Annotated in this window: 433 protein-coding genes, 8 tRNA genes, 1 other RNA gene and 3 pseudogenes (1 of these 445 running past the window's edge); 177 read left to right on the forward strand and 268 right to left on the reverse strand. The window is 71.2% G+C overall.

The annotated features are described in order from the left end of the window. Positions 1-304: the 3' end of an NUDIX hydrolase gene (locus CSIV_RS14635; protein WP_077052090.1), read on the forward strand. It extends 635 nt beyond the left edge of the window; only the last 304 of its 939 coding nucleotides appear in the window; the start codon falls outside the window, past its left edge; it ends in the stop codon at positions 302-304. Continuing rightward, positions 301-819: a hypothetical protein gene (locus CSIV_RS14640; protein ID WP_077052091.1), complete on the forward strand. Its 519-nt coding sequence runs from the start codon at positions 301-303 to the stop codon at positions 817-819. Before CSIV_RS14635 ends, CSIV_RS14640 begins: the two co-directional genes overlap by 4 nt. Before the next feature lie 72 nt (positions 820-891). Here the strand turns inward: CSIV_RS14640 and CSIV_RS14645 are convergent, their stop codons facing one another. Continuing rightward, entirely contained in the window at positions 892-2190 is a 1299-nt protein-coding gene (locus tag CSIV_RS14645) for a M1 family metallopeptidase (RefSeq protein WP_077052092.1), read from the reverse strand. After that, positions 2187-6125, reverse strand: coding sequence for a Pls/PosA family non-ribosomal peptide synthetase (locus tag CSIV_RS14650; RefSeq protein ID WP_083735225.1), 3939 nt, complete (start codon positions 6123-6125; stop codon positions 2187-2189). Before CSIV_RS14650 ends, CSIV_RS14645 begins: the two co-directional genes overlap by 4 nt. 158 nt (positions 6126-6283) lie before the next feature. Here CSIV_RS14650 and CSIV_RS14655 point away from each other — a divergent pair, with 158 nt between their 5' ends. From CSIV_RS14655 to pstB, 4 genes are all read left to right on the forward strand, one after another. Continuing rightward, positions 6284-7405: a phosphate ABC transporter substrate-binding protein PstS gene (locus CSIV_RS14655; protein ID WP_077052093.1), complete on the forward strand. Its 1122-nt coding sequence runs from the start codon at positions 6284-6286 to the stop codon at positions 7403-7405. 162 nt (positions 7406-7567) lie between these two features. Then, positions 7568-8569, forward strand: a complete 1002-nt coding sequence (gene pstC, locus CSIV_RS14660) for a phosphate ABC transporter permease subunit PstC (RefSeq protein WP_077052094.1) — start codon at positions 7568-7570, stop codon at positions 8567-8569. After that, positions 8566-9669, forward strand: coding sequence for a phosphate ABC transporter permease PstA (gene pstA / locus CSIV_RS14665; RefSeq protein WP_077052095.1), 1104 nt, complete (start codon positions 8566-8568; stop codon positions 9667-9669). The genes pstC (CSIV_RS14660) and pstA (CSIV_RS14665) overlap by 4 nt, the downstream gene beginning before the upstream one ends. A 16-nt stretch (positions 9670-9685) precedes the next feature. Beyond that, positions 9686-10465: a phosphate ABC transporter ATP-binding protein PstB gene (gene pstB / locus CSIV_RS14670; protein WP_077052096.1), complete on the forward strand. Its 780-nt coding sequence runs from the start codon at positions 9686-9688 to the stop codon at positions 10463-10465. Between the two features lie 58 nt (positions 10466-10523). On the opposite strand, the gene CSIV_RS14675 is transcribed toward pstB, so the two are convergent. From CSIV_RS14675 to sigK, 4 genes are all read right to left on the reverse strand, one after another. Continuing rightward, positions 10524-11408, reverse strand: coding sequence for an aminodeoxychorismate lyase (locus CSIV_RS14675; RefSeq protein WP_077052097.1), 885 nt, complete (start codon positions 11406-11408; stop codon positions 10524-10526). A gap of 271 nt (positions 11409-11679) precedes the next feature. Beyond that, the gene (locus CSIV_RS14680) at positions 11680-12318 is read right to left on the reverse strand and encodes a DNA-directed RNA polymerase subunit beta (RefSeq protein WP_077052098.1); all 639 of its coding nucleotides are present in this window, start codon (positions 12316-12318) and stop codon (positions 11680-11682) included. Positions 12319-12370: 52 nt separating this feature from the next. Then, on the reverse strand, positions 12371-13177 hold the full coding sequence (locus tag CSIV_RS14685; protein ID WP_077052099.1) for an anti-sigma factor: 807 nt from the start codon (positions 13175-13177) through the stop codon (positions 12371-12373). Further along, positions 13174-13776, reverse strand: a complete 603-nt coding sequence (sigK, locus tag CSIV_RS14690; RefSeq protein ID WP_175627645.1) for an ECF RNA polymerase sigma factor SigK — start codon at positions 13774-13776, stop codon at positions 13174-13176. The genes CSIV_RS14685 and sigK overlap by 4 nt, the downstream gene beginning before the upstream one ends. A gap of 323 nt (positions 13777-14099) precedes the next feature. Between sigK and CSIV_RS14695 the strand changes: the two genes are divergently transcribed. After that, on the forward strand, positions 14100-14768 hold the full coding sequence (locus CSIV_RS14695; RefSeq protein ID WP_077052100.1) for a fasciclin domain-containing protein: 669 nt from the start codon (positions 14100-14102) through the stop codon (positions 14766-14768). 93 nt (positions 14769-14861) lie between these two features. Here CSIV_RS14695 and CSIV_RS14700 read toward each other — a convergent pair whose 3' ends face one another. Further along, a complete protein-coding gene (locus CSIV_RS14700; protein ID WP_077052101.1) occupies positions 14862-15911 on the reverse strand; it encodes an ABC transporter substrate-binding protein in 1050 nt (349 codons plus the stop codon). A gap of 23 nt (positions 15912-15934) precedes the next feature. On the opposite strand from CSIV_RS14700, the gene CSIV_RS14705 reads away from it, so the two are divergent. From CSIV_RS14705 to panB, 7 genes are all read left to right on the forward strand, one after another. Beyond that, a complete protein-coding gene (locus CSIV_RS14705) occupies positions 15935-16984 on the forward strand; it encodes a FecCD family ABC transporter permease (RefSeq protein WP_083735154.1) in 1050 nt (349 codons plus the stop codon). Further along, positions 16981-17988: a FecCD family ABC transporter permease gene (locus CSIV_RS14710; protein WP_077052102.1), complete on the forward strand. Its 1008-nt coding sequence runs from the start codon at positions 16981-16983 to the stop codon at positions 17986-17988. The genes CSIV_RS14705 and CSIV_RS14710 overlap by 4 nt, the downstream gene beginning before the upstream one ends. 73 nt (positions 17989-18061) lie before the next feature. After that, positions 18062-18134: transfer RNA gene (locus CSIV_RS14715), tRNA-Lys, on the forward strand. 57 nt (positions 18135-18191) lie between these two features. Continuing rightward, a complete protein-coding gene (rhuM, locus tag CSIV_RS14720) occupies positions 18192-19202 on the forward strand; it encodes a RhuM family protein (protein WP_237488628.1) in 1011 nt (336 codons plus the stop codon). 89 nt (positions 19203-19291) lie between these two features. Then, a complete protein-coding gene (locus CSIV_RS14725) occupies positions 19292-20053 on the forward strand; it encodes a DUF2520 domain-containing protein (RefSeq protein ID WP_077052104.1) in 762 nt (253 codons plus the stop codon). Continuing rightward, on the forward strand, positions 20050-20940 hold the full coding sequence (gene panC / locus CSIV_RS14730) for a pantoate--beta-alanine ligase (protein WP_077052105.1): 891 nt from the start codon (positions 20050-20052) through the stop codon (positions 20938-20940). Before CSIV_RS14725 ends, panC begins: the two co-directional genes overlap by 4 nt. Further along, entirely contained in the window at positions 20937-21800 is an 864-nt protein-coding gene (gene panB, locus CSIV_RS14735) for a 3-methyl-2-oxobutanoate hydroxymethyltransferase (RefSeq protein ID WP_077052106.1), read from the forward strand. The genes panC and panB overlap by 4 nt, the downstream gene beginning before the upstream one ends. Here the strand turns inward: panB and CSIV_RS14740 are convergent. Beyond that, positions 21797-22228 carry a VOC family protein gene (locus CSIV_RS14740; protein WP_077052107.1) on the reverse strand — a complete coding sequence of 144 codons (432 nt, stop codon included), beginning with the start codon at positions 22226-22228 and terminating at the stop codon, positions 21797-21799. The two genes, panB and CSIV_RS14740, sit on opposite strands and share 4 nt — an antisense overlap. Before the next feature lie 186 nt (positions 22229-22414). On the opposite strand from CSIV_RS14740, the gene CSIV_RS14745 reads away from it, so the two are divergent. The 4 genes from CSIV_RS14745 to CSIV_RS14760 are packed head-to-tail and all read left to right on the forward strand — an operon-like array spanning position 22415 to position 25037. Beyond that, a complete protein-coding gene (locus CSIV_RS14745) occupies positions 22415-23398 on the forward strand; it encodes a dioxygenase family protein (protein ID WP_077052108.1) in 984 nt (327 codons plus the stop codon). A gap of 28 nt (positions 23399-23426) precedes the next feature. Then, positions 23427-23666 carry a twin-arginine translocase TatA/TatE family subunit gene (locus tag CSIV_RS14750; RefSeq protein ID WP_077052109.1) on the forward strand — a complete coding sequence of 80 codons (240 nt, stop codon included), beginning with the start codon at positions 23427-23429 and terminating at the stop codon, positions 23664-23666. After that, positions 23663-24430: a twin-arginine translocase subunit TatC gene (gene tatC, locus CSIV_RS14755; protein WP_083735157.1), complete on the forward strand. Its 768-nt coding sequence runs from the start codon at positions 23663-23665 to the stop codon at positions 24428-24430. The genes CSIV_RS14750 and tatC overlap by 4 nt, the downstream gene beginning before the upstream one ends. Before the next feature lie 4 nt (positions 24431-24434). Further along, positions 24435-25037 carry a preprotein translocase gene (locus CSIV_RS14760; RefSeq protein WP_175627631.1) on the forward strand — a complete coding sequence of 201 codons (603 nt, stop codon included), beginning with the start codon at positions 24435-24437 and terminating at the stop codon, positions 25035-25037. A gap of 150 nt (positions 25038-25187) precedes the next feature. On the opposite strand, the gene CSIV_RS14765 is transcribed toward CSIV_RS14760, so the two are convergent. From CSIV_RS14765 to CSIV_RS14820, 12 genes are all read right to left on the reverse strand, one after another. Further along, positions 25188-26576: a glycosyltransferase gene (locus tag CSIV_RS14765; RefSeq protein WP_077052111.1), complete on the reverse strand. Its 1389-nt coding sequence runs from the start codon at positions 26574-26576 to the stop codon at positions 25188-25190. 148 nt (positions 26577-26724) lie between these two features. After that, the gene (locus CSIV_RS14770; protein ID WP_077052112.1) at positions 26725-28302 is read right to left on the reverse strand and encodes a carbohydrate-binding domain-containing protein; all 1578 of its coding nucleotides are present in this window, start codon (positions 28300-28302) and stop codon (positions 26725-26727) included. Further along, a complete protein-coding gene (locus CSIV_RS14775) occupies positions 28287-29132 on the reverse strand; it encodes a polyphosphate polymerase domain-containing protein (protein WP_077052113.1) in 846 nt (281 codons plus the stop codon). The genes CSIV_RS14770 and CSIV_RS14775 overlap by 16 nt, the downstream gene beginning before the upstream one ends. Next, positions 29129-29782 (reverse strand): DUF4956 domain-containing protein, encoded by a 654-nt coding sequence (locus tag CSIV_RS14780; RefSeq protein WP_083735158.1) that lies wholly within the window; start codon positions 29780-29782, stop codon positions 29129-29131. The genes CSIV_RS14775 and CSIV_RS14780 overlap by 4 nt, the downstream gene beginning before the upstream one ends. Then, complete coding sequence (locus CSIV_RS14785) at positions 29779-30909, reverse strand: glycosyltransferase (protein ID WP_077052114.1); 1131 nt, start codon at positions 30907-30909, stop codon at positions 29779-29781. Before CSIV_RS14785 ends, CSIV_RS14780 begins: the two co-directional genes overlap by 4 nt. 3 nt (positions 30910-30912) lie before the next feature. After that, positions 30913-31989, reverse strand: coding sequence for a phosphodiester glycosidase family protein (locus tag CSIV_RS14790; protein ID WP_083735159.1), 1077 nt, complete (start codon positions 31987-31989; stop codon positions 30913-30915). Between the two features lie 65 nt (positions 31990-32054). Next, on the reverse strand, positions 32055-33572 hold the full coding sequence (locus CSIV_RS14795; RefSeq protein ID WP_077052115.1) for a sensor histidine kinase: 1518 nt from the start codon (positions 33570-33572) through the stop codon (positions 32055-32057). Continuing rightward, entirely contained in the window at positions 33569-34303 is a 735-nt protein-coding gene (locus tag CSIV_RS14800) for a response regulator transcription factor (protein WP_283284377.1), read from the reverse strand. The genes CSIV_RS14795 and CSIV_RS14800 overlap by 4 nt, the downstream gene beginning before the upstream one ends. Before the next feature lie 40 nt (positions 34304-34343). Next, positions 34344-34550 carry a ferredoxin gene (locus tag CSIV_RS14805; RefSeq protein ID WP_077052116.1) on the reverse strand — a complete coding sequence of 69 codons (207 nt, stop codon included), beginning with the start codon at positions 34548-34550 and terminating at the stop codon, positions 34344-34346. Then, a complete protein-coding gene (locus CSIV_RS14810) occupies positions 34547-35731 on the reverse strand; it encodes an NADH-ubiquinone oxidoreductase-F iron-sulfur binding region domain-containing protein (RefSeq protein WP_077052117.1) in 1185 nt (394 codons plus the stop codon). The genes CSIV_RS14805 and CSIV_RS14810 overlap by 4 nt, the downstream gene beginning before the upstream one ends. Continuing rightward, positions 35728-36318 (reverse strand): ferric reductase-like transmembrane domain-containing protein, encoded by a 591-nt coding sequence (locus CSIV_RS14815; protein ID WP_077052118.1) that lies wholly within the window; start codon positions 36316-36318, stop codon positions 35728-35730. Before CSIV_RS14815 ends, CSIV_RS14810 begins: the two co-directional genes overlap by 4 nt. Next, on the reverse strand, positions 36311-37282 hold the full coding sequence (locus CSIV_RS14820; RefSeq protein WP_202400777.1) for an FAD:protein FMN transferase: 972 nt from the start codon (positions 37280-37282) through the stop codon (positions 36311-36313). The genes CSIV_RS14815 and CSIV_RS14820 overlap by 8 nt, the downstream gene beginning before the upstream one ends. Positions 37283-37312: 30 nt before the next feature. On the opposite strand from CSIV_RS14820, the gene CSIV_RS14825 reads away from it, so the two are divergent. From CSIV_RS14825 to CSIV_RS14845, 5 genes are all read left to right on the forward strand, one after another. After that, the gene (locus tag CSIV_RS14825) at positions 37313-37708 is read left to right on the forward strand and encodes a hypothetical protein (RefSeq protein ID WP_175627632.1); all 396 of its coding nucleotides are present in this window, start codon (positions 37313-37315) and stop codon (positions 37706-37708) included. 210 nt (positions 37709-37918) lie between these two features. Beyond that, a complete protein-coding gene (locus CSIV_RS14830) occupies positions 37919-39403 on the forward strand; it encodes an ABC transporter permease (RefSeq protein WP_077052121.1) in 1485 nt (494 codons plus the stop codon). A 37-nt stretch (positions 39404-39440) separates the two neighbouring features. Beyond that, positions 39441-40169, forward strand: coding sequence for an ABC transporter ATP-binding protein (locus CSIV_RS14835; RefSeq protein ID WP_083735160.1), 729 nt, complete (start codon positions 39441-39443; stop codon positions 40167-40169). Between the two features lie 56 nt (positions 40170-40225). Continuing rightward, positions 40226-41203, forward strand: coding sequence for a MauE/DoxX family redox-associated membrane protein (locus CSIV_RS14840; protein WP_077052122.1), 978 nt, complete (start codon positions 40226-40228; stop codon positions 41201-41203). A 104-nt stretch (positions 41204-41307) separates the two neighbouring features. Continuing rightward, positions 41308-41928, forward strand: coding sequence for a hypothetical protein (locus CSIV_RS14845; RefSeq protein WP_077052123.1), 621 nt, complete (start codon positions 41308-41310; stop codon positions 41926-41928). 424 nt (positions 41929-42352) lie between these two features. On the opposite strand, the gene CSIV_RS14850 is transcribed toward CSIV_RS14845, so the two are convergent. Beyond that, positions 42353-43075, reverse strand: a complete 723-nt coding sequence (locus CSIV_RS14850; RefSeq protein ID WP_077052124.1) for a helix-turn-helix transcriptional regulator — start codon at positions 43073-43075, stop codon at positions 42353-42355. Between CSIV_RS14850 and CSIV_RS14855 the strand changes: the two genes are divergently transcribed. The 4 genes from CSIV_RS14855 to CSIV_RS14870 all read left to right on the forward strand — a co-directional run bounded on the left by CSIV_RS14855 (position 43059) and on the right by CSIV_RS14870 (position 47435). Next, positions 43059-43649, forward strand: coding sequence for a helix-turn-helix transcriptional regulator (locus CSIV_RS14855; RefSeq protein WP_160897426.1), 591 nt, complete (start codon positions 43059-43061; stop codon positions 43647-43649). The genes CSIV_RS14850 and CSIV_RS14855 overlap by 17 nt on opposite strands. A 23-nt stretch (positions 43650-43672) precedes the next feature. Further along, positions 43673-44533 (forward strand): AraC family transcriptional regulator, encoded by an 861-nt coding sequence (locus CSIV_RS14860; RefSeq protein ID WP_077052126.1) that lies wholly within the window; start codon positions 43673-43675, stop codon positions 44531-44533. Positions 44534-44616: 83 nt separating this feature from the next. Continuing rightward, a complete protein-coding gene (locus CSIV_RS14865; RefSeq protein ID WP_077052127.1) occupies positions 44617-46203 on the forward strand; it encodes a molybdopterin-dependent oxidoreductase in 1587 nt (528 codons plus the stop codon). A gap of 116 nt (positions 46204-46319) precedes the next feature. Then, the gene (locus CSIV_RS14870) at positions 46320-47435 is read left to right on the forward strand and encodes a sensor histidine kinase (RefSeq protein ID WP_083735163.1); all 1116 of its coding nucleotides are present in this window, start codon (positions 46320-46322) and stop codon (positions 47433-47435) included. Here CSIV_RS14870 and CSIV_RS14875 read toward each other — a convergent pair. From CSIV_RS14875 to CSIV_RS14930, 12 genes are all read right to left on the reverse strand, one after another. Continuing rightward, positions 47419-47994, reverse strand: coding sequence for an isochorismatase family protein (locus CSIV_RS14875; RefSeq protein WP_077052128.1), 576 nt, complete (start codon positions 47992-47994; stop codon positions 47419-47421). The two genes, CSIV_RS14870 and CSIV_RS14875, sit on opposite strands and share 17 nt — an antisense overlap. 37 nt (positions 47995-48031) lie before the next feature. Beyond that, complete coding sequence (locus CSIV_RS14880) at positions 48032-48427, reverse strand: hypothetical protein (RefSeq protein WP_077052129.1); 396 nt, start codon at positions 48425-48427, stop codon at positions 48032-48034. A 149-nt stretch (positions 48428-48576) separates the two neighbouring features. Beyond that, positions 48577-48652: transfer RNA gene (locus CSIV_RS14885), tRNA-Thr, on the reverse strand. A 71-nt stretch (positions 48653-48723) separates the two neighbouring features. Continuing rightward, positions 48724-49389, reverse strand: coding sequence for a deoxyribose-phosphate aldolase (gene deoC / locus CSIV_RS14890; RefSeq protein WP_077052130.1), 666 nt, complete (start codon positions 49387-49389; stop codon positions 48724-48726). Between the two features lie 60 nt (positions 49390-49449). Next, positions 49450-50997: an alpha/beta hydrolase gene (locus CSIV_RS14895; protein WP_077052131.1), complete on the reverse strand. Its 1548-nt coding sequence runs from the start codon at positions 50995-50997 to the stop codon at positions 49450-49452. After that, positions 50994-52169: a DNA polymerase III subunit delta' gene (locus CSIV_RS14900; protein ID WP_077052132.1), complete on the reverse strand. Its 1176-nt coding sequence runs from the start codon at positions 52167-52169 to the stop codon at positions 50994-50996. The genes CSIV_RS14895 and CSIV_RS14900 overlap by 4 nt, the downstream gene beginning before the upstream one ends. A 165-nt stretch (positions 52170-52334) precedes the next feature. Then, positions 52335-53009, reverse strand: a complete 675-nt coding sequence (gene tmk, locus CSIV_RS14905) for a dTMP kinase (RefSeq protein ID WP_077052133.1) — start codon at positions 53007-53009, stop codon at positions 52335-52337. Beyond that, positions 53006-55714: a type I DNA topoisomerase gene (topA, locus tag CSIV_RS14910; RefSeq protein WP_077052695.1), complete on the reverse strand. Its 2709-nt coding sequence runs from the start codon at positions 55712-55714 to the stop codon at positions 53006-53008. The genes tmk and topA overlap by 4 nt, the downstream gene beginning before the upstream one ends. A 389-nt stretch (positions 55715-56103) precedes the next feature. Continuing rightward, positions 56104-56436 (reverse strand): TadE family type IV pilus minor pilin, encoded by a 333-nt coding sequence (locus CSIV_RS14915; RefSeq protein WP_175627633.1) that lies wholly within the window; start codon positions 56434-56436, stop codon positions 56104-56106. Then, on the reverse strand, positions 56433-56663 hold the full coding sequence (locus CSIV_RS14920; protein ID WP_238592388.1) for a DUF4244 domain-containing protein: 231 nt from the start codon (positions 56661-56663) through the stop codon (positions 56433-56435). Before CSIV_RS14920 ends, CSIV_RS14915 begins: the two co-directional genes overlap by 4 nt. Before the next feature lie 26 nt (positions 56664-56689). Then, on the reverse strand, positions 56690-57580 hold the full coding sequence (locus tag CSIV_RS14925) for a type II secretion system F family protein (RefSeq protein WP_077052135.1): 891 nt from the start codon (positions 57578-57580) through the stop codon (positions 56690-56692). Continuing rightward, positions 57577-58584, reverse strand: coding sequence for a TadA family conjugal transfer-associated ATPase (locus CSIV_RS14930; protein ID WP_442922931.1), 1008 nt, complete (start codon positions 58582-58584; stop codon positions 57577-57579). The genes CSIV_RS14925 and CSIV_RS14930 overlap by 4 nt, the downstream gene beginning before the upstream one ends. A 404-nt stretch (positions 58585-58988) precedes the next feature. On the opposite strand from CSIV_RS14930, the gene acs reads away from it, so the two are divergent. The 8 genes from acs to CSIV_RS14970 all read left to right on the forward strand — a co-directional run bounded on the left by acs (position 58989) and on the right by CSIV_RS14970 (position 68651). After that, the gene (gene acs, locus CSIV_RS14935) at positions 58989-60956 is read left to right on the forward strand and encodes an acetate--CoA ligase (RefSeq protein ID WP_077052137.1); all 1968 of its coding nucleotides are present in this window, start codon (positions 58989-58991) and stop codon (positions 60954-60956) included. Positions 60957-61113: 157 nt separating this feature from the next. Next, positions 61114-61776: a GntR family transcriptional regulator gene (locus CSIV_RS14940; protein ID WP_077052138.1), complete on the forward strand. Its 663-nt coding sequence runs from the start codon at positions 61114-61116 to the stop codon at positions 61774-61776. Beyond that, entirely contained in the window at positions 61773-63299 is a 1527-nt protein-coding gene (locus CSIV_RS14945) for an MmgE/PrpD family protein (protein ID WP_077052139.1), read from the forward strand. The genes CSIV_RS14940 and CSIV_RS14945 overlap by 4 nt, the downstream gene beginning before the upstream one ends. After that, positions 63299-64216, forward strand: coding sequence for a methylisocitrate lyase (gene prpB, locus CSIV_RS14950; RefSeq protein ID WP_077052140.1), 918 nt, complete (start codon positions 63299-63301; stop codon positions 64214-64216). Before CSIV_RS14945 ends, prpB begins: the two co-directional genes overlap by 1 nt. A gap of 2 nt (positions 64217-64218) precedes the next feature. After that, positions 64219-65394, forward strand: a complete 1176-nt coding sequence (locus CSIV_RS14955; protein WP_077052141.1) for a bifunctional 2-methylcitrate synthase/citrate synthase — start codon at positions 64219-64221, stop codon at positions 65392-65394. Positions 65395-65489: 95 nt separating this feature from the next. Then, positions 65490-66266, forward strand: a complete 777-nt coding sequence (locus CSIV_RS14960; protein ID WP_077052142.1) for an electron transfer flavoprotein subunit beta/FixA family protein — start codon at positions 65490-65492, stop codon at positions 66264-66266. A 10-nt stretch (positions 66267-66276) separates the two neighbouring features. Further along, on the forward strand, positions 66277-67245 hold the full coding sequence (locus CSIV_RS14965; RefSeq protein WP_077052143.1) for an electron transfer flavoprotein subunit alpha/FixB family protein: 969 nt from the start codon (positions 66277-66279) through the stop codon (positions 67243-67245). Between the two features lie 359 nt (positions 67246-67604). Beyond that, on the forward strand, positions 67605-68651 hold the full coding sequence (locus CSIV_RS14970) for a cytochrome b/b6 domain-containing protein (protein ID WP_238592389.1): 1047 nt from the start codon (positions 67605-67607) through the stop codon (positions 68649-68651). A 6-nt stretch (positions 68652-68657) separates the two neighbouring features. Here CSIV_RS14970 and CSIV_RS14975 read toward each other — a convergent pair whose 3' ends face one another. Beyond that, positions 68658-69125, reverse strand: a complete 468-nt coding sequence (locus tag CSIV_RS14975; RefSeq protein ID WP_077052145.1) for a RidA family protein — start codon at positions 69123-69125, stop codon at positions 68658-68660. Continuing rightward, positions 69122-69340, reverse strand: coding sequence for a hypothetical protein (locus tag CSIV_RS14980; RefSeq protein ID WP_077052697.1), 219 nt, complete (start codon positions 69338-69340; stop codon positions 69122-69124). Before CSIV_RS14980 ends, CSIV_RS14975 begins: the two co-directional genes overlap by 4 nt. 109 nt (positions 69341-69449) lie before the next feature. On the opposite strand from CSIV_RS14980, the gene CSIV_RS14985 reads away from it, so the two are divergent. From CSIV_RS14985 to CSIV_RS15005, 5 genes are all read left to right on the forward strand, one after another. Next, entirely contained in the window at positions 69450-72167 is a 2718-nt protein-coding gene (locus CSIV_RS14985; protein WP_077052146.1) for a transglycosylase domain-containing protein, read from the forward strand. After that, positions 72164-73087, forward strand: coding sequence for a metallophosphoesterase (locus CSIV_RS14990; RefSeq protein WP_083735164.1), 924 nt, complete (start codon positions 72164-72166; stop codon positions 73085-73087). Before CSIV_RS14985 ends, CSIV_RS14990 begins: the two co-directional genes overlap by 4 nt. A gap of 114 nt (positions 73088-73201) precedes the next feature. After that, positions 73202-74713 carry a hypothetical protein gene (locus tag CSIV_RS14995; RefSeq protein WP_139340727.1) on the forward strand — a complete coding sequence of 504 codons (1512 nt, stop codon included), beginning with the start codon at positions 73202-73204 and terminating at the stop codon, positions 74711-74713. Positions 74714-74821: 108 nt separating this feature from the next. After that, positions 74822-74895: transfer RNA gene (locus CSIV_RS15000), tRNA-Pro, on the forward strand. A gap of 76 nt (positions 74896-74971) precedes the next feature. Then, positions 74972-75745 (forward strand): HAD-IIB family hydrolase, encoded by a 774-nt coding sequence (locus tag CSIV_RS15005; RefSeq protein WP_077052148.1) that lies wholly within the window; start codon positions 74972-74974, stop codon positions 75743-75745. Between the two features lie 67 nt (positions 75746-75812). Here the strand turns inward: CSIV_RS15005 and CSIV_RS15010 are convergent, their stop codons facing one another. The 8 genes from CSIV_RS15010 to CSIV_RS15045 all read right to left on the reverse strand — a co-directional run bounded on the left by CSIV_RS15010 (position 75813) and on the right by CSIV_RS15045 (position 83884). Then, a complete protein-coding gene (locus tag CSIV_RS15010; RefSeq protein WP_077052149.1) occupies positions 75813-76634 on the reverse strand; it encodes a siderophore-interacting protein in 822 nt (273 codons plus the stop codon). Beyond that, complete coding sequence (locus CSIV_RS15015) at positions 76631-77368, reverse strand: FadR/GntR family transcriptional regulator (RefSeq protein ID WP_077052150.1); 738 nt, start codon at positions 77366-77368, stop codon at positions 76631-76633. Before CSIV_RS15015 ends, CSIV_RS15010 begins: the two co-directional genes overlap by 4 nt. Positions 77369-77430: 62 nt before the next feature. Beyond that, on the reverse strand, positions 77431-78459 hold the full coding sequence (gene galE / locus CSIV_RS15020; protein WP_077052151.1) for a UDP-glucose 4-epimerase GalE: 1029 nt from the start codon (positions 78457-78459) through the stop codon (positions 77431-77433). Between the two features lie 40 nt (positions 78460-78499). Further along, positions 78500-79105 carry a thymidine kinase gene (locus CSIV_RS15025; RefSeq protein ID WP_077052152.1) on the reverse strand — a complete coding sequence of 202 codons (606 nt, stop codon included), beginning with the start codon at positions 79103-79105 and terminating at the stop codon, positions 78500-78502. A 7-nt stretch (positions 79106-79112) separates the two neighbouring features. Further along, positions 79113-80585 (reverse strand): malate:quinone oxidoreductase, encoded by a 1473-nt coding sequence (locus tag CSIV_RS15030; protein WP_077052153.1) that lies wholly within the window; start codon positions 80583-80585, stop codon positions 79113-79115. A gap of 102 nt (positions 80586-80687) precedes the next feature. Further along, complete coding sequence (locus tag CSIV_RS15035) at positions 80688-81758, reverse strand: aspartate-semialdehyde dehydrogenase (protein WP_077052154.1); 1071 nt, start codon at positions 81756-81758, stop codon at positions 80688-80690. A gap of 200 nt (positions 81759-81958) precedes the next feature. Next, entirely contained in the window at positions 81959-82540 is a 582-nt protein-coding gene (locus tag CSIV_RS15040) for a DM13 domain-containing protein (protein WP_139340728.1), read from the reverse strand. 57 nt (positions 82541-82597) lie between these two features. After that, positions 82598-83884, reverse strand: a complete 1287-nt coding sequence (locus CSIV_RS15045; protein ID WP_077052155.1) for an aspartate kinase — start codon at positions 83882-83884, stop codon at positions 82598-82600. Between the two features lie 172 nt (positions 83885-84056). On the opposite strand from CSIV_RS15045, the gene CSIV_RS15050 reads away from it, so the two are divergent. Next, positions 84057-85454 (forward strand): threonine/serine ThrE exporter family protein, encoded by a 1398-nt coding sequence (locus tag CSIV_RS15050; RefSeq protein WP_077052156.1) that lies wholly within the window; start codon positions 84057-84059, stop codon positions 85452-85454. 28 nt (positions 85455-85482) lie between these two features. Here the strand turns inward: CSIV_RS15050 and CSIV_RS15055 are convergent, their stop codons facing one another. From CSIV_RS15055 to CSIV_RS15160, 22 genes are all read right to left on the reverse strand, one after another. After that, entirely contained in the window at positions 85483-86301 is an 819-nt protein-coding gene (locus CSIV_RS15055; RefSeq protein ID WP_077052157.1) for an LmeA family phospholipid-binding protein, read from the reverse strand. A 35-nt stretch (positions 86302-86336) separates the two neighbouring features. Beyond that, on the reverse strand, positions 86337-88034 hold the full coding sequence (locus CSIV_RS15060) for a phosphate ABC transporter substrate-binding protein PstS (RefSeq protein WP_077052158.1): 1698 nt from the start codon (positions 88032-88034) through the stop codon (positions 86337-86339). Then, positions 88031-88804: a phosphate ABC transporter ATP-binding protein gene (locus tag CSIV_RS15065; protein ID WP_237488701.1), complete on the reverse strand. Its 774-nt coding sequence runs from the start codon at positions 88802-88804 to the stop codon at positions 88031-88033. Before CSIV_RS15065 ends, CSIV_RS15060 begins: the two co-directional genes overlap by 4 nt. A 488-nt stretch (positions 88805-89292) precedes the next feature. Beyond that, positions 89293-90249 carry a sortase gene (locus tag CSIV_RS15070; RefSeq protein ID WP_077052159.1) on the reverse strand — a complete coding sequence of 319 codons (957 nt, stop codon included), beginning with the start codon at positions 90247-90249 and terminating at the stop codon, positions 89293-89295. Then, positions 90246-91031 (reverse strand): hypothetical protein, encoded by a 786-nt coding sequence (locus tag CSIV_RS18475; RefSeq protein ID WP_077052160.1) that lies wholly within the window; start codon positions 91029-91031, stop codon positions 90246-90248. Before CSIV_RS18475 ends, CSIV_RS15070 begins: the two co-directional genes overlap by 4 nt. Next, positions 91028-92134, reverse strand: coding sequence for a hypothetical protein (locus tag CSIV_RS15080; protein ID WP_077052161.1), 1107 nt, complete (start codon positions 92132-92134; stop codon positions 91028-91030). Before CSIV_RS15080 ends, CSIV_RS18475 begins: the two co-directional genes overlap by 4 nt. 168 nt (positions 92135-92302) lie before the next feature. Next, positions 92303-93895 (reverse strand): Ig domain-containing protein, encoded by a 1593-nt coding sequence (locus tag CSIV_RS15085; protein ID WP_077052162.1) that lies wholly within the window; start codon positions 93893-93895, stop codon positions 92303-92305. Between the two features lie 32 nt (positions 93896-93927). Next, complete coding sequence (locus CSIV_RS15090) at positions 93928-95094, reverse strand: hypothetical protein (protein ID WP_077052163.1); 1167 nt, start codon at positions 95092-95094, stop codon at positions 93928-93930. Between the two features lie 61 nt (positions 95095-95155). Continuing rightward, a complete protein-coding gene (locus CSIV_RS15095) occupies positions 95156-97789 on the reverse strand; it encodes a hypothetical protein (RefSeq protein ID WP_077052164.1) in 2634 nt (877 codons plus the stop codon). Between the two features lie 155 nt (positions 97790-97944). Beyond that, a complete protein-coding gene (pstS, locus tag CSIV_RS15100) occupies positions 97945-99552 on the reverse strand; it encodes a phosphate ABC transporter substrate-binding protein PstS (RefSeq protein ID WP_077052165.1) in 1608 nt (535 codons plus the stop codon). Continuing rightward, positions 99549-100889, reverse strand: coding sequence for a phosphate ABC transporter permease PstA (gene pstA / locus CSIV_RS15105; protein ID WP_077052166.1), 1341 nt, complete (start codon positions 100887-100889; stop codon positions 99549-99551). The genes pstS and pstA (CSIV_RS15105) overlap by 4 nt, the downstream gene beginning before the upstream one ends. Then, on the reverse strand, positions 100889-101908 hold the full coding sequence (pstC, locus tag CSIV_RS15110; RefSeq protein WP_077052701.1) for a phosphate ABC transporter permease subunit PstC: 1020 nt from the start codon (positions 101906-101908) through the stop codon (positions 100889-100891). Before pstC (CSIV_RS15110) ends, pstA (CSIV_RS15105) begins: the two co-directional genes overlap by 1 nt. 250 nt (positions 101909-102158) lie before the next feature. Further along, the gene (locus CSIV_RS15115) at positions 102159-103802 is read right to left on the reverse strand and encodes a protein kinase domain-containing protein (protein ID WP_077052167.1); all 1644 of its coding nucleotides are present in this window, start codon (positions 103800-103802) and stop codon (positions 102159-102161) included. Further along, positions 103799-104335, reverse strand: coding sequence for a hypothetical protein (locus CSIV_RS18480; protein WP_160897428.1), 537 nt, complete (start codon positions 104333-104335; stop codon positions 103799-103801). Before CSIV_RS18480 ends, CSIV_RS15115 begins: the two co-directional genes overlap by 4 nt. A gap of 261 nt (positions 104336-104596) precedes the next feature. Beyond that, positions 104597-105190 (reverse strand): recombination mediator RecR, encoded by a 594-nt coding sequence (gene recR, locus CSIV_RS15125; RefSeq protein ID WP_077052169.1) that lies wholly within the window; start codon positions 105188-105190, stop codon positions 104597-104599. Further along, positions 105190-108024, reverse strand: coding sequence for a DNA polymerase III subunit gamma and tau (locus CSIV_RS15130; RefSeq protein WP_083735166.1), 2835 nt, complete (start codon positions 108022-108024; stop codon positions 105190-105192). Before CSIV_RS15130 ends, recR begins: the two co-directional genes overlap by 1 nt. A 243-nt stretch (positions 108025-108267) precedes the next feature. After that, complete coding sequence (locus CSIV_RS15135; protein ID WP_077052170.1) at positions 108268-110796, reverse strand: glycoside hydrolase family 65 protein; 2529 nt, start codon at positions 110794-110796, stop codon at positions 108268-108270. Positions 110797-110849: 53 nt separating this feature from the next. Next, positions 110850-111584: an HAD family hydrolase gene (locus tag CSIV_RS15140; RefSeq protein ID WP_077052171.1), complete on the reverse strand. Its 735-nt coding sequence runs from the start codon at positions 111582-111584 to the stop codon at positions 110850-110852. An 85-nt stretch (positions 111585-111669) separates the two neighbouring features. Next, positions 111670-112827, reverse strand: a complete 1158-nt coding sequence (locus CSIV_RS15145) for an N-acetylglucosamine-6-phosphate deacetylase (RefSeq protein WP_083735167.1) — start codon at positions 112825-112827, stop codon at positions 111670-111672. Next, entirely contained in the window at positions 112827-113612 is a 786-nt protein-coding gene (gene nagB / locus CSIV_RS15150; RefSeq protein WP_077052172.1) for a glucosamine-6-phosphate deaminase, read from the reverse strand. Before nagB ends, CSIV_RS15145 begins: the two co-directional genes overlap by 1 nt. Beyond that, positions 113612-115156 (reverse strand): PTS transporter subunit EIIC, encoded by a 1545-nt coding sequence (locus CSIV_RS15155; protein WP_077052173.1) that lies wholly within the window; start codon positions 115154-115156, stop codon positions 113612-113614. The genes nagB and CSIV_RS15155 overlap by 1 nt, the downstream gene beginning before the upstream one ends. A gap of 35 nt (positions 115157-115191) precedes the next feature. Continuing rightward, entirely contained in the window at positions 115192-115641 is a 450-nt protein-coding gene (locus CSIV_RS15160) for a PTS sugar transporter subunit IIA (RefSeq protein ID WP_077052174.1), read from the reverse strand. Between the two features lie 169 nt (positions 115642-115810). Here CSIV_RS15160 and CSIV_RS15165 point away from each other — a divergent pair, with 169 nt between their 5' ends. Next, on the forward strand, positions 115811-116560 hold the full coding sequence (locus CSIV_RS15165; protein ID WP_077052175.1) for a GntR family transcriptional regulator: 750 nt from the start codon (positions 115811-115813) through the stop codon (positions 116558-116560). 12 nt (positions 116561-116572) lie between these two features. On the opposite strand, the gene CSIV_RS15170 is transcribed toward CSIV_RS15165, so the two are convergent. Together CSIV_RS15170 and pta are read right to left on the reverse strand one after the other, a co-directional pair. Beyond that, complete coding sequence (locus tag CSIV_RS15170) at positions 116573-117805, reverse strand: acetate/propionate family kinase (protein ID WP_077052176.1); 1233 nt, start codon at positions 117803-117805, stop codon at positions 116573-116575. Further along, a complete protein-coding gene (gene pta / locus CSIV_RS15175; protein WP_077052177.1) occupies positions 117802-119937 on the reverse strand; it encodes a phosphate acetyltransferase in 2136 nt (711 codons plus the stop codon). The genes CSIV_RS15170 and pta overlap by 4 nt, the downstream gene beginning before the upstream one ends. An 86-nt stretch (positions 119938-120023) precedes the next feature. Between pta and CSIV_RS15180 the strand changes: the two genes are divergently transcribed. Next, on the forward strand, positions 120024-120698 hold the full coding sequence (locus tag CSIV_RS15180; protein ID WP_077052178.1) for an NUDIX domain-containing protein: 675 nt from the start codon (positions 120024-120026) through the stop codon (positions 120696-120698). A 27-nt stretch (positions 120699-120725) separates the two neighbouring features. Here the strand turns inward: CSIV_RS15180 and ffs are convergent. From ffs to CSIV_RS15195, 3 genes are all read right to left on the reverse strand, one after another. After that, positions 120726-120822, reverse strand: an RNA gene (ffs, locus tag CSIV_RS15185) — signal recognition particle sRNA small type. Between the two features lie 26 nt (positions 120823-120848). Beyond that, complete coding sequence (locus CSIV_RS15190) at positions 120849-121538, reverse strand: helix-turn-helix domain-containing protein (RefSeq protein ID WP_077052179.1); 690 nt, start codon at positions 121536-121538, stop codon at positions 120849-120851. Then, positions 121535-123019 (reverse strand): APC family permease, encoded by a 1485-nt coding sequence (locus CSIV_RS15195; protein WP_077052180.1) that lies wholly within the window; start codon positions 123017-123019, stop codon positions 121535-121537. Before CSIV_RS15195 ends, CSIV_RS15190 begins: the two co-directional genes overlap by 4 nt. Before the next feature lie 203 nt (positions 123020-123222). Here CSIV_RS15195 and CSIV_RS15200 point away from each other — a divergent pair, with 203 nt between their 5' ends. From CSIV_RS15200 to CSIV_RS15210, 3 genes are read left to right on the forward strand one after another with little or no spacing between them, the layout of a single operon-like run. Beyond that, positions 123223-124695, forward strand: coding sequence for an APC family permease (locus CSIV_RS15200; protein WP_077052181.1), 1473 nt, complete (start codon positions 123223-123225; stop codon positions 124693-124695). A gap of 39 nt (positions 124696-124734) precedes the next feature. Then, on the forward strand, positions 124735-126723 hold the full coding sequence (locus CSIV_RS15205; protein WP_077052182.1) for a primary-amine oxidase: 1989 nt from the start codon (positions 124735-124737) through the stop codon (positions 126721-126723). A gap of 4 nt (positions 126724-126727) precedes the next feature. After that, positions 126728-127222 carry a hypothetical protein gene (locus tag CSIV_RS15210; protein WP_077052183.1) on the forward strand — a complete coding sequence of 165 codons (495 nt, stop codon included), beginning with the start codon at positions 126728-126730 and terminating at the stop codon, positions 127220-127222. Between the two features lie 138 nt (positions 127223-127360). Here the strand turns inward: CSIV_RS15210 and CSIV_RS15215 are convergent, their stop codons facing one another. The 7 genes and pseudogenes from CSIV_RS15215 to CSIV_RS15240 form a co-directional block, all read right to left on the reverse strand. Beyond that, on the reverse strand, positions 127361-130381 hold the full coding sequence (locus tag CSIV_RS15215) for an alpha-mannosidase (protein WP_077052184.1): 3021 nt from the start codon (positions 130379-130381) through the stop codon (positions 127361-127363). A gap of 27 nt (positions 130382-130408) precedes the next feature. Beyond that, the gene (locus CSIV_RS15220; protein WP_077052185.1) at positions 130409-131320 is read right to left on the reverse strand and encodes a carbohydrate ABC transporter permease; all 912 of its coding nucleotides are present in this window, start codon (positions 131318-131320) and stop codon (positions 130409-130411) included. Beyond that, complete coding sequence (locus tag CSIV_RS15225) at positions 131317-132249, reverse strand: carbohydrate ABC transporter permease (RefSeq protein WP_077052186.1); 933 nt, start codon at positions 132247-132249, stop codon at positions 131317-131319. The genes CSIV_RS15220 and CSIV_RS15225 overlap by 4 nt, the downstream gene beginning before the upstream one ends. Positions 132250-132251: 2 nt before the next feature. Beyond that, entirely contained in the window at positions 132252-133610 is a 1359-nt protein-coding gene (locus CSIV_RS15230; protein ID WP_077052187.1) for an extracellular solute-binding protein, read from the reverse strand. Positions 133611-133734: 124 nt separating this feature from the next. Continuing rightward, on the reverse strand, positions 133735-134679 hold the full coding sequence (locus tag CSIV_RS15235) for an ROK family protein (RefSeq protein WP_337192224.1): 945 nt from the start codon (positions 134677-134679) through the stop codon (positions 133735-133737). A gap of 93 nt (positions 134680-134772) precedes the next feature. Beyond that, positions 134773-134943, reverse strand: a pseudogene (locus tag CSIV_RS18745) (MarR family transcriptional regulator); the annotation flags it as partial. Between the two features lie 72 nt (positions 134944-135015). Continuing rightward, the gene (locus CSIV_RS15240; RefSeq protein ID WP_077052189.1) at positions 135016-135936 is read right to left on the reverse strand and encodes an ROK family protein; all 921 of its coding nucleotides are present in this window, start codon (positions 135934-135936) and stop codon (positions 135016-135018) included. A gap of 212 nt (positions 135937-136148) precedes the next feature. Between CSIV_RS15240 and CSIV_RS15245 the strand changes: the two genes are divergently transcribed. Genes CSIV_RS15245 through CSIV_RS15255 form a run of 3 tightly spaced genes read left to right on the forward strand, consistent with a single transcriptional unit; the run spans position 136149 to position 140743 of the window. Further along, positions 136149-137195 carry an AAA family ATPase gene (locus CSIV_RS15245; protein ID WP_077052190.1) on the forward strand — a complete coding sequence of 349 codons (1047 nt, stop codon included), beginning with the start codon at positions 136149-136151 and terminating at the stop codon, positions 137193-137195. A 7-nt stretch (positions 137196-137202) separates the two neighbouring features. Further along, on the forward strand, positions 137203-138450 hold the full coding sequence (locus tag CSIV_RS15250) for a DUF58 domain-containing protein (protein ID WP_077052191.1): 1248 nt from the start codon (positions 137203-137205) through the stop codon (positions 138448-138450). Then, a complete protein-coding gene (locus CSIV_RS15255) occupies positions 138437-140743 on the forward strand; it encodes a transglutaminase TgpA family protein (RefSeq protein WP_160897430.1) in 2307 nt (768 codons plus the stop codon). The genes CSIV_RS15250 and CSIV_RS15255 overlap by 14 nt, the downstream gene beginning before the upstream one ends. A 13-nt stretch (positions 140744-140756) precedes the next feature. Here the strand turns inward: CSIV_RS15255 and CSIV_RS18485 are convergent, their stop codons facing one another. From CSIV_RS18485 to CSIV_RS15290, 7 genes are all read right to left on the reverse strand, one after another. Further along, positions 140757-140918, reverse strand: coding sequence for a hypothetical protein (locus CSIV_RS18485; protein WP_175627634.1), 162 nt, complete (start codon positions 140916-140918; stop codon positions 140757-140759). Between the two features lie 221 nt (positions 140919-141139). Continuing rightward, entirely contained in the window at positions 141140-141412 is a 273-nt protein-coding gene (locus CSIV_RS15265) for a type II toxin-antitoxin system RelE family toxin (RefSeq protein ID WP_077052193.1), read from the reverse strand. Next, positions 141409-141693 (reverse strand): type II toxin-antitoxin system Phd/YefM family antitoxin, encoded by a 285-nt coding sequence (locus tag CSIV_RS15270; RefSeq protein WP_083735169.1) that lies wholly within the window; start codon positions 141691-141693, stop codon positions 141409-141411. Before CSIV_RS15270 ends, CSIV_RS15265 begins: the two co-directional genes overlap by 4 nt. Positions 141694-141767: 74 nt before the next feature. Next, a tRNA-Ser gene (locus tag CSIV_RS15275) sits at positions 141768-141859 on the reverse strand. A gap of 11 nt (positions 141860-141870) precedes the next feature. Beyond that, complete coding sequence (locus tag CSIV_RS15280; RefSeq protein ID WP_077052195.1) at positions 141871-142839, reverse strand: acetamidase/formamidase family protein; 969 nt, start codon at positions 142837-142839, stop codon at positions 141871-141873. After that, positions 142836-144260, reverse strand: coding sequence for an APC family permease (locus tag CSIV_RS15285; RefSeq protein ID WP_077052196.1), 1425 nt, complete (start codon positions 144258-144260; stop codon positions 142836-142838). The genes CSIV_RS15280 and CSIV_RS15285 overlap by 4 nt, the downstream gene beginning before the upstream one ends. Positions 144261-144315: 55 nt before the next feature. Continuing rightward, the gene (locus CSIV_RS15290; protein ID WP_077052197.1) at positions 144316-145206 is read right to left on the reverse strand and encodes a proline iminopeptidase-family hydrolase; all 891 of its coding nucleotides are present in this window, start codon (positions 145204-145206) and stop codon (positions 144316-144318) included. 81 nt (positions 145207-145287) lie between these two features. Here CSIV_RS15290 and CSIV_RS15295 point away from each other — a divergent pair, with 81 nt between their 5' ends. Continuing rightward, on the forward strand, positions 145288-146028 hold the full coding sequence (locus CSIV_RS15295; protein WP_077052198.1) for a FadR/GntR family transcriptional regulator: 741 nt from the start codon (positions 145288-145290) through the stop codon (positions 146026-146028). 3 nt (positions 146029-146031) lie between these two features. On the opposite strand, the gene CSIV_RS15300 is transcribed toward CSIV_RS15295, so the two are convergent. Beyond that, positions 146032-146607, reverse strand: a complete 576-nt coding sequence (locus CSIV_RS15300; protein WP_077052199.1) for a GNAT family N-acetyltransferase — start codon at positions 146605-146607, stop codon at positions 146032-146034. Continuing rightward, a complete protein-coding gene (locus tag CSIV_RS15305) occupies positions 146604-146975 on the reverse strand; it encodes a MerR family transcriptional regulator (RefSeq protein WP_077052200.1) in 372 nt (123 codons plus the stop codon). The genes CSIV_RS15300 and CSIV_RS15305 overlap by 4 nt, the downstream gene beginning before the upstream one ends. A 93-nt stretch (positions 146976-147068) precedes the next feature. Between CSIV_RS15305 and CSIV_RS15310 the strand changes: the two genes are divergently transcribed. Continuing rightward, a complete protein-coding gene (locus CSIV_RS15310; protein ID WP_077052201.1) occupies positions 147069-148559 on the forward strand; it encodes a SulP family inorganic anion transporter in 1491 nt (496 codons plus the stop codon). A 15-nt stretch (positions 148560-148574) separates the two neighbouring features. On the opposite strand, the gene CSIV_RS15315 is transcribed toward CSIV_RS15310, so the two are convergent. Next, positions 148575-149510, reverse strand: a complete 936-nt coding sequence (locus CSIV_RS15315) for an AraC family transcriptional regulator (protein ID WP_160897431.1) — start codon at positions 149508-149510, stop codon at positions 148575-148577. A 166-nt stretch (positions 149511-149676) separates the two neighbouring features. Between CSIV_RS15315 and CSIV_RS15320 the strand changes: the two genes are divergently transcribed. Beyond that, complete coding sequence (locus tag CSIV_RS15320) at positions 149677-150021, forward strand: hypothetical protein (RefSeq protein WP_077052203.1); 345 nt, start codon at positions 149677-149679, stop codon at positions 150019-150021. A gap of 39 nt (positions 150022-150060) precedes the next feature. Here CSIV_RS15320 and CSIV_RS15325 read toward each other — a convergent pair whose 3' ends face one another. Continuing rightward, on the reverse strand, positions 150061-150507 hold the full coding sequence (locus tag CSIV_RS15325) for a MarR family transcriptional regulator (protein ID WP_077052204.1): 447 nt from the start codon (positions 150505-150507) through the stop codon (positions 150061-150063). Positions 150508-150836: 329 nt separating this feature from the next. Here CSIV_RS15325 and CSIV_RS15330 point away from each other — a divergent pair, with 329 nt between their 5' ends. The 4 genes from CSIV_RS15330 (at position 150837) to CSIV_RS15345 (ending at position 155143) form a co-directional block, all read left to right on the forward strand. Next, the gene (locus CSIV_RS15330) at positions 150837-152033 is read left to right on the forward strand and encodes a glycosyltransferase (RefSeq protein WP_077052205.1); all 1197 of its coding nucleotides are present in this window, start codon (positions 150837-150839) and stop codon (positions 152031-152033) included. 129 nt (positions 152034-152162) lie between these two features. Next, positions 152163-153257 (forward strand): type III polyketide synthase, encoded by a 1095-nt coding sequence (locus tag CSIV_RS15335; protein WP_077052206.1) that lies wholly within the window; start codon positions 152163-152165, stop codon positions 153255-153257. A 106-nt stretch (positions 153258-153363) separates the two neighbouring features. Continuing rightward, complete coding sequence (locus CSIV_RS15340; RefSeq protein WP_083735230.1) at positions 153364-154029, forward strand: methyltransferase domain-containing protein; 666 nt, start codon at positions 153364-153366, stop codon at positions 154027-154029. Then, complete coding sequence (locus CSIV_RS15345) at positions 154022-155143, forward strand: FAD-dependent oxidoreductase (RefSeq protein ID WP_077052208.1); 1122 nt, start codon at positions 154022-154024, stop codon at positions 155141-155143. The genes CSIV_RS15340 and CSIV_RS15345 overlap by 8 nt, the downstream gene beginning before the upstream one ends. 76 nt (positions 155144-155219) lie before the next feature. Here the strand turns inward: CSIV_RS15345 and CSIV_RS15350 are convergent, their stop codons facing one another. Both CSIV_RS15350 and CSIV_RS15355 read right to left on the reverse strand, forming a co-directional pair. Beyond that, the gene (locus CSIV_RS15350; RefSeq protein WP_083735171.1) at positions 155220-156047 is read right to left on the reverse strand and encodes a UbiA family prenyltransferase; all 828 of its coding nucleotides are present in this window, start codon (positions 156045-156047) and stop codon (positions 155220-155222) included. A gap of 315 nt (positions 156048-156362) precedes the next feature. Then, the gene (locus tag CSIV_RS15355) at positions 156363-157877 is read right to left on the reverse strand and encodes an HNH endonuclease signature motif containing protein (RefSeq protein ID WP_077052209.1); all 1515 of its coding nucleotides are present in this window, start codon (positions 157875-157877) and stop codon (positions 156363-156365) included. 290 nt (positions 157878-158167) lie between these two features. On the opposite strand from CSIV_RS15355, the gene CSIV_RS15360 reads away from it, so the two are divergent. From CSIV_RS15360 to CSIV_RS15370, 3 genes are all read left to right on the forward strand, one after another. After that, a complete protein-coding gene (locus CSIV_RS15360) occupies positions 158168-158620 on the forward strand; it encodes an Hsp20/alpha crystallin family protein (protein WP_077052210.1) in 453 nt (150 codons plus the stop codon). 127 nt (positions 158621-158747) lie between these two features. Further along, on the forward strand, positions 158748-159779 hold the full coding sequence (locus CSIV_RS15365) for an iron-containing redox enzyme family protein (RefSeq protein WP_077052705.1): 1032 nt from the start codon (positions 158748-158750) through the stop codon (positions 159777-159779). Then, entirely contained in the window at positions 159776-159976 is a 201-nt protein-coding gene (locus CSIV_RS15370; RefSeq protein ID WP_077052211.1) for a CDGSH iron-sulfur domain-containing protein, read from the forward strand. Before CSIV_RS15365 ends, CSIV_RS15370 begins: the two co-directional genes overlap by 4 nt. 85 nt (positions 159977-160061) lie before the next feature. On the opposite strand, the gene CSIV_RS15375 is transcribed toward CSIV_RS15370, so the two are convergent. From CSIV_RS15375 to CSIV_RS15385, 3 genes are read right to left on the reverse strand one after another with little or no spacing between them, the layout of a single operon-like run. Next, a complete protein-coding gene (locus tag CSIV_RS15375) occupies positions 160062-160637 on the reverse strand; it encodes a TetR/AcrR family transcriptional regulator (RefSeq protein ID WP_077052212.1) in 576 nt (191 codons plus the stop codon). Further along, a complete protein-coding gene (locus CSIV_RS15380) occupies positions 160618-161427 on the reverse strand; it encodes an alpha/beta fold hydrolase (protein WP_077052213.1) in 810 nt (269 codons plus the stop codon). The genes CSIV_RS15375 and CSIV_RS15380 overlap by 20 nt, the downstream gene beginning before the upstream one ends. A gap of 53 nt (positions 161428-161480) precedes the next feature. Continuing rightward, positions 161481-161828, reverse strand: coding sequence for a sugar ABC transporter ATPase (locus tag CSIV_RS15385; RefSeq protein ID WP_077052706.1), 348 nt, complete (start codon positions 161826-161828; stop codon positions 161481-161483). A gap of 242 nt (positions 161829-162070) precedes the next feature. On the opposite strand from CSIV_RS15385, the gene CSIV_RS15390 reads away from it, so the two are divergent. The 4 genes from CSIV_RS15390 (at position 162071) to CSIV_RS15405 (ending at position 165259) form a co-directional block, all read left to right on the forward strand. Then, a complete protein-coding gene (locus CSIV_RS15390; RefSeq protein WP_077052214.1) occupies positions 162071-163000 on the forward strand; it encodes a helix-turn-helix transcriptional regulator in 930 nt (309 codons plus the stop codon). Positions 163001-163105: 105 nt separating this feature from the next. Further along, complete coding sequence (locus tag CSIV_RS15395; protein ID WP_077052215.1) at positions 163106-163432, forward strand: DUF7882 family protein; 327 nt, start codon at positions 163106-163108, stop codon at positions 163430-163432. A gap of 68 nt (positions 163433-163500) precedes the next feature. Beyond that, positions 163501-164706: an NAD(P)/FAD-dependent oxidoreductase gene (locus CSIV_RS15400; protein ID WP_077052216.1), complete on the forward strand. Its 1206-nt coding sequence runs from the start codon at positions 163501-163503 to the stop codon at positions 164704-164706. Positions 164707-164806: 100 nt separating this feature from the next. Beyond that, positions 164807-165259 (forward strand): SRPBCC family protein, encoded by a 453-nt coding sequence (locus CSIV_RS15405; RefSeq protein ID WP_077052217.1) that lies wholly within the window; start codon positions 164807-164809, stop codon positions 165257-165259. Between the two features lie 67 nt (positions 165260-165326). Here the strand turns inward: CSIV_RS15405 and CSIV_RS15410 are convergent, their stop codons facing one another. Then, a complete protein-coding gene (locus CSIV_RS15410) occupies positions 165327-166319 on the reverse strand; it encodes an aldo/keto reductase (protein WP_077052218.1) in 993 nt (330 codons plus the stop codon). A 134-nt stretch (positions 166320-166453) separates the two neighbouring features. Here CSIV_RS15410 and CSIV_RS18135 point away from each other — a divergent pair, with 134 nt between their 5' ends. Then, a complete protein-coding gene (locus CSIV_RS18135; protein ID WP_077052219.1) occupies positions 166454-166834 on the forward strand; it encodes a hypothetical protein in 381 nt (126 codons plus the stop codon). A gap of 9 nt (positions 166835-166843) precedes the next feature. Here CSIV_RS18135 and CSIV_RS15420 read toward each other — a convergent pair whose 3' ends face one another. From CSIV_RS15420 to CSIV_RS15440, 5 genes are all read right to left on the reverse strand, one after another. Next, positions 166844-168271: a PepSY-associated TM helix domain-containing protein gene (locus CSIV_RS15420; protein WP_077052220.1), complete on the reverse strand. Its 1428-nt coding sequence runs from the start codon at positions 168269-168271 to the stop codon at positions 166844-166846. Then, positions 168268-169491, reverse strand: a complete 1224-nt coding sequence (locus CSIV_RS15425) for a Dyp-type peroxidase (RefSeq protein WP_077052221.1) — start codon at positions 169489-169491, stop codon at positions 168268-168270. The genes CSIV_RS15420 and CSIV_RS15425 overlap by 4 nt, the downstream gene beginning before the upstream one ends. Next, entirely contained in the window at positions 169491-170039 is a 549-nt protein-coding gene (locus CSIV_RS15430) for a copper chaperone PCu(A)C (RefSeq protein WP_077052222.1), read from the reverse strand. The genes CSIV_RS15425 and CSIV_RS15430 overlap by 1 nt, the downstream gene beginning before the upstream one ends. Before the next feature lie 10 nt (positions 170040-170049). Further along, a complete protein-coding gene (locus CSIV_RS15435; RefSeq protein ID WP_077052223.1) occupies positions 170050-170607 on the reverse strand; it encodes a copper resistance CopC family protein in 558 nt (185 codons plus the stop codon). A 255-nt stretch (positions 170608-170862) separates the two neighbouring features. Beyond that, positions 170863-171459: a hypothetical protein gene (locus tag CSIV_RS15440; protein WP_077052224.1), complete on the reverse strand. Its 597-nt coding sequence runs from the start codon at positions 171457-171459 to the stop codon at positions 170863-170865. A 54-nt stretch (positions 171460-171513) separates the two neighbouring features. On the opposite strand from CSIV_RS15440, the gene CSIV_RS15445 reads away from it, so the two are divergent. Next, positions 171514-172533 (forward strand): epimerase, encoded by a 1020-nt coding sequence (locus CSIV_RS15445; RefSeq protein WP_077052225.1) that lies wholly within the window; start codon positions 171514-171516, stop codon positions 172531-172533. 12 nt (positions 172534-172545) lie between these two features. Here CSIV_RS15445 and CSIV_RS18140 read toward each other — a convergent pair whose 3' ends face one another. After that, on the reverse strand, positions 172546-172704 hold the full coding sequence (locus tag CSIV_RS18140; RefSeq protein WP_139340730.1) for a hypothetical protein: 159 nt from the start codon (positions 172702-172704) through the stop codon (positions 172546-172548). A gap of 141 nt (positions 172705-172845) precedes the next feature. On the opposite strand from CSIV_RS18140, the gene CSIV_RS15450 reads away from it, so the two are divergent. After that, positions 172846-173106: a hypothetical protein gene (locus CSIV_RS15450; protein ID WP_077052226.1), complete on the forward strand. Its 261-nt coding sequence runs from the start codon at positions 172846-172848 to the stop codon at positions 173104-173106. A 1-nt stretch (position 173107) separates the two neighbouring features. Here CSIV_RS15450 and CSIV_RS15455 read toward each other — a convergent pair whose 3' ends face one another. Next, the gene (locus CSIV_RS15455) at positions 173108-174073 is read right to left on the reverse strand and encodes a helix-turn-helix transcriptional regulator (protein ID WP_160897433.1); all 966 of its coding nucleotides are present in this window, start codon (positions 174071-174073) and stop codon (positions 173108-173110) included. An 84-nt stretch (positions 174074-174157) separates the two neighbouring features. Here CSIV_RS15455 and CSIV_RS15460 point away from each other — a divergent pair, with 84 nt between their 5' ends. After that, positions 174158-174619 (forward strand): GNAT family N-acetyltransferase, encoded by a 462-nt coding sequence (locus CSIV_RS15460; RefSeq protein WP_077052228.1) that lies wholly within the window; start codon positions 174158-174160, stop codon positions 174617-174619. A 97-nt stretch (positions 174620-174716) separates the two neighbouring features. Here the strand turns inward: CSIV_RS15460 and CSIV_RS15465 are convergent, their stop codons facing one another. Both CSIV_RS15465 and CSIV_RS15470 read right to left on the reverse strand, forming a co-directional pair. Then, a complete protein-coding gene (locus CSIV_RS15465; protein WP_077052229.1) occupies positions 174717-175610 on the reverse strand; it encodes an SDR family oxidoreductase in 894 nt (297 codons plus the stop codon). Between the two features lie 53 nt (positions 175611-175663). Beyond that, complete coding sequence (locus CSIV_RS15470; protein WP_077052230.1) at positions 175664-177472, reverse strand: glycoside hydrolase family 15 protein; 1809 nt, start codon at positions 177470-177472, stop codon at positions 175664-175666. Between the two features lie 163 nt (positions 177473-177635). Here CSIV_RS15470 and CSIV_RS15475 point away from each other — a divergent pair, with 163 nt between their 5' ends. Next, positions 177636-178193, forward strand: a complete 558-nt coding sequence (locus tag CSIV_RS15475) for a Dps family protein (protein WP_077052231.1) — start codon at positions 177636-177638, stop codon at positions 178191-178193. Between the two features lie 66 nt (positions 178194-178259). On the opposite strand, the gene CSIV_RS15480 is transcribed toward CSIV_RS15475, so the two are convergent. The 3 genes from CSIV_RS15480 to CSIV_RS15490 form a co-directional block, all read right to left on the reverse strand. Further along, on the reverse strand, positions 178260-178463 hold the full coding sequence (locus CSIV_RS15480; RefSeq protein ID WP_077052232.1) for a hypothetical protein: 204 nt from the start codon (positions 178461-178463) through the stop codon (positions 178260-178262). Between the two features lie 114 nt (positions 178464-178577). Then, positions 178578-181109: a DEAD/DEAH box helicase gene (locus CSIV_RS15485; protein ID WP_077052233.1), complete on the reverse strand. Its 2532-nt coding sequence runs from the start codon at positions 181107-181109 to the stop codon at positions 178578-178580. A 45-nt stretch (positions 181110-181154) separates the two neighbouring features. Further along, a complete protein-coding gene (locus CSIV_RS15490) occupies positions 181155-181907 on the reverse strand; it encodes a hypothetical protein (RefSeq protein ID WP_077052234.1) in 753 nt (250 codons plus the stop codon). An 87-nt stretch (positions 181908-181994) separates the two neighbouring features. Between CSIV_RS15490 and CSIV_RS15495 the strand changes: the two genes are divergently transcribed. Beyond that, positions 181995-183029, forward strand: a complete 1035-nt coding sequence (locus CSIV_RS15495) for an LLM class flavin-dependent oxidoreductase (protein ID WP_077052235.1) — start codon at positions 181995-181997, stop codon at positions 183027-183029. Here CSIV_RS15495 and CSIV_RS15500 read toward each other — a convergent pair. After that, entirely contained in the window at positions 182948-183520 is a 573-nt protein-coding gene (locus tag CSIV_RS15500) for a CPBP family intramembrane glutamic endopeptidase (protein WP_077052236.1), read from the reverse strand. The two genes, CSIV_RS15495 and CSIV_RS15500, sit on opposite strands and share 82 nt — an antisense overlap. A gap of 393 nt (positions 183521-183913) precedes the next feature. Between CSIV_RS15500 and CSIV_RS15505 the strand changes: the two genes are divergently transcribed. From CSIV_RS15505 to CSIV_RS15525, 4 genes and pseudogenes are all read left to right on the forward strand, one after another. Then, positions 183914-185656 carry an ATP-dependent nuclease gene (locus CSIV_RS15505; protein WP_077052237.1) on the forward strand — a complete coding sequence of 581 codons (1743 nt, stop codon included), beginning with the start codon at positions 183914-183916 and terminating at the stop codon, positions 185654-185656. A gap of 210 nt (positions 185657-185866) precedes the next feature. Then, positions 185867-186514, forward strand: coding sequence for a hypothetical protein (locus CSIV_RS18750; RefSeq protein WP_077052238.1), 648 nt, complete (start codon positions 185867-185869; stop codon positions 186512-186514). Between the two features lie 15 nt (positions 186515-186529). Continuing rightward, a complete protein-coding gene (locus CSIV_RS18755; RefSeq protein WP_077052239.1) occupies positions 186530-187399 on the forward strand; it encodes a HEPN domain-containing protein in 870 nt (289 codons plus the stop codon). A gap of 308 nt (positions 187400-187707) precedes the next feature. Beyond that, a pseudogene (locus tag CSIV_RS15525) lies at positions 187708-188884 on the forward strand (IS3 family transposase). 14 nt (positions 188885-188898) lie between these two features. Here CSIV_RS15525 and CSIV_RS15530 read toward each other — a convergent pair. Next, positions 188899-189369: a hypothetical protein gene (locus CSIV_RS15530; RefSeq protein ID WP_139340731.1), complete on the reverse strand. Its 471-nt coding sequence runs from the start codon at positions 189367-189369 to the stop codon at positions 188899-188901. Between the two features lie 120 nt (positions 189370-189489). Between CSIV_RS15530 and CSIV_RS15535 the strand changes: the two genes are divergently transcribed. Then, positions 189490-191421: an AAA family ATPase gene (locus CSIV_RS15535; protein WP_077052243.1), complete on the forward strand. Its 1932-nt coding sequence runs from the start codon at positions 189490-189492 to the stop codon at positions 191419-191421. 40 nt (positions 191422-191461) lie between these two features. After that, positions 191462-191572 (forward strand): annotated as a pseudogene (locus CSIV_RS18795) (LLM class flavin-dependent oxidoreductase); the annotation flags it as partial. A gap of 56 nt (positions 191573-191628) precedes the next feature. On the opposite strand, the gene yiaA reads toward CSIV_RS18795, so the two are convergent. Continuing rightward, complete coding sequence (gene yiaA / locus CSIV_RS15540) at positions 191629-192093, reverse strand: inner membrane protein YiaA (RefSeq protein WP_139340766.1); 465 nt, start codon at positions 192091-192093, stop codon at positions 191629-191631. Between the two features lie 259 nt (positions 192094-192352). Between yiaA and CSIV_RS15545 the strand changes: the two genes are divergently transcribed. From CSIV_RS15545 to CSIV_RS15555, 3 genes are all read left to right on the forward strand, one after another. Continuing rightward, positions 192353-192634, forward strand: coding sequence for a GlsB/YeaQ/YmgE family stress response membrane protein (locus tag CSIV_RS15545; protein ID WP_077052245.1), 282 nt, complete (start codon positions 192353-192355; stop codon positions 192632-192634). 123 nt (positions 192635-192757) lie between these two features. After that, entirely contained in the window at positions 192758-193243 is a 486-nt protein-coding gene (locus CSIV_RS15550; protein ID WP_077052246.1) for a hypothetical protein, read from the forward strand. After that, positions 193240-193923: a nucleoside/nucleotide kinase family protein gene (locus CSIV_RS15555; protein ID WP_274519547.1), complete on the forward strand. Its 684-nt coding sequence runs from the start codon at positions 193240-193242 to the stop codon at positions 193921-193923. The genes CSIV_RS15550 and CSIV_RS15555 overlap by 4 nt, the downstream gene beginning before the upstream one ends. Here CSIV_RS15555 and CSIV_RS15560 read toward each other — a convergent pair. Continuing rightward, entirely contained in the window at positions 193920-194609 is a 690-nt protein-coding gene (locus CSIV_RS15560) for a hypothetical protein (RefSeq protein WP_077052247.1), read from the reverse strand. The two genes, CSIV_RS15555 and CSIV_RS15560, sit on opposite strands and share 4 nt — an antisense overlap. An 89-nt stretch (positions 194610-194698) precedes the next feature. Between CSIV_RS15560 and CSIV_RS15565 the strand changes: the two genes are divergently transcribed. The 4 genes from CSIV_RS15565 to CSIV_RS18760 are packed head-to-tail and all read left to right on the forward strand — an operon-like array spanning position 194699 to position 197625. Further along, the gene (locus CSIV_RS15565) at positions 194699-195061 is read left to right on the forward strand and encodes a GntR family transcriptional regulator (RefSeq protein WP_077052248.1); all 363 of its coding nucleotides are present in this window, start codon (positions 194699-194701) and stop codon (positions 195059-195061) included. Then, positions 195058-195954 (forward strand): ABC transporter ATP-binding protein, encoded by an 897-nt coding sequence (locus CSIV_RS15570; RefSeq protein WP_077052249.1) that lies wholly within the window; start codon positions 195058-195060, stop codon positions 195952-195954. The genes CSIV_RS15565 and CSIV_RS15570 overlap by 4 nt, the downstream gene beginning before the upstream one ends. After that, complete coding sequence (locus tag CSIV_RS15575) at positions 195951-196679, forward strand: hypothetical protein (protein WP_077052250.1); 729 nt, start codon at positions 195951-195953, stop codon at positions 196677-196679. The genes CSIV_RS15570 and CSIV_RS15575 overlap by 4 nt, the downstream gene beginning before the upstream one ends. Positions 196680-196734: 55 nt before the next feature. Then, positions 196735-197625, forward strand: coding sequence for a GNAT family N-acetyltransferase (locus CSIV_RS18760; RefSeq protein WP_077052251.1), 891 nt, complete (start codon positions 196735-196737; stop codon positions 197623-197625). A 3-nt stretch (positions 197626-197628) separates the two neighbouring features. On the opposite strand, the gene CSIV_RS18495 is transcribed toward CSIV_RS18760, so the two are convergent. The 7 genes from CSIV_RS18495 to CSIV_RS15610 form a co-directional block, all read right to left on the reverse strand. Beyond that, a complete protein-coding gene (locus CSIV_RS18495) occupies positions 197629-198153 on the reverse strand; it encodes a hypothetical protein (RefSeq protein ID WP_077052252.1) in 525 nt (174 codons plus the stop codon). Beyond that, positions 198146-198502: a hypothetical protein gene (locus CSIV_RS18155; RefSeq protein ID WP_139340733.1), complete on the reverse strand. Its 357-nt coding sequence runs from the start codon at positions 198500-198502 to the stop codon at positions 198146-198148. The genes CSIV_RS18495 and CSIV_RS18155 overlap by 8 nt, the downstream gene beginning before the upstream one ends. A gap of 164 nt (positions 198503-198666) precedes the next feature. Then, positions 198667-199233 (reverse strand): ribonuclease H family protein, encoded by a 567-nt coding sequence (locus CSIV_RS15590; protein ID WP_077052253.1) that lies wholly within the window; start codon positions 199231-199233, stop codon positions 198667-198669. Between the two features lie 45 nt (positions 199234-199278). Next, positions 199279-200337: a phosphogluconate dehydrogenase (NAD(+)-dependent, decarboxylating) gene (gene gnd / locus CSIV_RS15595; RefSeq protein ID WP_077052254.1), complete on the reverse strand. Its 1059-nt coding sequence runs from the start codon at positions 200335-200337 to the stop codon at positions 199279-199281. Between the two features lie 78 nt (positions 200338-200415). Continuing rightward, positions 200416-200919 (reverse strand): bifunctional nuclease family protein, encoded by a 504-nt coding sequence (locus CSIV_RS15600; RefSeq protein WP_077052255.1) that lies wholly within the window; start codon positions 200917-200919, stop codon positions 200416-200418. A 37-nt stretch (positions 200920-200956) separates the two neighbouring features. Next, positions 200957-201577 carry a response regulator gene (locus CSIV_RS15605; RefSeq protein WP_077052256.1) on the reverse strand — a complete coding sequence of 207 codons (621 nt, stop codon included), beginning with the start codon at positions 201575-201577 and terminating at the stop codon, positions 200957-200959. Then, on the reverse strand, positions 201574-202737 hold the full coding sequence (locus CSIV_RS15610; RefSeq protein WP_077052257.1) for a sensor histidine kinase: 1164 nt from the start codon (positions 202735-202737) through the stop codon (positions 201574-201576). The genes CSIV_RS15605 and CSIV_RS15610 overlap by 4 nt, the downstream gene beginning before the upstream one ends. 144 nt (positions 202738-202881) lie before the next feature. Here CSIV_RS15610 and CSIV_RS15615 point away from each other — a divergent pair, with 144 nt between their 5' ends. Together CSIV_RS15615 and CSIV_RS15620 are read left to right on the forward strand one after the other, a co-directional pair. Further along, positions 202882-203958 (forward strand): ABC transporter permease, encoded by a 1077-nt coding sequence (locus tag CSIV_RS15615; RefSeq protein ID WP_077052258.1) that lies wholly within the window; start codon positions 202882-202884, stop codon positions 203956-203958. Continuing rightward, positions 203955-204656, forward strand: a complete 702-nt coding sequence (locus CSIV_RS15620; protein WP_077052259.1) for an ABC transporter ATP-binding protein — start codon at positions 203955-203957, stop codon at positions 204654-204656. Before CSIV_RS15615 ends, CSIV_RS15620 begins: the two co-directional genes overlap by 4 nt. Here CSIV_RS15620 and CSIV_RS15625 read toward each other — a convergent pair. The 3 genes from CSIV_RS15625 to CSIV_RS15635 form a co-directional block, all read right to left on the reverse strand. Then, positions 204637-204999: a hypothetical protein gene (locus tag CSIV_RS15625; protein ID WP_077052260.1), complete on the reverse strand. Its 363-nt coding sequence runs from the start codon at positions 204997-204999 to the stop codon at positions 204637-204639. The genes CSIV_RS15620 and CSIV_RS15625 overlap by 20 nt on opposite strands. Before the next feature lie 212 nt (positions 205000-205211). After that, positions 205212-205457: a hypothetical protein gene (locus CSIV_RS15630; protein WP_077052261.1), complete on the reverse strand. Its 246-nt coding sequence runs from the start codon at positions 205455-205457 to the stop codon at positions 205212-205214. A gap of 93 nt (positions 205458-205550) precedes the next feature. Beyond that, positions 205551-206102, reverse strand: a complete 552-nt coding sequence (locus tag CSIV_RS15635) for a PadR family transcriptional regulator (protein ID WP_077052262.1) — start codon at positions 206100-206102, stop codon at positions 205551-205553. Between the two features lie 133 nt (positions 206103-206235). Between CSIV_RS15635 and CSIV_RS15640 the strand changes: the two genes are divergently transcribed. From CSIV_RS15640 to cydC, 4 genes are read left to right on the forward strand one after another with little or no spacing between them, the layout of a single operon-like run. Then, complete coding sequence (locus tag CSIV_RS15640) at positions 206236-207678, forward strand: cytochrome ubiquinol oxidase subunit I (protein ID WP_077052263.1); 1443 nt, start codon at positions 206236-206238, stop codon at positions 207676-207678. A 10-nt stretch (positions 207679-207688) separates the two neighbouring features. After that, a complete protein-coding gene (gene cydB / locus CSIV_RS15645; RefSeq protein ID WP_077052264.1) occupies positions 207689-208720 on the forward strand; it encodes a cytochrome d ubiquinol oxidase subunit II in 1032 nt (343 codons plus the stop codon). Next, entirely contained in the window at positions 208717-210342 is a 1626-nt protein-coding gene (gene cydD / locus CSIV_RS15650; protein ID WP_077052265.1) for a thiol reductant ABC exporter subunit CydD, read from the forward strand. Before cydB ends, cydD begins: the two co-directional genes overlap by 4 nt. Further along, positions 210339-212033, forward strand: coding sequence for a thiol reductant ABC exporter subunit CydC (gene cydC, locus CSIV_RS15655; protein WP_274519548.1), 1695 nt, complete (start codon positions 210339-210341; stop codon positions 212031-212033). Before cydD ends, cydC begins: the two co-directional genes overlap by 4 nt. Here cydC and CSIV_RS15660 read toward each other — a convergent pair. Next, positions 212026-212664, reverse strand: a complete 639-nt coding sequence (locus CSIV_RS15660; RefSeq protein ID WP_238592390.1) for a hypothetical protein — start codon at positions 212662-212664, stop codon at positions 212026-212028. The two genes, cydC and CSIV_RS15660, sit on opposite strands and share 8 nt — an antisense overlap. Positions 212665-212951: 287 nt before the next feature. Between CSIV_RS15660 and CSIV_RS18500 the strand changes: the two genes are divergently transcribed. Next, positions 212952-213764 carry a helix-turn-helix domain-containing protein gene (locus tag CSIV_RS18500; RefSeq protein ID WP_077052267.1) on the forward strand — a complete coding sequence of 271 codons (813 nt, stop codon included), beginning with the start codon at positions 212952-212954 and terminating at the stop codon, positions 213762-213764. Positions 213765-213783: 19 nt separating this feature from the next. Here CSIV_RS18500 and CSIV_RS15670 read toward each other — a convergent pair whose 3' ends face one another. The 4 genes from CSIV_RS15670 to CSIV_RS15685 form a co-directional block, all read right to left on the reverse strand. Then, complete coding sequence (locus CSIV_RS15670) at positions 213784-214833, reverse strand: sulfate/molybdate ABC transporter ATP-binding protein (RefSeq protein WP_238592391.1); 1050 nt, start codon at positions 214831-214833, stop codon at positions 213784-213786. After that, positions 214830-215612 carry a molybdate ABC transporter permease subunit gene (gene modB, locus CSIV_RS15675; RefSeq protein WP_077052268.1) on the reverse strand — a complete coding sequence of 261 codons (783 nt, stop codon included), beginning with the start codon at positions 215610-215612 and terminating at the stop codon, positions 214830-214832. The genes CSIV_RS15670 and modB overlap by 4 nt, the downstream gene beginning before the upstream one ends. Further along, positions 215609-216373: a molybdate ABC transporter substrate-binding protein gene (gene modA, locus CSIV_RS15680; protein WP_077052269.1), complete on the reverse strand. Its 765-nt coding sequence runs from the start codon at positions 216371-216373 to the stop codon at positions 215609-215611. The genes modB and modA overlap by 4 nt, the downstream gene beginning before the upstream one ends. A gap of 91 nt (positions 216374-216464) precedes the next feature. Continuing rightward, positions 216465-216860, reverse strand: a complete 396-nt coding sequence (locus CSIV_RS15685) for a TOBE domain-containing protein (RefSeq protein WP_077052270.1) — start codon at positions 216858-216860, stop codon at positions 216465-216467. A gap of 70 nt (positions 216861-216930) precedes the next feature. On the opposite strand from CSIV_RS15685, the gene moaA reads away from it, so the two are divergent. The 6 genes from moaA to CSIV_RS15715 all read left to right on the forward strand — a co-directional run bounded on the left by moaA (position 216931) and on the right by CSIV_RS15715 (position 221476). Continuing rightward, positions 216931-217986 (forward strand): GTP 3',8-cyclase MoaA, encoded by a 1056-nt coding sequence (moaA, locus tag CSIV_RS15690; protein WP_077052271.1) that lies wholly within the window; start codon positions 216931-216933, stop codon positions 217984-217986. Then, on the forward strand, positions 217983-218753 hold the full coding sequence (locus CSIV_RS15695; protein WP_077052272.1) for a HesA/MoeB/ThiF family protein: 771 nt from the start codon (positions 217983-217985) through the stop codon (positions 218751-218753). The genes moaA and CSIV_RS15695 overlap by 4 nt, the downstream gene beginning before the upstream one ends. After that, complete coding sequence (locus CSIV_RS15700) at positions 218750-219973, forward strand: molybdopterin molybdotransferase MoeA (protein WP_077052273.1); 1224 nt, start codon at positions 218750-218752, stop codon at positions 219971-219973. The genes CSIV_RS15695 and CSIV_RS15700 overlap by 4 nt, the downstream gene beginning before the upstream one ends. After that, positions 219970-220449, forward strand: coding sequence for a cyclic pyranopterin monophosphate synthase MoaC (gene moaC, locus CSIV_RS15705; RefSeq protein WP_077052274.1), 480 nt, complete (start codon positions 219970-219972; stop codon positions 220447-220449). The genes CSIV_RS15700 and moaC overlap by 4 nt, the downstream gene beginning before the upstream one ends. Beyond that, positions 220446-220682, forward strand: a complete 237-nt coding sequence (locus tag CSIV_RS15710) for a MoaD/ThiS family protein (protein WP_083735174.1) — start codon at positions 220446-220448, stop codon at positions 220680-220682. Before moaC ends, CSIV_RS15710 begins: the two co-directional genes overlap by 4 nt. 119 nt (positions 220683-220801) lie before the next feature. Next, positions 220802-221476, forward strand: a complete 675-nt coding sequence (locus tag CSIV_RS15715) for a hypothetical protein (protein WP_077052275.1) — start codon at positions 220802-220804, stop codon at positions 221474-221476. Between the two features lie 21 nt (positions 221477-221497). On the opposite strand, the gene CSIV_RS15720 is transcribed toward CSIV_RS15715, so the two are convergent. The 3 genes from CSIV_RS15720 to CSIV_RS15730 are packed head-to-tail and all read right to left on the reverse strand — an operon-like array spanning position 221498 to position 224037. Beyond that, positions 221498-221926, reverse strand: a complete 429-nt coding sequence (locus CSIV_RS15720; protein WP_077052276.1) for a molybdenum cofactor biosynthesis protein MoaE — start codon at positions 221924-221926, stop codon at positions 221498-221500. Continuing rightward, positions 221923-222405, reverse strand: a complete 483-nt coding sequence (locus tag CSIV_RS15725; protein ID WP_077052277.1) for a MogA/MoaB family molybdenum cofactor biosynthesis protein — start codon at positions 222403-222405, stop codon at positions 221923-221925. The genes CSIV_RS15720 and CSIV_RS15725 overlap by 4 nt, the downstream gene beginning before the upstream one ends. Before the next feature lie 9 nt (positions 222406-222414). Continuing rightward, positions 222415-224037: an SDR family oxidoreductase gene (locus CSIV_RS15730; RefSeq protein ID WP_077052278.1), complete on the reverse strand. Its 1623-nt coding sequence runs from the start codon at positions 224035-224037 to the stop codon at positions 222415-222417. A gap of 61 nt (positions 224038-224098) precedes the next feature. On the opposite strand from CSIV_RS15730, the gene CSIV_RS15735 reads away from it, so the two are divergent. From CSIV_RS15735 to CSIV_RS15755, 5 genes are all read left to right on the forward strand, one after another. Then, positions 224099-224737: a response regulator gene (locus CSIV_RS15735; protein ID WP_077052279.1), complete on the forward strand. Its 639-nt coding sequence runs from the start codon at positions 224099-224101 to the stop codon at positions 224735-224737. Beyond that, entirely contained in the window at positions 224734-226449 is a 1716-nt protein-coding gene (locus CSIV_RS15740; RefSeq protein WP_077052280.1) for a hypothetical protein, read from the forward strand. The genes CSIV_RS15735 and CSIV_RS15740 overlap by 4 nt, the downstream gene beginning before the upstream one ends. A gap of 11 nt (positions 226450-226460) precedes the next feature. Further along, the gene (locus CSIV_RS15745; RefSeq protein ID WP_077052281.1) at positions 226461-227138 is read left to right on the forward strand and encodes a GAP family protein; all 678 of its coding nucleotides are present in this window, start codon (positions 226461-226463) and stop codon (positions 227136-227138) included. An 8-nt stretch (positions 227139-227146) separates the two neighbouring features. Beyond that, positions 227147-228700 carry a carboxylesterase/lipase family protein gene (locus tag CSIV_RS15750; RefSeq protein ID WP_077052282.1) on the forward strand — a complete coding sequence of 518 codons (1554 nt, stop codon included), beginning with the start codon at positions 227147-227149 and terminating at the stop codon, positions 228698-228700. A gap of 135 nt (positions 228701-228835) precedes the next feature. Further along, positions 228836-230317, forward strand: a complete 1482-nt coding sequence (locus CSIV_RS15755; protein WP_077052283.1) for an MFS transporter — start codon at positions 228836-228838, stop codon at positions 230315-230317. A gap of 79 nt (positions 230318-230396) precedes the next feature. Here CSIV_RS15755 and CSIV_RS15760 read toward each other — a convergent pair whose 3' ends face one another. From CSIV_RS15760 to CSIV_RS15770, 3 genes are all read right to left on the reverse strand, one after another. Further along, positions 230397-232304: a helicase HerA-like domain-containing protein gene (locus CSIV_RS15760; protein WP_077052284.1), complete on the reverse strand. Its 1908-nt coding sequence runs from the start codon at positions 232302-232304 to the stop codon at positions 230397-230399. A 9-nt stretch (positions 232305-232313) separates the two neighbouring features. Further along, on the reverse strand, positions 232314-233018 hold the full coding sequence (locus tag CSIV_RS15765) for a phosphatase PAP2 family protein (RefSeq protein WP_077052285.1): 705 nt from the start codon (positions 233016-233018) through the stop codon (positions 232314-232316). Positions 233019-233094: 76 nt separating this feature from the next. Further along, on the reverse strand, positions 233095-234432 hold the full coding sequence (locus CSIV_RS15770; protein ID WP_139340735.1) for a multidrug effflux MFS transporter: 1338 nt from the start codon (positions 234430-234432) through the stop codon (positions 233095-233097). 235 nt (positions 234433-234667) lie between these two features. Here CSIV_RS15770 and CSIV_RS15775 point away from each other — a divergent pair, with 235 nt between their 5' ends. Further along, the gene (locus CSIV_RS15775; RefSeq protein WP_077052286.1) at positions 234668-235375 is read left to right on the forward strand and encodes a DUF3105 domain-containing protein; all 708 of its coding nucleotides are present in this window, start codon (positions 234668-234670) and stop codon (positions 235373-235375) included. Position 235376: 1 nt separating this feature from the next. Next, positions 235377-236048 carry a DUF305 domain-containing protein gene (locus CSIV_RS15780; RefSeq protein WP_077052287.1) on the forward strand — a complete coding sequence of 224 codons (672 nt, stop codon included), beginning with the start codon at positions 235377-235379 and terminating at the stop codon, positions 236046-236048. A gap of 68 nt (positions 236049-236116) precedes the next feature. Here CSIV_RS15780 and CSIV_RS15785 read toward each other — a convergent pair whose 3' ends face one another. The 3 genes from CSIV_RS15785 to CSIV_RS15795 form a co-directional block, all read right to left on the reverse strand. Continuing rightward, a complete protein-coding gene (locus tag CSIV_RS15785) occupies positions 236117-237094 on the reverse strand; it encodes a carbohydrate ABC transporter permease (RefSeq protein WP_077052288.1) in 978 nt (325 codons plus the stop codon). Further along, positions 237091-238446 (reverse strand): carbohydrate ABC transporter permease, encoded by a 1356-nt coding sequence (locus CSIV_RS15790; protein ID WP_283286100.1) that lies wholly within the window; start codon positions 238444-238446, stop codon positions 237091-237093. The genes CSIV_RS15785 and CSIV_RS15790 overlap by 4 nt, the downstream gene beginning before the upstream one ends. A 124-nt stretch (positions 238447-238570) precedes the next feature. Then, entirely contained in the window at positions 238571-239902 is a 1332-nt protein-coding gene (locus CSIV_RS15795; RefSeq protein WP_077052289.1) for an ABC transporter substrate-binding protein, read from the reverse strand. Positions 239903-240138: 236 nt separating this feature from the next. On the opposite strand from CSIV_RS15795, the gene CSIV_RS15800 reads away from it, so the two are divergent. Beyond that, on the forward strand, positions 240139-241146 hold the full coding sequence (locus CSIV_RS15800; RefSeq protein WP_077052290.1) for a LacI family DNA-binding transcriptional regulator: 1008 nt from the start codon (positions 240139-240141) through the stop codon (positions 241144-241146). 53 nt (positions 241147-241199) lie between these two features. Here the strand turns inward: CSIV_RS15800 and CSIV_RS15805 are convergent, their stop codons facing one another. The 4 genes from CSIV_RS15805 to CSIV_RS15825 all read right to left on the reverse strand — a co-directional run bounded on the left by CSIV_RS15805 (position 241200) and on the right by CSIV_RS15825 (position 248340). After that, the gene (locus CSIV_RS15805) at positions 241200-245780 is read right to left on the reverse strand and encodes an ExeM/NucH family extracellular endonuclease (protein ID WP_083735176.1); all 4581 of its coding nucleotides are present in this window, start codon (positions 245778-245780) and stop codon (positions 241200-241202) included. A 226-nt stretch (positions 245781-246006) separates the two neighbouring features. Beyond that, entirely contained in the window at positions 246007-246393 is a 387-nt protein-coding gene (rplL, locus tag CSIV_RS15815; protein ID WP_076494519.1) for a 50S ribosomal protein L7/L12, read from the reverse strand. A gap of 38 nt (positions 246394-246431) precedes the next feature. Beyond that, positions 246432-246947 carry a 50S ribosomal protein L10 gene (gene rplJ, locus CSIV_RS15820; RefSeq protein WP_022879998.1) on the reverse strand — a complete coding sequence of 172 codons (516 nt, stop codon included), beginning with the start codon at positions 246945-246947 and terminating at the stop codon, positions 246432-246434. Positions 246948-247323: 376 nt separating this feature from the next. Beyond that, positions 247324-248340 (reverse strand): hypothetical protein, encoded by a 1017-nt coding sequence (locus tag CSIV_RS15825; protein WP_077052291.1) that lies wholly within the window; start codon positions 248338-248340, stop codon positions 247324-247326. 281 nt (positions 248341-248621) lie between these two features. Between CSIV_RS15825 and CSIV_RS15830 the strand changes: the two genes are divergently transcribed. The 4 genes from CSIV_RS15830 to CSIV_RS15845 all read left to right on the forward strand — a co-directional run bounded on the left by CSIV_RS15830 (position 248622) and on the right by CSIV_RS15845 (position 252710). Beyond that, on the forward strand, positions 248622-249296 hold the full coding sequence (locus tag CSIV_RS15830; protein WP_077052292.1) for a YqaJ viral recombinase family protein: 675 nt from the start codon (positions 248622-248624) through the stop codon (positions 249294-249296). 96 nt (positions 249297-249392) lie between these two features. Further along, positions 249393-251087, forward strand: a complete 1695-nt coding sequence (locus tag CSIV_RS15835; RefSeq protein WP_077052293.1) for an MDR family MFS transporter — start codon at positions 249393-249395, stop codon at positions 251085-251087. Position 251088: 1 nt separating this feature from the next. Beyond that, positions 251089-251553, forward strand: coding sequence for a MarR family winged helix-turn-helix transcriptional regulator (locus CSIV_RS15840; protein WP_083735178.1), 465 nt, complete (start codon positions 251089-251091; stop codon positions 251551-251553). Positions 251554-251687: 134 nt separating this feature from the next. Then, positions 251688-252710, forward strand: a complete 1023-nt coding sequence (locus CSIV_RS15845) for an NADP-dependent oxidoreductase (protein WP_077052295.1) — start codon at positions 251688-251690, stop codon at positions 252708-252710. On the opposite strand, the gene CSIV_RS15850 is transcribed toward CSIV_RS15845, so the two are convergent. After that, positions 252697-253599 carry a LysR family transcriptional regulator ArgP gene (locus tag CSIV_RS15850; RefSeq protein ID WP_077052296.1) on the reverse strand — a complete coding sequence of 301 codons (903 nt, stop codon included), beginning with the start codon at positions 253597-253599 and terminating at the stop codon, positions 252697-252699. The genes CSIV_RS15845 and CSIV_RS15850 overlap by 14 nt on opposite strands. A 69-nt stretch (positions 253600-253668) precedes the next feature. Here CSIV_RS15850 and CSIV_RS15855 point away from each other — a divergent pair, with 69 nt between their 5' ends. Beyond that, the gene (locus tag CSIV_RS15855; RefSeq protein ID WP_238592392.1) at positions 253669-254319 is read left to right on the forward strand and encodes a LysE/ArgO family amino acid transporter; all 651 of its coding nucleotides are present in this window, start codon (positions 253669-253671) and stop codon (positions 254317-254319) included. 15 nt (positions 254320-254334) lie between these two features. Beyond that, complete coding sequence (locus CSIV_RS15860) at positions 254335-254613, forward strand: acylphosphatase (RefSeq protein ID WP_077052298.1); 279 nt, start codon at positions 254335-254337, stop codon at positions 254611-254613. On the opposite strand, the gene CSIV_RS15865 is transcribed toward CSIV_RS15860, so the two are convergent. The 6 genes from CSIV_RS15865 to rplK all read right to left on the reverse strand — a co-directional run bounded on the left by CSIV_RS15865 (position 254610) and on the right by rplK (position 259324). Continuing rightward, positions 254610-255662: an NAD(P)H-dependent flavin oxidoreductase gene (locus CSIV_RS15865; RefSeq protein WP_442922933.1), complete on the reverse strand. Its 1053-nt coding sequence runs from the start codon at positions 255660-255662 to the stop codon at positions 254610-254612. The genes CSIV_RS15860 and CSIV_RS15865 overlap by 4 nt on opposite strands. 2 nt (positions 255663-255664) lie before the next feature. Then, entirely contained in the window at positions 255665-256444 is a 780-nt protein-coding gene (locus tag CSIV_RS15870; protein ID WP_077052299.1) for an amino acid ABC transporter ATP-binding protein, read from the reverse strand. Then, positions 256431-257054, reverse strand: coding sequence for an amino acid ABC transporter permease (locus tag CSIV_RS15875; RefSeq protein ID WP_237488725.1), 624 nt, complete (start codon positions 257052-257054; stop codon positions 256431-256433). The genes CSIV_RS15870 and CSIV_RS15875 overlap by 14 nt, the downstream gene beginning before the upstream one ends. Before the next feature lie 119 nt (positions 257055-257173). Further along, positions 257174-257977, reverse strand: a complete 804-nt coding sequence (locus CSIV_RS15880) for an amino acid ABC transporter substrate-binding protein (protein WP_077052301.1) — start codon at positions 257975-257977, stop codon at positions 257174-257176. Positions 257978-258188: 211 nt separating this feature from the next. Beyond that, the gene (gene rplA / locus CSIV_RS15885; RefSeq protein WP_077052302.1) at positions 258189-258881 is read right to left on the reverse strand and encodes a 50S ribosomal protein L1; all 693 of its coding nucleotides are present in this window, start codon (positions 258879-258881) and stop codon (positions 258189-258191) included. A gap of 11 nt (positions 258882-258892) precedes the next feature. Then, positions 258893-259324, reverse strand: coding sequence for a 50S ribosomal protein L11 (gene rplK / locus CSIV_RS15890; protein ID WP_076494491.1), 432 nt, complete (start codon positions 259322-259324; stop codon positions 258893-258895). 315 nt (positions 259325-259639) lie between these two features. Between rplK and CSIV_RS15895 the strand changes: the two genes are divergently transcribed. Beyond that, positions 259640-260599, forward strand: a complete 960-nt coding sequence (locus CSIV_RS15895) for a type IV toxin-antitoxin system AbiEi family antitoxin domain-containing protein (protein ID WP_077052303.1) — start codon at positions 259640-259642, stop codon at positions 260597-260599. A gap of 178 nt (positions 260600-260777) precedes the next feature. Here the strand turns inward: CSIV_RS15895 and nusG are convergent, their stop codons facing one another. The 8 genes from nusG to gabT form a co-directional block, all read right to left on the reverse strand. Next, positions 260778-261908, reverse strand: coding sequence for a transcription termination/antitermination protein NusG (nusG, locus tag CSIV_RS15900; protein WP_077052304.1), 1131 nt, complete (start codon positions 261906-261908; stop codon positions 260778-260780). Between the two features lie 61 nt (positions 261909-261969). Further along, positions 261970-262245 (reverse strand): preprotein translocase subunit SecE, encoded by a 276-nt coding sequence (gene secE, locus CSIV_RS15905; RefSeq protein WP_077052305.1) that lies wholly within the window; start codon positions 262243-262245, stop codon positions 261970-261972. Between the two features lie 43 nt (positions 262246-262288). Next, a tRNA-Trp gene (locus CSIV_RS15910) sits at positions 262289-262361 on the reverse strand. 173 nt (positions 262362-262534) lie between these two features. Further along, the gene (locus tag CSIV_RS15915; protein WP_077052306.1) at positions 262535-263896 is read right to left on the reverse strand and encodes an NAD-dependent succinate-semialdehyde dehydrogenase; all 1362 of its coding nucleotides are present in this window, start codon (positions 263894-263896) and stop codon (positions 262535-262537) included. A gap of 38 nt (positions 263897-263934) precedes the next feature. Beyond that, entirely contained in the window at positions 263935-265485 is a 1551-nt protein-coding gene (locus CSIV_RS15920) for an APC family permease (RefSeq protein WP_077052307.1), read from the reverse strand. Further along, the gene (locus tag CSIV_RS15925; protein ID WP_077052308.1) at positions 265482-266381 is read right to left on the reverse strand and encodes a universal stress protein; all 900 of its coding nucleotides are present in this window, start codon (positions 266379-266381) and stop codon (positions 265482-265484) included. The genes CSIV_RS15920 and CSIV_RS15925 overlap by 4 nt, the downstream gene beginning before the upstream one ends. Continuing rightward, complete coding sequence (locus tag CSIV_RS15930; RefSeq protein ID WP_077052309.1) at positions 266378-267835, reverse strand: flavin monoamine oxidase family protein; 1458 nt, start codon at positions 267833-267835, stop codon at positions 266378-266380. Before CSIV_RS15930 ends, CSIV_RS15925 begins: the two co-directional genes overlap by 4 nt. Before the next feature lie 91 nt (positions 267836-267926). Then, complete coding sequence (gabT, locus tag CSIV_RS15935) at positions 267927-269285, reverse strand: 4-aminobutyrate--2-oxoglutarate transaminase (RefSeq protein WP_077052310.1); 1359 nt, start codon at positions 269283-269285, stop codon at positions 267927-267929. A gap of 101 nt (positions 269286-269386) precedes the next feature. On the opposite strand from gabT, the gene CSIV_RS15940 reads away from it, so the two are divergent. After that, positions 269387-270901, forward strand: a complete 1515-nt coding sequence (locus CSIV_RS15940; protein ID WP_077052311.1) for a PucR family transcriptional regulator — start codon at positions 269387-269389, stop codon at positions 270899-270901. Between the two features lie 21 nt (positions 270902-270922). Here the strand turns inward: CSIV_RS15940 and CSIV_RS15945 are convergent, their stop codons facing one another. From CSIV_RS15945 to CSIV_RS15980, 8 genes are all read right to left on the reverse strand, one after another. Further along, positions 270923-272056 carry a LacI family DNA-binding transcriptional regulator gene (locus tag CSIV_RS15945; RefSeq protein WP_077052312.1) on the reverse strand — a complete coding sequence of 378 codons (1134 nt, stop codon included), beginning with the start codon at positions 272054-272056 and terminating at the stop codon, positions 270923-270925. Continuing rightward, entirely contained in the window at positions 272053-273933 is a 1881-nt protein-coding gene (locus CSIV_RS15950; protein WP_077052313.1) for a glycoside hydrolase family 3 protein, read from the reverse strand. Before CSIV_RS15950 ends, CSIV_RS15945 begins: the two co-directional genes overlap by 4 nt. Before the next feature lie 23 nt (positions 273934-273956). Continuing rightward, the gene (locus CSIV_RS15955; RefSeq protein WP_175627635.1) at positions 273957-274856 is read right to left on the reverse strand and encodes a carbohydrate ABC transporter permease; all 900 of its coding nucleotides are present in this window, start codon (positions 274854-274856) and stop codon (positions 273957-273959) included. Between the two features lie 11 nt (positions 274857-274867). After that, positions 274868-275815, reverse strand: coding sequence for a carbohydrate ABC transporter permease (locus CSIV_RS15960; RefSeq protein ID WP_077052314.1), 948 nt, complete (start codon positions 275813-275815; stop codon positions 274868-274870). Positions 275816-275819: 4 nt separating this feature from the next. Next, positions 275820-277082 carry an extracellular solute-binding protein gene (locus tag CSIV_RS15965; protein ID WP_077052315.1) on the reverse strand — a complete coding sequence of 421 codons (1263 nt, stop codon included), beginning with the start codon at positions 277080-277082 and terminating at the stop codon, positions 275820-275822. Between the two features lie 227 nt (positions 277083-277309). Then, positions 277310-277915, reverse strand: a complete 606-nt coding sequence (locus CSIV_RS15970) for a TetR/AcrR family transcriptional regulator (RefSeq protein WP_077052316.1) — start codon at positions 277913-277915, stop codon at positions 277310-277312. 66 nt (positions 277916-277981) lie between these two features. Next, a complete protein-coding gene (locus CSIV_RS15975) occupies positions 277982-279580 on the reverse strand; it encodes a glucoamylase family protein (RefSeq protein ID WP_077052317.1) in 1599 nt (532 codons plus the stop codon). 262 nt (positions 279581-279842) lie between these two features. Then, a complete protein-coding gene (locus CSIV_RS15980) occupies positions 279843-281318 on the reverse strand; it encodes a helix-turn-helix transcriptional regulator (protein WP_077052318.1) in 1476 nt (491 codons plus the stop codon). Between the two features lie 127 nt (positions 281319-281445). Between CSIV_RS15980 and aceA the strand changes: the two genes are divergently transcribed. Continuing rightward, positions 281446-282762 (forward strand): isocitrate lyase, encoded by a 1317-nt coding sequence (gene aceA, locus CSIV_RS15985; protein WP_077052716.1) that lies wholly within the window; start codon positions 281446-281448, stop codon positions 282760-282762. Between the two features lie 132 nt (positions 282763-282894). Next, complete coding sequence (aceB, locus tag CSIV_RS15990; protein WP_077052319.1) at positions 282895-284553, forward strand: malate synthase A; 1659 nt, start codon at positions 282895-282897, stop codon at positions 284551-284553. Between the two features lie 78 nt (positions 284554-284631). Here aceB and CSIV_RS15995 read toward each other — a convergent pair whose 3' ends face one another. Continuing rightward, complete coding sequence (locus CSIV_RS15995; RefSeq protein ID WP_077052320.1) at positions 284632-285927, reverse strand: chloride channel protein; 1296 nt, start codon at positions 285925-285927, stop codon at positions 284632-284634. 55 nt (positions 285928-285982) lie between these two features. On the opposite strand from CSIV_RS15995, the gene CSIV_RS16000 reads away from it, so the two are divergent. The 3 genes from CSIV_RS16000 (at position 285983) to CSIV_RS16010 (ending at position 288606) form a co-directional block, all read left to right on the forward strand. Next, entirely contained in the window at positions 285983-286306 is a 324-nt protein-coding gene (locus CSIV_RS16000; protein ID WP_077052321.1) for a hypothetical protein, read from the forward strand. A 63-nt stretch (positions 286307-286369) separates the two neighbouring features. After that, positions 286370-287569, forward strand: a complete 1200-nt coding sequence (locus CSIV_RS16005) for a pyridoxal phosphate-dependent aminotransferase (RefSeq protein WP_077052322.1) — start codon at positions 286370-286372, stop codon at positions 287567-287569. A 143-nt stretch (positions 287570-287712) separates the two neighbouring features. Next, complete coding sequence (locus CSIV_RS16010) at positions 287713-288606, forward strand: endonuclease domain-containing protein (RefSeq protein ID WP_077052323.1); 894 nt, start codon at positions 287713-287715, stop codon at positions 288604-288606. 61 nt (positions 288607-288667) lie between these two features. Here the strand turns inward: CSIV_RS16010 and CSIV_RS16015 are convergent, their stop codons facing one another. Genes CSIV_RS16015 through CSIV_RS16030 form a run of 4 tightly spaced genes read right to left on the reverse strand, consistent with a single transcriptional unit; the run spans position 288668 to position 291485 of the window. Then, positions 288668-289804: a UDP-N-acetylmuramate dehydrogenase gene (locus CSIV_RS16015; protein WP_077052324.1), complete on the reverse strand. Its 1137-nt coding sequence runs from the start codon at positions 289802-289804 to the stop codon at positions 288668-288670. Continuing rightward, the gene (locus CSIV_RS16020; protein WP_077052325.1) at positions 289804-290208 is read right to left on the reverse strand and encodes a MaoC/PaaZ C-terminal domain-containing protein; all 405 of its coding nucleotides are present in this window, start codon (positions 290206-290208) and stop codon (positions 289804-289806) included. The genes CSIV_RS16015 and CSIV_RS16020 overlap by 1 nt, the downstream gene beginning before the upstream one ends. After that, on the reverse strand, positions 290205-290654 hold the full coding sequence (locus tag CSIV_RS16025) for an FAS1-like dehydratase domain-containing protein (RefSeq protein WP_077052326.1): 450 nt from the start codon (positions 290652-290654) through the stop codon (positions 290205-290207). The genes CSIV_RS16020 and CSIV_RS16025 overlap by 4 nt, the downstream gene beginning before the upstream one ends. 33 nt (positions 290655-290687) lie before the next feature. After that, positions 290688-291485: a sulfite exporter TauE/SafE family protein gene (locus CSIV_RS16030; RefSeq protein WP_175627636.1), complete on the reverse strand. Its 798-nt coding sequence runs from the start codon at positions 291483-291485 to the stop codon at positions 290688-290690. Between the two features lie 344 nt (positions 291486-291829). On the opposite strand from CSIV_RS16030, the gene CSIV_RS16035 reads away from it, so the two are divergent. After that, complete coding sequence (locus CSIV_RS16035; RefSeq protein WP_077052718.1) at positions 291830-292465, forward strand: NADPH-dependent F420 reductase; 636 nt, start codon at positions 291830-291832, stop codon at positions 292463-292465. 221 nt (positions 292466-292686) lie between these two features. Here the strand turns inward: CSIV_RS16035 and CSIV_RS16040 are convergent, their stop codons facing one another. From CSIV_RS16040 to CSIV_RS16065, 6 genes are all read right to left on the reverse strand, one after another. Further along, complete coding sequence (locus CSIV_RS16040) at positions 292687-293847, reverse strand: cystathionine gamma-synthase (protein ID WP_077052327.1); 1161 nt, start codon at positions 293845-293847, stop codon at positions 292687-292689. Then, positions 293844-294932, reverse strand: coding sequence for a pyridoxal-phosphate dependent enzyme (locus tag CSIV_RS16045; protein ID WP_237488630.1), 1089 nt, complete (start codon positions 294930-294932; stop codon positions 293844-293846). The genes CSIV_RS16040 and CSIV_RS16045 overlap by 4 nt, the downstream gene beginning before the upstream one ends. A gap of 61 nt (positions 294933-294993) precedes the next feature. After that, complete coding sequence (locus CSIV_RS16050) at positions 294994-295842, reverse strand: SDR family oxidoreductase (protein WP_077052328.1); 849 nt, start codon at positions 295840-295842, stop codon at positions 294994-294996. Between the two features lie 71 nt (positions 295843-295913). Continuing rightward, positions 295914-296231, reverse strand: a complete 318-nt coding sequence (locus tag CSIV_RS16055; RefSeq protein ID WP_077052329.1) for a hypothetical protein — start codon at positions 296229-296231, stop codon at positions 295914-295916. After that, the gene (locus CSIV_RS16060) at positions 296231-296800 is read right to left on the reverse strand and encodes a hypothetical protein (protein WP_077052330.1); all 570 of its coding nucleotides are present in this window, start codon (positions 296798-296800) and stop codon (positions 296231-296233) included. The genes CSIV_RS16055 and CSIV_RS16060 overlap by 1 nt, the downstream gene beginning before the upstream one ends. A gap of 4 nt (positions 296801-296804) precedes the next feature. Beyond that, positions 296805-297347 carry an RNA polymerase sigma factor gene (locus CSIV_RS16065; RefSeq protein ID WP_077052331.1) on the reverse strand — a complete coding sequence of 181 codons (543 nt, stop codon included), beginning with the start codon at positions 297345-297347 and terminating at the stop codon, positions 296805-296807. Between the two features lie 120 nt (positions 297348-297467). On the opposite strand from CSIV_RS16065, the gene CSIV_RS16070 reads away from it, so the two are divergent. The 4 genes from CSIV_RS16070 (at position 297468) to CSIV_RS16085 (ending at position 300643) form a co-directional block, all read left to right on the forward strand. Beyond that, positions 297468-297872 (forward strand): Asp23/Gls24 family envelope stress response protein, encoded by a 405-nt coding sequence (locus tag CSIV_RS16070; protein ID WP_077052332.1) that lies wholly within the window; start codon positions 297468-297470, stop codon positions 297870-297872. Between the two features lie 121 nt (positions 297873-297993). Continuing rightward, on the forward strand, positions 297994-298836 hold the full coding sequence (locus CSIV_RS16075; RefSeq protein WP_077052333.1) for an NAD-dependent epimerase/dehydratase family protein: 843 nt from the start codon (positions 297994-297996) through the stop codon (positions 298834-298836). Positions 298837-299127: 291 nt separating this feature from the next. After that, the gene (locus CSIV_RS16080) at positions 299128-299643 is read left to right on the forward strand and encodes an RNA polymerase sigma factor (protein WP_077052334.1); all 516 of its coding nucleotides are present in this window, start codon (positions 299128-299130) and stop codon (positions 299641-299643) included. Beyond that, positions 299630-300643, forward strand: coding sequence for a hypothetical protein (locus tag CSIV_RS16085; protein WP_077052335.1), 1014 nt, complete (start codon positions 299630-299632; stop codon positions 300641-300643). The genes CSIV_RS16080 and CSIV_RS16085 overlap by 14 nt, the downstream gene beginning before the upstream one ends. Positions 300644-300653: 10 nt before the next feature. Here CSIV_RS16085 and CSIV_RS16090 read toward each other — a convergent pair whose 3' ends face one another. Beyond that, positions 300654-301580 (reverse strand): aldo/keto reductase, encoded by a 927-nt coding sequence (locus CSIV_RS16090; RefSeq protein WP_077052336.1) that lies wholly within the window; start codon positions 301578-301580, stop codon positions 300654-300656. Between the two features lie 135 nt (positions 301581-301715). Between CSIV_RS16090 and CSIV_RS16095 the strand changes: the two genes are divergently transcribed. The 4 genes from CSIV_RS16095 to CSIV_RS16115 all read left to right on the forward strand — a co-directional run bounded on the left by CSIV_RS16095 (position 301716) and on the right by CSIV_RS16115 (position 305256). Then, positions 301716-302006, forward strand: a complete 291-nt coding sequence (locus CSIV_RS16095) for a hypothetical protein (protein WP_077052720.1) — start codon at positions 301716-301718, stop codon at positions 302004-302006. A gap of 429 nt (positions 302007-302435) precedes the next feature. Further along, entirely contained in the window at positions 302436-303089 is a 654-nt protein-coding gene (locus tag CSIV_RS16105) for a response regulator transcription factor (RefSeq protein ID WP_077052338.1), read from the forward strand. Beyond that, positions 303086-304246: a sensor histidine kinase gene (locus CSIV_RS16110; RefSeq protein ID WP_077052339.1), complete on the forward strand. Its 1161-nt coding sequence runs from the start codon at positions 303086-303088 to the stop codon at positions 304244-304246. Before CSIV_RS16105 ends, CSIV_RS16110 begins: the two co-directional genes overlap by 4 nt. After that, a complete protein-coding gene (locus tag CSIV_RS16115) occupies positions 304234-305256 on the forward strand; it encodes a hypothetical protein (protein ID WP_175627637.1) in 1023 nt (340 codons plus the stop codon). The genes CSIV_RS16110 and CSIV_RS16115 overlap by 13 nt, the downstream gene beginning before the upstream one ends. A 14-nt stretch (positions 305257-305270) precedes the next feature. Here the strand turns inward: CSIV_RS16115 and CSIV_RS16120 are convergent, their stop codons facing one another. From CSIV_RS16120 to CSIV_RS16140, 5 genes are all read right to left on the reverse strand, one after another. Next, positions 305271-305726 (reverse strand): hypothetical protein, encoded by a 456-nt coding sequence (locus CSIV_RS16120; RefSeq protein ID WP_238592393.1) that lies wholly within the window; start codon positions 305724-305726, stop codon positions 305271-305273. Beyond that, positions 305723-307288 (reverse strand): SLC13 family permease, encoded by a 1566-nt coding sequence (locus tag CSIV_RS16125; protein WP_077052341.1) that lies wholly within the window; start codon positions 307286-307288, stop codon positions 305723-305725. Before CSIV_RS16125 ends, CSIV_RS16120 begins: the two co-directional genes overlap by 4 nt. 45 nt (positions 307289-307333) lie before the next feature. Continuing rightward, positions 307334-308851, reverse strand: a complete 1518-nt coding sequence (locus CSIV_RS16130; RefSeq protein ID WP_077052342.1) for a leucyl aminopeptidase family protein — start codon at positions 308849-308851, stop codon at positions 307334-307336. Continuing rightward, complete coding sequence (locus CSIV_RS16135) at positions 308848-310539, reverse strand: MFS transporter (protein WP_083735179.1); 1692 nt, start codon at positions 310537-310539, stop codon at positions 308848-308850. The genes CSIV_RS16130 and CSIV_RS16135 overlap by 4 nt, the downstream gene beginning before the upstream one ends. A 77-nt stretch (positions 310540-310616) precedes the next feature. Beyond that, positions 310617-311054 (reverse strand): SHOCT domain-containing protein, encoded by a 438-nt coding sequence (locus tag CSIV_RS16140; RefSeq protein WP_083696726.1) that lies wholly within the window; start codon positions 311052-311054, stop codon positions 310617-310619. A 370-nt stretch (positions 311055-311424) separates the two neighbouring features. Here CSIV_RS16140 and CSIV_RS16145 point away from each other — a divergent pair, with 370 nt between their 5' ends. The 4 genes from CSIV_RS16145 to CSIV_RS18170 all read left to right on the forward strand — a co-directional run bounded on the left by CSIV_RS16145 (position 311425) and on the right by CSIV_RS18170 (position 314225). Beyond that, on the forward strand, positions 311425-312210 hold the full coding sequence (locus tag CSIV_RS16145; RefSeq protein WP_077052343.1) for a CPBP family intramembrane glutamic endopeptidase: 786 nt from the start codon (positions 311425-311427) through the stop codon (positions 312208-312210). A 211-nt stretch (positions 312211-312421) separates the two neighbouring features. Then, a complete protein-coding gene (locus CSIV_RS18165; RefSeq protein ID WP_139340737.1) occupies positions 312422-312946 on the forward strand; it encodes a helix-turn-helix domain-containing protein in 525 nt (174 codons plus the stop codon). 256 nt (positions 312947-313202) lie between these two features. Continuing rightward, complete coding sequence (locus tag CSIV_RS18505; protein WP_160897440.1) at positions 313203-313691, forward strand: hypothetical protein; 489 nt, start codon at positions 313203-313205, stop codon at positions 313689-313691. Positions 313692-313724: 33 nt separating this feature from the next. Next, positions 313725-314225, forward strand: a complete 501-nt coding sequence (locus tag CSIV_RS18170) for a hypothetical protein (protein WP_139340738.1) — start codon at positions 313725-313727, stop codon at positions 314223-314225. 414 nt (positions 314226-314639) lie between these two features. Here CSIV_RS18170 and CSIV_RS16165 read toward each other — a convergent pair. From CSIV_RS16165 to CSIV_RS16180, 4 genes are all read right to left on the reverse strand, one after another. Further along, a tRNA-Met gene (locus CSIV_RS16165) sits at positions 314640-314713 on the reverse strand. A 29-nt stretch (positions 314714-314742) separates the two neighbouring features. Further along, positions 314743-314814 (reverse strand) — tRNA-Thr (locus CSIV_RS16170). A gap of 55 nt (positions 314815-314869) precedes the next feature. After that, positions 314870-316363 carry a M23 family metallopeptidase gene (locus CSIV_RS16175; protein ID WP_083735180.1) on the reverse strand — a complete coding sequence of 498 codons (1494 nt, stop codon included), beginning with the start codon at positions 316361-316363 and terminating at the stop codon, positions 314870-314872. Between the two features lie 228 nt (positions 316364-316591). Next, a complete protein-coding gene (locus CSIV_RS16180; RefSeq protein WP_077052347.1) occupies positions 316592-317389 on the reverse strand; it encodes an inositol monophosphatase family protein in 798 nt (265 codons plus the stop codon). 65 nt (positions 317390-317454) lie between these two features. On the opposite strand from CSIV_RS16180, the gene CSIV_RS16185 reads away from it, so the two are divergent. Then, positions 317455-319164, forward strand: coding sequence for a phytoene desaturase family protein (locus CSIV_RS16185; protein ID WP_077052348.1), 1710 nt, complete (start codon positions 317455-317457; stop codon positions 319162-319164). A gap of 162 nt (positions 319165-319326) precedes the next feature. Continuing rightward, positions 319327-320772 (forward strand): HNH endonuclease, encoded by a 1446-nt coding sequence (locus CSIV_RS16190; protein WP_077052349.1) that lies wholly within the window; start codon positions 319327-319329, stop codon positions 320770-320772. 478 nt (positions 320773-321250) lie between these two features. Here the strand turns inward: CSIV_RS16190 and pdxR are convergent, their stop codons facing one another. Then, a complete protein-coding gene (pdxR, locus tag CSIV_RS17905) occupies positions 321251-322813 on the reverse strand; it encodes a MocR-like pyridoxine biosynthesis transcription factor PdxR (protein WP_083735181.1) in 1563 nt (520 codons plus the stop codon). An 80-nt stretch (positions 322814-322893) separates the two neighbouring features. Between pdxR and CSIV_RS16210 the strand changes: the two genes are divergently transcribed. Beyond that, positions 322894-323565 (forward strand): pyridoxamine 5'-phosphate oxidase family protein, encoded by a 672-nt coding sequence (locus tag CSIV_RS16210; protein WP_077052350.1) that lies wholly within the window; start codon positions 322894-322896, stop codon positions 323563-323565. Here CSIV_RS16210 and CSIV_RS16215 read toward each other — a convergent pair. Next, positions 323535-326969, reverse strand: coding sequence for a bifunctional proline dehydrogenase/L-glutamate gamma-semialdehyde dehydrogenase (locus CSIV_RS16215; protein WP_077052351.1), 3435 nt, complete (start codon positions 326967-326969; stop codon positions 323535-323537). The two genes, CSIV_RS16210 and CSIV_RS16215, sit on opposite strands and share 31 nt — an antisense overlap. A 99-nt stretch (positions 326970-327068) precedes the next feature. On the opposite strand from CSIV_RS16215, the gene CSIV_RS16220 reads away from it, so the two are divergent. Continuing rightward, complete coding sequence (locus tag CSIV_RS16220; protein ID WP_077052352.1) at positions 327069-327983, forward strand: LysR family transcriptional regulator; 915 nt, start codon at positions 327069-327071, stop codon at positions 327981-327983. Here the strand turns inward: CSIV_RS16220 and CSIV_RS16225 are convergent. After that, positions 327955-328383 carry a MarR family winged helix-turn-helix transcriptional regulator gene (locus CSIV_RS16225; protein ID WP_077052353.1) on the reverse strand — a complete coding sequence of 143 codons (429 nt, stop codon included), beginning with the start codon at positions 328381-328383 and terminating at the stop codon, positions 327955-327957. The two genes, CSIV_RS16220 and CSIV_RS16225, sit on opposite strands and share 29 nt — an antisense overlap. 85 nt (positions 328384-328468) lie before the next feature. On the opposite strand from CSIV_RS16225, the gene CSIV_RS16230 reads away from it, so the two are divergent. Both CSIV_RS16230 and CSIV_RS16235 read left to right on the forward strand, forming a co-directional pair. Continuing rightward, positions 328469-328846 (forward strand): DUF7882 family protein, encoded by a 378-nt coding sequence (locus CSIV_RS16230; protein ID WP_077052354.1) that lies wholly within the window; start codon positions 328469-328471, stop codon positions 328844-328846. An 81-nt stretch (positions 328847-328927) separates the two neighbouring features. Further along, the gene (locus CSIV_RS16235) at positions 328928-329275 is read left to right on the forward strand and encodes a hypothetical protein (protein WP_077052355.1); all 348 of its coding nucleotides are present in this window, start codon (positions 328928-328930) and stop codon (positions 329273-329275) included. An 18-nt stretch (positions 329276-329293) separates the two neighbouring features. On the opposite strand, the gene CSIV_RS16240 is transcribed toward CSIV_RS16235, so the two are convergent. Next, positions 329294-330178, reverse strand: coding sequence for a helix-turn-helix domain-containing protein (locus CSIV_RS16240; RefSeq protein ID WP_139340771.1), 885 nt, complete (start codon positions 330176-330178; stop codon positions 329294-329296). On the opposite strand from CSIV_RS16240, the gene CSIV_RS18510 reads away from it, so the two are divergent. Continuing rightward, a complete protein-coding gene (locus CSIV_RS18510; protein WP_077052357.1) occupies positions 330177-331124 on the forward strand; it encodes a phytanoyl-CoA dioxygenase family protein in 948 nt (315 codons plus the stop codon). The two genes, CSIV_RS16240 and CSIV_RS18510, sit on opposite strands and share 2 nt — an antisense overlap. Before the next feature lie 54 nt (positions 331125-331178). On the opposite strand, the gene CSIV_RS16250 is transcribed toward CSIV_RS18510, so the two are convergent. From CSIV_RS16250 to CSIV_RS16270, 5 genes are read right to left on the reverse strand one after another with little or no spacing between them, the layout of a single operon-like run. After that, entirely contained in the window at positions 331179-333242 is a 2064-nt protein-coding gene (locus CSIV_RS16250) for an alpha-galactosidase (protein WP_077052358.1), read from the reverse strand. A gap of 10 nt (positions 333243-333252) precedes the next feature. Next, on the reverse strand, positions 333253-334578 hold the full coding sequence (locus CSIV_RS16255; protein WP_077052359.1) for an ABC transporter substrate-binding protein: 1326 nt from the start codon (positions 334576-334578) through the stop codon (positions 333253-333255). A gap of 47 nt (positions 334579-334625) precedes the next feature. Beyond that, positions 334626-335552 carry a carbohydrate ABC transporter permease gene (locus tag CSIV_RS16260; protein WP_083735184.1) on the reverse strand — a complete coding sequence of 309 codons (927 nt, stop codon included), beginning with the start codon at positions 335550-335552 and terminating at the stop codon, positions 334626-334628. Then, a complete protein-coding gene (locus tag CSIV_RS16265; RefSeq protein WP_077052360.1) occupies positions 335549-336457 on the reverse strand; it encodes a carbohydrate ABC transporter permease in 909 nt (302 codons plus the stop codon). Before CSIV_RS16265 ends, CSIV_RS16260 begins: the two co-directional genes overlap by 4 nt. Then, positions 336454-338463, reverse strand: coding sequence for a beta-galactosidase (locus CSIV_RS16270; protein WP_077052361.1), 2010 nt, complete (start codon positions 338461-338463; stop codon positions 336454-336456). Before CSIV_RS16270 ends, CSIV_RS16265 begins: the two co-directional genes overlap by 4 nt. Before the next feature lie 162 nt (positions 338464-338625). On the opposite strand from CSIV_RS16270, the gene CSIV_RS16275 reads away from it, so the two are divergent. Further along, complete coding sequence (locus CSIV_RS16275; RefSeq protein WP_238592394.1) at positions 338626-339639, forward strand: LacI family DNA-binding transcriptional regulator; 1014 nt, start codon at positions 338626-338628, stop codon at positions 339637-339639. A gap of 45 nt (positions 339640-339684) precedes the next feature. Here the strand turns inward: CSIV_RS16275 and aztD are convergent, their stop codons facing one another. Genes aztD through aztB form a run of 4 tightly spaced genes read right to left on the reverse strand, consistent with a single transcriptional unit; the run spans position 339685 to position 343969 of the window. After that, a complete protein-coding gene (aztD, locus tag CSIV_RS16280) occupies positions 339685-340881 on the reverse strand; it encodes a zinc metallochaperone AztD (protein WP_077052362.1) in 1197 nt (398 codons plus the stop codon). Between the two features lie 34 nt (positions 340882-340915). Beyond that, positions 340916-341824, reverse strand: coding sequence for a zinc ABC transporter substrate-binding protein AztC (gene aztC / locus CSIV_RS16285; protein WP_077052363.1), 909 nt, complete (start codon positions 341822-341824; stop codon positions 340916-340918). 1 nt (position 341825) lies between these two features. Continuing rightward, positions 341826-343100, reverse strand: coding sequence for an ABC transporter (locus CSIV_RS16290; protein ID WP_077052364.1), 1275 nt, complete (start codon positions 343098-343100; stop codon positions 341826-341828). 14 nt (positions 343101-343114) lie between these two features. Next, positions 343115-343969, reverse strand: a complete 855-nt coding sequence (gene aztB / locus CSIV_RS16295) for a zinc ABC transporter permease AztB (protein ID WP_077052365.1) — start codon at positions 343967-343969, stop codon at positions 343115-343117. Between the two features lie 55 nt (positions 343970-344024). On the opposite strand from aztB, the gene aztA reads away from it, so the two are divergent. After that, positions 344025-344741: a zinc ABC transporter ATP-binding protein AztA gene (gene aztA / locus CSIV_RS16300; RefSeq protein ID WP_083735185.1), complete on the forward strand. Its 717-nt coding sequence runs from the start codon at positions 344025-344027 to the stop codon at positions 344739-344741. On the opposite strand, the gene CSIV_RS16305 is transcribed toward aztA, so the two are convergent. From CSIV_RS16305 to CSIV_RS16330, 6 genes are all read right to left on the reverse strand, one after another. Further along, positions 344732-344813 (reverse strand) — tRNA-Tyr (locus CSIV_RS16305). The two genes, aztA and CSIV_RS16305, sit on opposite strands and share 10 nt — an antisense overlap. A 111-nt stretch (positions 344814-344924) precedes the next feature. Next, positions 344925-345800: a PfkB family carbohydrate kinase gene (locus tag CSIV_RS16310; protein WP_077052366.1), complete on the reverse strand. Its 876-nt coding sequence runs from the start codon at positions 345798-345800 to the stop codon at positions 344925-344927. Continuing rightward, positions 345797-346297 (reverse strand): FBP domain-containing protein, encoded by a 501-nt coding sequence (locus CSIV_RS16315; protein ID WP_077052367.1) that lies wholly within the window; start codon positions 346295-346297, stop codon positions 345797-345799. The genes CSIV_RS16310 and CSIV_RS16315 overlap by 4 nt, the downstream gene beginning before the upstream one ends. Positions 346298-346341: 44 nt before the next feature. Next, a complete protein-coding gene (locus CSIV_RS16320) occupies positions 346342-347271 on the reverse strand; it encodes a sugar ABC transporter permease (RefSeq protein WP_083735186.1) in 930 nt (309 codons plus the stop codon). Between the two features lies 1 nt (position 347272). After that, on the reverse strand, positions 347273-348907 hold the full coding sequence (locus CSIV_RS16325; protein WP_077052368.1) for an ABC transporter permease subunit: 1635 nt from the start codon (positions 348905-348907) through the stop codon (positions 347273-347275). Positions 348908-349005: 98 nt separating this feature from the next. Beyond that, positions 349006-350244 (reverse strand): sugar ABC transporter substrate-binding protein, encoded by a 1239-nt coding sequence (locus CSIV_RS16330; protein WP_077052369.1) that lies wholly within the window; start codon positions 350242-350244, stop codon positions 349006-349008. 226 nt (positions 350245-350470) lie between these two features. On the opposite strand from CSIV_RS16330, the gene CSIV_RS16335 reads away from it, so the two are divergent. Beyond that, positions 350471-350959, forward strand: coding sequence for a YajQ family cyclic di-GMP-binding protein (locus CSIV_RS16335; RefSeq protein ID WP_076495316.1), 489 nt, complete (start codon positions 350471-350473; stop codon positions 350957-350959). A 55-nt stretch (positions 350960-351014) separates the two neighbouring features. Here CSIV_RS16335 and CSIV_RS16340 read toward each other — a convergent pair whose 3' ends face one another. Next, the gene (locus CSIV_RS16340; protein ID WP_139340741.1) at positions 351015-352418 is read right to left on the reverse strand and encodes a hypothetical protein; all 1404 of its coding nucleotides are present in this window, start codon (positions 352416-352418) and stop codon (positions 351015-351017) included. A 162-nt stretch (positions 352419-352580) separates the two neighbouring features. On the opposite strand from CSIV_RS16340, the gene CSIV_RS16345 reads away from it, so the two are divergent. After that, entirely contained in the window at positions 352581-353222 is a 642-nt protein-coding gene (locus tag CSIV_RS16345; RefSeq protein WP_077052371.1) for a dihydrofolate reductase family protein, read from the forward strand. After that, positions 353219-353356 carry a hypothetical protein gene (locus tag CSIV_RS18515; RefSeq protein WP_175627638.1) on the forward strand — a complete coding sequence of 46 codons (138 nt, stop codon included), beginning with the start codon at positions 353219-353221 and terminating at the stop codon, positions 353354-353356. Before CSIV_RS16345 ends, CSIV_RS18515 begins: the two co-directional genes overlap by 4 nt. A gap of 4 nt (positions 353357-353360) precedes the next feature. Here the strand turns inward: CSIV_RS18515 and arr are convergent, their stop codons facing one another. From arr to CSIV_RS16400, 11 genes are all read right to left on the reverse strand, one after another. Continuing rightward, positions 353361-353795, reverse strand: a complete 435-nt coding sequence (gene arr, locus CSIV_RS16350) for an NAD(+)--rifampin ADP-ribosyltransferase (protein ID WP_442922934.1) — start codon at positions 353793-353795, stop codon at positions 353361-353363. After that, positions 353768-355459, reverse strand: a complete 1692-nt coding sequence (locus tag CSIV_RS16355) for an AMP-binding protein (protein ID WP_077052373.1) — start codon at positions 355457-355459, stop codon at positions 353768-353770. Before CSIV_RS16355 ends, arr begins: the two co-directional genes overlap by 28 nt. Positions 355460-355478: 19 nt before the next feature. After that, on the reverse strand, positions 355479-356441 hold the full coding sequence (locus CSIV_RS16360; protein WP_077052374.1) for an alpha/beta hydrolase: 963 nt from the start codon (positions 356439-356441) through the stop codon (positions 355479-355481). 23 nt (positions 356442-356464) lie between these two features. After that, positions 356465-357727 (reverse strand): ABC transporter ATP-binding protein, encoded by a 1263-nt coding sequence (locus CSIV_RS16365; protein ID WP_077052375.1) that lies wholly within the window; start codon positions 357725-357727, stop codon positions 356465-356467. 11 nt (positions 357728-357738) lie between these two features. Continuing rightward, positions 357739-358587, reverse strand: a complete 849-nt coding sequence (locus tag CSIV_RS16370; protein ID WP_077052376.1) for a carbohydrate ABC transporter permease — start codon at positions 358585-358587, stop codon at positions 357739-357741. Further along, entirely contained in the window at positions 358587-359567 is a 981-nt protein-coding gene (locus CSIV_RS16375) for a carbohydrate ABC transporter permease (RefSeq protein ID WP_283286243.1), read from the reverse strand. Before CSIV_RS16375 ends, CSIV_RS16370 begins: the two co-directional genes overlap by 1 nt. Further along, on the reverse strand, positions 359564-360829 hold the full coding sequence (locus CSIV_RS16380; RefSeq protein ID WP_077052377.1) for an extracellular solute-binding protein: 1266 nt from the start codon (positions 360827-360829) through the stop codon (positions 359564-359566). The genes CSIV_RS16375 and CSIV_RS16380 overlap by 4 nt, the downstream gene beginning before the upstream one ends. Positions 360830-360988: 159 nt before the next feature. Next, a complete protein-coding gene (locus CSIV_RS16385; protein ID WP_077052378.1) occupies positions 360989-362362 on the reverse strand; it encodes an FAD-dependent oxidoreductase in 1374 nt (457 codons plus the stop codon). Between the two features lie 38 nt (positions 362363-362400). Further along, positions 362401-363462, reverse strand: coding sequence for a polyprenyl synthetase family protein (locus tag CSIV_RS16390; protein ID WP_077052379.1), 1062 nt, complete (start codon positions 363460-363462; stop codon positions 362401-362403). A 75-nt stretch (positions 363463-363537) separates the two neighbouring features. Further along, positions 363538-364257 carry a demethylmenaquinone methyltransferase gene (locus CSIV_RS16395; protein ID WP_077052380.1) on the reverse strand — a complete coding sequence of 240 codons (720 nt, stop codon included), beginning with the start codon at positions 364255-364257 and terminating at the stop codon, positions 363538-363540. A 9-nt stretch (positions 364258-364266) separates the two neighbouring features. Next, positions 364267-364830, reverse strand: a complete 564-nt coding sequence (locus CSIV_RS16400) for a DUF402 domain-containing protein (RefSeq protein WP_077052381.1) — start codon at positions 364828-364830, stop codon at positions 364267-364269. 161 nt (positions 364831-364991) lie between these two features. On the opposite strand from CSIV_RS16400, the gene CSIV_RS16405 reads away from it, so the two are divergent. After that, on the forward strand, positions 364992-366206 hold the full coding sequence (locus tag CSIV_RS16405; protein WP_077052728.1) for an isochorismate synthase: 1215 nt from the start codon (positions 364992-364994) through the stop codon (positions 366204-366206). Here CSIV_RS16405 and CSIV_RS16410 read toward each other — a convergent pair. From CSIV_RS16410 to CSIV_RS16420, 3 genes are read right to left on the reverse strand one after another with little or no spacing between them, the layout of a single operon-like run. Next, complete coding sequence (locus tag CSIV_RS16410; protein ID WP_077052382.1) at positions 366203-367060, reverse strand: polyphosphate kinase 2 family protein; 858 nt, start codon at positions 367058-367060, stop codon at positions 366203-366205. The genes CSIV_RS16405 and CSIV_RS16410 overlap by 4 nt on opposite strands. Positions 367061-367115: 55 nt before the next feature. Beyond that, on the reverse strand, positions 367116-368891 hold the full coding sequence (menD, locus tag CSIV_RS16415; protein WP_077052383.1) for a 2-succinyl-5-enolpyruvyl-6-hydroxy-3-cyclohexene-1-carboxylic-acid synthase: 1776 nt from the start codon (positions 368889-368891) through the stop codon (positions 367116-367118). Positions 368892-368893: 2 nt separating this feature from the next. Beyond that, complete coding sequence (locus tag CSIV_RS16420) at positions 368894-369319, reverse strand: PLD nuclease N-terminal domain-containing protein (protein WP_077052384.1); 426 nt, start codon at positions 369317-369319, stop codon at positions 368894-368896. 74 nt (positions 369320-369393) lie between these two features. Between CSIV_RS16420 and CSIV_RS16425 the strand changes: the two genes are divergently transcribed. Beyond that, positions 369394-369705 carry a DUF4229 domain-containing protein gene (locus CSIV_RS16425; RefSeq protein ID WP_077052385.1) on the forward strand — a complete coding sequence of 104 codons (312 nt, stop codon included), beginning with the start codon at positions 369394-369396 and terminating at the stop codon, positions 369703-369705. A 3-nt stretch (positions 369706-369708) separates the two neighbouring features. Here CSIV_RS16425 and CSIV_RS16430 read toward each other — a convergent pair whose 3' ends face one another. The 4 genes from CSIV_RS16430 to CSIV_RS16445 are packed head-to-tail and all read right to left on the reverse strand — an operon-like array spanning position 369709 to position 373568. Further along, entirely contained in the window at positions 369709-370680 is a 972-nt protein-coding gene (locus CSIV_RS16430) for a 1,4-dihydroxy-2-naphthoate polyprenyltransferase (protein ID WP_077052386.1), read from the reverse strand. Positions 370681-370691: 11 nt separating this feature from the next. Beyond that, on the reverse strand, positions 370692-371834 hold the full coding sequence (locus CSIV_RS16435) for an AMP-binding protein (protein ID WP_077052729.1): 1143 nt from the start codon (positions 371832-371834) through the stop codon (positions 370692-370694). A gap of 28 nt (positions 371835-371862) precedes the next feature. Continuing rightward, positions 371863-372765 carry a 1,4-dihydroxy-2-naphthoyl-CoA synthase gene (locus tag CSIV_RS16440; protein WP_077052730.1) on the reverse strand — a complete coding sequence of 301 codons (903 nt, stop codon included), beginning with the start codon at positions 372763-372765 and terminating at the stop codon, positions 371863-371865. Positions 372766-372770: 5 nt separating this feature from the next. Next, positions 372771-373568, reverse strand: a complete 798-nt coding sequence (locus tag CSIV_RS16445) for an LLM class F420-dependent oxidoreductase (RefSeq protein ID WP_077052387.1) — start codon at positions 373566-373568, stop codon at positions 372771-372773. Between the two features lie 47 nt (positions 373569-373615). Between CSIV_RS16445 and CSIV_RS16450 the strand changes: the two genes are divergently transcribed. Then, positions 373616-374617, forward strand: coding sequence for an o-succinylbenzoate synthase (locus CSIV_RS16450; protein WP_077052388.1), 1002 nt, complete (start codon positions 373616-373618; stop codon positions 374615-374617). Here the strand turns inward: CSIV_RS16450 and CSIV_RS18175 are convergent. Continuing rightward, the gene (locus CSIV_RS18175) at positions 374604-375230 is read right to left on the reverse strand and encodes a TetR/AcrR family transcriptional regulator (RefSeq protein ID WP_077052389.1); all 627 of its coding nucleotides are present in this window, start codon (positions 375228-375230) and stop codon (positions 374604-374606) included. The genes CSIV_RS16450 and CSIV_RS18175 overlap by 14 nt on opposite strands. A gap of 122 nt (positions 375231-375352) precedes the next feature. Between CSIV_RS18175 and CSIV_RS16460 the strand changes: the two genes are divergently transcribed. The 3 genes from CSIV_RS16460 to CSIV_RS16470 all read left to right on the forward strand — a co-directional run bounded on the left by CSIV_RS16460 (position 375353) and on the right by CSIV_RS16470 (position 381369). After that, the gene (locus CSIV_RS16460) at positions 375353-378250 is read left to right on the forward strand and encodes an MMPL family transporter (protein WP_077052390.1); all 2898 of its coding nucleotides are present in this window, start codon (positions 375353-375355) and stop codon (positions 378248-378250) included. After that, the gene (locus CSIV_RS16465; protein ID WP_077052391.1) at positions 378247-380289 is read left to right on the forward strand and encodes a YhgE/Pip domain-containing protein; all 2043 of its coding nucleotides are present in this window, start codon (positions 378247-378249) and stop codon (positions 380287-380289) included. Before CSIV_RS16460 ends, CSIV_RS16465 begins: the two co-directional genes overlap by 4 nt. A 528-nt stretch (positions 380290-380817) precedes the next feature. After that, complete coding sequence (locus CSIV_RS16470) at positions 380818-381369, forward strand: endonuclease domain-containing protein (RefSeq protein ID WP_083735188.1); 552 nt, start codon at positions 380818-380820, stop codon at positions 381367-381369. A gap of 92 nt (positions 381370-381461) precedes the next feature. Here the strand turns inward: CSIV_RS16470 and ccsB are convergent, their stop codons facing one another. From ccsB to CSIV_RS16505, 7 genes are all read right to left on the reverse strand, one after another. Continuing rightward, positions 381462-382478, reverse strand: coding sequence for a c-type cytochrome biogenesis protein CcsB (ccsB, locus tag CSIV_RS16475; RefSeq protein WP_077052393.1), 1017 nt, complete (start codon positions 382476-382478; stop codon positions 381462-381464). Positions 382479-382482: 4 nt separating this feature from the next. Continuing rightward, complete coding sequence (gene resB / locus CSIV_RS16480; RefSeq protein ID WP_077052731.1) at positions 382483-384225, reverse strand: cytochrome c biogenesis protein ResB; 1743 nt, start codon at positions 384223-384225, stop codon at positions 382483-382485. A 25-nt stretch (positions 384226-384250) separates the two neighbouring features. Next, on the reverse strand, positions 384251-385000 hold the full coding sequence (locus tag CSIV_RS16485; protein ID WP_077052394.1) for a cytochrome c biogenesis CcdA family protein: 750 nt from the start codon (positions 384998-385000) through the stop codon (positions 384251-384253). Beyond that, positions 384997-385590: a TlpA family protein disulfide reductase gene (locus CSIV_RS16490; RefSeq protein ID WP_077052395.1), complete on the reverse strand. Its 594-nt coding sequence runs from the start codon at positions 385588-385590 to the stop codon at positions 384997-384999. Before CSIV_RS16490 ends, CSIV_RS16485 begins: the two co-directional genes overlap by 4 nt. Further along, on the reverse strand, positions 385590-386234 hold the full coding sequence (locus CSIV_RS16495) for a histidine phosphatase family protein (protein WP_077052396.1): 645 nt from the start codon (positions 386232-386234) through the stop codon (positions 385590-385592). Before CSIV_RS16495 ends, CSIV_RS16490 begins: the two co-directional genes overlap by 1 nt. Positions 386235-386318: 84 nt before the next feature. Continuing rightward, complete coding sequence (locus tag CSIV_RS16500) at positions 386319-387005, reverse strand: DedA family protein (protein WP_077052397.1); 687 nt, start codon at positions 387003-387005, stop codon at positions 386319-386321. A gap of 91 nt (positions 387006-387096) precedes the next feature. Then, positions 387097-387489, reverse strand: coding sequence for a hypothetical protein (locus CSIV_RS16505; RefSeq protein ID WP_139340743.1), 393 nt, complete (start codon positions 387487-387489; stop codon positions 387097-387099). Positions 387490-387556: 67 nt separating this feature from the next. Here CSIV_RS16505 and CSIV_RS18520 point away from each other — a divergent pair, with 67 nt between their 5' ends. Genes CSIV_RS18520 through CSIV_RS16525 form a run of 4 tightly spaced genes read left to right on the forward strand, consistent with a single transcriptional unit; the run spans position 387557 to position 392205 of the window. After that, positions 387557-388300: a hypothetical protein gene (locus CSIV_RS18520; RefSeq protein ID WP_077052398.1), complete on the forward strand. Its 744-nt coding sequence runs from the start codon at positions 387557-387559 to the stop codon at positions 388298-388300. Then, positions 388297-389553, forward strand: coding sequence for an adenosylhomocysteinase (locus CSIV_RS16515; RefSeq protein ID WP_077052399.1), 1257 nt, complete (start codon positions 388297-388299; stop codon positions 389551-389553). Before CSIV_RS18520 ends, CSIV_RS16515 begins: the two co-directional genes overlap by 4 nt. After that, positions 389550-390845 (forward strand): amidohydrolase family protein, encoded by a 1296-nt coding sequence (locus tag CSIV_RS16520; protein ID WP_077052400.1) that lies wholly within the window; start codon positions 389550-389552, stop codon positions 390843-390845. The genes CSIV_RS16515 and CSIV_RS16520 overlap by 4 nt, the downstream gene beginning before the upstream one ends. Beyond that, on the forward strand, positions 390838-392205 hold the full coding sequence (locus CSIV_RS16525; RefSeq protein WP_077052401.1) for an NtaA/DmoA family FMN-dependent monooxygenase: 1368 nt from the start codon (positions 390838-390840) through the stop codon (positions 392203-392205). The genes CSIV_RS16520 and CSIV_RS16525 overlap by 8 nt, the downstream gene beginning before the upstream one ends. Positions 392206-392221: 16 nt before the next feature. On the opposite strand, the gene CSIV_RS16530 is transcribed toward CSIV_RS16525, so the two are convergent. Next, positions 392222-393214, reverse strand: a complete 993-nt coding sequence (locus CSIV_RS16530) for a nucleoside hydrolase (RefSeq protein WP_077052733.1) — start codon at positions 393212-393214, stop codon at positions 392222-392224. 181 nt (positions 393215-393395) lie between these two features. On the opposite strand from CSIV_RS16530, the gene CSIV_RS16535 reads away from it, so the two are divergent. The 5 genes from CSIV_RS16535 to CSIV_RS16555 all read left to right on the forward strand — a co-directional run bounded on the left by CSIV_RS16535 (position 393396) and on the right by CSIV_RS16555 (position 398964). Next, the gene (locus tag CSIV_RS16535; RefSeq protein WP_077052402.1) at positions 393396-394634 is read left to right on the forward strand and encodes a sugar ABC transporter substrate-binding protein; all 1239 of its coding nucleotides are present in this window, start codon (positions 393396-393398) and stop codon (positions 394632-394634) included. Next, positions 394631-395578 carry a carbohydrate ABC transporter permease gene (locus CSIV_RS16540; protein ID WP_083735192.1) on the forward strand — a complete coding sequence of 316 codons (948 nt, stop codon included), beginning with the start codon at positions 394631-394633 and terminating at the stop codon, positions 395576-395578. The genes CSIV_RS16535 and CSIV_RS16540 overlap by 4 nt, the downstream gene beginning before the upstream one ends. Further along, positions 395575-396456, forward strand: coding sequence for a carbohydrate ABC transporter permease (locus CSIV_RS16545; RefSeq protein WP_077052403.1), 882 nt, complete (start codon positions 395575-395577; stop codon positions 396454-396456). Before CSIV_RS16540 ends, CSIV_RS16545 begins: the two co-directional genes overlap by 4 nt. A 39-nt stretch (positions 396457-396495) precedes the next feature. Beyond that, the gene (gene aspS, locus CSIV_RS16550) at positions 396496-397836 is read left to right on the forward strand and encodes an aspartate--tRNA(Asn) ligase (protein WP_077052404.1); all 1341 of its coding nucleotides are present in this window, start codon (positions 396496-396498) and stop codon (positions 397834-397836) included. A 72-nt stretch (positions 397837-397908) separates the two neighbouring features. Beyond that, positions 397909-398964, forward strand: a complete 1056-nt coding sequence (locus tag CSIV_RS16555) for an ATP-binding cassette domain-containing protein (RefSeq protein WP_077052405.1) — start codon at positions 397909-397911, stop codon at positions 398962-398964. Positions 398965-398973: 9 nt separating this feature from the next. Here CSIV_RS16555 and CSIV_RS16560 read toward each other — a convergent pair whose 3' ends face one another. The 6 genes from CSIV_RS16560 to CSIV_RS16585 form a co-directional block, all read right to left on the reverse strand. After that, on the reverse strand, positions 398974-399276 hold the full coding sequence (locus CSIV_RS16560) for a Dabb family protein (protein WP_077052406.1): 303 nt from the start codon (positions 399274-399276) through the stop codon (positions 398974-398976). Then, positions 399273-399551 (reverse strand): glutaredoxin family protein, encoded by a 279-nt coding sequence (locus tag CSIV_RS16565; protein ID WP_083735193.1) that lies wholly within the window; start codon positions 399549-399551, stop codon positions 399273-399275. Before CSIV_RS16565 ends, CSIV_RS16560 begins: the two co-directional genes overlap by 4 nt. Positions 399552-399582: 31 nt before the next feature. Further along, positions 399583-399876: a rhodanese-like domain-containing protein gene (locus tag CSIV_RS16570; RefSeq protein ID WP_077052408.1), complete on the reverse strand. Its 294-nt coding sequence runs from the start codon at positions 399874-399876 to the stop codon at positions 399583-399585. An 86-nt stretch (positions 399877-399962) separates the two neighbouring features. Then, a complete protein-coding gene (locus tag CSIV_RS16575) occupies positions 399963-400061 on the reverse strand; it encodes a 30S ribosomal protein bS22 (RefSeq protein ID WP_003792170.1) in 99 nt (32 codons plus the stop codon). A gap of 83 nt (positions 400062-400144) precedes the next feature. Continuing rightward, positions 400145-400336: a helix-turn-helix domain-containing protein gene (locus CSIV_RS16580; RefSeq protein ID WP_022877899.1), complete on the reverse strand. Its 192-nt coding sequence runs from the start codon at positions 400334-400336 to the stop codon at positions 400145-400147. A 142-nt stretch (positions 400337-400478) separates the two neighbouring features. Continuing rightward, the gene (locus CSIV_RS16585) at positions 400479-400874 is read right to left on the reverse strand and encodes an ArsR/SmtB family transcription factor (protein ID WP_077052409.1); all 396 of its coding nucleotides are present in this window, start codon (positions 400872-400874) and stop codon (positions 400479-400481) included. A 95-nt stretch (positions 400875-400969) separates the two neighbouring features. Here CSIV_RS16585 and CSIV_RS16590 point away from each other — a divergent pair, with 95 nt between their 5' ends. Next, positions 400970-402385 carry a potassium transporter TrkG gene (locus CSIV_RS16590; protein ID WP_083735235.1) on the forward strand — a complete coding sequence of 472 codons (1416 nt, stop codon included), beginning with the start codon at positions 400970-400972 and terminating at the stop codon, positions 402383-402385. Further along, positions 402378-403049: a potassium channel family protein gene (locus CSIV_RS16595; RefSeq protein WP_077052411.1), complete on the forward strand. Its 672-nt coding sequence runs from the start codon at positions 402378-402380 to the stop codon at positions 403047-403049. Before CSIV_RS16590 ends, CSIV_RS16595 begins: the two co-directional genes overlap by 8 nt. Here the strand turns inward: CSIV_RS16595 and CSIV_RS16600 are convergent. Continuing rightward, positions 403046-403333 carry a DUF1905 domain-containing protein gene (locus tag CSIV_RS16600; RefSeq protein ID WP_077052412.1) on the reverse strand — a complete coding sequence of 96 codons (288 nt, stop codon included), beginning with the start codon at positions 403331-403333 and terminating at the stop codon, positions 403046-403048. The genes CSIV_RS16595 and CSIV_RS16600 overlap by 4 nt on opposite strands. A gap of 1 nt (position 403334) precedes the next feature. Further along, positions 403335-404180 (reverse strand): pyrroline-5-carboxylate reductase, encoded by an 846-nt coding sequence (gene proC, locus CSIV_RS16605; protein ID WP_077052413.1) that lies wholly within the window; start codon positions 404178-404180, stop codon positions 403335-403337. A gap of 100 nt (positions 404181-404280) precedes the next feature. Here proC and CSIV_RS16610 point away from each other — a divergent pair, with 100 nt between their 5' ends. After that, positions 404281-405393: an alpha/beta hydrolase gene (locus CSIV_RS16610; protein WP_077052414.1), complete on the forward strand. Its 1113-nt coding sequence runs from the start codon at positions 404281-404283 to the stop codon at positions 405391-405393. Positions 405394-405402: 9 nt separating this feature from the next. Continuing rightward, positions 405403-406332, forward strand: coding sequence for an LLM class F420-dependent oxidoreductase (locus CSIV_RS16615; protein ID WP_077052415.1), 930 nt, complete (start codon positions 405403-405405; stop codon positions 406330-406332). 15 nt (positions 406333-406347) lie between these two features. Here the strand turns inward: CSIV_RS16615 and tadA are convergent, their stop codons facing one another. Beyond that, positions 406348-406782 carry a tRNA adenosine(34) deaminase TadA gene (gene tadA / locus CSIV_RS16620; RefSeq protein WP_077052735.1) on the reverse strand — a complete coding sequence of 145 codons (435 nt, stop codon included), beginning with the start codon at positions 406780-406782 and terminating at the stop codon, positions 406348-406350. A gap of 86 nt (positions 406783-406868) precedes the next feature. Here tadA and upp point away from each other — a divergent pair, with 86 nt between their 5' ends. Then, a complete protein-coding gene (gene upp, locus CSIV_RS16625) occupies positions 406869-407501 on the forward strand; it encodes a uracil phosphoribosyltransferase (RefSeq protein ID WP_077052416.1) in 633 nt (210 codons plus the stop codon). A gap of 351 nt (positions 407502-407852) precedes the next feature. Here upp and CSIV_RS16630 read toward each other — a convergent pair whose 3' ends face one another. Then, complete coding sequence (locus tag CSIV_RS16630) at positions 407853-411389, reverse strand: TM0106 family RecB-like putative nuclease (protein ID WP_077052417.1); 3537 nt, start codon at positions 411387-411389, stop codon at positions 407853-407855. A gap of 139 nt (positions 411390-411528) precedes the next feature. Between CSIV_RS16630 and CSIV_RS16635 the strand changes: the two genes are divergently transcribed. After that, positions 411529-411735, forward strand: coding sequence for a hypothetical protein (locus CSIV_RS16635; RefSeq protein ID WP_077052418.1), 207 nt, complete (start codon positions 411529-411531; stop codon positions 411733-411735). A 61-nt stretch (positions 411736-411796) separates the two neighbouring features. Then, positions 411797-413857, forward strand: a complete 2061-nt coding sequence (locus CSIV_RS16640) for an NAD(+) synthase (RefSeq protein WP_077052419.1) — start codon at positions 411797-411799, stop codon at positions 413855-413857. Positions 413858-413859: 2 nt separating this feature from the next. Here the strand turns inward: CSIV_RS16640 and CSIV_RS16645 are convergent, their stop codons facing one another. Then, on the reverse strand, positions 413860-414357 hold the full coding sequence (locus CSIV_RS16645) for a DUF427 domain-containing protein (protein ID WP_077052420.1): 498 nt from the start codon (positions 414355-414357) through the stop codon (positions 413860-413862). 113 nt (positions 414358-414470) lie between these two features. Between CSIV_RS16645 and CSIV_RS16650 the strand changes: the two genes are divergently transcribed. The 4 genes from CSIV_RS16650 (at position 414471) to CSIV_RS16660 (ending at position 416511) form a co-directional block, all read left to right on the forward strand. Next, positions 414471-414668, forward strand: coding sequence for a hypothetical protein (locus CSIV_RS16650; RefSeq protein WP_077052421.1), 198 nt, complete (start codon positions 414471-414473; stop codon positions 414666-414668). Then, positions 414665-414814, forward strand: a complete 150-nt coding sequence (locus CSIV_RS18525; protein ID WP_160897446.1) for a hypothetical protein — start codon at positions 414665-414667, stop codon at positions 414812-414814. The genes CSIV_RS16650 and CSIV_RS18525 overlap by 4 nt, the downstream gene beginning before the upstream one ends. A gap of 70 nt (positions 414815-414884) precedes the next feature. Beyond that, positions 414885-415829 (forward strand): aldo/keto reductase, encoded by a 945-nt coding sequence (locus CSIV_RS16655; protein WP_077052422.1) that lies wholly within the window; start codon positions 414885-414887, stop codon positions 415827-415829. Between the two features lie 124 nt (positions 415830-415953). Further along, on the forward strand, positions 415954-416511 hold the full coding sequence (locus CSIV_RS16660) for a 5'-methylthioadenosine/S-adenosylhomocysteine nucleosidase family protein (protein WP_077052423.1): 558 nt from the start codon (positions 415954-415956) through the stop codon (positions 416509-416511). Positions 416512-416544: 33 nt separating this feature from the next. Here the strand turns inward: CSIV_RS16660 and CSIV_RS16665 are convergent, their stop codons facing one another. The 7 genes from CSIV_RS16665 to CSIV_RS16695 all read right to left on the reverse strand — a co-directional run bounded on the left by CSIV_RS16665 (position 416545) and on the right by CSIV_RS16695 (position 423557). Further along, the gene (locus CSIV_RS16665; RefSeq protein ID WP_077052736.1) at positions 416545-418032 is read right to left on the reverse strand and encodes an MFS transporter; all 1488 of its coding nucleotides are present in this window, start codon (positions 418030-418032) and stop codon (positions 416545-416547) included. A gap of 119 nt (positions 418033-418151) precedes the next feature. Beyond that, positions 418152-418334, reverse strand: a complete 183-nt coding sequence (locus CSIV_RS16670) for a hypothetical protein (protein ID WP_077052424.1) — start codon at positions 418332-418334, stop codon at positions 418152-418154. 9 nt (positions 418335-418343) lie between these two features. Continuing rightward, entirely contained in the window at positions 418344-421415 is a 3072-nt protein-coding gene (locus CSIV_RS16675) for an AAA family ATPase (RefSeq protein ID WP_077052425.1), read from the reverse strand. After that, complete coding sequence (locus CSIV_RS16680; RefSeq protein ID WP_077052426.1) at positions 421412-422566, reverse strand: exonuclease SbcCD subunit D; 1155 nt, start codon at positions 422564-422566, stop codon at positions 421412-421414. Before CSIV_RS16680 ends, CSIV_RS16675 begins: the two co-directional genes overlap by 4 nt. A gap of 78 nt (positions 422567-422644) precedes the next feature. After that, a complete protein-coding gene (locus CSIV_RS18180; protein WP_077052427.1) occupies positions 422645-422962 on the reverse strand; it encodes a hypothetical protein in 318 nt (105 codons plus the stop codon). A 1-nt stretch (position 422963) separates the two neighbouring features. Further along, on the reverse strand, positions 422964-423173 hold the full coding sequence (locus CSIV_RS16690) for a hypothetical protein (protein WP_077052428.1): 210 nt from the start codon (positions 423171-423173) through the stop codon (positions 422964-422966). Positions 423174-423263: 90 nt separating this feature from the next. Further along, positions 423264-423557, reverse strand: a complete 294-nt coding sequence (locus CSIV_RS16695; protein ID WP_077052429.1) for a GNAT family N-acetyltransferase — start codon at positions 423555-423557, stop codon at positions 423264-423266. 431 nt (positions 423558-423988) lie between these two features. Here CSIV_RS16695 and CSIV_RS16700 point away from each other — a divergent pair, with 431 nt between their 5' ends. From CSIV_RS16700 to CSIV_RS16710, 3 genes are read left to right on the forward strand one after another with little or no spacing between them, the layout of a single operon-like run. Continuing rightward, the gene (locus tag CSIV_RS16700) at positions 423989-424750 is read left to right on the forward strand and encodes a winged helix-turn-helix domain-containing protein (RefSeq protein WP_077052430.1); all 762 of its coding nucleotides are present in this window, start codon (positions 423989-423991) and stop codon (positions 424748-424750) included. 50 nt (positions 424751-424800) lie between these two features. Beyond that, complete coding sequence (locus CSIV_RS16705; RefSeq protein ID WP_077052431.1) at positions 424801-425790, forward strand: DNA-3-methyladenine glycosylase family protein; 990 nt, start codon at positions 424801-424803, stop codon at positions 425788-425790. Between the two features lie 55 nt (positions 425791-425845). Further along, complete coding sequence (locus CSIV_RS16710; protein WP_077052432.1) at positions 425846-426067, forward strand: hypothetical protein; 222 nt, start codon at positions 425846-425848, stop codon at positions 426065-426067. 9 nt (positions 426068-426076) lie between these two features. On the opposite strand, the gene CSIV_RS16715 is transcribed toward CSIV_RS16710, so the two are convergent. Together CSIV_RS16715 and CSIV_RS18765 are read right to left on the reverse strand one after the other, a co-directional pair. After that, complete coding sequence (locus CSIV_RS16715) at positions 426077-427870, reverse strand: S16 family serine protease (protein WP_160897447.1); 1794 nt, start codon at positions 427868-427870, stop codon at positions 426077-426079. Then, positions 427867-428838, reverse strand: a complete 972-nt coding sequence (locus CSIV_RS18765) for a GNAT family N-acetyltransferase (protein ID WP_083735195.1) — start codon at positions 428836-428838, stop codon at positions 427867-427869. The genes CSIV_RS16715 and CSIV_RS18765 overlap by 4 nt, the downstream gene beginning before the upstream one ends. 90 nt (positions 428839-428928) lie before the next feature. Between CSIV_RS18765 and CSIV_RS16725 the strand changes: the two genes are divergently transcribed. Continuing rightward, positions 428929-429219: a DUF4287 domain-containing protein gene (locus CSIV_RS16725; RefSeq protein ID WP_077052434.1), complete on the forward strand. Its 291-nt coding sequence runs from the start codon at positions 428929-428931 to the stop codon at positions 429217-429219. Between the two features lie 9 nt (positions 429220-429228). Here the strand turns inward: CSIV_RS16725 and CSIV_RS16730 are convergent, their stop codons facing one another. Next, the gene (locus CSIV_RS16730) at positions 429229-429840 is read right to left on the reverse strand and encodes a MerR family transcriptional regulator (protein ID WP_077052435.1); all 612 of its coding nucleotides are present in this window, start codon (positions 429838-429840) and stop codon (positions 429229-429231) included. Positions 429841-429911: 71 nt separating this feature from the next. On the opposite strand from CSIV_RS16730, the gene CSIV_RS16735 reads away from it, so the two are divergent. Continuing rightward, on the forward strand, positions 429912-430421 hold the full coding sequence (locus tag CSIV_RS16735; protein ID WP_077052436.1) for a DUF4188 domain-containing protein: 510 nt from the start codon (positions 429912-429914) through the stop codon (positions 430419-430421). Between the two features lie 10 nt (positions 430422-430431). Here the strand turns inward: CSIV_RS16735 and CSIV_RS16740 are convergent, their stop codons facing one another. From CSIV_RS16740 to CSIV_RS16785, 10 genes are all read right to left on the reverse strand, one after another. Continuing rightward, the gene (locus CSIV_RS16740; RefSeq protein WP_077052437.1) at positions 430432-431742 is read right to left on the reverse strand and encodes an FAD-binding oxidoreductase; all 1311 of its coding nucleotides are present in this window, start codon (positions 431740-431742) and stop codon (positions 430432-430434) included. Beyond that, the gene (locus CSIV_RS16745) at positions 431739-431969 is read right to left on the reverse strand and encodes a hypothetical protein (RefSeq protein WP_077052438.1); all 231 of its coding nucleotides are present in this window, start codon (positions 431967-431969) and stop codon (positions 431739-431741) included. Before CSIV_RS16745 ends, CSIV_RS16740 begins: the two co-directional genes overlap by 4 nt. Continuing rightward, positions 431966-432952, reverse strand: coding sequence for a ketopantoate reductase family protein (locus CSIV_RS16750; protein ID WP_077052439.1), 987 nt, complete (start codon positions 432950-432952; stop codon positions 431966-431968). Before CSIV_RS16750 ends, CSIV_RS16745 begins: the two co-directional genes overlap by 4 nt. Further along, positions 432949-434061, reverse strand: coding sequence for an LLM class flavin-dependent oxidoreductase (locus CSIV_RS16755; protein WP_077052440.1), 1113 nt, complete (start codon positions 434059-434061; stop codon positions 432949-432951). The genes CSIV_RS16750 and CSIV_RS16755 overlap by 4 nt, the downstream gene beginning before the upstream one ends. Before the next feature lie 28 nt (positions 434062-434089). After that, positions 434090-435709 carry a dipeptide ABC transporter ATP-binding protein gene (locus CSIV_RS16760; RefSeq protein ID WP_077052441.1) on the reverse strand — a complete coding sequence of 540 codons (1620 nt, stop codon included), beginning with the start codon at positions 435707-435709 and terminating at the stop codon, positions 434090-434092. A gap of 3 nt (positions 435710-435712) precedes the next feature. Continuing rightward, the gene (locus tag CSIV_RS16765; protein ID WP_077052442.1) at positions 435713-436561 is read right to left on the reverse strand and encodes an ABC transporter permease; all 849 of its coding nucleotides are present in this window, start codon (positions 436559-436561) and stop codon (positions 435713-435715) included. Next, a complete protein-coding gene (locus CSIV_RS16770; protein ID WP_077052443.1) occupies positions 436558-437565 on the reverse strand; it encodes an ABC transporter permease in 1008 nt (335 codons plus the stop codon). Before CSIV_RS16770 ends, CSIV_RS16765 begins: the two co-directional genes overlap by 4 nt. A 10-nt stretch (positions 437566-437575) precedes the next feature. Further along, positions 437576-439222: an ABC transporter substrate-binding protein gene (locus CSIV_RS16775; protein ID WP_077052444.1), complete on the reverse strand. Its 1647-nt coding sequence runs from the start codon at positions 439220-439222 to the stop codon at positions 437576-437578. A gap of 225 nt (positions 439223-439447) precedes the next feature. Beyond that, a complete protein-coding gene (locus CSIV_RS16780) occupies positions 439448-440590 on the reverse strand; it encodes an acyl-CoA dehydrogenase family protein (protein WP_237488631.1) in 1143 nt (380 codons plus the stop codon). A gap of 84 nt (positions 440591-440674) precedes the next feature. Then, positions 440675-441550, reverse strand: a complete 876-nt coding sequence (locus tag CSIV_RS16785) for a LysR family transcriptional regulator (RefSeq protein WP_077052446.1) — start codon at positions 441548-441550, stop codon at positions 440675-440677. 179 nt (positions 441551-441729) lie between these two features. Between CSIV_RS16785 and CSIV_RS16790 the strand changes: the two genes are divergently transcribed. Both CSIV_RS16790 and CSIV_RS16795 read left to right on the forward strand, forming a co-directional pair. Continuing rightward, complete coding sequence (locus tag CSIV_RS16790) at positions 441730-442092, forward strand: carboxymuconolactone decarboxylase family protein (protein WP_076495178.1); 363 nt, start codon at positions 441730-441732, stop codon at positions 442090-442092. Next, positions 442085-442945, forward strand: coding sequence for a sulfurtransferase (locus CSIV_RS16795; protein WP_077052447.1), 861 nt, complete (start codon positions 442085-442087; stop codon positions 442943-442945). Before CSIV_RS16790 ends, CSIV_RS16795 begins: the two co-directional genes overlap by 8 nt. 1 nt (position 442946) lies before the next feature. On the opposite strand, the gene CSIV_RS16800 is transcribed toward CSIV_RS16795, so the two are convergent. Beyond that, entirely contained in the window at positions 442947-444272 is a 1326-nt protein-coding gene (locus CSIV_RS16800; protein WP_077052448.1) for a flavin monoamine oxidase family protein, read from the reverse strand. Between the two features lie 74 nt (positions 444273-444346). On the opposite strand from CSIV_RS16800, the gene CSIV_RS16805 reads away from it, so the two are divergent. Further along, positions 444347-444979 carry a LysE family translocator gene (locus CSIV_RS16805; protein ID WP_077052449.1) on the forward strand — a complete coding sequence of 211 codons (633 nt, stop codon included), beginning with the start codon at positions 444347-444349 and terminating at the stop codon, positions 444977-444979. A 54-nt stretch (positions 444980-445033) separates the two neighbouring features. On the opposite strand, the gene CSIV_RS16810 is transcribed toward CSIV_RS16805, so the two are convergent. Then, positions 445034-446464 (reverse strand): HNH endonuclease, encoded by a 1431-nt coding sequence (locus CSIV_RS16810; protein WP_077052450.1) that lies wholly within the window; start codon positions 446462-446464, stop codon positions 445034-445036. A 444-nt stretch (positions 446465-446908) separates the two neighbouring features. Between CSIV_RS16810 and CSIV_RS16815 the strand changes: the two genes are divergently transcribed. Next, positions 446909-447406, forward strand: a complete 498-nt coding sequence (locus CSIV_RS16815; protein WP_202400781.1) for a VanZ family protein — start codon at positions 446909-446911, stop codon at positions 447404-447406. Positions 447407-447619: 213 nt separating this feature from the next. On the opposite strand, the gene CSIV_RS16820 is transcribed toward CSIV_RS16815, so the two are convergent. From CSIV_RS16820 to CSIV_RS16845, 6 genes are all read right to left on the reverse strand, one after another. Then, positions 447620-449092 (reverse strand): amino acid permease, encoded by a 1473-nt coding sequence (locus tag CSIV_RS16820; RefSeq protein WP_077052452.1) that lies wholly within the window; start codon positions 449090-449092, stop codon positions 447620-447622. 182 nt (positions 449093-449274) lie between these two features. Beyond that, complete coding sequence (locus CSIV_RS16825; protein ID WP_139340745.1) at positions 449275-449670, reverse strand: hypothetical protein; 396 nt, start codon at positions 449668-449670, stop codon at positions 449275-449277. 42 nt (positions 449671-449712) lie between these two features. Then, complete coding sequence (locus tag CSIV_RS16830) at positions 449713-450600, reverse strand: UTP--glucose-1-phosphate uridylyltransferase (protein ID WP_077052454.1); 888 nt, start codon at positions 450598-450600, stop codon at positions 449713-449715. 34 nt (positions 450601-450634) lie between these two features. Further along, positions 450635-452626 carry a glycosyl hydrolase gene (locus tag CSIV_RS16835; RefSeq protein WP_077052455.1) on the reverse strand — a complete coding sequence of 664 codons (1992 nt, stop codon included), beginning with the start codon at positions 452624-452626 and terminating at the stop codon, positions 450635-450637. Further along, entirely contained in the window at positions 452623-453354 is a 732-nt protein-coding gene (locus CSIV_RS18530; protein ID WP_077052456.1) for an HlyD family efflux transporter periplasmic adaptor subunit, read from the reverse strand. Before CSIV_RS18530 ends, CSIV_RS16835 begins: the two co-directional genes overlap by 4 nt. Then, the gene (locus CSIV_RS16845) at positions 453351-455027 is read right to left on the reverse strand and encodes a glycosyltransferase (RefSeq protein WP_160897448.1); all 1677 of its coding nucleotides are present in this window, start codon (positions 455025-455027) and stop codon (positions 453351-453353) included. The genes CSIV_RS18530 and CSIV_RS16845 overlap by 4 nt, the downstream gene beginning before the upstream one ends. A gap of 699 nt (positions 455028-455726) precedes the next feature. Between CSIV_RS16845 and CSIV_RS16850 the strand changes: the two genes are divergently transcribed. Beyond that, positions 455727-456347, forward strand: a complete 621-nt coding sequence (locus tag CSIV_RS16850; protein WP_077052458.1) for a histidine phosphatase family protein — start codon at positions 455727-455729, stop codon at positions 456345-456347. The last annotated feature ends 17 nt before the right edge of the window (positions 456348-456364 follow it).

Below are 456364 nucleotides of genomic sequence, written 5' to 3' on the forward strand. Positions count from 1 at the left end.
TCTCGCGCAGCGCGTGCAGATGTCGGAGGCGATCAGCCAGGACGCGTGGGAGGAGGGCCGCAGCGACGCCCGCAGCGTCGTCGGGGAACGCGTCCGCGCCCGCAAGCCCGTGGTCCTCGCCAGCCACGGCCCGGTGCTGCCCGACATCATGCACGAGCTCGCCCTCGCGACCGGCACGATGCGCGGTTCCTACCTCGGCAGCTCGTCGGCCCTCGAGCCGGCCGCCTTCTCGGTGGCGCACATCCCCGTCGCCCACCCCGGGTCGGGCATCGTCGCGATCGAGACGCACGAGCCGCAGGTGTGACGCTCCCCGCGGAGATGTCCGTCGCGTGGCGCCGTGTTCCCGCGGGCGTCGAGCGCCGCACGGTCTCGCGCGCGCTGCTCGGGGAGCTCCTCCCCGGCGCGACGTTCGCGTCGCGGTGTCCGCGTTGCGGCGGCGATCACGGTCGTGTGCACGTCGGGGGGACGGATGCGACCGTGTCGGTCTCGTACGCGGAGGGATGGGCGGTCGTGGTCACGGCGCCCGGATGGCGCCGCGTCGGGCTGGATGCCGTCCCCGCCTCTGCGTCGGGATTCGACCGCGTCCTGCCGGGCGGAGACGCCCGGTCGTGGGCGCGAGTGGAGGCCGTCCTCAAGGCCGACGGCCGCGGGCTGGCGGTCGATCCGCTCCGCGTGCGGTTCGCCGACCCGGTCGTGCCCGGTGCGGAATGGACCGCGTCGATCGACGACGGCGCCACCATGGTCGGCTGGGACGTCGCCGGCCCGTCCGGCGTCATCCTGGCCGTGGCTGCCGATCCCGGCGCCGCGCATCCTCGGTGATCCGCACGATCTCCGCGCCCCGGCATCCCGCCCGACGCACCGAACGCGAAGCGCTGAGGATGCGTCGCGGCGTCAGCGGAACGGAGGCAGCTGGACGCGATCGATCCAGCGCGACAGCAGGTCGACGGCCTCCGCTCCCCCCGCCGCGAGCACGGCGGCGCGGAAGTCGTCGGTGCCGACGAGGGCGTGGCGGTGGGCGGCCGTCCACGCGCGGACGAGGTCGAAGAACCGGTCGTCGCCCAGACTCCGGCGCAGGGCATGGAGGGCGAGCGCGCCGCGCTTGTACACGCGGTCGTCGAACATGTCGTCGGGACCGGGGTCGATCAGCAGCAGATCCTGCGGCTTCGCGGCCAGACGCGCGTAGTGACCGCGCGCGCAATCGTCGGCCGAACGGCCACCGGATGCCTCGGACCACAGCCACTCGGAGTAACAGGCGAAGCCCTCGTTCAGCCAGATGTCGCTCCAGCGGGCGATCCCGACGCTGTTGCCGAACCACTGGTGAGCGAGCTCGTGCGCGATGAGGCGCTGCGCCGCGGGCACGAGGTGGTTCATGCCGAACACGGCGAGTCCCTGCGCCTCGAGGGGGATCTCCAGCTCATCGGCCGTGACGACGAGCGCGCAGGCCTCCTGCGGATAGGGCCCGAACAGGCGGTCGAAGACCCGCAGCATCTCGGGCACGGGAGCGAAGGCGCGGTCCGCGGCGGCCGTGAGCGCCGGCGGCGCCGTGACGGTCACCGCGGGGACGCCGGCAACACCGGACCCCGCGAGGAGGCCGGTGCGGTAGCGGCCCACGTGGACGGCCGCGAGGTAGGTGGCGGTCGGCACATCGGACGTGAACGTCGTCGTCACCCGTCCCGCGCGGCGGCTCGCCGCGCCCGGCACTCCGGTGGCGGCGACCGCGTAACCGTCGTCGACGGTGATCCGCATCGTCATTCGAGCCCGGTCATCGGGGCGATCGTTGCACGGGAACCAGGTGGGGGCGCCGATCGGCTGGCCTGCCACGAGGGCCCCGTCGGTGAGCTCCTCCCAGCCGACAGCCCCCCAGCGCGAGCGCCGGGGACCGGGAGCACCCGCGTAGGCCACCTCGACCTCGAAGGTCTCCCCCGCCGCGATGGGCCGGGGCGCCGCCACCCGCAGCTTGCCCGCCGCGGCCGAGAACCGCGCGGGCGCGCCACCGACGCGGATGCGCGCCGCGCGGAGCCCGACGAGATCGAGGACCACGGTCGTCAGGTCCTCGGCGGCCACGGCCGCGATCACAGCCGTCCCCTGAAGGCGGTTCGTGCGGACGCGGTAGTCGAGGGTGAGGTCGTACGAAGCCACGTCGTAGCCGGCGTCGCCGCTCTGCGGGGCGTACGGGTCGACGCCGCTCACGTGGTCGACTGGTACGCGCGCACCTTCACCGCGCGCCAAGGGCCGATGGGGTTGCCGCTCCAGCGCGAGCCGACCGGGACGGTCTCGCCCCGCATCACGAGCGAGGCGGGGCCGACGGTCGCGTGCGCCCCGAGCGTCGATGCGGGCAGCACCACGCTGTGCGGCCCGAGGGTCGCACCGGGTTCGAGCTCGACGGTGTCCATACTCATGATTCGATCATGGAAAAGGTGGGTCTGGACGACGCACCCGCGGTTGACGGTCGATGCGTCGCCGAGAGTGACCAGATCGGGCTCGGGCAGCCAGTAGCTCTCGCACCACACACCGCGTCCGATGCGGGCGCCCAGGCTCCGCAACCAGATCGCGAGCGCCGGGGTGCCGGCGGCGGCGCGCGCGAACCACGGCGCCGCGACCATCTCGGTGAACGTGTCCGACACCTCGGTGCGCCAGACGAAGCTCGACCACAGCGGCTGCTCCCCCGCCCGGATGACGCCGACGATCGCCCACTTCGCCGCGGTGGAGACCGCCGCGGCGACCGCGCCGGCGAGCAGCAGCACGAGCCCGGAGAGCAACAGCGTCCACACCGGCCCCGTCGTCTCCCACAGCCCGGCGAGAGCGAACAGCACGCCGAGCCCGATCGCGCAGGTCACGACCACGGGGACGAAACGGCCCAGCTCCCAGAGCGTGCGCGCCAGACGCAGCCCCGGGCCGGGGTTGTACGTGCGGGACTCGTCACCGGTGGCCGAGAGACGCCGCAGCCGCACGGCGGGCGAGCCGAGCCACGACGAGCCGGGCTTGGCCTTCAGCGGTGCCGCCGACAGCACGGCGACGAGACCGTCGCGCGGCACGCGGTGACCGGGCGCCGCCATGCCGGAGTTGCCGAGGAACGCCCGCTTGCCGATGCGCACCGACCCCACGCGCAGCCAGCCGGCGCGGAGTTCGTACGACGCCACCATCGTGTCGTCGGCGAGGAACGCGCCGTCCTCGATGCGCGCCATCGTCGGCAGCAGGAGGACCGTGGATGCCTCGACGTCCCGGCCCACGCGGGCGCCCAGCATCCGCAGCCAGACGGGGGTGAAGAGGCTCGAGTAGAGGGGGAAGAGGATCGTGCGCGCCGAGTCCAGCAGCCGCTCGATCGTCCACGCCTGCCACGCGACGCGGCTGCGCACGGGGAACGTGCCCTCGACGAGACCGATCGAGAACAGCCGGACGAGCAGGACGACGGATGCCGCAAACACCAGGCCGGTGACGGCGACACCGGGCACCAGCCACGCGAAGGCGGCCCCTGCCGCGGCGGCGAGGGATTCGGCATCCCGCATGCCCTGTGCGACGACGAGTCCCCCGACGGCGAACGACAGCAGCGGGAGAAGCGCGAGGAGCAGCGCGGAGGACGCGTACGCCCACAGCCAGCGCGTGGGAGCGGGCGGCCGCTCGGTGGGCCAGCCCTTCGCGGTGCCCCCGACGCGGACGGCCGGAGAGCCGGCCCAGGACTGGTCGGCCTTCACACGCCCGAACACCGCGGATCCCGGCGCGATCTCCGCCCGTCGCCCGATGCGGGTGCCCGGGGCCAGGGTGGAGCGCGCACCGACCGTGGCCTCGCTCCCGATCCGCACCTCGCCGATGCGCACGAGGTCTCCGTCGATCCAGTAGCCGGTGAGGTCGACCTCGGGTTCGATCGAGGCGCCGTCGCCGACCACGAGCATGCCGGTCACCGGGGGCAGCGCGTGGAGGTCGACGTTGCGACCGATCCGGGCCCCCAGGGCACGGGCGTAGTACGACACCCACGGTGCGCCGGCGAGCCCGACGGCATCCACCTGGGCGGCGATCTGCTCGGCCAGCCACAGACGCACGTGCACGCCGCCGCCGCGGGGGTAGTCGCCGGGGCGGACCCCGGCCAGGAGCAGCCGGGCCGAGGCGACGGCGATCGCCATGCGGCCGAACGGCGTGGCGAACACGACGAGCCCGACCAGGAGCACGGGCCAGGGCACGGACGGCAGCACCTCGAAGCCCGGGACGAGCTGGAGGATCGCCGACGCGGTGAGGAGGTACAGCAGCCACCGCACCCCCGAGAGGATGAAGAGCGGCGCGCCGAGGAGCGTCTGCACCCACTGCGTCGCCCGGGGCGTCGGCGTCGGCCGGTGGAACGCCGCCGGAGCGTCGTCCGTTAGCTGGGGACCGAGGGCCTTGGCCATCGCCCCGAGGCGGGGCACGTCGTAGATGTCGGCGACCGAGAACTCCGGCACGCGCGTGCGGATGCGCGAGACCAGCTGCGCCGCCGCCAACGAGCCGCCGCCGAGGTCGAAGAAGTCGGCTTTGCGCTCGGTGACGGGCAGGCCGAGCACCGCCTGCCACTGCTCGGCGAGCCAGATCTCGTCGGTCGAGAAGTCGGTTGGGGCGGGGGCGTCGACGCCCGGAAGCGGCCACGGCAGTGCCGCCCGGTCGACCTTTCCGGACGTGCGGACGGGCAGCTCGTCGACGACCCCGAGCAACGGGATCGTCGCGGCGGGGAGACGTTCGGCGAGCGCGGCACGCGCGGCGGCGCGGTCCAGCTCCGCGCCCTCCTCCATCACGAGGTAGCCGACGAGGATCGGCACCCCGGCCTCGGTCGTGCGCACCGCGACGGTCGCCGCGTGCACCTGCGGCAGGTCCTGCAGCGCCGATTCCACCTCGCCCAGCTCGATACGGCGCCCGCCGACTTTCACCTGGTCGTCGGCGCGCCCCTGGAAGACGAGCCCCGCGCTCTCGAAGCGGACGAGGTCGCCCGAGCGGTAGGCCCGCTCCCACCCGAGGGTCGGCATCGGCGCGTACTTCTCGGCATCCTTCGCCGGATCCAGGTAGCGGGCGAGGCCCACGCCCCCGATGATCAGTTCGCCGACCTCTCCCTCGGCGACGGGCTGCCCCTCGGCGTCGACGACGGCGAGCGCCCACCCGTCGAGCGGGAGGCCGATGCGCACCGGCAGGGTTCCGTCGAGCGGCGCGGCGCACGCGACGACCGTGGCCTCGGTGGGACCGTACGTGTTCCAGACCTCACGGCCCTCGGCGACGAGGCGGGCCGAGAGCTCGGGCGGGCAGGCTTCGCCGCCAAAGATCAGCAGACGCACGTTCTCGATCGAGTCCGCCGGCCACATCGCCGCGAGGGTGGGCACGGTGGAGACGACGGAGATGCCCTGACGCAGCAGCCAGGGTGCGAGGTCCTCGCCCGAGCGCACGAGCGAGCGCGGCGCGGGGACGAGGCAGGCGCCGTGCCCCCACGCCAGCCACATCTCCTCGCAGGACGCGTCGAAGGCGACCGAGAGACCGGCGAGCACGCGGTCGCCCGGGCCGAGGGGGTCGCCCTGCAGGAACAGGCGCGCCTCGGCCTCGACGAACGCCGCGGCCGAACGATGCGTGACGGCCACGCCCTTGGGCACCCCGGTCGAGCCCGACGTGAAGATGATCCACGCGTCGTCGTCGACCGTCGGCGGCGCGACGATCGGGACGGCGTTGGTGCTGGGGTGCGGTGCATCCCCGTCATACAGACGCACGAGCGCGTCGCCGGCTGCGACGAATTCGCCGTCGGCGGCGATGATGCCTCTCACCCCGGCCTCGCCGAACACGAGACGGGCGCGCTCGTCGGGGTCGTCGGCATCCACCGGCACGTAGGCGGCGCCCGCCGCCATCACGGCGAGGATCGAGACGTACAGCTCCTTCGAGCCCGACGGCATCCGGACGCCTACCCGGTCGCCCCGGCGCACACCGGCCTCGTGCAGCGACGCCGCGGTACGCCAGACGCGCGCGAGCAGCTCGCGGTAGCTGAGGGCACCCGAGCCGTCGTCGATGGCGGAGGCCTCTGGATGCCGTGCGGCCACCTCTGCCAGGATGTCGATCAGCGTGCGCGGCGATGCGGCGGCACTCGTACGGTCGAGCAGCTCTTGGCCGGGAAACGCGGGGGTCGTCACGGGGATGAAGCGTACACACGCCAGGAAAACACCCCGGAACGGCCGCACCGGTTCACCTTCCGTTCACCCGTGCAACGCACTTTGGTAAGAGTCGGTGTTTAGCGTGCGGGAGAACCCTGCACCGGGTTCGTGTCCCCGACATGCGAAGGATTCACATAGTGAAGCTCTCCCGACTCGCCCAGCTGGGCACCGTGGCCGCCGTGGCCTCTCTCGCCCTCGCCGGTTGCTCCTCCAGCACCGGCGGCACCACGGAGTCCTCCCCCTCCGCCACCTCCTCCGACGTGGCGTTCACGATCGACCCCAACCTCGCCGGCACCATCACCGCCGGTGGATCCAGCGCCCAGGCCAACGCCCAGGCCGCGTGGACCAGCGCCTACAACGCCACCGCCAAGGGTGTGACGATCAACTACGACAAGTCGCAGGGCTCCGGTGGCGGTGTCACCAACTTCCTCAGCGGCGCGTACGACTTCGCGGGCTCCGACTCGCCCCTCAACGCCGACCAGACCACGCAGTCGCAGGCCCTCTGCACCGACGGTGGCGTGAACATCCCGATCTACCTCGACGGTGTCGCGATCATCTTCAACATCCCCGGCGTGACCGAGCTCAAGCTCAGCGGCGAGACCATCGCGAAGATCTTCGCGCTGCAGATCACCGACTGGTCCGACCCGGCCATCACCGCCGACAACGGCACGGCCCTCGCCGCCGGTCCCATCACGACCGTCGCGCGTTCGGACGGCTCGGGCACGACCCAGAACTTCACCAACTACCTCGCCGCGACGCAGTCGTCGGTCTGGACCTCGCCCGCGGGCAAGGACTGGCCGATCGAGGGCAACGTGTCGAAGCAGAAGGGTGGCTCGGGTGTCGTCGAGGCCGTCAAGGCGGGCTCCGGCACCATCGGCTACGCCGACCACTCGGCCGTGGGCGACCTGAAGTCGGTTGCGATCGTCGTCGACGGCACCGCGATCCCCTTCAGCCCCGAGGCCGTCACGGCGACCTTCGAGGCCGCGGCCGTCGACGCCGACAACGGCGTGGCCGGTGACCTGTCGAAGAAGTTCGACTACACCAAGCTGACCGCCGAGACCTACCCGATCCCGCTGGTCTCGTACGCCATCACCTGCACCGAGTTCAAGGACACCAAGCAGGCCGAACTCGTGAAGTCGTACCTCGGCTTCATCACCAGCTCGCTCGGCCAGCAGGTCGCCGCGAAGAACGCCGGTTCGGCACCGCTCCCCGAGTCGGTCCTCGCGGACGCCGCGAAGACGCTCGAGGCGATCAAGTAAACATCTCTCGGATCCGAACCGGTCCGCACCTCGGTGCGGGCCGGTTCGGGCTGATCAGAAGCGTCGACGTGCGCGTCGACGCTTCCGCTGAGCCCGATCATCCTCAGAGAGAATCCCGACCCGAGGAGCACACCATGACCATTGCCGAGAACGAGGTCAGCCGTGGCTGACACCGTCTCTGCTCCCCCGGCCGGGGACCGTTCCACGATCGTCGGCAAGCGCCGCGCGGGAGACACCGTCTTCCTCGGCCTGTCGATGACGGCCTCGATCTCGATCATGATCATCCTCGCGGGTGTCGCGATCTTCCTGATCATCAAGGGCCTTCCCGCGATCACCGGAGACTGGTCGCAGGGCGACCTCGCCGGCTACCAGAACGGCTCCTGGACGAACTTCTGGGAGTACGTCGGCCCGCTGCTGTGGGGAAGCATCTGGGCGGCGCTCATCGCCATGGTGCTCGGCACCCCGGTGGCGATCGGCATCGCGCTGTTCATCTCGCACTACGCCCCGCGGCGGATCGCCGGAGCGCTCGGCTACATCGTCGACCTGCTCGCTGCCGTCCCCTCGATCGTCTTCGGCCTGTGGGGCATCATCGTGATGCGCCCGCTGCTCATCCCGCTGGGCGAGTTCCTGAACACCTACTTCGGGTGGATCCCGCTGTTCGCCGGCTCGCCGTCGAGCACCGGGTCGACGCTCCTCACCGGTTCCGTGGTGCTCGCGGTGATGATCCTCCCGATCGTCACCTCGATCACGCGCGAGATCTTCCTGCAGACCCCGCGCCTCCACGAGGAGGCGGCCCTGGCCCTCGGCGCCACCCGCTGGGAGATGATCCGCCTGTCGGTCTTCCCCTACGCGCGCAGCGGCATGGTCTCGGCCACGCTCCTCGGCCTCGGCCGCGCCCTCGGCGAGACGATGGCCATCGCGCTCATCATCTCGCCCAGCCTGATCTACTCGGTGCTGATCCTCACCGACGGGTACAACTCGCAGACGATCGCCGCCAACATCGCGCTGAACTTCCCGATCGCGACCGACCTGCAGCGCTCGGCGCTCATCGGCACCGGTCTGATGCTGTTCGTCGTGTCGCTCGCGGTGAACATCCTGGCCCGCTACATCATCAGCGCGACCGGCCCGGGGGCGAAGGGTCGCAAGAAGGGGAAGCGCTCGTGACCACCACCAAGGCCCCGTCCGCCGCCTCGCCGGCGTCGACGCCCCTCTCGCTCACCAGCGGACAGCTCCCCCGCTACGTCGAGCCGGCGATGCTCGTCGGCGTCGCGGTGCTGGTCGCCGGCGTGCAGTTCCTCATCGGCGGCTTCCACCTGCCGAGCTGGCTGATCCTCACCGCGCTGCTGTACCTGATCGCGATCGCCATCGGCTCCTCGATCGTCGAGAGCCGCCGGAAGGCCGTCGACCGCGTCGTCCGCGGCCTCGTCACGGCCGCCTTCCTCCTCGCCGTGGCGCCGCTCATCTCGACGCTGTGGACCGTGGTGTCCAAGGGCCTCGCGGTCGTGAACTGGAACTTCATCACACAGACCGGCGGCAGCGCCTTCGACCCCGACACGCTCGCGGTCGTGGCAACTCCCGGCGCCCTCCAGGCGATCGTCGGAACGCTGATCATCACCGGCATCGCGGCACTGATCTCGGTGCCGATCGGTGTGCTCGCGGCCGTCTACCTCGTCGAGTACGCCCTGCCGACCAACCCGCTGCGCCGCACCATCACGTTCCTCGTCGACGTCATGACCGGCATCCCCTCGATCGTCGCCGGTCTGTTCGCGTTCTCGTTCTTCGCGCTGATCGTCGGACCGAAGGCCTTCTCCGGGTTCTCGGCATCCATCGCCCTGTGCGTGCTGATGATCCCGATCGTCATCCGCTCCACCGAGGAGATGCTGCGCCTGGTCCCCGCCGACCTCCGCGAAGCCTCGCTCGCCCTGGGCGTGCCGCGCTCGGCGACGATCATCAAGGTGGTCCTCCGGACTGCGGCGAGCGGCATCATCACCGGTGTCGTGCTGGCCGTGGCCCGCGTCGTCGGCGAGACCGCGCCGATCTTCATCGCCGCCAGCTTCACCGACAACTTCAACTCCAACCCGTTCGACGGTCCGATGCAGACCCTCCCCGTCATGGCGTACACCGCGTACAGCTTCCCGGGGCAGGACATCGACGCCTCCCAGGCCCAGGCCTGGGGAGCGGCGTTCCTGCTCGTCGTCCTCGTCGTCATCTTCAACCTGATCGCCCGCATCGTGGCTTCGGTGTTCGCACCGAAGTCGCGTTGACCCCAGGAAGGTATCCGTGTCCAAGCGCATCGAGGTCGAAGACCTCAACGTCTACTACAGCGACTTCCTCGCGGTCGAAGGCGTCTCCATCGACATCCAGCCCCGTACCGTCACGGCCTTCATCGGCCCGTCCGGCTGCGGCAAGTCCACCTTCCTCCGCACGCTGAACCGCATGCACGAGGTCATCCCCGGGGGTCACGTCAAGGGCCGCGTGCTGGTGGACGGCGACGACCTCTACGGTCCCGGCGTCGACCCCGTGCTTGTGCGTCGTCACGTCGGCATGGTGTTCCAGCGCCCCAACCCGTTCCCGACGATGTCGATCCGCGAGAACGTCCTGGCCGGCGCGAAGCTCAACAACAAGCGCCTCTCCAAGAGCGACGGCGACGCGCTCGTCGAGAAGTCGCTGCAGGGCGCGAACCTGTGGAACGAGGTCAAGGACCGTCTCGACAAGCCGGGCGGCGGCCTCTCCGGCGGTCAGCAGCAGCGTCTGTGCATCGCCCGCGCGATCGCCGTCTCGCCCGACGTCCTGCTGATGGACGAGCCGTGCTCCGCGCTCGACCCGATCTCGACCTTCGCGATCGAGGAGCTCATCTCCGAGCTGAAGAACCAGTACACGATCGTCATCGTGACGCACAACATGCAGCAGGCGTCCCGGGTGAGCGACAAGACGGCGTTCTTCAACATCGCCGGCACCGGTAAGCCGGGCAAGCTCATCGAGTACAACGACACCTCGGCGATCTTCACCGCCCCCACGGTCCAGGCGACCGAGGACTACGTGTCGGGACGCTTCGGGTAAGCACCCGCTCCCCCGCGCGATGGCCCCGCTCCGGCGGGGCCATCGTCGTTTTCCGCGCTCAGTCGCGCGGCGAGAGCAGGTAGGCGTTGAGCTCGTCGGTGACGGCGTGGTCGACGGCTCTCGCTTCACCGTCGACCGCGGAGATCGGCGCGGCGAGCCGGACGCTGGACAGCAGCCACGCGGCATCCGCTCGCCCGAGATCCAACACCGGCACCGTCTCGTACGCGGTCTCGAAGCCGCGCTGCTCGAGGTGGGCGAAGAGGCTCAGCTGCGTCGTTCCGTGCAGGATGCCGGCGTTCGGTGCGGGGGTGACGAACCGGTCGCCGAAGCGGAGGACGATGGATGCCGTGGGCGCCTCCAGCACGAACCCGTCGCTGGTGACGAACACCGCGTCATCCGCTCCGCGCCTTTTCGCCTCGCGGATGGCGGCCATGTTCACCGCGTACGACAGCGTCTTGGCGCCCAGGAGCAGCCACGGCGCCCGGGCGGGGACGTCGAGCGCATAGCCGCGGTCGAGCGTCGCGATCCGCACGCCCTCCGTGCGCGAGCGCGCGTTGTCGGGCGCGTCGGCGAGGGTGAGCCACGCGGTGGGTGCGGGGCCGTGCTCGACGCCCCGGCTGAGGATCAGCTTGATCACGCTCTCGCCCGCGGGCGCCTCGGCGGCCGCCCGGTCGATGGCGGCGCGCCACTGGTCGAGGTTCGGCTCCGGAAGGTCGCAGAGCCCCGCCGAGTGCGCCAGTCGCGCGAGGTGGGGACCGACTTCCTGCGGGTGGCCGTCGACCACACCGAGGGACTCGAAGACCCCGTCGCCGCGCTGCGCGCTGAGGTCGCCGACGCGCAGCGCGGGGCCGTCCGGATCGATCACCGCGAGCGTGTCGGAGAAGTCGTCTCGCCGGATGTCGGATGCCACGGGGTCGATCACGAGAGCGAAACGCCAAGCCATGGATCGACCCTATGCCCTCGTATCGACACGCCCGGGTCGCGTCAACCGCCTCGGCGGAGGGAATGCTCCGGGCGCGCTCTTGTTACACTTCCATAGCCGGGCCGCAGTAACCCCGGGCTCCATCTTCTGCCGCTATGAGCGGCCTTGCGCCGAGAGGCGTTCTGCGGCCCGGCACTTTCTTTTCCCGGGCGTCGCCCGAGATCGCCGAGTGTCCAGGACATGCCGGAGAGGTCTCCCCCGCGGCGGCGTGTCCCGGACACTCGGCGGCGGGTCAGGTCAGCGCGTCACGGCGCCACAGAGCGGCGGCGGCCGCGAGATCGTCGGCGTACGTCGACAGACGCAACGCCCGCGTGGTCAGCGCCGTCGCGCGCTCGGACTCGGTGTTCTCGTAGTCGTCGGCGAGGTGGGTGGCGCCCGCCGCCTGCACGCGGCAGAACGCCGCTGCCCGCTCGAGAGCGACGGCGAAGTCGCCCTCGAAGAGCCCGCGCAGGATCGTGTCGATGAGCTGTACCAGCTCCTCGGGCCCGGCGGGGGCGGGCGCGCCGACGACGACCGGGTCGACCGTCGCCATCTCCACGCGGCCACGCTCGAAGAGCAGCGCGGCGGTGGCGGCGTCGTCGTGGATCATGAGCTGCAGCAGGTACAGCCGCCACAACGCCCCGGGGAGTGACCGGGCGGGCGAGCGCGACCACAGCTCGGCGATGTCGTCGATGCCGTGGTCGTCGGTGAACGCCACAAGACGCTCGACGACATCGACCGTCGGGTCGGCGCGCACGCGCGACAGCAGGGCCTGGGCGGTGCTGTGCGCGACGCGAGAGACCTCGGCCGGGTCGTCGGCCGCGAACAGCCGATCGAACAGCTCAGCCGGGCGCCGGACGGGTTTGTGGAATTCGCGAGGGGAATCGCTCATCGTTCCAGGCTAGAGCGTGAGCGCCGAGCCCCGGGCCGGAGCGATCGTCCGTTCAGGCCGTGGCCACCGCGACGACGGGTGCCGAACTCGGCGTTCCGTCGGGCGATCCGCCGGCAGGTTCCACGGTGACGGCGATGACATCGCCCGAGTGGAACTCGCCCTGCAGGACCGCGGTCGCCTTGCCGTCGGCATCCGTCGAGAAGATCCCGGCGGCGATGGCCGTGTCGTCTCGCACGAACCACAGTTCGTACGTCTTGTCGCTCGGCAGAGCCGACATCTTGTCGGTCACGAGGACGCTCTGCCCGGTAGATGCCGACCAGTGCGCCGTCACGACGGCACCGTCGGGCATCGTCGCCGTCGCGGACTGCGCGTCGGGGGCCGTGGTGACCTGCTCGAGCGCCACCAGCGGTGCCGGTCGAGTGAGCTGCTGACCGATCGTGACTGCTCCGAAGCCGAGCACGAGGACGGCGACGATCGACGCGGCGAGCGTGAACCAGCGACGCAGCCCCCAGCCGGATCCGCCCGAGGATCCGACGGCCACGGCTTCGAGCTCCGGCTCGACCGGGGCGGGACCCGCGGCGGCGTAGTCCTCGAGGTCCGCTGAGTTGCGCTCCGGCTCGGACGCGCCGACCTGCGGGAGGTCGGTGATCCGCGCCAGCAGTGAGGCGCGGACGGATGCCGGCGGTTCGACCGGCGCGACGGTGTCGGCGATCGCGGCGACCGCGTCGGCGGCATCCCGAACGTGGGAGGACCAGTGCGGGTTGCCCGCGAGAGCCTCCTGGTACGCGCGTTCATCTGCATCGGAGAGCGCGTTCAGCGCGTGACCGGCAGCGAGGTCGGCGAAATCCCTCTCGTTCACTTGTCCACCCCCATCTCGATTCTCAAGCGCGACAGTCCGTCGCGCATCCTGGTCTTGACCGTGCCGAGCGGCGCCCCGACGAGGGTAGCGATCTCACTTTGGCTGTACCCACCGAAATAGGCCAGCGTGAGCGCTTCTCTCTGGGCTTCGGGAAGCGTCGCGAGTGCATCGACGACGCGCCGCCCTTCGATCTTGAGTTCTACTTTCTCAGAGACATCGTCGTACGCGACGTCCAGATCCCGGAAGCCCGCGCGCACATCCCGATCGACACTCGACTGCGACGACCGCACGCGGTCGACAGCCCGTCGATGAGCGATCGTGAGAACCCACGAACGTCCTTGACCTTTGTTCGGAGTGAAGCGCGCGGCGGATTGCCAGATTTCCAGAAACACCTCCTGGAGCACTTCCTCGCTCTGCGACCGGTCGACGAGCACCCGCAGGATGAGACCGAACGCGCGAGCCGACAGGGTGTCGTACAGCTCGGCGAACGCGGTGCGGTCGCCCGTGGCGACCTTCTGCAGCAATTCTCCGACGTGGTCGACGTGGTCCGCCCCATCCTCGGGGAGAGAGAAACCGTCGATCACCATGCACTCCAGCATGCCGCACGCGCCGAGGACTTCCCTTCCTCGCGCGCGCGTGGCGCGCATGAGGTACGCAACCGTGACCCTTCCCTACCCCACCGGGGCTCCCACGACCGGCAGGCGGCATCCTAGAAAATATTCTGGAGAATATTTATAGGCGCTTGATCTGGGCTTTATTGCCGTTTCGCGCGCCGATTCAACCCCGGCTCGCAACAATCCGCAATCCGATCGGGAGGGGGTCCCGAAGACCCTGTGTACGCCGCAACACGGCGAACCGCCCCCCGCACCGGGGTGTCCTAAACGGGTCGCAGCCGCGGTCCGAACGATTTCGGAGGAATGTCATGCTGAAGAACAAGAAGCCTGTCGTCGCCGGTCTCGCCCTCGTCCTGGGTTCGGCCTTCGCTCTCACCGCATGTTCGGGTGGCTCCACCACCGCCGGCGGAACCACCGAGGAGTCCACCGCTCCTTCCATGGCCGCGTCGCCCTCGGCGTCGTCGAGCATGATGGACCCGGCCGCCAACCTCGTGGGCCCCGGTTGCGCCGACTACGCCGCCGCCGTTCCGTCGGGCGCCGGTTCGGTCGAGGGCATGGCCGCTGACCCGGTCGCCGTCGCCGCCTCGAACAACCCGCTCCTGAAGACCCTCACCGCTTCGGTCAGCGGCCAGCTCAACCCCAACGTGAACCTGGTCGACACCCTTAACGGTGGCGAGTTCACGGTCTTCGCTCCGGTCGACGACGCGTTCGCGAAGATCGACTCCGCGACCATCGACACCCTGAAGACCGACTCCGACCTCCTGACCAAGATCCTCACGTACCACGTGGTCCCCGGCCAGATCGCTCCGGACGCGATCGATGGCACGCACACCACGGTCGAGGGCCAGGACGTCACCGTCTCGGGCTCGGGCGACTCGATCAAGGTCAACGACGCCAACGTCATCTGCGGTGGCGTGCAGACGGCCAACGCCACCGTGTACCTCATCGACTCGGTGCTGATGCCCCCGGCCATGTGATCTCACATGTCCGGACCGATCACTGACTGATCGGACCTGACGGCGAGCGCCGGACCCCAGGCGAGGGGGTCCGGCGCTCGCTCTTTTTCGCGTTCAGCCGCCGATCACGCGCACGATCTCGTCCTGGACGAGCCGGGCTGCGGTGGGACCGGCGTTCATGAACCACGGGTCGAAGTCGACCGTCGTCGTGCGGCCGTCGGCGACCGCGCTCAGCGTCGACCACAGCGGGGCGGACTCGATGAACGCCACCCCCTGACCGGTTCCCGCATAGAAGACGTGGTCGGCGTCGGCGAGGTCGAGCTGCTCGGCACTGACGTCCCGCGAGGTTTCGTCGAACCGCTGGGATTCCGGTCGAGCGAGGCCGAGGTCCTCCGCGAGACCGCCCGCGAAGGACGGGACGCCCATGATGCGCGTGCGGTCGCCGGTGGACTGGAGGAACGACACCGTCGGCGCCTCCGCCGGAAGCGTCTGAGCGAAGGCGGCGCTGTCGGACTGCAGGGCGTCGAGATCGGCGCGAGCGTCGCCCTCCTGGCCGAGTGCGTCGGCGATGAGGAGGAAGTCACTCTTCCAGTTCACACCGTTGCCCTTCGTGACCACCGTCGGCGCGATGGCCGACAGAGCATCGAAGATCTCGGTACCCCGCGTGGAGTTGACGAGGATGAGGTCGGGGGCGGCCTGGGCGATCGCCTCGAGGTCGGGTTCGGTCCGCTCCCCGATGTCGGCCATCGCGTCGAGCTGCGCCGCATCGGCGGCGAAGGCATCGCGCAGGTACTGCGGCACCAGTCCACTGTTCTCCGCACGCGTCGCGGCCACGGGGACCTCGCCGAGGGTGAGGACGGCATCCAGTTGCCCGGTCGAGACGACGGCGATCCGCGTGGGGGCGGCGGGGATCTCGGTCGTTCCTGCGAAGTGCGTCACCGTGCGGGGGAAGACACCGTCGGCCTCGCTCGACCCCATGCCCGGCTCGAGGTCGCGCGCCACGACCCACTCGCCGGTGGACCCGGCCTCCGCGTCGGGGAGGGTGGGGGCGGGAGCGGCGGAGGCGCAGCCGGCGAGCGCGATGAGCACGCCGACGGTTGCGGCGGCCGAGGCCAGCCGACCTCGGGAACGTGAGCGGGGAGACGGGAAACGAAGGGATGCCATGCAGTTAGGTTAGCCTTAGCTACATGCCGCTGAATGACGTGGGAGCTCCTCCCGCGGCGACGCTCGTCGCTGCCCGGCGGCAGCGGCGACACGTGCGCACGGTGGTCGCGACGCTGGCGATCCTGGTGCTGCTCGCGGTGATGGTGATCGCCAGCCTGGCCGTCGGCTCCCGCCCGCTCGCGTTCCCCGACGTCATCGCCGCCCTCTTCTCGGAGCGACGGGATGCCACGGGCGTCATCGTGCATGACCTCCGACTCCCCCGCACCCTCACGGCGCTGCTCGTCGGCTCCGCGCTCGGCGTCGCCGGTGTGCTGATCCAGGCGGCGACGCGGAACCCGCTGGCCGATCCGGGCCTCCTCGGGGTGAACGCGGGCGCCGCCGTCGGCGTCGTCGTGGCGATCGCCTTCTTCGGCGTCGGCACCGCGAGCGGGTACGTGTGGTTCGCCTTCGTCGGCGCGGCCGCCGCGGCCACGGCGGTGTACCTCGCGGCACGCCCGAGCGGGCGCTCCGGCACGGTGGGGCTGGTCTTGGCCGGGATCGCGCTGAGCGCGTGTCTCAGCGCCGTCGTGCGCATCATCACGCTCGCCGACGACGACACGTTCGACTCGTTCCGCTTCTGGGCCGTGGGGTCGTTCGAGCGCCGCGATCCCGGCGTCGCGCTGCAGCTCCTCCCCCTCGCGGTCGTCGGCCTCGTGCTGGCGGTCGCCGTCGCGCGCGGTCTCGACCAGCTGCGTCTGGGCGCCGACGTGGCACGTTCACTGGGTGTCTCGCCCGCGCTGGTGCTGGTGGCATCCGGTGCCGCGATCACGCTGCTGTGCGCCGTCGCGACCTCGGCCGCCGGCCCGCTCGCCTTCATCGGCCTGCTCGTCGCGCACGTCGTGCGCCGGGTGGGGCCGGCCGACCTGCGGGCCCAGCTCCCCCTCGCCGCCCTGGCCGGCGCGACGCTCACCCTCGCGAGCGACGTGATCGGACGCGTCATCGCGATCCCCGCCGAGGTCGAGGCCGGGATCGTCGCCGCGTTCCTCGGCGCGCCCCTCCTGCTGTGGCTCGTGCTGCGGAAGAAGACGTCGTGACCTCCGCCGTGCACCGCGGACGGTCCCGCCGTCGCGTCCGCTACGGGGTCGCGGTCGCGCTGACGCTCGTTGTGGGTGTGGCCGCGGCGGTCGTCGGCGTGCTGACCGGCTCGTTCCAGGCGTCGCCGGCCGAGGTGACATCCGCCCTCCAGGGAAACGGCGATGCGCGCACGACGCTGGTCGTCCTGGGCATGCGGATGCCGCGCATCGCGGCCGCGCTGCTGATCGGCGCGGCGCTGGGGCTGGCGGGGGCGGTGTTCCAGACGCTCGCGAGGAACCCGCTCGCGAGCCCCGACATCGTGGGATTCAGCGCCGGGTCGGCCACGGGCGCGCTCATCGGACTGACCCTCATCGCGCCGACCGCCTCGCCCGCGCCCGGCGCGTGGATCGGCGGACTGCTGACCGTCGCGGTCGTGATGCTGATCGCGCGGAGCGCGGGGGTGTCGAAGGAACGCACGATCCTGGCGGGCATCGCCCTCGCGATCCTCCTGTCCGCGGTGAACGACTACCTCCTCACCCGCGCGCCGCTCGAGATCGCCCGCAACGCGAGCCAGTGGCTCTACGGAAGTCTCACCGCCACGTCGGGGGCCGATGTCGTCACGCTCGCCGTCTCGGTCGGCGTACTCGCCGTCGGCATCGCGGTGGTGCACCGCGATTTCCGCGCGATCGAGCTCGGCGACGACACCGCGCGGGCGCTGGGCGTGCGGCTCGGGCGCGTCCGCCTGTTCCTCATCGTGATCGCCGCGCTGCTCACCGGTGCCGCGACCGCCGTCGCCGGCCCCATCGGGTTCGTCGCCCTCGCCGCCCCGCAGCTCGCGCGTCGGGTGACCGGGTCGAGCGGCATTCCGCTTCTCGCATCGGCCGTGACCGGAGCGACCGTGCTGCTCGTCGCCGACGTGATCGCGCAGCGCGCGCTCGCACCGTTGCAGATCCCGGTGGGGCTGCTCACCGGCGTGGTGGGCGGGGCGTACCTGTTCTGGGTCGTGGCGCGCGGGCGGCGGTGAGGGGGTTCTCCGCGTGGGGTTCGGGCATGCGCGGACGCAGGCACCCGGCTACCGCCGGTAGGGTGGATGCCACGGGCCTCTAGCTCAGTCGGTAGAGCATCGGACTTTTAATCCGCGGGTCGTGGGTTCGAGCCCCACGGGGCCCACAACGTCAGCGTTCCCCCGGTCTTCACCCTGACGACCCCGAGGCGAACCATCCGGACATGTCGCGCGATGCCGGGGAGGATGAAGCCATGCAGGAGCAGGGAGCACCCAGCGTCATCCAGCCTCAGCCATCGGGAGAGGTCCTCCTCTACCAGCGTGGCGACGGTGCGCCAGCCCTCGATGTCCGGCTGGACACCGACACGGTCTGGCTGAGCCAGCAGCAGATCGCGGAGCTCTTCCACACCACCCGCGAGAACATCACCATGCACTTGCGGCATGTCTACGACCAGGGCGAACTCGACCGCGAAGCAACCAGTAAGGATTTCTTACAGGTTCGCGTCGAAGGCGCACGATCGGTCCGTCGGAGCGTCACGCACTACAACCTCGACGCGATCCTCTCCGTCGGGTATCGCGTCAAGAGCGCCACGGCTACCCAGTTCCGCATCTGGGCCACCGGACAGCTCCGCGACTACCTGGTGCGCGGTTACGTCGTCAACGCGGAGCGCCTCGAACAACTCGGCACGATCGTGCAGATCCTCGGCCGGTCCACGGACGAACTCGTGTCCGGAGTTGCCGATGTTCTCCGCGGTTATCTGCCCGGGCTGACGCTCCTTCGTGACTACGACGAAGGAAGCATCCATTCACAACCCTCGGTCGTACCGGGGTGGGAACTCACCCACGGAGAAGCACGCGGCGTAATCGATCAGCTTCGTAGAGAGTTCCCCGACGACACTCTGTTCGGAAGAGAACGCGGCGACGGACTCGCGGCGATCGTGTCGGCGCTGTACCAGACGTTCGCGGGCCAGGAGCTGTATCCCACGGTCGAGGAGAAGGCCGCTCACCTGCTCTACCTCCTCGTGAAGGACCATCCGCTCTCCGACGGCAACAAGCGCACCGCAGCCGCCCTGTTCGTCACCTTCCTTGCCCGGAACGGCATCCTCGACAACGTCGATGGCACCCTGCGCGTGTCCAACAACGCGCTGGCCGCCACCACGCTGCTCGTAGCCATGAGTGACCCGAAGGAGAAGGACATCATGATCTCGCTGCTGGTCAAGATGGTCACGGGCTGAGCCCCTCGGCGCCTCACCGCCGCCTCCCCACCCCCGCCGCGATACGCTGGAATCCGGCGCAGCCGCCCGTGCGGGCACCGCCCCACACTATGAAGACCTCCTCGCTCTCCGCCCTGCGTCACGACGCACCGGTGCTCGTCGTCGGCGACGGCCGCATGGGTCGCGCACTCGCGACCGCACTCTCGAACGCGGGCGTGCCCGTGGTCGGCCCCGCGGGCCGCGGCGAGAACGGCGCGGATGCCGGTGTCGTGCTCCTCGCGGTCCCGGATGCCGCGATCGCCGAGGCGGCGCGAGCCCTCGCGCCCGGCCGGTTGGTCGGGCACCTGTCGGGCGCGCTCGACCTGTCGGTGCTCGCGCCCCACGAGGCGTTCGGCATCCATCCGCTCATGACCGTCACGGGCGCCGGGGCGTCCTTCGCGGGGGTGACCGCCGCCCTCGCGGGCACGACCCCGCGCGCGCACGCGGTTGCGGAGGCGCTCGCCGACGTCCTCGGGATGACCGGTGTCACAGTCCGCGACGAGGATCGCGCGGCGTACCACGCGGCCGCGTCGATCGCCGCGAACTTCCTCGTCACGCTCGAGGGCATGGCGGAGGACCTCGCCGCCACCGCCGGCGTCGATCGTGAGGCCCTCGTGCCGCTCGTGCGCGCGGCCGTCGAGAACTGGGCCGAGCGGGGAGCGGCATCCGCCCTCACCGGGCCCGTCTCGCGCGGCGACGCCGCCACGGTCGACCGGCAGCGGGCCGCGATCGCCGAGCGACTCCCCGATCGCCTCGCGCTCTTCGACGCGCTCGTCGAGGCCACGCAAGACCTGGCCGCGACGCAGCGCGCCGGAATCACGGCGACCCCGTGAGCCCCCGGATCGTTCGCACGGTCGCTGAACTGCGCGCCGTGCTCGCCCCGCGCCGCGCCGACGGTGTCGGCTTCGTTCCGACCATGGGGGCGCTCCACGAGGGGCACCTGTCGTTGCTGCGCGCCGCGCGGAACGCCAACGGCACCGTGGTCCTCTCGATCTTCGTCAACCCGACGCAGTTCGGCGAAGCCGCCGACCTGAACGCCTACCCGCGCACCGAGGCGGCGGACGTCGCCCTCGCCGCGGAGGCGGGCGTCGACGTCGTCTTCGCACCGTCCGTCGCCGAGATGTATCCGAGCGGTTTCGCCACGACGGTCTCAGTCGGCGGCGCCATCACCGGCACGCTCGAGGGCGCGGAACGGGGGCGCTCGCACTTCGACGGCGTCGCCACGGTCGTCGCCAAGCTCCTCCTCGCCGTGCAGCCCGACCGCGCGTACTTCGGGGCGAAGGACGCCCAGCAGGTCGTCGTCGTCCGCCGAATGGTGGCGGACCTCGGCATCCCGGTCGAGATCGTCACGCGGCCCACCTCCCGCGATGCCGACGGGCTCGCGCGCTCCAGCCGCAACACGCGTCTCTCACCCGACGACCGCGCGATCGCGGCGGCGATTCCGCGGGCGCTCCGGGCGGCACAGGATGCCTTCGCCGACGGCATTCGGGATCCTCATGTCCTCACCGCGACCGTGCGCGCCGAACTCGACGGTCTCGACCCCGAGTACGTCGAGATCGTGGATGCCGACAGCCTCGACCCGATCGACGAGGTCGAGCGGCCCGCGCTTCTCGCGCTGGCGGTGCGCGTGGGGCCGGTGCGGCTCATCGACAACGTGGTGCTCGCGCCGGGCGTCGACGATCGCATTGCTGTCAGCACCGCCGAAAGGAGTCACGCATGACGGGTCCGAAGGTCACGCTGCGGCGGCTCCGTGAGCTCGCCGACGCGGGAACGCCGATCGTCATGGTGACCGCCTACGACTTCGTGTCGGGGCGCGTCGCCGAACGCGCGGGCGTCGACATGGTGCTCGTCGGCGACTCCGGCGCCCAGGTCGTGCTCGGCCTCCCCGACACGACGTCGGTGACGCTCGACGAGATGCTGATGCTCGCCAAGGCCGTCCGCCGGGGCGTGCTGACCCCGCTCGTCGTGTGCGACCTCCCCTTCGGCAGCACCGAGCGGAGCGACGAGCAGGCGGTCGCGACATCGGTGCGCTTCGTGCAGGAGGCCGGCGCCGACGCGGTCAAGCTCGAGGGCGCGAACCCCGCCCGGCTCTCGCGGCTCCGAGCGATCGTGGACGCCGGTATCCCCGTGGTCGGCCACGTCGGCCTCACGCCGCAGACGGCCACAGCCCTCGGCGGTCTCCGCGCGCAAGGCCGTACCGCGGACGACGCGATCCGCGTCGCGCGCGATGCGTTCGCCGTTCAGGATGCCGGAGCGTTCGCGGTCGTCATCGAAGCCGTGCCCGCCGACGTCGTGGACGAGATCCGCCGGGCGCTGCGCATCCCGGTCATCGGCATCGGGGCGGGCTCCGCCGACGGACAGGTGCTCGTGCAGCACGACCTCCTCGGGATCACCGAGGGGCGCGCGCCGGTGTTCGTGAAGCGGTATGCCGCCGTCGGCGACGCGATGGTCGAGGCCGTCGAGGCGTACGCCCGCGAAGTGCGCGAGGGCGCCTTCCCCGCCGCCGAGCACGTGTACCCGGCATCCGCCGAGGTCGCGGCTGCGGTGCGCGCCTTCGTGGACGACTCGGGCCGCCGCTAGCTGCCGGTCTTGGCCCACCCGTCGGGCGCCGCGATGTTGAACATCCACGCCACGCCCCAGGGGTCGACGAGCTCACCGTAGAAGTCGCCCCAGACCTGCTTCTCCAACGGTTGGACGACCTCGGAACCGCGCTCGACGAACCGCTCGTAGAACTCGGCCACGCGGTCGGTCTCGTCGCTCATGAACGCCGCCTGAGCTCGTCCCTTCCCCCAGCCTTCGGCCGGTTCGGCGAACGCATCCGCTCCCATCACCGTGAACCCCTCGGCGCGGAGTTCGGAGTGCATCACCCCTTCGGCGGGGGCGTCGGTCATGCCGAAGTCGGCGAACGTCGCGATCGTCAGCTCGCCCCCGAAGACCGACTGGTAGAAGGTCATCGCCTCTCGGGCGTGACCGTCGAACGAGAGGTAGACGACGAGCGACGTGCGCATGGCGGCATCCTTCGGGAGAGAGCGACGGTGAGGCCCACGGTAGACCGGGCGTCCCGCGGGCGGAAGGGCGCCCGTCGACGCGGCGACCGAACGCACATAGGAAGCGCATAGGCGCGATGAGGATGCCATGAGTGTCCGCCCCCGATGCTGAGGTCGTCCCCGAAACGACCGGCATCAGGAGCAACCATGACCCGCATCCCCGAACCCGACCAGACCCCCCTCGGCCCCGCCTACGAGGGCCGGCTTCTCGACCGACCCGACGACGAGGTCGTCGACCAGGGCGCGTCCTTCGACATGCGCACCCTCGTCAGCCGCCGGAACGTCCTCGGCATCGTCGGACTCGGCGCCGGCGCGGTCGCGCTGGCCGCGTGCGCGCCGCAGACCGCGGCATCCACCGCGACGGCCACGGCCACCGCCACCCCGTCCGCCACGGCGACGCCCACCGCCTCGGCGACTCCGACGGCGACCGCGGCCGCCGCGGCGTACGCGTCCGAGGAGATCCCGCAGGAGACGAACGGCCCCTACCCCGCCGACGGCACCAACGGCGTCGACGTGCTGAACCAGTCCGGCATCGTCCGCAGCGACATCCGCTCGAGCCTCGACGGCGGAGCGACCGCCGAGGGCGTGCCCCTGACGTTCACCTTCACGCTCAGCGACCTGGCGAACGGCAACGCCGCGTACGCGGGCGCCGCGGTGTACGTGTGGCACTGCGACGCGGACGGCCTGTACTCGATGTACTCCGACGCGGTCATCGACGAGACCTACCTCCGTGGCATCCAGGTGGCCGACGCGCAGGGCCAGGTGACCTTCACCACCATCGTCCCCGGGTGCTACTCCGGCCGGTGGACGCACATCCACTTCGAGGTGTACCCGGATGCCGCCTCGGCGACGAACGTGTCGAACCAGATCGCGACCTCGCAGGTGGCGTTCCCTCAGGACATGCTCGACGCGGTCTACGCCCTCGACACCTACCCCGGCTCGGCGCGCAACCTCGCCCAGATCGGCAGCCTCTCCAACGACAACGTCTTCTCCGACGGGTGGGACCTCGAGATGGGCACCTTCACCGGCGACACCTCGACCGGCTACGTCGGCACCCTCGCGGTCGCGATCGATGCGACCACCCAGGCCAGCGTGTCCTCGCCCGGCGGCGGCGGCGGATCCCGTCCCTGATTCCTCCCCACCCAGAAAAGAGAACCCCATGTTGCAGAACCTCACGGGCTGGCACGCCCTCCTCATCCTCGCCGTCGTCGTGCTGATCTTCGGCGCCGCGAAGCTCCCCGCCCTCGCGCGCAGCGTCGGCCAGTCGATGCGCATCCTCAAGCAGGAATCCGAGGCAGACCGCTCCCCCGCACCGGAGACAACCGCCATCACGACGGTCGCCGACGCCGCACCGCGCACGGCCGAGGCCGACGCCGTTCCGCAGAGGTCCGGCGCATGAGCGCCGCCACCGTCGCCGCACGGGCGGTGATGCCGCTCGCCGGACACGCGCGCGAGGCCCGCGTCCGCTCGATGCGCGCGGCGGTGGCACTCGTGGTCGGCATCATCGCCGGCTACGCTCTGTCGGGCGGCATCCTGGAGATCCTGCGCGACCCCATCGAGCAGATCGCGCTGGCCCGGAACGCGAGCCTCAACTACGACAGCGTCTCCGCCGCGTTCGACCTGAAGGTGAAGATCGCCGTCGTCGCGGGCATCATCCTGTCGAGTCCGGTCTGGCTGTACGAGCTGTTCGCGTTCGTCTCCCCCGGCCTCACGCCCCGCGAGAGGCGGATGACGGCCGGCTACACGACCGCCGCGATCGTGCTGTTCGCCGCCGGGTGCGCTCTCGGATTCACGATCTTCCCGCACGTCGTGGAAGTGCTGACGAGCTTCTCCTCCGACCAGGACAGTTCGATCCTGAACGCGAGCACCTACGTCGACTTCGTGGTGAAGCTCGTCGCGGCGACGGGCGTGGCCTTCGTCCTGCCCGTCTTCGTCGTGCTGCTCAACGCCGTGGGTCTGGTCTCGTCCTCGACCATCCGACGCCATTGGCGTGTCGTCGTCGTCGCCATCGTCCTGTTCAGCGCGCTGGTGACGCCCGCGGCCGACGTCCTGTCCATGTTCCTGGTGGCCGCGCCCATGTCGGCGCTGTTCGCCGCCGCCCTCGTGATCACGCACCTCGCCGACCGTCGACGTGCGCGTCGCGACGCCCTCGACCGGAGATGACCCCATGTTCGGAATGAGCCTCGAGAAGCTCGTCCTCGTGATGCTGATCGCCGCCGTGCTGATCGGCCCGACCCGTCTGCCCGACTACGCGCGTCGCCTCTCGGCGTTCACCCGCTCGGCCCGCGGACGCTGGGATGCCGCGACCACGCAGTTCGAGCAGGAGACCGGCCTCACGCGCGACCAGTGGAACCCCGACGAGTGGCGCCGCTACGACCCGCGCGAGATCGTGCGCAGCGCGCTGCGGGACACCCCCGCCGAGATCGGCCCCCCGGCACCGGATGCCGAGACCCCGCGCCCCGCGGACGCGGCCGACGAGAGCGTGAGCGCGGCGGCATCCGACGCCCCCACGCCCGCCGATCCGTGGGCCGAGGTGCTCTCGGCACCCGAGACGCTCGCGCGGATCCGCCCCGGACAGCGGTTCATCGTGATCGGCAGCTCCGCCCACCCCACGCGGATCGCGCTCGACACGCTCCCCAAGCAGCACCCCGCACGGCTGGCCGCCGCGGTGGTCGACCCGGAGGAGCCGGAGCTTCCGGCGGCCCCCGTCGCCGACGCGGAGCGGAACGACACCGCGGAGACGACAGCTTCCCTCGGCGTCGCCGCCTGAGCAGATCGGCGCCGGACCGCGATGCGGTTCGGCGCCGATCTGCTTCGGCCTGGGTGGGACCGTCGAGGCCCGTCCGCCGCCGACGTCGTCGGGCAGCAGCGCGGCGAGCGACGCTGCCCGAGCGGCGTCGACCCGGGAGTCGGCGGCCGGTCAGGAGTCGGCGAGAGCGCAGAGCCGTGTCGCCGGCTCCGCGAGGGTCGCCTCGAGCTCTCGGCGCAGCTGTGCCCCCACCGTCTCGGGGATGAACCGCGCGGCGGACCGACGCGCCCGCTCCGACGTCCGCGTCCAGCGGGCATCGTCGTCGAGGAGCGACACCACGGCCGCGGCGATCCCGGCGACGTCTCCCGCCGGGACGAGGATCCCGCCGTCGCCGATCACCTCGGCCGGCCCGTAGCGCACGTCGGTCGACACGACCGGCACACCCGCGGACAGCGCCTCGACGATCGCGAGTCCCTGTCCTTCGAACGCGCTGGTCGACAGGAACACGCGCGCCTTCGCCATCGCCGCGCGCACATCGTCGTCGTGACCGCGCAGACGGATCGCCTCGTCCAACCCGCGCTCGCGGATCATCGCGCGGAGGTGTTCGCGCAACGGGCCGTCGCCGTACACCTCCAGGCGGGCGCCCGGTCGCGATCGCACGACCTCCTCCCAGGCGAGGATGGCGAGGTCGACGCGCTTCTGTTCCACCAGCCGGCACGCCATGACCACCACGTCGTCATGCCGCCGCGACGGAACCCGGCGCGTATGGCGCGGCAGGATCGCCGAGGGCACCGTGGCGAAGCGCACCCGGTGCGGGAATCGCCCGTCGACCTCGCACGCCTGGGCTCGGGTGGGCCAGAGCACCAGGTCGAAACCGTCGAGCGCGTCCAGCCATCGTCGCCATCCCTCGTCGCGTACCGGCGCCGAGGCGTCGAACGGGTGGGCGAGGTGGGAGTTGTGGACGGTGTGGACGATGCGCACCCGGGGGTCGCGCCACCGATCCAGCGTCTCTCCGACCTGCCGGGACTCGCAGATCACGACCAGGCGACGCTCGGCGTCACCCGCCGCGTCGCGCAGGCCGTCGGCCACGTGCGAGAGCCATGCGACGTACAACGCCGCGAAGCCGGGGAGGACCCGGTCGCCCGCTCCCCCGTGCACCACCACGTTCGCCTCCGACAGGTGCCAGGCCGCGTCGGCGATGACCGGCAGCGACACGACGAGCGCACCGCGGTCGTCGCGGACCTCGCGGTAGGCCACGCCCGGCGTCCGTCCACCGGGGAGGGCCCGGGCGCGCAGCCAGCTCGGATCCCGAACCGCCTCGTCGAAGAGATTGCGCATCGTGAAGGATCCCGCCGGCACCCCGTGCGCGTGCGCGTACGCGACGGCGCGCTCGCGATCGCCCGACGAACCGACGTCCAGGGTGAGGAGCAGGGGATGCCGCGCGCCCGCGCTGCGCAGGGTGAGCAGCCGCGAGAGCACCGCCACCGCGTAACCCCCGTCGCGCTCGGGCGCGAATCGGCTGGTGAGTACCACTGCGTCGGCGTCGAGCTGTCCGGTCATGGCGGTCTCCTGGGGGTCGGGGGAACGGACTCCGACGGTACGGATCGGGCACTCTCCCCCGGCTAAGCGATCCTATGAACGGGCTGGGAACGTCGAAGGGGCCGTGGGACGGGGGCAGCTGCCCCGTTCCACGGCCCCGCGCGGTCGTTCAGGGGCGGCCGCCGCCCATCCCTCCTCCCATCCCGCCGGACACGGCCTGACCGGCCGCCACCGTCGTCGACGTGCCGTCCACCGTCACGGTGTACGACTGACCGGAACTGATCGCGGCGGACGAGAACACCACGGTCTGGAAGTCCTTCACACCGGTGTAGGACGCGATCACCGCGCCCGTGGCATCCGTGATCTGGATCGACGAGCCGTCGGAGCCGTCGACCGCGGCGGCGAGCCAGCCCTGCGCCGACGACGTCTCCGGGGATTCGGCCATGCCGCTGCTGCCGATCGCCACGAGCGTGCCGCCGGAGACCGTGATGCCGCCGTTGGAGTCGAGTGCGCCGTTGCCGTTCGAGGTCGGGCCGTAGACCGTGACCTCGCCCCCGGTCATCGAGATCGTGCCGTTGGAGTCCAGCCCGTCGCCGTCGGCGTCGATCCGCAGGGTTCCCCCCGAGATGGTGAGCGTCTCACCGGAGTCCTGCATGCCTCCACCTCCACCTCCGCCCCCGCCGCCGCCCGACGTCGAGTTCCCCGACGCGTTCACACCGTCGTCCGACGAGGTCACGCTCGTCGCTCCGCCGGCGATGCGGATGTCGGCCGACTCGATTCCCTCGTACGAGCGGGTGATGTCGACCTGTCCGCCGGCGATGGCCAGGGCGGTTTCGGAATGGATGCCGTCGTCGTCGGTCGCGAGAGTGAGCGCGCCGCCGGTGACGACGGCGTCGGTCTGCGCGTCGATGCCGTCGTCACCCGCGGTCGCGTCGATGGTGCCCCCGGCGATCCAGACGTATCCCTGCGTGGCGTCGTCGGTCTGATCGCTCTTGAGCGCATCGCCGCCCGCGGTGATCGAGACGGTTCCGTCCTTCACCACCAGCGAGTCCTTGCCGCGGAGACCGTCGTCGGCGGCATCCACGGTGATCGTGCCGCCGATGATCGCGAGGTCGTCGGTGGCGGAGATCCCGTCGTTGCCCGAGTCGGTGACCGCGAGCGACCCCGAGCCCGAGATCGTCAGGTCGGTGTCGGCGTAGATCGCCGCGCTCGCGTCGGCGTCGGCCGAGCTCGCCCCCGTGATCGTGTTCGTCGAACCCGCCGCGAGATTCACGGCCACGTCGTCGGCGGAGACGACGTGGATGGCCGAGCCGTCGGCGTTCGTCACGGTCGCGCCGTCGAGCACGAGGACGACGAGCGCGTCCTCGGGAGCGTCCACGACCACCTGTCCGTCGAGGGTGCCGCTCAGGCGGTAGACGCCGGCGGCGGAGATCGTCACGGTCGACCCATCGACGGCGACCGCCGACGAATCGCTCGTCGCGGTGGTCCCGGAGAGGGTGACGTCGACGGCATCCGCGATGCTCCATTCGTCGTCTTTCACGACCGTTCCGTCGGCGTTCGACGCGAGCAGGTCGGCGGCCGCCGCGGGGATGGTCGAGTCCACCTCGGCGATGGTCTCGGTACTGGTCTGCGACGTCGAGGTCGAGGTGTCGGTCGAGGACCCCGGCTGGGCCGTGACGGCGCACCCGGCGAGGACGAGGCCGGCCACGGCCAGCGGGAGGGCGAAGGGGATCAGGCGGCGGCGCATGGCACGTCCTTTCGGTCGGGGTCGGGGGTGGGGACGGCGGAGGCGAGGGGACCCGCGAGCACCCTCGCCCACCGATTGCGGGGCAGATCCTGATGCAGGGCGGCGAGGCCCGTGGCGTACTTGCTGATGCGCGACGGCCGGTGACCCGCGCGCCACAGCGCACGGTCGAGGCGTCCGGCGCGCCCCGGCGACTTCGTCTCCACGATCGCGAAGCGCGGCAGGGTGAACCCGCCGCCGACCGCATCGATCCACTCGAGGTCGAGGTCGACGGTCGCCCGGGAGGACGGCGCTCCCCCGTCACCGGGCAGGAGCAGGGTCGCTCGTCGGTACCGGGTCTGGAGCCGGGAGTCGAGGTCGTCGGCGCGCGTGCCGGGGATGCCGATGGCATCCAGGGCGAGAGCGACCTCGTCGCGCGCCGCCGCCGTGAGACGGTCGGGCACGGCCGCCGTGTAGGCGTCGCGATCCTTCTGCGTCGCGCCCCGCGCTCCCCGCGTCTTCATCTCGAGGAACGTCGACCCGGTGTCCAGGTACGAACGCGTGCGCAGCTTGAACCGCCGCCGGCGCCCGTGCGCCGCGAGCCGGAAGCTCAGCAGGTCGGGGGTGTCGAAATACACCGACCGGTACGCCATCTCGCGCCGGGCGTCGATCTCGAGCACCCGCGGCGCGTCCGCTCTCCGGCCGAGCTCCTCCAGCAGCTCCCCCGCGGCGGCCAGGGGCACGAGGTACTTGCGATCCACGCGCGTGAGCAGAGCGGCATCCTCGGTGAGCTCTTCGAGGGACACCGGCGGCAGGACATCCAGCGCGGCGCCGACGCGCTCGCGGGCGCTCATCGGCCACCGCCGAGGAGGTCGGCGAAGCCGGTGTCGGCGGGCGCCGCCGCCCGCACCTCGGATCCCAGTGCGGGATCGACCCGCGACGCGACGGGAGCCCCGGCGGGGCGCACCCGGTACCGCACGTCCACGAGCGTGGTGTCATCCACGAGATCCAGCTGCTGCACCGTCAGCGCGGTCACCTCGCCGCCGAGCAGACGACCGAGCTCCGCCCGCAGCTCCACCTCATCGGCGATCGCCCGGTCCAGATGCACCGTCTGGTGCCGCGCGCGCGACAGCAGACGCGGGTGGTCGGCGATCGCCAGGACGGCGACGATCAGTCCCACCAACAGCAACGGGGTCGCCGGGTCGGTGTGGGGCAGTCCGCAGATGAGGCCGATGGCCAGAGCCGCGAAATAGTAGGCGACCTCGCGCTGGCTGATCTCGCTCGAGCGCAACCGGATGATCGACAGCACCCCGAAGAGCCCCAGTCCGAGGCCCAGCGCGACCTCGGCCGTGCCGAGCACGGACGCGACGGCGAGCACGCCCACGTTCACCCCGAGGAACGCGACGACGAGGTCGCGACGGCGGTGGCGGTGGAAGTACACGGCGCTGAGGACGACGGCGGCGACGAGATCGGTCGCCGCCAGCAGAAGGGCGGTGGTGGTCATCGGATTCTCCCTGTGGTGGGTGTGGTGGTCATGGCATCCGGATCCGCGGTCACGAGGGGGGCCGTGTCGGCGCGGACGGTGCGGGCGGGCGGCGCGGCATCCGCGCGGGGGAAGACGAGCGCGCGTTGCACGCCATAGCTCAAGACGAAGAGGACGCCCTCGGTGACGACCTTCGCCGGAAGCAGGGCGAGCCCGTTCTCGGTGAGGAAGGACATCCACGCGATGTTCGAGGCCAGGAGCGCCAGCGCCAGTACGCCGTAGCGCACGGCCTGTCCCGTCACCGCCTGGTCACGGGCGCGGAAGACCACGCGGCGGTTGACGACGAAGTTCACGGTCGCCGAGAGGATGCGGGCGGCGACGATCGAGGGCACCAGCCACCCCGTCACGAGGTCGAGGACGAAGAGGGCGATCGTGTCGACGACGAACGCCGCGAGCGACGACGAGGCGAACAGCAGCACCGGCATCAGCACCCGCAGCGAATCCCGCACGGGGCGGAAGTGGCTGGAGGCGTTGCGCGCGAGATACACCGTCGCGATCGGCACTTCCCGCACCGCCACCCCGTCGGGCGCCAGACGCAGGAGCACTCGCTGCTCGTACTCGAACCCTTCCCCCGGGATGCCGAGCGCCCAGGGGATCCGGTCGGCGGGGATGCCGCGCAGGCCCGTCTGCGTGTCGGTCACGCGGCGCCCCGTGGCGACGCGGAACAGGCTCCGCGCGACCGCGTTGCCGACCCTGCTGCGCAGCGGCACGTCGCCGCCGAAATCCCGGACCCCGAGAACGAGAGCGCTCCGACCGCGCCCGGCGTCCTCACGGAGCGCGTCGGCCACGCGGAGCACGTCGGACGGCGTGTGCTGGCCGTCGGCGTCGGCCGTGACGACATCGGCATCCGGGAAGTGGACGGCGATGTCGGCCAGCCCGGTCTTCAGGGCCGCGCCCTTGCCGCGATTGGCCTCGTGCGTCACGACCCGGGCGCCCTCCTCCCGCGCGGCCGCGAACACCTCGGCGAACCCCGGGCCGCTCCCGTCGTCGACGACGAGGACGTCGAGATCGGGATCGGCGCGCCGCAGATCGGCGACCAGGGCGGGCAGCGCGGGGCCGGGCTCGAAGGCGGGGATCAGGACGAACACCGGTCAACCCGCCACGTACAGGATGTCGCTCGTGCCGCGCTCGCCGCCGTTGGACGGGGAATTGACGACCCTGCCGTTGAAGTACATCGTCGAGCTGCCGCCGCCGTCGAGGTTGTAGGCCGTCGTGGCCCCCAGGGAGATCAGGATGTCGGCGAGCTCGGGGAGCGTGACGCCGTCGCTGTAGCCGGACTGACGGCCGTCGACGACGACGAACACGAGATCGTTGTCGCCCCGCACACCGATGGCCGTGCGCGGCTGATCCCCCTGGATCGAGTGGTTGCCGACGTTCGTATCGATCTCCACGGCGTCGATCCCCGCCACCGCCGCGCCGTCCTCGACGATCGCCGGACCGAAGCTGAGGGTGTTCCAGACCCCGGCGGCGACGAGGGCGTCGGCGGAGGTCTGCGTCTCGTCGTAGACCTCGACGTGCCCGTCGAGGAAGAACGCGAGCCCCTGACGTGCGGGCTCGTCGCGGTAGACCACGCCGTTGCGGATCTCGATCCCCGTCGAGCGGAACCCGTAGTAGTCGCCGTTGACGGCGAACACGGCGCCGTGCGCCTCCGCGATCTCGCTCGTGGTCTGGATGATGTTCTCGCCGAACTGGTCGTCGGCGAAGGCCGAGCGCAGGGCCGTGGCATCCCCCAGGGTCACCTCGGCCACGTAGTAGGTGAGCGCCGACGAACCCGACCCGGTCGAGACGGTGGAGAGGGCGATGGATGTCGCGCCGTCGCTGAACGAGGTGTCGGTCAGCGAGGTCTCCGCCGAGGCCGTCGCGGTCGCGGCGGCGTCCGCGGCGGCGCTGGCCGCAGAACTGACGTGCTCGGCCTCGTAGGACGAGACGTCGGCGACCTGGACGTGCGGGATGAGGAACCGGTCGGCCGCCCACCACGCTCCGCCGCCGACGGTGAGGAGCGCCGCCGCCCCGCCCAGGAGGACGGTGCGTCGGGTGACGACGCGGCCGCCGGCCCGCTGCCGCCGAGCGGCGGCGGCGTCGGGGGCCGGCGTCGACGGGTCGGGCGAGGCGCCCGCAGCGGGCTCTCGATCGCCCGGGGATCCGGGGAGGCGGGGTGCGTTGTCCATGCCCCCTGTCTACGGACGGGGCACTAACCGGTCCCTCCCCGCTCCTCGGCGTGGGCTGTGGAACGCTATGCGTCCGCTGTGACGGGGGAAGACCGGAACGCGGGCAGCCGCACGGTGAAGGTCGTCTCCCCCGGTCGGCTCCGCACCGCGAGCGAACCGCCGTGCGCGAGCACGATCGCCTGCGCGATCGAGAGCCCGAGTCCCGTGCTCCCCGCGTCGCGATTGCGCGCCCGATCCCCCCGCGCGAAGCGCTCGAACAGGGTGTCGGCCACGACCGGGTCGATCCCGGGGCCGGTGTCGGTCACGCTCAGGACGGCCTCGTCGCCCTCGCGGCGGATCGAGGTCGTCACGACGGTCCCGGGCGGCGTGTGGGTGTGGGCGTTGCGCAGCAGATTCGCGACCACCTGGCGCAGCCGATCCTCGTCACCCGGAACGGTCAGCGGGTCGTCCGACGCGACGTCCAGCCGCCACTCCCGCTCCCGATCGACGGCCTGCGCGTCGCTGACGGCGTCGATGGCCAGCAGCGGCAGCTCGATGTCGTCCACCCGCAGCCGTTGCCCCGCGTCGAGCCGGGCGAGGAGCAGCAGATCCTCGACGAGCGTCGTCATGCGTCGCGACTCCGACTCGATGCGCTCGAGCGAGCGCTGCTGCGTCGACGACATCGGTTCCGGCCCCGACAGCGTCAGCTGCGCGTAGCCGCGGACGCTGGCCAGGGGGGTGCGCAGTTCGTGGCTGGCATCCGCGATGAATCGCCGCAGCTCGTTCTCGCTGTGCGCCCGCGCGGCGAGCGCGGCCTGCACGTGCCCGAGCAGGTCGTTCAGCGACGCGCCCACCCGTCCGACCTCGGTCCGGGTGTCGGTGTCGGCCTGGGCGACCCGGTCGGGGATGTCGACGTCGCCGCGACCGAGGGAGAGTCCCGACACGCGCTGCGCGACCGCGGCCACGCGGTCCAGGGGACGCAGGGCCCGGCGGACGAGGACGGACAGCCCCGCGATCGCCGCGAGCAGCGTCACCGCACCCACCGCGACGAGGATGGTCGTCAACGCGGTCGTCGTCGCGGCCGAGTCGGCGAGCGAGATCCCCGAGAACACGGTCGATCCGTCCGAGTCCCGCGCCGCGACGCGGAACGCCCCGAGGTCTCCGCCGAGGTCTGCCGTGACGGGCACCCCGTCGGCCGGGACGTCCGCCTGGAGGATCGCGACCTGGTCGGTCGAGAGGGTGACGACCGTTCCGTCCGATTGCGTGTAGCTGGAGGACTGGACGCTTCCGTCCGCGGCGACGACGAGCTGCAGCGAACCGACGCGCGGCGACGGCCCCCGTCCTCCCGACCCGCTCGTGCTGGAGGGGCTGGGGCCCGGTGCCGGAGACGCGCCGGCATCGGTGCCGGAGAACTGTCCGTGCCCGCCGTCGCGCTGTCCCCCCACCATCATCAGACCGCCCTGGACCTGCTCGTCGAGGCGGTCGTAGACGAAGGCGCGGAGCGCCGTGAGGGTGGCGACGCCCATGATCAGGAGGGCGACGGCGACGAGGGCGCTCGCGCCGATCACGAGGGCCCTCTGCAGCGTCAGCGGCCGGCGGGTCATGAGGACTTGATGGTGTACCCGACACCGCGCACGGTGTGGATCAACGGCTCTCCGAGCGCGTCGATCTTCCGCCGCAGATACGAGATGTATATCTCCACCACCCCGCTGCTGCCGCCGAAGTCGTACCCCCACACGGTGTCGAGGATCTGCGTCTTGCTCACGACCCGGCGCGCGTTCTGCATGAGGTAGCGGAGCAGCTCGAACTCCTTCGCGGTGAGTTTGATGGCGACCCCGGCCCGCTGGACCTCGTAGGCGTCCTCGTCGAGGGACAGGTCGCCCACCCGCAGGAGGCTGTCGGCTTCGGCCGCGGCGGCCACGTGACGGCGGGCCATGCCGCGCAGGCGCAGCACGACCTCCTCGAGGTTGAAGGGCTTGGTGACGTAGTCGTCGCCGCCGGCCGCGATCCCGGCGATGCGGTCCTCCACGGCATCCTTCGCGGTGAGGAAGAGCACGGGCACGTCGTTGCCGCCGGCGCGGACGCGGGTGAGCAGCTCGACGCCGTCGATACCGGGCATCATGACGTCGAGCACGAGCAGGTCGGGGTCGAACTCGCGGATGACGTCGAGGGCCTCCCGGCCGTTCGTGACCGCCCGCGCCTCCCAGCCCTCGTTCGCCATCGCCATGCGCAGCAGTTCGCCGAGGTTGACCTCGTCGTCGACCACGAGGGCACGGATCGGTGATCCGTCGGGGCGGGTGAGCGGATGCCGTGCGATGACCATGGGGATCAGCATGCCCTCTCCACGGGGGTGGGGCGAGCCGACCGCGCCGACATCAGCCTCTCCAGGTCAGGGCCAGGCGCGGGCACAGGGCGACGGCATCCCGGGCGTCGCGTTCGCGGCCCGCGGGGACGACGATGTCGGTTCCGCCTTCGGCGAGCGGGTACCCCCAGTCGTCGGTGCGCACCACGCCCGCCAGCAGCTCCGCGCAGACCCCGCGCCCCGTGCAGGCGGTCCAGTCCACGTGCAGGTTCTCCGTCATGACCTCACCCTTCTTCCGGCGCGGCAGCGCCCCTCCGTGTGGGCCTGCGCATCGTCCGCGAACACCGTCAGCGCGCTCCGCAGCAGTCGGACGGTTCCGTCGGGGTGCGCGCAGGCGCCCCGGCCGTCGACGAGGCCGGCGATGCGCCGCAGTTCGTCCCGGGTGTCCCGCCCCGCGGCGAGCGCCCGCATCGACGCGGCGATCGCGGGCAGGCCGTTCAGACACGGCCCGCACTGCCGGGCGGATGCCGCGGCGAGGAAGGCGAGCATGTCGGCCGTCGCGCGGATGCCGCAGTCGCCGTGGGAGACGACGTGGAGCACGCCGGCGCCGGGCGACGCCCCCCATTCGTCGAGGCCTCGGGGAGAGAGGGGCGCGTCGAGCGCCTCGGGTGGGAGCCACGTGCCGTGGAATCCTCCGACCAGGACGGCCGCCGGCTCGTGCAGGACCCCGGCCGCGGCCAGGATCTCGGTGATCGGCGTTCCGCCCTCGACCTCGAACACGATCGGCGCCGCTCCGGGCGCGCTGACGCTCACCAGCCGGGTGCCGGCGTCGCCGGCGCGGCCGAGACGCCGGTGCGCCTCGGCGCCGCCGCGCACGATCACCGCCACCTGGGCGAGCGACTCGACGTTCTGCACGAGCGTCGGCCGGCGGCGCAGGCCCCGCTCGGCGAGACGGACGACCCGGTCGGAGGGCACACCGGGGCGCCCGGAGACACCGGCGACGAGAGCCGAGGCCTCGCCCCCGACGAAACCGTGATCGGCCACGTGCAGCCGGACGATCGCGGCATCCCGCCGTTCGACCAGGGCCTTCTCGACCTCGGGTCGCGCATCGGCGTGCACCACGAGGTGGGCCTCGTCGGCACCCAACGCCTCGGCGCAGATCAGCAGTCCGTCGATGACCAGGTGCGGGGCGCGTTGCAGCAGCACCCGGTCCTTCGCGCTGAGCGGCTCGCCCTCGCTGCCGTTGCCGACGACGATCGGGGCCCCGCCGCGCACCGCGGCCCGAGCGACGGCGGCGAGTTTGCGGTGGACGGGGAATCCGGCCCCGCCGCGCCCCTCCAGCCCCGCGCTCTCGAGCTCGCCGAGGAGACGGTCGAGGGACGGCGACGGGCGGGCACCGAACGCCGCGACGTGGGCGGCGAGGTCGGGGCCGGTGGCCGACAGGAGGCGCGACGCGGTCACGAGGCCACCCCCACCCGTGCACGCGGACGTTCGACCGGGGCGACGGGATCGGCGGCGCGGCGCTCGCGGGCCCGGAGGACCAGACGCCACGACACCGCCGCCGCGACCGTCACAGCGCACGCCGCGACCGTCGCGAGGAACCAGGGCTCGGCGGCATCCGTTCCCGCCCCGATCGCGTGGGCGAGGGCCAGCGGCCACAGCAGGTAGGTGCCGCGGTGGACGAAACGGAACACGCGGGCACCTATCCGGTGCCGCAGCAACGCGGTCACCACCACCGCCAGCACGAGGTCGATCGCGAGCGTGCCGAGTCCGAGCCACACGGGCCGGTACGCCGCGAGGAAGGGCACGAAGAAGTCGACGACGTCCAACTGGGCGTAGCTGTCGAAGAGCAGCGAGACCAGGTGGATGCCGATGAACACCGTCGCGAGGAGCGCGATGTCGCGGTGCAGGCGTGCCGCACCGAATCGCCCGAGGCCCGGCAGCGGGGCGCCGGAGCGGACGACGATCCCGCCGACGACGGCGAGGCTGAACAGCACGAGTCCGACGACCCCGGTGCCGCGCCCGAGGGCCCACAGCGCCTCATCCACGGCTCATCGCCTCCCTCGCCGCGTGCGCGGGTGCATCCTCCGCCGGCCAGCCGCCGACGGTGTGCACCCGACCCTGGTGGTCCACCAGTCGTGCGGGCGCGCGGTCGGCCAGCCATTCGCGGGCCGAGGCGCCGCGGACGATCGCGGCGGTGGCGTACGCGTTGGCGAGGACGCAGCGCGATGCCGCGACCGTCACGGTGCGCCAGATCGGATCCGCGGGCAGCCCCGTGCGGGGATCGACGATGTGGTGCATCGTCTCGCCGCCGCGGAGCCACCGCCGCCGCAGCGTGCTCGACGTGGCCACGGCGTGGCCCGCCGTCACCCGCACGGTCGTCGCCGGCTCGTCGGGGAGGTCCTGGACGCGCACGTGCCATCCGTCGCGCGGCTCGGGGCCGGCCGTGGACACGTCTCCGCCGAGCGACAGCAGCACCGAGCAGTCGAGACGCGCGGCGATGGTCGCCGCCACCCGGTCCGCGGCGAGCGCTTTGGCCGTGGCGCCGAGGTCGAGCGTTCGGTCCGCCGGCACGCGGAGGCGTCGACCCCGCAGCTCCACCCGCTGCCATCCGGCGACGTCCGTCGCGATGGCGCGCACCGGCCGGTCGTCGTCGAGGACGAGCTCGATGTCACGGTCGTAGCCGAGCGCGCTCAGGTGGCGGCCGAGGGTCGGATCGACGGCTCCCTCGGTGAGGCGGGCGGCGTCGAGGGCCGCGCCGACGTACTCGGTGAGCAGCGCGCTGATCGGGGCTCCGGTCGGCAGGTCGGCGGCGATGCGGTTCAGCTCGCTATCGCCGCGGAAGCGGTTGAGGGCCGCATCGACGAGGGCGAGCTCGCGGTCGGCGATCTCGCGGGCGGCGTCGCGCAGCTCGTCGATGTCGCGGATGCCGCGCGGCAGCCGTTCCGTGTCGCCGTCGACGACGAGGACGGCATCGGTGGACCAGAGGCTCCACAGGGAGGAGGCGCGCATCATGACCCGCTCGAGGTGGCGTCGGACTGCGTGGACTGCGACGACGAGACCGATCCGGAGGACGAACCGGTCGAGCTGTCCGAGGAGGACGACCCCGAGCTCGACTCGGCCGCGGTGCCGCCGGTGGTGTCGGTCGTCGTGGCATCCGTCGTCGCGGAGGTGTCGGTCGTCGCGGAGGTGTCGGTCGTCGTGGCGTCCGACGTTTCAGCGGTCGCGGATGCCGACGGCGTCGGCGTCGCGGTCGACACGGCGGTGTCGGACGTGGTGGTGGACGACGTCGCCGCCTCGGTCGCCGACGAGCCGTCGACCACCCCGGTGGCGATGACCGCCACGGCACCCGCGCTGAGGGCCGCGACCATGGCTGTGGCGACCCGGGTGCGGAGCCACATTCTCTGCAGAGCACTCATCGGTGCCTCCTTTCGATGACCCCATGCTCACGAGGCCCGACAAGAGCAGCACTCATCGATCCGATGCGCCGTCTTTGCGATGTCTATGCGCCTGCTGTGCGAGGCGGTGACCGCGGATCGACCGCCGGGAGGACGGACATACCGCTCGCATAGGAAGCGTGAGGGATCGGTGAGGGCGCCGTCCCTACTTTCGGGGCCACGGCCGCACTCCGCGCCGGGAAGGAGAACCATGTACTGGACGTACCTGCGGCGCGAACTCGCGGGCCGCACCAAACAGACCGTGATCGTGGCCGTCGGACTGGCCGTCGCGATCGCGCTGGTGATCGTCGTCAACGCCCTCTCCGCGGGGGTGCGCGACGCGCAAGCCCAGGCGCTCTCGTCGGTGTACGGCGTGGGCACCGACCTCACCGTCACCGGGGCGCAGACCCAGCCCGGCGAAGGCGACAGCGGCCCGCGATTCGATTTCGGCGCCGACGACGGATCCACCTCCGACGGCACGACGTCGCTCAGCCAGTCGCGGCTCATGACGGACATGATGCGCGGAACGCTGGATGCCTCGACCGTGACGACCGTGGCCGGACTCGACGGCGTGGCCTCCGCCACGGGTGCCCTCGCACTCACCAACACCACGTTCTCGGGGGAGATCCCCGACCGCAGCGCCGACTCGGGCACGAGCACCGACGGCGCGCAGGGCGGCGGCATGGGCGAACCCCCGTCCGGCGGACCGGGCGGTGACGGTGGCAGCGCGTTCGACATCAACTCCTTCAGCGTGCTCGGCGTGGATCCCTCCGCGACCGTGGGTCCGCTGACCTCCGTCACGGTCTCGGACGGCCGAGCTCTCGCCGCCTCCGACGCCGGGACCGACGTCGCCCTGGTCGACGCGACCTACGCCACCACCAACAGCCTCACCGTCGGCGGGACGATCGACGTCGGCGGCACCACGATGGAGATCGTCGGCATCGTCGCCTCCGCCTCGGCTGAGGCCGACACCGCCGCGAACGTGTACCTCCCCCTCGATGTCGCGCAGTCGCTCGCCGGCGTGGGCGCGGTCGTCTCCACCGTCTACGTGCAGGCGGACTCCGCGGATGCCATCGACACGGTGCAGGCCGAGGTCACGGCCGCTCTGCCGGACGCGACGGTGAGCTCGCAGTCGGAGCTCGCGTCGACGGTCTCGGGCTCGCTGTCCAGCGCGTCCTCGCTGATCTCGAACCTCGGCACCTGGCTGTCGATCGTCGTGCTGGCCGTCGCCGTGGCGCTGGCGGTGCTCTTCACCCTCTCCGGCGTCTCCCGCCGTACCCGGGAGTTCGGCACGCTGAAGGCGATCGGCTGGTCCAACGGCCGCGTCGTGCGTCAGGTCGCGGGCGAATCGCTCGTGCAGGGGCTGATCGGCGGTGCCGCGGGACTGATCCTGGGGCTCGGCGGCATCCTGCTCGTCAACGTCATCTCCCCCACCATCTCGGTCGCCGCTTCCTCGACCGGTGCCACGGGCCCCGGCGGTCAGGGCGGCCAGGGCGGACCGGGGATGGGCGGCGGAGGCGGCTTCGGCCAGGCCGCGTCGCAGGCCACCGACATCGTGCTCAACGCCCCCATCACCCCCACCGTCGTCGTCGCGGCGGTCGGGATCGCCGTCCTCGGCGGCGTCTTCGCCGGCGCCTTCGGCGGCTGGCGCGCCGTACGGCTCAGCCCCGCCGCGGCCCTCCGCTCGGTCGCGTGACCGGCATCCGTTCCCACCTCATCCGCAGGGAGACATCATGACCATGACCGGTATTCCGCCCCTTTCCCCCGACCCCGTCGTGCCGACACCGGCCTACCGCCTGGAGGGCGTCACGCGCACCTACCGGCAGCGCGAGCGCATCGTGAAGGCGCTGGACGGGATCGACCTCGAGATCACGGCAGGCGATTTCGTCACGATCCAGGGCCCGACGGGCGGGGGCAAGTCGACGCTGTTGCAGATGCTCGGGGCGCTCGACCGTCCGACCGACGGCAGTGTGCGCCTCGGCGACCTGGACATCGCCCGGGCCTCCCACACCGAGCTGGGCCGTGTGCGCGCGGCCGAGATCGGATTCGTGTTCCAGGGCTTCAACCTCATCCCCACCCTCACGGCGGCCGAGAACGTCGACATGGGGCTCGAGCCGCTCGGCCTCGATCGCGACGAGCGTCGTCGGCGCGTCACGGAGGCGCTCGAGCGCGTGGGCCTCGCCGACCGGGGCGACCATCGCCCGACCGAGCTCTCGGGCGGACAGCAGCAGCGCGTCGCGATCGCGCGGGCCGTGGCCAAGCGGCCCCGCGTGCTGCTGGCCGACGAGCCCACGGGCAACCTCGACGAGCACATGCGCGATGAGATCCTCACGGTCCTCGAAGCGCTGAACGCCGAGGGGCTCACGCTCATCATGGTCACGCACGACTCGGCGGTCGCGCGGCGTGCGCGTCGACGGCTGCGTCTCGCGAAGGGCCGCATCACCGACATCACGCGCGGGTGATCCCGGCGGGGGTGAGCCGCGGTCCGCGGCCGCCCCCGCCGCCTATGCTTCCAGGAATGACAGCCTGGGCCATTCTCCACCTCGTCGCGACGATCGTGGTCGGCGCAGCTTTCCTCGTGAGCGGCGCCACCAAGATCCGCGGCATCGCGACCACGCGGGAGACGATCACCGCCCTCGGGCTGCCCTCGATCCTGCGCAACGACGCCGTCGCGCGGCTGTATCCGATCGCCGAGATCGTCCTGGGAATCGCCCTGCTGGTGCTGCCGGCGCCCGCGTGGTGGATCGCCGCGGCGGGCGGTGCGGCGCTCATGGCCGTCTTGACCGCACTGGTCGTCCGGGTCGTCCGGTCGGGGCAGGCGGTCTCCTGCAACTGCTTCGGCGCGACCCAGGTGCTCAGCGGACGCTCGGTCGCACGCAACGCGGTGCTCCTGGCGCTGTCGCTGGCGACGGTGGCATCCGATCCGTTGACGACGGCCCCCGTCACGCAGGCCCTGCAGACAGCGCCCGACGAGCTGCTCGCGATCGTGACGGCCGTCCTCACCACGGCCGTCGTCACGGCGCTCATCACCCTCGGCCCCGCCCTCCCGAAGGACGCCGAGACCTTCGAGGATCGCGTGCTGGAGGTGCCCGAGGCGACGGTGCGCGACAGCGTCGGCCGTGAGGTCGATCTGCGCGGAGTCGTCGCGGGGGGTCCGGTTCTCCTGATCAACGTGAAGACCGGATGCAGCCCGTGTGCCACCGTCATCGAGACCCTGCGCGACGGCGACCTCATCGCCGACCGCGTGCGTGTACGCCTCCTCGAACGCACGCCCGCCGACGGAACACTCGACCGCCCGCGCCTCTGGGACGATGCCGGCGCCGTGGCGCGCCTGCTCGGGCTTCAGAACACCCCGTCGGCGCTCCTGATCGCCGCCGACGGCACCATCCCCGCCGACCCGGTGCGCGGTTCCGAGCAGATCTTCGCGCTGGTCCGGGGCATCGAGGAGGCCGTCGCGGCGCAGCAGCCGCGGCCTCTCGACGGTGTCGACCTGTGAACTAATCATCGTGTAGACATCCCCTCCCCTCTTTTCCGCACCCCCCTAGCGTCGCGGTACCGGTCGGCCATCGACCGTCACACCGCACTCTCTGGGGGATCACCATGTCCGAGGCATCGACCGGGCTCGACCGTCGTACCGTTCTGAAGGGCGCCGCGTGGTCGGCCCCGATCGTCGCGATGGCCGTCGCCACGCCGCTGGCTTCCGCTTCGACGGGCCCGACCTGTCCGCCCTGCCTCACCGCGGGCGTGCTCGGTGCCGTCACGACGCAGGCCGTCGTCGTCGGCAATACGGGCGCCCTGGCCTTCGTGGGCGCGCTGGGGCTCGACTCCCGCGGCTGCGACCTGACGCTCTTCCAGCCGCTCTACACGATCATCCCCACGAGCGCGACGCTCACGATGAGCGACGGCACGACGCACAGCGGCACGGGCCTCACCGCCGGCACCGGCACGTTCGGCCAGATCGGCGCGCTGCCCGGGACCCTCCTGTTCAGCAACCTCAGCTTCCCCAGCGGCACCTACGTGCTCAACAGCAACCCGCGCCGCCCCACGAAGATCGTCGTCGAGGCGAACGTGATCCTGGTCGGTCTTCCGTCGCTGATCGAGATCACGTGCCCCGTCACGCTGACGTACACCCTCGACGTCTGGGGGGTCGGCGTCGTGACCCCCTCCTTCCTCGGCGGCACCGGCACCATCAACTTCACCGGCACCGCCACCCCGGCGTGAGCGCACGGAGCCTCCGTCCGTTCCGTTCGCCGACGGGACGGACGGGGGCTCCGTCGTTGCGCGGAAGGTCGGATCCACCGATTCCGCACCAGTACGCGCCAGATTCGATGCACACCACGCCACCGGTCCGGGCCGGCTCCCGACGCGGAAAGATCACGAAAGGTGCGGTTGGACTCGTCCCCTTCCCCCGTGGAAGGAGCCACGTCTTCCCGCCCACGGGGAACGGGGGGACGGATGCGACGATCGACGGGGAACCGCGAGGTCGGAGACCGGCGCGAACCGCGCCGGGTGGTCGTCGTGACCGGCGCGTGGGCGTACCCGTGCGTCGCGATCAGAGCGGTCGGCGCGGGGTGCCCCGAGATGTCCGGCATCCCCTCCGGCGGCCGCGAGGCGGTGGGGAAGGGATGAGCATCCGCGCGCGCCCTCACGGCGCGTCCATCCAGCCCTCCTCGATGAGCCGCGCACGCAGCTCCTCGCGATTCGCCGCTCCCAACGCCCGTCGGGCCCGCTGCAGGTGGGTGCGCACCGACGACACGGGCAGCCCCAGCCAGCGGGCCAGCCACTCCGCGGAGGGCGCTCCCCGCCCGGCGAACAGACAGGCCAGCTGCAACTGCCGATCGGAGAGCCGCACCTGGCTGAGCAGGGGCCGGATCGCCCGCTCCGCCGCGACGGCAGGCTCCGACCCGTCGAGGCAGTCGAGCAGGTCGGAGAGGTCGTGGTCGCGCGTGAGGACGGCGGCAGCCCCGACGTCGAGGAGGCGCGCGCGGTGCCGCGGAGACGGACGGTTCCCCACGACGACGGGACGCGCGCCCGCCGAACGCAGCGCACGGACCTTCAGCGCCGTCGGCACGTGGTCCATCAGCTCGGCGCGGACGACGACGCATCGGGCAACGCTCTCGATGGAGGTGACGTACTGGGCCCACGAGGAGGTCACCGCGCCCACCTCGACCGACGTGTGTCCCAGCGTGATCGCGGCCCGCACCGCCGGACCGATCGACAACAGATCGTCGACGACGTCGACGGTCGATCCCCGGACCTGCTCCCCGTGCCCCACATCGGGAGCGTAACAAGCCATGTCCACCGCGCGAACCACGAATGAATCGGCCGTCTGGGCCGCGAGCTCCCACAGGATGGCCGCGACCCTCATGGCCGAGTACTTGCGCGCCGCCCTGCGGCGCCCCGTCGTGGCGGGTCCGCCGGTCGAACCCCATCCGGCGCGGGTCACCCTCCTGATGGCCGAGCACGAGGACTCGCGCACCCTCCCCCGCACGCTGCGCGCGCTGAGTTCGGGGTCGAGCCGCGTGATCCTGCGGTACGACGGGGCGGAGCGATCGGCCGACATCCTCGAAACGGCGGACCGCTTCGGAGTGTGGGCCACCGTCGACGCGCGGGACGACGTGCGGGGCCTCGTCGACCTGGTCCGACGCGGATTGACCCGGTCATCGGCGTCGAGCGGTTTCCACACGACGGCTCTGGCCGGATGGCATCACGCCACCGACCCCGAAGCCTCGGCGCTCACCGAACGCGAGAAGGCCGTCGTCCGTCTCCTGTGCGGCGACACCCCCCTCGACACGGCGGCGGCGGCGCGACGACTGGGCATCAGCGTGAACACCGTCAACGTGCACCTGCGCAACATCCGCCGCAAGCTCCGTGACCGATACACGGGGAATCGCCAAGCATTACGGGATGCCCTCGCCGACGCCGGTTGGTTGGAATGCTAGAGGGTCGGAAGAGTGGAGAGAGAATGTTGGATCGCGCACAGAATGTCCGTTATACGGAGAACCTCGCGATCCGCGTGCCCGAGGGAGGGAAGGTCTCCCTCGGCCATCTGGTCATCCGCCGCACCGACATCTACCGTCTCCGCAACGTGACACGAGTGACCCTCACCCTGCTCGAGCCGCAGCGCGACGAGGTGTTCCTCTTCTCCACGCTGTCGCTTCCCATCGACGTGACCGTCGGGTCGGAGACGTCCGGGGCGCAGGTCCACGAGGTGGTCATCGTCAACGAGCCGAGAGTCGAGATCTCGACGCCGATTCCCACCGACGTCATCGTCGCGGTGTCCCAAGCCTGCGTCATCGAGGAGATGGGACTGCGCGCGGACGAACCGACGCCGTCGATCCGTCGTCTCGCCGTCAACAGGCTCGTCGGGCTCCCCCTCATCGCCGGGCTGACCCAGGCCTTCGACCTCGTGGAGGCGGGCACCGTCAGCCTCGACCCCCGGGTTCTGGACTTCCTGCACGTGCTGGGGCGCAGCGCCGTTCACCTCCCGCACGACGTCGAAACCGACGACGCCGACCCCGTCCCCCTGCTCGCGCGCGTGCGCGCCCTGATCGCCGCCCTGCACACCGATCCCGAGCTGACCCCCGCGGGCGTCGCCGACGCTCTGGGCATCCCCCTGCGGACCGTCCAGAGGACCCTGTCGGCCGAGGGCACGTCGATCGCGAACGAACTGCGGGTCGCGCGCGCCCGGACGGCGCGATCGCTGAGGGAATCCGACGCCGGCCGGGCGAGCGGGATCGCGCGTGTCGCGCGCGACGCCGGGTTCGGCAGCGTCTCCAGCATGCGGCGGGCGCTGCGCGAACTCGACGCCCGCGAGATCGGCTGAGGCCGCGGCATCCGTTCCGCCTCCCGCTCCGAATCACTCATATGGCGGTGCTCTGTGCGTCGTCGACGAGGAAGAGGGATGCCATGACCACCGACACCGCGGCCCGCACCGACGAGCCGACCACCGTCCGGCGTCCGCGAGGCTGGTTCTGGGCCTCTCTGGCGGGACTCGTGTCGGCGGCCGCGCTGCTGGCCGTCGCCGAGCTGTTCGCCGTGCTCGTGGCTCGATCGGCCAGCCCGGTGCTCGCCGTCGGGTCGTTCATCGTCGACATCGTGCCGCGCCCGTTGAAAGAGCTCGCGATCACCGTCTTCGGCGAGTCCGACAAGATCGCCCTGCTCGCCGGCGTCGGCCTCGGAGCCGCCGTCGCCGCGGCGGTCGCCGGAGTGCTGGAGTACCGCTTCCGCCCGGTCGGCGCGATCCTGCTCGGTGTCGGGGGCGCCCTGGCCACCGCCGCGATCGTCACGCGCGCCGGAGCCACCGCGCTCGCGTGGCTGCCGCCGGTGCTCGGCACCGTCGTCGGCGTCGCCCTTCTCGTCATCCTGAGCCGTCGCCTGCGGCGCTGGTCCTCCGCGGCCGCCGAGGGCGACGCCACCGCGGCCGGGGTCGACCGCCGCGGCTTCTTCCTGCTGTCCGGCATCGCCGCCGCGACCGCCGTCGTCGTCGGCGTGGGCGCGCGCGTGGTCAACGCGGCCACGGCGTCGGTCGCCGCAGCCCGCGACGCGCTGCGCCTCCCGGCCACGCGCAGCACCGTCACCGTCCCCGAGGGCGCGTCGCTCGACGTCCCGGGCCTGTCGCCGATCATCACGCCCAACGCCGATTTCTACCGCGTCGACACCGCCCTCACCGTGCCGAACGTCGACCCGTCGACGTGGCGCCTGACCATCGACGGCATGGTCGACAAGCCGATCGAGCTGTCCTTCGACGACCTCGTCAACATGGGCCTCGACGAGTACGGCGTGACCCTCACGTGCGTGTCGAACGAGGTCGGCGGCGGGCTCGTCGGCAACGCGATCTGGCAGGGCGTGCCGATCCGCGACGTGCTGCGCATGGCGTCCCCGCAGGGCGACGCCGACATGGTGCTCTCCGAGAGCGTCGACGGGTTCACGGCATCCACGCCCCTGAGCTCCCTCACCGACGACGGCCTGGATGCCATCTTCGCGGTGGCCATGAACGGCGAGCCGCTGCCGTTCGAGCACGGCTTCCCCGTGCGCATGGTGGTGCCCGGTCTGTACGGGTACGTGTCGGCGACGAAGTGGGTGAGCAAGCTCACCGTCACGCGATTCGACCAGATGGAGGCGTACTGGACCCCGCGCGGCTACTCCGCGGAGGCGCCCATCAAGATGTCGTCCCGCGTGGACACGCCGAAGATCGGCACTCCGGTCTCGGCCGGCAAGGTGCCCATCGCGGGAATGGCGTGGGCGCAGCCGATCGGCGTGAAGACCGTCGAGGTGAGCATCGACGACGGCGACTGGCAGCAGGCGACGCTGTCGACGCCCATCAACGACCAGTCGTGGGTGCAGTGGGTCCTCGAGTGGGACGCGCAGCCCGGCTCGCACTACATCACCGTCCGCGCCACCGACAAGCAGGGCAACGTGCAGATCCAGGAGCAGGCGGCGATCGCCCCGAACGGTTCCAGCGGCTGGCAGCGCACGCTGGTCACGGTGAGCTGACATTGCGCAAAACGTCCGGCGAACGAGCCGTGTCAAGCGCTGGTCTTCGCCCGCACGGCGGGGCATGATCGGGGCATGCCCTCAGCAAGCATCCCGCCGTTCATCGGCCGCCCCGCATGAGCGTGGCCGAGGACGACGCCACCCCTTACCTTCCCGCCGTACCCGCATCCGATGAGGTGAGACCCATCGCCAGTCTCCGACGCGCCCTCCCGCCGGACTGGGACGGTCAGGTCGACCAGTTCGCGATCGTCAAGCTCGACGGCGGCGGCATCGTGCGCGGGTGGAACGTGGGGGCCGAGCTCATCAAGGGCTACGCGGAGCACGAGATCGTCGGCGAGCACTTCTCGCGGTTCTATCGCGACGAAGACCGCCGCCGCGGTCTGCCGGACAGGCTCCTCGCCGCCGCGCAGCGCGAAGGGCACGTGGAGGACGTCGGCTGGCGCGTGCGCAAGGACGGCAGCGAGTTCTGGGCGAGTGTGACGATCTCGGCGATCCGCAGCGAATCGGGTCAGGTGCTCGGTTTCGTGAAGATCGTGCGCGACCTCACGAGCGAGAAGCAGTCGACCGACGAGCAGTCGGCTCTTCAACGGACCTTCGCGCACGATCTGCTGTCGCCGGTCACTGCGCTTCGCGGCTACCTCGAGCTGGTCGCCGAGGAGCTGCCCGCCGACCATCGGCTCATCCAACTCGCGGCCGAGGCGAGCGACCACCTCGTCGCGATGGCCCAGGCGCTCATGGCCGACGCGAACTCCCGCCCCGAGCGCGGTCGTCGCCGCGCCACGCTCGATCTCGTGGCGCGCGGCGCGGTCGCCCTCGTGCTCCCCGGCGACGCCCCGGACCGGGTCGCCTACGGGCAGATGGATGCCGTCCCGGTCGTGGGCGATGTCCTCGGTCTCCGCCGCGCGGTGGCCAACGTCCTCGAGAACGCCGCGAAGTACTCGGACGACGTCATCGAGGTGGAGGTCTACGAGACCGACGAGGGCGCCACCGTGTCGGTGCGGGACCGGGGCCGCGGCATCCATCCCGACGACCTGCGGACCGTGCTCGAGGAGGGCGAACGCGGCCGGATGGCGGATGCGCGCGACGGCGGCAGCGGGATCGGTCTGGCCAGCGTCCGGCACATCGTGCAGGAGCACAGCGGCACCGTGCGGATCACGAGCGAACTGGGCTCGGGGACGACCGTGACCCTCACGATCCCCCGGGCCGACGACGAGGTCACTCCGAGCGAGTGAGGCGGGCTCCGGCCGTTTCGATCTCGGCGAGGGCCGCGGCGCTGGAATCGGGGTGCACGCCCGCGACAAGGTCGGTCAGCACGCGCACCGCACGTCCGGCCCCCAGCGCGTCGAGAGCGGAGGCGCGGACGCAGTAGTCGGTCGCGATGCCGACGACGTCGATGTCGCGGATTCCGTGCTCGTCGAGGATGTCGGCGGCGGTGCGACCGTCGTCGGTCACGCCCTCGAACAGCGAGTACGCGGGCTTCCCCTGCCCCTTCTTCAGGTGATGGGTGACGCGGCGGGTGTCGAACACCTCGTCGTAGTCGGCGCCGTAGGTGCCCCCGACGCAGTGCACCGGCCAGGTGTCGACGAAGTCGGGCTCGGACGAGAAGTGGCCGCCGTTGTCGTCGTCGCCGTGGTGCCAGTCGCGCGAGGCGACGACGACCGCGTAGTCGTCGGCGTGCGTGTCGAGGTACCGCGAGATGCGTTCCGCGACGGCGTCGCCGCCGACGACGCCGAGGGCGCCGCGTTCGGTGAAATCGTTCTGGACGTCGACGATGAACAGTGCCCGGCTCATGCCCCGAGCCTACGCGCGGCCGCGACCGCCGTGCGCGTCAGCCGCGCAGGAACAGCAGAACGATCGAGAGGGCGGACGCCACCGCACCGAGCCCGAGGACCCCCGCGGCGAGCAGGGCGACGAAGCGGACGAGGGGCGACGAGCGCGTCAGCCGCATGCGGTGCACCGACCCGCGGCGGGCGAAGACATCGGCCATGTCGGCGTCGCCGATCCGGGCGTCGTCGTGCGGGGAGAGCGGGGCTTCGTTGACTCCCCCGTGCTCGTCGAACCAGCGGACGACGCGGTGGCCGTCGACGTCCTCGACGACGGCGCGCACCGGCAGCCAGGTGCCGTCGGCGACGTACAGGATCAGCGCCGCCACCGCGAGGAGGATGCCGGCTCCGAGACCCACCCAGGTGAAGAGCTCGATGACGACATCGACGACGTTCGACACGGGGGCTCCTGCGGGCGGGGCGATGATCTCCGCGCCGAGGCGCGACGGTGGAGCTTCAGCCTATCGGGCCGTCGGCGCCCGCCCCGCGACGCGGTTCGGGGCGGGAACGCGAAAGGCCCGGGTGGGAAACCCGGGCCTTTCGGTTGTGCTGGAGCCGCCTAAGGGAATCGAACCCTTGACCTATTCATTACGAGTGAATCGCTCTGCCGTCTGAGCTAAGGCGGCGCGCGCCGCTGACGCGTGCACGATCATCGATCTTACATGCTCAGCGGCTCGCCCGACGAATCGGGGCCGGCTCAGTAGTCGCCGGTGGCCGACCGGTCGGCGAGGATGTCACGGCTCGACGACAGACCCAGACGGGTCGCACCCGCGGCGATCATGTCTTCGGCCGCCGAGCGGGTGCGGATGCCTCCGGATGCCTTCACCTCGGCGCGGTCGCCCACGGTCCGCTTCATGAGCGCGACGGCGTGGACGCTCGCGCCGCCGGCGGGGTGGAAGCCGGTGGAGGTCTTGACGAAGTCGGCGCCCGCGGCCACAGCGGCCTCGCAGACGGCGACGATCGCGTCGTCGGACAGCGCGGCCGACTCGATGATGACCTTGAGCACGGTCGGGGCGGGGACGGCGGCGCGGACCGCGCGGATCTCGGCCTCGACGATCTCGTAGCGCCCCTCGATGGCGGCGCCGATGTCGATGACCATGTCGATCTCGTCGGCGCCCTGGGCGACAGACAGCGCCGCCTCGGCGGCCTTGACCTCGGCGTGGTGCTTGCCGCTGGGGAACCCGCAGACGACGGCGACCTTCAGCCCCGCGGGCACCTCGACGGGGAGGAACGACGGCGAGAGGCACACGCTGTAGGTGCCGAGCTCGGCGGCGTCGGCGATGGTGCGCTCGACGTCGGCGCGGGTCGCTTCGGGCTTGAGCAGCGTGTGGTCGATGTAGGTGGCCAGGTCGGGCGTGGTCATGGTGCTCCTTCGGGCGGGGACGACGACAAGCCTACGTTCCGCCGGGGGCCGATCGCCGTCTCAGCCGCAGCGGAGATCGTTCTCGGGCACCGTGCCGTCGACGAGGTACGCGTCGACCGCGTCGGTGACGCACGCATTGCCCTTGTTGTAGCCGAGGTGCCCCTCGCCGACGTTGGTGATGAGGACGCCCTGCGCGAGTTGCGACGCGAGGCTCTGCGCCCCGTCGTACGGGGTGGCCGGGTCGCCCGTCGTCCCCACGACGACGATGGGCGGGGAGCCGGGTGCGGTGATCGGTTCGCGGACGCCGGTGGGCGGTGCGGGCCACGTGGCGCACGGGTCGCCGCCGCCGCCGGCCCAGTACGGGGCGACGACGGGAGCCTGGGCGTCGAGCTGCTCCTGCAGTGCCGCGAGGGCGGCATCCGTGCCCTTGTCGGGGTAGTCCATGCAGTTGTAGGCGACGAACGCCTCCATCGTGTTGCCGTCGTACTGGTCACCTACGCGGCCGTTGTAGAAGTCGGCGAGCTGGAAGGCGACGTCGGCGCGCCCGTTGCTCACGTCGGTCAGCGCCGAGCGCAGGTACGGCCAGCTCTCTTCGCTGTAGAGCGCCGCGGTGATGGCCGTCATGAGCGAGTCGCCGCCGAGCTTGCGCCCGTCGGCCGCGGTGAGGGGGCGCGCATCGACGCGGGCGAGGAGCGTGGAGAGGTCGGACATCGCGTCGTCGACGCTGCCGGCGAAGGGGCATTCGTTTGTCGTCAGGCAGTCGGCCATGAAGGTGCGGAGCGACTGCTCGAAGCCGACGGCCTGCCGCAGCGACGTGTCGGAACCCGAGACGCTGGGGTCGATGCCGCCGTCGAGCACCATGCGTCCGACGCGCTCGGGGAAGAGCCCGGCGTAGGTCGCGCCGAGGAAGGTGCCGTAGGAGTAGCCGAGGTAGTTGAGCTTCGAGTCGCCGAGCACCGCGCGGAGCACGTCCATGTCGCGCGCGGAGTTGTCGGTGGTGATGTAGGGCAGGATGCCGTCGCTGCGGTCCTGGCAGGCCTTCGCGAAGTCGGCGGCGCGCTGGTCGAGGGCGGCCCGCCGTTCGTCGCCGCCGCGGGCTCCGGGCGGGATGTCGTAGAGGTAGGCGTCGAGCTGCGGCGGGTCGTAGCAGGTGACCGCGGTGGACTCCCCGACTCCGCGCGGGTCGAAGCCGATGACGTCGTAGGCCTCGGGGAGCTTGTCGTCGACGAGGATCGACAGGGCCTGCTTCATCAACGAGACTCCGGCCGCCCCGGGGCCGCCCGGGTTGGTCAGGAGCGACCCGATGGGGGCGCCGGAGGTGGCGCGGTGGCGGACGACGGCGAGCTGCAGGTCGCCCACGCTCGGGTCGCTGTAGTCGCGGGGCACCGTCACCGTCGTGCAGTCCAGCCCGGTGCCGCATTCCTGCCAGTCGAGGGTCTGGCCGTAGTACGGGAGCAGTTCCGCGGACACCCCGTCGGTCTGCGGCGCGAGCGAGGCGCCGCCGCCGGGCGGGAGCGGGGGGATCTGGGCGTAGAGGCATCCGGACAGCGCCACGGCGAGGGCCGCGACGCCGGCGACGGCCGTGACGAGACGGCGGCGGAGGCTCACGGGGCGGACCCGTTCGCGACGGTGATGAGCAGGCTCTCGAGCGCGAGGAGCGGGGCGGCGTTCTGCTCGAGGATGCGGCGGGTGTCGGTGATGCGGTCGAGGACGCCCAGGGTGCGCGCGGGGGTCCATTCGGCGGCGAGGGAGCGCAGGTCGTCGATCCTTTCGGCGTTGACGAGATCGGCGTCGCGCCCGTACTGCAGCATGACGACGTCGCGGAAGAGCGACTGGAGATCGGTGAGGACGCGGTCGATGCCGTCGCGCAGGCTCCGGGTGGCCCGACGCTTCTGGTCGTCTTCGAGCGCGTTGAGCTGCCCGCGGACGCTCGGCGGGACCGCGGCGCCCTCGGCGACGCCGAGAGTGCGGAGCAGGCTGCGACGCTCTTCTTCGTCACGGGTGGCGGTGAGGGCCTTGGCGTCGTCCGTCGCGAGCCGCACGATCTGCCCCGCGACCTCGACCGCGTCGCTGATGCCGCGGACGGCGAGCACCGCCGACAACGTCTCGGCGCGGCGGGCGCGGGCGTCGTCGTCGGTGGCTAGGCGCTGGGCCATGCCGATGTGACGCTGGGCGTGACGGGCGGATTCTTCCGCGACGTCGGCGGGGACCCCGGTGCGTTCGACGATGAGCGAGGCCACGTCGGCGACCGACGGTTCGCGCAGACGCAGCACGCGCACGCGCGAGCGGATCGTGGGCAGGAGGTCGGCGTCGCTCGGGGCGCACAGCACCCACACGGTCTGCTCGGGCGGCTCTTCGAGGGCTTTCAGCAGGACGTTCGAGGTGCGTTCGGCCATGCGGTCGGCGTCTTCGACGACGATGACCCGGTGGCGTCCGAGCGAGGGGGCGAACGACGCGCGCTCGACGAGGCGGCGGGCCTCGTCGATGCGGATGACGACCTGCTCGGTGCGCAGCGCTGTGAGGTCGGGGTGGGTGCGGGCGAGCACCTGCCGTTGGGCGGCCTCGTCGCCGGGGTCGGCGATGAGCGCGGCGGCGAAGGCGTACGCAAGGGTGGAGCGCCCGGAGCCGGGAGGGCCGGTGATCAGCCACGCGTGGGCCAGCGCCGCGGGATCGGCGGCGGCGGAGCGGAGCGTCTCGACCGCGTCGTCCTGACCCCAGACCGCGTCCCACGGGAAGGGCGCGACGGCGGTCTGCGAGGGGGACTCCACGGCGGCCGGCATGGGTTCCACCCTAACCGCGGCCGCCGACATCGCCGCCGTCGATCGGCTGGGGGTCGGCAGGGTGATTCCGCCGCCGAGGCCGTCCGCTCCCCCGCGAATCCCGCGCGGCGGGCGGAGGGGACGCGGCGCCGCGGCGGCGGCGTGCCGGACGGCCCTGGGCGCGGGTCAGGCGAGCCGGGATGCCACGGCTTCGCGCACGCGGTCGGCGAGGACGGCGGCGGGTTCGGTGGCGTCCAGGACGAGGAAGCGTTCGGGTTCGGCGGCGGCGAGGGTGAGGAAGGCGGCGCGCACGCGTTCGTGGAACTCGGCCTTCTCGGCTTCGAGGCGGTCGAACGGTTTGTCGTCAGCGTCGAGGCGCGCCCGCGCGGACGCCGGGTCGAGGTCGAGCAGGACCGTGAGGTCAGGCAGGAGTCCGCCGGTGGCCCACAGCGACAGTTCGCGGACGTCGTCGGCGTCGAGGACGCGGCCGGCGCCCTGGTAGGCGACGGAAGAGTCGAGGTAGCGGTCCTGGATGACGACGTCGCCGCGGGCGATCGCGGGCTGCACGACGGTTTCGATGTGGTGGGCGCGGTCGGCGGCGTAGAGCAGGGCTTCGGCGCGGGGCGCGATGTGACCGCGGTGGTGCAGGACGATGTCGCGGATGCGGACGCCGACGTCGGTGCCGCCGGGTTCACGTGTGCGCACGACCTCGCGGCCCTGGGCGCGGAGCCATTCTTCGAGCAACGCGGCCTGGGTCGTCTTGCCGGCGCCGTCGCCTCCCTCGAGGGTGAGGAAGAGACCGGGGCCCCCGGCCGTCGTCGCGCGGGGGGCGTGCGGCGGCCGGGGGGCGTCGGCGGTCACGACTTCTTCGCCGGGGCCTTGCGCGTGGTCGTCGTCTTCTTCGCCGCGGTGCGCTTGGGGGCGGGGCCCTTCGCGCGCTTGTCGGCGATGAGTTCGACGGCACGCTCGAAGGTGATGGCCATGGCGTCTTCGCCGCGCGGCACCGTGGCGTTGGTCTCGCCGTCGGTGACGTACGGACCGAAGCGACCGTCCTTGAGCTTGATCGGCTTGCCGCTGACGGGGTCGGCGTCGAACTCCTTGAGCGCGCTCGACGCGCGCCGGGCGCCGTACTTGGGCTCGGCGTACTTGGCGAGGGCGTCTTCGAGGGTGATGTCGAAGATCTGGGTCTCGGAGTCGAGCGACCGCGAGTCGGTGCCCTTCTTCAGGTACGGACCGAAGCGGCCGTTCTGCGCGGTGATCTCCTCACCGGTCGCGGGGTCGGCTCCGACGACGCGGGGCAGCGACAGCAGCTGCAGCGCGGTGTCGAGGTCGATGGTGTCGACCGACATCGAGCGGAAGAGGGATGCCGTGCGGGGCTTGGGCGCGGCCTCTTTCTTGGCGCCGCGCTTCTTCGGCGCTTCGACGACCTCGCCCGTGGCCTGGTCGACCTCTTCGGGCTCCTCGGCCTCGACTTCTTGCACGTAGGGTCCGAACCGGCCGTCCTTGACGACGATGAGCTTGCCGTTCTCGGGGTTCTCGCCCAGGACGCGGTCGCCGGCGATCGGCGCGTCGATGAGCTCCTGCGCCTTCTCGGGCGTGAGCTCGTCGGGCGCGAGGTCTTCGGGGATGTTGACGATGCGCGGCTTGGCGTCCTCGGGGGCACCGGGCTCGACGACCTCGAGGTAGGGGCCGTACTTGCCGAAGCGGAGGGTGGCCGTGTCGGTGATGCGCGTGGAGTTGAGCTCGCGCGCGTCGATCTCGCCGAGGTTCTCGACGATGTGGCGGAGGCCCACCTGCTTGTCGGAGCCGAAGTAGAAGGCCTTGAGCCATTCGGTGCGGCGCTGTTCGCCACGGGCGATGGCATCCAGGTCGTCTTCGAGAGCGGCGGTGAAGTCGTAGTCGACGAGGTCGGCGAAGTGCTGTTCGAGCAGACGCACGACGCTGAAGGCGAGCCAGCTGGGCACGAGGGCCTGGCCGCGCTTGGTGACGTAGCCGCGGTCGAGGATCACGCCGATGATGCTGGCGAAGGTCGAGGGGCGACCGATGCCCTTCTCTTCGAGCGCCTTGACGAGGCTGGCTTCGGTGTAACGCGGCTTCGGCGAGGTGCTGTGGCCCTTGGGCTCGACGTCGCTGATCGCGAGCTCGTCGCCGACAGCGACGGCGGGGAGCGACTGGTCGGCGTCCTCGTCGTTGCGCTTCTCGTCGTTGCCCTCTTCGTACGCCTCGAGGAAGCCCTTGAAGGTGTACACGGTGCCCGAGGCGGTGAACTCGGCCTGCTTCTCCCCCGCCTGGACGGCGAGGGTGACCGTGGTCGTCTCGTACTTGGCATCCGACATCTGGCTGGCGACGGTGCGCTTCCAGATCAGGTCGTAGAGCTTCTGCTCGTCGCGGTCGAGCGACGAGGCGAGCGACGCGGGCGTGCGGAAGTGCTCGCCCGAGGGACGGATGGCCTCGTGCGCCTCCTGCGCGTTCTTGGACTTGCTCTTGTAGACGCGCGGGTTGGCCGGCACGGCCTTGTCGCCGTATAGCGCCACCGCCTGCTCGCGCGCGGCCGTGACGGCCTGCGTCGAGAGCGCGGTGGAGTCGGTACGCATATAGGTGATGAAGCCCTTCTCGTAGAGACGCTGCGCGACGCCCATGGCGTGCTTGGCGCTCATCGAGAGCTTGCGTCCGGCCTCCTGCTGAAGCGTGGAGGTGGTGAAGGGTGCGCGGGGGCTGCGGGTTCCGGGCTTGGCCTCGACCTTGGCGACGGTGGCCTTGGCCGCGGCGATGATGTCGGCGGCGAGCGCGCGGGCCTGCGCCTCGTCGAGGACGACGACGGCCTTCTTGAGCTTTCCGTTGTCGTCGTAGTCGCCACCGCGGGCGAGCGGCGCGCCGTCGAGGCGGTTGAGGCGCGTCGTGAACGACGAGCCCGACTTGGATGCCAGCGCCTCGACGTCCCAGTAGGTGGCCGAGACGAAGGCCATGCGTTCGCGTTCGCGCTCGACGACCATGCGGGTGGCGGCGGACTGCACGCGGCCGGCGCTGAGCGCGGTGCCTTCGCGGCCGGAGCCGACCTTGCGCCACAGGACGGGTGAGACGTCCCAGCCGTAGAGGCGGTCGAGGACGCGGCGGGTCTCCTGCGCGTCGACGAGCGACTCGTCGAGGTCGCGGGTGTGGTGGACGGCGTCCTGGATGGCGTCCTTGGTGATCTCGTGGAACACCATGCGGCGGACGGGGACCTTGGGCTTGAGGACCTCGCGGAGGTGCCACGCGATGGCTTCGCCTTCGCGGTCACCATCGGTTGCGAGGAGGACTTCGTCGGCGGACTTCAGGGCGCGCTTGAGCTCGGCGACCGTCTTGGTCTTGCGGTCGTTGACGACGTAGTAGGGGTCGAAGTCGTTCTCGACGTCGATGGAGTATTTGCCGTACGCCGCCTTCTTGTCGGCCGGGATCTCCTTCTTGGAGGCGAGGTCGCGGATGTGCCCGACCGAGCTGAGCACTTCGTATCCGTCGCCGAGGTATCCCTGGATCGACTTCATCTTCGTCGGGGACTCGACGATGACGAGCTTCTTGCCGTTTGCCACTGGGGTCCTTTCTTCGTTGCACACCATACACACGCCTCCCTGTCCGGGTTCCGGGAGGTCATGCGCCGCCGAGACATCGGGTGGTCCCGCGCGGGAGCGTGCAGCGAACGGAATCCCACCGTACGCGCTGCCGACGGTGACCGTGGCGACGAGGCCGTCGACATCGCATTCGCTCAGGTTCGCGCCGCCCGCGTCCGCGACCGCCGTGGCCGCCTCGCACGGCACCCCGGCGACCGCGCCGCTGACGGTGTCGGCGGCGGCGAGGGCCGCCGCATCCGCGATTCCGGCGAGGCGTTCCGCCTGCGCGACGGCACCCGCCACGACGGCCAGGCCGAGCGCCGCGACCGCGACGGCCGCGACCACGCCGACCGTCGCCGCACTGCCGGCCATCACCCGCCCCCGTCGAGTGCACACGACCGCGCCGAGAGGGGGCCGACGGGCAAGGGCACCGGAACCGGCGCAGCCACGTCGACGCACACCAGCGCATCCGCGCGACGGACGTCGACGGTCGCGCCCACGCCCGCGACGACGGCGCGGGCACCGGCGTCGTCTCCGCGCCCGAACAACCGCGCCGACTCGGCGGCGGCGTGCTGCAGGCGTACCGCCGCCGCGCCCGCGGACAGGGCGCCGAGGCCGAGTGCCAACACGAGCACGACGGCGGGGAGCGCCACGGCGAACTCCGCCGTCACGGCTCCGCGGTCGTCGAGGCCCACGGGTCTCATTGCACCGTCAGGGCACGCCGGACGAGGTCGGTGAGGATGCCGCGCACCTCGTCGGACCGCATGATGACGACGAGCAGCCCAGCGAAGGCGACCGCCGCCATCGTGGCGATCGCGTACTCGGCCGTGGCGGCGCCGCGATCGTCGAGGAAGAGCCGTCCGGCTCGCCGCGACGTGAGCGGCGGCAGGACGGGAAAGCAGGGTGCGGGGCGAGACGTTCGAACGGACACGGGACTCCTTCTCATGGGTGGACGGTTCAGAGGGGCAGGACGGTGGAGCGGACGACGCCGAGGACGGCCGGGACGACGCCGAGAAGAAGGAAAGCCGGCAGCGTGCAGATGCCGAGCGGGAGGAGGAGTCGCGTCGACAGCCGTGCCGCGGTCTCCCTCCCCTGCGCGCGGGCACGCTGGCGCGCGAGCCACGCCTCGCCGCGGAGCAGTTCGACCGCGGGCGCCCCGGTTCGGACGGAGAGGTCGAGGGCCGCGGTGATGCCCACCGGAACGTCGGCCGAAGGGGTCGCTCCGCGTTCGGCCGCGACCAGCGCCTGAGCTCGGTCGACGGACGCCCCGGACGAGAGGGCCACGGCGACGAGCTCGGCCTCCCACCCGGCGAGATCGGTACCGGGTTCCGCGCGGCGGGCGAGGCGCCGTGTCCAGACATGAGACACCCCGATGAGCAGGAGGCCCGCGATCACGGCGCCGGCGCCGAGCGACTCTGTGACCACCCGCAGCGGGTCGAGTCCGAGGGCGATGCCGAGCGGGAGGCCGAGAAGCGGGAGCCAGGTCAGGAGCCGCGCGGTGGCCACGGGTTCGGAGAGCGCGACGACGACGTCGTCGTGGACCTCGTGTGCGTCGCGGAGCGCGGCGACGGCGGATCGCAGCGTGTCCGCGAGGGGTGCGCCGACAGCGACCGCCACGGCCCAGGCCCTCGCGATGTCGTTCCACGCCCCACCGCCGAGACGGAGCGCCGCGGCGACGTCTCCCCCGCTCTCGGCGGCCCGTGCCGCTTCGACGAGCACCGCGTCTCCGTCGCGAGCGAGATGTCGCCAGGCGGCCGGTACCGTCACCCCCGCCGACAGGAGAACGCTGAGTCTCATCGCCACCTCGATCACCGACGTGTCGGCGCCGCCCCGCGTCGATCGCTTCATGTGCAGCGAACCTCTCGGACCCTCAAGCGATCACCGTTCAGCGTCGGGCGACCGATTCCGACGACCCGCCGCCGCCCGCCCCGGCGCTCGACGTGCACGATTGCGTGCAGGGCGCTGACCGCCTGACGCGCGAGAGAAGCGGCATCCATCCCCGCAAGCGCGCCCAGAGCTTCGAGCCGGGCCGGGACTTCGGCGATTCCCCGAGCGTGCAGTGTTCCCGCCCCGCCGTCGTGCCCGGTGTTGAGCGCGAGGAGGAGCTCTCGGATCTCGGCACCGCGGCACTCCCCCAGCACGAGACGATCCGGTCGCATCCGCAGTGCTTCGCGCACCAGGCGTTCCAGCGCGATGCCGCCCGCGCCCTCGAGATTCGACTGACGCGCTTCGAGGGCGACGTGATGGGGGTGCTGGGGTCGGAGCTCGGAGACCTCCTCGATCGTGAGGATGCGCTCCGCGGCGGGGACGCGCGAGAGCAGCGCCGACAGCAGCGTCGTCTTGCCCGCCCCGGTCGCTCCCGAGATGAGGACGTTCGAGCGTTCATCCACCATCTCCTCGAGCTGCGCGCGGATACCCGGGGGGAACATCCCCGTCGCATCCAGCGCCTCGAGGTCGGGGGCGTCCCACCGCGGAACCCGGATCGAGATCGCCGTCCCGCGCACGGCGACCGGCGCGAGGACCGCGTGCACCCTCACCCCCCGTTCGAGCCGGACGTCGACGCAGGGAGAGGCGTCGTCGAGGTGTCGGCCCCCGAGTGCGATCAACCGCACGGCGAGCCGGCGCACCTCGGCTTCGCTCGCCCGCCACGACGGCACGCGTTCGGCTCCGCGCCCCCGGTCGATGAAGAGGCCGTCCTCGCCGTTCACGAACACGTCGCTGACGTCGGGGTCGGCAAGGAACGGACGGAGGAAGGCCAGACCCGGGTCGGCCCAGGCCGACGGCATCCCGGCGAGCGGGGAGGGCGGTGGGGTGGCGGATTCCGGAACGGGGAACAGGAGCGGGGAGATCACACCGACGACGGTAGGAAGTCCGCCCGTCCCGGCGCGGGGCCGATGGACTCATCCGTGGAGCGGTCCGCGACTTCGCGGCCTGGGGAGGAACCGACGGCCCGTCGAAACGGGCCCGGAAAAAGAGGGGGCGGCATCCCGTCAATGGGGGGCGAGGGATGCCGCCACGCGCCGGGGAAAAATTGGGGGGCTCCCCCCGACGCGCTGCCGGAAGCGATGTTCGGGCAGGGACAAGACTAACCGTCTCGCGCCCCGGAAGGAACCGAATGGCTCGAAAAGCGAGCGATATATCAGCTGGGTCGTTTTCGTCGGATGCCAACTATCGGAGGTAACCGCCCTCCGCGGCGGAGGGATAGCGTGACCGTGGCGCGAGGACGCGCCGTGCCTCGACCGCGAAGGAGCGCCAGATGAGCAGCCAGATCGATCATCTCCTCAACGAGACCCGCCGTTTCGCCCCCTCGGCGGAGTTCGCCGCGAATGCCGTGGGCGACGCGAGTCTGTACGAGCGCGCCGCAGCCGACCGGGAAGGCTTCTGGGCGGATCAGGCGCGTGAGCTCCACTGGCACACGCCGTTCACGACCGTGCTCGACTGGTCGAACCCGCCGTTCGCCGAGTGGTTCGCCGACGGCGAGCTCAACGTCGCGTACAACTGCCTCGACCGGCACGTGGAGGCCGGCAACGGCGACCGCATCGCGCTGCGGTGGGAGGGCGAGCCCGGCGACCGGCGCGATGTCACCTACGCCGAGCTCACCGACGAGGTGAAGCGCCTCTCGAACGTCCTCATCGACCTGGGCATCGAGCGCGGTGACCGCGTCGCGATCTACCTGCCGATGATCCCCGAGGCCATCGCCTCGATGCTCGCCGTCGCCCGGATCGGCGCTGTGCACTCGGTCGTCTTCGGCGGCTTCTCGGCTGACAGCCTCCGCTCCCGCATCGACGACGCCGGCGCGAAGCTCGTCATCACGGCCGACGGCGGCTGGCGCAAGGGCAAGGTCTCGCCGCTCAAGCCCGCGGTCGACCAGGCCCTCGCTGACCGCAACGGAGCCGGCATCCAGGAGACCGTCGAGCACGTGCTGGTCGTCCGGCGCGGGAAGAACGACGTCGAGTGGACCGACGACCGCGACATCTGGTGGCACGACGTCGTGCCGCAGGCCTCGTCCGAGCACGAGGCCGGGGCCTTCCCCGCCGAGAACCCGCTGTTCATCCTCTACACCTCCGGCACCACGGGGAAGCCGAAGGGCATCCTGCACACGTCCGGCGGCTACCTCACCCAGGCGGCGTTCACGAACCGGGTGGTGCACGACGTGCACCCCGAGACCGACGTCTACTGGTGCACCGCCGACATCGGCTGGATCACCGGCCACACCTACGTCGCCTACGGCCCCCTCGCCAACGGAGCGACGCAGCTCCTCTTCGAAGGCACCCCCGACACTCCGCACCCGGGCCGCTGGTGGGAGCTCATCCAGAACCACGGCGTGACCGTCTTCTACACCGCGCCCACCGCGATCCGGTCGTTCATGAAGATCGGCCGCGACGTGCCGCAGAGCTTCGACCTGTCGTCGCTGCGCCTGCTCGGTTCGGTCGGCGAACCCATCAACCCCGAGGCGTGGATCTGGTACCGCGACATCATCGGCGCCGACCGCGCGCCGATCGTCGACACGTGGTGGCAGACCGAGACGGGCGCCATCATGATCTCCGCCCTCCCCGGGGTCACCGAGACCAAGCCCGGCTCGGCGCAGGTGCCGCTCCCCGGCATCTCGATCGACGTCGTCGACGACGCCGGCGAGCCGGTCGGCCACGGCAACGGCGGGCTGCTCGTCATCACCGAGCCCTGGCCGTCGATGCTGCGCGGCATCTGGGGCGACCCCGACCGCTTCGTCGAGACGTACTGGCAGAAGTTCGCCGACAAGGGCTACTACTTCGCCGGCGACGGCGCACGCCTCGACGACGACGGCGACGTATGGCTGCTCGGCCGCGTCGACGACGTCATGAACGTCTCCGGCCACCGCCTCTCCACCGCCGAGATCGAATCGGCTCTCGTCGGACACGAGGGCGTCGCCGAGGCCGCGGTGGTCGGAGCGTCGGACGAGACCACCGGACAGGCCGTCGTCGCGTTCGTCATCATCAAGAGCCGCTACATGAAGAAGAACGGCGTCGACGGCCTCGGCGACGAGCTGCGTCGCTGGGTCGGAGAGCAGATCGGCCCGATCGCCCGCCCGCGCGACGTCTACATCGTGGGCGAGCTGCCCAAGACCCGATCCGGCAAGATCATGCGGCGTCTCCTCCGCGACGTCGCCGAGGGCCGCGAGGTCGGCGACACCACCACCCTCGCCGACACCGCGGTCATGAGCGTCATCAGCGCCCAGGTGAAGTGACGCGCTGAAGGATCGTGGATGCCGGGGGTCCTGGCATCCACGATCTTTCTTTGCGCGATCACACGGTGTATACCAAGAACGCAACTAACGGGCCAGGGCGCCCTTCTCAACTCGCTTTTGTATACACTGGGGGGAATCGAGGGCGAGGAGGGATGCCATGCGCGCCAGCGACCGCGCCTACTCCGCGCTCCTCGAGGAAATCCAGACCGGCGTGCTCGCCCCCGGCACCGTCCTCGGCGAGGTCGAGCAGTCCGCCCGCCTCGGCGTCAGCCGCACCCCCCTCCGCGCGGCGCTCGCCCGGCTCACCGCCGACGGGCTCGTCGCCCAGACCTCCCCGCGCATCACCGTCGTCACCGCGGTCGACGGCGACGACATCCGCGCGCTGTTCGTCGTCCGGCGGGCGCTCGAAGAAGCCGCGGCACGGCTCGCTGCCGCGTCCCCCCGCGCCACCGAGTTCGCGGCCCTGACGGCCGCCTTCGACGCCGCCCATCTCGACGGCGAGGCCGCACGCGACGACTACTACCGCCTCATCGCGGACTTCGACGCGGCGCTCGACGAGGCTGCGGCCAACGACTACCTCGCTTCGGCGCTGCGCTCCGTCCGCACCCACCTCGTCCGCGTGCGACGTCTCGCCCGCTACCAGCCCGAGCGGCTCGCCGCCTCGGTGTCGGAGCACCGGCTGATCGCCGCCGCGATCGCCGCGGGCGATGCCGACCTCGCCGCCCACGCCACCCACGTGCACCTGCACAACGCCCTCACCAGCATCCTCGAGTCCCTCGACGACGCCGCCCCCTCGCCCCATCGAAAGGCCCTCGCATGACGATCACCCACCACCTCCGCGTCCACCGCAGCGACGAGAACCTCGCGCGCGAGGGGCAGCTGGCGTGGGCCCTGGCGCGCATCGCCGTCGACCCGGTCGCGGTCGACGACGATGTCGTGGACATGATCATCAACCGCGTCATCGACAACGCCGCCGTCGCGGCCGCCTCGCTCACGCGGCGCCCGGTGAGCGCCGCGCGGCAGCAGGCCCTCGACCACGCCGTCTCGATCGGCGGCGTCGGCGGGACCGTGTTCGGCTGCGCCCTCGAGCGTCGCTCCAGCCCCGAGTGGGCCGCGTGGGCCAACGGCGTCGCGGTCCGCGAGCTCGACTACCACGACACCTTCCTCGCCGCCGACTACTCGCACCCGGGCGACAACATCCCGCCCGTCGTCGCGGTCGCCCAGCACACCGGCCGCGACGGCGCGGCGGTCGTCCGCGCCCTCGCGACGGCGTACGAGGTGCAGATCGACCTCGTCCGCGCCATCTCGCTGCACAAGCACAAGATCGACCACGTCGCCCACCTCGGCCCCTCCGCCGCCGCCGGCATCGGCACCCTGCTCGACCTCGACCAGGAGACGATCTACCAGGCGATCGGTCAGGCGCTGCACACCACCACCGCCACCCGCCAGTCGCGCAAGGGCGAGATCTCCACGTGGAAGGCGCACGCACCCGCCTTCGCCGGGAAGATGGCCGTCGAAGCCGTCGACCGCGCGATGCGCGGCGAGACCAGCCCCTCCCCCATCTACGAGGGCGAGGACGGCGTGATCGCGTGGATGCTGGGCGGACCGGATGCCACGTACGACGTGCCGCTCCCCGCCGAGGGCGAGTCCAAGCGCGCCATCCTCGACTCGTACACGAAGGAGCACTCGGCCGAGTACCAGGCCCAGGCGTGGATCGACCTCGCCCGCCGCCTCGGAACCGAGCGTCCCGAGCTGCGCGACCCCGCGAATGTGGCATCCATCGTCCTGCACACGAGCCACCACACGCACTACGTGATCGGCTCGGGCTCGGGCGACCCGCAGAAGTACGATCCCACCGCGTCGCGCGAGACGCTCGACCACTCGATCCCGTACATCTTCGCCGTCGCCCTGCAGGACGGCGCGTGGCACCACGTCGACTCGTACGCGCCCGAGCGCGCGGGCCGCTACGACACCGTCGCCCTGTGGCACAAGATCACCACGGCCGAGGATGCCGAGTGGACGCGCCGCTACCACTCCGAGGATCCGAACGAGAAGGCCTTCGGCGGTCGCGTGGTCATCACGCTGACCGACGGGTCCGTGGTCGAGGACGAGATCGCGGTCGCCGATGCCCACCCGCTCGGCGCCCGCCCCTTCGCCCGCGAGGACTACGTGCGCAAGTTCCGCCTGCTCGCAGAGCCCGTGCTCACCGCCGACGAGATCGAGCGGTTCCTCGCCCTGGCCCAGCGCCTGCCCGAACTCACCGCCGACGAGGTGCTGCAGCTCACGATCGTCGCGAAGCCGGGCGTCCTGGCCCTCGCGCCGGCGCCGAAGGGGCTGTTCTGATGCTGTACGCCCAGACCACCCCTCAGCAGAAGCGGCGCGCGCTGCGCGAGAAGCTGGCATCCGGGGAGCTCGTCCGGATGCCGGGCGCCTTCAACCCCCTCTCGGCGCGGCTGATCGAGCGCAAGGGGTTCGACGGCGTGTACATCTCGGGCGCGGTCATCTCGGCCGACCTGGGGCTGCCCGACATCGGCCTCACGATCCTCAGCGAGGTCGCCGGCCGCGGACAGCAGATCGCGCGCATGACGGAGCTGCCCGCGATCATCGACGCCGACACCGGCTTCGGCGAGCCGATGAACGTCGCCCGCACGATCCAGACGCTGGAGGACGCGGGCCTCGCCGGCACCCACATCGAGGACCAGGTCAACCCGAAGCGCTGCGGCCACCTCGACGGCAAGAGCGTCGTGGATGCCGACACCGCGATCAAGCGCATCCGCGCGGCCGTCGACGCCCGACGCGACCCGGACTTCCTCATCATGGCCCGCACCGACGTCCGGGCCGTCGAGGGGCTTCCTGCCGCGATCGACCGTGCGAAGGCCCTGGTCGACGCCGGTGCCGACGCGGTGTTCCCCGAGGCGATGCGCGACCTCGGCGAGTTCGAGGCCATGCGCGCGGCGCTGGACGTGCCGATCCTGGCGAACATGACGGAGTTCGGGAAGTCCGAGCTCTTCTCCACCGCGCAGCTGCGCGACGCCGGTGTGAACCTGGTCATCTGGCCCGTCTCGCTCCTGCGCCTGGCGATGGGGGCCGCGGGCCGGGGCCTCGACGCCCTGGCATCCGAGGGTCATCTTCGCGACCAGCTCGGCGAGATGCAGCATCGCGCCGACCTCTACGACCTGATCGACTACGAGCACTACTCGCGCTTCGACGCGAACGTGTTCGACTTCTCGGTCGCCGACAGCCGAGCCACGAAGGAGTGAGCATGAGCGACGCAGAGATCAAGAAGGGTCTGGCCGGGGTGACGGTGGACTACACCGCCGTCAGCAAGGTCAACCCCGAGACCAACAGCCTCCTGTACCGCGGATATCCGGTGCAGGAGCTCGCCGCGACGCAGTCGTTCGAGGCCGTCGCGCTTCTGCTGTGGAACGGCGACCTCCCCACCGCCGAGGAGCTGCGGGAGTTCGAGGAGTTCGAGCGCTCCCACCGCGCGCTGGATGCCGCCGTCCGCACCACGATCGATCTGCTCCCGCTCGACGCCCACCCCATGGACGTCGCCCGCACGGCGGTGTCGGTGATCGGCGCGCTCGCTCCCGCGGCCGACGTGGCCGACAACTCCGCGGCCTCCGACCTCGCGAAGGCGAAACTGCTGTTCGCGAAGATCCCCGCGATCGTCGCCTACGACCAGCGTCGCCGGCGCGGCGAGGCGCTCGTCGAGCCCCGCGCCGATCTCGACTACGCGCGCAACTTCCTCTGGATGACCTTCGGCGAGGAGGCCGACGAGGTCGTCGCCCGCGCGTTCGCGGTGTCGATGGTGCTGTACGCCGAGCACTCGTTCAACGCCTCGACCTTCACCGCCCGCGTCATCACCTCGACCACGGCCGACCTGTACTCCGCGGTCGTCGGGGCGATCGGGGCGCTCAAGGGCGCCCTGCACGGCGGAGCCAACGAGGCCGTGATGCACATCCTCGACGAGATCGGCTCGGTCGAGAACGTGGGTCCGTGGTTGGACACCGCCCTCGCCGAGAAGCGCAAGATCATGGGCTTCGGCCACCGCGTGTACAAGAAGGGCGACTCGCGCGTCCCCACGATGAAGGCGGCGCTCGACACGCTCGTCGCGCACTACGGCGCCGACGACCTCGCCGCGCTGTACGACGCCCTCGAGACGGAGTTCGTCGGCCGCAAGGGCATCTACCCCAACCTCGACTACCCGTCCGGGCCCGCGTACCACCTGATCGGTTTCGACACCCCGACCTTCACGCCGCTGTTCGTCGCCGCGCGCGTGACGGGCTGGACGGCGCACATCATCGAGCAGGCGGCATCCAACGCCCTCATCCGTCCGCTCTCGGCCTACAACGGCGTCGACGAGCGGCACATCGACGGATACATCGCCAGCGACGCGGAGCGGGAGGCCGCCGAGCGCGACGAAGAAGCGCAGTGACTCCGCCGCCCCGACCCGGGGCGGCGAGGTCGGCCCCGCACCCGGGGCCGTGACACGGATCCCGCGACGCGGCGGGATCGGACGAGGAGAGATCGATGAAGATCGTGGTCCTGGTGAAAGACGTGCCCGACACGTGGGGCGAGCGCAGACTCGACCTCGAAACGGGGCTCGCGCGGCGCGACGAGAGCGATCACGTCCTCGACGAGATCGACGAGCGCGCCCTCGAGGTCGCCCTGGCCTTCGCCGACGGGCATCCGGATGCCGAGGTCGTCGCCGTCTCGATGGCGACCGAGGCCGCCACGGCCACGCTGCGCAAAGCGCTCGCGATGGGGGCCCACTCCGCGGTCCACGTCGTGGACGACGCCCTGCGCGGAGCGGACGTCGCGCTCACCGCCGAGGTGCTGGCGGCCACGCTGTCGCGCGTCGGCTTCGATCTCGTCGTCGCCGGGAACCTCTCCACCGACGGCGCGGGCGGGGTGCTCCCCGCCATGCTCGCCGAGCACCTGCGCGTGCCGCACGCCACATCGCTGTCGGACGTCGAGATCGGGGATGCCACGGTGTCGGGCACCCGGACCACCGAGGCCGCCACCGCGCGGGTGTCCGCGCCCCTGCCGGCCGTGATCTCGATCACCGAGGCGCTGCCCGATGGCCGCTTCCCCACGTTCAAAGGCATCCTGGCGGCGAAGAAGAAGCCGTTCGAGACGCTCTCGCTCGCCGACCTCGGACTCGACGCGGATCCGGCCCGGGCACCGTGGTCGATCCTCACGACGGTCGCGGCGCGGCCCCCGCGCGCCGCCGGGACCACGATCGTCGACGAGGGCGACGCCGGGGAACGGCTCGCGGCGTTCCTCCTCGAGAACCGGTTGGCGTGAGGGGACGACGATGACCGACACCATCCTGGTCCTGCTCGAGACCGCCCCGGGCGGCGGGCTCGCGAAGACCGCCGCCGGCCTGCTCGGCGCCGCGCGCGGCATCGGCTCCGCCGTCGCGCTGATCGTCGCCGACGGCGACACCCGGGCGCTCGCCGACGACGCCATCGCCGCGGGAGCCGAACGCGTCCTCATCGCAGCCGACGACCCCGCGTTCCTCACCGGCCCCGCCGTCGACGCCCTCGACGCGGCGTTCGCGCAACTGTCCCCCGCCGCCGTGCTCCTTCCGCACACGGTCGACGGACGCGATGTCGCGGGACGCTTCGCCGCCCGTCGCCGTCTGCCCCTCGCGATGGATGCCGTGGGCCTCGACCGCGACGACCTCGGCGTCCTCGCCCGGCACTCGGTCTTCGGCGGCGGATTCGACGTGACATCCGGCTCGACTCTCGGACCGCTCGTCGTGACCGTCCGCCCCGGGGCGATCGACGCGCGCGCGGAGGCCGTGCCGGACGCCGCCGTCGAGACGCTCGAGGTGACCCCTTCGGGCCTTCCCGCCGCCCGTGTCGAGGACGCCCAGCCGGTCGTCGCGACGTCGACCCGTCCCGAACTGCGGGGCGCCGCCGCCGTGGTGTCGGGCGGGCGCGGCGTCGGTTCGGTCGAGGGGTTCGCGCTCGTCGAGCAGCTCGCCGACGCGCTCGGCGCCGCCGTGGGCGCGTCCCGCGCGGCAGTGGATGCCGGCTACGTCGCCGCCGCGGCCCAGGTCGGGCAGACCGGGGTCTCGGTGTCGCCGCGGCTGTACGTCGCGCTCGGGATCAGCGGCGCGATCCAGCACCGGGCGGGCATGCAGACGGCGCAGACGATCGTCGCGATCAACAAGGACCCCGAGGCGCCGATCTTCGCCATCGCCGACCTCGGCATCGTCGGCGACGTCTTCACCGTGGTGCCCCAGGCGATCGCCGCTCTGGAAGCGAAGCGCTCATGAACGGCGTCCTGCGCCGAGGGCTCCCTCGCGTGCCGGGCGGGGAGCCGTGGCCGCCGGCGGGCGACGGCGCCGATCCTTCCGGCGGAGTTCTCGCCCGACCTGCCGTCGCGGACGGGGCCTCCGCGGAGAGTCGTGCGGAGAGTCCGCAGGAGGGCGCGCCGTCGCGGCCCCCGACGACGGAGGACGTGCTCCCCGTCACGCCTACCGCCGTCGCGCCCGCGCCCGCCGAGACTGCTGCCTCGGGCCTTCGGCGAGGGCTCCCCCGCGTGTCCGGGGGCGAGCCGTGGCCACCGGCCTCCGCGCTTCCCGCCGCCGCTCCCGCGCGCCCCGCCGCCGCTCCCGCGGATGCACTCGCGCGCGTGCCGAGCAGCACGGCCACGGCATCCGCCGGTCCCGTGGCATCCGCGTCCCCACGCCCACCGCTGCGAGGCCGACAGAGCGTCTTCCCGACGGCGTCGTCGGAGCGGTGGATCGCCCTGCGGGCGGAGCGCATCGGACGCGAGCGCACGCGCGACGTCGCGGCTCCCCGGCGAACCGGGATCGTTCTCGTGGGCGCCGTCGGTCTGGGGTTCGCCGCGGGGATGCTCGTGCTGCTGACCCGCTGGCTCCTGAGCACACCGGCGGGCGTCGCGTTCCTCACCGCTTATCCGGGCGAGTATCCGCTTCCCGCAGCCGCCCCCGTCGGCCTTCCCGCGTGGCTCGGGTGGCAGCACTTCCTCAACGCGTTCTTCCTCGTGCTGATCGTGCGCTCGGGTCTCCAGGTGCGACACCAGAAGCGGCCGTCCGCATTCTGGTCACCGCGCCGCGATCCGAAACGGAAGATCAGCCTCACCCTGTGGTTCCATCAGGCGCTCGACGTGCTCTGGATCGCCAACGGCGTCCTGTTCCTCGTGCTGCTGTTCGCGACCGGGCAATGGATGCGGATCGTCCCGACGTCGTGGGAGGTGATCCCGAACGCCCTCAGCGCGGCCGCGCAGTACACGTCGCTCGACTGGCCCACGGAGAACGGATGGCTGAACTACAACGCCCTGCAGCAGCTGGCGTACTTCACGATCGTCTTCGTCGCGGCCCCGCTCGCGATCGCCACCGGGGTCCGCATGTCGGGGGTCTGGCCGCGCAACGCGACCCGCCTCACCCGTGCCTATCGGGTCGAGTGGGCGCGCGCCGTCCACTACCCCGTCATGCTGTTCTTCGTCGCGTTCACGGTGGTGCACGTCGGACTCGTGCTCGCCACCGGTGCGCGCCGCAACCTGAACCACATGTACGCCGCGCAGGACGGTGACGGCTGGCTCGGAGTGGTGCTGTTCGCGGCGTCGATCGCGGTGATCGCCGCCGCGTGGCTCGCCGCGAGACCTGTGGTCCTCGCCCCGATCGCCCGCCTGTTCGGCAGCGTCGCGACGCGCTGACGGCGGTCAGGCGACGGTGAAGACGACCTCGACCTCGACCGGGCTGTCCAGCGGAAGCACCGGGACGCCGACCGCGGAGCGGGCGTGCGCACCGGCGTCACCGAACACCTCGCCGAGGAACTCGCTCGCCCCGTTGATGACGCCCGGCTGACCGGTGAACTCGGGCACGGATGCCACGAAGCCCGTGATCTTGAGGACACCGGTGAGGTTGTCGACGCCGCCGACGAGCGACGCGGCCGCGGCGAGGGCATTGAGCGCGCTCTGCCGCGCGTAGGTCTTGGCATCCGCGGGGGACACGAGTCCGTCGCCCTCGCCGACCTTGCCGGTCGCGGGGAGCGCGCCCTGCACCATCGGAAGCTGGCCGGAGGTGTACACGAGGTCGCCGTGACGCTTCGCCGGGATGTAGGCCGCGACGGGCGGGACGACACCGGGCACCTCGACACCGAGCGCCGCCAGGCGCTCCGAGACGCTCACTCCTGGCCCTCGAACTGGCGAGCGGCGGTGGCGGCGGCACCGAGGCCGGCGTTGGCCTCCCCGCCACCCACGGGACGCTTGAAGTACGCCACGAGGCCACCCTCGGGGCCGGTCACGACCTGGACGAGCTCCCACCCCTGCTTGCCCCAGTTGTTGAGGATGGCAGCGGTGTTGTGGATCAGCAGCGGCGTGGTGAGGTATTCCCACGTGGTCATCGGGGCTCCCGGCGGGTCGGCTCGGCGGTCGAGCGAGAGGGTGGACGCGTACGCGCGCGAGCGCACGCCTTCAAGGCATCGCCCAGCAACGTCGCTTAGCATCAAGCCTATGCCTGAGAACAAACGTACGGCCAGCGGCGCCCTCGGGGGCATCGTCGGTCTCGTCGGCCTGAGCGCAGCCGCCGGCCTCCTCGTGACCGCGGCCGTCACCCCGGCGATCGCCGTTTCGGGCCTGGCGGCGTCGAGCGCGATCACGATCTTCGACAACATGCCGAGCTACCTCCAGCCCGACAAGCTCATGCTGCCGACGACGCTCATGGCCGGCGACCAGGTGCTCGCGAAGTTCTACGACCAGAACCGTTCGCCGGTGACCTTCGACCAGGTCAACCCGGTCATGTACGACGCGATCCTCTCGTCGGAAGACCCCCGCTACTACCAGCACGGCGGCGTCGACCTCATCGGCACGACGCGCGCGCTCCTCAGCAACGCGGCCGGCGGCGCGACGCAGGGTGGGTCCTCGATCAGCCAGCAGTACGTGAAGAACGTGCTCGTGCAGCGATGCGAGCGCAGCGCCAAGGCCACCGACGCCGTCGAGGCGACCGACACCACCCCTGCCATCCCCGCGATGACGCGGGACGAGGCGCTGCAGAAGTGCGCACTCGAGGCGATCCAGGCCGACGGCGTCGAGGGCTACCAGCGCAAGCTGCAGGAGATGCGCTACGCGGTGCAGCTCGAGAAGCAGTACACGAAGGACGAGATCCTCCTCGGCTACCTGAACATCGCCAACTTCGGTGGCGTGACGTACGGCATCGACGCCGCCGCCAAGAGGTACTTCAACGTGTCGGCCGCCGATCTGAACATCGGTCAGGCCGCGGTCCTCGCCGGCATGGTGCAGAACCCCAACCGTTTCCGCATCGACCTGTCGGGTGGCTCGATCGTGGATGCCGACGGCGTCGCGTACAACAAGGCGGCCGACGGCTCGATCGACGACGTGGAGCAGAGCACCATCCAGGCGCTCTACACGCTGCGCGACAACGGCGAGATCACGCAGGAGCAGCTGGTCGCCGCGGCCGACGGGTACAGCGAGACGAAGGGGCGTCAGCTGTACGTCCTCAGCCGCATGGAGGACGACGGCAAGATCACGCACGAGCAGTTCGTCCAGTACGCGCTCGAGCCGATCACCCCGAACCTCACGTCGACCTCGCAGGGGTGCGCGGTGTCGGCGGCACCCTACTTCTGCCAGCTCGTCGTGGCCACGATCCTGAGCGACCCCGCCTTCGGCGCCGAGGACGACGATCGTGTCCAGGCGCTGCGTCAGGACGGACTCACCATCCAGACGACGCTCGACCTGCGGATGCAGGAGGCGGCGCAGAACGCCATGAACAACGTCGTGCCGTCCAGTGACGACAGGCTGAAGCTCGGGTCGACCGCGCTCAGCCTGGAAGCGAAGACCGGGCGCGTTCTGGCTGTCGCGCAGAACACGAAGTTCCCCGAGGATCCGACGCAGTCGGAGAACGATCCGTCCTACAGCTCGATCGTGTTCGCCGGCAACAGCGAGCTCGGCGGCTCCATCGGCTTCAATGCCGGATCGACCTTCAAGATCTTCACCCTGGTCGACTGGCTTGAGAAGGGGAACTCCCTCAACGCACAGTTGAACGGGCGTCTCCAGCCCGTGCCGAACATGAAGAACTCGTGCACGGGTCCCTGGGTCAACACCGACCGGTACCAGATCGAGAACTTCGATCAGAATCCGGGTTACTACGGCACACCCCTGCGCTTCACGAAGGAGTCGTTGAACACCGGCTACCTGGCGATGGCCGCGCAGCTCGACCTCTGCGACATCGCCAACGTCGCGAAGAAGATGGGCGTCGGCACCACCGGCGACGGCAAGCCGATCACGATGGAGAACGCCAACGAGGTCATCGGTAGCGACAACGTCTCGCCCCTGGCCATGGCCGGCGCCTTCGCCACGGTCGCCAACGGCGGGTCGCACTGCCAGCCGAAGCTGATCGACAAGGTGACGGATGCCGACGGCGCGGAGCGTCCGATCCCCGATCGCACCTGCGAGACCGTGCTGACCCCCGACGTCGCCGCCACCGCCGCCTACGCCCTGCAGGGCGTCATGAGCAGCGGCGGCACGGGCCAGACCGCCAACCCCCAGGACGGCACTGCTGTGCTGGGCAAGACCGGTACGCACGAGGCCCACGAGACGTGGATGATCGAGTCGTCCACCAACGTCACGACCGCGGTCTGGGTCGGCAACTGGGACGGTGGCAGGGAGACGCTGTTCCGGAAGTACGCCAACGGGTACCAGCTGAGCGACATGCGCTACGCGGTCGCCCGCCAGGTGCAGAGTGCGGCCGACGAGTTCTACGGCGGAGACCGGTTCCCCGACCCCGCGCAGAACCTCTTGCGCACGGTGACCAAGGACGTGCCGAACGTCGTGGGGCGCAGTATCGACGAGGCCCGGTCGACGCTGCAGAGCGCCGGCTTCTCCGTGACGGTGGGCGACCCGGTCGACGCAGAGTTCGGTGGCGACCGCGTGGCCGAGCAGAACCCCAGCGGCTCCGCTCCCGCCGGCGCGACGATCACCATCAGCCCCGGCAACGGCCAGGGCGGAACCGTGCCGGACGTCTCCGGCCAGAACCTCAACGCGGCCCAGTCCGCTCTGAAGTCGGCCGGATACAACAACCTGTCGGTGAGCTGCAAGGACGACAGTGGGGCACCCGACGAGGGTCGTGTCACGGCAACCAACCCCGCCGGCGGCACCTCGGCGAACAAGAGCACCGCGATCGTGCTCGACGTCGTGAAGAAGAAGTGCCAGTGACGCGTCCCGTCGTGACGGCCGCCCTCGCGCCCCTCGGGGTCGCGGGGGCGGCCGCTGTCGGCGCCGCGGTCTGGGGCATGGGCGTCGAGCGGTATCTGTTCACCGTCCGCTACCACGCGGTGCGCGTGCTCCCGAAGGGCGCGGATGCCGTGCGCGTCCTGCACGTCTCCGACGCGCACATGGCTCCCTGGCAGCATCGCAAGCAGGAGTGGATGGCACGGCTCGTCGAGCTCGCGCCCGACCTGGTCGTGAACACCGGCGACAACCTCGGCCACCGCGACGGGCTCAGCGGCATCCGCACCGCTTTCGCCCCGCTGCGCGGTGTGCCCGGGCTGGTGGTCCACGGGTCGAACGACTACCAGGAGCCCGCGCCGCGCAATCCGCTGCGGTACTTCACGGGGCCTTCGGGGAGCGTGCCCGACCACAAGCACCTCGACATCGACGCGCTCGATCGTTTCTTCACCGACGACCTCGGTTGGAGCATCCTCGACGACACCGCCGTGTCCCTCGACGTGAAGGGTCTTCGCCTCACCGCGTTCGGGGTCGACGACGCCCACCGCAACTGGGACAAGCCCGAGCTCATCCCGCCGGTCCTGTCGACCCTGGATGCCGCCGATCTGACCCTCGGCGTGATGCACGCCCCCTACCGACGGACGCTCGACCGCTTCGTCGATCTCGGCGCCGACGTGCTGCTGGCCGGCCACACGCACGGGGGCCAGGTACGCGTCCCCTTCAGCCGGAAAGCGCTCGTCTCGAACTGCGACCTTCCGCTCGACCAGGCGCGCGGGCTCAGCGAGTGGTCGCACGGCGGCCGGACCGTTCCCCTGAACGTCAGCGCCGGGCTCGGGCACTCCATCTACGCACCGGTGCGGTTCGCCTGTCGACCCGAGGCCACGCTGCTCACGCTGCTGCCGCGCTGACGCCTTCTCCCCCGTCGCCGAAAGGGTCGATCCATCCACGGATCGGCCCTTTCGCACGTCGCGCGAACGCGCCCGGATCGCATGATCGAGTCTCCTCGACCGAAGGGACACTCGATGCATCACCCTCCTCCCCCGCGCCGCCGTCTTCTGCGCACCGCGCTCACCCTCGCTCTGATCGCCGTCGGCGTCGCGACCGTTCCCGTCCTCGCCACCGCGCCCGCCCACGCCGCCGAACAGGGAACGGGGTTCGGCACGTGGGCTCCGCTGTCGTGGACCGGTTGGCACGGGTCCATGCGGGTCGGCGACGTCCACACGTACTGCATCCACCCCGGGCTCCCCGTGGCGACGGGGACGACCACCGACAATGGCGAGACATCCGACGTGAACGGTCTCACCCCGCAACAGCTCGTGTCGATCAACCACCTCGTGACGACCTACGGGCAGACCGACGACCCGGTGCAGGCCGCCGGCGTCGGCTGGGCGGTGAAGGCGATCGTCGACCGTGACACGACACTGCACTCGTGGGGGTACGAGGGCGACTCGCTGCGCGAGGCGATCGACGGCATCATGCGCCGCGCCAGCCCGGAGAACAGTGCCGCCGTGCAGGATCGCGCCGAACGGTACCTCGCCGAAGCGGCGACGATCCGGGTCCCGCGCGTGGGCGGAGCCCTCCTGCTGACGGTCGACGACGACGATCCGACGCGCGGAACCGTCACCGCGGACGTCGACCCGGATGCCACCGGCGGTGTCCACCTCGACGGAGCGGTCTTCGCCGACACCGGGTCGGCCGATCGCACCGCGGTGACTCCGGGCACGTCGTACCCGATCCTCGCCTCCCCGCCCGCGAACTCCGACGGGCGCCCCTACACGGTGCGCGCACGCGGCGCCTTCACCGTGCGCGCGGCCGCCATCCGCTACTTCAGCACCCCCGGGCAGCAGGAGTCGGCCGGCCCCGCCGCCCCGGTGCGCTTCGACCTCACCGCGGAGGACGCGGCGGCGCGCCCCGTGCGCTTCTCGCCGCGCATCCAGACGCACGCGCGCCTCGAGAACGGCCGGTTCGTCGACGAGGTGCTGTTCTCCTCCGGAGAGGGCGTCTGGCCCCGGCGGGCCGACGGCACGTTCGTGACGATCCGCGCGCGCGCCGACCTCTACCGGACCGGGGCCTTCCCCGCCGAGTCCCCCGAGGTCCCCGGCGGCCTGCAGCCCATCGGGCACCTCGAGCTGACCACCGATCCGACCCGGGGTGCCGGGACCTACACCGCCACCACCGACGAGCCGCTCCCCGGGCCGGGCGTCTACACGGCCGTGTGGCGCATCGAACGCGCGGATCAGGATGCCGCGACGGTCCCCCATCTTCCCGGACGTTTCGCCTGGGTCGAACGGTTCGCCACGCCGGCACAGACCCAGCAGCTGGTCGCCCCTCCGCCGTCCGCCCCCTCCCCGGCTCCCACGGCGACTCCGGCGGTCGCCCCACCTGCCCCGCTGACACCGCCGGCCGCGTCCCTCGCGATGACGGGGGTGAGCCCAACGGGGCTGGCCGCGAGCGGAACCGTCGCCGCCGCTGCTCTGGCCGCCGGGGTCGCCGCCCTCGTCGTGGCACGTCGTCGAGGGACCGCCCGCGTCTGAGACGGGTGCGACGGGTGTCGGGCGGGCGGGGAAGTCCCGGCGACGCGCCCGCCCGACGCCCCGGTTCGAAGCACGGCCGCGAACGGGGTAGACTTACAGGGTTGGCCACGGGGTGTGGCGCAGCTTGGTAGCGCGCGTCGTTCGGGACGACGAGGCCGCAGGTTCAAATCCTGTCACCCCGACCGCAGAGAGGCTCCACCATCAGGTGGAGCCTCTCGTGTACCGAGATACCGCCTTCACCCCGCCCTCAGGAGCCTCGTGTCCGATACCTCGCCCCGTCTCGTCGCCTTCGACCTCGACGACACCCTCGCGCCGTCCAAGACCGCGATCGACCCGCGCATGGGTGATCTGCTGCTGGCGCTCGCCGACCGCGTCGAGGTGGCGATCATCTCGGGCGGACAGCTGCAGCAGTTCAAGTCCCAGGTCGTCGAGCGCCTGCCCGAAACCGACTCGGGGCTGCTGTCGCACCTGCACCTCATGCCGACGTGCGGCACGCAGTACTACCGCCTGAGCACCGACGGCATCGACACGGTCTACGCGCACTCGCTGACCGACGACGAGAAGTCGCGCGCGCTCACCGCCGTTCGCGAAGAGGCCGAGCGCCTGGGTCTGTGGGAGGCCGAGCCCTGGGGCGAGATCCTCGAGGACCGCGGCTCGCAGATCACGTTCTCCGCCCTCGGTCAGAGCGCTCCGCTCGAGGCCAAGATGGCCTGGGACCCGACCGGCGAGAAGAAGAACAGTCTGCGCGAGGCCGTCGCCGCCCGCATCCCCGACCTGGAGGTGCGCTCGGGCGGATCGACGTCGGTCGACATCACCCACCGCGGCATCGACAAGGCCTACGGCATGCGCAAGCTCGCCGAGGCCACCGGAATCGACCTCGACGACATGCTGTTCGTCGGCGACCGTCTCGACCCCGACGGCAACGACTACCCGGTGCTCGCGATGGGCGTCGAGTGCCACGCGGTGCACGGCTGGGAAGACACCGCCGACTACCTCGACGCGCTCATCCCCACCCTGCCCGAGCGCGCCTGACGCCCGCGACCGTCGGTCTGACGCGCGCGTAGCCCGCGCGCCGACGACCTGCGGCGAGCCACGGGGGTCAGAGGATCTTGCCGATCGGCTCGCGCTTCTCGGCCTGGAAACGGTCCTCGGTGCGGCCGTACGCCCAGTAGCCCGACAGGGACACCTGCGACCGGTCGAGCGCCCACACGGTGAAGAACACGTCGCGCAGGGCCTTCATCGACTCGCGCTCGCCGTGCGCGAAGACGTGTCCGCGACCGTCGGGCACCGTCCACGCCGCGACGGCCTCGACCAGCACGCGCGACGTCCCCGGCACCGCGTCGCCGCGGTGCAGCCACACGATCTCGACGCCGTCGGGGGCGACGAGCGCGATCTCGTCGGCGGGACCGGCCGTCTCGAGGAACGCCATACCGCGCGCGTCCGCGGCCAGCGATTCCAGCGCCGACGCGATGGCCGGCAGCGCCGACTCGTCTCCGGCGAACAGGTGCCAGGATGCCGCGGGGTCGGGGGCGTACGCGCCGCCCGGCGAGGCGACCACGAGCCGGTCCCCCGGCTGGGCCCGGGCCGCCCACGGCCCCGCGAGCCCCTCGTCGCCGTGGACGACGAAGTCGATCGCCAGTTCGTCGCCCACGACCTCCCGCACGGTGTACGTGCGCGTCACCGGCAGATCCTCGGAGGCGAGGGTCTCGCGCAGCGCCGCCAGGTCGTACGGCGGCTGCAGACCGAGCTCGGGCTTGACGAAGGTGATCTTCACGTACCGGTCGGTGTACGGGCTCTCGCGGAACGCGGTCAGATCTGCGCCGCGTGCGCGCACCCGCACCAGGTGCGGCGTCAGCCGCTCGGTCGAGACCACCTCGAGCACGTGCTGAGGGCGCGGAGGCCGCGCGGGCCGGTCGTTCAAGCGGCATCCACTCCGTTCATCTCAGGACGGACGCCCAACACGTCCGCGACCTCGGCCGAGTACCCGGCGATGTGAGCCCGGACCCGTTCACGCGCCGCGGCGCCGTCACCCGCCTCGACGGCGGCGACGATCCCGCGATGCTCGGTGCGCAGCCGCTCCGACGTCGACTCCCAGTCGACCAGGAGTGCGGCCCCGGCCTGCGTGTACGACTCGATCGAGCTGCGCAACCCCGCCATCATCGCCGCGACCACCGCGTTGCCCGACGCCTCCGCGAGCGCCTGGTGGAAGCGCGCGTCCAGGGCGAGGAACTCGTGACGGTCGAGGCCGGCGGCATCCATGGCATCCAGGATGCCGACGATCTCGGCGAGGTCGGGCGCGCTGCCCGCGAGGGTCTCGACGACGTCGGATTCGAGAACGATGCGGGTGCGCACGACATCGGTGAGCGGGAACCCGCTGGCCGCGACCTGCAGGCGGAGGAACGCGGCGAGTCCGCCCCGCGGCGTGGTCACGATCATCGCGCCCGAGGAGGGTCCCGACCCCGTGGCGGTGCGCACGACGCCGAGGACTTCCAGAACGCGGATGGCCTCGCGGACGCTGGACCGGCCGACACCGAGCTGGGCGGCGAGTTCGCGCTCCGGGGTCAGGCGATCACCCGGGGCGAGGCGCCCCTCGCGCAGGTCCGCTTCGACGCGTTCCAGCACCACCTGCCACGCGCGCAGTCCGGAATCCGGCACGGCATCCCTCCCGACGACCGCAGGCCGCTGTGGCCTGACCACACAACCTTACGCGGAAGGACTCAGGCGTCGGCCGGGGTCGCGTACCCTGCGGGGTTGCGGGTCTGCCAGTTCCAGTAGTCGCGGCACGCGTCATCGATGCCCAGTCGGGTCCGCCAGCCGAGCACCTCCGCCGCCTTCGTGGGGTCGCAGTACGTCGCCGCGACATCTCCGGGACGGCGGCCGAGGATCTTCTTGGGAAGCTCGCGTCCGACCGCCTTCTCGAAGGAGGCGACGAGTTCGAGCACGCTCACCGGACGCCCGGTGCCGAGGTTGAAGACCTGGTGACCCGGCTGGGCCTGCTCGAGGGCGACCACGTGGCCCTCGGCAAGGTCGACCACGTGGATGTAGTCCCGCAGGCCCGTGCCGTCGGGAGTGTCGTAGTCGTCGCCGAACACGCCGATCTCGTCGAGCGTGCCGATCGCGACGCGCGAGACGAACGGCATGAGGTTGTTCGGGATGCCGGCGGGGTCTTCGCCGATGAGACCGGACGGGTGCGCGCCCACCGGGTTGAAGTACCGCAGCACCGTGACGTTCAGATCGGGGTTCACGCGGGCGACGTCCGCGAGCACGACCTCGTTCATGCGCTTGGACTTGCTGTAGGCGTTGGAGAGGTCGATGCTCGTGGTCGACTCCTCCGTGAACGGCAGGTCGGCCGGGTCGGAGTAGACCGTCCCCGTGCTCGAGAACACGAACGAGCGGATGCCGCGGGCGATGCCGACCCGCAGGAGCGCGAACGTCGTGTCGAGGTTGTTGGAGTAGTACTCGAGCGGTTTCTGCGTGGACTCCCCCACGGCCTTGAAGGCTGCCAGGTGGATGATCGCGTCGATCGGGCCGTACTGGTCGAACACGGCGGTGACGACCGCGTCGTCCGCGGCGTCGCCCACGACGAGCGGGGCCGACTTGCCGGTGATCTTCTCGACCCGCTCGGCGGCGACCGCGTGGGTGCCCGACAGGTCGTCGAGCAGGACGACGTCGTGGCCCGACTCCAGCAGGGCGACGGCCGTGTGTGTTCCGATGTAACCGGCACCGCCGGCCAGAAGTACGCGCATGCGTCCAGGCTATCGGCCGCGGCCCGCCGGTGCCGCCGCGTCAGCGACCGTCGAGCCGCCCACCGGACTCGCGCAGGTAGCAGGTCGCGCACATCGACTCGTACGTCACTTCACCCGAGATCTGCGCCTCGTCGATCGCCACCTGGTCGCCGTCGAAGACGAAGCGCCCGCCGATCAGACGGGCGTTGAACACCGCTTTGCGCCCGCACCGGCAGATGGTCTTGAGCTCCTCCAGGCTGTGCGCGATCTCGAGCAGACGCGCCGACCCCGGGAACGCCTCGGTGCGGAAGTCCGTGCGGATGCCATAGGCGAGCACGGGGATGCCGTCGAGCACCGCGATCCGCAGCAGATCGTCCACCTGGCCCGCGGTGAAGAACTGCGCCTCGTCGACGAGGAGGCAGGCGACCGGCGCCTTCCCGGCCGCCTCGTGGAACACTGCGCGCAGGTCGTCGTCATGTCCGACGAGGAAGTCGACCGGTCGGCTGACCCCCAACCGGCTGTCGATCTGGTCGGCGCCCTTGGTGTCGATCTCGGGCTTCGCGAGCAGCACCCGCTGTCCGCGCTCCTCGTAGTTGTACGCCGCCTGCAGCAGCGCCGTCGACTTGCCGGAGTTCATCGCTCCGTAGCGGAAGTACAGCTTCGCCATGTACGCGTCAGGCGTTGATCGCGAGCGCCTGGGCCGTGGCATCCAGTTCGGCGCGCGCCGCGTCGGGACGCGTGTTCAGCGTCTCGCCGTAGCTGGGGATGAGCTGCCGCAGGCGCGGCTCCCACTCGGGCATGCGCTCGGGGAAGCAGGTCTTGATGAGCCCCAGCATGATCGAGACGGCCGTCGACGCGCCCGGCGAGGCGCCGAGCAGACCCGCGATCGAGTGGTCGGCGGAGGTGACGACCTCGGTGCCGAACTGCAGCACGCCGCCCTTGTCCTTGTCGCGCTTCATGACCTGGGCGCGCTGACCGGCGTCGAGGAGTTCCCAATCCTCGGCCCGGGCCGTGGGCATGAACTCGCGGAGGCTGTCGACCTTCTTCGCGTGGGTCTTCAGCAGCTCGCTGACGAGGTACTTGATCAGACCCGGGTTGTCGACGGCGACCTTGAGCATCGGGAACAGGTTGTGCGGACGCACCTGGGTGACGATGTCGAGCATCGACCCGTTCTTGAGGAACTTGGGGCTGAAGGTCGCGAACGGACCGAACAGGAGGGAGGTCTCACCGTCGACGACACGGGTGTCGAGGTGCGGCACCGACATCGGCGGAGCGCCCACCGACGCCTGCGAGTACACCTTGGCCTTGTGCTGCGCGACGATCGCGGGGTTGGAGGTCTTCAGCCACTGCCCGCCGATCGGGAACACGCCGTAGCCCTTGATCTCGTCGATGCCGGAGCGCTGCAGGAGCTTGAGCGCCCAGCCGCCGGCGCCGACGAAGACGAACTTGGCCGTGATCGAGCCGGGGGTGTGGCCGATCGTGTGGCGGTAGGTCACGTCCCACCGGCCGTCCTTGCGCTTCTTCAGCTTCTTGACCTCGTGGTTGGTGACGACCTCGACGCCCTTCTCGCGGAGCCCCGCGAAGAGCTGGCGCGTGAGCGACCCGAAGTCGACGTCGGTGCCCGCGGGCACGCGCGTGGCGGCGAACGGCTCGCCCTTGCGACGCTTCTGCATCAGCAGCGGCGCCCACTGGTTGATGACGCGGGAGTCCTCGCTGTACTCGATTCCGGCGAACAGCGGCTGCTGCTTCAGCACCTCGTAGCGCTTGCGGAGGTACGCGACGTCCTTCTCGCCCCGCACGAACGTCATGTGCGGGGTGGGGTTGATGAAGGTCGAGGGCTCGTCGAGGACACCCTCGGACACCAGCGACGCCCAGAACTGGCGGCTCTGCTGGAACTGCTCGTTGATCGCGACGGCCTTCGACGGGTCGAGCGCGCCCTTCGGATTGTCGGGCATGTAGTTGAGCTCGCAGAGCGCCGCGTGACCGGTGCCGGCGTTGTTCCACGCGTTCGAGCTCTCCTGCGCGACGTCGCTCAGTCGCTCCAGCACCGCGATCTTCAGGTCGGGCTGGAGATCCTTCAGCATCGTGCCGAGGGTGGCGGACATGATGCCGCCTCCGATGAGGAGAACGTCGACGTTTTCGGTCACCCGTCGATTCTAGGTGCGGGCTGCGAGGTGTCTCGACATCGAGAGATTCGACGGTTCGATATCGAGACAACCCCGGGCCCCGGCATCCGGATGCCGGAGAGGTCAGGCGTGCGCGGAAAGCTTCTGCGCGACGAGCTCGGCGATCTGCACGGCGTTGAGCGCCGCGCCCTTGCGGAGGTTGTCGTTGCTGATGAACAGCACGAGCCCCTTGCCCTCCGGAGCGGACTGGTCGGCGCGGATGCGACCGACGTAGCTCGGGTCGGTGCCGGCAGCCTGGAGCGGCGTCGGGACCTCTTCGAGACGGACCCCGGGGGCGTCGGCGAGCAGCTCGCGCGCGCGCTCGGGCGTGAGGTCGCGAGCGAACTCGGCGTTGATGCTCAGCGAGTGACCGGTGAAGACCGGGACGCGCACGCACGTGCCGGCGACGCGGAGGTCGGGGAGCTCGAGGATCTTGCGGCTCTCGTTGCGGAGCTTCTTCTCTTCGTCGGTCTCGTTGAGTCCGTCGTCGACGAGGTTGCCCGCGAACGGGATGACATCGAACGCGATCGGGGCGACGTACTTCTCGGGCTGCGGGAAATCGAGCGCCGAGCCGTCGCGGACGAGGCGCTCGACCTCGCCCTGGGCCAGCACGCCCTCGACCTGACCGAGCAGCTCCCGGGCGCCGGCGAGACCCGATCCCGAGACGGCCTGGTACGTGCTGACGATGAGGCGCTCGAGACCGGCCTCGGCGTCGAGCACCTTCAGCACCGGCATCGCGGCCATGGTGGTGCAGTTGGGGTTCGCGACGATGCCCTTCCGGGCCTCGGCGATCGCGTGCGGGTTGACCTCGCTCACGACGAGCGGGACCTCGGGGTCCATGCGCCAGGCGCTGGAGTTGTCGATGACCAGGGCGCCCGCCTCGGCGAAGCGCGGGGCGTGCGCACGCGACCCGGTGGCGCCGGCCGAGAACAGGGCCACGTCGATGCCCGAGGGGTCGGCGGTGGCGACGTCTTCGACGATGACCGAGTGGCCGCCGAAATCGAGCGACGTGCCCGCCGAGCGAGCCGTGGCGAACAGGCGCAGCTCCCGGATCGGGAACGACCGCTCCGCGAGGATCTCGAGCATGACGGTGCCGACCTGGCCGGTGGCGCCGACGACGGCGAGGGAGATTCCGGAATCGGAGATGCGGGTCATGCGAGGTCCTCGGTGGTTCGGGTGGTGGATGCCGCGAACGCGGCGTTCGGGTCAGGGTAGCGCGAGAGACGGTGGGGATGCCGACGGCGGGGACCCGGCGCAGGAAGAATGACGGTTCCGCAGGGGTGCACGGCCGGAATCCGTCGCGGGCGAGGCTGCGCGCCGGAAAACTCCTTCGTCGTGATGCGCGCCCCGAGTGGTCAGTTCAGCGCCGCCGCGCCGAACGAGACGCCGAAGCGCTCGCACCACAGATCGACCGTGCGGAACGTCGACAGATCGACGTCGGCGGGGATGTCGTACAGCTGGTCGCCGAGGTTGCCGCGGAGGGGACCGAGGTCGACGTGGTCGTACGACGCTGCCGTGTACCACCCGTCGCGTCCTTCGACCACCGGCCCGGCGCTGAGCCACACGTGCACGTCGGGCCCGTTCGACGTCGCGAGTCCGACGAGGGCCAGCTGGCGGGTGCCGTCGGGGTTCTCGATGATGCGGACCGACCCCGACGTCTCGTGCTCATGGCTGATCAGCGACCCGGCAGCGAGGTCCCTCGGACCGGCGGGCGGAGCGGGGGTCGCGTCCTCGGTCGCAGGGTCGGCCATCTCCACCGGCTCCATGACGGCCGACGTCGTCGCCTGCGGTGACGGGATGCGATCGGCGACGCGCACATCGACGAACAGCAGCCACGGCTGGAAGAGGAGTCCGGCCACGAGGAGGACGGCTGCGGCACCCGCGGCGCCGATGATCCAGACGGCCTTCCGTCGCCGCGACACCCGATTCCGCGCCATCGCCGTCTCCGTTCGTCGGGGCGAGGCTAGACCGAGTGGCTGGAGAAGGACTGCGAGTCAGCGCCCGGTGCCGGCGTGGACGGTCGCCTCGTCGTCGCCGTCGAGACCGTACGCGGTGTGCACGAGGCGCGCGGCTTCGGCGAGGTCGACTCCCCGCACGACGACGGAGATGCGGATCTCGGAGGTCGAGATCATCTCGATGTTGACGCCCGCCAGGCTCAGCGCCTCGAACAGGGTCGCCGAGACGCCCGAGTGCGTGCGCATGCCCGCACCGACCACGGAGAGCTTGCCGATCTGGTCGTCGTGCACGAGGCTCTCGAACCCGACCTCGGACTGCTCACCGGCGAGCGCCTTCAGCGCGGTCGTGGCATCGGTCTTCGGCAGGGTGAAGGAGATGTCGGTGCGGCCGGTGGCGGCGGCGGAGACGTTCTGCACGATCATGTCGACGTTCGCGCCGGACTTCGCGACGATCTTGAAGATGTCGGCGGCCTTGCCGGGGACGTCGGGCACGCCGATGACGGTGATCTTCGCCTGGCTGAGGTCGGTGGCGACGCCGGCGACGATGGGCTCTTCCATGGTGGCTCCCTCGGGGACGAGCGGGGACTTCTTCGAGGCGTCGAGCACCCAGGTGCCCTCGCCCGAGCTGAACGTGGACCGGGCGTGGATGAGCACCCCGTGGCGGCGCGCGTATTCGACCGCGCGGATGTAGAGGACCTTCGCGCCGTTGGCGGCGAGCTCCAGCATCTCCTCGCTGCCGACGCGGTCGAGCTTGCGGGCCAGCGGCACGACGCGCGGGTCGGCGGTGAAGATGCCGTCGACGTCGCTGTAGATCTCGCACACGTCGGCGTTCAGCGCGGCGGCGAGCGCGACGGCGGTGGTGTCGGAGCCGCCGCGGCCGAGCGTGGTGATGTCGCGGGTGTCGCGGTTGAACCCCTGGAAGCCGGCGACGATGACGATCGCGCCCTCGTCGAGCGCTTCGCGCAGCCGCACGGGCGTGACGTCGACGATGCGGGCCGCGCCGTGGGTGGCATCCGTGATCATGCCCGCCTGGCTGCCGGTGAAGGACCGCGCCTCGAAGCCCATCGAGTGGATCGCCATGGCCAGCAGCGCCATCGAGATGCGCTCCCCGCTGGAGAGGAGCATGTCGAGCTCGCGCGGCGCGGGGATCGGAGCGACTTGACCTGCGAGGTCGAGCAGCTCGTCGGTGGTGTCGCCCATCGCGCTCACCGCGACGACGACCTCGTGGCCGGCGCGACGGGTGTCGACGATGCGCTTGGCGACGCGCTTGATGCTCTCGGCGTCGGCGACGGACGAACCGCCGTACTTCTGGACGATCAGCGCCATAAGAGGAACTCCCGGGAGGGTCGGGCGTCGGGATGCCACGACGGGGCGCTCGGATGCCACGCCCGAGGGTTCATCTTAGAGGCGCCCGCATGCCGTCGACGTCATGCGGCGGGCATCGAGGCGTGCGCGGATAGGATCATGGCGTTCCACCCCTCCCCCGAGAGCGACCCGGATGCCCCCCACCCCCGCTCGATGGCTGTCCTCGTTGCGTCGTCTGGTCCACGCCGAGGACGCCCTCGCCCCCGAGACCCAGCTCATCGCCGTCATCGACGCGACGCTGGCCACCCGAATTCTGGATCTCGCCATCCGCATCGGCGAGACGATGCTCGTCGTCGGTGCGTCGGCGAGCGATGTGACCGCGACGATCGTGCGAGTGAGCCGCGCGTACGGTCTGGACCCGGTGCACGTCGACGTCACCTACAACTCCGTCACGATCGCGCACAGCCTGCCGGGCGCCGCGCATCCCACCACGCTCCTGCGGGTGGTGCGCGGATCGGTCCCGGATCACGCCAAGCTGCAGCGCCTCCAGGCGCTGGTGGCGGACATCACCGACGGCCTCGACCTCGACGCGGCGATCTCCCGGTGCCGCGCGATCCGGCGTCTGCCGTTCCGGTACCGCCCCGCGGCCATCATCGTCGCGCAGGCGACGCTCGCGCTCGGCGTCGCCGTGATGTTCGGGGCGAACTGGCTCGCTCTCGTGCTGTCGTTCACGGCCGCGGCCCTGGCGGCGTTGACGCAGCACCTGCTGGCGAAGGCCCGCGTGCCGTACTTCTTCGCGCAGATCGCCGGCGGATTCGTCCTGACCGTCGTCGCCGCCCTGTCCCCGCTGCTGCGCTACACCGGACTCGATGCCGCAGAGACGATCCGTCCGTCGGTGATCGTGGCATCCGGGATCGTCCTGATGCTCGCCGGACTCACCGTGGTCGGGGCGGCCCAGGATGCCATCGACGGCTTCGCCCTCACCGCCACGGGGCGCATCCTCGAGCTCACGACGCAGACGCTCGGCGTGGTGCTCGGGATCCTGGCGGGGCTGGAGACCGTCCGGGTGCTCGGGCTCGGGATGTCGCCGCCGTCCATGGCGCTGCCGCTCGGACCGCTCCCCCTGCAGTTCACGGGCGCGGCGATCATCGCCGTGGCGGTGGCGATCTACAACGGCGCGGGCATGCGCATCGTGCTCGTGAGCGCGGGCCTCAGCCTGGTCGCGTGGGTCGGGTACACGGGCGCGTCGGCCATCGGGTTCGAGGTGGCCGCGGCCAGCGGCGTGGGGGCGTTCGTCGGCAGCTTCGTGGGCATCGTGGTGGCGTACCGGCTGCACGTGCCGTCGGTCGCCGTCACGACCGCGGCGATCCTGCCGATGGTCCCGGGGGCGGCGGTGTTCCGCGGGCTCCTCGGCGTCGTCGAATCCGGCGAGGATGCCGCGGTGCTCATGACCGGCGTCACGACGCTCGCGGGCGCCGCGACGATCGGCATCGCCCTCGCCGTCGGCGCCTCCCTGGGCATCTACCTCGGTCAGCCGGTGCGCGCGACCCTGTCGGGGGTCGTGCGATCGCGGGCGCGGGCGCGGCGGTAGCGGGCCCGATGCCCCGGCATCGGGGCGATCAGGGGCAGGAGCCGGGCGCCCGCCCCTCGGCGGTGTCGGATGCGGCCAGGTCGACGTCGAACTCCATGCGCAACTGCTGGTCGGTCACGCGCACGTCGCGGGGATGCAGGAAGCTCGGCATCGTCTCGGCGACGCACGCGGGAGCGGGCTGCAGCGTCGAGAGATCGATGCCCGCCTGCGCGGCGACCTCGTCGAGGGACAGGGTCTTGTCGCCGACCGTGAGGGAGGAGAACGCCGCGCTGACCTTCCCGTTCTCGAAATGCGGCGTCACGGCCGCACTCACCGTCACGGGGGTCGTCCCGGCCAGGACGGAACCGCTCACGACCATGTCGCCATCGGAGAAGCCGACCCTCATCTCGCCCTGCGCGTCCGCCGGGAGGAGGAGCGCCGTGGCCTGAGCCGCTGTGAGGGTGACCGCGCCGGAGACCTTGTCGGCCAAGATGGCATCGTCGACCCGCCGAGCCCCCTCGATCGTCATCGTCAGATCCGCGTTCGCCCGTCCGGTGGGGAAGCTGTAGACCGTGACCCCGATGCGGTCGTAGCGCCCGACGAGCTCCTGCAGCAGGACGGATCCCGCGATGTCGACCTGGATGCGCTCGCTCGCGGGGGCGTCCAGCCGGGCGCGGACCTCCTCGACGCCGATCCGCTGGACCTCGGCCCGCGCGACCGTCTCCGCGATCACGCCCAGGGAGGCCACCAGGATCAGCAGGAGGCCGGCGAGGGCGACGATCAGCAGCCCCCACCGCGGGCGCGCGGGTTCGGGGTCCTCCGTCTCCGGCGGCCGCGGCAGCACGTCGGTCTGGTCGAGGTGGGTCATGCGCCGTGCCTTCTCCGTTGCATCCGTGGTCCGGGTCAGAGCCCGATGAGCGTGAGCGTCACCGTGGAGCGGTAGCGACCCACCGCGGCATCCCGGGGGATGCGCAGACTCAGATCGGCGTCGAAGGTCGCGCCGACGAGCGTGGTGGTCGTGCCCGGCTCGCCGGTGGCGAGGATCATCGGGTAGACCGCCTGGCCCGCCTCCTGACCGTCCGCGATCGACACGCCGTCCTGATGCGTGGTCTCGTGAGGCGTGATCCCCAGGAAGGTCGACGAGACCCTCGCCGCCTGGTCGTCGATCCCGACGAAGTCGCCGACCGAGAACTGCAGGCTCCAGCCCCCGAGGCGATTGCGGTCGTCGACGACGCTGAAGCGACCGAGGGAGCGGGCGACCTCTCCACCCCCGCGTCCCAGGTCGCCGAAATCGATCGACGTCGAGGTGGGCGCGGTGAGTTGGAAGAGATCGGATGCCGTCACGGTGGCGGACACGTTCACCCCGTCGACCTCGTCGGCGCGGGGTGCGGGTCCGGGATGCCGGTCGCTCTCCGGCGGCATCGGCGCGGTGCGCAGAAGAAGGTTGTCGCTCGCGGTGTCACCGGGGGCGAACGTCGGGTTCCGGCATCCGTCCAGGTCGATCGTGCCGGAAGATCCCGGGATCCGGGAGACCCCGTCCGCCACGATCCGGGCGAGTGGCAGCGGCAGGGCGCCGTACCCGAGGCCCGGCAGCTCCTGCTGCCCCTCGCAGGCCGCGTACTGCACGAACCGGGCGAGGGTGCGACCCTTCTCGGCGGTGAAGATCCTGTTGGTCGCGGTCGGCGCGATCAGATAGGACACCGACGAGATCGGGTACGCGCGGGGGTCGAGACTGCGGTGCACGCGCCTCAGATCGAGGGTTCCGTCCGGGCCCGGTGTCGCAGCCAGGAGCGCGATCGACGCCGCGGCCGGAGTCGGTGCGACGTAGTACCCGGCGTCGTTGAGCACCTTGACGACGGGGAGACCGGCATTCGCCGCGTACGACGCTTCGACATAGGTGATCGCGCCTCGACCGTAGTCCTGCGAGACGTATCCGGCGACGCCGAGCGAGCCGTTCTGCGCCCGGAACGAGTCGTTGATGTGCGGGAAGACCGACCGCATCCCGGACGTCCAGATGCTCGGATAGCGGTCGGCCATCCATCCGGTCAGCTGAGCACTCGAACCGGAGCCGTCCGCCCGCACGACCGGCGTGATCGCCTGATCGGGCATCGTCAGCGCCGGGTTGTCCGCCTGGATCTCGGGGTCGTTCCACCGCGTGATCCGCCCCGCGAAGATCCCGGCGACGACGGCACCCGACAGACGCAGATCGGTCACGCGGTGACCGTCGATCCAGAGGTTGTACGCGAGCGCCGTGCCGCCGGCGAGCAGGGGCAGGTACTCGTACGGCGGCATCCCCGCCTCGGGGGTCGGGCTCTCGGACGTCGCCTCGGTCTGGAACGGGACGTCGCTGACCGCGAAGTCGACCGTCTGGGCGATGAAGTCCCTCCGCCCGGCCGACGAACCGGTGCCGGAGTAGTTGACGGTGATCCCGTCCGTCCGAGCGACGTCTCTCCGCCACACGTCCAGACCGTTCTGCCCCCATGTCGAGCCGGAACCGGAGAGGGGGACGAAGGACTCGGCCGCCTGCGCGGGAGCCGGCACCGCCAGAGCCGTGACGATCGCCGTGACCAGGAGGAGCGCCCCCCGCACCCCGCGGATCATCCGAATCGACCGTTCACGTAATCGTAGGTCCGCGGGTCGATCGGCGAATCGAACATCGCCTCGGTGTCGCCGTGCTCGACGATGTGGCCGGGCTGACCCTGGGATGCCAGGAAGAACGCGCACTGCTGCGACACGCGCTGCGCCTGCTGCATGTTGTGGGTGACGATGACGATCGTCAGCTCCTTCTGCAGCTCCCCCATCGTCTCCTCGATCACGCGGGTCGAGGTCGGGTCGAGCGCGGAGCACGGCTCGTCCATGAGCAGCACCTTGGGCTTGATCGCGAGCGACCGGGCGATGCACAGACGCTGCTGCTGTCCGCCGGAGAGACCGCCGCCGGGCGCTCGCAGGCGGTCCTTCACCTCTTTCCACAGGCCCGCCGAGGTGAGCGAGCGCTCGACGAGGTAGTCCTTCTCGTCGCGCGAGGCGCGCATGCCGGTGAGCTTCAGTCCCGCGATGACGTTGTCGTAGATCGACATGGCCGGGAACGGGTTCGGCTTCTGGAACACCATGCCGATGTGCTTGCGCGCGTCGATCAGGCGGTGCCCCGAGTCGTAGATGTCGTCGCCGTCCAGCCGCACCTCGCCGGCGAGGGAGGCCGACGGCACCAGCTCGTGCATGCGGTTGAGGATGCGCAGGAACGTCGACTTGCCGCAGCCGGAGGGGCCGATCAGCGCGGTGACCTGGCCCGCGGGCATCGTCAGCGAGACGTCGAGGAGCACCTGATGGTCGCCGAACCACGCCGAGATGGAGCGGGCGTCGAGCTCGGACAGGTCGGGGGCGTCCGCCAGGAGTCGATCGGCCTCGGCGAGGCGCTCGGCCGTCGCCGACGCCCCGCCCAGCAGCGACACCGACGACGCCCGCACCGATGCCCCCGACACCGTGTAGCCCGCCGACGTCGTGGCGTACGCGCCGGCGGTCGGTGACGCGGGGTCGGGCGCACCGGGGGCGGGGATGACGCTCGTGACGTCGTCGGCACCGGCCGCGGGGACCTCCGCCCCGCGACGACCGAAGAACGCGCCGCGGCGCGCGCGCCGGTGGGAGATGCCGAGGCCCGCGCGCGTGGCATCCGGGGTCGGCTCCGCGACGGGGGCGACCGTCGTGACCTCGCCCGCCGAAGCGGACTCCAGGTCCTGCAGAACGGCGACGTCGTCGGCGCTCAGCACGTCGGTCATGAACGGGTCGGCGGTGTCATCGCCCGAGGGAGCGGCAGCGCCCTCGAGATCGGGATCGCGGCGGTCGGTCATGTTCGGCTTTCGGGTCAGAGGAGGTTCGGGAGGAGTCGGATCAGCTGGTCCGAGACGAACACGCTCGCCAGCAGCAGGACGGGGGCGAAGACGATCCACGTCTTCTGCCACCCGACGCGGCGGTACGCCCAGACGGCCAGGAGCTCGGCGACGACGAGGAACTGGAGGGCGAAGACCAGCGCCCACACCGTGGTGACGTCCGTCGCCATCGCCTTGGCCTGCGGGGGCAGCGACATGGATGTCGTCTGACGGGCACCGGTCGCCTTCGCGTCACCGGTGGCCCTGGCATCCACGTAGACGACGCCGGTCGGCAGGTACGGAGCCCCGCGCGCGGCCATGAGGATCAGACGGCTCTCGCCGCGCACCGGCGCGGGAGGAGTCGGATCGCCCGCGTAGCGCACGCCCAGCACTTCGAACGTCTGCTCGCCCTGCCCCGTGCGCACGGTGAAGTCCTCGCCCGGTTGCAGGGTCTGGATGCTGCGGAACGGCCCGCCGAACGCGGCGGTCCGGCCCATGATGACGCTGACCCCCGCCTGCCCCGGCAGCACGGTGTCGCGACGGTGACCGGGACCCCCCATGAGGACGCCCGAGGTCGTCCCCTCCGCCACCACCTCGTCGATGCCGAGCTGCGGGATCGAGAGCAGGGCGACGGGCGCCCCGTCGTCGAGCAGGTGATCCTCGAAGTCGCCCTCGCTGACCGGCGCGGTTCCCGCCGACAGCTGTGCCCGGAAGGTGTCGCGCAACTCCTGCTGCGACGCGAAATGCGTGATGTGACTCACCAGCAGCACGTTTCCGAGGAACACCAGGATCAGCACCGAGATCGACACCAGCGTCCCGCGCAGGAACACCTGCACCGGTGTCAGCGGCGCGTACTGGGGACGGCGCCGCGGGGGGCGACGCGGAGGCTTCGGCGGGCGCGGCGGGAGGGGGCGCGTCGGCGCTTCGGCGGCGCGGTCTTCCTGGAGGGTCATGTCGTGGCCGCCACGGGGACCGGGGGCAGAGCATCGCGGACGACCCGCACCGTCACCCACGCGATCGCGACGATGACGAGGATCGCGAGGATCAGCCACGGGAACAGCAGGAAGAACCCGTCGCGCGTGACCGGCGACAGCGCGGTGCCGTCGACGGACTCCGGCGGGGTCAACGTCACGTGCCCCGTGAGCAGCGTCCACTGGCCGGCCCCGTGCAACGACGCGGACACGACGCGGGTCTCGCCGGGCTGGAGCGCGGTGATCGCCACGTCACTGGTGGTGTCGAGGCGGTTGGAGAACAGGGCCCCGTCGATGGAGAACTCCGCCGTCGCGTCGATGACGGACGTGGAGGCGTTGCGGACGGTGAACCAGAGGTCGACGGTGCCGTCGGCGGGATTCACGGACGGAGCCGTGGACCCGTTCAGGCCTCCGACGTAGAGCATCCCGGCGACGCTCACCTCCCCCGCGGTGTTGGTCTGCGGCTGCGTCGTCCCGCCGCCCGTCCCGCCCGCGCTGCCGCCGGAGCCGGACGTGGTCCCGCCCGACGACCCCCCGACGGACGACCCGGTGCCCGATGACCCCGAGCCCGAGGTCGAACCGGTGGGTCCCGTCGACGTGCTCGCCGTCGGCGTCGGCGTGGATCCGTCGGTGATCGTCACGGAGAGCGGGGTCCCGGCATCCTGATCGTCGGCCGCGACCGCCGGGGCCGCCGCGCCCACCACCGAGGCGAGCAGCACGGCGGCGACGACGAGACGCGGTGCGACCGAACGGCTGGGTCTCACGACGATCCCGACTTCGCGGCGCCCGCGAGGCCCTCGGCTTCGGCGGCCGTCGCCCGCTCCATGTAGTCGACCCACTCACGCGCACGCTCTTCGTCGCGGCGGCGGCGCCACCGCAGCAGCAGGAAGATCACCGCGGCCAGGGCGAGCAGGATCAGCAGCATCCACGGCACCCCGAAGGTCACGGTGTCACGGGTGATCGGTGAGACCGTGAGCTGCTGGGAGTTGTCGGGCGAGTCGACGAACGGGTTCAGCACGGTGGACGGGTTGAGGTACAACCACTGCCCGACCCCGCCGACGGTGAACTCGTACGTCGCGGTGTTGCCGGGAAGCAGCATCGGGATGCTGCCGCCCTGCAGACCCGTCGCGGGGATGCCGAACCAGGTCGCGACCCCGGAGGTGAGGTTCGCGGCGAGAGCCACGTTGCCCGGGTTCGAGACGGTGTAGTGCAGCTTCACGCTGCCGCTGAACGGGTTCCACCAGTCGCCCTCGTAGGACGCGTCGTAGCTCGTGATGCTCAGCGCCGGCTGGAGGTCGCCGGACACCCGGGCGAAGATCGACGTGGCGACGCGGCGGTCGACGCTGACCTGCTGCCCCTCCTCGACGACGGATGCCACGAGGCCACCGACGTGATCACCGGGGGTCGCGTCCGCGGGGAACGCGATCGTGAAGGACAGGAGCCGGACCTCGTCGGGCTCCAGCGAGAACTTGACGCGGTCGCTGCCGTCGTCGAAGCGCAGCCACGCACCGACCGCGGTGGGAGTGTCGGCGGTCGCCAGGAGCGAGAACGCGCCGTCGCCGCCGTTGAAGGCATCCGTGGCGTACACCGTGAAGTCCTGGCGTGCGGTGCCGGTGTTGCCGACGAGCACGCGGTCGGTGACCGTCTGCCCCGGGTCCGCGGTGTAGGTGAAGCGCGACCGACCATCGGGGCGACCGTCTTCGCCGGCGGGACGGGTGGCGACACCGACGGTGGCGGGGGTGGCGGCGGCATCGCCGTCATCGGCCCGCGCGGGGGCCGTGGGAGGAAGGAGGGCCAGCGTCGCCGCCAGGGCCAGCAGTGCGACGCCCAGAGCCGGGAGGCGGCGACGCGAGGTGAAGGAGAGCACGGTATATCTCCGCAGACTGCGGCGACGTAGGTATGTCGCGCGGGTGAACGAGGGCTGATCCGAGGGGATCGGAGGCGTATCGGCCAGACCCGGGGCCGGACGCACCGTGTGGGGAGATCGGAACCGATCCCCCCACACGGGTTACCGCTGGTCGAACAGACCGTCAGCTCACTTGGAGGCGAGCGTGATGGTCAGGGTCGACTTGTAGTCACCGGTCTGGGCGTCCTTGGGAGCCTGGAAGGTGAGGTCGGCGTCGAAGAGCGCACCGCTGGTGAGCGTCGAGACGGCCGTCGAGGTCGCCAGCTGCGAGCCGGTGCCCGTCGTGATGCCGGCCAGCGGGGTGTAACCGGCGTAGAAGCCGGGCACCACGGTGAGGGCGGAGGACGGGATGACGTCGTTCGCGGCGTTCGTGAAGTCGCTCACCGCAGCGGTGAGGTTCCAGCCCTTGAGGACGTTGCGGTCGTCGACCACGGTGACCTTGCCGAGCTTCTTGCTGACGCTGGCGTTGCGCGCGACGTTGCCGAAGTCGACCGCGGTGGCCTCGGCGTTGAGCGACCACAGGTCGCTCGCGGTCACGGCAGCGGTCAGGTCGACCGTGTCGGTGAGGGTGTCACCGGCGGCCGAGACCTTCGAGAACGTGCCCCACGCCTGGACGGCGAACGTGCCGTCACCCGGGAGGGTGAGGGCGACGGTGTGGTCACCGGCGGGGAGGCTCGAGATGTCGACGATGGCGTTGCCGTTGGCGTCGGTCGTGACGTTGCCGAGGTTGGTCGGGTCGGACCAGGCCCACGCCGTCAGCGTCTTGTTGGCGTTGGCGATGCCGGCGGGCACCGTGACGGTCGTGTCGCCCTTGGCGGGAGCCGTGATCGTGACCTGGTTGGCGTCCGAGCCGGCCGGCTTGGTCGGGGCGGTCGGGGCCGGAGCCGAGACGGTGCCCGAGAAGGCCTTCTCCGCGGAGCCGGCGGTGTTCGTGGCGACGAGCGTCACGTTGTAGGCACCGGCCGTGGTGGGCGTGCCCGAGATGACACCGGTGGTGCCGTCGAGGGCGAGACCGGCGGGGAGCGCCGTGCCCGACTTGACCGCCCACGTGATCGGCGCGGTGCCGTCAGCGGTGAGGGTCTGCGAGAAGGCGGTGCCGACCGTCGCGGCGTTCAGCGCCGCGGTGGTGACCGTCGGAGCCGTCGCGGGCGCCGTCGGCGTCGCGAAGGTCCAGGTCGCCAGCTCGGGCCGCTGGTTGGCCGTGACCGTGATGTAGACGAAGTCCACCTCGAGCACCTGGTTGCCGTTGAAGAACGCGATACCGAGCGAGTAGTCGCCACCGGCCTGCGCGACCGCGGAGCTGCCCGAGGGCGAGCCGAGGCCGGCGCTGGTGTTGCCGCTGGGCATGGCGTTCGGGAGCAGGATGCCGCTGGGCGTCAGACCCAGGGGGCCGTAGGCGTTCCACGCGTTGACGTTGGCCTCCTGGCCACGCGGCGAGAGGAACTTGCGGACCTGGCCGGTGTTCTCGGGAACCGTGAAGACGCTGTTGTAGTCCTCATCGCTGGGCTCCGGCGAGAACAGCGCCGAGTCGTTCCAGCCGAGCACGGTGCCGGCGGGGATCTGGGTGCCGTCGAGGTCCGAGAGCAGGTAGACCGGGTGAGCGGAGCCCACCGTCGGGACGATCGCAGCCGACGCCGTGGCGGCGGGGACGATCGACAGCGCGGCGGCGGTCACCACGGCACCGAGGCCGAGGATGCCGCGCTTCGCGAGCGAGATCTTCATGTGAGTTCGTGTCTCTTTCTCGTTTGTCAGGATCAGTTGTTGCGGGTGACGACGGTGCCGGTGGGAGCGCCGAAGCCGAACTTGGCCTTGACGGCCTTGGTCGTGGTCGGCGAACCCGAGGCGCCCCAGTAGGTGAGGCTCGAGGTGGAGGAGGAGTTGACCAGAGCGGCGACACCGGCGTCGTACGCCGCGTTGTCGGAGGTGATCTTGGCGGTCGGGACCACGATGTAGACCGTGCGACCCCAGTCGGCGCTGTTGTAGTAGCTCGTGCTGGGGACGAGGGACGGAGCGGTACCCGTGAAGGCGGCCACGCCACCGATGGCGCCCACCGAGACACCCGAGAAGGTGTTGATGCGAGCGGCGCCGTTGGACTGACCGATGTAGTTGGCGACGGAGAGCGGGATGATCTGGATCTCGTTGTCGGCGGGCGTGAGGACACGACCGTCGTTCTCGGGGATCGAGTTGCTGCGCGTGTCGACCGCGGCACCGAGGGTGGTGGTGCTGAGGCCGATCTTGCCGAGGAAGGTGGTCCACGTTCCCGAGCTCGACTGGAGGCCGAGCGGCTTGAGCGTGAAGCCGGTTCCGGAGAGGACCGAGCTCGCGGACGAGCCCGACGTCGCCGAGTAGATGCTGGTGAGCTGGTCCTTCGTCAGGTCGTTGATCGCGTTGGTCGCCGCCGCCGCGTTGGCGCCGCCGGTGGCGTTGCCGAGCTTGAAGGCGTAACCGATGGCGTCCTGGCCGAACGGAACGTACGTCAGGAGCGTGCCGGCCGTGCCGCCGACCGACGAGCTGCGGGCGAAGTCGACCTGGTCCTTCACGTTGACGCTGTTGTAGGTGAAGGCCGAGCCGCTCACGCCACCGATGGAGGCGATGAGGGCGTTACGACCGGCGCCCGAGCCGTTGGGGCGGTCGAAGACGGGGCCGAAGGCCTTCGTCTGGATGCTGCCGACACCGCCGGCGACGCCGAGGGTGAAGGCATCCCAGGATGCCAGCGACTTGCCGTTGCCGGACACCTTCACCGACGCGCCGGAGATGGTGGTGCCGTTGGCGAGGGCGCTGACGGCGTCCTGCAGGGTGTCGGAACCGACGATCGAGTAACCGTCGGTGATCGGGTCGGCGTTGGCCGCCGACGCCATGCCGGCGCCGGCAAGGGCGACACCAACAGCCGCGCCGAACGCGACGATTCGCTTGAGCTTCATTTCTTCCTGTCTTTTCGGGTGCAGAGGGTGGGTGCTGCGAAGAAGCCGGCTGGTGCAGGCTTCAGGTGACCCGTCTTCTCAGACGGGTGATCAGGGGCACACCGACGGCACTGACCAGACCGGCCAGCACGCTGATGGGCAGGGCGGCGCCGATGGCACCGCCGTCGGGATCGTCGGGGGTCTTGCCCCCGGCGAGGGCACCGCTGGACGCTCCGGTCGCGGCGGCGGGGGTGGATTCGGTCGCCGCGGGAGCGACCGGAGCCGAGGCGGCACCCGAGGAGCCCGACGAGACGACGCCCGTCGAGGCAGCGGCCTGCTGCGAGGGGATGTAGGAGCCCCCGGACGACGGCGCGGGCGATGCCGTCGGCTGGGGGCCGTTCTGCATCACGTCCGCCGCTTCCTTCGCCTGTTCGATCCACGCCGCCGGAAGTGCGACGTAGCCGTCGGGCAGCTCCCCCACCGCGGTCCCCGGCGTCTGGGCCTGGGTGCCCACCGCGAACCGGACGAGGTTCGCGTAGGCCGCGCGCAGCGTGGGATCGGTCAGGGTGGCGTTGGTCGCCGCGTACACCGGCATGGTGAGCGGGTACGCGTCCCGCGCGCCGGCGGCCACCGACGAGGTGGGGTCGAACGCGACGACGCGGTCCCCCGCGCCCGCCGGCGTCATGACGTCGGCGGCGGCCCGCATCGCGGTGCTCGACGGAGCGGTGAACGTGCCGGCGGGGTTCCGCAACGACGCCGTGACGACCTGGAAGCGCGCGGCGGCGGCGGCGCTGGTCAGGCCGAGCAGACGCTGGCTCCCCGGGAGCATGCGGGGGTTCTTGCCGTACTTGGGCGGGATGGAGTTCGGGTCCCACTGGCCGGGGCCCTGACCGTCGCCGCGAAGCGTCAGATAGGCGATGGCGGAGAGGTCGTTGGCGTAGGGGCGCCACGTCACGAGGTTGATGGGCGCCTGATTCGCGGGCACGACCTCGACGGGGTCGGCCTTGGGGAAATCGTCGCGGTCGAGCGAGAAGGGCACCTTCGTCGGGTTGACGTCCGCGTCCGTGGAGTACCAGGGGTTCACGATCATGCCCCACGGGTCGGGCTTGCTCGCGAGGAAGTCCATCGCGTCCTTGTCGGAGGAGATGTACTTCCAGACCGCGCGGGCGGCATCCGATCGGCCCTGCGGGACGATGACGTCGGCGATGGCGGCGCCCTGGAGGTCCTGGGCCTGCCATTCCGGGTCGTTCACGGCGAGGAAGTCCGGATCCCGCGTGATGTTGTACTCGTTGGTCCCGGTCAGGTAGGTCTGGTCCGCCCCGGTCGGGATCGACGAGCGGTACGAGTAGCTGAGGAGCTTCGCGAGCAGCCGGGGCGTGAGGTTCACGCTGCTGAACGGGGTGCGCGCCTTGTCCTTCCACTCCTGCGGGACGGTCTTGTCGTTCGGGTTGGGCAGTCGGTCGATCGCGACCGAGATGGCCACCCCGCTGAGCGCGACGGGGGCGTACGTCAGCGGGTCCTTGCCCTCGGTCGAGAGCGCGTAGCTGGTGAGGGCGAGGGGCGCCTGGTCGTTCTTGGATGCCGAGAGGAGAGCGTCGGACTCGGCGCTGGTGATGAGGGAGTAGACGGATCCGCCCGTCTGGTTGCAGACGACCGGCTGCCACGACGCGACCGCGAGGGCGGCGAGCTCGCTGCCGGCCACCTGCCGCTCGGTCTGACCGATCGCGCATCCCGTTCCGACCGGGGCGAATTCCAGCTTCACCGACAGCGCGTGCTGCCAGGAGTCGGCGAACAGACCGGACTGGGTGATGTTGGTGGAGCCGTTGTCCGAGGTCCCGCGCGGGAGGACGACGAGCCAGCAGGACGCGCCGACGGTGACACCCGAGGTCGTGACGGGGTTTCCGCAGCCCAGGCCGTTGGACTGGACGGCGGTCTGCACCTCGAACGTGACGGACCCCTTTCCGTCGTCGCCCGATCCGACCCAGGGGATCTCGTTGGTCGTGTACGAGGTGAAGAACTGGTTGGCGTTGACGTCGACGGACGAGTCGATCGTCTTCTTGCCGGTCGTCGCGTCGCGCTTGATCGAGTCGACCCGGGTGCCGTCGCGGGCGATGAACGGGATCGACGTGTAGGGCGGGAAGATGAAGGAGCCGGGCGCGGTGTACTCGACGTCGGCCTCGGGCACCTCGTCGATGGAGGCGTAGTTGCGGTAGGCGTCGCGGGTCGCTCCGATGCTGCCCGCCCCGCCGTACTGGCAGGTCGTGCGGTCCGGTCGCTGCGTGTTCGAAGGATCGTCGCCCCAGCACATGAACACCTGGAGGAAGTTCTCGCCGCCGTTGCCGCCGGCCGACGGTGCGGTGGACTTCTTGCCGCCCGTCCAGTCCAGACGGATGCCCTGCGCGACCAGACCACGGGTCTGCGACACCGTGACCGACAGATCCGGCATCGGGGCCGTGTCGACCGCGGCATCCTGCTGCTTGGCGGTCACGGTCACCGCGGACGAGGACGCGGCGGCGGCGGACTGCCCGTCGGTCACGACACCGCCGGACACCAGCGCGAACACGGTGACCCCGGCGACGAGGCCCGCGGCCAGGGGCAGGACGGTGCGCCGCGCGCCCCGGTTCGCCGCATCGGCGTGCGCGCGGCGGATCCGGAGGCGGCGGCGCGACGGGGTCGCGGGGGCCTCGGCATCGCTGCGCTCACGGAAGTCAGACACGGGTGAAGTCCTTTGGTTCTGCGGGTGGCTGGACACCCTCGTCGAGCTAAAAGCGCGCGGGTGACGTCCGGATGAACGTGCCCACAACGAGATACCGATGCGGTGTGCTCCAGACGCGAACGCTTCCGGCGGCGGGCCGGAGGCCGACGGCTACGTCACCGACGGTTCGAGCGCGCGCCGGAGCGCCGCGAGACCACGGGCGGGATGACGATCGCGGCGACCACGAAGAGAGCGGCGACGAGCATCATGTACTGCGGCGGGCCCCACACGTCGTCGGCCAGCGTGAACGGTGACGACACGGCCGCGTTCGCCGCGGCCCCTCCCCCGGAGACCAGGACGCCGTTCGCGTCGTACACCGGGTCGGACGCGGTCCCGGCCGCCGCGTCAGCGGTCCCGGCGGCCGCGCCCGAAGCTGCTGCCGCCCCGCCCGCGGCCGCCGCCGCGTCGGCGCTGTTCGCGCCCCCCGACACTCCACCCGAACCGGTCGCGGGCGTGGCCTCCTGGGCTCCACCGGTGCCCTCGACGCACTGCGTCGCGCCCTGCTTGTCGCAGTCCGGCGGATTGGGCGCCGAAGCGGCGAGCTGGTTGTTCGCGGGTGAGTCGCCCGGCTTGAAGGTGGGGTTGTTGCACTTGTTGAAGTCGACCGGTCCCTCGGTTCCGGGAATGGCCTTGAGCACCTCGGAGCCCGCCTGCACCAGGTTCATCGGCAGGGGCGAATAGCCCAGGGCCGAGGCCTGCTGCTGACCCTCGCACAGCATGTAGTTCGCGAACCGGCTGAGGGTCTTGCCCTTCTCCGTCGTGAAGAGCTTGTTCGTCTGCGTCGGGACGATCATGTAGGAGTAGCTCGACATCGGGTACGCGCGCGGATCCGTGCTGTTGTACACGCCGTCCAGGTTCTGCGTGAGGTCGGGGTTGATCGCCGCCGACATCAGCGCCACGGCGACCGACTGGTACGTCGGCTCGACGTAGTACCCGGCCTTGTTGAGCACCTTCACCACCGGGAAGCCCGACTTCATCGCGTAGGAGTACTCGACGTAGGTGATGGCCCCCTCGCCGTAGTCCTGGCTGACGTATCCCGCGACGCCGAGCGAGCCGTTCTGACCCTTGAACGAAGCGTTGATCTGCGGGAACTGCGACCGCATGCCCTGCGTCCAGATGTTGCCGAACTGCTTCGACATCCAGAGGGTGAACTGCGCGCTCGTGCCGGAACCGTCGGAACGGTAGACCGGCGTGATGCCGCGGTCGGGCATCGCGAGGGCGGGGTTGTCGGCCTGGATCGCGGGATCGTTCCACTTGGAGATCTGCCCGCTGAAGATCTTCGCGATCACCTCGCCGGAGAGGCGGAGGTTGGTGACGCGCTTGCCGCCGATCTTGAGGTTGTACATCAGGGACGTACCACCGGCGACGATCGGCATGTACGCGAACCTGCCCTGCAGCGGCGTGCCGTCGCTGAACGTCGTCTCGGGCGCCGAGCCGTCCTCGGGGTTGTCCTGGAACGGGATCTCGCTGATCGCGAAGTCGACCGTGCTGTTGCGGAAGTCGGTGCGACCGGCGCTGGATCCGGTGCCGGAGTAGTTCACCGTCATGCCGTAGTTGCTCGCGACGTTCTTGCGCCACTGGTCGAGCGCGTTCTGCGACCACGTCGAGCCGGAACCGGAGATCGGGACGTACCCGTCGGCGTGCGCGGGCACCGGGATGAGCGCGACGAGGGAGACGGCCGCGAGCACCGCGGCGAGGCGGGCCCAGCGGGGACGGGATTTCACGACGGGTTCTCCTCGGAGGGTGGGGCGGTTCGTTTGGTGAGGGCGCGCTCGGCGAGGCGCCACTCGAGATCGACGGGGGGCTTCCCCTTGGGGGGACGGACCTTGCGCGCGGCACGCGTCGTGGGCGGGGTGTCCGAGCCCCCGCTGATGCGCTGCAGGTCACGCGCCGACGCGACGGCCGCGGCGCGGCGCTGGCGATCGGAGAGCTGCCCGGGTCCGCGGCCGCCGATCAGGCGGGCGATGATGAACAGGGTCAGCACGAGCAGGACGAGGGTGGCGGCCGCGCCGAAGCCGCGCGCGATCATGTTCGGTTCGGGCGACTTGACGAAGTCGAACACCTGCAGCGGCAGCGAGATCATCGGACCCGAGAAGGGGTTCAGGTTCATCTCGGCCGTCACACCGGAGGTCAGCAGCACGGGCGAGGTCTCCCCGATCCCGCGGGCCGTGCCGAGGATCACGGCGGTCACCAGGCCCGAGCGCGAAGTCGGCAGGACGACGCTCCACACGGTCTTCCACCGGCTCGTCCCCAACGCGTACGAGGCCTCGCGCAGGTTGTTCGGCACGAGCCTCAGGACGACGTCGGAGGCCCGGATGATGATGGGCAGCATCATCACGCTGATGGCCAGGGATGCCGCGAATCCGGAGCGCTGATTGGTGATGAGGGTCACCACGGCGGCGTAGACGAAGAGGCCCGCCACGATCGAGGGCAGCGCCGTCATGGCATCCGAGATCGTCCGGACGAACCGGGCGAACGGGCCGCCGATCTCGTTGAGGAAGACCGCGGTGGTCACCCCGAGCGGGATCGTGATGATCAGCGCGATGCTGATCTGGATGAGGGTTCCCACGATCGCGTGGGCGATGCCGCCCATCGTGAGGGGGTCGAGGGGTCCCGCCAGCTTCATCGTCTCGGTGAAGAAGTTGAAGTGGACCAGCGCCGAGGACCCGCGCACGAGCGTGAAGAAGACGACGAACGCGAGAGCACCGAGGAGGACCACGCCCGCCGAGTAGAACAGCGCCGTCATGATGCGTTCGCTGATCGCCAACCGGTCCGCGCGCATCGCCGTCATGACGGCGTAGATGCCGAGAAACCCGATGAACGACAGCACGATCCACCCGACGACACCCGTCATCGGCGTGAGCCAGCCGAACATGAGGCTGGACAGCGCGATGCCCGCCGCCGCACTGCCGATCAGATCGAACCGGTCGCCGAACGGCACCGTCCGCACGTCGCGCCGTTCGCCGACGGTCCCGAGCCTGACCGGGATGGAGGTCCGGGAGCGGCTCGACTCGTCGTCGTCGGGCGTGGACGGCGGCGCTTCGGTGGTGAGGATGGCCATCAGTTGCTCTCCGCTCCGGACCGGCTCCGCGCGACGATGGTGGATGCCGTGAAGTTGACGATGAGCGTGATGATGAACAGCACGAGACCCGCGGCCATGAGCGCCGAGAGGCCGAACTGGCTCGCCTCGCCGTAGCGGAGCGCGATGAGCGCGGACACCGAGTTCGTGCCGGTCTTCAGCACCTGCGGGTTGATCGTGAAGATCGGCGAGATGATCATCACGACGGCGATGGTCTCGCCCAGGGCGCGGCCGAGGCCGAGCATCGTGCCGCCGATGATGCCGCCGCGGCCGAACGGCAGCACGACGGAGGTGATCATGCCCCACCGCGTGGAACCGAGCGCGAGCGCGCCTTCGCGCTCGCCGAGCGGAGCCTGCGAGAACGCCTCGCGCATGACCGAGGTCTGCGTCGGTACGACCATGAGCGCCACCACGATGCCGGCGATGAAGGCCGAGGACGTGAAGGCGCCGGCCTCGGTCAGACGCGCCCCCGACGGGTCGGTGACCGCGAAGATCGGGATCCAGGCGAAGTAGGTGGAGATCCACTGCGCGACCGGGATCACGCCCGACTGCAGGAAGAACACGCCCCACAGGCCGAACACGACGCTGGGGACCGCGGCCATGAGGTCGACCATCGTGATGAGGAGCGACCGGGCCCGCACCGGCACGATCTCGCTGATGAGGAGGGCCGTCCCCATCGCGAGCGGAACGGAGACCGCCATCGCGATGAGCGCGATCGTGACCGTTCCGAACAGCACCGCCGCAACGCCGAAGCTGCCGGTCTCGGGCGACCACTCCTGCGTGGTGAGGAACGAGGGACCCGCGACGCTGAGCGCGTCACCCGCGCGGATGCTGAGGAAGATGCCGACCGCGAGCATTATCGCCACGGTGATCGATCCCGCGGAGTAGGCGGCCCCGCGGAAGACCCGGTCCGCCTGCACCGGACGGCTCTTCAGCGAGCGGCGGACCGGAGCCTGCTGCTCGGATCGGGGAGGGAGAACCTCCGTGGTGGTGTCCGTCATGCGCTCTCCGTCGGTCGCGTCGGGCAGGTCGTGCAGAGGCACCGCAACGGTGTCCCGCGGGGCGGGTCCGGCCTCGCGGCGGTGTCCGGACGACCGGCGACGCGAGGCGCCCGTTGTCCCTCGTACCGGCTCGGGACGCCGGCACTGGCGACGCTAGATCCGGGTCGTGAACGCCGCCGGGAGCGACCGCCCACGCCGCCTGGCCGGGAGGTGAACGAGGGATGCCGAGCCCCGACCGGCCGGAGACGGCTCACGGCGCGCCCGGACTCGGGGTGGGCGTGGCCGTCGGCGTCGGGCCCGCCGTGGTCGTCGGGGTCGGGGTGGGCGTGGGCACCGCGGCGCGGCCGCTGGACACGAGCAGGCGGATCGTGGACCCGACCTGCGCCGACGCACCGGGGGCCGGCGTCGAGCCGATGACGGTCCCCGCGGGGCGGTCCGAGACGGTCGCGACCTCCTCGGGGACGAACCCCGCCGCGCGCACCGCGGCATCGGCGTCGCCGGTCGCCCACCCGTCGATCGGGGGGACGGTGTTCGTCCCGGATGCCACGACCAAGCGCACCGTCGAGCCGCGGGGCACGGTCGTGCCGGCGGCGGGATCCGACGAGAGCACCGATCCCGCGGCGAGCGCCGAGTTCTGCGAGATCACGGGGCCGGCGACGAGCCCCGCGGCCTCGATGGCGGCGAGCGTGTCCTGCAGCGAGCCGAGGTCGGGGACGACCGCGACCTCCGCGGTCGGCGTCGCGCTCGGGCTGGGATCGGCTCCCGGATCACTGCTGGGCACGGGGGTCGCCGCCGCGGTGGGGGCGGCCCCCGGCTCGGGCCGACCGGCGGAGGCCATGAGCGGCACGGCGACGGCGACGAGCGCGAGGACGGCCACGATGACGATCGCGGTCACCCAGCCGGGACCCGAGTCCCGGAACCGTCCGGGGGCACCCGCCGGTTCCGGAGCGGGGTCTTCCACGACCGTCGCGGTGACCCTCGGCGTGGGACGCAGGACCCGCGTCGCCGCGACCGGCGCCGGGGCGGGGGCCGTGGCCTGCAGCGCCGCGCGCATCTCGGCGGCGTCGGCGAAGCGATCCGCCGGGTCCTTGAGCAGCGCCCGCACGAGCACGCGGTCGAGCGCGGGCGACACCCCGCGGGCCCGCACCGAAGCCACCGGGGGTGGGGCGTGCAGTTGCGCCCGGACCACGGCATCCCGGTCTCCGCCTTCGAAGGGGGCTCGGCCGGTGAGCGCGAAGTACAGCAGCCCGCCGACCTGGTAGAGGTCGCCGGCGACCCCCACCGGCTCACCGCGCAGCTGTTCCGGCGAGGCGTACTGCGCGTTGCCGACGACGCCCGCCGTGGCCGAGGCGGTGCTGCGCAGCACGTCGTCGCCGCGGGTCGTCCGGCCCGCGGCATCCGCCAGCCCGAAGTCGAGCAGTGTCGCACGTGCCGGCGTCGTCCCCTCGAAGCGGACGAGGACGTTCGCGGGAGACACGTCGCGGTGGACGAGTCCGCCCGCGTGCGCGGCCTCGAGGGCTCCGAGGATCATGTCGCCGATACGCCGCGTCGCCGCGGCGCCGAGGGGACCGTGGGCGAGGACGTGCTCGGCGAGGGTTGCACCCTCGAGCAGTTCCTGGGCGATCCAGGCGATCGTGACGTCGCCGTCCTGGAACGTCCCCATGTCGACGACCTCGACGATGCCGGGGTGCGCGACCGCGGCCGTGCGCCGGGCTTCGTCCAGGAACGCCGCGCGCACCGCCTCGCTCTCGGAGAGATGCGGATGGAGCATCTTGATCGCCACGGGGCGATCCAGGACCGTGTCGGTCGCCGAGAACACGGATGCCGTCCCCCCGGAGCCCAGCAGTCCCTCGAGGCGGAACCGACCGGCGATGAGTCCGGATGCCGTGGTCACGGAGCGTTCATGCCGACCCGGGCGCGGCGTCCCGACGCGGTACCGATGCTCACGCCCTGCGCGACGGTCGCGGTGGCGAGAGCCGTGCTGGCGGCGCGGCCCGCGGCGGCGGCCTCGCTCGCCGATTCGTACCAGCGCGCGGCGGTGAGGACCGGCCGGTCGCCCCGGCGGATGACCCACCCGTGCGTGGTCGACTGCGGGCCACGGACGGCGGTGACGGTCATCTCGTCGACGCGGGACTGCTCGGCGACGACCGCGTCGAATGCGGCCCGGGGGGAGACGAAGATGCGGGCGCAGCGCGCGAGCTCGCGGTTGTTGGTCGCGAGCAGACGCCAGACGCCGAACACCCCGAGCGGGGTGAGGGCTCCGTCGGGGGTGGTCTCGCTGAGGCTGCCGGCGGTGATCGACCACTCCGGGAGCAGATGCGAGCGGAACAGCAGCCACGCTGCCAGGCGGGGGTCGTGGATCGAACGGAACGTGTCGAACACGATCCGTGCGCGCCGCGTCGCGCGATCGGAGAGCGTCTCGCTCACGGGCACCCCTGTCTGACGGCCGCAGAGCTCGTGGGTCGGGCACCCGTGCTGCAGTCCGTAGGCAAGAAAATGGCCGCGCCCGGTTTCCGTAGGTCCATCGGGGGATGAACAGGCGGTACACGGGGGTTCAACGCTCGGAGATCACCCGCACGTCGGAGATTTCTCACCCGCTGCGGGCGGGACGTCGGGCCGCGTCGGGCGTCAAGGCGCGCGAGGACGCGTCAGTGGGCGCGGCGACGCGTCAATGGGTGCGGCGACGCGTCACAGGGTGCGGCGCCCCTCGAAGGCGCGGCCGAGGGTGACTTCGTCGGCGTACTCGAGGTCGCCGCCGACGGGAAGACCGGATGCCAGGCGCGTGACACGGATCTCGAGCGTGTGCAGCAGCCGGCTGAGGTAGGTCGCCGTGGCTTCGCCTTCGAGGTTGGGGTTGGTCGCGAGGATCACTTCCTGCACCGAGCCGTCGGCGAGCCGCTGCATGAGCTGCGTGATGCGCAGGTCGTCGGGACCGATGCCCGCGATGGGGCTGATGGCGCCGCCGAGGACGTGGTACAGCCCGCGGAACTCGCGCGTGCGCTCGATCGCGGCCACGTCCTTGGCGTCTTCGACGACGCAGATGAGCGCCGGATTGCGGCGCGGATCGCGGCAGATCGAGCAGCGGTCCTGCTCGGAGACGTTGCCGCAGATCTCGCAGAAGCGCACCTTCTCGCGCACTTCCCCGAGGAGTTGCGACAGGCGGGAGACGTCGAAACTCGGCGACTGCAGGATGTGGAACGCGATGCGCTGAGCGGATTTCGGGCCGATGCCGGGCAGTCGACCGAATTCGTCGATGAGGTCCTGAACGATGCCGTCGTACATCAGTTGAACCTCGTCGGGGGCTCGTAGGGTTCGTCGCGGACGTAGTTCGCGCCGAGCATCTGGCGGACCACGGCCTCGCCGTAGCGCTGCACTCCCCCTCGCAGCGGCGCCATGCGCGGCACGATCACCGGCGGGACGGGGAGGTCGATCGCGTCGTCGAGCGGGGGGATGACGTCGTCGTCGTCGACCTCCTCGGGCGCGGGCACCGAGCGGGCGACATCGGACGAGGGAAGCACGGCGCCCTCGAAGGGCGGCGGAGCGATGCGCGGGGCCGGCCGGACAGCGGCCTCCTCGGGCTCTTCGTCGACCGCGAGGGCGGTTCCGGCGGTGGATGCCGAGGCGGTCGCCGTCCCCGCCGCGGAGGGCGCCGGCGCGGCGGCCCGCGACGCGGGCGCGGGCGACGGGGACGACGCCGCGCGGGCGGCGGCGGGTGCGGATGCGCGGGGCGGCGCCGGCGAAGCGGGTGCGGCGACGGGCGCCGAGCCCGCGGGCGCGCCGGGGATGGGGGCGACGGCCCAGTCGGTGACGGCGGCCGACGCGTACGACGCCGACGAGCGTTGCGGCGCGGCCGGAGAGGTGGCGCGCGCCTCACCGCCGGGGCCCGCGCCCGGGCCGCGCGGCGGCGCACCGTCGGAACCGCCGGAGCCGCCGTCGCCCTCGAGGCGGGCGAGGTACTTCACCCGGACGCCGAGGACCGACTGGATGGCACGGCGGAGGTCTTCGCTCGCGCCGCCGTCCGCCGTGCGGGTCTTGAACGCGGTCAGGTCGGCGCCCGTGCGGAAGCCCAGGGTGAGGACGTCGTCGTCGAAGGCGAGGACGGACGAGGTCGACACGACGAGCCAGGACGCGCGGCTGAGGGCCTCGAGCTGACCGAGCACCTCGGGCCACGCGTCGCGCACGTGCGACAGCTCGATCGGACCGAGCGGGACGACCGGCGGCGTCGGCGCCGCGTGTTCGAGGGGAGAGGAGTCGTCGGCCGCATCCGCGCCACCGCTCGCCGCCGGGTCGGCGGGGGCGGCGGTGGAGGCGGCATCGCCGTCGGGCGTCGGGGCGGTGTCGAACGGGTGCGGAGCGGCCGGCGACGAGGCCGGTGACGCGGCGTCGGGGCGCGCCGCCGCCTCGGGCGCACGCGTCGCGGGACCCGTCGGCGCGGCGCCGGGCTCGACATCGTCGAAGGGCGGCGGGGCGTCGTCGTCGTCGAGAGGCGGCGGGACGTCGTCGTCGGACGGCGCGGTGGGCTCGGTCGTCGCGCGCGCCGGTCGGGACGCGGCGGGCCCGGCCGTGGCTGCGGACGGGCTCGCGGGACGCTCGGCCGGGGCGACGGCGGCTGCCGGATCCGCGGTCGGTGCAGGCGTCGCCGGTGCGGCGACCGGCGGTGCCGCCGCGGCCGCGGGCGCCGCCACGGGAGACGCGGCGCGACCCGGCGCAGCGACGCCCGGGCGAGGGTTCGAGCCCCCCGGCGAAGCCACGACCGGAGCCGCAACGCCGGGCGACGCCACCGCAGGAGCCGCCACGCCGGGCGACGCCACCGCAGGAGCCGCCACACCCGGCGACGCCACCGCAGGAGCCGCGACCGGAGCCGCCACACCCGGCGACGCCACCGCAGGAGCCGCGACGGCGGGGGCGGCCGCCGCGGGAGCCGGCGTGCGGACGGGAGCGGGGGCGCCGTGCTCGGCGGCGTGCGCCGAAGCGGACGCGGGCGAGACGCCCTGCGACACACCCGCGTGAGTCAGGACCCGGGCGACGAGGAGCTCCAGCTGCAGACGGGGCGAGGTGGCCCCGGTCATCTCGTCGAGGGCGGCCACCACGAGGTCGGCCGTGCGCGACAGACGGGCGACGCCGAACGCCGTGGCCTGACGGGCCATGCGCTCGAGTTCGTCGTCGGGGACACCGCGGAGGACCGCGGAAGCCCCGGCACCGGTGGCCGCGACGACGATGAGGTCGCGCAGGCGCTCGAGCAGATCGTCGACGAAGCGACGGGGATCCTGTCCGGTCTGCACGACGCGGTCGACCGCGGCGAAAGCCCCGGCGCCGTCGAGCGCCGCGAACGCGTCGACGACCTCGTCGAGGAGCTCGGAGTGGGTGTAGCCCAGCAGCGCCACCGCGCGCTCGTAGTTCACGAGCACGTGGCCGTCGGCATCCCGATCCGAACCGGCGATGAGCTGATCGAGCAGCGAGAGCGTGTCGCGCGGCGAGCCGCCGCCGGCACGGACGACCAGCGGGAGCACGCCCGCCTCGACCGACACGCCCTCGGTCTCGCAGAGCTCTTGCACGTACTCGAGCATCGCGGCGGGCGGCACCAGGCGGAACGGGTAGTGGTGCGTGCGGGAACGGATCGTGCCGAGCACCTTCTCGGGCTCGGTCGTGGCGAAGATGAACTTGACGTGCGCGGGGGGCTCTTCGACGAGCTTCAGCAGGGCGTTGAAGCCCTGCTGCGTCACCATGTGCGCCTCGTCGAGGATGAAGATCTTGAACCGGTCGCGCGCCGGGGCGAAGATCGCGCGTTCGCGCAGGTCGCGGGCGTCGTCGACGCCGTTGTGGCTGGCGGCGTCGATCTCGACCACGTCGAGCGACCCTCCGCCACCGCGACCGAGTTCGACGCAGCTGTCGCACACGCCGCACGGAGTGTCGGTGGGGCCCTCCGCGCAGTTGAGGCAGCGGGCGAGGATGCGCGCGGACGTCGTCTTGCCGCAGCCGCGCGGCCCCGAGAAGAGGTAGGCGTGCCCCACCCGGTCACTGCGGAGGGCCGTCATCAGCGGCTCGGTCACCTGCGACTGCCCGATCATCTCGCCGAATGCCTGCGGGCGGTAGCGGCGGTACAGGGCTGTCGTCACTCCTCCAGCCTACGGCGTGCCACCGACATCGCGTCCGGCCCTCTCCCCCGCCCCGCGCGCCCCGCTCCGGCATCCGCCCGCGCCCCGCACCCCGAGCGGAGGAGATTCCGCGAAGGGAGGGCCGCACCGGCCTCCGGCATCCTCCCCCCGCCGAATCTCCTCCCCCGCCCCGGCCGCCCGCCGCCCCCGGAAACGTCGAACGCGGCGACGCCCCGAAGGGCGCCGCCGCGTTCGGACAACGGGTCAGGCGTCGAGGCCGACGGACACGGGCTCGTCGTCGCTCGAGACCAACGGGATCGTCGCGGTGACGATCGGCACGGATGCCGAGAGCAGGGTGCCGTCCTCGCGCACCGAACCCTCGAGCTGCCGGATCGACGGGCGACCGGGGAGCAGCGGACCCTGGCCGTGCAGCGCGACCCGCACGCTCTCGCCCGGCGCGACGGTGTAGTCGACGCCGCGCACCGCGAAGTCGACCGGACCGCCCTCGTCGCCGGCGTGGAGGGTCAGCGCGGTGGCCGTGAGCGTGACGTTCAGGCGCGTGCCGTGCCAGTGCAGCACGTACGCCAGCTCGGGCCAGTCCGCGGGCAGACGGGGGTCGAACGTCAACCGGCCGAAGTGGTCGCGCATGCCTCCGAAGCCGCTGACCAGCGCCGTCCACACCCCGCCCGCCGAGGCCACGTGCACTCCGTCGGCGGCGTTGTGGTGGAGGTCGCCGAGGTCGACGAACGCCGCCTGGCGGAAGTACTCCAGAGCGAGATCCTGATAGCCGACCTCGGCCGCGAGGATCGACTGGACGACCGCCGACAGCGTCGAGTCGCCGGTGGTGAGCGGGTCGTAGTACTCGAAGTCGGCGAGCTTCTCGGCATCCGTGAAGTGATTGCCCTGCAGGAACAGCGCGAGCACCACGTCGGCCTGCTTGAGCACCTGGTAGCGGTAGATGACCAGCGGGTGGAAGTGCAGCAGCAGCGGCCGCTGATCCGGCGGGGTGTTCTCGAGGTCCCAGATCTCGCGCTCGAGGAACACGGCGTCCTGGGGATGGATGCCGAGGGCCGGGCTGAAGGGGATGTGCATGGCCTCGGCGGCCTTCTCCCAGCGGTCGGGCTCGGAGGGGTCGAGGTTCATGCGGTCGGCCATGCGGCCGTACGCCTCGGGGTCGTTGTCGAAGAGCTCGCGCACCGTGCGCGCAGCGAACCGGAGGTTGAAGCGCGCCATGACGTTGGTGAAGAGGTTGTCGTTGACGACCGTGGTGTACTCGTCGGGCCCCGTGACACCGTGGATGTGGAAGGAGTCCTCCCCGTCGCCGTCGCCGTCGCTCGATCGCCAGAACCCGAGCGTCGACCACAGCCGGGCGGTGTCGACCGCGATGTCCACGCCCTCGCGCGCGAGGAATTCCTCGTCGCCGGTGGCGCGCACGTACTTCGCCAGCGCGAAGGAGACGTCGGCGTTGATGTGGTACTGCGCGGTGCCCGCGGCGTAGTAGGCCGAGGCCTCTTCGCCGTTGATCGTGCGCCACGGGAACAGGGCGCCGGCCTCGTTGAGCTGGTGCGCGCGCTTGCGTGCGGCGGGGAGCATCAGGTACCGCATGCGCAGGGCGTTCCGCGCCCACTGCGGCGTGGTGTAGGCCAGGAACGGCAGCACGTACACCTCGGTGTCCCAGAAGTAGTGGCCGCTGTAGCCCGACCCGGTGACGCCCTTGGCGGGCACTCCCTGGCCGTCCGCGCGGGCCGCGGCCTGCGCGAGCTGGAAGAGGCACCAGCGCGTCGCCTGCTGCAGGTCGGCCTGACCGCCGATGCGGACGTCCGAGCGTTCCCAGAACGCGGCGAACCACTCGATCTGACGCTCCACGAGCGTGCCGACGCCGATGCTGCGCGCGCGGTCGACCGTGCGGCGGCAGCGATCGACGAGCTCGCCCGCGGGCACGCCGCGCGAGGTGTGGTAGCTGACGAACTTCGTGATCGTCGTCGGCACGCCCGCGCGGGCGTCCACCCGGAAGACGTTCTTGGCGATGTCGGGCTCGACGAGGTGGCGTGATTCGTACGTGTTCTCGGTGTCGACCTCGTGGTCGGCCACGACCGCGATCGTCATGCCCGATTCGGTCGCCTCGTACGACAGCGCCGACCGGTCGCCGTCCTGCCAGTACTCGCGCGGCTGGAGCACGCGGTCGGTGAGCTTCTCGGTCTTGCGCGGGTCGAAACCGGCCGACTTGGATGCCATCGGCGACCCGCCGTAGATCCCCTCGCCGTCCTGACGGTTCAGCAGCTGGCACGCCACCGTGACGGGGGCGTCGGAGTTCAGGACCGTGACGGTGAGGCGCATGACCACGAGATGCTTCTCATCGAACGAGACGAACCGCTCGTCCTCGATGCGCACCTCCTTGCCCGAGGGCGTCACCCACAGCAGGGTGCGGCGGAGGATCCCCTGGCGCAGGTCGAGCACGCGCTCGTACTCGCGCACGTCGGCGACGTCGAGGGAGAGCGGCTCGTCGTCGACGTAGACGCGCATGACCTTGGCATCCGGGGCGTTGATGATGGTCTGCCCGACCTCGGCGAAGCCGTACGCCTGCTCCGCGTGGCGGATGGGGAACGTCTCGTGGAAGCCGTTGATGAACGTGCCCTGCTCGTGGGCGAAACGGCCTTCGATGGAGTTGCCGCGCAACCCCAGATAGCCGTTGCCGACGGCGAAGAGGGTCTCGGTGACGCCGGTGTCGTCGACCGAGAACTCGGTCTCGACGAGACGCCATTCGTCGACGGGGAAACGATCGCGATCGATCATCGGGCATGCCTTCCGGGGTGCCGGGCTTCGGGTGCGTCGCGCGGGGCGACGGCTCAGTCTACGAACGCCTGGAGGTCGTCGACGACCACGTCGGCCCCCGCGGCGACGAGGTGCTCGGCGCCGACGCCCCGGTCGACGCCGACGACGAGTCCGAAGCCGGCGGCGGATGCCGAGGCGACGCCGCTCGTGGCGTCCTCCACGGCGGCCGAGCGGGCCGGGTCGACGCGCAGCATGCGCGCTGCCTCGGCGAACACGTCGGGGGCGGGCTTGGATGCCAGGTGGTCGCGTTCGGCGACCACGCCGTCCATCACGACGGGGAAACGGTCGCGGATGCCGGCGGCCTCGAGGACCTCGACGGCGTTCTTCGAGCTGGACACCACCGCGATCGGCGTGCCGGCGGCCTGAAGGATGTCCAGCAGCGCGACCGAGCCCGGGTACGGCGCGATGCCCTCGGCGCGCAGGATGCGCGAGAACACCAGGTTCTTGCGGTTGCCGACACCGCAGACCGTGTCCAGCGACGGGTCGTCGGACGGGTCGCCCCAGGGCACCTCGACGTCACGGCTGCGAAGCAGACTCGCGACGCCGTCATAGCGCTTCTTGCCGTCGACGTGGTCGAAGTAGTCGCGGTCGGTGTACGGCGGCTGGATGTCCCACGCTGCGAACAGCTCGTCGAACATCTCTTTCCACGCCCGCATGTGGACTTCGGCGGTGGGGGTGAGCACGCCGTCGAGGTCGAACAGTACGGCGTCGAAGGAGGTGAGGTCGGGCAGGTCGCGGCTGTCGGTCACGGTGGCTCCAGATGGCAGGACGGGACTCACGGTCGCGACGGTGCGCCGCCCTCCCAGCGTAGTGGCGGGCGACCCCGTCGCGTCGTCAGCGCGTCGGGACCGTGAGGGCCTTTCCGCCCACCCACACCCGGGACGGATGCCACGTGGCGTCCCACCAGACGAGGTCGGCGAGAGCACCCTCCGCGACATGACCGACGTCGGTGCGTCCGAGCGAGCGCGCCGCGTTCTCGGTGCAGGCCGCGAGGACCGCGGCCGGGTCGAGCCCGGCGGCGATCATGCGACGCACCCCCTCGTCCAGGACGATGCCCGCACCGGCGATCGTGCCGTCGGGGCGGCGTCCGAGGCCCCGCGCGTCGTTGGCGACCGGCTGACCGCCGAACTCGTGCCACTGGTCGGGTTCGAGTCCAGCGGTCACGATGGCATCCGTCACCCCGACGGTGCGGCGTCCGGCCGAGCGCAGCACGAGCGCGACCACACTCGGGTCGACGTGCTGGGCATCGAGGATCGTGCCGACGAAGAAGCGGTCGTCGGCGAGGACGGCGCCCGCCACACCCGGCTCGCGGGCCTTCAGCGGGCGCTGGGCGTTGAAGACGTGGGTGCACATCGTGGCACCGGCATCCGCGGCCGCGTACACCTGGACGGCCGTGGCGTCGCTGTGGCCGACGGCCACGACGTACCCCTCACCGCTCAGCCGGCGCGTGGCCTCGACGGCCCCGGGCAGCTCGGGGGCGAGGGTGACGGTCCGGAGCGCGTCACGCACCCCCGGGGCGGCCAGGAGCGCGTCGACGTTCTCGGCGCTCGGGGGGAGCATGCACGCCACCCGGTGCGCGCCCTTGCGGGCGGGCGAGAGGAACGGCCCCTCGAGGTGAGCCCCGAGGATGCGCGCGACGGGCTCGTCGGCGAACGCCCGGCGGGCGCGCCCGACCCGGTCCAGGGATGCCGCGATGTCGGGCAGCGGCGCGGTGATGACGGTCGGCTCGATCCCGGTGACCCCGCGCGCGGCGAGTCCGGACAGGAGCGTGTTCCAGCCCTCGGCATCCGCCCCGGCGACGTCGACCCCGAACGAGCCGTTGACCTGCAGGTCGAGAAGACCCGCGCTGAGCGTGCCGTCGACGAGGTCGTGGTCGACGTCCTCCGTGCCGTCCGCGGCTCGGATCCGGTGGATGCGTCCCGCGACGACCTCCACGACGACGGGTCCGACGAATGCCCCGGCGATGAGCGCCCGCGCGGCGCGCAGCCGCATCACAGTCCCTGCCCCGCGGGCTTGCCGGCGAAGGTCGTGCGGTAGTAGTCGACGAAGGCGAGCTGACTCGCGGCATCTTCGTCGACCACGATCGTGGCGTGCGGGTGCAGTTGCAGCACCGACGCGGGCCACCGCGCCGACAGCGGACCCTCCACCGCTTCGCGCACCGCCTGCGCCTTGCCGCGACCGAAGCCGAGCAGGATCGCGTGACGGCTGTCGAGGATCGTCGCCAGACCCTGCGTGAGGCAGTGCGTGGGGACGAGGTCGACGTCGCCGCCGAAGAAGCGCGCGTTGTCCTGCCGGGTGCGCGGGGTGAGCGTCTTGACCCGGGTGCGGCTCGACAGACTCGACATGGGCATGTTGAAGGCGAGGTGTCCGTCCGCCCCGATCCCGAGGATCTGCAGGTCGATCCCGCCGGCGGCGCGGATGGCCTCCTCGTACGCGGGTCCCGCCGCGAGCGGGTCGCGGCCGGCATCCCCCGGCCCGACGATCGCGTCGGGGGCGAAGTCGACGTGCCGCTCCAGCTCGGCGCGGATGAACTGGCGGTAGCTCTCGGGGTGCCCGGGCGGGAGCCCCACGTACTCGTCGAGCAGGAACCCGCGCGCCTCACGGAAGCTGAGGCCCTCCTCGCGGTGGCGGCGGATCAGCTCGCGATACAGCGGCAGCGGCGTGGACCCGGTCGCGAGCCCCAGGACCGCGGTCGGGGTGGCGGTGAGCAGAGCCTGGTAGGCGTCCGCGACCAGGGCGGCGGCGTCTTCGGCCGTGGGGACGACGACGACCTCCATCAGAGCGCCTCGAGGATGTCGTTCTTCAGCGACTCGGCCCGGGGGCCGAACACCGCCTGCACGTTGTCGCCGACCTCGAGGACGCCCGCGGCGCCCAGCTGCTTCAGGCGCGCGTGGTCGACGAGGGCGCGGTCGGCCACCTCCATGCGCAGGCGCGTGATGCACGCGTCCACGTGCACGAGGTTGTCGCGTCCGCCGAACGCGGCGATGAGCTGCTCGGCCGTGGAGTCGTCGGCGGTCGCCGTCGCCGCCGTGGCGGCGGGGGTGGCGGCGGTGGCCGGGGCGGCGGCATCCGGCTCCGGCCCGTCGGACGCCGGTGCTGAGAGGTCTTCGCGGCCCGGCGTGCGCAGGTTCCACCGCTTGATCACCAGGCGGAACAGCAGGTAGTAGACCCCGAAGTAGACCACGCCCATGACGACCAGGAGCCAGACGTTGTTCGCCGCGGGCGCCGTGCCGTAGAGGAGGAGGTCGAAGAGCCCCGCGGAGAACGAGAACCCGAGGTGGATGTCGAGCAGGTAGGCGACGGCGAGCGAGATGCCCGTGAGCACCGCGTGCACCACGTACAGGGGGAACGCGACGAACATGAAGGCGAACTCGAGCGGTTCGGTGATCCCGGTCAGGAAGGCGGTGAGACCGGCGGCGCCCAGGATGCCGATCGCGGCCTTGCGCTGCGCGGGATTGGCCAGGTGGATCATGGCGAGCGCAGCGGCGGGCAGACCGAACATCAGGATGGGGTAGAACCCGGACGTCAATGCACCCGCGGTGGGGTCGCCCGCAGCGAAGCGGGTGAGCTCGCCCGTGACGACGCTGCCGTCGCCCTTCGTGTACGACCCCTGCAGGAACCACACGTACGAGTTCAGGATGTGGTGGAGACCGACGGGGATGAGCATGCGGTTGGCGAACCCGTAGACGAAGGCGCCGATCGCGCCCGTGCCGCCGATGAAGGTGCCGAGACCCGTCAGGCCGGTGTCGAAGATCGGATAGAAGTAGCTGAGCCCGAACCCGACGACGAGGCTCGCGAGCGAGACGACGATGGGAACGAACCGGCGTCCGCCGAAGAAGCCCAGGTAGGAGGGCAGCTGGATGGTGTGGTACCGGTCGAACAGCCACGCCGTGAGCAGACCGATGACGATGCCGCCGAACACGCTGTAGTTGATCTGCACCTGATCGCCCGCCGCGGTCGTCTGGCCCGCCAGCACGACCGGCGACATGACCTTGAAGACGTTCGAGAGCACGAGGTAGCCGACGACGGCGGCCAGCGCCGTCGAGCCGTCGGCCTTCTTCGCGAAGCCGATGGCGACACCGACCGCGAACAGCAGCGCGAGGTTGTCGAACAGCGCCCCGCCCGCGGCGCTCATCGCCTGGAAGAAGGGCCCGATGACGGGCAGGTCGATGCTTCCGAGCAGGTCGGGCTGACCGAGACGGAGCAGGATGCCGGCGGCGGGGAGCACCGCGATGGGGAGCATGAGGCTCTTGCCCAGGCGCTGCATCTGGGCGAAGCCCGGGATCGAACGCCGGCGCGGCGTGGAGGCGGTGACGGTCATGGGGTCTCTTTCGGGACGCGGGGAACGGGCGGCGGTCAGACGGAGAGGAACGGGGAGCCGGGGAGGACCGAGGCGCCCTCGGCGGCGGCGAGCGCGATGTCCTCGGGCGAACGCTCGAGGACGATGACGGGCACGATCGTGGACAGGCCGGCGGCGCGGACGGCGGGCACGTCGTAGGCGATGACGGGGGTGCCGGCGGTGACGCGGTCCCCCTTCGCCGCGAACGCCGTGAACCCCTCGCCGCCCAGCTGCACGGTGTCGATGCCGAGGTGGACGAGGACGCCGAGACCGTCGTCGGTCACGACGACGAACGCGTGCGGGAAGACCTGCAGAAGGGTGCCGTCGACGGGGGCGACGGCGTCGACGACCTCGGCGGGCGGGTCGATGGCCGCACCCGGCCCCATAGTCCCGGCGGCGAAGAGCGGGTCGGGCACGGCCGACAGGGACTGAACGGTGCCCGCGAGCGGGGACAGGATGTGGGCCACGAGGACTCCTCAGCGAATCGGTGGTTCGGCGGTACGAACCAGCGGGCGTGTCATAGATTGGGGAGGGAACAGCGCCCCCTGCACGATCAGACCACTGGCTCGGACTGGTACGTACCAGTGAAAGTACGGGACCCGGTCGACCGTGTCAATACCGAAAGTCGACGCCGCCATGCCCCACTCCCGCGCAGCCGACGCTCCCCCGGCCGCCGTGACCTCCGGCCCGATCCCCAAGCACGCCCAGCTGCGGGCGATCCTGCTCGCCGACATCGGCACCACGTGGCCCGCCCACGCGGCCATCCCGTCCGAACGCGAGCTCACCGCCCGATACGGCGTGAGCCGCGCGACCGTGCGCGAGGCCCTCCGGCAGCTGATCGAGGAGCAGAAGCTCTACACCGTGCAGGGCAAGGGCACCTTCGTCGCGGGCGAGCGCGTGCAGTCGCAGCTGCACCTGGCATCCTTCACCGAGGACATGCGGCGACGCGGACTGGTCGCGACCTCTCTGGTCCAGCGGGCCGAGGTCGCCGTGCCGCCGCTGGAGGTGCGTGCGACCCTCGGGCTCGACGAGGGCGAGTCGGCCTGGTGGGTCGAACGACTGCGTCTGGCGGGCGGCATCCCGATGGCTCTCGAGCGAGGGTGGTACTCCCGCCGCGTCGCCCCCGACCTCGGCGAGCGCGACCTGTCGGGTTCGCTCTACGGGGTGCTGGCCGAGGACTACGGCGTCCGCATCGACACCGCGGAGCAGACCGTGTGGGCCGAGACGGTGGACGGCCCCATCGCCGCCGCGCTCGGCGTCGCCCCCGGCGCCGCGGTCATGGTGTTCCGCCGCAGTTCGCGCGCGGGCGCCACGCCGGTGGAGTACGTCACGTCGTGGTACCGCGGCGACCGCTACCAGGTGCACATGGGGCTCACCGGCAGCTGAGCCCCGCGGCGGTCAGGACGCGACCGAGAGGGTCTGCCGGGCGATCTCGAGCTCTTCGTTGGTCGGCACCACCAGCACCTCGACCCGCGAGGAGTCGGTGGAGATCCGTCGGATGCCGCGCGCCCGCGTCTCGTTGCGCTCGGGGTCGAGCTCGACACCGGCGAAGCCCAGGGTCGCCACCGCTTCCGCGCGGACGCGGGCGGCGTTCTCGCCCACGCCGGCCGTGAAGGAGATGACGTCGACGCCACCGAGCTGCGCGAGGTAGGCGCCCGCGTACGCGCGGAGCCGGTGGATGTACACGTCGAAGGCGAGCTGGGCGTCAGGGTCGCCCGCGTCGCACCGGGCCGTGAGGTCGCGCATGTCGGACACACCGGCGAGGCCGACGAGTCCCGACCGCTTGTTCAGCAGCGTGTCGAGGTCGGCGGTCGAGAGGTCGGCGCGACGGGCGAGCTGCAGCAGGACCGCGGGGTCGAGGTCACCGGAACGCGTGCCCATGACCAGGCCCTCGAGCGGCGTCAGACCCATCGACGTCTCGACCGACCGGCCGCCCTCGATCGCCGTCACGGATGCGCCGTTGCCGAGGTGGAACACGATCTGCCGGAGGTCGGAGAGCGGGCGGCCGAGGAACGCGGCCGCGGACTCGCTGACGAACTTGTGGCTCGTGCCGTGGAACCCGTACCGACGGATGCGGTGCGCCTCGGCCAGCTCGCGGTCGATCGCGTACGTGTACGCCGCCGGGGCGAGCGACTGGTGGAACGCGGTGTCGAAGACGGCGACGTGCGGCACGCCCGGGAACGCCCTCTTCGCCGCGACGATGCCGGCGAGGTTCGCCGGGTTGTGGAGGGGCGCCAGCACCGAGAGCTCGTCGATGTTGATCTCGACGAGCGGGGTCACGAGTGTCGGCTCGAAGAAGCGCGCCCCGCCATGGACCACGCGGTGCCCGACGGCGACCGGCGGCCGCTCCTCGAGCGACGGACCGTGGGCCTGGAAGGCTTCGAGCATCACGGCGAACCCGGCCGTGTGGTCGGGGATCTCGCGCTCGATGGTGGAGGTGGCATCCACCACCGTCGGCGCGGGACCGTCCGCCGGGGTCAGAGCCGCCGCGGTCACGGTGTGGGTGGCGACACCCGTCCCCTCGCCGATGCGCTCGACCAGTCCCGAGGCGAGGACGCGCTCGTGCTCCATGTCGAGCAGCTGGTACTTGAACGACGACGAACCGCTGTTGACGACCAGCACGACGCTCACGCGGGGCTCCCCTGGGCCTGGATCGCGGTGATCGCGATCGTGTTGACGATGTCGTCGACGAGCGCCCCGCGCGACAGGTCGTTGATGGGCTTGTTGAGGCCCTGCAGCACCGGACCGATGGCGACGGCACCGGCCGAGCGCTGCACGGCCTTGTAGGTGTTGTTGCCGGTGTTCAGGTCGGGGAAGACGAACACCGTCGCGCGCCCCGCCACCTCGGACCCGGGCATCTTGGCCGCGGCGACCGCGGCGTCGGCCGCGGCGTCGTACTGGATCGGCCCCTCGACGAGCAGCTCGGGCGCCCGCTCGCGCACGAGGGCGGTCGCGGTGCGCACCTTCTCGACGTCGGCGCCGGTGCCCGACTCCCCCGTCGAGTACGACAGCATCGCGACGCGCGGCTCGATGCCGAACTGCTCGGCGGTCGCGGCGGACGAGACCGCGATGTCGGCGAGCTGTTCGCTCGTGGGGTCGGGGATCACCGCGCAGTCGCCGTAGACGAGCACGCGGTCGGCGAGGGCCATGAGGAACACGCTCGACACCACCGACACCCCGGGGGCGGTCTTGATGATCTCGAACGCCGGGCGGATGGTGTGCGCCGTGGTGTGGGCCGCCCCCGAGACCATGCCGTCGGCCAGACCCAGGTGCACCATGAGCGTGCCGAAGTACGACACGTCGGTGACGGTGTCGGCGGCCTGCGCGTAGGTGACGCCCTTGTGGGCGCGGAGCCGCGCGTACTCGGTCGCGAACTTGTCGACGTGGACGGCGTCGAAGGGGCTGAGCACCTCGGCATCCCGGATGTCGATGCCCAGCTCGATCGCCCGACCCCGGACTTCCAGCGGCTCACCGAGGATCGTCAGGTCGGCGATACCGCGCGAGAGCACCGTCGCGGCGGCGCGCAGCACGCGGTCGTCGTTGCCCTCGGGCAGCACGATGCGGCGGCGGTCGCTGCGCGCGCGATCGACGAGGCCGTACTCGAACATCAGCGGCGTCACGACGCTCGGCCGCGCGACGCCCAGTTCGCGCGTGAGGAGGTTCGTGTCGACGTGGCGCTCGAACATCGCCAGCGCGGTGTCGTACCGGCGCTGCGAATCGGCGGCCAGGCGACCGCGCGTGTTCATGATGCGCACGGCCGTGTCGTACGTGCCCAGATCGGTGGCGATGATCGGCAGCGAGGAACCGAGTCCGTCGATGAGCCGGACGATCGTGTCGGGCAGTTCGAATCCGCCGTTGAGCACGACGCCGGCCAGCGACGGGAACGTTCCGGAGGCGTTGGCCAGCAGCGTCGCCAGCAGCACCTCGGTGCGGTCGGCCGGGATGACGATGACCGCCGACTCCATGAGACGCGGCAGCACGTTCACCATCGACATGCCGGCGACGACCACGCCCAGCACCTCGCGCGTGAGCAGCTCGGGGTCGCCCTTGATCAGCTCGCCCTCGACCGAGCGCAGCACCCCGCGCATGGAGGGGGCGATGAGGAAGCGGTCCTCCGGGAGCGCCCACACCGGCACGGTGCGGCCGCGCGCGGCGCCGGCGGCGTCGACGACCTGACGTACCGAGGCCACGACCGCGTCGAGCTCGTCGGGATCCGCGCGGTTGACGACGACGGCGAACACCTCGGCGCGCTCGTGCAGCAGCTCGGGCATCGCGAGCGCCGCGATCTGCCCCACCTCCTGGGCGGTGCGGGCGACGGAGAGGCCCAGCGTCTCGCCCTGCCCCTGCTGCGCACGACCGCCCAGGACGAGCAGCACGGGAGCGCCGAGGTTCGCGGCGATCCGGGCGTTGTAGGCCAGCTCGGCGGGGCTGCCGACGTCGGTGTAGTCGCTGCCGATCACGACCACCGCGTCGCACTGCGCCTCGACGGCCTTGTACCGCTCGACGATGCGGCCGAGCGCGGCGTCGGCGTCGTCGCGGACGTCGTCGTAGGTCACGCCGACGCAGTCGTCGTACGCGAGGTCGACGCCGTCGTGGTCGAGCAGCATCTCCAGCACGTAGTCGCGCTCCGCGGTGGAGCGCGCGATCGGCCGGAAGACGCCGACACGCGGCGAGACGCGGCTGAGGGCGTCGAGGACGCCCAGAGCCACGGTGGATTTGCCCGAGTGCCCCTCGGCCGACGTGATGTAGATGCTCTGCGTCACGGCATCCAGCCTAGGCGGGCAGGGTGACATCCCGTTGGGGTTGCCTCGGCATCGAGGGATCGGGATGCGCGTTCTAGGCTCGCCTCGTGAGCACGACACCCGACCTGCCCGGCACCACCGTCCCCGACCATCGTGGCCGCACCGGCCTGCACCTCACCGGCCGCGACCTGGACCGCAACCCCCGCGTCGAGGTCGCGGACGTCGAGCTCCTCGCGGCCGGCTGGCACGTCCTGCGCGCGACGACGTTCCGCTACCGCGGCGACGACGGGGAGTGGACCACCCAGACGCGCGAGACCTACGACCGCGGGAACGGCGCGACGATCCTGCTCTACGACCCCGACCGGCGCACCGTGCTGCTCACCCGCCAGTTCCGCTACCCCGTGTACGTGAACGACCACCCCGACGGGATGCTGATCGAGACCGCGGCGGGACTCCTGGACGACGACGACCCCGTCACCGCGATCCGCCGCGAGGCCGAGGAGGAGACCGGCGTCCGCGTGACCGAGGTCGAGCCGGTGTTCGAGGTGTACATGAGCCCGGGGTCGGTCACCGAGCGTCTGCACTTCTTCGCCGCCGCGTACGACGGCGCGAGTCGCGAGGGCGACCGCGGCGGCCTCATCGACGAGGGCGAGGAGATCGAGATCCTCGAGTACGACATCGACGTCGCCCTGCGCATGATCCGCGACGGCGGGATCCAGGATGCCAAGACCATCATGCTGCTGCAGTGGGCGGTGATCGACGGGCCGTTCGCCCGGCGCTGAGGCGTGGCATCCGGAGTCGCCCGGGCATGAGAAGACTCTCCGCGCACCCGGTAGAGCCTGGTTACCCTTGCTACGTTTCCGTCCTGGGGGAGTTGGCCTGGATGCCGCCGCGCGGAGAGCCGACACGAGTCTACCCGACGCGCGCCGCCCTCACACCACGAGCGGGGTGAGGGCGCGCACCGCCGGCTCGAGGGAGCGGATGACCTCCGCCGGCTCGTCCACGCGGTGGCGCGCACCGGAGAACCCGACGGCGCCCACCACCGCTCCGGTGTCGTCGCGGATCGGGAGGGCCAGGCATCCGGTCGTGGCGGTCACCTCGCCGCTCTGCCGCACGGCGCCGAAGCGGACGAGATCGGTCTCGACGTCGGCGTCGACCGCCCCGCCGAGCGCGACGAGCAGCAGGCGACCCAGCGCGTAGCGCCCGGGTTCGCGTACCAGTCGCGCTTCGTCCGACAGCGGGAAGTCGGGGTCGGTGTCGACGACGACCAGGCGCCCGTCGACGAACAGCACGACGTGCACGCCGCCCCGGACGGTGCGCCGCGCCTCGGCGAGCACCGCACGCGCGGCGGTCGGAAGCCGAGGCGGCGCGGAGACGACTCCCGTCAAGTGCGCGACACGGGCGCCGAGCGCGAAACCGGTGAGGTCAGGGGTGCGCACGAGGTACTCGTCCTCGACGAGGAGGTTGAGCAACCGGTAGGTCGTGGCCCGAGGCAGACCGAGCTCGGCCGAGATGCGCTGCGCGCTGACTCCCGCACCCAGGTGCGCCACGGCCTCGAGCACCGCGAGCGCGGAACGCACGGCACCGGGCTGGCGCGCCGCGAGCCCGGCCCGCTCGCTCACCGGCCGCCCCTCCCCGGCGGTGCGACGCCCCCGAGCACCTGCGCCGCGACGGGCTCGTCGTACGCCCCCAGAGGCCGCGACCCGAGCCGCCGCCCCGCGACGACCACGAAGCCGACCGCCGCCACCGCGATGACGGCGACGCACACCGCGCCGATCCGATCGGATCCGACCACGAGGAACGCCACGAGGGCAGCCACCAGTGCGACGGCCGACACGCCCGCCGTGATCGCGGGCGCGATCGTGAACTCGCCGATGCGGCGGAGGAACACCGGAGCCGCGACGCACACCAGGACGTACGCGCAGATGTATCCCGTGGCCCCTACCGCGAGAGTCACCTGCATCGCCTCACGCGGGTCGACTCCCGCCACCGACAGCAGCAGGGGCACACCCGCCACGATCGGCAGAGCCGTGAGGGTCGCCGCCACAGGCGTGCGCAGCCTCGGGTGGGTGCGACCGATCCGCGCGGGCAGAACGCCGTCGCGGCTCATGGCGAAGAGCACGCGGACGAGAGCGGTCATCGACCCGATCGCGCACGCGAGGAAGGATGCCGCGATCCCGACGTCGGCGACCACGCCCCACGGTCCCAGCCCGAAGGTGCCCGCGAGGTCGTTCACGGGCGAGGCGCTGGCGGCCAGGTCCCTCCCGAGCGCGTGGAACCCCGACACCTGGGTGACGGCGGCGAGGACGTAGACGCCGCCGGAGATGAGCACGGTGCCCGTGATCGCGCGCGGGACGTTGCGCAACGGCGCGACCGACTCCACCCCGAGGGTCGCGGCGGACTCGAACCCCACGAAGGCCGTCACCGCGACCACGGCGCCCGCGGCGAGCGCGACCGGGTCGAAGGGACCGGGCGCGAGCGAGGCGGCCACGTCGACCGGACCGATGAAGAACAGAAGCGTCCCGAGCAGCACGACGATGAGCACGACCGACGCCGCCTCCACGACCAGCGCCACCCGTGCCGACAGACGGATGCCGGCCACCAGCACCGCGGCGACCGCGAGCGCCTCGACCACGAGCGCGATCGTGACCGCCGCCCCGGACGGGACCGTCGGCCACAGGCCGCCCAGGAGGTACGCGAGGTAGTACGCGCAGCCGAGCAGCGAGAACATCGCGATCGCGGCGTAGCCCACCACGATGGCGGCGCCGGCGCCGAGTCCCGCGCGGGTGCCGAGCCCCCGAGCGGTGTAGGTGTACAGCGCCCCGGCGGCGGCGAACCGGCGCGCGAACTGCGAGACCGTACGCGCGACGCCGAAGCTCAGCAGCGCCGCCACGACGATCGCCGCGACCGTGCTGCCGGGGGCTACGCCGGCGACCATCAGCACGACCGTCGTGGCCGCCGCGGCGGGGGCGACGGCGGCCACCGACTGCGCGGCCAGGTCGAGGATGCCGATCGATCGGCGTTCGAGCCCGTGCAGCGGCGAACGCGCGCCGAATCCGGCGACGGGCGTGGGCCGTGCGATGGCGCGGGCAAGTGCGGTCATGGTGCTCCCCGGGTGCTCGCAGCGACCGTACGCCCGGGCCGTTGCCCCTGAACGACGCGCATGTTTCGTCCCGGTATCCCCGAGTGGGACACCGGACCGGCGAGTGTCTCAGTCGCGGTGCGGGCACTTTCACCTCGGCCACATCGGGCCGCAACGCCGCGGGAGGAACCTCGAGAACCACACCCGAACCGAAAGGCACAGACATGACCCAGCTCGAATCGAAGGGCACCGCCGACGCGCCGTCGCGGACCCTGCGCGGCTCCCTGGGCGTCACGGCGATCGTCTTCATGGTGGTCGCCGCCGCCTCACCGCTCACCGTCGTCGGCGGGGCCGCGCCTCTCGGCATCCTGATCGGAAACGGCGCGGGGTTCCCGAGCCTGTACGCGATCAGCGCCGTCATCCTGCTGTTCTTCTCGGTCGGGTTGGCCGCGATGACCCGCCACGTCCCGCGACCCGGCGCCTTCTTCACGTACATCGGGTACGGCCTGGGGCGTCCGTCCGGGCTGGCCGCGGCGTGGACGGCGATGCTCACCTACACCACCATCCAGGTCTCGGTGTACGGCTACATCGGCTACCTGCTGGAGATCACCGTCGTCTCCCTCGGCGGTCCCGACCTGGCCTGGTGGCTGTACGCGCTCGCGGTCGTCGGGCTCGTCGGCATCCTGGGCTACCGGCACATCGACCTCTCGAGCAAGGTGCTCGGCGTGCTCCTGGTGGCCGAAGTCGCGATCGTGCTCGCGTTGGTGGCGGCCGTCATGATCGACGGCGGACCCGAGGGCCTGAGCGCGGCGCCGTTCGAGCCCGCCAACGTCCTGAGCGGATCGCCCGGCGTCGGCTTGATGTTCGCGATCGCCGCCTTCATCGGGTTCGAGGCCACCGCGATCTTCCGCGACGAGGCGCGCGACCCCGACCGCACGATCCCTCGCGCCACCTACGTCGCGGTGATCGGCATCGGCGTCTTCTACACGCTGGCCTCGTGGGGTCTCGTCATGGCCTGGGGCCCCGGCGGGATCATGGAGGCCGCCGCCGACCCGGGCACGCTGATGCTCCGCACCGTCGCGATCTACCTCGGCAGCGTCGGCGAGATCATCGTCAACGTCCTGCTGCTGACCTCGATGTTCGCGTGCGTCCTGTCCTTCCACAACGTGCTCACTCGCTACCAGCACGCGATGTCGAGCGCGGGAGTCCTCCCCGACCGCCTCGCCGGTGTCCACGCGCGTCACCTCTCACCGCACGCCTCCTCCGTCGCCCAGACGGTGACCGCCGCGGTGCTGACGGCCGTCTTCGCGGTGCTGAACCTCGACCCGCTGCTGCAGGTGTTCACGTGGTTCGCCGGCGTGGCGACCCTCGCGATCGCGCTGCTGATGGCCGTCACCTCGATCGCCGTGATCGTGTACTTCGCCCGTAACCGCGCCGACCGGCGCGTGTGGAACACCGTCGTCGCCCCCGCGTTGGGCTTCGTCGGTCTGCTGGCTTCGGCGGTGATCATCGTCGTCTACTTCCCGATCATGGTCGGCGACATGGATGCCACGGGCGCACCGACCTTCGGGGCGGTGACGTGGTCGCTCCTCGCGTTGGTCGCGGCCTTCCCGGTCTTCGGATACGTCCAGGCCGCGTGGATCCGTCGCCGTCGCCCCGCGGCCTACGCCAAGCTCACCGACGCCATCGCCAGCTGACCCCTCCTCCGTTCCCACCCGTTCCACCAGGAAGACACCATGACCCTCACCGATCCCGCCGTCGCAGCCTTCACCGCCCCCGCGGCCCCCGCCCACCCGCTCGCGTCGCTCACGCCCGCCGAGATCACCGCCGTCCGCACGATCGTCGCCGGCCTCGACGGGGTCGACGAGGCCACGCGCTTCGCCTACGTCGGTCTCGAGGAGGCCGCCAAGGGCGAGGTGCTGGCGTGGGAGCGCGGCGACGCCCCCGCCCCCGACCGCCGCGCCCGCGTGCAGCTTCTGAACCTGCGCACCGCCCACTCGCTCGACCTGGTCGTCTCGCTCGCCACCGGCGCGGTGCTGCGGACGACCGAACTCGACGGTTCGGACGGGCAGCTCCCGATCCTGGATGCCGAGTTCGAGGAGGTCGGCGTCATCGCGAACGAGGACGCGGCCTGGGTCGCCGCCCTCGCCGCGCGCGGACTCACCACCGACGACGTCGTGCTGGTCCCGCTGTCCGCAGGGCACTACGGCTTCGAGAACGAGGTGGGCCGCCGCATCCTGCGCACGTTCGCCTTCCGCCAGGACCACCCGGCCGACCACCCGTGGGCGCACCCGGTGGACGGGCTCACCGCCTACATCGACGTCGCCGCCCGATCGGTGATCGAGATCATCGACACCCCCGGGTTCACGGTGCCCGAGACGCACGGCAACTTCGACGACCCCGAGCTGCAGGGCCCGCCGCTGGAGGGGCTGAAGCCCATCGTCATCACGCAGCCCGAGGGATCGAGCTTCACCGTCGACGACGAGCACGTGACGTGTGGCGAGTGGGACCTGCGCATCGGCTTCGACACCCGCGAGGGGCTCATCCTCCGCCAGCTGTCGTTCGCCGGTCGCCCGGTGATGTACCGCGGGTCCATCAGCGAGATGGTGGTGCCCTACGCCGACCCCGCGCCGAACCGCTTCTGGCAGAACTACTTCGACACCGGCGAGTACCTCTTCGGCCGGTACACGAACGAGCTCGAGCTCGGCTGCGACTGCGTCGGCGACATCACCTACGTCGACGCGGTGCTGTCGGACGAGAACGGGATGCCGCGCACCATCCGCAACGCGGTGTGCATGCACGAGGAGGACTTCGGCTCCCTGTGGAAGCACACCGACATCTTCACCGGGTCCAGCGAGGTCCGCCGTGCCCGCCGGCTCGTCATCTCGTTCTTCACCACGGTCGGCAACTACGACTACGGGTTCTACTGGTACCTCTACCTCGACGGCACGATCGAGTGCGAGGCCAAGCTCACCGGCATCCTGTTCACCTCCGCCTACCCGGGCGAGGACTACCCCTTCGCGTCCGAGGTCGCCCCGGGTCTGGGTGCGCCGTACCACCAGCACCTCTTCTCCGCGCGGCTGGACATGACCGTCGACGGCGTCGCCAACGTCGTGAACGAGATCGACGCGGTGCGCCTGCCGATCTCGGCCGAGAACCCCGCCGGCAACGCCTTCACCAAGAAGGTGACGCCGATCGCGTCGGAGAAGGTGTCGGGTCGCGTCGCCGACGGCGCGGTCAACCGCGTCTGGCAGATCGCATCCACCGAGAAGACCACCGAGCGCGGTCAGGCGACCTCCTACGTCCTCTTCCCCACCGAGACGCCCGTGCTGCTCGCCGACGACACCTCGTCGATCGCCGCCCGCGCCGCGTTCGCGACGAAGAACCTCTTCGTCACCAAGTACGACCCGGCAGAGCGCTACGCCGCGGGCGACTTCGTGAACCAGCACCCCGGGGGTGCCGGCATCCCGGACTTCATCGCGGGCGACGAGCCTCTCGTCGGCGAGGACGTCGTGCTCTGGCACACGTTCGGGCTCACCCACTTCCCGCGCAACGAGGACTGGCCGGTCATGCCGATGGACTACGCCAAGTTCACGCTCAAGCCGTACAACTTCTTCGAGCGCAACCCCGTGCTGAACGTGCCGGCGCCCGTGAACACGCACTGCGCGCCCGCGTCGCACCCCGACGCGCACGGCGAGGCGTCGGCATCCGGATGCCGCTGCTGAGGCGATGAGCGAGACCCTCCACCTGTGGGCGGTCGCCCCCGCCGCGATCGGGACGTGCTGTCTGGCCGCCGATCGCGCGCGGGTGCGACCGCCCGAGGTCGTCGCGGCGGCGGTCATGCTGCTGGCGATGCTGGATGCCGCCGTGTTCGGCGTGGTCGCGCCGGTGTACTGGACGGCGCTGCTGCTCGCGGCGGCCGTGGGCCTGGCGATCTGGCGCCGACCGCGCCAGCGGCGCGTCCCGCGGGTGCCCGCGCTGATGACGCTGCACACGACGCTCGGCATGGTCGTCATGGCCGGGCTGCAGATCGCGATGGGCGCACACGCGACGGCCTCGGACCACGCGCACGGACTCTCCCTCGCGCCCGTGCTCGCCGCGGCGGCGGTCGGCTACGGCGTGCTGTCGTTCACCGCGATCAGACGGATGCCGGCGCGCCTCGACCGGGCGCAGATCGGCGCGATGGCGGCATCCGTCGCGCTCATGGCTATGGCGATGGTGTGACTGGGGCCGCGGGTCCCGCCGGGGAGCGGAGGAGAAACCGCGGAGGGAGGACGAATCCGCAGTATTCGTCCTCCCTTACCCGGAACTGCTCCCGAGCCGACGGGCTCAGCGCGTCACGCGCAACGTGACCCGAGGCGCTCAGCGCTTCAGACGCAGCGTCACCAGCTGGAACGGACGCAGGGCGAGCTCGACCGCGCGGCCCGAGACGCTCGACACCGCGGCGGCGTCGACCTCGCGCTCCAGCAGGTCGGTCTCGGCCACGGCCGTGACTTCGAAGCCCGCTTGAAGTGTCGCGGCCTGCCGCTCCCCCAGCGCCTCGTAGAGACGGACGATCACGTCACCCGAACCGTCGTGGGCGAGCTTGACGGACTCCACGACGACGCCGGAGCGATCGACCGCGACCAGCGGTGCGACGTCTCCCGCCCCCTCGATCACGCGGAGGGGGAGGTTGGTCCGGTAGCCCTCGGTCACCGCATCGGCCACGTCGGCGCCCACCACGATCCCCACCTCGAGGCGGTGCGTTCCCTGGTCCTGCTGCGGATCGGGGAACAGCGCGCCACGGATGATCGACAGTCGCACGAGCGAGAACGTTCCGCCGCCCGGCCGCGCGTGCCGGGTGATGTCGTGCCCGTAAGTCGAGTCGTTGGTCACGGCCACGCCGAAGCCGGGCTCGGCGACGCGCACCCAGCGGTGGGCCGCGGTCTCGAAGCGGGCGGCATCCCACGAGGTGTTCGTGTGAGTGGGACGGGTGATGTGCCCGAACTGGATCTCGGATGCCGCACGGTCGGTGTGCACGTCGACGGGGACAGCCAGCTTGAGCAGCTTCTGCTGCTCGTGCCAGTCGACGTCGATCGACAGCCGCAGGGTGCGCGCGCCCGCGGCGAGCGCGATGCGGGTGACCAGCCGCGAGTCGCCGAAGGCGCGCTCGACCTCGATCGCGTCGCCGTCGATGCGCACCGCATCGGCCGAGTCCAGCGGAGTGACGTGACGGCGGTAGGTCTCGTCGATGTCCCACGCGTCCCACTGGGTGGGCGTGTCCCGGAAGAGCTGGAACAGTCCCGCCGCCTGCCCGTCGGGGACGACCTCGCGACCGGAGGCCACCTCGACGAGCGAGATGATCAGCCCGCGGGCGTCGATCACGGCGTGTACCACACCGTTGTCCAGCACGTAGCCCTCGCCCTCGGAGCGCGGAGCGACGTCGCGCGCGGCCGGCGCCGCCGCGATGGCGAGGGCAGGGACGCCCGCGCGACCGTGCGGCGCGGCGTTGACCGCGAGCACACGGTCACCCTCCCCGGCGAGCGTGCGCAGGCTGTCGGCGATGATCTGCTCGAGCTCGGCGGCGATGGCTGCGTAGTTGCGCTCGGCATCCCGGTGCACCCACGCGATCGATGTCCCGGGCAGGATGTCGTGGAACTGCTGCAGCAGCACGAGCTGCCACAGTCGACGGAAGGCCGCGCCGGGGTACTCCACTCCCGCGCGCACCGCGGCGGTCGCGGCCCACAGCTCCGCTTCACGCAGCAGGTGCTCGCTGCGGCGGTTGCCCTGCTTGGTGCGCAGCTGGCTGGTGTAGGTGCCGCGGTGGAACTCCAGGTACAACTCCCCCGCCCACACGGCCGGGTCGGCGTACTCGGCCTCGGCGGCCTCGAAGAACGCCCGCGGAGTCGAGTGCGCGACCTTGGGAGCCCCCTCGAGCGAGTGTGCGCGCGCGATCGTCGCGGTCATCTCCCGCGTGGGCCCGCCGCCGCCGTCGCCGAACCCGTAGGGCAGCAGCGACGTGCGCGCACGGCCCTTGTCGGCGAAGTTGCGCTCGGCGTGGGCGAGATCGGCCGCGGTCACCTCGGAGTTGTACTTGTCCACCGGCGGGAAGTGCGTGAAGATGCGTGAGCCGTCGATGCCCTCCCACTGGAAGGTGTGGTGCGGGATGCGGTTGGTCTCGTTCCACGAGATCTTCTGCGTGAGGAACCAGCGGGCTCCCGCGGCCTTCATGATCTGCGGCAGCGCGCCGCTGTAGCCGAACGAGTCGGGCAGCCACACCTCTTCGGTGTCGATGCCGAACTCCTCCTGGAAGAACGTCTTGCCCTCCAGGAACTGGCGGGCCATGGCCTCGCCGCCGACCATGTTCGTGTCGGACTCGACCCACATGCCGCCCACGGGCACGAAGCGCCCCTCGGCGACGCGTTCCTTCAGACGCTCCCACAGCGCCGGGTAGTGCTCCTTCATCCAGGCGAACTGCTGCGCCGACGAGCTGGCGAAGACGAACCCGGGGTCCTCGTCCATGAGCGAGAGCACGTTGCTGAACGTGCGCGAGACCTTCCGCGCCGTCTCGCGCACCGGCCACAGCCACGCGGAGTCGATGTGCGCGTGACCGACGGCGTGCAGCACGTGGGCGCTGGATGCCGCCGGCGCGGCGAGCAGCGGGGCGAGCACGTCGCGACCGGCCTGGGCCGTGCCCGCGACGTCGTCGGGATCGACCGCGTCGATCGCGGCATCCATTCCCTCCAGCAGGGTCGCACGGCGTGCGGAGGTCGCGTCGAGCTCGGCGATCAGGCCGTGCAGCAGGCGGAAGTCCTGCAGCAGCTCCCACACCGCGACGTCGCGGAGGCCGATCGACATCTCGCGGAGCGTATAGAGAGGAGTATCGCCCGCGGTCGCGGGATCGCCGACCGGGGTCGGCTCGAAGGTGAAGAGGCTGCCGACGTCGGGGTTCGAGGCCGCCTCGACGAGCACGTCGACACGGCCGTCGGCGTCGATGGCCGCGGGGGTGGCGTTGTTGAACGGGGAGACGCCCTTGATCGGCGCGCCCTGACGGTTCCAGATCAGCGCTTCGCACTGGAACCCGCTCTGGCCGGCCGTGAAGCCGAGGTCGACGACGAACTCCGCGACGGTCCCGTCGGGCAGGGCGCCCGCCGCGTCGCGCCAGCCGGAGGGGATCTCCCCCGACACGGCGAACCAGGTGGTCCCCCACGCGCGCCCCCACGGCGTCCCGATCGCGAACGGACGGTACTCGGCATCCCGCGCCTCGGCGAAGGTCACCGGCTCGCCCGGGGCCTCCCACGCCGCAATGGCGAGGGGGTGGCGGGCGCGGTAGACGGCGGGGACGAGACGCTCGCGGACGAAGCGGTCGATGCGCATCTCGATGAGCGCGGTGCGGTCGTGCATGAATTGTTCCTTGTCTGGGGGGACGGGTCAGCCCTTGACGGCGCCGGCGAGGGCCGACGTGCCGCCGAGTCCGCGCTGCACGAGGACGTACAGGCCGAGGACGGGAAGGGAATAGACGATCGAGTAGGCCGCGAGCTGGCCGTAGGCCACGGCCCCGAACGACCCGAAGAAGTTGAAGATGCTGACCGCCGCCGGCTGGTAGTCGGGGCTCAGCAGCAGCACGAAGGGGACGAAGAAGTTCCCCCACGCCTGAATGAACGTGAAGATGAACACCACGGCGATCCCGGGACGCATGAGCGGGAGGACGATCTGCACCAGGGTGCGCATCGATCCCGCGCCGTCCATCCACGCCGCGTGCTCGAGCTCGACGGGCACCCCATCCATGAAGTTCTTCATCATCCAGATCGCGATCGGCAGCGCGCTCGCGGTGAGGAAGAGGATCGTCCCGCCGATCGAATCGATGAGGTTCAGCTGCACGAAGAGGCTGTAGACCGGCACCATGATCGCGGTGATCGGAAGGCACGTCCCGAACAGCACCGCGTAGAGGAAGGGCTTGCCCACGCGCATCTTGTACCGCGAGAGCGGATAGGCAGCGAGCGAGGCGAGCACGACCGTGGCCACCGCGGTACCGCCGGCCAGCAGCACGCTGTTCCACAACGGCAGGAACAGCAGGTCGGGCTTCATGACCGCGGCGAAGTTGTCGAGGGTGACGACCTCGGGCATCTTGATCGCGAGCGTGGGCTGCGCGTCGAGCGAGGCGGTGACCAGCCAGATGAGCGGGACGACGAACAGGATGCCGACGACGATGAGCAGGGTGTTGCTCAGGACGCGCAGCGCCCGCGTACGAGGGGACGACAGCGAGGCCTTCGGGCGCTTCGCGGCGCGCGCCGCCGAGCGGGTGCGGCCGGTGACCTCGGGGAGGGTCGTGGTGGCGCTCATGACGAGACCTCCTCGCGCAGCGCGCGGACGTAGAAGAACGAGAACACCGCACCGATGAGGAGCATGATCGTGGCGATCGCGGTGCCGTAGCCCAGCTCCCCGAACTTCAAACCCTGCTGGTAGGCGAGGATCGGCAGCGTCGTGCTCTTGTTGCCGGGGCCGCCGCCGGTCATGACGAAGATGAGCGTGAAGACCGACAGGGTTTGGAGCGTCACGATCATTGAGTTCGTGCCGATGGTCGAGCGGATCATCGGGATCGTGACGAGCCACAGGCGCTTGATGCCGCTGGCCCCGTCCATCTCGGCCGCCTCGGTGATCTCCGGCGGCACGTCGGACAGCGCGGCGGAGTACACCATCATCGAGAAGGCCGTCCCGCGCCAGATGTTGGCAAAGATGACCATGAGCACCGGCATCGTGAACAACCAGCTGACCGGCTCCGCGCCGAAGATGGCGAGGATGCCGTTGAGCGAGCCGTTGTCGCGGAAGAACGCGTACGACGCGAATGCCGCGACGATCTCGGGGAGCACCCAGGCGGTGACCACGATCGTGCCGACGACGGCGGTCACGATGCGGTTGGCCGAGCGCATCATGAGCGCGAGGGCGAGACCGAGGACGTTCTGCCCCACGACGGCGGAGAAGAACACGAAGACGATCGTGTTGATCACCGCGACGGGGAAGTCGGGGGACTTGAAAAGCTGGACGTAGTTGTCGAAGCCGATGAACTGGGAGTCGACCGCGGTCGAACCCGAGAGGGTGGCGTTGGTGAGCGAGCCCCACAACGACACCAGAATCGGGCCGAGCAGGAAGATCGCCAGCAGCAGGGCTGCGGGAAGGAGCGGGAGCGCCCGGGCCGACGACCGGAAGCCGCGCGTCTTCACGCGCGACCCCCGGCCGGTTCCGGTCGCCCCGGTGGAAGCCAGGGCGGTCACGGTCAGCCCTTCTGGGTGTTCTCTTCGCCCACGATGCCGATGACGGCCTGGTCGTAGGCTGCAGCAGCATCATCGACGCTGGACTGGCCGGTCATGACCGCTTCCATCGCGACCTGGATCTGGTTGGAGATCTTGTCGTAGTCCTCGGTCGCGGGACGGAAGTGGGTGGTGTCCACGAAGCTCGAGAACGTCTTGAAGCTCGGGTTGGCGTCGAGGTACTCGCTCGACTCGGCCACGTCGGCGCGGACGGCGATCTGGCTGTTGTCGATGTTGTACGCCGTGGCGTTGTCCTTGTTCACCGCGGTGGAGAGGAAGTCCCACGCGGCATCCGCGTTCTTGGTGTTCTTGCCGATCGCGAGCGTCCATCCGCCCGACATGCTGGTCGTGCCGGGCGCCTGACCGTCCTGCGTCGGCATCGCGGCGATGCCGAGGGTGTCGCTCCACGCGGGCCATGCGGCGGTGCCGCCGTCGACCCACGCCGCCGACTGCCACGAGCCATCGAGGGCGATGGCCAGCTTGCTGGAGGGCAGCCAGTCGGCGGTCACGCTGGTGAAGATGTTGGGGTCGAGCGCCTGCTGCAGGGACGGGCCGAGGCCGCCCTGGTAGACGTCGCTGACGAACTGCAGCGAGTCCTTGAAGCCCTGGCTGCCGACGACCCACTTCTTGCTCGAGGTGTCGTACAGGGTGTCTTCGGTGCCGTACAGGAGCATCTCGAGCCCCTGCATGGATGCCGCCTCACCGGCGGTCTTGCCCGAGTAGACGTTGATGGGGATGACGTCGGGGTCGGCGGCCTTGACCTTCTCGGCGGCCGAGAGCACGTCGGCCCACGTCTTGGGCTGCCACGGCACCGAGATGCCCGCCTTGGCGAAGATCTCCTTGTTGTACCAGAGGCCACGGGTGTCGGTGCCGAGGGAGACGCCGTACGTCTTGCCGTCGGGGCCGAGACCGGCCTGCTTGGCGCCCTCGGCGAACTGGGACCAGTCGTCCCACTTCGCGAGGTAGTCGTCGAGCGGCAGCAGGTAGCCGGCGGCGGCGTCGGACTGGATCTTGAACGTGTCTTCGTACTGCACGTCGGGGGCGGTGCTGGCCGACTTGTTCATCAGCGCGAGCTTCGTGTAGTAGTCGGCGCCTTCGGCCTGGATCGGAACGAGCTCGACGGTCACGCCCTTGTGCGCCGCCTCGTACTCCTTCTTGGCGTTCTCCATCAGCGTCTGCATCTGGTTGAACGTCGCGGTGGTCTGGTACGCGACGCGGATGGTGTTCGCGTCGCCGGAATCGCCGCTGCCGCCGGAGCAGCCGGCCAGCGCCACGGTCAGGGCGGTGGCGGTCAGAAGACCGGTCGCCATCGTCAGTTTCTTCATGGAAGCTCCCTTGCTCGGGTGGAGACACGCGTCGCCAGAACCTTTTATAAATCAAATGGACTAATTCGGCAAGTCTTTCCCCAGCGAGCCCGGTAACGAATCGGAAACGGCCCCCGAGAGCAGGTCAGAGCGCGATCATCATGCGCGCCGGACGCGCGGCGAACGCCCCGTCGAGCATCAGACACGCGGCGCCCACGGCCGCGACGTCGGCCCCCACGATCGAGCGGCGCACGGCGATCGCGCGGGTCGCCGTCGACGCCGGGTCCCCCGCCACACGAACGGCGACCGTGTCGGCCAGGACACCCGCGAGACGCTCCCATACGGGTCCGCCCAGCACGACCTCATCGACGTCGAGAAGGTTGTTCGCCACCACCAGAGCCCGTGCGATGCGCTCCCCCGCCCGGCGCAGCACCGCGAGTGTCTCCGGCCGCCCGGCCGCGGCATCCCGGACCAATCGATCGACCTCCGCGCGCGAATCCCCCGCCGGCTCGTTGTACCCCGCCTCGGCCGTCAGCGTGCGCGGCTCGATCGCGACACCGAGACAGCCGCGCGACCCGCACCCGCACATCGGTCCCAGCGGGTCGACGACGATGTGGGCGATGCCGCCGGCGTTGCTCGTCCGCCCGCGCACCGGGGCGCCGGCCACGGCGATACCGAGTCCGACGCCGGCCCCGTAATACAGGAACATCGCATCGTTGAGCACCGAGGATCCGTCGAACCACATCTCGCCGACCATCGCGGCGGTGACGTCCTTCTCGACGATCACCGGCAGACCGGTGATCGCCCCCAGGTCGTCGCGCACATTGACGTTGTGCCACGCCGGCAGCAGCGGAGGATCGAGCAACCGCCCCCCGCGCGGGTCGAAGGGCCCCGGCGCGGCGACGCCGACCCCCAGGACGAGATCGCGATCGATGCCGGCATCACCGACGATGTCGTCGACGGCCCTCGCCACGGCCCGGATCAGCTCGGACGCCGGAGCGGAGCCGTACGGCGCGATCTCCTCGTGCGCCACGACCGACCCGGCCATGTCGACCACGACGACCGTGTCGACGACGGGGTCCAGGTGCACCCCGACGGCGAAGCGCGAGCGCGGCTCGAGCTTCAGCAGAGTCCGGGGCTTGCCCGGCCCGGAAATGACCTTGCCGGCTTCGGCGATCAGCCCCTCCTCCGCCAGACGCCGGGTGACGTTGCTGAGGGTCTGCGCGGAGAGACCCGTCCGCGCCGATAGCTCGACGCGGCTCAGCCCCTCGGGCGAGCGACGGATGAGATCGAGCACGAGCGTCTGGTTGTACTCGCCCACCGCGGGCAGATTGGAGCCCGTCCGCATGGCATCCCCGCTCTCGAATCCGTCGGCCGCGACGCGGTCCTGTGCTCAGGTTACGCCGACGGGGTCCGCCGCGCCGCGTCAGGCCCGCAGCGCGAGGGCGGCCGCCCCCAGCAGCGGCCCGTCTCCGTCGAGGCCCGAGGGCACGACGCGGCAGCGACGGGCGTACGCGTGGACGGATGCCGCGGCGGCGGCCTCGGCCACCCGGGCGATGTAATCGTCGGCGACGTGCGAGAAGCCGCCGGCGATCGCGACGGCCTCGAGGTCGCACAGCGTCGCGGCGGCGGCGATCGCCTGCCCCACCGCGGTCGCGGAGCGCCGGACGGCCGCGACGGCGACCTCGTCGCCGGCACGGTACGAGGCAGCCAGGTCGAGTCCCGTCTCGCCGACCCACCCCTGCGCCCGCGCCCACGCGACCGATCCAGGACCGGCGGCGACGGCCTCCAGCGTCGCGGCGACCGCGTCGCCGACGCCGTCACCGTCGATGGTCCGCACGAAAGTCTGACCCAGGTGTCCGGCGTTGCCAGAGGCTCCCGAGATGGGCCGGCCGCCGAGGATCAACCCGCCGCCGACACCGGTCGACACGACGATCGCCATCGCGTTCTCGGTGCCCACCAGCGCACCGCGCCAGTGCTCGGCGAGCGCGATGCACGTGCCGTCCAAGGCGAGCGAGATCGGTCCCTCCACGAGTCCGCCGAGCACCTCGTCGATCGCGAGACCCGCGGCCTGCGGGAGGTTCAGGGGCGACACGGAGCGCGCCGGGAGGTCGACGGGCCCGGCGCTTCCCACGCCGATGGCCGCGATGCGGACGCCCGGCACCGCCGCCAGGGCCTCGACCGCGGCGGCGCGGATGTTCGCCGCGATGCCCTCGCGGGGGGTGTCACGACCGGTGGGGCGGCGAGCGACGCTCGCGCGCAGCACCTCCCCGTCGGCGGTGACGACGGCGGCATCCACCTTCGTCCCGCCGATGTCGACGGCGAGTACGGGGGCGGCAGGGGACATCGCGGGCTCCTCGGTTCGGGCGGCACCGCCCGGGAGATACGGGCGCACGCGCCCGTACGGTGCGGGCGACGAAGCCCGATCCTAGGGCCACGACGATCCGCCCACGCACCTGAGCACCTGCCGTATTCCGGCCCGGGGCTCGTTCGCGCAGGTTACGATCAGGTCACGGCGGCCACGACGCTCCTCCGCCGCGATGCGACACGAGGGATGCCATGGACGAGACGGTCACGCCCGAGGCGGCCCCGCGGCTGCGCCGCCCCGACCTCCAACCGCTGCGGCCGGAACCCGACGAGGCGTTGGACGCCACGTCGTTCGCCCGCCTCACCGAGCGCATCGTCGCGTCGATGTCACGGGTCATCGACGGGAAGCCCGACGCGGTCCGCGCCGCCCTGATCGCCCTCCTCGCCGAGGGACACCTCCTCATCGAGGACGTCCCCGGTGTCGGCAAGACCATGCTCGCGCGGGCCCTGGCCGCCACCATCGACGCCGACGTGCGCCGCATCCAGTTCACGCCCGACCTCCTGCCCGGCGACATCACCGGCGTCTCGGTCTTCAACCCCGTCGAGCGGCGTTTCGACTTCACTCCGGGCGCGGTGTTCGCGCACATCGTCATCGCCGACGAGATCAACCGCTCGTCACCCAAGACGCAGTCCTCGCTCCTGGAGGCGATGGAGGAACGGCAGGTCACGGTCGACGGGCGCACGCACGTTCTGCCCTCCCCCTTCCTCGTCGTGGCCACCCAGAACCCGCTCGAGATGGAGGGCACGTACGCCCTCCCCGAGGCGCAGCGCGACCGCTTCCTGCTGCGGATCTCGATGGGGTACCCGGATGCCGCAGCCGAGACGCTCATGCTGCGCCAGCGCGACACCGTCAACCCGCTCGACGCGCTGACCCCCGTCGTCTCGGCTCGGCAGGTCACCGCGATGATCGCCTGGGCGCGCGGCGTGCACGTGGCCCCCGCGCTCGAGGAGTACGCCGTGGCCCTGGCCCAGGCCACCCGCAGCCACCCCGACATCCGCCTGGGGGCCAGCCCGCGGGCGACCCTGCAGCTGGTCCGCGCGGCGAAGGTGCGGGCGGCGCTCGACGGCCGCGCGTACGTCATCCCGGACGATCTCACCGCACTCCTCGGCCCGGTCTTCGCGCACCGCGTCATCGCCAACCGCTCGGCCGCCGGCGGGCGTGCGGGCGCGGTGGTCGTGGCCGACGCGCTCGAGCGGATCGCCGCGAGCGTGCGCGTGCCGCTGGCTCAGCGGGCGTGAGCACGCCGTGAGGGAGCGCTGGCCGCTGACCCTGCGGGGAACCGGTGCCCTCGCCCTCGCCGTGATCGCGCTGTTCGTCGCGCAGCGTGCGGCGATCCCCGAACTGCTGTACTTCGGCGTGCTCATGCTCACGCTCGTGCTGTGCGCGGCGGCCAGCGCTCTGGTGGTCCGCGCGACCGGCGAGGTCGTCCGGTCCGCCGCGCCCGAGGTGGTCGAGGTGGGCGGGCTCGCCGAGGTGCAGTTGTCGGTCCGGGTGAGCACCGCGCTTCCGACGCTCCCGGGGCGATGGTCGGACGCTCTGCCCGCGGGCCTGGACGGCCGAGCGGACGGCGCGTTCCCCGCCAGCGCGTCGACCCTGCGGCGCACGGGAGCTTCCGTGCGGCTCCGCTACGAAGTGCGCGGTGCGGTGCGCGGCATCCATCCGGTCGGTCCGCTGCGGGTGTCGACGACGGATCCGTTCGGGCTGATCCGCCGGCGCTTCGCCGTCGGCGCGGCGAGCGCCGTGACCGTCGCCCCCACGATCGTCGAGCTCGCGCCGCTGCCCTCCTCGACCGGGGAGGCCGGCGGGACGCGGCAGAGTTCGGCCCTGCAGCTCGGTCAGGGGGCGGACAACCTCGTGGCGCGCCCCTACGCCCCGGGCGATTCGATGCGGCGCATCCACTGGCGGGCGACGGCCCACCGCGACACCCTCATGGTGCGCCAGGAGGAACAGGAATCGAGCCCCGCCGCGACGGTCGTCCTCGATCGCGCGCTGTCGCGCTGGTCGCCCGCGGCCGCCGAGGGGCCGGGCCGGGACCGCGCGTTCGAGACCGCGGTCTCGGTGTGCGTCTCGGCGGTGGCGCGACTCGTGCACGAGGGCTACACGGTCGACGTGATCGACAGCGACGGCGAACTCCTGGCCGACCCCGTCGACGGCGGAGAGGATGCCGAGGCCCGCGGCCTCGCGGCCTCGTTCGCGACCCTGCGCGCCCGCCCGGACGGCCCGTCACGTCGCATCGTGCCCGCCTCGGCGTCCGCACTGGTCGGCCCGGTCGTCGTCGTCACCGGGCGGTTGGACCCGGACGATCTCCTGGCCCTGCGAGCCGCGGCCCCGCGCTCCCCGCTCGCGGTGCTGCTCACCGTGGCGGACGACGACGCCGCCCGCAACGTCCGCTCCGCGACCGGCTGGCACGCCACGGCGCTCGCGCCCGGCGGCGATGTCGCCCGGGCATGGGACGATGCCACGCGACCGGAGGACGCCCGTGTCGGCGCCTGAGGTCAGCGGCCGGACGGTGCGGCGGCGCCGCGACCTCGCCCTCCTGTCGCTCGGCGTGTTCGCCGGTATCGCCGCCGCCCTGCTGCCCGTCTTCTCCGTCATCGCGCCGGGCGCCTGGACGATCGGCGCCCTCGCCGGGGCCGCCGTGATGCTCCTGTGCGGACTCGCCGTGCGGTTCTCACGGGCGCCCGCGCTCGTGGCCACCGTCGTCGAACTCGTCGTCGGCGTCGTGTTCCTCACCGCGATCTTCGGCCGCTCCACGGCGCTGCTCGGGGTGATCCCGACGCCGGCGACCCTCGCCTCGGTCTCGACGCTGTTCGCCGGGGCGTCGGAGGAGATCCGCCTGGGCATCGCCCCGGTGGTGCCGGCCGCGGGCCTCGCGTTCGTCCTCGTCGCGGCGGTGACCGGTCTCGCCGTCGTCCTCGATCACGTGGTCCTGACGGCGCGGATGCCCCTTCTGGCCGGGGTCGGACTCGTGGCGGTCTCTCTCATCCCGACGATCGCCATCCCCGCCGACGTCAACGTGCCCGCCGTGCTCGCCCTGGCCGCCACCGTGCTGTTCCTGCTGCGCATGGACGTGCGCTCGCGCACGCGCGCCGCGGCCCCCGCGCGCCGGCTCGGTTCCCGCGTGTGGGGGGCGTCGGCGACCGCGATCGGCATCGCCGCGGTGTCGGTGCTCGTGACACTCGTGGCCGTGCCGTTCCTCCCCCAGCCCGCGCTGCGCTTCGCTTCGGGCACGGGCGCGGGTTTCGGCACCACGATCAATCCCAACCTCGAGCTCGGCAACGACCTGCGTCAACCGCGCGACATCGACGTGCTGACGCTCACCACGACGGGAACCTCCGCGCCGTACCTCCGCGCGGTGACGCTGTCGCAGTTCGACGGGGCGGTGTGGCAGCCCGACTCGGGCGAGACCGTCACCGTGCCCGACGGAGACGCCCCGGTGTTCGATCCCGTGCAGGTCGACGGCGACATCGAGGTCGCCGACTGGACGACGACCGTCCAGGTCGGCGAACTCGACAGCCCGTGGCTCCCTGTGCCCTACCCGGCCTCAAGCGTGACCGGCCTCGAGGGCGAGTGGCTGGGGATGCCGGCCAACCGCACGATCGTGTCGCGTTCGGGTTCGTCGCGGAACCAGGACTACCAGGTTCAGGCGCTCGTTCCGCGGCCCACGCTCGAGCAGATCCGGTCGCGCGCGGTCGGCGGGGACGAGCTCGGCGACACCGTGCGCGCCCTCCCCGCCGATGTCCCGGCGATCATCGGCGACACGGCGCGCTCGGTCACGGCCGGGGCGCAGTCGCCCTACGACGCGCTCATCGCCCTGCAGTCGTGGTTCCGCAGCAGCCAGTTCCGGTACTCGCTGGACGCCCCCGTCGAGGCCGGATTCGACGGAGCGGGCCTGGATGCCGTTGCACAGTTCCTGCAGGCGCGCACCGGTTATTGCGTGCACTTCGCCTCCGCGTTCGCCGTCATGGCGCGCACCCTCGGCATGCCCTCGCGCATCGTCGTCGGATACCTCCCCGGCACCCGGTCGGGGTCGGTCGAGCAGACGGGCAGCGTCGAGTACACGGTCACCTCCAGCCAGCTGCACGCCTGGCCCGAGGTGTACTTCCGCGGTATCGGGTGGGTGCCGTTCGAACCCACCAACAGCCTCGGAGTCCCGACGAACTTCGCCTCCGGGAGCACCGGTGGCCAGTCGGGGTCGGCGACCACCCCCGAGCAGCAGGATGCCGCCACCCCGGGTGCGACCCGCTCCGACGCCCCGCAGCTCGGCGACCAGGACGGCACCGGATCGTCGGCTGCGGGTTCGAGCACCTCGGCCGTCCAGAACCCGACGGGCCCGGTGCTCGCCGTGGGCGGAGTGGTGCTGCTCCTCCTGCTCGCGACCCCGGGGGCGATCCGGGCCTGGCGGCGACGCTCGCGTGCGACGCTCATCCGCGGGGGTGACCCCGTGGCCGCGTGGGCCGAGATCCGCGCGGATGCGGTGGACCTCGGCATCCGTGCCCCCGATGCCGAGTCGCCGCGGGCGTTCGCCGCGCGGCTCGTCGAGGAGCACGGCGTGGATGCCGACGACATCGGGCTCGTGCGCGACGCGCTGGAGCGCGCGGTGTACGCCGAGGACGGCGTGGATCCCGCGCGGGGGCCGGCGCTGGCCGACACGGTGGCGCGGATCCGCGCACGGCTCCGTGCCGGTGCGAGCGCGACCGGCCGCGTGTGGGCGCTCGTGCTCCCCCGCTCGCTGCTGCTGCGCGGTGAGCCCGCACCGGTCGAGGCGCCCGACCCGGTCCGCTGACGCGGAGTCGCGCTCAGAGAACGCCGGCGCCCACCCTGAGCGTCACATAGGCGGCGACGGTGAGGATCGCGGAAACAACGATTCCGACCCCGAGCACGGGCCATGGGCTGCGACCCCACGCGAGTGGTCGCGCGATCGCCAGGGCGGTGGTGATGAGCCACGCCACGAGGAGCACGGGCTGCACCCCGTTGACGGCCACATCCGTGAGAACGAAATCGCAGGAACGCTCCGATCCACATCCTGCGACCATCAGCCCGTTCAGCTGAACGAACGTCCACGCCGCCACCGAAGCCAGGAGATGCAGAACTACGCCTGGCAGAACCCCGAGGGCTCGCCCGAGCCGCTGCCGTCGACGTGCGACAAGGATACTCACGTGAGGTCGACCCCCGTTCCTCTTCAGCGGTGGTAGGCGTCGCGGCGATGTACGACCGAGACGACCTCGATGACCAACCGTTCGTCGACGATCCGGTACAGCACGCGGTACTCTCCGCGGCGCGCCGAGTACAGCGGGGCGAGGGGCTCGCGAAGCGGCTTGCCCACTCGGCGAGGGTTCTCTCGGAGCGCGCCGAGGATGAACTCGAACGCGGCGGCCGCGATCTTCTCGGGAAGATCGTGCGCGAGCGCGCGACGTGCCGACCGAGTGAAGACGACCTCGTAGCCGTCGGTCATGCCGTGGTGCGACCACGCGCGGCCATCGCCGCGCGCACCTCGTCGGCGGAGAACATCTCGCCCGCCTCGAGGTCGGCAAGCCCTCGCCGGATCGCATCGACCTCGTCCGGACGGCTCAAGACGTCGACCGTTTCGAGCAGCGAGTCGTAGTCGTCTGCGCTCAGCAGAACCGCCGCACGATCACCGTTCCTCGTCACTTCGAAACGCTCGTGGGTTGATACCGCCGACTCGACCAGCTTCGAGAGATTGGCCCGTGCGTCGGCCAGCGAGAGGGTCGTCATGTACAGAATTATAGCGCCCAGCGGTTCGACAGGGAACGACGATGGGCCTCACCCGTCGGGGTGAGGCCCATCTCTGGCGGAAGTGACAGGATTTGAACCTGCGAGGCGAGTTACCCCGCCTACATGGATTCCAGCCATGCTCCTTAGGCCGCTCGGACACACTTCCAACAGACGATCTTACACGGCGGCGACACCGTCCCCCGCCGCGGGCGATGACTCCCCGTCGAGCAGCGCGCGCGGGACCCGGTGCAGGGTGACCGCCCCGATCGCGTCGAACGGGTGCAGCGGGTCGGGGTCGACGGCGCCGGTGGGGCCGCCGAGCTCGGAGTCGGCGAGCGCGCTCATCACGGTGTAGGCGTCCATGGCATCCCACCCCCGCTCGACGAAGGCGTCGAACGCGTCCTCGTAGCCGCGGCGCACGCTCTCCTGCACGGTCGAGCCGAGGCCGACGAAGATCCACTCGTCGGCGGTCGCGATGCGGGGTGCCCGCAGCGACAGACCCGGAACCACGTCGATCGAGACGACCACCGTGCCCTCGGCCTCGATCGCGACGAACGAGGACTCCCCGCGCGCCATGATCGCGTGCACGTCGCCGATCGCGAGCAGCGCACCCTCGACCTCGACGGGGAGGTACACCGTGGCGCCGGGGGCGATGTCGGTGACGTCCATGTTGCCGCCGATCGAATGCGCGGGCATGACGGTGCTGGCCACCCCCGACGCCGGCGCGGTGCCGATGCAGCCGACCATCGGCCGGGGCGCGACCGTCACGGCATCCGTGAGGTGTACGCCGTCGGCGTCGATCGGGATGCGACGGGTGACGACCCGATCGGGCATGCGGTCGCGCAGGGCCCCGACACCGGGCAGGCTCATCGCCCACCCGGTGTCGGTCAGCCGGATTTCGTGGATCGTCACCGCCAGGGCGTCGCCGGGCCGGGCTCCCTCGACGTACACGGGTCCGGTCACCGGGTTCAGTGGTGCCGAGAGCCGGCCCAGGTCGCCGTGCTCGTGGAGCTCGCGGTACACGGCGTCGTCGGTCTGGAACGCGATGCGCTCCCCCGTGCCGGGCGCGATCCGGAGGACCGGCGGCACATCGGCGCGGTGTCCGGGGCGGCCGTGCTCCTTGCCGAGGCGGTGCTCGATCGTCATCGCGAAGCCACCTCCGCGCCGCCCTCACCGGCGGTCGAGGCGGCGTGCTCGGGCGACGGAGCGGGCGTCATGCCGTACTTGCGGGCGAAGACGAGGTACACGACACCGCCGACGACGAGCCACAGGATGCCGCCGACCTTCGCGGTGATGTCGGCGTTGAGCAGCACGTATCCGATGATCAGGAACCCGATCAGCGGCACGGCGAGGTGGAGCACGTAGTTCTTCGACTTCTTCTTGCCGAGGTAGTACGCCGCGACCGAGACGTGAAGGAGCATGAAGCCGAGGAGCGCGCCGAAGTTCACCAGCGACGAGATCACCGCGATCTGGCCCACGAAGAACAGCACGAGGACGAGCGAGATCGCGCTGACCGACAGGATCGCCGCCAGCGGCACCTGACGCGAGTTCACTCTCGACAGGAACGCCGGGAGGCGCCGGTCGCGGCTCATCGAGTACAGCAGACGCGAGGTCGCGGCCTGGGCTGCGACGGCGTTGGCGATGCCGACCGCGACGACGTTGACGGCAAGGAACGCGGTCGCCCATCCCGAACCCGCGGCCTGGGCGACGAGGAGGAAGAAGGCGTTGTTCACGTCGTCGTCCGAGAACGCGATCGTGCCGGCGGCCAGGGCGCTGGCGAACCACGTCTGCGCGATGAAGAGCACCGCGACCACGAGCAGGGCGATGATCATCGCGCGACCGCCGGACTTGCGGTCGCCCGTGGACTCCTCGGCCATCGTCGAGATGCCGTCGAAGCCGAGGAAGCTCAGCACCGCGATCGAGAGCGCGGTGGCGATCAGCGCGGGGTTGACCTTCTCGGCATCCCACACCGGGGCGATCGTGAACTCGGCGCCCGGGATCGTCCCGGAGGAGAGCGCGACCATCGCGATGACGACGAAGATCACGACGAAGGCGAGCTGGATGCCGAGCATCACGCGGTTCGCGAGCTTGATCGAACCGATGCCGAGCACGTTGATGACGGTGTTGATGATCACGAACGAGACCGCCCAGATCCACTGCGGGACGTCGGGGAAGATCCCGGCCATCGACGACGCCGCGAACACGTACAGCAGGGTCGGGACGAGCAGGTAGTCCAGCAGGATCGCCCACCCGGCGAAGAAGCCGACGGTGGGGTGGAGACCCCGGCCGACGTAGGAGAACACAGAGCCGGCGATCGGGAACGCCTTCGACATCTGGGCGTAGGCGAGGGCGGTAAAGATCATCGCCACGACACCGGTGATGTACACCAGCGGGACCATGCCGCTGGCGGCGTTGTAGACGACGCCGAAGATCGCCCACGGGGCGATCGGCACCATGAAGACCAGGCCGTAGACGACGAGGTCGAAGGTGGACATGGAGCGCTTGAGCTCCTGCTTGTAGCCGAAGGACTCCAGCTGCTGCTGGGCCTCGGGGGCGGTGTCGGACATGGGACTCCTGTTCGGGTGACGGTGGAGCGTATCGGCTGGGCGCGAAACGGGCGGGTCAGGGAAGCGGGGCGAGGAAGTCGGCGATGACGGCGCGGAAGGCGTCGGGCATCTCGAGGTGGGCGCAGTGGCTGGCGCCGACGAACACGTGCGAACGGGCGCCGGGGATGTGCTCCACGAACGGCGCCCAGGTCTCGGGGGTGGCCTCGTCGAACTCTCCCGCGACGACGAGGGTGGGGACGGCGATCCGCGGCAGACGGTCGATGATCGTCCAGTCGCGGCCGGTGCCGACGACGTGGAACTCGTTGGGACCGTTCATGGTGAAGTACACCGTCGGGTCGGCGAGCATCTGCTGCTCGCTGTCGACGAAGTCCTGCGGCATGGGCGTGACGCGGCACACGTGCCGCTCGTAGAAGACGCGGGTGGCATCCACGTAGTCGGGGTGGTCCAGGGTGCCGTCGGCTTCGTGGCGGTCGAGGGCCGCGCGGGCGTCCTCCGGCAGCTCGGAGCGCAACCGCGCCGCGCCGGCGAGCCACAGTTCCATGGATGCCGGGGAGTTGCAGATCTCCAGGCTCCGCAGCCCCTCCGGCTGACGCACGGCGATCTCGGCACCGAGCATGCCGCCCCAGGACTGCCCGAGCACGTGGTACTCGTCGAAGCCGAGCGCCTCGCGCAGACTGTGGAACTCGTCGACGAAGAACTGCGGCACCCACTGCTCGACGGGAGCGTCGGGGTGGTGCGAGCTCTTCCCGCACCCGATCTGGTCGTAGTGCACGACCGTGCGGCCGGTGAGGTCGGCGAGGGCGTCGAGGTTCTTGACGTAGTCGTGCGCCATGCCGGGTCCGCCGTGGAGGACGAACAGCGGCGCGGCGCCGGTGGGCTTCGCGGGCTCGGTCAGGCGGGCCCAGGTGAATCCGTCGTGGAACGGAACGGTGATCTCGCGGTGCATGGAGTCATCGTGGACCCGGTAAAGGTTCGTTGGCAAACCTTTTCTCGGGATTTAACATGAAAGAAATCGACCGGGGAGCTGATGGCCGAGACCGACGACGCATCACTCGTGGAGCGCGTGACCGAGCGGCTGATCACCGCGGTCGCCGTCGGCGAGTTCCTGCCCGGAACCCGCTTGCCCCCCGAACGCGACCTCTCCCCCCTCCTCGGAGTCGGGCGCACCACCGTCCGCGCCGCCCTCGACGACCTGTCCGCGCGCGGCCTGATCGAGAAGCGCCGCGGCCGCGCCGGGGGCACCTTCGTCGCCGAGGACTGGCCCGCGTCGGTGGTCGTGGGCGTGGACCGCTGGTTCGCCGAGCGCTGGGACGACCTCGTCGACGCGTGCACGGCCAGTTCGCTCCTGCATTCCTCGCTCGCCCGCCTGGCCGCCGAACGGCGGACGGATGCCGACATCACCTCGATGCACGAACGCCTGGCCGCCTTCCACGCGGCGGAGTCCGGCGACGCCAAGCAGCGCGCGGACAGCCTGCTGCACCTGTCGATCATCGACGCGGCCCACAACACGGCACTGCGCGAGATCCTCCTCGACCACGAGCGCCACCTCTCCCTCTCCGCCCCCGCGCACCCGTGGGGCGACCGCGAGAGCCACCGACGCATGGAGTCGCGCGCCGGGCGGGAGCACGACGCGATCGTCGCGGCGATCGTGCGCTCCACCCCGGACGACGCCGCCGAGCTCGCCCGCCGTCACGTGCAGATCGACCTCGAGCTGTTCGCCGAGGCGCGGGAGTTCGCCCGCCGCCGTGCCGCCGCCGCCGCATCCTGACCCTCAGCCGGCCAGACGCGCCTCCAGGCCCGCGCGGACCGCGGGCCACTCGTCGCGGAGGATCGAGAAGTACAGCGTGTCGCCGACCGTGCCGTCCGCGGCGATCCGATGCCGACGCAGACGCCCCTCGGGCACACCGCCCAGACGCTGGATGGCGCGGGCGCTGCGATCGTTACGGGCATCGCAGCGGAGCGCCACGCGGTTGACGCCCCACGTCTCGAACGCCTGGGTCAACAGGAGCATCTTGGCCGCCGGGTTGGTGCGACCACCCTGGAACGGCCGCCCGTACCAGGTCGTGCCGATCTCGACCCGCCCCTGCGCGGGCACATGGTCGTAGAACGTGGTGGATCCGCGCACCTCGCCGGTCTCGGCATCCCGGACCGTGAAGGCGAACATGCCGGGCGTCTCGCGCTGCTGATCGACCCGCTCGGCGTACTCGTCGACGGTCATGGGCCACGACGTCGTCATCCCGCGCCACAGGTCGGCGTCGGTGAGGGGCCACGCCTCGATCGCGTCATCGGGGTGCGCGGGGGCCAGACGCACGCCGAAGCCGACCAGGTCGAGAGAGTGATCGGTCACCGCGCGGCCAACTGGCTGAGGAACTCGTCGGCGGCGGCGAGCTGTCGACGCAAGCCGTCGCGCCGCGTGGTCGCCTCCTCGCGGATACCGTCGAGCCGGGCGCGCAGGACCGCATCCCCCGGATCGGCATCCAGTCCGTCCACGACGGCGAGCAGCTCCCCCATCTGCTCGAGCGAGTACCCGAGCGGTTTCATCCGGCGGATCAGCAGAAGGCGGGATTCGTCTTCCGCGGTGTAGAGCCGGAAGCCGCCCTCGGACCGGTCCGACGGGCGCAGGAGACCGATCTCGTCGTAGTGCCGGAGCGTACGGATCGACAGTCCCGTCCGCTCCGCGAGCTCGCCGATCTGCATCGGTCGGGCGTGATCCATGGCATCCCCGATCCCGCAACCCTCACGTTACGGTAGAGTTCGACGGTCGCACTCGCGACCGCCCCCATTCTCCCCCGCCCCTCCGGAGCTCCCGTGACCGACGTCCTCGCGCGCCCGCGCCCCGAGCCCACCGTGCGTCAGGCGCTGCGCTCCCCCCGTCTGCTCACCCGGGAGGTGCTCGCCGGTCTCGTCGTGGCGATCGCCCTGATCCCGGAGGCGATCGCCTTCTCGATCATCGCGGGGGTCGACCCGAGGCTCGGCCTGTTCTCGTCGTTCGTCATGGCCGTCGCGATCGCCTTCCTCGGCGGTCGCCCCGCGATGATCAGCGCCGCCACGGGTGCGATCGCGCTCGTCATCGCCCCCGTCGCGCGCGAGCATGGCGTCGACTATCTGCTGGCCACCGTGATCCTCGGCGGCATCGTGCAGGTGGCACTGGGCGTCCTCGGCGTGGCGAAGCTCATGCGCTACATCCCCCGCAGCGTCATGGTCGGGTTCGTCAACGCTCTCGCCATCCTGATCTTCGTCGCGCAGGTCCCGCAGCTGATCGGCGTGCCGTGGATGGTGTACCCCCTGACCGCGGCCGGCCTGGCGATCATGTATCTGCTGCCCCGCGTGACGCGCGCGATCCCGGCGCCGCTGGTGGCCATCGTGCTCCTGACCGGCGCGGCGGTCGTGTTCGGCATCTCCGTGCCCACCGTGGGAGATCAGGGCGCGCTCCCCGAGAGCCTGCCCGTGCTTCTGCTCCCGAACGTGCCTTTCACGTTCGAGACGCTCGGGATCATCTTCCCCTTCGCCCTCGCGATGGCCGTCGTGGGTCTCCTCGAATCGCTCATGACCGCCGCGCTGGTCGACGAGATCACCGACACCCCGTCCTCGAAGACGCGCGAGTCCCTCGGCCAGGGCGCGGCGAACGTCCTGTCCGGCTTCTTCGGCGGGATGGGCGGGTGCGCGATGATCGGCCAGACGATGATCAACGTCAAGGCATCCGGCGCGCGCACGCGCATCTCCACGTTCCTCGCCGGGGTCTTCCTCCTCGTCCTGGTTCTGGTCTTCGGCGACGTGGTCGCGATCATCCCCATGGCCGTCCTGGTGGCCGTCATGATCGTGGTCTCGATCGCCACGTTCGACTGGCACAGCATCCGCCCGTCCTCCCTCCGGCGGATGCCGCTGAGCGAGACGACCGTGATGGTGGCGACGGTGGCGGTGACGGTGTGGACCCACAACCTCGCGATCGGCGTCGGCGTCGGCGTGATCGTGGCCGCCGTGCTGTTCGCCCGACGGGTCGCCGGCGTCACCCGGGTGCACCGGGAGGTCGACGCCGACGTCGCCCACTACCGGGTCGAGGGCGAGCTCTTCTTCGCCTCGAGCAACGACCTCACCACGAAGTTCGCCTACTCGCGCGACCCTGCCCGGGTGGTGATCGACCTCTCCGGTTCGCACATCTGGGATGCCTCGACCGTCGCCGCGCTCGATGCGGTCGAGACCCGGTACGCCCGGCTCGGTACGACCGTCGAGATCATCGGGATGAACGCCCAGACGGCACGTCTCCACGGCCGACTGAGCGGGAGGCTCGGCGGGCACTGATCCGCCGAGCGAGCTTCACGACCGGAGGGTGGTGGAGGGGGTCTCGCCGAACTCCGCCCGGTACATGGCGGCGAAGCGCCCGAGGTTCGAGAACCCCCAGCGCGCCGCGATGGCCGCCACCGTCTCCGCCGAGGGGTCGGCGGCGCGCAGTTCGGCCCGAGCAGCGTCGAGACGCACGCGTCGGACGTACTGCATCGGCGTCCGGCCCGTGGCGGTGCGGAACGCGTACTGCAATCCGCGCGGGGAGAGCCGCGCCGCCTCCGCGATGTCGGAGAGGGCGATCGGCCCGGTGGCGTGGGCGTCGATGTACGCCTTCGCCCGACGCACCGGCGCGGGCAGCGCACGCGCCGGTCGACCCGCGGCGAGCGCCTCGGTGAAGGTCGAGGGGAACGTCATCAGCGAGGCCTCGAGCAGGAGCGAGCGCACCTGCTGCGCGATCACCGGGGCGCGTTCCGGCGAGCGCAGCAGCACGTCGCGGCCGTACTCCCACGTGCGGGTCCAGTACCTCAGGCGCTGCTCGGACATCGGCGCGTGCCCGATGGGGCGGACCCGCAACGTCTCATCTCCCGAGAGCCGACGGGCGGCCTCGTCCACGTCGCCGCGCGCGAAGGACACCGCGGTTCCGGCGATCCTGCCCGAGAACGCGATCTCGATCGGACGGTCCATCACCACGAACGGCACCGTCGTGTCGATACGGTCGCGTCGGTAGGTCGCGCGGATGCGCGGGCCCGCGATCCGTCCCACGATCATCTGGTCGCCCGGGTCTGATTCGGTCACCATCGTCGATCCCACGGTGTAGTCGCAGAACCCGAAGCCGGGCTCAGCGGCACCGTGGAAGACGAAGGCGGGCTGGATGCCGTCGGCACGGGAGATGCGGGCTCCGGGTATCACCGTCTGCCACATCTCCTGGACCGTCGTGGCATCCCTGGTTTCGACATGCGTATGCTCCACGGGCATTTCCTAAGTTCTCGCTGCCGAAAACGGATAGACCGTTGCGTATGCGCTCGAACTGTGCGATGGAACCGGTCCCACGATGGGCCGGGATGCGCAACCGCGCGTCGGCCCCGATAATCGGATGGGTGTCGCCCCCGCGACGCACTGACCGACGGGATGAGTCATGCCCTTCCGCACCATGACCACGCTGCAGGCGTGGATCGACGACTTCCGCGCGCTCGGCTACGACGACGCCGGAATCCTCAAGGTGATCCCGCAGGACGGTGAGGGAGGTTCCGACACCGGCCTGATCGCCGCGGGGCTCCGCAGCGTCTCGACGACCTTCTACGTCTCCCCCGAGACCGAGCCGGGATCCACCGGATGGGCCGTCACGTTCGAACCGCGCGAGAACGCCGCCCCTCTCGGGTCGGCGCGCGTCCTCGCCCTCTCCGGAGAGCTGGCGATGCTGTCGGCGCTGTGCACCTTCCTGCAGGCACGAGCCGAGGCCTTCGTCGAAGCCCGATCCTGAGGCTCCCCGCCGGACGCGCGCCGTCGGGGTGGGAACGCCTCAGCCGGCGGCCGTACCCGCGGCGGTGAGACGGCGGAGGACGGTCGCGACCCGGTCGGCATCCGCGGGGTCCATCTCGGCGATCGCCGCCTCCACCGCGTTGTCGAATCCGCGGAGGGAACACCACGGCGCAGAATCCAGATCGACCGTCGCGGTGATGTGGTTCACGCGACGGTCCTCGTCGTCGAGGTCGCGGCGCACGGCACCGCGCTGCACGAGTCGGTCGATGAGGGTCGTCACGCCGGCCGAGGTGATGCCGAGGTGGTCGCGCACGTGCGAGGGGCGCGCCCCGGGATTCTCGGCGACGAAGATGAGGGCCTTCGCGTCGAGCTCGTTGAGGGACAGCGTCCGGCGCGCCTCGGCGGTCGCGGCGCGACGCGCCTCGTCGTAGGCCAGGAGCGCACGTCCGAGGTCCGAGATCGTCGAGGCGTCCGAGGAGTTCTGCACGACCCCTGATCGTACCGGTGCGGGGCCGGCGGCGCGGGTGCGGGCCTCGCGGCCGTTCCGCCGTGTCACGCGACGAGGGCCGACGCGTGCTGCGCCGCGGGGGCGGCAGCGGGCTCGTCTCGCCCCGCGGTTGCTCCGTTTCCGGCGCGCCGTGTCCGGCGTGCACCGGGGGGCGGGCTCAGCGCTCGATCGCCGTCGCACGCGTTCACGAGATGGTCTTCACGGCGTAACCCGCCACCCGCGGTCCACCCTTCAGCATGGGTCAAACCGCACCCGCGGTCACCGATTCGGCTCCGCTCGTCGGCGCCCCTCCCCGGAAAGCGATCGCGATGAACCGACCCCTGCGCGTGCTGTCCCTGTACGAGGGATTCTTCGCCGGAGGAGCCCGTATCCTCCACTCCGACGTCGTCGCAGGGCTGCATGCCGACGGCGGCCAGGAGCACCGGGTCCTCTCGCTGACGTCCGCCGCCCGTCGCGACGCATCGCTGCAGCACGCTCACGACGACACCCGGTTCCGGACGCTCCGCGCCGCGGGTGTGCGCATCGACACGTTCGACCGCGTCGCCGGCGACCAGCCGATGACCCCGGACTCCTTCAGCCCCGCCGAGCTCGCGCACGCGGCGTCCCTCATCGCGGATGCCGACATGGTGCTGTCCCTCAAGGAGCAGCCGTTGAGCCTGATCGTCGCGCTCGAACGGGCGGGCATGCTGCCCGATCGCCCCCTCGCGGCGTGCCTGCACCGCTCGGATCCCGCGCACTCCGGCCCGGCCCTGGGCTGGCTCGTCGACGCCGGCGCGACCGGCGCCGTGTCCGCGACCATCTCGTGCGCGGAATCGACCTCGGTCGCCTACACCCGCTCCGGCGTCGCGACGACGCACGCGTGGGTGATCGACAACGGCATCGACACGCGCCGGTTCCGGCCGGGTACGCGTGCCGAGCGCCGGAGCATCCGCGAATCCCTCGGCATCCCGGAGACGGCCGCGGTGGTGATGCTGGCTGCGCGATTCGACGCGATGAAGGATCCCGGGCTGTTCCTCGACGCCGTGGCCCGGCACGCGCGCCGTCGGCCGCGCACCCACTACGTGCTGTGCGGGTCGGGGATGACGCACCGCAACCCGGCGTTCTCCGCGCTCGTCGCCGATGCGGGGCTGGGCGCGGACGTCGCGCTGCACGCGCTCGGCCTGCGCGAGGACATGCCCGCGCTGTACCGGATCGCCGACGTCGTGGCGCTGACCAGCGCATTCGGCGAGGCGTCGCCGTTGTGCCTCGCCGAGGGCGCGGCATCCGGAGCCATCCCCGTCACGACCGATGTCGGCGACGCCGCCCGCGTCGTCGCGGGATTCGGACTCGTGACCCCGCGCGACGCCGAGGCCATTGCGGCGACCTGGCAGGAGGCCCTGACCCGCCGGATCGAGCTGCGGTCGGCGGCGATCTCGGCCCGCCCGCGCCTGGACCGTCGACGCATGGTCGCGGACTACCGCGGCGCGATCGAGGAGCTCGTGCTGCCCGAGGTGCTCGCGGCCTGAGCCGCGGGCGCCCCGGCGGCGCCCACGGCGGCGACCAGGAGCGCGAGCGCGGGGCCCGGCACCCTAGATGGACCGCCGTGACGGCACCATCCCCGACACCACGGTGCGAAACCGTGCCTACAGTGAGTCATGACCGCCAGCATCCTCTCGATCGGCACGGCTCTGCCCCGCACCCGTGTCGCCCAGTCGGCGCTGCGCGACCTGTTCGCCGCACAGCCCGGATTCGATCGGCGCAGCCAGCGCCTCGTGGGGGCGGCGTTCGACGCCGCGGCCATCGACACGCGCCACACGGTGCTCCCGCAGCTGGCCGGAGGTTCGGCCGACGGACTCGCGGCGCTGTCGGACGGTGAGCTGACGATGCCGCCCACGGGTGCCCGCAACGACGAGTACCGCCGCACCGCGCCCGCGCTGTTCGCCGAGGCGGCCGGGGCGGCTCTGGCCGGTTCCGGGCTCGGGCGTGAGGCGGTGACGCACGTCGTGACGGTCTCGTGCACGGGCATGTTCGCGCCCGGACCCGACTACCTGCTGGTGCGCGATCTCGACCTGTCGCCCTCGGTCGAGCGGTATCACCTGGGGTTCATCGGGTGCGCGGCGGCGATCCCCGCGCTCCGGCTCGCCGCTCGCATCGTCGCCGCCGATCCCGCAGCCGTCGTCCTCGTCGCCGCGGCCGAGCTGTGCTCCCTGCACTGGCAGACCTCGTCGCATCCCGATCAGATCGTCGCGGCGTCGGTGTTCGCCGACGGAGCCGCGGCCGCGATCGTGACGGCCGCGGACGCCGCCCGGCCCGGGCTCGACCTCGAAGGGTTCGCGACGTACGTCACCGACGAGGGCGAGAAGGACATGGCGTGGACCGTCGGCGACTCGGGGTTCGAGATGACCCTCACTCCGGAGGTGCCGCGCATCATCGGTCGCGAGATCGCCGCGATCGCCGCGGACGTGCTCGGCGACCTGAGCGAGGTCGACGCGTGGGCCGTGCACCCCGGCGGTCGGAGCATCCTCGACCGCGTCGAGTCGGCTCTGGCTCTGGATGCCACGGCGCTCGCGTCCTCGCGCGAGGTGCTGCGGGCGCACGGCAACATGTCCAGCGCGACGCTGCTGTTCATCCTGCGGGATCTTCTCGCTGACACGGCCCGCGCGGACGGCGACAGGGTGGCCGCGCTGGCCTTCGGCCCGGGCCTCACGGTGGAGGCGGCGCGCCTGGTGCTGCGCCGCCCTGCGGCGTGATGCGGGCGGCCCGCGCGTGCACCCGGCACGCCGTGGGAGAGGGACGCCGGTGAGCGCCGGAGGCTGGGCACGACTCGACGCACGAGACACCGTCCTCCTCGAGCTCATGGACGACCCCGACTGCGATGCGCGCCGTCTCGCCGCGACGTATCGTCGGTTCGATCTGGTCAACCGTGCCGTGTCCGGCTGGGGCGGGGTGTACCGCGCGCACGTGCGCCCCCGGCTTCGCGCCCTCGGCCGGCCGGGTCGGGTCCTCGACCTCGGCTGCGGCGGGGGTGACGTCGTGGTGCGTCTCGCCGGGCTCGCCGCGCGCGACGGACTCGAGGTCGAGTGGGTCGGCGCGGATCCCGATCCGCGTGCACTCCGATCCGCTCGGAAGCGCGAACGCCCCGGGGTCCGGTTCGTCTCGCGCGGTTCGTCGGAACTGCTCGCCGACGGGGAGAGGTTCGACATCGTGCTGTCGAATCACGTGCTCCATCATCTCGACGCCGCGCAGCTGCGCGGGTTCGTGGACGACTCGCGGGCGCTCGCCCGATCCGCCGTGCTGCACGCCGACATCGCTCGAGGACGACTGGCGTACGCGCTCTACGCGATCGGGGTGACGCCGCTCGCGCCCGGAACGTTCCTCCGCACCGATGGACTGCGCTCCATCCGCCGCAGCTACCGGGCCGAGGAACTCGCCCGCACGCTCGGAGAACCCTGGCGCGTCGAGACTCCGGCACCGTTCCGCGTGCTCGCCGTCGCCGACGGGACGGCGGAGGCTCATGGCTGACGTGCTCGTGGTGGGGGCGGGTCCGGTCGGGCTGGCGCTCGCCGCCGACCTTCGCGTGCGCGGCGTCGATGTCGCCATCGTGGAGCGACGCACCGGGTCGGATGCCGGGACGCGGGCGATCGGCATCCACTCCCCCTCCCTCGCGCACCTCGAGGCATCCGGCGCGACCGACGCGCTTCTGGCCCGGGCCGTGCGCATCGGCCGCGGGGAGGCTCGGGCTGACGGCCGGAGGCTCGCGACCATCCGGTTCGACCGGCTGCGGGCGCGGCATCCGTTCGTCGCCGCGCTTCCCCAGTCGGACACGGTCGACGTGCTCACGCAGCTTGCGCCGGCGGTCTCGCGGGGCGTGCGCGTGACCGCGGTACGCGAGGACGGCGCAGGAGTACGCGTGCGGGCGGTCGGGCCGAGGGGCGAGGTGGATCTTCGCGCCGCGATCGTGGTCGTCGCATCGGGGTGGGCCGGGCGCGAGCTCGTGTATCGCCCGGGCGCTGTGCACACCCACCACTACCCCGACCGGTACGCGATGGTCGACGTCGCCGCCCCCGGCGATGCGACCGCGCTCGTGCACCTCGAGCGCGGCGGCGTGGTCGAGTCGTTCCCGCTGCCCGGAGGCAGACGGCGTCTCGTGGCGTGGGCGGGGAAGGCGGATGTCCCGGATGCCGCGGAGTTCCTCCGTGCGGCGCTGGCCGATCGTGTGGGGCTCGATGTGGACACGTCGACGGCGTCGACGTTCCGCGTGCGGCGCGCCGTGGCTCCCGCGCTGCGGAGGGGGCGGGTGATCGTCGTCGGCGACGCGGCGCACGAGGTCAGCCCGATCGGCGGTCAGGGCATGAACCTCGGTCTGCTGGATGCCCTCACCCTTTCTCCCTTGCTGGCGGAGTGGGTGCGCGGGACCGAACCACGACGGCTGGCCGCGTGGGAACAGGGACGGCTGGCGTCTGCCCGGCACGCCGCCCGTCTGGCGTTCCTGAACACGATGCTGGGGCGAGGCGCCTCGGCGCCCGGGCACGCGACCCGATCGGTGGCGCTGCGCACCGTGCTCCGCGGCCCGGGGGCGGCGGCGTTCACGCGCGCCTATGCGATGGACTTCGACGCCGCCGCGCGAGGCGGCTGAGCGCAGGGGCCTAGGGGCGTCCCGGGTCTCGGCGGGCCGAGCCGAGGCGGAGGGTCACGATCGGCAGGCCGCGCACTCACGTGATGACGAGCTGTGCCGCCAGCAGCAGCGCCGCGAGCATGGTCAGTCGGAACACCGCGCGCCCGGGCGGCCGTGCCACGGCGAGGGCGATCGTCGCCACCGCGACGAGCACGACCGCGGCGAAGAACACGCCTCCGACGACACCTCCGCCCGATCCGGCGAAGACAGCGACGGCACCCAGCACGATCCCCGCCGCAGCGGCGACGACGCTGACGCGGGCGCCGAGCCGGTGCGGCAGTCCGCGCACCCCGGTCGCACGGTCGTCGTCGAGATCGCGGACGACGTTCGTCAGGTGCACTGCGGCGCCCAGTGCCGCCCCCGCGAGCGAGGCCCATGGCGCGGCGAGCGCGGGAGCCGGCAGCGCGAGGGTCGGGAACGACGGGAACAGACCGAAGCTGACCAGGAACGGCACGATCGACAGCGGCGTGGACTTCAGCCCGGCGTTGTAGGCCCAGGCCGAGGCGAGCGCGATCGCATGGGCGGCGACGAGTGCCGGTCCGAGTGGCGCCGAAAGCGCGAGAGCCAGGGCGAGGGATGCCACCGCCACCCCGAGCGCCTGTTCCGGGGTGAGCGCTCCGCTGGCGACCGGCTTGTCGGTGCGTCCGACGGCGACGTCGCGGCCGGCGTCGATCGCGTCGTTCGACAGCCCGACGGAGACCTGACCCGCGAACACGGCGACGACGAGCAGCAGCAGCCGCCACGGCTCGAGACCGGCGGCGACGCCGAGCGCCAGCGACAGGGTCGTGACGACGAGCGTCGGTCCGGGATGCGTCGCACCCCAGAGCGCCCGCACGAGCGGTGTCTTCGCGGGGGCATCGGGCACGTGACGACGGTACCGCCTCCCGCGCGCCCGGGGCGGGCGGCCCGTCACGGCCCCAGGGAACTGCCGCCTCCAGGAACAGCGGCGCTCGGAAACAGCAGCGCTCGGGAACAGCGGCGCTCGGGAACAGTAGCGCTCCGAAACAGCCGCGCTCGGGAACAGCGGCGCTCGGAAACAGCAGCGCTCGGGAACAGCGGCGCTCGGGAACAGTAGCGCTCCGAAACAGCCGCGCTCGGGAACAGCGGCGCTCGGGAACAGTAGCGCTCGGAAACAGCAGCGCGCTCGAGGTCAGCGGCAGGCCCGAGATCTGTTCCGTGCTCACGGACCCGCCGTCTCGTCGTCATCGACCCGCTTCTCCCAGGGGGGTGGGTCGGGTGCGAATCGAACACTGGCGGGTGGGACGGCAGAGGGATAGGGATCGGGGTGGTCGGTGTAGACGCGGCCGGTGGGTGAGGTCCATTCGAGGAGTCCGTCGGGGAGCTGCGTCACGCTCCAGCGCGTGAACTGCTTCTGTGTGTGGTGCCGTTGGCACAGGCAGGCGAGATTGCGGACGTCGGTGGCCCCGCCGTGCGCCCAGTCGGTGGTGTGGTCGATCTCGCAACGGATCGCGGGAGCAGTGCACCCGGGCCATCGGCAGCGGCGGTCGCGGGCACGCAGGTGCCGGTCGATCGCGGTGGTGCGGTGGTAGGTGTCGGTGTGCAGGACGGCGCCGGTGACGGGGTGGGTGATCACCCGATCCCAGGGGACGCGGGTGGCCTCGGCGAGGCGCCGCGCGGTTTCCGCATCGACGGGACCGCGGCCGACGAGCTCGGCCGGAGCCGCGTTCTCCCCTCCCGGCGCGAGCATGGTCATGGCCGGCACGACGACCTGCACCCTCGCGCGGATCTTGCCGAGGGTGCCGGGTCCGTCGTCGGGTCGGGTGGGGTCGAGAGTCGGGTCGCCGGTGAGGAGCATGTCGGCGAACACGTCCGCCCGCACCTGATCCATCGTGCGCGTATCCCGCTTCGGGAGGACGGGACCGGCGACCGGGTCGCCGTCGACGGCACCGTCGCCGCTCGCTCGACCCGTCGGCGACGCGGTCCCCCCGCGGGCGACCCCGCCCGTCGAGGCCGTGTCGCCGGGGGCGGCATCGCCGAGACCGTCGCCCGCCTTCGCGTCCCGCGCCGCGTCCACGATGACCCGGGCCTGCTGCGTCACCCGGTCGTGGATCGCTTCGGCGAGCACGGTCGGGAGGGTCGCGATCAGGTCCGACATGCCCTCCGCCGCCGGGACCACGCGGACGCACCGCAACTCGCGCGCGGCCCGGTGGCGCTCGGTCACCGTCCGCGGATGCAACCTCTGCGCGGCCACGGCGAGCCGGCTCTTCAACCGGCCCGGACTGGACGCCTCCCCCGCGAGGGACACGGCCTCGGCATCGAAGTCCGCCCTCCGTTCCAGGGGCAGCCCCGCCCCGGCGTCCGCGATCACCCGCACATATCGCCGCGATATCGCCCCGCTCTCCCACGCCGCGACGGTTCGCGGGAACGACTCCACCAGCGTCATCGCGTCGTCGATGTCGCGCTGCACCGTCCGATCCGACCCCCGGCACGCGGCCGCCACCTCGGACGCCACCTCCCGCAACGCCATCTCCGCGGCCCGCACCGACGCCCGTGTCGTCGCCGCGGCATCCAGGGCGAGTCGCCCGACCGCGGCCAACGCCCGCACGCGCGCGACCTCCGCCGACGCGACCGCAGCCTCGGCGACGACGACATCCGCGACCAGACCCGCCAACACCCCCACGTCGATCGCCACGACCCTCGACCCGGACGGCTCGGGCGGAACATTCGAAGACATGTACGAACGCTATTCGAAGCCCCGACGTTCCCCCCGATCAGGAGGTGAATCTGTGCACAACCCCGAACCCCCGAGACCTGTGCAGAAGGGGCGCCAGGGCGCACGAAACCGCACCCGCGACGCCGCCCCCGCCAGGCCTCAACGACGTGTCGACCCCACGCGACCCGCACCAAAACCCTTGGCACTCTCCGCACGAGAGTGCTAATCTGACATCAAGTTGAGCGATAGAGACTCAACTTCGAAGAACCTTCCGGATGCCGCATCCGGACCGATCGAAAAGGAGAATGACCATGGCCACCTACGACCCCTTCCGCGACCTCGACCGCCTCGCGTCGACGCTCCTCGACGCCCGCCGCGGCGGACCGCGACGCATGCCGATGGACCTGTACCGCGACGGCGACCACTACGTCCTGTCCGCCGACCTTCCGGGCGTCGACCCGGGCTCGGTCGACATCGACGTCGACGGTCAGCTGCTCACGATCCGCGCCGAGCGCACCCTCGCCGCGGGCGACGACGTCAAGTGGATCACGCGCGAGCGCGAGACCGCGTCGTTCGTCCGACAGCTGAACCTCGGCCAGGGCATCGACACCGAGCGCATCAGCGCCGCCTACCGCAACGGAGTGCTCTCGGTCACGATCCCCGTGAGCGAGAAGGCGAAGCCGCGGCGGATCGCGGTGTCCACCGACGACGCCGGCGACGTGATCGCGGCTCACGAGAGCACCCCGCAGCCGATCGAGCAGTGAGCACCCCGGAGGGGGCGACCGATGGGTCGCCCCCTCCGCCCGTGTCAAGGCCCTCGGCGATCCGGAGCGGCGCCCGCAGAGTGCTCCGGTGTCCGCGATCCTCTCCCCCCACGATCCGCCGGCCGCCATCGACGCCGATGACGTGCCCACCCTTCCCTTCACTCCGCGCGGCCCGGTGAGCGCCGCCGTCCTGCACCACCTCGGCGCGGGCGCGGCGACGAACCACACGGTCCTCGCCGATGCGGCCGTCGCCGCGTCGGCCGACGTCGAGACCGACGACGACCTTCAGCTCGCCCTCTTCGCGCTGTACGCCTCGGCCTACGGGTCGGTCCCGGCGTTCGACCCGGAGCTCGAGTGGGAGCCGTCGCTCATCGCCACCCGCGGCGTCATCGAGCGGGCGTTCGAGGCTGCGCTGCGCGCGCGCATCGTCCCACCCGAACTCCCCGCGGCGACCGCGGATGCCGTGGCCCGCGCACTCTTCACCCTGACCGCCGCCGACGGCGGTCCGAGCCTCTCGCGCCACCTCGCGAAGAAGGCGACCCTCGACCAGGCGCACGAGTTCCTCGTGCACCGCTCGGTCTACACGCTGCGGGAGGCCGATCCGCACTCCTGGGCGATCCCGCGCCTGACCGGACGCCCGAAAGCCGCGCTGGTGGAGATCCAGTCCGACGAGTACGGCGGCGGCGACCCCGAGCGCGTCCACGCCGAGCTCTTCGCCCGCGCCGTGCGCGCGGCCGGGCTCTCCGACGCCTATGGCGCCTACGTCGACGACGTGCCCGCCGTGACCCTGGCATCCCACAATGCGATGTCGATGTTCGGCCTCAACCGGCGCCTCCTCGGCGCGATCGTCGGACACCTCGCGGCGTTCGAGATGACGTCCTCGATCCCGAACCGCCTGTACGCCGAGGGATTGCGTCGACTGGGCTTCGATGACGACGTGTGCGGCTACTTCGACGAGCACGTCGAAGCCGACGCGGTGCACGAGCAGATCGCGGCCCGCGACCTCGCCGGCACCCTCGCCGAGGACCGCCCCGATCTGCTCCCCGACATCCTTTTCGGCGCCGCCGCCTGCCTGAGCGTCGATGGTCGCGTGGGCGAGCACCTGCTCGATGCCTGGGGGCGTGGCGCGTCCTCGCTGCGCCCCGAGGACGCCCGGTGACCGCCGAGCGTCCGCGTATCACGGCCTATCCCGACGGCCCTCTGCTCGTGCGCGGAGACGTGGAACTGCGTGACGCCGACGGCGCCCCGATCGAGAAGCGCCGGCGCACGGTGGCGCTGTGCCGGTGCGGCCTGTCCACGATCAAGCCGTTCTGCGACGGGACGCACAAGCCCGCCGGGTTCCGCACCGACGACTGACCCATCCGTCGCGGACGGTCCGCGCGACCCGGCATCCTGAGCCCGATCGCCCACGCCGGAGTCGTTCCCGCCGACGGGGATGCCGTCACTTCGCCGCGTGCTCGCCGTCCACGGGCCGGGAGAGTTCGGCATCCAGCGCGTCGACGAGGCGGGTGAAGGTTTCGTCCACCGACTCGGGCTGACGGAAACCGCCGATCCTCTCCAGGTCGGTGAACCCGTGCAGAGCCGAACGGACGTACCTGATGCGGTGGACGTCGGCCGCCCCGGCGCCGTACCCGGCGAGCGCCCGGGTGATCTCGTCCACGACCTCGGCCGCCGCCTGCTCCCACTCGGCACCGGTCCCCCCGCGCTGGGCGAGTTCGTACATGCCGGGACGCTCGCGTGCGAAACCCCGGTAGGCCGCGGCCAGCGCCCCGAGGGCGTCGCGGGACGACACCCCGCGCGACGATCGCGCGAGGGCGTCGCCGAAGGCGCGGGTGGCGGCGAGCGCGAGACGATCCGTCAGATCGCCGAGACCGCCGACGTGCTTGTACAGGCTGGGAGCGGCGACGCCGAGGGCGGCGGCGACGCGGGAGAGGGTCAGGGATGCCACTCCTTCGGCGTCGACGAGCTCGGCGGCGCGGCGGACGACGACGTCGGCGTCAAGACCGGCCCGCGGCACCGCTCACCTCCGCGAGGAGCATGAGCACCCGGTCGGCGACGACGTCGGGAGCCTCGAGCATCGGCGCATGGCCCACGCCGGAGACGAGCTGGACGTCGGCGGAGAGCTCGCCGGCGAGCCAGGCGGCCTCGGCGGCGGGGTCCTTCCAGTCGGGATCCGCCTCTCCCATCACGACGAGCGCGGGAGCGGTGACGCGCGTCAGGAACGGCGCGACGACGGAGTGATCGACGCGCGTGGTGCGGGAGAACGCCCGCCACCGTCCGGGCCGCGCGAGTCGGCGCGACAGGTGCGCGGCCCGTTCGCGCGCACCGACGCCGAGTCCCGGCCACAGCGACGCGGAGTAGCCACGCCAGACGGCCGGCCCCCAGGGACGGGCGAGCAGCACGCGCAGAAGCATCCCGAGCGCGGCGTTGCCGTTGCGGGCGAAGGGCCCGAGCAGCACGAGGGCGCTCACGAGATCGGGGCGTTCGCCGGCCGCGATGATCGCGGCACCGGCGCTCATCGAGGCCCCCGCGATCACCGCCGGCCCCTCGCCGAGACGCTCGATCACGGCCACGAGGTCGTTCGCGGTCGCACGGTCGCCGTATTCGGCGAAGCTCGTATCGCTGTCGCCGTGCCCGCGCAGATCGACGAGCGCCACCCGGTACCCGGCCGATACGAGCCGGTCGGCGAGGGGCTCGAACGCGTCGCGCTCGTCGCCCATCGCGGGCGAGCACACCACGAGGGGGCCCTGTCCGCGCACCTCGACGGCCAGTCGCCCGCCGTCCACCTGCACTTGGCTAATGTCCATAGCCATAAGCTACGCCTATTAGCCAGTTACGGCAAGCGCCGATCGCGGCAGCCTCAGAGGTCCTCCGGCGCGAGATCTCCCTGGCCCTCCTCGCCGAGCTCGACCACACCCGGATCCTGGCCCTGCGAGTCAGTGCCGGTGGACTCCGGGTGCACGTCCTCCAGCGGGATGTCGGCGTCGTCGGCCGGGATCTCAGCCGGATCGGCACCCGTCGCCGTGGCGGGGTCGAGGTCTGCGGGATCGACGCCCTCGTCGAGTGCGGTCGTGGCATCCCACTCCGCCTGTGCGGGATCCAGCGTCGGGTCGGGCTCGATCGAGGTGTCGCCGTCGCGCAGAGGCTGAACGCCGGCCACGCCGTCGGAGGCGGCCGGGATGGTCTGGTCGGAAGAAGTGTCGCTCATGGGTGTCCCTTCGATCATGCGTGCGTCGGGCGCACGCGCCGCCACGACGGGCGACTCCCCCATCCCAGCCTCCGGCCGCACCGACCCATGCCCCCTTGACAGCGCGCCCGCCCACCGCGCGCTCCCCCGGTTTCGCTCCGAGGCCGAATCCTCGCGCGGCCCGTCCCGCGACACGTCCGACCTCGACGGCGGGGGCAAGATAACCGGGATGCCGCGGACCGGACACCGCGGAGGAGGGTCGCATGGGGGAAGTCCTCACCGTCAACGCCACCGGCGCTCGCGACGTCGAGACGGTGTGGCAGCAGTTCATCCCCAGCGCCCGACTCGAGCACGTCGATCCGCTGCGCGTGCGGTTCCGCTGGACGTCGATCGACACGGGGGCGTTCTCGCTCGTGCAGTACTCGCTGCGCGCCGACGTGCGGTCCTCCATCCACCTCGACGACCAGATCATGGCCTGCCAGCTCGCCGCCCTCGACGCACGCATGACGACGGAGGGTCATTCGCTCGACGCCCGGCAGCCGTGGATCACGGGCGACAGGGCGATGCAGGCGCGCTGGAGCGGCACCGGGAAGGTGCGGGCCTTCCTCTTCGACCGGACATCGGCAGAGCGGATCGCCCGTGCGGTCTCGGGCGAAGACCGTCTCGTGCTGCGCTCGATCGATCCGGTCGCGCGCGACCGCACCCTCGCCGCACAGTGGGAGCGCAGCTTCGGGTACGTGGCATCCGCCCTCGCCGTCGGGCACGAGCAGCCGCTCATCGCCGCCGAGCTCGAACGGCACGCCCTGATCTCCACGCTCACGACCTTCTCCACCACCTACCTCGAGGCCCTGGATCGCACCGCCCAGCGCGCGGCTGCACCGCGGACCGTCCGACGGGCCCTCGCGTTCATCGACGCGCACGCGCACCAGCCGATCACCGTCGACGACATCGCTGCGGCGGCGGGCATCTCGACGCGGGGGCTCCAGCACGCGTTCCGCCGCGCCCTGGGCGTCACGCCCTCCGAGCAGCTGCGCACGGTCCGTCTCGCCGCCGCGCACCGCGACCTGCAGAACGCCGGCGCGACGGTGGGCGAGGTGTCCCGCCGGTGGGGGTTCTCCAGCCCGTCGCGGTTCGCGCGGTTCTACCGCGACATGTACGGGCGCAACCCCGCCCAGACCGCCCGCATGTTCTGACACCCGTCGCATTCCGTGTCGTGATGGCGCGAAAGGTCTGCGGCGGCGGCCGGAGAGGGGGGAACGGGGCACAGTGACGAGGTTGGGCGACGAAAGGGATCGATCGTGGGGAAGTTCATGTACGAGGGAGCGGTCCGCGCCGATTTCGAGGACCGCGTGCTCGCCCACCTCCAGATCGTGATCGGGAACAAGCTGCGTCGTGGCGAGCCGTTCTACTTCCAGTGGAAGGACGACGTCAGCACGGGCGGGGGCCGCACATCGGTGTGGCTGCACCCGCGCGCGAGCATCGTGTTCAAGTTCCACGGCGGCCGCCCGCCGGCACTGAACCGCAGTTGGCTCGAGGCGCTCATGACGATGGCGAACTCCCCCACCGGGTTGTACGTCGTCCCCGAGCCGGCCGAGGATGCCCTGACGGCCGACCCCTTCGGCTGACCCCGCTGTCAACCCGCTCGCCTCCCGGCCCGCCCGGGGGTTCCCTGACGGGAACGGAAGGATGCCGCATGCCGCACACACCCTCACCCGAGACGCGGATCGTGGTGATCGGGGGCGGGAACGCCGGGCTCTCGATCGCCGGACGCCTGCACAACGCGCGCCTCGGGAACGTCACGGTGATCGAGCCGCGGGAGCAGCACGTCTACGCACCGCTGCAGTCCCACATCGCCGGGGGCACCGCCCGGGCCTCGCGGGCCGCGCGCCGGCAGGCCGACGTGATCCCGCCCGGCGTGCGGTGGCTGCGGGACGAGACCTTCACCGTCGATCCCGCCGCCCGCCGCGTGCACCTCGTGTCGGGCGGGCGCCTCGACTACGACCAGCTCGTCGTGGCCGCGGGTCTCCGGCTGGCGTGGGAGGCGATTCCGGGTCTCCCCGAGGCCATGACCCAACCCGAGGGCGTGTCGAACTACGACCTCGCCCTGGCTGTGAAGGCGTCCACGGTGCTGCGCGATCTTCGTCGCGGCACCGTGGTGTTCACGCAGCCGCCGGAGCCGGCCTCGTGCGGCGCAGCCGCGCAGAAGCCGCTCTACCTCGCGTGCGACTGGTGGCGCGCGCTCGGGGTCCTCGACGACATCCGCGTCGTCCTCGTGCTCCCCGACCCCGTCCCTTTCGGCATCCCCGACATCGATCGCGAGCTCCACCGGGTACTCGACGGGTACGGCGTCGAGGTGCGGTACTCCCGCGAGGTGAGGAGGGTGGATGCCGCCTCCCGCACGCTCACGATCGGTCACGGCGACGACGAGGAGACGCTCTCCTACGACGTGCTGCACGCCGTCCCGCCGCAGCGCGCGCCCGAGTGGATCGCCGGGAGCGGGCTCGCCGACCCGGACGACCCGCACGGCTTCGTGGACATCGACCCCGAGACGCTGCAGCATCGCCGTTTCCCCGACGTCTGGTCGCTCGGCGACTCCGCCCGCGTCGCGACCCGCCCCTCGGGCGGGGCGATCCGGCCGCAGGCGAAGGTGCTCGCGAAGAACCTGCGGGCGGTCCTGCGCGGAGCCGCCCCGCGCGCGCGTTACGACGGCTACAGCGTCGTCCCTTTCACCGTCTCGCGCGGAACCGTCGTCTTCGCGGAGTTCGACCGTCGGGGGAAGCCGCAGCCGACGGTTCCGTTCTGGCGCTCGCTGTCGCGCGAGAGGCGTTCGACCTGGATCGCGGATCGGCGGATCCTGCCCTGGGTGTACTGGCACCTGATCCTGCGCGGACGGGCCTGAGGCGCCCATAGGCCACATCCGCCGATCCCTCAACCCCGGGGTCGGCGGAAGATTTCCCGCGAAGACTGGCCCCAGCCCCGGATCACCGAGAGAGGACATCATGGCCCAGGTCATCGAAACCATCGACGTCGACGTTCCCGTCCGCGTCGCCTACAACCAGTGGACGCAGTTCGAGGAGTTCCCCCACTTCATGAGCTTCGTCGAGTCCATCACGCAGAAGACCGACACGCTCACGCATTGGAAGGTCAAGATCGCCGGCGCGGAGCGCGAGTTCGACGCCGAGATCACCGAGCAGCACCCCGACGAGCGCGTCGCGTGGAACAGCGTCGGCGGAGACGAGAACCACGCCGGCGTCGTCACCTTCCACCGTCTCTCGGACGACGAGACCCGGGTGACCGTGCAGATCGATTGGGAGCCGACCGGGCTCCTCGAGAAGGCCGGTGCCGTGCTCGGCGCCGACGACCGTTCGGTGAAGAAGGACCTCGAGCACTTCAAGGAGTACATCGAGTCGCGCGGTGCCGAGTCCGGCTCGTGGCGCGGCGACGTCAGCTGACGTCTTTCCCACGGAACACGGATGCCGGACCCCCTCGGGGTCCGGCATCCGTCGTGTCAGGGGCGACTCACCACTGCGGGTGGATCTCGGCGCGCAGGCGGCGGTCGTAGACATCCCGCACGAGCGTGTCGAAGGCCGCGACGTCGAAGCCCCCGTCGAGCAGGTCGGCGGCCGCGGCGTTGGCGGTGGCCTGCTCGGCCGACCGGGCACCCGGGATGACCGATGTCACGCCCTCGCGCGACGCGATCCACGCGAGCGTCGCGGCGGGCAGCGTCACGCCCTCGGGGAGGGCGGCCTTCAGCTCGTCGGCCGCGGCGACGCCCTCGGCGAAGGGCACGCCCGAGAACGTCTCGCCCTTGTCGAACGCCTCGCCGTTGCGGTTGTAGGTGCGGTGGTCGTCCTTGTCGAACGTCGTGTCGACGGAGTACTTCCCCGACAGCAGCCCGCTGGCGAGGGGGACCCGCGCGAACACCGCGACGCCCTTCTCCGCGGGGAGCGGGAGCACCTCGTCGAGCGGCTTCAGGCGGAACGGGTTGAAGATGATCTGCAGGTTGGTCAGGTTCGGGCGCCGCAGCGCCGAGAGCGCCTGATCCATCGTCTCGACCGAGACGCCGTAGGCGCCGATGACGCCCTCGGACACGAGCTGGTCGAGCGCGTCGTACGTCGCATCGTCGTCGATCACGGCCGACGGCGGGCAGTGCAGCTGCACGAGGTCGAGCGTGTCCTGGGCGAGCAGGCGGCGCGACCGCTCGGTCCACGCGCGGAAGTTCTCCATCGTATAGTTCTCGGGCACCTGGTCTTCGCGACGCCCCATCTTGGTCGCCACGGTGACGCCCGCGGCATCCGAGGTCTGCAGGAACGCGCCGATGAGCTCTTCCGACCGCCCGTCGCCGTACACGTCGGCCGTGTCGAAGAGGGTCACGCCGGCGTCGACCGACGCGCCCAGCACCTGCATCGCCGCGTCTTCGCTCACCCCGCCCCAGTCGGGACCGAGCTGCCAGGTGCCGAGGCCGATGGCGGAGACCTCGCGGCCGGTGCGGGAGAGGGGACGCTGCTGCATTGCGGTTCCTTTCGGGGGTCTCCCCGAGCCTATCCAGCCCCTCCGACACCCGGGCCACCGCGCCCCGTCAACCCCGTCATCGCCCGGCGCACGTCCGCCTAGCGTGAGGCCACACCCCCACCGGAAGGACCACCGTGACCACTCCCCCCGAGAACCTCCCCGGCGCCGACCACGAGCAGACCGTCTCGGACGCCGAGGGCCTGACCGCCGACGTCCCCGCGGGCGGGGCGGGCGCCGACACCGGCGCCGTCTCCGCCACCGAGATCGACGACGCCGACGACGCGCGCGTGCCGAACGTCTCGAGCCAGAACGACATCCCGGGCGTGGGCACCCGCGGCGGCGGTTCGACCTCGCACCACGATCCCGACGAGTCCTCCGAGGCATCCGCACCGGCGACGGGCGAGGATCACGTGGATGCCGACTCCCCCATCGGCAGGTACCAGCCCGGCGTCGGTCGGTCCTCGGCGGAATCGAGCAGGGTCGCGCAGAACCTGCCCGATCCCGACGAGGACTGACCCCGGCGGCTACCCGGCCGTCGCGCGCCGTCGCTGCACGAACCCGAGGACCACGTCGAGAACGACGAACGCGGCGAGCGTGTAGCCGACGAACGGGAGGAGGAGCCCCAGCCCGATCGCTCCGGCGAGCACGAGGGCGATCCCCCACCAGGGCGCGCCGCGCAGCGCCCCGCGCGCGGGGGCTGCCGCGACGCCCCGGGTCGGGCGGCGTTTCCACCACATCGCGTATCCGAGCCCGACGAGCGTCGCGATCCCGAGAGCGAGAGCCAGCAGCACCAGCTGATTGACGAGCCCGAACATCGAGCCCATGTGCGTGTCGATGCCCCAGCGCGACAGCTTCGCCAGCAGCGGATACTCGGCGAAGTCGACCCGGTCCGTCACCTGCATCGTGGAACCGTCGATGGCGACGGCATCCACCTCGGTCGGGAAGCTGCGCTGGATCTCCTGCACGACCCAGGCCTTGCCGGGGGCGGTGGGGGGCTTGATCTCGACCTGCCCCGTGTTGACGTTGATGCGCTGCGCGATCGCGAGCACGGCGTCGAAGGTCGCGGGGTTCGCAGCCCCCGTCGGAGCGGTCGCGGCTCCGCCGTGGTGCGCGTGGTCACCGCCCGTCGCCGTCTCCCCCTCGAGCGAGGTCGACAGCGCCGGAGTGCCCCCGCCGACGGCGGCGCGCAGGTCGGCGACGTTGGCGCCCGCGAACGTCGACCAGGTGATCCCGGTGGCCGAGAGGAACACGGCCCCGAGCACCACCCACACGCCGATCGAGGCGTGCCACCCGAACAGTCCGCGATAGCCCGTGTGGGAACGGTTCGGACGTACGAGGTCGGCGCGCCCCCGACGGCTGCGCCGCATCCGCCCGATCCAGAGCCCCAGGCCGGCGAGCGCGACGATCCCGAGCCAGGATGCCGCGAGCTCGCTGTACCACCGTCCCGGCTCGCCGAGGTGGAGGTTCCGGTGCAGATCGCTGACCCAGGTGCGAACGGGCAGGGCGCCACTGGTGCCGTACGCCGTGAGGTCGCCGCGGATCTCGGCGGATCCCGGGTCGACGAAGATCGCGCGGGTCTCGCTGGCGCCGAGGGAGGGGTCGGCGAACATGACGCGCGTCGTCGCCCCCGGTTCGGGTGCGGGCCGCACGGCGACGGGGGTCGCGTCGCCGCCGACGTACCTCTCGGCGGCGACGATCTGATCGGCCAGCGGCAGGGGCGCGGCGGTCGAGGGCGCCGTCAGCTCGTGCGCGTACACGATGCGATCGAGCGTCGGCGTGATCGCGTACAGCGCCCCGCTCAGCGCGGCGACGAGGATGAACGGCCCCACGAGCACCCCGGCGAAGAAGTGCAGCCGGCGCAGGAGCGCCGTGAACCAGCCCTTCCGGACGCGCGGAGGCGAGGGGTCGGATGCCGCGGAGGCGGGCACCTGCTCGGTGTCGGTGGTGGTCATGTCAGGATTCCTTCTCCGATGAAACCGCCCTCGGCGCAGCCGGGCGGAAGGGCGAACACGGCCGACCCGATGGGGGTCGTCCATTCGTTGAGCAGGTCGAGCTCGTCGAGTCGACGCTGCAGGGGGACGAACTGCCGATCGACGTCGGCCTGGAACGAGACGAACAGCAGTCCCGCGTCCGAGACCGCGTCCGTCGGCGGCGCGTCGTCGTAGTTGTAGCCGCGCCGGAAGATGCGCTCCGCGGGGTCGTCGGACCGGGACCGTCGCACGTGCGAGAACTCCGGGATGACGGGGAAGCCGATGGCATCCTTGGCCGCGAAGTCGGGCTCGTCGAACTCGTCCGTCCCGGTGAGCGGGGCGCCCGTGGACTGGAAACGCCCCACAGCCTGGTCGCGCCCGGGACGATCCAGCCGGTCCCACTTGTCCAGGTCCATCGCGATGCGCCGCACCACCATCCCCGTCCCGCCGGTCAGCCAGCCCTCGCGCGACCAGACGACCTCGTCGAACCCGGTGGTCCCGGGCAGCGGGTTGGCGGTGCCGTCGACCTGGCCGAAGAGGTTGCGCATCGTGGTCCCCGGGCGCGTCGTCCCGTGCGCGCGGCGGAAGCCCTGCTGCACCCATCGGGGTGTGGCGAACGCCCGCGCGTCCTTGAGCAGCATGCGCGTGGCGTGGGCGACGGTGACCGGATCGTCCGCGGCGATCTGCAGGAGCAGGTCGCCGTCGCCGTACTCGGGCCGGAGCCGGTCGATCGCGAACCCGGGAAGCGGGCGCAGCCAGGCGGGAGCCGCGGCGCCCGTGCGCGCGACGAACTCCGGGCCGAACCCGAAGGTCACCGTCAAGCGCGCGGGCGAGACGGCCAGCTCCGGTTCGGTGTCGGCGAGGGCGCCCTGCCCCCGCGTCAGACGCACGGCGTCGTCCGTGAGCAGGCGCATGAGACGGCGCAGGGCGTCGCGGTCGGTGTCGGCGCGCAGGTCGAGCGCGACGAGCGACACGTGCGCCTGCGCGTCCGTGTCGATGCCCGCCTGGTGGGCGCCGTGGAAGGGCACGACGACATCGCCGTTCAACGGCGCCGCGGACACGGCATCCGTCGCTCCGGCCGAGACGGCCGCGTCGATTCCGACCGCGGCGAGCGCCCCCGCGCCGGCGACGGCTCCCCCGAGGAGGAACCCCCGCCGGCCGAGGCCGCGATCGCCCGGAGCGGATCGATCGCGGGACGCCATCAGTGGCCCGACTCCGAGGACCCCATGTCCATCTCGCCCATGTCGCCCTCGTAGGTCTCGTTCGCGCCGGCGAACTCCTTCACGGGCGCGGTGATCTCCGCCGTGGAGTCGTCCGAGAACGTCAGGGTGATCGTGGTCTCGTCGCCGACGAGCAAGGGCGACGTGACGTCCATGAACATGAGGTGGTTGCCACCCGGCTCGAGGGTGATCGCCCCGTGGGCGGGGATGACGAATCCGCCCTCGACCGGGCGCATGACCATCTGGCCGGACTCGTTCTGCACGGTCTCGTGCAGTTCCATCGCGGAGGTCGCGGGGCTGGTGGCCGACACGACCGTGAGGTCGGTGTCGCCGTCGTTGCGGAGCTCGCCGAAGCCGGCGCTCATCCCCGCGTCGGCGGCCTTGACCCAGACGTCGCTGGTCGAGAACGCGTCGGCCTCCGGTGTGACGGACGTGGTGGGCGCCGCGGCGCCGGCGCACCCCGAGAGAGCGAGAGTTGCGGCCAGGGCGAGGGCGCCGAAGCGCAGGAGGGAGGTGGTGCGGACGGACATGGAGAACCTTTCAGGACTGATCGCCGCGGGCACCGCGACGACGGAGGAGGAACGAGACCGCGACGAAGACGGCGAGCGCGAGGCCCGCCCCGATCGCGGCGATGACGACGACACGGGGAATCCCCGCGCCGTCGGTGGAGGCGAGGGCCGCCTGCGGGGAGGGCGCCGTCGAGACCGCGGCCCGTTCGAGGGGCGCGGCGTCTCCGACGATGAACGGGATGACCCCCGAGATGGGGTGGCCGTCGACCGAGACGACGCGCCACCGGATTTCGTACCCGGCGACCGGCATGCCGTCCGCCAGGTAGACCGAGACGGTCCCGGATGCCACCACGGGGTCGGCCGCCACCCAGTCGGTGCCGTCGCCGTCGGCGACGATCACCTCTGCCCCGACGTCCATGACGTCGGCGGAGAATCTCAGCGAGATCTCCTGGGGTGCGGAGGGCAGACGCTCACCCGCGGAGGGTGAGCTGGAGAGCAGTTCGTCGTGGGCGGAGGCCGGGACCGACGACGCCAGGACGGCGACGGCAGCCACGACGATCCCCGCCGCGACGACGCGGAGGCGATGCATGGGAACCTCTTCCCGGATGCCGGAGCACCCGTCGGACAGCGACCGCGCACGGGCGCACGGGGGCGCGCGGGACGCGGACGCCGAGGGCCGTCGGAGTCCGTGCTCGCTCGATGGCGAACGCCGGACCGCGCGCGCGGCGCGCGACGACCCCGGTGGATGTCGGGGATGCGAGGCTCTGCCACCCGACGTGAACCGTCCGCGCCGCGGGGCGCGGAGGCCATCGGCATCCCTCCACGAACGGAGGGATGCGGGGCGTCAGAGCGCGAAGAGGGGCGGTCCGCGCCTCCGCGCGGAGGCGGTGAGCAGCAGCGAGGCCGGGCGCACGGCGGCGATGACGACGACGGGGACGCGACGCAGCGGAACGGGGAGGGGGCCCACGGCGATGATCGCCGCTCGGGCACGCAGCCAGACCAGGAGCCGGTCGGCCAGCACCCGGAGGAGCGCCACAGTGCTCTCACCGCGGTGCAGCGCCAGCGTCGTGACGACGGCGGCGACGAGGTGCCACCCGCCCATCGTGACGTCCGCGGTCACCAGGGGGCCGGCGGGACCGTCGAGCACGGTGGCGACGCCGTGGACGTGCGTGGCGCGCCCGGTGTCGTACGTGCCGAGCACGAAGAGGGCGTGGAAGAGGATCTGGCTCAGCGTCACGGCCGCGCCCAGGCGCCAGACTGAGAGGCGGCGGCCGGCCAGAGCGACGCAGACGACGAAGGACAGCGCGAGCGGGACGACGATCCCGAACGCCCCCGGCACGGTGCCGCCGGCGGTGACGTGGGACAGCAGGGCCACGAAGGTGGCCACGCTCGCGGCGACGGTCCCGCGCGCGACGCGCGTGCCCCGGTCCTGTCGTCGCATGTCCTCATTCTGTCAGCCGGGCGCCGACTCTCCCGCCACCTCTAGGCTGGCCGGATGACGAGCACCCCGGCCGCCCCTCGCCGCGTCGTGATCGCCGGCGCGAGCGGATTCGTCGGTCAGGCGCTCGTCGCCGCGTTCCGCGAGGACGGCGACGAGGTCGCCACGGTGGGGCGCACCGGCACGGCGACGTGGACCGACCCGGCGGGGATCGCGCGGCTCGTGGACGGCGCCGACGTGCTCGTGAACCTCGCCGGCCGCATCGTGTCGTGCCGGTACACCGACGCGAATCGCGACGAGATCCTGCGCTCCCGGGTCGATACGACTCGCGCCCTGCATCGGGCGGTCCAGGATGCCGCGCACCCCCCGCGCGTCTGGATGAACGCCTCGACCGCCACCATCTACCGGCACGAGACGGAAAGCGGCAACGACGAGGTCGACGGCGTGATCGGCGAGGGCTTCTCGGTCGACGTCGCCACGAGCTGGGAGCGGGCGTTCTTCGACGGCGAGCTCCCCTCGACGCGGCGGGTGGCCCTCCGCATGGCGATCGTGCTGGGCGACGGCCCGGCCACGCGCATGCTCCTCGCCCTGGGAAAGCTCGGCCTCGGTGGTCCGCAGATCGACAGCTGGTGGTTCCCCCACCGCCGCTACCGCGGAATCGGGGCACGGCCGAGCGGACCCGCGTGGTCGTCGTGGCACCGCACGCGGGGACGCCAGCGCTTCAGCTGGATCCACATCGACGACGTGGTGGCATCCATCCGCTTCCTGCGCGAACGCGACGACATCGCGGGACCGGTGAACCTGTCCGCCCCGGGCGTCAGCGACAACCGCACCCTCATGCACGAGGTACGTCGGGTCGCGGGGATGCCGGCGGGTCTCCCGGCGTTCCGGTGGATGCTCGACCCCGCCATGGCGGTCCTGCGCAACGAACCCGAGCTGGTGCTCAAGAGTCGATGGGCGGTGCCCGGGGTTCTGACCCGCGCGGGGTTCGCCTTCGCGTACGACGAACTGGGGCCGGCGCTGGACGCCGTGGCATCCCAGCGCCGGCCCCGGGCCCGCGATCTCTTCTCGAGCTGAGAAGGGGGGAGATCAGGTGTTGCGGCGCACGAAGCGCAGCAGTGCCGCGATGACACCGACGATCAGGATGATGATCCCGATCCACAGGAGGAACTTCACGGCCTCGACGAAGATGCCGAGGAACAGGAAGACGAGACCGACGACGATGAGGAGGATGGCGAGAGCTGGCATGTCATCCACCCTGCTCCGTCTACGGGAATCGGCCCGCGCCCTTGACAGACGGCACACGCCGGTGCACGCGCGTGTCAAGGTCCGGGCGCGCGGAAGGCTCGCGGTCTAGCCTCGGATCCGTCACCACGAGAGAGGCGCATCATGGGCGATCGCGACACCACCGGCCACGGCACCGGACCCGAAGAGGGCGAGTACACCGAGGTTCAGCTGCCCGACGGCGAGGAGGCGGGACGCAACCTCGACGCTCCGGGCGAATACGTCGACAACGAGCGGGCCGACGGCACCGAAGCGCGGCCACGCGCCGACGAGGCCGGTTCCTACACCGACGTGCAGCTCCCCTCCGGCGACGAGTCGCGCGAGGACACCGAGCGTCCGGGCGAGTACACCGACCGCGATCGTTGAATCAGCGATCGAGCGTCGTCTTCGGGTCGGCCCGGTAGGCCGCGCGGTACGCCGCGGCGAATCCGGGGAGATCGACGAAACCCCAGCGGAGCGCGATCTCCGCAACCGTCGTCCGGGTCGGATCGGATGCCACCAGGTCGGCGTGGGCGGCGCTCACGCGTGCGTGCTCGAGGTAACCCTCGGGAGTCGACGAGAGCTGCCCGTTCGCGGCGAAGGCGCGACGCAGCCCCGCAACCGAGGTCCCGGTCGCGCGTGCGGCGTCGTCGGCCGTGATGGGCAACGACGCGTGATCGTCCATCCATCGCATGGCGGCGGAGTAGGTGGCCGCTTGAGCCATCGCCGAGGCGCGCCGCTCACGCGGGTCACCCGCCAGGGGGAACGCCTCCAGGGTGGCCGACACGAGCGCGCGGTGCACGTGCGCGCGCACCAGGGGTTCGGCGAGAAGAGGGAGCTGGGTGAAGGCCCAGCGCAGGGTGGCGACCCAGTAGTCGCGCATCCGTCGGGATACCGGGCCCGTTCCGTCGAAACGCACCTCGAGAGCGTCGTCTCCATAGATGGTGCGGGCGGCGTCCTCGAGTCGCGCGGCGTCGAACGCGACGATGTCGATCTCCGCACCATCGGCGATACCGGAATACTCCTGGCCCGGCTGGGCGACGGCCGGCTCGATGCTGTACTCGCCGCTCGCCGACCCGATACGCCACGAGAAACCGGGGGTTCCGGTGGCGAAGAAGAACCGATCGACCCCGTACTCGACCTCGGCCCGGCATCTCCACGACAGGTGACGCAACGAGAAGGCGTCGTCACCGACGGCGCGCTCGGCGAACGAGCCCACCTCCACCTGCATGTCGACACGGCCGTACTGTGCCCGCAGCCACTCCAGGGTTTCCGCCGCCTCCGCCGTGCGCACGCATGTGTCGTAATAGTCGCTGCTCACGGCCTGCGGCACCTCGTTCCCGCTGGACTGCACCACCGCCATAGTAGTTAACCCGGCGATCCCTCCGGCATCTTCCCATCGCCGCCGATAGTTCACACACCCCCAGAAAGAGCCCCCGTGACCGACTCGCCCGTCATCCGCGACATCCACCCCGACGACGCCGGAGAGGTCCTGACGATCCAGCGCGCCGCCTTCGCCAGCGAAGCGCTGATCTACGGCGACCCCGACATGCCGCCCCTGACCCAGACCCTCGGGGAGCTCGAGGCCGAACTCGTCGAGAACCTCGGCTGCGTCGCGATCGTCGGCCACCGTCTCGTCGGAGCCGTTCGCGCACGCCGTGACGACGAGCTCCTGCTGATCGGCCGCCTCGCCATCGCACCCGATCAGCAGGGCGGGGGCCTCGGGTCGAAGCTCCTCGCCGCCGTCGAGGAACGTGGGCGCCAAGCCGGTGCGACCGAGGCCGAACTGTTCACCGGCGGTCTCAGCGAGGCCAATCAGCGCCTCTACGAGCGCGAGGGGTATCACCGCTCCGAGACCACCCCCGACGGCGAGATCTTCTACCGCAAGCCGCTGACCTGACGCCGCGAGAACAGGCGATGCACCGAGAACAGGCCGATTCGCACAGAATCGGCCTGTTCCGGTCGCATCGCCTGTTTTCGTCGCGACGCCGCGGTGCTTACGGGGTCGGCATGCCGCCGTTGACGTTGAGCGTCTCGCCGATCACGTAGCTCGATTCCGCGGATGCCAGGTACACGTACGCCGGGGCGAGCTCGGCGGGCTGCCCCATGCGCCCGAGGGGCGTCTCCTCGCCGAACTCCGCGACCTTCTCCTGGGGCTGACCGTCCGAGACCTGCAGCGGCGTCCAGATGGGGCCGGGAGCCACGGCGTTGACGCGGATGCCCTTCGGCGCCAGCTGCTGACCGAGCGCCTTGGTGAAGGCGTTGATGGTCGCCTTCGTCGAGGCGTAGTCGACGAGGATCGCCGACGGCGAGTACGCCTGGATCGAGGTCGTGTTGATGATCGCGGACCCGGCCGGCAGGTGCGGAAGCGCCGCCTTGGTCACCCAGAACATTGCGTACACGTTCGTCTTGAACGTGGCGTCGAACTGCTCGTCGGTGAGGGTCGTGAGGTCTTCGTTGAACAGCTGCTTGCCGCCGTTGTTGACGAGGATGTCGAGTCCGCCGAGTTCCTCGACCGCCTGCGCGACGAGCGCACGGCAGTACTCGGGGTCGCGGAGGTCGCCCGGGATCTGCGCGACGGTCGCGCCGGCCTCGCGGAGGATCCCGGCGATGCGATCGGCATCCTCCTTCTCCTCCGGCAGGTACGACATCGCGACCGAGGCGCCCTCGCGGGCGAAGGCGATCGCGGTGGCCGCGCCGATGCCGGAGTCGGCGCCGGTGATGAGGGCCTTGCGCCCCTCCAGCCGGCCGCTGCCGACGTAGGTGTCCTCGCCGAGGGCGGCCTTCGGGCTCAGCTCGGCATCCAGACCGGGCTCGGGCTGGTGCTGCTTCGACGGCTCGATGTCGGCGTAGAGCTTCGCGGGGTCGGTGAAGGTGTATTGCGTGGTCATGGCGAGTCCTTTCGGGGGGATGCCGCGACGCGAGTCGCCGCGGCGGGGAAGGGTCAGCGGTCGCCGAGGTCGGCCTCGTCGACCACCTCACGGATGACGAGCGCGGCGTTGATGAGCGCGAGATGGCTGAGCGCCTGCGGGAGGTTGCCCCAGAAGGCCCCGTCGTCCTCGGCGATCATCTCGGAGTACATGCCGACGTCGTTCGCCTGCGCGACGAGCGCGTCCATGGCCTCGATGGCCTCGGCGTGGCGGCCGACGCACGCGAGAGCCGTCGCCCGCCAGAAGGCGCACGCGACGAAGGTGTGCTCCTCCTGGTCCATGCCGGTGTACCGGTAGACGAGGTGGTTCGAGGTTCCGAGGCGTTCGGTGATGGCATCCACGGTTCTCGACATGCGCTCGCCCCGGTCGAAACCGGTCGGCGCATGCAGCAGCACGGACGCATCGAGGTCGTCGGAGCCGGGGCGCAGGGTGTAGGCCTGCACCGACTCCGACCAGCAGTTCTCCTCGACCCACGCGTGGATGCGGTCGCGCTCGGCGCGCCAGCGGTCGCCGTTGTCGGGGATGTGGCCGCCGTCCGCGAGCCACTGCGCGTCATCGAGGGCCTTCCAGCAGCCCATCTTCGACGAGGTGTAGTGCTCGAGTTCGGGCAGCTCCCACATGCCGGAGTCGGCGCGCCGCCAGAGATCGCACGTGCGATCGGCGACGTCGGCGAGCAGCCGCCCCGTCTGGATGTCGAGGCGGTTTCCGGCCTCGACGTACGTGCGGCACAGGGCGATGAGGTCGCCGTAGACGCCGAGCTGCAGCTGGCCCTGCGCGGGGTTGCCGGTGACCACCGGCTGGTTCCCGTTCCACCCCGGCACCTGGTGCTTCTCCAGGCCGATCTCGGCATCGCCGTCGAGGGTGTACATCACCTGCACCTCGGGACCGTTCTTCCGGATCGTGCGCAGGAGCCACGAGATCGCGGCGTGCGTCTCTTCGCGGAGGCCGAAGCCCACCCACGCGTGCGCCGTATAGGCGAGGTCGCGCACCCACGCGAACCGGTAGTCCCAGTTCTTCCCGCCGCGGGGGTTCTCGGGGAGCGAGGTGGTGGCCGCCGCCGCGATGGCACCGGTGGGGCTGAACAGCAGGAGCTTGAGGGCGAGCGCGCTGCGCTGCACGTCGTCTGCCCACGGGCCCCGGTACGAGAACTCGTCCGACCACATCTCCCAGCCGCCGATCGTGCGGTCGATCCCGCGGTCGACGTTCTGCGCGTCGGGGATGCGGAGAGGTTCGCCCTCCGTCGCGGCGATCACGAGCAGGTGGCGCGAGCCCTCCGCGGTCGTGAAGCCGCCGTCGATGCTCTCGTCGCCGGCATCCGGCTCGCCGCGGAGCCCGTACTCGTGCCCGGTCACCGCGAGCGAGACGTGCCCGATGCGCATGATCGAGAAGCCGTCGATGCGCTCGGTCCATGGCGCGGCCGAACGCAGCATCGTCCCCGGCTGCACGCACCAGGCGAACTCGACCTCGCCCGCCACTCCGTCGACGCGGCGGGCGAGCTCGGCCCAGGGCAGACGCCCGGCGATCCCCGTCACCATCGCGTCGGTGACGGTGGCGACACCGGAGGCGGTGGTGAAGGTCGTCTCGAGGACGTTGGTGCGCGGGATGTAGCGTCGCGTGACCTCGTACTCCTCCACGGGCGCGAGCTGGATGCACCCCCCTGCCGACTCGTCGACGAGCCGGGCGAAGACCGGTCGCGAGTGGATGTTGGGGAGCGGAAGCCAGTCGACGCCGCCGTCCAGCCCGATCAGCGCGACCGTCCGCCCGTCGCCGATCGCGGCGTAGTCGCGCAGCGGGCGGGACGGCGGAGGCGGGGTCGTGAGCACAGTCCCACGCTAGGAACCGTTTCGCGCGACGCTTCGGGGGTTGTCGATCGCGGGCCGAGCGGGTACGGGGCCGGTACCGCGGCACCGTCGCCCTCGCAACCCCCGACCGTCGCCGCGACGCACGACCTAACGTCGAGGGCGACAGCGAGTGAAAGGAACGCGCATGTCCCCCACCACGAAGGACACCCCGACCAAGAACCGCCGTCGCCCGGCCCGCGGCGGCAGCGGCCCCGAGACCACCGACGAGCAGAACGCCGAGAAGGGCTTCCAGGCTTCGGAGAAGCTCACCGACAGCCTGCAGGCCGTCCTCATCGACCTCATCGAGCTGTCGATCCAGGGCAAGCAGGCGCACTGGAACGTCGTCGGGAAGAACTTCCGCGACACCCACCTGCAGCTCGACGAGATCATCGACGCCGCGCGCGAGTTCAGCGACACGGTCGCTGAGCGCATGCGGTCGCTCCACGCCCTGCCCGACGGCCGCAGCGACACGATCGCCGAGACGACGACCCTCCCGGAGTTCCCGCAGGGCGAGGTGGACACGGCCGAGGTCGTCGACCTCATCACCGAGCGCCTCGACGCGACCGTCGGCACCGTGCGCGCCGTGCACGACGACGTCGACGAGGAGGACCCGACCAGCGCCGACATCCTGCACGGCATCCTCGAGCGTCTCGAGCAGCTGTCGTGGATGGTCAGCGCGGAGAACCGCGTCGCACGGAAGTAACCCCATCGGACGATGACACCGGATGCCGGGGCTCGAGGGCCTCGGCATCCGTCGTTCCGGCAAGGATCAGCTGCGTGCGAACGTCTGGGCTGGGCTGCTCTCCCCACGCGCGAACCGGGCATTCCAGCGAGCTTCCGACTCTGCGAAGCGGCGCTCCATGCGATGTTCCATCCGGGCGAATATCCACTTCATCCCGCTCAGGATCGCCGCGGCGAACGTCACGAAAAAGGCGGCGAGCGCGATGAGCGCTTGAGCGGTGTCGACGTTCACGGGCGGGTCCTTTCAGCGGGGTGTCGTCGAACCTACGCCGCCGCCGGTCGCCCTGCACGCGTACGTGCGCGAACCGTGGACAACTTCACCCCGCGATCCACCGGGGAGGAAGGGTCAGAGCCGCAGCACCTCGGTGACGCGCACGATCGCCGTGCCCTCTTCCTCGGAGGCGCCGAGATCGACCTCGGCGCGGATGCGCCAGTCGTGGTCGCCGGCGGGGTCGTCGATCGTCTGCTCGACGCGCCAGACGCCGTCCGTCGCCGCGGACTCGTCGATGTCGACGAGTGCGGAGGACCGCGATGCGCCCCCGGTGCCGATGCTGTCGTGCTCGTCGAAGTAGCGGTCGAGAACGCCCGGCCAGTCGACGTCGGGATCGAGTCCGACCAGTTCGTCGTCGCGCTGGAGGGCGGCGAGCTGGACGCGGCGGAACATCTCGTTGCGCACGAGCACGACGAACGCGCGGCGATTGGTGAGGATGGACGGCGGAGCCGGCGGGACCACCGGGGCCGACGGATCGTCGGCGGGGTTGATCAGCTGCTCCCACTCGTCCACGAGGCTCGAATCCACCTGCCGCACGAGCTCGCCGAGCCACGCGATGAGGTCGAGCAGGTCGGGCGTCTGCGCGTCGACCGGCACCGTCTGACGGATCGCGCGGTAGGCGTCGCTCAGGTAGCGCAGGACCAGCCCCTCGCTGCGGGCGAGCTGGTACAGCGAGACGTATTCACCGAACGAGCACGCCCGCTCGAACATGTCACGCACGACCGACTTGGGCGACAGCTCGAAGTCGCGGATCCACGGCTGGCTCGACGCGAACACCTCGTACGCCTGCGCCAGCAACGCGTCGAGGGGTTTGGGCCACGTGATCTCCTCGAGCAGTTCCATCCGCTCGTCGTATTCGATGCCCTCGCGCTTCATCGCGGCGACGGCCTCGCCCCGCGCCCGGAACTGCTGCTGCGACAGGATCGGACGCGGATCGTCGAGCGTCGCCTCGATCACGCTGACGACGTCGAGGGCGTAGTGCCCCGTGCCGACCGACGACGCCGGCGGCGCGGCATCCGGCCCCCTGCCGAGTTCGACGTCGGGGTCGAGCATCTCGATCGCGGCGAGCGCGAACGGCGATAGCGGCTGGTTGAGCGCGAAGTTCGGCTGCAGGTCGACGGTGAGCCGGATGCCGCCCTCCCCCGCCTCGACCACGCCCGCCTGCACCAGGGTGCGGAAGATCGCGATGGCACGGCGGGCGAGTTCGTACTGCCGGGGGCGCGGCTCGTGATTGTCGAAGACCAGGGAGCGGACGTTGCCAAACACGTCGCCACCGCGGGCGATGACGTTGATGAGCATCGCGGCCGTGAGCTTCATCTGCGGCTGCAGCGGTTCGGGCTCGGCCGCCACCAGGCGGTCGTAGCTCTGCTCGGTCCAGTTGACGAACCCCTGCGGCGCCTTCTTGCGCACGATCTTCTTCTGCTTCTTCAGGTCGTCGCCGGCCTTGAGGATCTGCGCGGCGTTCTCGATCTCGTGATCCGGTGCCATGACGACGACGGTTCCCGCGGTGTCGTACCCCGCGCGGCCCGCGCGGCCGGCGATCTGGTGGAACTCGCGGGCCGACAGCTGGCGCATGCGCGTGCCGTCGTACTTCGTGAGGGCCGTCAGGAGCACGGTGCGGATGGGGACGTTGATGCCCACGCCCAGCGTGTCGGTGCCGCAGATGACCCGCAGGAGCCCGCGCTGGGCGAGGGTCTCGACGAGCCGCCGGTACCGGGGCAGCATGCCGGCGTGGTGCACGCCGATACCCGCGCGCACGTAGCGCGAGAGGGTCTTGCCGAAGCCGGTGGTGAAGCGGAATCCGCCGATCGCCTCGGCGATCTCGTCGCGCTGCTCGCGGCCGATGATGCGGATCGACGACAGCGCCTGTGCCCGCTCCATCGCCGCCGCCTGGGAGAAGTGGACGACGTAGACCGGGGCCTGCTTCGTGTCGAGTAGCTCCTGCACCGTCTCGTGCACGGGGGTGCGGGCGTACTCGAAGTGCAGCGGCACGGGCCGTTCCACTCCCGTGACACGGGCGGTGGCCCGCCCGGTGCGGCGGGAGAGATCGTCGGCGATGTCGGCGACGTCGCCGAGAGTCGCCGACATGAGGATGAACTGCGCCCGGGTCAGCAGCAGCAGGGGCACCTGCCACGCCCACCCGCGGTCGGGTTCGCCGTAGTAGTGGAACTCGTCCATCACGATCTGATCGACGGCCGCGTCCGATCCCTGACGCAGAGCGAGGTTGGCGAGGATCTCCGCCGTGCAGCAGATGATCGGCGCGTCGGAATTGACCGAGGAGTCCCCTGTCACCATGCCGACGTTCTCCGCGCCGAAGATCTCGACCAGCGCGAAGAACTTCTCACTCACGAGAGCCTTGATCGGGGCCGTGTAGTAACTGCGGCCGCCCCGGGCGAGGGATGCCGCGTGCGCGGCGACCGCGACGAGGGACTTGCCCGTCCCCGTCGGTGTCGACAGGATCACGTTCGCGCCGGAGACGATCTCGATGATCGCCTCGTCCTGGGCGGGGTAGAGCGTCAAACCGCGACTGCTCGCCCACTCCACGAACCCGAGGTAGGCGGCATCCGGGTCGCTGCCTGCGGGCACATGGTCGAGGAGCGAGGTCACTGGACCACCCTCTCATCCCCCCGGTCGCCGCCCGGCCGCACGGACTCACTCCGCGTCGGAGAAGACCCCCACGTGGTCGCCGTCGCGCACGAACTGCAGCGAGCTGCCGACGGGGAATCGCGCCCGGAAGGCGTCGGGCAGGTCGGGCGTCACGACGAACTCGATCGTGGCGGGGAAGGCCCCCGCGCCGCACCCGCCGTACCGGTACCCGATCTGCGACGCGGTGATGTCGCCCGACGCGGGGATGGTCGACGTGTCGATGAGGATGAGGCACTCGGCTCGAGTTCCCGACGAGTCGACCTGCGTCGTCCCGGCGTACGCGGTGAGACCGTGGAAGTCGGCGTAGACGGACACCCCGGACGAATCGAACCCCATGCTCCGCACCGGGGAGTCGTCGGCGGACGGATCGACCCGTAGCGTGTCGACCTGCGCGACGCCCGCGGTCCGCGCGACGGGCACGAACGACGTCGCCGCGATCGAGGCCGCACTGGCGACGGCGGCCACGGCGGCGAGCGACCCCGCCCACAGCCACAGCGTGCGCGTACGCCGCACCATCGGGCGCCGGGCGGGGGGCTCGCCGGGCTCCACGTCATCGTCGTCGACGACGAGCGGCGCGGCGTCCGGAGCCGTCGGCGGGGTGACCGGCGGCCTGACGGCGGCCTCGACCCGCGCCTGGCGCTCGAGGTCCTCCAGTTCCTGCAGCCGCGCCACGGCGGCGGGATCGCGATCCAGGTCGGCATCCGGCCCGTACGCCCGAGCGCGGAGGGCCTGCAGCTCGCTCCGCAGCTCGACATCCATGCCCTGCATCGTGCCACAGCCCGGACGCGTCGGGGCCGTCGCCTCCATTCGCGGGAATAGACCAGCGGATGCCGCGTTGCACCCGTCATGCGCTCCTTCGGCACTCTCTCCTTCGGGCACTACGGCCCCCTCGGCGGCGGCCATCATCTCTCCGCCGGCGACTCGATGCTGCAGGCGATCGACCTCGCCCAGGGCATGGACGATCTCGGCGTGAACGGCGTCTCGTTCCGCGTCCACCACTTCGCCCGACAGCAGGCCGCACCGATGCCGCTGCTCGCCGCGATCGCGGCACGCACCTCGCGCATCGAGGTCGGCACCGGTGTCATCGACATGCGGTACGAGAACCCGCTGATGCTCGCCGAGGAGGCGGCGTCCGTCGATCTCATCAGCGGCAACCGGCTCGCCCTCGGCGTCAGCCGTGGCTCACCCGAGACGGTCCTCCGCGGCTACGAGGCGTTCGGTTACACCGGGTCCGAGGACCCGCGCGGAGCCGACATCGCCCGTGACCACTTCGACCTGTTCCTCCGCGCGATCGACGGGGAAGGGCTCGCCGAGCGCGACCCGATGAGCCCCTTCGGCGGCGGCGCGGGGCCCCAGCGGATCGAGCCGCACTCCCCCGGCCTGCGGAAGCGCATCTGGTGGGGCGCCGGCACGACGGCGACGGCCGAGTGGGCGGGGCGCACGGGCGTGAACCTCATGTCGTCGACGCTCCTCACCGAAGCCGACGGCACACCGTTCGACATCCTGCAGGCACGTCAGCTCGACGCGTTCCGCGAGGCGTGGACTCAGGCCGGACACGCCGGCGAGCCGCGCACGTCGGTCAGCCGCAGCATCTTCCCCATCGTGAGCGACGAGGACCGCCTGTACTTCGGCGGCTCGGCCGGTTCCGACCAGATCGGCGTCATCGACGGCATGCGCTCCACGTTCGGCAAGACGTACGCCGCCGAGCCCGACGTGCTCATCGAGCAGTTGCAGAACGACGCGGCCGTGATGAGCGCCGACACCCTGATGCTGACGATCCAGTCGCAGATGGGTGTTGCTTATAATACAAGGCTGGTCGAGTCGTTCGCGAAGTACGTCGCTCCCTCATTGGGATGGGTGCCGAGCAGCGCCTCGCGGTGACGAGGTCCCCCGCTCGATGGCATCTCAGCGCTTGGCCGCCGATCCTCGCGGATCACGCTCACAATGGATGCGGTGAGCAGGATCCAAAGAACGATCTGAACTGGCGCGAGGATCGATTCGTAGATAGCGCCTGCGTGATCGTTCGGCACCGACGCGGTCGAGACCTCCGCTGCGCCGAGATACAACACGAAGTCCGTGAAGGCATGGACTAGCATGCCGACCCAGAGCCGGCCCGTCACGCGGCGGATCCAGTAGTAGGTGACGCCGGCCAGCGCGATCCCGAGCACCTGGATGACGATGAACGCGACCGGCGCACGGTTGATGAAGCTCCCCGGGATGTGGATGAGCCCGAACACGGCGGCGGCGCCCAGGAGCGTGACCGTCTTGCCGTGGCGGCCTCGGAGGGCGGTGAGCAAGATCCCGCGAATCGCCAGCTCCTTGCCCACGCCGACCAGGAGCGCTCCGAGCGCGATCAGCGCGATGAAGCCCACCGGGCGCTCAGCCCAGGGCACCTCCGCGAGCTCGATTAACGGGCTGGAAATATGGTCACTCCGTCGTGGTGTACGCCCCCGGCGTCGCAGTAGAGGACTTTGGTGCGCGCATGCGAGTCGCAGCCGCTGCCGCAGCCGCAACGTCGGCAAGGGGCCGCTTCGCGATCCTGTCTCGCAAATCATCGACGCTCGGCGTCCATGCCAAAGTGCTCGCCGTACGGGGGTCCTGTCGCGCTATGCCGCAGCGTATCGGCGCAGAGCAGGGCAAGCGTATGCGTGCTGCACCTCAAGCATTTCGTCGCTCATCCACTGCGCTACGGCGATTGACGTGCGCTAACGACATGGCCCTCTGTGCCAGGATGAGACCGCGTTTCAAGCCTTGGGGGGACCGCCATGCGGCTCGAAGAAGTGTCGGTAGCAAACTATCGCTCCATCGGGAACAAGACCACGTTTCAGCTTCACGAGCTGACAACGCTCATTGGACCCAACAACGAGGGCAAGACGAACCTCCTCCGGGCGCTCGCACTCGGCATGCGCATGATTCGCACGTGGAGCGAGTTGCCCGAAGAAGTCACGAAGACGGGCGAACTGTCGGGGCAACGGGTTTCCCTGGTCTACCAGGCAAGTCCCCTAAGCCGGCGAGGCGACCCCAACGTAGATGTTCCCTTCGTTTGGCAACATGACTATCCCCTTAGCAAGCAGGCGTCCAAGTCAACGCGCCCGACGGAGCTTCGCCTCAAGTTTCACCTGGACGATCAAGAACGAGAACAGTTCAAGACGCAAACGGGTCTGCAGATCAACGGGGACCTTCCAGTCGTTCTGCAGCTATCCCGCACCAGCACGTCCATCGGCATCGTGAAACAGGGTCCGAGCGGATCGAAGTATCAGGCGAACGCTCACCGCATCACGAAGTTCATCGCAGACAGAGTCACTCACGTTCTCGTACCGGCGGTGCGCACGATGGAACAGGCGCGAACATTGCTGAATGAACTGGCGAGCATTCGTCTCTCCGCTCTAGCGGAGTCGGAAGCTTACAAGATTGCTCTACAACAGGTAAACGAATTGCGCAGCGCAGCGGTCGAAGAAGTGCAGAAGGATATCCAGGCCTCCATCTCTACGTATCTGCCGAGCATCGAGGCGGTGCAGGTCGAGACGCGCGGCGTTCTACAAACTGACGCCATCGGCGAAATACTCATCGATGATGGATCGGAGACCCCGCTTTCTCAGAAGGGTGACGGCGTCAAGAGCCTTTTCGCGTTGGCGCTCATTCAGCACCTAGCTCGGGAGCGGATGGACGATGCGAAAGACAGCTTCATCCTGCTCGTGGATGAGCCAGAGGCTCATCTGCACTCGAAGGCTGTCCACGACCTACAGATGCTCTTCACCAAGCTGTCCCAGCGGCAGCAGGTTGTGTTGGCCACGCACAACCCCGTCTTCGTGAACCGCGAGGTCGTCGCCGCCAATGTGTTGGTTCAACAGAACACGGCTTCGCCAGCCAAGACAGTGAGCAAGATTCGCGAAACGCTGGGGGTTCAACTGGCTGACAATTTGGACTCCGCTGAGACGGTGGTCCTGACGGAGGGCGTGACAGACGCGAAGATCATTCCTGCGGTGTTCAAACACCTGCTCGCGACTGCTGCGGATGATCTCTCAACCGGTCGCATCGTGTTCAAGCCGACGACTGGTACTGGAAAACTCAGATCGCACCTGCAACGAGAGAAGTCGACCGGATGCCGAATCATCGTTGTCCTCGATAACGATCAGGCTGGTGAGGACGAGGCCAACCTTCTGAGTGACGGCGGTTTCCTTGACCAGAAGAGCATCTTCATCCTGCGTGAGCCGGGGCGTAAGCCGTCCGAGATCGAGGACTTGATCGACCCGTCTGTCTACCTCGAGGCCCTCACCCAGGAGTTTGGTCGCACGTTCAAGAGCTCCCACTTCGCCAACCCCAACAAAAAGTGGGGTGACAACTTCACCGTCGCAGCGAACGCGCTCGGTGTGGTCGGCGTCGAGGCCGACAATCTGATTAAGGCGAAGGTGGCAGTCTCGGCCGCTGTGCTAGCGGCAACAATCAATCCGCTCAAGACCGCCGCGCAACCCGGTTTCGAAGCCCTTAGGTCGGCTATCTGGCCGTGATCACTGCCATGGCAAAGGGCGGCAGCTAGGCCGTCGTCGTCCCACTGGAGCACTCGGTGCGAGATGGGTACGCGCGTCGGCGTGGGACGGGACGCAAGCCGCCGTGCGGCGGGCGCTCGCGGTCTATCCCGTCTCGGCGCGGTGGTTGCCCCCCAATCCGCCCCACCGCGCTCAGGACGTCGCTACGGTAGCCGAGGGGAAGGGGCTCACATGGACGACGCGACACTGGACGAGGCACAGGAGTGGTCGGGGCAGTGGTGGTTGCCGGACGAGACGGACGCGTTGAGGTCCGGTGTTCTTTACTACGAGCCGGAGAGGGGCCTCACCCTCAGGACTGTTGGGGGCTGGAGCACTCGCATCCGGCACGTCTTCGAAGGCGGCGGGCTTTCCATGGATCAGGGTCGGCGCGGTCCGATCCCGGTCATCCACGGTCGGGCTGAGGGCAAGCAGGTCACCCTTCTCCACGTCGAGTCCGTGAACGCACGCGGCATCGATCCGTCGACGTGGCAGCCGAGCGCTCAGGTGCTGGAGGTGCAAACCGCGCTCGTCGGGTGTCATCTAGGTGGGGAGGACGAGCAAGAATTCATCGCAGGCACGGTGTTCGCAGAGCACCTAACGGCGTGGTCGGGCCTCGGAGGCATGCAGCTCAACTACGACCTCAAGGACGAGGGAAAGGCTTTCAGCGGCAGCGGGAACATCACTATCGCTCCCACCACACCGCTCGAAGCTGCGCTCGACGGCGCGAAGGCGAAGCTCTCACTTGTCCACACTTTGCCGCACGGTGAACGCACGCGCGGCGGGCTGATCGGTCGTGTGACGGAGCAAGCGAAGATCGAATACACGCCCGACGAGCCCTAGTCCCTCGAATACTTCATGGAACTGTGGACCTCGACTATGCACCTGCTGTCACTGTCGACGCAGACGGCTAATGCGCTCATCCGCACTACTTTGCACCTGCCGCCCGATGAAGGGCGTCGCGAACGCCACCCCGAGTGGACTGAGCGGCGCGCCATCGACGTGTACTCCCACTGGTTGAAGGTGGCCGAACCAGGCAAGAAGGAGAAGTACCCGCGCCCATTCATCCTCACGCTCGCCGACGTGCCGTTCAGCGAGTTACTCCCCCGGTGGATGGAGGTCAAGGACCGCTTCGCCCCGACCCGAGCAATGATCCTCGGACTGCGCTACGCGGAGGGCGGATACCTGGAGCCGCGCGTAATCACGGCGGTCGGTGCAGCGGAGTCGATGCACCGCGCGCTCGACCCCGCGCCGCCGATACCCGACGACGAGTTCAAGGTCATTCGATCACTGCTCCTCGATACCGTGCCGGTGGAGCGGAAGCAATGGCTTCACGGGTTGCTCATCCGCAATGAGCCCAGCCTAAAGATGCGTTTGGCCGATCTGATCGAGCGGCTTGGCGAGGTGGGCACGTCGGTTGTCCCCGATCCGAAGAAGTGGATCAAGGCTGCCGTCAATGCCCGCGATACGCTCGCGCATGTGGGCCGCACCTCTGACTACACACTCCACGAACTGCACGCCGTAGTCGAGGTAACTGCCGCGGTCGTGGTGCTGAATCTGCTGCACGAGTTAGGGGTACCCGAGGAGCGCATGCTCACCGCTGTGACAGACAAAGGCACACTGTCGCAGGCGGCTCGCCTTGGCCGCGAGTACTTCGCGGTGGACGAGGCAGAGCCGCAAGCACCTGAAGAGACTCCGGACAGCGCGCCGGCGTCGGAACTCCGCTGACGATGAGAGCGCGGCTGGCGCGGACCGCCTCAGGACGTCTCGGCGTGCGGCGATTCGGTGCGGGTAAGCCTGCGCCAAGACGAAGAACTAGTGCAGATACCCTCCGCGCGAGGGGTACGTTCCGAGCACGTTCTCGTTCATAATCGCCTCGATGGCGTCTCGAACGGAAGGCGACTTGAGGTCGAGCGATACGAGGCGCCCGTCCTGATCCTAAATAAAGGACTCGACGCGGGCGAAGGGGTCTGCTGCACGGATAGGTGACATCTGATCTGGCTTGCCCCGAGGGGTGGGCCTGGAAGGATGCCATCGTGCCCAAGCCTTACCCGAAGGAGTTCCGTGACGACGTGGTGCGCGTCGCGGAGAACCGTGAGCCCGGCATGACGATCGAGCGGATCGCCGCCGATTTCGGTGTTCACCCGATGACTCTCACGAAGTGGCTCGCCCGATCGCGTGCCGAGAGGACCGCCTCCGAGGCGGGCTCGCCGTCGCCCAGCGACCGCGACGCCGAGCTTCGCGAGTTGCGCCAGCGCAACCGGCTGCTCGAGCAGGAGGTCGAGGTGCTGCGCCGGGCGACGGCGTATCTGTCACAGGCGCATCTGCCGGGAAGAGGCTCTACCCGCTCGTGAAAGAGCTCGCCTGTGACGGGATCCCGTCACGGTGACGTGCCGGGTCCTTACGCTCGCCCGCCAGCCCTACTATCGCTGGCTCACACAGCCCATCACCGAGTCGGAACCGGTGGAGGCCTATCGCGCGAATGCGCTGTTCGACGCGCATCGCGACGACCCCGAGTTCGGGCATCGCCTCCTCGCTGACGAGGCCCGGGATGTCGGGAAGGCGATGTCGGATCGGACTGCGTGGCGGATCGCGTCCGAGAACGGCTGGTGGTCAGCGTTCGGTAAGAAGAAGGCACGCGGTAAGGGCCGCAAGGCCGGCCCGCCCGTTCACGACGATCTCGTGCAGCGGGAGTTCACCGCCGACGCTCCCAACCGGCTCTGGCTGACTGACATCACCGAGCATCGAACCAGCGAGGGCAAGCTCTACCTCTGTGCGATCAAGGACGTCTTCAGCAACAAGATCGTCGGTTACTCGATCGACTCACGGATGAAGTCCCGCCTCGTCGTGACCGCGATCGATAACGCCGCCGCGCTGCGCGGAGACGTCGCCGGCTGCGTCGTACATTCCGACCGCGGGTCGCAATTTCGATCTCGGAAAGCGATTCATGCCCTGGCCCGTCACCGCATGGTCGGGTCGATGGGCAGAGTCGGTGCCGCGGGCGACAACGCCGCTATGGAATCGTTCTTCAGCCTGCTGCAGAAGAACGTCCTCAATCGACGCTCCTGGGCCACCCGTGAGCAGCTGCGCATCGGGATCGTCACCTGGATTGAGCGGACCTACAACCGACGCCGCAGGCAAGACCGCCTCGGCCGTTTGACGCCTGTCGAGTTCGAGACCATGATGACCAAGACCCTGGCCCTCGCGGCCTGACTAACCCCTGTCACCTATCCGTGCAGCAGACCCAGCCGCCTGCGAGCAGCGCCGTCTCGGTCGATGGTGGGACCGCTTGCCTCGCCGGCCTGTTCCATCGTCACGTGTCCTGCTTCGTGATGCATTAGCCGGGTTACATGGCGGTTACGCAGGTCGTAGTCGAATGATGGATCCGTCTGTGGCTCGAAGTAGTACTCGGGGACCAAAACGTGGATCCCCTCATCGACTTTCATCACCTTCGCTCCGACCTCGCCGTCCCCCCGCTCGCTGGTGTATAGGTGCCTCACCTCTATGGGGAAGCGATGGCGGACGGAGCGCACGAAATCTCCCGTGATAACGAGCGCAGTACGGTCCGGCTCGAGTGCAGCCCGCGTGACAATCTCCATACACTCGGCCAGGCAAGACCCTTCATGCCTGCCGAGTAGTGATCCAGCTGCCGAGTACTCAAATCTGACCTCAACTGCCGCCGCAGCACGCGCATCCATAGGTGGAGTTTGCCAGCCTAGGCAGACGCCATCGTTTCCCGACACGGGGATCAGCCGAGCCGCCGCCTGACGCGCAAATCGGGTGATGCCTCGACCAGGTCACGAATCTATGCTGGAGCTGTGAAGCTCATCGAGGCGCGGGTCCGCATGTTCCGAAACGTCATTGACAGTGGTGCCATCACCTTCCAAGACGATGTCACAGCACTCGTCGGCAAGAACGAGTCAGGCAAGACCGCCCTCCTCATGGCGCTGCATCGCCTGAACCCTGCCAACGGCGAGCATGAGTTCTCCGCACAGCACGACTATCCCCGATGGCGCTACACGAGAGACCGCAAGAACGGCGAACTGGATGACGCTCGCCCAATCGAAGCGAAGTTCAGGCTAGACGCTGCTGATCTGAGCGCTCTCGAAGAGCGGTTCGGCGCCGGGGTCCTACCGTCAGGCGAGTTCACGTACTACAAAACGTACGGCAAGGGAGTCATGCGGCTCCTGGACGTGGACGAGAGCGCCGCCCTCAATCACCTCTTCTACATTCTGAGCACGTCTGAAGAGCTGAAGCGCGAGCTAGGTACGTTGGATCTGGGCGAGGCACGCTCGCGCGCGGAAGCGCTCGTCACGAAGCTCAAGGGCTCTGAGGAGGCCGCTGAGACAACAAAACGAAACCTGTTGCAAGAGTTTGTGGACGAAGCAGAGGCCATCGCCCCTAGTGGCAAGGCCCTACGGTCCCATGTTGCAGACTTCCTCGTGCAACGGATGCCGAGGTTCTTCTACTTCAGTGACTATCAGACGCTGCCTTCTCGCATCGACCTGCGATCCATCACCGCGGAGGACGAAACCCCCGGGGCCTCTGCGAATCAGACAGCACGTGCGCTCATTCGACTGGCAGGCGCGGACACCTCGAATGTGCAGGCAGACGACTTCGACGCTCGCAAGAGCGAATTGGAGGCAGCTAGTAACGAGCTGACCCAGCAAGTCTTCGAGTACTGGACGCAGAATCAGAACTTGTCGGTCGAGATCGACGCTGATAAAGAAGTGGTGGGCAACGGAGGCTATCAGTCAACGGTTGTCCGCTACCTAGAGGTTCGAGTCAAGGACAGCCGTCACGGATTCACCGGAAGTTTTGACCAGCGATCGAAGGGGTTCCAATGGTTCTTCTCGTTCTTCGCCGCCTTTTCTGAGTTCGAAGACCTCGGCTCGAAGGTAGTCGTTCTATTAGACGAACCGGCCATGTCTCTGCATGGTAAGGCGCAGGCAGATTTCCTTCGATTCATCAATGAGCGCCTGGGTGCACAGTCCCAGGTTGTGTACACAACGCACTCGCCTTTTATGGTCGAACCTCACAGAGTCGAGCGCGTTCGCATCGTGGAGGATCGAGGCCCCAAGACGGGATCAGTCGTCACGGCGGACGTTCACACGGTAGGTGACGATGCTACGTTCCCGTTGCAGGCGGCGCTTGGGTACGACATCGCTCAGAACCTCCTCATCGGACCCGACAACCTGCTGCTCGAAGGCGGGAGCGATGACGTATACCTCCGCATCCTCTCAGACCACCTGCGCTCGAAGAACAGAGAAGGTCTCGATCCTCGGTGGCGTGTAATAAGCACACGCGGCGCCACCAACATGCCCGCCTTCGTGTCGCTCTTCAGCGAGCTCGATGTCACGCTCCTGATAGACGGCACATCGAAGTCAACGGGGAGACTAGACGAACTAGTGCGCAACAAGTCGCTGCCCGCGAAGCGAGTCATCAGTACAAATTCGGTCTGCTCGGTGAGCCCGAGCGACATCGAGGACCTGTTCACCCCTGCCGAATACCTGAAGCTGTACAACGGAGCTTTTGGAACAAGTCTCAAGGCCAGCGACCTCAACGGTAAGGACCGCATCCTGGCAAGGATTGGTCGAGCCGAAGGCGAGCCGTTCACTCTCCACGGCAAACCAGCCGAGCACCTCCTCCGAATGCCGGACCGGAACGCTTTTCTCAAGTCGCTTAGTGCAGGAACTCTTGATCGCTGGGAGCAGCTATTCAAGGCCATCAATAAGACTCTCTCGGCGTAGAGTCCGGCCTCTTTTTGGCTCTGTGTTGGTGATACACGCTATGACCATCCCGAGCCAGATGGGGGTGGAGTTCAACCTCCGCCTCATCGAGAACTTCGCGACGCACGTCGCGCCCGCCCTCGGCTGGCAGTCGACCCTCGCGGCCGTCTGAGCGAACGACGGAGCCCCGGATGCCATGGCATCCGGGGCTCTTCGTCTGTGGGGCGATCAGATGCCGGGGAATCCCGGTGTCCGCTCGACCGGTGCCGGATCGGGGTGCACGACCCGGAAGGCGGCGATATCGCGGACGTTCTTCTGCACCGCGACCACGGCGAACAGGCTCATCGCGAAACCGATCCCGTAGAACCCCTTCTCCGACAGCAGGAGCTCGGCGTTCCACAGTCCGATCGACATGAGCGCCAGGGCCGCGAGCAGCATCGCCCACGCGACGCCCAGGTACGCGCCGGTCACGGGCACGTCCTCCGCGCGGTCGCGCACGGCCTTCTGGACGGAGATGGCGGCGAAGAGGCCGAGCAGGAAGACCGCGAGGAAGTATCCCTTCTCGGCGAGTTCCATGTGGGCGTTCGCCAAGCCGATGAAATACACGGAGGCACCGAGCCCCAGCGCCACCCACGAGGCCCCGACGAACGCGGCGGTCGGCCGTCCGATCTCGAGGTGCGTCTGCTGATCCATCATTGGGTCCAACCTTCCTCTCGGGCCTCGCGGACGAGGCATATGCATTTCGAGGAAGGTAGCGGCCAGCGCATGCGACTACAGCCATATGCATGTCTCTCGGACCGTTTTCCCGCCCATGGGCGCGGAAGCATAGTCAGTCGATCCCCGGGGCTCAAGGGCACGCGGCCGGCGCCTCCCTCGGCCTAACGTCTCCGAGGCGCTCCATCCAGCAGGAGCGCTGTGCCAAACCCCGGCACCTCGCAGCAAGGAGAACATCATGCTCTGGACCATCCTCGGTCTCCTCATCGTCGGCCTCATCGCCGGCTTCATCGCTCGCGCCGTCATCCCCGGCAAGCAGAGCATGAGCATCCTCATGACCATCGTCCTGGGAATCGTCGGCTCGTTCGTCGGTGGGTTCCTCGGATTCCTCGTCTTCGGCAGCGACCCGATGGGCGGATTCCTCCAGCCGTCGGGCATCATCGGCTCCATCATCGGCGCGATCATCGTGCTCGGGATCTACGTCTTCGCCACGCGCGGTCGCAGCGCCCGCACGCGCTGACATCCGCCGCCGGATGCCCCCGCCGCCTCGGCTCACGCCGGGCGACGGGGGCATCTCGCGTGTCGGACCACGGGTGGCATCCGAGTTCGTGACGGTGACCGTGCCGCACCCTATGCTGACGCCGTGAACCCGACACGTCGAACCGCCCTGCTCTCCCCGGCGCTCGCGCTGGTGCTGACCGCCATCCTCAGCGGGTGCGCGGGCGGCACCACGACCGCGGATCCCGCCGCGAACTCCTCCGCCGCAGCGCCCTCCGCCTCCGCCGCGATCGTCGAGACCCCGGCGCCCGCCGACCCGAGCGCTCCGGCGGAGAACTGCATCCCCTCCGACGTCACGGCCGCCGGCATCCCCCTCGTGGACGGAACCGTCGTGTGCGACCTCGTGCGCGGGGAGCTGAACGACGGGACGCTGTCGATCGTCATCCAGGTCGGCTCGGTCGACGAGGGATTCTCGCAGGCGACGAGCGCGCTCACCGCGGCCGGCTACAGCGCAGGCGTCACCTCGCCCGAAGCGTCCAATTTCACCAATGGCACGTACACGGTGCTGGTCTCGGTCACCGAACAGGACCCGTACGGGGCCGTCGTCACCTACGCGCTGTCGCCGGCGTGATCGCGGCACCCGAGGGGATCCGGGGCGTTCCCGACCGTCCCCCGGGCACGACGGTCGCCGCCCTCGCCGATCGCGTCGAGCGGGCGGCATCCGGATCTCCCCGCTTCCTGCTCGGGATCGCGGGAAGCCCCGGCAGCGGCAAGACGACGCTCGCCACGCTGCTCGTCGCCGAACTGAACACCCGGGACCCCGGTACGGCAGCGGCGCTGCCGATGGACGGCTTCCACCTCGCCAATGCGACGCTCGACCGGCTCGGCCGCCACGACCGCAAAGGTGCGATCGACACGTTCGACGGCTGGGGCTTCCTCGCGCTCCTGCACCGCGTCCGCACCGAGACCGAACACACGGTGTTCGCGCCGAGCTTCCGCCGCGAGGTCGACGAGGGCGTCGCGGGCGAGATCGCGATCGATCCGGACGCGCGCGTGGTCGTCGTGGAGGGCAACTACCTGCTCGTCGACGACGGCCCGTGGGCGCGCGTGCGCGCCGCGCTCGACGAGGCATGGTTCTGCTCCGCACCGGACGCTGTTCGCGAGGCGCGCCTCGTCGAGCGGCATACACGGCACGGCCGCACCGTCGAGGCTGCGACGGCGTGGGCCCGGGATGTCGACGGAGCCAACGCCGCACTGATCGAGGCGACGCGCGTCCGGGCGGATCTCGTCGTGTCGGGAGAGATCGCCTAGGCGACGGCGAGCGTCGACACCGCGAGGTCGAGGACCGGCAGGACGTCGCGGTCGAGGACGACCGTGCAGACGACCCGCTGGGCGACCTCGAAGCCCACGGCGTAGACGAACGGGTCGGTATCGATGTGCAGCGCCGACCGCCGCTCCCCGTCGACCACCAGCGACGAGGGCGCCACGGCCGAGTGTGCGACCTCGCCGGCGAAGTTCACGCCGATCTGAGTCGGCAGCCCGAGCTGCTCCCGGAACGAGTTCCGCAGCACATGGTTCGCGTGATGGACCAGCTGGCTCGACACCGTGGCATCCTGACGCTCCGAGCCGTAACGGGCGGTGCGCACCGCCTCCTGCAGCATCGGGTAGCGGAACAGCTGCGCCGTCTCGACGATCCAGGCGGGGCGTGGCCATGGCGGCTCCTCCTCGATCGACCGTCGCGTGCGCTCATTGAGTTCGCGCTCGTTGCGCGGGTCTGCGTGATTCTCCGGATGCCGCCAGAAGGTGTAGCCGAACGTCACCGCCCACTCCTCCTGCGCGGAGCCGAGTCCTCCCTCGACGAAACCGGCGATCGGTAGCGGCGAGAGCGCGGGCTGCGGCGTCAGCTCCATGACCGGGAACGGCACAGCGCGCACCCGCGCGTCCGCGGCCAGCCGCGGGTCGGGGGCGTCCTGCGGGATCACTCCGGCGAACTCCATCCCCTCAGCGTGCCGCCGACGACGCGGTATTGACATCCCGCACGCCACCTCCTAGGTTCATTACTCAAGTAACTAACCCAAGGAGTCCGATGCTCGACGACGGCAAGCCGATCTTCATCCAGATCGCGGAGTCCATCGCCGACGGCGTGCTCGCCGGCAGCTACCCGGAAGGCACGCAGGTCCCGTCGACGAACGAGCTCGCCGCCTTCCACCGCATCAACCCCGCCACCGTCGGCAAGGGTCTCGGACTCCTCGTCGACCGCGGCATCCTGCACAAGAGGCGCGGACTCGGCATGTTCGTCAGCGAGGGCGCCCGCCAGCGACTCCGCGACGAACGCACCACGGCCTTCCGGGCCGGGTTCGTCGCGCCGCTGCTCGTCGAGGCGCGTTCACTCGGCCTCGACCTCACCGACATCCACCGCATCATCGATCAGGAAGGGGCATCCTCATGACGCAGCCCGCCGTCCGCCTGTCGGGGGTGTCGCGGCGCTTCCGGCGCACGCGGGCCCTCGACGACCTCACCCTCGACATCCCCGCCGGCTCCATCACCGGTCTCCTCGGTCGCAACGGCGCCGGGAAGACGACGCTCATGTCGATCATCGCCGGACACGACCGCCCGTCGACGGGATCCGTGGAGGTGTTCGGCAACGACCCGTTCGAAGACGCCCCGACGATGTCCTCCATCAGCTTCGTCCGCGACAACCAGCGCTACCCCGACGAATTCACACTGCGACAGGTACTCGAAGTGGCTCCCCTGTTCCACGCGGGCTGGAGCGCCGACATCGCCGAGCACCTCGTCCACGGCTTCCGCCTCCCTCGCAAGACGGCGATCAAGAAGCTCTCCCGGGGCCAGGCCTCCTCGCTCGGGATCGTCCTGGGGCTCGCCTCGCGCGCTCCGCTGACGATCTTCGACGAGCCCTACCTCGGACTGGATGCCACGGCCCGCCGGTTCTTCTACGACACCCTCATGCAGGACTATCTGGACCACCCGCGCACGATCCTCGTCTCCACGCACCTCATCGACGAGATGGAACCGCTGCTCGAGCACGTCGTGATCGTCGACGAAGGACGCCTGGTCCGGACCGCCGCCGCCGACGACCTCCGCGGAAGCGCCGTCACCGCCAGCGGCCTGACCAGCGCCGTGGAGGCGCTGACTCCGGGGCACCGCGTCCTCCAGCGACGGACGATCGGCGGTCTCACGTCCGTCGTCCTCGAGACGCCCGCCGACGAGGAGCTCCGAGCCGAAGCCGGTCGTTCGGGCGTGCAGCTCACGCCCGCCACCCTGCAAGACCTCGTCGCCGCCTACGGCGTCGAGTCCGAGTCGCTGGAAGGAACGCGCGCATGACCACCCTCACCGCCACCGCTCGGCGCGGCGCCACTCCGCTCGACGTCCTCCGCCTGCACTTCTCGCAGCGCGGCCTGCTCCTTCGGACCCCGCCCCTGATCATGCTCGTCGTCTTCGCACTGACCGTCGTCTTCGCCGTGATCTTCGTCCGGATGGGCTCCGTGCCCGGCAGCAGCGAGTGGGTTCAGAACAGCAGGAGCAACGCCGCCGTCTTCTGGGCCCTCCCGGGATTCTTCGGCTGGCTCGGCGTACAGACGGTCTCGTTGACCTTCCCTCTCGCGTTGTCTCTGGGAACGACCCGCCGGACATTCGTGATCGGCACGGTCCTGAGCCACGTCGCGATCTCCCTCTATGTCACGGCGATGCTGCTCGTCCTCCTCGGCATCGAGCTGGCGACGGGGCACTGGTTCTTCCACATCTACATGACCGACGTCTGGCTCCTCGGCGCCGGTGATCCGTTCCAGCTCGCCGCGACAGCGTTCCTCGCGACGCTGACGGTCCTTTCGGTCGGCGGTTTGTTCTCCGCCGCCTGGGTGCGGTTCGGGGCGCTCGGGCCGATCGCCCTCGCCGCGGTGCTGGTGCTGGTGCTGGGCTTCACCGCGATCCTGGTCATCCCGTTCGCGGCCGACGCCCAGCCCTGGTGGGCCGCGCTGGCCGCCGGGATCGCCATCGCCGCCGCGGTCCTCGGGCAGTACGCGCTTCTGCGCCGCGCGTCGGTGCGCTGACCGTGGCCGCAGCGCTGCGGGGCTCACGTCCGGGCCCCGGCCGGGAGGCGGATCCGTGTCGTTGCACCTGACGCCCCTCGCCGCCGCGGGAGCGGACCGCGACGACCTCGTCACCTTCCTCACCCGCAACGTCTTCCCGTTCCATGTACGTCCGCGGACCACCGCGGGACAGGCGGGTGCGGCGATCGACGCCGGGCGATGGGGCGACGACGAGATCGAGACGTTCTGGATCGACGACGAGGAGCGCGGCCGGGTCGGCGTCGTCCGCCTGGACGATCTCGCCGACGCGACGGCGATGGTCGATCTGCGACTGGGCGAGCAGCACCGGGGGTTCGGTCTCGGGGCCGCCGCCCTCACCGCGGCGACGGACCGCGTCTTCCGGGAGCACCCCGGCGTCATCCGCCTCGAGGGTCAGACGCGCGCGGACAACATCGCCATGCGCCGGACCTTCGAGCGCTGCAGGTGGGTTCTCGAGGCGCACTATCGCGACGGCTGGCCGGTCGCGGACCGCGAGCCCGTGGCATCCGTCGCCTACAGCGTGCTGCGCCGCGACTGGGCGAACGGCACGACGACACCCGTGCAGTCGTTGGTGCCCGACGATCGGGCACGGGTCATCGCCGCGGCGTGGGCGGCCGAGGAGCGGCTGCTCACGCCCGGCGTCCGCGGCGACTCGGCCGCCCTGCGCCGGCTGCTCGCGGAGGACTTCGTCGAGATCGGCCAGTCCGGACGCCGCTGGACACGTGACGACATCATCGCCGCGCTGGTCTCCGACCCCGGTCGTGGCGACGGCGAGCTGAGCGAGCGCGAGGCGCGACGGCTCGCGCCCGGACTGGTGCTGCTGCAGTACCTGCTGCGCTTCGACGGACGGAACAGCCGCCGCGCGTCGATCTGGCGCTGCGAGCCCGAACCGCGGTGCGTGTTCCACCAGGGCACGTCGGTTCCGTAGCCCTCACCGCGGCGGCGGCACCGGCATCGTGCCGTCGAGCGTCCACCCGTTCTCGTCCACGGCGCCGGCTCCCGGGCGCTCCGCATCGCGACGCCGTGCCTCGGCATCCGCGTACAGCAGCTTGACGAGACCGCGCTGCCGCCACATCTGCTCGCGCGAGTACGCGTCTTCGTACATGACGAACGCGCCCCCACCCGTACGACGCCGGAGCTCGGCGAGCCACGGGACGTACGCCGGATCAGGGACGGTTGCCGAGGGGTACGGCTGCGCGAGTTCGATGAGGCGGTCGGTGATGGCATCCACGGTCCACTCGGTGCGACCGTCGTGGAAGAGGTCCCACTTGCCGGCGCTGGAGTAGGCGAGGAGGGCGTTCTGCTCGTCGTCCTGACCGGGTTCCGGGACAGTGACCCGACACCGCCAGTGACCCGTGGCGTAGTGGTTGGCAACGATACGGATGCCGTCGAACCCGCGCTCGTGGGCGCGGGCGACCGCCGCGACGAGGGCGAATTCCGATCGGGTCTCATTCATGTGCGGGCCTTCCGACGGGGAGGCCTCCACCGTAGGCGAGCGCGCCTGTGGACAGCCGCCGCGCGATGTCGGAGGTTCGTGGCAGCATGTGTGCATGCCTGATCGGCCGCCCGTCTTCGACGATCGGGAGGATGCCGTCCTCACCGACGCCGTCGCCGCGCTCGTCGAGAGCGAGCGGGCGCTGGCCGAGCTCGATGCGGCCCGCGTCGTGCAGTTCGCCGCCGCGATGCGGGTCGCGCTCGAGCGGTCGAAGCACCGCCCGCGCGCGGTGCAGGAACGCGAGATGGCGCTGCGGTCCATCGCGGCCGAGATCGGCGTGGCGCTCCGCTGGAACGACCGCACGGTCCAACGACGCCTCGGCGAGGCCGTGCAGCTGGTCGACGACTTCCCGGCGACGCTGCGGGCTCTCGCCGAGGCGCGGATCTGGGGCGCAGCGTCACCGACCGCCCCGAGCGCTACGTCGCTTTCGCGCCCGAGCCGGATCCGCCGCCGTTCTGACGAACGACCCCGGGCTCAGCGCCCGTTGCGGTCCGCGGCCGAACGCGGCGGAGCCGACGCGACGTCGAGCGTGTCGAGGCCGCGCAGCGACGTCCAGATCAGCTCCTCGCCCTTCGCCGCGTGCTGCGACGCGCGGACGGCGCGCTCATCGGCCCACGAGTTCAACACGTGGCCGCTGTGACCGCGCACGTGCTCGAGCACCACATCGGGAAGACCCGCCGCGCGGCGGGCGTCGCGGGCCGCGATGAGCGCCTCGAGGATGCCGCGATTGGCCACGGGCTTCTTCGCCGAGGTGACCCAGCCGCGACGACGGTGACCGTCCATCCAGGACGAGTACGTGTCGATGGCGTACTTCGAGTCGGCCTGCACCACGAGGTCGCGGACGTCGGCGTGGTCCGTGATCGCGTGCAGCAGGCCCAGGAGCTCGCCGATGTTGTTCGTGCCCTCGGGGATCGATCCGGCGGCCCAGTGGCCGTCCTCGCCGACCCAGGCCCACCCGGCCGGTCCGGGGTTCCCCTTGCACGCGCCGTCGGTGGCGACGACGTAGCGGTCGGAGGACGCGGGCGCGGGAGAACTACTCATCCCTCTAGTCTCCCCGACCGCGTACGCGTCCCCGACCGAGCCGCCTCAGCTGCTGCTGTCGGCCTTCTTGCCGCCGGCTTCGAGCACGTCGCCGGCGGGAAGCTCCTGGTGCCCGCCGAACTGCAGGCGCATCGCGGAGAGCACCTGATTGGCGAAGTGGTCCTCGCCGCGAGAGGCGAAGCGCTCGAACAGCGACGAGGCGAGCACGGGCACCGGAACACCGGTGTCGACGGCCGCCTTCACCGTCCAGCGCCCCTCGCCCGAATCGGAGACCCGCCCGGCGAGGCCGTCGAGCGTCGGGTTCTGAGCGAGAGCCGCCGCCGTGAGGTCGAGCAGCCAGGACGAGATCACCGACCCGCGCCGCCACAGCTCCGACACCTTCGCCGTGTCGATGTCGAACTGGTAGAACTCCGGCTCCTCCAGCGGGGCGACCTCGGCGGAGTGCTCGCCCTGCTTGAGCCCCGCGTCGGCGTTGTTGAGGACGTTCAGTCCCTCGGCGAGCGCCGCCATGATGCCGTACTCGATGCCGTTGTGGACCATCTTCACGAAGTGCCCGGCCCCCGACGGACCGCAGTGGAGGTAGCCGCGCTCCTCGGGGGTGTAGTCACCCGTCCGGCCGGGTGTGCGCTCGATGTCGCCAGGCCCCGGAGCGATCGTGCGCAGGACGGGCTCGAGGTGGGCGACGGCCTCGTCGTGCCCGCCCACCATGAGGCAGTAGCCGCGCTCGAGACCGAACACGCCGCCGCTGGTCCCGATGTCGACGTAGTGGATGCCGGTGTCCTGCAGCTTCGCGGCCCGACGCACGTCGTCGCGGTAGTTGGAGTTGCCGCCGTCGATGATGATGTCGCCGGCTTCGAGGACCTCCGCGACCTGGTCGACGACCGAGCCGGTGAGCCCGGCGGGGATCATCAGCCAGACGGCGCGCGGCTTCTGGAGCTTGGACGCGAGGTCCGCGATGCTCGACGCGCCGGTGGCGCCCTCCGCGGCCAGGGCCGCCACGGCATCCTGGTTCACGTCGTAGACCACGCAGTCGTGGCCGTCCTTCATGAGTCTGCGGACGATGTTGGCGCCCATCCGTCCGAGTCCGACCATGGCGAGTTGCATCCGTACCCCATTCGTCTGAATCCGCCGCGACGGGCGGCACTGACGAGTCTAGGAGCGCGCGCGACCGACGCGGCCGGGTCACCCCTGGAAGTCGTCGGGGTCGACGTCGTCGAGGAACTTCCGGAACTCCTCGACGCGGTCGTCGTCGCCGCGCGCGTCGAACTCGACCGCTCCCTCGGGCACCCCCGCCTCGGCGAGGACCGCCTCGGCCACCGCGATCGGCGCGTCCGTCCGCGCCGCCAGGGCGATGGCATCCGAGGGTCTGGCGTCGATCACGAGCGGCCCACGGGGCGTCTGCACGTGGATCTCGGCGTAGAACGTGCCCTCGAACAGCCGCGTCACCTCGACCCGATCGACGGATGCCGACAGCGCCCTCAGCATCACGACCATCAGGTCGTGCGAGAGCGGGCGCGGCGTCACCGCACCCTCGGTCGCGACGAGGATCGACATCGCTTCCTGCGGACCGATCCACACGGGGAGGACGATCCCCTCCTCTGCGGCCGCGCCGGGCAGCGGGGAGAGGAGGATGACGTGCTGCTGGGCGGAATCCAGGGCCACGCCGAGCACGCGAACCGGGACCATGACGCCATCGTACGGGGCGGTCGACGCGGCGGAAGGGTCAGCGCAGGACGCCGAGGGCCCGCGCGGCGGAGACCGCCGCGGTGCGCGAGGAGACGCCGAGCTTGGAGAACACGTGGGCGAGGTGCGACTTCACCGTCGCGTCGGTGATGTGCAGTCGTGCCGCGACGTCGGCGTTGGACGCACCCCGCGCGACCAGCCGGAGCACCTCGATCTCGCGGGCCGAAAGGCTCACCCGCGGTTCGCGCAATCGCGCCAGCAGGCGCCCCGCGATCGCGGGCGCCAGGGCGCTCTGCCCGGCGGCCGCGGCACGGACACCGGCGAGCAGCTCGTGCGGCGGCGCGTCCTTGAGCAGGTACCCGCTCGCCCCGGCTTCGACGGCCCCGAGGATGTCGCCGTCGGTGTCGTAGTTGGTGAGCACGAGCACGTAGGGCGGAGCCGCCAGCGCGCGGACGCGTCGGGTGGCCTCGGCCCCGGCGGCGCGGTCGCCGAACTGCAGGTCCATGAGCACCAGTTCCGGCGAGAGCTCGGCGGCCAGGGCGACGGCGGCGTCCGGGGTCGACGCCTCGCCGACGACCTCGATGTCGGCCTCGCCCTCGAGCAGCGCCCGCACTCCGGCGCGCACGACGGGGTGGTCGTCGGCGATCACGACCCGGATCACAGCGCGACCCCCCGCAAGGTGACCGCGACGACCGTGCCGGCCCCCGCCGCGCTGACGACCGTGAGGTCGCCGTCGAGCTGCTCGACGCGCTCGCGCATCGCCCGCAGACCGAACGAATCGGTCCCGGATGCCGTCTCCTCGGCGCTCGCGGGATCGAACCCGCGGCCGTCGTCGGCGACCGTCAGCCGCACGTCGTCGCCGTCCTGCACGAGGTCTACGCGCACGACCGTGGCATCGGCGTGCTGGGCGACGTTGGCCAGGGCGCCCTGCGCGATGCGCAGCAGCGCCGCCTGCGCATCCATCGGCAGCCCCACTTCGCCCGGGATCGCGGTCTCGACGTCGACGCCCTCGCGCTGCGCCCAGCCCTCGGCCAGTCGCTGCAACGCGGATCCCAGGCCCCGGTCCAGGGTCGGCGGCGCGAGCTCGCGGATGAACCGCCGCGTCTCGGCGAGGCCGTCGGCGGCGGTCTGCCGGGCCAGACGGATGTGCGCGATGCCGGGGCCCGTGGCATCCGCCCGTTCCGCCGCGTGGAGCAGCATCTGGATGCTCGACAGCCCCTGGGCGACGGTGTCGTGGATCTCGCGCGCCAGACGAGCGCGCTCCGCGAGGACGCCCTGTTCGCGCTCGGTCGCCGCGAGGCGATCCCGCGTGGCGAGGAGTTCGGCCACGAGCGCCTCCCGCTCGACGCTGCGGCGCTGGAGCGCGCCGTAGCCCAGGCCGATGAGCAGTGCCACGCCCGCGCCGACGACCGGACCGACCACGCCCCCGACGGTGAGGCCGCCGTGCACCGCGAACGCCGCGATCGTGAGCCCGGTGGCCGCGACGACCGCTGCCGGCCCGACCCATCCCGGCAGCACGTGCAGGTAGAGGAAGAACAGCGGGAACACGATGTACGCGGCCTCGGGCACGAGCCACATCAACGGCGCCCACACCAGCGTGAGGGCGCACACCCAGGCGATGCCGCCGGCCGTCCGCCCCCGGCGGGCGAGCCACAGCCCCGCGAGGTACACCGCCGCCAGCAGCGCGGCGAGGGCGAGCGCCCACGGCGAACCGCCGGTCCAGACGACGCGGACGACGACGAGCGCGAGGAGCCCGGCGAAGAGTGCGTGGAGCCCCGCGCGCAGCCCGGTGAACACGGGAGCCAGGGTGCGATGCGGCATATCGGTTCCAGCGTACGGACGCCGCCCCCGTCGCGGATCATCCGAAAGGTGGAGAGGGAGTTCGCCCGCCCCGCCGATGACCCGCCGGAGCATCCCGGGGAGGGTGGAATCACCGGCGAGATCCGCCGGAGAAAAGGAGGCGACGTGTACGTCGCATGGCGGGATCTGCGGTTCGCCCGCGGGCGATTCGCCCTCATCGGGGCGGTCGTTGCGCTCATCACCCTGCTCGTCGGATTCCTCTCGGGACTCACCGGGGGCCTGGCCGCACAGAACGTGTCCGCGGTCCTGCAACTCCCCGGCGACCGGCTCGTGCTGCATGCCGAGGGGTCGGCGGCCGCGACCTTCGCCGACTCCACGCTCGACGCCGACACCGTCGCGACGTGGCGGGACGCCGCGGGGGTGGAGGGCGTGAGCCCGGTCGGCATCGTCCAGGGCCGCGCCGAAGGCCCGGGCGGAAGCGGGGGCGTCGCCCTGTTCGGCCTCGATTCGGGCGCCGGAAGCACCGACCTCACCGCCCTCGCACCCTCGGCGGACGGGGAGGCCGGACTCTCCGCCGGCGCGGCGAGCGCGCTCGGAGCGGCTGTCGGCGACGACATCACCGTGGCCGGGACCACCTTCCGGGTGGCCTCCATCGGGGGCGACTCCTGGTACAGCCACACGCCCGTCGTCGCACTCACTCCCCCCGCGTGGGCGGCCCTCGACACCCGTCTCGGCGGCTCGGGAGAGGCGACCGTGCTCGCCGTGAGCGGGGCGCCCGACTGGGACTCTCTCGCCGCCGCGACAGCGACGACGGCGACGAGTCCGCTCGCGAGCCTGACGGCCCTGCCGACGTTCCGCTCCGAGATCGGGTCCCTGGCCCTGATGATCGCGATGCTCTTCGGGGTCTCCGCTCTCGTCGTCGGTGCCTTCTTCACCGTCTGGACCATGCAGCGCTCCGGCGACATCGCCGTGCTGAAAGCCCTCGGGGCCGGAACGGGCGCCCTCGTGCGCGATGCGCTGGGTCAGGCCGTGGTCGTCCTCGTCGTCGGCGTCGGCGTCGGGATCGGTCTCACGGCGGCTCTCGGCGCGCTCGCCGGCGGCACCCTCCCGTTCATCCTGAACCCCCTCACGACCCTCGCGCCCGCGCTGGTGATGATCGCCCTGGGCCTCCTCGGCGCCGCCGTGTCGCTGCGCACCGTCACGAAATCCGACCCCCTCACAGCCCTCGGGAGCACGCGATGATCCTTCTCGACGACGTCACCCTGACCTATCCCGACGGCGATGCCCGCGTCACCGCGGTCGATCACGTCACCCTCGAGGGCCGCCCCGGCCTCGTGACCGGGATCACGGGCCCCTCCGGCTCGGGAAAGTCGAGCCTGCTCGCCCTCGCCGCGACGCTGATCCGACCCGACTCGGGCCGCGTGATGATCGACGGGACGGATGCCACCGCGCTCACGCGCGCCGAAGCGACCGCGCTCCGGCGCGAGCGGATCGGTATCGTCTTCCAGCAGCCGCAGCTCCTCCCCGCGCTCACCGCCCGCGAACAGCTGCGCGTGATGGGGGAACTCGGCGGCCGCGGGTCGCGGGCACGGCGCGCGGCCGTACGTTCGCGCGTGGACGAGCTGCTGGATGCCGTCGGCCTCGGCGACCAGGCCGACCGTCGCCCGGCGCAGCTCTCGGGTGGTCAGCGCCAACGCGTGGCGATCGCGCGGGCGCTCGTGCACGAGCCTCGCGTGCTGCTGGTCGACGAGCCCACGAGCGCCCTGGACCGGGAGCGCGGCGCGGCGATCATGGAGCTCCTGTCGCGGCTGACCCGCGAGCGGGACACCGCGACGCTGCTCGTCACCCATGACCTCGTCCACAGCGACACGCTCGACGAGACCGTCGAGGTGATCGACGGCCGGGCGCGGGTGCGGGAGATCACCACCCGAACGCGTTGAACCACTCCCGGCGCTGGTCGGCTTCGGCCCGCGTCGGGTCACCGCGCCACGTGTCGTGCGGGCTCAGTGTCCCGTCGACCCGCAGGGGGACGAACGCCCAGCAGACGGGGCAGACGGCCCTCCCGCCCGGGAAGCCGTCCGGGAGGGTCGGGGCGGGTTCGGCGAACGCTCCCGCTCCCGCGCACTCGGGCGGGTCCGCTTGCAGGTCGTTCCATAGCAGCGCACCGCCGCGTCGGTGATGGAGGCCGCGGTGGCCCTTCTCACGCGTGCAGATCTCGCCCTTCCGGCGGCTCAGGCACAGTCGGCGCGCCGCGCCGGGCAGAGCGGCCAGCGTTCGTGTCATCCTTCGATTCTCGCGCGTGCTTACGCAGCGGGGGCAGGTGCGCGATGCGCACGGGGCGGTGGGGTCCGGTGGGGAAAGGGTCGGCGGTCATCGTCGACCACCACCGGCGAGTCGCGGAAACATGTCGACCTCCTGGTCCTTCGACACTGCGTCAGCGCGAGTCCATGGCCGAGGGGGTTGACTCTCCCGGAGACGGTGCTACCCGCGGGACGTCAGCGACCGGCGCGTCGGAGAACGGTGTCGACGGCCGCGTGGAACGTCAGGTGCTGCGCGACCTCCACCGCGCGGTCGTACCGCGTGCCGCCGAGAGCGACGAACACGGCGCCGACGACCTCCACGTAACCGGCGATCCGACCCTCGCGGGCGACCTCGTAGAGGTCGAGGTCGATGCGCGTCCAGGGGATCTCGGTGACGATGTTCGGCTGCCCCGGGCGATCGAGCGGAATGTCCATGACCATGTGAGCTCCTTGCGTACCGGGGTGCTCCCAGGGTGCGTCGAGGGGCGGGATGCCGTGCCGGGGTTGACGGATCCGCGAAGGGGCGTTACGCGCTCAGAGCGCGCTGCGGACGGGCCGACCGCGGCGGGGGCGCTCGTCCGACAGGTCGAACGGCGCGGCCTCGGCTGCGAGGCGTTCGGCCTCGTCGAGGAAACGCGATTCGGCTTCGAGCCGCGTGCGACGCGCAGCGGACACGATGGCGCGGGTCACGGCATCCGAGTTCTCGTCGTCCGGTTCGGCGGTGGCCAGTGCGTCCTGTACGGCGGCACGCTGGGCGGCGATGACGTCGGCCACGTCGACGCCGGGGAGGGTGAGCGCGAGCGCGATGCGCAGGGCGAGATCGTCGCGGCGGTCGACGATCGAGGCCGCCCGCAGCCATGCCCGCGCCTCGGCGCGACCGGCGGTGGTCGCCCCCCACAGCACGCGACCCTCGTCGTCGACGCCGCGGTGCTCGACGAGGCCGTCGCGTTCGAGTCGTTCGAGGGTCGTGTAGACCTGACCGACGTTCACCGCGACCCCCGTGCGACGCAGGTACTCGGCGCGCAGCTGGGAACCGTAGCAATCGCCCTGATCGAGGATCGCTAGCAGGCCCTGGCGCACCGACATAGGGACCTCCGACCCACCGCGAAAAGCTTTTCCAAGTATATCGTTCGATACCGAATCACCCTGTTTTCCGCGTGGTGACGCGGGAGTAGCCTGTGGTCAGACCACAGAGAAGACCGTCGATCGGAGACATCCCGTGGAGTGGCTCGACCCCCTCATGCTGGCTCGGTGGCAGTTCGGACTGACCACCCTGTACCACTTCCTCTTCGTGCCCCTCACGCTCGGGATGTCGCTGGTCGTGGCGATCTTCCAGACCGTCTGGTACCGCACGGGCGACGTGAAGTGGCTGCACCTCACCCGCTTCTTCGGCAAGATCTTCCTGATCAACTTCGCCATGGGCGTCGTGACCGGCATCGTGCAGGAGTTCCAGTTCGGCATGAACTGGTCGGCCTACTCCCGCTTCGTCGGCGACGTCTTCGGCGCGCCCCTCGCCTTCGAGGGCCTGCTGGCCTTCTTCCTCGAAGCGACGTTCATCGGCCTGTGGATCTTCGGGTGGGACAAGCTCCCGCGAGGACTCCACCTCGCGAGCATCTGGCTGGCCAGCATCGGCGCGACGCTGTCGGCGTACTTCATCATCGCCGCGAACGCGTTCATGCAGAACCCGGTCGGCTACCAGATGTCCGCCGACGGCCACCGTGCCGAGCTGATCGACTTCGGGAAGCTGCTGACCAACCCCGTGGCCCTCGCCGCCTTCCCGCACACGATCTTCTCCGGCTGGATGTTCGCGGCGATGATCGTCGTGTCCGTCTCCGCGTGGCACCTGGCCCGCGGTCGCAACGTCGAGATGATGCGCGCACCGCTGCGGTTCGGCCTGTGGGCGACGGTCGTGTCCTTCGTCCTCGTCGCGATCGCCGGCGACCAGCTGAGCCTGGTGATGGTGGCCACCCAGCCGATGAAGATGGCCGCGGCGGAAGCGACCTTCAACACCGTGTGCGGGGCGAACGCCTCGTTCTCGATCTTCACGCTCGGCACCCCCGACGGAACGAGCGAACTGTTCTCGATCCGCGTGCCGTTCCTCCTCAGCATCCTGTCGACGCATTCGCTCGACGGCTGCGTCGAGGGGATCAACGACCTCAACACGATGTACAGCCAGCAGATGTTCCCGCAGTTCGCCGACCAGGTCGACGGCAACTTCGCCCCCGTCCTGTGGGTGACGTACTGGGCCTTCCGCTGGATGATCGCGCTGGGCGGTCTCGCGACCCTCATCAGCGTCGTGGGCCTGTGGGTCACGCGCAAGAACGCCAAGCGCCCGGTCGCCCCGTGGATGTGGCGCGTCGCGATCTGGGCCGCTCCCCTGCCGCTGCTGGGCAGCCTGGTCGGCTGGGTCTTCACCGAGATGGGCCGCCAGCCCTGGATCGTGTTCGGCCTGATGCTCACGCAGGACGGGGTGTCCCCCAGCGTCCCGGGCTGGAGCGTGCTGATCTCGCTCGTCGCGTTCACCGCGATCTACGCCACCCTCGCCGTGGTGGAGTTCGGACTCATCAAGAAGTACGCGCAGAAGGGCCCGGATCCGCTGCCCGACCCGAACGCGCCGCGCGAGCCCGACACCGTCGAGAACACCCCGACGACCGTCTACTAGGAGCACAGTCATGGACCTCGCATACCTCTGGTTCTGGATCGTCGGATTCCTCTTCATCGGCTACTTCGTCCTGGACGGGTTCGACTTCGGCGTCGGCATGTCGCTCCCCTTCCTCGGAAAGGACGACATCGCCCGCCGGCAGATCATCAACACCATCGGCCCCGTGTGGGACCTCAACGAGACGTGGGTGATCGTCGCCGGAGCGGCGCTGTTCGCCTCGTTCCCGGAGTGGTACGCCACGCTGTTCAGCGGGTTCTACCTCCCGCTGCTGCTGATCCTGCTGGCGCTCATCGCCCGCGGCGTCTCGTTCGAGTACCGCCACCAGCGCGAATCCCTGAAGTGGAAGCGCGGCTTCGACCGGATGATCGTCATCGGCTCCGCCGTGCCGGCATTCCTGTGGGGCGTCGCCTTCGCGAACATCGTGCAGGGCGTGCCCCTGGATGCCGACCACGAATACGTCGGGACCCTCTTCACGCTGCTCAACCCCTACGGCATCCTCGGGGGCCTGGTGACCCTGCTGCTGTTCTTCACGCACGGCGTGTACTTCGTCGCCCTGAAGACCGACGGTCAGGTGCGGGCGGACGCCCGCGCCCTGGCGAAGAAGTCGGGCCTGGCCACGATCGTCGCCGCCGCCCTGTTCCTGGTCTGGACGATCATCCAGGCGGCGAACAACCAGGCGCCGCTCCTCCTCGGCGTCGTGGCCCTCTCCGGGATCGCCGCGCTCGCGCTCATCGGGTCGTGGGTGGCGAACCTGCGCGACCGCGAGGGCACGGCCTTCACGCTCGGTGCGATCACGATCGTCACCGCGGTCGGCGCCCTGTTCTTCGCGCTCTTCCCGAACGTCATGCCCTCGACCCTCGAACCGGGTTCGGGTCTGACCATCGAGAACGCCTCCAGCACCGATTACACGCTCACGATCATGAGCTGGGCGGCGCTCGTGTTCCTCCCGCTCGTCCTGGCGTACCAGGGATGGACCTACTGGGTGTTCCGCAAGCGCGTCACCCGCGCCCGCATCGAGAAGGCAGCCCTGGTGGCGCATTGACCGACACGACACGGGTGCGCCCCGTCGACCCCCGACTGGTGCGGTACGCCTCCGCCTCACGCAGCTTCTTCGCGGTGAGCGCGGCGGTGGTCCTGGCCCAGACGGGGGTCGTCGTGGGGTTCGCCTGGGCTCTCACCTCCGCGCTCGTCGGCGCGATCGACGGGCGGCCGATCGGCGAGCTGACCGGCTTCGTGACGGCCGCGGCGGCGCTGGTCGTCGTTCGGGGCCTCCTCATCGCGGCATCCGAACGCGTGTCCGCCCGGGGAGCGGCGGCCGCGTCCCTGCAGCTGCGCGAGCGCCTGGTGGCCGCGGTCACGACCCTGGGTCCGGGGTGGCTCGGTCGCCGCAACGCCGCGTCGCTGTCGGTCACGGCCGGGCACGGCCTCGAAGCCCTCGACGCCTACTTCGGCCGCTACCTCCCGCAGCTCGTGGCCACCGCGATCACCACCCCCATCCTCATCGGCGCGATCGCCCTCGCCGACCCCCTGTCCGGCCTCACGGTCGTGCTGACGATCCCCCTGATCCCCCTGTTCATGGTGTTGATCGGCCTGGCGACTCGCGCCGTGCAGAAGAAGCAGTACGGCACCCTCGGCCGTCTCGCTGCCCGGTTCGCCGACACCGTGGAAGGCCTCGGGACGCTCAAGGCCTTCGGCCGCGAGCACCGCGCTGCGGACACGATCGAGAAGGTCACGCGCGACTACAAGCGCGAGACGATGACGGTGCTGCGCGTGTCGTTCCTCTCCGGCTTCGCGCTGGAGTTCCTGGCATCCATCTCCGTCGCCATCATCGCCGTGACGATCGGCTTCCGCCTCCTCTCGGGCGACCTGAGCCTGCTGGTCGGGCTGTTCGTCCTGCTGCTCGCGCCGGAGGCGTACCTGCCGCTGCGCCAAGTGGGCGTGCAGTTCCACGCCGCGTCCGAAGGGGTCGCCGCGACGGAGGAGATCTTCGACGCCCTGGATGCCGCCCGCCTCGCGCCCACGACCGAGGCCCCCGCCCCCGCGGCGGGGACGGTGCTCGAACTGCACGACGTCCGCGTGGACCGCGGAGCGCACCGGATGCCGACGGTCTCCCTGTCCGTGCGACCGGGCGAGGTCGTCCTGGTCACGGGCCCGAGCGGAGTGGGCAAGTCGAGCATCGTCGCCGCGCTCCTCGGCTACGCCGAGCACTCCGGCGAGATCCGCCTGGACGGACGCCCCGTGGCCCACGCCCGCGCCGCCGTCGCATGGGCGGGCCAGCGGCCCGGACTGGTGTCAGGCACCGTCGCCGAGAACGTCGCCCTCGGCGCCGACGTCGATGCCGACACCATCGCGACGGCGCTCGCCGACGCCGGCGCCGCCGACCTCGACCCGGCGACCCCGCTCGGCGCGGGCGGCGCGGGGCTGTCGGGAGGGCAGGCGCAGCGCGTCGCCGTCGCGCGCTCCCTCTGCCGCTCGCGCACCGCCGGGGCGCGGATCCTCGTCCTCGACGAACCCTCGAGCGCCTTGGATGCCGACACCGAAGCGCACGTGTGGCGCACGCTCCGCCGCGAGGCCGACGCCGGCGCCGGAGTGCTGCTCGTGTCGCACCGCCCGTCGGCGCGGGAGATCGCCGACCGCGTGATCGACCTGGGGGTGCGCGCGTGAACGGGCGGGTGCGCGGCATCCTGGCCTCCGCGATGCCGTCGCGTCGGCGATTCGCCCCGGCGGTCCTGTCGGGCTTCGGGACGGCCGGGAGCGCGGTGGCGCTCCTCGCCACGAGCGCGTGGCTGATCGCCCGGGCGGCCGAGCAGCCGCTGGTCATGTACCTCTCCGTCGCGGTCGTCGGTGTCCGGGCGTTCGCCCTCTCCCGCGGCGTGTTCCGGTACCTCGAACGCCTCGCCGGGCACGACGCGGCCCTCGAACGCCTCGCCGATGTCCGCGCCGACCTCGTGCGCGAGCTCGTGCCGTTGGCCCCCGACGGGCTCGGCCGCGCGCGCCGCGGCGGGCTCCTGTCGAGCGTGGTCGACGACGTCGAGGAGCTGCAGAACCTGCCCCTGCGGGTCGTGCTGCCCCTCTCGGTCGCGGCGCTGACCTCGCTCGCGGCGGTCGTGTTCACGGCCTTCGTGTCGTGGCCCGCGGCACTGGTCCTCCTGGCCTGCCTGGCCGCGGCGTTCGCGGTGTCGGTGGCCGCGGGGTGGGCGGCCGGGGCGCGCGCCGAGCGGGCGATCGCTCCGCTCCGGGCCGACGTCGCCGACGCCGTCCACGACCTCCTCACGAACCTCGACGTCCTGACCGCCTACGGCGCCCTCGACACCGCCCGCGCGCGGGTGCGGGCGGCCGACCGGGCGCTGCGCCGCGCGGTCGTGCGGCGCGGAGCCGCCCAGGGACTCACCTCCGGCACCGTGTCGGTGCTCGCCGGACTCGCGTCGCTGTTCGCGCTCGCCGTCGCCGCGCCCGCCGTCGCGGGCGGCACCCTCTCCGGCCCCGGGCTCGCGGTCGTCGTGCTGCTCCCGATGGCGGTGTTCGAGGTGTTCGGGCCGGTGCCGCTGGCGCTCGCGTCGTGGCGGCAGGTGCGCGCCGCGGCCGAGCGGATCGCCGACGCCGTCCCGTCCGAGATCCCCGAGGGTCTCCCCCGCGACGAGCCCGCGGCCACGGGCACAGCCCCCGTCCTCGGAGACGGCATCGAGCTGCGGGACGTGCGCGCGCACTGGCCGGCCCGGTCCGACGCCGGACTCGACGACACCGGGCGCATCGCCGATGTCGACCTCCGCGTCGGTGCGGGCGAGCGCGTCCTCGTCACGGGTCCGAGCGGCGCCGGGAAGACCACGCTCGCCCACGTCCTCGCGAGATTCCTCGATTACGACGGCTCGTTCACCATCGGCGGCGTCGAAGCCCGGGACCTCGCCGGCGACGACCTCCGCCGCACGATCGGCCTCGTCGAGCAGTCGCCGTACCTCTTCGACGAGTCGGTGCGTCAGAACCTGCTGTTCGCGCGCGACGACGCCGGCGACGCCGAACTGACCGCGGTGCTCGCGCGCGTCGGACTCGACGCGTGGGTCGCCGAACGCGGCGGACTGGATGCGACGGTCGGCGACCGGGGCGGCCTCGTCTCGGGGGGACAGGCCCAGCGCCTCGCGCTCGCGCGGGCCCTCCTGCGCGGGTTCCCCGTGCTCGTGCTCGACGAGCCCACCGCGGGCGTCGACCCGGCGGCATCCGACGCGCTCCTGCGCGACCTGCTCGGCGCGGTCGACCGCGGGCGCGCCGTCGTGCTCGTCTCGCACGTCGATGTGCCCGAGGAACTGGTCGACCGCACCGTACGGCTGGAGGACGGGCGGGTCGTGACCGGACTCAGCTGAGCGAGCCGTCCCCCACGGGATCCGCGAGGTCGAGCAGCCGGAGATCCATGCGGGTCACGACCCGCGCGGCGACCGCGAACTCCACGAGACGGATCCGCCGGTTGGTCGCATAGGCCCCGACGCCCCCGCGCAGGCCCGGGACTCCGTGACGGTCGAGCTTGTCGCAGACGTTGTCCAGCTTGCGGTTGAAGCGCGTCAGGGTCCACCCCAGACGCGCCGCAGCCCGGGCACTGGTCGGGATGTCGCCCAGACCCGCGCTCTCGGAGCGCAGGAGCGGTTCGACCAATGCGACGATCAGTTGGCGTTGCGACAGCGTGAGGACGATCTCGCCGAGCGATTCCCTCTCCGCGTGCCGGTCACGATCCGCGCCGGCGGGCGCGGGCGCGGAATAGATCGGGGCCGCGACGTACACGCCGATCTCGTACGTCGTGGGGCCGGCGCGGAAGACCACGGCGGTATGGCCGAAGACCACCGGGATCCGGCAACCCGGCGGCACCTGCGAGTGGAATCGTCCCTCTCCGTCCGCGACGGAGAGGGACGTCTGCGTACCGGTGTTCCGGAGGAACCAGATGCCCTCCACGTCGGAGAACTCCGCCAGAGCCGGGTCCAGCTCGGAATTGTCGTCGAGCACGAGGTCCCCCGACCTCCCGACCGTGAAGGCGGCGCCCGGAGGCACCGACGTCCATTCCCCGCAGTACTCCAACTGGAGCCCTGCTGACGGGATGGACGTCGGCCCCGCGGTCTCGCCCCCGCCTGTCACATCGCCCCCCATGGGTCCCCTCCGCTTCCCCCCACGAAAGCGCTTTTCCTGCCGCGCCCCCATGGGGAGGATTCCCCATGTAGGTTCTCGAAAGCGTCCGGAAGGATCCGTTCCGGACGAATTCGGAAAAGAAGTTCATGTCGTCAGGGGGAGACGCGGTGGACGAGAGCACGGAGACGACGGCATCCACGGAATCCGGCGAGGATGATCCGATCCACGACTTCGCGGGAGAGCTGCGCCGACTGCGTCTGGACGCGGGAAGCCCCACCCTGGTGAATCTGCAGCATCGGACCGGAATCTCGCGCAGCGTCCTGTCGGATGCGTTCGCCGGCCGCACTCTGCCGACGGAGCGTACGGTGTCGGCGCTCGTGAGCGCGCTCGGCGAGGATCCGGAGCCCCTCCTCCGGCGTCGACGGGCGCTCGCCCGCGCGGCCCGCGAAAGCGATGTCGCGACGACACCCTCCGACGAGACGCCGGCCGCGCGGACCATCACCCGCCGCAACGCCGCGCTCCTCTCGGTCGCCGCGTTCACCGTCGGTGTCCTCGGCACCCTTGGGGGCGTCGCCGTGGTCTCCGCCGTCACCGCACCGCGGATCGGCGAGCCGCAGATCACGGTGGCGAACGGCGTGGACCCCGCCACGTCGCCCTGCATCGACGACGCGGCCGTCGCGACCTCGGACACACGAGCGGGTGACTCCCTGCTCGAGATCATCTGGTCCGACAAATGCCAGGCCGGATGGGGGCGTCTCACTCGCTACGACGCGCAGGGCGCGGGGAACACCGTGACGATCGCGATCTACCCTCTGACCGCTCCCACGGGACCCCTGCGGATGGAAGCCACCGAGCACGACGTCCAGGGTGCCTATACTCCGCTGGTCGTCCGTCCGACGCCGGACACCTTGCTGTGCGCGGAGGGCGACTACACGCTGAACGGACGCACCGTCGATCTGGGCGGTCCGTTGTGCATCTGACGATGCCGTGACGCGCGCGTCAGGATGCGGGGACGAACCGCACGCGATCCGGCGGAATCGACAGGGTCACGACGTCCCCCGCCGCCAGGTCGGCCGCCGCCACGGCGTCGATCTCCGCGGCACCGACACCGGCGAGGAGCCGCACACCGGTCGGAGTCGGCTCCAGTCGCACCACCCGCGCGCGCCACGCGTTGACCGCAGACTCCCCCACACGTACGTCCGCCGCCCGGAAGACGGCGGCGAGCGCGCGCCCGGTTTCCGCCGCGAGCGCGCGGGATCCGGCATCCGTCGACTCGAGCCGGACGTCGCCGAGCACCCAGCTTCCGGCGGAGGCCGTGCCTCCGACGCGCTCGAGGCCGGCGATGCGCGCGGCGACGTCGGACGTCGGCGCCGAGAGCACCTCGCGCACCGGTCCGAGCTGGGTCGCCCGCCCCGCCTCGACGATGAGCAGCCGGTCGGCGAGGATCGCGGCGTCGACGGCGTCGTGGGTGACGGCGACGGCGGTGACCCCGTCGAGGGCATCACGCAGCATCGTGCGGATCTCGGCGGCGGTCACGGCATCCAGCGCGACGAGCGGTTCGTCCAGGAGCACGGCCCGCGGCCGGGCGGCGAGGGCGCGGGCCACCGCCACCCGCTGCTGCTCGCCACCGGAGAGCTCGGCCGGCCGACGGTCCCCGACCCCCGGGAGCCCGACACGGGCGAGCCACGCGTCGGCGTCCGCGCGGGCATCGACGGCCGCGACGCCGGCCGCGCGCGGACCGAAGGCGACGTTCTCGCGCACCGAGAGGTGCGGGAAGAGCCGCGCATCCTGCCCGAGCAGCACGATGCCGCGCCGCATCGGGTCGGTGCGCACCCGCGGGGGCGCGAAACGGTCGATCACGCGTCCGTCGAGCGCGATCTCGCCGCCGTCGAGCCGCTGCAGCCCCGCGAGCGCCTCGAGCACCGTGGACTTCCCCGCGCCGCTGCGCCCCATGATGGCCAGCGTCTCCCCCGGGGCGACGTCGAACGCGACGTCCACGCGGAACGCCCGCCGCTGCACCACGACGTGCGCGGACAGCGCGGCGCTCACGATGCCCCCACGGCCGGCCGCCAGCCGCGGACGAGCAGCAGCACCGCGATCGCCGTCACCAGCAGCAGGAGCGCGAGCGCGACCGCGGTGCCCTGGCCGACGCCGCCACCGTTGAACGCGGTGTAGATCGCGAGGGGCATGGTCTGCGTGACGCCCGGGCGGTTGCCGGCGAACAGGGCGGTGGCGCCGAACTCGCCGATCGCGCGGGCGAAGCACAGCACGATGCCGGCGACGATGCCCGGCGCGGCCAGAGGCAGGGTCACCCGCCGCAGGATCGTCACCCGCGAGGCACCGAGGGAGGCCGCGGTCCGCTCGATCTCGACGCCCGTGCTGCGCAGCGCCCCCTCCACGGCGAGCACGAGGAACGGCAGGGCCACGAACACCTGCGCGAGCACGACCGCGGTCGTGGTGAACGGCAGGCCCAGCGCGCCGAACCAGCCGTTGCGGCCGAAGAGGTAGAGGAGCGCGACGCCGCCGACCATCGGCGGGAGCACGAGCGGAACCGTCACGAGCGCCCGGAGGAGCGCCGCGGTCCGGGGGGAGCTGCGCGCGAGGAGAAGGGCGAGCGGGATGCCGACGGCCGCGCACACGAGCGTCGCCACCGCCCCGGTGCCCAGGGACAGGCCGAGAGCCTGCAGCGCCGTCGGTGAGGTGACGTCGGCGATCAGCGTGGACCATTCCACCCGCGCGACGAGCGCGGTGAGCGGGACGAGGAGGAAGAGCAGCCCGACCACCGCCGGCACGATCAGCCAGCGGGGAACGTAGCCCGCCCCTCTCACGGAGCCCGGAACCCCGCGTCGGCGAGGATCTCCTGCCCGTCCGCCGAGAGCACGAAGTCGACGAACTCGGCCGCCGCGGCGGGGTTCGGAGCATCGGCCAGCGCGGCGATCGGGTAGCGGTTGACCACGGCATCCGCCCCCTCCGGCACGATCGAGGCGACGTCGGTGCGACCCACCACGTCGGTGGCGTACACCAGGCCCGCGTCCGCCTCGCCGGCGGCGACCTTGGTGAGCACGGCCGTGACGTTCTGCTCGGCGCTGGCCGGGGTCACTGTGACACCGGCGTTCGACAGCAACGTCTGCGATGCGGCGCCGCACGGCACCTCCGCCGCGCACAGCACGGTCGTCACGCGCGCCAGGTCGGCGAGGCTCTGCACCTTCCCGGGGTTGCCGGTCGGCACCGCGATGACCAGGGTGTTGCCCGCGAAGATCCGCGGCTCGGGTGCCCGGTCGGCGACCTTCGCCATGTTCTTCTCGTCGGCCGAGGCGAAGACGTCGGCGGGCGCTCCCTCGCCGATCTGGGTGGCCAGCGTGCTGGAGCCGTCGTACACCGCGGTCACCGTGACGCCGGGGTGCCGGGTCTCGAACGCCCGGGCGATCTGGTCGAACGACCGCTGCAGCGACGCCGCCGCGTACACCTCGACGGTGCCGGAGAGTCCGTCGGCGGATGCCGCGGGAGCGGACGACGCGGCCGGAGCGGCGCAGCCGGCGAGCAGGGCGCCGGCGGCGAGGAGCGCGGTGAGGCGGAGGGGGCGTCGCATGAGGGGTCCTTTCGGCGACACCGACGGCCGCGGCATCCATTGTTCCTCATCTGCGGACCATAGGGCCGATGGAAGCCGTATTCGCGAGATCTCAGGCGCGGGGGGTCTCGACTGTCACGACCGTCGCCTTCACCGAGGCGACCGCCAGAGCGCCGGGCTCGAGAGCGAGCTCCTCGGCCGCTTCGGCCGACATGAGCGAGACCACGCGGTGCGGACCGCACTGCAGATCGACCTGCGCCATCACCCCGTCGACCCGCACACGCGTGACGATGCCGACGAACCGGTTGCGGGCGCTCGAGGACACCCCGGTGGGGTCGTCGGGCTCGTCGGCGAGGGCGACGGCGCGGGCGGCGAGCGCCTCGCCGGGGATCTCCGTGGGCGTGGCGCCGGTGGTGGGGAGGAGCCCCTGGTCGATCCAGCGGCGCACGGTGTCGTCGCTCACTCCGAGCAGCCGCGCGGCGGGCGCGATGCGGAAGGTGTTCGGCATGTCATGACGCTAGCGCCGCGACCCCTCGCACAGCGACCCCGGGCCTCCCCCACTCGCCTAGGCTCGACCCATGGATGCCGTGCGCGAGACCGGAGCCCCTCGCGAGGGGGGTCTGCTGGACCGGTTCGGCCGCGTCGCCCGCGACCTGCGCGTGTCGGTGATCGACAAGTGCAATCTGCGCTGCACGTACTGCATGCCGGCCGAGGGTCTGCCGTGGATGCCGCAGCAGCAGCTGATGACCGGCGAGGAGATCGCGCGCATCGTCCGCGTCGCCGTCCGCGCCCTCGGGGCCGAGGAGCTGCGCCTCACGGGCGGCGAACCGCTCGTGCGCAAGGACCTCGAGGACGTCATCGCCCGCATCCGCTTCGATCACCCCGATCTGCCGATCGCGATGACGACGAACGCCGTGGGGCTCGACCGCCGTGCGCGGGCGCTCAAGGACGCCGGGCTCACGCGCCTGAACGCCTCGCTCGACACGCTGCACCCCGAGACCTTCGCCGAGCTCACCCGCCGCCCGCACCTCGACAAGGTGCTCGCGGGGCTCGAGGCGGCCCAGGCCGTGGGCCTCGGGCCCATCAAGATCAACGCGGTGCTGCTGCGCGGGATCAACGACACCGAGATCGTGCCGCTGGTGGATTGGGCGGTGACCCACGGCTACGAGATGCGCTTCATCGAGGACATGCCGCTCGACGGCGACCGGTCGTGGACCGAGACGCAGGTCGTGCCGGCCCGCGAGATCCGCGCCGCCCTCGAGGACGTGTTCGACCTCGCCGCCGACCCCCGCGGTCGGGGCGCGGCACCGGCCGAACGGTGGGAAGTGCGGCGCCGCGGCGACCGCACGCTCGCCGGGCACGTCGGCATCATCTCCTCGGTCACCGAGCCGTTCTGCGCCGCGTGCACGCGCACGCGCGTCACCGCCGACGGCCGGGTCCGCTCGTGCCTCTTCTCGCACGAGGAGACCGACCTGCTCACGGCGCTGCGCGACGGCGCGAGCGACGCCGACCTCGCACAGATCTGGCGGGATGCCATGTGGCGCAAGCCCCGCGCCCACGGTTCCGACCGCGTCGGGCTTGCGCGTGCCGACTTCGTCCAGCCGGAGCGCACGATGAGCGCGATCGGCGGATGATCCCGCTCGTCGAACCGGTGGCCTCCCTCGCCCCCGAAGAACTCATCCGCACGGCCCGGCACGCCGTCCTGGCCGGGATCGGCGAAGAAGGTCAGCGCCGGCTCGCGGCCGCCCGCATCGCGGTCGTCGGCGCGGGGGGACTCGGGTCGCCCGTGCTGCTCGCCCTCGCCGCGGCCGGTGTCGGCGAACTCATCGTGATCGACGACGACGTCGTCGAGCGCACGAACCTGCAGCGTCAACTGATGCACCGCGTGGACGACATCGGCGCGCCCAAGACGTCATCCGCCGCCCGGGCGATCCACGACCTCTCGCCCCTCACGCACGTGCGCGAGGAGAACTCCCGCCTCACCCCCCAGAACGCCCGGGATCTCCTCGGCGGAGCCCACGTCGTCATCGACGGCAGCGATACGTTCGACACCCGCAGCGCCGTGGCATCCGCGACCGACGAGCTCGGGATGCCGCTGGTGTGGGGCGCCGTGCAGGAGTGGTCGGCCCAGGCCACCGTGTTCTGGTCGCGGCCGCCCGAGGGGTACGCGCCGGTGACGCTCGGCGACGTGTTCCCGCCCGACTCGGTCGGGGAGCCGCCGACGTGCGCGCAGGTGGGCGTGCTCGGCGCGCTGTGCGTGCAGGTGGGCGGGCTGCTCGCCACCGAGGCGATCAAGCTGATCACCGGCGCGGGCGAACCACTCCTCGGACGCCTCGTCGTCATCGACGCCCTGCGCTCCCGCCACGACATCGTCCCGCTCGCGCCCCGGAGGGCCCCGTGACCGATCTGCTCACCGTCGAAGAGCACCGCGCGCGCGTCCTCGCCGCCGTGGAGCCTCTGCCCGTCGAGACCGTCTCGCTCGCCGAGGCTGCGGGCCGTACGCTCGCCGCGGACGTGCACGCCCGCCACGACCTCCCCGGCGACGACAACTCCTCGATGGACGGGTTCGCCGTGCGTTTCGCCGACGTCGAGGGCGCGGATGCCGATTCCCCCGCGTCACTGCGAGTGGTCGCCGACCTGCCGGCGGGATCCGACGACGATCCGGCGTTCGGCCCGGGCGAAACGGTGCGGATCATGACAGGTGCGCCCGTACCCACCGGCGCCGACGCCATCGTCCCGTTCGAGGACACCACGGGCGGCCTCGCCGACTCGCTCGGCACCGTCGAGGTGCGGCGTGCGCCCGCCGCCGCGGGGGCGTTCATCCGCCGCCGCGGAGGCGACGTGCGCACGGACGACGTCGTGCTGGCGGCGGGCGAGCGGCTGGGACCGTACGCGCTCGCGGCCGCCGCGGCCGCGGGCGTCGACCGCGTCGAGGTGCGCCGCCGGCCGCGGGTCGCCGTGGTGTCGACGGGAAGCGAACTCGTGCCGCCGGGAATCGCTCCGGGCCGCGGTCAGACGCCCGACTCGAACTCCACCCTCTTGGCCTCCCTCGTCGCGGACGCCGACGCCGAGGTCGTCGTCTCCGCGCAGCTCACCGATGACCGCAACGCGATCGACGCTCTCCTCGAACACGCGGCCGGTGTCGACGTCGTCATCTTCACGGGCGGTGTGAGCGCGGGGGCGTACGAGCCGGTGCGCCAGGCCCTCTCCGAGAGGATCGCCTTCGTGAAGGTCGCGATGCAGCCCGGAAAGCCGCAGGCGTTCGGCGTGCTCGACGACGGCCGCCTCGTGTTCGGACTCCCCGGCAACCCCGTGAGCGTCGCGGTGTCGTTCGAGGTGTTCGTCCGCCCCGCCCTCCTCGCACTCCAGGGCGGCACCGCCGTCGACCGCCGTCGCGCCCGGCTCACCGCGTCCGAGCCGTGGAAGACCCCGCCCGGTCGCCGCCAGTACCTCCCCGCCGCGATCGACCTCGTCGAAGGCACGGTTCGCCCCGCCACCGCGGGCGGCTCCGGCTCGCACCTCGCGGCATCCCTCGCGCGCGCCGAGGCGTTCGCGATCGTCCCGGCCGAGGTGTCCTCCGTCGCCGTCGGCGATCCCGTCGATGTCATGCTGATTCCATGACCTTCACCCACCTGGATGCCGCGGGCCACGCCCGCATGGTCGACGTCACCGCCAAGCAGCCCACCGTCCGCACCGCCACCGCGCGCGGGTTCGTCCGGTGCGCACCCGAGGTGGTCGCCGCCCTCCGCGACGGGACGGCACCGAAGGGCGATGTGCTGGCCGTGGCGCGGATCTCCGGCATCCAGGCTGCGAAGTCGACGCCGACGCTTCTGCCCCTCGCGCACGTGATCGGCGTGCACCGCGCCTCGGTCGATCTCGAGATCGTCGACGACGGCGTCGAGATCGAGGCCACCGTCGGCACCGCCGACCGCACCGGAGTCGAGATGGAGGCGCTCACGAGCGTCTCGGTCGCCGCCCTCGCGATCGTCGACATGGTGAAGGGTCTCGACAAGGGCACGTTCATCGAGAACGTGCGCATCGTCGCCAAGACCGGAGGCAAGTCCGGCGACTGGCACCGTCCCGGGGAGCCCGCGTGAGCGTGCGGGTGCGCTATTTCGCCGCCGCGGCGGAGGCGGCGGGAGCGGATGCCGAGGACCGCGGGGAATCCTCGCTCGCGGCGCTGCGCGCGGCGGTGCTCGCCGACCACCCCGCGCTCGCCGGCATCCTGGACCGTTGCGCCGTGCTCGTCGACGGCGAGCGCCGCGACGACGACGCGCCCCTCGCCGGGGTCGCGCACGTCGACGTGCTGCCGCCGTTCGCCGGCGGGTGACACCTCGGGTGGCCGTGCTCACGCGTCACCCGATGTTCAACCCGTGCCGCATGCATCAGCCGTAGCCTGCTGCCATGGGGAGGATCCTCTTTCGACCGGCCGTAGATCCGCGCAGGCAGGTGAGTGCGGCCGCATTCCTGCTCGGGTCGGCTGCTCTGCAGTGCATCGCCGCAGCCGAACGATGGTTGGTCGCCCCGACGACGTGGACGCGCCGGGATCGCTGGATCGAAGACCATCTCTTCGACTACTCCTACCCCGCCGACCCGTGGGAGAACATCGGGGCAGCCGCGCAGTGGTTCGGGGCGGGATTCCTTCTGCTGGCCGCGGGCGTGCTCGTGCTCGTCGGCCGAGGGCACGGCCCCGCACCCGGCCTCTCGAGGATGGCCGCGGTGTCGACGGCGGTGGGCCTCGGCCTCACCGGTGTGCACGCGCTCGCTTCCGGTGTCCTCGGGGCGCCCACGTTCCTCCAGTGGCCGATCATCCTCTTCAGTGTCGTCGCCTTCGCGGGTCTCATCGTCCTCGTCGCGGTGAGCATCCGGTCGGCGCCGGCGACCGCGCTCACCTCCGCGCTGCTGTTGATGACCACCGTGCCGGGATACATCTTCGCCTGCTTCGTGATCGCCCCGGCCGTCGTCGGGAGCTCCTCGTACGACACCACACCGCACACCGAGACGGTCATCGCCGTGGCAACAGCTGCCGCCGCAGCCGTCCTTCTGATCGCCTCGTCGATCTCGGCACTCCGCCGGACGATCGCCCGACGCCCGACCGGCGAGGCCCGCCTCGCAGAGGTATGACGCGCGGGCTCAGCCTCGCCGCTACCCGCCGAGACCCTTCCATGCCGTCGTGCCGTCGGCCTCGACCTGGCGCTTCCACACGGGAAGATCGGTCTTGATCGTCTCGATGATGGTGCGGCACACCTCGAACGCCGCCGCGCGGTGACCCGAGGCCACCGCGATGATGACGGCGGCATCGCCCACGCCGAGCCGGCCGACGCGGTGACTCACGGCCACGATCGCGTCGGTGCCCGCGGCCGCCTGCTCGGCGATGCGGTGCAGCGCGGCGGGCGCGTCGGGGTGCGCGCTGTACTCGAGCGCGACGACGGCATCCGTGGCATCCGGGTCGGTGTTGCGGACGCGCCCGACGAACGTCGTGACGGCCCCCGAGGCGTCGTCCTCGACGGCGCGCAGGTGCGCGTCGAGGTCGAGCGGGTCCTCGGACAGCTGGGCGATGCGGACGGCGCTCATGAGTGGTCTCCTCCGGCGAGTTGATCGAGGACGTGCGGGGCCAGCTCGGCGAGAACCGCGATCCCGGATGCCACGGCGCGCGTGGAGCCCGGGAGGTTGACGACGAGGGTCGCGGGGTCGACGATCCCGGCGAGGCCGCGCGAGATCACCGCGAGCGGGGTGTCGGCGAGGCCACGGCGCCGGAGTTCCTCGGCGATGCCGGGGAGCTCCCGATCGAGGACGCGCGCGGTGCCCTCGGGCGTGCGGTCGGTGGGCGCGATGCCGGTGCCACCGGTGGTGACGACGAGTCCGGCGCCCGTCGCGACCGCTCCGCGCACGGCGGCCTCGACGTTGTCGGCGCCGTCGGGCACGACGACGGGGTCGTCGCAGTCGAACCCCGCCTCGCGCAGGAGCGACACCGCCAGCGGTCCGCCGCGATCCTCGCGGAGCCCGGCGGCGGAGCGGTCGGACACGGTGATCACGCGGGCGGTGTACGGCACCGTCCCAGCCTAGGCGCGCGTGTCGGCCGCGGACGGGATCGTCTCGACCTCGGGAACCTCCGGCGGGATGCGCCCGGCCTTCGCCTTCGGCTCGGGATCGTCACGCTGCACCGACTCGGCGGCCGCGGTGATGCGCCGTGCCATGCCGCTGAAGATGAGCCCGTGGAACGGCAGGACCGACAGCCAGTACAGGCGCCCCGCGAGACCCGTCGGGAAGAAGAGTGCGCGCTGGTCGAACCGCGCCCCCTCGCCCTCGGGGCTCGCGCGCAGCTCGAGCCACGCACCGCCCGGGACCTTCATCTCGGCGCGGAGGCGCAGCAGGTGACCGGGCTCGATCGCCTCGACGCGCCAGAAGTCGAGCGCGTCGCCGACGGTGACGACACTGCGGCTCCGGCGCCCGCGCGCGAGTCCGACGCCGCCGACGAGGCGGTCCATCCACCCGCGGATCGCCCACAGGAGCGGTGAGGAGTACCACCCGTTCTCGCCGCCGATGCCCTCGATCACCGACCACAGCTGCGCGGGGCTCGCGCTCGTGCGCATGGTGCGCTCGTCGGTGTACACGAGGCGCCCCGCCCATTCGGGGTCGCTGGGGAGCGGGTCGCTGGGGGCGCCGGAGACCTCGGAGTCCTGCCAGCTGGTCTCGATCGCGTCGTCGTTCACGCGGCCGAGCGCGCGCCGGACGGCCTCGCGGTACGGCATCAACCCGCCCTCGGGGCGCGGCACGAGGTCGTCGATCGCGCGGTCCTTCACGACGCAGTCGTTCTGCAGCGACTCCACGAGCGGGCGCGCGATCGACTTGGGGATGGGGGTCACGAGGTTCACCCAGTGCGACGCCAGGCGCGGCGTGAGGACGGGCAGCGACGCGATGGCGCGCTGGTGCAGCCCCGCCTCGAGGGCGTAGCCGTTCATCATCTGCCCGTAGCGCAGCACGTCGGGCCCGCCGATGTCAACGGCACGGTTGACGTTGGGAGCCACGCGCGCGGCGCCGAGCAGGTAGTGCAGCACGTCGCGCACGGCGATCGGCTGGATGCGGTTGCGCACCCACTTCGGCGCCGGCATGTAGGGCAGGACGTCGGTGAGGTGCCGCACCATCTCGAACGACGCCGACCCCGAACCGATCACGACGCCGGCCTGCAGCACGAGCGCGGGCACGCCGCTGGCGAGCAGGATCTCACCCACCTCGACGCGCGAGCGCAGGTGCGCCGACAGCGGCGCGTCGTCGGGGTGCAGCCCGCCGAGGTACACGATGCGGGAGACGGATGCCGCCGCGGCGGCGTCGGCGACGGTGCGCGCCGCGCGACGGTCGGTGTCCTCGAAGTCGCGCCCGCCGCCCATCGAGTGGATGAGGTAGTAGAGCACGTCGACGCCGTCGACGGCACGGGCGACCGCCGCCGCGTCGGTCGCGTCGCCCTCCACTGCTTCGACGTCGTGGCCCCAGGGGAACGCCTCGACGCGCCGGGCGTCGCGGGCGAGCACCCGCACCCGGTAACCGGCCGAGAGGAGGCGGGGCACGAGACGCCCGCCGAGATAGCCGGTCGCGCCGAGGACGAGCGCGCGCGGCGCGGACCCGTCGGGGCGGGGCTGCGCGACGAGCGCGGGTTCACGACCGGTGGGGGCGGACAGCTCGCTCATGCCGAAAAGGTACGCCCGGCCCCCGACATCCGAGGGGGCTTGACGTCGATAGTGTGAGTGCGTGGAGACCGCGTGGGTGCGTCGCGTGCTCGTCGTGGAAGATCAACCGGCGATGCGTGTCCTGCTGTGCGACATGCTCGCGCACCGCGGTTTCGAGGTCACCGGCGCGGCCGACGCCGCCGAGGCGACCGGCCTTTTCACGGACACGGATCCCGATGTGCTGGTGACCGACATCGACCTCGGGTCGCGCCCCTCCGGCGTCGAACTGGCCACGATGCTCACCGGCCTCGCCCCGCACCTCGCCGTCGTCTTCCTCAGCAGCTTCCCGGGCGCGGTCGCGGGTGCCGGACGCCCCGGCCCGACCCGCGCGGTGTTCGTGTCCAAGCTCGACGTCAGTTCCGCCGACGTCGTGGTGGATGCCATCGAGGCGGCGCTTCGCACGACGACACCGCCCGCTCCCCCGGTGCCGCAGCGCGCCTCCCCGCTGGCCGGGCTCACCCGCCGGCAGGTCGAGGTGCTCGCCCTCGTCGCGCGCGGATGGTCGAACGAGCAGATCGCGCGCGAGCGGGGCACGACGACGCGCGCGGTCGAGCGTGCCGTGAGCCGCATCTTCTCGCGTCTCGGCCTCGGCGCCGCGGGCACGAACCCGCGCGTCCGGGCGAGCGCGCTGTACCTCGCCGAATTCGGCCCCGTCGGGTGAGGACGCTGCTGCGCGCGGTGGACCGTGCGCTCTCCGGCGGCCGGTTCGTCACGCGCTGGACCTTCGTCGCGATCGCCGCGGTGTCGCTGACCGTCCTGGCGCCGCTCCCCGCGGGGCTGTCGCCCGCCGAACGTGCTCTGGTCGCGACGGTGACGGCGGCGATCTCCTGCGCCGTGTGGATCGGGGTGGGGCTGGCCGAGCGCGCCCTCGGCCGCCCGCGCGCACGAGCGTCGCTCGTGGCCGGGGCGCTCGTCGCCACCGCCCTCGGCCGCCCCCTCCTGCTGGACGCGATCTCGCACGCCGCCGGACTCGCCGTGCTGCCCCCGGCGGATGCTCCGTTGCGTGCGGCCACGAATCTCCTGGTGTGGACGATCGCCCTGGTGGCGACCGCCGTCCTCGTCGACATCGTCCGTTCGACTCGCGAGACCAATGCCCTGCTCGCCCAGGTCCTCGCGCAGTGGGACGACGGCGCTGCGCGCGTGCGCCGCTACACCGCCGAGGCCCGAGCCGCGGTCGCGGCCGTCGCGGACACCCTCGAGACGACGCGACCGGACACCGTCGCGGATGTCCGCGCCCTGGCATCCGCTCTCCGCACCCACGCGCGCGACCTCTCCGCGCGCGCCGACGAAGCGCCCACGACCCCGTTCGCCGGCGGGCTCGTGGATGACCGCCCGCCGGTGCGGACGCCGCTCTCCCTGCGCCTCCCGCCCATCGGGACGGCAGCACTGCTGTACGGGGTCGCCGTCCTCCCCTACGCCCTTCGCAGCGTCGCCCCGGGGGACCTCCTGCTCGGGCTGATCGGGGCCCTCGCGTGCGGGTCGGCGGCCGACCTCGTCGCCCGGGTGCCCCCGCTCGCTCGACGTCCCCGGGCCCGGGCCCTCGTCTTCATCGCATCCGCCGTGCTCGTCGGGCTGGCCCTCACAGCCGTCGCGATGCTGCAGGGCGTCACGCTGCCGCTCGCGGCCGTACCCGCCCTGACCTACCCGGCGCTCGCCCTCGCGCTCGCCCTGGGTCGTAGCGGACTCCACCGCCTCCGGGTGGAACGCCGGCGGCTGTCGAGTGCGATCGCGGATCGGGGACGCGCCGACGACCTCGGCACGCGCCGGGTCCGGGCGGGCCTGCACCGCGCTGCCGACCTCGTGCACGCCGACGCCCAGGGCGCGGCGGTGCACTTCACGCTGCGGCATCCGGATGCCGGCCCCGCCGAGGTGGCCGGATTCCGCGCCGGGATGCTTCCGCTCGCGGCCGCCGTGCGGAGCGTGTTCGACACCCCCGGCCCGCGCGCGACCTCCCTCGCGCCCCTGCTCCGGACCTGGGGGGCGGCGATGCCCGTCGAGGGGGAGGTCGCCGACGACGCGGCCGCCGCGCTGAACGCCGACCCCGCGCTCGCCGACGATGTCATCGACGTCGTGGCCGAGGGTCTGCTCAACGCCGCCAAGCACGCGCGCGTGCGGACCGCGCGCGTCGAGGTACGTCTCACGGCGACAGCGGCCGGTCCGCGTCTCCGCGTGCGAGTGATCTCGCCGGGCACCCCGGTCGCGGGGGCGCGCCTGAGGCCGGGCTCGCGGGCCGGCCGCCTGGGCGCCCGTCTGGCGGCGCGCGGCGGGGACGCGGAGCTCGAAGCGCTTTTCCTGGTCGCCCACGACCCTGCGACGGCGGGTTCTGTCGTGTGGACCGAACATTCCGGCGATCGGGTCGACCGCCGAGCGTAGCGTCGGCGCCGATGTCCGAACTCTCCTCCCTCCTGCCCCTCGCGGTCGGCATGGCGATCTCGCCGCTGCCGATCGTCGCCGTCGTCGCGATCCTGCTCTCGGCCCGCGGCCGCACCGCTGCGCCCGCCTACACGGGCGCGTTCCTCGCCGTGACCCTCGCGGTGGTGGCCGTGGGCGCGATCACGTCCGCCGGTGCGTCCTCCGCGTCCCACGGGAGCGGGGGCAAGATCGTCGTCCTGATCCTCACGGCGCTGCTCACGGTGGGCTTCGCCGCCTTCGCCCTCGTGAGCTGGCTCGGACGCCCGAAGCCGGGGACCGCGCCCCCGACGCCCGGGTGGCTCGCCGCGGTGGATGCCATCACGCCGGCGCGCGCGGCCGGTCTCGGCCTGCTGATGGCGGCGACCAACAGCAAGAACATCCCCCTCGAGCTCAAGGGCGGCGCGGTCCTGGGGGCGGCGCACCTTCCGATGGCGGCGACGGTGCTGCTGTGCGTCGCGCTCGCTGTGGCGGGATCGCTGACGCTCATCGTCCCCACGGTGCTCGCCGCGACCGGGCTGCCCGGCGTCGGTGCGGCGCTGCGCCGCCTCAAGGACGAGATGATCGCCCACAATGCCGTCATCATGACCGTGCTCTTCGCGGTCCTGGCCTCGACCGAGGCCGCCCATCTGATCCGCCAGCTCACCGCGTGAGGACCCCCATGGACGCTCCCGTCACCGTCACCGCTCCCGCCGGAACCTTCCGGGGCCTCCTCGACCGCTCGGTACTTTCGTGGCGCGGCATCCGTTTCGCCGTCGCCCCCACGGGCGATCGCCGCTGGCGCGACCCCCTCCCCGCCCCGGATGCCGAGGGAGAGGTGGATGCCACCGCCTTCGGCCCCGTCTGTCCCCAGCCCCTGAACCCCGCCGTGCCGCTCGGCGATGCGGCGGTGGAGGACGAGGACTGCCTGTCCCTGAACGTGTGGGCACCGGCCGCCTCGGCGGAGTCGCCCCGGCCGGTCATGGTGTGGCTGCACGGCGGCGCCTACACCTTCGGGTCGTCGAGCCAGCCCCTGTACGACGCCACGTCGATGGTGTCCACGGGCGAGGTCGTCGTGGTCACGGTCAACTACCGTCTGGGCGCCCTCGGCTTCCTCGACCTCTCGGGCGCGGTGCCCGACGGCGGCTTCGACGGCAACCTGGCGCTGAAGGACGTGCTGCTGGCGCTGCGCTGGGTGAAGCGCAACGTCGCGTCCTTCGGCGGCGACCCCGACCGGGTCACGGTGTTCGGCGAGTCGGCGGGCGGCGGGCTGGTGACCACCCTCCTGGCGACACCGTCCGCGCGGGGTCTGTTCCACCGCGCGATCGCGCAGTCGTCCCCGGCCTCGAGCGTGTACGGCACGACGCGGGCGCAAAAAGTGGCCCGCAGCTTCCTCACCCAGCTCGGCATCGACCCCGATGACGCCGGCGCGGCCTCCGCCGTCCGCTCCGCCTCGGTCGAGGCGATCGTGGCCGCGGGCAAGGCCGTGTACGCCGAGGTCCCCACCACCGACCCGGGCACCCTCGCGTTCGCGCCCGTCGTCGACGGCGATCTGCTCCCGGAGGCCCCGATCGACGCGCTCCGCGCGGGCCGCGGCATCCCCGTGCCGGTGATGATCGGGACGAACAAGGACGAGGCCTCGTTGTTCTCGTTCATGAAGTCGCCCTTGATCCCCATCACGGGCGACCGGATCGACCAGATGTTCGCCGACATGGCGGCCGAGAACACCGGTGTCGAGCTGCCGACCCGAGAGCAGGTGCTCACCGCGTACGAGCACGTCCGTCACCGCGCGATCGGGCTGGGGGTGGCGCGCGACATCGGCTTCCGGCTGCCCACGCTGTGGGTCGCCGAGGGCCACTCCACCGTCGCACCGGTGTACCTGTACCGCTTCGACCACGCCTCGCCGTTCCTGCGCCTCATCGGCCTCGGTGCCACGCACGCCACCGAGCTGCCCTACCTGTGGGGCAATCTCGTGAGCGGCCCGAAGGACCTCACCTTCCGTCTCGGCGGTCGACGGGTGGCGGAACTGATCTCGGCGCGGATGCAGGCGCGCTGGACCGCGTTCGCGCACGGCGACGAGCCGTCGGCGCCCGATGCCCCCGCGTGGCCGGTGTTCGCCGCCGACGAGGGAGACACCCGCGCGACCCTCGTGATCGACCGCCACGATGTCGTCGTCGACGACCTCGACGGCGAGCTGCGGCGCGCGTGGGGTGACAACATCCTGTCGTTCTCTTGACGCGTGAGTCGCCAGGATTCGTCGCCTGAGGGCCATCCTGAGCGACACATCCTGGCGACTCACGCGGGCTAACACACCCGGGCGGCGACCGACCTCGACTGGAAAACGCGCGCCGATCGCGGTAGGGGTGGAGGTATGAGCCAGCTTCCCCCCGCGGCATCCGGAACCCCTCGACTCGAGGTCGACGACGTCATCGTCGTCGACAAGAAGCGTGTGCGCACCGCCATCGGCGGCACCGTCGTCGGCAACTTCATGGAGTGGTTCGACTTCGGCATCTACGGCTACCTGGCCGTGACGTTGGCCGTTGTCTTCACCTCCGACCTGCCCGAGCCGTGGGGCCTGCTGGTGACGCTGCTGGGCTTCGCGATCTCCTTCCTCGTCCGCCCGTTCGGCGGGTTCGTGCTCGGCCCGCTCGGCGACCGCATCGGGCGGCAGAAGGTGCTGTTCCTGACGATGGCGATGATGGCCACGGCCACCGCGCTCATCGGCATCCTGCCCACCTCCTCCGCGATCGGGCTGTGGGCGATCGTGCCGCTGTACCTGCTGAAGATGGTCCAGGGCTTCTCGACCGGCGGCGAGTACGCCGGCGCGACGACCTACGTCTCGGAGTTCTCGCCGGATCGCACACGCGGCTTCTGGTCGTCCTGGCTGGACGTGGGCTCGTACGTCGGTTTCGCCGCGGGCGCGTCGGCGGTCGCCGTGACGACCGCGATCACCACCGCGGTCTCAGGCGAGAACGCGATGGTCGACTACGGCTGGCGGATCCCGTTCCTGCTGGCGATCCCCCTCGGGATCGTCGCGATCTACTTCCGCCTGCGCATCCCCGAGACGCCGTCGTTCGAGCAGACGCACGCCGCCGAGGCCGCGCAGGAGACCGGTTCGGACGATCCGATGGCGCGTCAGGGCCTGCGGGGCATCGTCCGCCATCACTGGCGCGCGCTGCTCATCGGCATCGCGCTGGTCGCCGCGACCAACACCGCCGGCTACGCGCTCACGAGCTACATGCCCACGTACCTCGAGAAGGAGGTGGGCATCTCCAACCTCGGCGCGGCGGTGGCCACGGTTCCCGTCCTGCTGGTGATGTCGGCGACCCTCCCCCTCATCGGCAGGCTCAGCGACCGGATCGGACGGAAGCCCGTCTACGCGATCGCGGCCGGTTCGGCGATCGTGCTGCTCGTCCCCGCGTTCCTCATCATGCAGATCGGCGAGCTGTGGGCCGTGATGATCGCCCTGACCCTCGCGGCGGTGCCGGTGGCGTTCTACGTCGCGATCTCGGCATCCGCTCTGCCCGCCCTCTTCCCCACCGCGTCGCGCTTCGGAGCGATGGCCGTGGCGTACAACATCGCGGTGTCCCTGTTCGGCGGCACGACGCCGCTGTTCAGCCAGGCGCTCATCGAGTGGACGGGCAACACGCTCATGCCCGCGTTCTACATCATGTTCTTCGCCGCGTTGGGCCTGGTGGCGCTGTTCGCGATGCGCGAGACCGCGCGTCGACCGCTGCTGGGCTCGGTGCCCGCCGTCGAGACGCCCGCCGAGGCGGAGGCGGTCGTGGCCCGTCAGGACGAGGACCCGCTCATTGACACCTCGACGATGCCGCTCGCCATCCGCCGCGGCTGATCCGCTCTCCGCGCGAGTCGCCAGGAATCGTCGCCCGCGGGGCGCCCGAAGCGACAGATCCTGGCGACTCGCGCGCGGCTCAGCGACGGCGACCGGTGCCGAACAGGCCCCGGATCACGCCGTTGAGGATCGTCTTCGTCGACCCCCGGCCGAGCAGGTCGTCGAGCGGCGCGGTCGGAGCGCTGGAGCGCGAACGCGGCGCCGCGGTGCTCTTGAGCAGCCGGTCGTACTCGCGCTGCGCCTTCTTCTGAGCCTCGGCGTGCGCCTTGTCGATCGCCGCCTGCTGCTTCGCGTACTCGGCCTCGGTCGCCGCCGCCTGTTTCGCGCGCTCCGCCGCCTCGCGCGCCTCGGTCGCCGCCTGCATGCGCGCCGCCAGGATCTCGCGGGCCGACTCGCGGTCGATCGGGGTGCCGTACCGGGCGAACAGGGGGGATGCCGAGACGGCGGCGGCGAGATCGGCGGCGGGGATCGGCGACATCGAGGCCCGCGGCGCGAACAGCCGCGTCCAGGCGACCGGGGTCGGGGTGCCGCGTTCGTCCATGACGGTCACGATCGCCTCGCCCGTCCCGAGCTCCTGCAGGACCCGCTCGAGGTCGTACCCCGACGCGGGATACGTCCGCACCGACGCGCGCAACGCCGTCGCATCGTCGGGGGTGAAGGCGCGGAGCGCGTGCTGGACGCGCGACCCGAGCTGCGCCAACACGTCGCCCGGCACGTCCTTCGGCGTCTGCGTCACGAAGAAGACCCCCACCCCCTTGGAGCGGATGAGACGGACCGTCTGCGTGATCGCCGCGAGGAAGGCCTTGGACGCGTCGCGGAAGAGCAGGTGCGCCTCGTCGAAGAAGAACACGAGCTTGGGCTTGTCGAGATCCCCGACCTCGGGCAGCACCTCGTACAGCTCCGCGAGCAGGTACATCAGGAACGTCGAGTACAGCTCGGGACGCGAGGCGACGTTCGGCACCTCGAGGAGACTCACGACGCCCTCGCCCTCGGCGGTGGTGCGCAGGAACGCCGTCACGTCGAGCTCGGGCTCGCCGAAGAAGGTGTCGGCGCCGGCCGCCGAGAACGCGATCAGTTCGCGGAGGATGACACCCGCGGTCGCGCCGGAGAGCCCGCCGAGGTCCTTCAGCTCGCTCTTGCCCTCGTCGCTGGTGAGGAAGGTCAGCACGGACCGCAGATCCGACAGATCGACGAGCGCGAGCCCCTTCTCGTCGGCGTAGTGGAACACGAGGCCGAGGCTGGACTCCTGCGTCGCGTTCAGACCGAGCACGCGGCTGAGCAGCAACGGACCGAACCCCGACACGGTGGCCCGCACGGGAACGCCCGAGGCCGCGTCGTCGCCGAGGGCGTAGAACTCCGTCGGGTAGGCCCGCGGCTCCCAGTCCTGCCCCAGGGCGCTCGTGCGCGCGAGGAGCTTCTCGCTCGAGACGCCGGGGGCGGCGACCCCGGAGAGATCGCCCTTGATGTCGGCCGCGAACACGGGCACCCCGTTCGCCGACAGCTGCTCGGCCAGCAGCTGCAGCGTCCGCGTCTTGCCGGTTCCCGTGGCCCCCGCCACCAGCCCGTGCCGGTTGGTCATCGCGAGGGGGATCCGGACGGGGACGGATGCCACCGGCCCGCCGTTGACGAGTACACCGAGGTCGAGGGCCCCAGCGGACCCGGCGTACCCGGCGGCGATCGTCGCGACCTGCGCGTCGGTCAGCGGCCCGGCGGCGGGCTCGGGCGCCGGCGCGGGAGGCTCAGGCGTCGTCGCGGGCTCGGGAGCGGCGGCGGGAGCGGGAGCGGGCCCGGGCGCTGTCTCGGGAGCAGCGGTGGCCGCGGGCGTGGCGGCGACACGGGCCCGCGCGGCCGCCGCCTCCGCCGCGGCGAGATCGGCGCGAGCGCGCGCCAACCGGAGCTCGGCCTCGGCCGCCTCGGCCTCGGCTCGGAGTCGGGCGACCTCGGGGTCGTCGGCGGGACCGGGAACGGACGGCGCGGTGTCGCTCATGGCGTCAGCCTAGGACGGCGCGGAGGACGCGGCATCCGGAACCCGTCGGTTGCGTCGAAGCGTCGCCCGATCGTCGTCGCGGGCCCGGAGACGGGAGAACACCACCGCGAGCACGAGGGCCGCGCCCGCGCCGACGAGCGCTCCCCCGACCGTGTCGGAGAGCCAGTGGGCGTGCAGGTAGGTGCGGCTGAACGCCATGAGGACGATCCACGCACCGCCCACCACCCGCACCCACAGGGTCGGGAACACGATCGCGGCGACCACCGCGATCGTCGCGGCGTTGGCGGTGTGCCCCGAGGGGAACGAGCCGTAGTCCGCGAGGACGAGGATGTCCTCGGGGCGTGCACGGCCGAACGTGTGCTTGAGCACCTGCACGAGGAGGGCGCTCCCCGCGGACGCGGCCAGGAAGTACACCGCCGTCCACCGGCGCCCGGTGAGGAAGAGCGCGAGCGCTCCCCCCAACGGCACGATGAGGATGGCGGTGATGTAGCCGCCGATCTGGTTCATGACCAGGGCGATCGTGAGCAGCGGCTGAATCGGCGCGGAGGCGAACAGCTGGTTCCACCACACGTCGATTGCGAACGGACTCGGCCCGCGGAAGTACACCCAGGCCCCGAGCCCGCACGCGAGCGCGATCAGCACCAGACCGAGCACGGCGCGGACGCGCTCCGAGCGCACCGTCACGAACGGCGGGGGCGCGGCATCCAGGTCCATCGCCCCATGATGCCGTCCCGCCGGGCCTCCCGGCATCACCGGGACGGGCGGTTCGCCCTCTGCTACTGTTCGGCCCTTACGGAGCGAGCCGCTCGACGGTGCGCGGACGCACCAGGAACCACAGCGCCAGCACCCCGAGGACCGCACAGCCCACCATCACCGATGCCATGGTCGTGGCGGTGATGCCCGATCCGGTCGCGAGCAGGCCCACGACGGGAGAGATGACGCCCGCGATGCCGAAGTTCGCGGCACCGATGATCGACTGCGCGGTGCCCGCGGCCTTGCCGTGGCGGTCGAGGGCGAGCACCTGGGCGCACGGGAACGTGAAGCCGCACGAGGTCATGAACAGGAACAGCGGGATGATCGTGCCCCACAGCCCGAACCCGAGCTGGTCGAAGACGACGATCACGATGCCCCACAGCACGAGCGAGGCGGTCGAGAACGCGAGCACCCACTGGGGACCGAAGCGCGCGGCGAGGCGCGAGGCGATCTGCACGCCGATGACGAGCCCCACGGAGTTCGCGGCGAAAAGCACGCCGTACTGCTGCGCGTCGAAGCCGTAGCTCTGCTGGAAGAGGAACGAGGATGCCGACAGGTAGGAGAAGAGTCCGCTGAAGGTCATCGCCCCGATGACGAGGACACCGACGAACACCCGGTCCCGGAAGACACTCGCGTACCGCTGCCAGACGGTGGTCGCGCCCTTGCCGCCCCGGCGGGCGGCGGGGAGCGTCTCCGGCAGGAAGACGATCGCCGAGACAAGCATGACCGTGCCGTAGGCCGCGAGCACCCAGAAGATGCCCCGCCACGGCATGACCGACAGGAGCAACGACCCCGCGAGCGGCGCGAGCACCGGTGCGACGCCCGAGACCAGGGCGAGGCGCGAGAGCATCACGACCAGCCGGCGACCGCCGAACAGGTCGCGCACGATGGCGGCCGCGACGACGCCGCCCGCTGCGGCACCGGCCCCCATGAGGACGCGCGCGATCGACAGCGTGCCGAGGGTCGGGGCGAGAGCGGCGAACACGCTCGCGGCGACGTGCAGGGCCGTGACCGCGAGCAGCGGGATGCGACGACCGACCTTGTCGCTGAGCGGTCCGACGATGAGCTGGCCGAGCGCGAATCCGATCATCGTGCCCGTGAGGGTCAACTGGATCGCGGCGGCCGAGGTCTGGAAGTCGGCCTCGAGCACCGGGAACGCGGGCAGGTAGAGGTCGATCGTGAAGGGCCCCAGAGCCGTCAGGGCGCCCAGCAGGACGATGTAGAGGACGCGGCGTCGCGCCGAGATGCTGTCGCCGGGGTGCAGCACGATCGGCGCTGTCGCCGGATTGCTTCCGAGCGCACGGATGGCGCCCGTCGCCGAGGGCTCGGTGCGGGCGGTCGGGGGGATCACGGGCTGGGAAGCGGTGTCGAGCACGTCGGTCAGGGGGTCCTTTTCGCAACACGGACAGCCCGGACGATGCCGGGCTGTGAATTCGGGGGATCGTCGAACCTCGAATCGATTCGACATCGTCATACTATCGCGCGGTCCCGGTTCTCCACCATCCCCCCTCGCGGGTTCCTCCCAGGCCGCCACCGCATTCATCCGCATAGGCTGGGCGGAATCGGCCCGCGCCGAGCCTCCCGCCCCAGAGAGAGACAGCACAGACCGCATGAGCCCCTCCCCCGACAAGCGCAAGAGCGGCAACCCCGCCACGCAGGCCGACATCGACCTGACCGTCAAGCAGCAACGCGAGCAGAAGCGACAGGACAAGCTCGCCGAGTACCAGAAGCAGATCGCTCGTCGCAAGCGCAGCAAGCTCGTCTGGTGGGTCGTCGGATCGACCGCCGCCCTCGCGGTGGTCGCGGTCGTCGTGGCATCCTTCGCGCTCGCCCCGGCTCCGGCCCCCAGCTACCAGGCGGGCAACACGACCGGGCGCGAGATCGAGGGCGTCGAGACCTTCCAGAACCGCTCCGACCACGTGCAGGGTGCGGTCACGTATGAGCAGACGCCCCCCGCCGGCGGCCCGCACAACCCCTACTGGCTGAACTGCGGCGTGTACACCGAGCCTCAGCAGAACGAGAACGCGGTGCACTCGCTCGAGCACGGGGCCATCTGGATCACCTACGACCCGGAGCGGGTCGACGCCGACGGAATCGCCGCGCTCGAGGCCGTCATGCCCTCCAGCTACGCCATCCTCTCGCCCTACCCGGGCATGGACACCCCCGTCGCCGTGAGCGCGTGGAACCACCAGCTCAAGGTCGACGACCCCGCCGACCCCCGCATCGCCGAGTTCTTCACCGAGTACTGGCGCAGCCAGAACGCCCCCGAGCCCAACGCCGCCTGCTCGGGCGCGATCGACGGCCCCGGCAGGGCATGACGTGACCGACGACGACACCGCGGCCCGGCCGGCCGCGCGGCGCATCGTCGTCGCGGTGGCCGTGGTCGCGCTGCTGGCCGTCGCCTTCGCGATCGGACGCTTCACCGCGTTCGGCGCGACCGCCGCCCCCGCCACCCCGTCGACCACCTCCGCCGACGCCGGCTTCGCCCGCGACATGCAGGTCCACCACACGCAGGCGGTGCTCATGGCGATGGAGATCTACCGCAAGACCTCCGACGACGAGCTGCGCACCCTCTCGTACGACATCGCCACCACCCAGGCGGGTCAGCGCGGAGAGATGTTCGGCTGGCTCGTGCAGTGGGGCCTGCCGCAGGCGTCGTCCCAGCCGCTGATGCAGTGGATGGCTCCGTCCAGCGCGCACAGCCACGGCGACACCTCCGCGCTGTCCGAGGACGACCTCCTCTCCCAGATGGGGATGGCGACGGATGCCGAGCTCGACCAGCTCCGCTCGCTCGAGGGTCAGCCGGCCGACTGCCTCTTCCTCGGCCTCATGATCCGCCACCACGAGGGCGCGATCCCCATGGCCGAGGCCGTGGTCGAGCTCGGCAGCGACCCCCGGGTGAAGGACGTGGCCCAGACGATCATCACGGGCCAGTCGGCCGAGATCGACGCGATGCGCGACATCCAGACCCGCCTGTCCTGCACCGGCTGAGCCGGAACAGCGAAGGGGCGTGGCATCCGATCGACGGATGCCACGCCCCTTCGGCGTTCGTGCGGGACTCAGCCCTTCGTCGCGCCGGCGAGGAGACCCCGGACGAAGAAGCGCTGCAGCAGGAAGAACACGATCAACGGAACGAGGATCGAGATGAACGTTCCGGCCGACTGCAGGAACCACTGGTCGCCCCACGTCCCCGACAGAGAGTTCAACGACTGCGTGAGCGGCAGAGACGACGACGGCGCGAAGATCGTGGCCACGAGCAGGTCGTTCCACACCCAGATGAACTCCAGCACCGCGAAGGACGCGAGGGCCGGGGCCGCGAGCGGCAGGATCAGGCGGAAGAACACCTGACCGTGCCCGGCACCGTCCACGCGCGCCGCCTCGATGACCTCGTGCGGGATCTCCGCGATGAAGTTGTGCAGCAGGAAGATCGCCAGCGGCATCGCGAAGATGACGTGGGCGATCCACACCGTCGCGAAGCTGTGCTCCACGCCACGCAGCTCGAGCCCGGGGAAGATCGTCACGTCGTTGATCGTGAGACCGCGCGAGAACAGGCTCAGCAGCGGCACGAGGGCCATCTGCAGCGGCACGATCTGGAGCGCGAAGATGAAGATGAAGAAGAAGTTGCGCCCCTTGAAGTCGATCCACGCGAACGCGTACGCGATGAGCGAGGCGATCGCCAGCGCGAAGAGTACGACCGGGATCGTGATGGCCAGCGAGTTCACGAACGAGGCGGCCAGCGTCAGCGCCGTGCCCCCCGACGTCAGAGCGAGACGGTAGTTCTCGAGCGTGAACGACGGATCGGTGAAGATGGTCCACCACCCGGTCGACTGCGTGTCGGAGCCGGGACGGAACGACGTGACGAGCAGACCGAACGTCGGGATGGTCCAGAAGAACGCGATCGCGACGGCGGCGATCGTGGCCCCCTTGGAGGTGAGACGCTTGCGCGCCATCGCCTCGTGCTTGCGCGTGTCGCGGGCGACCTGACGCGCCGAACGCTTGTCGTCGGTGGGCTCGAGCACCACGGTGGAGGTGGTCATCGCACTTCCCTCTGCTTCCGGATCTGGCGCACGTTGAAGATGATCAGCGGCAGGACGAACAGGAACAGCACCACGGCCAGCGCTGCGGAATGCCCGTAGCTCTGGAACCGCTGCTGCTGGTTGACCATCTCGAAGGCGAGGACGGTGGAGTCGTTGCGCCCACCGGTCATGACCGCGACGATGTCGTAGATCTTCAGGGCGCCGATGGCGATGGTGGTGAGCACGACGATGAGCGACGAGCGGATGCCGGGGACGGTCACGTTGATGAATCGCTCCCAGGCGTTGGCGCCGTCGAGTTCGGCGGCCTCCATCTGCTCCGGCGGTACCGCCTTGATCGCCGCCGACAGGATGACCATCGCCAGGCCCGTCTGGCTCCAGATGAACACGACCACCAGGAGCAGCGTGTTGATCAGCGGGGTCGCCGAGAGCCACGAGACCGGGTCGCCTCCGAACGCCGTCACGATGGCGTTCAGGATGCCGATCTGGTCGCCCTGACGGAAGTCGTAGACGAACTTCCAGATGATGCCGGCGCCGACGAACGAGATGGCGAACGGCATGAAGATGAGGACCTTGAGGAACCGCTCCCCCGCGGCGCGGTCGATGAAGACGGCGTAGGCGAGTCCGATCGCGGTGGCGAAGGTGGGGGCCAGGAGCACCCAGATCAGGGTGTTGATGACCGACCAGAAGCCCTCGGGGTTGGTGAAGGTCCAGACGTAGTTGTCGAACCCGACGAAGTTCTGCCCGGTCTTGTCCAGGAACGACTGCACCAGCGTCGACAGGGCCGGGTACACCAGACCCATCAGCAGGAGGATCGCGGCGGGAGCGGCAAACAGGATGAGCTGGAACAGGTAGCCGGCGCCCTGACGCGACCGGTAGTCGGCGTAGAACAGGATGCCGCCGAGGATCACCGCGATCGCGAGGACGTAGATCACCGCGTTCTGGTACGGGCGCAGCAGCATGAAGGCGAGCACGGGGATCGCGAAGCACGCGATCAGGCGGATCCAGAAGTAGCGCTTGCCCGAGCGCGGCGCGTACTCGATGAGCAGCAGCAGCAGCCCCACGACGGCGCCGAAGACGAGGAGCACCAGCGGGATCTGCACGAGCGGGTTCATCTCGCCGAGCGTCTTGAAGAAGCTGTTCAGCGAGAACCCGATGGTGGTGGGTTTGGTCTCGGACGGTGCCCGCGTGACCATGAACAGGAACAGCGCCACCACCGCGATGAGCGCGATGACCACGACCGTGACGGTGGTCCGATGCCTTCGTGCGAGGTTGCGGGATGCCGTCTCGGCATCCGGCGCCTCGTGTCGGGGAGATGCCGCCGGGGGCTTCTCCGCCTGCCTGATCTGAGTCATGACTTCCCTCCCGAACACGCCGTCGTGCTCATCGATGGACGGGCCGCGCAGCGGCACCGTGTGGGCTTACGGTACCGGTGGGCCGCCCGCCGAAGCGGACGGCCCACCGATCTTGCGGTCGGGGTCAGTTGTTGTAACCGGCCTGGATGTCGCTGAGCACGGTGTCGGTCGGCGTTCCGTCGATCCAGCTGACCATGCCCTTCCAGAACGACCCGGCGCCGACGGTGGCCGGCATGAGGTCGGACGCGTCGAAGCGGAGCGTCGTGTCGGGGTTCTGCACGACCTTCATGGCCTCCTGCAGGAACTCGCTGGACGCGAGCGACGGGTCGGCACCCTTGTTGGCCGAGATGACGCCGCCGAGCTTCACGCGGGCGTCGGCGAACTCGGGGCTCGACATGAACTCCGCGACCTTCTGCACGTTCGCGTCGTCGGAGAACGTCGCGACGAATTCGCCGCCACCTTCGACCGACTGCTCGCCTTCCTTCACACCCGGGAGCAGGAACGCGTAGACGTCGCCGTCGGGAGCGACCTTGACCTCGCCGCCGGAGGCGTTCTTGACCGTGAGGAAGTTCGACGACAGGAACGAGGCCTGGTGGGTCATCGGGCAGCTGCCGTCGGCGACCTTGGCCGCGACGTCGGCGAAGGCGACCGAGTTGATGCTCTTGACGTCACCGAAGCCCGCGTTGACGTACGAGGGGTTGAGGAGGATCTCACCCACGGCGTCGAAGGCCTGCTTGATCTGCGGGTCGGTGAACTTGACCTCGTTCGCGACCCACTTGTCGTAGACGTCGGGGCCGGACTGACGGAGGACGAGGTCCTCGATCCAGTCGGTGCCGGGCCAGCCCGACGCGTCACCGGAGGCGAAACCGGCGCACCACGGGGCGGCACCCGTCTTCTCCTGGATGGTCTTGGTCAGGGCGAGCAGCTCGTCGTAGGTCTTGGGGATCGAGACGCCCCACTCCGTGAACTTCGCCGGCGAGTACCAGACGTAGCCCTTGACGTTGGCGAGCATCGGAGCGGCGTAGAAGTCGCCGTCCACGGTGCCGTAGGACTTCCAGTCCGCGCCCCAGTACTGGTCGACGTTGGCCGAGACCGTGTCGCTGGCCTTCTTGACGTCGCCCGTGCCGACGAGAGTCTGCAGGAGACCCGGCTGCGGGACGATCGCGATGTCGGGGGCGTCGCCACCGGTGACCTTGGTCACGATGTTGCCCTCGAAGCTCTTGTCGCCGGTGTACTCGACCTTGATGCCCGTGTCCTTCGTGAACTGGTCGAAGGACTGGTTCAGCAGGTCGGCTTCGCTACCGGTGATGCCGCCGGAGATGCGAACGGTCGTCGTGCCCTCCGAGCCACTGCCGGATCCGCCCGAGTCGCCCTCGGCACAGCCCGCGAGCGCGATCGCACCGACCGCCAGCAGTCCGACGGGAGCCAGCAGGCGATACCGCTGTGACATGCCCATGTGATTTCTCCTCTTTGAGTTCTGTGCTGCATCGGATCCCGTCGGGAACCGATTCCAGATCACCGTAGGGGACAACGACGCGTTCCGCAACAAACTTTGGTCACGACTCAATAACTGGCGGAATATCGCGGCATTTCACCCCGGAGACACAGAGGAACCGGTTCCAGATTCGTCAGTTGTCGGATACTCTTCATGACGTCGACACGGACGTCGAAGATCCTCGAGGAAGACGGCTCATGAGCGGAATCGCCGATGTGGCACGCCTGGCTGGCGTGTCCAAGTCGACGGCGAGTCGCGCGCTGACGGGCGGCGGCTACGTCTCGGACGACACCCGCCGGCGCGTCACCGACGCGGCGGCGACTCTCGGCTACGTCCCCTCCACGAGCGCCGTCAGCCTCGCGACGGGCCGCACGCGCACGGTCGCCCTGATCGTCCCCAAGGTCAACCGCTGGTACTTCGGCGCGATCATCGAGGGCGTCGAACGCTCGCTGATCTCGCAGGGCTACGACGTCACGCTGTACGTCGCAGAACCCGGCTCGCGCGACCGCGAGAGCCTGTACTCGAAGTACCTCGCCCGGAAGCGGTTCGACGGGATCATCGCCGTCGCCCTCGAACCCGGTGACAGCGACCTGGAGCGGCTTCTCGCCATCGAAAAGCCGACCGTCTGCATCGGGAATCCCCTCCAGGGCATCCCCACCCTGGGCCTGGACAACATCGGCATCACGCGCATCACGACGCAGCACCTCATCGCGCTGGGACACACCGACATCGCGTTCGTCGGGAGCACCCCGCCCACCGATGCTCCGGCGCGGGACGTCGACGAACGCTCGATCGGCTACCGGAACGCGATGAACGACAGCGGGCTCGCCGTGCGCATCCGCAACGTCCCCTCCACGCTGACGATCACCGACGCCTATGCCGCCGCGGCATCCTTCCTCGCCGACGCCGCTTCCCGCCCCAGCGGCGTCGTCGCGGCGTGCGACGAAGTGGCCATCGGCGTGATCATCGCGGCGCGGCGCATGGGAATCTCGGTGCCGACCGAGCTCAGCGTCGTCGGGATCGACGGGCACGACTACGCCGAGATGTTCGCCCTCACCACCGTCGAGCAGTACCCCGAGGATCAGGGCGTCGAAGCGACGCGCCTCCTCCTGTCCATGCTGGACGGCGAGGCGCCTCCGCCGCGCACGCTCGCCCCGGCGCGCCTCGTGGTGCGCGCCTCGACCGCTCCCCCGCGCAGCGCCTGACGCGAAAAGGGACCCCGGATGCCAGGCATCCGGGGTCCCTTTCTCTCTCCGTGTCAGTCGGTCTGGCGCACCGAACGGCGGCGGACCACCACGCCCAGACCGAGCAGCGCCAGGGCGGCCAGGACGCCGGCGCCCATCCACGCGCCGTCGGTCCCGGTGATCGCGAGCGCGCCGTCGCCGGTCGATGCTCCGGCGCCGCCGCCGACCGCGGTGCCACCCCCGCCGCCGCCGACGGTCGCGGCATCCGCGAGCCGCAGCGGGACGGTCACGAGCGTCCCCGTCGGCTGAGCGGTGAGCTGCAGCTCGATCACGTCGAGCGCGTCGGCGGGTACCGTCGCGGTGACGGTCGCCGCTCCTCCGACGACGGCGACCTCGATCGGGTCCCCCGTGCCGAACGACGCCGCGAGGGACGTGTTCTGCGGTGCGCCGAGCGAAGTGAGGTCGAGGTTCGACACGGTGAGAGCGAACTCGTCCCCGGGCGTGACCTCGGCGGGAACACCCGAGACCTGCACGCCGCGCGCCGTGAAGTCGGGGGTGAGGCCGGGGTGCGCGCGGAGGTAATCGATCCATCCGTCGCGGTCGACCAGACCGGAATCGAGCGTGTTCGCGCCCTCCTGGAAGACCGAGAAGCTGTCTCCGCCCCCGAGCAGGAAGCTGAACGAGCCCACCCGGTACTCCGCCGCCGGGTCGACGGCCACACCGTCGATCCAGATGCCCAGGACGCGGTCCCCCGCGGGGCGGGAGGCGTCATAGGTGTAGCGGACGTTCTCGGAGACGCCGAGAGCGAGGTTGGTCGTGCCTCGACCCGAGGCGTCGCCCCACTGCTGCTCGAACATCACCCGCAGCTGCTCGCCCGTGAGGGTCGTAGTCCACAGGTTGTTCACGAACGGCAGCACCGCGTTGGCCTCGGCCAGCGTGATCACCCCGTCGGCGTCGTAGAGCAGTTCGGCCCGCAGCCCGCCCGGGTTGACCACCGCGATGTCCGCGCCGCCCCGTTCGGGATCGGCGAGGGTCTCGCGGAGCGCATCGGCCACCAGCCCGCCGAGGGCGGACTGCTTCGAGCGGTCGTCGCGCTTGCCGCCGGCGTACACGCCGTCGACGTAGCCGCCCTCCTGGAAGGCGGTCGTGATGTCGGCGGTGACCGATCCGACCGGCTCACGACCGACGACGTCCGCCTCGGCGCGCGCCGCCGCGACGATGTCGTTCACCTCGGCCACGCGCGGATAGGTCGCGATGAGTTCCGCGTCCAGCGCGGCCCCGGCGTCTGCGTTCGGCGCCGACAGGCGAGGCACGTTGCGGGCCGTGTAGTCCACCACCTCGCCGCCCTCGTCCACGCTCAGAACGATCTGGCCGATGTTGGCGCCGTAGCTGCCGGTCTGCAGGATCGGGCGGGTGCCGTCGCCGCCGGGGATCGGCGCATCCCACACGTACTCGGCGTGCGTGTGGCCGGTGAAGATGGCATCCACCGCCGGGTCGGTGTCGTTCACGATCTCCGCGAACGCACCGCCCTGGGCGACGGCCTGCTCGAGCGTGGCGGCCGAGCCGCTGAGCTCGGTGCCCTCGTGGTACTGGGCCACGATGACGTCGACCTGATCGTCGATCTCGGCCACGACTCGGTTGACCTCCGTCACGGGGTCACGGAACTCGATGCCCTGGATGCCCTCCTTCGACACGAGCGTCGGCGTCTGCTGCGTGACCGCCCCGATCACACCGACGCGCACACCGTCGACCTCGAAGACGGCGTAGCCGGGCAGCAGCGGCTGTCCGTCCTTGAAGACGTTGGCCGCGAGGTAGGGGAAGTCGGCGCGATCCGACACGCGCCCGGTCAGGTCGGCCGCACCCTTGTCGAACTCGTGGTTCCCGGTGCCCGAGGCGGCCAGTTCGAGCGCGTTCAGCACGTCGATCGTGGGCTCGTCCTGGAACAGCGAGGAGGCGAACAGGGAGGCGCCGATGTTGTCGCCGTTGGAGAGGAACAGCGTGCTCTCGTCGCCGTACTCCGCCCGCAGCTGCTCGACCGTGCCCGCGAACTTCACGGTGTTGGCGTCGATCCGTCCGTGGAAGTCGTTGATGCCGAGCAGGTTGATGTCGGTCGTCGACGACAGGTCGAGACCCACGATCACCGGGTCGTGGTCGCTCGAACGGTAGGGCGAGGTCTCGTAGAAGTTCAGCGCGTTGTAGTTGTATCGGCTGTACTCGAGAGCCAGGGCTTCCACGGCGTTGATGTTCCAGATGTCGGTTCCCGTGACCAGTTCCCGTGCCGACGGCGACGCGAGGACGTGGTCGAGCGAACCGGACTGCCCGTCGTACGAATACGAGTACTTGCCCGTTCCGGTCTCGAGCGGCTCGAAGCCGAACGAGCGGAGCTTCTCGATCGGGTCCTCCTGCGTGTAGGAGTTGAAGTCGCCGAGCAGGAACACGTCGTCGGTGCCGAGCGCCGCCGACCGCTCCGCCGCGAAGTTCCCGAGGGCCTCCGCCTGACGGACCCGGTCACCGTTGAAGGCGCCCTGCATCCCGTCATCGGCGTTGTCGCCGGTCGCGTCGTCGCTCGACCCCTTGGACTTGAAGTGGTTCACGATCGCGAGGATCTTGGCATCCGGATCTCCGACCGGGGCGAACGCCTGCGCGAGCGGCTGGCGCGCGTTGGCGAACGCGGGATCGTCGAGGATCACGCTGTCACCCACCGGCTCCACAACGGCCTTCGTGTAGATGAACGCCGTGCGGATGACGTCCTCGGACGCCGGGAGCGCGGCCGGCGAGGGCACGAACGTCCACTGCTCCGAGCCCGCGGCCTCGTTGAGGGCGCCGACGAGGGTCGCGAGCGCCGCGTCGCGATCCTTGCCGAACTGCGCCGAATTCTCGATCTCCTCGAGAGAGACCACGTCGGCGCCGAGGCCATTGATCGCCGCGACGATCTTGGCCTGCTGACGCTGGAGGTTCTCGTCGTTCGCGGCACCGCGGGGGCCGTTGTCGGGGCACTTGTCCGCGGTGATCGGGTTGCCCGCGCGGTCTTTGTAGGTCGAGGTGCAGCCGACGCTCTCCGCCGTGGTGGTGAAGTAGTTCAGCACGTTGAAGCTGGAGATCTTGACATTGCCGCCGACCGGCTCGGGAGCGCTCTTCCGCGTGTTCTCGAAGGATGCCGGCTGCACGGTGGCAGCGTTGGCGACCGTGAGCTGCTCGGTGGGCTGGAACGTCCACACGTCGTTGCGGAAGTCGAGGATCACCGGGGTCTCGAACGTCACGGCCGCGCCCACGCGCACGGGGTTCTCGAGCGACACGTACGGCAGCGGGTCGTTCTTGCCCGTGGTGAGGTAGTTCGCCGACGCGCCGTCGTCGAGGATCACACCGCGCGCGTCGTTGTCGGCCACGGCGTCGTCGTACTGCGTCGTGCCGGGCCGGGCGACGTCCGTGGGGCTGCGCAGCGGCGTCGTGCCGGACGCCAGACCGAGGACGGCATAGCGGTTGGTGTCGTAGTTGTTCGTGACGGTGAACTCACCCGTCGGCGCGAGGAGCATCCCCTCGAACGACTCGCGGTCCTCTTCCGTCGCCGGCCACGCGATCGCGGCGGGCTGGACCGCCGCGGCCACCTCATCGAGCACGCGCACGCCGTCCGCGGGCGCGGAGATCTCCGTGAGGAACTTGTACTCGGACACGACGCCGGTGACCTCGACGAAGTCACCCTTCTGCACCTTCGCCGTCGCGGCGGACCCGAAGACGAAGACCGCGTCCGACGCGGTGTGCGCGGCGACGTCAATGGCGCCGCCGGTCCCCGGCGTCTGGATGTAGAAGCCGTTGTATCCGCCGGTCGGGTAGGCCGCCGTGACGACGCCGCGGGTCGTCACCGTGGTCCCCGTGAGCGGCGAGGACTCGCCGGTCCCCTGGATGTCGCGGATGGCGACGGCCTCTCCCGGCGTCGGCGCCGGTGTCGTCGGCTCGGTCGTCGGCGTGACGGACGGCTCCGGTTCCGGTTCGGCGCCCGAGGAGTTCCGCGGGGTGACCGTCGTGGCGTTGGTGAAGTCCGCCGAGTTGTCCCCCGTGTCGGTGAAGTCCGTCCGCACGAGAGAGTTGGGGGTCCCGTTGGGACCGTCGACCACGGCCGGCGCCGTCTCGAAGGCCGCGGCGCTCCCGTAGCCGAGGAAGTCCACGACGCGGGGGTCGTCGACGTCGCCCGCCGGGAGGGCGAGCGACTCGGCGACATTCGCCAGGAAGAGCTGCCCGTTCGTCCCCGAAGGGTTCAGCCCGGTGCTCGTGGCATCCGGGGTCGGCAGGTCCGCGCCGGTGTCCCCGTTCCCGCGGATGGAGACGAGGTAGTACCCGCCGGGGGCGATGGAGCCGCTCAGCGCCTGCGTGTTCGCCGCGGACGGCACGTCGGTGCTCGCCGCCGGGCGGTACTGCAGCGACCACCCGGTGAGGTCCTGCGCGGTGTCGCCGGCGTTGTGGAGCTCGACGAACTTGTCGTTGAAGGGCGCTCCGGCGCTGCCGCCCTTGAGGTAGGCCTCGTTGATCACCACCCGGGGGCCGTCGGCGGCGTACGCCGCAGCGGGAACGAGGGCGGATCCGAACAGCGCGGCGCCCAGGACGGCGATGAGGGTCGTGGTGAATCGGCGCGCGGACGCGCGGGAGGGTGCGTGATGCATGGGTCTCCAAGTACCGACGCACGCAACGAAAGCGACGCCGGATGGGGGGATCGACGGGGGGTCCCTTAGACCGTAAACGAAGACATATCGATTTCCCAGACTCCGATGTTTCGAATCGGTGAACATCGGTGTCACCCACGCCGGTACGCGGTGTCATCACGCGGGAACGACGAAGGCCCGGATGCCGTGGCATCCGGGCCTTCGTGTACCGCGAAGGTGAACTGAATTACTTCAGGGTCACCGAAGCGCCGGCCTCCTCGAGGGCAGCCTTCGCCTTCTCGGCGGTCTCCTTGTTCGCGCCCTCGAGCACGGCCTTGGGGGCACCGTCGACGACGGCCTTGGCCTCGCCGAGGCCGAGCGAGGTGAGCTCGCGCACGACCTTGATGACCTGGATCTTCTTGTCGCCGGCGGCCTCGAGAACGACGTCGAACGAGTCCTTCTCCTCGACCTCTTCGGCGGGGGCGCCACCGGCGGGGCCGGCAGCGGCCACGGCCACGGGGGCGGCGGCGGTGACGTCGAACGTCTCCTCGAAAGCCTTCACGAACTCGGAGAGCTCGATGAGGGTGAGCTCCTTGAACGCGTCGAGCAGCTCTTCGGTGCTGAGCTTAGCCATTGTGTTTCTCCTTGATCGGGATTGTCATCCGGGCCGGGTCAGGCCGCGGTGTCCTGCTTCTCGCGCAGCGCGTCGACCGTGCGAACGGCCTTCGACGGAAGCGCCTGGAAGACGTATGCCGCCTTGGTCATCGTCGCCTTCATCGCACCGGCGAGCTTCGCCAGCAGGACTTCACGGCTTTCGAGATCGGCGAGCTTGTTGACCTCATCCGCGGTCAGCGGGGCGCCATCGAAGTAGCCGCCCTTCACCACGAGCTGAGGGTTAGCCTTGGCGAAGGCACGCAGGCTCTTCGCGACGGCGACGGGGTCGCCGTGCACGAACGCGATGGCAGACGGGCCCTTGAGCTCGTCGTCCAGTCCCGAGACCCCCGCGTTGGCGGCGGCGATCTTGGTCAGCGTGTTCTTCACCACGGCGTACTCCGCGTCCTGACGGATGTCGTTGCGCAGCTGCTTGAGCTGGGCAACCGTCAGACCGCGGTACTCGGTCAGCAGAACGGCAGTCGAGTTCTCGAAGTGCTTCGTGAGCTCGGCGACCGATGCGTCCTTCTGCGCCATGGCCACTCCTTGTGTGTACGAGGCGCTCCGCGGGAGCGGGGCGCCGGCCAAGACACCGGGCGACGGCAAAAAAGAAGAGCTCCGGCGCAGGCGCACGGAGCTCGGAATCCCGATCGGGAGGAGTTACGTATACCTGCGCAGGTCCTCTGCCTTTCGGCAGACGCTTCGATCTTCGTGCATGCACGACGATGACCGGCGGTCTTTGGCTTGCCCCCACTGTACCAAGCCCCGACGCTGTGCGCCAAATCCACGCGGCCCCGGCGTCCGCGGCCGCCCGCGGCGGCCGCCCGCGCTTCCGCGCCCGCGCGGCCCGAGTTCACGTGAAATGACCGAACGCACCCGCTAAATCGCGTCGCGCCGTGCGCACTCGACCAGTTCACGTGATCTCACCGAAAGACGGACGCGAGGTCGACGGCACGGGAACGCCGAACGCCTGGAGTCTCGCCCGCAGCGCGTCGGGAGTGGCGATGTCGCGCCACCCGCCGCGGGTCACACGCCACTGCGTGACTCCCCGGATCCAGTCTTCGCGGCGCTTCTCCTCTAGGAGGACTCGCGAAAGCTCGCGACCGTTCCGCAGGCCGTCGTCGATGTATTTGGTCTCACCGTCGAACTCCCAGAAGGTCTTCTGCTCGGGAAGGGCGATGTCGACGAAGTAGTCGCGGCCGTTCGGCCCCGCGACGGGAACCTGCAACTCGAAGACACGGAAACCCAGGCGGGCCAATTGCACACGGGTCAGGCTCTCTCCCGGCAGCTCGGCGCGCCCATCGGCGAACGACAGGACGTACTGCGCGCGAGCGACCCCTCGGCGACCCGGCGATGTGGCGGCCCTCTCGAGGAGGCGGTCACGCCACCGTCGCTGCAACTCCGAAGAGTACTCGCGTCCATTCACCGACTCACGACGCGCGGCGGCATCGGCACAGCTCACCCCCAACTCCACGGAACAGGTGCGAGCGACGTCGAACACGGTGCGGTCGAGGGACGTGCAGCGGATACCCCCGATCTCGACGACGTCCTGATCGGCGAGATGATCGGCATGACGACGAAGGCCCTGCCGCCCTGACATCCGCACGCCCGGGATCGTCGTCGTCTCCACGGGCCACTCCCCCGCTTCCGGCTGCGCGAGGCCGTGCAGCACAGCGGCGGAGCGATGCGAGATCACCGCCGACGAGCCCGTCATCAATCCGTGTGCCGCAACCACGCGGACCAGGTGGCGCCCTTCCGGCCACAGGTCCCTGAACGCGTCCGCGAACACGTAGGCGTCGCGCTGAAGGCGCAGGAGTGCGCCGTCGGCCAGGGCCCCGCGGAGCGCGGCAGTCGACCCGTCGATGTCCAGCAGCTGTTGCCGCGAGCGAACGATCGCGCGCGCGTCCTCGATCCCCAACCGGCGTGGCATCCCCCACTGTGGTCACAGTCCCCGCTCTCCCGCCGCACTTCGCGTCCGCGTTGTGGACGGTTCCGCCTGGGGAGGAGCCGTGACTCCCCCTGCCCGAGGTTCCATTTCACGTGAAGTGGCTGAATGTGCGCGGCATGACGGACCACGACGTGTGCCGTCAGCCAGATCACGTGAAGTGGCGCCCCCGGCGCGCAGCAGCGACCGCCGCCCACCCCACCGACCCGCAGGACACACCGCCGCGCCGAACGGCCCGGGCGCCCGACCGGGTTAGTCTCGAACGCATGTCCCCCGAGCTCGTCGCCTCCCGCAGCGCCGACCTCGAGTCGCGGATCGTCGCCGATTCCCGCGACCGTGTCGCGTGGATCCGGGCGCGCTCGCGCGGCATCACCGCGACCGATGTCGCGACGCTCACCAGCACGAATGCGATCGCCCGGGCGGCGGATGCCAAGCTCCTGGGCTCGAACTTCTCGGGCAACGCCTACACGGCGCACGGCCGTCGCCGCGAGCCCGAGATCGCGGCCTGGGTGGCCGCGACGCACGGCATCCAGCCCTCTTCGGCGCTGTATCACGCGGTCGTGGAGCGGCGGCATCTGGCTACCCCAGACGGCGTGGTCGTCGACGGGGAGGGACGCATCGTCCTCGCCGAGATCAAGACGACCAACAAGGCGTGGCGCTCGATCCCCCGCACTTACCTGCGGCAGGTGTGGTGGCAGCAGCACGTCCTGGGCGCCGAGCGCACGCTGGTCGCGTGGGAACAGCACGACGGTTTCGTCCCGGTCGGCGACGAGCCCCGCTGCCAGTGGGTGGATCGCGACGAGAAGGAGATCGCGTCCCTCGTCCGCCTCGCCACCTCCCTCATCGACGAGCTCTACCGGCGCACGACAGTCGGACGCGTCCCCGCTCCTCGCCCGGAGCCGACGGAGAGGTACCGCGCGCTCGCGCTCCTCGAGGGATAGTTGACCAGAATCAACCACTTCGCGTATAGTTGATCCTCGTCAACTAACGCGCCGACGTCGTCGCGGCATCCTTCTTCCTCCCCTGGAGAGTTCCGCATGACCTCCTCCCTCCCCGAGACCGCCGCGCCGCGGCGCGTGCTCCCCGCCCTCATCGGACTGCTGCTCGGCATGTTCGTGTCGATGCTGGCATCCACCGTCGTCTCGACCTCGCTGCCGGTCATCGTCCACGACCTGTCCGGCGACCAGAACGCCTACACGTGGGTGATCACCGCGACGCTGCTGACGACCGCCATCTCCACACCGATCTGGGGCAAGCTCGCCGACCTGTTCAACCGCAAGGTGCTGATCCAGGTCGCGATCGCCATCTTCGTGCTGGCGACGGCCGCCGCCGGGTTCTCGCAGAACACCGACATGCTGATCGCCTTCCGCGCCGTGCAGGGTCTCGGCGCCGGTGGCCTCGCCGCCCTCAGCCAGGTGATCATGGCCGACATCATCAGCCCGCGCGAGCGCGGTCGCTACATGGGCCTGTTCGGCGCGGTGATGGCCGTCGCCACCGTCGGCGGCCCGCTCCTCGGCGGAGTGATCACGGATGCCTTCGGCTGGCGGTTCAACTTCTTCGTCGCCCTTCCCTTCGCGGTGGCGGCGCTCCTCATCCAGCAGCGCACCCTGCACCTCCCGAAGCGCGCGAAGCGCAAGGTCAAGATCGACTACCTCGGCATCGTGCTGCTCTCGACCGCCGTGTCGCTCCTGCTGATCTGGGTGACCAACGCCGGCCGCTCGTTCGACTGGGCCAGCACCGAGACCGTCCTCATGGTCGGCGGAGCCGTCCTCGCGGCGATCCTCTTCGTCGTGGTGGAGCTGCGCTCGTCCGAGCCGCTCGTGCCGCTCACGCTCTTCCGGGATGCCACCTTCACCCTCGCCACGATCGCCTCGATCGCGACGGGTCTGGCCATGTTCGGCACCTCGGTGTTCCTCAGCCAGTACATGCAGATGGCCCGAGGCGCCACGCCCACCGAGGCCGGCGTCATGACCATCCCCATGATCGCGGGACTCCTGCTGGCATCCGTCATCGTCGGTGCCCTCATCACGCGCTTCGGACACTGGAAGCCGTTCCTCATCGTCGGCGGCGTGCTGCTGATCGCCGGCACGTACCTGCTGTCCACGATCCACTACGACACCAACTTCGCCCTGGTGTCGGTGTACATGTTCCTGCTCGGCGCGGGCGTCGGCATGACGATGCAGAACCTGGTCCTGATCGTGCAGAACACCGCCGACCCCGCGCGGATGGGCGCGGCCAGCTCCGGCGTGACGTTCTTCCGCAGCCTCGGCGGCACCATCGGCGTCTCGGTGATGGGCGCGGTGCTCGCGAGCACGGCTACCGGGCTGTTCACCGACCGCGCGGCCGACCTGCAGGCCGCGATCCTGGGACTCGGCTCGGCCGGCGCCCCGGTCGCCGAGGCCCTGCAGTCGGGCACGATCCCCCAGGTGTCGAGCCTGCCCGAAACGGTCCGCGTGATCGTCGAGGACGTCTACGCCCAGTCCATCGCCCACGCGTTCCTCATCGCGGTGCCGGTGGCGGTCGTCAGCCTGCTGGCGATCCTCTTCCTGCCCAACCGCCCGCTCACGCGCATGACGACGTCCGAGCGCGTCTCGGCGAGCGAAGCAGACCTCGCCACCGTGTCCGTCCCGGCGGGCATGGCGACGCTGTCGACCACGGGGACGGTGGAGACGGTGGATGCCACACGCCGTCACCGCACCCGCTCGAGCGCCCCGATGGGGGAGGATGGGTGACGTGACCCACGAAGACGACGCCGAGCGGCACGCCGCCGTGCAGGCGCTCGAATCGTCGTTCTCGGAGTTGATGACCACGTTCCGCCGCTACGTCGCCGAGGCGGCGGAACGGGTCAGCCCGGGAATGCTCCCGGCGACGTTCAAGACGCTGTCGGTCGTGAGCCGCTTCGGGCCGATGACGCTCTCGGCTCTGGCCGAGCGACTCGCCGCGGACAAGGGCTTCCTGAGCCGGTCGATCAGCGAGCTCGAAGAGATGGGGCTCGTCACCCGGACGCCCGACCCCAACGACCGGCGGTCGCGTCTCATCGCCGTCACCGAACTCGGTCACGACCGTCTGCGCGATGCCCGCGCCCCGCACGAGAGCCGCCTGTACGAGGCGCTCACGGACTGGTCGGTCGACGAGATCGGGAACCTCTCGACGATGTTGCACGCCCTCGCCGTGGGCGGGGTCCCCGAGCGGAACTGATCCTCCGGCCGGCGGCGCCGACGAGGCGACGCGACACGGTGACCGAGGTGTAACACCGCCGAGACAATGTCGCGCTTGACTGAGGGAGTCGAGGCGGAGTCGCCGTCGACGTGACCCCCGAGGAGGAGCGCCCGATGAGATTCCGATCGTCGCGTCCCGAGGCCAGCGTCGAGGCGCCCGGTCCCACACTTCCCGAGACCATGCGCGCCGCGGTCCTGGACGCCCCCGGCGAGCCCGACGCCCTGCACGCCGCGACGGTCCCCGTCCCCACCCCGATCCTCAGCGAGGTGCTCGTCCGCATCGTCGCGGCCGGCATCAACCCGATCGACGCCAAGACCCGCGCCGGTCGCGGCGCGTGCGGTGCGATCACGTCGTGGCCGGCGACGCTGGGCTACGACTTCAGCGGCGTCGTGGTCCAGGCTCCGTACGAGGGGCATCCGTTCCCGCCGGGGACCGAGGTGTTCGGGATGACGCCGACACCGCGGACCCCGGGGACGTACGCCGAGTACGCGGTCGTCCCCTCCCTCTCTCTCGCCCGCAAGCCCACGTCTCTCTCGCACGTCGAAGCCGCCGGCGTGCCGCTCGCGGCCCTCACCGCGTGGGGCCTCGTCGTCGAGACGGCGCTGGCGCACGCGAACCAACGCATCCTCATCCACGCCGGGAGCGGCGGGGTGGGGCACTTCGCGGTGCAGTTCGCCGCCTACTTCGGCGCGCACGTCATCGCCACCGGGTCGCCCCGCAACCTCGACTGGCTCCGCGAGCTGGGTGCGGCGGAGGTCGTGGACCATACCGCGGTGCGGTTCGAGGATGCCATCGCCGCCGTCGACGTCGTCGTCGACCTCGTGGGCAACGTCCACGACGACACCGGGACGCGGTCGCTCGAGGTCCTGCGTCCGGGGGGATTGCTCATCGAGGTCCCGACGGGCGCGTGGACCGGCTTCCGCGAAGCGGCCTCGGCGCGCGGCATCCGCTCGACCGGGTACAAGGTGATCCCCGACGGGAGCGCACTGGCGACGATCGCGCGCCTCCTGGATTCCGGAGCCGTGCGCGTGTTCGTCGACCGCGTCTTCGATCTCGAGGATGCCGCCGACGCCCACCGCGAGCTCGAGAAGGGGCACACGCGCGGCAAGATCGTGCTGCGCGTCAGCGACGACTGATCCCGTCGGCCGCGAGCACCCGTCGCCCCTCGGCCACGACCTCGTCGGCGACCTCGTCGAGGAGCGGCGAGGTGAGGTTCCACTGCTGCCAGAACAGCGGCACGTCGACCGGGTCGCCGCCGAGGCGCACGAGCGTCCCCTTCGCGAGTCCGTCAGCCGATTGGAATCCGGGCAGCAGCCCCCACCCGAGACCGAGCGACACCGCTGTCGCGAAGTCCTGCGAGGCGGGCACCCGGTGCCGCGGCGGCGCCGCCACGGGCACACCCCGCGCCGCGAGCCACTGCGTCTGCAGGTCGTCCCGCCGGTCGAAGTCGACGACCGGTGCCGCGGCGAGGCCGGCGACATCGACGCCCTCGGGGAACCAGCGCGCGGCGAATCCGGCCGACGCGACGGCTTCGTAGCGCAGGACGCCCAGGCTTCGCACGCGACACCCGGTCACAGGCGTCTCGCGCGAGGTGACCGCCGCCATGACCGCGCCCGACTCGAGGAGCCCGGCCGTGAAGTCCTGATCGTCGCGGTGCAGGTCGAACACGACGGAGCGTCGCTCCGCGACGCGCTGGAGCGGCGGCAGGAACCACGTCGCGAGCGAATCGGCGTTCACCGCCAGAGGCAGGGATGCCACGGACCCGCCGTCCGCCCCGATCGCCGTCAGCGCATCGTGCTCGAGGAGGGCGAGCTGGCGCGCCAGCCGGATCACCGCGTCCCCCGCCGCCGTCGCGCGCACCGGCTTCGAGCGGACCAGAACGACTCGACCCAGCTGATCCTCGAGTGCTCTGAGACGCTGGCTGACGGCCGACGGGGTCAGGCGAAGGCGGCGGGCGGCGGCATCCAGGGTTCCCTCGTCCACGACGGTCGCGAGCGTGCGGGCAAGGTCGAGCGGGATGGGCATGAAGCGATGCTAATGGTTCGTCAGAATCATGAACTGTACTTGACCTCTCCGCGGCCCTACCGTCGGATCGTGCTCTCCTCCCTCGCCGCCGGTTTCGGGCTCGGCCTGTCGCTCATCGTCGCCATCGGCGCGCAGAACCTCTTCGTGCTGCGCCAGGGCGTGCGCCGCGAGCACGTCCTCGCCGTGGTGGCCGTTTGCGCGGTGTCCGACGCCGTCCTCATCGCGCTGGGCGTCTCGGGCGTCGGCGCGGTCGTCACCGCGGTGCCGTGGCTCCTGGGCGTCGTGCGCTGGGCGGGCGCGCTGTTCCTCGTCGGCTACGGGATCGTCGCCGCACGGAGGGCGCTGCGCCCCTCCGGCGCGGTCCTTCACGTCGAACCGGAGACGTCGACCTCGGCCGCGGTCCGCACGCGCACGACCACCACGGCCCGGACCGCCGCCGTGCTCACCTGCCTCGCGTTGACCTGGCTGAACCCGCACGTCTACCTCGACACGGTGTTCCTCCTCGGATCCGTCGCCGCCACGCACGGCGCGGAGCGCGGCGTCTTCGGCGTGGGGGCCGCAGCCGCGAGCGTGGTGTGGTTCACGGCGCTCGGCTTCGGCGCGCGCTTCCTCGGACGCTGGCTGGACTCCCCCACGGCGTGGCGGGTGCTCGACGGCGTCATCGCGCTCGTGATGTGGGCCCTGGCGTTCTCGCTCGTCCTCCCCGTGTTCACCGGCTGAGGACACAATGGAGGCATGGCAGCCGTCGAGATCACCGTCCGCGGTCACGTGCAGGGCGTCGGGTTCCGGTGGGCCCTGCGCGCCGAGGCCGAGCGCGTCGGGGCGACCGGCTGGGTGCGCAATCGCCGGGACGGCGCGGTCGAGGCGTACGTCGCCGGAACAGCGACCGCCGTGGAGTCGCTCGTCGCGTGGGCTCAGCACGGTCCCCCGCTGGCGCGCGTCGAGCGGGTCGAGGTGACCGAGGTCTCGGACGCCGCCGACGGCTCCGGCTTCGAGATCCGCGACTCCGTCTAGCCGAGCGCGTCGGGCAGCCCCGCGCGCAGTTCGGACAGGACGTCGGCGGCGTCGTCGAGCCGCGCGAGACCCGCCGCCTGGCCCGCCCACAGCGACAGCAGTTCGCCCTCCCCCGCCGCCGCGGCCGCGGCACGGAAGACACCCGTGAGCCAGTTCTGGGCGGGAAACGGCGCGATCGCGTCGGCCGCCTCGATCTCGCGGACGGCTCGGTTCGGGATGCCACGCGCCAGCCGCCCGCTCATGGCCCGCGTCAGCACGGTGTCGGTGTCCTGGGCGGCCGCGATCGCCGCGCGATGGGCCACCGTCGCCGCGGACTGCCGCGTGCGCAGGAACGCGGTGCCGACCTGCACGCCCTCCGCGCCCAGGGCGAGGGCGGCCGTCACCCCGCGGCGGTCGGCGACACCGCCGGCGGCGATCACGGGCACGGACACGGCGTCGACGACCTGCGGCACGAGCGCGAACGTCCCCACGAGGGAGTCCGCGGGATCGCGCAGGAACGACACGCGGTGGCCCGCCGCCTCCATCCCGGTGGCGACCACGGCGTCCACCCCCGCGTCCTCGAGCGCGACCGCCTCGGCGACCGAGGTGGCGGTGCCGACCAGACGGATGCCGTGCTCCCGGGCGCGCGCCACGGTCGCGGCATCCGGAGCTCCGAACACCACGCTCACAACGTCGGGCCGGGCGGCGAACACGGCGTCCAGCTGGTCGGGGAGGGCCGGGAGGAACGCGGCGGGCAGTTCCGGACGCGCGGCCCCGGTGGCCTCGAACAGCGGGGCCGTGGCATCCAGGACCGGGTCGAGATCGACGTCGGAGGGCCCCACCTCGTCACCGCGCGGCCACCACAGGTTGACGGCGATCGGCCGGTCCGTGGCCGCGCGCAGGCGGCCGATCGTGTCGCGGATGCGCTCGGGCGCGTACCCGTAGAGACCGAACGATCCGAGACCGCCGCCGTCGCTCACCGCGGCGGTCAGCTCGACGGACGACAGACCCCCGAAGGGCCCGAGGACGATCGGGACGTCGATCCCGAACAGCTCCGTCAGCCGTGACACGGTCAGTCCAGGGGGCGCAGGAGGCGATCGAGGAACCGGCGGGTCCGCTCCTTCTTCGGCGCCGTGAACAGCGCCTCGGGCGCGCCGCGTTCCACGATGACCCCTTCGTCGAAGAAGAGCACCTCGTCGGCGACCTCGCGCGCGAAACCGAGTTCGTGCGTCACGATGACCATCGTCCACCCCTCGTCGGCGAGGCCGCGCAGCACCTTCAGCACCTCGCCCACCAGTTCGGGGTCGAGGGCGCTGGTCGGTTCGTCGAAGAGCAGCAGATCGGGCTGCAGCGCGAGCGCGCGCACGATCCCCACGCGCTGCTGCTGCCCGCCGGAGAGCTCCGACGGGTAGGCGTCGCGCTTCTCGGTGAGCCCCACGCGGTCCAGCAGCGCCTCGGCGCGGGCGACGGCCTCGGCCTTGGGCACCCCGTGCGCCTGCACCGGACCCTCGATGACGTTCTGCAGCACCGTCAGGTGCGGGAACAGGTTGTGATGCTGGAAGACCATCGCCGAGCGGTCGCGCATCGCCGCGCGGTCGGACTTCCCCCCCTTCCCGGCGAAGTCGATGGACGGGCCGCCGTCGAAGTCCACGACACCCGCCTCCGGTGTCTCGAGGGCGTTGAGGCACCGCAGGACCGTGGTCTTGCCCGAACCCGACGGTCCGATCAGAACGAGCACCTCGCCGCGGCGGACCTCCAGGTCGACCCCGTCGAGCACGCGGTTCGTGCCGAAGTTCTTCACGAGACCCCGAACCTGCAACAGCGGGGTCAGAGCGTCGTCACCGTGCGACATGGCGGTCGAGCCTCCTCTCGAGCACTCCCTGCCCCGCGGAGAGCACGAGGCAGAACAACCAGTAGATCAGGGCGGCTTCCAGGTAGATCGCCATGAACTCGTAGGAGAACGCGGCGATGTTCTGAGCCTGCCGGAACAACTCCGTGACCAGGATGAGGGATGCCAGCGAGCTGTCCTTCACGAGCGAGATGAACGTGTTCGACAGCGGCGGCACCGACACCCGGGCGGCCTGCGGCAGGATGATGCGCGTCAGGGTCTTGCGTGGCGAGAGGCCCACCACGTGGGCCGCCTCCCACTGGCCGCGCGGGACCGACAGGATCGCGGCGCGGATGACCTCGGCGGCGTACCCGCCGACATTGAGCGAGAACGCGATGACCGCGGCCGGGAACGGGTCGATGACGATCCCCACCGCCGGCAGACCGTAGAAGATCACGAACAGCTGCACCAGCAGCGGGGTTCCGCGGATGACCGAGATGTAGAACCGCGCGATCCCGCGCAGCACGACGTTGCGGGACAGCCGCAGCAACGCCATCGCCAGGGCGATGACGAGTCCGATGGCGAACGACGCCAGCGACAGCGGGATCGTCCCCCGCAACCCCGCCAGCACCATGGGCCAGAACGAATCGAGCAGCAGGGTCCAGATGTCGTTCACTCGGCCTCCTTCCAGTCGCGAACGCGGCACGCCCGCCCTCCCACGCTAGGCGGGAGGCGCGGGCGTGCGCCGGGGCTTTACTTGGTGACGTCGGCGCCGAAGTACTTCTGGCTGATCTCGGCCAGGGTGCCGTCGGCGCGCAGCTCCTCGAGCGCCGTATCGATGGCATCCGTCAGGGCCTGCTTGTCCTTCGTCGTCGCGAACGCGCTCTCCGAGGTGTCCTCGGTCTCCGCGGCGATCTTCAGACCCGTGGGGCTGTTCGTCTTCTCGTAGTCGAGGTAGGTCAGCTGGTCGTTGATCGTGGCGTCGACGCGACCCTGCTGCAGCAGAGCGACGGCCTGCGCCCACCCCTCGACGGCCTCGACCTGCGCGCCGCTCTCGGTCGCCAGCTCGTACCAGTTGCTGGTCAGCGACTGCGCGGTGGTCTTGCCGGCCAGGTCGGCGAAGCTCGAGATCGAGGAGTCGTCCTCCGTGGTGACCACGACCCCGCGCGACACGGTGTAGGGCGAGCTGAACAGGTACTTCTGCTCGCGCTCGGCGTTGATCGAGACCTGGTTGGCGATGACGTCGAAGCGACCCGCGTCCAGGCCCGCGAAGATGGCATCCCACTGGGTCTCCTGGAAGCGGACCTTCAGCCCCAGCTTGTCGGCGACCGCCTGCGCGATCTCGACGTCGAAGCCGGTCAGCGTGCCGGACTCGTCGTGGTACGAGAACGGACGGTAGGTGCCCTCGGTGGCGACGGTGAGGGTGCCGCCGGAGACGAGACCGAAGTCATCGCCCTGCTCGGCCGAACCGGACGTGGAGCCGCCGCTGCACGCGGTCAGCGCGAGCGCGAGGGCGCCGAGGGCGGCGGCGAGGACGGGAAGACGACGACGGGGCATAGCTGTTCCTTGCTGTGGTGCGGGTGAGTTCGGGGGGCGTGCGGGGGCACTCCGGAGGGAAGTGCCCGGGGCGCACCCCCAGCCCAACATGGATCGACGGGGCATCCTTCCCGGATGACGCCGTGTTGCACGTTCGTGCAGCGCGCGGTGCCGGCCCGGCACGCGAAAGCCCCGCCGGCACGAGGCGCGACGGGGCTTTCGGCGTGGTGCGTCAGACGATGGCGTTGACGTCCAGCGGGATGCCGGGACCGAAGGTGGTCGACACGGCGCCCTTCTGGATGTAGCGGCCCTTGGAGCTGGACGGCTTGAGGCGGACGATCTCCTCGAGCGCGGCCTTCAGGTTCTCGTCGAGCTGCTCGGTCGAGAACGACGCCTTGCCCACGACGAAGTGGATGTTGGCGTGCTTGTCGACGCGGAACTCGATCTTTCCGCCCTTGATCTCCTCGACGGCCTTGGCCGGGTTGGGGGTCACGGTGCCGGTCTTGGGGTTCGGCATGAGGCCGCGGGGTCCGAGGACCTTACCGAGGCGACCGACCTGGCCCATGAGCTCGGGCGTGGCGACGGCCGCGTCGAACGCGGTGTAACCGCCGGCGACCTTCTCGATGAGCTCGGCGCCGCCGACCTCGTCGGCACCGGCGGCGAGGGCCGCCTCGGCCGCGGGACCGTTGGCGAAGACGATGACGCGAGCGGTCTTACCCGTGCCGTGGGGCAGGATGACCGTGCCGCGGACCATCTGGTCGGCCTTGCGGGGGTCGACCGAGAGCTTCAGCGCGACCTCGACGGTCGAGTCGAACTTCTTCGAGCCGGTCTCCTTCGCGAGGGCAACGGCCTCGGTCGGGGTGTAGAACGTGTCGGGCGCGACCTTCTCGGCGGCGGCCCGGTATGCCTTGGACTTGGTAGCCATGATTATCTCCCTCAGTCCTCGACCGTGATGCCCATGGAACGGGCGGTGCCGGCAATGATCTTGGCCGCAGCCTCGATGTCGTTCGCGTTCAGGTCGGGCTGCTTGGTCGTAGCGATCTCGCGAACCTGGTCCTTGGTGAGCTTGCCCACCTTGACCGTGTGGGGCGTCGACGAGCCCTTGGCGAGACCGGCGGCCTTCTTGATGAGCTCCGCGGCGGGGGGCGTCTTCAGGATGAACGTGAAGCTGCGGTCCTCGTAGACGGTGATCTCGACGGGGATGACGTTGCCGCGCTGGGCCTCGGTCGCCGCGTTGTACGCCTTGCAGAACTCCATGATGTTGACGCCGTGCTGGCCGAGCGCCGGACCGATCGGCGGCGCGGGGTTGGCCGCGCCCGCCTTGATCTGGAGCTTGATCAGGCCGGTCACCTTTTTCTTGGGTGCCATATCCTTTTCCTCTCTCGAGCGGATGCCTCGCGGCATCCTCTCTCCCGCACGTCCGGCCGTTCCGGACAGCGGTCGCGCTCGCGCAGACGCACGAGCAACCTCCCCATCATACGCGATGTCCCGGCATCCCCGCTCCCCCACCGGCCGCGCTCGCGCCCGGCGTCCGGCTGAGGCGGGTCACGCATAAACACGGTTCGCGCTCATAAACACGCACGGAGCGTGTTTCTACGCGCGAGAAGCGTTTATGCGAGGGAGGGCAGGAAGTCATCCACAGCCCCGAAGTCCCGCCGGCGGCCGACCTGGCAGTCTCGCCGGATGGATGCCGTCCCCCGCTCGCTGCGCGCGTCGCCGACCCCCCTGCTCCTCGTGTCGGATACGCCGCGGTCGGGTCCGCCGCCCTGGCGTGACGAGTCGCTGTGGCGAGTCCGGGCCGGCGTGTACGTCATTCGCGCGGAGTGGGAAGCGCTACCGCCCTGGGAGCGCTACCTCGTTCGCGTCCACGCCTTCGCGCTAGCGCGACCCGATGCCGTCTTCTCGCACGAAGCCGCGGCGTCACTCCTCGGGCTTCCCGTCTTCGGGCATCCCCGCACGATTCACATCTTCGACGCGCGCCGTTCTCGGTCGGCGAGATACGGCGATGTCACGGTGCACACGAGCGCCGACAGGCGATCGCAGCACGAGGTCGCCGGCATCCGCATCTCCGCCGTCGAGGACGTGGCGATCGACCTCGCACGCGTGTTGCCGCCCGCCTTGGGCCTTGCTGTGGCGGACGCCGCGCTGCGCGCCTTCGACCTCGACGGGGAGCTTCTGCTCGATCGCGCCGCGACACAACGAAACGAGTTCGGGCGACGACGTCTTCGATGGGTGCTGTCGCATGCCACCCCTCTGGCAGAGTCTCCTGGCGAGTCCATCAGCCGAGCCGTCATCGAATGGTGCGGGTTCCCCACCCCCGAGCTCCAGCGCAACCACCGGGTCGAGGGGCGCATCTTCCGGTCGGACTTCTGCTGGCCGGAGCGGAAGATCCTCGGCGAGTCGGACGGCTGGCTCAAGTACGGCGCCGACGACCCCGCCGCCGCAGCCGCAGCGGTCCGCGCGGAGAAGTATCGCGAAGACGCGCTTCGGCGGCAGGGGTGGCGCATCGCTCGGTGGGACTACGCGGGAGCACTCGGAGTGGCGGGGCTCCGCAACGCGCTCACCGCTGCGGGCCTGCGCCCCGAGCGCCACCCCGAGACCGCCGCCTTGTCCTCGGTGGGGCGCAACGCGCGCTCGACCTGACATGCATAAACACGATCGACGCCCATAAACACGGGGGCAGCGTGTTTATAGGCGTCGATCGTGTTTATGCGTGGGGTGCCAGGCGCAACGAGGGCGGCGGATACCGCAGCGGCCGCGCGAAACTCGGAACGCCCCGCGCGGCACAGGCCGGGCGGGGCGTTCGCGAACGCGCGGGGCGTCAGAGCATCTTGGTGACCTGGTCGAACGACAGCTCGACCGGGGTCTCGCGCTCGAAGAGCGACACCAGCACCGTGAGCTTGCCGCTCTCGGGCTTGATCTCGCTGATCGTGCCGGGCAGACCCGCGAACGAGCCTTCCTTGATCGTGATGGTCTCGCCGGTCTCGAAGTCGACCTCGGCGGGGATGACGCGCTGCGCCACGGGAGCACCCTTGGCGGCGCCGCCCTTGGCCGGAGCGGACTCCTTCACCTCGACGAGGCTCTTCAGCATGTTGAACGCCTCGTCGAAACGCAGCGGCGTGGGGTTGTGGGCGTTGCCCACGAAGCCGGTGACGCCGGGGGTGTGGCGGACGACCGACCAGGTGTCTTCGTTGAGATCCATGCGCACGAGCACGTAGCCCGGGATGCGCACGCGCGTGACCATCTTGCGCTGGCCGTTCTTGATCTCGACGACGTCCTCCATCGGGACCTCGACCTGGTAGATGTCGTCCTCGACCTCGAGCGTCGACTTGCGCTGCTCGATGTTGGCCTTCACCTTGCGCTCGAAGCCCGCGTACGAGTGGATCACGTACCACTTGCCCGGCAGCGAACGCAGCTCGGCGCGGAACACCTCGTAGGGGTCGAGGTCTTCGTCGTCGGCGGCGTCCTCGTCGACCGGGGCCTCGGCGGCGTCGGCGGGAGACACAGACGCCTCGACCTCGTCGACGACGCTCGCGGCGCTGGCGACCTCGTCGACGAAGTCCTCGTCGAGCACGGGCGCGTCGGGCTCGCCGTTGATGTCGGGACCGTCGTACGGGGTGACCTCGTCGGCGGCCTCGGCGGCCTCTTCGGCGGCTTCTTCTTCGAGCGAGTCGTTGAGCACCTCGGCGGCGGCCTCGGCCTCGCTGGCCTCGTCGATCTCGAGAGCGTCGTTCACGATGGCGTCGGCCTCCGGGTCGGTGATGTCGATGTCGTCGAGCTCGTCGTCGTCATCGTCGTTCTCATCGTCGACGATGTGGATGGCGCTGTGCTCGGCCGCGTCGGAGGCGTGCTCCTGGGATGCCAGGATGTCGCCCTCCTGCGCCTCGTCGTCCTCGCTGGACTGCTCCGCCGTGGGCGCCCAATCGGCGTCGTCGACATATCTTTCAGACACTGGTGATCTCTTCCGTTCTGGGGCGGCCGCTCGTGGGGCCGCGCGTCCGCCGAAGCGCCGGTCAGGCGCCGGCGGCGCCGGGGATGCCGAATACGGCACTGGTCAGCCACACGAACAGCACGTCGAGGCCGTACACGAGAGCCATCATGACGACGACGAACCCGAGGACGACGGCCGTGAACTTGACGAGTTCCTGCCGCGTCGGCGTGACGACCTTGCGCAGTTCCGCAATGACCTGACGGATGAAAAGAGCGATCCGCGCGAAGAAGTTGAGCTTCTTCTCACGGGGCGCGCCGCGGTCTGCGACGATCTCGCCCTTCGCCTCGTCCTGCGTCATCGAACCACCTAGGTCGCTTCTCGTTGCCAGCGTGTGCTGTGCGCAGGGCGGACAGGAATCGAACCTGCAACCTGCGGTTTTGGAGACCGCTGCTCTGCCAATTGAGCTACCGCCCTAAGACCCCTCGCGGGGCCCGGGATGCGAAACCGACATGCTTTCGCCAGGAATCTCTCGGGGAGGGATGCCGCCTGTGCGCTAGGCACGGCGAAAGAATGCAGATTTCTCCTGCACGTCCCAGTCTATGCCATGTCCCCCGGCGTGGCGAACCGCGCCGGGGGACGGACACGACTCAGGCCGTGCGGATGAGCTTCTTGTTCACGAACTCGTCCGCCGCGAGGAGGCCCATCTCGCGGGCGGTGCCGCTGCGCTTCACGCCGCCGAACGGCAGCTCGGGCGAGTCGGCGAGCACGAGGTTCACGTAGACCATTCCGGCCTCGATCCGCTCGGCGATGCGCTCGGCCTGAGCGGCATCCGTGGTGAAGACGTACGAGCCGAGACCGAATCCGGTGTCGTTGGCGACGGCGACGGCCTCGTCCTCGCCGGAGACGCGGTAGACGGTCGCCACGGGGCCGAAGAACTCCTCGCCGTAGGCGTCCATGTCGCTCGTGACGCCCGTGAGCACCGTGCCCGGGTAGAACGCGCCGTCGCGCGTGCCGCCGACCTCCAGCGTCGCGCCCTGGGACACGGCGCGCTGCACCTGCTCGTCGAGGCGCTCCGCGGCGGCCAGCGACGACAGGGGACCGAGCACGGTGTCCTCGGCGAACGGGTCGCCGACCTTCGCCTCCCCGAGGGCCGCGCTGAACTTCGACAGGAACGCGTCGTAGAGGTCGTCGACCACGATGAAGCGCTTCGCCCCGTTGCAGGACTGGCCGTTGTTGTCCAGGCGCGCGTCGACGGCGGCTTGGACGGCGGCATCGAGGTCGTCGGTGGAGAGCAGGATGAACGGGTCGGACCCGCCGAGTTCGAGGGCGACCTTCTTGAGGTTGCGGCCGGCGATCTCGGCGACCGCGGCTCCGGCGCGCTCGGAACCGGTCACCGACACGCCCTGCACCCGCGGGTCGGCGATGATCGTGGCGGCCTGGTCGTTCGTGACGCGGATGTTCACGTAGGCGCCCTCCGGCAGCCCCGCATCGCGGTAGATGAGCTGCAGCGCCTCGGCGGACTCGGGGCACTGGGGCGCGTGCTTGAGCAGGATGCTGTTGCCCACCGCGAGGTTCGGCGCGGCGAACCGGGCGACCTGGTAGTAGGGGAAGTTCCAGGGCATGATGCCCAGCAGCGGGCCGAGCGCCGAGCGGCGGATGACCGCGGTACCCTCGCCGAGGATGTCGATCGGGCTGTCGCCGGTGATCTTGTCGATGTTGTCGGCGTAGTACTCGGTGATGTCGGCGGCGAAGTCGACCTCGCCGAGCGCGGCCTCCAGGGGCTTGCCCATCTCGCGCACGATGATCGCGGCGAGGTCGTCGCGCCGCTCCCGGTGGAGCTCGGCGACGCGGCGGAGCGCCTCGGCGCGCTGGGCCGGCGCCGTCCGCGACCACGCGCGGTAGCCGTCGTGAGCGGCGGCGAGGGCGGCCTCGACGCCCGCGTCGGACAGGGTGTCGTATTCGGCGAGGGTCTCCCCCGTGGCGGGGTTGACGACGGCGTAGTCACTCATGTGGGCTCCCGTATTCGTGGTCGTGGTGGTGGTCGAGGTCATCGGGCGAGGCGGCGGCCCCGACGGGCGCTGGCGGGGGCGTCGATCGAGAGCGTCTCACCGCGGAAGAACGCCGGCCGGCGGAAGTACTGCACCACCATGATGACCGCGCCGAGCACGATGATGGTCACGCCGAGGACGAACACCAGACCGACGCCGCCGACCTCCGAGCCGCTGCCGTACTCGGGGTTCATGCTGTCGATCAGCGTCGTGACGAAGATCACGGCGAGGATGACGCCGCCCACGAGCGGGAACAGCAGGGTGAAGAAGACGTTGCGCACCGAGTCGAACCACTGCTTGCGGAAGTACCAGACGCACGCGAAGGCCGTCAGCCCGTAGTAGAAGCAGATCATGATGCCTAGGGTCAGGATTGTGTCCGACAGGACGTTGACGCTCACCACCCGCATCACGGCGTAGAAACCGGCGGCGACGATCGCCGACACGATCGTGGCGTAGCCCGGGGTGAAGAAGCGCGGGCTGACCGCGGCGAACTTCGGCGGCAGCGCGCCGTAGTGCCCCATGGCGAGCAGGGTGCGGGCAGGGCCGACGAACGTGGACTGCAGCGAGGATGCCGAGCTGGTGAGCACCGCGAGCGAGACGAACGCGGCGAAGGGCCCCAGGATGGGTCCGGCGAGCGCGAAGAAGGCGTTGTCCTGGATGTCGGCGTTGCCGAGGCCGAACTCGCCGTCGCCGATGCCGGCGAACATGATCATCGACACCGCCAGCAGCAGGTACAGGGAGACGATCGTGACGACCGTGATGGTCGCGGCGCGCCCCGGCGTCTTCTCGGGATCCTTGGTCTCCTCGTTCATCGTGAGGGTGACGTCCCACCCCCAGAAGATGAAGATCGACAGCGAGACGCCCGCGGCGAAGGCGCTGAACGACGACACCGCGAACGGGTTGAACCACGACCAGTCGAACGGCGTCGGGTCGTAGGCATCCCCTCCGAGGACGTGCGCGACGGCGACCGCGGCGAAGGCGACGAGCACGATCACCTGGAACCCGACGAGCACGTACTGCAGCTTCTGCGTCGTCTGCATGTCGCGGTACGACACCACGGTGGCCCCGAGCACGAACAGCAGGCAGACGACGATGTTGACGGGCAGATTGGATGCCAGGTCGGCGATGCCCGGTTGCCCCGTGAGCTGCGAGATGAGCAGGAACAGGAAGTCGACGGCGATGCCGGCGAGGTTCGACAGGACGATGACGGTCGCGGCGATGAGTCCCCAGCCGGCCATCCAGCCGATCCAGGGCCCGAACGCCCGGGCGGCCCACGTGAACGAGGTACCCGAGTCGGGCATGCGGTTGTTGAGCTCGCGGTAGCCGAAGGCGACCAGCAGCATCGGGATGAATCCGACGAGGATGATCGCCGGGACCTGCACGCCCACGGCCCCGACGGTGGGGCCGATCGCGGCGGTGAAGGTGTAAGCGGGGGCGATGCAGGAGATGCCGATGACGACGGCGCCGAGCAGGCCGATCGTGCCGGCGCTCAGACCCTTCTTCGACAGGCCGCCGGCGTCGCTGCCGGTGGCGGGTGCGGGAGCGGTCATGGCCGCGGTCCTTCCGAGGCGGAGACGTCGGCACGACTGCGTGGCACGACGACGAGGGGGACGGGGAGTTCGTGCAGCATCTTCGCCGCGGTCGAACCGAGGAACAGGCGGCGGGGCTGCGCGAGGCGGCTGCTGCCGACCATGACGAGCTCGGCGGGATCCCAGGGGAGGTCGCGCACGGCCTCCTCGATGCTGTCGCCGTCGGCGACCACGACCTCGGCGGCGACGTCGGTGGGCAGCTCGACCCGGGCCTGCGACAGCACCTCTTCGGCGTGCCGGGCACCGGCGATGCGGATCGCTCCGGTCTCGAGTCCGGGCGGCAGGTCGACGGTCACGAGCGACAGCAGGCGCAGGGGCACGGATGCCGCGGCCGAGAGCGCGATGCTCTCCTCGCGCAGCACGTCGGCGCCGGGGCGGCTGCCGATCGCGGCCGTGACCCGGCTGATGCCGATCGCGGGGTCGACGCGCCGCGAGCCCTCGGGCGCCAGCACCACGGGCACGTCCGACGAGTGCAGCAGCTCGGACGCGACCGTCCCGAGCCGGTGCCGCCCGCGGAGGCCCCCGTTGGCCGCGCCGACCACGATGTAGCCGGCTCCGATCTCGTCGGCGAAGCCCACCAGGCCTTCGGCGAACGAATCGGCGTGCCGGACGTGCTCGCGGTGGGGCACGGCATCCCCGATCGTGCCGGCCGCCTCGCCGAGCCAGCGCTCGGCCTGCTCTGCCACGAGCCGCGCGTACGCGGCATCCGGGGGCGTGATCACGCTGCGCGCGTCGTCGGGGAGGACGAGCGCGACCTCGAGCGACGCCCCGATCGCCCGGGCCAACCGGATGCCGAGCGCGAGCGCGTCGGCGCCGGTGTCGGTCGCGGTGTACCCCACGACCACCGGGGCGGTCATCCGCGGGCCCGTTCGAGGATCTCGTCGGCGGCCCGGTGACCCTGGCGGATCGCGCCGTCGACGTGCTGGTAGCCGGCACCCGCCATGTCGCTGCACGCGAGGTGGATGGGGCCGACGGGCTCGCGCAGGTCGGCGCCGTAGCGCTGCAGACCGCCGAGGTCGAAGCTCGCGGCGTAGGCGCCGCGCGTCCACTCCTCGCTGCCCCAGTCGCTCTCGTAGTAGACGACGGGGTTCTTCGCCTCGGGGCCGTAGTAGTGCGAGAGCGATTCGAGGATGCGCTCCTTGCGCTCCTCGGCGCTCACGCGGAAGAGGTCGTCGGCGTTCTGGTCCGAGACGAACCCGACCAGCGTGCCCCGCTCGTCGCCGTGGTTGGTGTTGTCGTACGCCTCGTGCGAGAGCTCGTACGGGCTGAACGCGGTGCCCGACAGACCCTGCTCGCGCCAGAACGGGCGGTCGTAGACGGCGTGCACCTTGATGACGAAGCCCATCGAGATGTGCTGGTGCATCTGGTGCTGGAGGCGCGGCAGCGGCGGGTCGAACGAGATGCGGGGGTACAGCACGGGGGCGAGCGCGAGGATCGCGAAGCGGGCGCGCACGGTCACGTCGTCGGTGGTCACGGTGACCCCCGTCGAGGACTTCGCGGCCTCGACGCGGGCGGTCAGCGCGCGCAGGTCGTCGACGCGGCGTCCGGTCACCGCATCCGCGGGGCGGTCCGCGGCGGCGGATTCCGGACCCCAGACGATGCGGCGCACCGGCTGGTTCAGGAGCACGTCGTCGCCCAGACGCTCGGCGAGGAGCTCCGGAACCTGCTGCAGGCCGCCGACCACGCGCTTGTCGAGGATGAAGTCGGCGTCGACGAGGTGCGAGTAGGAGCCGGCGGAGGCCGCCATGAGCAGCGACTGCAGGAGCGAGAACGTGTGCGTCGGCTTGGTGAGCATCGCGGAGCCCGTGGCGAAGGCGAGGTTTCGCACGGCCTCGTCGTCGTCGGTCTGCGCGCGCAGCCACGCGTCCCACGAGATCGTGTCCCACTCGGCGGCGTTCGGGTGCTCCCACGGCTTGTCGGGGTCGATCTCGGCGACCATGGCATCCAGTCGCGCCGTGATCTCGTCGATGGCCCGCTCGGTCTCGGGCGCGACCGGGAACATCTCCCCGGTGAAGCGCTTCGCGACACCGTCCGGTCCGACGTAGACGCTGTCGCCCTCGCGGTAGCGGCTGTAGGTCGACAGGCCGAGGTCGGCCACGGTGTCGATGAGCGCCTGCTGGTCGGGCGAGACCCACTGGCCGCCGAGCTCGAGCATGGCTCCCTCGACGACGTCGGTCCAGAGGCGCCCGCCGACGCGGTCGCGCGCTTCGAGCACGACGACCGACAGTCCGGCCTTGCGCAGATCGTTCGCGGCGGTCAGGCCTGCGGCCCCCGCACCGATGACGACGACGTCACGCGTGATCTCGTCCATGAAATCTTCTCTCTCTGCTCCGTGACCCGGGATGGTGCGAACGAGGGGGTGGCTCGTTCGGGTCGTATGCCACCCCCTCGGGTTGTGATGCTCAGTGGCGCGCGAGCGCTCCGGCCACGACGTCGAGACCCTCGTTGAGCAGGTCGTCGCCGATGGACAGGGGCGGGAGGAACCGGATGACGTTGCCGTACGTGCCGCACGTGAGCACGATCACGCCCTCGGCGATCGCGGCCTTCGCCACGGCCGAGGTGAGGGCCGCGTCGGGGGCGCCGGTGGCGGGGTCGACGAACTCGGCCGCGATCATCGCACCGTGTCCACGGACGTCGCCGATGCGCGGGTCGCTCTGCTGCAGCGCCGTGAGGCGCGAGATCAGGACCTCGCCGATCTCGCGGGCCCGCTCGACGAGGCCGTCGTTCTCGAATGCGTCGATCGCGGCGAGCGCCGCAGCGCACGCGATGGGGTTGCCGCCGTAGGTGCCACCGAGTCCACCGGAGTGCGTGGCATCCATCATCTCGGCGCGACCGGTCACGGCGGCCAGCGGAAGACCGCCGGCGATGCCCTTCGCGGTGGTCACCAGGTCGGGGACGATCCCGAAGAGGTCGGAGGCGAACATCGCACCCGTACGGGCGAAGCCGGACTGCACCTCGTCGGCGATGAAGACCACGCCGTTCGCGCGGCACCAGTCCACGAGAGCGGGGAGGAAGCCTTCGGCGGGGACGATGAAGCCGCCCTCGCCCTGGATCGGCTCGATGATGACGGCGGCGAGGTTCTCGGCGCCGACCTGCTTCTCGATGAGCGAGATGGCCTTCGCGGCCGCCTCGGCACCCGACAGACCGTCACGGTAGGGGTACGACAGCGGGGCGCGGTACACCTCGGCGGCGAACGGGCCGAAGCCGCTCTTGTACGGCATGTTCTTCGCCGTCAGCGCCATCGTGAGGTTGGTGCGGCCGTGGTAGGCGTGGTCGAAGGCGACGACGGCCTGACGCCCGGTGTGCTTGCGGGCGATCTTGATTGCGTTCTCGACCGCTTCCGCGCCGGAGTTGAACAGCGCGCTCTTCTTCGCGTGGTCGCCGGGGGTGAGGCGGTTCAGGGCCTCGGCCACCGACACGTACGAGTCGTAGGGCGACACCATGAAGCACGTGTGGGTGAAGGCGGCGACCTGCTCCTGCACGGCGGCGACGATCGCCGGGTGGGAGTTGCCGACGCTGGTCACGGCGATGCCGGAGCCGAGGTCGATGAGCGAGTTGCCGTCGGCGTCGACGATCACTCCCCCACCGGCGGCGACGGCGTGGATGGGGGCCGTGTGACCGACACCGGCGGAGACGGCGGCGGCCTTGCGGTCGAGGAGCTCCTGCGAGCGGGGGCCCGGGATGCTGGTGACCAGGCGGCGCTCCTGCGGGAGGGAGGGTCCGCCGACGGGGGGCGCGGTGACGGTGTGCGGTGCGGTCATGTCGTGAGCGTAGGGAAGGGTGCCACGACCCGACACCCACCGTGCTGTACATTCTGGATACCCCGCTGTACAACTCGTACAGCGGATCCCGCGGGAGCCCCATGGACGCCACCGACACCTCCACCCTCGGCGCACTGCTGCGCCGCCCCGACCTGCACCTCCGCCTGGAGAACGGCGAGCCCGCGGCGCTCGAGCGTCCCGTGCGGTGGGTGCACAGCAGCGACCTCGCCGACCCGACGCCGTTCCTCTCCGACGGACAGGTCCTGTTGACCACAGGGACCCAGTTCCAGGGCCCGGATGCCGCCTCCGCCGCCGACTACGTGCAACGCCTGACGGCGAGAGGGGTCGCGGGCCTGGGGTTCGGCACGGAGGTCGTGCGCGACGGCATCCCTCCCGAGCTCGCCGCCGCGTGCCGCGAGGCCGGGCTGCCGCTGTTCGAGGTGCCGTACCGCACGCCGTTCATCGCGGTCGCGCGCGCCAACGCGGAGGCCATCGCCGCGGAGGCGTTCGCGAGACGGACGTGGGCGCTCTCCGCGCAACGGTCGATCGCGCTCGCGGCGCTGCGTCCCGACGGACTGGGCGCGACCCTCGCCGAACTGGCGCGGCAGCTCGGCACGTGGGTCGGTCTGTACGACGCGGCCGGGGAGCTCATGCGCGAGCATCCCGGCGGAGACGTGGATGCCGACACGTCGGCCGCTCTGAACGGCGAGGTCGCCGCGGTGCTCCGGCGCGGCGCCCGCGCGGCATCCTCCCTGCGCATCCAGGGGCGCCCGTTCACGCTGCAGACCCTCGGGCGCGGGGGGCACCTCCGCGGTCTCATCGCGATCGCGGCCGGAGAGCTCGACCAGGAGGGCCGCGGTGTCGTCACCGCCGTCATCGCGATGGCCGGGCTCGCCTTCGAGCAGCACCAGGGCCTCGGCCGCGCCCGCGGCGCTCTCCGCGCGGGCCTCGTGCAGTCGCTGCTCACCGACGATCCGACCTTGGCCCGTCGCATCGCGCGCGACGCGTGGGGACCACTGCCGGCCGCCCCCATCGTCGTCGCGCTCACCGACGCGACCGCCGCCCGCAACAGCGGGCTGGCCGAACTCCTGGAGCTGCGCGCGGACGAGCGTCGCGGTGCGGTGTTCTTCGGCCGCGCGGACGACGGCGTCGTCATCGTCGTCCCCGCCGACGAGCGACACGCGATCGACGAGGCCGCCGACCGGTTCGGGGCGCGGATCGGCGTGTCCGACCCCACCGGCTACGACCGCTTCGCCGCGGCGGTCGAACAGGCACGGGTGGCACGCGATCGCGGGCGCGACGCCGTCACCACGTTCCGCGAGGTGGCGGCATCCGGGGTGCTGTCCGCCCTCGGTCCCGATGCGCCGAGCCTGGCCGCCGCCGAGCTGGCACCGCTGACCGCGCACGACACCGCCGAGGGGTCGCGACTCGTCGAGACCCTGCGCGGCTGGCTCGACCACGACTGCTCGCACGAGATCACGGCGCAGGCCCTCGGCGTCCACCGGCACACCGTCCGCACACGCCTGGCCCTGGCCGAGCGACTGCTCGACCGGGACCTCTCGTCGTTCGCGACGCGTGCCGAGCTGTGGGCGGCCCTGCGGGTGCAGCCCGCCTGAGGACGAGGCGCGCCCCCGGCCTCAGCCGGGGCAGCCGCAGCTGCGGCGCACCACGAGCCGAGGCTCGAACACCACGTCGAAGGGGCGGTCGGCGGGGCCCGCGACCCCGGCGAGGATGCGCGCGGCGGCGCGGCCCATCGCCTCCATCGGCTGCCGGACGGTGGTCAACGGCGGGGAGCTGAGGCGTGCCGCCAGCGTGCCGTCGAAGCCGGTGACCACGACGTCGTCGGGAACCCGGAGTCCTTCGGCGGCGAGCGTGTCCAGCACGGCGAACGCGTGCTGGTCGGTCGCGCACACGAGGGCCTGCGGCATCCGCCCGTCGGCGATGAGCGCGCGCAGCTGCGGAACGAGGTCGTCCTCGCCTCGGACGGTGGCATCCACCACCTGCGGGCGCAGCAGGAGGCCGAGGTCGGCGAGGCCGTCCTGCAGCCCGATCAGTCGCTCGGCCGTGTCGGAGGCCTCGGGGCGTCCGACGAAGGCGATGTCGCGGATGCCGTGCTCCCGGACCAGATGATCGGCGAGGGCCCGCATTCCCCCGGCGTTGTCGACGCGCACGCGGTGGTGGTGATCGTCGCCGGGGGCGGCGCTGAACAGCACGATCGGGATCGTCGGGGCGTACCGGGCCAGGGCCGGGGCGGTCTGCGGCGACGGGAAGATCGCCAACCCGTCGACGCGGCCCGCGGTGTCGGCGACGGAGACGTCGGTCCCGGCGCCGCTGCTGAGCATCACGGGGCGCCCGAGCGCCCAGCACTCCAGCTCGAATCCGCGCTGCACCTCGTCGACGTAGAGCGGGAACGCGCGCGGATCCGACAGGACGTCGTCGTCGGTCTGCGCCCACGGGATCACGCCGTCGGCGTCGAGCCGGGGCATCGCGAGGTCCGTGAACGAGGGGGTCTGCGTGAGCGGATCCGCCCGCTCCAGCAGCAGATCGAACGCGTGCAGGCCGAGCGTGCCCGTGCGGCCGTGCGCGAGGCCGCGGGCTGCGGCGCTGGGCGCATAGCCCAGTCGCCGCGCGGCCTCGAGCACGCGCTCGCGCGTCGCGTCGCTGAGCTTGTCGGGGCGGCGGAACGCGAACGACACCGACGCGATCGACACCCGGGCCTCCTGGGCCACGTCGTAGACGGTCGGTCGACGTGCCGCGTCCGCTTCGCTCATCGGTGCGCGTACCCCCTCATCGGCTCCGCCGAGTCCTCCACCCCCGCGAGCTCCAGCCCGAAGTGCACGGGGAAGACGGGGTCACCGGTGTCCGACGGTACATCCTCGCGCGACGCGCGGACGGCATCCATCGACCGGGGGATCTCGATCGGCAGGCGTCCCTGCGGCGCGACGCGCCCGGTCAGGGCGTCGAGGACCGCGCGCGCCGAACTGCCGTAATCCGCCACGATCGCCGCCGCGTGTCCGACGAACGGGGTGAGGATCGCCGGGCGGTCGAGGTTCACCACGAGCACGAGCGGACAGGATGCCGCGATCTGCTGCAACCGGTACACCAGGCCCGGTGCGAACTGGAGGGAGCCCTGGTGGAACCACGCCTCGAGGAACAGGTCGTCGCGCGGATCGAAGGGCGCACCGATGCGGACGAGCGCGAGATCGGCCTCGGCGGGGTCAGACACCGCGCGCCCGAGTTCCGCGACGTCGTCGGCGCGGAAGCCCTCGACGTACACGGCGCCGGTGGGACGCAGCGGCAGCACGTCGCCCTCGTTCACCAGCACCGTGAGCGAGCGCGCCTGGGCCCGCTCCCCCAGCTCGCGGAACTCGGCGTTGCCGACGATCCGCTCGGCCGCGTCGACGTCGACGTACGGGTCGTCGAACAGGCCCAGGGCGAACTTCACCCGCAGGAGACGCCGCGCGGACCGGTCGATGCGCTCCTCGGACACGCGGCCCGCCCGGACGAGGTCCACGAGCATCTCGACGCATTCCTCGCCGCCGAACTGGTCGGCGCCGGCATCCAGGATCTTCTCCATGCGCTCGCTCGCCGTGAGCTCTTCCACGCCCCACGCGCGGGCGGGGAGCACCTGATCGCCGACGTGGTTGTCATTGACGAGCTCCCAGTCGGTCACGACGACTCCGTCGTAGCCGAGCTCCTCGCGCAGCAGACCCGTGATGATCTGACGGTTGTAGCCGAAGCCGACCTCTTCGATCGGCTGACCGTCGACCTCGAGGCCGACCGGCATGCCGTAGTACGGCATCATCCCCGCGGTGCCGCGCCGGATCGCCTCCCGGAAGGGCTCGAGGTGGTAGTCGAACATCCCGCCGGGGTAGACCTGCTCGCGACCGTACGGGAAGTGCGCGTCCTCGCCGCCCTGCTGCGGCCCTCCGCCCGGGAAGTGCTTCGTCGTGCACGCGACGCTGTCGGGCCCGAGCTCCTCGCCCTGGAACCCGCGGAGGTAGGCGGCGGTGAACTCCGCGACACGCGCGGCATCCTGTCCGAGGGTCTGCGCCTGACGGCCCCACCGCGGCTCGGTGGCGAGGTCGATCTGCGGGTGCAGGGCGGCGCGGATGCCGACGGCGACGTACTCGCGCCGCGCGACGTCGGCGAACTCGCGCACGGTCTCGACGTCGTCGAGGGCCGCGAGCCCGAGACCCTCGGGCCACTGCGAGAACGGGCCCGCCGCGAACCCCACCCCGGTGTTCTCCACGAATGCGTGGCGCGGATCGGTGCTGATCGTGACGGGGATGCCGTGCGGCGTCGTCTCGGCCAGCGCCTGGAGCGCGTTGTTCCAGGTCGCCGCCTGCCGGGCCGTGCGGATCGCGTGCACGTTGAAGTGCGTCATGTTCTTGCCGACGACGACGGCGGTCGTCGGCGACTTCGAGATCCGGCCGGGGGCCTCGAGCAGCTCGCCGTCCTCGCCCACCTCGATGACCGTCTGGAACATGAGGCCGCACTTCTCCTCGAGGCTGAGCCGCCCGAGCAGATCCTCGGTGCGCTCCTCGGTGCTGCGGCGCGGATCTTCGTAGGGGTCCATCACGCCGTTGCCGTTGAGGTCGCGGAAACGGGTGCCGTCGGGCGCGGTGAGGAATCGGGGGGAGGTCATGGGAGTCCTTTCGAGGGCTCGGGTCACTTCAAGCCGGTCGAGGCGATGCCCTGGATGAAGTAGCGCTGCAGGAAGACGAACAGCAGGATGATCGGCGCGATCACCAGCACCGAACCCGCGAGCAGCAGACCGTAATCGGTGGCGTTCTGTCCGGTGGAGTACAGCGACAGCGCGACGGGGAGGGTGTATTTCCCCTCGGTCTGCGCCGCCACCAGCGGCCACAGGAAGTTGTTCCACGACGCCAGGAACGTCAGGATGCCGAGGGTCGCCAGCGGCGGCCCGCACAGGGGCATCACGATGCGGGCGAAGATCCGCAGCTCCCCCGCCCCGTCGATGCGCGCGGCCTCGAGCAGCGGATCGGGGATGCCGAGCATGAACTGCCGCATGAGGAAGACGCCCAACGGCGTCGTGACGAACGGCAGGATCAGCGCCGCGTAGGTGTCGACGAGGCCGAGCGAGGACACCATCACGAACAGGGGCACGAAGGTGACGACGCCCGGGACCATGAGCGTCACCATCACCACGACGAACAGGGCCTTCTTGCCGGGGAAGTCCATCTTCGCCAGCGCGTACCCGACCATCGAGCAGAACACGAGGTTGCCGACCACGGTGACCAGGGCCACGAACAGGCTGTTGCCGAAGAACTGGCCGAAGTTCAGCTGCCCGAACCACGTGGCGAAGTTCTCCCACGTGAACTGCTCGGGCCACCACGTCGGCGGCCGCTGCAGGATCTCGCGCTGGGTCTTCACCGAGCCCAGCAGCATCCACGCGAAGGGCAGCATCCACACCAGCAGCCCGATCACGAGCACGGTGAGGGTGAGCGCGCGGCCCGGCGTCAGTCGGTTCTCGGCGCGACGGCGCCGGCGCGGAGCGGGCGGCGTCTCGGCGGCGGCCACGGGGGCCGCGGGGGCGGTGAGCGTCATGGCATCCTCCCTCAATCCTTCGAACGCAGCAGACGGAACTGCAGCAGGCTGAGCAGCGCGATCGCTAGGAACAGCAGGTAGCTGGCGGCGGATGCCGTGCCGTACTGCCCGAAGCCGAACTGCTTGAACGTGTAATAGGCCACCGAGAGGGTGGAGTTGAGCGGGCCGCCCTGGGTCATCACGAAGGCCTCCTCGAAGAACTGCAGGAACCCGACCGAGATGAGCACGGCCCCCAGCAGCAGCGTCGGACGCAGCAGCGGGAGGGTGACCGAGGTCAGACGCCGCCACGACGACGCGCCGTCCATGAGGGCGGCCTCCTTGACGTCGGTGGGGATCGCCTGGAGGCCCGCGAGGAAGATCACCATGAGCGTTCCGACGTTGCGCCACACCGCCATCGCGATGAGCGACGGAAGCGCGGTGCGGGTGTCGTTGAGCCAATCGGGCCCCTGGATGCCGATGATCGCGAGCGCCGAGTTCAACAGCCCCTCGGGCTGCAGGATGTAGCGCCACACGACCGCCACCGCGACGATGCTCGTCACGACGGGGGCGTAGAAACCCACGCGCAGGACCGACACGATGCGTCCGCCGCTGGAGTTCAGCGCCAGCGCGAGCGCGAGGGCGACGGCCATGGTCACCGGGATGCCGACGATCACGAACGTCGCGGTCACGCCCAGCGAGGTGAGGAACACCGGATCGCCCAGCACCGCGAGGTACTGGTCGAGCCCGACGAAGTTCACCGCGAACGGCGAACGGATGTCGCGCGCCCGGAAGTCGGTGAACGACATCGCGAAGGAGCCCACGATCGGCACGACCATGAACACCGCGAAGACCGCGACGAACGGCAGGGCGAAGCCCCAGGCGACCCATCCCTGGCGCCGGCGGCGGCTCGATGCCCCGCCGGCGCGGGCGCGACCGGGGGCCGGAACCCGTCCGGTCGCGCCCACGACTGCGTGCGTCATGATCTCAGCCCAGGCCCAGCTGGTCGGCGGTGGCCTGGAGCTCCTTGAGACCGTCGGCCGGGCTCTGCTGTCCGAGGCGGATCTTCTCCAGCATCGCGTCACCGGCCGCGGCGACCTGCACCCACGTGGTGGTGGCCGGAACCGACTTGGCGGTCTCCAGCTGCGTGCCGAAGGCCGCGAGGGTCTTCGACGAGGCCAGGGCGTCGGACTTCCAGGCGTCCTGCACCGAGGGCAGGTCTCCGGTCGCCTCGTACCACGCGGCCTGGGTGTCGGGCTGGGTCAGCCACTGGACGAGCTTCCACGCGCTGGCGGCGTTGTCGGAGGTGTCGAACACGGCGAGGTTCGCCCCGCCGCTGAACGACGTGGACGACTCCTTCGTCGGCAGCACCGCGGTGGCGAATTTGTCGCTGAAGCCCGCGCCGCCGAGCTCCTCGAGCTGTCCGATGAGGAACGGGCCGTCGATCAGCATGGGGGTTGCGCCCGAGACGAAGTCCGCCTCCTGCGCTCCGGCCGAGCGATCGGCCGCGGGGTTGGCGATGCCGTCGGTGTAGAAGCTCTGGTAGTACTCGAGCGCCTCGACGGTCTCGGGGGTGTCGAGGGTCCACTCCGAACCGTTCTCCAGCTCCGCACCGTTGGACCACGGCATCCACAGGTTGCCCTGGAAGGAGTCGTTGCCAGCCGGCAGGCGCATGCCGTACTGGGCGCCGCCCTTGGCCTGCATGTCGGCGGCCATCTGCTTCAGCTCGTCCCACGTGGTGGGCGCCTCGTTCCAGCCCGCCTGCGCGGCGATGTCGGTGCGGTAGTAGAGCACGCGGGTGTCGACGTACCACGGCACGCCGGTCGCGCGGTCGTCGATCATCGTCGAGTCGATCGCGCCGGGGAAGATGCCGTCGGTGGAGAGGTCCGTGGGAACCGTCTGCAGCGCGTCGCCGAAATCGGCCATCCAAGTGGAGCCGACCATCGCGAGGTCGGGGGTGTTGCCGCCCGCGATCGCGGTCTGGAACTTGCTGTACGCGGCATCCCACGGCACCGGGGTGACCTCGACGGTGACGCCCGGGTTGGCCTCCTCGAACTGCTTCACGAAAGCCGGCAGCGCCTCGCCCTCGGCACCCATCGCCCACATCGTGAGCGTGCCGTCGGCCTTGGCGTCACCGATCGTGGAGGCCTCGGCGGCACCGGGGCCGGAATCGGAGGTGCGTCCGCACCCGGTCAGCGCGATCGCGGCCGCCGCGACAACGGCGACGGCGCCCCATCGGGTCATTCTCATCGTGTTCCTCCTCGAACGGGCGCCCGTCGTCGGACGCGGTGTCTCGCACAGTTTAAGCGCATAACTCACGCCACGGCAACCGCCCTCTTCCCGTCCAGATCACGCGATCCGGTCGAACGCACACGCTGTGGTCGACCAGAACGTGTGCGCTCGGCCGGATCGTGTGCGCTCGGCCGGATCGTGAGCGCTCGGCGACGAGGACAGACGAGACCGGGATGCGGGGGGCCTCAGGCAGGCGGCTGGAGGTACCCGCGTACGAACTCGGCGAAGTGCGCGGGCATGTCGACCGAATCGTCGAGGAGCCACTGCTGCTGCAGCCCGTCCATGACGGCGCCGAGGAGACGGGCGGCGCGATCGGGGTCGATGTCGGGCCGCACCTCCCCCGCAGCCTGCCCCGCGCGCAGGAGCTCGGCGGCGCGCCGGGCACTGTCGCGGTAGCGGGAGGCGAACGCGGTGTGCGAGGGATGATCGGGGTCGCTCGCCTCGGCGACGACCACGGTGTAGAGCGCGGTGAGGCCGCGGGCGGTGGCGTTGTGGGCGACCACCTTGCCCATCTGCTCGACGAGGGTGTGCTCCGCGGGGTCGCCGGCCGCGGCCCGGACGCGCTCGTCGCGCTGGCGCAGCACCTCGGCGAACAGCTCCTCCTTCGTTGCGAAGTGGTGCAGGAGCCCGGCGGGGGTCAACCCGACGCGCTTGGCGACCTCGCGCAGCGATCCGCTCGTCACTCCCGACCGCGCGAAGACGACCATGGCCTCGTCGACGATCCGCTGGCGGCGCTGGAGCCCCTTCGGGTAGCTCCCCCGCGGGGCGCGCGGCATCCCCTCGTCCGTCATCCGTCTCCTCCCGCACACACCGATGCCCGGTCCCGTGAGGGTACCGGGCATCGGTCGGGCAGTCGGTCAGTGGCGGCGCGTGCCCCAGGACGAGCCGAACACCTGCTGCTCCATCGCGGGACGCAACCGCTGCTCGAGCTCGTCGTCGACGAAGTAGTCCTTGAGGGTGTCGCCGGTCAGGGCGTTGCCGATCGCGGCCAGGATCATCGACTGATCCAGCGACAGGTACCGCTTCGCGATCGTGTCGCTCTTCACCGCAACGGCGTCGTAGAAGCCGCCGGGGCCGTAAGCGCCGAGCTTCTTCTCGATGCCGCGGAGGTTCTTGAGCACGCCCGGGCGGTCGTACGGGAGGGCCAGGAAGGCCGCGTGCGGCGTCACCACGCCGTCGCCGAAGGTCGGGTCGGGGTTGGTTCCGGTGGTGCAGCCGGGGCGGTCGATGTCGACGTCGGTCTTCTCGGCATCCGAGGTGTATCCGTCCGAGCGGATGCCGGCGATGTCGACGCCGTACTCGCTGTAGCCGCCGAACGGGTTGCTGGCCGGCGAGAAGCCCCAGTAGCCGTAGCCGGCCTCATCGAGGCCGTGCCGCTTCTGGACCGCGACCGTGATCGGGTGGTTCAGCGCCCACGAGCGCGGCCCCCACTCGGCCTCGGGCACGAGGAGGTCGGGCATGAGCGACTCGAACATGCTGCCGCCCCAGCTCGGCACGAACGACATGCCACCTGAGGAGTACACGCCCTCGTACACGTCGATGCCGTCGTAGGTCCGCGTCTGCCCGGTGGGCAGCTGCTCCTGCCAGGCCCAGTCGCAGCCCGCGGGCATGGTCCGGTGCGTGCCGTACAGGGCCGTCGCCGGGATGCCGCCCTGCGCGATGCCGAGATACGTCGCGATGCGGCTCTCGCTCACCGTGGTGTCGTAGTGGTGGCAGGTGTAGAACGCCTGCGCGCCGCTGCCGTTGTACATCGGCGCCTTGATCGCGCAGCCGTCGCCCGGGGGCTCCTCCCAGAATCCGCCGCGGTTGGTGCCCGCCGGGAGTCCCGGCGCCCCGGCCGGGTCGAAGAACGCCGAGAAGTCCATCGACTCGTACAGCGCGTCGGCGCGGTCGGCGAGCGTCGGCTCGGCCTCGCGGACGATGCGGAGCGCCGCGGCGAGCCACCCGTTGTCCACGGTGCTGAGGAACGGGTGGATGACCTCGCCCGAGGTCGGGAAGATCTCCAGCTTCGCGCCGGTGTCGGGGGCGTACCAGTTGTAGTACATGCCGCTGCCGTCGTTGCGCTCCATGCGCTCGAGGGTCGAGACGGTCGCGGTGAGACGTTCGCGAGCCTCGTCGGCGCCGATGATGCCGAGGTCTCGCGCGGTCACGGTCGACCACAGGTACCCGCCGATGTTCGTCGGCGAGGTGTAGCCGGAGGCCGTGGCGGCATCCAGGTCTCCCCCGATGTTGTCGTCGGGGAGTCCGGTGTCGGCGTGCGCCATGGCGGCCATCGACGTCCAGGTGTCCTGGGCGTAGCGCAGCAGCTCGCGGGCGCCGGGTCCGGTTCCCGCACCGATCGGTGCTCCGGCGTGCGGGGGCGGCCCCGGCGGGGCGGCGGTCGCGGGACCGGCGGCGAACAGACCACCCACGACGAGACTCGCGATCGCGGTGGATGCCAAGCGGGTGTGCTTCATGACGGGCTCTCCTCATCGAAAGCGCTCCGGGGGGACGGAGCTCGGTGCCCAAAACCTTACATGTGTGCGGTTTTTTCGCAACCCGTTGCTCCGTGCGCCCCGCCCCTCGCCGCCCCGCGCCGTCCGACCCGCGCACCGCGCGCACGCCGCGCACCCCGCGAGCACATACGTTCGGGTCGAGCGCACACGTTCCGGGCGTCCCGTGCGTGTGCGTTCGACCCGAACGTGTGCACTGGGCGCCGCGCCGTGGAGACGCGGTCCGTCACTTCGGGGCGTGGGCCTCCAGGAACTCGTACACCTCGGTCGTGTCGACGCCGGGGAACGCCCCGGTCGGGAGGGTCGCCAGGAGCGTGCGGGGGGTCCGCACGTTGGGCCAGGCGTTGTCGCGCCACGCGACCTCGAGGTCGGCGGGCGGACGCCGGCAGCACACCTCGACCGCGTGGCGCGAGACGCCGCGGTTGGGGGTGTCGCGCCCGCGGAACCACTTCGTGTCGTCGAAGCGCACCCCCACGCTCACCGAGTGCGCCCCCTCGCTCGACTGCTCGACGCGGGCCGTGCACCAGTACGTGCCGTTGCCGGTGTCGGTGTACTGGTAGTAGGGGTTGAAGCGGTCGTCCTCGTCGAAGACAACGCGGCTCGTCCACCGGCGGCAGCACATCTGCCCCTCGATCGATCCGAGCCGGTCGGTGGGGAAGTTCACGTCGTCGTTCTCGTAGGCCTTCGTGATCGTCCCCGACTCGTGCACCTTGAGGAAGTGCACGGGGATGCCGAGATGCACCGTCGCGAGGTTGGTGAAGCGGTGCGCGGCCGTCTCGTACGACACCGAATACGTGTCGCGCAGGTCCTCGATGCTGAGCGCGCGGCGGGCCTTGGCCTCCGTCAGCGCCGCCACCGCGTGCGCCTCGGGGATGAGGAGGGCACCGGCGAGGTAGTTCGTCTCGACGCGCTGGCGCAGGAACTCGCCGTAGCTCTTGGGCTCGGTGTGCCCGAGCATGCGGCTCGACAGCGCCTGCAGCACCGACGCACGCGGGTCGCCCTTCGCCACCCGCGTCGACAGGTACAACCGCCCGTTCTTCACATCGGCGATGCTGCGCGTGGTCTGCGGCAGGTCGGGCACGTAGTGCAGCGAGAAGCCCAGGTAAGCCGCGATGTCGCTGGCCGCCCGCTGGGTGAGCGGGCCGCCGGGGTGGTCGACGGCGGCGAGGATCTCGGATGCCGTGCGCTCGAGCTCCGGGAAGTGGTTGTCCTGCGTGCGCATGAGGCGGCGGAGCGCGACGTTCGCCCGTCGCGCCTCCTCCGGGGTGGCGGACCGCTCGTCACGGAGCCGTTCGATCTCGGCCTGCAGGGCGAGCATCGCGGCGATCGCCTCGTCCGGCACGGTCTTGCCGACGCGGAACGGCGTGATGCCGAGCGCCTGGAACGTCGACCCGCGCATGGCGCGCTCGACCGCGATCTCCAGCGATGCGCGCTCATCGAGGGGCTCGGCATCCAGCAGGGCGTCGAGACCGGTGCCGAGGGCGCGGGCGATCGCCTGCAGGAGGGTGAGCTTCGCTTCGCGGCGACCTGTCTCGATCATCGACATCTGACTGGGCGCGCGGCCGACCGCCGCGGCGAGTTCGTCCAGCGTCATCCCGCGCGCCGTGCGCAGCTGGCGGATGCGTTTGCCGATCGTGAGCGTGTCCACGCTCTCATCGTCGGATGCCGCGGAGGCCGCGGTCAGGGAGACTCCGGTGTCCATGTCGGGATGATCTCACCGAAACAGAAGAACGACAAAACTTCACAGCGGGTTTCTTGGTTCCGGCGGTGATTCTTCGCCGACAGTGGTCTCCACGGGCACCGATGCCCGGTACCCGAAGGAGGACGACATGACGATCCAGGCCACCCCCGCCCAGCCGCCCCTGCGCCCCGGCGACCAGACCGAGACCGCCGATGAGATCCGCGCCGCGTGGGAGAACGACCCGCGGTGGGACGGCATCGAGCGCACGTACTCGGCCGAAGACGTCGTCCGACTCCGCGGCAGCGTCCGCGAGGAATCCACGCTCGCCCGCCGCGGCGCGGAGAACCTCTGGAACCTCCTCCACACCGAGGAGTACATCCGGGCCCTCGGCGCCTACACCGGCGGCCAGGCCGTGCAGCAGGTGCGCGCGGGCCTGAAGGCGATCTACCTCTCGGGCTGGCAGGTCGCCGCCGACGGCAACCTCGCGGGACAGACCTACCCCGACCAGAGCCTGTACCCCGCCAACTCCGTGCCCGCCGTGGTGCGCCGCATCAACAACGCGCTGCTGCGGCAGGACCAGATCGAGCGCGCCGAGGGCGAGATCACGCAGGACTGGCTCGCCCCGATCGTCGCCGACGCCGAGGCCGGCTTCGGCGGCCCGCTCAACGCCTACGAACTGGCGCAGTCGCTGATCCAGGCGGGGGCCGCCGGCATCCACTGGGAGGACCAGCTCGCGAGCGAGAAGAAGTGCGGCCACCTCGGCGGCAAGGTGCTCGTCCCCACCCAGCAGCACATCCGAACCCTCAACGCCGCCCGTCTCGCGGCCGACGTCGCGGGAGTCCCGACGGTGATCATCGCGCGCACCGACGCCCTGGCGGCCGACCTGCTCACGAGCGACGTCGACCCGCGCGACGCGGAGTTCCTCACCGGCGAGCGCACGAGCGAGGGCTTCTACCGGGTGCGCCCCGGCCTGGATGCCGTCATCTCGCGCGGCCTTGCCTTCGCCCCCTACGCCGACCTCATCTGGGTCGAGACGGGAGAGCCCGACATCGAGCTCGCCCGCGCCTTCGCCGAGGCGATCCACGCCCGCTACCCGGGCAAGCTCCTCGCCTACAACTGCTCGCCGAGCTTCAACTGGAAGCGCCACCTCGACGACGAGCAGATCGCCACGTTCCAGGCCGACCTGGCCGCCCTCGGCTACGCCTTCCAGTTCATCACGCTGGCCGGCTTCCACGCCGTGAACCACTCGATGTTCGACCTCGCCCGCGGCTACGCCGAACGCGCCATGAGCGCGTACGTCGAGCTGCAGGAGGCCGAGTTCGCCGCCGAAGCGAACGGGTACACCGCCACGCGCCACCAGCGCGAGGCCGGCACCGGCTACTTCGACGTCGTCTCGACCGCGCTCAACCCCGACAGCGCCACGCTCGCCCTCGCCGGCTCCACCGAGACCGCGCAGTTCCACTGACCCCTTCTCGCGAACCTCGTCCCCCTTTTCGCAGATCATGTCCCATTTGTGGTCACTTCGGCGCCGCCTGAGCGACCACTTTGGGGACATGCTCCCCGGGGCCAGCCGCGATACAGACCGAAAGAGCTCATCATGACCCTCATCGAACCCCCTCCCACCACCGACCGCCGCGGCCCCGAGCCCACGGCATCCACCCCCGTTCCGCACCTGCGGATCCATCGTCCGCTCGAGGGCCGCGACCGGGAGATCCTGACCCCCGCCGCCCTCGCCTTCCTCACCGAACTGCACGACCGCTTCGGCCGTCGCCGTCACGACCGGCTCGCCGCGCGCGAACGCCGCCGCTTCGAGATCGGAAACGGCGACGACCCGCACTTCCGGTCCGAGACGGCGCACATCCGCGAAGACCCGTCGTGGCGCGTCGCCGGCGCCGGCCCGGGCCTCGAGGACCGCCGCGTCGAGATCACGGGCCCGACCGACCCGAAGATGACGATCAACGCGCTGAACTCCGGCGCGCGGGTGTGGCTGGCCGACCAGGAGGATGCCACCTCCCCCACGTGGCGCAACGTCATCGGGGGCCAGCTCTCGCTGTTCGACGCGATCCGCGGGCAGCTCAGCTTCACGAGCCCCGAGGGCAAGGAGTACCGCGTCACCGCCGAGCGCACGCCCACGATCGTGATGCGCCCGCGCGGCTGGCACCTGCCCGAGAAGCACATCACCGTGATCGACCGCGCGGGCCGCGAGCTGCCGGCATCCGGCTCTCTCGTGGACTACGGGCTGTACGTCTTCCACAACGCGCACGCGCTGATCGCGGCGGGGCGCGGGCCGTACTTCTACCTGCCGAAGATCGAGTCCGCCGACGAGGCGCGGCTGTGGGACGACGTGTTCTCGTTCACCGAGGAGCGCCTGGGCCTCGCCCACGGCACGATCCGCGCGACGGTCCTCATCGAGACGCTCCCCGCGGCGTTCGAGATGGAGGAGATCCTCTTCGCCCTCCGCGACCACTGCGCGGGCCTCAACGCCGGCCGGTGGGACTACATCTTCTCGATCATCAAGACCTACCGCGGTCGCGGGGCGCGGTTCGTGCTCCCCGACCGGAGCGAGGTGACGATGACGGTGCCGTTCATGCGGGCGTACACCGAGCTGCTCGTGCGCACGTGCCACAAGCGCGGGGCGTACGCGATCGGCGGCATGAGCGCCTTCATCCCCAACCGCCGCAAGCCCGAGGTGACCGAGGCGGCGTTCGAGAAGGTCGCCGCCGACAAGCGGCGCGAGGCCGGCGACGGTTTCGACGGCACGTGGGTGGCCCACCCCGACCTGATCCCGGTGGCCCGCGCAGAGTTCGACGCCGTGCTCGGCGAGCACGAGAACCAGCTCGACCGGCTGCGCGAGGACGTCGAGGTGCGGCCCGAGCAGCTGCTCGACCTGCGGATCGGCCTGCCGATCACCGCGGGCGGGGTGCGCGGCAACGTGGCGGTGGCGATCCGCTACATCGAGGCGTGGCTGCGGGGCCTCGGGGCCGTCGCGATCGACGACCTCATGGAGGACGCCGCCACCGCCGAGATCTCGCGCTCGCAGATCTGGCAGTGGATCCACCAGGACCGCTCCACCGCCGACGGCACCCGCATCACCCGCGAGTACGTCGAGGGGGTGCTCGGAGACGTGCTCGCCGACACGACCCGCTTCGAGGGCGACCGTTTCGACGACGCCGCCGAGGTGTTCCGCGAGGTGGCGCTGCGCGAGGAGTTCCCCGCGTTCCTCACCCTGCCGGCGTACGCGAAGTACCTCGACTGACGGCACACGACGGGCCGGGGCCTCGGCTCCGGCCCGTCGTGGCGTCCGGAATCGCCGGCCGCACCGAGGGTCCCGGCGCTACTCGCGCCCGGGATCGCGCGGGGCGAAGCGGCGCAGGCTCGCGCGCGAGGTCAGCCGCGCGGCGGCGAGCGACCCGGCGACGGCGAGGAAGATCGGCAGCAGCAGGTCGAAGCCGGTCGCGGTGAACTCGATCACGAGCACGATCGCGGTGAACGGCGCGCGCATGTTCGACGCGAGGAACGCCGCGGCTGCCACGATCGCCAGGCCCGTGGCATCCGCACCCGGCCAGACGAGCGCCCACGCCGCGGCGGCCGCAGCGCCGAGGCTCGCGCCGATCGCGACCGACGGCTGGAGCGTGCCGCCGACGGCTCCGGAGCCGAGCGACACGACCGTCGCGACGTACTTCAGCGCGGCCAGGGCGAGCAGGAGCAGCGCGGGCTGCGTGAGATCGAAACCCGCCGTCGCGAGCGCGCGACCGTTGCCGAGGATCAGCGGGAAGACCGCGCCGAGCGCGCCGACCGCCGTGAAGGTCACGGGCAGCGCGACGAGCAGCTTCCACCCCGTCGGCCGCACCTTCGCCAGGAGCGACGTCACGGCCCCGAAGCTCGTGGCGCCCCACCCCATGAGCGGTCCGATGAGGATCGCCGCCACGATGAGCGACGCGTTCACGTCGATGGATGCCACGTGGTACAGCGAGTCGTCCCCCACCAGCGGGCGTGCCACGAGCGTGGCGATCGCGCTGACCGAGAGGGCGACGACGGCCGCGCCGACGCTGAACTGCGCGAGCAGGATCTCGATCGCGAACAGCGCGCCGCCGAGCGGCACGTTGTACACCGCCGCGAGACCGGCGCCCGCGGCCGCGGCGATGAGGATGCGCCCCCAGCGCGCGTCGAGGCGGAACCAGCGCACGATCTTCGACCCGGCCATCGCGGAGAGTTCGCGCGGGGCGACCTCCTTGCCGATCGAGGCGCCGAGGGCGACCGACGTGACCTGGATGACGGTGTCGGCGAGCGTCTCCCACCAGGGCATGTGCGCGCCGGCGACACCCTGTTCGACGGCGGCGATCTTCCGGCCGAATCGGCGCAGCAGGTACCAGCCGACGGCGGCGACGACACCCGCGCCGCCCACGGTCACGATCGGCAGCCACCACACCGCCGGGGACGCCAGGCCGTCGAGGAACGGCCCTTCTTCGTGGCCCCAGACGAGGTGCTCGACGGTGTGGACGATCCAGACCAGCAGCAGCACGGCGAGCCCCGTGGCCACCCCGACGATCGCGGTCGCCAGCCCCAGACGGAGCAGGATGCCGAGCCCCCGACGATGCACGCGCGTGCGTTCCGGGGCCTCTGCTGTCACGACGCCACGCTAACGCACCGGCGACAGCCCACCCGCCACGCGCTAGCGTGACCGCATGGCCTCTGTCTCCCCGGCCGGCCGGCGCGCCAGCGACGGCTTCGGCATCGTCGCGATCATCCTCGCCGCGTTCATCCTGCTGCCGGCGCTGATGATCTTCCTGATCGGGCTCGCCCCCGGCATGAACGCGATCTGGTGGCTCGGTGTCGTGCTCCTGCCGATCATGGGCTTCCTCGGGCTCGTCGCCCTCGTCGTCGGAATCGTCGGGATCGTCCTGCGCGTCCGGCGGCAACGGAACCCGGTCCTCTCGATCATCGGCACGGCCCTCGGGGCCGTCCTCGTCCTCCCCGTCGTGTGGGTGTTCTTCAGCTCCGCCGTGTAACCCTTCGGTGACGCCCGTCGCCGAGCCCGCGGCATCCCGGGCGTGCCGAGTAGGCTCTACGCCGTGACCGACCGCGCCCCGCTCTCCCGCAAGCTCTCCGCCATCGCCGAATCCGCCACCCTGAAGGTCGACGCCAAGGCCAAGGCCCTGAAGGCCGCCGGCCGTCCCGTCATCTCGTACGCGGCCGGAGAGCCCGACTTCGCCACCCCGCAGTTCATCGTGGATGCCGCCGCCGAGGCGCTGCACAGCCCGGCGAACTTCCGCTACACCCCCGCCGCCGGACTCCCGGTGCTGCGCGAGGCCATCGTCGCGAAGACGTGGCGCGATTCGGGCCTCGAGGTCGCCCCGTCGCAGGTGATCGTCACCAACGGCGGCAAGCAGGCCGTGTACCAGGCGTTCCAGACCGTGGTGAACCCCGGCGACGAGGTGCTGCTGCCGGCCCCGTACTGGACCACGTACCCCGAGGCCATCGCCCTCGCCGACGGCGTGCCCGTCGAGGTGTTCGCCGGCGCCGACCAGGACTACAAGGTCACCGTGGCCCAGCTCGAGGCCGCCCGCACCGACAAGACGACCGTCCTCGTGTTCGTCTCGCCCTCGAACCCCACGGGCTCGGTCTACACCCCCGAAGAGACCGCCGAGATCGGCCGCTGGGCCCTCGAGCACGGCATCTGGGTCATCACCGACGAGATCTACCAGAACCTCACGTACGAGGGCGCCCGCGCGGTGTCGATCGTCGAGGCCGTGCCCGAGCTCGCCGGGCAGACGATCCTCGTCAACGGCGTCGCGAAGACGTACGCGATGACCGGCTGGCGCGTCGGTTGGATGGTCGGACCGGCGGATGCCATCAAGCTCGCGGGCAACCTGCAGTCGCACCTGTCCAGCAACGTCAACAACATCGCGCAGATCGCCGCAGCCGCCGCGCTGAACGGTCCGCAGGACGAGGCCGAGCAGTTCCGTCTCGCCTTCGACCGCCGCCGACAGCTGATCGTGGGCGAGCTGTCGAAGATCGACGGCGTCGAGGTCCCCAACCCGCTCGGCGCGTTCTACGTCTACCCCGACGTGCGCGGTCTGCTGGGCCGCGAGTGGGATGGCGTCACGCCGACGACCTCGCTCGAGCTCGCCGACCTGATCCTCGAGAAGGCCGAGGTCGCGGTGGTCCCCGGTGAGGCCTTCGGCCCGAGCGGGTACCTCCGCCTGTCGTACGCCCTCGGCGACGAGGAACTGCTGGAGGGCGTGCAGCGCCTGCAGCGCCTGTTCTCCTGACGGCCGTCGTTTCGCGCGAGTCGCCAAGATTTGTCGCCTCTGCCTCCGCGGAGACAACAATTCCTGGCGACTCACGCGTGTGACCCTCCTCCACATGGGGACAACGAGGAACGGTCGGACGGCGGGCGCGACATCATCGGCGGATGCCGCTCTCGCATCGCCCCATCGGACCCACGATCGCGTTCACCGTTGCGGAAGGGCGGGCGCACGGACTCTCGCCGAGCAGCCTCCGCTCGGTGGGGTGGGACGCGCCGTACTCGGGAACTCGGAGCCGACCGGATGCCACGGAGTTGCAGCGTCTGAGCGCATTGATGCGCGCTCTGCCGGATCATGCGTTCCTGTGCGGACCCTCCGCGGCCGTCCTTCTGGGGCTCCCTCTCCCCGCATCGCTCGGCCGAGCTGCGAAGGAGTCACCGACCATCGGCGTGCCGAGCGGATGCAATCGCATCCGTCGCCCGGGAGTCACCGGCCGCTCACTCGCCGTCGAGCCTTCCGACATCGTCGACGTCGAGGGGCTGCGCTGCAGTTCGCCGTTACGTACGTGGGCCGAGCTTGCCGAACTCCTCGACGTCGGCTCTCTGACCGCCATCTCGGACCGCTTGCTGGCGTGCCGCGATCCGCTCGCGACGCGCGCGGACCTCGAGCGGATGCACCGACGGTTCCTCGGCGGGAGAGGATCGCGCCGACGTCGGCTCGCCGTCGACTTCGCCGACGACCGGGCGGAGTCGCCGAGGGAGAGCGAGCTCCGTGTCCTTCTGATCCAAGCCGGTCTTCCCGTGCCCGAGAGCAACGTCGAGATCTTCGACGGTCATCGATTCGTGGCGCGCGTCGACCTGCTCTACCGCGACGCACGCCTCGTCATCGAGTACGACGGCGACTACCACCGCGATCCGCGGCAATGGAGTCGCGACCGATCGCGTCGCGCGGAGTTGGAGTCGCTCGGCTACCGCGTGACGACGGTCACCGCCCGCGACTTCGACGCCCCCGAGGTGCTGCTGATGCGCATCCGCCGCCTGCTCGGGCAGGCCCACGCGTGAGTTGCCAAAATGTGTCGCCTCCGGCCCGCGGCAAGCGACAAATCTTGGCGACTCACGCTCGTTAAAGCTCGACGTTCACCAGCACCGGTTCGGGCTGCAGCAGGAGACCGAACTCGGACTGGACCCGGTTCTGCACGAAACGGGCGAGCTCGGCGATCTCGGCCGCCGTCGCGCGGCCGCGATTGGTCAGCGCGAGGGTGTGCTTGGTGGACAGCCCCGCGCGGGAGCGGGGGAAGCGGAAGCCGCGCGAGAGCCCGGCGTGCTCGATGAGCCAGGCCGCGCTCACCTTCACCTCGCGGAACTCCGTGACCGGCGGCGGGACGATGCCGTCGAAGGCCGCGAGCGGGATCACCGTCACCGGGTCGACGACGGGCCCGAGAGGCCACTTCGGGCACTCGACGGGGAGGGTCCGCGCGAACGCCTCGGAGACGATCGCGTTCTGGAAGAACGACCCCGCGCTCCACGTGTCCGGGTCTTCCCCGTCGAGGACCATGCCCTTGCGCGCGCGGGTGGCGAGCACGTGCTCGCGGATCCATCGCAGCGACACCGCCGCGTCGGCATCCAGCCCCAGGGCACCGCGCAGCTGACCGCCCGCGATCGGCCGGTCGCCGTCGCCGACGCGGTCGAGCTCGAGCGTCACCGAGACGATGACACCGGGGCGCTCGGCGACCGACCCGTAGTGCTGTTTCAGCACCGAGGTGCGGAATCCGAGCCCCAGGTCGGATGCCGCGACGGTGGACAGCTCGCCGGTGGATTCGTCGAGCAGCTCGACCTCGACGAGGGTCTGCACGACCTCCTGGCCGTAGGCCCCGATGTTCTGCACGGGGGCGGCGCCCACGGTCCCCGGGATACCGGACATCGCCTCGATGCCGGCGAGTCCGCGGGCCACCGTCTCGGCGACGAGAGCATCCCAGTCGTGGCCGGCCTGCACTCGCAGCCGCACGGTGTCGGGGCGGGAACCGGACAGCTCCTCGATCCCGGCGGTCCGCACCAGCACCACGGTGCCCTCGAACGGCTCGTCGCCGACGAACAGGTTGGACCCGCCGCCCACGACGAGCCACGGCTCGCCGCTCGCCCACAGATCCCGCAGGACGCCGACGAGTTCGTCGGGAGTGCGCGCCTCGATCGTGCGCTCGGGGAGACCGCCCGTGCGCAGCGTCGTCAGCTCGGAGAGCGGGACGGGGGTGATCTCGGGCATCAGGACAGCCGCACGCGCACCTGCGCCTTGCCGAGGACCGTCGTGCCCGCGTGCGTCACGGTGAGGTCGATGCGGGCGGCCTCGTCGTCGACCGCGCCCACCTTGGCGCTGATGTGAAGATCGGCACCCTCGACCGGGTCGACGACCACGGGCCGGGTGAAGCGCACGCCGTACTCGAGGATGCGGCCGGTGTCGCCGAGCACCTCGGCGAGCGTTCCGACGGCGACGCCCATCGTCAGCATGCCGTGGGCGAGGACGCCCGGCAGCCCGACCTCGGCGGCGACGTCGTCGCGGTAGTGGATGGGGTTGAAGTCGCCCGAGGCGCCCGCGTACCGCACCAGCGACTCGCGGGTGAGGTGGACGGAACGTTCGGCGACGACGTCTCCGACGGTGAACGCGCTCATGCGCCGGCCTCCCCCGCCAGCAGCACGCTGGTCGTCGTCACGACGTGGGCGCCGTCGGCATCCACGATCTCCGCCTCGCTCGTGATCATCGCGTTGCCGCCGAGGGTGCGGATGCCGGTGACCGACAGCGTCGCGGTGAGTTCGTCGCCCGCGACGATGGGCCGGGAGTACCGGAAGCGCTGCTCGGCGTGGACCAGACGCGAGAGCTCGATGCCCGAGTCGGGGTCGCCGAGCAGCTGCTGCAGTGTCAGGTCCTGGACGACCATCGCGAACGTCGGCGGCGCGACGACGTCGGCGTAGCCGAGCGCGCGAGCGGCGGCGGGGTCGGAGTGCTGGGGGGCGTCGGCGAAGACGGCGCGGGCGAACTCGCGCACCTTCTCTCGACCGACGAGGTACGGCGCGGTGGGCGGGAAGGCACGACCGACCAGTTCGGGGTTCACGGGCACCGGCTCAGTCTATCGACCCGCCCCGCGGCCACCTCAGCGCTGGTGGCGTCCGCGGACGGCCTTGACCGCCATCTGCGTGGCGATGAAGACGAGGAAGATCGAGAACAGGACGTTGCCGACGAACGGGTCGACGAGCTTCGCGAGCGAGGCGCCGAGGGCGGTCGTCGTGCACGCCGCGACTCCGACGCAGGCGGCGGCGACGAGGTCGACGTTGGAGCGGCGGAGGTTGCCGACGGTGCCGGAGATCGCGGTCGGGATCATCATCAGCAGCGAGGTGCCGCGGGCGATGAGGTCGCTCGTGCCGAAGAGGAGCAGCAGCGCGGGCACGACGATGATCCCGCCGCCCACGCCGAGCAGACCGGCCAGGATGCCGGTGACCACGCCGAGCACGAGGAGCCCCGGTCCCGTGATCCAGGTCAGTTCGAGCTCGGCATCCCGGGAGGGGATGACGAAGTACAGGCTCACGATCACCGCGACGAGGAACGCCACGAACGACCACCGCAGAGCCGTCTGCGACAGCTTCGGGAGCAGCCACGTGCCGATCTGCGCGCCGCCGACCGCGCCGGCGGCGAGGATCAACGCGGGGATCCACGCCACGTGCCCGTCGACGGCGTAGGTGATGACACCGACGGATGCCGTGGGCACGATCGCCGCGAGCGAGGTGCCGGCGGCGAAGCGCTGGTCGAAGCCCAGGGCGAGGACCAGGAGCGGCACGATCACGGTTCCGCCGCCGACGCCGAAGAGGCCGGACATGAGCCCGGCGAGGAGGCCCACCCCGATGCACACGATGAAGAAGCGGGCGGAACGGGTCGGGCGGGCGGTGTCGATCACGGGGCGGGAATCCTTGCGAGACGAGGGGGTGCGGGCCGGCGCCCGCCGACGGACCAGTCTTCCACCTCGGGGAGGACCGCGACGTCACGGCATCCCGGGAAAGAAAGCGGCCCCCGGTGGTCCGAAGCCGCGTCCACCGGGGGCCGTCGCCCTCACAGGTCAAGCGGAACGGTGACCCGAACACCGGTCTGCGACCACGATCGCGAGGGTGCGACAGGAGAGAAGTTACCCGGCTCGGACCGAACCCGCTGCCTCTTGACACTGATATCTAATACTGCTAACTAACTATCTCGATGCGTCTATCGGCGGGAATGCGCTCGCCGTCCCGTTCGTTCGGGTCCGGTATGACCACCGTAGGAATCATCGGAGCAGGAAACATCGGCCAGGCCCTCGCGCAGGGTTTCGTGGACCACGGGTACGACGTCGTGATCGCGAATTCCCGCGGTCCCGAGACGCTCGCGGACCTCGTCGGCACCCTCGGCGAGCGGGCGCGGGCAGCGACCGCGCAGGAAGCCGCGGAGGCCGGCGACATCGTCGTCGTCACCGTCCCCCTCAAGGCGTATCGCGACATCCCCGTGGAGCCGCTCCGCGGCAAGACCGTCCTCGACACCAACAACTACTACTGGGAGCGCGACGGACACATCGCCGAGCTCGACGAGAAGCGCACCACCACCGCGCAGATGCTGCAGGAGCACCTGCCCGAGAGCACCGTCGTGAAGGCCTTCAACCACATCGGCTCCGCGGAGATCCTGACGACCGGCTCCCCCGCGGGCACCGCGAACCGCCGGGCGCTGGCCACGGCGAGCGACTCCGACGAGGGCATCGCGCTGATCACCGGCATCTACGACCGGTTCGGGTTCGACACCGTCGTCATCGGTCCGCTCGCCGACAGCTGGCGCATCGAGCGCGACACCCCGGGATACGGCATCCGCCAGAACCGCGAGGAGCTCGAGCAGAACCTCGCCGCCGCCGAGCGCTGACCCCTGCCCGGCCCGCGGGGGCCCGCACCGCGCGGCCCCCGCACCGCGCCGGATCCGCTCCGCCGGCATCCGACGCATAAACGCGATTCGCGCGTATAAACGCTCTCTCAGCGTGTTTATACGCGCGAATCGTGTTTATGGATGCCAGCACCCGGCGCGGCAAAGCCCGGGCGCCGCAGCACCCGGCGCGGCAGCACCCCGCGCGGCAGGAGCGCGGCGTGTCAGAGCGCGGCGAGCGCCCGGTCCACGTCGGCCACGAGGTCATCGGCCGACTCGATGCCCACCGACAGGCGGACGATCGTGTCGGGCACCGCGAGTTCGGTGCCGCGCACCGACGCGTGGGTCATGGCATCCGGGTAGTTCACGAGCGACTCGACGCCGCCGAGCGACTCGGCGAGGGTGAACAGGCGCGTCGACTCGGCGAAGCGGCGCGCGGTCGCGCCGTCGGCGAGCTCGAGCGACACGATGCCGCCGAAGGCGCTCATCTGCGACGCCGCGAGCGCGTGGCCGGGGTGGGTCGGGAGTCCCGGGTAGTACACCTTCGCGACGCGGTCGTGCCCGGCGAGGTGCTCGGCGACGGCCTGCGCGTTGGCGCTGTGGCGTTCCATCCGGATGCCGAGCGTCTTGATGCCGCGGGTGGTCAGGTACGCGTCGAACGGACCCGAGACGGCCCCGGCCGCGAACTGCAGGAACTGCGTCTTCTCCGCCAGGTCGGCGTCCGCGAACGCGAGCGCGCCGCCGACGACGTCGGAGTGCCCGCCGAGGTACTTGGTGGCCGAGTGCACGACGACGTCGGCGCCGAGCGCGATGGGGCGCTGGAGCGCCGGGGAGGCGAAGGTGTTGTCGACGACGACGATCGCGCCGGCCGCGTGGCCGAGGCGCGCGAGACCTGCGATGTCGGTGATGCGCAGCATCGGGTTGCTGGGCGTCTCGACCCAGACCATGCGGGGGCTGCGCTCCTCGATCGCTGCGGCCACGGCATCCAGGTCGCTCATGTCGACGACGCGGAGCGTCACGCCCCAGGGCCCCAGCACCCGCGCGAGCAGGCGGTAGGTGCCGCCGTACACGTCGTTGCCGAGCAGCACCTCGTCGCCCGGGACGAGGGCGGCGCGCAGCAGCGCGTCCTCGGCGGCGAGTCCGGACGCGAACGACAGCGCGCGGGCGCCGCCCTCGAGAGCGGCGATCTGCGTCTCGAGCGCGGTGCGCGTCGGGTTGCCGCTCCGGCCGTACTCGTAACCGCCGCGGAGGCCGCCGATCCCGTCCTGCGCGTACGTCGTCGACAGGTGCACCGGCGGGATGACCGCGCCGGTCGTCGGGTCGAAGGCCTGTCCCGCGTGGACGGCGAGGCTGTCGAAGCCGCGCGCGGCGTCGTGGGTGCTCATGCGGAGTGCTCCTGGGTGCTGTGTGCGGGAAGGACGGATGCCACGGGCTCGACGTCGTAGCCGCGCGCCGTCATCCATTGGTCGTCGAAGATCTTGCTGAGGTAGCCGCGGCCGTGGTCGGGGAGGAGGACCACGACGACGGCGTCGGCGGGGAGGTCGCGGGCCACCCGGAGGGCGCCGACGACGGCCATGCCGCTGGAGCCGCCGACGAGCAGCCCTTCCTCGCGGGCGAGGCGACGGGTCATTGCGAACGACTCGGCATCCGAGACGCGCTCGTACGCGTCGACCACCGTGGGGTCGAACGCCGGCGGCCAGAAGTCCTCGCCGACACCCTCGACGTCGTAGCCGTGGATGTCGTCGCCCGAGTAGATGGAACCGACCGGGTCGACGCCGACGATGCGCACCGACGATCCGGCGACCTCGCGCAGGTACCGGCCGGTGCCGCTGATCGTGCCGCCCGTGCCGACGCCCGTCACGAAGTGGGTGAGCGCACCCTCGGTGTCGCGCCAGATCTCGGGACCCGTGGTCTCGTAGTGGCTGCGCGGCCCGTTCGGGTTGGCGTACTGGTTCGGCTTGAACGCGCCGGGGATGTCGCGGACGAGACGGTCCGAGACGCTGTAGTACGAGTTCGGGTCGTCCGGTTCGACGTTTGTCGGGGTCACCACGACCTCCGCGCCGTACGCGCGGAGCACCGCGCGCTTGTCCTCGGCGACCTTGTCGGGCACGACGAAGACGCAGCGGTAACCGCGCTGCTGCGCGACGAGCGCGAGACCGACGCCGGTGTTGCCGCTGGTCGGCTCGACGATCGTGCCGCCCGGGCGGAGCGAGCCGTCGCGCTCGGCGGCGTCGATGATGTTGGCCGCGATGCGGTCCTTGGCGGAGCCGCCGGGGTTGAAGTACTCGATCTTCGCCAGGACCGTGGCGGCGATGCCGTCGGTCACGCGGTTCAGACGGACGAGGGGGGTGTTGCCGACGAGGTCGGCGACGCTCTGGGCGTAACGCACGATGGAGTCCTGGGGGTCGATGCGCCCGAGGGCGCGGCTGACGGGGTCGTCGAAGAAGAACGCGGGGGCGTTCAGCGACAACAGCGACAGGTCAGCACGCGGTCAGCATACCCGACGATCCCGGCCCCCGGGGACCGGGCGCTCACGCGACCGCGCCGAGGAACTCCTCGAAAGTCTGCGCGGGACGTCCGGTCACGGCCTCGACGTCGCCGGAGACGGGAGCCTGATCGCCGCTCGCGATCGCGGTGTACGTGGTCACCCACGCCTCCACCTGCCAGGGCGGGGCGCCGTACACCGCACGCGAGGCATAGGCCTCGTCGAGCGTCTCGTCGACGTACCGCACGGGGTGGCCGCGGACGGCGGAGATCTTCTGCGCGACCTCCTTTAGCGTCAGCGCTTCGGGCCCGGTGAGGTCGTACGTCCGGTCGGCGTGGGCGGCGGGGTCCAGGAGCACCGCGACGGCCGTGGCGGCCACGTCCGACCGCGACACGAGCGAGCAGCGCCCCTCGCCCGCGGGACCGCGGATGACACCGTCGTCGCCCGCGAAGAGTTCCATCATGTCCATGTAGAAGTTGTCGCGCAGGAACGTCCACGACATCCCCGACGCCCGGATGAGCTCCTCGGTGGCCGCGTGGTCCCGTCCCAGGGTGAACACCGCGTCGGGGGCCGCGGCGAAGAACGACGTGTAGACGATCGACCGGACACCCGCGCGCGCGGCGGCCTCGACGAACGTCCGGTGGTGCTCGACCCGGTCGGCCGTCTCGGACGCGGAGACCATGAACAACGTCTCGACGCCGGCGAGCGCGTCGGCGGCGGCATCCGCGTCGGAGTAGCGGGCGACGTGGACCTCGGCGCCCTCGAGTGCGGGAGCCCGCGACGCGTCGCGGACGAGCAGACGCTGCCGGATGCCGCGGGCCGCGAGGTCGCGGGCCACGCGCCCTCCGACGGCTCCGGTCGATCCGGTGACGGCGATGACGGGCTGGTCGGGCATGCGTCCTCCGTGGGGGAAGAGAGAGTCCTCTCAGCGTATTCCGCGGCGCGGGGAGGTGGCCGCGCGAGCGCTCAGGATCGCGGGGCCACCAGGCGTGCGACCCGGACGCGCACGGTGTCGGCCGGGGCGTTCGCTCCCGCCTGGCGCACAGCCTCGGCGACCGCCGAAGCGACCGCCGCGCTGTCGTCATCCGTGGACACGCCGATGCAGACGGTCACCGCGCGGGCGCCCGTGGTCTCGTCGACCGCCGCGAGGGAGCCCTCGACCTCGGCCATCCGCTCGTACGCACGCGCCACGACGGGGCGTGCCGAGTATGACTCGCGGACGCCGGCGACGGCGGTCACGGCCAGGTCGATGCGCGGTGCGAGATCGGCAGCGGTTTCCGTCATCATTCGTCCTCCACATCGACGTGCACGTCACCGACGGTGACGTCCACGCGCCCCACCCGAAGTTCGCCGTGGCGCTCGATCGCCGCACGGATGCCGTCGCGCATGAGCTCCACCGTGCCCTGCATCGGGTACCCGAACAGGACGCTCACGGTCACCCGCACGTCCAGCGGTCCCGTGGGCTCCGGCTGGTCGATGCGGACACGGCCGACCAGCACTCCCGGAACGTCGTCCCCGACCGTGCGGATCAGTTCGTAGAGGGCGCCCTCGGTCACCACGAGCTGCGTGCCGTCCGCGGTGCGCGCGAGGGGGATGTCGCGCCCGGCGCGGAACTCGCGCATCACTTCGCGCATGATCTCGTCGTACCAGGACTCCGCCAGCGGTTCGGCGGCCTGCTCATCGACGATCTCGCGCGAGAGGTGGCCCATCCGCTCCATGGATGCCAGGAGGGCCTGACATTCGGCATTGCGCTCGATCGCGGGGATCCGGGGGGTACGCCCTCGATCGAGATACGCGGAGAGATCCTCGAGCGAGTATCCCGAACCGCCCACGTCGTCCACGTCGTCACTCATTCGATCACCTCCACTCCTGCATGCGTTCCAACACGGTCTTGCGCGCCCGGGCGAGCCGCCCGCGTACGGTGGCGGCGGTCTCGCCGACCTCGGTCGCGATCTCGTCGTAGCTGTGGCCGCCGATCTCGCGCAGCACCCACACGACGCGCAGTTCTTCGGGGAGATCGGCCAGGACCTTCTTCAACGCGTCCATCTGCGACGATGCCACAACCGAGCGCTCCGGGTCATCTCCGACCGACACCATCTCTTCGTCGATCTGCTCCGAGATCTTCCGCGAACGCATCCGATCGGTCACCTTGCGGGACACGATGGTCGTCAGCCAGCTGCGCACCTTCTCGGGTTCGGCGAGGTCGGGCAGTCGCCGCCACGCGGTGATGAGCGCCTCCTGCACGCAATCATCGGCGTCGGCGCGGGAGCCGGTCAGCTTCGTGGCGAAGGCGACCAGGAACGGGGCGTGACGACGCACGAGCACCCCGAAGGCGATCTGATCACCGTCAGCCGCGCGCGACGCGAGGAACGCGTCGGTCGCGGTGGACAAAGAGGTCATGCCTGTTCCTGTCAGCAGATTTCCAGGTCGGGTTTCGTGACGAATCGCGAATCCGGCTCGTCCACATAGCGAAACACCCCGCGCCCGAAGCGCGCGGACGGTTGACGAAAGGACGAACTCATGGCATCCACCACTCCCACCACCCCCGAGGTCGGCAAGACCGTCATCGTCGACCCCGTGGTCGCCAAGGTCGCCGGCATCGCCGCCGCCTCGGTCCCCGGCGTGCACGCGCTCGGCGGCGGAGCCGCCCGCGTCATCGGCAACATCCGTCAGGCCGTCGGCGCGAAGGACCACGCGCAGGGCGTGAGCGTCGAGGTCGGCGAGACCGAGGTCGCCGCCGACATCGACATCCAGGTCGACTACCCCGAGCAGCTGCAGCGCGTGGCCTCCAACGTCCGCGCCGCCGTGCACCAGGCCATCACCGAGCTCGTCGGCATGAAGGTCGCCGAGATCAACGTCACGGTCGTGGACGTCTACATCCCGGGCGACGACGACGACGAGCAGCCCGAGGCCCGCGTCAACTGACGCCGCTTCCCCGGGGCCCGCGCCGCGACACGTGACGGCGCGGGCCTTTCGCCGTCGAGGCGGCCGCGCGGCGCCGGGCTGCCGGTAACGTCGTGATCACGCCCCCGATCGAAGGACGCCCATGCGCATCGCTCTCACCGGCTCGTCCGGCAAACTCGGTACCGTCGTCGCGCGCGAGCTCCGCGCCGCGGGTCACGAGGTCATCGGCCTCGACGTCCGCGGCGAGCGCGGACCCGGCTTCGTGCAGGTCGACCTCACCGACTACGGCCAGGTCATCGACGCCCTGGCGGGGGTCAACGATCAGCACGACGGCATCGACGCGCTCGTGCACCTCGGCGCCATCCCGGCTCCCGGCATCCGGTCCGACATCGCGACCTTCCACAACAACATGACGAGCACGTTCAACGTGTTCTGGGCCGCGGTGCGGCTCGGCATCCACCGTGTCGTGTACGCCTCGAGCGAGACCGTGCTGGGTCTCCCCTTCGCCATCGACCCTCCCTACATCCCCGTGGACGAGGACTACGCCCCCCGCCCCGAGTCGGTGTACTCGCTCGTGAAGGTGCTCGAGGAACGGCTCGCGACCGAGCTCGTGCGCTGGCACCCCGAGCTGTCGATCACGGCGCTCCGCTTCTCGAACGTCATGGTGCCGGAGGACTACGCCGAGTTCCCGTTCGACGCCGACGCGCGGACGCGGAAGTGGAACCTGTGGGGCTACATCGACGCGCGCGACGGCGCCCAGGCCGTGCAGCGTGCGCTCGAGAACGCCCCCGCGGGCTTCGACACGTTCATCATCGCCGCCGCCGACACCGTGATGACGCGCCCCAATGCCGAGCTCGTGGCCGAGGTCTTCCCGGGTGTCGAGACGCGCACCGACCTGGATGACACCCGCACCCTCCTGTCGATCGACAAGGCCCGCCGCCTGCTGGGATACGAGCCGCAGCACTCCTGGCGCAACGACCGCTGAGCGGCGCACGACCCATCCGCGCCCGCGCGGGGGCTCTGGCATCCTGGAACACGTGGAGATTCGAGGGGTTGCGTCACCCCCACGCGACGCAACCCCTCACCCGCCGGCCTCAGATCCGAACATCCGCCTGGCGCGGGCAGTCGGGCGACCTTGGGGCGCCCGCCCCCATCTGTGTGGTGTCTGCCGATCCGGAATCCTTACAGCGCCTCCGGAAAAAGTTCGGCGACGCCGGCGTGTAAGGATCCGGGTGCGGCCGACACAGCACTGTCGAGCGCACGGGAACGCGCGCCCATGAAGGACGAGAGCGAGTTCGTCGGGCTGTTCCGCGAGCACTACACGGCCGTCCGACGGTTCATCGAACGCCGGGTCTCCGACAGCGAAGCGGCCGCCGACCTCACGATGGACTGCTTCGAGATCGCGTGGCGCAAGCACGTGCCGTCCGAGCCGTTCGGGTTGCCGTGGCTGTACCGCACGGCGCGCAACCTCATCGCCAACGAATACCGACGCCGCGACCGGGAGGAGGCGCTGTGGATCCACATCGAGCACCACGTGCGCACCCTCGCGGCCGGATCCGACTCGGAGATGACCCGACGACTGGTGGAGGCCGTCCGCGCTCTGCCGGATCACGAACGGGAGATCCTCTGGCTGACGTACTGGGAAGACCTGTCCGCCGCCGAGGTGGCCGTGGTCATGGGAATCAGTCCCGGAAGCGTCTGGACCCGCCTGAACAGGGTGCGGACGCGGCTGCGTCCCGCGCTGCAGGACGCTCGCACTCCGTGGGAGGAGGTGCCCGGTGAGCGACGATGACCTCGCACGCGCGCTGCGTGCTCTCGACCCCGCGCGGACGCCGGCGGACGCGCCGGTGCCCCTCGCCGCCGAGCGGCGCCTCCGGGAGATCCTCGAGCGACCCCCGCGGGCGATCGCCGCCCGCCGCCGGCGTGTGCTGCCGGGCCTCGCCGCCGCCGCCGTCGCCGTGGTGGCGCTCGTGGTGGGCACCATCGTCTGGTGGCCCGCGCCGACGGCGACCGCGCTGACGCCCGAGCCGCTGAAGTACGCGGCGGTGGACGATGACGTGCCCGCCCTCCTCACCGCCGCGCAGGATCGTCTCGCGCACAACCCCGGGCGCGACGACGCGGTGCGCCGATCGCTCACGCTCGGGTGGTTCTTCAGCGCCACCGTCGGAGAGCCCGACGCGACGGTGTTCCGCCGCGAGTGGGTCGACGTGTCGTGGAACACCGACCTGTCGGGCTCGGTGGTCACGACGGTGGCGGAATCGACCGACGCGGCCGGCGACACCGTCCCCGCCGACGACCCCGCGCCGGGCACGGTGGTGGGCGACGCGTCCTTCATCCGCGGACAGTTCCGTCCGCTCTCGATCGATCCGCCGTCGGCGACGATCGACGCGATGCGGGAACTGGTGGCGACGGCGGTCGGTCCGCAGACGCCACTCCCCTCCGGCGACGCCATCATCGGGGTGCAGACGCTGCTCGGCGAGTGGACCTTCAGCGACGCACAGGAGTCCGCGCTCCTGGATGTCGTCCGGGAGGCCGCCGATGTCCGGGTCCTGGGCCGCACGACCGATCGGGTGGGGCGCGCGGCGATCGGACTCGGCGGCATTCCGACCAGTACCCCGAACACGGATGCCACCCTTCTCGTCTCCCTGGACTCGGGGCGGATCCTCGGGGTCGAGACGAGCCTGCGGGCCGCCGACGACACCCTCGGGCTCCCGGCCGGTTCCGTGACCTCCTACACGCTGTGGGACGTCGAGGATCGCCCGGACGCGCCCCCCGCTCCCGCCGCGCCGTAGCGGCCGCGCCTCACCGCCAAGGTCGCTCGGATCTCCGACGCCAATACCGTTCCGGGTCGTCCGCGAGCCGTCGGAGCGCGGCATCCGTGACCGGCACCGCGGGCGCCTCCACCCCGCGACGCAGCTGGTCGCGGGTCGACGCCCCGCTCAGGACGATGTCGACGCCGGTCTGCGCACGCGCGGCGCCCAGGGCGAAGACGTCGCCCGCCTCGCCCGCGGCCTCGGCCGGCGGATCGGCCGCGAGCTCCCCGTTCGCGAGCGCCTCTTTCACGACGACGGTCCATCCCTCGTCGTGGGCGCGCGCGAGCGCCGGCCCGACCGAGCTCTCGCGCAGATTCCACGTGGCCTGCACCACCGAGAACGGCGAGGCGTCGAGGGTCCGCGCCGCGTCGAGCACCGCGCCCTGATGCGGGCCGCTGGTCGACAGCCCCACGCGGACCCCCGCCTCGGCGAGCTGTCGGAGGTCGGCGAGAAGCTCGGCGTCGCCGAGCGCCGGGCTGTCGGGCGTGACGGAGTGGATCAGGTAGATGTCGGGCGCGCGTCCCAGCGCCGCGAGCGTCTCGGGCCATTGCCGTCGGAACATCGCCACCGAGTGCTCCTTCCGCTCGTGCACCGCGGCATCCATTCGCCATCCCCCGACGTAGGCGTACCCCCACTTCGACCCGATCGTGATCTGCGACGCACGGTCGGGGTGTCGGTGAAACCAGGCGCCCAGGAACTCTTCGGCGAACCCGTACGACCGGGCGACGTCGATGTAGCGGATGCCGAGATCCCACGCCGCATCGAGCAGGTCGTGGCTGCGTGCGCGCATCGCCGGGACCGTGCGACCGGCGGCGTCGCCGAGGTCGGCGGCGCGACCGGTGGTGATGTAGGCGGGGCGTCCCACCGCTGCGAGGCCGAGCCCGAGGGCCGCGACCGGGACGGGCTCATCGCTCATGGAACGACGCTAGTGCGTGCCGCCGACATCCCCCGGGTCGCCCACGCCGTCCGGGTTCCTCGTCGCGAGCGGTGGCCCGTGTCGGCGGTCGGGGGTACCGTGATCCTCCTCGGCCGGAGAAGGGTTCCGGCACCCGTGACGCAGTGGCATCCGATCCTCGCCGCAGTCGAGGGTCCCACCGGCACGTGGCGGATGATCGACCCGCACGGCCACGAGTACGGGCGGGTCGAGATCCGCCGCGTTTCGCCCGGCGATCGGGTGATGTACAAGGCGGTGCACGACGACGAGGTCATCGGCTGGGCCGGCTCTCTTCGAGTGGCCTGTTTCCAGGTGCACATGGCATTCCTGTCATCTCTCCGGCCCGGCGGGGGCCCGGCCGCCGATTGGGGAGAACTCACCGGAAACGGTCGCCGACCGCGAATATAGACCCTTCAGAGATCCCGTTCATGTTCACGTAACCAGTGAATTTCGCAAATGGATCCACTTACTGCCACGATGAGCGCGGGAGGAAGTCAATGGCACGTGTACGCACCGTCACGCACGGATACCGGCTCGCCACCGGGTGGGAGAAGATCGATCGTCGTCCCCTGACGCCGGAGGTCGCTCACGAATTACGGTCCCTGGGTTACACCATGGTCGTGGCGAAGCGAGGGCTCTTCGATTCACGCGAGATCTCGCTGAATCAAGCTCTGCCTGTGCGGTGAGCAGAAAAAGCCCACCGGAATAAAAATTCAACCGATTTAACTAAACAAATTAACTCGAGCCGGTCCCGAACGGCAGAGAAAGAAAGAGCCCGAGAGGACGTCGTCGTCCGCCCTCGGGCTTTTTCGCGACCTGCCGCGGTAGCATTCGAGCGTGCCGCCGGGGGGAAGAAAAATCATCCGCATCGGGATCGTCGACGATCATCCCGCGGTGGTGATCGGCACGGCCGCTTTTCTCAACGCCCAACCCGACCTCCGGGTATTGACGACGGGCTCGACCGTCAACCAGCTCCTCCGTGATTCTCCGTCGCTCGATGTCGTGCTCCTCGACCTGGTCCTGGCGGATCGCTCCAGTCCGGCGGAGAACATCGCCGCTCTTTCCGGAACGCACGCGCGGATCATCGCGTACACGTCCGGCGACCGCCCGCAATTGATACGGGATGCCGCGCGGGCGGGGGCCGACGGAATGATTCGGAAAAGCGAATCCCCCCGCGTCGTCATCGACGCCGTGCGAGCGGTGCACAACGGAGAGGTGTCGGCGACGACGGACTGGGCGGCCGCGCTGGATCAGGACACCCCTTTCGTCGATGCCGCCCTGTCGACGCGGGAGGCGGAGGTCCTCGGACTCTACGCGTCGGGCGAGACGGCGGAACACGTGGCACTTCTGCTGCACATCTCGCGCGAAACCGTTCTGGACCACATCCGCCGAGTGCGCGCCAAGTACGCCGCGGTCGAGCGGACGGCCACCACCAAGGTCGATCTGCTCAGGCGGGCGGTCGAGGACGGCATCGTCGAGTTCGGACGATGAGAATCCGGCATCCCCTCAGCGCCGGCGATCGGAGCCCCTCGGTCGACCGATCGCTCGGCATGCTCATGTCGCTCTCGGCCGTCGTGCTGGTCGTGGCGGAGTTCACGCGGGCCACGAGCCAGGTCGGCTCCTTCAGCCTCTGGTGGAACGGGCTGGGGGCGGCGATGGTCGTCCTCGTCCTGACGAACGCGGTCGTGGGCGGGCGCGCGCCGGAGGCGGTCCTGCAGATCACGTGGGCCGCGGTCGTGGTTCTGGTGATCGTGCTGGAGACGACCGTGTTCCTCGCGTACCGCGGCCCCGACCCCGACGCGCTGTTCCCCTGGGTCTGGCGGTTCGAATCCGTGGCCGTCTGCTATCTCGTCCTGCTGGCCGCTCCCCCCGTGGCGGTGATCTTCCCGCTCGTGGCCGCCTTCCTCCCCGCACTGTCGGGGATCGTCTTCCTGGGGCGGGTACCCGATCTCATCGCCGCCCAGACGCCGCTCCACCTGGGCAACGTCGTCTTCGCCGTGCTGTTCCTCGCCATGCGGTCGCGTCTGCTCGCCCTGTCGAGGGCCGAGAACGCCGCGCGCGCCGAGGAGGCTCGTCGTGCCGTGCTGGATGCGCGGGCGCGCCGCGAGGAGCAGCTCGCGCGCGTCGTGCACGACGAGCTGCTCTCGGTGTTCTCCGTCGCCCTCCATCTCACCGGCCCCACGCCCGACGTGGTGCGGACCGAGGCCGGGCGCACTCTCCGCCGTCTGCGAGGAACGCTCGTCGCACCCGACGACGGGACGATGATCACCGGCCTTGACGCGCAGAGCCGGGTCTCGGCGAAGCTGCGGGAGATCCTGCCGGAGGTGACGCTCACGGGCGACGGTGATGCCTCGTGGGTGCCGACGCGGGCCACCGAAACGGTGTGCGCGGCCGTGGCCGAGGCCGCACGCAATGTCGCACGTCACGCCCCGGACTGCACGGTGGAGGCGAGCGTGCGCGCCGTTGAGGGAGCCCTCTCGGTATCGCTGACGGACACCGGCCCGGGTTTCGTCCTCGAACGGATTCCGCTCGAACGTCTGGGGGTGCGCTCCAGCGTGATCGGCCGGATGCGGGACCTGCCCGGCGGCGACGCCCGCATCGACAGTTCGCCGGCGGGCACGACGGTGGTCGTGGAGTGGCATCCATGATTCCGCCCTCCGCCGGATCGGGCCTCGACGGACTCCCCGCGCGGGTCGCCCTCCTGTTCGTGTGGATGACGGGGATCGCGCACGGTCTGGAGGTGCGCGCCTTCGACGTCGACACGGCCCCGGTGCTCCTCGCCTACGCGTTGGCGGCCGTCGCGGCCGTCGCGGTGACCCTGCCGCCCCGGGGGCGACTGCCGGCGGCACCGACCGCAGCCGTGGTGACGCTCGGGGCGACGATCACCGTGATCGTGCTGACCTCCCCGGACGTGTCGCACGTCGTGTGGTTGTTCGATTTCGCGTCGTACCCGATCGCGCTCCTCATCCCCCGCGGCCGACCGCTCGTCGGCGGCGTCTGCCTCGCCCTGCTCATCGCGGCCGGCACCGCCTGGGCACTCGTGAGCGACCAGACCGACCCGTCCTGGGGACGGATCGTGTCCGGGCCGCTCGTCGCCGGCGCCATCGGCTTCATCTGGCTCAGCACCCTCCGCCGCATCGTCGGACGCGAGACGTCCGCGCGGTCCGATCGCGAGCGCGCCGAGATGCTCTCCGAGGCGGCCGTGGCGGCGACGCGCGCGTACCAGGACGAACTCGCCCGCGTCACCGACGAGAGCGAACCCGTCCTCCTCGACATCGCCGGGACCGAATACCTCGACGAGCCCACCCAGCGCCGGATCGGCATCGTCGAGGGCCGGATCCGAGATCGGCTGCGCGCCGGAGACCTGTTCCACCCGCGCGTCACCGCCGCCGTCGACACGGCCCGCGACGGGGGTGTCCGCGTCCTCCTCATCGGCGGCGGGACCATCGACGACGAGGGGATCTCGGACGACCTCGCCGACCGGATCGTGGGAATCCTCGAGCTGCCCGGGCTCGAGCACGTGACCGTGCGCAGGCTCCCCCCGGGGCGGAGGGCCGCGGTGTCCGCCGTCGCCGGGACGACCGGTGGCACGGTGCGGGCGGCCTTCGACCACGCCGGCCGAGACGTCGGGATGCGCCCGGACACCTCGGCATCCTGACACCGCCCCGAAGGTCAGAGAGCGGTGTCGCGGTGCGGCGCGGGCGAGGAATCCAGGACGGACCTCACCAGGCCTCGAGCGAGGGTCAGCACCGCGACCAGGAGGGTCACCGCCCAGAATCCGCCGAGCCTCACGGCGTCGCCGAAGAAGAGGGCGACGAGCTCCAGGACGACGAACTTGCTTCCGGGAAGCAGGAGGACGAGCGTGGCGATGTTGACCGCGCGCGTCGCTCCCGTGCGCGCACCGCGCAGTCTCGCGACCGTCGCCTTCTTCACCGTCAGCACGACCTCCAGCACGATCTTGAGGACGACGGCGGTGAGGAGGGCGAGGAGGAACGACTCCGCGATGACACTGGGGAAGAGCTGGATGAAGGCTCCCAGCACCACGAGGTAGACGAAGACGTCGACGAGATCCGTCGCCCGAAGTCGCAGCCTTCTCGGCCACGAGACGCGGCGTGGGGTGGCGCTCACGAGAGCGGCCAGATCAGGGGCACGTAGAACACGGCCATGACGACGAAGAACACGGCCAGGAGAATACCGAGCTTCCAGTAGTCGCCGAACCGGTATCCGCCCGGCTCGAGCACCATCAGGTTCGCCGGGGTCGCGATCGGCGTGAGGAAGGATGCCGCTCCCGCCACCGTGAGCGCCATCATGAACGGTTGCACGGAAGCACCGAGGGTCGTCGCCACGGCCACCGCGATCGGCGCGACGATGAGCACCGTCGCCGTGTTGCTGATGAGCTGGCCCAGCACGACGGTGAGGACGACCAGGGCCAGCAGCGCGATCTGGGGACCGGCATCGCCGACGACGGCGAGGAGCCACCCGGCGACGAGATCGGCCGTGCCGGTCTCGGTGAAGGCCGTGGAGAGCGGGATCATTCCGGCGATCAGCACGACCGTCGTCCAGGAGATCGAGTGATACGCCTGCGACGGTGACACCGTCCGGGTCACGACCAGCGCGCACGCGGCGAGGAGAGCCGCGACCGCAGGAGGAACGAGCCCCGTGGCCAACAGCACGACCATGAGTCCGACGATCGTCATCGCGCGTTTGGCGCCGACGCCCAGCGGAACCGAACGCCGCAGCTGCGCGGGGGTGTCCACGACCAGGACCTCGGGTCCCTCGGTGCGGGCGACCAGATCGTCCCACGCCCCCTGGAGCAGCAGCACGTCGCCGAGCCGCGCACGGAACTCGCCCTCGCGGAGGACCTCCTCGCCGCGGCGCGCGGCCAACAGCACCAGATCGCCGCTGGGCGTGACCATTCCCGGAGTCAGCCGCACCCCGATCAGCGGCGACCGAGGGGGCACGATGACCTCGGTCACCCCCCGAGCCGGTCCCAGGATCAGCCCGGTGTCGCCCTCGAGCGAATACTGCCGGCGGAGGAGCCGCGCGTGGTCGGACAGGTCGACGGACATCACTCCGCCGTTGCGCTCGGGCAGGAGGCGGCCGCCGAAGATCACCAGGATCGCCACGGTGCCGATCAGCAGCGGCGCGCCCACGGCGGCGAACTCGAAGAAGCCGAACGCGTGGCCGCCGTTCTCGACCGCCACCTCCGACACGATGATGTTCACGGGCGTCCCCGTGAGCAGCAGCATCGACCCCGCGTGCGCGGCGAAGGCCAGCGGCATGAGCAGCTGGGAGGTGTGGATGCCCGCCCGCGCCGCGACCACCACGACGAGCGGGAGGAGCGCCGCCACGGCGCCGTTGACGCTGATGAGGGCCGTCAGACCCGCGACCAGCAGGCTGAGGACGATGAGGAGGGAGATACGACGGGTGCCCGCTCGCGCGATCACCATCTTTCCCGCCCAGGCCGTGACCCCCGTGGCATCCAGCGATTCGCTCACGACGAAGAGCGCCGCGATGAAGAGGACCGTCGGGTCGCCGAAGCCGGAGAGCGCCGCCGACAACGGCAGCACTCCCGTGAAGTACAGCGCAAGAGCGACACCGATCGCCACGACGCCGAGCGGGACGCGGTTGCTCACGAAGGCGACGACGGCCAGCAGCAGGATCGTCAGCGTCGCGACGACAGGGTCCATCTCGGCACCGATTCGAAGGAGGAGGGGGAGGTCGGACGTCCGCGGTCAGGCGGACGCGTCCGATCCGAAGTGCGCGGCGGCGTGCAGCAGCAGACGCGCGCCGAAGCCCGTCGCCCCCGCCGAGCGCCAGGAATCGTCCTTCTCCGTCTGCATGGTCCCGGCGATGTCGATGTGCGCCCAGGGGATGTCGCGCACGAAGTGCGACAGGAACAGCGCGGCGGTCGTCGCTCCCGCGTAGGGGCCGCCGAGATTGGACATGTCGGCGATCGCGGAATCCAGCTGCGGCCGGTATTTCTTCTCCAGCGGCAGCCGCCACACCGGCTCGTCGGTGGCGGCGGAGGCCGCGAGGACCAGGTCGGCCGTGGCGTCGTCGTTGGAGAAGACCGGCGCGGTCGATCCACCGAGGGCCATCAGCGCGGCGCCCGTGAGGGTGGCGATGTCGAGGATGGCATCCACCTCGTCCTCCACGGCGAGCGCGAGCGCATCCATCATCACCAGGCGCCCCTCGGCGTCGGTGTTCTTCACCTCGACGGTGGTCCCGTCGCGGGCGACGAGGACGTCGCCCAGCTTGTACGCCGTTCCGGAGGGCATGTTGTCGGTGCACATCAGCCAGCCCGTGACCGCGGCCGAGACGCCGCTGTCACGCAGGGCGGTGAAGGCGCCGAGCACGGCCGCGGCCCCCGCCATGTCCATCTTCATGAGGAGATGCATGGGGTCGGACGGCTTGAGGCTGATCCCGCCGGAGTCGTACATGATGCCCTTTCCGACGAGCCCCAGGTGGCGGCCGCCACCGCCCGCCGGACGGTAGACGAGCTTGACCATGCGCGGTTCCTCGGACGACCCCTGGTTCACCCCGAGCAGACCACCGCAGCCGAGCTCGACGAGGGCGGCCTTGTCGAACACCTCGACGTCGAACCCGTACGTTGCACCGAGCTCGACGGCGACCTCCGCCATCCGTGTCGCCGTGAGGCGTCCGGGCGGGGTGTTCGCGAGGTCGCGTGCGACGACGGCGGCGCGCGCGGCGACGCGTGCCGTGGCCGTCCCCCGCTCGAAGGCATCGTCGGCGACGCCCTCGAGCGAGAGCTGCAGCGCGGCGAGCGGGACGCGCTTCGACTCCGACTTCAGACCGGTGTATCCGTAGCGCGCGAGGAGAATTCCCTCGACGAGCGCGGCGGCCTCGACCTCGCCCGCGCCGTCCGGCACGCCGCCGTCCACGACGAGCGCGACCCGCGCCCGACGGGCTGCGGCGCGCGCGAACGCGGCCGCGACGTCCCGCAGGAGCGCGGGGGTCAGGTCGCTCGGGGCGCCCCCGCCGACCGCGACGAGATCGGGCCCGGACGCGACCGGGAGGGAGAGCGTGCTCCCCACCTTCGCGTCGAAGCCGGCGCGCACGAGCGCCGCGCGATCGAGTCCGAGCGCCGATGGCACCTCGCCCTCGGCGAAGACCACGTAGCCGACGGCCTCGGTGTCCTCCGCGCCGTCACCCCGGGTGACGACGACCGCGTCGAGCTCGACGAGGCCCGGCACGGACGGGGAGTCGATGGATGCTGTTCCCTGCGTCATGACGACGCCTCCTTCTGGGCCACCGGGTTGAGGGGGATGCTCGCGTCGATGGCATCCGGATCGTCGGGCTCCACCTTCTCGGGCAGTTCTCCGGCGATACGGCCCGGCATGCGGGTCGCCGGGATGATCGCCAGCAGCGCGAGGCCCGCGAGCGCGAGCAGCGACACCTTCAGCGCGAGCACGCGTCCCTCTTCGTTCACCTGGATCGCGGCGGCGGTCTCGGCCTCGGACGCACTCGTCGTCCGAAGGACCGCCTCCAACTGGGCGTTCGTGAGGAAGTCGGCCTCGTTGATGTTGACCTCGCTGATCAGCTGAGGAGAGATCTCGGGGTGCGCCTCGGCGCTCGCCTGCAGGGTCGCGGCCAGGATGCCGACGGCGAAGGCGCTCGCCACGGCGATTCCCACGGAACCGCTGAGGTTGTGGACGAGACCGCGCCAGGCCCCCACATCGCCCGCGAGCTGCTTCGGAGCGGACGAGAGGAGCGTGTTGAACACGAGGGCGACGATCGCTCCCTGACCGAGGCCGAGGAGGACGAGCCCCACGACGATGAACGCCTGACCCCAGTCGCCCCGGATCGTGAACGCGATCAGCGACAGCGCCGCCGCGACCACCACGAACCCGACCGACCCGATGATCCGCGGCGGCGCGACCTTGTAGAGGTAGGCGACGAACGTCGACGCCAGGAAGATCGAGATCGTGTACGGGATGATCGAGAACGACGTCTGGATGCCGGTCAGCCCCTGCACCACCTGCATGTACAGCGGGATGAGGAAGTTGGCCGCGGTGCCGACGAACAGCATGATCGACATGCACGCCGTGATGGCGAGTTCCGTTCCGGATGCCAGCACCCGCAGGTCGAAGATGCGCGGGGCGCCCTCGCGCTGACGTTTGCCGACCCACAGGAAGAACAGCTGGCCGCCGATCAGCCCGAGGATGATCAGGAGCGGCGCGGGCGAGACGCCCAGGACGTCGAAGGGCGCCTGCGCGGTGGCCAGCCACAGGCCCCACGAGTTCAGCCCCGAGAAACCGAAGCTCAGCAGGATGATGGACACCGCCGCCAGGAGCGCGCCCGTCCAGTCGATGCGGAGATCGCGCTGCGCCGGGACGCGCTTCAACCGGAAGCTGAGCACCAGGTTGACCACGCCGAGGGCGACCATGAGGGCGAAGGAGTACCGCCACCCGATGGTCTCGGCGAACCAGCCGGCCAGGAGGAGGGCGAGGATGCCGGCGAGCGGGATGGCCGCGGCCAGGAGCCCGATCGCCTTCGCCTGACGATCACCGCTGTAGTTGGTGGCGATGAACACCGTCAACGCCGGCGCGATCAGGGCGATGACGGCACCCGACGACGCCTGCGCGATGAACAGCATCGCCGGGCTGAGGCTCAACGCGACGCCCGCCATGGCCGCCGCGTGGATGGCGACCGCGATCTGGAAGACACCGCGGGTGCCGAAGCGCGCGCCGATCTTCGCCCCCAGAAGGATGAAGGCGGCCATCGCGAACGTGCCCGCGGTGATGGCCGTTCCGACCGAGGTCGCCGGAGTGTTCAGATCGGTCGTGATCCCCGCCATCGAGACGGTGAGCGCGTTCACGGCGAAAGACGCCTGAACCTGCGTCAACACCACGACGATGAGCGGAAGCCACGACGCGGTGCCCGTGGTCGTCGCGGCCGAGGTCTTCGTATCCGTCATCGTGACCTTCCCAGTGGGACTTCGAGAGCGCCGGCGCCGGGCACCGGCGCTCTCCTTCGGATGGTGGAGGGGTCGGCTCAGCCGAGCGCCTTGACCTTCAACCGGTCGAACTCGGCCTGCGAGATCGTCCCGGCATCCAGGAGCGCCTTCGCCTTCGCGATCTCATCCGCGGGCGTCAGCGTCTGACCCGCGACGGACTTGATGTAGGCGGCCTGGGCCTCCTCGTACCGGGCGGCCTGAGCCTGGCTGCGCTCCCCCATCCCGCGACCGCGGACGATGAGGTACACCAGCGCGGTGAGGATCGGGAAGAACACCAGGAAGATGACCCACGCCGCCTTCGCCCACCCGTTCAGCTTCCGATCGCGGAAGAGGTCGCCGATCACGGAGAAGAGGACGAACAGGTAGCTGATGAAGATGAAGACGGCCAGGAACCACCAGATCAGGTCCCAGAACGAACCCCAGAATCCGTGATATTCGACGGCGGAGATGGGAGTGATGGTCTCAGAGAATCGCACGGGACGTGCCTTTCGGGTTGACGACGCGAAGCCTCGCCAGAATAAAAGCCGCCCCCTCGCTGCACAGGGCGGAACAGCGATATCGGGGCCGAGAACCCCTAGAAGTGGGGGCGGTGTGGCGCGGGGTTTCTCACGCGTGGAACGCCGGTCTCGCGGCGAGCCTGGATTGACCCCGCCGGGAGCTCGGTCTCGCACTCGATCGATGGATGCTGCGAGGATGAAGGGAGACGCGGCGTCGATGAGCGACTCCCTCGCGTCGCGGAACGGAGTTGTGGTGACGACAGGGCCCTCCGATCGACGACACACGCCGGCGAACGCGCATCCGCCGGCGACCGAGACACCCGCGGAGCGGGTGCCCCGACGGTTTTGGGTGGGACTGGTCGCCGCGATCGTCTACGTCGCCCTCGCCGGCGGCGTCGCCGAGCTCCTGACCGAAGGGATCTCGACGGAGGACGACGTCGCCGAGCTCTCCCTCGGCCACTTCCCGGTGCTGATCCCGCTCGTCGCGGCCGGTGTCTGGTTCGTGTGGTGGGCAGGGTGGACGAAGCACGTCTGGCGCACGCCCGCGGCATTCGAGACACATCCCCGGCGATGGTGGATGCTCGCGTTCCCGGCGCTTCTGCTGATCCAGTCGATCGTCCTACTTGCGGGCACCCCCTGGGGAGCCTGGAGCGCCGCGGTGATCGTCGTGATCGTGCTCGTCAACATCCTGGTGGGCGTGGGAGAAGAGCTGTACTTCCGCGGTGTTCTCCGCGCCAGCATCCGTGCCCATCATGGCGAAACGGTGACGCTCCTCGTCACCTCGTTGATGTTCGGTGCGGCTCACGCCCTCGGCAGCGTCCTCGCCGGGACCGGGGTCGGCTTCGTCGCGTTCCAGGTTGTCGTCACAGCGACATCGGGTGCCGTGTTCTACGGCGTCTTCCGGGCGACCGGCCGGCTGTGGATCGCGATGGGACTCCACGCACTCAACGACTTCACCCTCCGCGTATCGAGCGGCGATCTCACCTCCAGATCCGCGGACAACCTCGACCCTTCGCCGATCAACGTCGTCGTCCAAGCCCTGCTCTGGGCGCTCGTGCTCGTGCTGCTGATCAGCTGCATCCGGCAGGACACGGCCGAAAGACGCGAAAAGCGCGCCGCTTCGACGGGAGTGTGAGGGTGCGCGGGCTGCAGTGGCCCGTCGCTGATCCGAGGTGCACGACCCCGAGAGCTCGGCGGCACGGGCTGTTCGCGCCGGGCTGACGAAACCGACCCGTTCGACCGGTGAGCCTTCCGCGCAGTGACAGGCCGCGGCTTGTCGAGGCTCTTCTGATGTAGAGCCAGTATGCCGCTACTCGAACAAGTCGGCGCTCCTGGCGCCACCTCCGGTGGAGTTGCAGGAATTGGCTGATCTGACGGCGAAGTCGACTGTCTCAGCTGCCCTGCGAGAGCAGGTCAGTCGATCGCTTCGTCGGCGTCTCGAACCGGCCCTGGTCAGGCGGATCGTCACCGAATACGAAGCGGACGCAACGACGCCGAGTCTCTGCGACACCTATGGACTCTCCAAGACCGGCATCCTCCGCTTGCTCCGAGACGAAGGCGTAACGGTGCGCCGCCGGCCGCTCACGGTCGACCAAATCGAGGTCGCACGCAAGCTGCACGAGCACGGCCATCCGATCGCCGCCATTGCCACCCACCTCGACACCAGCTACAACAACGTCCGGCAGCGACTCATCGAGGAGGGAGTCCAGCTACGCCCACGCGGCGGCAGCTACCGGCGACTCGGATCGTTCCCGATGCCTCCTTCTCCTCTTCGTTTCGAGCATGCTCGAACAACGCGCCTGTCCGCTTGTCGGGGTCAAACTTCGGCCGCCCCAGATGCATCCCCGCCGGGGTGCTTCAATCCGCCGTAGCGCGGGCGCACTCGGGGTTGCAAACCCGCTCACCCGACACCGTCGAATGGGGACCCTCCCCGGGCCTGGTAGCCGAGTCAGGTCAGTACTGCAAGGCACTGGCGCTGAGAGAGCAACAGAGCGGTTCGGCTTAACCGCAGATCAGGAGGCGATTCGATCGCTCCTGAGAGCTATCTCAAAATACCCAGTTTCCCTTTTGGCTGCGCCTGCACAAACATGGCCGGCGATGAAACGGAGTGCGAAGCGGGAGGGTGAGATGAACGTATACCGAAGGTTGACCATTGTCGGAGCCGTCCCGCTATTGATCGCGCTGGCGGCGTGCACACCACCAGCCCCGAGCCCATCCCCGACGCCTACTACCGCGACATCGACGACGCCCATCGGCACCGCCACCGACGGAGAACACTTCGCCAGCCAAGGCGAGAAGGTCGTGGCGCAGTATCCTCGCGCCGTCCCGGCCGGCAACTTCTCCGGGGACACGGACGAAACCGTCACCTTATCGGCCACCGATCTCAACGCTCCCGTCGAAGTTGTGCTTCTCCTGACCTGCACCGGCACGGACACCTACTCGATCACCGTCGAACAGGCGCACCCGAATACCGTCGGCGCTGCGTGCGGCACGGCGGGCACCTCTATCGCTGCCGTGCCACTCGACGACCCGTCACAGCCGACGACCCTGCACATCGACATCCCCGACGGAAGCGATTACTGGCTCACCACCTACTACACACGAAAGGACGGGTGAGAAATGAACAAGGCAGGTCAACGATGGGCAAGGGTGACCGTGACCACGGTCCTTGCGGTTGCGATGACAGGGCTAGGTGTTAGCTCAGCTAACGCCTCCGACGTCACACCCAACTCTGAGTGCTCGGGAAGTGGGCCCGACATCGCCGTATCCAACGTGGCAACAACGTATGTGCCCGGAACCTTTCGAGCTTATGGTGACGGAGGAGCGACACTGACCATCTCGGCTGGGCAAACCAGCGAGGTGCACTCCGATGTCTCCACCTCCGGCAGTGTGAGCGTTGGATCGGTGATAGCACAGGCGTCGGTAACCGCGGGCGTAACCCTGGGCGAGTCGTATTCGGTAACCCAATCGGCATCCGGCAGCTACACCGTGCCCGACGGCCTCACGGGACAGTACATCGAACTGGGTGCGGCTGGCCGTTCCTTCACCTGGTCGGCGACGACGTACAACTCCGGCTGTGTGGTCACCGACCAACAATCCGGATCGAGCGTCGCTCCGACGAACAGCCCGTACTTCTACAAGAGCTGGTAGCCAGGCGACAGTATCTTCGGGGGTTGCCGGGGAGCACCGACTTCCCGGCAACCCCGGACCGATCCGTCTGTTATCGCCCCGTGCCGTATTCATCCACCTGTCGGGGATGACGGTAAGACGCGACCCCTACGCCCGTTCGCGCCGCGAGCCGCACCTCGTCGAGCGACGGAGAGCCCTCGGGGGCCCATTCGTCTTGCAGGCGCATCAGGATGCCGCCAAAATTCTCACTGGCGAGCTCAAACGGATCCCACAGGAGCTCGATGACGCTCTCCGGAAGACCGCGCAGCCTCGAGACCAGGGACTCAAGCGAGAACATCTCATCGTCGCCAGGCACATTCATCGCAGCATCGCCCTGAGCGTTGCCAACAGTAGAGACGCACGTGTTCGATCAAGACAGCTGACCTGTCCGAGATGTAGCGGGAGCGGGGCTTGAACCCGCGACCTCACGATTATGAGTCGTGCGCTCTCACCAACTGAGCTACCCCGCCGCGCGGCATCCCCCGAAGGAGATGCTGTGAGCCCCGAGTCAGGATTGAACTGACGACCCCTTCCTTACCATGGAAGTGCTCTGCCACTGAGCTATCGGGGCGTACCCGGATCGCTCCGGGCAACTAGAAGAGAATATCAGAGCTTGGCGACCTCTTCTAATCGAGCGAGTGGCGGCCGGCGTTCGCGCGGAGCCAGACGATCGGGTCGATGGCGACCGTCCCGTTCATGAGGATCTCGAAGTGCGTGTGGGCGCCGAACGAGTGGCCGGTGTTGCCCGTGTGGCCGATGACCTGGCCGACGTGGACGGTGTCGCCGGCCTTGACCTGGAGCGAGCCGTACAGCATGTGCGCGTACCGGCTCGAGACGAGCTGGCCGTCGATCTTGTGGTCAATGACGACCACGACGCCGTACCCGCCGCCGGCCTCGGTGGCCTCGCGGACGACGCCGTCGGCGATCGCCTGGATCGGAGCACCCTCGCCGGGGACGAAGTCGGCACCCTCGTGCATGACGCCGTCGCGCATGCCGAAGCCGTAGGTGATGCCCACGCCCACCGCGAACGGCCACTGGATGGCCGCCGAGGTGTCGTTGACGTAGAAGTCGCTCGGGTTCTTGATGCCGGTGTCGGCCGCGACCTGCGCGTAGGTGGCCGCGGAGTACCCGTCGGCGCGGTCGACGATCGCGGACTGCGACTGCGCGGGCGCGACGTAGGCCTGGATCGATCCGCCGCCGACGTCTCCTCCTGCGACCGCGAGGTTCTGGGTCGCGACGTCCGCGGGAGCTGCGACGTTGGTCGTCCCGTTGGCGGAGGCGAGGGCACTGACGGGCATCGTCATCCCCACCGTGAGGAGACCGACGAGACCCATGACACCGACCGAGAAGGAGGCGGCGGCCACCCGACGGCCGTTGCGGCGGCGGGGCGCGGCATCCACGGGCAGTCCCTGGGTGACGGGGCGCGTGGCCTCGGCGACCGGTTCGGGCGCGGGACGCTGGACGGCGTTCTCGCCCGTGAACGAGAACAGCCGCGCCGCGGCCTCGAACTCGTCGGCGATCTCGTCCGCCGGGGCGGACGCGCGGGGCTCAGCGGCCGGCGCAGGCTCGGCGGCGGCAGGCTCTTCCGCGGCGGGCGCCGGATCCGCGGCGGCCGGCTGCTCGACGGGCTCCGGCACGGCGACCGGCTCGGGAGCCTCGATGGCGGCGGGACGACGACGGCTGCGACGCGTCACCGGAAGGGTGATCGGCGACGTCGGGAGGGAGACCGGCGTGGTCGCCTCGGCCGCGTCGGCGCTCTGCAGGATGACCGCGACCTCGTCGTCGGAGCGGCGCTCGTCGACGACGGTCACCTCGAGGGCATCGGATGCCGAGGACTCGGATGCCACGACCTCGGTCGTCGCGATCGCTTCGGCCTCCGTCGCCTCGGGGGCGACGGAGCTCGCAGCGGCACGCGACGATCGGCGGCGCGGAGCGGGGAGGGTCGGCTGGATCGTGGCGGCGATCACCGTCTCGACGACGGCCGCGGCGACCTGCTCGACGATCTCGGGCTGCGACGCGTGGTCGGCGTCGACGGGCGCCGGGTCGAGCGCGACCGACTCGGGGGCGGCGTCTTCGACGATCGTCTCGGCCGTGCGGCGGCGGCGCTCGGCACGCGTCAACTCGGGGGCGACGGGCGTGGCGGAGGGGCGACTGGATCGCCGCGTTCGGGCGGGCTCAGTCTCGGGGGCTTCTGACGGCAACGCGCGGGGGCTCTCGGTTCATGTCGCAGGCGCGACGGCTTCGGGCTTTCGGGCTTCTGCCATTTCCGCAGGTTCGGGTCGCGAAAATAACGAACAGATAACTACCCTACCCCGGCCTCACTGGGAATGCCATGAAGGCGTCGGCTTTCACAGCTCCGGTTCGAGGATCCGCTCGAGCCGCTCGTAGAACCCGGGACCTGCGGCGATGACCATGCCCTTCCCCGGGCGCCCGCCCGGCGCTCCGCCGACCATGCCGCCGGCCTCTTCGACGAGCAGCACGCCCGCGGCGTGATCCCACGGGTTGGTGCCCTTCTCGTAGTAGGCATCCATTCGTCCGGCGGCGACGGATGCCAGGTCGAGCGACGCGGCGCCGATGCGGCGGATGTCGCGCGCGATCGGCATGACGCGGGCCAGGAGCTCGAGGGTCGGGGCGTGCGTGGCGGGGTCGTATCCGAACCCCGTGGCGACGAGGCCGCCGGCAGGACCGACCTCGGCCGTGACCGAGAGACGGGTCTCGCCGAGCCACGCTCCCCCGCCGCGCGACGCCCGGAACATCTCGCCCGAGACGGGGTTGTAGACGACACCGGCGACCGCGCTCCAGGTCGCCGTGTCGGCGGACCCCTCGACGGCGGCGATGCTGACGGCCCACGCCGGAATCCCGTAGGCGTAGTTCACGGTGCCGTCGATCGGGTCGACGACCCAGGTGATGCCGCTCCGGCTCTCCTGCGCGGCGGATTCCTCGCCGTAGAAGCCGTCCTCGGGACGCTCCCGCGCCAGCTCGGCCCGCACGAACGCCTCGACCTCCTTGTCGGCGGCCGTGACGATGTCGGCCGCGACCGACTTCGTCGCGATCTCGAGACCCTCGCGCCGCCGCTGCGCGGCCAGATCGCCGGCCTCCCGGGCGATGCGAGTGGCGATCTCGAGCAGGTCTGCGGCGCGGGTCATGGCATCCACGCTACTGGGATGCCACCCCTCTGGGCGATGTCGGCGCCCGTCGCTACCGTGGGCACATGAACCCCCCGGAGACCACTCGATACGACGTCGTCATCGTCGGCGGCGGGCACAACGCCCTTGTCGCCGCGGCCTACCTCGCCCGCGCGGGCCGCTCGGTGGTGGTCCTCGAGCGACAGGATGCCGTCGGCGGCGCCGCCGTGTCGGAACGCCCGTGGCCCGGCGTCGACGCACGCCTCTCCCGCTACTCGTATCTCGTCAGCCTGCTGCCGCGGAAGATCATCGACGATCTGGGCCTGCGCATCCAGCTGAAGCGCCGCAGGTACTCCTCCTACACACCCGATCCCACCGACCCGAGTCGTGGCATCCTGATCGACACGCAAGATACCGAAGCGACCGCGGCGTCCTTCGCCCGGACGCTCGGCGATCCCGGCGAGGCCGAGCGCTTCGCGGCGTTCGGCGACCGGCTCGCGCCGCTCGGGCGCGCGGTGTTCCCGACGATGACCGAGCCGCTGCCCACGGCCGACGAGATGCGGGCGCGCCTCGGCGACGACGAGCTGTGGGAGGCGCTCACGCAACGCCCCCTGGGCGACCTGCTGCGGGCATCGTTCGAGAGCGACCTGGCGCGCGGGATCGCCCTGACCGACGGACTCATCGGGACGTTCGCGTCGTCCGACGACACGTCGCTCGCGCAGAACCGGTGCTTTCTGTACCACGTCATCGGCGGAGAGACCGGGCACTGGGACGTCCCCGTGGGCGGCATGGGCGCGGTGACGGCCGAGCTCGAACGCGCGGCCCGCGAGGCGGGTGCCGAGATCCGCACGGGCGTCGAGGTGATCGCCGTGTCACCGTCGGGCGAGGTGCACGCGGTCACCGACCGGTCCGAGGCGTTCGTCGGCGAGGTCGTGCTGAGCGGCGTGGGCCGCGCGGTGCTCGCGCGCCTCCTCACGGCGGGCGGCGCACCGACGACGGCCCCTCAGCCCGAGGGCGCGCAGATCAAGGTCAACATGCTCCTGTCGCGGCTGCCCCGGCTCAAGGGCACGTCCGTCTCGCCCGAAGCCGCGTTCGCCGGAACGTTCCACGTCAACGAGACGATGACCCAACTGGATGCCGCCTACGTCGCCGCCTCCGCCGGACTCGTGCCCTCGCCGCTCCCGGCCGAGATCTACTGCCACTCGCTCACCGACCCGACGATCCTCGGCGACGACCTGCGGGCGAGCGGGGCGCAGACCCTGACGCTCTTCGGGCTCCAGGTTCCGCACCGACTCATCGAGGAGGAAGACCCCGTCGCCGCCGGCGCGCGACTGCTCGCCGCCGCGCAGCAGTCGCTGGACTCGGTGCTCGCCGAACCGCTCCGGGACTGCATCATGAAGGCCCCCGACGGGCGCCTCTGCATCGAGGCGCGCACGACGACCGATCTCGAGCGCTCGCTCGGGATGATCGGCGGCGACATCTTCCACGGCGGGCTGTCCTGGCCGTGGCTCGACGGCGACGGGGGTAGTGCCGGTACTGCGGGTGGCGGCGGGAGTGCGGGTGGTAGCGGGGCTGCGGGTGGTAGCGGGGCTGCGGGTGGCGGCGGGGCTGCGGGTGGTAGCGGGGCTGCGGGTGGCGGCGGGGATCAGCTCGGCGCCGCGGAACGGTGGGGCGTCGACACCGAGCACCGTCGCGTCTTGATCTGCGGTTCATCGGCACGACGCGGTGGTGCCGTGAGCGGCATCGGAGGGCAGAACGCGGCCATGGCGGCGCTGGAGATCCTGGGTCGGGGATAGGGGGCCGGAGCGTCTCGCTCCGCGGGGGGCCGGAGCGTATAGCGTCGCGAGGCGGAGAGCGCGCGGCCTGTCGCGCCGAGGCCTCGCACGTGCGGGTGATGTCGCGTTCTGCAAGGGGTGAGATCCCGTGCTTCACTCGAACATTTGTTCTATCTTTGACTCATGCCCCCGATCCCCCTCCGCGAGACCTCGTCAGCCGACGATGACCGGTTGCGCGTGCTCGTCGCGGCGATCCGCGAAGAGTCGATCCGGGCGGCCGGTGTCCATGCATCGCTCGTCAGGCTCCGGGCGGAGGCGCTCCAGATCGCGCTCGACGAGATCGCGCGGTCCCGCTCGCGAACCACGCGGGAAAGAGAGATGCCGGTCCGCTCGCTCGCGCTCGAGATCGCCGTCGCAACGCAGAGCCACGACCTCACGGTGCAGAGAGAGCTGTCCGACGCCCACACCCTCACCGAGAAGTTCGCCGCCACGGTGGATGCGCTCGAGGAAGGGCGCATCGGCGTCCGGCACGCGCAGGCCATCCTCGAGACGGGCATCGTGCTCGACGACGATGCAACGCGCGCCGGGTGGGAGCAGGTCGTTCTCGCAAGGGCGGAGCGCGACTCCCCCGGCCGCGTGCGGGCGTTCGGACGCGAGCTCGCCGAGAGCGTTCACCCGGTCGGCATGACCGTGAGACACGCGCGCGCCGCCGTGACGCGCGGCGTGAGCGTCCGCGATCTCGCCGACGGCATGGCCGAACTGAGCGTGATCCTCCCCGCGACGGTGGCGTACGGCATCCGCGATCGGCTGAAACGGCAGGCCGCGGCGATCCGCGCGGCGGCGGTCGAGGCGGAAGGAGACGGGACGGCGGCGGCCGAGGCTCCGACACCTCGGGTTCATGCACCCGAGGCACCGGCACCTCGGATCCAGGCGCCGGAGGCGGCGGAAGGCCGGATGCGGACGCACGAGACGTCGGCAGGGGCGATCGGCCCGACCCGGAACGCCGGGCCGTCCGACACCCGCACCCTGGCGCAGATCGGCGCGGACGTCTGCGCCGATCTGCTGCTCACCGCGACCCCCGCGGTCGACCCGACCGACGACAGCGTCTGCCCGGGCGGGCTGGGAGCGATCCGCGGACACGTTCAGGTGACGGTGCCGGTGCTGACCCTCCTCGGGTGCACCGACGCCGGCGCGAGCATCGACGGACTCACGCCGATCGACCCCGACACCGCACGGCGGTTGGCCGCGCAGGCTCCGGGGTGGGATCGCATCCTGTGCGACCCGGTCACGGGGTCGGTGCTCGAGGTCGACCGGTATGCGCCGACGACGTCGCAACGACGATTCCTCGCTGCCCGCGATCGGCACTGCCGAGCACCCGGATGCCGCGCGCCCATCGTCCGCTGCCAGATCGACCACAATCACGAGGCCCACGAGGGCGGTCCCACGCGCCTGGACAACCTGTGCCACCTCTGCGTGCGACATCACACGCTGAAGACCGAGACCGAATGGACCGTGACGCAGGAAAGCGATGGCACGCTGAGGTTCCGCAGCCCGCTCGGCCAGGAGCATCGCGAGAGGGTCCCATCCCGGGTGGTCTTCGTGCCGGATGCTGATCCCCCGCCGTTCTGACCCGTGCGGGGCACAGCTCCGACCTCGCTCCGGCCCAGCCCCGCCGTTCTGACCCCAGTCGCTCACGGCTTCGGTCTGGCTCCGACCCAGCCCCACCGTTCTGACCCCCTGTCGCTCATGTTCCGGCCTGGCTCCGACTCAGCGTTGCCGTTCTGGCTCTGCCCCAGTCGCTCACGGCTTCGGCGTAGCCCCGGCCCGGCCCCACCGTTCTGACTCTGTCCCTGTCCCCTTCCCGTGATTCCGTTTCCCCGGTTCCGTTCCCGTGGTCATCTCCCGAGAAGGTCTGGACCGCGCGGTGGACCAGGCCGAGCCGGCCTGCCGCTCCCGACGTTCCCCTCCCGGGCTCAGCTCTCCGCTCTTCCGTTCCTGGCTGCCCCGTTCCCCGCAGCCCGTTCCCGCGGTTCCGATCTCCGCGTCGCTCCGCGTGGCCCTCTTTCCGCCCCACCCCGGTCGCCCTACCCCGCGAGCAGACCGAAGCTCAGGTACGGCCGGTGTGTCGCAACACGTCCGCCACGACGGCGAGACCACGCGCCAGTTGCGGGGTCGCCGGTTCGGCGTATCCGAGCACGATGCCCGAGGGAAGATCTGCGGAGGCGCCCGGGACGCCGTACTCCGACAGCCCCGAGACGAGCACACCCCGACCGGCGGCCGCAGCGACGACCTTCTCCTCGCGTTCCCGCTCCCGCGCCGTCTCCGACGCCCGCGCCGCCCCCGGCTCCCGCGCCCCCTCCGGCTCCGACGCCCGCGCCGACCCCTGCGCCGGCTCCCGCGCCGGCTCCGACCCCGGCATGCGCGCGGCCGCCCGCGTCGAGGTCGCTGAACCACCCGAACCATGCGCGCCGGACCCGCCGAACAGCACGACGGCGTGGAGACCGCCGTTCATCGCCGCCAGCTCCACGCCCTCGACCGACTGCAACGCCTCCAACACGAGGCGACGGCGGTGGCGGTAGTCCCGGCGTCGACGGGCGGTGTGCCGCGCGAGGGATCCCTCCGCGAGATACAACGCCAGCGCGTGCTGGAGGACACTGGAGACGGGCAGATCCAGGTCGGCGCGGGCCGCGCTCAGGCGGTCGCGGACGGCCCCCGCGGCGACGATCCACCCGCACCGCAGCGCCGGGCTGAGCAGTTTCGACACGGTACCCACCAGGGCCACCCCGTGAGAATCGAGGAGCCGCAGCGGCGGCAGCGGCGCCCGACCGTGCGGGAACTCGCTGTCGTAGTCATCCTCGATCACCACCGTCCCGGTCCGACGCGCCCAGGCGATCAGACGGGCTCGCGCCGTGGCATCCATCCGGCTGCCGAGCGGGTAGTGGTGGTGGGGCGTCGCGACGACGGCGTCCAGATCGCCATGCCGTTCCACGACATCCAGGTCGAGACCGCCCTCGACGGTCACCGGAAGCGGAACCGCCTCGACGCCGACGCGGGCGAGGATCGTCCGCACCCGCGGATACCCGGGGTTCTCGACCCCGAACCGCCCCGGCCGCCGCCGCGGAAGCGCCAACGCCGCCAGCAGCAGGGCGTCGCTGGTGCCGGCTGTGACGATCACGTCGGCCGGGTCGACCGCCAACCCCCGCGTGCGGCCGAGGTGTCGGGCGATCTCCGCGCGTAGCGCGGGCAATCCGTTCTCGTCGTCGACGTCCGCTTCCGGGTCGCGCGCGCTCGCACGCCGCCAGGCGGATCGCCACGCCGCATCGGCGAGGCCGCGCGTACCGGGCCGCCCGGGACGCAGATCGATCGCGACCGCGCCCGGCGAGCGGGGCGCGACCGGCGCACTCGCGGGCACCGCGGGGCCGAGCGGCAGCGCCGCGACCGTCGTCCGCCCGCCCGGCTGAGCCACGAGATACCCCTCCCCGGCGAGGGTCTCGTACGCCGCGACGACGGTCCCACGGGCGACGCCCAGGTCGTCGGCCAGGGCCCGCGTCGACGGCAGCGCCTCCCCCGGCACCCACCGGCCGTCGACGATCGCCCCCCGCAGTCCGTGCGTGAGCTGGACGTGCAACGGGACGGACGAGGAACGATCCAGGATGCCGGACGAGATCATCGCCCCAGCCTGCACTGGTCCATGCGAAAATGCGAGAACCGGCCTAGGCAGTGGACCGCTTGAGCGACTGAGATCGACGTATGACCGACCTCCCCCTCACTCCGCTCACGCGGGTGCGCCGCCTGCCGCAGTATCAGACGACCGACCGGGCGGCGCTGTACGAGATCCTCGACGGATCCCTCGCGGCCACCCTCGCGATCGTGCGCGACAACCGTCCGGTCGCCCTCCCCGTGGGCATCGGCCGCGACGGCAACGACGTGCTGATCCACGGGTCCACGGGGAGCGACTTCTTCCGCCGGATCGCCGCGGGGGCGCCCGTGTGCCTCACCGTGACCCACCTCCTGGGGCTGAAGTACGCCCGCTCGCTGTTCGACAGCTCGATGCGGTACCGGTGCGCGGTCGTGCACGGGGTGGCATCCGTCGTCCCCGCCGAGGAGAAGGAGGACGCGCTGCTGGCACTGTCGGAGCACCTCATGCCGGGGCGCGCCGCCGAGGTCCGGCCCATGACCGCGCGCGAGCTCGCGGCGACGCTCGTGCTGCGCCTGCCCCTGGCCGAGGCCAGCGTGAAGGACAACGCCGACTCGGCGGTCGAGGAGGACGACGACGGCGAGGACCGCGCGGTCTGGGCGGGCGAACTTCCGCTGCGCACGGTCGCCGGCGACCCGGTCACGTCACCGCAGACGGAGGCGGGGACACCGGTCCCCGCCTCCGTCCGGCGGAGTCAGCTGGTCGCGAGCGGCGGCACGGTGTGACGCCGGGGCGTCCCGAAGCGGTGCGCGGTGATCGACACGGCCTGCTCCCGAAGGAACGGCAGCAGCTCCACTTCTCCGGCTCGCGTCGGTTCTCCCGCGTACAGCGCCACGGCGGGCGATCCGGCCGTGTCCTCGGCGAAACGCTCCGCCGAGCCGCCGAGCAGCCGCACCCGACCCCCGGTGCGCACGAGCCGTGCCGCGCGCCGCCCCCACGCCGTGGCGTCCTCGATCTCGTACGCGACGCCCGCCCCCTCGAGCCACGCCCGCACCGCGGCGGTCAGCTCACGACCGGCGCTGACCGTGACCGCGGAGCCGGCCCGCACGCCGGCTGCGACGACGCGCACCAGGGCGACGTCGGCGGCATCCTCGAGCCGCACCGTGACCGGCACCGTGCCGTAGCGCAGGACGTTCTGCTCGGACTCCAGGCCCGTGACGTCCCGCGCCACGGAGAACTCCGACGCCCACGCGGCCGCATCGCAGGCCAGAGCGGATGCCAGCCACTCACGGTCCTCCGCGGGCACCGCCGCCGAGGCGGCACCCGCGAGGGCGTCCGCGCCTCGCGGCGCGCGGGACTCGGCATCCGTCCACGACCCGAACCCGAACAGGTAGTGCGGACCGCCGGCCTTGGTCCCGGCGCCCACCGCGGACTTCTTCCACCCGCCGAACGGCTGGCGCTGCACGATGGCGCCCGTGGTGCCGCGGTTGGCGTAGACGTTGCCGGCCTCGATACGCGAGAGCCACCGCTGGATCTCGGCCTCGTCGAGAGCGTGGAGTCCCGAGGTCAGGCCGTACTCGATGGCGTTGACGATCTCGATGGCCTCGTCGAGGGTCTCGGCCGTCATGATGCCCAGCACCGGACCGAAGTACTCGGTGCGATGGAACTCGCTCCCCGGCTGCACTCCCTCCCGGATGCCGGGGCGCCACAGGCGCCCGTCCTCGTCGAGGCGGCGCGGTTCGACGAGCCAGCGCTGCCCGGGCTCGAGGGCCGTGAGGGCCCGGAGCAACTTGCCCTGCGCGGGCTCGATGAGCGGTCCGACGCGCGCGGCGTCGTCCCACGGCATCCCGACCTCGAGGGAGGTGACGGCGTCGACGAGCTGGTCGCGGAAGCGACGCGACGTCGCAACAGACCCGACGAGCACGACGAGGGATGCCGCGGAGCACTTCTGACCGGCGTGCCCGAACGCCGACAGGGCCACGTCCTTCGCGGCGAGGTCGAGGTCGGCGCTCGGTGTCACGATGACCGCGTTCTTGCCGCTCGTCTCGGCCAGCAGCGGCAGGTCGGGACGGAAGGAGCGGAACAGCTCCGCGGTCTCGTACGCCCCCGTGAGCACGACGCGCTCCACGGCCGGGTGCGTGAGCAGCTGTCGGCCGAGGTCGTTCTCGGACACCTGCACGAGCGTCAGGACGTCGCGCGGCACACCGGCCTCCCACAGCGCCTCCACCATCACCGCGCCGGAGCGCTCGGCGAGCGCCGCGGGCTTGATGACCACGGCCGACCCGGCGGCGAGCGCGGCGAGGGTCGACCCGGCGGGAATCGCGACGGGGAAGTTCCACGGGGGCGTGACGACGGTGAGCGCCACGGGCGTGAACCGGGCACCGTCGACGTGGTCGAGGTGCCGCGCCTGCTCGGCGTAGTAGTGGGCGAAGTCGATGGCCTCCGACACCTCGGGGTCGCTCTGCTCGACGACCTTGCCGCACTCGGCGCCCATCACCTCGATGAGGTCGGCTCGGCGCGCTTCGAGCACGTCGCCCGCACGGTGCAGGATCTCGGCACGCGCGTCGGCCCCGAGGTCGCGCCACGCGACGACGGCGGCCGCCGCCGCGCGGATCCGCTCGTCGAGCACGGACTCCTCGGTCACCGTGTGCGCGGCGATGGTGTCGATGCCGAGCCGGGACGACGGCATGCGCGACACGATCCCCTCGGCCCACGCGCGGTTCGCGGCGATCGCGGGATCCGAGTCGGGGGTGTTGCGGAACCCGTCCCGCGGCGCCGGCGCGGGCACGGCCGTGCGGTCCTGCACCCTGTGCGACGCGGGAACACCCACGGGCATGTAAGCCAGCGACGCGAGGAAGCGGTCGCGTTCGCGGGCGAACAGCGCCTCGTGCGTGCCGAGGTCGAACACGGCCGACATGAAGTTCTCGCTCGACGCCCCCTCCTCGAGCCGCCGGATCAGGTACGCGATCGCGACGTCGAACTCCTGCGGGTGCACCACCGGCGTGTAGAGGAGGATCGAGCCGACGGTGCGACGCACGACCGCCTGCTGCGCGGTCGCCATGCCGAGCAGCATCTCCACGTCGATGCCGCCGGTGACCCCGCGACGCTCGGCCAGCAGCCAGGCCAGCGCCACGTCGAAGAGGTTGTGCCCGGCGACGCCGATCCGCACGTGCGCGGTGTGCTCGGGGCGCAGGGCGTAATCGAGCACCGCCTTGTAGGAGGCATCCGTCGCCTGCTTGGACGGCCAGGTCGCGAGCGGCCAGTCGTGCACGTCGGCGTCGACGCGCTCCATCGGCAGGTTCGCGCCCTTGACGACGCGGACCTTGATCGGCGCACCCCCGGATGCCACCCGCGCGGCGGCCCATTCCTGCAGGCGGATCATCGCGGCCAGGGCGTCCGGCAGGTACGCCTGCAGAACGATCCCCGCCTCGACGCCGTGGAACTCGGGCTCGCCGAGCAGCGTCTCGAAGACGGCGAGGGTCAGGTCGAGGTCCTTGAACTCCTCCATGTCGAGGTTGAGGAAGGTGCCGGTCTCCTTCGCCACGCGGTAGAGCGGGCGCAGCGCCGTCACCGCGTCGGCGACGGCGGCGTCGAACGCCCACGGCGTGTGCGGGGCGACCGTCGAGGAGACCTTGATCGAGACGTAGTCGACGTCGTCCCGGGCGAGCAGGCGGCGGGTGCCCTCCAGCCGCCGCGCGGCCTCCTTCTTCCCGAGGATTGCCTCGCCCAGCAGGTTCACGTTGAGCCGGATGCCCTCGCCACGGCCCCGGATCGCGGCGATGGCGTCGCCGAGACGGCGGTCGCTCGCGTCCACGATGAGGTGGCGCACCATCGACCGCAGCGCCGTCCGCGCCGCGGGGACCACGACCCGCGGCAGCATCGGTGCGGTCAGCGCACCGAGGCGGATCGCGGCCTTGAGGTGCAGCGGAAGGAACGACGGCACCAGCGGCGCGAGCCCCGCGAGGTTGGCCGCCGCGACACGGAGGTCCTCGGGCCGCACGACCCCGTCGACGAAGCCCACGGTGAAGGCGAGACCGTTCGGGTCGCGCAGCACGCCGGCCAACCGCGTGGCCGCCGCGTCGACCGGTTCGGAGCGACTCTCGGCCAGCCAGCGGCGGACGAGGGCGACGGCGTCGTCGGCCAGGTCGGCCGGGGCGATCTCCGCCGGGGTGACATCGGTGAGCGACATGGGGATCCTTCCTTGGATGCCCTCAGTGTGCGACCGTTCACGATTCGGGAAAAGCGATGATTTACGAACGATATTCTTCGATCAGAGCGAAAGGATGCCATGTTCGATCTGCGCCGCCTCCGGCTGCTGCACGAGCTCTCGATGCGGGGCACGCTCTCCGCCGTCGCCGATGCCCTGTCGTTCAGCCCCTCCACGATCTCGCAACAGCTCGCCCAGCTCGAACGCGAGGCGGGTGTCCCGCTCCTCGAACCCGACGGTCGGCGCGTCCGCCTCACCGCGCAGGGCGAGGCCCTCGCCGCGCACGCGGCCCGCATGCTCGCCGCCGACGAGGCCGCGCGCGCCGAACTCGAGCTGCTCCAGCCCTCGCTCGCCCCCGTCCGCCTGGCCGTGATGCAGTCCGCCGCGCACGGACTGGTCCCCCGAGCCCTGGACGTCCTGGCCGAGGCCGAGCCCCGCCTGCGGGTCGAGATCGCCGAACTCGCCCCCGAGGAGGGACTGTTCGAAGTCGCCGCCCGCGGGTTCGATCTGGCCGTGGCGGAGCAGTACCCCGGCCACACGCGGGAGCAGCGCGCCCTTCTGGAACGTCGGACGCTGGGGCGGGATGCCATCCGCCTCGCCGTCGCGCACGGCGATCCGGCCACCTCGCTCGCCGACCTGCGCGACCGGGCGTGGGTGATGGAACCGGAGGGGACCGCCGCCCGTCAGTGGGCGACGCAGCAGTGCCGGGCCGCCGGTTTTGAACCCGACGTCCGGTTCGCGCTCGCCGACCTCACCGCACACGTGCGGCTCGTGGCATCCGGGCACGCGGTGGGGATGATCCCCGCGCTCGTCTTCGGCGGGGACGAGCCCGTCACGCGATCGATCGATCTTCCCGAGCGACCGCGGCGCGAGATCTTCACCGCCGTGCGCCGTGGAACGGCGGATCGCCCCGGCATCCGCGCGGTGCGCGCCGCCTTGGAGGACGCGTTCGCCCGCGTCCCCGGGATCAGCGCGGGGCGAGGACCGACCGGGTGATCCGACCGAGCATCTCCGCGAAGGCCGTCGACTGGGCGACCGGCTCCCCGTCGACGGCGGCGTCGAGATCGCGGGCGAAGCGGTCGAGCTGCGACCAGGGCAGGGCGTCGAGGTCGACCTCGAGGTGGATGTGGTTGACCCGCCGATCTTCGGTGTCGAGCTCACGGCGCAAGAGTCCGCGCTCGACGAGGCGGTCGACGAGTGTCGTGACCCCCGCCGAGGTGACCCCGAGGTGGTCGCGCAGTTCGGAGGGGCGGATGCCGGGCCGCTCGCGGATCCGCAGCAGGGCACGCACCTCGGTGTCGCTGAGCCTCAGTTCGGCGCGCGTGGCCGCCTCGGCGGAGCGCCGCGCCTCGACGTAGTCGTCGAGGGCCGTGGACAGTGCGGGGCGCAGGGACATGGCATCCACCCTAGCCAGACCTGGTTAAACCTGTGAGTATTTCATTTAGTTATTTAACTCGGTTAAATAGTGCTACGGTCGCGACATGGCCCGCCTCTACTACGGCACCGACCTCTCGCCGGTGACCTTCCCCGACCGTCTCATGGCCTACGTCAAGGTGATCACCTCCACCAAGCTCCGTCGCAACGAGTCCTTCACCCTCACCTGGACCGGCGACCCCGAGAATCCCGGACGCTCCGCCATCTGGCTGCATCCGTCCATCCCGATGCGCTTCGTGTTCGACTCCGCCGATGCCGAGCAGCTCGCCGGCGACTACCTCCGCGCACTGGCCGACCAGGCGAACGCCTCCGCCGGGCTCGTCATCGACCTGCGGACGTGGCAGGACGACGAGAGTTCCCTCCCGCGGACTCCCGCTCAACACGTCGCCCCCCGCCGCCCGGCGAGGCCGGTGCGCGCGGCCTGAACTGGTAGCACACGACCCATCTCGCCGCACGACCCGCGATAATGGCTCGAGCGCATTCCCGCGCCCGAGACGGAGTGTGCTGTGCCCGTACGTGATCTGCTCGACATCCAGCTGCTCGGGCAGTGGCTCGAAGAGTTCCGCGGCCTGGGGTATCTGACCGGCAGCGACATGCGGGTCCTCGAGCAGGAGGACGACACCGAGGTGACCCGGGGACTCATCGTCGTCGACCTCACCGAAGCCGCCACCATCACCTACCTCCAGCCCATCGCCGGGAGCGACGGCCGGTGGAAGGCGACGATGGAGGCCCGCGACACGACGATCGAGCTCACCGCCGTGGGGATCGTGAACCTCGGGAACGAGCTCAACGTGCTCGGCGCGCTGGTCTCGTTCCTCGAGACGAAGTCGCGGGCGCTGCTCGCCGCCTGCTGAGCATCCGTCGACGTCCCGTCACCCGGCGTGGCGGCGACGGTAGGCGGCCGGCGCCTCGCCCGTGTGATCGCGGAATCGCGCGTAGAACTGGCTGAGCGAGCCGAACCCCGCGGATGCCGCGATGTCAGGGATCGCGTCATCCGTCGTCAAGAGCAGCTCGCGCGCCCGCGCGATCCGGCACTGCGCGAGATACTCGCCGATCGTGACGCCCAGCGCGTGACGGAACACCGTCATCGCGTGGTTCGGGTGCACGTGCACGTGCGCGGCGACCGCGGCGACGGTGACGTCCTCGGCGGCATGCCGGGCGATCCAGGCCGCCATGTCGGCCACGTCGGCCCGGAGGCCTCCCCCGACCTTCTCGACCGGCCCCTCCGCGGCCGTCGCGAACGCCGCGCGCAGCACGAAGGCCTGCACCTCCGTCACCGCAGCGCGGTGCAGCGGGTGCGTCGGGTCGAGTTCGGCGCTCCAGGACCCGGCCCGCTCGGCCAGGGCCAACGGGCCCACGGCCTCCGGCGCGACCGCGACGTCGCCGGCGAACATGCGCGTCAAGAACTCCCCCGGGAGACGCCACCCCCGCGCCTGCGCGAGCGGCACCGTCAGCCACGCCAGTTCGCTCCCCCCGGAATCGCGCACGAGCTGGTGCGGCCGCGCCGCCCAGAACACCGCGAGCGCCCCGGCCGGGATGACCACCTGCCGCCCGTCCACGAGGTACTCCAGCTCCACCGGGGCGCAGTTGAACTCCAGATCGTCGTGCGTGTGGGCCACCGACATCCGGGGGACGGCCCCGCGCCAGCACGCGAGGTCGAACGACGAGATCGTGGCATCCATGATCCGAGTATCCCGGAAGAACATCCGTGCGAGCGCGAGGAAATCGCCTTTCGTCCGGCCGTACCGTGAGGTCATGAGCACCCTCACTTCGACGCCGACGTCGGTGTCCACCGCCCCGTACCACCTGACCCCCGAGCAGATCGCGCACTTCGACGCGCACGGCTACGTCGTCCTGCCCGGCCGCATCCCCGCCGATCTGCTGGCCCGCCTGCAGGACGCCGCCGACGAGTGGATCGCCACCGGACGCGCACTCGGTCCCGACAGCCCGGACGGCCCCGACTACCAGTGGGCCACCCGCGGCGGCGCCCGGCGCATGTTCCGCGTCGACTACCTCCACGGCAAGGGCTCGGCCGCCTCGCTCGAACTCCTCGGATCGCCCGCGGTCCTCGGAATCGCCGAGAGCCTCGCCGGCCCCGACCTCGTCCCCACCTACGAGTCCCTCGTCTTCAAGGACACCGGCGACGGCGCCGCGATCGACTGGCACCAGGATGCCGTGCACCCCCGCACGCACCGCATCTTCAACGTCGACGTCTACCTCGACGCCTCCAAGGCCGGCGAGGGCGCCCTTCGCGTCGCCCCCGGCTCGCACCTCGCGCCCGTGGACGTGTGCCAGCTGCAGGACGAGTACGGCTGGGACGCGCCCGGTGTGGTGCAGGTCGAGCTCGAGCCCGGCGACGTGCTCGTCCACGACGTGATGGTGGTGCACGGATCCGAAGCCGTGACCGGAAACCGGCTCCGCCGCACGATCTACTACGAATTCCGCGCGGCCGAGCAGATCCAGGCCGAGGGACCGTGGGATGCCGAGTGGGTCGACCGCCGCATGCGCCTGCTGCCGCTCGGGCTCGAGGCGCACGCCCGTCGCTTCCCCGCGCAGGAGCAGTTCCGGTGGAACGCCTCCCCGCAGCTGCGGCCCGAGATGTCCGGCGACGCGGACGCGGAGCTGCGGATCGCGCATCTCGTCCACTCCCCCGGCTCGTACTGCAGCGCCGGGAGCGTGCCCTTCACACCCGACGAGGACTGAACCAGAGACGGGAAAGCCCCGCCCCTTTCGGGGGCGGGGCTTCTCCCTGTCCGCTCAGTCGGCCGTGACGTGGATCAGCAGTGCCTCCCCGGGCGCCAGCAGCGGCGCGGCGAGCACGCCCTCGGCGAGCACCGAACCCGGCAACACGGTGCCACCGGCCACGAGCCAGGCGGGGTCGGCATCCTGGATCGTGCGTACCGGCGCACCGACGTCGAGCACCCGCACGCGATACCGACGCTGCGGATCGAGGCCCGGCAGCACGATCGGCGAGGGCAACGCCGCGTCGAACCGGTCGAGCGCGACGTAGGCGAACAGCCCCTCGCCGCGATCGGGAGCGACGACACCGTGCTGGAGCAGCGCCGGGTCGGCGTCGTCGACCCGCACCGTCGTTCCGCCGTGCAGCAGCGCCCGATGGGTGCGGTACAGCGCCGTCCAGCCTGCGAGCGCCGCGAGCTGCGCGTCGTCGAGGCGCGAGATGTCGGACTCGATCCCCGCGTGGAGGAACAGCGCCGTCGTCATGCGGAAGGCGAGCGACGCCGTCCGCCCCGTCGTGTGCGCGCGCTCGTCGCCCACGTGCGAGCCGAGGAACTCCGGCGGGATCAGGATGCCGGTCCACCGCTGGATGCGCTGACGGGCGAGCGGATCGTTGGTGTCGCTCGTCCAGAACCGGTCGACGCGACGCAGGATGCCGAGGTCGATCCGGGCGCCGCCGGACGCGCACGACTCGATCTCCACGCCCGGGTGCGCCGCGCGCAGGGCGTCCAGGAGCCGGTAGAGCGCCCGCACCTGACCCCCGGTGTGCGGGACGAGCAGGTCGCGGTTGTGGTCCCACTTCAGCGCCGCGATCGGGTACTCGGTGAGCAGCGCGTCGAGGCGGTCGAAGATGTGCTGCCAGGCGTCGGGGTGCTCGAGGTCGAGCACGTGCTGGAACCGCCACGACACGGCATCCGCCGGTGTCAGCATCCACTCCGGGTGTGCACGAGCGAGGTCGGAGTCGGCGCTGACCATCTCGGGTTCGACCCACAGCCCGAATTCGAGACCGTCGCCGTTCACGCGGGAGATGAGCGGACCGAGACCGTCGGGCCACACCCGCTCGTCGACGGTCCAGTCGCCGAGCGCACGCCGGTCGTCGGTGCGGCCGTGGAACCATCCGTCGTCGAGGACCAGCCGCTCCGCGCCGACCCGCGCGGCCGCGTCGACGAGGGGCGTGAGACGTTCGAGGGACTGGTCGAAGTAGACCGCCTCCCACGTGTTGAGGGTCACGGGGCGCGGACCCCGCGGGGTCGCCCACGACCGCACCCACGGGTGCAGGCGGGAGGAGAGACCGTCGAGGCCGGCATCGGACCACGTCGCGACCACGGTCGGAGCCTGGTGGGTCTCGCCGGGGGCCAGGACGAGCCCGTCGAGACGTTCGCCGGCTCCGACGACCGACAGACCCATGTCGCCGCGCTCGAACCAGACGGAGCGGTCACCGCTCCACGCGACGTGGGTGGCCCACACCTCGCCGTGGCGGAACCCGAACCCGGGCGTGCCGACGGTGAACAGGAACGGGTCGTCGTGACCGCCGCGACCGTGTCGGGTGTCGCGGGCCCAGACGCCGTGGCCGGGCCGCGAGCGCTGCGGCTCGCGTTCCCCCGCCCACCGGCCGGTGAAATCGAGGATCTCGCGCGCGCGGGTGGGGACGGGCAGAAGAGCGGCGAGCGCGCGCACCTCGATGGCATCCGTCCCCGTGTTGGTGAGCTGCCGGTCGACGAGGAGCACGCCCCGGGGGGTGAGCGTATGCCGCAGTTGGATGCGCGCGTCGCCGAGCGCGATGGTCGTGACCAGCGCATCACCGTCGCGCACGGTGTCGACGTGGTCGAGCACCGGGCTGGGCGGGGAGATCTCGACGGCGGGACGCCCGGTCCATCCGTCGGTGAGCAGGGGGACGACGCCGACCCGGAACGGGCGGTCGATCGAACTCGGGGCGACCGCGGGGGCGGTCGCGTCGGCCAGGGCGGTGAGGGCGGCGGCGTCGAGGTCACCGAGGGCGCGCCCCCAGTGCACCACGACCGGTGCCGCCGTGCCGCGGGCGTCGAGGATGAAGTCGACGCCCGCGGCGCGGAGGTGATGGATCATGCGATGGAGGTTACTTCGCGACCGGGATGGACTGCGCCTCGAGGGTCGCGATCGTCTTGTCCTGAGCGGATGCCAGAGCCTCGGTGAGCGTGCCCGAGCCGGCGACGGCCGACTTGAAGCCGTCCGACACGTCGGCGTAGACCTGCGTCATCGTCGGACCCCACACGAAGTTCGGGTCGACCTCGCCGGACGCCTTGGCGAAGACGTCGTAGATCTTCTGGTCGCCGTAGAAGGGCACGCCGTCCTGCAGGGAGGGGAGCGTCAGCCCGTCCTTGGTCGCGGGGTAGATCGCCGCCGTCTTGTTCAGCGACGTCAGCGCCTCCTCCGACGTGTTCAGCCACAGCGCGAACTTCGCCGCCTCGTAGAGGTGCTTCGTCGACTTGAAGACCGCGATCGAGGAGCCGCCCCAGTTGCCGGCGGCCGACTGGCCCGACGCCCACTGGGGGCTCTCGGCGACCGCCCACTTGCCCGAGGTGTCGGGAGCACCGCTGGAGATGGAGTTGGCGCCCCAGACGGCGGAGTTCCACGACCACACCTGGCCGGTGTTGTAGGCGTTGTTCCACTCGTCGGTCCACGCGGGGTACGACGAGACGAGGTCGTCGTCGATCAGGCCCTGCCAGTAGTCGGCGACCTTCGTCGAGGCGTCGCTGGTGAGGTCGACCTTCCAGGCGTCGCCGTCGTTGGAGAACCACTGACCGCCCGCCTGCCACACGAAACCGGCGAACTGGTTGATGTCGCTCTGCGAGAAGTTGGTGATGTAGCCGCCGAGCGCACGGATCTTCACGGCCGCCTCGCGGTACTCGTCCCACGTCGTGGGGATCGCGATGCCGTTCTGCTCGAACAGGTCCTTGCGGTAGAACAGCGCCATGGGACCGGCATCCTGCGGCACGCCGTAGACCTCGTTCTCGGTGCCGAGCGTGACCTGCTTCCAGGTCCAGTCGACGAACTGGTCCTTGGCCGCGACGACGTCCTCGCACGCACCGAGGTTCGCCAGGCCGTCCTGCACGCGGAAGTTCGGCAGCGCGTCGTACTCGATCTGCCCGAGGTCGGGGGCGTTCCCCGCCTGGAGCTGGTTGAAGAAGTTCTGGTACGTGCCGGCGTTGCCCGAGGGGCCCGTCTGCACCTCGACCTTGATGTCGGGGTTCTGCTCGTTCCAGATCGCGACGGCATCCTCGATGCCGGGGATCCACGACGTGAACGTGAGCGTCACGTTCTCGCCGGCGGGGGCGCACGACGCCGCGTCGGTGCTGCCGGTGCTCGACGACGAGCATCCCGCCATGACCAGGGCGCCCGCGGCGAGCAGGGCGACGCTGACCGCTCTCTTCTTGTGCTGCATGATTCCTTCTCTCGGTTGGCCCGCCGGTCGTGCCGGTGGGAGGTGTGTCACTTCAGGGCTCCCGTACCGAGCCCGGTGCGCCAGTACCTCTGGAGCAACAGGAACGTCACGATGAGCGGGAGGATGGAGATGAGGGACCCGACCAGCACGTACGTGCGCAGCTCGGGGAACTGGTTGATGGTGGAGTTCCACGCGTAGAGGCCGTACGTGACGGGGAAGAGCTCTTCGCTGCGCAGCATGATCAGCGGCAGGAAGAAGTTGTTCCAGATCGAGACGAACTGGAAGAGGAACACCGTCACCAGCGCCGGGAACATCAGCCGGATCGACACCGTGAAGAACGTCCGCACCTCGCCCGCCCCGTCGAGGCGGCTGGCCTCGAGGAGTTCGTCGGGAACGGATGCCTCGGCGAACACGCGGGACAGGTAGACGCCGAACGGGCTCACGATGCTCGGCAGCAGCACGGCCCAGTACGTGTCGGTGAGCTGGACCTGGCTGAACAGCAGGAACAGCGGCAGTGCGAGGGCCGTCGCGGGCACGAGGACCCCGCCGAGCACGGTGTTGAAGATGGCCTCGCGGCCGGGGAAGCGGTACTTCGCCAGCGCGTAGCCGCACATCGCGGCGATCACCGTGGCGATCACGCCGCCGACACCGGCGTACAGCACGCTGTTGCCGAGCCACTTCAGGTACACCCCGTCGCGGTACGCGAAGAGCTGGCCGACGTTGTCGAAGAACCGGAAGTCGGCGAACCACAGCGCGTTGGTGCTGAACAGCTGTCCACGGTCCTTCGTGGAGGCCACGACCAGCCACCAGAGCGGGATGAGGAAGTACAGCGTGAAGATGCCCATCACGACCATCGCGGTCGTGCGCGACACGATGCTCTCGCGCGGGCCCGAGCCGGCGGGACGCCGCGCGGGGGCGCGACGGCCGGTCGTGAGCGTGCGGGTGTCGGTGGGGCGGGGGGCGATCGCGCTCATGACTGGGCTCCACGGCGGCTGAGACGGAGGAAGGTGAACGACAGCACGAACGTCGCCAGGGCGAGCACGACCGAGAACGCCGCCGCGAGCGAGACGTTGGGGATCGAGCTGGTCGCGTAGATCGTCATGTTGGGGGTGAAGGTGCTCGTCACCGCCGAGCTGAACGAGCGGAACGTCTGGGGCTCGGCGAGGAGCTGGAGCGTTCCGATGATCGAGAGGACACCGGTGAGCACGAGGGCCGGCCGGATGAGCGGGATCTTGATCGACCACGCGATGCGGGCCTGACCGGCGCCGTCGATGCGGGCCGCCTCGTAGATCTCCTGCGGGATCGCCAGGAGCGTCGAGTAGATGATGAGCATGTTGTAGCCGACGAACACCCAGGTCACGACGTTCGCGATGGACCACAGCACCAGGTCGGCCGACAGCAGATCGACATTCGAGGTGACGGCGGGGAACGGCGACAGGTTGGGCGAGTACAGGAAGCCCCACATGATCGCGGCGATCACGCCCGGCACGGCGTACGGCACGAAGAACGCCAGGCGGAAGAAGCGCTTGCCGCGCAGCAGCGGCGAGTCCAGCAGCAGGGCGAACAGCAGCGCGAGGCCGAGCATCACCGGCACCTGCACGACGCCGAACAGCAGCACGCGGCCGACCGAGGTCCAGAACGCGGTGTTCTGGAACACCAGCGCGTACTGCGCGAGTCCGCCGAACACCTCCCGGGCCTGACCGAACGTGCCCTCGCGCTCGACGACGAGCATCGACTTCCACACCGCGTAGCCGATGGGCACGAGGTAGAAGAGGACGAACAGCACCACGAAGGGGGCGATGAAGGCCACGATGGCCCTCTTGTGGGGGATGCGTCGACGCACCCGGGGCGTCGCTGCCCCTGCGGCGGGAGCGGTCATGAATGGTTCTCCTCTCGGACGACGCGCACGGCGCCGGATGGGACGCGCAGTCGGTCCTCGACCGCGAGGCCCGTGATGAGCTCGGTGCCGCGCACGTCGGCGACGAGTTCGGTGTCGCCGTGGTTGACGACGAAGACGTAGGACGCGTCCTCCCCGCGTCGACGGACGATCTCGAACGCGCCCGCGGCCTCGACCTCGGCCGGCGGTCGGACGCCCGCGGCGCGGGCGATCGCGCCGAGCCGGTCGGCGAGGGCCGAGGGCTCGAGCTGCGTGGCGAAGTACCACGCGCTCCCCCGCCCGTGGGCGTTGCGGGTGATCGCGGGCGACGCCGTCGCGGGACCGTCCGCGAACGTCGCGAGGGTCTCGGCCGTCGTCGCGCGCAGGCGTTCGCTCCACAGGTGCGAGCGCGTGCCGTCGTCGAGCGCGATCGCGACGCCGGGCGCGACGGGCGCGAACTCTTCGACGTGGATGCCGAGGGCCTCCCGCAGCGGACCCGTGTAGCCGCCCGCCCAGATGCGGTCGCTCTCGTCGACGATGCCCGAGTTGTAGGTGACGACCGCGGTCCCGCCCGCGGCGATCCAGTCGGTGAGCACCGCGGCCTCGTCGGCGCGCAGGAGGTGCAGGCCCGGGACCACCACGAAGCGGTACGCGGAGAGGTCGGCCCCCGGGCGCACGATGTCCACGGTGAGCCCCTGGGCGTGGAGTGCGGCGTACGTGGCGTGCACCTGTGTGAGGTACCCGACCGACTGGCTGGGGCGGCACTCGGTGTCGGTGGCCCACCACGCCTCCCACGAGAAGATCACAGCGGCATCCGCCACGACCCGCGACCCGGCGACCTCGCCGAGCCGGTCGACGATCCCGCCGAGTTCGACGACCTCGCGCCACACGGCGGAGTCGGTGCCGGCGTGGGGCAGCATCGCCGAGTGGAACTTCTCCGCTCCCTGGAGCGACGCGCGCCACTGGAAGAAGCAGACGCCGTCGGCGCCGCGCGCGACGTGTGTGAGGGAGTTCCGCAGCAGCTGACCGGGCTCCTTGGCGAGGTTCAGCGGCTGCCAGTTCACCGCGCCGGTGGAGTGCTCCATGAGGATCCACGGGGCCCCCTGCGCGAGGCCGCGGCTGAGGTCGGCGGCGAAGGCGAGCTCACTGAGCGGGTCGCCGAGACGGTGGTCGAGGTAGTGGTCGTTGGCGACGACGTCCATCTCGTCGGCCCACGACCAGTAGTCCATGTTCTCGATGTGGGCGGTGACCATGAAGTTCGTCGTCACGGGGCGGTCGCTGAGGCGACGGAGGACGTCGGCCTCGGCGCGGTACTGGGAGAAGACCGCGTCCGAGCTGAAGCGGTGGAAGTCCAGCAGCTGCCCGGGGTTGCGGGCCGACAGGGCGGCTCGCGGCGGGAGGATCTCCTCCCAGTCGTGATAGGTCTGGCTCCAGAACGCGGTGCCCCACGCCCGGTTCAGTTCGGCGACCGAGCCGTACCTCTCCCGCAGCCACACGCGGAAGGCGGCGGCGCTCTCGTCGCAGTAGCAGAGGGCGTTGTGGCATCCGAGTTCGTTCGAGACGTGCCAGAGGGCCACCGCCGGGTGCGCCCCGTACCGCGCGGCGACCGCTTCGACCAGGCGGAGGGATGCCGTGCGGAAGACGGGCGAGCTGGGGCACCAGGCCTGGCGTCCGCCCGGGTAGCGGCGGGTGCCGTCCTCGGTCATGGGCAGCACCTCGGGGTACGCGCGGCTGAGCCATGCCGGCGCCGAGGCGGTTCCGGTTCCGAGGTTGACCCGGATGCCGGCGGCGTGGAGCCGCTCGAGGATGTCGTCGAGCGCGGCGAAGTCGAAGGCGTCGGGACCGGGCTGCAGGTGCGACCAGCCGAAGATGTTGACGGCGACGAGGTCGACCCCGGCCTCCCGCATGAGGCGGATGTCCTCGTCCCACACCTCGGGCGACCACTGCTCGGGGTTGTAGTCGCACCCGAAGGCGATGCCCTCGTGGGTGAAGGGGGTCCGGCCGGTCATCCTGCTCCTCGTTCTGTGAACGTGCACAGTCTCGAGCGGATGCCTCTCCGTCGAGGTTCTGTGAACGTACACAGAGTGGCATTCGACGTTTTCTGCGTCAAGTGTTCGTTATCAATCTGTGCTCGTTCACACATCGGGCGGGTCGCCCCTAGGATCGGGAACGTGGAAACGGAGCGTCGACGTCGCGCCACCGTGAAGGACGTCGCCCTCGAAGCGGGCGTCTCGCGGGGCACGGTCAGCCGCGTGCTCAACGGCCAGCCGTACGTCTCGGAGGACGCGCGCGCCGCGATCGAGGCGGCCATCGCCCGCGTCGGGTTCGTCCCCAACCGCGCGGCGCGCAGCCTCGTGATGCAGAGCTCGCAGGCGATTGGTCTGATCGTGCACGAACCGCACTCGCTGTTCGTCGAGGACCCCAACATCGCCTCGATCCTGCTCGGCGCGAACAGCGCGCTCTCCGAGGCCGACTACCAGCTGTCGTGCCTCATCGCCGACACCCCGCGCGATGTGGACCGCCTCGCGCGCTACCTCAGCGGCGGCCTCATCGACGGCGTGATCATCGTGTCGGCGCGCGTGGGCGACCCCATCACGCGCGCGGTCGTCGAGCTGGGTCTCCCCGCCGCCTTCGTCGGCAACCCGCGCGACATCGGCGACGCCGCCCACGTCGCGATCGACAACCGCGGCTCCGCGCGCGAGATCACGAAACGCCTCGTCGGCACCGGTCGGCGTCGCGTCGGCATGGTCGCCGCCGCGCTCGACCGCGACTCCGGCGCCGACCGCCTCGCGGGGTTCGTCGACGCGCTGGGCGGCGACTTCGACCCCCAGCTCGTCGAGCGGGTGCCGTTCTACTCGTTCTCCGACGGCAAGGCCGGCATGAAGCGCCTGCTCGACCGGGTTCCCGACATCGACGGCGTCTTCGCCTCGAGCGACGCCGTCGCCGCCGGCGCGATCGAAGCCCTCCACGAGGCGGGTCGACGCATCCCCGACGACGTGGGGATCGTCGGCTTCGACGACAGCTCCTGGGCCCTGCGCTGCGATCCCCCGCTGTCGACCGTGCACCAACCCGCCGATCAGCTCGGCAGCGCCGCCGCCCGCGCCGTGCTCGCGCAGCTCGACGGCCAGACCTTCACGGCCCCGATCCTGCTGGAGAGCCCGATCGTCTGGCGCGAATCGGCCTGAGCGCGCGGAGCCGCCCCGAGGGTTCCCCGGGACGGCTCGGCGGCGTCAGCGCGTGAGCGCGATCTCGTTCGGCGTGACCTTCAGCGTCGCAGTGGTGAGCACCTCGCCCGTGGTGAGGTCGACGGCGTGCACCGCGTTCCTCGCCGGCTCGGTCACGTAGGCGACGTCGCCGCTGACCTTGATCGCGGGGTGCGCGTCCTGCCACTCGACCGGCCCCTCCCACGCGTCGATCACCGGGAACGCCTCGGTCACTGCACCGGTGGCGGGGTCGATGACGTGGATCGACCCGTCCGTGGCCAGGATGTAGCCGCGGTCCTCGGGGCCGCGGGCGATGTCGCGGAACGTGTACTCGACCCCCTCGGGCAGATCGACGACGGCCTGCGTCTTGGCCTGCGTGTCGATCAGCGCGACGCGGTGGAGCAGGTAGCCCTCGGCATCCCGGTCGTCCTTGTAGTCGCCGATGACGAGCGGGCTGGTCTCGCTGACGTAGGCGTTGCCCATGCGTCCGTAGGGCTGGTCCGGGGCGGTGAGCTTGGTGAAGGCGCCGTCGTCGTAGACGAGCGCGCCGTTCTCGCAGCCGAAGACGACGACCTCGTCCTTCGCGGTGCCCTCGCCGTGCACGCCCGGGCAGTCCGCGCTCTCGGCGAGGGTCCGACCCGAGGGATCCTTCGCGACGACGCCGGTGCGGCCGTCGGCGTTGCCGACCGTGGTGAGGAACGTGCCGTCCTCGAGCACGATCGAGACGCCGTGGTGCGCCTCGACGCCGGGGATCGTTTCGACGGCGGGACGACCGGTGGATGCCGACAGCGCGGCGCTGTCGAACACGGTGGTGTCGCTCGTGCCGTCGGCGTACAGAACGGTCTTGCCGCCGTGCACGACGACGTGTCCGGCCTTCTCCGCCGGGAACACCAGGTCGGTGAGCGCGGGCGCGGCGTCGGCCGAGCCGGCATCCAGCACCTGGAAGCCCGCGCTGGTCGTCACCATGATGTGGCGCCCGTCGCCGGCGGGGTTAAGGCGGGTGAACTCCTCGGAGTCGACGTCGCCGAGGACCTCCAGCGTCTCGCCGTCGAGGACGACGATGCCGCCCGGGTAGGACAGGGCCACGCGGGTGCCGGTCTCGGCCACCGCCGACGCGGACGAGCCCGGGGTCGCGGAGCCGGTGCCGGCACAGGCCGCGAGACCGACGGTCGCGCCGACCGCGAGGGCGAGCACGCCCGCGCGGCGGAGGGGAAGGGTGCGCATGTGATTTCTCTTTCTCTCAGGGGTGGCCGGGCGCTCAGGGCGACAGGCCGGTGGCGATGCGCTCCGTGTTGACGCGCATCATGGTCAGGTAGTCGGGGGCTCCGCCGGCGGCATCCGTCAGCGACTCCGTGAACAGCTCGGTGACCGTCACGTCGACGTCGGCCTCCTCGGCGAGCACTTTCATGAGCCGGTCCGGCTGCGACGATTCGGCGAAGATCGTGCGGACGCCGGCGTCGTCGATCGCCGACACCAGGTCGGCGAGGTCGCTCGCACTCGGGGCGGCGAGCGTCGTCCCCCCAGGGATCACGGCTCCCACGACACGGAATCCGAATCGCTCGGCGAGGTAGCCGAAGACGTGGTGATTCGTCACCAGTGCGCGCTGCGCGGACGGGATGGCGGCGAAGGCGTCCGTCATGTCGGCGTCCAGCTCCGTCAGCTCGCCGCGGTAGGCGGCCGACCGGGCGGCGACCGCGGCGGCATCCACCCCGTCCATCGCCTCGAGCACGGGGACGAGCGCGTCGACCACGGCGATCGTCTGCGCCGGGTCGGTCCAGAAGTGCGGATCGTCGGCGCCACCGGCGTCGGTCGAGGTGTAGGGCAGGACGTCGACGGCGTCCCCGGCGACGAACGCGGCGACGCCCGCCCCCGCGGCCGCGTCGAGGTGCTGCTGCAGCCCTTCCTCGAGGCCGAGACCGTTCGAGACGACGAGGTCGGCCGAGCGCAGCCGCGCCGCCTCCGCCGCGGAGATCTCGAACGCGTGCGGGTCGGCCCCGGGTCGCATGAGGGTCACCACCTCGACGTCGTCACCGACGAGGTTCGACACGACGTCGCCGAGGATGTTCGTCGACACCATGACGAGCGGACGGTCGCTCGCGGGGGCGGAACAGCCGGTGAGCACCCCCGCGGCGAGCAGGAGGGCGGCGGTGAGGCGCAGCAGTCTCATCTCAGCGTCCCGTCTGAACGAAGAACGCGGGGCTGCGCTCGGCGGGGAACTCCCGGGCGATGCGCGCACCGTCGGCGAAGTCGATCTCCCAGAGGCGCCCCTCGACGGGACCGTTGAGGTAGGCGCGCTGCTGGTCGGCCACGAGCGTCGCGGACGCGCCCGCCGCGAGGCTCTCGGCGACGAGCGGGGCGGATGCCGCGCGCTCCGCGCCCGTTTCGCCGTCGAGCACGAGCACGCGCCCGTCGCGGGTGAGGGCGAGCAGATTCGCGTCGGCGTCATCGACCGCGGTGACCTGCACGAGGGGCTCGGGGGCAGGGATCAGCGACCACGACCGCGCCCGGGTGTCGAGGATCCAGATGCCGTCGTCGCCGGCGAGCGCGGCCACGCGCGGACGCCCCTCGCGGTTGGCGAAGGCGGTCGCCCGCGCCGCGGTCGTGCCCGCGGGGTAGGGGACGCGCTCGATGACGGGCCGCTCGTCCTCGACGTGGATGAGAAGCGCCGCGTCCCGGCATCCGATGACCGCTCCCACGCGGGTGGTGATCGTCCCGGCGGGATCGACGCAGTCGGCGGAGTCGCCGGTCGGCGTGCCGTCGGCGGTGTGCAGAGCCAGGACGTCGGCGGCGGCCACTGCCGCGAACGACCCGACCGGGACGACGAGGCCCGCACCCGGCTCGCGTGCGAGGCGGAACGTCTCCACGATGCGGCCCTTCGAGAGCGCCTCGGTGTCGAGGAGGACGGCGTCGCCGCTCTCGGGGAAGAACAGCCCCGTGCCACCGGTCGTCGACGAGTTCGACGTCGCGACGGTCGCCACTCCCCCGCCCCCGGACCCGCCCGCTGCCCCGCCCGCTCCCCCGCCCGCTCCCCCGCCCTCGACGTCGCCGAGCACGCGCGGCTCGGCGCGGTAGTAGTGGAAGTGGTCGACGTGATCCCACGTCCACACGCCGCTGTCGACGATCGAGACGCCGGCCCCGTCCATCGCGAAGAGATACCGCCCGTCGCCGTGCACCGCGTCGGGGGCTCGCACCGCCCCCAGGTCCGCGGTCGATTCGTCGAGCAGGTCGAGGTGCGACACGCGACCCTCGGCGTCGATCGAGGTCAACCCGAGCGCGGGTTCCGCGAGTTCCGCCGCGCCGGCGATGGCGCCGTGCGTGTCGACGGCCGCGTCGGGGGTCGTGTCGGGCGTCGGCTCGGGCGGGGAGCCGCCCGCGCACCCGGCGAGGGCCAGCAACGCGACGAAGGTCAGGGGGAACAGGAGGGGCGAGGAGCGCGGGAGCATGCGGTCTTTCTGCGTCAGGACGGAACGGGGACGAGAACAGGGCGGCGGCGGACAGCGGCGTCGTGGGCCGCGCGGAGCGCCCATGAGGCACCGGCCGCGGCGATCGCGGTGGCGGCGATGGTGGCCCCGGCCGCGGTGGCGGCGTGCCACGAGACCAGCAGGCCGACCGCGACGGCGACGGTGCCGATGACCGCCGCGAGGGCCATGGTGGAAGGGATCCTCTCGGTCCACTGCCGCGCGGCGACCGCGGGGGCCACGAGCAGCCCCACGACGAGCAGCGACCCCACGGCCTGGTACGACGCGACGACCGCGAGGGTCACGAGGCCCACCAGCACGGTGCGGCCCCACCGCGGACGCAGGTTCAGCACCCGCGCGACCCGCTCGTCGACCGCCAGCGCGACGAGTGATCGGTGCGCGGCGACGGCGGCCGCCACCCCCACGACGACCGCGACGGCGAGGACGACCAGGTCGCCCACGCCCACCGCGAGGATGTCGCCGAACAGGATGGCCGTGGCATCCGTCGCGAAGCTCCCGGCGTGCGAGATCACGATCACCCCGAGCGCGAGCATGCCGACGAACAGCAGGCCGATGCTCGTGTCGTACGACAGCCGCGCGCGGCGCTGGAGGACGCCGATGCCGAGGCTCATCGCCATCGCGCTGACCGCGGCCCCCAGCAGGACCGGCAGCCCGAGGACGGTGGCCAGGGCGACGCCCGGGAGCATGCCGTGGGCCAGCGCCTCACCGAGGAACGCCATGCCGCGGATGATCACCCACGTCCCGGCGACGGCGCACAGCACCGCGACCAACGCGCCGCCGAGGAGGGCGCGCTGGACGAACTCGAGCGAGAACGGATCGGTGAGCCAGGACACGAGGCACGACCGTAGCGTTATTGAGAACGGTTATCAAACTCATAGAATGGATGCCATGCCCCCTGCACCCTCTCCCTCCCCCGTCGTCGAGGCTCGCGGCATCCGCGTCGATTTCGGCGAGACACGCGCCCTGGACGGGGTCGACCTCGACATCGCCGCGGGCGCTCTGACGGTGATCGTCGGAGCCAACGGCTCGGGCAAATCGACGCTGGTGGAAGTGCTGGCGGGGGCGCGTGCCCCGTCGGCCGGAACCGTCCGCGTCCACGCGACGTCGCGCGCTTTCGTTCCACAGAGGGCCGCCGTGGCCGACCGACTCCCCCTCACCGTCCGCGACGTCGTCGTCATCGGCGCCTGGGGGCGGGTGGGCACGGTGCGCCGGCTGGGTCGCGCCGGTCGCACGGCCGTCGACGACGCCGTGCGCCGTCTCGACGTGACCGCCCTGCAGCGCAAGCCCTTCGGAGCGCTCTCCGGCGGACAGCGTCAGCGAGCCCTCCTCGCGCAGGGCCTGGCACGCGGCGCCGACCTGCTTTTCCTCGACGAACCGACGACGGCCCTGGATGCCACGAGCGCCGCGCTCATCCACGGTGCGATCGCGGAGGAGACCGCCCGCGGGGTCGCCGTCGTGTGCGTGAGCCACGACGACAGACTCATCACCCAGGCCGACGTCGTCGTGCGGCTGGACTCGGGCCGTCTCGTCGCCGGAAAGTCCGCCGGGGAAAGCGAAAAGCCCCGGTCTCCCGGGGCTTTCGCTGATGTTCTCGGTGGCGAGTGAGGGATTCGAACCCCCGAATGCAATGCAGTCTGATTTACAGTCAGATCCCTTTGGCCGCTTGGGTAACTCGCCAGGTGCGCACCCGCCCGGCTTTCGCAGTCGACCAGAGGCGCGATCACCTACCTTACCCTCTGCGAGGGGGTGCTTCCAACACGGGGCAGGTGCGCGACAACGCGGCCCGGGTCACTCGGGGATGCGCAGCAGGGCGCCCTCGCTGCGGCACGTGACCGCGGCCACCTCCATCGCGCGGTCGAGCACGAAGCCCCAGCCCGCCTCGTCCTCGGGGAGGCCGCCGCGCACGAGCGCCGCCGTCGTCGAGAGCACGGCGTCGCCGCCGCCCATGGTGTCGACGATGGGCTCGGGAAGCTCGACGATCGGGCGCGAGACGGTCAGCCCGTGGGCGTCGACGGCCGCTCCCCCGGCCCCGTACGTCGCGAGCACGGCCTCGACGCCGAGGCCGGCGAGCTTCTCGCGGAGATCCTCGAGCGGCCCGCCGTAGAGCAGCTGCGCGTCGTCCTCGCCGACCTTCACCAGCTGCGCCCGCGCGGCAGCCTTCTCGAATCCGCGCACGAAGGCCTCGCGGTCGTGCAGCATTCCGGCCCGGGGGTTCGGGTCGATCGCGAGCGACGTCGAGCCGACGGCATCCAGCAGCGCGTCGGTCTGGTCGAGGTCGTCGAACGGGAAGCAGCTCACCACGACGAGGGGCGCCTCGGCGAGCGCGGCGCGCTCGGCGTCACCGTAGTGCACGCGGCGGTTCTGCGCGGCCTCGTTGAAGACGTACTCCGGCTCGCCCCCGGCCGAACGCGTGCTCACGGCACGGGACGACCCGTGCTCAGAGGGACTCTGCAGCAGGTCGACGTCGTACTCGGCGAGGTAGCCGCGGATCTGCTCGCCCGCCGCGTCGTCGCCGACCATGGCGATGAGCGACGTGGGGACGCCCAGGCGCGACAGTCCCACCGCGACGTTCAGGGCGGCACCGCCGACGAACTCGCGGACACCGGCGTCGTCGCGCAGCTCGTCGATCAGGGCGTCGCCGATGACGACGACCCGACCGGTCACCGCTGGACTCCGGCCGTGTCGAGCACACGCTCGACGAACGCCTCGGTTCGGCGCTTGGTGCCGTCGATCTTCATGTCCACACTCCCGCGGATCTCACTCGGCGCCAGCGGCATCGCGAGGCGCACGTTCTCGTGGCACGACAGGTCGGCGCACATGTACGTTCCGACCGTATCGCCCTGGTCCCCCGCCGCCCCGGCTTTCCGCGCCGTGAACAACGCCACCTGGTCGCCCGGCTGCATCGTGTGGCACAGATTGCACATCGCCGCCCGCGCGCGCGACTGCCCGTCCGCGGCCCGCAGCACGACGCCGGTGGGCTCACCGCCCCGCTCGGTGACGAGGTAGCCGCGTCCACGGGTGCGCGGATCCCGCCACGCGAAGAAGTCGAGGTGGTCCCAGTCGGTCAGCAGGAAATCGTGGGGCAGAGCCAGGACCCGCAGGTCGTCCGGTGCGGCGTTGACGAACGCCTCGCGCACCTCGTTCTCGGTGAGTGCTCGCATGGCATCCGAGTCTACGAGCGACCCGGGGGCGCCGGGCCGGCCCGTCACTTCACGCTGCCGGCCGTGAGCCCTCCCACGATGTACTTCTGCAGGGCGAGGAACAGCGCCATGGGCAGGATCGCCGCGAGCACCGCTCCCGCCGCGAACACCGACCAGTTGGTGGCCGTCTCCTGCGACACGAACTGGTAGAGGCCCACGGCGAGGGTCTGCTTGTCGGGGTCGACGAGGATCACGGATGCCAAGACGAAGTCGTTCATGGTGCCGATGAACGACAGCAGCCCGACGACCGCGAGGATCGGAGCGACCAGGCGCAGGATGATCGTGAAGAAGATGCGCGCGTGACCGGCGCCGTCGATCTTGGCCGCCTCATCGATCGAGGCGGGCACGGTGTTGAAGAAGCCGTACATGAGGTACGTGTTCACACCGAGCGCGCCGCCGAGGTACACCATGATCAGACCGATCTGGGAGTTCAACCCGATCGCGGGGAAGACGTCGGCGATCGTCGTCATGAGCAGGAAGATCGCCACGAACGCCAGCAGCTGCGGGAACATCTGCACCAGCAGCAGGCTGAGGAGCCCGAATCGGCGTCCGGCGAAGCGCATGCGGGAGAAGGAGTACGCCGCGAGCGCGCCGAGGAACACGGTGCCGGCGGCGGTGACGAGCCCGATCACGAGCGAGTTGACGAACCACGCGGCGAAGGGCTGCTGCGGCAGCGAGAACAGACGCACGAAGCTGTCGACGCTGATCGTCTGGAACAGTCCGTTGGCCGTGAGCAGCGTCCCGCCGGGGTTCAGGGCGGCCGACAGCACGTACAGCAGCGGGAACGCCGAGAAGATCAGCATCGCGATGCCGACGAGATGACGCCAACCGGTCTGCCGGAACCAGGTGCCGAACGGACGGCGCGGCGGTCGCGGTGCGCGGTCGGCGCGGTCGTTGCGGGCGGGGCGGGTGAGGGTCGCGGTGTCGATCGCCATGTCAGTTCAGCTCCTCGAGGGCCTTGGTCTGGCGGAATCCGATGTAGGAGATCACGCCGACGAGCAGGAAGATCACGATCGAGAAGGCGCTGGCCAGGCCGAAGTCGCGCAGCTGGCCGACGAAGGCGACCTTGTAGACCATCGAGATCAGGATGTCGGTGGCACCGGCGTTGATCGCGGCGTCGGCGAACCGCGGTCCCCCGCCCGTGAGCATGTAGATGAGGTTGAAGTTGTTGAAGTTGAACGCGAACGACGAGATCAGCAGCGGTGCCACGGAGACCAGCAGCAGGGGGAACTTGATGTGGCGGAAGATCTGCCACACGCTCGCCCCGTCCACACGCCCGGCCTCGGTGATGTCGTCCGGGATCGACTGCAGCGCGCCCGTGCACACCAGGAACATGTACGGGTAGCCGAGCCAGAGGTTGACGATCAGGATCGCGATCTTCGCCAGCACCGGGTCCTGCAACCACGGGATGGTGGCCCCGCCGAGGATCGTCTGGTTGATGAACCCGAAGTCCTGGTTGAACATCCCCGCCCAGACCAGCGCCGAGAGGAATGCCGGGAACGCGTACGGCAGGATCATCACGACCCGGTAGTACTTCCGGCTCTTCATACGCGGGTCGTTCAGCACGATCGCGAGGAAGAGGCCCAGGACGAAGGTGGTCGCCACCGACAGGAACGCGAACGCGAAGGTCCAGATCGCCACGGCGATGAAGGGACCGCGGATGGAGTCCTCGGTGAAGGCGCGCACGAAGTTGTCCGCCCCCACCGTCACGACCCAGCCCGGCAGCAGCTCGGAGCCGTCATCGGCGGTGAACGCCCCCGTCCCGATGTCGCGGTAGACCGTGCCGTCGGTGGTGTCGGTCATCGTGTCGGCCGCGGCATCCCAGGTCAGGCTGGAGGTGAACAGGTACGCGTTCGAGCCGTCCGTGGTGCGGAGGAACCCGGCGTTGGGATCCTCGGAGATCGGCACCGCGATCGCACCGATGGCGCCCTGGTTGGCGACGATGCCGGCAAAGTCGAGGCTCGTGTAGCCGTCGGCGGCGACGGCGCGACCGCCCGAGAACTCGGCGTCCACGGGTTCGAGCTCGGACTCGGTCGTTCCCACGGCGGCGTCGCCCGTCACCGGATCGGTCACCAGCAGCGAGAACACCCCGTCGCGCTCGACGACGGTGATCGGGTAGGTCGCCGAGTCGGCCACGCGGGTCTGCGACTGCAGGAGCAGCGCGTTGACGGCGTCATCCTTGGTCGAGTTGTGGCCCGAGCCGTAGTTGGTGAACGCGATGTACACCGTGTACGCGACGACGAAGATCTGGAAGATCAGCAGGAAGATCAGGCCCGGCGTGAGGTATTTTGCCGGGAGCAGCCCGGGCGTGAGGTAGACGACTTTCACGCCGACGGCGATGAGCGCGACGGCACCGGCGACCGCCCACTGCCCCGTCCCCGCGAGCACCATGACGGCGTACACGGCGGCCGCGTCGATGATCGACAGCGCGACGATCTTGACGAGCCAGACCTTCCATCCGGCCGCGGCGGCTTCGGCGTAGCGCTCGGCGCGGCGGCGGCGTCGCTCGGCCGCGGGGTCGGGAGGGGTCGAGCCGACAGGGGTGTCGTTCTCGAGGAGGGGAGCCGTCATCGTTGAGGCCTTCTGCGTCAGGGGGACGAAGTCCGGGGGTGGGGGAAGAGGGGGTGCCACGGCGGGCGGCCGCGAAGGACGCCCGCCGTGGCGGTGGATCAACCGGCGATCTTGGCCTGGATGTCGTCGGACATCTTGGTCCACGTGGCCGTGGGGTCCTCGCCCTTGAGGAGCGCGACCTCGGCGACACCCCAGAACTCCCAGACCGAACCCATCTCGGGGATGCTCGGCATCGGGGCACCCTGGGCGCCGACCTCACCGAAGCCGGCGATGATCGGGTCGGAGGCGGCCTTCTCGTACGCCGCCTTCAGTGCCGGCGGACGGTCGCCCGCCTCGTAGAGCGCCGTCTGCACGGGCTCGGTGCCGAGGTAGTTCACCAGGAACTCGTTCGCGGCGAGCGCGTTCTGCGACTTCGCGTTCAGGTAGAAGCCCTGCACGCCCACGAAGGGCTGCGCGGGCTGACCGCCGGCCGACGGGATCGGGTCGACGGCGATGTTGATGCCCTTGGCCTCGGCATCCGCGACGTTCCAGGGGCCGGTGAGGATGAACGGCGTCTGGCCCGAGTTGAAGGCCTCCTTGGAGAGGTCCTGGGTGAGGTTCAGGTTGATCGTGCCGGCGGCGCCCTGCGCTCCGAGCCACGCGGCGAAGGCCTGGCCGGCCTCGTCGCCGATCGACAGCTGCGAGCCGTCGTAGCTGCCGTCGGCGTTGCGCGCGAACACGGAGTTCCCGAACGACGTCTCGAACGGGTACAGGTGGTACGGGTCGGCGTTGGCCGGGTCCAGTCCCACGACGAAGGGGTACTGCACGCCGGCGGCGGTGCCCTTGGCGATCATGTCGTCGAACGAGGTCGGCGCCTCGGGGACGAGGTCGACGTTGCGCATCAGCGCGATGTTCTCGGTCGCGTACGGCAGGCCGTAGACCTTGCCGTCGTTGGTGAACGCCTGGATGGCGACGTCCTGGAACTCGGATGCCTTGTCGCCGAGCTCGATGGGGGCGACGAGGCCGTCCTGCACGAAGCCGCCGAGCCAGTCGTGCGCGCCGACGGTGATGTCGGGGCCCTTACCGGTGGGGACCTGCGCGGCGAAGTCGGCCTGGATCTTCGAGAAGTCCTTCTCGACGAGGTCGACCTTGATGCCCTTCTCGTCCGCGAAGGTCGCGGCGACGTCCTTCAGGGCGTCCGCGCGGTTCGCGTCGACCCAGACGGTCAGGGTGCCGGCCGCGGCGGCGTCGCCGCTGGCCTGCGGAGCTGCGCCGCTGCCGGAGCAACCGGCCAGCAGCAGCGAACCGGCGGCGATGAGGACGCCGAAGCCGAGTGCGCTCGTGGATTTCACCTTCATTGGTGGTGTGCCTCTCTGGTGGGGGGAGGGGCGGCGGATCGTCCGGATGGTGGACGCCGTCGGCCCCGTGTCGTCATGCAAGCGCTTACGCTGCAAGCGCTTACATACTGTGCGACCTCACCCGACTTCGCAAAACGGCCGCGCGCGTCGATACCAAGCTGTGATGTCGTGAGCGCTCACAGGCCATCCCGGAGGCGCACCCGCCTCGGCTCGCTAGAATCGCGGGATGGCCGACAGCTCATTCGACATCGTCTCCAAGATCGACCGCCAGGAAGCCGACAACGCCCTGAACCAGGCGCGCAAAGAGGTCGAGCAGCGCTACGACTTCAAGGGCACCGACGCCTCCATCGAGTGGAGCGGCGAAGCGATCCTCATCAAGGCGAACTCCGAGGAGCGCGCCAAAGCCGTGCTCGACGTCTTCCAGACCAAGCTCATCAAGCGCGGCATCTCGCTGAAGAGCCTCGAGACGGGCGACCCGGTCGCCGGCGGCAAGGAGTACCGCATCACCTCGACGCTGAAGGAAGGCATCTCGCAGGAGAACGCGAAGAAGATCGGCAAGATCATCCGCGACGAGGGCCCCAAGAGCGTGAAGTCGCAGATCCAAGGCGACGAGCTGCGGGTGCAGTCCAAGTCGCGCGACGACCTGCAGGAGGTCCAGCGCCTCCTCAAGGCCGCCGACCTCGACGTCGACCTGCAGTTCACGAACTACCGGTAAGAGCGCGATCCGCTGACGGCGCCGGCCCTGGCATCCGCTGGGTCGGCGCTTCCCGTCACGGCAGCTTCGGCGCCTGCGGCACGGAGTCGGCGGCGGGGATCTCCACATCCACCGACCGAGGAGCGCGAGGATCGGCGCTGACACCCCGCCGCTGCCCGCTCGACCCGGATGCCGCCTTGTCCTCGTCGGTCTTGTCCTCCTCGACCTGGATCGGGTGCGCCGTGGCGTAGGCATCCTGCCGGATACCGGTGACCTGCCACGAGACTTCGACGTTGCCGTGATCGGTACGGATCTCGAAGGAGTTGCCGGAGACCTTTCGCGACACGATCGCCTGGGCGAACTGCCCGATGACGGTGAGCTGGTACCGCGGATCGCGGTTGAGAGCGTCGAAGTAGTCGGGGAGATCGACCGTGGCATGCCCATCGGCGTCGGTCGTCACCATCCCGTTGTAGACGTTCATCATGTCCGGCGACTCGACGAACGAATGCGACAGCCACTTGTTGTCCGGGTCGAGCGGGTGGTCGATCTTGAAGGATCCCGCGCTCTTGCTGAGCGTGCCGTTCACGTGCACACGCCCCTGGGCGAAGACCGCGAAGCCGTCGGGGCTACTGGTCGTCGCGTACACGCCGTAGTTCTGCCCCGTCGTGGCGGTGCCGACGCCGTACAGGCCCCAGGACGTGCCCTGTCCCCAGACTCCGACGTATCCGGAGTCGCCACGGACACCGGCCGTACCGCCGCCGGTCCCGTAGACCGCGTACTGCCCGCCCTCGGCGAGGAGAGCTTGGGCTTGCCCGGAGACGGCGGCCTGCGCGTAGACGCCGATCCGTCCGCTCGCGATCAACCCGTTGGCGGCGCCCGAGCCTCCGGCGAGCAGGCCGGTCGTGCCGCCGAAATATCCGCCGACGCTGTCACCCAGCCCGACCACGCCGTAGTAGCCCGTCTGCCCGAGGACGCCGCCAGTCTTTCCCGACCCCACGACGCCGTAGTCGTTCGTCGATGTGCCCTTGACGCCGGCCCCGCTGGTCGAGCTCCCGACGACGCCCGCGCCTGCGGCAGCACTCGCTGAGATCGTCGCGGACGATGCGGCTGTGCTCGTGGACGAGGCCTGGATCGCCGTCCCGCCCGTCTTCACCTGCAGTTTCGCCGTCGGGGTGGTCACCCCGATGCCCACATTCCCGTTCGCGAGGATCCGCATGCGTTCGGCGTTCGAGGTCGCCCCCGAGGCACGCGTCTTGAAGATCAAGGGGGCGCCGGCCGTGGTGGGCCCGAGGAAGTTGGAACCGTCCGTCGAGACGCCGGAATTGCCGCCGAGGAGCCACGCCGTGGTTCCCGGAGCGGCTTCGGCCGGCGAGGCGGACGCTGCACTCACGGCTCCGGCTACACCCGCGGCCGCTCCCACGAGCAGCAGCCGACGGGGGAGGCCGGACGGAGGAGCAGCGGGTGGTGTCGTCGCGGGCATGGGGAAAGCTCCTTTCATGTCGGATGCCGCCGAGGGTAGGGTCACTTGCCACTCGTGGCAAGGAAAACTCCTCCGACCCACCCCGGGGCACAGCCACGACCGCCATCGGAGGATTGATAAGGTGCGATCCGTCACTCGCCGCCCGAATCACGAAGGAACGCCATGGCCGTCCGCGTCGATCTGAACGTCTCGCTCGACGGGGTCGCCGCGCCCGCCGACATGTCGCCCGAGAATCCGATGGGGGCCGATTGGGGCCTGCTCGTCGCGGACTACATGGCGACGCGCACGTTCCGCGCGCGGGTGTTCGGCGACACCTCCGGTGCCGGCACGACCGGGGTCGACGACCGCTACGCCGCCGCCTACTTCGAGGGCGTCGGCGCCGAGGTGATGGGCGCGGGGATGTTCGGCATCCACTCGTTCCCCGACGATCCGCAGTGGCGCGGATGGTGGGGCGACGAACCGCCGTTCCGGGTGCCCGTGCTGGTGCTGACGCACCGTGAACGCGCGCCGATCGAGTTCGCGAACGGCACGCGATTCGACTTCGTCGACGCCGACATCGCGGATGCCGTGCGCCGGGCGACCGAGCTGGCGGGCGACGCCGACGTGCGCATCGGTGGCGGGGTGTCCACGGTCCGCTCGGCCCTCGCCGCGGGGCTCGTCGATCGCCTCCATGTCGCGATCCGCCCAGTGATCCTCGGGCGCGGCACGCGGCTGTGGGACGGCCTGGAGCACCTCCACGCCGACTACCGTGTCACGTCTGAGGTCGCCGAGAGCGGTGTCGTGCACGTGACGTTCGAGCGGTGAGGACACCCGACGGGCTACCCACGTGCCCGACCTGCGGCGACCCGCTGCGGTTCGAGGTGCTCGACGACGAGCGCTTCCTCGTGGCGTGGTCGTGCGTCACCTGCGGGCTCATCCGCACGACCGAGCCGACCTGAAGCGTCAGTTGATGATCTCGGCGTTCTCGTCGCGCATCCGCGCGAGGCGTGTCCGCCACGCGGCGAGCGCCTCGGGGGTCAGCCGCGTCCAGTCGTCACGCTCGGCGACGATGCGCAGGGGCGCCGCGCTCCGGTAGGACCGGGTCGGATTGCCGGGGAATTTCTTGTCGGTCACGTTGGGGTCGTTCTCCCACTCCCCCGTCGGCTCGACCTCGTAGACCCGTGGCGGACCGTCGCCGGGGATGATCTCGGCGGCGAGCCCCGCGCCGTCCAGGACCGCCGTGAAGTAGATGTGGTTCATCACGACCTCGGGGCGGTAGTTCGACCGGAATCCGGGGATCAGCAGATCTCCGACCTTCAGGTCGGCCTTCGTCCCGTGGAAGAAGGGGCCGGCGTCCATGCGTGCTCCTCTCAGCCGCGCAGGCTGTCGTCGCGCCATTCCACCACGACGACCTCGCCACGCGCCGCCCGTTCCTCCCGCTCGCGGAGTTCGACGCGACGGATCTTTCCCGAGATCGTCTTGGGGAGTTCCGCGAACTCGATCCTCCGGAGCCGTTGGAACGGGGCGAGGTTCTCCCGCGCGAAACGCAGGATCTCCAGCGCGACCTCCTCGCCCGGCTCGTGACCGGATGCCAGCACCACGTACGCCTTCGGGACCGACAGCCGCAGGGCGTCGGGAGCGGGGACGACGGCGGCCTCGACCACCGCGGGGTGCTCGATGAGGACGCTCTCCAGTTCAAACGGGCTGATCTTGTAGTCCGACGACTTGAACACGTCGTCGGTGCGCCCGATATAGGTGATGCTCCCGGTCTCGTCGCGGCGGGCGACGTCTCCGGTGTGGAAGAGCCCGTCGGCGAACGCATCCGCGTTCCGCGCCGGGTCTCCGACGTAGCCGGTCATGAGGTTGAGGGGGCGCTCCGTGAGGTCGAGGCAGATCTCCCCCTCGTCGGCGAACTCCCCCGTCAGGGGATCGACGATCACGACCGGGCAACCGGGCAGGGGCCGTCCCATCGACCCCGGGACGAGGTCGGCGCCGGGGGTGTTCGCGACGATCGCCGTCATCTCCGTCTGGCCGTAGCCGTCGCGGATGTCGAGCCCCCACGCGCGCTGCACGTGCGCGATCACCTCGGGGTTCAGCGGCTCGCCGGCGGACACGACTTCGCGGAGCGCCCCGCGCCGGCCCGTCAGGTCGGCCTGGATGAGCATGCGCCATACGGTCGGCGGAGCGCAGAAGGTCGTGACGCGGTCGCGCTCGAGCTCGGCCAGCAGCCGCTCGGCCGAGAACCGAGAGTAGTTCAGCGCCAGAACGGTCGCCCCGGCGATCCACGGGGCGAAGAAGCAGCTCCACGCGTGCTTCGCCCAGCCCGGGGAGCTGATGGCGAGGTGCACGTCACCCGGCTCGATTCCGAGCCAGTACATCGTCGAGAGGTGCCCGACCGGGTACGACGCGTGCGTGTGCTCGACGAGCTTGGGCTTGGACGTCGTCCCCGACGTGAAATAGAGCAGCAGACGGTCGTCGGCGGTGGTCCCCGGATGCCGCGCCGGCTCGGCATCCTGAGCGAAGGCGTCGTCGTACGACACCCAACCCGGGTGGGTTCCGCCCACGATGATGCGGCCGAGGCCCTCGGGCAGGTCGTCGAACTTGTCGGCATCCGAGGATCCGACGATCACGTGCCGGATCTCGGCCCGCTCGATGCGGTCGGCGAGGTCCCCGGGGCCGAGGGCCGTCGTCGTGGGCGCGATGACCCCGCCGAGCTTCATGATCGCCAGCATCGACTCCCACAGCTCGACCTGGTTGCCGAGCATCAGCAGCACCGCGTGCCCCTTGCGCACGCCCCGGGATGCCAGCCACGCGGCGAGCTGATCCGAACGGCGCGCCAGTTCGTCGAACGTCCGCTCGTGGTGGGTCTCGTCGTCGTCGACCACGACCAGGGCCGCTCCGTGGTTCCCGCGCGCCATCGGATCGAACCAGTCGATCGCCCAGTTGAACGGCCCCTCGAACCGCGGCCACGAGAAGGACGCCGCGCGCGCGGGATCGGTGCGGGCGGCGAGGAGGAGGTCGCGTGCGGCGCGGTACAGCTCCGTGGGGGTCGTCGAGGTCATGGGGCTCCTTGGTCGACCTCTACGCTAACCACCCCGACCACCGCTCGAGCGCGGAGTACGCGGCATCCCGGGCGTCCGGGCGGGACAGGAAGACGTCGTGGAGCGCCCCGTCGATGCGCGCGATCGTCACCTCCCGCGCGATGCGCGTGGCCGCGCGGGCGATGTCGTCGACGACGAGCACCGAGTCGCTCGAGAGCATCGCGTCGCTCCAGCTGAGCGCCGAGGTCGACCGCTTCGACAGCAGCACGAGCGCGGGGCAGCCGATCTCGACCCCGGATGCCACCCGCGCGTGGCCGGCGACCACCGCGGCGAGCCAGCCCGGGTGGGTCGGGAATCCGCGCTCGGGTCGCCACCCGTCGGGGCTGTCGGGGAGCGTGCCGACCTCGCGCTGCGCGCGCGTGTAGAACCCGAGGTCGACGGCCGGGTGCGTGCCGAGCGGATCGATTCGCGCGCGAGCGTTGAGGATCGGAGCGAGGGCCTGCCGGCCGAGCGGGCCCAGCTGCAACTCCAGCCACGGGCTGTTGAGCACGACGGCGTGCGCGCGCCCCGGATGCCGCGCCGCCCACAGCGTCAGCGTCAGTCCGCCCGTGCTGTGCCCCAGGAGCACGAGGCGCCGACCGTGCGCTCCGGTGCCCATGGCATCCAGGGCGGCCTCGATGTCGGCGTCGTACACGTCGAGCGCGGCGACGTAGCCGCGCGTCTGCCCCGGACGGATGCTGCGCCCGTACTTGCGCAGGTCCAACGCGTGGAACCGAGCGCCGCGGTCGGTGAAGAAGCGCGCGAGACCCGTCTGGAAGAAGTAGTCCGACCAGCCGTGCACGTACAGCACGTCGGCGTCGCGCCACGGTCCGAACAGGCGCGCGCCGGGGTGCGGCATCGCCCGCACGAGCGTGGCGACGATCTCGCCCTCGTCGTCGCTCCCCAGCGGCAACGTCTGCTGCTCGAAGCCGGGCCCGAGGATGTCCGGATGCCACTCCCCCATGGCCACAGCCTAGAGCGGGGTCGTCAGGCGTGCTGCTGCTCGCGCGCGGCGCGCTCCTTGGCCCGCTCCAGCGCGCGCGTCCGCGCGGCGCGGGCGTCCTCCTCCAGCTTCTCGGCCTTGGCCTCGTCGCGGGTGAGGTTCACGCCCGTCTCCGGGTCGAACAGGTGCAGCGAGTCCGGGGAGAACCACAGGCGCGCAGCATCCCCCGCGCGGATCCCGCTCATGGCATCCAGCGCCACGACGAGTTCGGTGCGCAGGCTCTCGCCGTCGAGGTCTCGATCGAGCTCCGACAGCTTGTCCTTCACCGTCGCATCGGTCTCATAGGGAACGTAGGCGTACAGCACCTCGCCGAGCCACTCGGTCATCTCGATGTCGAGCTCGGCGGTGACTCCCCCGTCGAGGTCGCGCTCCGTGGCGTCGGCGTCCTCGAACGCGTCGGGACGGATGCCGACGATCACGAGGTCGCGCCCCTCGACGGCCTTCCGCAGCCGATCGTCCAGCGGGACGTCGGCGATGGGGAGCCGGAGCGTGTCCCCGTCGACGGTCCCACTGAGGAAGTTCATCGGCGGTGACCCGATGAAGCCGGCGACGAACAGGTTCACCGGCTGGTCGTAGAGCCCGCGGGGGCTGGCGACCTGCTGCAGCTCGCCGCGGCGCAGCACCGCCACGCGGTCGCCCAGGGTCATGGCCTCGGTCTGGTCGTGCGTGACGTACACGGTCGTGATGCCGAGCGAACGTTGCAGGCGCGCGATCTCGGTGCGCATCTGGCCGCGCAGCTTCGCGTCGAGGTTCGACAGCGGCTCGTCGAAGAGGAAGGCACTGGCGTTGCGCACGATCGCGCGGCCCATCGCCACGCGCTGACGCTGACCGCCGGAGAGGTTCGCGGGCTTGCGCTCGAGGTGCTCGTCGAGCTCGAGGAGCTTCGAGGCGCGGCGGACGCGCTCGTCGATCTCCTTGTCGTCGAGGTCGCTGGATTTCAGCCGCATCGGGAACGCGATGTTCTCGTACACGGTGAGGTGCGGGTAGAGCGCGTAGTTCTGGAACACCATGGCCAGGTTCCGGTCCTTGGGCGCCTTGTCGTTGACGACCTGATCGTCGATCCTCAGTTCGCCGTCGGAGATGTCCTCCAGGCCGACGATCATGCGCAGCAGCGTCGACTTGCCGCAGCCCGACGGCCCCACGAGGATCACGAACTCGCCGTCGGCGATGTCGAGGTCGACGCCCTTGACCGCCGTGAAACCGTCGTCGTAGGTCTTGACGATCCGGTTGAGGGTGATGGATGCCATGGACTGTCTCCTTAGCCTTTGACGGCGCCCTGCGTGAGACCGGACACGATCCGGCGCTGGAAGATCACGACGACGATGACGATGGGGATGGTGACGACGATCGCGGCGGCGGAGATCGCGCCGGTGGGTTCCTCGAACTGCGAGGCCCCGGTGAAGAACGACAGGGCCGCCGGCACCGGGCGGGCGGCATCCGTCGAGGTCAACGAGATGCCGTAGACGAAGTCGTTCCAGGCGATGAAGAACGCGATGATCGCGGTCGTGAACACGCCGGGCGCGGCCAGCGGCACGACGGTCTTGCGGAACGCCTCGAACGGGGTCGCGCCGTCGACCTGCGCGGCCTGCTCGAGCTCCCACGGGATCTGACGGAAGAAGGCGGCGAGGGTCCAGATCGAAATGGGAAGCGTCAGTGACAGGTACGGGATGATGAGCCCGAGCCAGGTGTCGTACAGCCCGATGACGCGCCACAGGTTGAACAGCGGCGTGACGATCGACACGATCGGGAACACCGACACCGCCAGCGCGGTGGTGAGGATGATCCGCTTCCCGGGGAAGTCCAGCCGCGCGATCGCGTAGGCGCAGAGGGTCGCGAGCACCACCGCGATGAACGTCGCGATGAGCGAGATGCCGATCGAGTTGCGCAGCGCCGGCAGGAACAGGTCCTGGGCGCTGCCGCCGGGAGCGAGGATCGTCGCGTAGTTGTCGAGCGTCCACTCCTGCGGTAGCAGCGTGCCGGAGAAGAGCCCCGCCGGGGTCTTGAAGGACGTCATCGCGATCGAGAAGACCGGGAAGAGCGACCACACGAGCACGACGGCGATGATCACGAGCCACGTGATCCGCTGGGGCCAGGTCATCGCGCGCATCACCCATTCCTCCCGGCCGACAGGTCGACTTTGAAGCCCTTGATGAACATCCCGGCGATGATCAGCACGCTGAGGAACAGCAGCACCGAGATCGCCGATCCGAGTCCGATCTCCAGGCGCCCGATCGAGGTGTTGTACGCCAGCAGCGACAGCGCCTCGGTGTTGTTGGCACCCGCGGTCATGATGAAGATGTTGTCGAAGATGCGGAACGCCTCGAGGGTGCGGAACAGCACGGCGACCATGATCGCGGCCTTCATGTTCGGCAGGATGACGCGGCGCAGCACCTCCCACGGGGTGGCTCCGTCGACCTTCGCCGCCTCCTCCAGATCGCCCGGCACCTGCGCGAGGCCCGACAGCAGCAGCAGCGAGATGAACGGGGTCGTCTTCCACACCTCGCTGAGGATGATCACGACCAGCGACGTGTTCTGCGCGGCGAACCAGTTCAGGTTCTCGTCGAACCCGGGGATCCACGACAGCCAGTTGTTGACGTACCCGCCGGAGTTGATGTCGAAGGCGTAGAAGAAGGCGAAGGCCGACACGACGGTGATGATCCCGTAGGGCACGAGGATGGCCGTGCGGGCGAAGCCCCGCAGCTTCTTGATCGCGCGGTGCATCACGAGCGCGAACCCGAAACCGATGACCAGTTCGAGCAGCACCGTCACCACGGTGATGAACAGCGTCACCCCCATCGACTGCCAGAACGCCGGGTCGCCGAGGATCACCTGGTAGTTGCGGAACCAGATGAACTCCCGGTCGTCGGGGGCGGTCAACCGCAGGCTGAACAGCGAGTCCCACAGCGCCTGCACGATCGGGTACAGCGTGACCAGCAGCATGATGCCGAACGCCGGTCCCGCCAGCATCCACCCGAGACGTGCCTCCGCGCGGGCGCGGTCGGAGCGCTTCTTGTGGGGTTTCGCGGCCTCCTGCGGCCGTGCGTTCTCGGTCCTCGGCTTTCCGGCCGAGGCGATCTCCGTCGTCACAGCAGCCTCTCCCCTCTCAGCACCGCGAGGATGAAATCGGTCGAGGTCTGCGGCGTCGAGTCGGGGCTCACCGCGGTGGGCGGATGCCACGTGCGCTGCAGACCGATCGAGATCTCGTTGTAGTACGGCGTCTGCGGACGCGGCGCGCCCAGGTCGAGCGATTCCTTGATCGTGTCGGCCATCGGGAACTTCTCCTGCACCTCCGGGTCGTCGTACGCCGCGGCGTTCGACGGCGGGTTGCCGTTGGTGACGAAGTACTGCGCCTGATTCTCGGGGCTCACGATGCACGCCACCGCCTGCCACGCGAGGTCGGTGTGCGCGCTGTACGCCCCGACGCCGAGGTTGATGCCTCCCACCGGCGGCGCCGCCGGGGTTCCGGCATCCACTCGGGGGTAGACCGCCCAGCCGAGGTCGTCGACCACCTCGGGGGCCGCACCCTGCATGGCGGGGTACACGAAGGGCCAGTTCACCATGAAGGAGCCGTCGTCGCCCTGGAACAGATTCATGCTGGCGTTCTCGTCCGCGGTCGGCAGCCCCGATCCGCCGAGGCCCGACGCACCGATCCGATTGATGATGTCGGCGGCCTTCTTGCCGGCGTCGGTGTCGAGTCCGAGCTGCATCTCGTCGGGCTTGGCATCCGGGTCCTCGAGGATCTTGCCGCCCGCCGAGGCGACGAGGGCGTTGATCCACACCGTCAGCGATTCCGCGAGGGCGCCCTGGACGCCCAGCTTCTTGTCCTGGTCCTCGGCGGCCTGGATGACCTGGTCCCACGTCACCGGCCGAGTCATGTCGAGTCCCGCCGCCTCGGCGACGGACTTGCGGTACCAGAGCAGCTGCGTGTTGGCCCAGAACGGGACCGTCACGAGCTCGTCCTTCCAGCTCGCCGACTGCACGGCCCCCTGCACCACCCCGTCGGTGTTCCGCAGATCCTCGGGCACCGGCGCAAGGAAGCCGGGCTCGGCCAGCTCGGGGATGAACGGCGGATCCAGGCTCATGATGTCCAGCGAACGGTCGCTCGCCGCCAGCCGCCGCGCCAATTGCTCGCGCTGCGACGCCGCATCCCGCGGAAGCAGCGACGTCTGGATGCGGTACGCCCCGTCGGCGGCCTCGGTGCAGGATGCCGCGATCTCGGCCTGACCGCCGTCGTCGGGGTTGATGTACCACGTGAGGGTCGGCACCCCGTCACCCGCCGAGCAGGCCCCGAGCGTCCCCGCCAGCACGAGGGCCGAGACCCCGGCCGCGATCCGTATCACCCTTCGCATCCGGCCCCCTCGCCTCGGTGCGCGGGCGATGCTGCCCGGCGTCGTGCGATCCATCCTGCCGAGGGGGCTCGGATGCGGTCGCGAGGGTTGCCCCGGCGGTGGGGTGGGTGTTACTCGCGCGCGCGGCGCGGGGGCGTGCTGCGGGGTGCGGGGGCGCGCTTACTCGCCGCGCGAGACCCGGATCATCTCGTCGCGCGGGACGACCTTGATGCGCGCGCGCTCGTGCGGCGCGCCGAGGGCGATCTCGTGCTCGTCCAGACGGTGCCAGCCCGCGAGGTCGGTCCAGCGCACTCCGCGCTCGGCTAGGAGCGCGGGGATCGCCTCCTCCTCGGGGTGCGCGGGGCGCCACCACTCGGCCTGGTCGTTGATGACGTGGCGCACCGTCTCCATGGCATCCGACTTGGTGTGGCCGATGAGGCCGACGGGTCCGCGCTTGATCCACCCGGTGGCGTAGAGGCCCGGGATCCGCTCGTTCGAGTCGGATGCCAGCACCTGGCCCTCGTGGTTCGGGATCACGCCGTGACGCTCGTCGAACGGCACGTCGGCCAGCGGCGAGCCGAAGTAGCCGACGGCGCGGTAGATCGCCTGGATCGCGACCTCGCGGATCTCTCCGGTGCCGGTGACGCCGCCCTCGGCGTCGGGCTTCGTGCGCTCGTACCGGAACGCGGCCACGCGGCCGTCGGCATCCGTCACGACCTCCACCGGCTTCGCCCAGAAGTGCAGGTGCAGGCGGCGGGAGGCCTCTCCCCCGGCGTTGTTCACCCCCGGGCGGGTGCGCCACTGCTGCAGCACTCGGTCGATGACCTTGACCTGCTTGTTGGTCTGGATCGCCGTGAGCGAGGCCTCGTCGTAGTCGAAGTCCTCGTCGTACACGACCATGTCGACATCGCGAAGCTCGCCCAGTTCACGCAGCTCGAGCGGGGTGAACTTCACCTGCGCGGGGCCACGACGACCGAACACGTGCACGTCGGTGACGGGCGAGGCCTTGAGCCCCTGGTACACGTTGTCGGGCACCTCGGTGGGCAGCAGGTCGTCGGCGTGCTTGGCGAGCATGCGCGTGACGTCGAGGGCGACGTTGCCGTTGCCGATCACGGCGACAGACTCGGCCTCCAGCGGCCACTCGCGAGGGACGTCGGGGTGGCCGTCGAACCAGCTGACGAAGTCGGCGGCGCCGTAGGACCCCTTCGCGTCGATGCCGGGGATGTCGAGGTCGGCGTCGCGGATCGCGCCGGTGGCGAAGATCACGGCGTTGTAGTGCTGCTTGAGGTCGTCGAGCGTGATGTCGGTGCCGAAGTCGACGTTGCCGAAGATCCGGATGTCGCCCCGGTCGAGCACCTCACGCAGAGCGGTGATGACGCCCTTGATGCGCGGGTGGTCGGGGGCCACGCCGTAGCGCACCAGGCCGTACGGGGCGGGGAGCTGCTCGAACAGGTCGATCGACACGTCGAACTCGCGCTCGGCCTTCAGCAGGATGTCGGCGGCGTAGATGCCCGCGGGTCCGGCGCCGACGATGGCAAGGCGCAGCTTCGTCATGGAAATCCTCTCGATCGCGATCGGGGGGTGGGAAAAAGTCAGGCGGAGCGGTCGGCCACCGCGCGGGCGAACCGCGTCAGGGCCTCGCGGACGGCGCCGTCCGGAAGGGGCGCGAGGGCATCGATCGCCTCTTGCGACCACCGGTGGGCGAGGTCCAGCGTCTCGCGCGTGGTCTCGTGCTCGCGCAACTCCGTGAGCGGATCGTCGAGGATCGCGGGATCCGCGCCGGCGGCGATCCGGTCCTGCCCCTCGTCGATGCGCGCGCGCAGATCGGCCGAGGCCCGATCCGACCGGTGACCGAGCAGCAGGTACGGCATGGTCGGCACGCCCGCGCGCAGGTCGGTGCCGGGCACCTTGCCCGTCTCGGACGGGTCGGGCGACAGGTCGATCACGTCGTCGAGCAGCTGGAAGGCGACCCCGGCCTTCTCTCCGAAGACGACCATCGGGGCCTCGAACTCCTCGGGCGCGCCCGAGTAGATCACGCCCGACTGAGCGGCGGCGGCGATGAGCGACCCGGTCTTGTCGGCGAGGACGCGCAGGTAGAACTCGACGGGCTCGTCGCCCTCTTGCGGGCCGACGGTCTCGTGCATCTGACCGAGGACGAGCCGCTCGAACGTGTCGGCCTGCAGCTGGATCGCGCGCTCGCCGCGCCGGGCCATGAGCTGACTGGCGCGGGAGAAGAGGAGGTCGCCGGTGAGGATGGCGATGTTGTTGCCCCACACCGTCTGGGCGCTGGGCACGCCGCGGCGCTTGTCGGCGCCGTCCATGACGTCGTCGTGGTAGAGCGAACCGAGGTGCGTCAGTTCGAGGGCCGTGGCCACCTCGACGACCTCGGGCGTCGTGCCTCGACCGAGCTGCGCGGTGAGGATCGCGAGCATCGGGCGCACGCGCTTCCCGCCCGCCTCGTACAGGTATCGGGCGGTGACGTCGGCGAGCTTGTCGGCGCTGCGCACCTCACGCTCGAGGGTGCTCTCGACGAGGTCGAGGCCGGCCTCGACGGTGGACAGCAGGGTGCGCGCGCGCAGCCCGCCGAAGATGCGGTCACTCAGGCCCAGCTTGCCCGACAGGCGGGTGCCGGCCGCGGGCGGTCTCGGGGTCACGGTTTCAGCCTATCCTGGCGCGGTCCGGGGCAGCCGCCGGTATCTCGACGGTTGACAGCGCGCGCCCCCGCGGCGTCACGCCCCGGGGTTCGTCCCGCGGTGGAGCGCCACGATGCCGAAGGTGAGGTTGCGGTACGCCACGTCGACCCACCCGGCATCCCGCATCCACGCCGCCAGCGTCGGCTGGTCCGGCCAGTCGCGGATGGATTCGTTGAGGTAGTCGTACGCCTCGGCGTTGGAGCTCACCGCCTTCGCCACGGTCGGGAGCACCCGGTCGTTGTAGAAGCGGTAGAGGCCGTTGAACGCGCGGGACGGCGGGTGCGAGAACTCGCACACCACGATGCGCCCGCCGGGCTTCGTGACCCGGCGCAGTTCCCGCAGCGCGCGGCGCGGGTCGTTGACGTTGCGGAGTCCGAACGACATCGTCACCGCGTCGAACTCCCCGTCCTGGAACGGCAGGTCGGTGGCATCCGCCTGCACGAACTCGAGGTTCGGGACGTTCCCGTGGCGACGTCGCCCCTCGGCGATCATCCCGCGGGAGAAGTCGGCCGCGACGACGTGGGCGCCGCTGGGGACGAACGCCATCGACGACGTGCCGGTGCCGGCGGCGAGGTCGAGGATCCGCTCGCCTCGCTTCGGGGCGACGGCCTTCAGGGTGGCCACGCGCCAGAACCTGTCGTTGCCGAGACTCAGCACCGAGTTGGTGCGGTCGTAGGCCGCGGCCACCTGGTCGAACATTCCGCTGACGCGCTGGGGGTCCTTGCCGAGATCGGCGCGGTTCGGGTCGCTGCTCACCCGTCGAGTCTAGGCGCGGCCGGACTCGCCGTCCCCGGCTTGCGCGAGGTCGGCCAGACGCTGCAGCCAGGGCCCCGTGACGTCGTCCGAGAAGGGCGCCTCTCGGTCGCGCACCCGGCGCTCCAGGTCGACGGCCACGGACTCGAGGTGCGTGACGACGTCGGCCGGGTAGCCGTACCGCACCCGATGCTCGTCCCACTCGTCGCGGTCGTCGATCCACGTGCCCCGCTCGTCGGTGCGCCGCACCACGTCGAGGTCCATGTCGATCCCCACGGGGGCGCCGTCGTCGTCCCATCCGGCATCCCACGCGAGATCGATGTAGACGGCGACCGGGTGCGGGGCGGCGTTGTGCGTGAAGGCCCAGTCGCCGCTGGCCGGGACGAGGGTGACGTTGGGCTCGCGGCAGACGAACTCGCGGCCGGGGCGGACGCTGCGCCACCCGATCTGCTGCCCGAACCAGTCGCCCCAGTCGTCGCTGCCGAGGTAGACGCAGTCCTGCTCCCAGTGCGGGGACCCGTCCCACTTGCGCCAGCGGAACACGAGCCGGGTGCCGGGTGCGGGTCGGGACGTCATGCCGCGAGTCTAAGTCGCGGCGCATGCACGACAGGTGACTGTGCTGGCGTCCTGGCGCTTCCATGCCCCGAGTCTCAGTCGCGGTCTACTGTGGAAAGGTGCAGCAACCGGCGGATGACCTCGTCCCGCGTCTGCGCGTCGTCACGCGCGAACTCTCCCCCATGGACGACGTCCTCGACTACACGACGGGCTACGACCCGCTGTTCTGGAGCCGCCGCGGAGAGTCGCTCGCGGGCTTCGGCGACCTGCTGACGCTGCGGTACACCGGCGCGCAGCCGGGCGACGCGACGATCGCGGATCGCTGGCGCCGGATCGCTGCCGCCGCCGACATCGACGACCCCCTGGGCCTGCCCGGTACGGGGCTCGTGGCCTTCGGCTCGTTCGTGTTCGACCCCCGGTCGGAGCGCGAGAGCATCCTGCGGGTTCCCGGCACGATCGTGGGACGCCACGGCGGTCGCGCGTGGGTCACGCGGCTGGCCTTCGCCGACACCCCCGACGAGCCCGAACCCGAGCTGCCGCCCCGCTCCCCGTTCGGTCCGCACTGGTCGGCCACGCTCGGTCCCGGGAGGCAGACCGCCGAGGGATACCAGGAGGCCGTGCACCACGCCGTCGAGGCGATCGGAGTGGGAAAGGTGCGGAAGGTCGTGCTCGCGCGCGACATCGTCGGCACGATCCCCGCCGGCTCCGACCGGCGCCGTCTCGTGCGGTCGCTGCTGGAGGGCTACCCCGACTGCTGGGTGTTCGCCGTCGACGGTCTGATCGGCGCGAGCCCCGAGACGCTCGTCACCGTCTCGCGCGGCACCGTCACCGCCCGGGTCCTCGCCGGGACCACGGCGCGCGGAGGCGACGCCGACAGCGATGTCGCCGCGGCCCTCGCCCTCACCGAGAGCGCGAAGGACCAGGAGGAGCACCGGTTCGCCGTGCAGAGCGTCCTCGCCGCGCTCCGCCCGCACACCTCGGCCCTCGCCGCCGCCGAGCAGCCGTTCACGCTGAAGCTCCCGAACGTCTGGCACCTGGCGACCGACGTCGAGGGCGAGCTGTCGGAGGCGGCATCCTCGCTCGATCTCGTCGCCGTGCTCCACCCCACCGCCGCGGTCGCCGGAACCCCCACCGCGGTGGCGATGGACGTCATCCGCCGCCTCGAGCCCTTCGACCGCGGGCGCTACGCCGGGGCCGTCGGCTGGATCGGCGCGTCGGGCGACGGCGAGTGGGCCATCGCCCTGCGCTGCGCGCAGATCGACCCCGCCGCCCCCGCATCCCCCACCGCGACGATCACCGCATACGCGGGCGCCGGGATCGTCGCCGAGAGCGTGCCCGAATCGGAGCTGCTCGAGACCCGCGTCAAGTTCCGGCCGATCGTCGAGGCCCTGGCCTAGGACTCGGCGAGCCGCTGCTTCTCGGTCGCGACGTCGTAGTCGGCCGCGGGCCACTGCGGGTCGATGTCCGCGAGGGCGTCGATGAGCAGTCGCTGCACGGCGAGCCGCGCGTACCACTTGCGGTCCGCGGGCACGACGTGCCACGGGGCGAGCGGCGTGGAGGTGCGCTCGAGCGCCACCTGGTAGGCATCCATGTACTCATCCCACAGGGCACGCTCGTCGACGTCGGACGGGTTGTACTTCCAGTGCTTGTCGGGCCGGTCGAGACGGGATGCCAGTCGCTCTCGCTGCTCGTCCTTCGAGATGTGCAGCATGACCTTCACGACCCGGATGCCGAGCTCCGCCGCCTCCGCCTCGAACGCGACGATCGCCCCGTAGCGCCGCTCGATCTCGTCGGCCGGAGCGAGGGAGCGGACGCGGCCGATGAGCACGTCCTCGTAGTGCGAGCGATCGAAGACGCCGAGGCGACCGGCATCCGGGAGGCGCTTGCGGATGCGCCAGAGGAAGTCGTGCGACAGCTCCTCGGCGGTCGGCTTCTTGAACGAGGCCAGCTCGACTCCCTGCGGGTCGACGGCGCCGACGACGTGCTTGACGATGCCGCCCTTCCCGGCGGTGTCCATCGCCTGTAGCACCAGCAGCACCGACCCCGTCGCCGTGCCGGCGACGCTCTGTGCGAAAAGACGCTCCTGCAGATCGGCCAGCGGCGCGACGCCCGCGTCCAGGTCCGCCTTGCCCTGGTCCTTGTCGCCGTCGTAGCCCGGGGTGGACCGGGAGTCGACATCGGCGAGACGGAACCCCGGTGCGACGTTCAGGGCGACGGCGGCGGGCGTGGTCCAACGGCTGTGCGAACTCATCGACACATCGTGCCGTGCCGGAAGACCCTGCGCCAAGAGGTTGACGCCGCGCGGGTCAGCGCTCGAGCGGAACCTCGATGAGCTGGCGACCGCCCGCCGGGGACGTGAGGGCCTGGTCGAGCGCGACGCGCGTCGTCACGCGGAGGTACTCCCAGCCGTACGCGAGCGCGAGCTGCTCAAGTCGGACGTTCTGGGGCGTGTACTGCACGCGCTCCATCGCGTCGGCACCGGCGACGCCGGCGACCTCGAGTCCGTCGAAGATCGTGCCGCCACCGTCGTTGCCGACGATGACCTGAAGCCGCGGCTCGTGCTCCCCGGGGGGAAGGAGGAGCGCCCCCACGTCGTGCAGGAACGCGAGGTCGCCGAGCAGGACGCGCGTGACGCCCGGACGTTCGTCGTCCTGGCTGGCCAGGGCGACACCGGTCGCGGTCGCGATCGTCCCGTCGATGCCGGCGAGCCCGCGGTTGGCGTGGACGGCCACCTTCTTGCCCCCGAGCAGTTCGTCGGCGACCCGGACGAGACGCGACGACCCGAACACGAGCCGGTCGTGGGGCCAGGTCGCGCGCCACAGGGCGTCGACGAGGGCGGCACGGTCGACGGGAGCGCGGATCACCGCGACCTCGGCGTTGATCGCGCCGAGTCGCTCGTGCGGAACGGCGGACGCCAGCCCGTCCGCGTCGGGAGCGGGAGGGCTCAGATCGACGACCGCAGCGCGCGACGCGCGCATCCACTCCCCCAGCCACGCGCGGTCCCCGGCACCGTCGGCATCCACGGCGTCCGCCGCCCGGGTCGCCCCGTTGAGGTTGATGGGCTCGCCCGGGCCGCGCACCGCGATCACCTCGACGTCCTCACGTCCGAGCAGGCGCGCGATCTCGCGGCTCAGGGTGGGGTGCCCGAACACGACGACCCGCTCGATGCGGCCACCGAGCGCCGGGTCGCGCAGGAGCGTGCGGTAGGCGTGCACGACGTGTCGGCCGTACCGCGCGCCGCTGACGATCTCGGCGACGAGCGGGAAGCCGCCGCGGTGGGCGAGCTCCTCGGCCGCGGGGCCCGCATCGGCGCCGGCGACCACGATCGTCCGTGGCCCCGGTTCGAGGATCACCGGCGCCTCGGGCTCGGGTGCCACATCCGCGATCCCGATCCCGCCCCCACCCTGGTACAGAGCTCCGGATGCCTCGTCGGCGGCCGGATCACCGGGCGCAGCGGGTCGCGTCGCACGGTCCACGAGCCACGCCGGGGCGGCACCCGCGAGTGGTTCGCGCAGAGGGACGTTGAGATGGACGGGACCGGCCGGGCGCATGCCCTCTCCCAGCGCCGCGGCGAGCGCCGTCGCGGCGACCGCGTCGAACGCGGCGGTCTGGGGGCCGGTGGCATCCGGATCCACGGTGTCGGGGACGGAGAGATCGGCCTCGAACCGGGTCGTCGAATGGAAGAGCCCGGGCTGCCGGGTGGTCTGGTTCGCGCCGACGCCGCGCAGCTCCGGGGGACGGTCGGCGGTGAGGAGCAGCAGCGGAACGCCGGAGTGGTGGGCCTCCAGGGCGGCGGGCAGCAGGTTCGCGACCGCCGTGCCCGACGTGCAGATCACGGCGGCGGGCATCCCGGTCTCGCGCCCGATGCCGAGGGCCGTGAACCCCGCGACGCGTTCGTCGATGCGCACGTGCAGGCGCACGAGTCCCGCGCGCTCCAGGTCGGCCGCCACGAGGGCCAGGGCCTGCGACCTCGACCCGGGGCTCACGACCAGGTGCCGCACGCCGCGGGCGACGAGCCCGGCCAACAGTGCGGCAGCCGCGTCCGTCGACGGCGCTGCGGCGCCCGTCTCCCCCTGTGCCACGGTCAGCCGACGGCGCCGCGCTGACCGCGGGTGTCGTCGTCGCCCGGCTTCCCGCCGGGGTCGTCGCCGTCCGGCTTCGGCGCGGGTCGGCTGTCGCGCGGATCCTCGCCCTCGGAGTCGAGCTGAGCGAGCTCCTCCTCGAGGCGGCGGATGCGCTCGTCCTGATCGGCGCGCGCACGGGCGGAGAGTCCGCCGAGGAACTCGGGGTCGTCGTCCGGAGCACGTCGGAGCACCGGGCCACCGGCGCGACCGCGGCCGATCACGAACCACAGGATGCCACCGAGCACCGGCAGCAGGATCACGATCACCATCCACGCGGGCTTGCTGACGCCGCGGTGGCGGGTCGCCGGTTGAACGGCGCAATCGACGATCGTGTAGACCCAGAACGCGGTCGCCACGAGCGCCAGGATCAGCAGCAGGCGTGCCATGCAGTGATTCTACCGGCGCTGCCTGGGCGGCGGCCGGGCGCCGGGCGAGGGCGGAGCGGTCGTAGAGTGGTCATATGCGTGCCCGTTCCGCCCTGGTCTACACGGTGCTGCGTCTCCTCGCCTTCGTGGTGCCGCTCGGCATCCTGCTGCTGTTCCCCGTCTTCCAGGAACTGCCGTGGCTGGCCGCGGTGTTCGCCGCCCTCATCGGTCTGAGCCTGTCGCTGCTGTTCCTGCGACGCCCGCTCGACCAGGTCACCGGCGACCTCGCCGAGCGCCGTGCCGCGCGCCAGGCGAACGACCGCCGCACCGCCGCGGAGCGCGACGCCGACGTCGAGGACGCGGTGGTCGACGCGGCCGGCGATGACCGGCCCGACGCGACGCGCTGAGCCTCAGGCCACGAAGGCCCAGAACAGCACGGCTCCGTACGCGACGGACGTGAAGCTCGTCACCTGCAGCGCCACGATGAGTTCGCGCGGTGACCGGTAGGTCCACACGATGAGGATCGCCGACAGGGCTCCCAGCAGCGCGATGAGCGTCAACCACGCGATGGGGTAGACCAGGGCGAGGAACACCGCGATCCCGAACGGCACCAGGACGAACAGCGTGAACAGCACCTGCGTGGCCCGACGGCCGATGAGCACCGAGAGCGTGCGCTTGCCGGCGAGACGGTCCTGATCGATGTCGCGCAGGTTGTTCGCCAGCAGCACCGCGCACGCGAGCAGACCCGCGGCCACGGCTCCGAACCACGCCTCCTGCGGGAGTGCCTGCACCTGCAGCCACGTCGTCCCGAGCGTGGCGACGAGGCCGAAGAAGACGAAGACGAACACCTCGCCGAGGGCGTTGTAGCCGTAGGGCCGCTTCCCGCCGGTGTAGAACCAGGCGGCGACGATGGAGGCCGCACCCACGGCGAGGAGCCACCACTGCCCGGTGCGGATCACGAGGGCGAGCCCCACGACCGCGGCGAGCGCGAAGAACGCCAGCGCCACGATGAGCACCGTGCGCGGCTTCGCCTTCCGGCCGCCCGTCAGGCGGCCGGGGCCCACGCGGACGTCGTCGGTCCCCCGGATGCCGTCGCTGTAGTCGTTGGCGTAGTTCACCCCGATCTGCAGCGCGAACGCGACCGCGAGGCACGCGAGGGCGATCACCCCGTGGAGCTGGTCGTCGACGAGCGTCGCGGCGCCGGTGCCGATGAGCACCGGGGTGATCGCGAGCGGCAGCGTCCTCAGGCGCGCGGCACCGACCCAATCGCGCGCGGTCGCGCGTGTCGCCGCGTGCGGCGCGGGACGGTGCGCCTTCTGGGGGTTGCCGCCGGGACGCCGCTTCGGGGCCGGACGCGAGCGCTTGCGAGACTGTGCTGCCACGGAGGGAAAGCCTAATTCTTCGCGGAGCCGAACCGTTGCCGCAGGGCGGCGCGGTCGGGCTTCCCGGAGGCCAGGACCGGCAGCGCGTCGACCAGGATCACCCTCGCGGGCCGGGCGACGGGTCCGACCGCTGCGGCGACGGCGGTGCGCACACGTTCGAGCGTCTCCCGTTCGCCTCCGGGCGCCGCCACCACGACGGCGGACCCCTGCCCCCACTGCGCGTCCTCGACCGGGATCACGACGGCGGACTCCAGACCCGGGATGCCACGAACCGCCGCCTCGACCCGGTCGAGCGAGACGTTCACGCCGCCCGAGACGATGACGTTGTCGAGGCGCCCGGTGACCCGCAGCACTCCGTCGGCGAACTCGCCGCCGTCACCGGTGCGGTACCACCGGGTACCGGCGGCATCCATGGGGAAGACCTCTGCCGTGCGGTCGGGATCGCCGAGGTAGCCGTCGGCGAGGGTCGGGCCCGAGATGCGCACCTCGTCGTCGACGATCGCGACCTCCACCCCGTCCAGCGGGACCCCGTCGTACACGCACCCGCCGCTGGTCTCGGTCGACCCGTACGTCCGCACGATCCGCACGCCGGCCGCGGCCGCCCGCTCGCGCAGGGGGACGGGCAGCGCCTGTCCGCCGATGAGGATGCGCTCGAACGAGCGGAGTGCCCGGAGAACCTCGGGGTCGTCCTCGGAGGCATCCAGCAGCCGCTGCAGTTGCGCGGGGACGAGAGACGTGTAGGTGGGGACGCGCTCGCCGTTCTCGTGCGACGCCATGCCGAGAGCAGCCGCGGCGAAGGGCTCGGGACGGAAGGGCCCGGCCAGGACCGCCGGCTCCCGCCCGTTCACGAGCGCGCGCACGAGGACCTGCACGCCCGCGACGTAGGTCGCCGGCACCGCCAGCAGCCACGCGCCCTCGCCGATGCGCGCCGCCGTCGCGAAAGCGCTCGCGATCAGAGCGTTGCGGCCGATCGCGACCGACTTCGGCACGCCGGTCGACCCCGACGTCGTGATGACCGCCGCCGTCCCGGCCGCCACCTCCTCCGGCAGCCCGCCGCCACCCAGGGCGACCGCGGGCCCCGCCCCCAGGACGGCGTGGCGCAGCGCACGCAGCACGTCACGGGGATCGTCGGATGCCGCCGCCTCCAGCTTCACGACGGCACCGGGCCGCGGCATCCCGGGTTCAGTAGTGCCACGGGACGCCCGACCAGTCGGGGTCGCGCTTCTGAAGGAACGAATCGCGGCCCTCGGCCGCCTCGTCGGTGCCGTAGGCGAGCCGCGTCGCCTCTCCCGCGAACAGCTGCTGCCCGACCAGCCCGTCGTCGACCGCGTTGAACGCGAACTTCAGCATGCGGATCGCGGTCGGCGACTTCGTGAGGATCGTCCGGGCCATGGCCAGCGCCTCGCGCTCGAGGTCGGCGTGCGGGACGACGCGGTTGACCGCGCCCATCTCGTACGCCCGCTGCGCCGAATACTCCTCGGCGAGGAAGAAGACCTCGCGCGCGAACTTCTGCCCGATCTGACGAGCGAAGTAGGCCGAGCCGTAACCGGCGTCGAACGACCCCACGTCGGCATCCGTCTGCTTGAAGCGACCGTGTTCCGCGCTCGCGATCGACAGATCGCACACCACGTTGAGCGAGTGACCGCCGCCCGCCGCCCATCCCGGGACCACCGCGATGACGACCTTGGGCATGAAGCGGATGAGTCGCTGCACCTCGAGGATGTGCAGACGCCCCGCCCGACCGTGGTCGGCGACCGACGTCTCGTCGTCGGAGTACTTGTACCCGTCGCGCCCGCGGATCCGCTGGTCGCCGCCCGAGCAGAACGCCCAGCCCCCGTCCTTCGGGCTCGGACCGTTGCCGGTGAGGAGCACGACGCCGATGCGGTGGTCCTGCCGGGCGATGTCGAGGGCCCGGTAGAGCTCGTCGACGGTGTGCGGACGGAAGGCGTTGCGCACCTCCGGTCGGTCGAACGCGATGCGGGCCACCCGGCCGTCGTGCGTGACGTGGGCGGTGATGTCGGTGTACTCCTCGGCGCCCGGCGCGAGCGTCCACTCGGCCGGGTCGAAGATGTCGGAGACCTTCACGTCACTCAGGCGTTCTTGCTGTCCCGCCAGGCGAGCCACCGCTCGATGATCGAGTAGTCCCAGTCGGGACCGGAAAATCCGAGCGTGAACAGGCGCGTGCCGGCGTCGTACAGCGCGTCGGCGACGGTCTCGTCGCGGTCCTTGAGCTCGTTCGACACGATGAGACCCGACAGGTCGCGCCCCTCGGTCTCGGCCCAGCGCTCGATGACCCCGAACTTGTGGGGCAGTTCGTCGGGCGTGACGAAGCTGTGCCAGATGTCGGCGTGGCGGGCGACGATGCGCAGCGTCTTCTGCTCGCCCTTGCCGCCGATCATGACGGGGATCTTGCGGGTGGGGGCGGGGTTGAGCTTGCCCCAGCGGTCGACGATCCGGTCGAGATCGCTCGCGAGGGCGTTCAGGCGGGACCCTGCCGTCCCGAACTCGTAGCCGTACTCGTCGTAGTCGCGCTGGAACCAGCCCGATCCGGTGCCGAAGATGAAGCGACCGGTGTCGCCGCCCTTCTTGCTGATGTGGTCGACCGTGCGGGCCATGTCGGCCTGCAGGTCGGCTCCCCGGTAGCTGTTGCAGTTGACCAGCGCGCCGAACTCCACGCGCTCGGTCTGCTCGGCCCAGGCCGCGAGCATCGTCCACGACTCGAAGTGCTCGCCGTCGGGGTCGCCGTAGAGAGGGAAGAAGTGGTCCCAGTTGAAGAGGATGTCGACCCCCATCTCCTCCAGACGGAAGACGGCGTCGCGGATGTCGGAGTACTGCACGTGCTGCGGCTGGATCTGGACGCCGAGCCGGACCGGGGTGTCGAAGAGCATGCCGCCAGCCTATTCCCGGCGTCCGACACCGAGGCCAGGATGGGGGGATGAGTCCCCTCCCGCCGCTCACCGACGTCCTCGCCACCGCCCGCGTCGTGGCCCTCCCCCTCGCCACCCGGTTCCGCGGTATCCGGACGCGCGAGGCCGTCGTGTTCGAGGGTCCGGAGGGATGGACGGAGTTCTCGCCGTTCGTCGAGTACGGCGACGCCGAGGCCGCGACGTGGCTCGCGGCCGCACTCGAGTTCGGCTGGCATCCCACCCCTCCCCCGGTGCGCACCCGCGTCGTCGTCAACGCGACGGTCCCCGCGGTGCCCGCGTCCGAGGTCGACGGCGTGCTCGCCCGCTACGACGGATGCCGCACGGCCAAGGTGAAGGTCGCCGAAGCGGGCCAGGTGCTCGCCGACGACGTGGCGAGGGTGCGTGCGGTGCGCGCGGCGATGGGCCCCGAGGGACGCGTCCGCATCGACGCCAACGGCGGATGGAACGTCGACGAGGCCGAGCGCGCCGTCCACGCCCTCGCCGAGTTCGACCTCGAGTACATCGAGCAGCCGTGCGCCGAGGTCGAGGAGCTCGCCGAGCTCCGGGAGCGCATCGGCTATCTCGACATCCCCGTCGCCGCGGACGAGAGCGTCCGCAAGGCGAGCGATCCGCTGCGTGTCGCCCGCGCGGGAGCCGCCGACCTGCTGGTGATCAAGGCGCAGCCGCTCGGCGGCGTGCGCGCCGCTCTGGCGATCGTGGCGGAGGCGGGTCTTCCCGCGGTGGTGTCGAGCGCCCTCGACACGTCGGTGGGGCTGTCGATGGGACTCGCCCTCGCCTCCGCCCTGCCCGACCTGGAGTTCGACTGCGGCCTCGGTACCGCGGCGCTGTTCACCGAGGACGTCGTCGCCTCGCCCCTGCGTCCGCACGGCGGCGCACTCCCGGTGACCCGTGCGACCCCGACCACCGCCTCGCTCGACCGGGTCGAGGCATCCGCCGACCGGTGCGACTGGTGGCTGCAGCGCCTGACGCGCTGCTACCGCCTCCTGGAGGCCGACCTCACTCGAGGATGAGCGTCAGGATGTGCGAGAGCCGAGCGGCGAGCTCGGGCTGCGCCGCGCGCGGGTCGCGACCGGCGATGAGCGCGTGCTCCGTCGCCGAGACCCACATCGACAGCAGCAGCTCGGTCGCGGCCTCCGGGGGAACCCGCAGGCGCAGGCCCCGCGCCTCGGCGATGTCGCGGACGAGGTGCGAGACGTTCTCGGACAGCCCCCGGTCGAGGGCGAGGTACGCCACGGCGAAGTCCGCGTTGCGCAGCGCCTGCGTGCGGATCTCGGCGTTCAGGAGCACGTCGAGTCGATCCTGGGCGGCGATCTCGAGCACCTGCTGGACGAGATTGCGCAGCTCCGTGTGCGCGTCGAGGTCGTTCGCCTCGAGCGAGGCGATGCGTTCGCGCAGCGTCGCGAGCGTCGCCTCCGCCGACCTCTCGCACAGCGCGAGGAACAGCTCCTCCTTCGAGGCGAAGTTCGAGTAGAAGGCGCCCCGGGTGAATCCGGCGCGCTCGCAGACGGCCTCCACCGACGTCGCGTCGATGCCCTCTTCGGCGAACAGCTGGGCCGCGGCATCCATGAGTCTGGTGCGGGTGTTCTCGCGTCGTCGCGACGGCGCCGGTGCCGTATCGGTCATGCGGCGCTCCTCTGGCTTCACGGGCGAGACTCAGGTTGGCCCCGCATCCCGACGACTACGATACATTGTTGTATCCGATACGGTGCTGTATCGACCCACCGCCGACCTCGGGAGCAGCCACCGTGTCCACATTCCTGTACACCCTGGGCCGTTGGTCGTTCCGCCACCCGTGGCGGGTCCTCTCGGCCTGGCTGCTCATCCTCGTGCTCGCGGGCGGCGGGGTCGCGCTCTTCGCCAAGGGCACCGACAACACGTTCGCGATCCCCGGAACCGAGTCGCAGGCCGGTCTCGAGATGCTCTCGCGCACCTTCCCGCAGGTGAGCGGCGCCAGTGCCGACATCGTGGTCGTCTCCGCCGACGGAGCCGGTGTCCGCGACCAGGGATATCAGGATGCCATCGGCACGACGATCTCCGACATCGAGAAGCTCGACTTCGTCGAGGCCGTCACCGACCCGTTCGACGAGCGCATCTCCGGCGGGGTGTCCGACGACGACCGTGCCGCCATCATCCGCATCCAGTTCTCGGGTGAGGCCACCGAGGTGCCCACCGCTACCGAGGACGGCCTGCGCGAGGCCACCACGGCGCTCGGCACCGCCCTCCCCGCGGGGTCGCAGGCGGTGCTGGGCGGTCAGCTCTTCGCCACCGAGATCCCCGGCGCGAGCATCACCGAAGCCCTCGGCGTGGTGATCGCCGCGATCGTCCTCATGCTGACGTTCCGCTCGTTCCTCGTGGCCGGGATGCCACTGGCCACGGCGATCCTCGGCGTCGCGCTCTCGGTCGCCCTCATCTTCATCGCGACCGGCTTCGCCACGGTGTCCTCCACGACGCCCCTGTTGGCGGTGATGCTCGGACTCGCCGTCGGCATCGACTACGCCCTCTTCATCGTGTCGCGACATCAGGATCAAGTGCGCGGCGGCATGGACCCCGAGGAATCCGCCGCCCGCGCCACGGGCACGGCGGGCTCGGCGGTCGTGTTCGCCGGCATCACGGTGCTTATCGCCCTGATCGGCCTCGGCTTCGCCGGCATCCCGTTCCTCACCACGATGGGCGTCGCCGCATCCGTCGCCGTCGCCATCGCGGTGTGCATCGGGCTGACGCTGACGCCCGCCTTCCTCGGATTCGCGAAGGGCCGCGTGGTCGGCTGGGGCTTCGCCCGGAAGCGGACGTCCGGACGCCGCCGCCGCACGATGACGGCGGAGCAGAGCACCGAGGCCGACGCCGCGGCCGAGGCCGCTCGCGCCGGGAAGGCGGCCGCCCGCAAGGCCCGCACCGAGCGCAACGGCCCGGCCAAGCGCTGGGTCGGCCTGGTGACGCGGCATCCCGTCGTCACCTCCGTCGCCGTCATCGGTCTGCTCGGCGTCACCGCCATCCCCGCCGGGAGCCTCGCGCTCACGCTCCCCACCGCGGGACAGCTGCCCCCGGGCAACGAGGCGCGCACCGCCTACGAGCTGACAGACCAGTACTTCGGTCCCGGTGCCAACGGTCCGCTCATCATGACCGGCACGATCGTCACCTCGAACGACCCGCTCACCCTCATGACCGACATCGGCGATGAGGTCGCGAAGATCCCCGGCGTCGCGCAGGTCGCCCTGGCGACCCCGAACCAGACGGCCGACACCGGCATCGTGCAGATCGTGCCGGAGACGGGGCCCGAGGATCCCCGCACGGCCGACCTCGTGCGGGAGCTCCGCGCCGCCGAAGACCGTCTCTACGACCAGTTCGGCGTCCGGCTGCTCGTCACCGGGTACACCGCCGTCACCATCGACATCTCCGACCAGCTCGGCGCCGCGCTGCTGCCGTTCGGCCTGTTCGTCGTCGGACTGTCGCTGATCCTGCTCATGATCGTGTTCCGCTCGATCTGGGTGCCGCTGACCGCCGCGGGCGGGTACCTGCTGTCGGTGGCCGCCTCGTTCGGTGTCGTCGCGGCCGTGTTCGAGTGGGGCTGGTTCGCCGACGCGCTGCACGTGGCGAAGGTCGGACCGATCATCAGCTTCATGCCGATCGTGCTCATGGGCGTGCTGTTCGGCCTGGCGATGGATTACCAGGTGTTCCTGGTTTCGCGCATGCGCGAGGACTACGTGCACGCCGACCGCGAGGGCCGCACGCCCCGCGAGGTCGCGCTGGGGGCGGTCCGCAGCGGCTTCATGGGCTCGGCCCGCGTGGTCGTGGCCGCCGCGGTCATCATGTTCTCGGTGTTCGTCGCGTTCGTGCCGGAAGGCGATTCGAGCCTCAAGCCGATCGCGCTGGGCCTCGCCGTCGGCGTCGCCGTCGATGCGTTCCTCGTGCGCATGACCCTGGTCCCCGCGGTGCTCGCGCTCCTGGGCGCGAAGGCGTGGTGGATGCCGCGCTGGCTCGACCGGCTGCTCCCCAAGCTCGACGTCGAGGGCGAGGCCGTCGAACGCGAGATCGGCCTCCGGGATTGGCCGACGGAGCCCGCCATCGCCCTCGCCGCCGACGACCTGCGCGCCGCCACGTCCTCCGACGACGAGGAGCCCGCGTTCGCCGACGTCCACCTGCGCGTCGGATACGGCGGCACCCTGCTGGTGACCGGCGAGACGCGCGTCACGCGTCCCCTCCTGCTCGCGCTCGCCGGCCGACTCTCCGCGGTCGAGGGTCGCCTGCGCGTCGACGGCCTCCTGCTCCCCGAGCGAGCCGGCGCCGTCCGCTCCCGCGTCGGGCTGGCACTCCTCGACGATCCCGGATCCGCCGTCGACGAGGTCGCCCGGGCGCTCGCCGGCCGCACACGCCTCGCGGTGCTGTGCGACGTCGACCGGCTCGACGCCGACACCCGTTCCGACGTCGCCGAGGAACTCCGACGGGCCGCCGTCGCCGCGCGCGAGCGCGCCGACGATGCCGGGTCAGCGTTCACGCTGGTCGTGTCGGCCCGCGACGAGCGTCGCGCCCTCGCCCTCCTCGCCGACGCCCACCGCCCGGACGTGACCTCGCTCGCGCTCCCCGCGCCCCACCGGCACCGCCCGGCCCCCGAGTCCTCCACCGATCTCTCCGAGGTGTTCGCATGACCGTCCCCGTCGAGCGCTCCCGCTCGCGTCGCCCCGTGACCTGGCTGACCCTCATCGGCGTCCTCCTGCTGCCGGCTGTGATCGGCGGCATCCTCGTCGGCGCGCTGTACAACCCGACCGATCGCCTCGACAACATCACCGCCGCAATCGTCAACGACGACAAGCCCGTACAACTCAACGGCCAGACGGTGCCGTTGGGTCGGCAGCTCACCGGCGGGCTCGTCCAGGGCGCGGACGACCAGCCGAGCAACATCGACTGGGTCATCTCCAACGACGAGGATGCCGCGGCGGGCCTGAAGGACGGCACCTACACCGCCGTCGTCACCATCCCGGAGAACTTCACCTCGGCGGCGCTGTCCACCCGCCCCGGCGAGACCCCTGAACGCGCGACGATCGGGCTCGAGACGGCTCCCGACGCGCGCGTGGTCGACGGCGCGATCACCGCGCAGCTGGCATCCACCGCCTCCTCCGTGTTCGGCACCGAGCTGTCGTCGCAGTACCTCACGAACGTGTTCCTCGGCTTCACGACCCTGGGCCAGAAGCTCGGGGAGGCGGCCAGCGGCGCGCACCAGCTCGCCGACGGCGCCGGGCAGGCCGCGACCGGCGCGACCACGCTGACCGACGGCCTCGGGCAGCTCTCGGACGGCGCCGATCAGGTCACGTCCGGGGCGCAGCAGCTCGCGGCCGGCACGACCCCGCTCGCCGACGGCGCCTCGAAGATCGCCGGCGGCGCGACCGCGCTGGCCGGGGGGACGCGCGAGGCCGCCTCCGGCGTCCGCGACCTCGCGGACGGCAACAAGGCGCTGGCGGCCGAGATCAACGACCTGGCCGACCAGATTCCGCCGGGCTTCGCGCAGGCAGCGACCGACCTCTCGAACGCAGCCCCGAAGGTGAACGACGCGCTCGTGGAGGCGGCCGCGGCGCTGCAGAAGGCGGCGGACGAGTGCACCGGCACGCCCGCGCAGTGCGACGCGCTGCAGAAGGCCGCCGCCGACGCGAACGCGGCGCTCCCGCAGGCCACCGAGACGGTGACCCAGATCGGCACTCTCGCCGGTCAGGCGGCGAAGCTCCCCGCCGGAGTCCGCGCGATCGCCGACGCGAACCAGAAGCTCGCCGACGGCGGGTTCACGGCCGCGAACGGCATCGACACGATCGCCGGCGGCATCGACGGCCTCAGCACCGGCGCGAGCCAGGTGGCCGACGGCACGCGTCAGCTGGGAGCCGGCGCCGCCGCGCTCAGCTCCGGCGCGGCGCAGGTGGCATCCGGTGTCTCCGCATCCCGCGACGGCTCCGCGCAACTCGCGGACGGCGTCCAGCAGGTGGCATCCGGAACCTCCTCGCTCGCCGACGGACTCGACACCGCCGTCGCCCAGCTGCCCACCTACACCGACACGCAGGCCACGAACCTCGCGAAGGTCGTCGCCGACCCGGTGTCGGCCGCGGGCGTGAGCACGTCGCTCTTCGGCATCTCGGCGGTCCCGCTGCTGGCCGTGGCCGTGCTGTGGTTCGGCGGGGTCGCGTCGTTCGTCGCGTTCCAGGCCGTGTCGGCGCGGGCGCTCACGAGTCGGCGCGCGTCCGGGCTCGTCGCCCTCCGCGGCTTCGCCCCCGCGGCGATCGTCGGCGCGGTGCAGGGGCTCCTCGTCGCCGCGGTGGTGCAGGTGGCATCCAACTACGACTGGGGCGACTGGGCGCTGTTCGCGCTCGTCTGCATCGCCGCCGGCGTGGCCTTCGCCGCCGTGAACCAGGCGCTCGTCGCGGTGTTCGGCGGCGCCGGCCGCTGGATCGCCGCGATCGTCGGAGCGCTCGCCATCGCGGCCAACATCGTTTCGACGGTGCCACCCGTGCTCGCCGGCTTCGCCGCGCTGCTGCCGACATCGCCGGCGTATTCCGCGATGCTGGGCGCGCTCGCGTCGTCGGGGGGCGTCGGCACCGGGATCGTGGCGCTGGCGGTCTGGGCCGTGCTGGCTCTGATCGTGACGACGCTCGTCGTGGTCCGCCGCCGTACGGCGTCCGTCCGCACCGCCGCCCAGCCCGCGTAGGCGGGCGCGGCGCCGGGGTCGCGCGCGGGTGCACTCGGTCGAGTGTCCAAGACACGCCGTATGGCTCCACGGCGTCGCGGCGTGTCTTGGACACTCGACCGGGTGAGGTGCTTCGCGACGGCTCCTCCACAGCGGTGCTGTTGTGGAGAGCGCGCCGCGCACTCGAACCGCTGGGACTGAGATGGGAGGGTGCGTCCTCGCCCCCTCCCTCCGCGTCTCCCCGATGCGTTCCATGTCCGGGATGCCGACGACTTCGGCGTTCCCCGACGGCGCTTGGTCGCGCGCAACGTTTGGGCTCCGTTCCACGGCGTGCGTGCGCGTTTCGGGACGACCTCGACCGAAACGTTCGACCGGTGTCGCCTGTACGCTCCCCGTCTCCGCAGCGGCCAGGCATTCAGCCACGAAACTGCCGCGGCGCTGTGGGGAATGCCCGTTCCTCAGCGTCCGGGGGCGGGAACCCTGCATGTGAGCGCAGCGCCGCCGTCCCGAGAACCGCGAACCGTCGGCGTCGTCGGTCATCGCATCGCTATGAACGCTGAGGACACCACCACCGTGGCAGGGCTGCCGGTCACAACGCCGGTCGCCACCTCGGCCCACCTCGCGGGCTCACTCTCCGAGCACGCGCTTGTGGGCATCGGAGATTGGCTGCTGGCTCGCGGCATCCCGAAGGCGACGCTCGAAGCGACGGTCGCGGAGTTCACCGGCAGGGGTTCGGTGATATTGCGTCGCGCGGTCGAGCGAGTGCGCCCGGGGGTGGAGTCACCTCGTGAAACCGCGGTACGACTCGTGCTCGTCGACGCGGGGCTCCCTGAACCGTCGCTGAATTGGACGCTGCACTCGAACGGTCGGTTCGTCGCCCGCCTCGACATGGCGTATCGGGACTATCGCGTGGCGGTCGAATACGACGGCCGTCACCACGCGCTCGACGAGCAGTTTCGTCGCGACGCGGATCGATGGCGCGCTATCGGTGCCGCCGGCTGGATCCTGGTGCGGATCGTGTCTCACCACATGGAGTCGCCCGAGCGCGACATCGTCGACCCAGTGCGCCGCGCCCTTGCGTCCCGTGGCTGGTCGCCGTGATCGCTCTGGCCGAGTGTCCAAGACACGCCGCGTCTCGATGCGCGCATACGGCGTGTCTTGGACACTCGGATGCCGCAAAGACCCCCGCGACCTCAGTTGGTCAGGCCGGAGTAGGCGTGAAGGCCCTTGAAGAAGACGTTGACGATCGTGAAGTTGAACAGCACGGCGGCGAAGCCGATGATCGAGAGCCACGCCGAGCGGGTGCCGCGCCAGCCGCGGGTCGCGCGGGCGTGGATGTATCCGGCGTAGAGCACCCAGATGACGAAGGTCCAGACTTCCTTGGTGTCGAAGCCCCAGAAGCGACCCCAGGCGTCGTTGGCCCAGATGGACCCGGCGATGAGCGTGAAGGTCCAGAAGATGAACCCGACGATCGCGAAACGGTAGGCGAGCGACTCGAGAGCGTCGGCGTTCGGCAGGGTCTGCAGGAAGCTGCGCCGGGGGGCCGGGGCGTCCGACGACGCCGCGAGGGCGAGCTTGCGCTCCCGGCGCGTCTGCAGCAGCTGCATCACCGACAGCCCGAAGGCGAGGGCGAACAGCGCCGTCGCCAACGACGCGACGAAGACGTGGATGACGAGCCACACCGACTTCAGCGGATCGGCCAGCGGCACGACCTCGACGTGGAACGCCAGTGTCGCTCCGCCCAGCAGCACGATGGCGAGCCCGGTGATGAGCGCACCGAGGAAGCGGAGGTCGAAGCGGGTCAGCACGACGAGGTACACCGCAACGACGAGCAGCACGCCGGTCAGCGCGAACTCGTACATGTTCGACCACGGCACGCGCCCCGCGGCGACGCCGCGCAGCACGGTTCCCGCGAGGTGGAAGAGGAATCCGAGCGCGACGAGCGCCGTGCCCATGCGCGCCCACAGGTAGCGCGGCTTGGCGGAGGAGGGGCCGGATGCCGACGACCGCGGCGACGCGTCGATGACGCCGCCGCCGCCCGCGGTGACCAGTTCGCGCGCGACGACCTCGTCCTTGGCCTTGATCGCGAGGTCGGAGCGGCGGGCCAGGTCGATCGCGTACGCGATGAAGGCCAGCACGTAGATCGCAACGGCCGTCCACACGAGCAGGAGAGAGATCTCGTCGAGGAGCAGCGGGTCGGTTCCGGGCATGGTGTCAGTCTACTTTTCCGGGGTCGGGGCGGCTCTGGTCGTCCGAAGCCGGACGGGAGGGGCGGCTCTGCGTCTTCGGAGCCGGGAGTGAGGGGCGATGCCGTTCGACGACCTGGTCGACCGCGGCGGCGAGCGTGGGATCCTCCCCGCGGGCGAGGCCCGCGTACTCCACGCGGACGCTGTCGCCGTGCGTCGTGGCCTTCACCCACATGCGACGGCGCGGTACGAACAGCGCGGCGAGCAGGCCGAGGGTCGCGAGCGCGGCGAAGCCGAGCACCCAGGGCCCCGCGAGGTCGCGGTGGATCGACAGCGACGCGAAGCGCTTCACCGACCCGGCATAGCCCGTGGCACCGGCCGGCGCCTCGTTCTCGAACGTGATGGTGCCGAGGCCGTTCGGCAGGTCCTGGGTCTCGCCGGGCATGAGGCGCAGGGCGGGGGTGCCGCTGTCGCCGCCGGCGATCTGGGTCATGCCCGTGGGGTCGAGGGTGTAGACCGAGCGCGGGGTGCCGTTGTCGATACCGAGGTCGCCCGCGTACACGCGCAGCGTGAGGACCGGGTACTCGAGGTCGCCGTAGGTGGAGGTGAGCGCGCCCGACGTGAGGGTGTCCATCGTCGGGTAGAAGAAGCCGATGAGTCCGAGCTGCTCGGGCATGCCGTCGGCGACCTTGATGACGCCGAGCGAGGTCATGTTGGCATCCTGGGGAAGGAAGGCCACGGAGTCGTGGAAGACCTCCACGCCGTCGGCGTTGCGGATGGTCACCGTCGGCGCGTAGCCGTTGCCGAGGAGGTAGACGCGGTCGCCCTGCACGTCGAGCGGGTGGTTGACCCGAACCTGTCCGTCCTGACTCTGGCCGTCCGGGGTGAGGGTGGTCACGTTGGCGGCGAAGTCGCCGGCCTGCCCCGATCCGGGCTGTCCGGGCGGCACGTACGTGACGTCGAAGCGGTCGAGCGTCATCGAGTACGGAGCGAGGGCGTTGCTGTCGACGAAGCGGCCGGGATTGAACGACGAGTAGTCGAGGAGGCTGTTGGTGAACGCCTGTCCCTCGACGAGGACGCGCTGCCCGGTGTAGGTGAAGCCGCCGCCGACGCCGACGGCGACGAGCACGCCCACGAGCGCGGCGTGGAAGACGAGGTTGCCGGTCTCGCGCAGGTACCCCCGCTCGGCCGAGACCGAGAAGGCGCCGCGCCCGTCGTACCGGGCGACGCGGTAGCCGCTCTTGCGCAGCTGCGCCGCGGCGGAGTCGACGGCCGCGGCCGCGACGGTCGCGGCATCCTGCCCCGGCGGCACGGGCACGTCGACGGTGCGATGGTCGTCCAGGCGCGACAGCCGCGCGGGCGTCCGCGGCGGCTGCGCCCGCAGCGCCTTCCAGTGGTGCTTGGTGCGCGGCAGCACGCAGCCGATCAGCGAGATGAACAGCAGGATGTAGATCGCCGAGAACCAGGGCGACGTGTAGACGTCGAACAGGCTGAGCTTGTCGAACACCGGCGCGAGGTCGGGGTTGTCGGTGAAGTACTGCGTGACGCCGTTGGGGTCGGCGCTGCGCTGCGGGACGAGCGATCCCGGGACCGCGGCGATCGCGAGCAGCAGCAGCAGCACGAGCGCGGTGCGCATGCTCGTGAGCTGGCGCCACGCCCAGCGCAGCCACCCGACGACGCCGAGGCGCGGCGAGACGACGTCGTCGCCGGACGGGGGCGCGGAGTCGGCGTGGTCGGACGGACGGAGCACGCCGTCGGTGGGTTCGGTCACGGTCTTCTTCCGGTCGGGCGAGAGGTCAGAGCGGGAGTTGGACACCCTGCATCACCCCCTGCAGCGTCGACATCCACGTGCCCCAGAGGCCGGTCACCATCAGCAGGCCGAGCACGATCAGCAGGGCGCCGCCGATGAGGTTCACGAGCCGGATGTGGCGGCGCACGAACGCCACCGAACGGGTCGCCCATCCGAAGCCGAGGGCCAGGAGCAGGAACGGGATGCCGAGGCCCAGCGAGTACGCGAAGCCCAGGAGGGCGGCGCGGCCGGGGTCGCCCAGGTTGTACGACACCGAGAGGATCGCCGCCAGGGTCGGGCCGATGCACGGGGTCCAGCCGACCCCGAGCGCGATGCCCAGCAGCGGGGCGCCGATGAGACCGAGGTTGCCACGGGCCTGCAGACGCACCGAGCGCTGGGCGAGGCCGAACAGCCCGACGAACACCAGGCCCAGGAGGATGATGACGACGCCCATCACGCGGGTGATCACGTCGGCGTACCGCAGGAAGAACATGCCCACGGTGCCGCTGAAGACGTTGACGGCCATGAACACCAGCGTGAATCCGGCGATGAACAGCAGCGTGCCGAACACCAGCCGGGACCGTGCCGGCGCGGATGCCGATCCCCCGCGCGGCGAGACGGCGCCGCCGATGTAGCCGAGGTAGCCCGGGACGAGCGGCAGCACACACGGGGAGAGGAACGAGATCAGCCCCGCGGCCAGGGCGATGGGGATCGCGAGCCAGAGCGCGCCGTCGAAGACGAGGGCGCCCGGGTTCACGTGGTCTCCGCGAGGACCGTGCGCACCATCGCCTCGAGGATGGATGCCTCGGGCAGCTCGCCGATGATGCGTGCGGCGACGCGACCCTGCCGGTCGAGGACCAGGGTCGTGGGGGTGGCGTTGATGGGTGTCTTGTCGGCGAACGCCAACTTCAGTTCGGCGTCGCTCACCGCCATCAGGCTCGAGTACGACACCCCGTTGTCACGCGCGAAGGACAGCGCGGTCGCGGGCTGGTCGTACGTGTTGACGCCGAGGAACGAGACGTCCTGGCCCTCGAACGTCTGGTACGCCTGCTCGAGACGCGGCGCTTCGATGATGCACGGGCCGCACGTGGCGTACCAGAAGTTCACGACGAGCACCTTGCCGGCGTAGTCGGCGCTGGAGGCGGTGGAGCCGTTGTCGAGCGTGCCGGAGAAGTCCACGGGTTCGCCGCGGTTCTCGGGGGCGAGCTCCTGCGTCTGGAACCCGTTGGCGGCGATGTAGCCCTTGTTGTCGCCGGCGCGGTACTGCTCGGCGAGCGGGTCGGCGCTGCACGAGGCGAGGCCCGCGACCAGCGCGAGGGCGGCGGCGGCGGAGAGGATTCGGCGCATCACACGGCTCCTACGTCGACGGCTCCGGCCGTCGCGGCCGGCTCGGCGTACGCCACCTCGACCCAGCGCGAGGAGCCGGCGGCGCCGTCTCGCCGCTCGAAGCTCGTGACGCTCGACAGCGCGCAGCGGCGCTTGCGGGGGTCGTGGCGGGTGGGCTGCTGGGAGAGCGCGAGGTGCGTCACCCAGATGGGGAGCTGGTGGGAGACGACGACGACGTCGCCCGAGGGCACGCGGTCCCAGGCGTCGGCCATCGCCTCGGTCATGCGCGCGACGATGCGCTCGTACGGCTCGCCCCAGCTGGGCACCGCCGGGCGGGAGAGGTGCCGCCAGTTCAGCGGGTTGGCCAGGGCCTTCTTCATCCGTCGGCCCTCGAACACGTTGGTCGGTTCGATGACGCGATCGTCGATGAACGGCTCGATGCCGAAGAGTCCGACGAAGGGTTCGGCCGACTCGCGCGTGCGCTGCAGCGGCGAGACGACGAGGGCGCCGATCGGGCGCTCGAGCGCGTGCACGTACTCGGCGGCCTGCCGTGCCATGCGACGGCCGTCGACGCTCAACCCGAATCCGGGGAGCCGACCGTACAGCACGCGGCGGGGGTTGTGGACTTCCCCGTGGCGCACGAGATGGAGGCGGTCTGCGGGCACGGACTCCAGTCTACGGTCGGGTCTTGTGGGCCCGCTGAGCGAGGAGCGCCGTTGGTTCGACGGCGACCTATCCGCCCGCCCCGGTCACGCGTCGCGGCGCGCAGCGAGCAACGAGCGCACGCGCGCATAGAAGAACCACGCGACCCCCACCGTGACTCCGACGATGACGACGTACTTCAGGACGTCGGCGTACTGCTCGATGACGTGCCAGTTCTCGCCGAGCAGATACCCGGCCAGCACGAAGATCGTGTTCCAGATGAGGCTGCCGGCGGCGGTGAGCAGGCCGAAGCGCCACAGCGGCATCTTCGCGACGCCGGCGGGGATGGAGATGAGGCTGCGGAAGATCGGAACCATCCGCCCGAAGAACACGGCCTTGCCCCCGTGCCGCTCGAACCACGCGACGGTGCGGTCGACGTCCTCGGGGTGCAGCAGGGGGACCTTCGCCGCGATCGCGCGGAGCCGGGCCGCTCCGAGCCAGCGTCCGAGTCCGTACAGCGCGAACGCGCCCACGACCGAGCCGAGGGTGGTCCACAGCAGTGCTTCGAAGAGCGTGAACGAGCCGCGGCTGGCGGTGAGTCCGGCCATCGGGAGCACGACCTCGCTCGGGAGCGGCGGGAAGAGGTTCTCCAGCGCGATCGCGAGGCCGGCGCCGATGGGGCCGATGATCTCCATCAGCGAGACGGTCCAGTCGGCGAGCGACGTCAGCCAGGACTCGTCGCCCGAGGAGGAGTCCGCGGACGCGCCGCGCAGGGTCAGGGTGCTGTCGGTCATCGGGTGCCTTCGCGCTCGGTGATCGGCCGCCCGTCCGGACGCCCGCACGAAGCCTACGGCCGCAGGCTCGGCAGCACCTGTGAGGAGGAGGTCAGGATGCCGAGACCCCGGCGCCGACGATCGCGGCGGCGACGAACCACGTCACGGCCATGAGGGCGATCCCCGTCAGCGGCACCCAGAAGGCGATGCGGTGCCGCACCAGGCGGATGATCGCGACGACCACGGTCAGCAGCAGCACGACCCACGGGGCGAGGACGGCGAACCAGAGGCCGAAGTTCATCACGCCGTAGTCGCACGTCACGGAGCCGCAGGCGTCGGAGGCGAACGCGAGGAAGAACCCCGCGTACGAGCAGGCGAGGGCGGCGAGCGGCAGCAGGACGAGCAGCACGACCGTGATGACGAGGTCCCAGCCCCGGCGCGCGGGACGCGGCGGCCGTTCGGGCCGCAGCGTCCGGTACGACTCCGGGGGGAGGGAATACGTCACGGCCACATCCTAGAGATGCAGCGTCATCGATTCGCGTCGGACGGGCGTCGCGCCCTACGTTCGAGCCGTGTCGTCCTCCACGTCCGCCGCCCCCGCCGGGCCCGACGCCGTGTTCCCGATCGCGCGGGGGTTCCTCGACGCGCGTCCGGTCGGGCCCGTCGCGCTCTCCTACGGCGGCCCTCTTCCCGCCGTGCCCGCCGACCTCCGCGCCGATCTCCGCTCGGCCTGGGACCTCGACGTCATCCACGATCCCGCGGCGCCCGACCCGCTCGCCTCGCGGGCGTTCGGCATCCTGTACGGCCACCTGCGGGCCGAGCAGGTCGTTTTGGCACTGTCGGCTCGCACGAACCTGACGCTCGCCGGAGGCACGGTGCGCATCGTCGGTGACGGCGCGCCGGCCATCGCGCTGACGACGGTGCTGCGACGTCTGGGGGCCGCCGTCGTGCGCGCGACCGACGATCCGCTCGAACGACTCGCCGCCCGCCTCGACGGCATCCGCGTCGAGGCCGTCACCGCGCCCGGCTCGACGCCCGTGACGATCCTGACGGGCGTCGGCCACGACGGCGTCACGGCGACCGACGTGCGGGGCCTGGTCGCCGATGCCTCCCCCCGACCGGTGGATGCCGCCGACCTGCCGTCCCCGCGCCCGCACGTGCGCACGACCCCGAACGGATCCCTGGTGGAGATGCCCTCGCCCCTCCCTGTCGAGGGCGAGCGACCCACCTCGGCGCAGCTCCACCTCGTCGACGCCCTGATCGCGGCCCTGATCACCGGCGCCGACGACGCCTTCGCCTCGGCGGTGACCCCGTGAGCGGCCGGATCGCCGACCCGGGGCTGTGGCGGGCCGGGCACGACCGGATCGAGTGGGCCCGCGCCCACATGCCCGTGACGACGGCGCTCGCCGCCCGGCTCGCCCGCGACGGCACCGTCGCCGGGGTCCGCATCGGCGTCTCGGACGTGCTCGAGCCCAAGACCGCGACGATCGCGCTCGCGCTGGCCGAGGCCGGGGCCGACGTGACCGTCACCTCCGCCGGTCGCAACACCGACGACGCGGTGGCTGCGGCGCTGGCCCACGCCGGCATCCCGACCTACGCCCGCGCCGACGCCGACCGCACCGAGGACCGGGCCAACGCCCTGGCGCTTCTCGAGCACCGTCCGCACGTGATCGTGGACGACGGCGCCTCGACGATCCGCCTCGCCCACCTCGAGCGCCCCGACGTCGTCGCGGAGATGCGCGGCGCGACCGAGCAGACGACCTCGGGGGTACGGCCGCTGCGGCGCATGGAGGCCGAGGGCGCGCTGCGCATCCCCGTCGTGGCCGCGAACGACGCCCGGTCGAAGTCGCTGTTCGACAACATGCACGGCACCGGGCAGTCGGTCGTGTTCGCCGTCGCCGACGTGGCGGACCGCTCCTTCCGCGGCGCGACCGTCGCCGTCGTCGGGTTCGGACGCGTCGGCACCGGTATCGCGCAGCACGCCGCCGCGCTCGGCGCGCGGGTGGTCGTGACCGAGACCGATCCGGTCGCCGCGCTCCAGGCAGCCTTCACCGGGTTCGAGGTGCGCACCCTGGCGGAGGCCGTGCTGTTCGCCGACATCGTCATCTCGGCCACCGGCATCCGTCACACGATCGACGTCCCGCATCTCGACGCGCTGCGCGACGGAGCGGTCGTCGCGGTCGGCGGCGGCGTGGGCCAGGAGATCGCCCTGGATGCCGCTCGCGCGGCGGGGGCCGTCGAGATCGCCCGCACGGGAGCCGTCTCGGTCCTCCGGATGCCGAGCGGCGCCGAGGTCCGTGTCCTCGACGACGGGAACTGCCTCAACGTCAGCGCCGCCGAGGGCAACCCGGTGGAGATCATGGACCTCTCCTTCGGTGTCCAGCTCGCCTCCGTCGCCCACGTGCTCTCGACCCCCGGCCTCACCCCGGGGGTGCACGACCTGCCCCGGGCCGCCGACGACGAGGTCGCCGCGATCGCCCTCTCGTCGTTCGGCGGCACGTTGGACGCGCCGTCCGCGGCGCAGCAGGCGTTCCTCGCGACGTGGAATCCCGAGGAGGGCGAGGAGTGACCGTCGTCGTCCACCGCGCCCCGGTCGTCCTCTCCCCCGACTCCCCGCCGCTGACGGACGGAGCCGTCACGATCGCCGACGGGCGCATCGGCCACGTCGGTCCCGCCGACGAGGTGCTCGCCGCCGCCGGCCCCGACGCCGAGCTGCACGAGTGGGACGGCGCGCTGACCCCCGGTCTCGTCAACGCCCACACGCACCTGCAGTACAGCGACATGGCGGCCGTCGGCCTCGCCGAGCACACCGGCTTCGAGGCGTGGATGAGCGCCTTCATGGAGCTCTACCCCGTGCCCCGCGACTGGGGCGCGTCGGCCGCGGCGGGCGCTGCGCTGGCCCTGCGCTCCGGCACGACGGCCGTCGCCGAGATCGTCACCGATGCCGCCGCCGGTTCCGCCGTGCACGACGCGGGGCTCCACGGCATCGCGTTCTGGGAGGTGCTCGGCTGGACCGAGCGCGCGTGGGCCGAGAACGGCGAGCGCACGGTGCGCGCCGAGCTCGCGGCCCTCCCCACCCCGCCGGCGACAGGTCTGTCGCCCCACGCGGTCTACTCGCTCGACACCGCCGTGCTGCGCGATCTCTCGCGCCTCGCCCGAACGCTCGGTGTGCGCCAGCACATCCATGCGGCGGAGTCGGCGTGGGAGGACGCGTACGTGCGCTCCGGGACGGGCGATCTCGCCGAGCGGTGGCAGGCCAACGGACGCGGCGAGTTCGCCCTGCTCCGCGACGGCGGCGTCGGCACGGGTGTCATCCGGTACCTCGACGACCTCGGCGCCCTGACCCCGACGACGCATCTCGCGCACGGGATCTACGTGGATGCCGACGACCGGGCGCTCCTGCGCGCCCGCGGCGTCAGCGTGGCGCTGTGCCCCCGCTCGAACGCCGTGATCGGCCTGGACCCGCCCCCGGTGGCCGCGTACCTGCGCGAGGGCAACGCCATCGCCGTCGGCACGGACTCGCTGTCGTCGTCGCCGAGCCTCTCCCCGTGGCAGGACGTCGCCGCGCTCGCGGACATCGCCCGCGCCCAGGGGTACGCCGATGACGACCTCCACGCGCGCCTGTTCGCGGCCGCGACGACGGGAGGCGCGCGCGCCCTCGGACTGGATGCCGACACCGGCGTCCTCCGGGCGGGGGCCCGCGCCGACCTCGCCGTCTTCCCCGTCGCCTCTGCCACGCCGCGCGACGCCCTCGCCGAGCTCGTCGAGGACGGCCCCGCCGAGGCATCCCTCACCGTCGTCGGCGGCCGCGTCCGCTGGGCGACCACCGTCGATCACGAACGGACCACCACCCATGTCTGACCCCCGCCCGCTGCTGTTCGGCCTCTACGAGCAGGCCTGCGTCGGCAACGGCTCCTCGGCCGCGAGCCTGTGGACCCACCCCGCCGACGACCGGTTGTCGGCGACGTCGCTGCGCTACTGGACCGACCAGGCGCGGCGCGTCGAGGACGCCGGCATGGACCTGTTCTTCTTCGGCGACGTGCTCGGGCTGTACGACACGTACCGGGGCGGGGCCGAGACCGCGATCCGTCACGGCGTGGAGATCCCGGCGCTCGATCCGATGCTGCACATCCCGGCGCTCGCCGCGGTCACCGACCGCATCGCGTTCGGGACGACGGTGTCGACGACGTACGAGCACCCGTTCGCGCATGCCCGCCGCTTCTCCACTCTCGACCACCTCACCGGCGGGCGGATCGGCTGGAACGTCGTGACGTCGTACCTGCCGGGAGCCGCGGCGAACTTCGGTCTGGACGTCATGGCCCACGACAGCCGCTACGACCGCGCCGACGAGTTCCTCGAGGTCGCGTACGCGCTGTGGGAGCGCAGCTGGGACGACGACGCCTTCGTCGGCGACAAGGCGTCCGGGGTCTTCGCCGACCCCGCCAAGGTGCACCGCATCGACCACGTCGGCGAGCACTTCCGGGTCGCGGGTCCTCACCTCGTGACCCCGTCGCCCCAGCGCACCCCCGTGGTCATCCAGGCCGGATGGTCGCCGCGCGGCCGCGAGTTCGCCGCCCGGCACGCCGAGCTGATCTTCGTGGGCGACTCCGATCCGGTCGCGGTGCGCGAGGGGCTGGCCGGCATCCGCCGTCGGGCGGAGGAGCTGGGGCGGGATGCCTCCCAGATCCGCGCCGTGGTGGGCATGAACCTCGTGGTCGCCCCGACCGCGGTCGCGGTGCAGGAGAAGATCGACTCGCTGCAGGCGCACTACGCCGCGGAGGCGCAACTGGCGGCCTACGCCGGGTGGGGCGGGATCGACTTCTCGCAGTACGCCGACGACGAGCCGCTCGTCAAGCGCAGCACGAACGCGACGCAGACCAAGGAGACGCGCAGCGACGCGCCCGTGCTCACCGCCGGAGACGTGCGCCGCCAGTTCTCGAAAGTGACCGCGTTCGCGGACGACCGCTTCCTCGGCACCCCCGACACGGTCGCCGACTCCATCGGGGCCTTCGTCGAGGAGTCGGGGGTCGACGGCTTCCTGCTGCACCCGTTCCTGTCGCCCGGATCCGTCGAGGACTTCGCCGAGCTCCTCGTCCCGGCGTTGCGCGAGCGGGGGCTGTACGGCGGCTTCCCGCAGGACGGCACGTTCCGGTCGCGGCTGCGCACCGACCGCCGCGACCGCCTCGGCGACGACCACCCCGCGCGCTCCGGCGCGCGATGAGCCGGTGGCGCCGCGGTCAGTCGCGCGGCGCCGGTCCGGTCGAGAGCGCGTGGACGAACCGGCGGAGGAACTCCGTCTTGTCGAACGCCGTCACCGCGCGGACGGTCGAGCCCTCCGGCGTCCCCCACACCAGCGGCAGGCCGTCGTGCGTGAGCGCGATGCGGGTCGCGAGGGAGTCGGCGTACGGCGTGTAGTCCACCGGTCCCTCGATCCAGCTCGTCACGATCTCCGGGCGGTGCAGGATGACGGTCGCCAGGCCGTCGTGGGCGGACGAGATCCGACGCCCCCACTTGTACTGGTAGAAGTCGTTGTACGCGTCGAGCACCTCGCCGGCGAACGTCGCCCACGGGGTCCCGACCCCGCGCAGCACGGCGAGCACGTGCTCGTCGAGGATCGCCGTCGCCGTGACGTTCACTCCCACCATGACGACGTTGCCGGAGTTGCGCGCCCCGAACACGATCTCGGCGGCGCGACGGTCGTTGGCGGTGTTGGCATCCGTCAGGGTCGCACCACCCGGGGCCGGGTACGGACCCGCCCCGCCCATGATGACCACCGATCGGAACTTCAAAAACAGGTCGGGGTCGCGCTCGAGCGCGCGGGCGATGTTGGTGAGGGGCCCCAGGGGGTGCAGGTCCACCTCGCCGGGGTGCTCCGCGGCGATGCGCACGATGGCATCCACCGCGCTCTCGTCCTCGACGCGCAGCTCGGCGCGCTCGAAGCGGTCGCCGAGGCCGTCGGCGCCGTGGACGAAGTCGGCGATGGACGCCTCGCCCTCGATGGGGGCCGCCTCCCCCAGGTGCACCGGGATGTCCTCGCGCCCCGCGAGCCGCAGCACGGTGCGGACGTTGCGCGCCGAGTCCTCCACCGGTGTGTTGCCGTAGATCGTCGTGATGGCCTCGATCGCGACGTCGGGCTGGGCCAGCAGGTACATGAGGGAGTGCGCGTCGTCGAGGCCGGTGTCGGTGTCCACGAGGACGCGGCGGACGACGGAAGCAGAAGCGGATGCCATGCACTCACCCTGCCCGGTCGCCCGCGTCGACACGGCGCGGTGTTACATCGCGTGACGCGTTCGTTCCCTGTTCGTCACGAGAAGCCCCCAGAGTGAGGGATGACACGGGCGGCCCCGACCCGTGTCCCTCACAGCACAGGTCGATCGGCGCCGTCGGCGTCATCGGGAACGGACACACCCCATGGCATCCACGTCTCAGCGACTGCGACGCGTCGCGCTTCCCGCGGCCGGTCTCACCGCCGCCCTCGCCCTCACCGCCTGCGCGGGCGGTCAGGCCGCTCCTGCCCAAACGGACGGGTTCGACGGCGTCAGCCTGACCGTCTGGAACAACATCGACTTCGAGCCCTACCAGGGCCTGCAGAAGCAGTACTTCGAAGCGTGCGCCGCCGACCTCGGCATCACGGTCGACGTGCAGACCCAGTCCGGCGACTACACCACGAAGCTGCTGCAGGCCGCCGGCGCCAAGGCGCTGCCCGACGTGGCCCTCCTCTCCACCGACACGCAGCTGCCGCAGCTGGCCGCCCAGGGCGTGCTCGCAGACCTCAGCTCGTACGACGTGAGCACGGACGGTCTCGCCGACAGCGCCGCCGACCTCGGCCGCTACGACGGCACGCTCTACGGTCTGCCCGTGCAGGTCGAGGACTACGCCATCTTCTACAACAAGGCCGCCTTCGCCGCCGCCGGAGTGTCCGAGACCGCGCCGAAGACCTTCGACGACCTCGTGAAGCTCGCAGCGTCGTTGACCACGGCCGACCAGAAGGGCATCGTCCTCCCCGGCATCGGCGGCGACGGCTCGACCCCCGTGTACTTCCTGCCGTTCCTCCTCTCCGCCGGCGGCGACCCCGCCGACCCGACCGGCACCGGTGCCGTCGAGGCCGTCGACCTGTACAAGAAGCTCGTCGACAACGGCTCGCTCTCGTCCGAGTTCGTCAACTGGGGCTGGGACTCGATCGACCAGTGGACCTCCGGCAAGACCGCTCTGACGGTGTCGGGCCCCTGGAACCTCGTCGACACCTCGATCCCGTTCGAGTGGGGCACGTTCCCCTTCCCGACCGCCACCTCCGGCGAGTCGCCGAAGGTGAACCTCCTCGGCTACGCCTACGGCGTCGCCGCCAATGCCGATGCGACGAAGGAAGCCGCAGCCGCGGCGCTGGTCAAGTGCCGCGCGTCCGAGGAGAACCAGGTCGACACCGCGGTCCAGGGCGGATACATCCCCGCGCTGAAGAGCGCGCAGGCCACCTTCGTCGAGAAGGTCCCGGCCGCGGCCCCGTTCGTCGACGCCGTCGACGGCGCCTACAACTCCGCGCAGCTCGGCACCGAGTGGAACACGCTGCAGCAGCAGTACGTCGACGCCATCCAGGCGGCGACGGTCGGCGGACAGACGGCACAGGCCGCCCTGGAGCAGGCCAGCGGCAAGTGACGGCGGACACGCTGACGACGACCGGCCGGCCGGGGGCACGCACCCCCGGCCGGTTCCGGCGTTCCCTGGCCGCGCGCCAGCGCGGTGAGCTGTGGGGGTTCCTCACCCCGGCCATCGTGTTCTTCGTCGTCTTCTTCCTGTTCCCCCTCGGGTACGGCGTGTACATGAGCACGACGAACTTCACGACGGGGACGTTCATCACCGGCCGGGCGCCGTTCGTCGGGACGGCGAACTTCGAGGCGATCCTCTCCGAGCCGATCACCTTCCGCGCGCTGGCGAACACCGTCACGATCACCGTGGTCTCGGTCGTCGTCGAGCTCGTCCTGGGGCTTCTCCTCGCGCTGCTCTTCGCCCGGCGCTTCCCCGGCAGCCGGTGGCTGCCCACCCTGATCCTCCTGCCGTGGCTGCTCCCGGCGGTCGTCGTGGCGACCGTCTGGAAGTCGCTCCTCGCCGGCGACGGACCGATCAACGACGTGCTGAGTTCCCTCGGACTTCCCGCCGAGGCGTGGCTGGCGAACCCGGCCACTGCCCTCCCTGCCGTCATCGTGGTCGCCGTGTGGGCGAGCCTGCCCTACTGGGCCACGATCCTGGGCGCTGCCCTGAAGCAGGTGCCGGCCGAACAGCTCGAGGCGGCTCAGCTCGACGGGGCGGGCGCCTGGCGTCGCCTCGTCTCGATCGTGCTGCCGACGATCTGGCCCGTGATCTCGGTGCTCGTCGTCATGAGCGTCGTCTACACGCTCCTCATCGTCGACCTCGTGCTCGTGCTCACGGCCGGCGGGCCCGCCAACAGCACCGTGACCCTCGGCCTGCTGTCCTACCGGCAGGCGTTCCAGCAGTTCCAGTTCGGACTCGGCGGCGCCTACGGGATGCTGCTGCTGGGCATCAGCATCCTGTTCGCGATCGTGTACACCGTGATGTCCATGCGCCAGGAGCGTGACGAATGACCGCGACCCTGCCCGCCGCCCCGGCCCCCGCGACGACCGCCCCGGTCGCCGCTCCCGTCGCCGAGCGTCGCCGCCGCCGCGGCTGGACGTGGACGATCGTCACGATCGTCGTGCTCGCCGTCTACCTCTTCCCCGTCTACTGGATGATCTCGGCGTCGCTGCAGCCCTCCGCCAACTCGGCGGACACCGCCTGGTTCCCGGCCTCCCCCGGACTCGGCGGCTACGAGAAGGCGCTCGACGACGCCGGCATCGGCGGGTTGCGCGTCTCGGTCCTGGTCTCGCTCGGCTCGGTGCTCGTGACGCTGCTCGTGGCCATCCCGGCCGCGTACGCGCTCAGCCGCCTGCGGTCGCGGGCGGTCAGCATCGCCCTCATCCTGCTGCTGCTCGCGCAGATGATCCCGAGCGTCGTCCTGGCCACCTCGTTCTACGCGATGTTCAACTCGTGGGGCCTGCTCAACACGTTCATCGGACTCATCCTGGCCAACGCCACCGCGGGCGTCCCGTTCGCGGTCATCGTGATGAGGGCCTTCATGCTGCGCCTGGACACCGAGGTGATCGAGGCGGCGACGGTCGACGGACTCGGGCCGATCGGCACGCTGTGGCGGATCGTCGTCCCGCTCTCGCGCAACGCCATCGTCACCGCCGGCGTCTTCGCGTTCCTCTTCAGCTGGGGCGATCTGCTGTTCGGCCTGACCCTGGTCAACCGCAACGAGATGTACCCCATGTCGGTGCTGATCCTGGCGCTGGCGAACTCGAACCTCAACACGTGGGCGGCGACGATGGCCGCTTCCCTGATCGCGAGCGTCCCCGCGCTGGTGGTGATCCTCGCGGCTCAGCGCCACGTCAAGGCGGGTCTGAGCGCGGGCGCGGGACGCTGAGCACGGGCGGGCCCGCCCCCGCACGTAGACTGGTCCCTCGTGAGCGAACGCGTCCTGATCCAGCAGTTGAAGTCCCTTCCGGCCGGCCCCGTCTCGGTGTCGGGGTGGGTCGAGACCGTCCGCGATCAGAAGAAGGTCCAGTTCATCGTCCTCCGCGACGAGACCGGCGCCGTCCAGCTGGTCAACCCGGCCACGCGTCCCTCCGAGGAGGCCGGTGAACAGGATGCCGCCGCCCTGGCCCTCACCGAGACGATCGGCGCCCTCGCCAACGGCACGTTCCTGACGGTCCGCGGCGAGCTCAAGCACGACGAGCGCGTCAAGCTCGGCGGCGTCGAGATCAAGATCGGCGAACTCGAGATCTCCGCTGCCGCCAACCCCGAGACCCCGATCGCCGCCGACAGCGGTCTGGACAAGCGCATGGACTGGCGCTTCCTCGACCTCCGCCAGCGTCGCAACAACCTCATCTTCCGCGTGCAGACCACCCTCGAGAACGCCATGCGCACGTACTGGGTCGAGCGCGACTACATCGAGATCCACTCCCCCAAGCTCATGGCATCCCCCTCGGAGTCCAACGCCGAGCTGTTCGAGGTGCCCTACTTCGAGGACAAGACCGCGTACCTCGCGCAGAGCCCGCAGTTCTTCAAGCAGATGGCGCAGGTCGCCGGCTTCGGCAAGATCTTCGAGATCGCACCCGCGTTCCGCGCCGACCCGTCCTTCACGAGCCGCCACGCGACCGAGTTCACCTCGGTGGATGCGGAGATCAGCTGGATCGACTCGCACGAGGACGTCGCCCGTATGCAGGAGGAGCTCCTGCAGACAGCGTTCCAGGCGGTCAAGGACAAGCACGGCGACGAGATCCAGGAGCTGTTCGGCGTCGAGGTGCAGGTGCCGACCCTGCCGTTCCCGCGCATCCCGCTCGCGGAGGCCCGTGAGATCGTCGCGGCCCGCGGCTACGACATCCCGCGCACCGACGGCGACCTCGACCCCGAGGGCGAGCGCCAGATCGCCGCGCACGTCCGCGAAGCGTTCGGCCACCAGTTCGTCTTCGTGACCGACTACCACCCCGAGATCCGCGCGTTCTACCACATGCGCGACCCCGAGACCGGGCTCACGAAGTCGTACGACCTGCTGTTCAACGGCGTCGAGATCACCACCGGCGCGCAGCGCGAGCACCGCGTCGACGTCCTGGTGGAGCAGGCGAAGGAGAAGGGGCTCGACCCCGAGCACCTCGATTTCTACCTCGACTTCTTCCGCTTCGGCGCCCCGCCGCACGGCGGCTTCGGCATGGGCCTCGCGCGCGTGCTGATGCTCCTGCTCGGCGAGTCGTCGATCCGCGAGGTCACCTTCCTCTTCCGCGGCCCCACGCGCCTGGCTCCCTGAGTTCCCCCGCCCGACGCCCGAGGTTCACTCACCGGGCCGGGCGAGGTCATCCGTGACGCCTAGCGTGTCGTCATGGTCGAAGGCAGCGCCGCGGTGGCCGTCCCCTCGGACGGTACCTCGGGCGCGGGGTGGAGCGTACGGCTCTCGGGGGTGACCCGCTCACGCGCGGGCGCGCGGGTCCTCGACGGAATCGACCTCGACCTGCCCGCGGGGGGCATCGTCGCGATCGTCGGCGAGTCCGGCTGCGGCGCGACCACCCTCGCGGGGATCATCGCCGGCCGCGAACGGGCCGACCACGGCGAGGTGCTCATCGACGGGCGGGCACGACCCGATGCGCCGCGACTCGGTGGGGTCTTCGATGACGGCGCTCCGCGCTTCGGGCGGGTACGCGACGCCGTGCTGCCCCGCGCGCGTCATCCCCGCGGTGCCGACGACGAGGTGAGGCGCCTCCTCGCCCTCGTCGGGCTGACCTCCCCGGATGCCGGGATACGGCGCCTGTCGCGGGGCGACCGGCAACGGCTCGCGATCGCGCGGGCGCTGGCCGCCGAGCCCCGAGCCCTCGTCCTCGACGATGCGCTCAGCGCTCTGCACACCGTCGGTCGGGAGCGACTGCGGGACGCTCTGGTCCGCGAGCTCCGCCGCCGCGGAACGACGACTGTCTGGGTCACCCGCGACACCGCCGAAGCCATCGCCGTCGCCGACCGCGTGATCGTCCTCGACCGCGGACGCATCGCCGCCGACGGCACACCCGAGCAGGTCTACGCGCGCGCTGCCGAGCCCGCCGTCGCGGCGGTGCTCGGACCGGTGAGCAGCGTGCCCGGCATCGTCGAGGGATCCGAGGTCGACGTGTGGGGGCAGCATCTCCCCCTGGCCGGGTCCGCGCACGACGGGCACTGCGAAGTGCTGGTCCGCCCTGAGAACGTCGTCCTCGTGGCGCCGGACGCGCCCGGGATGGATGCCGTCGTCGAGGAGAGCAGGTTCCTCGGTCGCGTGCGGCGGTCGCTCGTGCGCACGCTCGACGGCAGCCTCGTCCACGTGGATCACGCCGCCGATGCACGCCTGGACCTTCACGCCCGGGTGCGGATCGCCCTCGCGGCCGTTCCCGTGACGACGCGGCCGCTCAGCTGAGGGCTGGGCTCAGGCGGGGAAATCGATCCCCGCACGCTCCGTCACCACGGTGCGGACGAACGCCGCCACCTCCTGGTGCGCCGGGTGCACCTGATACCGCTCGAGAGCCTCGACGTCCGCGAACTCGCTGACGAGCGCCACGTCCCAGTTCGTCTGCGGGTAGGCGACGTTCCGCCCCACCTCGAGGTGTTCGATCTCGGCGATCTCGCCGCGGAGCGACAGCAGCCGCTCGGCGATCTGCTCCGCGTGCAGCGCGCGGGTGTCGGCGTCGTCCGCCGCGAGCTTCCACAGGACGATGTGACGGATGCTCACGCGGAGGCTCCTTCGGGGTCGGCCGCGAGAAGCGCGGCACGGAGACGGTCGGCGGACACGCGCCAGTGCGCGTGCAGTTCGCCGTCGATCAGGACGACGGGGATCTTCTCCCACCACCGCTCGTAGAGGGCGGTGTCCTCGGCGATCGACGCCTGCTCGATGACGAGCCGGTCGGCCACCTCGGCCGGAAGCTCGCCCACGACCGTCTCGACGATCTGCTCGGCGACGTCGCAGAGATGACAGTCGGGCTTGCCGATGAGCGTGAGGGTCGTCACCCCACCCATCCTAGGAGGGCGCGACGAGGTGTCAGGACTCGACGTCGTAGCCCGAGGCGATCCACTCGCCCGTGCCGCCCTCGACGTTGGTGGCGTCGTGGCCGCGCGCCGACAGGGCCTCGACGACCCGCGCCGAGCGACCGCCGGCCTGGCAGATGACGTCGAAGGCCCCCTCCGGGAGCTGGTCCAGGTTCTCGCCGAGCGTCGACATCGGCAGGTTGACGGCGCCGGGGACGTGTCCTCCGGCGAACTCGTCGACCTCGCGCACATCGATCAGCGGACGATCGCGTCCGGCGTGCAGGTCGTGGACCGAGATGGACTGCATGTGTGCTCCTCGAAAGGACGTCGGTGATCGGATGCCGCATACACGAAGCGCCCGTCGGATGACAGGCGCTCGGTGTGGTGGTCGCGTTACTTCTTGTTGCGACGCTGGTGACGAGTCTTGCGAAGCAGCTTGCGGTGCTTCTTCTTCGCCATGCGCTTACGGCGCTTCTTGATGACAGAACCCACGGAAAACCTCACTAAGTCGGGGTCTGGGTGCCGATGTCGGCTCCCGGGAACGGGCAGGCGTTGGAAAAAGGCCTCGGACCAGTCTAGCCGACGTCGGACACCGGCCGCTGCACGGCCTCGGCGACCGCCGATTCGGGCACCCGGTAGCTGCGTCCGAACCGCACGGCGGGCAGTTCTCCGGCGTGCACGAGGCGGTAGACGGTCATCTTCGAGACACGCATCAGATCTGCGACCTCGGCGACCGTCAGGAAACGCACGTCGGGCAGCTCTGCCATCGATCACCCTTCGCCGCGGGTGTCCGCCACCCCTGTTCGCTGTGGACACACTCTAGGGTCTGCCCGAGACGCGTGTAAACCTATGGGGCTTCTGTGACGGAAGTGTGATGCGGATGCCGGGTTCCCGCGGCCCTGCGGCCGTTCAGCGGCCGGGGAGTTTGCGGAACGCGGAGGTGACCGAGTGCTTCACCGAGGCGGCCGCGCGGCCCATCACCTCGGCCGCGTGGACGGCGGGTTCCGGCAGGGCGGGCTCGTTCTCGACGTCGACCGAGAAGAACGGCACGAGCCAGTCGTCGACCTCGTCGAGCGGGGCCACCGCCAGGCTGTAGTAGCGGTGCTGGCCCTCCTCGCGCACCGAGACCAGTTCCGCCTCGCGCAGCACCTTCAGGTGCTTCGAGACGGTGGGCTGGCTGACGCCGAGCGCGTGCACGATCTGTGAGACGCTCGTGCCCCGCTCACCGCCGGTCGCCCGGTCCAGGAGCAGCTGAAGGATGTCGCGACGCGTGCCGTCAGCTATCACGTCGAAGATGTCCGCCATGGCATTAGGTTAGCCGCGAGCCCGCCCGAGTACCATGATTCGGGTTCCATCCCCGAAGGGAGCGACGCATGGCGGCGACGCCCGACGAGGTGCGTATGTCGATGCGCGTACGCCGCATCGCCTTCCGAGCATGGGACGGGCTGCGCGATCTGACCACGGCATCCCCCGCTCGATTCGCGGTGCTGGTGTTCGTCATCCTGATCCTCCTGTTCACCGCGCTCTTCTCGCTCCCGGCCGCGGCCGCGGACGGACAACGCACGCCGCTCGCCGACGCTCTGTTCACCGCGGTGTCCACCATCTGCGTGACCGGTCTGTCGACGGTGAACATGTACAGCCACTGGTCGCCGCTCGGGCACGTCATCACCTACCTGGGGGTGAACGTCGGCGCACTCGGCGTGCTCACCCTCGCCTCGATCCTGGGCCTCGTCATCTCCAAGCGCCTGGGCCTTCGGGCCAAGCTCATCGCCGCGGGCGACAGCAACCCGCTCCGCGCCCACGGCGGGCCGGTCAACGAGGGGCAGACCATCCGCCTGGGCGAGGTCGGCCAGCTGCTGCGCACCGTCGCGCTGTCCACCCTCGTGATCGAGGCCGGTCTCACGGTGCTGATCTACCCCTCGCTGGTCATCGGCGGCATCGACCCGCTCGTCGCCCTGTGGGAGGCGCCGTACTACGCCGCGATGGCGTTCACGAACACCGGCTTCATCCCCAACGCCGACGGCCTGACGCCGTTCGCGCAGGACTACTTCCTGCTGACGGTGCTCATGATCGGCGTGTTCCTCGGCTCGATCGGGTTCCCGGTGATCTTCACGCTGTGGCGCCACTGGTGGCGGTTCCGGCTGTGGTCGCTGCACGCGAAGCTGACGATCATCACGACCGTGGTCCTCTTCTTCGCCGGCGCCGGCGTCATTCTGCTGCTGGAATACGACAACCCCCTCACCTTCGGAAGCATGGACGCGTGGGACACCACGTTCCAGGCGTTCTTCCTGTCGGCCATGACCCGGTCCGGAGGCTTCTCCGTCGTCAACGTCGGAGATCTCAACGGTGCCACGCTCATCGTCGGATCCATGCTCATGTTCGTCGGCGGGGGCTCGGCATCCACCGCCGGCGGCATCAAGGTCACGACGCTGGCCGTCCTCGCCCTCGCCGTGTTCTCGGAGGCGAAGGGTCGTCCGTCGGTGCAGGCGTTCGGGCGGCGCATCCCCAGCGACGTGCAGCGCGTGGCGCTCTCGGTCGTGGCGTGGGGGGCGACGATCGTGGCGATCTCCACCGTCACGATCAGCCGCATCACCGACGCCCCCATCGAATACGTGCTCTTCGACGTCATCTCCGGTTTCGCCACCGTGGGCCTGTCGACGGGACTCACCGCCGAACTGCCCGACCCGGCCGTGTACGTGCTGGCGCTCACGATGTTCATGGGGCGCATTGGTACTGTGACTCTCGCCGCGGGCGTCGCGGCGTCCTCCCGTTCGCAGCTCTACGCGCTGCCCGTCGAAAGGCCGATCGTTGGTTGAACGGATCCGCAGCGACGCGCCCGTCCTCGTCATCGGCCTCGGGCGTTTCGGCGCGGCGTGCGCCGGCGAGCTGGACCGGCTGGACCGCGAAGTGCTCGCCGTCGACGGCAACCTCGACCTCGTCCAGAAGTGGTCCGAGCGCGTCACGCACGCCGTCCAGGCCGACGCGCGCAACATCGACGCACTGCGCCAGATCGGTGCGCAGGATTTCCAGGTCGCGGTCGTCGCGGTCGGGTCCCTGATCGAAGCGTCCGTGCTCATCACGGCGAACCTGGTCGACCTGAAGGTGCCCCAGATCTGGGCGAAGGCGGTGTCGCAGTCGCACGGCAAGATCCTCGCCCGCGTCGGCGCGAACCACGTCATCTACCCCGAGGCCGAAGCCGGTGAGCGCGTCGCGCACCTCGTCAGCGGCCGCATGCTCGACTTCATCCGCTTCGACGACGACTTCGTGCTCGCGAAGATGTACCCGCCGAAACTCGTCCGCGGCGTCGGCCTGAACGAGTCGGGCGTGCGGACGAAGTACAACGTGACGGTCGTCGGAGTGAAGAGCCCGGGCCGCCCCTTCCGCTACGCGGAGGCGAACACCATCGTCACCAACCACGACCTCATCATCGTCTCGGGCACCAACAGCGACATCGAGCGGTTCGCGGCACTGGATCGCTAGACGGCGATCTCCAGCGCGACGGTGACGACGTCGTCGACGCCGAGGTGCTCGGCATCCTGCAGCGCTTCCTTGATCGGCACGATGTAGGCGCCGTCCTTCGGCCAGAGCGCCGTGGTCACCCGCGTCTGCCCGATCGTGACGGCGGCGGGGATCATGCCCCAGCCGTAGGTGACCACGGGGGCGACCTCGGCGATCGCCGCGGCCTCGACGGACGGCACGGTGACGAAGTGGTACGGCGCGGGTCCGCGCCAGTACCAGATCGGTCCCTCGAACCTCAGGCGCATGTCACGCCCCGGCGGCGAGTTCCTTCGCCCGCGCGAGCGCGGCCTCGGCCGCCGCGGTGAACGTGTCGTCGAGGTGCGCGTCCTGCAGCACCGCGACCGCCCGCTCCGTGGTGCCCTTGGGGCTGGTGACGCGGCGGCGGAGTTCGGCCGGATCCACGTCGGCGGATGCCAGCAGCGCCGTCGCGCCGATGAAGGTCTGCTCGGCCAGCAGACGTGCGGCGTCGTCGTCGAAGCCCATGCGGACCGCCGCCTTCGTGAACTCCTCGATGAGGAGGAACACGTACGCGGGCCCGGAACCCGAGATGGTGGAGAGCGCGTCGATCTGCGACTCGGGGACCTCGACGACGTGGCCCACCGTCTCGAACAGCGCACGGACGAGCGCGACGTCCTCCGCCGTCGCGTCGGCACCGGCGGCGAGACCCGTGACGCCCTTGCCGACGAGCGAGGGCGTGTTCGGCATCGAGCGCAGCGTCGCCACGCCCGCGCCGAGGTGACGTGCGAAGGTCTCGAGGGTCACGCCGGCCGCGAGGCTGACCACGACCGCGCCGGGTCGGAGGTGCGGCGCGATCTCGTCGAGGAGATCGGGCACCATGGCGGGCTTCACGCCGATGAGGATCACGTCGGCGGATGCCGCGGCGACGGTGTTGCCGTCGGGGGCGGTCTCCAGCGCGACACTGGTGACGCCCTCCAGCCCGGCGAGTTCGGCCGCCTTGGCCGCCGAACGGTTGGTGGCGGTCACTCCCCCGCCGGTGAGGCCCGCGGCGACGAGTCCGCGCAGGATCGCGCCCCCCATGGAACCGGCGCCGAGGAACGCGAGCGGGGGCAGGGTGGGGGTGGCATCCGTCATGCACGCAAGTCTACGAACCCTGAGTGCGGCCGATAGGGGCGCGCGTTAGAGTCGGAACGCGCCCGTAGCGGAGCGGACGCGAGTGACACGGAGGACCCCCATGACTCTCTTCGACGGCATCACCTCACGCCTAGTCGAGACCGGTCGGCTGAGCGTCAACGTGCTCGAGCGCGCGACCGACGACCCCGCGACCTCTCCCGAGCAGACCGTGGTGTTCGTGCACGGGAACGTCTCCTCGGCGCTGTTCTGGCAGGAGATCATGCAGGACCTGCCGAGCGACCTGCGCGTGCTCGCGGTCGACCTGCGCGGCTTCGGCGGAACCGAGCACACCCCGATCGACGCGACCCGCGGCGTCCGCGACTTCAGCGACGACCTCCACGCGACCCTGAGCGCCCTCGGCATCCCGACCGCGCACCTGGTGGGCTGGTCGATGGGCGGCGGCGTCGTCCTGCAGTACGCGCTGGACCACCCCGTCCTCTCCCTCACCCTGCAGGCGCCGGTGTCGCCCTACGGATTCGGCGGAACGCGCCGCGACGGCTCCCGACTCACCGACGACGACGCGGGTGTCGGCGCCGGCGGCGCGAACCCCGACTTCGTGCAACGCCTCATCGACCACGACACGACCGACGAGGCCCCCACCTCTCCGCGCTCGGTCTTCCGGTCGGGGTACGTCGCTCCCGGCTACACGAGCGAGCACGAGGACGTCTGGGTCGAGTCGATGCTCACGACCTCCACCGCGGGCGGGAACTACCCCGGGGATGCCGTGGCGTCGCCGAACTGGCCGGGTTTCGCCGCCGGGAAGCTCGGCGTGCTCAACACCATGGCGCCGAAGCACTTCGACGTCTCGGGCATCGTCGACCTCGCCGAGAAGCCCCCGATCCTGTGGATCCACGGCACGGCCGACGCGATCGTGTCGGACGCCTCGTTCTACGACTTCAACCACCTCGGCGCCCTCGGCATCATTCCGGACTGGCCCGGCGAGGAGGCGGCCCCGGCGCAGCCGATGGTGTCGCAGACCCGCGACGTGCTGGACGCGTACGCCGCCGCCGGCGGGGACGTCACCGAGGTCGCCGTGGAGGGCGCCGGCCACGCGCCGCACCTCGAGCGCCCGGCGCAGTTCCGCCAGGCTCTGCTGACGGTGATCGGCTACGTGGGTCGCCCCGCCGACCCGGCTCCGCCCACCGAGGCGATCATCCTGCGTTCGGCCGACTGAGAGGTCCCCGTGGAGTACTGCCTCTTCACCGAGCCCCAGCAGGGGTTCTCCTACGACGATCAGCTCGCGTTCGCGCGATCGGCCGAGACCCACGGCCTCGACGGATTCTTCCGCTCCGACCACTACCTGCGGATGGGCGAGGGTGACCCGCTGCCCGGCCCCACCGACGCGTGGACCACGCTCGCGGGCCTCGCCCGCGAGACGTCCCGCATCCGGCTCGGCACCCTGGTGTCGTCGGTGACGTACCGCGTGCCCGGCATCCTGGCGATCCAGGTCGCGCAGGTCGACGCCATGTCGGGCGGTCGGGTCGAACTCGGCCTCGGCACGGGCTGGTTCGAAGCGGAGCATGCCGCCTACGGCATCCCCTTCCCGCCGAAGCGGTTCGACCTGCTCGAGGAGCAGCTCGCCATCGTCACCGGGCTCTGGTCGACGCCGGCGGGTGAGACCTTCTCGTTCGAGGGCGCGAACTACCGCCTGGATGCCGCCCCCGCGCTGCCCAAGCCCGTCCAGTCGCCCGTGCCAGTGATCGTCGGCGGCGGCGGCCCGAAGCGGACGCCCGCCCTCGCGGCGCGCTTCGCGACCGAGTTCAACATCGGGTTCGTCCCGGAGGACGTGGTGGCCGAGAAGTTCGCCGTCGTCCGCGCCGCGTGCGAGGACATCGGACGCGACCCCGCGTCGTTGAAGTTCTCGGTCGCACTGCCCACGATCGTCGGCGCGGACGACGCCGCGATCGAACGCCGCGCGGCCGCGATCGGCCAGACGCGCGCGCAGTTCGACAACGGCGCCAACCTGATCGGCCGACCGGAGCAGATCGCAGAGAAGGTCGAGCGTCTGCGGGCTCTCGGCGCGGAACGCGTGTACTTCCAGCTCCTCGACCTGCGCGACATCGATCACGCCGACGAGGTCGGCACCGAGCTGCTGCCGCTGCTGCCGCGCTGAGCCGCGCCGGCGCGGTCAGTCGCGACGGGTCTCGAAGAACTCCCGCAGCAGCGCGGATGCCGCGGTCTCGGCGACCCCGCCGACCACCTCGACGCGATGCGGCAGACGCCGGTCGCGCAGGACGTCGTAGAGCGACCCGGCGGCACCCGCCTTGGCATCCCACGATCCGAAGACCACGCGCGGCACGCGCGCCTGCAGGATCGCCCCCGCGCACATGACGCACGGTTCGAGCGTGACCACGAGCGTGCACCCGGCGAGGTGCCACGTGCCCGCGTGCGCGGCGGCCGCGCGCAGGGCGACGACCTCCGCGTGGGCAGTGGGGTCGTTCGTCGCCTCGCGGAGGTTGCGTCCCTCGCCGATCACGCGTCCGTCCGCGTCGATGACGACGGCGCCGACGGGCACGTCCTCGTGCGCGGAGGCCTCGGCGGCGAGCGCGAGGGCCCGCTGCATCGCGGCGAGGTCGGCGGCGGTGGGGGTCACGGTGCTCCGGAAAGACGGGGGCGGACTCTCGGGGTCGAGCGGCTAGCCTTGAGCCTATGCGTGTCCACGTCGCCGACCACCCCCTCATCACCCACAAGCTCACGGTGCTGCGTGACCGGCAGACCTCGTCGCCGGTCTTCCGTCAGCTCACCGAGGAGCTGGTGACGCTGCTGGCTTACGAAGCCACCCGCAACGTGCGCGTGGACCCGATCGAGATCCAGACCCCGGTGACGACCACCCAGGGTGTGAAGATCAGCGAGCCGCGACCGATCGTGGTGCCGATCCTGCGCGCGGGCCTGGGCATGCTCGAGGGGATGGTGAAGCTCCTCCCCACCGCCGAGGTGGGTTTCCTGGGTATGGTCCGCGACGAGGAGACCTTCCAGCCCACCACCTACGCCGAGCGCCTGCCCGACGACCTCAGCGACCGCCAGTGCTTCGTGCTCGACCCGATGCTCGCGACCGGCGGCTCGCTCGGCGCGGCCATCAAATTCCTCTTCAACCGCGGCGCGCAGGACGTCACGGCGATCTGCCTGCTCGGCGCGCCGGAGGGCGTCGCCGCGATCGAGAAGCAGGTCGAAGGACACGACGTCACCCTCGTGCTCGGCGCCCTCGACGAGCGCCTGAACGAGAAGGGCTACATCGTGCCCGGACTCGGCGACGCGGGCGACCGCCTCTACGGCACGGCCTGACGCCTGCCGGCCTGGCGGTGCGAGGCCTCGCGCCGCGCGGCCGGTCCGACGCTGCGTGGCCTGACGCCGCGCGAACGGCCCGACGCTCCGTGGCCTGAGCCTCCGGTTTGGGGCGCGATTCGCGGTTTGGGGCGGACATTCCGCGCCCCAAAGCGCTAAATACGCCCCAAACCCGGAACACGCGTACGCGGGGCGGTCGAGCGCGCGCGGGAGCGATCGGCGGAAGCGACGCGACGCGGAAGCGACGCGACGCGGAAGCGACGCGGCGCAGCACCTCCGCGACGCGGGAGCGACCGGCGCGGGACTCGCCGTGCGAGGGTCGCGCTGGTCGGCGAGGGGCGTCTCGCGGCGTCAGCCGTCGGCACCGACCAGGCGAGCGAAGGCGCTGAGACGCGCGACGCCCTCGGGCGTGCGGGGCAGGTCGTCGAGCAGGGCGGGCGAGAAGAGGACGAACGCCGCCTGCATCGCCCGCGAGATGGCGACGTTGATGCGGTTGCGCAGGAGCAGGAATTCCAGTCCTCGCGGGGCCTCGCGTCCGGAGGACGCCGCGAGAGTGAGGATCGCGACCACCGCCTCCTTGCCCTGGAACCGGTCGACCGTGCCCACCGGCACGTCGGCGAACCCCGCCGCCGCCAAAGCCTCTTCCACCTCGACCTGCTGCGCGTTGTACGGCGTGATCACGATGATGTCGTCGGCGCGCAGCGGCCGCGGCGGATGGACCACGGCAGCATCCCCGACACCGCCGTCGGCACCCGTCCACTCGCGCCCGACGAGGTCGGTGACGAGGGAGACGACGGCCGCCGCCTCCTCGGGCGAGGATGTCGCATTGCCGTGGTGCCGGACCGGAACGGCACGGAGCCCGGGCTCGACACCGGCGAGCGACCGCAGCGCCGTGGACGGGTGGGCGGCGAGACGTCCCTCGTAGGAGAGACGCGACACCGGTGCCGCGACCGCCGGGTGCATGCGGCGCGTCCGCGCGAGGAAGTACCCGAACTCGGGCGGCACCACCTCGGCGCCGTCGACGACCCACCCGAGAGCCGAAGTGTCCACCGGCTCGGGATGGGTGCCCTGGCTGACCTGCGGCAGCTGCTGTGGGTCGCCGAGAAGCAGCAGGCGCGGTGACGCGATCGAGACGGCGATCGTGGATGCCAGCGAGAACTGCCCCGCCTCGTCGATCACGAGGAGGTCGAGACTGCCGCGCGGGATGCGCCCCTCGTGGCTGAAGTCCCACGCCGTCCCCCCGACGACGAAGCCGTGCGCGGCGTTCTCGGCGGCGAAGGCGGGGACGCCGTTCTTCGGCAGCACCGTGAAAGAGTGCTCCGCGCCCGGGTCTTTCGGGGCCTTGCCGACCCTGCCCGCGGGGACGCCCGCGGAGATCACCTGGTCGAGCATGTGCTCGACGGTCGCGTGGGACTGCGCCACGACCCCGACGCGGTAACCGCGTTCGGCCACCAACCGGGCGATGACGTGCGACCCGACGTAGGTCTTGCCGGTTCCGGGGGGTCCCTGCACGGCGAGGTAGCTGCGGTCGAGGTCGGCGACGCTCCGCGCGATCGCGGAGACCTCGTCGTCTCCGGCGCCCCCGTCGATCGAGGTCACCGGCGTCAGAGCACCGGAACGGGTACGCGGCGGCCGGCGGCGGAGGATGTCGGCCGCAGGTCCCTCCGGGAGGGCGGGGGCCGCGGCCAGAACGGCATCCGCCCACGCGTCGATCGCCTTCTGCTGGTTTCCGGCGCGCGGCGGGGCCGGCGGCGTGAGAGCGAGCGGAAGGGTGTCCCAGGTCACCCCGTCGACGGCCACCTCCTCGATCACGGCGCCGTCGTCGAGGACCTCCCGTACCGTCACCCGCCGGGCCCCGTGGATCCACCGGGGCCGAACGTCGAGCGGGAACGGCGCCGGCAGGTCGTAGACGGCGAACGGTTCGGCATCCACCGACAGCCGACTGCCGGGGGCGACCTCGCCCCGCACCTCGACGAGGCGCCGCTCGGCGCCGCGGCCGGACTCCGAGATGTGCCAGTCGGCGACGACCCGCGAGCGAGCGGCATCGACGACGATCACGTCGCGGGTGTCCTCCCAGATCGAGACCGGCTCGCGCAGGCGGAGGAAGTGGGTCGCCCAGTACGTCTTCTCTTCGCGCGGGTAGTAGTCGATCGCGGCGGCGGCGAGGCGCAGGGCCGTCGCGTCGGGTTCGGCGGCGGCGGCCGCCCAGCGTTGCAGCTCCGTCGCGCGCAGCGACGGCTCGTACGCCTGCTCGTCCGGTTCGGCCCCGCGCGCGGGCATCGCCCCGCCCTCGCGCGCCCGCTCGACGAGCCAGTCGCGCAGGCGGCGGGTGGAGACGCAGTCGTAACGGTTGTAGTCGGCCAGATCGTCGAGCACCCGCTGGGCGGCTTCGGCCTCGCCGTCGGCGGCGAGCGCGCGGGCTTCGACGTACTTCACAATGGAGTCGTCGCCGCGCTGCACGTCGCTGGTGCGCACCTCGTCGCCCATGTACAACGGCTCGAGCTTCTTGATCGAGTACGAGCGCGACCCCACCCGCAGCGCGCGGCGCACGACCGGGTACAGGTCGACGAAGACGCCGTCGCGCAGCAGCCGGTCGACGTCGGCCTCGCGCACGCCGTAGCGGGCCGCCATCGTCAGCAGGTGCGTGGGTTCGTACGGCGCGTAGTGGTAGATGTGCATGCCGGGGAACTGCTCGCGGCGCACGGCCACCATGTCGAGGAAGCGCTCGAGCGCCGCCCGTTCCTCGGTGAACGTGTGCGCCCACAGCGCTCCGTAACGTTCGCGGGTGTCGACCCAGCCGAACAGGTAGTCGATGCCCCACTGCTCCCGGTCGCCCTCGGTGTACAGCGGGTCGCCCTCGAAGTCGAAGAACAGGTCGCCGTGGTCGGGGCGGGGCAGCACACCGAGGGCTTTGGGCGCCACGACCTCGAACGTCGGCACGACGTGGTCGCCCTCCGAACCGTCGCCGGCCGGGCTCTCGAGCTGCAGGCGCGCCTGCGTCCGGAGCGAGACGAAGGTGTCGACGCTCATGCCGGCGGGCGGGGCTGGTGCGGACGCGAGCGCGTCGATCGTGTCGACGCCCGCAGCCCGCAGGCGGTCGCGCTGGACGGGCCGCATGCCGGCGACCAGCAGCAGGTCGCGGTGGGCGACGACCTCGATCTCGCAGGTCGGGCAGCGTCCGCATGCGAGGACGGCGAGCTCGCCCCGCGGGTCGCCCCAGGGGATCACCGGCCCCGCCGTTCCGAGCGACACCCGCCGGTCGGCGATCAGGGCGCGCAGCCGCGCCCGACGGAGGGAGAAGACGGGCAGCAGGTCATCGACCCGGTGCGTGCTCGTGCCGCCGTCGCCGAGGAGCAACTGCACCTCGTCGGACCGCGCGACACCGAGGCGGTCGAGCTGGTCGACATAGGCCGCGAGCTGCATGAGCGCGGTCACACGGGCGCGTCGGGCGAGCTTGGTGTCCTGCACGATCCACGGGCGCGGGCCACCGTCGCCCGCGTCGGGTTCGCGGACCAGGAAGTCGGCGAAGCCCACGAACTCGTCGGTCGAGAAGGCGGCCTGGTACACGACCTCGGCCGCCGGGTCGGCCAGGGCCTCGCCGGTGAGCCGCACGGCCTCGGTCAGCGCGACGGTGTCGGAGGAGCGCGCCGCGGGGATCTCGCGGACGGCAGCGCCGAACCGCCGTCGGTAGTCGTCGAGGACGCGCAGCTCGTGCGCGGTACCGAGGGCCGCGGCGCGCTCGAGCGTGGCATCCTCGGGGTCGGGCACCGCCTCGATGCGGCCGATCTTCGCGTCGATCGCCCTCAGCCAGGCGAACTCGCACTCCGCCGCCGCTTTGAGGTCGCTGGCGCTCCAGACGATCCGGGCGTCCTGCTCGATGTACCGCATGATGGTCAACGCTAACCGGGGTCGCCGACATCGCCGGTCGCACTGTCCACACCTCCTTGATCCGGAGACCGCCGGACGTTCACCGTCGGCTCGTAGTGTCCCGGCGTTCCGCGATTCCGGGACCCCGTGGCCCGAGGACGTGCGCCCCGATGTCGAGACGGTCGCGGCGTACTACGACCAGGGCGCCACCCTGTTCGAGCACCTCGGCGACGTGCACGACGCCTCCTCGCTCTCGGTCGTGTTCCAGGAGTTCCAGCAGATGCCGGACGCGACGGATGCCATCGGACGCGTGGGTGCGGCGGCGGGGATCAGCGCGGACCTCGCCGGGGAGTGCGACTCGCGCTGACGCTCCCCCGTCCGCCCGCGCCGTCCGCCACGGTGTCGGGGACACCTGACAGACTGGTCGCGTGATCACCGAGCTGCCGTTCGAAAACATCTACCGGCACGGGTTCGCGCGTGTGGCCGCGTGCACGATCCCCGTCGCGATCGCCGACCCCGCCACCAACGCCGAGGCCGTGCTCTCGTCCGCGCGCGAGTGCGACGCCGACGGCGTCGCGGTGGCCGTCTTCCCCGAACTGTGCCTGTCGGGGTACGCCATCGACGATCTGGTGATGCAGGATCCCCTGCTGGATGCCGTCGAAGCGGCCGTCGCGCGGATCGTCGCGGCATCCGTCGACCTCCTGCCGGTCCTCCTGGTCGGTGCCCCTCTCCGCCACGGCAACCGGCTCTACAACTGCGCCGTGGTGGTGCACCGCGGACGCATCCTCGGCGTGGCCCCCAAGTCCTATCTGCCCACCTACCGCGAGTTCTACGAGCAGCGCTGGTACGCCCGGGGCGACGACCAGGTCGGTCAGCACATCGTCGTGGCGGGCGAGACGGTGCCCTTCGGCCCGGATCTGCTGTTCGACGCCGCCGACGTGCCGGGTCTCACCGTGCACGCCGAGGTGTGCGAGGACGTGTGGGTGCCGATCCCCCCGTCGTCCCCCGCGGCGCTGGCCGGGGCGACGGTGCTCGCCAACCTCTCGGGCAGCCCCATCACGATCGGACGCGCCGACGACCGGAACCTTCTGTCGCAGTCCCAGTCGATGCGGTGCCTCGCGGCGTACGCCTACGCCGCCGCCGGTCCGGGCGAGTCGACCAACGACGTGTCGTGGGACGGCCAGACGATGATCTACGAGGGCGGCCAGCTGCTGGCCACGACCGAGCGTTTTCCCGACGGCCCGCGCCGGAGCGTCGCCGACGTCGACCTCGACCGCCTGCGCCAGGACCGGCTGCGCCAGGGCACGTTCGACGACAACCGTCGCACCGCCGGCACGCCCTTCCGCACGGTGTCGTTCGCGCTGGCGCCGCCGACCGGCGACCTGGGCCTCCGGCGCTCGCTCGATCGATTCCCCTTCGTCCCCGACGATCCCGCGCGCCTCGCGCAGGACTGCTACGAGGCGTTCAACATCCAGGTCTCCGGCCTCGTCCAGCGCCTGGAGGCGATCGGCGCTCCGCGGCCCGTGCTCGGTGTGAGCGGCGGGCTGGACTCCACCCACGCGCTCCTGGTCATCGCGCAGGCGATGGACCGGATGGGCCGCCCGCGCAGCGACATCCTGACGTACACGCTGCCGGGGTTCGCGACGAGCGAGAAGACCAAGCGCAACGCGATCGCGTTGGCCGAGGCGGTCGGCGCGACGATCGAGGAGATCGACATCCGGCCCGCGGCATCCGAGATGCTCTCCCGGATGGGGCACCCGTTCGCGGCGGGTGAACCCGTGCACGACGTCACCTTCGAGAACGTCCAGGCGGGGCTGCGCACCGACTACCTGTTCCGGCTGGCGAACCAGAAGAACGGGATCGTGATCGGCACGGGCGACCTGTCCGAGATCGCGCTCGGCTGGTCGACGTACGGCGTGGGCGATCAGATGAGCCACTACTCGGTGAACCCCGGCGTGCCCAAGACCCTCATCCAGCACCTGATCCGCTGGGTCATCTCGGCCGGGGAGCTCAGCGCCGCGACCGTCGAGGTGCTGCAGGCGGTGCTCGACACCGAGATCAGTCCCGAGCTCGTGCCCGCCGGCCAGGACGGCAGGATCCAGTCGACCGAGGACCGCATCGGCCCCTACAACCTGCACGATTTCACGCTGTACCACGTGCTGCGTTTCGGCTTCCGGCCCTCGAAGATCGCCTTCCTCGCCGCGAAGGCGTGGGAGGACCCGGATGCCGGCGCCTGGCCCCCGGGCTACCCCGAGGGGGCGCGGCCGTCCTACGACCTGCCCACGGTCGCCCGATGGATGGAGGTGTTCCTCCAGCGCTTCTTCGGCTTCGCGCAGTTCAAGCGCAGCGCGATCCCGAACGGGCCGAAGGTCTCCCCCGCCGGGTCCCTGTCACCCCGTGGCGACTGGCGCGCGCCGTCTGACGGGAACGCGCGCGCGTGGCTCGCGGAGCTGCGAGCCGCCGTGCCGCAGGCGTTCGACGGCGCCTGACCTCACCAGCCCATCGAGCCGGGGACGCCCTTGAACGGCCCCGCGAGGTCGCTCGTCACCCAGCCCCCGTAGAAGCCGCCCGGCTGGGGCTCGACGGTCTCGCCGGCGACGACGCACCGATCCATCGGCGCCGCGTACACGGCGACCCGGTCGGCGAGGACCTCGTATCCGGGCATCGGGTTCGGATAGTTCCACGCGGCCCTTTCGGCGACCGCACCCTGCCCACCGTGGACGTCGAAGTACCGCGCGCCGCCCTTGAACTCGCAGAACGAGGCTCCCTGACCCGGCGTGAGCGCCTCCCCGAACGCCGCGATGGGCAGGTAGTAGACGGGCGGGTGGCTCGTTTCGAGCACCCGCACCACGTCGTCGGTGTCGGCGATGCGGACGCCGCCGAAATCGATCTGCACCCGCGTGCGCACCCGTTCCACCCGCGGCGGACGCGGGTAGTCCCACACGGATTCCTGGCCGGGACGGACGGGGTCGGGTACGGGGCGCGCCATGGGTCCACGGTACGCCGCGGCGACCGGCCCGGGGTCGGATCGACCCCGCTCGGACCGGCGGGTGGCACGGGAGCGCGCGGCGGTTCGATACCCTTTAGCCAGGAGGGGCACGAGTGAGCGGCGAACACGGCACCGGAATCAGTCGGCGGTACCGCGTCTACCAAGTGGGCGGGATCGTTCTCGGCGTGCTTTTCCTCGGGCTCGGCATCGCCGCGCTCCTCGCGGGCGGCGGCCCCGTGATCGCCGCCATCGCCGGAATCGGGGGCCTCGCCGTGATCATCGTGTCGATCGTGATGATGGTGCGCTCATGACCGCCCCCGACGACGGCGGCCAGGGCGAGAAGCCCCGCAAGTACCCGCGCGGCCAGGTCGTGATCTGGATCGCCGTCTCGGCGGTGGGACTGTGGCTGCTGGGCAGCGGGCTCATCGGCATCCTGTCCGGAGGCTCCGGAAACTGACGCCCGCCGGGAATTCCCGTCGCTCGGGGTCGTTGTCCTGAAGGCATCGATCACCGAACGAAAGGGCATCATGACGCGCATCGGACAGAGCGACCTCGACATCCGACCCCTCTCCCTGGGCGGCAACGTCTTCGGCTGGACCGCCGACCGGGACACCTCGTTCGCCGTCCTGGATGCCTTCCACGCCGGCGGCGGCGACTTCATCGACACGGCCGACGGCTACAGCGCGTGGGCACCCGGCAACTCCGGCGGCGAGAGCGAGACGATCATCGGCGAGTGGCTCGCGAGCCGCAAGCCGGAGAACGTCGTGGTCGCCACGAAGGTCAGCACGCACCCCGACTTCCGCGGCCTGTCCGCCGCGAACGTGCGCGCAGCGGCCGAGGCGTCGCTGAGCCGGCTCGGCGTGGACGCGATCGACCTGTACTACGCCCACTTCGACGACCCCGAGACGCCGCTCGAGGAGACCGTCGGCGCGTTCGCCGACCTCGTCTCCGACGGGCTCGTGCGCTACGTCGCCGTCTCGAACTACAGCGCGGACCGCATCCGCGAGTGGATCTCACTCGCCGAGGCCGCCGGCGCCGACCTCCCCGTCGCCGTGCAGCCGCACTACAACCTCGTGCACCGCACCGCCGTCGAGACCGAGATCGTGCCCGTCGCCGAGCAGTACGGCTTCTCTCTCGTGCCCTACTACGCGCTGGCCAGCGGATTCCTCACCGGCAAGTACCGGACGACGGATGCCGCGGGCGATTCGCCCCGCGCGGGCGGTGCCGCGAAGCTCGCGACGCCTGCCGGGCTCGCGGTCATCGACGCGCTCGAGGAGATCGGTCGTGCCCACGGCGCGTCGATCGCGAGCACCGCGCTGGCGTGGCTGAAGGCGCAGCCGACCGTGGTCGCTCCGCTGGCCAGCGCGTCGCGGCCCGAGCAGGTGCCCGACCTTCTGGCGAGCATCTCGCTCGACCTTTCGGCCGACGAGCTGGCGCGTCTGGACGACGTGTCCGCCGCCGCCCAGGGCTGAGCCCGCGCCGGGCCGCGCGGCGACGCGGCCCGGCGGTCGGACCGGGCTCCGCGGTCGCGCGCGCCGCGCGGTCGGCGGCGGCCGCGCGGTCGGCCGCGTCCGCTCGGTCGGCCAGAATGGTGGGGTGAAGCTCCTCGTCGCCGCCCACGCGTCCGAATTCGTCGCCTTCGAACCCGACATCCCCGGTTTCGACCGACTGCTGACCGGCGTCGGCAAGATCCCCGCCGCGTACGCGCTGACGCGCGCGCTGTGCGAGGGCACGTACGACGAGATCGTGGTGGTCGGCACGGCCGGCGCCATCGACTCCGACCTCGAGGGCGGCATCTACGACATCTCCGCGACGATCCAGCACGACGTGAAGGGCCTGGACGGCACGTTCGGTCAGCACGTGTGGCTGCCGGCGCGGGTCGACATCGCCCCGGAGGGCGTCGTCATCGCCACCGGCGACCACTTCGTCGATGACGCCGACGCCGTCGCCCTCATCCGGGGACTCGACGCGCGCATGGTCGACATGGAGTCGTACGCGCTGGCGTGGGTCGCTCAGCAGTTCGATGTTCCGATCCGGATCCTGCGGGCCGTCTCCGACCGCGCCCAGGACGGCGCGACCGAGCTGTGGGACGACGTCGTCGAGCGGTGCAGCCACGAGCTGCGCGCGAGGATCCGCGAGCTCTACAACGTGTGACCGGCGCTTCCGGGGCACACCCGGCGGCCACCGCTACGGCGTCTGCGACCCGTGGCGGGCACGACCGGCGAGGTCGGCGACACCGACGATGAGCGCGAGCCCGAGGAAGACGCCGACGGCGATCATCCCGCTGGCGTAGGCGTCGTGGAACACCGTGAGCTGTTCGCGGTCGCCCTGCTCGCGGTACACCGTCGCGTAGAAGAGGGCCAGCGCGATGGCCGTCCCCACCGCCGTTCCGACACGCTGCCCCAGTTGGCCGATCGACCCGGCGACCCCGCCGCGGGAGACGGGGATGTCCGCGAGGGTGAGCGTCTGGTTCGGGGAGACGACCAGTCCCCCGGCGAGACCGCCCACGGCCATGACCGCGGCCATCGCCCACGGCGTCCATTCCGGCGGGGTGACGACGGCGACGAGCACGAGGGCCCCCGCGGCGACGACCATCCCGAGGATGCCACCCACCACGAGCGGGCGTCCGAGCCGGGTCACCAGGGTGCCGCCGATCCAGGCGCTGCCGGCCGAGGCCACCGCGAACCCGATCGTCACCATGCCGGCGAACACCGGGGGAAGCCCGAGGCCGCCCTGCAGGTACAGCGTGCCGAGGAGGAACATGGCCGGCACCGCCGCGAAGTAGGCGGTCGAGATCAGCACCCCGTTGCGGTAGGAGCCGAGCCCAAAGATCGCGAAGGGCATCAGCGGCATCCGCCCGCGGTCGGCGTAGCGGCGCTCCCAGAAGACGAACGCGGCGGCGAACACCGCGGAGGCCACCAGCAGCCACCAGCGACGAGGGTCGTCGTCTGGCGACCCGGTCGTGAAGAGGAACGGCCACATCAGGGCGACGATCGTCAGCCCGAAGAGCACGACGCCGATCGGATCGAGGTCGAGCGCGCGGTGCGACTTCGTCCGGGTGCTCGGGAGCAGCCACGCCGCCAGCACGATCACGATCGCGACGAGGGGGATGTTGATCCAGAAGATGAGCCGCCAGCCGTCGGTCTGACCGCCGAGGGCGATCAGGAGCCCCCCGAGCGTCGGACCGAACGCCGTCGCGATGCCGATGGTCGCCCCGAACAGGCCGAACGCGCGACCGCGCTCCTTGCCCTGGAAGAGCTGCTGGACGAGCCCGAGGACCTGGGGCATCTGGATGCCGGCGGCCACCCCCTGCAGGAGACGGGCGGTCAGGAGCACGGCGGTGTTGGGCGCGAGTGCGCACGCCAGACTGGTGAGGAGGAACAGCGACAGTCCGACCAGGAACAGCACCCGTCGCGACCGCAGGTCGCCCAACCGACCCGCCGGCACCAGCACCAGACCGAAGGTCAGGATGTAGCCCGACACCACGAGCTGCAGCTCCGTGGGTCCCGCGTTCAACGCCGATTCGATCGACGGCAGCGCGACGTTGACCTTCGTGAGATCGAGGATGGTGAGGGCCGCGACCGAGACGGCGATCCAGTACGCACGCCAGCGGTGGCGCGGGGAGAGCTGGATGTCGCGCGTAGGCGGGTGGGGGGACGTGCGTTCTTCAGGCATCGCGCTCACGCTACTCGCGGGCGACGACGCCGCGGGCGGGCTTGCGCCATCGCTCGGTCGGGGTCGCGGGCGGCCGTCGCCGTGCGTCGGGCCGGTCCCGCCCGGACTTCTGCGGAGCGTCAGTCCGCGTCGCGCCGGGCGAACACCGCGCGCAGCACCAGGAACACGACGACCGCCACCACCGCGATGAGCGCCAGCCGGAAGACGAACCCGATGAACCACAGGAGCACGTTGACGATCAGCCCCGCGATGATCACCGCCGCGATCACGCCGAGAACGGTCCAGAGGGTGCTCGTACGCATGATCCCAGACTAGGCGGGCGCTGCGACCGTCGCGGAGTCCTGATGGATCACGCTCGGTCCGCGAGGGGTCGCCGTCACCCGCACCTGAGCCGGCAGCTGGTCCTTCATCGACGCGACGTGGCTGATGACGCCGACCGTGCGGCCGCCCTGGCGCAGCTCGTCGAGCGTTCGCATCGCGAGGTCGAGGGTCTCGTCGTCGAGGGAGCCGAAGCCCTCGTCGATGAACAGGGTGTCGAGCCGGATGCCACCCGCCCGCGCCGTCACGACCTCGGCCAACCCGAGCGCGAGGGCGAGGGACGCGAGGAACGTCTCGCCGCCCGACAGCGACTGGGGCGGTCGGCATTGGCCGGTGAAGGCGTCCATGATCTCGAGTCCCAGACCGCTCGCGGCTCCCCGCGCGGCCAACGCGTCGGTGTGCTGCAGCCGGTAGCGACCGGCGGACATGTGGTCGAGACGGAGGTTCGCGGCATCCACGATCTCTTCCAGCTCGGCCGCGAGGACGAAGGTCTCGAGGGTCATCCGGCGGGTGTTCGGGGCACGGCCGGCCATCGTGTCGGCCAGGCGCGCGACGACCGCGTGCGCCTCGGACAGTCGCGCGACCGAGGAGCTGCCCGCATCGACCCGCTGGGCGAGATCGCGCACGCGCGTCGCCACCGCGGAGGCAGCGGCGTGAGCGGCGGCGGCGGACTCCACGGCGGAGCGGGCGTCGCGTACCGCCGCAGCCGCCGGGGCGAGGTCGATGGGCTCGTCGGGCGCCCCGACGAGGACGAGTTCGAGTTCGAGAAGTCGACGGCGGACGGCGGCGAGCGCGGCCTCGTGCTCGCCGACCGCGGATTCCAGGCGGCGGCGGGCGGCGGGGTCGCGAAGGGCGGTGCGCACGTCGTCCTCGTGGGCGAAGGCGCTCTCGCCCCGCAGCCCGTCGAAGGTCGCGCGCGCATCCGCGGCGGCACGGGTGCGCGTCTCGTGCTCGATCCGCGCGGCGATCACCGCGCGGACGGCGTCTCTGCGTGCCCGGAGGTCGCGGCGACGCGCCCGCACGCTGTCGAACGTGCCGCGTGCGTCCTCGACGGCCGCGCGCAGTGCCTCGGCGCGCTGAAGGTGCAGCGCGAGATCCTGACGGGCCGCGGCGAGCTCGTGCGCCCACCGCTCACTCTCGACCGAGTCCGCCTTCTCGCGGTCGAGGAGCTCGGCGCGCGCGGCGGCCAGGCGGTCGAACTCGGCCACGTCGGCCTCTGCGCGCGCGAGCGTCTCGCCGATGAGGTCGTGTCGCTCGCGAAGCGCGGTCACCGATTCTCCTCCGGCCCGGGCGGCGGCGAGCGCGTGAGCGTCACGGGCGACCCGCGAAGCGTCGGATGCCAGCCGGTCGAGCTCGGTCGCGGCGTTCTTGCGGTCTTCGGCGGCCGAGACCTCGGCGTCGGTGACGGGTTCGCCGGCGCCCACCGCGGGCGCCGGATGCTCGCGCGATCCGCAGACGGCGCACGGTTCGCCGTCCACGAGGGCGTGCGCGAGTTCGGCTGCGGCCCCGGCGAGCCGTCGCCGCAGGAGGGAGCTCCAGGCCTCGACGGCGAGACGCAGTTCGTCGGCGCGCACGAGCGCGGCGAGATCGGCGATGTCCCGCTCTTCGGCGAGCTTCTCGGCGTCCAGCGCCGCGTCGATCCGGCGGGCGACCTCGGTCCGTTCGGCCGCGGCGACGTCGCGACGGGAGGCGGCATCGGTCAGAGCCGCGATCCGCTGATCGAGGCCGGCGAGCGCGGCCGGCACCCCGTCGCGCCGCGTGCGGACCTCGTCGGCGGACCGCTCGGCACGCTCGACGTCCGCTCGACGCCGCGCGACGTCGGCCTCGATCGCCGCCCACTCGTCCTCGAGGGCGAGCGCCTCGTCGACGCGCGCGATCACCGTCGTGAGCTCGTCGTCGCGGATGGTGAGGTCGGCCGCTGCGTCGAGTCCGACCTCGCCGAGGTCGGCCGCCGCCCGGACCGCGGCGTCGACCGCGGCACGCGCGGGCTCGACCGCGCGCCGTGTGCGGTCGAGCGCGTCGACCGACGCCCGCAGGACCTCCGCGGCCGCCGCGGCCGCCGACTCCGCCCGCAGGACCGCGACGCGGTCGGCGTCGGACTCGAGGGCGGAGAGGTGCTGCCGCGCCGTCTGCCGCTCGACCTGACGCTCATGCATCGACGCCGCCTCGCGCTCCGCGGCGAGCGCGGCATCGAGCGCACCCTTCGCCGCCTCCCGCTCGTGCGCGGCTGCCTCGACGCGATACTGCAATCGCTCGACCGCGCGGATCAGACGAGCGAGCCGTTCGTCGATCGTCCGCGTCGCGTGCCCCGGGCCCTCGGACTCCGCAGCGTCTTCGCGCACGTCGGATCCGCCCACGGCATCGGCCTCCGGCCCGACCTCGCGGGCCGCGTCGGTCTCGGCGACCATGCGCTCCGCCTCGTCCAGCAGTGTCGACACCTCGGTGCCCTCCGCGGCCAGGCGCTCGGCCGCGCGCTTGCGCCGATCGTCGAGGGCCGTGGCGTACTGCTCGAACGAACGGGTGCCGAAGAGGGTGCGCAGCAGCGCCTGCCGTTCGTCGTTCTTGGCGAGGAGGAACCGGGCGAACCGATTCTGAGCGAGCAGAATCACCTGCAGGAACTGCTGCTGGGTGAGCCCGAGGATTTCGTCCAGGTGCGCCGCCACGTCGACCGGTCGCGCCGCGACACCCGTCCAGCCCTCGGGCTCGAGCACCTCGAGAGCGGCCCGATGGGGCTCCTTCGTGGTCCCCGCGCCGTTGCGCTTGGGACGCTCGTACTCGGGCGAGCGCGTGACGCGCCACCGGCGCCCCTCGGCGCTGAACTCGACCGTCACGCTCGTGGGGTCGTCGAGTCCGCAGTGATCGCTGCGCAGACGCCGCTCGGCTCCGTCGTAGCGGGGAACACCCCCGTAGAGGCCGTAGCAGACGCCGTCGAGGACGCTCGACTTCCCGGCGCCCGTGCGGCCCGCGATGAGGAAGATCCCGTCGTCGGCGAAGGCGTCGAAGTCGACGACCTGCCGTTCGAGGAACGGCCCGAAGCCCTCGAGTTCGAGGCGATGCAGCTTCACGACCGCGCCTCCGTCACGGCGCGCGCGTCGAGCACCTCTCGGATGAGCTCGCGCTCGGCGTCGGAGGCCCCTTCGCCCTCGCGCACGTGCGTGAGGAACGCGTCGATGATCTCGGTCTCGTCGCGGGCGGCGCGCACACGTCGGGCGTAGCCGAGGCCGTCGTCCTTCCGCGCCTCGGCCGGGGTGTGGGCGACCGTCGCGCACCAGGGGAACCGGGCCTGCAACCGGCGCATCGGATCGATCTGCGGAGTGGAGTCGGTGTACTCGGCCCGCACCCACTGGTCGACGTGCGCGTCGAACGCGGGATCGCCCAGCAGGTCGTCGAACGATGCCCGGAGAGTGACCAGCGGCCGCGGCACGGGCAGATCGAGCCACTGGACGGATGCCAGGCCCGTGGCATCCAGATCGATCAGCCACGACCCTCTCGGTTTGCCGGCCTCGCCGAAGCTGTAGTGCACGGGCGCGCCGGCGTAACGCACGCGGTCGGAGAGCTGCTGGCGCCCGTGGATGTGCCCGAGCGCGACGTAGTCGGGGCCGTCGAAGACCGGGAGCGGCACGTTGTCGAGCCCGCCCTGGCGGATCTCGCGCTCCACGCCGGGCGTCGCCTCGACACCGGCGGCGAAGCAGTGCGCGATGGCGACCGACCTTCCGCCGCGCGCCGCCAGGTCGCGGCGCACGAGGTCCATGGCGTGGCCGATGGTCTGCGCCTGGCTGCGCAGTTCGACACCCTCCCACAGGTGGCGCACGATCGCGGGCTCGAGGTAGGGGATGCCGTAGAAGTGGACCGGACCGTGCGCATCGTCGATCGTCACCGGGGAACCGACGGCGAGCGGGTCGGTGACGACCGTGATCTCTTCGCGCAGGAGGGCCGACTGGAAACCCAGCCGGGCTGCGGAATCGTGGTTGCCCGAGGTCACGATGACGCGTGCGCCGGCGTCGGCGAGCGCCGCGAGCGTGCCCGTCAGAAGCGGGTAGCAGGCCGCCGACGGAGCCGCCGAGTCGAACACGTCGCCCGCGACGATCACGACGTCGACGGCGTGCAGCCGCACCTGCTCGACGAGCGCACTGAGCACGTCGGCCAGGGCGTCGAGCGTCGAGTGGCCGTGGAACGACCGCCCGATGTGCCAGTCGGAGGTGTGCAGGATCCGCATGTTCACACGGTACGTCGGGCCTCCGACATCGACGCTCAGCCGGGGCGCGGGTCGCGCACGCCGAGGCGTCCGGCTCCGTCAGCCGGCGGCGACCTCGGCGGCGAGAGCACGGATGCGGTCGTCACCCAGGTCGAGGCCCACGTCGGAGAAGCGCTGACGGAGCACGTCGGCGATGCGCTCTTCGGACGCGTCGCCGACGTCGGCACGCGTCTGCACGACGACGCCGGCGATGCGCGCCTCGTCGTCGGTGGGGTGCGTGTCCATCGCGGGTGCGGACTGCTCGCCCGGTCGCGTCGTCTTACCCTCGGGGTGCACGGCGCCGCCGACGGAATCCGCCGGCGAGGCCCCGCCCTCGGGGCCGTCGGACGGCTGGGGGCTGCGGGAGTGGTCGGTCATGTCAGTCCTCCGTGCTCATGTCGGGGTCGATGCCCTGACTGGCGGCATCGCCTTCGATCGGGTCCGAGGGCTCGGCGTCGTTCAGACGCGGCGACCCCTTCGCCCGCTCGTTCTGCTCGGCGGTCTCGCCGTCGGCGACATCGCCGCTCACCCAGCCACCGGGAGGGTTCGCATCGATGACGCCCTCGGGAAGGTCGCGGTCGTCGGTCATGGCATCCCCTTTCGACGCTCCCAGCTTCGCCGCCGGGGTGCCCCCGCAGCCGGGGGTTGACGCTTCAGGGAGGCCCGGGTACCGGGTCGCTCAGCTTCGGGCGCGGAGGAGGCTCGCACGCTCGGGGTGGGCGTCGAACCACTCGCCCACGTACCAGCACACGGGGAGGATCTCGCGGTCTCCCGCCTGCTCGATGGCGTCGACCGCCCGCTCCACGACCACGGCGGCGTACCCTCGTCCGCGGAACGTGGGAATGGTGAACGCGCGCGTGAGCGCGATCGTGCGGCCGTCGTCGCGATAGTCGAGGACGGACACCAGATCATCGCCGTCGTGCAGGGTGTAGCGCGAGGCGGCACGATCGTCAGCGAAACGCAGGTCGGTCATGCACCTCACGGTACGCCGCTTCTCGGGAACGGGCGCCGGGAACGCAATGTGCGCAATGCACGGGCGCTTGCACGCCGAGAACAGAGCAGGATGCCACATCCTCGCCGGTCACGATTTGACGCAATCCGCCACGGTGGGTCATAATCGGCCGCATGACTCTCAACGCGCTTGCTCTGTCCGCCCGGGAGGCGAACGGAACTGCGGGCATCATGATGCCCGGCCGCGTTGTCATGTGTTGTCGAATGTGCCGCTAACAGCGACCCTCGCCCCGACGACCCCGCGCTTCTGAACGCCGGCGTCGTCGCCCGGTCGTCCGCCTTCCGCGTCGATCACGCGTACCCGGACACCGCGCTCCGGCCCCTCGGCCACACACCTCCCGCTGAACCCCGCTCCCTCGACGCCCGGGTTCACCACTGAAGGACACTTCCCTCATGTCGATCTCCGCCGTTCTCGACCGCCCCGCCACCACCGCCACTTCCGCCACCGCGGTCCGCCCGCAGCCCGCGCGTCGCGTCGTCGCCGCGCGGCCCGCCGCTCCGGCTGCCGCCCCCGCGACCCCCACCCCCGCGGCACGGGCCGCACTGCCCGCCGGGACCGCTCCCCGCGGCTTCGCCCTCTACGTCGGCATCGACGAGGCCAAGGCCGCCGAAGCCGGCGTCAGCCTCGGCACCCTTGTCGAGGCGCTGCGCCGCACGCTCGGCGAGCTCGCGCCCGCCGCCGAGACGTACGCGACGGTCGCACTCGCCCCGGCCGGTGCCGGCGGTCGCGACGTCGACGTGGTGCGGCTCGCCCTGCACGAACCCTCCGCCGTCGCCCGCACGAAGGAGGAGCCGGCCGAAGAGGACCGCGCTCCCCGCGGCGTCGTCGTCGACATCTCGCGCAAGCGCGTCCTCATCGACGGCGAGTCCGCCGCCTTCACCTTCAAGGAGTTCGAGCTGCTGCAGTACCTCGTGCTCCGCGAAGGCCGCACGATCGAGCGCACCGAGCTCGTCTCGTCGCTGTGGGAGGGCGCGACCGACGACGAAGCGCCCGGTGAGCGCACGATCGACGTGCACGTGCGGCGTCTGCGCGCGAAGCTCGGCGCGTACGAGGACATCGTCCGCACCGTGCGGGGGGTCGGTTACCGGTTCGACCGGCACGCCGACGTGTCCATCCGCTACGGCCACGGCACGCCCTCGCCCGACCGCTTCTGAGCAGCTACCCCGCTGAGCGTCATGTCGGCGGGGCGACGTAGGGTGTCGGCATGAGATCGACGCGGGTGCACGTGCGACCGTCGTCGCGCGACCCGCGACCGCCGATCGCCGAGCCCCTCCAGACGGAGTACCGCCCGGCTCGGCCCGTCGACGTCGAGGCCGCGGTCGGTGCGCAACGCCACGGACGCAACGACCCGACGTTCCTGGCGTCGGGCGCGCTGCGCACCGGGGGTGTGCTCTGGCGCGCGAGTCGCACCCCGACGGGCGTCGCGACGCTCGCGCTCCGCCGCACCGCCGACGGCACGGTCCGAGCCGCGGCGTGGGGTCCGGGCGCCGAGTGGGCGGTGGACCAGCTGCCCGCGCTGTGCGGCGCGCTCGACGAGCCCGACGGTTTTGACGCGTCGCGGCATCCGTCGGTCGCCGAGTGGCATCGACGGCACCCTGACCTCCGCATCGGTCGCACCGACCTCGTGTTCGATGCGCTGGTGAGCGCGGTCATGGAGCAGAAGGTCACGAGCCTCCAGGCGTTCTCCGCGTGGCGCAGCATCGTCACCTGGTACGGCGAGCGCGCCCCCGGTCCGACGCCGCGCCCGATGTTCGCCCCGCCGGACGTGGAGGGCTGGCGGCACGTACCGTCCTGGGCCTGGCATCGCGCGGGACTCGAACCGCCGCAGTCGCGCACGATCGTCGAGGCCGCGCGCCGGGGTGCCTCGGTCGAACGGGCAGCGCTGGATGCCGCGGACGGCGAGGCCCGCGACCGGGTGTTCATCAGCCTGCGCGGGGTCGGCGTCTGGACGAGCGCCGAGACGCGCATCCGGGCGTTCGGGGATCCGGATGCCGTGAGCATCGGCGACTACCACCTGGCTCACCAGGTGGGCTACGCCCTGACGGGGCACCGCACCGACGACGACGGCATGCTCGAACTCCTCGAGCCCTTCGCCGGGCACCGCCAGCGCGTCATCCGTCTGATCTACGCGGGAGCCGGACTGGAACCGCGACGCGGTCCGCGACTCGCGCCCGAAGACCACCGCGACCGGTGACCACCGCGACCGGTCGCGCGGGGCATCGCAGGCGGCGCGCGCCTAGGCTGGGCGCATGACGCACTCCGGGACGGGCTGGCCCCGCGGACGCACGTACTGGCTTCTCGGTTCCGTGGTGCTGCTGGGTGCCGGCATCCTGTTCGGTCTGGTATGGCAGAACGTGTGGCTCGGCCTGCTGCTGGCGGCCGTGATCTCGCTGGGGTGGCTCATCGCGTTCGAGTCGAACCGCGGACGCAACGTCGGCGTCAACGACCCCGACAACGGCGTCGAGCTCTGACGCGCGGGCTCAGGAACGTTCGACGCCGGCGGCGAAGGCGAGCACCCGGGCGGTCACGAACGGCGTGACGTAGCCCGCGGCCCCCGCGGCGGGCGTCGCCTGGGCGTCGATCGTCGCCTCCGCCAACGCGCCCCGGACGAACGGCGTCGTCGCCCCCGTTTCCGTCAGCGCATCGACCGCCGACACCGTGTACTCGTCGGCCACGGCGATCCGTCGCGCCGCCGCGTCCGCGGCATCCACGTCCGACGGCGGACGCACGGCCTGCGTCGCCGCGAGCACGGGCGACACGCGCGTGTATCCGACGAGAGCGATGCCGAGCGCGGCCCACCCGCGGTCGTCGGGAGCTCGTTCGGCCAGCTCGTCGCGCGCGCGGGCGAGGGCGAGCGCGCGCAGCGCCGCGGGGTCGGCCGCCGCCACGCGCGCCTCGGCGGCGTCGACGTCGATGCCGTCGGCGTCGGCGCGCGCCGCGATCACCCGTGACCGATACGCGTCGCCCGCCGCGATACCCGCCCGCCGCAGCAGCGAGGCCACCCCGTCGAGGTCGGCGTCGCCGACGAGTCGGCCACCGCCGCCCGCGGGCAGTCCGCTGACAGCCTGAGCCGTACGGAGGGACGACCGCGCGAGCGCGACGGCCGTGGTCGCGGCCAGGAGGGAGGAGTCGTCCACCGGTTCGGCGGACATGTCCTCGGCGTACCGGGCGAGGGCGTAGGCCTCGGTGGCGGCGGTCGCGGCACGGAGGACCGCGTCGAGATCGTCGAGGGTTTCGGGCGACCGCTGGTCGAGGTCGTCGAGGAGCCCCCCGGCGGCCTCGCGGACCCGCGCGGAATCCGCGGTCGCCTCCTCGGCGGGCGCCTGCGCCGATGCGGCGAGGGCCGCCGCGTCGGCGGCCGTCGTGGCAGCAGCGAACGCCGCCTCGGTCTCTCCCCCCGCGCGCAGGGCCGAGGCGTTGGCGAGCGCGGTGCGCGCCGGGTCGGCGAGCGCCGGGTCGGTCGCGGTCTCGAGGGACGCGGAGGCGGCCTGCAGGATCGCGTCCACGGCGGCGCCGAGCGGCCCGTCGTCCTCGGCGACGTCCACGGCCGCGGGGAGGGGCGACGGGGAGGGCGGCGGCGTGGGGAACGCCGCCTCCGGAAGGTCGTCCCCCGTCATCACGGCGTAGGCGCCGGCGATGTCGGCGACCTCGGTCACCGTCATCCCGCCGGTCGCGGCGAGCTGGTCGAGGTCGACCGTCTCGCCCTGCGCGTTCCGCACCATCCGCTGACCGGCCGGAACGAGGATCGTGTCGATCCCTCCGGCCTCGACGGCCGCGGCGACCTGCTCCGCCAGCCCCGCGACGGGTCGGATCGCGCCGAACGGGGTCACCGCTCCGGACAGGGCGACCCCCGACTGGATCTCGGTGCCGTAGTACAGCGCGAGGACGCCCACGGCGGTGACGGCGCCCGCCGCCGGGGTCGCGAGGCGCGTGTCGAAGCCGAACGTGTACGCGGTGTCCGGCCGCGCGCCGGTGAGGAGCGTCGCGGCGGTGACCGCCGTCCAGGTCGCGGACTGCGTGACCGGATCGACGCCGCTGACGTCGTTCTCGGTGATGTCGACGCTGAGGCCGTCGCCGTCGGCGGAGGACGCGGTGATGCGCTGGGCGGCCAGCACCCCTTTCTTGCCGCTCGCGTACAGCACGGGCACGGTGATCTCGCTGCCCTCGAACCGGCCGTCCGACCCGGTGCCGAAACCGAGGGAGAACTGAAGCCCGCACCCCGAGAGGACGAGGACGCACACGAGAGCGACGGCCGCGGCGGCGGTGCGTCTCACGACGGCCGCTCCGAGACGAACAGCGCGCACGTCGTGTCGTAGTAGTCGTCGGTCTCTCCGGCCGGCCGCATGCCGATGCGCTCGGCGACCGCCTGCGAGGCGCGGTTGTCGGGGTGGGTCACGGCGACCACACGAGGGATGCCGGTCGCGTGCGCGAGCGCGAGCACCGCCGCGGCGGCCTCCGTCGCGTACCCGCGGCCCTGGGCGTCGGGGTGGAAGTGCCAGCCGATCTCGACGTCGTCGGCTCGCCCGTCGCCCACACCGGCGGACCACGGGATGGGCTTCAGCAGGATCGCGCCCAGCCTCCGCCCGTCGGCTCGCGTGACGGCGCGGACGCCGAGGACCCCGTCGCCGCGGTCGCTCCACCGATCGAGCAGGGCGTCGACCTCGGCGGCATCCGTCATCGTCCGACCGTCGCCGATGTACCGACGCACCTCGGGACGGCGGTACATGTCGAACAGGAACGTCCGGTCGTCTTCCGCGCGGGTCCACTCCCGGAGCACGAGTCGCTCGGTGGCGAGGTGGGTGCGCCGCATCGGCAGGTGCGGGATGCCGTCCTCGGCGAAGGGCTCGCCCGAAACGATGAATCCGAAGCGGCCGTACCACTCGGCGAGCTGAGCCTGGGCATCGAGGAGGATCGGGATGCCGGGGGCCTCGGCATCCAGGATCCCCACAGCGGCGCGCATCAGGTCGGCGGCGAGCCCCCGGCCTCGCGCGGACGCGGCGGTCGCGACCCGCCCGATGCGGGTGTTGCAGCCTTCGCGCAGCACGCGCAGGGTCGCGAGCACGGCTCCGGATCCGTCCTCGGCCCAGAGCAGCTCGGCGCCGGGCTCGATGTCGCGGCCGTCGATCTCGGGGTACGCGGCCTCCTGCTCGACGACGAAGACGGACACCCGGAGCCACAGCAGACGGTAGAGGGTGAGCGGGGCGATGTCGGCGACGGGTGCGCGGCGGAACGTGACGGCCATCCCTCGACGCTATCGCGCCGTGTCGCTAGCCTGACCCTCGGGCGCCGGGCGCCCACCGCCCCGCCGCCCGCCACCGAGACAGGAGTACCGATGTCCTTCCAGGCGTACCTCGACGCGGTCGAGAAGAAGACCGGGCTGACGCCGCGCCAGCTCGTCGATCTCGCGACGGAACGCGGATTCGGCCCCGACACCAAGGCGACCCCGATCCTGGAGTGGCTGAAGACCGACTACGACCTCGGACGCGGTCACGGCATGGCTCTCGTGCACGTCATCACGAAGGGCCCGCGGATCAGCGCCACCCACGTCGGCTCCGGCGGCACGCACAGCGACCCGACCGACACGCTGTGGCTCGACGGCGCCGCGTCGAACCCGCACCGCTGACCGGACGGCTCAGCCGCCCCCGAACCGGCGCGAGGCGGCCATCTGCTCGGCGACCCGACGGAGGGCGAGAATGAGCGGTTCGACGAGCACGGTGCCGAGGACGACGTAGCGGACGGCCTCTTCAGCGGAGTCCGCGGGCGTCGCCTCGAGTTCCGCCTCGCCGATGGCGGCCAGATGCTCGACGTACGCGGCGAGCACGGGTTCCGGAACCGCGAACCCCGCACGGTCGAGCGCGTTCAGGGCGCGGGCGACGGCGGCGACCTGACCCGGCGCGCACTCGTCCGGCTCACCGCCGAAGCGGGCCACGAGCGCGCGCGCCGGCTCCAGGTCGAGGTGGGCGTCGTCGTCGGCCGGGTTCACCGCCGAGCTCGCTGCTCCGAGGAGCGCGCCGGGCGCCTCCGGGGGGTTCTCGAGCACGCCGATGACGTTGCGCACCCCGGCGATCCCGACACCGGCGGCGACGAGGGCCCGGATGACGCCGAGTCGGCGCAGGTGCGGTTCGCCGTACGTCGCCTGGGTCGGTGACGTCCGCTCCCCCTCGGGCAGCACGCGCTCGCGGAGGTAGTACTTGATCGTCGCCACGGAGACCCCGCTGCGAGCGGACAGTTCCGAGATGCGCATCGATTCCCCCTTGACTGGATAGTTTTACTATCCAACACTAGATAGTGACACTATCCAGTGAGGACGGGCCCATGGCATCCATCAATCCGGGTCGGATGACCCACCAGCACGACGGCGAACTGGTCGTCTTCCACATCGGCATGACCGTCAACCGGTGGTGGCGGCCCGACCTGTGGCTGCCCATCTCCGCCGAGATGGGGCCGATGCTGCGTGAACTCAGCACGGACCCCGAGTCGGGACTCCTCGGGTTCACGATGCTCATCGGAGCGCGCGGGCCGTACCTCGTGCAGTACTGGTCGTCGCTGGAGAAGCTGTACGCCTACGCGTCGGCCCCCGCGCAGGCGCACCGTCCGGCCTGGACCCGCTTCAACAAGCGCGCGCGGAAAGCGGCCGGTGCCGTGGGCATCTGGCACGAGACGTACCTCGTCGACCGCGCCGAGTCGATCTTCGTCGCGACGCCCGCGATGGGGCTGCCGAAGGCGACGGCGATCGTGCCCGTCGGCTCACGGCACGACCGAGCGGCGGCCCGCGCGGCCGACGGGCGCACGTCGGCGCGCCCGCCGGTCGAACCCGCGCAGTGACCGGACCGGCTCAGTACCCGCTACCCGGGTTCAGGATGCCGAGCGGATCGAACACCCGCTTGATCTCGTTGTGCAGCCGCACGGCGTCCTCGCCCAGTTCGCGCCGCGCCCATTCGCGCTTGAGTCGGCCGACACCGTGCTCGGCGGTCACCGTCCCGCCGAGCGACAGCGCCAGAGCGAAGATGTCGTCGGCGGCGCGGACGGCGGTCTCGGGCAGATCGCCCTCGCCCGGCTCGACCACGATGATCGGATGCAGGTTGCCGTCGCCGGCGTGACCGAACACGAAGATCGGCACCCCGTGGCGATCCGCGATCAGACGGATGCCGCTGATCGCCTCGGCCAGCCGGCTCCGCGGGACCGCGATGTCCTCGATCAGGGGACGACCGATGCGTTCCAGTGCCGGAAGCGCCTGACGCCGCGCGGACAGGAGGTCGGCGGCGCGCTCGGCATCCTCGGTCCACTCGTGACGGGTCGCGGTCGGAGCGACCGCCGCGAGGACGACGGCCATCTCCTCCGCGGCGCCGAAGCCGTCGGTCTGCGCGAGCAGCAGGGCCTCCCCCTGAGCGCGCAGCGCCGTCCCGGAGGCTGCGTCGATCGCCCCGAGCGTCGCGCCGTCGAGGATCTCGAGCACCGCGGGGCGCGCACCGCTCACCGCGATCGCGGCGACCGCGCGCGCCGCGTCCTCCAGCGTCGCGAAGAACGCGGAGGCCGTGGCCACCCGCTGCGGCGCCGGCAGCAGGCGCACGCGGGCCGCGACGACGATGCCGAGCGTCCCCTCGGACCCCACCACGAGGCCCGCCAGGTCGTACCCGGTGACGCCCTTGATGGTCGGCCGACCGAGGCGGACGAGCGAACCGTCGGCCAGGACCACGTCGACCGACAGCACCGCATCGCGTGTCACGCCGTACTTCGCGCCGCGCAGGCCCCCCGCGTTCGTGGCGATGTTGCCGCCGACCGTGGAGATGCCGACGCTGCCCGGATCCGGTGCGTACATCAGGCCGTGGGTGCGGGCCGCGGCATCCAGGTCGGCCGTGATGACGCCGGCCTCGACCTCCGCGGTGCCGTCCACCGGGTCGATCGAGCGGATGCGGGTGAGGCGGGAGAGATCGAGGACGATCGCGCCCTCCCCCGCGACGGCTCCGCCGGCCAGGCCCGAACCGGCCCCCCGGGTGATGAGGGGGGTGCCGGCGGCCGCCGCGCGCCGGACCGTCTCCTGCACCTCGGCGACGTCGCGGGCCACGACGACCTCGGTGGGCGCGCCCACCGGTCGGAGTCCCGAGCGGTCGATCGCCCGGTCGATCTCGGTCGCGGGAGCGGTCATGCACGGACCTTTCGTTCGGTTCGGAGAGCGGGGAGGACGTGCTCGGCGATGTCCTCGAGCAGGCGCGTGCTCTCGGCGAGACCGAACTCCGGCGGGAGGAACGCGATGAGGTCGTCCGCCTCGGCGACGGCGGGGTCGGCCTCGAACGGCACGCGGGTGTGGAAGCCGATGTGCAGTCCGCGGGCCGATGAGCCCGCCGAGGGGGCCGAGACCGCGAGCGCGCTCACGATGCCACCCCCGCCCGCGCGGCGTGGGCGATCTCGGCCGGCAACGGCACGCTGCCGGGACGGTCGCCCCGGGCGGCCAGGATGCCGAGGGCGTGCTGGATCGCCTCGGCGAGCGGGACCGTCCGGCCTGAACCCCGGGCCAGCAGCACGATGTCGCCGACGAGGTAGTCGCTCTCGACGCTCGTGCCGCGTTCGAGGCTCTGCCACGTCGACAGCCGCCCGGGCACGTGGCCCGGGACGTCCTCGACCGGGAGGAACCCCTGCTCGGCGGGTGCCACGGCCAGGTCGAGCCGCGCGAAGAGCGCCTCCGCCTCGCGACGCAGCGCGTCGGTCGCGGCATCCCGCTCCGCCGCGTCGACGTCGAAGACCTCCACCACGTTGCGGAGATTGGCCAGGAGCTTCCGCCGCTTCGTGGCCGCGATGTCGTCCACCACGGATGCCGCGAAGCCCGCGCGGGCGAGATCCTCCCGCACGGCCTCGACGAACGGCGCACCCGCGGCCGTCGCCGCGCCCACGCGCGCGACACCGATCGTCGGCCACGAGGGCGAGACGACCTCGCCCGGGCGCAGGTGACTGGCGGCGATCCCGACGGAGACGCCCACCACGGCCGCCGAACGCCGCGACGCGACGGCTTCGGCGGAGAGCCCGTTCTGCAGCGTCACCACCGGCAGGTCCGCCACCGCTCCTCCCCCGGCGAGGGGGCGCCACGCGACGGAGGCCAGCGCCTGCTCGGCATCCTGCGCCTTCACCGCGAGGACGACGGAATCGCCCTCCGCCGGCTCGGCGGCGTCGACCGATCCGACCACGTCCACGACGACGGTCTCGTCGCCGTGCGGGCGGCGGACGGTCACGCCGCGCTCACGGATGACCTCGAGCGCCGCCCCGCGCGCGACGAGCACGGCGGGCACGCCCGCGGCCCGCCACTGCGCGGCCAGGAGGGCGCCCAGGGCTCCCGCCCCGACGATGAGCCGGCGTCCGCTCACGCGACGTTCCGCCGACCGAACACGACCTCGGGGTCGATCCCGCGCCGGGCGACCTCTTCGCGCACGAGCGGGATGACCAGGCGCCCGGCATCCACCGCGTCGTTCAGGTCGCCGAGCGTCGGGAGCGAGACGATGTCGGCGCCGAGCTCGACGTACCGGACGATGGCCTCGGCGATCGTCTCGGGCGAGCCGACGAGCAGCGACGATGCGCCACCGGAACCGGCGACGCCGCGCGGGGTCCACAGGACGCCGCCGTCGTGTTCCTCGGACTGCTCCGAGAGCTCGCGCAGACGCACCGAGCCGACGTTCGTGCTGTTGATGTCCTTCACCTTCTCGTAGAAGGGGCGGGCGGCCTCGAGGATGGCCCGGGCCTTCTCGCGGGCGAGCGCGTCGGTCGCGGCGACCACCGGGCGGAACGTGACCCAGAACCGGAGGCGGTCGGTGCGCCCCGCGGCACGGGCGTGGGCGTAGACCCGGTCGATCTGCTCGGCCGTCTGCGCGAGGGGCTCGCCCCACAGCGCGAAGATGTCGGCGTGCGCGCCGCCGGACGCGTAGGCGAATTCGCTGGACCCCCCGAGGGACACGGGGAGCGCGCCGCCGGAGTGGGTCGCGTATCCGGGCCCGAAGCCGTCGAAGCGGTAGAACTCGCCCTCATGCGAGAACGGCTGCTTCTCCGTCCACACGCGGCGGAGGACCTGGATGAACTCGGACGAGCGGCGGTAGCGCTGCTCCTTGTCGAGGTAGTCGCCCTGGCGGGCCTGCTCCTGGTCGCTGCCGCCGGAGATGATGTGGACGAGCGCCCGCCCGCCCGAGAGCTGGTCGAGCGTGGACAGCCCCTGGGCGGCGACGGTGGGGAACGCCGAGTTCGGACGCACCGCGACAACGGTCTTGAGCTTCTGCGTCGCGGCGAGGACGGTCGCGGCGAGCGCGTACTGATCGGCGCTGGCCGAGGCGTACGGGATCAGCGTGTAGTCGAAGCCGTAGGCCTCGATGGTGCGTGCGTAGTGGCGCAGCCAGTCCACGTCGATCGGCGTGGTGAAGGTGTTCCCGCCGGGAGCCGAGGACCCGGGGGGACGACTGCCGACCATGTTGACGAATTCGACGGGCATGGGAGTTCCTTTCGCGAGAGACGGAGGTTCAGACCGTGGCGGGCACGGAGGATCGGATGCCGCGGGGATCGGGGACGGCGGCGACGAGGGAGCGGGTGTAGGGGTGCCGGGGCGTGTCGAGCACCTCGGCCGCGGTGCCGTGTTCCACGACGCGGCCGTGACGGAGGACGGTGACGGTGTCCGCGATCTGGCGGACGAGCGCGAGATCGTGCGAGACGAACAGGTAGGTCAGACCCCGCTCGACCTGCAGTCGCGTGAGCACGTCGAGGATCTCGGCCTGGACGGTGACGTCGAGCGCGCTCGTGGGTTCGTCGAGCACCAGCACGTCGGGCTCGAGGACGAGGGCACGGGCGATCGCGACGCGCTGGCGCTGGCCGCCCGAGAGGGCCGCGGCGCGGCGCCGCCACAGGTGCTCGCGCAGCCCGACCGCGGACAGCACGGCACGGGCCGCCTCCCGCCGCGCGCGCCGGTCGCCCACGCGATAGCGGTCGAGAGGCTCGCGGACCAGGCTCTCGACGTGCCACGACGGGTCGAGCGACGTGAAGGGGTTCTGGTACACCAGCTGCAGATGGCGCCGCACGGTGCGCAGGTCCTTGCGGGAACGCCCGTACACGGTGTCACCCGCGACGCGGAGGTCGCCGGCATCCGGAGTCTCCAAGCCCAGGAGGAGGCGGACGGTCGTCGTCTTTCCGGAACCCGATTCGCCGACGAGTGCGTGGGTGCTTCCGGCGGCCACCTCGAACGAGACGTCGTCGACCGCGCGCAGCTCCTCCCCGCCGACACGAAAGGTCTTCACGACGTCGGACACCTGCACGGCGGGGCGGGCGGGGTCGATGCGCCGTTCCGCCAGCACCGCCCGGTAGCGGTCGGGCGAGAGCGCGGGGACATCGGCGCGGAGCGCGGCGGCGTACTCGGAGCGCGGCGAGGCGAACACCTGCGCCACCGGCCCCGCCTCCTGGATCACGCCGTCGCGCAGCACGACGAGGTCGTCGGCGCGTTCGGCCGCGAGCGCGAGGTCGTGCGTGATGAGGAGCAGGCCGATCCCGAGGGATGTCCGGAGGTCGGTGAGCAGGTCGAGGATGCGCTTCTGGATCGTCACGTCCAGGGCGCTCGTGGGCTCGTCGGCGACGAGGAGCGCCGGCTCGGGGAGGACGGCGAGCCCGATCAGCACGCGCTGGAGCATCCCTCCGGAGAGCTGGTGCGGGTACGAGCGGTACACGCGCTCCGGATCGGCCAGCCCCACGCGGTCGAAGACCTCGAGGATGGCGGCGCGGCGGAGCGCGGCATCCCGCTCCCCGGTGAGGGCGGCCGCCTCGTGCGCCTGGCTGCCGATGGTACGGACGGGGTTGAGGGCCGATGCGGGGTCCTGCGGCACGAACCCGAGACGGCGTCCGCGCAGGGGGCGGAAGCGGGCGAGGGGCAGGCCCAGCACGTCGTCGCCCTCGAGCAGCACGCGGCCTTCGGCATGACCGGAGTCGCGCGGGAGGAGCCGCAGCACGGCCTTCGCGATGGTCGACTTGCCCGAGCCGGACTCGCCGATGAGGGCGAGGCTCCGGCCGCGCTGCAGATCGAACGAGACGTCGGAGACGACCCGGCGGCCGCCGTACGAGATGGACAGGTCGCGCACGGAGAGGAGGGTGTCCGTCATGGTTCAGTCCTTCGCTCGCAGCCAGCGGCTGACGCGGTTGATCGACAGCACCACGACGACGATGACCGCCGAGGGGGCGTAGACGAGCCAGGGGCTCGACACGAGGTAGTCCTTGCCCGCCGAGACCAGCAGGCCCCAGTCGGATGCCGGGGGCGGGTCGCCGTAGCCGAGGAACGCGAGTCCCGCGATGACCAGGATCGACACCCCGAACTGCAGGACGGCGAGCGACAGCACGGATCGCGAGGCGTTGGGCAGGACGTGCGTCAGCAGCACGTGCAGGCGCGACCCGCCCTGCAGCTGCGCGGCCTCGACGTAGACCGTGCCGCGCACCTTCAGCGCCTCGGAGCGCATCACCCGTGCGAAGACGGCGACGGCCGAGACACCGGTCGCGATGGCGGCGTTGATGGTCTGGAACCCCAGCGAGCTCACGACGACCACGGCGAGCAGGAAGCTCGGGATCGCCAGCAGCACGTCGACGACGCGCGCCGTGAGAACGTCCACGAGGCCGCCGAAGAAGCCCGCGACGAGCCCGAGCAGTCCGCCGACGAGCACGGCGATGCCCACCGCGATCAGGGCGCTCAGCACCGACGAGCGGGTGCCGTAGACCACGCGGGTGAAGACGTCGCGACCGAGGTTGTCGGTGCCGAACCAGTGCGCGAAGCTCGGGGCGAGGAGCTTCTCACTCGTGTCGCCGACGACGGGATCGGACGCGGTGAACACGGAGGGCGCGATCGCCCAGGCGGTGACGATGACGATCACGAGGATTGCCAGGACGACGGCGACCGGGATGCCACGACGTCGAGCGCCGAGCGCGTCCGAACCGGACAGCGCGGGGGTCAGGACAGCGGTCATCGGACGCTCGCTTTCTCGGGAAGCGCCGTGTCCGCGATCGGGGCCGGCACGGCGGTCCGGCGCGGCTGCAGCAGCGACACGCGCGGATCCAGGACGGGGTAGAGCAGGTCGGCGACGAGGTTCACGGCGACGAACACGACCGCGGCCAGCGCGACGATCGCCTGCAGGACGGGGAGGTCCTGGGTCGCCACCGCCGTCTGGACGACGCTGCCGATCCCCGCCCGACCGAAGACCGTCTCGGTGATGAGGGCGCCGCCGAGCAGCTCGCCGACGGTGAGCGCGATGATCGTGACGACCGGGAGCGCCGACGGCTTGAGCAGGTGCGCGAAGAACAGGCGCGCCCGCCCGAGGCCCCGGGCGTAGGCGACGACGGCGTAGTCCTCGCCGAATTCGTGATCGAGCCCGGTGATGAGCACCTGCGCGATCTGCGCCGATACCGGGATACCGAGCGCCACCGCCGCGAAGAACGTGGCCACCGGGCTGTCCGGCTCGATGACCGAGAACAGGCTCAGCTGGAAGGCGAAGACGTTCAGCAGCAGCAGGCCGATCACGAAGTTCGGCACCGAGAGGAACAGGGCCGGAACCGAGCGCAGCACCTGCGCCGCCCGGCGCGGGAGCACCTGGGTGCCGTACGCGAGGGCGAAGGCGAGGACCAGGGCGACGCCCAGCGCCGACGCCGCGAGAGCGAACGTCGACGGCAGGGCGTCCCCCACGATCGTGGCCACCGGCTGGCTGGACCTCAGGGAGACCCCGAGGTCGCCGCGGACGAAGCGCCCCAGCGCCTCGACCAGCTGCACCCAGACCGGGCGGTCCAGTCCGTAGAACTCCACCATCTTCTGGATCTGGTCTTCGGTGAAGCCGTTCTCGGGGTTGCGCAGGGTGCTCGTGAGCGGATCGCCGGGGAGCACGCTGATCACCACGAAGGTCAGCACGTAGGCCAGCAGCACCACGACGACCGCTTGGCCGAGGCGCTTGGCCGCGAAGATCAGATAGGCGGAGTTCATATCGGGAGTCCTACTTCTGCAGGTACGCCGTGGCGTAGTCGGCGATCGCGACGCCGTTGTAGGTGACGCCCTGGAGCTTCGGGCTCTGGACGTAGATGCGCTGCACGATCTGGGTGATCGGCACGAACAGCCCCTGCTGGAGCACGTACGTCTGCAGCTCGTCGACGGCCGCGGCGCGGTCGTCCTTGTCCGTTGCGCGGGCGATGCGGTCGCGGAGACCGTTGAGCGTGGTGTCCGTCTCGCCGAGGCCGAACCAGTCTTCGCCCTTGTTGGCGTTGGTGAGGATGCCGGCGACGGTCCCCACGTCGATGAACGACCGGGTGACCTCGTACAGCGGGGTGTTGGCACCGATCTTGACCTTCTCGCCGAACGTCGCCACGTCGTAGGTCTGGACCGTGACGTCGAAGCCGAGGTCGCCGAGCTGCTGCGAGACCAGTTCGTCGATCGACGCGGACGTGGCGAGGTACGGGTTGGCGTACAGGGTCACCGCCAGGGTCTGCCCGTCCTTGCTGCGCTTGCCGTCGGTTCCCTTGACCCAGCCGGCCTCGTCGAGGAGCGCGGCGGATGCCTCCGGGTCGTACGCGAAGTCGGCGGAGTGGTCGGTCGACTCGGGGACACCGCTCTGGATGAAGCCTTCGGCGGCCTCCCACCCGTCGGTGTAGACGGTGTCGAGGATCTGCTGGCGGTCGATGCCGTGCTGGAGCGCCTGACGCACCTTCACGTCGCCGAACGGAGCGGCCTGCACGTTGACGGCGTACCCGTTGGTGAAGCCCAGGTACCGCGGGAGGCCCGCGACGAAGCCCTTGTCGGTGAGACCGGCGATCTCGCTCGGCTGGACGTTGTAGATGACCTGCGCCTGGTTCGAGCTCAGCGCGCCGATGCGGGTGCTGGACTCCGCGACCTGCTTGTAAGTGAGCGTGTCGAGGTAGGCGGGGCCGGTGTGTCCGAGGGCCGCGGGGCCCCAGTTGTAGTCGGCGCGCTTCTCGAGCACGACGTCGTCGCCGTCGGCCCAGCTCTTGATGGTGAAGGGACCCGAGCCCGAGAAGTTGTCGAGGTCGCCCTGGTCCTGCTTGCTGAGCGCCAGCGTCTTCGGCGAGACGAGGATCGAGCCGTGGTAGCCGAGGGTCGGGATGAACCCGAGCGTCGAGGCGGAGAACGTCACCGTGACGGTCGCGGCGTCGACGGCCGTGGCCTTCTGGTACGTCTTCGGGAACAGGCCGATGGGGGCGATGCCCTTATCCGCGCTGCCGAATGCCCAGTAGTCGAGATTCGCCACGACCGCGGCGGCGTCGAGCGGCGTGCCGTCGGAGAACGTGACGCCCTCCTTCAGGTGCAGCGTGAACTCGGTGGCATCCGTGTTCTGATCCCAGCTCTCGGCAATCCAGGGCGACACCTCGCCCTTGTCGTCGACGTAGACGAGCTTGTCGGTGACCTGGCCCCAGATGTTGCCCTGGTAGCTGGAGATCGAGCTCTCGTTGGGCACCCAGCTGGTGCCGAGCGAATTGATCAGGAAGACGACGTCGCCACCCTCGGTGGGAGCGGCGTCGGTGGGGGCGGCCGCGGTCGTGGAGCCGGCGCAGCCGGCGAGGAGGGTCAGGGACAGGGCGAGGGCGGCGCCGAGGGCGGCACGCCGTCGACGCTTCGGGGATGAGGACATGGCTGTGATCCTTGGTCGGGGACGACCGCCGGGCGCGGTCGGGAACTCTCCAGCGAGTCTCAGCGGGCCGTGGGCGAGCGTCCAACGACGACGACCGATCGGAAACGATCGGTCCTGGTGATGGATGCCGAAACCCCCGGGATCCGCAGGATTCCGGGGGTTTCGAGGTGTGGAGCGTGGATCTTGCGCCGGCGGCGGGGCCGGCGCGCATGACGCCGTGTTGCGTCAGACTCCGAGGACCCGTCGTCCGGCGGTGAGGAGCGCCTGGTCCTCCTGGGGCGGGTGCACGCGCGCGGAGAAGACGTCGCGCAGGTGGCGCTCGAGGGGATTGGTGCGGCTGAGGGCCGGGTTCCCGAGCGCGGCCACGGCCGCCTCGACGGCGGCGATCGCTGAGCGGACGATCAGGACCTTCGCCAGCGGAACGCGCGCGACGGCTTCGGCGTCGCCCGCCACGGCCTTCTCGGTCACTCCGTACAGCAGCGTCTCGGCCTGCACGAGCTGCGCCTCGATCTCGCCCGCGACGGTCTGGATGCGGTCGGTGGTCGCGATCGGACGCCCGAGTCCCGCGGGGACGCGATCGTGGGTGAAACGGGTGAAGAAGTCCTGCGCCGCGCGGGCGACGCCGACGTACAGCGCCGCGTGCGTGAGGCCGAGGGCGCTGGCCTGCGCCGCGGGGTCGCGGTACACCCCCGTGAACGGGATCTCGAGGAAGTGGTCCGCCGGGGACTCGACCCCGTCGTAGACGACGTCGTGGGTGGAGCTGGCCCGCAGGCCCAGGTGGTCCCAGGTCGGGATGATGGTGATGCCGGGCGCGTCACCACGGACGATGAGATGTCCGACCCGCGGCTCGGGGTCGTCTGTCTTCGCCCACACCAGGTGGTAGTCGAGGCCGGTGCTGGCGGTGACGTAGGCCTTGCGTCCGGTCACGGCCCAGCCGTCCGCGGTGCGCCGGACCGTGGTGGCGGGGAGTCCGCCCCGTGCGGGCGCGCCCAACTCGGGCTCGGCGCGGGCGGTGTTGATGGAGACCGGACGCTCCGCGGTCTCGGCGACGACCTTCTCGTACAGGTGAGCCGGCCACACGTCGTGATCGATCTGGGCGACGTGGGTGGCCACGGTGTTCGCGACGATGAGGGCCACGGAGGGGTCGCCGCGACCGATCGCCTGAAGGATGCGGAGCCGCTCGAGGGCGTCGACCTGATCGCCGCCGAAGCGTTCCCCGAGCACCGCGTGGAAGACTCCCGCCCGGTGGACGGCCGCGAGACCGTCGGTGGGGAAGTCGCCGGAACGGTCGTAGCGTTCCGCGGTTTCGGCGACGTCGGCGGTGAGGGCGCCGAGGTCGACGCGCGAGAGGGTCGGAGAGGCAGTCATGCTCCCCATGCTCCGCGCGCGGGGCCGCGGGCGTCCAACAGCGATCCCCGAACCGCACTCATCGGGCATTCCGATGGTCGGGGATCACGCCGATACGGCGTGGATGTGACGTCGGACGGCGAAGAACCCGTCGAGGGATGCCATCGCCGCCTGCTCCACGTCGGGTTCGAGCCCGCGCCGCGTGATGAGCCGCACGAAGATCCGGCCGAGGTCGGGGAAATCGCGGCGCACGACCAGTCCCGCGGGCGCGCGGCCGGCAGTGGGCAGGACCGCGATGCCGAGTCCGGCGCGGGCCGCGGCGATCACGCCCTCGAGGCTTCCGGACTCGGCCGCGATGTCGACGCGGGCGCCGATGTCGCCCAGCTCCTGGAGCGCGCGCTGTCGCATGCCGCACGGCTCGATGTAGGCCACCAGCGGCACGGCCTCGCCGTGCCCGGGCGGCTGCCAGGAGGGCGACGCGTACCAGTTCAGGGGCAGCTCGCCCACCTCGACGCCGGCGACGGTCGAGCCGGTGTCGAGCACGACGGCGAGGTCGATCGTGCCCTTGGTCACGGCATCCGTCATCTTGGTGGAGCGGTCGATGTGGAACTGCACCTGGCGGTCGGGGAACGCACGACGGAGGGTCCCGAGGAGCTCGGGCAGGATCTGCTCGGCCGCCGTCTCGGTGGAACCGACGACGATCGTGCGGGCGCGGGTGACGTCCAGGCGCGCGAGGGCTTCATCGTGGACGGCGAGGATGCGCCGGGCCTCGGCGAGCAGCTTCTCGCCCGCAAGGGTGAATCGGGCGCGCCGACCGTCCCGCTCCACCAGCGGCTGCTGCAGCCGCTTCTCGAGGGAGCGCACGTGCTGACTCACCGTGGGCTGCGACATGTGCAGGGCCACGGCGGCACGACCGAATCCTCCGCACTCGTCGATGGCGACGAACGTGCGGAGTTGGATGATGTCCAGAGTCTCGGCCATTCCTGGACGATAGACGGCCGGATGCCGCCCCCGCTCGGCGGCGGTCACGCGCGTTCACATGGCATCCATCGGGCGCGACGATGAGTGCTCATCACAGACCCGGCATTGCTGACCGCCGGGCGGCCTTCCTAGGCTCGGACGGTGCGCCATCCGACCGGCGCCGCCACGAGGAGTGAGAGATGAGCGACTTCTTCGACCGCGAGGGAGACCGCGCCTACACGCGGGACTACAAGGAGACGACGCCGGACGTGCTGGCCGCGTTCACGGCCTTCAACGACAGCGTGTTCGCCCCGGAGGGGCGCGAGATCCCGCTGAAGTTCCGCGAGCTCATCGCCCTGGCGGTCGGGATCACGACGCAGTGCACCTACTGCATCGACGGTCACTCGCAGGCCGCCGTCCGAGCCGGCGCCTCGAAGGCCGAGCTCGCCGAAGCCGCGTGGGTCGCGACCGCGATCCGCGCCGGCGGCGGGTTCGCGCACGGCCGGCTGGCGTTCAAGCTGTCCGGCATCCACGACGCCGAAGCGGTGCACGCGCATGTCTGACGTCCTCGTCACCGCGACCGAACTGCGCGACGCCCTCGCCGCCGGTCGATTCGCCGACGGCGGTCCGGTCCGGGTGCTCGACGTGCGCTGGCGCCTCGACCGCCCCGACGGACGGCCCGAGTACCTCGCCGGGCACATCCCGGGCGCGCAGTACGTCGACCTCGACCACGACCTCGCCGCGCACGGCGAGCCCACCGAGGGGCGGCATCCGCTTCCGCCCGTCGAGGCGCTGCGGGAGGTCGCTCGGCGCTGGGGCATCGACGACGGCGACACCGTCGTCGTCTACGACGACCTGAAGAACCTCTCGAGCGCGCGCGCCTGGTGGCTACTGCGGTACGCCGGCGTCGCCGACGTGCGCCTGCTCGACGGATCGCTGCGGGCGTGGACCGACGCCGGCTTCGAGGTGGAATCCGGGGATGCCGTCGCCCCCGCGCCGGGATCGGTGACCCTGGCCTACGGCGCTCTGCCGGTGCTGCCGCTCGAGGACGTGCCCGGTTTCGCGGACGGGTCGCTCCTGCTCGACGCGCGCGCCGGGGAACGGTACCGCGGTGAGGTCGAGCCGATCGACCCGCGCGCGGGGCACGTTCCGGGAGCCGTCAGCGCGCCGACCACCGAGAACGTGGGGGCCGACGGGCGGTTCCACGATCCGGAGGCGCTGCGCGAGCGGTTCGCCGCACTCGGTGCCGCCCCGGGGGCCGAGGTCGGCGTGTACTGCGGGTCCGGCGTCACGGCCGCGCACCAGGCGGTGGCGCTCACCCTCGCCGGGTTCATGCCGCGCGTGTTCCTCGGCTCATGGAGCCAGTGGTCGAACCACCCCGAGCTCCCCGTGGCGACCGGTCCCGAGCCGCGCTGACTCAGGTCCAGAGCTCCTCGATCGGCACCGCGCGGCCGAGCACGTTCTCGGCGGCGCGGTGCCCCGACAGCAGCGCGCCGGGGACGGTGGCGGGATCGTCGCCCCACGTCGCTTCGCCGGCGAGGTGCAGGACACCCCCGACGGGTGCGGCGAGGTCGTCGTGGTCGGGGCCGACCGAGCCAGGCTTCATGTAGCTGTACGACCCACGCGAGAACGGGTCGTCCTGCCATCGGGTGACGACGACGCTCTCCGGCTCGGGAATCGCGTCGCCGTACAGGCGGCGCAGCTGCGTCATCGTCGAGGCCGTGATCTCCTCGTCGCTCCAGTGCCGGGTGGCGACCGCTGCGGGACCGGCGGCGAAGGTCAGCAGGGCCGCCTCGTCGTGGATCCGCCCGAGGTCGTACCAGGAGTGCCACCACTCCCCCTCGTCGCCGAACTGACGGATGCCGTAGACCCCGGCATCCCAGAATCTCTCGGGGAAGCGCAGCACGACCTTCTCGAAGGCGTTTGATGCCAGGACCCCGAGCACCCGCTGGTGCGTGTCCGGCAGCGGCGGCGTGATCGTGACGTCACCGGACTGCAGAACGCCGATGGGGAGCGTGACGACGGCGCCGGCACCGTGGAAGGTTCCGTGGTCCGTGGTGACGGTGACGCCCTCACCGGACCAGTCGACGGCCGTGACGACGTGCTCGAGGCGGACGTCGAGACCCTCGGCGAGGTGGGTCGCGAGTTCGTCGTACCCGCGCGGGAAGACCACTTCGTCGCCGTTGACGGTGTCGTCGTCGAGTCCGTGCGCGCCGAGCACCGTCATGTGGACGCCGTACTGCTCCTCGGCGCGGCGGCCGTTGTACTCGCGCACGCGCTGCGCCCGTTCGGGCGCCCAGTCGCGTCCTGCGAGGGCCTCCTCGACGACGTCGGCGTACGTGGCGTCGGGAGCTGACCGGGCGATGATCTCGACGAGGTCGGCGTTCAGGGCGCGGACGTCGGCGGCGAAGGCCTGCACCTCCTCGGGTGCGAGGCGGGCGGCATCCGGACCGAAATAGATCAACGGACGGCTGTCGGGCTGGTACCCGCCGACCGTGAACTCCGCCATCGGCATGCCGAACGCGCGCGCGGCCGCCTCGACGGGACTGTCATCGATGCCGTGGATCCAGGACGCCCCGCGGTCGGTGACGCGGTGCCCGTCGCGCTGCGAGTGGACGCGACCGCCCACTCGGTCGCGGGCCTCCACGACGACGACGCGTTTGCCCTCGCGAGCGAGGAGACGGGCGGCGGACAGACCCGCGATTCCCGCTCCGACGACGACGGTGTCGAACTGCTCCTGCATGACGGCTCCCTCGAGTAGACGACCGTGTCACGAGAGTAGTCCGAGCGGGGGTCTGGCGACGTTAGTGTGAGCGCATGATCCCGTGGGAGAACCTGGTGGCCTTCGCGCTGGCCTCCGTCGTCATCATCGTGATCCCGGGGCCGAGCGTGCTGTTCGTCATCGGCCGGTCCATCGCGCTCGGTCGCCGCGCGGGCGTGCTCAGCGTGGTCGGGAACGCCCTCGGAACGATCCCGGCCGTGCTGGCGGTGGCGTTCGGCGTGGGGGCGATCGTAGCCTCGTCGATCGTGGCCTTCACGGTCATCAAGATCGCCGGCGCGGTGTATCTCGTCTGGCTCGGCATCCAGGCCATTCGGCACCGTCGAGACGCGGCGACAGGTGCCGTCGGCGGCCCCCGATCGTCGTGGACCCTCCTGCGCCAGGGCATCGTCGTCGGCATGACGAACCCGAAGACGATCGCCTTCTTCGTCGCCGTGCTCCCCCAGTTCGTCTCACCCGCGGCGGGACCCGTGTGGGCTCAACTGCTGTTGCTGGGGCTGCTGTTCCAGGTGCTCGCCCTCCTGTGCGACAGCACGTGGGCGCTCGCGGCGGGCACCGCGCGCGAGTGGTTCGCCCGCTCACCGAAGCGCATCGCGGCGCTCTCTGGTGCGGGCGGCGTGATGATGATCGGGCTCGGTGGGACGCTGGCGCTGACGGGCGCGAAAGCGTAGGTCGGGCCCGCCCCTTCCGCTCCGCGAGCAGGAGCGGTCGTACGCCTTCGCGCTTCACCAGGGCGGGACGTCGGATGCCGAGCGCGGGGGCACGTCCGCCGACCCGTCGTCGGGGAGGAATCGCACGCGGGGCGCGGTGGCGTGGGGATCCTGTTCCGTGGACGGGCTTCGTCGGTGAGTGACGCCCGCCGAGGGGTAGGGGTCGGGGGTGTCCGTGTACGTGCGGCCGGTCGGGGAGGTCCATTCCAGGACCCCCGCGTCGCCCTGCCGCACGGTCCATCGAGTGAACTGCTTCTGGGTGTGGTGCCGCTGGCACAGGTGCGCGAGGTTGGACACGCGGGTGGCGCCACCGAGGTGGTGGTCGAGGGTGTGGTCGACCTCGCTCCGGATCGCGGGAGTGATGCATCCCGGCCACCGGCAGTGCCGGTCACGGGCGCGGAGGTGCCGGTCGATCGCGGCGGTGCGCGCGTAGGTGTCGGTGTGCAGCACAGCGCCCGAGACGGGGTGGGTGATGACGCGGTCCCACGGCACGCTCGTCGCGTCCGCCAGATCTCTGGCCAGGGCAGTATCGATGGGGCCGCGCCCCACGAGCTCGGCGGGGGCGGTGGTCTCGCGCGCGGGGTCGAGAACGGTCAGCGCGGGAACCACGATCTGAACGCGGGCACGGATCCTCCCGAGGGTCCCAGGACCGTCGCCGATCCGCGTCGGATCGATCGCGGGATCGGCCGTCAGGAGCATGTCGGCGAACACGTCCGCACGCACCTGGTGCACCGACCGGGTGTCGGGTGCCTTCGCCGAACCGCCCGAGCCGACTGAGCCCCGCGCGGCCGGGCTCCGGGGCGTCGTCGCCCGAGCCGTCGCCGCCTCGTCGGGGCGGGCGTCGACGATCACGCGGGCTTGCTGCGTCAGCCGGTCGAACACCGCCTCGGCCAGCACCGTCGGCAACGTCGCGATCAGATCCGACATCCCCTCCGCCCCGGGCACGATCCGCACACACCGCCCTTCCCGCGCGGCCCGATGACGCTCGGTGATGGTCCGCGGCTGCAACGCCTCGGACGCGATCGTCAGTCGGGACTTCAGACGCCCGGGGCTGGACACCTCACCCGCCAGCGCGGCTGCAAGGGCATCGAACTCGGCCCGTTTCTCCGCGGGGAGCTGCACCCCGACCTCGGCGATCACCCGCACGTGCCGCCGCGACACGGCACCCGCTTCCCACGCGGCCACGACCTTCGGGAACGACTCCACCAGGGTCATCGCCTCGTCCACGTCGCGCTGCACCGCCCGGTCCGACACCCGGCACGCCGCGGCGATCTCGGACGCGACTTCTCGCAGAGCCATCTCCGCCGCACGCCCCGACGCCCGCGTTCTCGACGACGACTCCCGCGCGAATCGTCCTGCCGCCGCCAGAGCACGCACGCGCGCGACCTCGGCCGCCGCGACCACGGCCTCGGCCCGAACGACCTCCGTCACCAGCACCGACAACACTCCCACATCCCCCGACGGGCCTGTGCCTGCGGGCGCACCCGCGAGGGGACCCGTGGCCCCGGGCGGCGGGGCGCCCGCGGACGGTCCGGCCTCCGGTGTTGCGCGGCCGGCCGGCGGTTCGGCATCGCCCTCGGCGGGGCCGGATTGAAACATTCGAAGACATGTTCTAAGAATAGGCCGCGACGCCGACATTCCCCAGGCCAGAGAGCATATCTGTGAACAACTCGCGGCGACCGACGCCTGTGTAGGAGCCGTCGACGCGACGTGGATCCCCCACGGAAGACGTCCCGACGAGTCCCCCGCCACCCGCCCCACGCTCGCGCTCCGGAACGGTCGAACAGGCCGCCGCACGCGCGGCAGTAAGGTCGAACGGCCCGCCGCGTCCTCTCCGTCGTCACCTCCATCGCCGACCGATACGGCACGGTCGTCGGGGTCACCGTCCTGGTGTGCCTCCCCCTCGGCATCCTCGTCGCCGTCCTGCTCGCTCGTCGGAGGATCCGACGCGGATGGTCGCCGCGGTGGGCACGCCGCTCCGCCGCCGCCGAGGTCGGGATGGTGTTCGGGACCGCGCCGTGGGTGTGGATGATCATGACGCCCGCCGGCGGGGCGGGCGGCATCCGTCTCGCGCCGTTCCGAGACCTCGCTGCGGTTCTGTCGGGCGGCGGCGCCGTGATCCAGGTGGTCGGCAACCTGCTGGTGTTCGCCGCACTCGGCGCACTTCTCCCCGTGCGGTTCCGCCTCGGGCCGCCCCCGCTGGTCGTCCCGCTCGTCTTCCTCTTCGCGGCGGCGTGCTCGAGCGTCCTGGAAATCCTCCAGCTCCCCCTCGGGCGCGTCACTTCGACCGACGACGTCCTGGTCAACGCCTTCGGTGCCGCGGTCGCATCGCTGCTCTCGTTCGCCTGGTGGCGGAGTCGCTCGTCACCGCGCGCCGCTCACCCCTGATCGCACCGCGATATCGACGCCCCTCGCCGCCCGAGCCCGCGCGTCTCCGTCGCGCCGCGGCCCGACACCCCGACACCCCGGCACCCCCGGCACCCCGGCGCCCCGGCATCCCGACGCCCCGCCGCCCCGCACCCCGACACCCCGCCGCCCCGCACCCCGACACCCCCATCACCCCGGCATCCGCCGCCGCGGGCCGCCGCGCACCCGCTCGACTCAGTCGACCTCGTCGACCGGAGCCTCTTCGTTCATCGGCACGGGCCGCGCACCGCGGCGGCCGTACCGCACCCAGAAGTAGCCGTAGCAGAGCAGGACGAACGGGATGCCGAAGTACAGCGCCGGAGCCTGATCGGGGTCGAAAGCGATCGCGACGATCGACGCCGTCAGCAGCACGAACGCGAGGATCGGCACCACGGGGTAGAAGGGCGTGTGGAACGGCAGGGTGGCGACGTCTCCCCCGCCGCGGACGAACTGCCGCCGGTGGAAGAACTGCGCGGCGACGATGGACATCCACACCGCGACGGCGGCGAAGCCCGCGATCGAGACCAGCACGAGATACACCGTCTCCGCCGCGATGACGCTCGAGATCAGCGACACCAGTCCGATCCCGAGGCTGACCAGGAGCGCGACGATCGGGATGCCGCGGCGGGTCAGGCGGGTGAACGCGCGCGGGGCGTAACCCTCCTCGGCGAGCGAGAAAAGCATGCGCGCACAGGAATACAGTCCGCTGTTGCCCACCGAGAGGAGGGCCGTGATGACGACGAAGTTCATGATGTCGGCGGCGTACGGGACGCCGACGTACTCGAAGACGTCGACGAACGGGCTCGAGCTGAGGCTCGCCCGGTCGTAGGGCAGCAGGGCCGCGATCACGGTGATCGACAGCACGAACAGCACGAGCAGGCGCAGCACGGTCGACCGCAGGGCGCGCGGGATGTTGCGACCCGGATCCTTCGTCTCGCCCGCGGCCACGCCCACCAGCTCGGCACCGCTGAAGGCGTAGAACACCGCAAGGGAGGTGATCAGGACTCCCCCCAGCCCCGCGGGGAGCACGCCCTCCGGAGTCAGGAAGTTGCTGAGCAGCACGGCCTCGTGCGGTTCCGGCGACAGCGGCGTGAATCCGAAGATCGCCATGCCGCCGAGCACGATGAGCGCGACGATCGCGACCACCTTGATGAGGGCGAACCAGAACTCCGTCTCGCCGAACACCCGGGCCGAGATCGCGTTGAGCGTGAAGAGGACGGCGGCGAAGACCAGGCACCACACCCACACCGCGACATCGGGGAACCATCTCTGCATCAGGATCCCGGATGCCGTGAACTCCGACCCCAGTGCGACCACCCAGCACAGCCAGTACAGCCACGCCGTCGCGAATCCCGTGGCCGGTCCCATCGTGCGGGCCGCATAGACGTGCAGCGACCCCGACACGGGATACACCACCGCGAGCTCGCCGAGGCACACCATCACGAGCCACACCACGAACGCGCCGAGCAGATAGGCGAGCACGGCCCCCAGTGGCCCGGCCTGCTGGATCGTGTACCCCGAGCTGAGGAAGAGTCCCGAGCCGATGACGCCGCCGAGGGCGATCATGACCAGGTGCCTGGCATCCATGGTTCGACGGAGCGTGCGCGGCGGCTCGGCTGTCGCGGCGGCGTCGCGGGGCAGGGGCGACGAACCCGAGGAGGAGGTCATGAGGGGGGAACTCGCAATCGTGGGAGCCGGCGGAGATCACGCGCCGGAGCCGGCGCTTCCAGAGCAGTCACGGCGCAGGCAAGAGTAATGGATGCCGGGTACCCGCGGTCGCGCCGGACTCGGGAGAGCCGCGGTCACGGGGGAACCGGACCGCCGAACGTCGCCGCGTCCCGCCGTGCCCCTCAGCGCCGCCGGCGCCGACCGAACACCGCGAACAGTCCACGCGCGACCATCGCCACGACCGCACCGACTCCCAGCGCCGTCGCGACGATCACGCCCTCCCGGCCCCCGAACTCCCGCGTCGCATCCGGCGCCCGATGATCCGCACCGAGACGGGTCAGGGCGTCGCGCCGCTCCAACCACGGGTCCACCGGCCCGCCGCCGCACGTCTGCACGATGGAGGCCAGGGTACGCACCGAGGGCAGACCGCGACCGAGGAACGCGTCCGAGAGCACGGTGCGCGACACACCGCTCTCGGACTGCAATCGCGAGAGTGTCGGGTTGCCGGCGGACACGCGCAGCAACCGCAGATCGGACGCCAACCGCGCCACGGAGTCCTGGCCTCGAAGTCCTGTCATGCCCTCGCCCCGTCGATCGTTCGGAATCGTGTCGTCGCCGCCTCAGAGGCTCGCGGCGAACTCTCGGATCCATGGCCGAAGTGCAGGTCCCAGATCATCGCGTGCGGAGGCGAGCTGGAGGATCGCCTTGACGTAGTCCACCTTGTCGCCCGTGTCGTAGCGCGCGCCGGAGAAGACCACGCCGTAGACGCCGCCCGCGACCTCCTCGTCACCCTCGGCCGCGATGACCTGGAGGGCGTCGGTCAGTTGGATCTCCCCGCCCTTGCCCGGCGGCGTGTCCTCGAGGACGTCGAAGACGGCGGGCTGCAGCACGTACCGGCCGATCACGGCATAGAGGGAGGGCGCGGTCTGCGCGTCGGGTTTCTCGACGAGACCGGTGACACGGACGACGTCGGCGTCCGCGGTGGGTTCGACGGCCGCGCAGCCGTAGAGGTGGATCTGCTCCGCGGGCACCTCCATCAACGCGATCACCGAGGTGGAACGCTGTTCGGCGACCGCGATCATGCGGGACAGCAACCCTTCGCCCTCGCCGATCAGATCGTCGCCGAGCAGCACCGCGAACGGCTCGTGTCCCACGTGCCGCCGAGCTCGCAGGACGGCGTGGCCGAGGCCGCGCGGCTCGCCCTGCCGGACGAAGTGCACGTCGGCGAGCGTGGAGGAGCGTTGCACGTGCTCGAGCTTGACGGCGTCATTCTTGGTGGAGAGGGTGTGCTCCAGCTCCGGAACCGCGTCGAAGTGGTTGCTGATGGCGTTCTTGTTGCGTCCGATGATGACCAGGACGTCATCGAGCGCGGCCGCGACGGCCTCTTCGACCACGTGCTGCAACGCGGGCTTGTCGACGACCGGCAGCATCTCCTTCGGGATGGCTTTGGTCGCCGGCAGGAATCGGGTGCCGAGTCCAGCGGCGGGAATGACGGCCTTCGTGATCATGGTGTGGCCTCTCGTTCGAGTGGACGGGATGGGGTCAGTCGTGGGTCAGGATCCACGCGAGCAGATAGCTGCGGGAGTTCGCGGAATCGATGCGCGCGTCGGGAAGGGCACGCGCGTTCTGGAGTGCGGCGGCGGGATCGACGGTGGCCTGGAGCATGATGACGTAGTCGATCAGCGGCAGCTCGAGGGTTCCGGCATCCATCACCCCCGACACCAGTGCGGCGCGGCGCTCGGTGTCCGGGAGGAACGCCGTCGAAGGAGACATCGGGATGAGCTCGATCCCGAGGATCGCCGACGGCGACGCGTCGAAGAACGTCGCGTAATCGCGTTTGCCACCCCAGTTGAGCGCGAAGAACGGGGCCGTCATGCCGGTCGGCATCTCCGCACCGAGCCAGTATCGACGGGCCGTCTCGGTCTCGACGCTCAGTAGCGCCTCGGCTTCGGCGCGTTGGTCGTCCTGATCGGATGCCTCTGCCCACAGCGCGAGTCCCGCCCAGGCGTTCACCGCCTCCGAGGCCGACTCCTGATTGTTCCCGTCGACGAACGGCACCGTGCCGGAGGCCCAGGAGTGACCCTCGTATTCGTCGAACACGCGCCGTGCCGGGAATCCCGGAACGGCCACCGGCGCCGCGAGGTCGAGCGCGATGACGTCGGCCATCGGCCGGTACCTCTCGACGAGGTCGGGATCACCCTGCGCCACGACGCCGAGCGCGTAGAGGAAGTATCCGTAGTGGAAGTGGTGGTCGTTGAACTCGTCGGATCCGTACGCCGGCGCGCGCCCCGTGATCCCGCCGAGCACCGGGTCGTACACGAAGCAGCGGTCGCTGCGCCCCTGGCATCCGCGGGGGTCGAGCCACAGGTCCAGCTCCTGCTCGATCCCGGACTTGAGCGTCGCCGCGACATCGTCCTGGCCGAGGTCGACGGCGAGACGATAGAGCATCGCCGCCCGGTAGAGCTCCTTGCCCCCCGAGTAGGAGTCCGTCGCCACGAACGGGCGCTCGGCGTCCACAGCGATCTGCGCGCGGACGGTGTCCTTCTCGTCGTCGGTCAACGAGTCGACGTCCAGCCCCGCGACGGGCTCGACGCGCGGGACCTCGAACGTGAAGTCCCGCCCGCCCACGAGAGTCGACGGCCCGTAGATGGTGTCGTAGGCGGCCCCGAGGAGTCCGGTCGAGATCTGCTGATGCGGGCGGGCGGCGAAGACGGTGTCCTGGTCGACGTCGAAATGGAAGGTCGTCGCCACCGACTCGCTCTCGACCCGAGTGGTCGCCTCGGTCCCCGTCAGCGGGACGGCACCGGCCACGAGCCGATCGATCACGTCGGAACCCGCGCCGGAGGGGAGCGCGAGCACCGCGAGGCTTCCGCCCGCCGCGACGGAGAAACCGCTGCCGCCGAGCACGGCGTCGGTGCCGACGACGAGGTACGCGACGCCGTTCACCTCGGTCCGCCAGACTCCGGACGACGTCTCGGTCGGCGTCGCGCCCCCCAACCCGATCTCCTGCGCCGTCGTCGCGCGGTAGAACGCGTAGGGCCACCCCTGGGCGAGGGTCAGCGTGCCGACCTCCGCGTCGGCGGTGCTGTAACGGAAATCGGCCGACAGCGCGTCGATCCGCGACAGCACTGTGGACGACCCCGGGACGTCGAACCGCAGGTCGGCGATGAACGAACCGAACACCGACGAGGGCGTGATCGCAACGCGCGGCAGCCCCACCTCGAAGGAGGACGCGGTCGGACGCACCGCCAGCACCCCCGTGTACACCGGGCGTTCGCCGCCGCCGAAGACCGCCGCACCGACCCAGGAGTTGGTCGGCGGCGCCACCCCCTCGGCGAGACGTGTGTCTCCGGCGTAGGGACCGGGCAGTCGGGGGAGATCGGCGGCCACCTGCGCCGCCTCCGTCGCCCACGCCGGGGCGGGCGTGGCGTCGACGGTCGGGGACTCCGGCACCTCCGGGACGCACCCGCTCGCGGCCACTCCGACGGCGACGAGGATCGCGACCGCCGCGACCGTCCGGAGGCGCCGACTCACCGGAACCCCCCGGGGACGAAGAGCTTGCCGACCTGGCGCACGACCCAGGCTCCGAGGTCCTCGTCGCCGCGCAGCTCGAGGGCTGCGGCCACGGGCGCGCCCGCGAACGCCACCGACGCGCCGCCCAGGCTTTCGTCCCGAGCCACGACGACGACCTGCGGCTGCCCGTCGCGTTCCTCGCCGACGTGGAACTCCGTCAGAGCGAGCGTGCGCGAGGTCCCGTCCGGCATCCGGACGTCCACGTCGCCGCCGACCTGCATCCGGGCGTAGTCCCGGGCGTTCATGGGGAAGGACGCTTCCAGGTGGAGGGTGTTCGAAATGCCCACGACGGCGATGATCGAGTTGCCCGGGACGAACGATCCGATGTTGGCCTCGACGTCGCGGACGATGCCGTCGGCGACGGCGGTGAACACCAGCACGTCGTCTCCCTCGACGCGGTAGCCCACGCCCTCGGGGTTCAGTCGCGAGGTCTGCAGCGACTGCTGCAGGGTGGAGCTCTGCAGCCGCAGCAGCTCCTGTCCCTTCACCACGGGTGTGCCCGGCTGGATGGACATGGATGCCACGAACCCGGCGTAGGCGGTCCCGACGCTGTAGGTGTCGGAGACGAGGGTCGCCTCCGATGCGCCGACGCTGAGTGCCCGCTGGTTGGCGTACATCAGTCCGCCGAGGGCGACGGCCAGCACGATCACGGACGACAGGATGAAGCCGCCGATGCGGAGGAACTTCACGAGACCACCTCCAGGGGGTCGAAGGTTCGACGCCGCGGCGCGGTCTGCAGCTGGCGACGGTTGCGGGCGCGGCGGCGGTCCTGCTGCTGCTCGCGGAACGCCACGATGATGAGACCGCCCAGGGCGACGGTGTTCACGACGTTCCAGAAGAGGGCGACGGACAGTTGACCCGTCCAGTCGAACTTCCAGACGCCGACGAGGGTGGTCGCGAGCAGGAACAGGAAGAAGAGAGTCTGCACGCGGATGTAGAGGAAGGGCGAGGTCCGCGCGCCCGCCCCGGTGACGTGCCACGTCCCGGCACGGCCCGTGACGGCGTTGAACAACGCCTTCGTGTAGATCGGGAACGACACGGACGACAGCAGGAGGGTCTCCCAGCGGAAGGCGCCGATCGTGAAGAACGCCATCACCACCTGCATGAGGTAGAAGCCGCAGTAGAAGAGGATCCACTGCCCCAGGGGGACTTCCATCGACATGGGCGTGATGTCGAGGAAGATCTGCAGCGGCGGCAGCAGGAGGAGCGCCAACGGGATGACCCCGTTGAAGTAGAACGTGGCCGTGGCGAAGTACTGCAGCCGCTGGTCCATCGTGAGCGTGCGGCGCGGCGACAGCGGGTTGTGCGTGAGCAGGATCTCGAACGCCCCCGTGGCCCAGCGCACCTGCTGCTTGCTGAAGGACTCGATGCGATCCGGCGTCTCTCCCGTCGCCAGGTGCAATGGGATGTACACCGAGGACCACCCGGCCTCGTGCAGGAGGATCGAGGTCCAGATGTCCTCGGACTTCGACGCCGCATGCAATCCCCCGATGCTGTCGACGGCCGCACGGCGGAACACGACGTTGGTTCCCACGCAGAACGCCGAGTTGAAGCGGTTCTTCCCCGGTTGGGCGAGCGCGTAGAACACCGTCTGCATGTAGGCCGACGCGCGGGCGATGAACCCGTCGATGTTGCCGTAGACCTGCGGGGTCTGCACGAACGCGACCCGGTCGTCGGCGAAGAACGGCATCGTCTCCTCGAGGAAGTTCGGTTCCGGCACGAAGTCCGCGTCGAAGATCGCGAAGTAGTCACCGTCGAGCTGCCGGAGCGCCGCGTTGATGTTGCCCGCCTTGGCGCCCTCGTTCCCTTCACGGGTGCGGTACCCCGCACCCAGCCGCGCGGCCAGTTCGGCGACCTCCGGGCGACGCATGTCGTCGAGGACCCACGTCCGGTGGGCGCCTCGTAGCGCGACGCACGCGCGGACCGTTCGTTCGAGCACCACGAGCGATTCGCCGTAGGTCGGGATGAGCACGTCGATGCCGACGCGCACATCGTGAACCTGCACGTCGGGGCTCTCCGGGTCGCCCGTGAACAGGCTCGCGCGCGCCGCGTGGTACGCGAACCCTCGGGGATTGTGCGTGGAGGAGAGCGCGGTCCACAGGCTCAGGAGGATCTGCAGGATCAGGAAGCTCTCGCAGACCACGACGATCGTGTAGGGAAGCGGATCGCCGACGTTCGCCGGGTTCAGGAGGAATGCCGCGTACAGCAGGCACCCGATCGTCGCGAGGACGACGAGCAGGATCAGCGACGGCGACTGCACCGTGCCGTCGCGGAAGATGTCGGATCCGGCCGAGATCCGGCTGGATGATGTGCGGTGCGTGCGTCGGCGGACGCACCGCCGTCGCTCTGAGTGTCGGGCCATCGCCATTCCCCTCGGGTAAAGGGGGTACAGCGAAACAGCGCATTGACGCAGCGCGTGACACGGCCCCCCAGCCTGAACGGCGGGCGACCTCGGGCGGTCGCACGCCGTCGTCGTTCTGGTGACTGTAGATGAGGGCGAGACGGAAGAATTCACCCTCCGTGGACATTCCGGCCGCTATCCGGACGCGCGACCGGCAGGAATCGACACCATCGCTCTGCGAGGTTCTCGGGAATGGTGCCCCTGATCTGGGTTTCCTCGGATTGGCCGACGGGGAGCTCGAAGGAGACATTCCGTTCCGGGAATGTCGCCCGCACGTCGTCCGACTTTTCCGGAGACGTCCGATCCGAACGGAAGCGGAGTCGCGCAGGGTCATCTGCGGCCCATATTGCGACTCGTGAGCTCGCCCGCACACCCCTCGCGAGCCGAGCACGAGGCCGCTCCCGTGCGGTCGTCGCCGCCTGATGAGCCGGCGATGAGGAAGCTATGAATCACGAAAAGGTAACGGCATCCTCTTCCCTGGCGTTACCTCACCGTTATAGAGTCATCGCACGGTAGTTGTTTTGCTGTGGCAGCTACCGACATGTGATTGCAGGACACTCTGGTGCAGGGAAAGGGCCGGTCGAGACTCCTCGACCGGCCCTTCGTCCGTTCTCGGCCGCGATTCACGACCGATCCGGCCGAACGCGGGAGGATGGGGACGTGAAAGACGAGGATCTGACCGACCCCGACGGGCGCCTCGTGCTCGTCCGCCACGGCGAGACCGAGTGGAGTCGCACCGGTCGCCACACCGGGCTGACCGACATCCCCCTCACCGAGACCGGCGCCTACAAGGCCGAGCTCGCCGGCACCCTGCTCGCCACCCGCCACTGGGACCTCGTGCTGACGAGCCCCCTGCACCGCGCCGTCGAGACCGCCGCCCGGGCGGGCTACCCGCAGGCTGCGCTCGAGCCGCGCCTGGTGGAGTGGGACTACGGCGCGTACGAGGGCCTCACGACGCCCGAGATCGACGCGCGCCTCGGTCGACCGTGGACGATCTGGCAGGCCGGAGCCCCCGCCGGCGCGACCCCCGGCGAGACGGTCGAGCAGGTCACGGCCCGCGCGGAATCCCTCCTGGCCGAACTGCGCCCCCGCGTCCGCGCCGGCGAGCAGGTGCTGCTCTTCTCGCACGCGCACTTCCTCCGCGCCCTGGCCGGTGTCTGGCTGGGCCTCACCGCCGCGGGCGGACGCTACTTCGTGCTCGGCACCTCCGCGGTGAGCGAGCTCGGGTTCGAGCACGGCTCCGAGGTCATCACGCAGTGGAACCACGTCCGCGGGCGCTGACCCGGCCGTGACCTCCG

Origin of the sequence: Microbacterium sp. CSI-V (assembly GCF_001984105.1) — a bacterium.
In the GTDB taxonomy this organism is placed as follows: Bacteria; Actinomycetota; Actinomycetes; order Actinomycetales; family Microbacteriaceae; genus Microbacterium.

Bases quoted from the DNA above. Each gene is read 5' to 3' on its own strand.
- CSIV_RS14675 (WP_077052097.1), bottom strand. From the start codon at position 11,408: ATGGCTTGGCGTTTCGCTCTCGTGATCGACCCCGTGGCATCCGACATC.
- CSIV_RS14680 (WP_077052098.1), bottom strand. From the start codon at position 12,318: ATGAGCGATTCCCCTCGCGAATTCCACAAACCCGTCCGGCGCCCGGCT.
- sigK (WP_175627645.1), bottom strand. From the start codon at position 13,776: ATGCTGGAGTGCATGGTGATCGACGGTTTCTCTCTCCCCGAGGATGGG.
- CSIV_RS14695 (WP_077052100.1), top strand. From the start codon at position 14,100: ATGCTGAAGAACAAGAAGCCTGTCGTCGCCGGTCTCGCCCTCGTCCTG.
- CSIV_RS14700 (WP_077052101.1), bottom strand. From the start codon at position 15,911: ATGGCATCCCTTCGTTTCCCGTCTCCCCGCTCACGTTCCCGAGGTCGG.
- CSIV_RS14705 (WP_083735154.1), top strand. From the start codon at position 15,935: ATGCCGCTGAATGACGTGGGAGCTCCTCCCGCGGCGACGCTCGTCGCT.
- rhuM (WP_237488628.1), top strand. From the start codon at position 18,192: ATGTCGCGCGATGCCGGGGAGGATGAAGCCATGCAGGAGCAGGGAGCA.
- CSIV_RS14725 (WP_077052104.1), top strand. From the start codon at position 19,292: ATGAAGACCTCCTCGCTCTCCGCCCTGCGTCACGACGCACCGGTGCTC.
- panB (WP_077052106.1), top strand. From the start codon at position 20,937: ATGACGGGTCCGAAGGTCACGCTGCGGCGGCTCCGTGAGCTCGCCGAC.
- CSIV_RS14740 (WP_077052107.1), bottom strand. From the start codon at position 22,228: ATGCGCACGTCGCTCGTCGTCTACCTCTCGTTCGACGGTCACGCCCGA.
- CSIV_RS14745 (WP_077052108.1), top strand. From the start codon at position 22,415: ATGACCCGCATCCCCGAACCCGACCAGACCCCCCTCGGCCCCGCCTAC.
- CSIV_RS14750 (WP_077052109.1), top strand. From the start codon at position 23,427: ATGTTGCAGAACCTCACGGGCTGGCACGCCCTCCTCATCCTCGCCGTC.
- tatC (WP_083735157.1), top strand. From the start codon at position 23,663: ATGAGCGCCGCCACCGTCGCCGCACGGGCGGTGATGCCGCTCGCCGGA.
- CSIV_RS14760 (WP_175627631.1), top strand. From the start codon at position 24,435: ATGTTCGGAATGAGCCTCGAGAAGCTCGTCCTCGTGATGCTGATCGCC.
- CSIV_RS14765 (WP_077052111.1), bottom strand. From the start codon at position 26,576: ATGACCGGACAGCTCGACGCCGACGCAGTGGTACTCACCAGCCGATTC.
- CSIV_RS14770 (WP_077052112.1), bottom strand. From the start codon at position 28,302: ATGCGCCGCCGCCTGATCCCCTTCGCCCTCCCGCTGGCCGTGGCCGGC.
- CSIV_RS14775 (WP_077052113.1), bottom strand. From the start codon at position 29,132: ATGAGCGCCCGCGAGCGCGTCGGCGCCGCGCTGGATGTCCTGCCGCCG.
- CSIV_RS14780 (WP_083735158.1), bottom strand. From the start codon at position 29,782: ATGACCACCACCGCCCTTCTGCTGGCGGCGACCGATCTCGTCGCCGCC.
- CSIV_RS14790 (WP_083735159.1), bottom strand. From the start codon at position 31,989: ATGGACAACGCACCCCGCCTCCCCGGATCCCCGGGCGATCGAGAGCCC.
- CSIV_RS14795 (WP_077052115.1), bottom strand. From the start codon at position 33,572: ATGACCCGCCGGCCGCTGACGCTGCAGAGGGCCCTCGTGATCGGCGCG.
- CSIV_RS14800 (WP_283284377.1), bottom strand. From the start codon at position 34,303: ATGCTGATCCCCATGGTCATCGCACGGCATCCGCTCACCCGCCCCGAC.
- CSIV_RS14805 (WP_077052116.1), bottom strand. From the start codon at position 34,550: ATGACGGAGAACCTGCACGTGGACTGGACCGCCTGCACGGGGCGCGGG.
- CSIV_RS14820 (WP_202400777.1), bottom strand. From the start codon at position 37,282: ATGCGCGCCTCCTCCCTGTGGAGCCTCTGGTCCACCGATGCCGTCCTC.
- CSIV_RS14830 (WP_077052121.1), top strand. From the start codon at position 37,919: ATGTACTGGACGTACCTGCGGCGCGAACTCGCGGGCCGCACCAAACAG.
- CSIV_RS14835 (WP_083735160.1), top strand. From the start codon at position 39,441: ATGACCATGACCGGTATTCCGCCCCTTTCCCCCGACCCCGTCGTGCCG.
- CSIV_RS14840 (WP_077052122.1), top strand. From the start codon at position 40,226: ATGACAGCCTGGGCCATTCTCCACCTCGTCGCGACGATCGTGGTCGGC.
- CSIV_RS14845 (WP_077052123.1), top strand. From the start codon at position 41,308: ATGTCCGAGGCATCGACCGGGCTCGACCGTCGTACCGTTCTGAAGGGC.
- CSIV_RS14855 (WP_160897426.1), top strand. From the start codon at position 43,059: ATGGCCGCGACCCTCATGGCCGAGTACTTGCGCGCCGCCCTGCGGCGC.
- CSIV_RS14850 (WP_077052124.1), bottom strand. From the start codon at position 43,075: ATGAGGGTCGCGGCCATCCTGTGGGAGCTCGCGGCCCAGACGGCCGAT.
- CSIV_RS14860 (WP_077052126.1), top strand. From the start codon at position 43,673: ATGTTGGATCGCGCACAGAATGTCCGTTATACGGAGAACCTCGCGATC.
- CSIV_RS14865 (WP_077052127.1), top strand. From the start codon at position 44,617: ATGACCACCGACACCGCGGCCCGCACCGACGAGCCGACCACCGTCCGG.
- CSIV_RS14870 (WP_083735163.1), top strand. From the start codon at position 46,320: ATGAGCGTGGCCGAGGACGACGCCACCCCTTACCTTCCCGCCGTACCC.
- CSIV_RS14875 (WP_077052128.1), bottom strand. From the start codon at position 47,994: ATGAGCCGGGCACTGTTCATCGTCGACGTCCAGAACGATTTCACCGAA.
- deoC (WP_077052130.1), bottom strand. From the start codon at position 49,389: ATGACCACGCCCGACCTGGCCACCTACATCGACCACACGCTGCTCAAG.
- CSIV_RS14900 (WP_077052132.1), bottom strand. From the start codon at position 52,169: ATGCCGGCCGCCGTGGAGTCCCCCTCGCAGACCGCCGTCGCGCCCTTC.
- CSIV_RS14915 (WP_175627633.1), bottom strand. From the start codon at position 56,436: ATGAGACCCGTGGGCCTCGACGACCGCGGAGCCGTGACGGCGGAGTTC.
- CSIV_RS14925 (WP_077052135.1), bottom strand. From the start codon at position 57,580: ATGAAGCGATCGACGCGGGGCGGCGCCGACACGTCGGTGATCGAGGTG.
- acs (WP_077052137.1), top strand. From the start codon at position 58,989: ATGAGCAGCCAGATCGATCATCTCCTCAACGAGACCCGCCGTTTCGCC.
- CSIV_RS14940 (WP_077052138.1), top strand. From the start codon at position 61,114: ATGCGCGCCAGCGACCGCGCCTACTCCGCGCTCCTCGAGGAAATCCAG.
- CSIV_RS14945 (WP_077052139.1), top strand. From the start codon at position 61,773: ATGACGATCACCCACCACCTCCGCGTCCACCGCAGCGACGAGAACCTC.
- prpB (WP_077052140.1), top strand. From the start codon at position 63,299: ATGCTGTACGCCCAGACCACCCCTCAGCAGAAGCGGCGCGCGCTGCGC.
- CSIV_RS14955 (WP_077052141.1), top strand. From the start codon at position 64,219: ATGAGCGACGCAGAGATCAAGAAGGGTCTGGCCGGGGTGACGGTGGAC.
- CSIV_RS14960 (WP_077052142.1), top strand. From the start codon at position 65,490: ATGAAGATCGTGGTCCTGGTGAAAGACGTGCCCGACACGTGGGGCGAG.
- CSIV_RS14965 (WP_077052143.1), top strand. From the start codon at position 66,277: ATGACCGACACCATCCTGGTCCTGCTCGAGACCGCCCCGGGCGGCGGG.
- CSIV_RS14980 (WP_077052697.1), bottom strand. From the start codon at position 69,340: ATGACCACGTGGGAATACCTCACCACGCCGCTGCTGATCCACAACACC.
- CSIV_RS14985 (WP_077052146.1), top strand. From the start codon at position 69,450: ATGCCTGAGAACAAACGTACGGCCAGCGGCGCCCTCGGGGGCATCGTC.
- CSIV_RS14995 (WP_139340727.1), top strand. From the start codon at position 73,202: ATGCATCACCCTCCTCCCCCGCGCCGCCGTCTTCTGCGCACCGCGCTC.
- galE (WP_077052151.1), bottom strand. From the start codon at position 78,459: ATGCGCGTACTTCTGGCCGGCGGTGCCGGTTACATCGGAACACACACG.
- CSIV_RS15025 (WP_077052152.1), bottom strand. From the start codon at position 79,105: ATGGCGAAGCTGTACTTCCGCTACGGAGCGATGAACTCCGGCAAGTCG.
- CSIV_RS15035 (WP_077052154.1), bottom strand. From the start codon at position 81,758: ATGACCCGCATCTCCGATTCCGGAATCTCCCTCGCCGTCGTCGGCGCC.
- CSIV_RS15040 (WP_139340728.1), bottom strand. From the start codon at position 82,540: ATGGCGCGGAATCGGGTGTCGCGGCGACGGAAGGCCGTCTGGATCATC.
- CSIV_RS15045 (WP_077052155.1), bottom strand. From the start codon at position 83,884: ATGGCGCTGATCGTCCAGAAGTACGGCGGTTCGTCCGTCGCCGACGCC.
- CSIV_RS15050 (WP_077052156.1), top strand. From the start codon at position 84,057: ATGCCCCCCACCCCCGCTCGATGGCTGTCCTCGTTGCGTCGTCTGGTC.
- CSIV_RS15055 (WP_077052157.1), bottom strand. From the start codon at position 86,301: ATGACCCACCTCGACCAGACCGACGTGCTGCCGCGGCCGCCGGAGACG.
- CSIV_RS15060 (WP_077052158.1), bottom strand. From the start codon at position 88,034: ATGATCCGCGGGGTGCGGGGGGCGCTCCTCCTGGTCACGGCGATCGTC.
- CSIV_RS15070 (WP_077052159.1), bottom strand. From the start codon at position 90,249: ATGACCCTCCAGGAAGACCGCGCCGCCGAAGCGCCGACGCGCCCCCTC.
- CSIV_RS15085 (WP_077052162.1), bottom strand. From the start codon at position 93,895: ATGAAGATCTCGCTCGCGAAGCGCGGCATCCTCGGCCTCGGTGCCGTG.
- CSIV_RS15090 (WP_077052163.1), bottom strand. From the start codon at position 95,094: ATGAAGCTCAAGCGAATCGTCGCGTTCGGCGCGGCTGTTGGTGTCGCC.
- pstA (WP_077052166.1), bottom strand. From the start codon at position 100,889: ATGGCCATCCTCACCACCGAAGCGCCGCCGTCCACGCCCGACGACGAC.
- pstC (WP_077052701.1), bottom strand. From the start codon at position 101,908: ATGACGGACACCACCACGGAGGTTCTCCCTCCCCGATCCGAGCAGCAG.
- recR (WP_077052169.1), bottom strand. From the start codon at position 105,190: ATGTACGACGGCATCGTTCAGGACCTCATCGACGAATTCGGTCGACTG.
- CSIV_RS15135 (WP_077052170.1), bottom strand. From the start codon at position 110,796: ATGATCGATCGCGATCGTTTCCCCGTCGACGAATGGCGTCTCGTCGAG.
- CSIV_RS15145 (WP_083735167.1), bottom strand. From the start codon at position 112,827: ATGCGGCTGCGCGCCGCGCGGGCGCTCATCGCCGGGGCATTCGTCGGA.
- nagB (WP_077052172.1), bottom strand. From the start codon at position 113,612: ATGGAGGTCGTCGTCGTCCCCACGGCCGAAGACGCCGCCGCCCTGGTC.
- CSIV_RS15155 (WP_077052173.1), bottom strand. From the start codon at position 115,156: ATGACCGTCACCGCCTCCACGCCGCGCCGGCGTTCGATCCCGGGCTTC.
- CSIV_RS15165 (WP_077052175.1), top strand. From the start codon at position 115,811: ATGCCCCACTCCCGCGCAGCCGACGCTCCCCCGGCCGCCGTGACCTCC.
- CSIV_RS15195 (WP_077052180.1), bottom strand. From the start codon at position 123,019: ATGACCGCACTTGCCCGCGCCATCGCACGGCCCACGCCCGTCGCCGGA.
- CSIV_RS15200 (WP_077052181.1), top strand. From the start codon at position 123,223: ATGACCCAGCTCGAATCGAAGGGCACCGCCGACGCGCCGTCGCGGACC.
- CSIV_RS15205 (WP_077052182.1), top strand. From the start codon at position 124,735: ATGACCCTCACCGATCCCGCCGTCGCAGCCTTCACCGCCCCCGCGGCC.
- CSIV_RS15210 (WP_077052183.1), top strand. From the start codon at position 126,728: ATGAGCGAGACCCTCCACCTGTGGGCGGTCGCCCCCGCCGCGATCGGG.
- CSIV_RS15215 (WP_077052184.1), bottom strand. From the start codon at position 130,381: ATGCACGACCGCACCGCGCTCATCGAGATGCGCATCGACCGCTTCGTC.
- CSIV_RS15220 (WP_077052185.1), bottom strand. From the start codon at position 131,320: ATGAGCGCCACCACGACCCTCCCCGAGGTCACCGGCCGCACCCGCTCG.
- CSIV_RS15230 (WP_077052187.1), bottom strand. From the start codon at position 133,610: ATGAAGAAACTGACGATGGCGACCGGTCTTCTGACCGCCACCGCCCTG.
- CSIV_RS15240 (WP_077052189.1), bottom strand. From the start codon at position 135,936: ATGTCCCCTGCCGCCCCCGTACTCGCCGTCGACATCGGCGGGACGAAG.
- CSIV_RS15245 (WP_077052190.1), top strand. From the start codon at position 136,149: ATGGACGAGACGGTCACGCCCGAGGCGGCCCCGCGGCTGCGCCGCCCC.
- CSIV_RS15265 (WP_077052193.1), bottom strand. From the start codon at position 141,412: ATGACCGACGGCTACGAGGTCGTCTTCACTCGGTCGGCACGTCGCGCG.
- CSIV_RS15270 (WP_083735169.1), bottom strand. From the start codon at position 141,693: ATGACGACCCTCTCGCTGGCCGACGCACGGGCCAATCTCTCGAAGCTG.
- CSIV_RS15280 (WP_077052195.1), bottom strand. From the start codon at position 142,839: ATGACGATCGAGCACCGCCTCGGCAAGGAGCACGGCCGCCCCGGACAC.
- CSIV_RS15285 (WP_077052196.1), bottom strand. From the start codon at position 144,260: ATGTCCGACACCGCCCCCGAGGCCCAGCAGCAGCTGGAGTCCTTCGGC.
- CSIV_RS15290 (WP_077052197.1), bottom strand. From the start codon at position 145,206: ATGCACCGCGAGATCACCGTTCCGTTCCACGACGGATTCACCTGGGCC.
- CSIV_RS15295 (WP_077052198.1), top strand. From the start codon at position 145,288: ATGGCCGAGACCGACGACGCATCACTCGTGGAGCGCGTGACCGAGCGG.
- CSIV_RS15305 (WP_077052200.1), bottom strand. From the start codon at position 146,975: ATGGATCACGCCCGACCGATGCAGATCGGCGAGCTCGCGGAGCGGACG.
- CSIV_RS15320 (WP_077052203.1), top strand. From the start codon at position 149,677: ATGCCCTTCCGCACCATGACCACGCTGCAGGCGTGGATCGACGACTTC.
- CSIV_RS15330 (WP_077052205.1), top strand. From the start codon at position 150,837: ATGAACCGACCCCTGCGCGTGCTGTCCCTGTACGAGGGATTCTTCGCC.
- CSIV_RS15335 (WP_077052206.1), top strand. From the start codon at position 152,163: ATGACCGCCAGCATCCTCTCGATCGGCACGGCTCTGCCCCGCACCCGT.
- CSIV_RS15340 (WP_083735230.1), top strand. From the start codon at position 153,364: ATGGACGACCCCGACTGCGATGCGCGCCGTCTCGCCGCGACGTATCGT.
- CSIV_RS15345 (WP_077052208.1), top strand. From the start codon at position 154,022: ATGGCTGACGTGCTCGTGGTGGGGGCGGGTCCGGTCGGGCTGGCGCTC.
- CSIV_RS15355 (WP_077052209.1), bottom strand. From the start codon at position 157,877: ATGTCTTCGAATGTTCCGCCCGAGCCGTCCGGGTCGAGGGTCGTGGCG.
- CSIV_RS15360 (WP_077052210.1), top strand. From the start codon at position 158,168: ATGGCCACCTACGACCCCTTCCGCGACCTCGACCGCCTCGCGTCGACG.
- CSIV_RS15380 (WP_077052213.1), bottom strand. From the start codon at position 161,427: ATGGACATTAGCCAAGTGCAGGTGGACGGCGGGCGACTGGCCGTCGAG.
- CSIV_RS15385 (WP_077052706.1), bottom strand. From the start codon at position 161,828: ATGAGCGACACTTCTTCCGACCAGACCATCCCGGCCGCCTCCGACGGC.
- CSIV_RS15390 (WP_077052214.1), top strand. From the start codon at position 162,071: ATGGGGGAAGTCCTCACCGTCAACGCCACCGGCGCTCGCGACGTCGAG.
- CSIV_RS15400 (WP_077052216.1), top strand. From the start codon at position 163,501: ATGCCGCACACACCCTCACCCGAGACGCGGATCGTGGTGATCGGGGGC.
- CSIV_RS15405 (WP_077052217.1), top strand. From the start codon at position 164,807: ATGGCCCAGGTCATCGAAACCATCGACGTCGACGTTCCCGTCCGCGTC.
- CSIV_RS15410 (WP_077052218.1), bottom strand. From the start codon at position 166,319: ATGCAGCAGCGTCCCCTCTCCCGCACCGGCCGCGAGGTCTCCGCCATC.
- CSIV_RS15420 (WP_077052220.1), bottom strand. From the start codon at position 168,271: ATGACCACCACCGACACCGAGCAGGTGCCCGCCTCCGCGGCATCCGAC.
- CSIV_RS15425 (WP_077052221.1), bottom strand. From the start codon at position 169,491: ATGGCGTCCCGCGATCGATCCGCTCCGGGCGATCGCGGCCTCGGCCGG.
- CSIV_RS15430 (WP_077052222.1), bottom strand. From the start codon at position 170,039: ATGTCCGTCCGCACCACCTCCCTCCTGCGCTTCGGCGCCCTCGCCCTG.
- CSIV_RS15435 (WP_077052223.1), bottom strand. From the start codon at position 170,607: ATGCATCGCCTCCGCGTCGTCGCGGCGGGGATCGTCGTGGCTGCCGTC.
- CSIV_RS15440 (WP_077052224.1), bottom strand. From the start codon at position 171,459: ATGCGACGACAGGACCGGGGCACGCGCGTCGCGCGCGGGACCGTCGCC.
- CSIV_RS15445 (WP_077052225.1), top strand. From the start codon at position 171,514: ATGACGAGCACCCCGGCCGCCCCTCGCCGCGTCGTGATCGCCGGCGCG.
- CSIV_RS18140 (WP_139340730.1), bottom strand. From the start codon at position 172,704: ATGCCAGCTCTCGCCATCCTCCTCATCGTCGTCGGTCTCGTCTTCCTG.
- CSIV_RS15450 (WP_077052226.1), top strand. From the start codon at position 172,846: ATGGGCGATCGCGACACCACCGGCCACGGCACCGGACCCGAAGAGGGC.
- CSIV_RS15465 (WP_077052229.1), bottom strand. From the start codon at position 175,610: ATGACCACGCAATACACCTTCACCGACCCCGCGAAGCTCTACGCCGAC.
- CSIV_RS15475 (WP_077052231.1), top strand. From the start codon at position 177,636: ATGTCCCCCACCACGAAGGACACCCCGACCAAGAACCGCCGTCGCCCG.
- CSIV_RS15490 (WP_077052234.1), bottom strand. From the start codon at position 181,907: ATGGATGTCGAGCTGCGGAGCGAGCTGCAGGCCCTCCGCGCTCGGGCG.
- CSIV_RS15495 (WP_077052235.1), top strand. From the start codon at position 181,995: ATGCGCTCCTTCGGCACTCTCTCCTTCGGGCACTACGGCCCCCTCGGC.
- CSIV_RS15505 (WP_077052237.1), top strand. From the start codon at position 183,914: ATGCGGCTCGAAGAAGTGTCGGTAGCAAACTATCGCTCCATCGGGAAC.
- CSIV_RS18750 (WP_077052238.1), top strand. From the start codon at position 185,867: ATGGACGACGCGACACTGGACGAGGCACAGGAGTGGTCGGGGCAGTGG.
- CSIV_RS18755 (WP_077052239.1), top strand. From the start codon at position 186,530: ATGGAACTGTGGACCTCGACTATGCACCTGCTGTCACTGTCGACGCAG.
- CSIV_RS15530 (WP_139340731.1), bottom strand. From the start codon at position 189,369: ATGGATGCGCGTGCTGCGGCGGCAGTTGAGGTCAGATTTGAGTACTCG.
- yiaA (WP_139340766.1), bottom strand. From the start codon at position 192,093: ATGGATCAGCAGACGCACCTCGAGATCGGACGGCCGACCGCCGCGTTC.
- CSIV_RS15545 (WP_077052245.1), top strand. From the start codon at position 192,353: ATGCTCTGGACCATCCTCGGTCTCCTCATCGTCGGCCTCATCGCCGGC.
- CSIV_RS15560 (WP_077052247.1), bottom strand. From the start codon at position 194,609: ATGGAGTTCGCCGGAGTGATCCCGCAGGACGCCCCCGACCCGCGGCTG.
- CSIV_RS15565 (WP_077052248.1), top strand. From the start codon at position 194,699: ATGCTCGACGACGGCAAGCCGATCTTCATCCAGATCGCGGAGTCCATC.
- CSIV_RS15570 (WP_077052249.1), top strand. From the start codon at position 195,058: ATGACGCAGCCCGCCGTCCGCCTGTCGGGGGTGTCGCGGCGCTTCCGG.
- CSIV_RS15575 (WP_077052250.1), top strand. From the start codon at position 195,951: ATGACCACCCTCACCGCCACCGCTCGGCGCGGCGCCACTCCGCTCGAC.
- CSIV_RS18495 (WP_077052252.1), bottom strand. From the start codon at position 198,153: ATGAATGAGACCCGATCGGAATTCGCCCTCGTCGCGGCGGTCGCCCGC.
- CSIV_RS15590 (WP_077052253.1), bottom strand. From the start codon at position 199,233: ATGAGTAGTTCTCCCGCGCCCGCGTCCTCCGACCGCTACGTCGTCGCC.
- gnd (WP_077052254.1), bottom strand. From the start codon at position 200,337: ATGCAACTCGCCATGGTCGGACTCGGACGGATGGGCGCCAACATCGTC.
- CSIV_RS15600 (WP_077052255.1), bottom strand. From the start codon at position 200,919: ATGGTCCCGGTTCGCGTGCTCGGCGTGGCCCTGGATTCCGCCCAGCAG.
- CSIV_RS15610 (WP_077052257.1), bottom strand. From the start codon at position 202,737: ATGCCGCATCGCACCCTGGCTCCCGTGTTCACCGGGCTGCGCGCGGGG.
- CSIV_RS15620 (WP_077052259.1), top strand. From the start codon at position 203,955: ATGATCCTTCTCGACGACGTCACCCTGACCTATCCCGACGGCGATGCC.
- CSIV_RS15625 (WP_077052260.1), bottom strand. From the start codon at position 204,999: ATGACACGAACGCTGGCCGCTCTGCCCGGCGCGGCGCGCCGACTGTGC.
- CSIV_RS15630 (WP_077052261.1), bottom strand. From the start codon at position 205,457: ATGGTCATGGACATTCCGCTCGATCGCCCGGGGCAGCCGAACATCGTC.
- CSIV_RS15635 (WP_077052262.1), bottom strand. From the start codon at position 206,102: ATGTCGGTGCGCCAGGGCCTGCTAGCGATCCTCGATCAGGGCGATTGC.
- cydB (WP_077052264.1), top strand. From the start codon at position 207,689: ATGGACCTCGCATACCTCTGGTTCTGGATCGTCGGATTCCTCTTCATC.
- modA (WP_077052269.1), bottom strand. From the start codon at position 216,373: ATGCGACGCCCCCTCCGCCTCACCGCGCTCCTCGCCGCCGGCGCCCTG.
- CSIV_RS15685 (WP_077052270.1), bottom strand. From the start codon at position 216,860: ATGCCGAACACCTTCCGCATCGCGCCCGCCGCGCGGCTGCTCGGAGTG.
- moaA (WP_077052271.1), top strand. From the start codon at position 216,931: ATGGATGCCGTGCGCGAGACCGGAGCCCCTCGCGAGGGGGGTCTGCTG.
- CSIV_RS15695 (WP_077052272.1), top strand. From the start codon at position 217,983: ATGATCCCGCTCGTCGAACCGGTGGCCTCCCTCGCCCCCGAAGAACTC.
- moaC (WP_077052274.1), top strand. From the start codon at position 219,970: ATGACCTTCACCCACCTGGATGCCGCGGGCCACGCCCGCATGGTCGAC.
- CSIV_RS15720 (WP_077052276.1), bottom strand. From the start codon at position 221,926: ATGAGCGCCGTCCGCATCGCCCAGCTGTCCGAGGACCCGCTCGACCTC.
- CSIV_RS15730 (WP_077052278.1), bottom strand. From the start codon at position 224,037: ATGAGCGAGCTGTCCGCCCCCACCGGTCGTGAACCCGCGCTCGTCGCG.
- CSIV_RS15745 (WP_077052281.1), top strand. From the start codon at position 226,461: ATGTCCGAACTCTCCTCCCTCCTGCCCCTCGCGGTCGGCATGGCGATC.
- CSIV_RS15750 (WP_077052282.1), top strand. From the start codon at position 227,147: ATGGACGCTCCCGTCACCGTCACCGCTCCCGCCGGAACCTTCCGGGGC.
- CSIV_RS15755 (WP_077052283.1), top strand. From the start codon at position 228,836: ATGAGCCAGCTTCCCCCCGCGGCATCCGGAACCCCTCGACTCGAGGTC.
- CSIV_RS15760 (WP_077052284.1), bottom strand. From the start codon at position 232,304: ATGAGCGACACCGCGCCGTCCGTTCCCGGTCCCGCCGACGACCCCGAG.
- CSIV_RS15765 (WP_077052285.1), bottom strand. From the start codon at position 233,018: ATGGACCTGGATGCCGCGCCCCCGCCGTTCGTGACGGTGCGCTCGGAG.
- CSIV_RS15775 (WP_077052286.1), top strand. From the start codon at position 234,668: ATGAGCCCCTCCCCCGACAAGCGCAAGAGCGGCAACCCCGCCACGCAG.
- CSIV_RS15785 (WP_077052288.1), bottom strand. From the start codon at position 237,094: ATGACCACCTCCACCGTGGTGCTCGAGCCCACCGACGACAAGCGTTCG.
- CSIV_RS15790 (WP_283286100.1), bottom strand. From the start codon at position 238,446: ATGACTCAGATCAGGCAGGCGGAGAAGCCCCCGGCGGCATCTCCCCGA.
- CSIV_RS15795 (WP_077052289.1), bottom strand. From the start codon at position 239,902: ATGGGCATGTCACAGCGGTATCGCCTGCTGGCTCCCGTCGGACTGCTG.
- CSIV_RS15800 (WP_077052290.1), top strand. From the start codon at position 240,139: ATGAGCGGAATCGCCGATGTGGCACGCCTGGCTGGCGTGTCCAAGTCG.
- CSIV_RS15805 (WP_083735176.1), bottom strand. From the start codon at position 245,780: ATGCATCACGCACCCTCCCGCGCGTCCGCGCGCCGATTCACCACGACC.
- rplL (WP_076494519.1), bottom strand. From the start codon at position 246,393: ATGGCTAAGCTCAGCACCGAAGAGCTGCTCGACGCGTTCAAGGAGCTC.
- rplJ (WP_022879998.1), bottom strand. From the start codon at position 246,947: ATGGCGCAGAAGGACGCATCGGTCGCCGAGCTCACGAAGCACTTCGAG.
- CSIV_RS15825 (WP_077052291.1), bottom strand. From the start codon at position 248,340: ATGCCACGCCGGTTGGGGATCGAGGACGCGCGCGCGATCGTTCGCTCG.
- CSIV_RS15830 (WP_077052292.1), top strand. From the start codon at position 248,622: ATGTCCCCCGAGCTCGTCGCCTCCCGCAGCGCCGACCTCGAGTCGCGG.
- CSIV_RS15835 (WP_077052293.1), top strand. From the start codon at position 249,393: ATGACCTCCTCCCTCCCCGAGACCGCCGCGCCGCGGCGCGTGCTCCCC.
- CSIV_RS15845 (WP_077052295.1), top strand. From the start codon at position 251,688: ATGAGATTCCGATCGTCGCGTCCCGAGGCCAGCGTCGAGGCGCCCGGT.
- CSIV_RS15850 (WP_077052296.1), bottom strand. From the start codon at position 253,599: ATGCCCATCCCGCTCGACCTTGCCCGCACGCTCGCGACCGTCGTGGAC.
- CSIV_RS15860 (WP_077052298.1), top strand. From the start codon at position 254,335: ATGGCAGCCGTCGAGATCACCGTCCGCGGTCACGTGCAGGGCGTCGGG.
- CSIV_RS15870 (WP_077052299.1), bottom strand. From the start codon at position 256,444: ATGTCGCACGGTGACGACGCTCTGACCCCGCTGTTGCAGGTTCGGGGT.
- CSIV_RS15875 (WP_237488725.1), bottom strand. From the start codon at position 257,054: ATGGTGCTGGCGGGGTTGCGGGGGACGATCCCGCTGTCGCTGGCGTCG.
- CSIV_RS15880 (WP_077052301.1), bottom strand. From the start codon at position 257,977: ATGCCCCGTCGTCGTCTTCCCGTCCTCGCCGCCGCCCTCGGCGCCCTC.
- rplA (WP_077052302.1), bottom strand. From the start codon at position 258,881: ATGGCTACCAAGTCCAAGGCATACCGGGCCGCCGCCGAGAAGGTCGCG.
- rplK (WP_076494491.1), bottom strand. From the start codon at position 259,324: ATGGCACCCAAGAAAAAGGTGACCGGCCTGATCAAGCTCCAGATCAAG.
- CSIV_RS15895 (WP_077052303.1), top strand. From the start codon at position 259,640: ATGGATGCCGTCCCCCGCTCGCTGCGCGCGTCGCCGACCCCCCTGCTC.
- secE (WP_077052305.1), bottom strand. From the start codon at position 262,245: ATGACGCAGGACGAGGCGAAGGGCGAGATCGTCGCAGACCGCGGCGCG.
- CSIV_RS15915 (WP_077052306.1), bottom strand. From the start codon at position 263,896: ATGAGTGACTACGCCGTCGTCAACCCCGCCACGGGGGAGACCCTCGCC.
- CSIV_RS15920 (WP_077052307.1), bottom strand. From the start codon at position 265,485: ATGACCGCTCCCGCACCCGCCACCGGCAGCGACGCCGGCGGCCTGTCG.
- CSIV_RS15925 (WP_077052308.1), bottom strand. From the start codon at position 266,381: ATGACCGCCCCGGTGGTCGTGGGGTACACCGCGACCGACACCGGCGCC.
- CSIV_RS15930 (WP_077052309.1), bottom strand. From the start codon at position 267,835: ATGGACGAGATCACGCGTGACGTCGTCGTCATCGGTGCGGGGGCCGCA.
- gabT (WP_077052310.1), bottom strand. From the start codon at position 269,285: ATGACCGCACCGCACACCGTCACCGCGCCCCCCGTCGGCGGACCCTCC.
- CSIV_RS15940 (WP_077052311.1), top strand. From the start codon at position 269,387: ATGGACGCCACCGACACCTCCACCCTCGGCGCACTGCTGCGCCGCCCC.
- CSIV_RS15945 (WP_077052312.1), bottom strand. From the start codon at position 272,056: ATGAGCGAAGCGGACGCGGCACGTCGACCGACCGTCTACGACGTGGCC.
- CSIV_RS15950 (WP_077052313.1), bottom strand. From the start codon at position 273,933: ATGACCTCCCCCCGATTCCTCACCGCGCCCGACGGCACCCGTTTCCGC.
- CSIV_RS15955 (WP_175627635.1), bottom strand. From the start codon at position 274,856: ATGACGCTCACCGCCCCCGCGGCCCCCGTGGCCGCCGCCGAGACGCCG.
- CSIV_RS15960 (WP_077052314.1), bottom strand. From the start codon at position 275,815: ATGACGCACGCAGTCGTGGGCGCGACCGGACGGGTTCCGGCCCCCGGT.
- CSIV_RS15965 (WP_077052315.1), bottom strand. From the start codon at position 277,082: ATGAGAATGACCCGATGGGGCGCCGTCGCCGTTGTCGCGGCGGCCGCG.
- CSIV_RS15970 (WP_077052316.1), bottom strand. From the start codon at position 277,915: ATGACGGACGAGGGGATGCCGCGCGCCCCGCGGGGGAGCTACCCGAAG.
- CSIV_RS15975 (WP_077052317.1), bottom strand. From the start codon at position 279,580: ATGAAGCACACCCGCTTGGCATCCACCGCGATCGCGAGTCTCGTCGTG.
- CSIV_RS15980 (WP_077052318.1), bottom strand. From the start codon at position 281,318: ATGGACACCGGAGTCTCCCTGACCGCGGCCTCCGCGGCATCCGACGAT.
- aceA (WP_077052716.1), top strand. From the start codon at position 281,446: ATGACGATCCAGGCCACCCCCGCCCAGCCGCCCCTGCGCCCCGGCGAC.
- aceB (WP_077052319.1), top strand. From the start codon at position 282,895: ATGACCCTCATCGAACCCCCTCCCACCACCGACCGCCGCGGCCCCGAG.
- CSIV_RS16000 (WP_077052321.1), top strand. From the start codon at position 285,983: ATGGCCTCTGTCTCCCCGGCCGGCCGGCGCGCCAGCGACGGCTTCGGC.
- CSIV_RS16010 (WP_077052323.1), top strand. From the start codon at position 287,713: ATGCCGCTCTCGCATCGCCCCATCGGACCCACGATCGCGTTCACCGTT.
- CSIV_RS16015 (WP_077052324.1), bottom strand. From the start codon at position 289,804: ATGCCCGAGATCACCCCCGTCCCGCTCTCCGAGCTGACGACGCTGCGC.
- CSIV_RS16020 (WP_077052325.1), bottom strand. From the start codon at position 290,208: ATGAGCGCGTTCACCGTCGGAGACGTCGTCGCCGAACGTTCCGTCCAC.
- CSIV_RS16035 (WP_077052718.1), top strand. From the start codon at position 291,830: ATGACCACCGTAGGAATCATCGGAGCAGGAAACATCGGCCAGGCCCTC.
- CSIV_RS16040 (WP_077052327.1), bottom strand. From the start codon at position 293,847: ATGAGCACCCACGACGCCGCGCGCGGCTTCGACAGCCTCGCCGTCCAC.
- CSIV_RS16050 (WP_077052328.1), bottom strand. From the start codon at position 295,842: ATGCCCGACCAGCCCGTCATCGCCGTCACCGGATCGACCGGAGCCGTC.
- CSIV_RS16055 (WP_077052329.1), bottom strand. From the start codon at position 296,231: ATGACGGAAACCGCTGCCGATCTCGCACCGCGCATCGACCTGGCCGTG.
- CSIV_RS16060 (WP_077052330.1), bottom strand. From the start codon at position 296,800: ATGAGTGACGACGTGGACGACGTGGGCGGTTCGGGATACTCGCTCGAG.
- CSIV_RS16065 (WP_077052331.1), bottom strand. From the start codon at position 297,347: ATGACCTCTTTGTCCACCGCGACCGACGCGTTCCTCGCGTCGCGCGCG.
- CSIV_RS16070 (WP_077052332.1), top strand. From the start codon at position 297,468: ATGGCATCCACCACTCCCACCACCCCCGAGGTCGGCAAGACCGTCATC.
- CSIV_RS16075 (WP_077052333.1), top strand. From the start codon at position 297,994: ATGCGCATCGCTCTCACCGGCTCGTCCGGCAAACTCGGTACCGTCGTC.
- CSIV_RS16080 (WP_077052334.1), top strand. From the start codon at position 299,128: ATGAAGGACGAGAGCGAGTTCGTCGGGCTGTTCCGCGAGCACTACACG.
- CSIV_RS16090 (WP_077052336.1), bottom strand. From the start codon at position 301,580: ATGAGCGATGAGCCCGTCCCGGTCGCGGCCCTCGGGCTCGGCCTCGCA.
- CSIV_RS16110 (WP_077052339.1), top strand. From the start codon at position 303,086: ATGAGAATCCGGCATCCCCTCAGCGCCGGCGATCGGAGCCCCTCGGTC.
- CSIV_RS16125 (WP_077052341.1), bottom strand. From the start codon at position 307,288: ATGGACCCTGTCGTCGCGACGCTGACGATCCTGCTGCTGGCCGTCGTC.
- CSIV_RS16130 (WP_077052342.1), bottom strand. From the start codon at position 308,851: ATGACGCAGGGAACAGCATCCATCGACTCCCCGTCCGTGCCGGGCCTC.
- CSIV_RS16135 (WP_083735179.1), bottom strand. From the start codon at position 310,539: ATGACGGATACGAAGACCTCGGCCGCGACGACCACGGGCACCGCGTCG.
- CSIV_RS18505 (WP_160897440.1), top strand. From the start codon at position 313,203: ATGAACGTATACCGAAGGTTGACCATTGTCGGAGCCGTCCCGCTATTG.
- CSIV_RS16180 (WP_077052347.1), bottom strand. From the start codon at position 317,389: ATGACCCGCGCCGCAGACCTGCTCGAGATCGCCACTCGCATCGCCCGG.
- CSIV_RS16185 (WP_077052348.1), top strand. From the start codon at position 317,455: ATGAACCCCCCGGAGACCACTCGATACGACGTCGTCATCGTCGGCGGC.
- CSIV_RS16190 (WP_077052349.1), top strand. From the start codon at position 319,327: ATGCCCCCGATCCCCCTCCGCGAGACCTCGTCAGCCGACGATGACCGG.
- pdxR (WP_083735181.1), bottom strand. From the start codon at position 322,813: ATGATCTCGTCCGGCATCCTGGATCGTTCCTCGTCCGTCCCGTTGCAC.
- CSIV_RS16210 (WP_077052350.1), top strand. From the start codon at position 322,894: ATGACCGACCTCCCCCTCACTCCGCTCACGCGGGTGCGCCGCCTGCCG.
- CSIV_RS16215 (WP_077052351.1), bottom strand. From the start codon at position 326,969: ATGTCGCTCACCGATGTCACCCCGGCGGAGATCGCCCCGGCCGACCTG.
- CSIV_RS16220 (WP_077052352.1), top strand. From the start codon at position 327,069: ATGTTCGATCTGCGCCGCCTCCGGCTGCTGCACGAGCTCTCGATGCGG.
- CSIV_RS16225 (WP_077052353.1), bottom strand. From the start codon at position 328,383: ATGTCCCTGCGCCCCGCACTGTCCACGGCCCTCGACGACTACGTCGAG.
- CSIV_RS16230 (WP_077052354.1), top strand. From the start codon at position 328,469: ATGGCCCGCCTCTACTACGGCACCGACCTCTCGCCGGTGACCTTCCCC.
- CSIV_RS18510 (WP_077052357.1), top strand. From the start codon at position 330,177: ATGAGCACCCTCACTTCGACGCCGACGTCGGTGTCCACCGCCCCGTAC.
- CSIV_RS16240 (WP_139340771.1), bottom strand. From the start codon at position 330,178: ATGACCTCACGGTACGGCCGGACGAAAGGCGATTTCCTCGCGCTCGCA.
- CSIV_RS16250 (WP_077052358.1), bottom strand. From the start codon at position 333,242: ATGATCCATCACCTCCGCGCCGCGGGCGTCGACTTCATCCTCGACGCC.
- CSIV_RS16255 (WP_077052359.1), bottom strand. From the start codon at position 334,578: ATGCAGCACAAGAAGAGAGCGGTCAGCGTCGCCCTGCTCGCCGCGGGC.
- CSIV_RS16260 (WP_083735184.1), bottom strand. From the start codon at position 335,552: ATGAGCGCGATCGCCCCCCGCCCCACCGACACCCGCACGCTCACGACC.
- CSIV_RS16265 (WP_077052360.1), bottom strand. From the start codon at position 336,457: ATGACCGCTCCCGCCGCAGGGGCAGCGACGCCCCGGGTGCGTCGACGC.
- CSIV_RS16270 (WP_077052361.1), bottom strand. From the start codon at position 338,463: ATGACCGGCCGGACCCCCTTCACCCACGAGGGCATCGCCTTCGGGTGC.
- aztD (WP_077052362.1), bottom strand. From the start codon at position 340,881: ATGCGCACCCTTCCCCTCCGCCGCGCGGGCGTGCTCGCCCTCGCGGTC.
- aztC (WP_077052363.1), bottom strand. From the start codon at position 341,824: ATGAGACTGCTGCGCCTCACCGCCGCCCTCCTGCTCGCCGCGGGGGTG.
- CSIV_RS16290 (WP_077052364.1), bottom strand. From the start codon at position 343,100: ATGCTCCCGCGCTCCTCGCCCCTCCTGTTCCCCCTGACCTTCGTCGCG.
- aztA (WP_083735185.1), top strand. From the start codon at position 344,025: ATGCCCCCTGCACCCTCTCCCTCCCCCGTCGTCGAGGCTCGCGGCATC.
- CSIV_RS16315 (WP_077052367.1), bottom strand. From the start codon at position 346,297: ATGCGAGCACTCACCGAGAACGAGGTGCGCGAGGCGTTCGTCAACGCC.
- CSIV_RS16320 (WP_083735186.1), bottom strand. From the start codon at position 347,271: ATGGCGATCGACACCGCGACCCTCACCCGCCCCGCCCGCAACGACCGC.
- CSIV_RS16325 (WP_077052368.1), bottom strand. From the start codon at position 348,907: ATGACGGCTCCCCTCCTCGAGAACGACACCCCTGTCGGCTCGACCCCT.
- CSIV_RS16330 (WP_077052369.1), bottom strand. From the start codon at position 350,244: ATGAAGGTGAAATCCACGAGCGCACTCGGCTTCGGCGTCCTCATCGCC.
- CSIV_RS16335 (WP_076495316.1), top strand. From the start codon at position 350,471: ATGGCCGACAGCTCATTCGACATCGTCTCCAAGATCGACCGCCAGGAA.
- CSIV_RS16340 (WP_139340741.1), bottom strand. From the start codon at position 352,418: ATGCCCGCGACGACACCACCCGCTGCTCCTCCGTCCGGCCTCCCCCGT.
- CSIV_RS16345 (WP_077052371.1), top strand. From the start codon at position 352,581: ATGGCCGTCCGCGTCGATCTGAACGTCTCGCTCGACGGGGTCGCCGCG.
- arr (WP_442922934.1), bottom strand. From the start codon at position 353,795: ATGGCGCGACGACAGCCTGCGCGGCTGAGAGGAGCACGCATGGACGCC.
- CSIV_RS16355 (WP_077052373.1), bottom strand. From the start codon at position 355,459: ATGACCTCGACGACCCCCACGGAGCTGTACCGCGCCGCACGCGACCTC.
- CSIV_RS16360 (WP_077052374.1), bottom strand. From the start codon at position 356,441: ATGGGGGAGTGGCATCCGGACATCCTCGGGCCCGGCTTCGAGCAGCAG.
- CSIV_RS16365 (WP_077052375.1), bottom strand. From the start codon at position 357,727: ATGGCATCCATCACCCTCAACCGGATCGTCAAGACCTACGACGACGGT.
- CSIV_RS16370 (WP_077052376.1), bottom strand. From the start codon at position 358,587: ATGCGCGCGATGACCTGGCCCCAGCGGATCACGTGGCTCGTGATCATC.
- CSIV_RS16380 (WP_077052377.1), bottom strand. From the start codon at position 360,829: ATGCGAAGGGTGATACGGATCGCGGCCGGGGTCTCGGCCCTCGTGCTG.
- CSIV_RS16385 (WP_077052378.1), bottom strand. From the start codon at position 362,362: ATGACGAAGCTGCGCCTTGCCATCGTCGGCGCCGGACCCGCGGGCATC.
- CSIV_RS16400 (WP_077052381.1), bottom strand. From the start codon at position 364,830: ATGACGTCCCGACCCGCACCCGGCACCCGGCTCGTGTTCCGCTGGCGC.
- CSIV_RS16405 (WP_077052728.1), top strand. From the start codon at position 364,992: ATGGACGACGTCCTCGACTACACGACGGGCTACGACCCGCTGTTCTGG.
- CSIV_RS16410 (WP_077052382.1), bottom strand. From the start codon at position 367,060: ATGAGTTCGCACAGCCGTTGGACCACGCCCGCCGCCGTCGCCCTGAAC.
- CSIV_RS16420 (WP_077052384.1), bottom strand. From the start codon at position 369,319: ATGGCACGCCTGCTGCTGATCCTGGCGCTCGTGGCGACCGCGTTCTGG.
- CSIV_RS16425 (WP_077052385.1), top strand. From the start codon at position 369,394: ATGCGTGCCCGTTCCGCCCTGGTCTACACGGTGCTGCGTCTCCTCGCC.
- CSIV_RS16445 (WP_077052387.1), bottom strand. From the start codon at position 373,568: ATGCTCTTCGACACCCCGGTCCGGCTCGGCGTCCAGATCCAGCCGCAG.
- CSIV_RS16450 (WP_077052388.1), top strand. From the start codon at position 373,616: ATGAGTCCCCTCCCGCCGCTCACCGACGTCCTCGCCACCGCCCGCGTC.
- CSIV_RS18175 (WP_077052389.1), bottom strand. From the start codon at position 375,230: ATGACCGATACGGCACCGGCGCCGTCGCGACGACGCGAGAACACCCGC.
- CSIV_RS16465 (WP_077052391.1), top strand. From the start codon at position 378,247: ATGACCGTCCCCGTCGAGCGCTCCCGCTCGCGTCGCCCCGTGACCTGG.
- CSIV_RS16470 (WP_083735188.1), top strand. From the start codon at position 380,818: ATGAACGCTGAGGACACCACCACCGTGGCAGGGCTGCCGGTCACAACG.
- ccsB (WP_077052393.1), bottom strand. From the start codon at position 382,478: ATGCCCGGAACCGACCCGCTGCTCCTCGACGAGATCTCTCTCCTGCTC.
- CSIV_RS16490 (WP_077052395.1), bottom strand. From the start codon at position 385,590: ATGCGCCGAATCCTCTCCGCCGCCGCCGCCCTCGCGCTGGTCGCGGGC.
- CSIV_RS16500 (WP_077052397.1), bottom strand. From the start codon at position 387,005: ATGACCGACAGCACCCTGACCCTGCGCGGCGCGTCCGCGGACTCCTCC.
- CSIV_RS16525 (WP_077052401.1), top strand. From the start codon at position 390,838: ATGTCTGACCCCCGCCCGCTGCTGTTCGGCCTCTACGAGCAGGCCTGC.
- CSIV_RS16530 (WP_077052733.1), bottom strand. From the start codon at position 393,214: ATGGCATCCGCTTCTGCTTCCGTCGTCCGCCGCGTCCTCGTGGACACC.
- CSIV_RS16535 (WP_077052402.1), top strand. From the start codon at position 393,396: ATGGCATCCACGTCTCAGCGACTGCGACGCGTCGCGCTTCCCGCGGCC.
- CSIV_RS16545 (WP_077052403.1), top strand. From the start codon at position 395,575: ATGACCGCGACCCTGCCCGCCGCCCCGGCCCCCGCGACGACCGCCCCG.
- CSIV_RS16555 (WP_077052405.1), top strand. From the start codon at position 397,909: ATGGTCGAAGGCAGCGCCGCGGTGGCCGTCCCCTCGGACGGTACCTCG.
- CSIV_RS16570 (WP_077052408.1), bottom strand. From the start codon at position 399,876: ATGCAGTCCATCTCGGTCCACGACCTGCACGCCGGACGCGATCGTCCG.
- CSIV_RS16580 (WP_022877899.1), bottom strand. From the start codon at position 400,336: ATGGCAGAGCTGCCCGACGTGCGTTTCCTGACGGTCGCCGAGGTCGCA.
- CSIV_RS16585 (WP_077052409.1), bottom strand. From the start codon at position 400,874: ATGGCGGACATCTTCGACGTGATAGCTGACGGCACGCGTCGCGACATC.
- CSIV_RS16590 (WP_083735235.1), top strand. From the start codon at position 400,970: ATGTCGATGCGCGTACGCCGCATCGCCTTCCGAGCATGGGACGGGCTG.
- CSIV_RS16600 (WP_077052412.1), bottom strand. From the start codon at position 403,333: ATGCGCCTGAGGTTCGAGGGACCGATCTGGTACTGGCGCGGACCCGCG.
- proC (WP_077052413.1), bottom strand. From the start codon at position 404,180: ATGACGGATGCCACCCCCACCCTGCCCCCGCTCGCGTTCCTCGGCGCC.
- CSIV_RS16610 (WP_077052414.1), top strand. From the start codon at position 404,281: ATGACTCTCTTCGACGGCATCACCTCACGCCTAGTCGAGACCGGTCGG.
- tadA (WP_077052735.1), bottom strand. From the start codon at position 406,782: ATGCAGCGGGCCCTCGCGCTCGCCGCCGAGGCCTCCGCGCACGAGGAC.
- upp (WP_077052416.1), top strand. From the start codon at position 406,869: ATGCGTGTCCACGTCGCCGACCACCCCCTCATCACCCACAAGCTCACG.
- CSIV_RS16630 (WP_077052417.1), bottom strand. From the start codon at position 411,389: ATGCGGTACATCGAGCAGGACGCCCGGATCGTCTGGAGCGCCAGCGAC.
- CSIV_RS16645 (WP_077052420.1), bottom strand. From the start codon at position 414,357: ATGGCGCGCCCCGTACCCGACCCCGTCCGTCCCGGCCAGGAATCCGTG.
- CSIV_RS18525 (WP_160897446.1), top strand. From the start codon at position 414,665: ATGACCGCCCCCGACGACGGCGGCCAGGGCGAGAAGCCCCGCAAGTAC.
- CSIV_RS16655 (WP_077052422.1), top strand. From the start codon at position 414,885: ATGACGCGCATCGGACAGAGCGACCTCGACATCCGACCCCTCTCCCTG.
- CSIV_RS16665 (WP_077052736.1), bottom strand. From the start codon at position 418,032: ATGCCTGAAGAACGCACGTCCCCCCACCCGCCTACGCGCGACATCCAG.
- CSIV_RS16670 (WP_077052424.1), bottom strand. From the start codon at position 418,334: ATGCGTACGAGCACCCTCTGGACCGTTCTCGGCGTGATCGCGGCGGTG.
- CSIV_RS16680 (WP_077052426.1), bottom strand. From the start codon at position 422,566: ATGCGGATCCTGCACACCTCCGACTGGCACATCGGGCGGTCGTTCCAC.
- CSIV_RS18180 (WP_077052427.1), bottom strand. From the start codon at position 422,962: ATGACCGACCACTCCCGCAGCCCCCAGCCGTCCGACGGCCCCGAGGGC.
- CSIV_RS16690 (WP_077052428.1), bottom strand. From the start codon at position 423,173: ATGACCGACGACCGCGACCTTCCCGAGGGCGTCATCGATGCGAACCCT.
- CSIV_RS16695 (WP_077052429.1), bottom strand. From the start codon at position 423,557: ATGACCGACCTGCGTTTCGCTGACGATCGTGCCGCCTCGCGCTACACC.
- CSIV_RS16700 (WP_077052430.1), top strand. From the start codon at position 423,989: ATGTCGATCTCCGCCGTTCTCGACCGCCCCGCCACCACCGCCACTTCC.
- CSIV_RS16705 (WP_077052431.1), top strand. From the start codon at position 424,801: ATGAGATCGACGCGGGTGCACGTGCGACCGTCGTCGCGCGACCCGCGA.
- CSIV_RS16710 (WP_077052432.1), top strand. From the start codon at position 425,846: ATGACGCACTCCGGGACGGGCTGGCCCCGCGGACGCACGTACTGGCTT.
- CSIV_RS18765 (WP_083735195.1), bottom strand. From the start codon at position 428,838: ATGGCCGTCACGTTCCGCCGCGCACCCGTCGCCGACATCGCCCCGCTC.
- CSIV_RS16725 (WP_077052434.1), top strand. From the start codon at position 428,929: ATGTCCTTCCAGGCGTACCTCGACGCGGTCGAGAAGAAGACCGGGCTG.
- CSIV_RS16730 (WP_077052435.1), bottom strand. From the start codon at position 429,840: ATGCGCATCTCGGAACTGTCCGCTCGCAGCGGGGTCTCCGTGGCGACG.
- CSIV_RS16735 (WP_077052436.1), top strand. From the start codon at position 429,912: ATGGCATCCATCAATCCGGGTCGGATGACCCACCAGCACGACGGCGAA.
- CSIV_RS16740 (WP_077052437.1), bottom strand. From the start codon at position 431,742: ATGACCGCTCCCGCGACCGAGATCGACCGGGCGATCGACCGCTCGGGA.
- CSIV_RS16755 (WP_077052440.1), bottom strand. From the start codon at position 434,061: ATGCCCGTCGAATTCGTCAACATGGTCGGCAGTCGTCCCCCCGGGTCC.
- CSIV_RS16760 (WP_077052441.1), bottom strand. From the start codon at position 435,709: ATGACGGACACCCTCCTCTCCGTGCGCGACCTGTCCATCTCGTACGGC.
- CSIV_RS16765 (WP_077052442.1), bottom strand. From the start codon at position 436,561: ATGACCGCTGTCCTGACCCCCGCGCTGTCCGGTTCGGACGCGCTCGGC.
- CSIV_RS16770 (WP_077052443.1), bottom strand. From the start codon at position 437,565: ATGAACTCCGCCTATCTGATCTTCGCGGCCAAGCGCCTCGGCCAAGCG.
- CSIV_RS16775 (WP_077052444.1), bottom strand. From the start codon at position 439,222: ATGTCCTCATCCCCGAAGCGTCGACGGCGTGCCGCCCTCGGCGCCGCC.
- CSIV_RS16780 (WP_237488631.1), bottom strand. From the start codon at position 440,590: ATGACTGCCTCTCCGACCCTCTCGCGCGTCGACCTCGGCGCCCTCACC.
- CSIV_RS16785 (WP_077052446.1), bottom strand. From the start codon at position 441,550: ATGGCCGAGACTCTGGACATCATCCAACTCCGCACGTTCGTCGCCATC.
- CSIV_RS16790 (WP_076495178.1), top strand. From the start codon at position 441,730: ATGAGCGACTTCTTCGACCGCGAGGGAGACCGCGCCTACACGCGGGAC.
- CSIV_RS16795 (WP_077052447.1), top strand. From the start codon at position 442,085: ATGTCTGACGTCCTCGTCACCGCGACCGAACTGCGCGACGCCCTCGCC.
- CSIV_RS16800 (WP_077052448.1), bottom strand. From the start codon at position 444,272: ATGCAGGAGCAGTTCGACACCGTCGTCGTCGGAGCGGGAATCGCGGGT.
- CSIV_RS16805 (WP_077052449.1), top strand. From the start codon at position 444,347: ATGATCCCGTGGGAGAACCTGGTGGCCTTCGCGCTGGCCTCCGTCGTC.
- CSIV_RS16820 (WP_077052452.1), bottom strand. From the start codon at position 449,092: ATGACCTCCTCCTCGGGTTCGTCGCCCCTGCCCCGCGACGCCGCCGCG.
- CSIV_RS16825 (WP_139340745.1), bottom strand. From the start codon at position 449,670: ATGACAGGACTTCGAGGCCAGGACTCCGTGGCGCGGTTGGCGTCCGAT.
- CSIV_RS16830 (WP_077052454.1), bottom strand. From the start codon at position 450,600: ATGATCACGAAGGCCGTCATTCCCGCCGCTGGACTCGGCACCCGATTC.
- CSIV_RS16845 (WP_160897448.1), bottom strand. From the start codon at position 455,027: ATGGCCCGACACTCAGAGCGACGGCGGTGCGTCCGCCGACGCACGCAC.